461 protein-coding genes, 7 tRNA genes, 5 other RNA genes, 18 pseudogenes and 1 other annotated feature (2 of these 492 only partly in view) are annotated in these 446671 nt (G+C 57.8%); of the genes and pseudogenes, 299 read left to right on the forward strand and 192 right to left on the reverse strand.

The window, feature by feature from the left end:
- The 3 genes in view from livM to KB892_RS08685 are tightly spaced (each overlapping or abutting the next) and all read left to right on the forward strand, a layout consistent with a single transcriptional unit that may run on beyond the window.
- Positions 1-456: the 3' end of a high-affinity branched-chain amino acid ABC transporter permease LivM gene (gene livM / locus KB892_RS08675; RefSeq protein ID WP_004148804.1), read on the forward strand. It extends 831 nt beyond the left edge of the window; only the last 456 of its 1287 coding nucleotides appear in the window; its start codon lies off the left edge, out of view; its stop codon occupies positions 454-456.
- Positions 453-1328: an ABC transporter ATP-binding protein gene (locus tag KB892_RS08680; protein WP_004148803.1), complete on the forward strand. Its 876-nt coding sequence runs from the start codon at positions 453-455 to the stop codon at positions 1326-1328. Before livM ends, KB892_RS08680 begins: the two co-directional genes overlap by 4 nt.
- On the forward strand, positions 1325-2044 hold the full coding sequence (locus tag KB892_RS08685) for an ABC transporter ATP-binding protein (RefSeq protein WP_004175491.1): 720 nt from the start codon (positions 1325-1327) through the stop codon (positions 2042-2044). The genes KB892_RS08680 and KB892_RS08685 overlap by 4 nt, the downstream gene beginning before the upstream one ends.
- Before the next feature lie 5 nt (positions 2045-2049).
- Here the strand turns inward: KB892_RS08685 and KB892_RS08690 are convergent, their stop codons facing one another.
- Positions 2050-2943 (reverse strand): LysR substrate-binding domain-containing protein, encoded by an 894-nt coding sequence (locus KB892_RS08690; RefSeq protein ID WP_072353982.1) that lies wholly within the window; start codon positions 2941-2943, stop codon positions 2050-2052.
- Positions 2944-3226: 283 nt separating this feature from the next.
- Here KB892_RS08690 and pckA point away from each other — a divergent pair, with 283 nt between their 5' ends.
- A complete protein-coding gene (pckA, locus tag KB892_RS08695; RefSeq protein ID WP_004148802.1) occupies positions 3227-4870 on the forward strand; it encodes a phosphoenolpyruvate carboxykinase (ATP) in 1644 nt (547 codons plus the stop codon).
- A gap of 49 nt (positions 4871-4919) precedes the next feature.
- Here pckA and KB892_RS08700 read toward each other — a convergent pair whose 3' ends face one another.
- The gene (locus KB892_RS08700) at positions 4920-5396 is read right to left on the reverse strand and encodes a GNAT family N-acetyltransferase (RefSeq protein ID WP_004189338.1); all 477 of its coding nucleotides are present in this window, start codon (positions 5394-5396) and stop codon (positions 4920-4922) included.
- Between the two features lie 98 nt (positions 5397-5494).
- Between KB892_RS08700 and KB892_RS08705 the strand changes: the two genes are divergently transcribed.
- From KB892_RS08705 to KB892_RS08715, 3 genes are all read left to right on the forward strand, one after another.
- Entirely contained in the window at positions 5495-6421 is a 927-nt protein-coding gene (locus KB892_RS08705; RefSeq protein WP_004189341.1) for a LysR family transcriptional regulator, read from the forward strand.
- A 303-nt stretch (positions 6422-6724) separates the two neighbouring features.
- On the forward strand, positions 6725-8020 hold the full coding sequence (locus KB892_RS08710) for an MFS transporter (protein WP_004175494.1): 1296 nt from the start codon (positions 6725-6727) through the stop codon (positions 8018-8020).
- 11 nt (positions 8021-8031) lie between these two features.
- Positions 8032-8841 (forward strand): substrate-binding domain-containing protein, encoded by an 810-nt coding sequence (locus KB892_RS08715; RefSeq protein ID WP_004899032.1) that lies wholly within the window; start codon positions 8032-8034, stop codon positions 8839-8841.
- On the opposite strand, the pseudogene KB892_RS08720 reads toward KB892_RS08715, so the two are convergent.
- From KB892_RS08720 to KB892_RS08800, 17 genes and pseudogenes are all read right to left on the reverse strand, one after another.
- Positions 8816-9052, reverse strand: a pseudogene (locus KB892_RS08720) (LysR substrate-binding domain-containing protein); the annotation flags it as partial. The gene KB892_RS08715 and the pseudogene KB892_RS08720 sit on opposite strands and share 26 nt — an antisense overlap.
- A 29-nt stretch (positions 9053-9081) precedes the next feature.
- Complete coding sequence (locus KB892_RS08725; RefSeq protein WP_135712846.1) at positions 9082-10344, reverse strand: tyrosine-type recombinase/integrase; 1263 nt, start codon at positions 10342-10344, stop codon at positions 9082-9084.
- Between the two features lie 47 nt (positions 10345-10391).
- Positions 10392-10634, reverse strand: a complete 243-nt coding sequence (gene xisR, locus KB892_RS08730) for an excisionase family protein (RefSeq protein WP_019725112.1) — start codon at positions 10632-10634, stop codon at positions 10392-10394.
- A 158-nt stretch (positions 10635-10792) separates the two neighbouring features.
- Positions 10793-11008 (reverse strand): TraR/DksA family transcriptional regulator, encoded by a 216-nt coding sequence (locus tag KB892_RS08735; RefSeq protein WP_094819111.1) that lies wholly within the window; start codon positions 11006-11008, stop codon positions 10793-10795.
- A 1-nt stretch (position 11009) separates the two neighbouring features.
- Positions 11010-11228 carry a hypothetical protein gene (locus KB892_RS08740; protein WP_004151314.1) on the reverse strand — a complete coding sequence of 73 codons (219 nt, stop codon included), beginning with the start codon at positions 11226-11228 and terminating at the stop codon, positions 11010-11012.
- The gene (locus KB892_RS08745) at positions 11225-11995 is read right to left on the reverse strand and encodes a dcm methylase (protein ID WP_094819110.1); all 771 of its coding nucleotides are present in this window, start codon (positions 11993-11995) and stop codon (positions 11225-11227) included. Before KB892_RS08745 ends, KB892_RS08740 begins: the two co-directional genes overlap by 4 nt.
- On the reverse strand, positions 11992-12519 hold the full coding sequence (locus KB892_RS08750; protein WP_094819109.1) for a phage N-6-adenine-methyltransferase: 528 nt from the start codon (positions 12517-12519) through the stop codon (positions 11992-11994). Before KB892_RS08750 ends, KB892_RS08745 begins: the two co-directional genes overlap by 4 nt.
- A complete protein-coding gene (locus tag KB892_RS08755) occupies positions 12516-12821 on the reverse strand; it encodes a helix-turn-helix domain-containing protein (protein WP_024622733.1) in 306 nt (101 codons plus the stop codon). The genes KB892_RS08750 and KB892_RS08755 overlap by 4 nt, the downstream gene beginning before the upstream one ends.
- Complete coding sequence (locus tag KB892_RS08760) at positions 12818-13108, reverse strand: hypothetical protein (protein ID WP_064179354.1); 291 nt, start codon at positions 13106-13108, stop codon at positions 12818-12820. Before KB892_RS08760 ends, KB892_RS08755 begins: the two co-directional genes overlap by 4 nt.
- Positions 13092-13745 (reverse strand): ERF family protein, encoded by a 654-nt coding sequence (locus KB892_RS08765; protein ID WP_094819108.1) that lies wholly within the window; start codon positions 13743-13745, stop codon positions 13092-13094. Before KB892_RS08765 ends, KB892_RS08760 begins: the two co-directional genes overlap by 17 nt.
- Positions 13742-13900 (reverse strand): hypothetical protein, encoded by a 159-nt coding sequence (locus tag KB892_RS08770; protein WP_158225006.1) that lies wholly within the window; start codon positions 13898-13900, stop codon positions 13742-13744. Before KB892_RS08770 ends, KB892_RS08765 begins: the two co-directional genes overlap by 4 nt.
- The gene (locus KB892_RS08775) at positions 13897-14067 is read right to left on the reverse strand and encodes a hypothetical protein (protein WP_012542637.1); all 171 of its coding nucleotides are present in this window, start codon (positions 14065-14067) and stop codon (positions 13897-13899) included. Before KB892_RS08775 ends, KB892_RS08770 begins: the two co-directional genes overlap by 4 nt.
- 34 nt (positions 14068-14101) lie before the next feature.
- Positions 14102-15073, reverse strand: coding sequence for a hypothetical protein (locus tag KB892_RS08780; protein ID WP_094819107.1), 972 nt, complete (start codon positions 15071-15073; stop codon positions 14102-14104).
- 79 nt (positions 15074-15152) lie between these two features.
- Positions 15153-15359, reverse strand: coding sequence for a phage encoded cell division inhibitor protein (locus KB892_RS08785; RefSeq protein WP_008807814.1), 207 nt, complete (start codon positions 15357-15359; stop codon positions 15153-15155).
- Positions 15352-15477 (reverse strand): hypothetical protein, encoded by a 126-nt coding sequence (locus KB892_RS08790; protein WP_009652632.1) that lies wholly within the window; start codon positions 15475-15477, stop codon positions 15352-15354. Before KB892_RS08790 ends, KB892_RS08785 begins: the two co-directional genes overlap by 8 nt.
- Before the next feature lie 344 nt (positions 15478-15821).
- Positions 15822-16256 carry a hypothetical protein gene (locus KB892_RS08795; RefSeq protein WP_129111273.1) on the reverse strand — a complete coding sequence of 145 codons (435 nt, stop codon included), beginning with the start codon at positions 16254-16256 and terminating at the stop codon, positions 15822-15824.
- 19 nt (positions 16257-16275) lie between these two features.
- The gene (locus tag KB892_RS08800) at positions 16276-16971 is read right to left on the reverse strand and encodes an XRE family transcriptional regulator (RefSeq protein WP_029363661.1); all 696 of its coding nucleotides are present in this window, start codon (positions 16969-16971) and stop codon (positions 16276-16278) included.
- A 102-nt stretch (positions 16972-17073) separates the two neighbouring features.
- Here KB892_RS08800 and KB892_RS08805 point away from each other — a divergent pair, with 102 nt between their 5' ends.
- The 45 genes and pseudogenes from KB892_RS08805 to KB892_RS09025 all read left to right on the forward strand — a co-directional run bounded on the left by KB892_RS08805 (position 17074) and on the right by KB892_RS09025 (position 43100).
- Positions 17074-17295, forward strand: a complete 222-nt coding sequence (locus KB892_RS08805) for a helix-turn-helix domain-containing protein (RefSeq protein ID WP_040182097.1) — start codon at positions 17074-17076, stop codon at positions 17293-17295.
- A gap of 39 nt (positions 17296-17334) precedes the next feature.
- Positions 17335-17620 (forward strand): annotated as a pseudogene (locus KB892_RS08810) (CII family transcriptional regulator).
- A gap of 34 nt (positions 17621-17654) precedes the next feature.
- Positions 17655-18509, forward strand: coding sequence for a replication protein (locus KB892_RS08815; protein WP_101307363.1), 855 nt, complete (start codon positions 17655-17657; stop codon positions 18507-18509).
- Positions 18510-18511: 2 nt separating this feature from the next.
- On the forward strand, positions 18512-19363 hold the full coding sequence (locus KB892_RS08820; protein ID WP_224948381.1) for an ATP-binding protein: 852 nt from the start codon (positions 18512-18514) through the stop codon (positions 19361-19363).
- Positions 19360-19653: a protein ren gene (locus KB892_RS08825; RefSeq protein ID WP_004151295.1), complete on the forward strand. Its 294-nt coding sequence runs from the start codon at positions 19360-19362 to the stop codon at positions 19651-19653. Before KB892_RS08820 ends, KB892_RS08825 begins: the two co-directional genes overlap by 4 nt.
- Positions 19650-20156: a hypothetical protein gene (locus KB892_RS08830; protein ID WP_004151294.1), complete on the forward strand. Its 507-nt coding sequence runs from the start codon at positions 19650-19652 to the stop codon at positions 20154-20156. Before KB892_RS08825 ends, KB892_RS08830 begins: the two co-directional genes overlap by 4 nt.
- Positions 20157-20269: 113 nt before the next feature.
- A complete protein-coding gene (locus tag KB892_RS08835; RefSeq protein WP_014342897.1) occupies positions 20270-20401 on the forward strand; it encodes a hypothetical protein in 132 nt (43 codons plus the stop codon).
- Positions 20394-20825, forward strand: coding sequence for a hypothetical protein (locus tag KB892_RS08840; protein ID WP_176445014.1), 432 nt, complete (start codon positions 20394-20396; stop codon positions 20823-20825). Before KB892_RS08835 ends, KB892_RS08840 begins: the two co-directional genes overlap by 8 nt.
- Complete coding sequence (locus tag KB892_RS08845; RefSeq protein ID WP_023283338.1) at positions 20825-21037, forward strand: hypothetical protein; 213 nt, start codon at positions 20825-20827, stop codon at positions 21035-21037. Before KB892_RS08840 ends, KB892_RS08845 begins: the two co-directional genes overlap by 1 nt.
- A 260-nt stretch (positions 21038-21297) precedes the next feature.
- On the forward strand, positions 21298-22113 hold the full coding sequence (locus KB892_RS08855) for a dATP/dGTP pyrophosphohydrolase domain-containing protein (protein WP_370881529.1): 816 nt from the start codon (positions 21298-21300) through the stop codon (positions 22111-22113).
- Entirely contained in the window at positions 22113-22361 is a 249-nt protein-coding gene (locus tag KB892_RS31500) for a DUF7301 family protein (protein ID WP_004151290.1), read from the forward strand. Before KB892_RS08855 ends, KB892_RS31500 begins: the two co-directional genes overlap by 1 nt.
- A 252-nt stretch (positions 22362-22613) precedes the next feature.
- A complete protein-coding gene (locus tag KB892_RS08860) occupies positions 22614-23069 on the forward strand; it encodes a YbcN family protein (protein WP_004151288.1) in 456 nt (151 codons plus the stop codon).
- Positions 23069-23239 (forward strand): NinE family protein, encoded by a 171-nt coding sequence (locus KB892_RS08865; RefSeq protein WP_004884194.1) that lies wholly within the window; start codon positions 23069-23071, stop codon positions 23237-23239. Before KB892_RS08860 ends, KB892_RS08865 begins: the two co-directional genes overlap by 1 nt.
- Positions 23232-23522 (forward strand): DUF1364 domain-containing protein, encoded by a 291-nt coding sequence (locus KB892_RS08870; RefSeq protein ID WP_004141687.1) that lies wholly within the window; start codon positions 23232-23234, stop codon positions 23520-23522. Before KB892_RS08865 ends, KB892_RS08870 begins: the two co-directional genes overlap by 8 nt.
- The gene (rusA, locus tag KB892_RS08875) at positions 23519-23881 is read left to right on the forward strand and encodes a crossover junction endodeoxyribonuclease RusA (RefSeq protein ID WP_094819156.1); all 363 of its coding nucleotides are present in this window, start codon (positions 23519-23521) and stop codon (positions 23879-23881) included. Before KB892_RS08870 ends, rusA begins: the two co-directional genes overlap by 4 nt.
- Complete coding sequence (locus KB892_RS08880; RefSeq protein WP_094819155.1) at positions 23878-24018, forward strand: YlcG family protein; 141 nt, start codon at positions 23878-23880, stop codon at positions 24016-24018. Before rusA ends, KB892_RS08880 begins: the two co-directional genes overlap by 4 nt.
- Complete coding sequence (locus tag KB892_RS08885) at positions 24015-24824, forward strand: antitermination protein Q (protein WP_094819154.1); 810 nt, start codon at positions 24015-24017, stop codon at positions 24822-24824. Before KB892_RS08880 ends, KB892_RS08885 begins: the two co-directional genes overlap by 4 nt.
- A 155-nt stretch (positions 24825-24979) precedes the next feature.
- A tRNA-Asn gene (locus KB892_RS08890) sits at positions 24980-25054 on the forward strand.
- Positions 25055-25059: 5 nt separating this feature from the next.
- Positions 25060-25136, forward strand: a tRNA-Arg gene (locus KB892_RS08895).
- Between the two features lie 286 nt (positions 25137-25422).
- Positions 25423-25743, forward strand: a complete 321-nt coding sequence (locus KB892_RS08900) for a hypothetical protein (RefSeq protein ID WP_048964767.1) — start codon at positions 25423-25425, stop codon at positions 25741-25743.
- Entirely contained in the window at positions 25727-26251 is a 525-nt protein-coding gene (locus KB892_RS08905; RefSeq protein ID WP_163622904.1) for a lysozyme, read from the forward strand. The genes KB892_RS08900 and KB892_RS08905 overlap by 17 nt, the downstream gene beginning before the upstream one ends.
- A complete protein-coding gene (locus tag KB892_RS08910; protein ID WP_163622905.1) occupies positions 26248-26637 on the forward strand; it encodes a DUF2570 domain-containing protein in 390 nt (129 codons plus the stop codon). The genes KB892_RS08905 and KB892_RS08910 overlap by 4 nt, the downstream gene beginning before the upstream one ends.
- Positions 26522-26779 (forward strand): Rz1-like lysis system protein LysC, encoded by a 258-nt coding sequence (locus KB892_RS08915; protein WP_202070616.1) that lies wholly within the window; start codon positions 26522-26524, stop codon positions 26777-26779. Before KB892_RS08910 ends, KB892_RS08915 begins: the two co-directional genes overlap by 116 nt.
- Positions 26780-26917: 138 nt before the next feature.
- Positions 26918-27346: a hypothetical protein gene (locus KB892_RS08920; RefSeq protein ID WP_046659660.1), complete on the forward strand. Its 429-nt coding sequence runs from the start codon at positions 26918-26920 to the stop codon at positions 27344-27346.
- Between the two features lie 346 nt (positions 27347-27692).
- A complete protein-coding gene (locus KB892_RS08925) occupies positions 27693-28181 on the forward strand; it encodes a hypothetical protein (protein WP_004218030.1) in 489 nt (162 codons plus the stop codon).
- Positions 28132-29532 carry a PBSX family phage terminase large subunit gene (locus KB892_RS08930; RefSeq protein ID WP_163622906.1) on the forward strand — a complete coding sequence of 467 codons (1401 nt, stop codon included), beginning with the start codon at positions 28132-28134 and terminating at the stop codon, positions 29530-29532. Before KB892_RS08925 ends, KB892_RS08930 begins: the two co-directional genes overlap by 50 nt.
- A 237-nt stretch (positions 29533-29769) precedes the next feature.
- Positions 29770-31221, forward strand: a complete 1452-nt coding sequence (locus KB892_RS08935; RefSeq protein ID WP_163622907.1) for a DUF1073 domain-containing protein — start codon at positions 29770-29772, stop codon at positions 31219-31221.
- Positions 31222-31276: 55 nt separating this feature from the next.
- Entirely contained in the window at positions 31277-31825 is a 549-nt protein-coding gene (locus tag KB892_RS08940) for a phage head morphogenesis protein (protein ID WP_071570780.1), read from the forward strand.
- A 51-nt stretch (positions 31826-31876) separates the two neighbouring features.
- A complete protein-coding gene (locus tag KB892_RS08945; RefSeq protein ID WP_163622908.1) occupies positions 31877-33079 on the forward strand; it encodes a DUF2213 domain-containing protein in 1203 nt (400 codons plus the stop codon).
- A 3-nt stretch (positions 33080-33082) separates the two neighbouring features.
- Entirely contained in the window at positions 33083-33577 is a 495-nt protein-coding gene (locus KB892_RS08950) for a structural cement protein Gp24 (protein WP_000528476.1), read from the forward strand.
- Between the two features lie 11 nt (positions 33578-33588).
- Positions 33589-34530 (forward strand): DUF2184 domain-containing protein, encoded by a 942-nt coding sequence (locus KB892_RS08955; RefSeq protein ID WP_163622909.1) that lies wholly within the window; start codon positions 33589-33591, stop codon positions 34528-34530.
- A 39-nt stretch (positions 34531-34569) separates the two neighbouring features.
- The gene (locus tag KB892_RS08960; RefSeq protein ID WP_163622910.1) at positions 34570-34851 is read left to right on the forward strand and encodes an STY1053 family phage-associated protein; all 282 of its coding nucleotides are present in this window, start codon (positions 34570-34572) and stop codon (positions 34849-34851) included.
- Positions 34820-35239 carry a DUF4054 domain-containing protein gene (locus KB892_RS08965; protein WP_163622911.1) on the forward strand — a complete coding sequence of 140 codons (420 nt, stop codon included), beginning with the start codon at positions 34820-34822 and terminating at the stop codon, positions 35237-35239. The genes KB892_RS08960 and KB892_RS08965 overlap by 32 nt, the downstream gene beginning before the upstream one ends.
- Positions 35236-35742 carry a hypothetical protein gene (locus KB892_RS08970; RefSeq protein WP_080895756.1) on the forward strand — a complete coding sequence of 169 codons (507 nt, stop codon included), beginning with the start codon at positions 35236-35238 and terminating at the stop codon, positions 35740-35742. Before KB892_RS08965 ends, KB892_RS08970 begins: the two co-directional genes overlap by 4 nt.
- Positions 35742-36146 (forward strand): head-tail adaptor, encoded by a 405-nt coding sequence (locus KB892_RS08975; RefSeq protein WP_163622912.1) that lies wholly within the window; start codon positions 35742-35744, stop codon positions 36144-36146. Before KB892_RS08970 ends, KB892_RS08975 begins: the two co-directional genes overlap by 1 nt.
- Positions 36139-36690 carry a phage neck terminator protein gene (locus KB892_RS08980; protein WP_163622913.1) on the forward strand — a complete coding sequence of 184 codons (552 nt, stop codon included), beginning with the start codon at positions 36139-36141 and terminating at the stop codon, positions 36688-36690. The genes KB892_RS08975 and KB892_RS08980 overlap by 8 nt, the downstream gene beginning before the upstream one ends.
- Position 36691: 1 nt before the next feature.
- Complete coding sequence (locus KB892_RS08985; protein ID WP_029498708.1) at positions 36692-37843, forward strand: DUF3383 family protein; 1152 nt, start codon at positions 36692-36694, stop codon at positions 37841-37843.
- A gap of 10 nt (positions 37844-37853) precedes the next feature.
- Positions 37854-38294 (forward strand): DUF3277 family protein, encoded by a 441-nt coding sequence (locus KB892_RS08990; RefSeq protein WP_029498705.1) that lies wholly within the window; start codon positions 37854-37856, stop codon positions 38292-38294.
- A 3-nt stretch (positions 38295-38297) separates the two neighbouring features.
- The gene (locus KB892_RS08995) at positions 38298-38717 is read left to right on the forward strand and encodes a phage tail assembly chaperone (RefSeq protein ID WP_029498703.1); all 420 of its coding nucleotides are present in this window, start codon (positions 38298-38300) and stop codon (positions 38715-38717) included.
- A gap of 41 nt (positions 38718-38758) precedes the next feature.
- Positions 38759-38911, forward strand: a complete 153-nt coding sequence (locus KB892_RS09000) for a DUF6889 family protein (RefSeq protein WP_016244729.1) — start codon at positions 38759-38761, stop codon at positions 38909-38911.
- Entirely contained in the window at positions 38901-40823 is a 1923-nt protein-coding gene (locus KB892_RS09005; protein ID WP_163622914.1) for a hypothetical protein, read from the forward strand. The genes KB892_RS09000 and KB892_RS09005 overlap by 11 nt, the downstream gene beginning before the upstream one ends.
- The gene (locus KB892_RS09010; protein WP_038435203.1) at positions 40823-41398 is read left to right on the forward strand and encodes a phage baseplate protein; all 576 of its coding nucleotides are present in this window, start codon (positions 40823-40825) and stop codon (positions 41396-41398) included. Before KB892_RS09005 ends, KB892_RS09010 begins: the two co-directional genes overlap by 1 nt.
- Positions 41399-41701 (forward strand): phage baseplate plug family protein, encoded by a 303-nt coding sequence (locus KB892_RS09015; RefSeq protein ID WP_021312699.1) that lies wholly within the window; start codon positions 41399-41401, stop codon positions 41699-41701.
- Between the two features lie 2 nt (positions 41702-41703).
- A complete protein-coding gene (locus tag KB892_RS09020; RefSeq protein ID WP_163622915.1) occupies positions 41704-42771 on the forward strand; it encodes a hypothetical protein in 1068 nt (355 codons plus the stop codon).
- Positions 42768-43100, forward strand: coding sequence for a hypothetical protein (locus KB892_RS09025; protein ID WP_000734772.1), 333 nt, complete (start codon positions 42768-42770; stop codon positions 43098-43100). The genes KB892_RS09020 and KB892_RS09025 overlap by 4 nt, the downstream gene beginning before the upstream one ends.
- 30 nt (positions 43101-43130) lie before the next feature.
- Here KB892_RS09025 and KB892_RS09030 read toward each other — a convergent pair whose 3' ends face one another.
- Positions 43131-43448, reverse strand: a complete 318-nt coding sequence (locus KB892_RS09030; RefSeq protein ID WP_000506882.1) for a DUF4236 domain-containing protein — start codon at positions 43446-43448, stop codon at positions 43131-43133.
- Positions 43449-43535: 87 nt separating this feature from the next.
- Here KB892_RS09030 and KB892_RS09035 point away from each other — a divergent pair, with 87 nt between their 5' ends.
- From KB892_RS09035 to KB892_RS09075, 9 genes are all read left to right on the forward strand, one after another.
- On the forward strand, positions 43536-44189 hold the full coding sequence (locus KB892_RS09035) for a Gp138 family membrane-puncturing spike protein (protein WP_029498693.1): 654 nt from the start codon (positions 43536-43538) through the stop codon (positions 44187-44189).
- 1 nt (position 44190) lies between these two features.
- Positions 44191-44544 (forward strand): thioredoxin domain-containing protein, encoded by a 354-nt coding sequence (locus tag KB892_RS09040; RefSeq protein ID WP_029498691.1) that lies wholly within the window; start codon positions 44191-44193, stop codon positions 44542-44544.
- Complete coding sequence (locus tag KB892_RS09045; protein WP_062920893.1) at positions 44544-45743, forward strand: baseplate J/gp47 family protein; 1200 nt, start codon at positions 44544-44546, stop codon at positions 45741-45743. Before KB892_RS09040 ends, KB892_RS09045 begins: the two co-directional genes overlap by 1 nt.
- Positions 45740-46513 (forward strand): baseplate wedge 1 family protein, encoded by a 774-nt coding sequence (locus tag KB892_RS09050; protein ID WP_071570708.1) that lies wholly within the window; start codon positions 45740-45742, stop codon positions 46511-46513. Before KB892_RS09045 ends, KB892_RS09050 begins: the two co-directional genes overlap by 4 nt.
- Positions 46513-47298: a tail fiber protein gene (locus KB892_RS09055; protein WP_163622916.1), complete on the forward strand. Its 786-nt coding sequence runs from the start codon at positions 46513-46515 to the stop codon at positions 47296-47298. The genes KB892_RS09050 and KB892_RS09055 overlap by 1 nt, the downstream gene beginning before the upstream one ends.
- Positions 47298-47876, forward strand: coding sequence for a tail fiber assembly protein (locus KB892_RS09060; protein WP_163622917.1), 579 nt, complete (start codon positions 47298-47300; stop codon positions 47874-47876). The genes KB892_RS09055 and KB892_RS09060 overlap by 1 nt, the downstream gene beginning before the upstream one ends.
- 23 nt (positions 47877-47899) lie before the next feature.
- Positions 47900-50401 (forward strand): hypothetical protein, encoded by a 2502-nt coding sequence (locus KB892_RS09065; protein WP_194201653.1) that lies wholly within the window; start codon positions 47900-47902, stop codon positions 50399-50401.
- 12 nt (positions 50402-50413) lie between these two features.
- Positions 50414-50617, forward strand: a complete 204-nt coding sequence (locus KB892_RS09070) for a hypothetical protein (protein WP_163622918.1) — start codon at positions 50414-50416, stop codon at positions 50615-50617.
- A gap of 70 nt (positions 50618-50687) precedes the next feature.
- Positions 50688-50948 carry a hypothetical protein gene (locus KB892_RS09075; RefSeq protein ID WP_100097451.1) on the forward strand — a complete coding sequence of 87 codons (261 nt, stop codon included), beginning with the start codon at positions 50688-50690 and terminating at the stop codon, positions 50946-50948.
- A gap of 172 nt (positions 50949-51120) precedes the next feature.
- Here the strand turns inward: KB892_RS09075 and KB892_RS09080 are convergent.
- Positions 51121-51813, reverse strand: a pseudogene (locus tag KB892_RS09080) (LysR family transcriptional regulator); the annotation flags it as partial.
- Positions 51814-51922: 109 nt separating this feature from the next.
- A complete protein-coding gene (locus KB892_RS09085) occupies positions 51923-52405 on the reverse strand; it encodes a cold-shock protein (RefSeq protein WP_002910657.1) in 483 nt (160 codons plus the stop codon).
- 55 nt (positions 52406-52460) lie between these two features.
- Here KB892_RS09085 and KB892_RS09090 point away from each other — a divergent pair.
- From KB892_RS09090 to KB892_RS09210, 25 genes and pseudogenes are all read left to right on the forward strand, one after another.
- Positions 52461-53158 (forward strand): IS1 family transposase gene (locus KB892_RS09090; RefSeq protein ID WP_223174630.1). Its coding sequence is split into 2 segments (ribosomal slippage): positions 52461-52710 and positions 52710-53158, totalling 699 coding nucleotides; the frame shifts between segments, so codons are not numbered across the junction.
- Positions 53159-53175: 17 nt separating this feature from the next.
- A pseudogene (locus KB892_RS09095) lies at positions 53176-54141 on the forward strand (S-type pyocin domain-containing protein); the annotation flags it as partial.
- Positions 54142-54651, forward strand: coding sequence for a DUF6392 family protein (locus KB892_RS09100; protein ID WP_002910593.1), 510 nt, complete (start codon positions 54142-54144; stop codon positions 54649-54651).
- Positions 54648-55154, forward strand: a complete 507-nt coding sequence (locus KB892_RS09105) for a DUF6392 family protein (protein ID WP_002910591.1) — start codon at positions 54648-54650, stop codon at positions 55152-55154. Before KB892_RS09100 ends, KB892_RS09105 begins: the two co-directional genes overlap by 4 nt.
- Positions 55155-55248: 94 nt before the next feature.
- Positions 55249-55401 carry a DUF6392 family protein gene (locus KB892_RS09110; protein ID WP_002910589.1) on the forward strand — a complete coding sequence of 51 codons (153 nt, stop codon included), beginning with the start codon at positions 55249-55251 and terminating at the stop codon, positions 55399-55401.
- Positions 55391-55900, forward strand: a complete 510-nt coding sequence (locus KB892_RS09115) for a DUF6392 family protein (protein WP_002910586.1) — start codon at positions 55391-55393, stop codon at positions 55898-55900. Before KB892_RS09110 ends, KB892_RS09115 begins: the two co-directional genes overlap by 11 nt.
- A gap of 120 nt (positions 55901-56020) precedes the next feature.
- Positions 56021-56170, forward strand: a pseudogene (locus tag KB892_RS09120) (type VI secretion system tip protein VgrG); the annotation flags it as partial.
- 23 nt (positions 56171-56193) lie between these two features.
- On the forward strand, positions 56194-57549 hold the full coding sequence (locus KB892_RS09125; protein ID WP_004175505.1) for an S-type pyocin domain-containing protein: 1356 nt from the start codon (positions 56194-56196) through the stop codon (positions 57547-57549).
- Complete coding sequence (locus tag KB892_RS09130; protein ID WP_021464429.1) at positions 57550-57732, forward strand: DUF6392 family protein; 183 nt, start codon at positions 57550-57552, stop codon at positions 57730-57732.
- A gap of 89 nt (positions 57733-57821) precedes the next feature.
- Entirely contained in the window at positions 57822-58802 is a 981-nt protein-coding gene (locus KB892_RS09135; protein WP_073547080.1) for an IS5-like element ISKpn26 family transposase, read from the forward strand.
- 123 nt (positions 58803-58925) lie between these two features.
- A complete protein-coding gene (locus tag KB892_RS09140; protein WP_206659712.1) occupies positions 58926-59258 on the forward strand; it encodes a DUF6392 family protein in 333 nt (110 codons plus the stop codon).
- A pseudogene (locus KB892_RS31085) lies at positions 59255-59720 on the forward strand (DUF6392 family protein). The gene KB892_RS09140 and the pseudogene KB892_RS31085 overlap by 4 nt, the downstream one beginning before the upstream one ends.
- A complete protein-coding gene (locus KB892_RS09150) occupies positions 59717-60226 on the forward strand; it encodes a DUF6392 family protein (RefSeq protein ID WP_062955038.1) in 510 nt (169 codons plus the stop codon). The pseudogene KB892_RS31085 and the gene KB892_RS09150 overlap by 4 nt, the downstream one beginning before the upstream one ends.
- Positions 60223-60731, forward strand: a pseudogene (locus KB892_RS09155) (DUF6392 family protein). The gene KB892_RS09150 and the pseudogene KB892_RS09155 overlap by 4 nt, the downstream one beginning before the upstream one ends.
- Entirely contained in the window at positions 60728-61237 is a 510-nt protein-coding gene (locus KB892_RS09160; protein ID WP_062955036.1) for a DUF6392 family protein, read from the forward strand. Before KB892_RS09155 ends, KB892_RS09160 begins: the two are co-directional and overlap by 4 nt.
- A gap of 242 nt (positions 61238-61479) precedes the next feature.
- Complete coding sequence (locus KB892_RS09165; protein WP_002910497.1) at positions 61480-61746, forward strand: PAAR domain-containing protein; 267 nt, start codon at positions 61480-61482, stop codon at positions 61744-61746.
- Positions 61747-61749: 3 nt separating this feature from the next.
- A complete protein-coding gene (locus KB892_RS09170; RefSeq protein ID WP_004198077.1) occupies positions 61750-62907 on the forward strand; it encodes a hypothetical protein in 1158 nt (385 codons plus the stop codon).
- Positions 62891-66303 (forward strand): annotated as a pseudogene (locus KB892_RS09175) (ImcF-related family protein). Before KB892_RS09170 ends, KB892_RS09175 begins: the two are co-directional and overlap by 17 nt.
- 133 nt (positions 66304-66436) lie before the next feature.
- Complete coding sequence (tssF, locus tag KB892_RS09180) at positions 66437-68200, forward strand: type VI secretion system baseplate subunit TssF (RefSeq protein ID WP_004200296.1); 1764 nt, start codon at positions 66437-66439, stop codon at positions 68198-68200.
- A gap of 29 nt (positions 68201-68229) precedes the next feature.
- Complete coding sequence (gene tssG, locus KB892_RS09185; protein ID WP_004200295.1) at positions 68230-69246, forward strand: type VI secretion system baseplate subunit TssG; 1017 nt, start codon at positions 68230-68232, stop codon at positions 69244-69246.
- Positions 69227-69763 (forward strand): type VI secretion system lipoprotein TssJ, encoded by a 537-nt coding sequence (gene tssJ, locus KB892_RS09190; protein ID WP_004175532.1) that lies wholly within the window; start codon positions 69227-69229, stop codon positions 69761-69763. Before tssG ends, tssJ begins: the two co-directional genes overlap by 20 nt.
- A gap of 2 nt (positions 69764-69765) precedes the next feature.
- Positions 69766-70209: a type VI secretion system baseplate subunit TssE gene (tssE, locus tag KB892_RS09195; RefSeq protein ID WP_004175538.1), complete on the forward strand. Its 444-nt coding sequence runs from the start codon at positions 69766-69768 to the stop codon at positions 70207-70209.
- 19 nt (positions 70210-70228) lie between these two features.
- Positions 70229-71644, forward strand: coding sequence for a VasL domain-containing protein (locus KB892_RS09200; RefSeq protein ID WP_004200294.1), 1416 nt, complete (start codon positions 70229-70231; stop codon positions 71642-71644).
- A 131-nt stretch (positions 71645-71775) separates the two neighbouring features.
- The gene (locus KB892_RS09205) at positions 71776-72690 is read left to right on the forward strand and encodes a sugar ABC transporter substrate-binding protein (protein ID WP_002910453.1); all 915 of its coding nucleotides are present in this window, start codon (positions 71776-71778) and stop codon (positions 72688-72690) included.
- A gap of 83 nt (positions 72691-72773) precedes the next feature.
- Positions 72774-73103, forward strand: a complete 330-nt coding sequence (locus KB892_RS09210; protein ID WP_004200293.1) for a DUF1869 domain-containing protein — start codon at positions 72774-72776, stop codon at positions 73101-73103.
- An 80-nt stretch (positions 73104-73183) separates the two neighbouring features.
- Here KB892_RS09210 and ychF read toward each other — a convergent pair whose 3' ends face one another.
- Both ychF and pth read right to left on the reverse strand, forming a co-directional pair.
- The gene (gene ychF, locus KB892_RS09215; RefSeq protein ID WP_004148779.1) at positions 73184-74275 is read right to left on the reverse strand and encodes a redox-regulated ATPase YchF; all 1092 of its coding nucleotides are present in this window, start codon (positions 74273-74275) and stop codon (positions 73184-73186) included.
- A gap of 117 nt (positions 74276-74392) precedes the next feature.
- Entirely contained in the window at positions 74393-74977 is a 585-nt protein-coding gene (gene pth, locus KB892_RS09220; protein WP_004175544.1) for an aminoacyl-tRNA hydrolase, read from the reverse strand.
- 272 nt (positions 74978-75249) lie between these two features.
- On the opposite strand from pth, the gene ychH reads away from it, so the two are divergent.
- Positions 75250-75525, forward strand: coding sequence for a stress-induced protein YchH (gene ychH, locus KB892_RS09225; protein WP_002910437.1), 276 nt, complete (start codon positions 75250-75252; stop codon positions 75523-75525).
- Positions 75526-75746: 221 nt separating this feature from the next.
- Positions 75747-76793: a MerR family transcriptional regulator gene (locus tag KB892_RS09230; protein WP_004175547.1), complete on the forward strand. Its 1047-nt coding sequence runs from the start codon at positions 75747-75749 to the stop codon at positions 76791-76793.
- Here KB892_RS09230 and dauA read toward each other — a convergent pair whose 3' ends face one another.
- The 4 genes from dauA to lolB all read right to left on the reverse strand — a co-directional run bounded on the left by dauA (position 76794) and on the right by lolB (position 81188).
- A complete protein-coding gene (gene dauA, locus KB892_RS09235) occupies positions 76794-78473 on the reverse strand; it encodes a C4-dicarboxylic acid transporter DauA (protein ID WP_004200291.1) in 1680 nt (559 codons plus the stop codon).
- Between the two features lie 124 nt (positions 78474-78597).
- Complete coding sequence (prs, locus tag KB892_RS09240) at positions 78598-79545, reverse strand: ribose-phosphate diphosphokinase (RefSeq protein WP_002910407.1); 948 nt, start codon at positions 79543-79545, stop codon at positions 78598-78600.
- A gap of 183 nt (positions 79546-79728) precedes the next feature.
- Positions 79729-80577: a 4-(cytidine 5'-diphospho)-2-C-methyl-D-erythritol kinase gene (ispE, locus tag KB892_RS09245; protein ID WP_004898981.1), complete on the reverse strand. Its 849-nt coding sequence runs from the start codon at positions 80575-80577 to the stop codon at positions 79729-79731.
- Positions 80577-81188, reverse strand: a complete 612-nt coding sequence (lolB, locus tag KB892_RS09250) for a lipoprotein insertase outer membrane protein LolB (protein ID WP_002910405.1) — start codon at positions 81186-81188, stop codon at positions 80577-80579. Before lolB ends, ispE begins: the two co-directional genes overlap by 1 nt.
- A 270-nt stretch (positions 81189-81458) precedes the next feature.
- On the opposite strand from lolB, the gene hemA reads away from it, so the two are divergent.
- From hemA to kdsA, 6 genes are read left to right on the forward strand one after another with little or no spacing between them, the layout of a single operon-like run.
- On the forward strand, positions 81459-82715 hold the full coding sequence (gene hemA, locus KB892_RS09255) for a glutamyl-tRNA reductase (protein WP_002910404.1): 1257 nt from the start codon (positions 81459-81461) through the stop codon (positions 82713-82715).
- A gap of 42 nt (positions 82716-82757) precedes the next feature.
- Positions 82758-83840 carry a peptide chain release factor 1 gene (gene prfA, locus KB892_RS09260; protein ID WP_002910403.1) on the forward strand — a complete coding sequence of 361 codons (1083 nt, stop codon included), beginning with the start codon at positions 82758-82760 and terminating at the stop codon, positions 83838-83840.
- Positions 83840-84688, forward strand: a complete 849-nt coding sequence (prmC, locus tag KB892_RS09265; RefSeq protein WP_004180387.1) for a peptide chain release factor N(5)-glutamine methyltransferase — start codon at positions 83840-83842, stop codon at positions 84686-84688. Before prfA ends, prmC begins: the two co-directional genes overlap by 1 nt.
- A complete protein-coding gene (gene sirB2 / locus KB892_RS09270; RefSeq protein ID WP_004145428.1) occupies positions 84688-85080 on the forward strand; it encodes an invasion regulator SirB2 in 393 nt (130 codons plus the stop codon). The genes prmC and sirB2 overlap by 1 nt, the downstream gene beginning before the upstream one ends.
- 3 nt (positions 85081-85083) lie before the next feature.
- Positions 85084-85896, forward strand: coding sequence for an invasion regulator SirB1 (sirB1, locus tag KB892_RS09275; protein ID WP_002910395.1), 813 nt, complete (start codon positions 85084-85086; stop codon positions 85894-85896).
- Positions 85897-85935: 39 nt separating this feature from the next.
- Positions 85936-86790, forward strand: coding sequence for a 3-deoxy-8-phosphooctulonate synthase (gene kdsA / locus KB892_RS09280; protein ID WP_002910393.1), 855 nt, complete (start codon positions 85936-85938; stop codon positions 86788-86790).
- Between the two features lie 86 nt (positions 86791-86876).
- Here kdsA and chaA read toward each other — a convergent pair whose 3' ends face one another.
- The gene (chaA, locus tag KB892_RS09285) at positions 86877-87977 is read right to left on the reverse strand and encodes a sodium-potassium/proton antiporter ChaA (RefSeq protein WP_002910392.1); all 1101 of its coding nucleotides are present in this window, start codon (positions 87975-87977) and stop codon (positions 86877-86879) included.
- A 263-nt stretch (positions 87978-88240) separates the two neighbouring features.
- On the opposite strand from chaA, the gene chaB reads away from it, so the two are divergent.
- Both chaB and KB892_RS09295 read left to right on the forward strand, forming a co-directional pair.
- On the forward strand, positions 88241-88471 hold the full coding sequence (gene chaB, locus KB892_RS09290) for a putative cation transport regulator ChaB (protein ID WP_002910389.1): 231 nt from the start codon (positions 88241-88243) through the stop codon (positions 88469-88471).
- A 136-nt stretch (positions 88472-88607) separates the two neighbouring features.
- A complete protein-coding gene (locus KB892_RS09295; protein ID WP_004152258.1) occupies positions 88608-89288 on the forward strand; it encodes a gamma-glutamylcyclotransferase in 681 nt (226 codons plus the stop codon).
- Positions 89289-89505: 217 nt separating this feature from the next.
- Here KB892_RS09295 and KB892_RS09300 read toward each other — a convergent pair whose 3' ends face one another.
- Both KB892_RS09300 and KB892_RS09305 read right to left on the reverse strand, forming a co-directional pair.
- On the reverse strand, positions 89506-89748 hold the full coding sequence (locus KB892_RS09300; protein WP_002910387.1) for a DUF1883 domain-containing protein: 243 nt from the start codon (positions 89746-89748) through the stop codon (positions 89506-89508).
- 237 nt (positions 89749-89985) lie between these two features.
- A complete protein-coding gene (locus KB892_RS09305) occupies positions 89986-90339 on the reverse strand; it encodes a DsrE/DsrF/TusD sulfur relay family protein (protein ID WP_002910380.1) in 354 nt (117 codons plus the stop codon).
- Between the two features lie 67 nt (positions 90340-90406).
- Between KB892_RS09305 and nasR the strand changes: the two genes are divergently transcribed.
- The 7 genes from nasR to KB892_RS09340 all read left to right on the forward strand — a co-directional run bounded on the left by nasR (position 90407) and on the right by KB892_RS09340 (position 102984).
- Positions 90407-91588 carry a nitrate regulatory protein NasR gene (gene nasR, locus KB892_RS09310; protein WP_004200290.1) on the forward strand — a complete coding sequence of 394 codons (1182 nt, stop codon included), beginning with the start codon at positions 90407-90409 and terminating at the stop codon, positions 91586-91588.
- 243 nt (positions 91589-91831) lie between these two features.
- Positions 91832-93088: a CmpA/NrtA family ABC transporter substrate-binding protein gene (locus KB892_RS09315; RefSeq protein ID WP_004175561.1), complete on the forward strand. Its 1257-nt coding sequence runs from the start codon at positions 91832-91834 to the stop codon at positions 93086-93088.
- Between the two features lies 1 nt (position 93089).
- A complete protein-coding gene (gene ntrB / locus KB892_RS09320) occupies positions 93090-93974 on the forward strand; it encodes a nitrate ABC transporter permease (RefSeq protein WP_004152255.1) in 885 nt (294 codons plus the stop codon).
- A 9-nt stretch (positions 93975-93983) separates the two neighbouring features.
- Entirely contained in the window at positions 93984-94772 is a 789-nt protein-coding gene (locus KB892_RS09325) for an ABC transporter ATP-binding protein (RefSeq protein ID WP_004200289.1), read from the forward strand.
- Between the two features lie 10 nt (positions 94773-94782).
- Complete coding sequence (nirB, locus tag KB892_RS09330; RefSeq protein WP_004200287.1) at positions 94783-98850, forward strand: nitrite reductase large subunit NirB; 4068 nt, start codon at positions 94783-94785, stop codon at positions 98848-98850.
- Positions 98850-101450 (forward strand): nitrate reductase, encoded by a 2601-nt coding sequence (locus KB892_RS09335; RefSeq protein ID WP_004200281.1) that lies wholly within the window; start codon positions 98850-98852, stop codon positions 101448-101450. The genes nirB and KB892_RS09335 overlap by 1 nt, the downstream gene beginning before the upstream one ends.
- Positions 101451-101601: 151 nt before the next feature.
- Entirely contained in the window at positions 101602-102984 is a 1383-nt protein-coding gene (locus KB892_RS09340) for a YchO/YchP family invasin (protein ID WP_002910201.1), read from the forward strand.
- On the opposite strand, the gene narL is transcribed toward KB892_RS09340, so the two are convergent.
- A complete protein-coding gene (narL, locus tag KB892_RS09345) occupies positions 102981-103631 on the reverse strand; it encodes a two-component system response regulator NarL (RefSeq protein ID WP_002910198.1) in 651 nt (216 codons plus the stop codon). The genes KB892_RS09340 and narL overlap by 4 nt on opposite strands.
- Positions 103632-103641: 10 nt before the next feature.
- Positions 103642-105420 (reverse strand): nitrate/nitrite two-component system sensor histidine kinase NarX, encoded by a 1779-nt coding sequence (gene narX / locus KB892_RS09350; protein ID WP_004200278.1) that lies wholly within the window; start codon positions 105418-105420, stop codon positions 103642-103644.
- A gap of 311 nt (positions 105421-105731) precedes the next feature.
- Between narX and KB892_RS09355 the strand changes: the two genes are divergently transcribed.
- The 6 genes from KB892_RS09355 (at position 105732) to narI (ending at position 114185) form a co-directional block, all read left to right on the forward strand.
- A complete protein-coding gene (locus tag KB892_RS09355; RefSeq protein ID WP_004175568.1) occupies positions 105732-107120 on the forward strand; it encodes a NarK family nitrate/nitrite MFS transporter in 1389 nt (462 codons plus the stop codon).
- A gap of 125 nt (positions 107121-107245) precedes the next feature.
- On the forward strand, positions 107246-107359 hold the full coding sequence (locus tag KB892_RS09360; RefSeq protein ID WP_004218943.1) for a hypothetical protein: 114 nt from the start codon (positions 107246-107248) through the stop codon (positions 107357-107359).
- A gap of 166 nt (positions 107360-107525) precedes the next feature.
- Entirely contained in the window at positions 107526-111269 is a 3744-nt protein-coding gene (locus KB892_RS09365) for a nitrate reductase subunit alpha (RefSeq protein WP_004180382.1), read from the forward strand.
- A complete protein-coding gene (narH, locus tag KB892_RS09370) occupies positions 111266-112801 on the forward strand; it encodes a nitrate reductase subunit beta (RefSeq protein WP_002910193.1) in 1536 nt (511 codons plus the stop codon). The genes KB892_RS09365 and narH overlap by 4 nt, the downstream gene beginning before the upstream one ends.
- Entirely contained in the window at positions 112798-113508 is a 711-nt protein-coding gene (gene narJ / locus KB892_RS09375) for a nitrate reductase molybdenum cofactor assembly chaperone (protein WP_002910191.1), read from the forward strand. Before narH ends, narJ begins: the two co-directional genes overlap by 4 nt.
- Positions 113508-114185, forward strand: a complete 678-nt coding sequence (gene narI, locus KB892_RS09380; RefSeq protein WP_002910189.1) for a respiratory nitrate reductase subunit gamma — start codon at positions 113508-113510, stop codon at positions 114183-114185. Before narJ ends, narI begins: the two co-directional genes overlap by 1 nt.
- On the opposite strand, the gene KB892_RS09385 is transcribed toward narI, so the two are convergent.
- Positions 114182-115078 (reverse strand): DMT family transporter, encoded by an 897-nt coding sequence (locus tag KB892_RS09385; protein ID WP_004180381.1) that lies wholly within the window; start codon positions 115076-115078, stop codon positions 114182-114184. The genes narI and KB892_RS09385 overlap by 4 nt on opposite strands.
- A gap of 107 nt (positions 115079-115185) precedes the next feature.
- Here KB892_RS09385 and KB892_RS09390 point away from each other — a divergent pair, with 107 nt between their 5' ends.
- Complete coding sequence (locus tag KB892_RS09390) at positions 115186-115629, forward strand: Lrp/AsnC family transcriptional regulator (protein ID WP_004152249.1); 444 nt, start codon at positions 115186-115188, stop codon at positions 115627-115629.
- 114 nt (positions 115630-115743) lie between these two features.
- Here the strand turns inward: KB892_RS09390 and KB892_RS09395 are convergent.
- The 8 genes from KB892_RS09395 to KB892_RS09430 all read right to left on the reverse strand — a co-directional run bounded on the left by KB892_RS09395 (position 115744) and on the right by KB892_RS09430 (position 118158).
- A non-coding RNA gene (locus KB892_RS09395) (RtT sRNA) lies at positions 115744-115874 on the reverse strand.
- Positions 115875-115917: 43 nt separating this feature from the next.
- Positions 115918-116049: non-coding RNA, RtT sRNA (locus tag KB892_RS09400), on the reverse strand.
- Positions 116050-116093: 44 nt separating this feature from the next.
- A non-coding RNA gene (locus tag KB892_RS09405) (RtT sRNA) lies at positions 116094-116226 on the reverse strand.
- Positions 116227-116270: 44 nt separating this feature from the next.
- Positions 116271-116355 (reverse strand) — tRNA-Tyr (locus KB892_RS09410).
- A gap of 39 nt (positions 116356-116394) precedes the next feature.
- Positions 116395-116527: non-coding RNA, RtT sRNA (locus KB892_RS09415), on the reverse strand.
- Between the two features lie 43 nt (positions 116528-116570).
- Positions 116571-116655: transfer RNA gene (locus tag KB892_RS09420), tRNA-Tyr, on the reverse strand.
- A 159-nt stretch (positions 116656-116814) separates the two neighbouring features.
- A complete protein-coding gene (gene purU, locus KB892_RS09425; RefSeq protein ID WP_004151854.1) occupies positions 116815-117657 on the reverse strand; it encodes a formyltetrahydrofolate deformylase in 843 nt (280 codons plus the stop codon).
- A gap of 42 nt (positions 117658-117699) precedes the next feature.
- Positions 117700-118158 (reverse strand): YchJ family protein, encoded by a 459-nt coding sequence (locus KB892_RS09430; protein WP_002910109.1) that lies wholly within the window; start codon positions 118156-118158, stop codon positions 117700-117702.
- Between the two features lie 112 nt (positions 118159-118270).
- Between KB892_RS09430 and rssA the strand changes: the two genes are divergently transcribed.
- The 3 genes from rssA (at position 118271) to galU (ending at position 121376) form a co-directional block, all read left to right on the forward strand.
- On the forward strand, positions 118271-119173 hold the full coding sequence (gene rssA, locus KB892_RS09435) for a patatin-like phospholipase RssA (RefSeq protein ID WP_002910108.1): 903 nt from the start codon (positions 118271-118273) through the stop codon (positions 119171-119173).
- A gap of 89 nt (positions 119174-119262) precedes the next feature.
- Positions 119263-120276: a two-component system response regulator RssB gene (gene rssB / locus KB892_RS09440; RefSeq protein ID WP_004175574.1), complete on the forward strand. Its 1014-nt coding sequence runs from the start codon at positions 119263-119265 to the stop codon at positions 120274-120276.
- A gap of 197 nt (positions 120277-120473) precedes the next feature.
- Positions 120474-121376, forward strand: a complete 903-nt coding sequence (gene galU, locus KB892_RS09445; protein ID WP_002910105.1) for a UTP--glucose-1-phosphate uridylyltransferase GalU — start codon at positions 120474-120476, stop codon at positions 121374-121376.
- 121 nt (positions 121377-121497) lie between these two features.
- Here the strand turns inward: galU and hns are convergent, their stop codons facing one another.
- Positions 121498-121905: a histone-like nucleoid-structuring protein H-NS gene (hns, locus tag KB892_RS09450; protein ID WP_002910103.1), complete on the reverse strand. Its 408-nt coding sequence runs from the start codon at positions 121903-121905 to the stop codon at positions 121498-121500.
- 422 nt (positions 121906-122327) lie between these two features.
- Positions 122328-122459 (reverse strand): hypothetical protein, encoded by a 132-nt coding sequence (locus tag KB892_RS09455; protein ID WP_004145401.1) that lies wholly within the window; start codon positions 122457-122459, stop codon positions 122328-122330.
- 7 nt (positions 122460-122466) lie between these two features.
- Between KB892_RS09455 and tdk the strand changes: the two genes are divergently transcribed.
- A complete protein-coding gene (tdk, locus tag KB892_RS09460; protein ID WP_002910100.1) occupies positions 122467-123084 on the forward strand; it encodes a thymidine kinase in 618 nt (205 codons plus the stop codon).
- A 147-nt stretch (positions 123085-123231) separates the two neighbouring features.
- Here the strand turns inward: tdk and adhE are convergent, their stop codons facing one another.
- Complete coding sequence (gene adhE, locus KB892_RS09465; protein WP_002910097.1) at positions 123232-125907, reverse strand: bifunctional acetaldehyde-CoA/alcohol dehydrogenase; 2676 nt, start codon at positions 125905-125907, stop codon at positions 123232-123234.
- 77 nt (positions 125908-125984) lie between these two features.
- On the opposite strand from adhE, the gene KB892_RS09470 reads away from it, so the two are divergent.
- The 8 genes from KB892_RS09470 to KB892_RS09505 all read left to right on the forward strand — a co-directional run bounded on the left by KB892_RS09470 (position 125985) and on the right by KB892_RS09505 (position 134241).
- Positions 125985-126200, forward strand: coding sequence for a hypothetical protein (locus tag KB892_RS09470; protein WP_004145398.1), 216 nt, complete (start codon positions 125985-125987; stop codon positions 126198-126200).
- A 183-nt stretch (positions 126201-126383) separates the two neighbouring features.
- Complete coding sequence (locus KB892_RS09475) at positions 126384-127031, forward strand: YchE family NAAT transporter (protein WP_002910095.1); 648 nt, start codon at positions 126384-126386, stop codon at positions 127029-127031.
- Positions 127032-127768: 737 nt separating this feature from the next.
- Positions 127769-129403 (forward strand): oligopeptide ABC transporter substrate-binding protein OppA, encoded by a 1635-nt coding sequence (gene oppA / locus KB892_RS09480; protein ID WP_004148754.1) that lies wholly within the window; start codon positions 127769-127771, stop codon positions 129401-129403.
- 85 nt (positions 129404-129488) lie between these two features.
- Positions 129489-130409 (forward strand): oligopeptide ABC transporter permease OppB, encoded by a 921-nt coding sequence (gene oppB / locus KB892_RS09485; protein ID WP_002910089.1) that lies wholly within the window; start codon positions 129489-129491, stop codon positions 130407-130409.
- A gap of 14 nt (positions 130410-130423) precedes the next feature.
- Positions 130424-131332 carry an oligopeptide ABC transporter permease OppC gene (oppC, locus tag KB892_RS09490; RefSeq protein ID WP_004145396.1) on the forward strand — a complete coding sequence of 303 codons (909 nt, stop codon included), beginning with the start codon at positions 130424-130426 and terminating at the stop codon, positions 131330-131332.
- Positions 131333-131343: 11 nt separating this feature from the next.
- A complete protein-coding gene (locus KB892_RS09495; RefSeq protein WP_004200274.1) occupies positions 131344-132357 on the forward strand; it encodes an ABC transporter ATP-binding protein in 1014 nt (337 codons plus the stop codon).
- Positions 132354-133358 carry a murein tripeptide/oligopeptide ABC transporter ATP-binding protein OppF gene (oppF, locus tag KB892_RS09500; protein ID WP_002910083.1) on the forward strand — a complete coding sequence of 335 codons (1005 nt, stop codon included), beginning with the start codon at positions 132354-132356 and terminating at the stop codon, positions 133356-133358. Before KB892_RS09495 ends, oppF begins: the two co-directional genes overlap by 4 nt.
- Before the next feature lie 55 nt (positions 133359-133413).
- Positions 133414-134241: an ion transporter gene (locus KB892_RS09505; RefSeq protein ID WP_002910080.1), complete on the forward strand. Its 828-nt coding sequence runs from the start codon at positions 133414-133416 to the stop codon at positions 134239-134241.
- Positions 134242-134304: 63 nt separating this feature from the next.
- On the opposite strand, the gene KB892_RS09510 is transcribed toward KB892_RS09505, so the two are convergent.
- Positions 134305-134634, reverse strand: a complete 330-nt coding sequence (locus KB892_RS09510; protein WP_002910079.1) for an HI1450 family dsDNA-mimic protein — start codon at positions 134632-134634, stop codon at positions 134305-134307.
- Between the two features lie 34 nt (positions 134635-134668).
- Positions 134669-136129: a cardiolipin synthase gene (cls, locus tag KB892_RS09515; protein ID WP_002910077.1), complete on the reverse strand. Its 1461-nt coding sequence runs from the start codon at positions 136127-136129 to the stop codon at positions 134669-134671.
- Positions 136130-136272: 143 nt separating this feature from the next.
- Here cls and KB892_RS09520 point away from each other — a divergent pair, with 143 nt between their 5' ends.
- Positions 136273-136446, forward strand: a complete 174-nt coding sequence (locus tag KB892_RS09520) for a YciY family protein (RefSeq protein ID WP_004194006.1) — start codon at positions 136273-136275, stop codon at positions 136444-136446.
- Positions 136447-136949: 503 nt separating this feature from the next.
- Here the strand turns inward: KB892_RS09520 and KB892_RS09525 are convergent.
- From KB892_RS09525 to KB892_RS09535, 3 genes are all read right to left on the reverse strand, one after another.
- Entirely contained in the window at positions 136950-137597 is a 648-nt protein-coding gene (locus tag KB892_RS09525) for a YceI family protein (protein ID WP_004148751.1), read from the reverse strand.
- A 428-nt stretch (positions 137598-138025) separates the two neighbouring features.
- The gene (locus tag KB892_RS09530; RefSeq protein WP_014343182.1) at positions 138026-138166 is read right to left on the reverse strand and encodes a hypothetical protein; all 141 of its coding nucleotides are present in this window, start codon (positions 138164-138166) and stop codon (positions 138026-138028) included.
- A gap of 112 nt (positions 138167-138278) precedes the next feature.
- Positions 138279-138575 carry a YciI family protein gene (locus tag KB892_RS09535; protein ID WP_002910042.1) on the reverse strand — a complete coding sequence of 99 codons (297 nt, stop codon included), beginning with the start codon at positions 138573-138575 and terminating at the stop codon, positions 138279-138281.
- A 210-nt stretch (positions 138576-138785) separates the two neighbouring features.
- On the opposite strand from KB892_RS09535, the gene tonB reads away from it, so the two are divergent.
- Positions 138786-139532, forward strand: coding sequence for a TonB system transport protein TonB (gene tonB / locus KB892_RS09540; protein WP_004200270.1), 747 nt, complete (start codon positions 138786-138788; stop codon positions 139530-139532).
- 43 nt (positions 139533-139575) lie between these two features.
- On the opposite strand, the gene KB892_RS09545 is transcribed toward tonB, so the two are convergent.
- From KB892_RS09545 to pfkB, 3 genes are all read right to left on the reverse strand, one after another.
- Positions 139576-140448 (reverse strand): fructosamine kinase family protein, encoded by an 873-nt coding sequence (locus tag KB892_RS09545; protein ID WP_062955035.1) that lies wholly within the window; start codon positions 140446-140448, stop codon positions 139576-139578.
- Between the two features lie 105 nt (positions 140449-140553).
- On the reverse strand, positions 140554-140838 hold the full coding sequence (gene ghoS, locus KB892_RS09550) for a type V toxin-antitoxin system endoribonuclease antitoxin GhoS (protein WP_004200268.1): 285 nt from the start codon (positions 140836-140838) through the stop codon (positions 140554-140556).
- A 94-nt stretch (positions 140839-140932) separates the two neighbouring features.
- Positions 140933-141865 carry a 6-phosphofructokinase II gene (gene pfkB, locus KB892_RS09555; protein WP_004145382.1) on the reverse strand — a complete coding sequence of 311 codons (933 nt, stop codon included), beginning with the start codon at positions 141863-141865 and terminating at the stop codon, positions 140933-140935.
- 356 nt (positions 141866-142221) lie between these two features.
- On the opposite strand from pfkB, the gene KB892_RS09560 reads away from it, so the two are divergent.
- The 10 genes from KB892_RS09560 (at position 142222) to ihfA (ending at position 151085) form a co-directional block, all read left to right on the forward strand.
- The gene (locus KB892_RS09560) at positions 142222-142980 is read left to right on the forward strand and encodes a DUF481 domain-containing protein (RefSeq protein WP_002910030.1); all 759 of its coding nucleotides are present in this window, start codon (positions 142222-142224) and stop codon (positions 142978-142980) included.
- A 271-nt stretch (positions 142981-143251) separates the two neighbouring features.
- A complete protein-coding gene (locus KB892_RS09565) occupies positions 143252-143485 on the forward strand; it encodes a YdgH/BhsA/McbA family protein (protein ID WP_002910028.1) in 234 nt (77 codons plus the stop codon).
- A gap of 431 nt (positions 143486-143916) precedes the next feature.
- Entirely contained in the window at positions 143917-145845 is a 1929-nt protein-coding gene (gene thrS / locus KB892_RS09570) for a threonine--tRNA ligase (protein ID WP_002910026.1), read from the forward strand.
- A 3-nt stretch (positions 145846-145848) separates the two neighbouring features.
- On the forward strand, positions 145849-146391 hold the full coding sequence (infC, locus tag KB892_RS09575) for a translation initiation factor IF-3 (RefSeq protein ID WP_004189469.1): 543 nt from the start codon (positions 145849-145851) through the stop codon (positions 146389-146391).
- Positions 146392-146483: 92 nt separating this feature from the next.
- Entirely contained in the window at positions 146484-146681 is a 198-nt protein-coding gene (gene rpmI, locus KB892_RS09580) for a 50S ribosomal protein L35 (protein ID WP_001124225.1), read from the forward strand.
- Between the two features lie 50 nt (positions 146682-146731).
- Positions 146732-147088, forward strand: coding sequence for a 50S ribosomal protein L20 (rplT, locus tag KB892_RS09585; RefSeq protein ID WP_000124850.1), 357 nt, complete (start codon positions 146732-146734; stop codon positions 147086-147088).
- A gap of 118 nt (positions 147089-147206) precedes the next feature.
- Positions 147207-147331: a sequence feature (Phe leader region), on the forward strand.
- Positions 147212-147256, forward strand: coding sequence for a pheST operon leader peptide PheM (pheM, locus tag KB892_RS09590; protein WP_001386830.1), 45 nt, complete (start codon positions 147212-147214; stop codon positions 147254-147256). Its footprint overlaps the feature before it by 45 nt.
- Positions 147332-147394: 63 nt before the next feature.
- On the forward strand, positions 147395-148378 hold the full coding sequence (gene pheS, locus KB892_RS09595; protein WP_002909105.1) for a phenylalanine--tRNA ligase subunit alpha: 984 nt from the start codon (positions 147395-147397) through the stop codon (positions 148376-148378).
- A 15-nt stretch (positions 148379-148393) separates the two neighbouring features.
- Positions 148394-150781 (forward strand): phenylalanine--tRNA ligase subunit beta, encoded by a 2388-nt coding sequence (gene pheT, locus KB892_RS09600; protein ID WP_002909101.1) that lies wholly within the window; start codon positions 148394-148396, stop codon positions 150779-150781.
- Between the two features lie 4 nt (positions 150782-150785).
- On the forward strand, positions 150786-151085 hold the full coding sequence (gene ihfA, locus KB892_RS09605; RefSeq protein ID WP_002909098.1) for an integration host factor subunit alpha: 300 nt from the start codon (positions 150786-150788) through the stop codon (positions 151083-151085).
- 52 nt (positions 151086-151137) lie between these two features.
- Here ihfA and KB892_RS09610 read toward each other — a convergent pair whose 3' ends face one another.
- Genes KB892_RS09610 through KB892_RS09620 form a run of 3 tightly spaced genes read right to left on the reverse strand, consistent with a single transcriptional unit; the run spans position 151138 to position 153705 of the window.
- Positions 151138-151491, reverse strand: coding sequence for a RidA family protein (locus tag KB892_RS09610; RefSeq protein WP_002909094.1), 354 nt, complete (start codon positions 151489-151491; stop codon positions 151138-151140).
- Positions 151488-152741, reverse strand: a complete 1254-nt coding sequence (locus KB892_RS09615; protein WP_004200267.1) for a D-amino acid dehydrogenase — start codon at positions 152739-152741, stop codon at positions 151488-151490. The genes KB892_RS09610 and KB892_RS09615 overlap by 4 nt, the downstream gene beginning before the upstream one ends.
- Positions 152742-152790: 49 nt before the next feature.
- A complete protein-coding gene (locus KB892_RS09620) occupies positions 152791-153705 on the reverse strand; it encodes an HTH-type transcriptional regulator AdmX (protein WP_004200266.1) in 915 nt (304 codons plus the stop codon).
- Between the two features lie 280 nt (positions 153706-153985).
- Between KB892_RS09620 and KB892_RS09625 the strand changes: the two genes are divergently transcribed.
- Together KB892_RS09625 and btuC are read left to right on the forward strand one after the other, a co-directional pair.
- Positions 153986-155419 (forward strand): gluconate:proton symporter, encoded by a 1434-nt coding sequence (locus tag KB892_RS09625; RefSeq protein WP_004184568.1) that lies wholly within the window; start codon positions 153986-153988, stop codon positions 155417-155419.
- 123 nt (positions 155420-155542) lie between these two features.
- Positions 155543-156529 (forward strand): vitamin B12 ABC transporter permease BtuC, encoded by a 987-nt coding sequence (btuC, locus tag KB892_RS09630; RefSeq protein ID WP_004200265.1) that lies wholly within the window; start codon positions 155543-155545, stop codon positions 156527-156529.
- 36 nt (positions 156530-156565) lie between these two features.
- Here btuC and KB892_RS09635 read toward each other — a convergent pair whose 3' ends face one another.
- A complete protein-coding gene (locus tag KB892_RS09635) occupies positions 156566-157366 on the reverse strand; it encodes a MetQ/NlpA family ABC transporter substrate-binding protein (RefSeq protein WP_002909085.1) in 801 nt (266 codons plus the stop codon).
- 236 nt (positions 157367-157602) lie between these two features.
- Between KB892_RS09635 and KB892_RS09640 the strand changes: the two genes are divergently transcribed.
- From KB892_RS09640 to selO, 4 genes are all read left to right on the forward strand, one after another.
- Positions 157603-158154 carry a glutathione peroxidase gene (locus KB892_RS09640; protein WP_004180371.1) on the forward strand — a complete coding sequence of 184 codons (552 nt, stop codon included), beginning with the start codon at positions 157603-157605 and terminating at the stop codon, positions 158152-158154.
- Entirely contained in the window at positions 158154-158903 is a 750-nt protein-coding gene (gene btuD / locus KB892_RS09645; RefSeq protein WP_004200263.1) for a vitamin B12 ABC transporter ATP-binding protein BtuD, read from the forward strand. Before KB892_RS09640 ends, btuD begins: the two co-directional genes overlap by 1 nt.
- A gap of 79 nt (positions 158904-158982) precedes the next feature.
- Positions 158983-159447 carry an NlpC/P60 family protein gene (locus KB892_RS09650; RefSeq protein ID WP_087758108.1) on the forward strand — a complete coding sequence of 155 codons (465 nt, stop codon included), beginning with the start codon at positions 158983-158985 and terminating at the stop codon, positions 159445-159447.
- 113 nt (positions 159448-159560) lie between these two features.
- On the forward strand, positions 159561-161003 hold the full coding sequence (gene selO / locus KB892_RS09655; protein ID WP_004184566.1) for a protein adenylyltransferase SelO: 1443 nt from the start codon (positions 159561-159563) through the stop codon (positions 161001-161003).
- Positions 161004-161032: 29 nt separating this feature from the next.
- On the opposite strand, the gene hemP is transcribed toward selO, so the two are convergent.
- From hemP to KB892_RS09675, 4 genes are all read right to left on the reverse strand, one after another.
- Complete coding sequence (gene hemP, locus KB892_RS09660; protein WP_014343179.1) at positions 161033-161212, reverse strand: hemin uptake protein HemP; 180 nt, start codon at positions 161210-161212, stop codon at positions 161033-161035.
- A 155-nt stretch (positions 161213-161367) separates the two neighbouring features.
- The gene (gene aroH / locus KB892_RS09665) at positions 161368-162414 is read right to left on the reverse strand and encodes a 3-deoxy-7-phosphoheptulonate synthase AroH (protein ID WP_002909064.1); all 1047 of its coding nucleotides are present in this window, start codon (positions 162412-162414) and stop codon (positions 161368-161370) included.
- A 154-nt stretch (positions 162415-162568) separates the two neighbouring features.
- Positions 162569-163402, reverse strand: coding sequence for a posphoenolpyruvate synthetase regulatory kinase/phosphorylase PpsR (locus tag KB892_RS09670; RefSeq protein ID WP_002909061.1), 834 nt, complete (start codon positions 163400-163402; stop codon positions 162569-162571).
- A gap of 144 nt (positions 163403-163546) precedes the next feature.
- Positions 163547-163666: a hypothetical protein gene (locus KB892_RS09675; protein ID WP_002909058.1), complete on the reverse strand. Its 120-nt coding sequence runs from the start codon at positions 163664-163666 to the stop codon at positions 163547-163549.
- Between the two features lie 75 nt (positions 163667-163741).
- Here KB892_RS09675 and ppsA point away from each other — a divergent pair, with 75 nt between their 5' ends.
- Entirely contained in the window at positions 163742-166120 is a 2379-nt protein-coding gene (ppsA, locus tag KB892_RS09680; RefSeq protein ID WP_002909055.1) for a phosphoenolpyruvate synthase, read from the forward strand.
- 86 nt (positions 166121-166206) lie between these two features.
- On the opposite strand, the gene rprA is transcribed toward ppsA, so the two are convergent.
- Together rprA and ydiK are read right to left on the reverse strand one after the other, a co-directional pair.
- Positions 166207-166314: antisense sRNA RprA (gene rprA / locus KB892_RS09685), an RNA gene on the reverse strand.
- 188 nt (positions 166315-166502) lie between these two features.
- Complete coding sequence (ydiK, locus tag KB892_RS09690; protein WP_004148729.1) at positions 166503-167615, reverse strand: AI-2E family transporter YdiK; 1113 nt, start codon at positions 167613-167615, stop codon at positions 166503-166505.
- Between the two features lie 218 nt (positions 167616-167833).
- On the opposite strand from ydiK, the gene KB892_RS09695 reads away from it, so the two are divergent.
- The 3 genes from KB892_RS09695 to KB892_RS09705 all read left to right on the forward strand — a co-directional run bounded on the left by KB892_RS09695 (position 167834) and on the right by KB892_RS09705 (position 171750).
- The gene (locus KB892_RS09695; RefSeq protein ID WP_004200261.1) at positions 167834-170890 is read left to right on the forward strand and encodes a D-2-hydroxyglutarate dehydrogenase YdiJ; all 3057 of its coding nucleotides are present in this window, start codon (positions 167834-167836) and stop codon (positions 170888-170890) included.
- The gene (gene menI / locus KB892_RS09700; RefSeq protein WP_002909015.1) at positions 170887-171297 is read left to right on the forward strand and encodes a 1,4-dihydroxy-2-naphthoyl-CoA hydrolase; all 411 of its coding nucleotides are present in this window, start codon (positions 170887-170889) and stop codon (positions 171295-171297) included. Before KB892_RS09695 ends, menI begins: the two co-directional genes overlap by 4 nt.
- Before the next feature lie 204 nt (positions 171298-171501).
- Positions 171502-171750, forward strand: a complete 249-nt coding sequence (locus KB892_RS09705) for a GlsB/YeaQ/YmgE family stress response membrane protein (protein WP_002909014.1) — start codon at positions 171502-171504, stop codon at positions 171748-171750.
- Positions 171751-171847: 97 nt separating this feature from the next.
- Here KB892_RS09705 and KB892_RS09710 read toward each other — a convergent pair whose 3' ends face one another.
- The gene (locus KB892_RS09710; protein ID WP_004184563.1) at positions 171848-172168 is read right to left on the reverse strand and encodes a hypothetical protein; all 321 of its coding nucleotides are present in this window, start codon (positions 172166-172168) and stop codon (positions 171848-171850) included.
- Positions 172169-172737: 569 nt separating this feature from the next.
- Here KB892_RS09710 and KB892_RS09715 point away from each other — a divergent pair.
- Entirely contained in the window at positions 172738-173718 is a 981-nt protein-coding gene (locus KB892_RS09715) for a DUF1852 domain-containing protein (protein ID WP_002909008.1), read from the forward strand.
- Positions 173719-173741: 23 nt separating this feature from the next.
- Positions 173742-174773 (forward strand): methionine synthase, encoded by a 1032-nt coding sequence (locus KB892_RS09720; protein ID WP_002909005.1) that lies wholly within the window; start codon positions 173742-173744, stop codon positions 174771-174773.
- Between the two features lie 82 nt (positions 174774-174855).
- Here the strand turns inward: KB892_RS09720 and KB892_RS09725 are convergent, their stop codons facing one another.
- From KB892_RS09725 to KB892_RS09745, 5 genes are all read right to left on the reverse strand, one after another.
- Positions 174856-176043: an MFS transporter EitD gene (locus KB892_RS09725; RefSeq protein ID WP_176450195.1), complete on the reverse strand. Its 1188-nt coding sequence runs from the start codon at positions 176041-176043 to the stop codon at positions 174856-174858.
- Positions 176044-176099: 56 nt separating this feature from the next.
- On the reverse strand, positions 176100-176861 hold the full coding sequence (locus KB892_RS09730; RefSeq protein WP_004200259.1) for a siderophore ABC transporter ATP-binding protein EitC: 762 nt from the start codon (positions 176859-176861) through the stop codon (positions 176100-176102).
- Positions 176861-177898 (reverse strand): FecCD family ABC transporter permease, encoded by a 1038-nt coding sequence (locus tag KB892_RS09735; protein ID WP_001545318.1) that lies wholly within the window; start codon positions 177896-177898, stop codon positions 176861-176863. Before KB892_RS09735 ends, KB892_RS09730 begins: the two co-directional genes overlap by 1 nt.
- Positions 177898-178896 carry a siderophore ABC transporter substrate-binding protein EitA gene (locus KB892_RS09740; protein WP_004200258.1) on the reverse strand — a complete coding sequence of 333 codons (999 nt, stop codon included), beginning with the start codon at positions 178894-178896 and terminating at the stop codon, positions 177898-177900. The genes KB892_RS09735 and KB892_RS09740 overlap by 1 nt, the downstream gene beginning before the upstream one ends.
- Before the next feature lie 158 nt (positions 178897-179054).
- Positions 179055-179966: a LysR family transcriptional regulator gene (locus KB892_RS09745; protein WP_004200256.1), complete on the reverse strand. Its 912-nt coding sequence runs from the start codon at positions 179964-179966 to the stop codon at positions 179055-179057.
- A gap of 96 nt (positions 179967-180062) precedes the next feature.
- Here KB892_RS09745 and KB892_RS09750 point away from each other — a divergent pair, with 96 nt between their 5' ends.
- The 4 genes from KB892_RS09750 (at position 180063) to KB892_RS09765 (ending at position 186041) form a co-directional block, all read left to right on the forward strand.
- The gene (locus KB892_RS09750) at positions 180063-181058 is read left to right on the forward strand and encodes an NAD-dependent epimerase/dehydratase family protein (RefSeq protein ID WP_004200255.1); all 996 of its coding nucleotides are present in this window, start codon (positions 180063-180065) and stop codon (positions 181056-181058) included.
- Positions 181059-181231: 173 nt separating this feature from the next.
- Positions 181232-181768, forward strand: a complete 537-nt coding sequence (locus tag KB892_RS09755) for a TetR/AcrR family transcriptional regulator (RefSeq protein WP_004180363.1) — start codon at positions 181232-181234, stop codon at positions 181766-181768.
- A gap of 74 nt (positions 181769-181842) precedes the next feature.
- Entirely contained in the window at positions 181843-182952 is a 1110-nt protein-coding gene (locus tag KB892_RS09760; RefSeq protein ID WP_004200254.1) for an efflux RND transporter periplasmic adaptor subunit, read from the forward strand.
- Positions 182949-186041, forward strand: a complete 3093-nt coding sequence (locus KB892_RS09765) for an efflux RND transporter permease subunit (RefSeq protein WP_004200253.1) — start codon at positions 182949-182951, stop codon at positions 186039-186041. The genes KB892_RS09760 and KB892_RS09765 overlap by 4 nt, the downstream gene beginning before the upstream one ends.
- Before the next feature lie 55 nt (positions 186042-186096).
- Here the strand turns inward: KB892_RS09765 and lldD are convergent, their stop codons facing one another.
- The 4 genes from lldD to KB892_RS09785 form a co-directional block, all read right to left on the reverse strand.
- Positions 186097-187281: an FMN-dependent L-lactate dehydrogenase LldD gene (lldD, locus tag KB892_RS09770; protein WP_062955034.1), complete on the reverse strand. Its 1185-nt coding sequence runs from the start codon at positions 187279-187281 to the stop codon at positions 186097-186099.
- A 254-nt stretch (positions 187282-187535) separates the two neighbouring features.
- On the reverse strand, positions 187536-188168 hold the full coding sequence (locus KB892_RS09775; RefSeq protein WP_002908882.1) for a TetR/AcrR family transcriptional regulator: 633 nt from the start codon (positions 188166-188168) through the stop codon (positions 187536-187538).
- Positions 188165-188560, reverse strand: coding sequence for a DoxX family protein (locus KB892_RS09780; protein WP_004225470.1), 396 nt, complete (start codon positions 188558-188560; stop codon positions 188165-188167). Before KB892_RS09780 ends, KB892_RS09775 begins: the two co-directional genes overlap by 4 nt.
- A gap of 100 nt (positions 188561-188660) precedes the next feature.
- The gene (locus tag KB892_RS09785) at positions 188661-188798 is read right to left on the reverse strand and encodes a hypothetical protein (protein ID WP_014343173.1); all 138 of its coding nucleotides are present in this window, start codon (positions 188796-188798) and stop codon (positions 188661-188663) included.
- Here KB892_RS09785 and KB892_RS09790 point away from each other — a divergent pair.
- The 8 genes from KB892_RS09790 to ldtE all read left to right on the forward strand — a co-directional run bounded on the left by KB892_RS09790 (position 188797) and on the right by ldtE (position 196087).
- Positions 188797-188994 carry a hypothetical protein gene (locus KB892_RS09790; RefSeq protein WP_002908880.1) on the forward strand — a complete coding sequence of 66 codons (198 nt, stop codon included), beginning with the start codon at positions 188797-188799 and terminating at the stop codon, positions 188992-188994. The two genes, KB892_RS09785 and KB892_RS09790, sit on opposite strands and share 2 nt — an antisense overlap.
- 482 nt (positions 188995-189476) lie before the next feature.
- The gene (gene sufA, locus KB892_RS09795; RefSeq protein ID WP_004143232.1) at positions 189477-189854 is read left to right on the forward strand and encodes a Fe-S cluster assembly scaffold SufA; all 378 of its coding nucleotides are present in this window, start codon (positions 189477-189479) and stop codon (positions 189852-189854) included.
- Positions 189855-189856: 2 nt separating this feature from the next.
- Entirely contained in the window at positions 189857-191344 is a 1488-nt protein-coding gene (sufB, locus tag KB892_RS09800) for a Fe-S cluster assembly protein SufB (RefSeq protein WP_002908877.1), read from the forward strand.
- Positions 191345-191360: 16 nt separating this feature from the next.
- On the forward strand, positions 191361-192107 hold the full coding sequence (gene sufC / locus KB892_RS09805; protein ID WP_002908876.1) for a Fe-S cluster assembly ATPase SufC: 747 nt from the start codon (positions 191361-191363) through the stop codon (positions 192105-192107).
- Positions 192082-193356: a Fe-S cluster assembly protein SufD gene (gene sufD, locus KB892_RS09810; protein WP_002908869.1), complete on the forward strand. Its 1275-nt coding sequence runs from the start codon at positions 192082-192084 to the stop codon at positions 193354-193356. Before sufC ends, sufD begins: the two co-directional genes overlap by 26 nt.
- Positions 193353-194573, forward strand: a complete 1221-nt coding sequence (sufS, locus tag KB892_RS09815; RefSeq protein ID WP_062955033.1) for a cysteine desulfurase SufS — start codon at positions 193353-193355, stop codon at positions 194571-194573. Before sufD ends, sufS begins: the two co-directional genes overlap by 4 nt.
- A gap of 11 nt (positions 194574-194584) precedes the next feature.
- Complete coding sequence (sufE, locus tag KB892_RS09820) at positions 194585-195001, forward strand: cysteine desulfuration protein SufE (protein WP_002908865.1); 417 nt, start codon at positions 194585-194587, stop codon at positions 194999-195001.
- A 99-nt stretch (positions 195002-195100) separates the two neighbouring features.
- Positions 195101-196087, forward strand: a complete 987-nt coding sequence (gene ldtE / locus KB892_RS09825; RefSeq protein ID WP_004200249.1) for a L,D-transpeptidase LdtE — start codon at positions 195101-195103, stop codon at positions 196085-196087.
- Between the two features lie 61 nt (positions 196088-196148).
- Here the strand turns inward: ldtE and KB892_RS09830 are convergent, their stop codons facing one another.
- Together KB892_RS09830 and pykF are read right to left on the reverse strand one after the other, a co-directional pair.
- Entirely contained in the window at positions 196149-196385 is a 237-nt protein-coding gene (locus KB892_RS09830; RefSeq protein ID WP_002908860.1) for a major outer membrane lipoprotein, read from the reverse strand.
- Between the two features lie 312 nt (positions 196386-196697).
- Positions 196698-198110, reverse strand: a complete 1413-nt coding sequence (gene pykF / locus KB892_RS09835) for a pyruvate kinase PykF (protein ID WP_002908859.1) — start codon at positions 198108-198110, stop codon at positions 196698-196700.
- 137 nt (positions 198111-198247) lie between these two features.
- Here pykF and KB892_RS09840 point away from each other — a divergent pair, with 137 nt between their 5' ends.
- The 3 genes from KB892_RS09840 to fumD all read left to right on the forward strand — a co-directional run bounded on the left by KB892_RS09840 (position 198248) and on the right by fumD (position 198828).
- Positions 198248-198379 carry a hypothetical protein gene (locus KB892_RS09840; protein ID WP_062955032.1) on the forward strand — a complete coding sequence of 44 codons (132 nt, stop codon included), beginning with the start codon at positions 198248-198250 and terminating at the stop codon, positions 198377-198379.
- A gap of 88 nt (positions 198380-198467) precedes the next feature.
- Entirely contained in the window at positions 198468-198626 is a 159-nt protein-coding gene (locus tag KB892_RS09845) for a hypothetical protein (protein WP_014343172.1), read from the forward strand.
- The gene (fumD, locus tag KB892_RS09850) at positions 198616-198828 is read left to right on the forward strand and encodes a fumarate hydratase FumD (protein WP_004180357.1); all 213 of its coding nucleotides are present in this window, start codon (positions 198616-198618) and stop codon (positions 198826-198828) included. Before KB892_RS09845 ends, fumD begins: the two co-directional genes overlap by 11 nt.
- Positions 198829-198845: 17 nt before the next feature.
- Here fumD and KB892_RS09855 read toward each other — a convergent pair whose 3' ends face one another.
- A complete protein-coding gene (locus KB892_RS09855; protein WP_002908844.1) occupies positions 198846-199484 on the reverse strand; it encodes a TetR/AcrR family transcriptional regulator in 639 nt (212 codons plus the stop codon).
- 126 nt (positions 199485-199610) lie between these two features.
- Between KB892_RS09855 and KB892_RS09860 the strand changes: the two genes are divergently transcribed.
- From KB892_RS09860 to KB892_RS09875, 4 genes are all read left to right on the forward strand, one after another.
- Entirely contained in the window at positions 199611-201464 is a 1854-nt protein-coding gene (locus tag KB892_RS09860) for a bifunctional sugar phosphate isomerase/epimerase/4-hydroxyphenylpyruvate dioxygenase family protein (protein ID WP_004200247.1), read from the forward strand.
- A gap of 71 nt (positions 201465-201535) precedes the next feature.
- Positions 201536-202858, forward strand: a complete 1323-nt coding sequence (locus KB892_RS09865; protein ID WP_004148701.1) for an MFS transporter — start codon at positions 201536-201538, stop codon at positions 202856-202858.
- Between the two features lie 15 nt (positions 202859-202873).
- Positions 202874-203710: a shikimate dehydrogenase family protein gene (locus tag KB892_RS09870; RefSeq protein WP_004200245.1), complete on the forward strand. Its 837-nt coding sequence runs from the start codon at positions 202874-202876 to the stop codon at positions 203708-203710.
- Between the two features lie 56 nt (positions 203711-203766).
- Positions 203767-204510 carry a substrate-binding domain-containing protein gene (locus KB892_RS09875; RefSeq protein WP_004200243.1) on the forward strand — a complete coding sequence of 248 codons (744 nt, stop codon included), beginning with the start codon at positions 203767-203769 and terminating at the stop codon, positions 204508-204510.
- On the opposite strand, the gene KB892_RS09880 is transcribed toward KB892_RS09875, so the two are convergent.
- From KB892_RS09880 to KB892_RS09895, 4 genes are all read right to left on the reverse strand, one after another.
- Positions 204494-205243: an ABC transporter ATP-binding protein gene (locus KB892_RS09880; protein WP_004200241.1), complete on the reverse strand. Its 750-nt coding sequence runs from the start codon at positions 205241-205243 to the stop codon at positions 204494-204496. The genes KB892_RS09875 and KB892_RS09880 overlap by 17 nt on opposite strands.
- Entirely contained in the window at positions 205240-206247 is a 1008-nt protein-coding gene (locus KB892_RS09885; protein ID WP_004200240.1) for a FecCD family ABC transporter permease, read from the reverse strand. The genes KB892_RS09880 and KB892_RS09885 overlap by 4 nt, the downstream gene beginning before the upstream one ends.
- Positions 206237-207295, reverse strand: a complete 1059-nt coding sequence (locus KB892_RS09890) for an ABC transporter substrate-binding protein (protein ID WP_004200239.1) — start codon at positions 207293-207295, stop codon at positions 206237-206239. Before KB892_RS09890 ends, KB892_RS09885 begins: the two co-directional genes overlap by 11 nt.
- Positions 207296-207386: 91 nt before the next feature.
- Positions 207387-208199, reverse strand: coding sequence for a DNA-binding transcriptional regulator (locus tag KB892_RS09895; RefSeq protein WP_004200238.1), 813 nt, complete (start codon positions 208197-208199; stop codon positions 207387-207389).
- Positions 208200-208376: 177 nt separating this feature from the next.
- Here KB892_RS09895 and KB892_RS09900 point away from each other — a divergent pair, with 177 nt between their 5' ends.
- The 8 genes from KB892_RS09900 to KB892_RS09935 all read left to right on the forward strand — a co-directional run bounded on the left by KB892_RS09900 (position 208377) and on the right by KB892_RS09935 (position 216744).
- Complete coding sequence (locus KB892_RS09900; protein ID WP_004200236.1) at positions 208377-210041, forward strand: bifunctional 3-(3-hydroxy-phenyl)propionate/3-hydroxycinnamic acid hydroxylase; 1665 nt, start codon at positions 208377-208379, stop codon at positions 210039-210041.
- A 1-nt stretch (position 210042) separates the two neighbouring features.
- Positions 210043-210987: a 2,3-dihydroxyphenylpropionate/2,3-dihydroxicinnamic acid 1,2-dioxygenase gene (gene mhpB, locus KB892_RS09905; RefSeq protein WP_004200235.1), complete on the forward strand. Its 945-nt coding sequence runs from the start codon at positions 210043-210045 to the stop codon at positions 210985-210987.
- Between the two features lie 17 nt (positions 210988-211004).
- Complete coding sequence (gene mhpC / locus KB892_RS09910; protein ID WP_004151837.1) at positions 211005-211871, forward strand: 2-hydroxy-6-oxonona-2,4-dienedioate hydrolase; 867 nt, start codon at positions 211005-211007, stop codon at positions 211869-211871.
- A 10-nt stretch (positions 211872-211881) separates the two neighbouring features.
- Positions 211882-212688, forward strand: coding sequence for a 2-keto-4-pentenoate hydratase (mhpD, locus tag KB892_RS09915; RefSeq protein ID WP_002908598.1), 807 nt, complete (start codon positions 211882-211884; stop codon positions 212686-212688).
- A complete protein-coding gene (gene mhpF, locus KB892_RS09920; protein WP_004200234.1) occupies positions 212681-213631 on the forward strand; it encodes an acetaldehyde dehydrogenase in 951 nt (316 codons plus the stop codon). Before mhpD ends, mhpF begins: the two co-directional genes overlap by 8 nt.
- On the forward strand, positions 213628-214644 hold the full coding sequence (gene mhpE / locus KB892_RS09925; protein WP_004200233.1) for a 4-hydroxy-2-oxovalerate aldolase: 1017 nt from the start codon (positions 213628-213630) through the stop codon (positions 214642-214644). The genes mhpF and mhpE overlap by 4 nt, the downstream gene beginning before the upstream one ends.
- A gap of 75 nt (positions 214645-214719) precedes the next feature.
- On the forward strand, positions 214720-215916 hold the full coding sequence (mhpT, locus tag KB892_RS09930; RefSeq protein ID WP_004200231.1) for a 3-(3-hydroxy-phenyl)propionate transporter MhpT: 1197 nt from the start codon (positions 214720-214722) through the stop codon (positions 215914-215916).
- 102 nt (positions 215917-216018) lie between these two features.
- Positions 216019-216744, forward strand: a complete 726-nt coding sequence (locus KB892_RS09935) for a purine nucleoside phosphorylase YfiH/LACC1 family protein (protein ID WP_004200229.1) — start codon at positions 216019-216021, stop codon at positions 216742-216744.
- A gap of 12 nt (positions 216745-216756) precedes the next feature.
- Here KB892_RS09935 and KB892_RS09940 read toward each other — a convergent pair whose 3' ends face one another.
- The gene (locus KB892_RS09940) at positions 216757-218337 is read right to left on the reverse strand and encodes a rhodanese homology domain-containing protein (RefSeq protein WP_004200227.1); all 1581 of its coding nucleotides are present in this window, start codon (positions 218335-218337) and stop codon (positions 216757-216759) included.
- A 5-nt stretch (positions 218338-218342) separates the two neighbouring features.
- The gene (locus tag KB892_RS09945) at positions 218343-218945 is read right to left on the reverse strand and encodes a cysteine dioxygenase family protein (protein ID WP_004200226.1); all 603 of its coding nucleotides are present in this window, start codon (positions 218943-218945) and stop codon (positions 218343-218345) included.
- 106 nt (positions 218946-219051) lie between these two features.
- Here KB892_RS09945 and KB892_RS09950 point away from each other — a divergent pair, with 106 nt between their 5' ends.
- The 7 genes and pseudogenes from KB892_RS09950 (at position 219052) to KB892_RS09980 (ending at position 226068) form a co-directional block, all read left to right on the forward strand.
- Positions 219052-219945: a LysR family transcriptional regulator gene (locus tag KB892_RS09950; RefSeq protein WP_004200224.1), complete on the forward strand. Its 894-nt coding sequence runs from the start codon at positions 219052-219054 to the stop codon at positions 219943-219945.
- Between the two features lie 144 nt (positions 219946-220089).
- Positions 220090-221185, forward strand: a pseudogene (locus tag KB892_RS09955) (LLM class flavin-dependent oxidoreductase).
- Positions 221172-222323, forward strand: coding sequence for an acyl-CoA dehydrogenase family protein (locus KB892_RS09960; RefSeq protein WP_004200220.1), 1152 nt, complete (start codon positions 221172-221174; stop codon positions 222321-222323). The pseudogene KB892_RS09955 and the gene KB892_RS09960 overlap by 14 nt, the downstream one beginning before the upstream one ends.
- Positions 222324-222328: 5 nt before the next feature.
- Positions 222329-223291, forward strand: a complete 963-nt coding sequence (locus KB892_RS09965; protein ID WP_004180329.1) for an ABC transporter substrate-binding protein — start codon at positions 222329-222331, stop codon at positions 223289-223291.
- The gene (locus tag KB892_RS09970; protein WP_004189530.1) at positions 223288-224325 is read left to right on the forward strand and encodes an ABC transporter substrate-binding protein; all 1038 of its coding nucleotides are present in this window, start codon (positions 223288-223290) and stop codon (positions 224323-224325) included. Before KB892_RS09965 ends, KB892_RS09970 begins: the two co-directional genes overlap by 4 nt.
- Entirely contained in the window at positions 224306-225301 is a 996-nt protein-coding gene (locus KB892_RS09975; RefSeq protein WP_004148681.1) for an ABC transporter permease, read from the forward strand. Before KB892_RS09970 ends, KB892_RS09975 begins: the two co-directional genes overlap by 20 nt.
- Complete coding sequence (locus KB892_RS09980) at positions 225295-226068, forward strand: ABC transporter ATP-binding protein (RefSeq protein WP_002908439.1); 774 nt, start codon at positions 225295-225297, stop codon at positions 226066-226068. Before KB892_RS09975 ends, KB892_RS09980 begins: the two co-directional genes overlap by 7 nt.
- A 227-nt stretch (positions 226069-226295) precedes the next feature.
- Here the strand turns inward: KB892_RS09980 and KB892_RS09985 are convergent, their stop codons facing one another.
- A complete protein-coding gene (locus tag KB892_RS09985) occupies positions 226296-228368 on the reverse strand; it encodes a TonB-dependent siderophore receptor (RefSeq protein WP_004200219.1) in 2073 nt (690 codons plus the stop codon).
- Positions 228369-228873: 505 nt separating this feature from the next.
- On the opposite strand from KB892_RS09985, the gene KB892_RS09990 reads away from it, so the two are divergent.
- The 9 genes and pseudogenes from KB892_RS09990 (at position 228874) to KB892_RS10030 (ending at position 236915) form a co-directional block, all read left to right on the forward strand.
- Positions 228874-229695 carry an ABC transporter ATP-binding protein gene (locus tag KB892_RS09990; RefSeq protein WP_004200218.1) on the forward strand — a complete coding sequence of 274 codons (822 nt, stop codon included), beginning with the start codon at positions 228874-228876 and terminating at the stop codon, positions 229693-229695.
- Positions 229692-230717: a FecCD family ABC transporter permease gene (locus KB892_RS09995; RefSeq protein WP_004200217.1), complete on the forward strand. Its 1026-nt coding sequence runs from the start codon at positions 229692-229694 to the stop codon at positions 230715-230717. Before KB892_RS09990 ends, KB892_RS09995 begins: the two co-directional genes overlap by 4 nt.
- Entirely contained in the window at positions 230714-231766 is a 1053-nt protein-coding gene (locus KB892_RS10000; RefSeq protein ID WP_004200213.1) for a FecCD family ABC transporter permease, read from the forward strand. The genes KB892_RS09995 and KB892_RS10000 overlap by 4 nt, the downstream gene beginning before the upstream one ends.
- Positions 231756-232733, forward strand: coding sequence for an ABC transporter substrate-binding protein (locus KB892_RS10005; protein ID WP_020956716.1), 978 nt, complete (start codon positions 231756-231758; stop codon positions 232731-232733). The genes KB892_RS10000 and KB892_RS10005 overlap by 11 nt, the downstream gene beginning before the upstream one ends.
- A pseudogene (locus tag KB892_RS10010) lies at positions 232699-233632 on the forward strand (MurR/RpiR family transcriptional regulator). The gene KB892_RS10005 and the pseudogene KB892_RS10010 overlap by 35 nt, the downstream one beginning before the upstream one ends.
- 92 nt (positions 233633-233724) lie before the next feature.
- Positions 233725-234492: a basic amino acid ABC transporter substrate-binding protein gene (locus KB892_RS10015; protein WP_002908376.1), complete on the forward strand. Its 768-nt coding sequence runs from the start codon at positions 233725-233727 to the stop codon at positions 234490-234492.
- 63 nt (positions 234493-234555) lie between these two features.
- Positions 234556-235320 carry an amino acid ABC transporter permease gene (locus KB892_RS10020; RefSeq protein WP_004151161.1) on the forward strand — a complete coding sequence of 255 codons (765 nt, stop codon included), beginning with the start codon at positions 234556-234558 and terminating at the stop codon, positions 235318-235320.
- Positions 235307-236029 (forward strand): amino acid ABC transporter ATP-binding protein, encoded by a 723-nt coding sequence (locus KB892_RS10025; protein ID WP_004189541.1) that lies wholly within the window; start codon positions 235307-235309, stop codon positions 236027-236029. The genes KB892_RS10020 and KB892_RS10025 overlap by 14 nt, the downstream gene beginning before the upstream one ends.
- Before the next feature lie 298 nt (positions 236030-236327).
- Complete coding sequence (locus KB892_RS10030) at positions 236328-236915, forward strand: DUF1062 domain-containing protein (protein WP_020956717.1); 588 nt, start codon at positions 236328-236330, stop codon at positions 236913-236915.
- Positions 236916-237043: 128 nt separating this feature from the next.
- On the opposite strand, the gene KB892_RS10035 is transcribed toward KB892_RS10030, so the two are convergent.
- The 4 genes from KB892_RS10035 to KB892_RS10050 form a co-directional block, all read right to left on the reverse strand.
- Positions 237044-237436: a VOC family protein gene (locus KB892_RS10035; protein WP_004200207.1), complete on the reverse strand. Its 393-nt coding sequence runs from the start codon at positions 237434-237436 to the stop codon at positions 237044-237046.
- 36 nt (positions 237437-237472) lie between these two features.
- Positions 237473-238705 (reverse strand): multidrug efflux MFS transporter MdtM, encoded by a 1233-nt coding sequence (locus KB892_RS10040; RefSeq protein ID WP_004200205.1) that lies wholly within the window; start codon positions 238703-238705, stop codon positions 237473-237475.
- Positions 238706-239270: 565 nt separating this feature from the next.
- A complete protein-coding gene (locus KB892_RS10045; RefSeq protein WP_004200203.1) occupies positions 239271-239705 on the reverse strand; it encodes a VOC family protein in 435 nt (144 codons plus the stop codon).
- 115 nt (positions 239706-239820) lie between these two features.
- On the reverse strand, positions 239821-241020 hold the full coding sequence (locus KB892_RS10050) for an MFS transporter (RefSeq protein ID WP_004148650.1): 1200 nt from the start codon (positions 241018-241020) through the stop codon (positions 239821-239823).
- 295 nt (positions 241021-241315) lie between these two features.
- On the opposite strand from KB892_RS10050, the gene KB892_RS10055 reads away from it, so the two are divergent.
- A complete protein-coding gene (locus KB892_RS10055) occupies positions 241316-242473 on the forward strand; it encodes a M20 aminoacylase family protein (RefSeq protein WP_004200202.1) in 1158 nt (385 codons plus the stop codon).
- Between the two features lie 42 nt (positions 242474-242515).
- Here the strand turns inward: KB892_RS10055 and fdhF are convergent, their stop codons facing one another.
- Both fdhF and KB892_RS10070 read right to left on the reverse strand, forming a co-directional pair.
- Positions 242516-244666: a formate dehydrogenase subunit alpha gene (gene fdhF, locus KB892_RS10065; protein ID WP_004180308.1), complete on the reverse strand. Its 2151-nt coding sequence runs from the start codon at positions 244664-244666 to the stop codon at positions 242516-242518.
- Between the two features lie 247 nt (positions 244667-244913).
- Positions 244914-245993 (reverse strand): malate/lactate/ureidoglycolate dehydrogenase, encoded by a 1080-nt coding sequence (locus KB892_RS10070; protein WP_004148647.1) that lies wholly within the window; start codon positions 245991-245993, stop codon positions 244914-244916.
- A gap of 302 nt (positions 245994-246295) precedes the next feature.
- Between KB892_RS10070 and KB892_RS10075 the strand changes: the two genes are divergently transcribed.
- From KB892_RS10075 to KB892_RS10085, 3 genes are all read left to right on the forward strand, one after another.
- Complete coding sequence (locus tag KB892_RS10075) at positions 246296-247384, forward strand: ABC transporter substrate-binding protein (RefSeq protein ID WP_002908297.1); 1089 nt, start codon at positions 246296-246298, stop codon at positions 247382-247384.
- Between the two features lie 74 nt (positions 247385-247458).
- Positions 247459-249228 carry an ABC transporter permease gene (locus KB892_RS10080; RefSeq protein ID WP_002908294.1) on the forward strand — a complete coding sequence of 590 codons (1770 nt, stop codon included), beginning with the start codon at positions 247459-247461 and terminating at the stop codon, positions 249226-249228.
- Positions 249221-250291: an ABC transporter ATP-binding protein gene (locus KB892_RS10085; protein WP_004200198.1), complete on the forward strand. Its 1071-nt coding sequence runs from the start codon at positions 249221-249223 to the stop codon at positions 250289-250291. The genes KB892_RS10080 and KB892_RS10085 overlap by 8 nt, the downstream gene beginning before the upstream one ends.
- 7 nt (positions 250292-250298) lie before the next feature.
- Here KB892_RS10085 and KB892_RS10090 read toward each other — a convergent pair whose 3' ends face one another.
- Positions 250299-250670: a VOC family protein gene (locus KB892_RS10090; protein ID WP_002908289.1), complete on the reverse strand. Its 372-nt coding sequence runs from the start codon at positions 250668-250670 to the stop codon at positions 250299-250301.
- 501 nt (positions 250671-251171) lie between these two features.
- On the opposite strand from KB892_RS10090, the gene KB892_RS10095 reads away from it, so the two are divergent.
- The 17 genes from KB892_RS10095 to KB892_RS10175 all read left to right on the forward strand — a co-directional run bounded on the left by KB892_RS10095 (position 251172) and on the right by KB892_RS10175 (position 267507).
- Positions 251172-251927 carry a gluconate 2-dehydrogenase subunit 3 family protein gene (locus KB892_RS10095; RefSeq protein ID WP_004175724.1) on the forward strand — a complete coding sequence of 252 codons (756 nt, stop codon included), beginning with the start codon at positions 251172-251174 and terminating at the stop codon, positions 251925-251927.
- Between the two features lie 2 nt (positions 251928-251929).
- Positions 251930-253714 carry a GMC family oxidoreductase gene (locus tag KB892_RS10100; RefSeq protein ID WP_002908285.1) on the forward strand — a complete coding sequence of 595 codons (1785 nt, stop codon included), beginning with the start codon at positions 251930-251932 and terminating at the stop codon, positions 253712-253714.
- A 10-nt stretch (positions 253715-253724) separates the two neighbouring features.
- A complete protein-coding gene (locus KB892_RS10105; protein WP_004217197.1) occupies positions 253725-255065 on the forward strand; it encodes a c-type cytochrome in 1341 nt (446 codons plus the stop codon).
- An 83-nt stretch (positions 255066-255148) separates the two neighbouring features.
- Positions 255149-255772, forward strand: coding sequence for a cytochrome c biogenesis heme-transporting ATPase CcmA (gene ccmA, locus KB892_RS10110; RefSeq protein ID WP_004200196.1), 624 nt, complete (start codon positions 255149-255151; stop codon positions 255770-255772).
- Positions 255769-256428 carry a heme exporter protein CcmB gene (gene ccmB, locus KB892_RS10115; RefSeq protein WP_004200195.1) on the forward strand — a complete coding sequence of 220 codons (660 nt, stop codon included), beginning with the start codon at positions 255769-255771 and terminating at the stop codon, positions 256426-256428. The genes ccmA and ccmB overlap by 4 nt, the downstream gene beginning before the upstream one ends.
- A gap of 49 nt (positions 256429-256477) precedes the next feature.
- Positions 256478-257215, forward strand: a complete 738-nt coding sequence (locus KB892_RS10120; protein WP_004200192.1) for a heme ABC transporter permease — start codon at positions 256478-256480, stop codon at positions 257213-257215.
- Entirely contained in the window at positions 257212-257442 is a 231-nt protein-coding gene (gene ccmD / locus KB892_RS10125) for a heme exporter protein CcmD (protein WP_002908220.1), read from the forward strand. Before KB892_RS10120 ends, ccmD begins: the two co-directional genes overlap by 4 nt.
- A complete protein-coding gene (gene ccmE, locus KB892_RS10130) occupies positions 257426-257884 on the forward strand; it encodes a cytochrome c maturation protein CcmE (RefSeq protein WP_004200190.1) in 459 nt (152 codons plus the stop codon). The genes ccmD and ccmE overlap by 17 nt, the downstream gene beginning before the upstream one ends.
- A complete protein-coding gene (locus tag KB892_RS10135) occupies positions 257881-259833 on the forward strand; it encodes a heme lyase CcmF/NrfE family subunit (protein WP_004200188.1) in 1953 nt (650 codons plus the stop codon). Before ccmE ends, KB892_RS10135 begins: the two co-directional genes overlap by 4 nt.
- Complete coding sequence (locus KB892_RS10140) at positions 259830-260384, forward strand: DsbE family thiol:disulfide interchange protein (protein WP_002908216.1); 555 nt, start codon at positions 259830-259832, stop codon at positions 260382-260384. Before KB892_RS10135 ends, KB892_RS10140 begins: the two co-directional genes overlap by 4 nt.
- 11 nt (positions 260385-260395) lie before the next feature.
- The gene (locus KB892_RS10145) at positions 260396-260842 is read left to right on the forward strand and encodes a cytochrome c-type biogenesis protein (protein ID WP_004200187.1); all 447 of its coding nucleotides are present in this window, start codon (positions 260396-260398) and stop codon (positions 260840-260842) included.
- On the forward strand, positions 260839-261681 hold the full coding sequence (gene ccmI / locus KB892_RS10150; RefSeq protein WP_004200186.1) for a c-type cytochrome biogenesis protein CcmI: 843 nt from the start codon (positions 260839-260841) through the stop codon (positions 261679-261681). The genes KB892_RS10145 and ccmI overlap by 4 nt, the downstream gene beginning before the upstream one ends.
- Positions 261682-262764: 1083 nt before the next feature.
- Complete coding sequence (locus tag KB892_RS10155) at positions 262765-263241, forward strand: GNAT family N-acetyltransferase (protein ID WP_004189563.1); 477 nt, start codon at positions 262765-262767, stop codon at positions 263239-263241.
- 344 nt (positions 263242-263585) lie between these two features.
- Positions 263586-263975: a hypothetical protein gene (locus KB892_RS10160; protein WP_004200184.1), complete on the forward strand. Its 390-nt coding sequence runs from the start codon at positions 263586-263588 to the stop codon at positions 263973-263975.
- A gap of 781 nt (positions 263976-264756) precedes the next feature.
- Positions 264757-265119, forward strand: a complete 363-nt coding sequence (locus KB892_RS10165; protein ID WP_004200182.1) for a TonB family protein — start codon at positions 264757-264759, stop codon at positions 265117-265119.
- A 178-nt stretch (positions 265120-265297) separates the two neighbouring features.
- Entirely contained in the window at positions 265298-266335 is a 1038-nt protein-coding gene (locus tag KB892_RS10170) for a S66 family peptidase (RefSeq protein ID WP_004200181.1), read from the forward strand.
- A 236-nt stretch (positions 266336-266571) separates the two neighbouring features.
- A complete protein-coding gene (locus KB892_RS10175; RefSeq protein ID WP_004200180.1) occupies positions 266572-267507 on the forward strand; it encodes an ATP-grasp fold amidoligase family protein in 936 nt (311 codons plus the stop codon).
- On the opposite strand, the pseudogene ccrB reads toward KB892_RS10175, so the two are convergent.
- Positions 267504-267821 (reverse strand): annotated as a pseudogene (gene ccrB, locus KB892_RS10180) (HAMP domain-containing histidine kinase CrrB); the annotation flags it as partial. The gene KB892_RS10175 and the pseudogene ccrB overlap by 4 nt on opposite strands.
- Between ccrB and KB892_RS10185 the strand changes: the two are divergent.
- Positions 267789-268139, forward strand: coding sequence for a colistin resistant protein CrrC (locus tag KB892_RS10185; RefSeq protein ID WP_062955029.1), 351 nt, complete (start codon positions 267789-267791; stop codon positions 268137-268139). The pseudogene ccrB and the gene KB892_RS10185 overlap by 33 nt on opposite strands.
- Positions 268140-268430: 291 nt before the next feature.
- On the opposite strand, the gene KB892_RS10190 is transcribed toward KB892_RS10185, so the two are convergent.
- Positions 268431-269411 (reverse strand): IS5-like element ISKpn26 family transposase, encoded by a 981-nt coding sequence (locus KB892_RS10190; RefSeq protein ID WP_000019473.1) that lies wholly within the window; start codon positions 269409-269411, stop codon positions 268431-268433.
- Positions 269412-269466: 55 nt separating this feature from the next.
- Between KB892_RS10190 and KB892_RS10195 the strand changes: the two are divergent.
- The 3 genes and pseudogenes from KB892_RS10195 to KB892_RS10205 form a co-directional block, all read left to right on the forward strand.
- Positions 269467-269865: pseudogene (locus KB892_RS10195) on the forward strand (ABC transporter six-transmembrane domain-containing protein); the annotation flags it as partial.
- Between the two features lie 37 nt (positions 269866-269902).
- Positions 269903-273019: a multidrug efflux RND transporter permease subunit KexD gene (gene kexD / locus KB892_RS10200; RefSeq protein WP_004200176.1), complete on the forward strand. Its 3117-nt coding sequence runs from the start codon at positions 269903-269905 to the stop codon at positions 273017-273019.
- Between the two features lie 75 nt (positions 273020-273094).
- The gene (locus KB892_RS10205; RefSeq protein WP_004189572.1) at positions 273095-273631 is read left to right on the forward strand and encodes a GNAT family N-acetyltransferase; all 537 of its coding nucleotides are present in this window, start codon (positions 273095-273097) and stop codon (positions 273629-273631) included.
- A 128-nt stretch (positions 273632-273759) separates the two neighbouring features.
- Here KB892_RS10205 and KB892_RS10210 read toward each other — a convergent pair whose 3' ends face one another.
- From KB892_RS10210 to budA, 4 genes are all read right to left on the reverse strand, one after another.
- Complete coding sequence (locus tag KB892_RS10210) at positions 273760-274401, reverse strand: hypothetical protein (RefSeq protein WP_004200175.1); 642 nt, start codon at positions 274399-274401, stop codon at positions 273760-273762.
- A 393-nt stretch (positions 274402-274794) separates the two neighbouring features.
- Positions 274795-275565, reverse strand: coding sequence for a (S)-acetoin forming diacetyl reductase (locus KB892_RS10215; RefSeq protein ID WP_004151179.1), 771 nt, complete (start codon positions 275563-275565; stop codon positions 274795-274797).
- Positions 275566-275588: 23 nt separating this feature from the next.
- Positions 275589-277268: an acetolactate synthase AlsS gene (gene alsS / locus KB892_RS10220; protein WP_004200174.1), complete on the reverse strand. Its 1680-nt coding sequence runs from the start codon at positions 277266-277268 to the stop codon at positions 275589-275591.
- 9 nt (positions 277269-277277) lie between these two features.
- Positions 277278-278057 carry an acetolactate decarboxylase gene (gene budA, locus KB892_RS10225; RefSeq protein ID WP_004200173.1) on the reverse strand — a complete coding sequence of 260 codons (780 nt, stop codon included), beginning with the start codon at positions 278055-278057 and terminating at the stop codon, positions 277278-277280.
- Positions 278058-278163: 106 nt separating this feature from the next.
- Between budA and KB892_RS10230 the strand changes: the two genes are divergently transcribed.
- On the forward strand, positions 278164-279036 hold the full coding sequence (locus tag KB892_RS10230; RefSeq protein WP_004145376.1) for a LysR family transcriptional regulator: 873 nt from the start codon (positions 278164-278166) through the stop codon (positions 279034-279036).
- 19 nt (positions 279037-279055) lie between these two features.
- Here KB892_RS10230 and KB892_RS10235 read toward each other — a convergent pair whose 3' ends face one another.
- The 6 genes and pseudogenes from KB892_RS10235 to KB892_RS10260 form a co-directional block, all read right to left on the reverse strand.
- Positions 279056-279826, reverse strand: a complete 771-nt coding sequence (locus KB892_RS10235) for a 3-hydroxybutyrate dehydrogenase (RefSeq protein WP_002908202.1) — start codon at positions 279824-279826, stop codon at positions 279056-279058.
- A gap of 23 nt (positions 279827-279849) precedes the next feature.
- Positions 279850-281244, reverse strand: coding sequence for a GntP family permease (locus KB892_RS10240; protein ID WP_014343147.1), 1395 nt, complete (start codon positions 281242-281244; stop codon positions 279850-279852).
- Positions 281245-281288: 44 nt separating this feature from the next.
- Complete coding sequence (locus KB892_RS10245; protein ID WP_004180252.1) at positions 281289-282212, reverse strand: 3-hydroxyacyl-CoA dehydrogenase family protein; 924 nt, start codon at positions 282210-282212, stop codon at positions 281289-281291.
- An 11-nt stretch (positions 282213-282223) separates the two neighbouring features.
- Positions 282224-283405 (reverse strand): annotated as a pseudogene (locus KB892_RS10250) (acetyl-CoA C-acetyltransferase).
- A gap of 9 nt (positions 283406-283414) precedes the next feature.
- On the reverse strand, positions 283415-284071 hold the full coding sequence (locus tag KB892_RS10255; protein WP_002908192.1) for a CoA transferase subunit B: 657 nt from the start codon (positions 284069-284071) through the stop codon (positions 283415-283417).
- Position 284072: 1 nt separating this feature from the next.
- Positions 284073-284780 (reverse strand): CoA transferase subunit A, encoded by a 708-nt coding sequence (locus tag KB892_RS10260; protein WP_004175762.1) that lies wholly within the window; start codon positions 284778-284780, stop codon positions 284073-284075.
- 140 nt (positions 284781-284920) lie between these two features.
- Here KB892_RS10260 and KB892_RS10265 point away from each other — a divergent pair, with 140 nt between their 5' ends.
- On the forward strand, positions 284921-285811 hold the full coding sequence (locus KB892_RS10265; protein WP_004189584.1) for a LysR family transcriptional regulator: 891 nt from the start codon (positions 284921-284923) through the stop codon (positions 285809-285811).
- A gap of 44 nt (positions 285812-285855) precedes the next feature.
- Here KB892_RS10265 and KB892_RS10270 read toward each other — a convergent pair whose 3' ends face one another.
- Entirely contained in the window at positions 285856-285996 is a 141-nt protein-coding gene (locus KB892_RS10270) for a hypothetical protein (RefSeq protein WP_002908189.1), read from the reverse strand.
- A 289-nt stretch (positions 285997-286285) separates the two neighbouring features.
- Between KB892_RS10270 and KB892_RS10275 the strand changes: the two genes are divergently transcribed.
- Complete coding sequence (locus KB892_RS10275; protein WP_004200167.1) at positions 286286-287194, forward strand: DUF535 family protein; 909 nt, start codon at positions 286286-286288, stop codon at positions 287192-287194.
- A 165-nt stretch (positions 287195-287359) separates the two neighbouring features.
- On the opposite strand, the gene KB892_RS10280 is transcribed toward KB892_RS10275, so the two are convergent.
- On the reverse strand, positions 287360-287638 hold the full coding sequence (locus tag KB892_RS10280) for a hypothetical protein (RefSeq protein ID WP_025987676.1): 279 nt from the start codon (positions 287636-287638) through the stop codon (positions 287360-287362).
- Here KB892_RS10280 and KB892_RS10285 point away from each other — a divergent pair.
- Positions 287544-288031 (forward strand): annotated as a pseudogene (locus KB892_RS10285) (chromate transporter); the annotation flags it as partial. The gene KB892_RS10280 and the pseudogene KB892_RS10285 sit on opposite strands and share 95 nt — an antisense overlap.
- Before the next feature lie 54 nt (positions 288032-288085).
- On the opposite strand, the gene KB892_RS10290 reads toward KB892_RS10285, so the two are convergent.
- The 8 genes from KB892_RS10290 to KB892_RS10325 are packed head-to-tail and all read right to left on the reverse strand — an operon-like array spanning position 288086 to position 295771.
- Positions 288086-289507 (reverse strand): FAD-binding oxidoreductase, encoded by a 1422-nt coding sequence (locus KB892_RS10290; protein WP_014343145.1) that lies wholly within the window; start codon positions 289505-289507, stop codon positions 288086-288088.
- A 26-nt stretch (positions 289508-289533) separates the two neighbouring features.
- Complete coding sequence (locus KB892_RS10295) at positions 289534-290349, reverse strand: ABC transporter permease (RefSeq protein WP_002908134.1); 816 nt, start codon at positions 290347-290349, stop codon at positions 289534-289536.
- A 1-nt stretch (position 290350) separates the two neighbouring features.
- Entirely contained in the window at positions 290351-291181 is an 831-nt protein-coding gene (locus tag KB892_RS10300) for an ABC transporter ATP-binding protein (RefSeq protein ID WP_004180245.1), read from the reverse strand.
- Complete coding sequence (locus KB892_RS10305) at positions 291178-292161, reverse strand: ABC transporter substrate-binding protein (RefSeq protein WP_004200161.1); 984 nt, start codon at positions 292159-292161, stop codon at positions 291178-291180. Before KB892_RS10305 ends, KB892_RS10300 begins: the two co-directional genes overlap by 4 nt.
- Complete coding sequence (locus KB892_RS10310; RefSeq protein WP_004151186.1) at positions 292161-293042, reverse strand: creatininase family protein; 882 nt, start codon at positions 293040-293042, stop codon at positions 292161-292163. The genes KB892_RS10305 and KB892_RS10310 overlap by 1 nt, the downstream gene beginning before the upstream one ends.
- Positions 293039-293518, reverse strand: coding sequence for a RidA family protein (locus KB892_RS10315; RefSeq protein WP_002908128.1), 480 nt, complete (start codon positions 293516-293518; stop codon positions 293039-293041). Before KB892_RS10315 ends, KB892_RS10310 begins: the two co-directional genes overlap by 4 nt.
- A complete protein-coding gene (locus KB892_RS10320) occupies positions 293508-294791 on the reverse strand; it encodes an amidohydrolase family protein (protein ID WP_004200159.1) in 1284 nt (427 codons plus the stop codon). The genes KB892_RS10315 and KB892_RS10320 overlap by 11 nt, the downstream gene beginning before the upstream one ends.
- Positions 294792-294802: 11 nt before the next feature.
- The gene (locus tag KB892_RS10325) at positions 294803-295771 is read right to left on the reverse strand and encodes a PDR/VanB family oxidoreductase (protein ID WP_014343144.1); all 969 of its coding nucleotides are present in this window, start codon (positions 295769-295771) and stop codon (positions 294803-294805) included.
- Positions 295772-295978: 207 nt separating this feature from the next.
- On the opposite strand from KB892_RS10325, the gene KB892_RS10330 reads away from it, so the two are divergent.
- The 5 genes and pseudogenes from KB892_RS10330 to KB892_RS10350 all read left to right on the forward strand — a co-directional run bounded on the left by KB892_RS10330 (position 295979) and on the right by KB892_RS10350 (position 302478).
- Positions 295979-296878: a LysR family transcriptional regulator gene (locus KB892_RS10330; RefSeq protein WP_002908057.1), complete on the forward strand. Its 900-nt coding sequence runs from the start codon at positions 295979-295981 to the stop codon at positions 296876-296878.
- 294 nt (positions 296879-297172) lie between these two features.
- Complete coding sequence (locus KB892_RS10335; protein ID WP_004175804.1) at positions 297173-298162, forward strand: ABC transporter substrate-binding protein; 990 nt, start codon at positions 297173-297175, stop codon at positions 298160-298162.
- Between the two features lie 11 nt (positions 298163-298173).
- Positions 298174-299591: pseudogene (locus KB892_RS10340) on the forward strand (amidohydrolase family protein).
- A 20-nt stretch (positions 299592-299611) separates the two neighbouring features.
- On the forward strand, positions 299612-300601 hold the full coding sequence (locus KB892_RS10345; protein ID WP_004200157.1) for an isopenicillin N synthase family dioxygenase: 990 nt from the start codon (positions 299612-299614) through the stop codon (positions 300599-300601).
- Positions 300602-301107: 506 nt separating this feature from the next.
- Positions 301108-302478, forward strand: a complete 1371-nt coding sequence (locus KB892_RS10350) for an IS1182-like element ISCfr1 family transposase (RefSeq protein WP_000971921.1) — start codon at positions 301108-301110, stop codon at positions 302476-302478.
- 176 nt (positions 302479-302654) lie between these two features.
- On the opposite strand, the gene KB892_RS10355 is transcribed toward KB892_RS10350, so the two are convergent.
- Entirely contained in the window at positions 302655-303083 is a 429-nt protein-coding gene (locus tag KB892_RS10355) for a GFA family protein (RefSeq protein WP_001554382.1), read from the reverse strand.
- A 288-nt stretch (positions 303084-303371) separates the two neighbouring features.
- Here KB892_RS10355 and KB892_RS10360 point away from each other — a divergent pair, with 288 nt between their 5' ends.
- Together KB892_RS10360 and KB892_RS10365 are read left to right on the forward strand one after the other, a co-directional pair.
- Positions 303372-304262 carry a LysR family transcriptional regulator gene (locus KB892_RS10360; protein ID WP_004189627.1) on the forward strand — a complete coding sequence of 297 codons (891 nt, stop codon included), beginning with the start codon at positions 303372-303374 and terminating at the stop codon, positions 304260-304262.
- 149 nt (positions 304263-304411) lie between these two features.
- Positions 304412-305404, forward strand: a complete 993-nt coding sequence (locus tag KB892_RS10365) for a zinc-dependent alcohol dehydrogenase family protein (protein WP_004189630.1) — start codon at positions 304412-304414, stop codon at positions 305402-305404.
- Positions 305405-305552: 148 nt separating this feature from the next.
- Here the strand turns inward: KB892_RS10365 and KB892_RS10370 are convergent, their stop codons facing one another.
- Positions 305553-306488 carry a LysR family transcriptional regulator gene (locus KB892_RS10370; RefSeq protein ID WP_004200156.1) on the reverse strand — a complete coding sequence of 312 codons (936 nt, stop codon included), beginning with the start codon at positions 306486-306488 and terminating at the stop codon, positions 305553-305555.
- A gap of 115 nt (positions 306489-306603) precedes the next feature.
- Here KB892_RS10370 and KB892_RS10375 point away from each other — a divergent pair, with 115 nt between their 5' ends.
- Both KB892_RS10375 and KB892_RS10380 read left to right on the forward strand, forming a co-directional pair.
- A complete protein-coding gene (locus KB892_RS10375) occupies positions 306604-308136 on the forward strand; it encodes an MFS transporter (RefSeq protein ID WP_004200155.1) in 1533 nt (510 codons plus the stop codon).
- 144 nt (positions 308137-308280) lie between these two features.
- Entirely contained in the window at positions 308281-308565 is a 285-nt protein-coding gene (locus KB892_RS10380; RefSeq protein WP_004180186.1) for a hypothetical protein, read from the forward strand.
- Positions 308566-308601: 36 nt separating this feature from the next.
- Here KB892_RS10380 and KB892_RS10385 read toward each other — a convergent pair whose 3' ends face one another.
- The 9 genes from KB892_RS10385 to KB892_RS10425 all read right to left on the reverse strand — a co-directional run bounded on the left by KB892_RS10385 (position 308602) and on the right by KB892_RS10425 (position 317143).
- Complete coding sequence (locus KB892_RS10385; protein WP_004184301.1) at positions 308602-309090, reverse strand: DinB family protein; 489 nt, start codon at positions 309088-309090, stop codon at positions 308602-308604.
- A gap of 117 nt (positions 309091-309207) precedes the next feature.
- The gene (locus KB892_RS10390) at positions 309208-309735 is read right to left on the reverse strand and encodes an anti-virulence regulator CigR family protein (protein WP_002907918.1); all 528 of its coding nucleotides are present in this window, start codon (positions 309733-309735) and stop codon (positions 309208-309210) included.
- Between the two features lie 366 nt (positions 309736-310101).
- Positions 310102-311073 (reverse strand): ABC transporter ATP-binding protein, encoded by a 972-nt coding sequence (locus KB892_RS10395; RefSeq protein ID WP_004200153.1) that lies wholly within the window; start codon positions 311071-311073, stop codon positions 310102-310104.
- A complete protein-coding gene (locus KB892_RS10400) occupies positions 311070-312050 on the reverse strand; it encodes an ABC transporter ATP-binding protein (protein WP_004200151.1) in 981 nt (326 codons plus the stop codon). The genes KB892_RS10395 and KB892_RS10400 overlap by 4 nt, the downstream gene beginning before the upstream one ends.
- The gene (gene opp4C / locus KB892_RS10405) at positions 312047-312997 is read right to left on the reverse strand and encodes an oligopeptide ABC transporter permease (RefSeq protein WP_004189669.1); all 951 of its coding nucleotides are present in this window, start codon (positions 312995-312997) and stop codon (positions 312047-312049) included. The genes KB892_RS10400 and opp4C overlap by 4 nt, the downstream gene beginning before the upstream one ends.
- Positions 312994-313953, reverse strand: a complete 960-nt coding sequence (locus tag KB892_RS10410; protein ID WP_004175825.1) for an ABC transporter permease — start codon at positions 313951-313953, stop codon at positions 312994-312996. Before KB892_RS10410 ends, opp4C begins: the two co-directional genes overlap by 4 nt.
- Positions 313954-313996: 43 nt before the next feature.
- Positions 313997-315700, reverse strand: coding sequence for an ABC transporter substrate-binding protein (locus tag KB892_RS10415; RefSeq protein WP_004200148.1), 1704 nt, complete (start codon positions 315698-315700; stop codon positions 313997-313999).
- 344 nt (positions 315701-316044) lie between these two features.
- The gene (locus tag KB892_RS10420) at positions 316045-316728 is read right to left on the reverse strand and encodes a CatA-like O-acetyltransferase, family 1 (protein WP_004175829.1); all 684 of its coding nucleotides are present in this window, start codon (positions 316726-316728) and stop codon (positions 316045-316047) included.
- Positions 316729-316759: 31 nt separating this feature from the next.
- Positions 316760-317143, reverse strand: coding sequence for a glyoxalase/bleomycin resistance/extradiol dioxygenase family protein (locus KB892_RS10425; RefSeq protein WP_004175834.1), 384 nt, complete (start codon positions 317141-317143; stop codon positions 316760-316762).
- Between the two features lie 91 nt (positions 317144-317234).
- Between KB892_RS10425 and KB892_RS10430 the strand changes: the two genes are divergently transcribed.
- A complete protein-coding gene (locus KB892_RS10430; RefSeq protein WP_002907813.1) occupies positions 317235-318005 on the forward strand; it encodes a DeoR/GlpR family DNA-binding transcription regulator in 771 nt (256 codons plus the stop codon).
- Positions 318006-318009: 4 nt separating this feature from the next.
- Here KB892_RS10430 and KB892_RS10435 read toward each other — a convergent pair whose 3' ends face one another.
- Complete coding sequence (locus KB892_RS10435; RefSeq protein WP_002907812.1) at positions 318010-318639, reverse strand: LysE family translocator; 630 nt, start codon at positions 318637-318639, stop codon at positions 318010-318012.
- Positions 318640-318888: 249 nt separating this feature from the next.
- On the opposite strand from KB892_RS10435, the gene KB892_RS10440 reads away from it, so the two are divergent.
- Positions 318889-319524 (forward strand): carbonic anhydrase, encoded by a 636-nt coding sequence (locus KB892_RS10440; protein WP_211778025.1) that lies wholly within the window; start codon positions 318889-318891, stop codon positions 319522-319524.
- A gap of 311 nt (positions 319525-319835) precedes the next feature.
- Here the strand turns inward: KB892_RS10440 and KB892_RS10445 are convergent, their stop codons facing one another.
- The 3 genes from KB892_RS10445 to KB892_RS10455 all read right to left on the reverse strand — a co-directional run bounded on the left by KB892_RS10445 (position 319836) and on the right by KB892_RS10455 (position 321326).
- Positions 319836-320045 (reverse strand): YdgH/BhsA/McbA-like domain containing protein, encoded by a 210-nt coding sequence (locus tag KB892_RS10445; protein WP_004200145.1) that lies wholly within the window; start codon positions 320043-320045, stop codon positions 319836-319838.
- An 84-nt stretch (positions 320046-320129) separates the two neighbouring features.
- On the reverse strand, positions 320130-320846 hold the full coding sequence (locus KB892_RS10450) for a hypothetical protein (RefSeq protein ID WP_004200143.1): 717 nt from the start codon (positions 320844-320846) through the stop codon (positions 320130-320132).
- 45 nt (positions 320847-320891) lie between these two features.
- Positions 320892-321326 carry a winged helix-turn-helix domain-containing protein gene (locus KB892_RS10455; protein ID WP_004143863.1) on the reverse strand — a complete coding sequence of 145 codons (435 nt, stop codon included), beginning with the start codon at positions 321324-321326 and terminating at the stop codon, positions 320892-320894.
- 400 nt (positions 321327-321726) lie between these two features.
- Between KB892_RS10455 and KB892_RS10460 the strand changes: the two genes are divergently transcribed.
- Complete coding sequence (locus KB892_RS10460) at positions 321727-321876, forward strand: hypothetical protein (protein WP_002907802.1); 150 nt, start codon at positions 321727-321729, stop codon at positions 321874-321876.
- 87 nt (positions 321877-321963) lie between these two features.
- Here KB892_RS10460 and KB892_RS10465 read toward each other — a convergent pair whose 3' ends face one another.
- On the reverse strand, positions 321964-322800 hold the full coding sequence (locus KB892_RS10465; protein WP_004180178.1) for an MBL fold metallo-hydrolase: 837 nt from the start codon (positions 322798-322800) through the stop codon (positions 321964-321966).
- 7 nt (positions 322801-322807) lie between these two features.
- Positions 322808-323323 carry a DUF4286 family protein gene (locus KB892_RS10470; RefSeq protein ID WP_004200142.1) on the reverse strand — a complete coding sequence of 172 codons (516 nt, stop codon included), beginning with the start codon at positions 323321-323323 and terminating at the stop codon, positions 322808-322810.
- Between the two features lie 156 nt (positions 323324-323479).
- Here KB892_RS10470 and KB892_RS10475 point away from each other — a divergent pair, with 156 nt between their 5' ends.
- From KB892_RS10475 to KB892_RS10485, 3 genes are all read left to right on the forward strand, one after another.
- Positions 323480-324364: a LysR substrate-binding domain-containing protein gene (locus KB892_RS10475; protein ID WP_004180176.1), complete on the forward strand. Its 885-nt coding sequence runs from the start codon at positions 323480-323482 to the stop codon at positions 324362-324364.
- A gap of 524 nt (positions 324365-324888) precedes the next feature.
- Positions 324889-325350, forward strand: coding sequence for a hypothetical protein (locus KB892_RS10480; protein ID WP_065928302.1), 462 nt, complete (start codon positions 324889-324891; stop codon positions 325348-325350).
- Positions 325347-325574, forward strand: coding sequence for a hypothetical protein (locus tag KB892_RS10485; protein ID WP_072769241.1), 228 nt, complete (start codon positions 325347-325349; stop codon positions 325572-325574). The genes KB892_RS10480 and KB892_RS10485 overlap by 4 nt, the downstream gene beginning before the upstream one ends.
- Before the next feature lie 186 nt (positions 325575-325760).
- On the opposite strand, the gene KB892_RS10490 is transcribed toward KB892_RS10485, so the two are convergent.
- The 3 genes from KB892_RS10490 to KB892_RS10500 all read right to left on the reverse strand — a co-directional run bounded on the left by KB892_RS10490 (position 325761) and on the right by KB892_RS10500 (position 325999).
- A tRNA-Val gene (locus KB892_RS10490) sits at positions 325761-325837 on the reverse strand.
- A gap of 4 nt (positions 325838-325841) precedes the next feature.
- Positions 325842-325918 (reverse strand) — tRNA-Val (locus KB892_RS10495).
- Between the two features lie 4 nt (positions 325919-325922).
- Positions 325923-325999, reverse strand: a tRNA-Val gene (locus KB892_RS10500).
- Positions 326000-326253: 254 nt separating this feature from the next.
- Here KB892_RS10500 and KB892_RS10505 point away from each other — a divergent pair.
- The gene (locus tag KB892_RS10505; RefSeq protein WP_004200138.1) at positions 326254-326832 is read left to right on the forward strand and encodes an LOG family protein; all 579 of its coding nucleotides are present in this window, start codon (positions 326254-326256) and stop codon (positions 326830-326832) included.
- Positions 326833-326971: 139 nt separating this feature from the next.
- Here the strand turns inward: KB892_RS10505 and asr are convergent, their stop codons facing one another.
- Both asr and mdtK read right to left on the reverse strand, forming a co-directional pair.
- Complete coding sequence (gene asr, locus KB892_RS10510) at positions 326972-327379, reverse strand: acid resistance repetitive basic protein Asr (protein ID WP_004200137.1); 408 nt, start codon at positions 327377-327379, stop codon at positions 326972-326974.
- A gap of 175 nt (positions 327380-327554) precedes the next feature.
- Entirely contained in the window at positions 327555-328928 is a 1374-nt protein-coding gene (gene mdtK / locus KB892_RS10515) for an MdtK family multidrug efflux MATE transporter (RefSeq protein ID WP_004200136.1), read from the reverse strand.
- Between the two features lie 229 nt (positions 328929-329157).
- Here mdtK and KB892_RS10520 point away from each other — a divergent pair, with 229 nt between their 5' ends.
- Positions 329158-329793, forward strand: coding sequence for a riboflavin synthase (locus tag KB892_RS10520; protein ID WP_004200129.1), 636 nt, complete (start codon positions 329158-329160; stop codon positions 329791-329793).
- A 36-nt stretch (positions 329794-329829) separates the two neighbouring features.
- Here the strand turns inward: KB892_RS10520 and cfa are convergent, their stop codons facing one another.
- Positions 329830-330978, reverse strand: coding sequence for a cyclopropane fatty acyl phospholipid synthase (gene cfa, locus KB892_RS10525; RefSeq protein ID WP_002907788.1), 1149 nt, complete (start codon positions 330976-330978; stop codon positions 329830-329832).
- A 292-nt stretch (positions 330979-331270) separates the two neighbouring features.
- A complete protein-coding gene (gene punC, locus KB892_RS10530; RefSeq protein WP_002907785.1) occupies positions 331271-332452 on the reverse strand; it encodes a purine nucleoside transporter PunC in 1182 nt (393 codons plus the stop codon).
- A gap of 112 nt (positions 332453-332564) precedes the next feature.
- Between punC and punR the strand changes: the two genes are divergently transcribed.
- A complete protein-coding gene (gene punR / locus KB892_RS10535) occupies positions 332565-333569 on the forward strand; it encodes a DNA-binding transcriptional activator PunR (RefSeq protein WP_002907780.1) in 1005 nt (334 codons plus the stop codon).
- Here the strand turns inward: punR and purR are convergent.
- Complete coding sequence (purR, locus tag KB892_RS10540) at positions 333496-334521, reverse strand: HTH-type transcriptional repressor PurR (protein ID WP_002907778.1); 1026 nt, start codon at positions 334519-334521, stop codon at positions 333496-333498. The genes punR and purR overlap by 74 nt on opposite strands.
- A 292-nt stretch (positions 334522-334813) precedes the next feature.
- On the opposite strand from purR, the gene KB892_RS10545 reads away from it, so the two are divergent.
- Together KB892_RS10545 and KB892_RS10550 are read left to right on the forward strand one after the other, a co-directional pair.
- Entirely contained in the window at positions 334814-334906 is a 93-nt protein-coding gene (locus KB892_RS10545; protein ID WP_002907776.1) for a cytochrome bd-I oxidase subunit CydH, read from the forward strand.
- Between the two features lie 167 nt (positions 334907-335073).
- Complete coding sequence (locus KB892_RS10550) at positions 335074-336240, forward strand: MFS transporter (protein ID WP_002907773.1); 1167 nt, start codon at positions 335074-335076, stop codon at positions 336238-336240.
- A gap of 61 nt (positions 336241-336301) precedes the next feature.
- Here the strand turns inward: KB892_RS10550 and sodB are convergent, their stop codons facing one another.
- Positions 336302-336883, reverse strand: coding sequence for a superoxide dismutase [Fe] (gene sodB / locus KB892_RS10555; RefSeq protein ID WP_002907771.1), 582 nt, complete (start codon positions 336881-336883; stop codon positions 336302-336304).
- A gap of 469 nt (positions 336884-337352) precedes the next feature.
- On the opposite strand from sodB, the gene KB892_RS10560 reads away from it, so the two are divergent.
- On the forward strand, positions 337353-337838 hold the full coding sequence (locus KB892_RS10560; protein ID WP_004200127.1) for a helix-turn-helix domain-containing protein: 486 nt from the start codon (positions 337353-337355) through the stop codon (positions 337836-337838).
- Here KB892_RS10560 and KB892_RS10565 read toward each other — a convergent pair.
- Positions 337793-338665: a C40 family peptidase gene (locus tag KB892_RS10565; RefSeq protein ID WP_004151204.1), complete on the reverse strand. Its 873-nt coding sequence runs from the start codon at positions 338663-338665 to the stop codon at positions 337793-337795. The two genes, KB892_RS10560 and KB892_RS10565, sit on opposite strands and share 46 nt — an antisense overlap.
- Before the next feature lie 340 nt (positions 338666-339005).
- Here KB892_RS10565 and KB892_RS10570 point away from each other — a divergent pair, with 340 nt between their 5' ends.
- Positions 339006-339353 (forward strand): Grx4 family monothiol glutaredoxin, encoded by a 348-nt coding sequence (locus tag KB892_RS10570; protein ID WP_002907768.1) that lies wholly within the window; start codon positions 339006-339008, stop codon positions 339351-339353.
- 47 nt (positions 339354-339400) lie between these two features.
- On the opposite strand, the gene rnt is transcribed toward KB892_RS10570, so the two are convergent.
- From rnt to KB892_RS10590, 4 genes are all read right to left on the reverse strand, one after another.
- On the reverse strand, positions 339401-340048 hold the full coding sequence (gene rnt, locus KB892_RS10575; RefSeq protein WP_002907766.1) for a ribonuclease T: 648 nt from the start codon (positions 340046-340048) through the stop codon (positions 339401-339403).
- Between the two features lie 137 nt (positions 340049-340185).
- Positions 340186-340593, reverse strand: coding sequence for a lactoylglutathione lyase (gene gloA, locus KB892_RS10580; RefSeq protein ID WP_002907764.1), 408 nt, complete (start codon positions 340591-340593; stop codon positions 340186-340188).
- A gap of 78 nt (positions 340594-340671) precedes the next feature.
- Positions 340672-341769, reverse strand: a complete 1098-nt coding sequence (locus tag KB892_RS10585; protein WP_002907763.1) for an alkene reductase — start codon at positions 341767-341769, stop codon at positions 340672-340674.
- A gap of 53 nt (positions 341770-341822) precedes the next feature.
- On the reverse strand, positions 341823-342422 hold the full coding sequence (locus tag KB892_RS10590) for a TetR/AcrR family transcriptional regulator (RefSeq protein ID WP_004175857.1): 600 nt from the start codon (positions 342420-342422) through the stop codon (positions 341823-341825).
- A 139-nt stretch (positions 342423-342561) separates the two neighbouring features.
- On the opposite strand from KB892_RS10590, the gene KB892_RS10595 reads away from it, so the two are divergent.
- The 3 genes from KB892_RS10595 to sodC all read left to right on the forward strand — a co-directional run bounded on the left by KB892_RS10595 (position 342562) and on the right by sodC (position 344340).
- Positions 342562-342804 carry a DUF1289 domain-containing protein gene (locus KB892_RS10595; protein WP_004189722.1) on the forward strand — a complete coding sequence of 81 codons (243 nt, stop codon included), beginning with the start codon at positions 342562-342564 and terminating at the stop codon, positions 342802-342804.
- A gap of 48 nt (positions 342805-342852) precedes the next feature.
- Positions 342853-343749 (forward strand): aldo/keto reductase, encoded by an 897-nt coding sequence (locus KB892_RS10600; protein WP_004200125.1) that lies wholly within the window; start codon positions 342853-342855, stop codon positions 343747-343749.
- 69 nt (positions 343750-343818) lie between these two features.
- On the forward strand, positions 343819-344340 hold the full coding sequence (gene sodC / locus KB892_RS10605; protein WP_004184268.1) for a superoxide dismutase [Cu-Zn] SodC: 522 nt from the start codon (positions 343819-343821) through the stop codon (positions 344338-344340).
- On the opposite strand, the gene KB892_RS10610 is transcribed toward sodC, so the two are convergent.
- From KB892_RS10610 to KB892_RS10620, 3 genes are read right to left on the reverse strand one after another with little or no spacing between them, the layout of a single operon-like run.
- Positions 344333-346357: an FUSC family protein gene (locus KB892_RS10610; RefSeq protein WP_062954952.1), complete on the reverse strand. Its 2025-nt coding sequence runs from the start codon at positions 346355-346357 to the stop codon at positions 344333-344335. The genes sodC and KB892_RS10610 overlap by 8 nt on opposite strands.
- Positions 346357-347253, reverse strand: coding sequence for an efflux RND transporter periplasmic adaptor subunit (locus KB892_RS10615; RefSeq protein WP_004143835.1), 897 nt, complete (start codon positions 347251-347253; stop codon positions 346357-346359). Before KB892_RS10615 ends, KB892_RS10610 begins: the two co-directional genes overlap by 1 nt.
- Before the next feature lie 10 nt (positions 347254-347263).
- Entirely contained in the window at positions 347264-347500 is a 237-nt protein-coding gene (locus KB892_RS10620; RefSeq protein ID WP_004143834.1) for a DUF1656 domain-containing protein, read from the reverse strand.
- Positions 347501-347672: 172 nt separating this feature from the next.
- On the opposite strand from KB892_RS10620, the gene slyA reads away from it, so the two are divergent.
- On the forward strand, positions 347673-348113 hold the full coding sequence (slyA, locus tag KB892_RS10625; protein ID WP_004143833.1) for a transcriptional regulator SlyA: 441 nt from the start codon (positions 347673-347675) through the stop codon (positions 348111-348113).
- A 33-nt stretch (positions 348114-348146) separates the two neighbouring features.
- On the opposite strand, the gene KB892_RS10630 is transcribed toward slyA, so the two are convergent.
- Positions 348147-349508, reverse strand: a complete 1362-nt coding sequence (locus KB892_RS10630) for a sensor domain-containing diguanylate cyclase (protein WP_004200121.1) — start codon at positions 349506-349508, stop codon at positions 348147-348149.
- Positions 349509-349730: 222 nt separating this feature from the next.
- Positions 349731-350198 carry an outer membrane lipoprotein SlyB gene (gene slyB / locus KB892_RS10635; protein ID WP_002907749.1) on the reverse strand — a complete coding sequence of 156 codons (468 nt, stop codon included), beginning with the start codon at positions 350196-350198 and terminating at the stop codon, positions 349731-349733.
- A 267-nt stretch (positions 350199-350465) separates the two neighbouring features.
- On the opposite strand from slyB, the gene anmK reads away from it, so the two are divergent.
- The 5 genes from anmK to pdxY all read left to right on the forward strand — a co-directional run bounded on the left by anmK (position 350466) and on the right by pdxY (position 355041).
- Positions 350466-351590: an anhydro-N-acetylmuramic acid kinase gene (anmK, locus tag KB892_RS10640; RefSeq protein ID WP_004143831.1), complete on the forward strand. Its 1125-nt coding sequence runs from the start codon at positions 350466-350468 to the stop codon at positions 351588-351590.
- Between the two features lie 92 nt (positions 351591-351682).
- Positions 351683-352006 carry a C-type lysozyme inhibitor gene (mliC, locus tag KB892_RS10645; RefSeq protein ID WP_002907744.1) on the forward strand — a complete coding sequence of 108 codons (324 nt, stop codon included), beginning with the start codon at positions 351683-351685 and terminating at the stop codon, positions 352004-352006.
- A gap of 57 nt (positions 352007-352063) precedes the next feature.
- Positions 352064-352720, forward strand: coding sequence for a pyridoxamine 5'-phosphate oxidase (pdxH, locus tag KB892_RS10650; RefSeq protein ID WP_002907742.1), 657 nt, complete (start codon positions 352064-352066; stop codon positions 352718-352720).
- Between the two features lie 124 nt (positions 352721-352844).
- Positions 352845-354119: a tyrosine--tRNA ligase gene (gene tyrS / locus KB892_RS10655; protein ID WP_002907740.1), complete on the forward strand. Its 1275-nt coding sequence runs from the start codon at positions 352845-352847 to the stop codon at positions 354117-354119.
- Between the two features lie 61 nt (positions 354120-354180).
- On the forward strand, positions 354181-355041 hold the full coding sequence (pdxY, locus tag KB892_RS10660) for a pyridoxal kinase PdxY (RefSeq protein ID WP_002907739.1): 861 nt from the start codon (positions 354181-354183) through the stop codon (positions 355039-355041).
- A 42-nt stretch (positions 355042-355083) separates the two neighbouring features.
- Here pdxY and gstA read toward each other — a convergent pair whose 3' ends face one another.
- The 13 genes from gstA to blr all read right to left on the reverse strand — a co-directional run bounded on the left by gstA (position 355084) and on the right by blr (position 366998).
- Positions 355084-355689 carry a glutathione transferase GstA gene (gene gstA / locus KB892_RS10665; protein WP_004200118.1) on the reverse strand — a complete coding sequence of 202 codons (606 nt, stop codon included), beginning with the start codon at positions 355687-355689 and terminating at the stop codon, positions 355084-355086.
- Between the two features lie 110 nt (positions 355690-355799).
- Positions 355800-357305 (reverse strand): dipeptide/tripeptide permease DtpA, encoded by a 1506-nt coding sequence (dtpA, locus tag KB892_RS10670; protein ID WP_004151206.1) that lies wholly within the window; start codon positions 357303-357305, stop codon positions 355800-355802.
- 607 nt (positions 357306-357912) lie between these two features.
- A complete protein-coding gene (gene nth / locus KB892_RS10675) occupies positions 357913-358548 on the reverse strand; it encodes an endonuclease III (RefSeq protein WP_002907734.1) in 636 nt (211 codons plus the stop codon).
- 1 nt (position 358549) lies between these two features.
- Entirely contained in the window at positions 358550-359248 is a 699-nt protein-coding gene (locus KB892_RS10680; protein ID WP_004200116.1) for an electron transport complex subunit E, read from the reverse strand.
- A 2-nt stretch (positions 359249-359250) separates the two neighbouring features.
- Complete coding sequence (rsxG, locus tag KB892_RS10685; RefSeq protein WP_002907731.1) at positions 359251-359871, reverse strand: electron transport complex subunit RsxG; 621 nt, start codon at positions 359869-359871, stop codon at positions 359251-359253.
- Positions 359872-359881: 10 nt separating this feature from the next.
- Entirely contained in the window at positions 359882-360934 is a 1053-nt protein-coding gene (gene rsxD / locus KB892_RS10690; RefSeq protein ID WP_002907730.1) for an electron transport complex subunit RsxD, read from the reverse strand.
- Positions 360935-363196: an electron transport complex subunit RsxC gene (gene rsxC, locus KB892_RS10695; RefSeq protein WP_004200114.1), complete on the reverse strand. Its 2262-nt coding sequence runs from the start codon at positions 363194-363196 to the stop codon at positions 360935-360937.
- Positions 363189-363767, reverse strand: coding sequence for an electron transport complex subunit RsxB (gene rsxB / locus KB892_RS10700; protein WP_004143816.1), 579 nt, complete (start codon positions 363765-363767; stop codon positions 363189-363191). The genes rsxC and rsxB overlap by 8 nt, the downstream gene beginning before the upstream one ends.
- Positions 363767-364348 carry an electron transport complex subunit RsxA gene (gene rsxA / locus KB892_RS10705; RefSeq protein WP_002907658.1) on the reverse strand — a complete coding sequence of 194 codons (582 nt, stop codon included), beginning with the start codon at positions 364346-364348 and terminating at the stop codon, positions 363767-363769. The genes rsxB and rsxA overlap by 1 nt, the downstream gene beginning before the upstream one ends.
- Positions 364349-364426: 78 nt before the next feature.
- On the reverse strand, positions 364427-364867 hold the full coding sequence (locus KB892_RS10710) for a DUF2569 domain-containing protein (RefSeq protein WP_002907654.1): 441 nt from the start codon (positions 364865-364867) through the stop codon (positions 364427-364429).
- A 75-nt stretch (positions 364868-364942) separates the two neighbouring features.
- A complete protein-coding gene (gene ydgT, locus KB892_RS10715) occupies positions 364943-365158 on the reverse strand; it encodes a transcription modulator YdgT (protein ID WP_002907652.1) in 216 nt (71 codons plus the stop codon).
- 216 nt (positions 365159-365374) lie between these two features.
- Entirely contained in the window at positions 365375-366745 is a 1371-nt protein-coding gene (locus KB892_RS10720; protein WP_004180160.1) for a GH1 family beta-glucosidase, read from the reverse strand.
- A 115-nt stretch (positions 366746-366860) separates the two neighbouring features.
- On the reverse strand, positions 366861-366998 hold the full coding sequence (gene blr / locus KB892_RS10725) for a division septum protein Blr (RefSeq protein WP_004898594.1): 138 nt from the start codon (positions 366996-366998) through the stop codon (positions 366861-366863).
- Positions 366999-367188: 190 nt separating this feature from the next.
- On the opposite strand from blr, the gene KB892_RS10730 reads away from it, so the two are divergent.
- Entirely contained in the window at positions 367189-368229 is a 1041-nt protein-coding gene (locus KB892_RS10730; RefSeq protein WP_004200112.1) for an oxidoreductase, read from the forward strand.
- Between the two features lie 35 nt (positions 368230-368264).
- On the opposite strand, the gene add is transcribed toward KB892_RS10730, so the two are convergent.
- Positions 368265-369266 carry an adenosine deaminase gene (gene add, locus KB892_RS10735; RefSeq protein WP_004151209.1) on the reverse strand — a complete coding sequence of 334 codons (1002 nt, stop codon included), beginning with the start codon at positions 369264-369266 and terminating at the stop codon, positions 368265-368267.
- A 157-nt stretch (positions 369267-369423) separates the two neighbouring features.
- On the reverse strand, positions 369424-370578 hold the full coding sequence (locus KB892_RS10740) for an MFS transporter (RefSeq protein ID WP_014343130.1): 1155 nt from the start codon (positions 370576-370578) through the stop codon (positions 369424-369426).
- Positions 370579-370852: 274 nt separating this feature from the next.
- On the opposite strand from KB892_RS10740, the gene KB892_RS10745 reads away from it, so the two are divergent.
- Positions 370853-371236, forward strand: a complete 384-nt coding sequence (locus KB892_RS10745; protein ID WP_004143807.1) for a winged helix-turn-helix transcriptional regulator — start codon at positions 370853-370855, stop codon at positions 371234-371236.
- Between the two features lie 243 nt (positions 371237-371479).
- Positions 371480-371665, forward strand: a complete 186-nt coding sequence (locus tag KB892_RS10750) for a hypothetical protein (protein WP_002907644.1) — start codon at positions 371480-371482, stop codon at positions 371663-371665.
- A 9-nt stretch (positions 371666-371674) separates the two neighbouring features.
- Here KB892_RS10750 and KB892_RS10755 read toward each other — a convergent pair whose 3' ends face one another.
- The gene (locus tag KB892_RS10755) at positions 371675-372037 is read right to left on the reverse strand and encodes a hypothetical protein (RefSeq protein ID WP_004200109.1); all 363 of its coding nucleotides are present in this window, start codon (positions 372035-372037) and stop codon (positions 371675-371677) included.
- A 259-nt stretch (positions 372038-372296) separates the two neighbouring features.
- Here KB892_RS10755 and cybB point away from each other — a divergent pair, with 259 nt between their 5' ends.
- The 3 genes from cybB (at position 372297) to KB892_RS10770 (ending at position 374348) form a co-directional block, all read left to right on the forward strand.
- On the forward strand, positions 372297-372824 hold the full coding sequence (gene cybB / locus KB892_RS10760; protein WP_002907640.1) for a cytochrome b561: 528 nt from the start codon (positions 372297-372299) through the stop codon (positions 372822-372824).
- A 105-nt stretch (positions 372825-372929) separates the two neighbouring features.
- Positions 372930-373205 carry a metal/formaldehyde-sensitive transcriptional repressor gene (locus KB892_RS10765; protein ID WP_002907563.1) on the forward strand — a complete coding sequence of 92 codons (276 nt, stop codon included), beginning with the start codon at positions 372930-372932 and terminating at the stop codon, positions 373203-373205.
- Between the two features lie 24 nt (positions 373206-373229).
- Positions 373230-374348, forward strand: a complete 1119-nt coding sequence (locus KB892_RS10770) for an S-(hydroxymethyl)glutathione dehydrogenase/class III alcohol dehydrogenase (protein WP_004189749.1) — start codon at positions 373230-373232, stop codon at positions 374346-374348.
- Between the two features lie 69 nt (positions 374349-374417).
- On the opposite strand, the gene KB892_RS10775 is transcribed toward KB892_RS10770, so the two are convergent.
- From KB892_RS10775 to pcaH, 4 genes are all read right to left on the reverse strand, one after another.
- The gene (locus KB892_RS10775) at positions 374418-376790 is read right to left on the reverse strand and encodes a membrane-bound PQQ-dependent dehydrogenase, glucose/quinate/shikimate family (RefSeq protein ID WP_004200108.1); all 2373 of its coding nucleotides are present in this window, start codon (positions 376788-376790) and stop codon (positions 374418-374420) included.
- A 300-nt stretch (positions 376791-377090) separates the two neighbouring features.
- Positions 377091-378014 carry a LysR substrate-binding domain-containing protein gene (locus KB892_RS10780; protein ID WP_004143800.1) on the reverse strand — a complete coding sequence of 308 codons (924 nt, stop codon included), beginning with the start codon at positions 378012-378014 and terminating at the stop codon, positions 377091-377093.
- A 177-nt stretch (positions 378015-378191) separates the two neighbouring features.
- Complete coding sequence (gene pcaG / locus KB892_RS10785) at positions 378192-378812, reverse strand: protocatechuate 3,4-dioxygenase subunit alpha (protein WP_004200107.1); 621 nt, start codon at positions 378810-378812, stop codon at positions 378192-378194.
- Entirely contained in the window at positions 378809-379549 is a 741-nt protein-coding gene (pcaH, locus tag KB892_RS10790) for a protocatechuate 3,4-dioxygenase subunit beta (protein ID WP_002907552.1), read from the reverse strand. The genes pcaG and pcaH overlap by 4 nt, the downstream gene beginning before the upstream one ends.
- 239 nt (positions 379550-379788) lie before the next feature.
- On the opposite strand from pcaH, the gene KB892_RS10795 reads away from it, so the two are divergent.
- Both KB892_RS10795 and KB892_RS10800 read left to right on the forward strand, forming a co-directional pair.
- The gene (locus KB892_RS10795) at positions 379789-381132 is read left to right on the forward strand and encodes a 2-oxoadipate dioxygenase/decarboxylase HglS (protein ID WP_004200106.1); all 1344 of its coding nucleotides are present in this window, start codon (positions 379789-379791) and stop codon (positions 381130-381132) included.
- A 41-nt stretch (positions 381133-381173) separates the two neighbouring features.
- Positions 381174-382679: a carboxylesterase/lipase family protein gene (locus KB892_RS10800; RefSeq protein WP_004200105.1), complete on the forward strand. Its 1506-nt coding sequence runs from the start codon at positions 381174-381176 to the stop codon at positions 382677-382679.
- 46 nt (positions 382680-382725) lie between these two features.
- Here KB892_RS10800 and KB892_RS10805 read toward each other — a convergent pair whose 3' ends face one another.
- On the reverse strand, positions 382726-383814 hold the full coding sequence (locus KB892_RS10805; protein ID WP_004200104.1) for an NAD(P)-dependent alcohol dehydrogenase: 1089 nt from the start codon (positions 383812-383814) through the stop codon (positions 382726-382728).
- Between the two features lie 437 nt (positions 383815-384251).
- On the opposite strand from KB892_RS10805, the gene KB892_RS10810 reads away from it, so the two are divergent.
- Positions 384252-385907, forward strand: a complete 1656-nt coding sequence (locus KB892_RS10810) for a glucan biosynthesis protein D (protein ID WP_002907489.1) — start codon at positions 384252-384254, stop codon at positions 385905-385907.
- Between the two features lie 53 nt (positions 385908-385960).
- On the forward strand, positions 385961-386539 hold the full coding sequence (gene rimL / locus KB892_RS10815) for a 50S ribosomal protein L7/L12-serine acetyltransferase (protein ID WP_004200103.1): 579 nt from the start codon (positions 385961-385963) through the stop codon (positions 386537-386539).
- Here the strand turns inward: rimL and ydcK are convergent.
- A complete protein-coding gene (gene ydcK, locus KB892_RS10820) occupies positions 386525-387505 on the reverse strand; it encodes a YdcK family protein (protein WP_004200102.1) in 981 nt (326 codons plus the stop codon). The genes rimL and ydcK overlap by 15 nt on opposite strands.
- A gap of 111 nt (positions 387506-387616) precedes the next feature.
- Between ydcK and tehA the strand changes: the two genes are divergently transcribed.
- The 3 genes from tehA to KB892_RS10835 all read left to right on the forward strand — a co-directional run bounded on the left by tehA (position 387617) and on the right by KB892_RS10835 (position 390144).
- Entirely contained in the window at positions 387617-388621 is a 1005-nt protein-coding gene (gene tehA / locus KB892_RS10825) for a dicarboxylate transporter/tellurite-resistance protein TehA (RefSeq protein WP_002907483.1), read from the forward strand.
- On the forward strand, positions 388618-389214 hold the full coding sequence (tehB, locus tag KB892_RS10830; protein WP_002907481.1) for a tellurite resistance methyltransferase TehB: 597 nt from the start codon (positions 388618-388620) through the stop codon (positions 389212-389214). The genes tehA and tehB overlap by 4 nt, the downstream gene beginning before the upstream one ends.
- A 261-nt stretch (positions 389215-389475) precedes the next feature.
- On the forward strand, positions 389476-390144 hold the full coding sequence (locus KB892_RS10835) for a DUF3313 domain-containing protein (RefSeq protein ID WP_004184252.1): 669 nt from the start codon (positions 389476-389478) through the stop codon (positions 390142-390144).
- A 46-nt stretch (positions 390145-390190) separates the two neighbouring features.
- Here the strand turns inward: KB892_RS10835 and KB892_RS10840 are convergent, their stop codons facing one another.
- Positions 390191-391087 carry a DMT family transporter gene (locus KB892_RS10840; protein ID WP_004200101.1) on the reverse strand — a complete coding sequence of 299 codons (897 nt, stop codon included), beginning with the start codon at positions 391085-391087 and terminating at the stop codon, positions 390191-390193.
- 180 nt (positions 391088-391267) lie between these two features.
- Between KB892_RS10840 and KB892_RS10845 the strand changes: the two genes are divergently transcribed.
- Positions 391268-392137: an AraC family transcriptional regulator gene (locus KB892_RS10845; protein ID WP_004151213.1), complete on the forward strand. Its 870-nt coding sequence runs from the start codon at positions 391268-391270 to the stop codon at positions 392135-392137.
- Here the strand turns inward: KB892_RS10845 and KB892_RS10850 are convergent.
- Positions 392114-393280, reverse strand: coding sequence for a benzoate/H(+) symporter BenE family transporter (locus tag KB892_RS10850; protein WP_004200100.1), 1167 nt, complete (start codon positions 393278-393280; stop codon positions 392114-392116). The genes KB892_RS10845 and KB892_RS10850 overlap by 24 nt on opposite strands.
- Before the next feature lie 185 nt (positions 393281-393465).
- Between KB892_RS10850 and KB892_RS10855 the strand changes: the two genes are divergently transcribed.
- Entirely contained in the window at positions 393466-394035 is a 570-nt protein-coding gene (locus tag KB892_RS10855) for a helix-turn-helix domain-containing protein (RefSeq protein WP_002907473.1), read from the forward strand.
- A gap of 10 nt (positions 394036-394045) precedes the next feature.
- On the opposite strand, the gene KB892_RS10860 is transcribed toward KB892_RS10855, so the two are convergent.
- Positions 394046-394213, reverse strand: coding sequence for a hypothetical protein (locus KB892_RS10860; protein ID WP_014343127.1), 168 nt, complete (start codon positions 394211-394213; stop codon positions 394046-394048).
- Positions 394214-394246: 33 nt separating this feature from the next.
- On the opposite strand from KB892_RS10860, the gene KB892_RS10865 reads away from it, so the two are divergent.
- Positions 394247-396208, forward strand: coding sequence for a peptidase U32 family protein (locus KB892_RS10865; protein ID WP_002907469.1), 1962 nt, complete (start codon positions 394247-394249; stop codon positions 396206-396208).
- Between the two features lie 12 nt (positions 396209-396220).
- On the opposite strand, the gene KB892_RS10870 is transcribed toward KB892_RS10865, so the two are convergent.
- The 5 genes from KB892_RS10870 to KB892_RS10890 all read right to left on the reverse strand — a co-directional run bounded on the left by KB892_RS10870 (position 396221) and on the right by KB892_RS10890 (position 399551).
- Positions 396221-396451: a DUF2554 family protein gene (locus KB892_RS10870; protein ID WP_004143781.1), complete on the reverse strand. Its 231-nt coding sequence runs from the start codon at positions 396449-396451 to the stop codon at positions 396221-396223.
- Between the two features lie 148 nt (positions 396452-396599).
- Entirely contained in the window at positions 396600-396923 is a 324-nt protein-coding gene (locus tag KB892_RS10875; RefSeq protein ID WP_004200096.1) for a hypothetical protein, read from the reverse strand.
- 95 nt (positions 396924-397018) lie between these two features.
- Complete coding sequence (locus KB892_RS10880) at positions 397019-397144, reverse strand: DUF2474 domain-containing protein (RefSeq protein WP_004180143.1); 126 nt, start codon at positions 397142-397144, stop codon at positions 397019-397021.
- The gene (cydB, locus tag KB892_RS10885; RefSeq protein WP_002907458.1) at positions 397144-398154 is read right to left on the reverse strand and encodes a cytochrome d ubiquinol oxidase subunit II; all 1011 of its coding nucleotides are present in this window, start codon (positions 398152-398154) and stop codon (positions 397144-397146) included. The genes KB892_RS10880 and cydB overlap by 1 nt, the downstream gene beginning before the upstream one ends.
- On the reverse strand, positions 398154-399551 hold the full coding sequence (locus KB892_RS10890; protein WP_004151214.1) for a cytochrome ubiquinol oxidase subunit I: 1398 nt from the start codon (positions 399549-399551) through the stop codon (positions 398154-398156). Before KB892_RS10890 ends, cydB begins: the two co-directional genes overlap by 1 nt.
- Before the next feature lie 686 nt (positions 399552-400237).
- On the opposite strand from KB892_RS10890, the gene KB892_RS10895 reads away from it, so the two are divergent.
- From KB892_RS10895 to patD, 6 genes are all read left to right on the forward strand, one after another.
- Entirely contained in the window at positions 400238-401650 is a 1413-nt protein-coding gene (locus KB892_RS10895) for an aminotransferase-like domain-containing protein (RefSeq protein WP_004180141.1), read from the forward strand.
- 304 nt (positions 401651-401954) lie between these two features.
- Positions 401955-403100 (forward strand): putative ABC transporter substrate-binding protein YdcS, encoded by a 1146-nt coding sequence (gene ydcS / locus KB892_RS10900; RefSeq protein WP_002907384.1) that lies wholly within the window; start codon positions 401955-401957, stop codon positions 403098-403100.
- Positions 403101-403116: 16 nt separating this feature from the next.
- On the forward strand, positions 403117-404130 hold the full coding sequence (locus tag KB892_RS10905) for an ABC transporter ATP-binding protein (protein ID WP_004200094.1): 1014 nt from the start codon (positions 403117-403119) through the stop codon (positions 404128-404130).
- Position 404131: 1 nt separating this feature from the next.
- Positions 404132-405061: an ABC transporter permease gene (locus KB892_RS10910; protein WP_004189770.1), complete on the forward strand. Its 930-nt coding sequence runs from the start codon at positions 404132-404134 to the stop codon at positions 405059-405061.
- Positions 405051-405857 (forward strand): ABC transporter permease, encoded by an 807-nt coding sequence (locus KB892_RS10915; protein WP_004143773.1) that lies wholly within the window; start codon positions 405051-405053, stop codon positions 405855-405857. Before KB892_RS10910 ends, KB892_RS10915 begins: the two co-directional genes overlap by 11 nt.
- 22 nt (positions 405858-405879) lie before the next feature.
- Positions 405880-407307, forward strand: a complete 1428-nt coding sequence (patD, locus tag KB892_RS10920; protein WP_004200092.1) for an aminobutyraldehyde dehydrogenase — start codon at positions 405880-405882, stop codon at positions 407305-407307.
- A 340-nt stretch (positions 407308-407647) separates the two neighbouring features.
- On the opposite strand, the gene KB892_RS10925 is transcribed toward patD, so the two are convergent.
- Positions 407648-407770 carry a small membrane protein gene (locus tag KB892_RS10925; RefSeq protein ID WP_004175940.1) on the reverse strand — a complete coding sequence of 41 codons (123 nt, stop codon included), beginning with the start codon at positions 407768-407770 and terminating at the stop codon, positions 407648-407650.
- A gap of 148 nt (positions 407771-407918) precedes the next feature.
- Here KB892_RS10925 and KB892_RS10930 point away from each other — a divergent pair, with 148 nt between their 5' ends.
- Together KB892_RS10930 and KB892_RS10935 are read left to right on the forward strand one after the other, a co-directional pair.
- The gene (locus KB892_RS10930; RefSeq protein ID WP_004189776.1) at positions 407919-408116 is read left to right on the forward strand and encodes a hypothetical protein; all 198 of its coding nucleotides are present in this window, start codon (positions 407919-407921) and stop codon (positions 408114-408116) included.
- A gap of 137 nt (positions 408117-408253) precedes the next feature.
- Entirely contained in the window at positions 408254-408505 is a 252-nt protein-coding gene (locus KB892_RS10935) for a hypothetical protein (RefSeq protein WP_002906893.1), read from the forward strand.
- Between the two features lie 51 nt (positions 408506-408556).
- Here KB892_RS10935 and yncL read toward each other — a convergent pair whose 3' ends face one another.
- Positions 408557-408649, reverse strand: coding sequence for a stress response membrane protein YncL (yncL, locus tag KB892_RS10940; protein ID WP_002906891.1), 93 nt, complete (start codon positions 408647-408649; stop codon positions 408557-408559).
- Between the two features lie 194 nt (positions 408650-408843).
- Between yncL and KB892_RS10945 the strand changes: the two genes are divergently transcribed.
- Together KB892_RS10945 and KB892_RS10950 are read left to right on the forward strand one after the other, a co-directional pair.
- Complete coding sequence (locus KB892_RS10945; RefSeq protein WP_002906888.1) at positions 408844-409017, forward strand: GhoT/OrtT family toxin; 174 nt, start codon at positions 408844-408846, stop codon at positions 409015-409017.
- A gap of 88 nt (positions 409018-409105) precedes the next feature.
- Positions 409106-409855, forward strand: coding sequence for an alpha/beta fold hydrolase (locus KB892_RS10950; RefSeq protein ID WP_004200090.1), 750 nt, complete (start codon positions 409106-409108; stop codon positions 409853-409855).
- 13 nt (positions 409856-409868) lie between these two features.
- Here the strand turns inward: KB892_RS10950 and KB892_RS10955 are convergent, their stop codons facing one another.
- On the reverse strand, positions 409869-411302 hold the full coding sequence (locus KB892_RS10955) for an aldehyde dehydrogenase (RefSeq protein WP_004200088.1): 1434 nt from the start codon (positions 411300-411302) through the stop codon (positions 409869-409871).
- Positions 411303-411571: 269 nt separating this feature from the next.
- Here KB892_RS10955 and KB892_RS10960 point away from each other — a divergent pair, with 269 nt between their 5' ends.
- Both KB892_RS10960 and KB892_RS10965 read left to right on the forward strand, forming a co-directional pair.
- Positions 411572-413170: an ABC transporter substrate-binding protein gene (locus KB892_RS10960; protein WP_002906804.1), complete on the forward strand. Its 1599-nt coding sequence runs from the start codon at positions 411572-411574 to the stop codon at positions 413168-413170.
- Between the two features lie 16 nt (positions 413171-413186).
- Positions 413187-413420 carry a YdcY family protein gene (locus KB892_RS10965; protein WP_004180136.1) on the forward strand — a complete coding sequence of 78 codons (234 nt, stop codon included), beginning with the start codon at positions 413187-413189 and terminating at the stop codon, positions 413418-413420.
- 8 nt (positions 413421-413428) lie between these two features.
- Here KB892_RS10965 and KB892_RS10970 read toward each other — a convergent pair whose 3' ends face one another.
- Together KB892_RS10970 and KB892_RS10975 are read right to left on the reverse strand one after the other, a co-directional pair.
- Positions 413429-413878 carry a DMT family transporter gene (locus tag KB892_RS10970; RefSeq protein WP_004180135.1) on the reverse strand — a complete coding sequence of 150 codons (450 nt, stop codon included), beginning with the start codon at positions 413876-413878 and terminating at the stop codon, positions 413429-413431.
- Positions 413875-414393, reverse strand: coding sequence for a GNAT family N-acetyltransferase (locus KB892_RS10975; protein ID WP_002906796.1), 519 nt, complete (start codon positions 414391-414393; stop codon positions 413875-413877). Before KB892_RS10975 ends, KB892_RS10970 begins: the two co-directional genes overlap by 4 nt.
- Positions 414394-414553: 160 nt before the next feature.
- On the opposite strand from KB892_RS10975, the gene KB892_RS10980 reads away from it, so the two are divergent.
- Positions 414554-415135, forward strand: a complete 582-nt coding sequence (locus KB892_RS10980; RefSeq protein WP_002906794.1) for a helix-turn-helix domain-containing protein — start codon at positions 414554-414556, stop codon at positions 415133-415135.
- 65 nt (positions 415136-415200) lie between these two features.
- Positions 415201-416238: an NADP-dependent oxidoreductase gene (locus KB892_RS10985; RefSeq protein ID WP_002906792.1), complete on the forward strand. Its 1038-nt coding sequence runs from the start codon at positions 415201-415203 to the stop codon at positions 416236-416238.
- 62 nt (positions 416239-416300) lie between these two features.
- On the opposite strand, the gene rihA is transcribed toward KB892_RS10985, so the two are convergent.
- On the reverse strand, positions 416301-417236 hold the full coding sequence (gene rihA, locus KB892_RS10990) for a pyrimidine-specific ribonucleoside hydrolase RihA (protein ID WP_002906791.1): 936 nt from the start codon (positions 417234-417236) through the stop codon (positions 416301-416303).
- Here rihA and KB892_RS10995 point away from each other — a divergent pair.
- Positions 417198-417428 carry a hypothetical protein gene (locus KB892_RS10995; protein WP_014343121.1) on the forward strand — a complete coding sequence of 77 codons (231 nt, stop codon included), beginning with the start codon at positions 417198-417200 and terminating at the stop codon, positions 417426-417428. The genes rihA and KB892_RS10995 overlap by 39 nt on opposite strands.
- A gap of 89 nt (positions 417429-417517) precedes the next feature.
- Positions 417518-417817, forward strand: a complete 300-nt coding sequence (locus tag KB892_RS11000) for a DUF406 domain-containing protein (RefSeq protein ID WP_002906788.1) — start codon at positions 417518-417520, stop codon at positions 417815-417817.
- Between the two features lie 97 nt (positions 417818-417914).
- Here the strand turns inward: KB892_RS11000 and KB892_RS11005 are convergent, their stop codons facing one another.
- On the reverse strand, positions 417915-419621 hold the full coding sequence (locus KB892_RS11005) for an amidohydrolase (protein ID WP_014343120.1): 1707 nt from the start codon (positions 419619-419621) through the stop codon (positions 417915-417917).
- A gap of 197 nt (positions 419622-419818) precedes the next feature.
- Positions 419819-421924, reverse strand: coding sequence for a TonB-dependent receptor PqqU (gene pqqU / locus KB892_RS11010; RefSeq protein WP_004200083.1), 2106 nt, complete (start codon positions 421922-421924; stop codon positions 419819-419821).
- A 258-nt stretch (positions 421925-422182) separates the two neighbouring features.
- On the opposite strand from pqqU, the gene KB892_RS11015 reads away from it, so the two are divergent.
- A complete protein-coding gene (locus tag KB892_RS11015) occupies positions 422183-423244 on the forward strand; it encodes a 7-bladed beta-propeller protein YncE (protein ID WP_002906780.1) in 1062 nt (353 codons plus the stop codon).
- A 168-nt stretch (positions 423245-423412) separates the two neighbouring features.
- Complete coding sequence (locus tag KB892_RS11020) at positions 423413-423634, forward strand: YgdI/YgdR family lipoprotein (RefSeq protein WP_004200082.1); 222 nt, start codon at positions 423413-423415, stop codon at positions 423632-423634.
- 50 nt (positions 423635-423684) lie between these two features.
- Here the strand turns inward: KB892_RS11020 and ansP are convergent, their stop codons facing one another.
- Both ansP and KB892_RS11030 read right to left on the reverse strand, forming a co-directional pair.
- Positions 423685-425139: an L-asparagine permease gene (ansP, locus tag KB892_RS11025; RefSeq protein ID WP_002906778.1), complete on the reverse strand. Its 1455-nt coding sequence runs from the start codon at positions 425137-425139 to the stop codon at positions 423685-423687.
- Positions 425140-425328: 189 nt separating this feature from the next.
- Positions 425329-426216 (reverse strand): annotated as a pseudogene (locus tag KB892_RS11030) (LysR family transcriptional regulator).
- A gap of 273 nt (positions 426217-426489) precedes the next feature.
- On the opposite strand from KB892_RS11030, the gene KB892_RS11035 reads away from it, so the two are divergent.
- From KB892_RS11035 to nadS, 11 genes and pseudogenes are all read left to right on the forward strand, one after another.
- Positions 426490-427041, forward strand: a complete 552-nt coding sequence (locus tag KB892_RS11035) for a P-loop NTPase family protein (RefSeq protein ID WP_004200078.1) — start codon at positions 426490-426492, stop codon at positions 427039-427041.
- 91 nt (positions 427042-427132) lie between these two features.
- A complete protein-coding gene (locus tag KB892_RS11040; RefSeq protein WP_004151219.1) occupies positions 427133-428140 on the forward strand; it encodes an MsnO8 family LLM class oxidoreductase in 1008 nt (335 codons plus the stop codon).
- Positions 428130-429251 (forward strand): M20 peptidase aminoacylase family protein, encoded by a 1122-nt coding sequence (locus KB892_RS11045; RefSeq protein ID WP_004200077.1) that lies wholly within the window; start codon positions 428130-428132, stop codon positions 429249-429251. Before KB892_RS11040 ends, KB892_RS11045 begins: the two co-directional genes overlap by 11 nt.
- Positions 429252-429275: 24 nt before the next feature.
- A pseudogene (locus KB892_RS31095) lies at positions 429276-431539 on the forward strand (NtaA/DmoA family FMN-dependent monooxygenase).
- Between the two features lie 11 nt (positions 431540-431550).
- Positions 431551-432060, forward strand: a complete 510-nt coding sequence (locus KB892_RS11060; protein WP_002906702.1) for a GNAT family N-acetyltransferase — start codon at positions 431551-431553, stop codon at positions 432058-432060.
- A 9-nt stretch (positions 432061-432069) separates the two neighbouring features.
- A complete protein-coding gene (locus KB892_RS11065; RefSeq protein WP_004189808.1) occupies positions 432070-432996 on the forward strand; it encodes an amino acid ABC transporter permease in 927 nt (308 codons plus the stop codon).
- Positions 432980-433759, forward strand: coding sequence for an amino acid ABC transporter ATP-binding protein (locus KB892_RS11070; RefSeq protein ID WP_004200076.1), 780 nt, complete (start codon positions 432980-432982; stop codon positions 433757-433759). Before KB892_RS11065 ends, KB892_RS11070 begins: the two co-directional genes overlap by 17 nt.
- Before the next feature lie 38 nt (positions 433760-433797).
- Positions 433798-434649: a transporter substrate-binding domain-containing protein gene (locus KB892_RS11075; RefSeq protein WP_014343117.1), complete on the forward strand. Its 852-nt coding sequence runs from the start codon at positions 433798-433800 to the stop codon at positions 434647-434649.
- 77 nt (positions 434650-434726) lie between these two features.
- Positions 434727-435344: a glutathione S-transferase family protein gene (locus KB892_RS11080; RefSeq protein ID WP_004175955.1), complete on the forward strand. Its 618-nt coding sequence runs from the start codon at positions 434727-434729 to the stop codon at positions 435342-435344.
- A 70-nt stretch (positions 435345-435414) separates the two neighbouring features.
- Positions 435415-435642, forward strand: a complete 228-nt coding sequence (pptA, locus tag KB892_RS11085) for a tautomerase PptA (RefSeq protein ID WP_002906690.1) — start codon at positions 435415-435417, stop codon at positions 435640-435642.
- Between the two features lie 179 nt (positions 435643-435821).
- A complete protein-coding gene (gene nadS, locus KB892_RS11090; RefSeq protein WP_004148529.1) occupies positions 435822-436118 on the forward strand; it encodes a NadS family protein in 297 nt (98 codons plus the stop codon).
- Positions 436119-436684: 566 nt separating this feature from the next.
- Here nadS and KB892_RS11095 read toward each other — a convergent pair.
- The 3 genes and pseudogenes from KB892_RS11095 to KB892_RS11105 all read right to left on the reverse strand — a co-directional run bounded on the left by KB892_RS11095 (position 436685) and on the right by KB892_RS11105 (position 441319).
- A complete protein-coding gene (locus KB892_RS11095) occupies positions 436685-438301 on the reverse strand; it encodes a carbohydrate porin (protein WP_004151221.1) in 1617 nt (538 codons plus the stop codon).
- A gap of 43 nt (positions 438302-438344) precedes the next feature.
- Positions 438345-439727, reverse strand: a pseudogene (locus KB892_RS11100) (MFS transporter).
- A gap of 23 nt (positions 439728-439750) precedes the next feature.
- The gene (locus KB892_RS11105; protein ID WP_062954953.1) at positions 439751-441319 is read right to left on the reverse strand and encodes an alpha-L-rhamnosidase-related protein; all 1569 of its coding nucleotides are present in this window, start codon (positions 441317-441319) and stop codon (positions 439751-439753) included.
- A gap of 204 nt (positions 441320-441523) precedes the next feature.
- Between KB892_RS11105 and KB892_RS11110 the strand changes: the two genes are divergently transcribed.
- Positions 441524-442348, forward strand: coding sequence for a helix-turn-helix domain-containing protein (locus KB892_RS11110; RefSeq protein ID WP_004200067.1), 825 nt, complete (start codon positions 441524-441526; stop codon positions 442346-442348).
- 54 nt (positions 442349-442402) lie between these two features.
- On the opposite strand, the gene KB892_RS11115 is transcribed toward KB892_RS11110, so the two are convergent.
- Positions 442403-442984, reverse strand: a complete 582-nt coding sequence (locus KB892_RS11115) for a flavin reductase family protein (protein WP_004151228.1) — start codon at positions 442982-442984, stop codon at positions 442403-442405.
- Positions 442985-443195: 211 nt separating this feature from the next.
- Here KB892_RS11115 and KB892_RS11120 point away from each other — a divergent pair, with 211 nt between their 5' ends.
- From KB892_RS11120 to nhoA, 4 genes are all read left to right on the forward strand, one after another.
- Complete coding sequence (locus tag KB892_RS11120; RefSeq protein ID WP_014343115.1) at positions 443196-443900, forward strand: ABC transporter ATP-binding protein; 705 nt, start codon at positions 443196-443198, stop codon at positions 443898-443900.
- A complete protein-coding gene (locus tag KB892_RS11125; protein ID WP_002906621.1) occupies positions 443897-444865 on the forward strand; it encodes an ABC transporter substrate-binding protein in 969 nt (322 codons plus the stop codon). Before KB892_RS11120 ends, KB892_RS11125 begins: the two co-directional genes overlap by 4 nt.
- 57 nt (positions 444866-444922) lie before the next feature.
- On the forward strand, positions 444923-446578 hold the full coding sequence (locus KB892_RS11130; protein ID WP_004200065.1) for an ABC transporter permease: 1656 nt from the start codon (positions 444923-444925) through the stop codon (positions 446576-446578).
- 76 nt (positions 446579-446654) lie between these two features.
- Positions 446655-446671, forward strand: partial view of an N-hydroxyarylamine O-acetyltransferase gene (gene nhoA / locus KB892_RS11135; protein ID WP_002906551.1) — the start only. Its footprint extends 829 nt past the window's final position; only the first 17 of its 846 coding nucleotides appear in the window; it begins with the start codon at positions 446655-446657; its stop codon lies beyond the right edge, outside the window.

A 446671-nucleotide genomic window follows, 5' to 3' on the forward strand; every position in this document is an offset into this window, starting at 1 on the left:
GTGGTGATGCTGGTGCTGCTGGTGAAGCATCGCCTGACGCGGATGCCCATCGGCCGCGCCTGGGAGGCGCTGCGAGAGGATGAGATCGCCTGTCGGGCGATGGGGCTCAATCACGTGCTGGTGAAGCTCTCGGCGTTTATGCTCGGCGCGTCGACGGCCGGGATCGCCGGGGTGTTCTTCGCCAGCTATCAGGGGTTTGTTAACCCGACGTCGTTCACCTTTTTTGAGTCGGCGCTGATCCTGGCGATTGTGGTGCTCGGGGGAATGGGCTCCACCCTGGGAGTGGTACTGGCGGCGTTTGTTCTGACGGTCACCCCGGAACTGCTGCGCGGTTTTGACGAATATCGGGTGCTGCTGTTCGGCGTGCTGATGGTGATGATGATGATCTGGCGGCCGCGCGGCCTGGTGCGCACCAGCCGCAGCGGGGTTGCGTTGCGAAAAGGAGTCGCGCCATGACCGACAGCATCTTACGCGTTGAGCATCTGATGATGCATTTCGGCGGCATCAAAGCGCTGAATGATGTCAATCTGGAGGTGGAGCGGGGGTCGATCACCGCCCTGATCGGCCCCAACGGCGCGGGCAAGACCACGGTGTTTAACTGCCTGACCGGTTTTTATCGGGCGACGGGGGGCAGTATCGTGCTGCGGGCGCGGGAAAAGGTCACCGATGTTATTCAGGTGCTGGGGCAGAAGCTTCACCCGGACGATTTTCTCCACCCGGCGCAGCTGGGGAGGCGGATCTATTACAAGATGTTCGGTGGCACCCATCTGGTGAACCGCGCTGGCCTGGCGCGCACCTTCCAGAATATACGTTTATTCCGCGAGATGTCGGTGATCGAGAACCTGCTGGTGGCCCAGCATACCCAGGTCAACCGCCATCTGCTGGCCGGGATCCTCAATACCCGTGGGTATCGGCAGGCGGAGAGTCAGGCGCTGGATCGCGCTTTTTACTGGCTGGAGGTGGTGGAGATGGTGGACTGCGCCAACCGTCTGGCGGGGACCCTCTCCTACGGACAGCAGCGGCGGCTGGAGATCGCCCGCGCCATGTGCACCCGTCCGGAGATGATCTGTCTGGACGAGCCGGCCGCCGGCCTCAACCCGGTGGAAACCCAGGCGCTGAGCCGGATTATTCGCTTTCTGCGCCAGCAGCACGGCATTACGGTGCTACTGATCGAGCATGATATGGGGATGGTGATGGAGATTTCGGATCATATCATCGTCCTCGATCACGGGGACGTCATCGCCCGCGGCGCGCCGCAGGCGATCCAGGCCAACGCCAGTGTGATTGCCGCCTATCTTGGCGCTGAGGAAGAGGAGACGCGCCGATGAGCCAGCCTTTGCTTGCCTTTAATGAGGTGGATGTCTTCTACGGGCCGATCCAGGCCCTGAAGCAGGTCTCCCTCACCGTCAACGAGGGGGAGACGGTGGCGCTGATCGGCGCCAACGGCGCCGGTAAATCAACGCTGCTGATGTCGGTCTTCGGCCAGCCGCGCATTGCCGGCGGGGAGATTTTCTATCGCGGGGAGGCGATCAGCCGGAAGTCGACCCACTTTATCGCCAGCAACGGCATCGCCCAGGCCCCGGAAGGGCGGCGCATCTTTCCCGATATGACCGTCGAGGAAAATCTGCTAATGGGGACCATTGCCATTGGCAACCGCTATCAGGCCGAGGACAAGGCGCGAATGTACCAGCTGTTCCCCCGGCTGGAAGAGCGGCGGGGACAGCGGGCGATGACCCTCTCCGGCGGCGAGCAGCAGATGCTGGCCATCGCCCGGGCGCTGATGAGCCGACCGCGCCTGCTGCTGCTGGATGAGCCGAGCCTGGGGCTGGCGCCGCTGGTGGTGAAGCAGATTTTTCAGATCCTGCGCGAGCTGACGGCTCAGGGGATGACGCTGTTTCTGGTGGAGCAGAATGCCCGCCATGCCCTCAACCTGTCGGACCGCGCCTACGTGATGGTGAACGGCCAGATCCGCCTGAGCGGTAGCGGCCAGACGCTGCTCAACGACCCGGAGGTGCGTAAGGCATATCTGGGGATCAGCGGCTGAGGGGGTTATTCCCGCGGTTCGTTACGGGTTTTAATGTGCTGCCAGAAACGTTCGGCGGCCTGGTTAAGCCGCGAGCCGGAGCGGTAGAGCCAGGCGCCGATCGGCAGCGACAGGCTCTCATCGAGGATCGTCAGCCGGCCTTCGTCCAGCTCGCGCTGAATAGAGTATTGCGGCAGCCAGCCCACGCCGTCGCCATTGAGGATCATGCGCTTGAGCAGCTCGCTCATGGAAGAAACAAAGGTGAGAGAGAAGGTGATCTCCGGCGTGCGGTCGATCACCTGGTTCACCTGGCGCCCCATATAGCTGTCGTTGGCGTATTTCATCAGCGGCAGCACGCCGCGATGTAAATGAAACAGCGGGCGGCCATGTTCGTCGCAGGGGGAGACCAGGTGCAGGTAAGAATCAAAAATTTTATGATTAATAAACGGATAGTTCATTAATTCTTCATTATAGAAGGAGAGGATAAAATCGCTTTTTCCCTCTTTCAGGTTAAATACGGCGTCGTTGACGTTAATCGATTCAACATGAAAAGTCTTATTTTTACGGTCGGTGTAACCGGCGATGATCTCCGGCAGTAATAACACCGACAGCGAAGGGGCGGCGTCGATTCTTATTTTCTGGGTAGTGTTATTTAAGCCTTTAATACGGCTGATCTGAAAATCCATGTCATCGAGCATATTTCGCGCATAGCCGACAAAAATTTTCCCGCGGTTGGTCAGCTGCAGAGGGTTGGCGCTACTATCGAAGATGCTGAATCCGAGGGAAGCCTCCAGCGACTGGATGCGTCGACTGAACGAAGACTGAGAGATGTTGCGGGCTTTGGCCGCCAGGGTAAAGCTGCGCGACTCCTCAAGGGCAATCACATCATACAGCCATTTTACTTCCAGATTTGCCAACACCGATCCAGTCCTCAAAAACGCAATAAAGGCTATGCAATTTTAGCATAGCGCATAGAAACTATGCAATTAACATAATTATCGACAGGTGTTAACATTTTTTGGAAAGTTGAGATTTATGAATGCATATCGGCGACCCTACATGAGCACGATATGAAATCGCGACTCACGGTTATTTATTGCTTTATTTCATTGTCCAGGACTTATCTTATTAAATAGCCGGCGACGATGACGAAAGCAATGAATAACCCAGGCCTCTTACCTTAAATAGTTTGTCAGGAGTTCCATGTCACAACAAATTGAATCAGTAAAAATGGCTCTGCAGGAGCTGGGGATTAATGCAAGCGGCGAATTCTTTTACAACCCTGATTACGATTTGCTTATTGCACATGAAACCTCTCCTGAGCTGACCGGCGCGGCCCGCGGCGTGATGACCGACTCTGGCGCTGTGGCTGTTGATACCGGGATCTTCACCGGCCGTTCGCCGCGCGATAAATACATCGTCCGCGACGAACAGACTCGCGACACCGTCTGGTGGGCAGACTCCGGCCTCGGCCGTAATGACAATAAGCCGTTATCGCCAGACGTGTGGCGCAGCCTGAAAAGCCTGGTCGCGGGCCAGCTGAGCGGCAAAAAACTGTACGTCATCGACGCCTGGTGCGGCGCCAGCCCGGACACCCGTCTTGGCGTACGCTTCGTCACCGAGGTGGCGTGGCAGGCCCACTTTGTCAAAAACATGTTTATCGTGCCAAGCGCCGACGAGCTGGCCAGCTTTACGCCAGACTTCGTGGTGCTCAACGGCGCGGGCTGCACCAATGCCAACTGGCAGGCGCAGGGGATGAACTCCGAGAACTTTGTCGCCTTTAATCTCAGCGAGCGTATTCAGCTCATCGGCGGTACCTGGTACGGCGGCGAAATGAAGAAAGGGCTGTTCTCGGTCATGAACTACCTGCTGCCGCAGAAAGGCATCGCGTCGATGCACTGCTCGGCCAACCGTGGCGAAGCAGGGGACGTGGCGCTGTTCTTCGGCCTCTCCGGGACCGGGAAAACCACCCTGTCGACCGATCCGCATCGTCAGCTGATTGGCGATGACGAGCACGGTTGGGACGATGACGGCGTGTTTAACTTCGAAGGCGGCTGCTACGCTAAGACCATCAATCTCGATCCGCAGGCGGAGCCGGAGATTTATGGCGCCATCCGCCGCAATGCGCTGCTGGAAAACGTGGTGGTGCGCGCTGACGGCAGCGTGGATTATGCCGACGGCAGCAAAACCGAAAACACCCGCGTCTCCTATCCGCTGTCGCATATCGACAATATCGTCAAGCCGGTGTCCCGCGCGGGCCATCCGTCGAAGGTGATTTTCCTTGCCGCCGATGCGTTTGGCGTTCTGCCGCCGGTCTCCCGTCTGACCACCGAGCAGATGCAGTACCATTTCCTGTCGGGTTTCACCTCGAAGCTGGCGGGCACCGAGCGCGGCATTACCCAGCCGACGCCGACCTTCTCCGCCTGCTATGGCGCGGCGTTCCTGCTGCTTCACCCGACCCAGTACGCCAGCGTCCTGGCGGCGAAGATGGCGGAATCCGGTGCCGAAGCCTGGCTGGTCAACACCGGCTGGAACGGCGAGGGCAAACGCCTGTCGCTGCGCGATACCCGCAGCATCATTAGCGCGATCCTCAACGGCACTACCGGCCCGCTGCGCGAGGAGACCATCCCGGTGTTCGGTCTTGCGATCCCGCAGAGCATTCCAGGGGTAGACAGCGCGGTGCTGGATCCGCGTAATGGCTGGAGTTCAGCGGATAAATGGCAGGAGAAGGCCGAGAGCCTGGCTCAGCTGTTTATGGATAACTTCAAGCAGTACAGCGATACCGAAGCGGGCGCGCGTCTGGCGCTGGCCGGTCCGCAGTTGCAGAAGAGCGCGGTCGAAGCCTGATCCGCGGCCAGCAGGTCGACGCCTGGCGCCGACCTGCTGGCGAGCCGCTTTACTCCGCAAAGGCCCGCAGCGCATCGCCAGTGAGGCGATAACGCACCCACTCATCCTGCGGCTGCGCGCCAATGCTCAGATAGAAATCAATCGCCGGCTGGTTCCAGTCGAGCACGCTCCACTCCAGACGCCCGCACTGACGTTGTACAGCATATTGCGCGATGGTTTTCAGCAGCGCTTTTCCGGCGCCGATCCCGCGATAGTCGGGGGTGACGTACAGATCCTCCATATAGATACCATTGCGTCCAAGCCAGGTGGAGTAGCTGGTGAAGAACACCGCGTAGCCCACCGCTTTGCCCGCCACCTCGCAGATCAGCGCTTCGGTTTTGCTGCCGCTGGCAAACAGCGTCTCTCTGATCTCCTCTGGCGTCGTCACTACCTCTTGGGGGGCTTTCTCGTAGACCGCGAGTTCATAAATCATGTCGTAGATAGCGGTGGCGTCGTCCGGGGTGGCCTGGCGGATTGTGATGCTCATGGGTTGTCCTGTATCCATAGTCAAAAGAGAGCAAAATTGCTGACCCTGAGGATAAGCGGTATTGTGAAAAGAATTAAGTGCAATGAAATCAGCAAACGATGAATATTATGCATCCTGTCCTGCGCCGGATTGACCTCAACCTGTTGCCGGTCTTTGACGCGGTCTATCGCTCCCGCTCGGTACGCCTGGCGGCGGAAGAGCTGGCGATGAGCACCTCGGCGCTGAGCCATGCGCTTTCCCGGCTGCGCAGCGCCCTCAACGATCCGCTGTTCTACCGCGAAGGCCACCGGATGTGCCCCAGCGTCTATGCCAGCCAGCTGGCGCCCTCTATCGCTTCGGCGCTGAAGTTTCTCAACCAGGAGCTGACGCCGCCGGCGGCGTTTGTGCCGGCCGCCAGCACCGACTGCATGCAGATTGCGATCACCGATTTCACCGCGTTCTGCGTCTTTCCGACGCTGATGCATCACCTGCAGCGTGAGGCGCCCGGGCTGCGGTTTGAGCTCCGTTATCTGCCCCACAGCCCGGCGCTGACCGAGCTGCTGGCGGGCGAGGTCGACCTGGCCCTCGGGTTCAATACCCCTGACGAGCCAGCCCATCCCGATCTTGAGGAGATTAACTGGCTGCGGGACGAATATGTGGTCATCAGCCAGGCCAACCGGACGGCGCTGACCCTGGACGCCTACCTTGCGGCCCGTCATCTGGTGGTGACCCCGTGGAATGAGCGGCAGGGGGTGCTGGACTGTGAGCTGGAGCGACAGGGCTATTCGCGGCAGGTGGCGATGAAAACCCCCTCGATGCTGAGCGCGCCCTTTATTATTGAGCAGAGCGACCTGTTGATGGCGCTGCCCCGGCGGGCGGCGGAGACGATGGCCCGCGCCGCCCGGCTGACCATTTTCCCGCTGCCGTTTCCGGTTCCGCCGTTTGACGTCAAGATTTACGCCCACCAACGCAGCGGGAAACGCGAGGCTACCCGCTGGCTTATCTCCCTGTTGCAGACGCTGGTGGCGGGGTCCACCGCTTCCTGACGCGCTTTCCAGCCGGCAGGGTATTTCGTTACCCCAGGCCAGGTTTTATGCCTTCAACCCACGGCGACATATCCTGGCCCCGGTCACAAAACGGAAAACTGACTTTTTCGCCGTCACCCGCGGCGTGGTTAGGACGGCGTGTGTTAAATGATTGTATGTAAAAGTAATGTTAATTAGTTAAATGTTATTCATGCGTAAAATGCATTAGTGGATGCGTTTATTACGCTTATTTCGTTCCCGGTTCTGTTTCAGTCTTCAGCGACAGGCGCGCGACAACGCGTGGATAACAAACTGGAGACCTGCATGCATTCAACAACCTCACAGATGAGTACCCGTGACCGGATCGGCGCCATTCTGCGCGTCACGTCCGGTAACTTTCTCGAACAGTTCGACTTTTTCCTGTTCGGGTTTTATGCCACCTACATCGCCCATACCTTTTTTCCGGCGAGCAGTGAATTCGCCTCGCTGATGATGACCTTCGCAGTCTTTGGCGCCGGCTTTTTGATGCGCCCCATCGGCGCTATCGTACTTGGCGCCTATATCGACAAGGTGGGGCGGCGCAAGGGGCTGATCGTCACCCTGTCGATCATGGCCACCGGCACTTTCCTGATCGTGCTGATCCCCTCTTATCAGACCATTGGCCTGTGGGCGCCGCTGCTGGTGCTGATCGGCCGTCTGCTGCAGGGCTTTTCCGCCGGCGCCGAGCTGGGCGGGGTGTCGGTCTATCTGGCCGAGATCGCCACCCCGGGCCGCAAAGGCTTTTACACCAGCTGGCAGTCGGGCAGTCAGCAGGTTGCCATCATGGTGGCAGCCGCGATGGGCTTTGCCCTCAACGCGGTACTGGAGCCGAGCGCTATCAGCGACTGGGGCTGGCGTATTCCGTTCCTTTTCGGCTGCCTGATTGTTCCGTTCATTTTTATCCTGCGCCGTAAGCTGGAGGAGACCCAGGAGTTTACTGCCCGCCGCCATCATCTGGCGATGCGCCAGGTATTCGCCACCCTGCTGGCGAACTGGCAGGTGGTTATCGCCGGGATGATGATGGTGGCGATGACCACCACCGCGTTCTACCTGATCACCGTCTATGCCCCGACCTTTGGTAAAAAGGTGCTGATGCTCAGCGCCTCTGACAGCCTGCTGGTCACGCTGCTGGTGGCGATTTCCAACTTCTTCTGGCTGCCGGTGGGCGGGGCGCTGTCCGACCGCTTTGGCCGCCGGTCGGTGCTGATCGCCATGACCCTGCTGGCGCTGGCTACCGCCTGGCCTGCGCTGACCATGCTGGCGAACGCCCCGAGCTTTTTGATGATGCTGAGCGTGCTGCTGTGGCTGTCGTTTATCTACGGCATGTACAACGGGGCGATGATCCCGGCGCTGACCGAAATTATGCCCGCCGAAGTGCGCGTGGCAGGTTTCTCGCTGGCCTACAGCCTGGCGACCGCGGTGTTTGGCGGCTTCACGCCGGTGATTTCCACGGCGCTGATTGAGTATACCGGTGATAAAGCGTCTCCCGGCTACTGGATGAGCTTTGCCGCCATCTGCGGCCTGCTGGCCACTTGCTACCTCTATCGCCGTAGCGCCGTTGCGCTGCAGACGGCACGTTAATCAGGGAGAAGATGATGCGTAAAACGACAGGAACCCTGCTAGCCACGCTGCTGCTGGCCGCCACCGGCGGCAGCGCGCTGTCCGCTGAGGTCACCGTGATGATCTCCGGCGGCTTCAAAGCGGCGCTGGAAAAGCTGGCCCCGGCGTGGGAAAAACAAACCGGCAACCACCTCGTGGTGATCCCTGGCCCGTCGATGGGAAAAACGCCGCAGGCGATCCCTAACCGTCTGGCGCGCGGCGAACACGCGGACGTGGTGATCATGGTCGGGGACGCGCTGACCAGCCTCGAGAAAGCGGGCCGTACGCAACCGGATTCGCGCCGGGAGCTGGCCGACTCGCCGATCGGCGTGGTGGTGAAGGCGGGGGCGCCGCTGCCGGCTATCCACAGCGCAGACCAGCTGCGGGCGACGCTGCTGGCGGCGCCATCGGTCGCGTACTCCGACAGCGCCAGCGGACGCTATGTCAGCTCGACGCTGTTCCACACCCTGGGCATTGATGACGCGATGCAGAGTAAAGCGCAGATGGTGGAGCGCATTCCGGTGGCCTCGGAAGTGGCCAAGGGACGGTATGCGATCGGTTTTCAGCAGGTGAGCGAACTGCTGCCGGTGCCCGGCGTAACCTTCGTCGGCGAACTGCCGGATAACCTGCAGTACATCACCCGCTTTGCCGGGGCGGTGACCATCAGCGCCGACCACCCGCAGGAAGGCAAGGCGCTGCTGACGTATCTGGCGTCACCGGCGGCGCAGGAGACCATCCACGCCACCGGTATGCGAAGCGTAGCCGCCGCCGCGCCGGTCAGCCAGAAGGATACTGTTCAATAATCAGCTTCTCCAGCTCTGCCGCCACGTAGGACTGAATACGGCCGCTGAGGCGGATCAGGCCTACCGTACGCGTGACCACCGGGTCGGTGAGCGGCACAGCGCGGAGAACGGAATGCTCCCCGGCGGGCATCGACATCGCGGGCACGGCGGCAATGCCGATGCCCGCTTCCACCATCCCCAGCATCGTGGTGATATGACGAGAGTCATTAATTACCTTGTTGATATATAAGCTTATTGTTCTCAAATAACTATGCATTGGGGCATGGATGGGGCAAAGTCCGATAATTTCTGGTTCAACATAGCAATCTGATCGCTGTTACTGTCGGCCATCCAGGCGCCGTAGACATTGAAAACCATTTGGGCGCTTGTGTGCCCCATCTGGCTCGCAATGAAGCTGGGGTTGGCCCCGGCTGACAGTGACCAGCAGGCATAAGTGTGTCTGGACTGATATGCTTTGCGATGCCTTAAACCAGCTCGTTTCAGCGCCGCCTCCCATGAGTCACCAATTGAATCAACCTTGTAATGATAACCAACGTTACTGCTTTTTCTGACCAGCTGAGGATTGAACACAAATGTACAGTCATGAATAGCCGTTCGGCCATACTCCCGTAGTTGTACCTCAATCTGATACTGCTTTCCCAGTCTGGTCATTTCCGCCTGGTTCCTCAAAGCGTCAATGGCTGGTTTGATCAGATGCACGACCCTGTCGGTGCCGGCTTCGGTTTTTGGTGGAGTGAAATCACCGAGTTTCGTATAATTTCGGCGTATGGTCATCGTTCCAGCTTTCAGATCTATGTCTTCCCATGCAAGGGAGACCAACTCACCGTGGCGTAATCCTGTGTAAACCGCAACGGACCACAGGTTTTTCGTTTGCTGATGCGGGCAGGCATCTATGAAACGAATAAATTCGTCACGAGTGAGTGGATCAGGTTCTATCCTGGCCCTTTTAAGCGGCCTGATTCCGTTAAATGGGTTTTCCCGGATATAACCATTATCAGCGGCAAACTGAAACATGCCCGCCATGGTGGTCATGTAATAGTTTGCTGTCGCCACGCTCAAACCGTTCTTCACCGATCCCGCCGACAACATATCTTTCCTGACATACAACAGATCTTCCCTGTTCACGGATGAAGCAAGCTTGTTTCCACCAATCCTCAGCAGCATATTCCTTACAACCGATTCATACCGGTTTATGGCATTAGCGCAGATCTCCATCCGTTTCAGCTCCAGCCATTTTTCAGACAGAAATTTCACGGTGATATCTTTCTTGCAGATGCCGAAAGTTTTCAGGTTTGGCGAATTGGGGAATTGCGCCGCATAGTCAAAGGTCCCCATGCGGATAGCGAAACAAACTGACGTTCGCAGTTCCCCGGCCACCTTCCTGTTTTTAGCGGTGTCAGGGACGCCGAGATTTTCCCTGACACGCTTACCTTTAAAAATGAACCATATGCGGAGTGATTTTCCGTGGTTCTCAACGCCCGTTGGGTATGATTCTTTACTCATTGTTCCCTCCCGACGTCCAGGAGCAGTGAAAGATTACCTGTTTCATGCTAATCGATCACTACCCCTGGCTGTTTCATGGCATAAATCCAGGCATCTACCGCTTTTCTGTTGTACATAAATTCGCAATGGGGCTTTGGATCCCCGTCAGAAGAAATATGCTTGTACTCTCGCCCCAGCAGCCAGGATAATTTACGAGCACGCGTAATGGTGCCGCGCTTCAAGCCTGTAACCGCCATCAACAGGTCTTCTGAAACCCAATCATTTGTCTCTACCTGGATTATTGTCTGCATGCATCACCTCTGCTGCACTCTTTACTGATATAGAATTCCCAGCTGCTGGCGACGGCGTTCATAACCTTAATTGCCATTTCAGCCGTTTCCCTGCTGTCGTAACACTGGAAATACATCTCCTGACCAGTACGTTTAAGCTTCATCATTACCCACATACATCACCTCAGGTGCTTACCACGTTCTTCAAACTCTTCTTGGCAATCAGCACAGCGCTGGCATCCCGCCACCAGTTCCCGGCGCCGATCCGCTATCTCTTCCCCGCAGTCGCGGCAGTGAGTAGCTGAAACTGCGTTATGGTTGATGCGCATGTTCTGGATGGTCATTTCCAGCCGGCGCTCTGCCAGCTCGTTGGCCTGATCGATGATTTCTGGCATGTCAGCGCTCCTTTATATATCCGTTCAAAATACCTATCTCCACATAGAGATGGCTTGGCGTTAACCCAAGCTGCTTTATCAGCGGCATGCATCCGTTGAGGATCGGTCGTGATATCTCGTCGCAACTTAAAGCGGGAGATGACCGCCGTTGTGCCTTAACCTCATCGTTGGCCCTGCGTGCGATGCTTCTGAGCGCATTTTTCTTTTCTTCTGGCGTCATGCTTCCTCCCGTTTCTTATTGAGGTGGGGTGCATTCGAAAGGAAAACGGCCTTTGCAAATCCCAGGGGAGTAGCACTGCGAATGTTGGCACGCTCGTCGCTGGGCGGACATTCGTGAATTCGGTTGTCCGGATACCAGTCAGTCACCAATCCGGCAAAGGACGTTCCGGATATGGCCTCGATCGCCTTTTTCTTCGGCACCATGCGGCCGCAGGCCAGCTTTACGGCGTCGATAGCCGCTTCAACCATCGGGTGCATATTCTCTGCCGGCGCCTTGAAGCCGTTACCCGTCCAGAGGCATGTCTGCTTCGTGTAGTTGTCATCTGCGCACAGCCCAGTGAACTGGTACGGATGGAACGTGTAATCGGCCGAGCCGAAGATACTACTGAACACGCTCACCGGGTTTTCGAATGCCCACGGGCAGCCGGCCGCCAAGCCAACCATCCGGCATTGCTCAGCGACCAGCGCGGCCTTTCCTTGGAAATGCGGGTCTTTGGCGCGCTTGGACTCGAACCAGCGGGACCCGGAAACAGCCACGTCCGTGCATGGTGGGAAGCCGATGACGATGACGACGTTCTCAGAGCGGATGATCTGAGATAGCCGCGGCATCGCCTCAAGGATGGTTGCTGATATGCGCTCAACAGGACCGTCGATCGAAGTTTCATGGTGTTGCGGGTCCACCAGGACGGCGCGATAACCTGCATCGACCCATGGCTCAGCCATGACGCCAGTGATATCGCACAGACAGATAATGGTTCCTCTGCTCATGCTGCCTCCAGATTCCCGATCCGCTTTAACTCAGCCAGCGATACGGTCGTGATGATGTGTCGCGGGGTGATGTACGGGCGCCAGATAAACAGGAGCGAGCCTTTGGGGTTGCTCTGACGCTTTCCTGTAACAGATGCCGGAACAAACTGAACACGGCCGCCGGTTATCAGCCTGAGTTCATCAGCTGATTGCATGGCTGAAATAAACCAGCCAGTAGAGATGTCAGCTGGTAGCAACATCACTACGACCTGAGACTGCGCCCGGGATTGTTCAGCAGCTTTTTCCACCCACGGCCAAATATCGGAATAGGGCGGGTTACACCATATCGCCCCGTATGACGTCCATTCGCTGTTCAGCGAGTCATCCAGCTCAGTGAGATAGTGAGCGCATAGCGCGTTACTCTCAGAGGCTGCAGCATCCAGCCAGAAGCCAAACTCGCGGTCGAGCGCGTTGAAAATTTCAATCGGCGTTTGCCAGTAGTCACGTTCATTTTTTGGAGTTTTCGATCCGCCGTAATCAGTCATTGCGCACCTCTTTTCGTGCCTGCCTTTCTCATGCGGCTTAAAGTCCTGGATACCGATGCAACGCTGCGGCCCATCTTCATGGCGATGCTTTTATGCGACTCGCCTGCAGCGCGCATTTCAGCGACGATCTGCTTCTCTTCTGGCTTCCATGGCTTGTAGACAAACGCTGTGCTGATGGAATAGCTCTGTGCCAGACGGTAAAAGTTCGCCTGGCTAATCCCCAGCGCATCCGCTGCGCGACAGGCAGGCATGGTTCCGGCGACGGCGCGGAATTGCTCTGGTGTGATACTCTGCTTATTCATTGGGCCTCCCGTGGTAACCGGTAAATTTCTCCGCCAAGCGTCCCGTTTCCCCAGCGCTCGACGGCCAGGAATGGCTTAACCATTTCCAGTTCAGGCGCCGAGATGAACACTTCTTTCATCTCAAGTGCTGGCGCCCACCCGGCGTAATAAGGTTCATGAACATTCAGGGTTATCCCTGCGTTGTGCCCAAGGGCGCCCGCTGCGGTCTGCCAGCGATGAAATACCGTAATGTTGTTCCGCGCGTCCTTGCGCAGGATGGACAGGATTGACTCAGCTGTGACTTTCATGGCTGCCACCACTTGCGGCTTGTTTCAGTTCTCTCAGGCGGATGCCGGTAACGTCCCTGCACTTCGTCTGATGCTCAGGGAAGCCATGAAGGCTGTTCCATGCTTTTCCGTAGTTATCCTGGAGGGCCTTCGGATCGTTCTCTGAGCCTGCGTAAGCAGTGAAATCAGCGAGAATCTGATCTGCGTCTGCTGACCTTACCTGGTGAGCCTCATAGTCAGGGTCCACAGTCGTCTCTTCTGTAGGGATGCAGAACGCCTGAAAAGCTGCATATTTGTACGCAATCGACATGGCTTTGTTCGTTGCTTTATCGCCGCTGTCCATCGCCTCGCCGTAGGTGACGACGGTATGAGTGCTGCCGTCCTCCGTGCTGACAAAATCGAACTCAGCCCGGACGGTTACATAAAACAACGCGCCACCATTTTTGCTGGTTCGTTCACAGCATGACCGCTCAGTACACCGCGGGAGGATCAGTAACTTGTGCTTCACCAGAGCAGGGGCCAGAGCGTTGTAAACGTCATCGATCCCACGGAATGCGTAGTTGACCTGGCTGCCCTGTTTTCTGGCCTTGCTGATGCCTTTCTCTGCCAGCTCTCCGGCCACAGCGCTGATAGCGGCGTATACTTTTTTATCCGTCATTGAAAATTCCCCGCGAATTCATCCCAGCTGATCACCGGATTCTGCCGTTCAGCAGAAAGGTTTACTGGTTCGTCATGGTCGAAATCACGTTCGCCGATCGCATCGCTCATCAGCTGAATGAATTCGTCGTCATTCCATTTTTCCGCCGCGCTCATGCTGCTTTCTCCCGATGTGTAATGACGTAGCCATGCTCCGCCAGACATTCGATCACCACATCCCAATCCAGCTGCATGAGGACTTCACGACTGTTAACCGTCCCCGAAAGCACCACGTCTTCCAGTTCGACGGTTAACGTGTTATGCGGGCCTACAGATGTGCGCATGTCTGTGCATTCACATTTGATGTTCATAAGCACCTCAGTAACTGATACCGGTATGGGGAATGCGGCCGTCTTTAACCGCGGTGAGCACCTCGATAGCCTGATCCCGGGTAAGGCTGGTATTGGCCATCAGGGCCTTAACAACCTCGACACCTACGGCCTTGCGGTGCTTAACGTCGGCTTCGCGGCGCGCCTGCTCATCGGCTTTACGTTTCTCCTCAGCCAGGCGGGCATGTTCGCGTTGCTCTGCCTCGCGGCGGATGCGATCGGCTTCTTCCTGTGCTTTGCGGCGCTCTGCTTCAACAGCGGCCTGCTTTTCACGCTCCGCACGCTCAGCTGCTTCTCTCTGCTCACGTTCGGCTCGCTCTTTGGCCAAAATCGCTTCGCGCTCTCTGGCGGCTGCGGCGTCAATTTCACGCTGCGCCTGTTCTGCCGCTTCACGCTTCGCTTTCTCTTCTGCCAGGCGCTTAATCTCTTCTTCGCGGGCAATGCGCTGGCGTTCGGCTTCTGCTTTCTTCTCAGCCTGCTCACGGTCGAAAGCGTCATTCATCAGCAGAGCCATTTCGTGGTCAGACTCAATCCGAGCAGCCAGCTGCCGATCGAACTCTTCATTCATGGCCAGTGCTTCGGCATGCAGTGCGTTCATGGCTTCTTCGGCCTTAATGCGCTCCTGCTCGGCTTCCCATTCGGTCAACGGCTTACGTGTCGCATCGCGCAGCTCGTCACATGCGTCAACGAACCGCTTAATTTCCGCCTCAGCAGGGCGCACAGCCTCTTTAAGGCGCTTCAGGTACTCGCGCCCCGGCTTTTCGATTGCCGTCTTGCTGCGTGATACCTGCGCCGCGAGAGAAGCGACACGATCACGACCTTTCTTGGTGGTCAGGTCCGGAACCTCGTTCACGGCCTGGCGAATCTGCTCCAGGTAAGCGTCAAGACCGCCAGCCCGGTACAGGGTCGGCGCCTGTTCTGGTTTTATTTCGATGACGGTTAAATCCATTATTTCGCTCATGGTTTCCCCTGAAATTTGGTTGTGAAACGCCCGGCACCGTAATGGCTGCCTGATAGCTCAGTTAAATTCTTCGTTTCGATTACCGGCTGAGGCCTTGTCCCAACCCGTTCAGATAAACTTCAACCAGCAAGTCGGTTGTGTAAGTCCGCTCAATCCCGCGATGCAGGTAGAGGCGGCCGCGTTTATTTGCTGATGCTGTCCAGGTGCTTTCCCGATGCTTAACCAGCATTCCTGGGAGAACGGCGCCGCGGTTAACGGTCTGTGTCCCGTAATGATGACTAACCATTGAACACCCCCGTAACATGCAGAATTTTGATAATCAACGCTGTCCAGATAACGCCGCAGATCAGCAGGCAGTAAATCAGTGAACGAATGCCTTGTTTGCTCATTTTCCACCCCAGCACGGATAGCTAACTGCGAGAACAGCAACCAAAAACGGAACGACCTTTAACCAAAAATTACGCCATGCAGGCTTGTCTTCTTCGCGGATCATCTCTTCACCTTTGCCTTATCGCGGCTAACGGGACGTTTTGACTTCACCCCGGCGTTGCCGGTGTTGTTTGGATGAATTGAATATACAAAATACAATCAATCTTGTAAACACATAAAATTGTATTTTGTTGTATTTAACAATCAAGCGGTTGTTTTTGTTGTTTTTATATTTGTTTTTTTGGCGTACTTCAGGAAGGAATGTTGTGTTACAGGCGAAAAAAAAGCCCGGCATCGGGCTTTGCAGTAGTGATAGTGGTTATTTTTGCAGGGATTTTATTGCGGAAGGAGTAAGCATAGAAGGGGGAAGGCTGCGAAGGTTATAAATGTAAGTCATATAGCACCCGCAATCCCTTGGAAGCGGTATGTCATTAAGAAATCCATCAACCCCGGGCTTTATCAATTTTTTCTTTATCGCCCATGATCCCTTAATTGTATAGATCCTCCCCTCTCGTTCTGCATGCTCTTTGCAGCCCCTTGATTTCCATACAGCCGCAAGGGCATTGTTATCAACTGCATAACTGTGATCAGCCGCATTAAGTAGCGTTTTCGCATTTTTAACCGAAGAGTCTATGCTAACTGGTTGATACTGTTTTAAATTCTTTTTTGTGGACTGTTTTTTATGCCAAATAAAAACGAACAGGCAACACGTAACTGCTAAGAATGCCCCAAGCAAAAAAGAGAAAAAACTCATGATTACAATACCTTAAAGGTTAAAGTAAAACTGAATACCAGAAAACCCTTCCTATGATTTCAACATCCTGCTCCATTGCCTCTTCGTCCTCTCGGTTGAAGCTGCGTATCACAAGAATTCCACCTGGCTTACGGTATAACTGCTTTATCCGCTTTAGCTTTTCATCTCCGGCACCTGGTTGCGCGATAGCATATAGTTTTCCATCAATGATCCGTTTGTTATTGGTGTCTACTGCAACCGTTGTTCCATCTGGAATAACAGGCTCCATACTGTCTCCAGTGGCTGGGAAGCAGATAACTCCTGAACCATCGCTGTTAGCGCCAACTCTTCGTAAAGTTGCTTTGGAGAACCTCAACTTAAAGCCATTGTGATCATCGCTTTGAATGCGGCCATCCCCACAGGCAAATTCGATATCTTTCAAAAAAGGCACTTCTACTTCGCCCTCACTTAGTGGGGTATTTTTGTCCCATGAATCGACTTGGGACCATTCTTTTTCGGGAGGAATTTCACTGGTCATTTCATGCTCACCAGTTAAGAGCCAGCTAACTGAGCACTTTAAAGCTGCTGCCAGCTCCGGCAAGTATCTTGGGCGCTTAGTCCTTCCGTCTTCGAGTTGCTGTATGGCCTGCTGAGAGGTTTTAGCTAGTGAAGCCAGCTCCGCTTGCGTCAATGATAGCTCCGCACGCCTAAGTTTTACTCTGTCCGCAATATTCATATCCACCTCATAAACCGATCCCTCATGCTTACAAGAAACAAGGTATTTGACAAACAAGTTTGTTTGACAATAAAATACAAATAACCTTGTAAAGGAGGCATCATGGAAACTCTTTCTGACCGCGTTAAAAAACGCCGCAGTGAACTTAATTTGACCCAGGCCGGTCTTGCTGAGCTTTCTGGAACCAAACAGCAGACTATTCAGCAAGTTGAATCCGGATTAACAAAACGCCCACGCAAGCTCATTGAGCTGGCGACTGCCCTTCAGTGCGAGCCACGCTGGCTTCTTTTTGGAGAGCAAGGGAATAAAACCAATGCCGCCTAACCGGCGGCCTTTCAATCAACACCAGAGGAAGTATCACAAATGGAGAACGCAATTAAACGCAATAAGGACAACGCACGTCGCATCGAAACATGGCTGCTGAATCGCATCTCTCTCATGGGAGGGAAAAAAGTGGCCATGGCTGTAGGCGTCAATGAGTCGCAGGTTACGCGCTGGAAATCATCATGGGTGCCGAAAATGGCGATGTTACTGGCCGTTCTTGAGTGGGGGCGTTGTCGATGATGACATGGCCCGTCTGGCAAAGGAGGTGGCGAGTATTCTCAGAAAAGAGATGGCCCCAAAGTGCTCGAAACACTTTGAGGCCTGATGCGAATTAACTGGATCAATTCACAGGAGTAATTATGGCAAATACTGCCGAAGTAATCAATTTCCCTGTGCCTGTCGTGGCACTACAGGAGCTGCGCGTGGCAGATCTCGACGATGGGTTTACGCGCATCGCCAATGAGCTCCTTGAAGCTGTCATGCATGCGGGTCTGTCGCAGCATCAGCTTTTGGTGTTCATGGCTGTCATGCGCAAAACATACGGCTTCAACAAGAAGGCTGACTGGGTTAGTAACGAGCAGCTCTCGGAGCTGACCGGTATTCTCCCGCATAAGTGCTCAGCTGCAAAAAGCATCCTGGTTAAGCGGGGGATATTAACTCAAACCGGTCGTGTTATCGGGATTAATAAAACGGTCAGCGAATGGTCATCTTTACCCGTAAAAGGTACAGAAAAGAAACCTTACCTGAAAAAGGTAACATTACCCGAATCAGGTAAGAAAAGTTTACCCGAATCAGGTAACGCCTATTACCCGAATCAGGTAAACACAAAAGACAAACATACAAAAGACAATAAAGACAATATTAATAACCCCCCTAAATCCCCCCGGGCGGTTTCGTTCGATGCGTCAGCTATTCAGTTGCCTGACTGGCTTTCTGCAGAAATCTGGTCGTCATGGGTGGCATATCGTCGCGACCTGAAAAAGCCGATCAAGTCTCAGCAGACGGTCACCCAGGCTATCAACCTGCTGGACCGCTGCAGACTGAACGGTTACGCGCCCGAAGAAATTATCAACCGCAGCATCGCCAATGGCTGGCAAGGCCTGTTTGAGCCAAATGGTGCCAAGCCTCAACCAACTCAACAGGTGCGAGTTGCCGAAAATTTCGCAGGGAAGGACTACGGGCAGACTGAAATCCCATCATGGGCGAGGGACTGATCATGGAACTGGAAGAAAAAATCACTGCCATTGAGCGGATGCTTGATCAGCTGAGTAAACCACCGGAAGACATACCGAATTGCGAAGTGGTTATCGAGCGCGTCTGTTGCGAAAAGCATGGCGAGTATGAGCAGCGAAAGCGGATCCTGACCAGCAGCATCATCAATCTGCCATCACCGCCGACACGCTGCCCTGGCTGCCTGGAAGACGAACTGAATTTTCTGAGGGATGAAAAGGTTCGCTGGGATAAGCGAGTTCGCCAGCAAACTGCAGAAAGGCTGCTTCGCCAGCTGGACATACCAGAGCGATTCTCCACGTGCACTCTGGACAGCTACAAGCCTGTTGGGAAGGATTCTGAGCGAGCATTACGGGTCTGCCAGGCCTACGCATCGAAATGGACTGATCGCCTCCAGCAGGGCGGTGGGTTGGTTATGTGTGGCAAGCCTGGTACCGGTAAAAACCACCTTGCGCTGGCCATTGCCCGCCATGTGATTGAGAACCACCAAAGCTCAGTCATTTTCACGACGGCGCTCAAGATTGCCCGGGAGTTTAAATCGACCTGGTCAAAAACAGCCACGCGCACTGAGGATGAGGTGATCCGCTACTTCACGAAGCCAGACCTTCTCATTGTCGATGAGGTTGGTGTGCAGTTTGGCAGCGAAGCCGAGAAGATGATCATGTTTGAAATCATCAACACCCGCTACGAGCGCCTGAAGCCGACGATCCTGATCAGCAACCTGCCGAAGGATGAGCTGACGCAGTTTATCGGCGAGCGCGTCATCGACCGCATGAACGACGGCGGAGGCTGCACGATTTCGTTTACCTGGGACAGCTATCGGGAGAACCGGTCATGACAGGAAAAGACGCAATTCTGAACTACCTGAAAACGCATAAAACCTGCAGTTCTCCAGATGTCGCCGCAGCGTCCGGAATGACGCATACCTGCATCAACCAGGCTGCAAATATCCTGGCAAAGCAGGGGGTGCTGGTAGCGGAAGCTCGCGTGTGGCGTACGGTTTACTACCGGTTGGCCACCGAAGAAGAGATTGCAGGCAGGAAGAGCACCAATCAGATTTTCAACGAGTGTCGGCAAAGCCCGGCGATGAAGCGGGTACTGGCTGTTTACGGGAGAACATCAGCATGACTATCACACTACAGGCAGTAAACAAGCTCATCGCCTCCATGGAGAGCGCAGGCGAGCTGTCGATCAGAGAGCAGAAGTTCCTGAAGCTGGCTAAAGAGTTTCGCATTTGCAGCGCTTCACTGGATGCCGCCATAAAAACCGGGAATATGCTGGCAGACCAAAATGCTCAACTGGCTGCGGAGAATGTGGCGCTGAAGGACATCAACGCATGGTGCAAAACGGATGCATTCAAAAACATGTACCGGGAGTTTAAAACAGCAGAGGCGCTTGGATGCTCTGATGCGGATTGCATGCATGATGCAATGCTTGTCGCAATTATGCATGCGCCTGCCACCCCCGCCACCGATCGCATCGTAGCCGGGATTAAGGCTGACGGGGTGGAGGAGTTTGCGGCAAAACTTCGAATTCCTGGTGATGACCAGTTTTTTGACGCTTTAGCAAAAGGGATTGCACTTGCTGCTGACGACTTCGCCAAGCAACTGCGCGAGGGGGCCGACAAATGAGCAGGAATGACTTCAGGCGACCGATAGCTGAGCACATCTCAAACATTCGCTCAGAGCTGGCAAAAATACCAGCAGAAAAGCGTCTTCACGTCATAGCTGAGGCGTTGTACGACATGAACCCGACAGGAGACGATGAGGTTCTTAGAGCTTCCTGTGGCTGCTATGAGTGGGATATCAGCATGGACTACCGCAGCGCCGACATCCGTTATGCAGATAAAAACAAACAGGAGGTGCAGCATGACTGATATCACCGAACTGGCGCAGAGAGAGAAATTCGAGGCTTGGTTTAAGTCGTCATTTCATCCCGACAAAACAGGTCCCTATATCAAAGACCAACTGTATTTCGCCTGGAAAGCGGCTGGCGCTGAGTTGGTACAGGCGCTGGAGAAGGCGCAGCAGGTAGACGAAGAGCTTTGCAGGCTCCTGCCTCCCGGCGTTGAGTACATGGACCCACCAGACGGCGGTGATGTTGAGCCGATCGAGCAAGTACGTCGAATGGTGGCTGATTTCCGCCAGCGCATCGCCGAGCTGGAGTCCCGCACCGTGAAGCTGCCGCATCGAAATCTGGGGCACCCTAAATTATTCCTTCTTTGCCCGTTCCCTTACTACGACGCAGAGGATATGGAGAAGGCTCTGGCCGACGCTGGCATCAAGGTGGAGGCTGAGTGATGGGAATAACTGAAGGATTCTGCGCGGACCTCTACTGCGACTGTGATGGTTGTCAGTCAGGGAAAATCTACCCGCAGGGGCAGGCTGATTTTATTGGCCGGAATATGACAGACATTTCACAGCAGGCGCGCAAAGCCGGCTGGCGCATCAGCAAAGACCGCCAGCGCTGCTATGCGCCAGGCCACAAAATTTCACGGGGAGCCAACCAATGACCAGCAAATTAACCAGAGAGCGCCTGCAGGAAATCGCTGAAGATGGATTCCTGAAGCATGGCGAAAGCAAAGAGTTGGCCCGCATTGCGCTGGCCGCAATGGACAGCGAGTCAGGGTGTTTGCCTCTCGACTACCTGCAGGGACAAAAAGACGGCCTGGAATGGGCAGCCCAACTGGCAGAAGCCAATCACCCTGAGACCGGAGACTGGCTGTACGATGACCCTATCGAACTGGCAAAAGCTATTCGCAAAGGTCCAGATATGCCGCCAGCGCAGCCAGCGCCGGTAGTAGAGCGTGAGCCCATCGCGTGGCTCAATGACGCATATTTAGCTCGCGGCGTCGTTGACGGTGAGGCTGGTAGCGAAGATGCAGGCCCCGGATATATTCCAGTGTATCGCCACGCACAGCCAGCGCCTGACCGCGAGCAGATACGCAACGATCATGCCGAGTGGTCACAATCAACATTCGGTAATGTTGGCCCGATTGGTCCGCTGAAGCACCTCAGCAAAGAAGCACTGGAAGCCGCTGCCGAGCCTGGCGACCTGTCGGAGTGGGCTGATATGCAGTTTCTGCTGTGGGATGCGCAGCGTCGTGCAGGCATCACTGATGAGCAGATTACGCAGGCAATGATTGAAAAGCTGGCAGTCAATAAACAGCGTAAATGGCCGGAGCCGAAAGACGGAGAGCCGCGCCTGCACATCAAAGAGCAGCCAGCGCCGGTAGTGCTGGTAATTCCTGATGAGATGACATCAGGGCAGGCATATGAAATAGGATATTACTATGGAGACCCTGTAGACGTGTTTGCGCGTGGAGCTAACTGGATGCGTCAGCATATCATTGACTCCACATTAGCAGCCGCCCCGCAGTCTCCCGGCAGTGACCCTGCCACCGTACCGGGTAAATGGATTTCGGTAAGCGAGCGGATGCCGGAAAATGATGGGGCATATCTTTGCTGGGATAATCGTTACGTAACTACCTACGCATTCATATTTGGTGCTTGGCAGGCAAACCAATTCATTGCCAAGAATATAACCCACTGGATGCCGCTGCCGGCTGGGCCGCAGGAGGTGAGGTGATGCCGAGGGCTAGTACGGTAGGCGAAATCGTCAGGTCTGACATGGTGCAGTCTGGGGCGCTCAGAAAGCGATACTGGCAATCATCATCTCTTCCGTTTCGTGAAAAGCGTAAGCACAGGCCACAACCTTGCCATTTCAGAAGAGATAGGGTGCTTCAAAAAATCATGCGCAGGGAGATGGAAGCCATGGTTAATCGCCTTAGTAAAATCGATGCTTCAAAGATTCTTGAGGAAGTTGGCGATGCCTAAATCCCCCGCAGAACGCAAAGCCTCCAGTTGAAATCAAACCCCTCTCCTGAGGGGTTTTATCGTATATGCTCATTTTGCTTTTATCCCCGGGAAGGGCGATAATTACTTAGTCAGTCTGGACAACTGACAACTTTACCCCGGCGCCAAGTGGGGACACATGGCGCACAAAACCTTACAGCAATCCCTGTCACCGATGGCGAAAGCCTCCGGCGATTTTCTGCATTCAGCGTTTAGCCTCTGCGGAGGTGAAGCGTGAACATCCCTCAATGCGGCATCAAGCTGCACAACGGCAACTTCAGCGCTATAGGCAAGATTCTTCAGGAGCAGCTCTCTGACGGGAAATGTCTTCGCCTGCAGGTCAAAGAGTGGCGTGAAAAACGCAGCCTGAGCCAGAACGCACTCAGTCACATGTGGTACGCGGAAATCAGCGAATACCTGATTAACTCAGGACGTACCGACGCAACTCCCGAGTGGGTTAAGCGGAACCTAAAAAAGACCTATCTCGGCTGCGAAGAGGTGACATACACCGACTTCATCACCGGTGAGAAAACCACAACCTGGGAACCCCGGCATACCTCCGATCTTGATACCGGCGAAATGCACATCTTCCTGACCAAAGTAGAGGCCTGGTGCGCTCAGTTTGGTCTGGCTCTCACCATTCCACACGGTTGCGAATATCAGCAACTGCAGCAAAAGCAGGAGGCCTGATGAGCAGCCTTCTCGCCAAAGTAATGGAGCGCGGTATTTTCCGCGTGCCGGCGCGCCGCAAGCGCAAGGTCGAAGTTAAGCCTTCCGACATCCCCACCTTTCACTATACGGCTCACCTGGCAGATGTCCGCTGGCTGCGCCGCGCTGCCCGGAGGAAAAGCCATGGCTGATTTACGCAAAGCAGCTCGCGGTCGCGAATGTCAGGTTCGCATCCCGGGCGTCTGTAACGGCAACCCTGAAACCACGGTATTGGCCCATATCCGCATTGCTGGATTGTGCGGGACCGGGATTAAGCCGCCTGATCTGATCGCCGCTATCGCCTGTTCATCCTGTCACGATGAAATAGACCGTCGCACTCGCCTGGTAGATGCGGAGTATGCGAAAGAGTGCGCACTGGAGGGAATGGCCCGAACGCAGGTTATCTGGATGAAAGAGGGGTTGATAAAAGCATGAACCAATATCGCATTTCATTACCCTGGCCGCCAAGCAACAACCGCTACTACCGACACAATCGCGGGCGCACACACATCAGCGCGGAAGGGCAGGCATACCGTGACAGCGTCGCCAGAATCATCAAAGACTCGAGGCTTGATATCGGCCTGTCCACACCACTGAAAATCCGTATTGAGTGCCACATGCCGGATCGCCGGCGCCGTGACCTGGACAACCTGCAAAAGGCTGCATTCGATGCTCTGACGAAATCAGGTTTCTGGCTCGATGACCAGCAGGTTGATTATTACAGCGTGAAGAGAATGCCTGTAGTCAAAGGTGGGCGGCTTGAGCTAACCATTACCGAAATGGAGTCCGCATGAGCCGTGACGTTATCGAACGCATCCGCGACCGCTGGCAAAAGCTCCGCCTCCTGCGTAGCCGCGGCACCGTGCTGGTCGACTACAAAATATTACGCAATTTCGTCCGTATCTATCAGACCCTGGGAGAGACAGCATGAACCTCGAATCTATCGCCAAATATTTCGCGCCTAAATCACCAATGCTGAGCGACTCGCCACGGGCTACTGCATCTGATGGTCTAACCGGCACTGACATCATGGCCGCTCTTGGTCTGGTAAATGCCAAGTGCGGATTCGGCTTCGACCTCTATCTTGCAAAGATTGGGGTGAGCGCACCTGACCGAGCAATGGAGCTACTTTATGAATCAGCAGAGCGATTATCAATCCGCTTTAATATCGTTTCAGAACTCAGCCAGGACGTTCGCAAAAGAGTTCTCGAAGTTCTGTGTGCTTTTGCATACCAGGATTACACGCGAAGTGCTGCCAGCGTTAGAAAATGCACTTGCTGCGATGGGACTGGCTTCACAGAGGCCCAGGTATTCACCAATAAATGCTCATATCCGTGGGGCAAGCCACCTTTTTGGGCAAAGATGTCCCGAGCAGTTCGCCCAAGCCACTGGGAGAGCTGGAGCGAAGTGCGCGAAGTGGTCAAAGTTAAATGCTCAGCCTGTAACGGAAAGGGTGTTATCAGCAATTCGTGTCGCTGCAATGGGAAAGGAAAGGTACTGGATAAAGAGACCAGCGAGCGCCTTGGGCTACCGGTAATGAAGGTATGCGATCGCTGCAGCGGAAGAGGTTATGCGCGCATGAAATTTTCGACGGTGCTGGAAGGGGTAAGGGCCGTGGCTGACATTAAGAAAACGGTAGCATATGAGCAATTACAACCGTTCTTCGAGGAACTGGTGTCCGAGTGTCACAAACAGGAGTCCTACGCTGATGTCATTCTCTCTCGGGTGACGAAATAATGAATATTTTCTATGAAAATATAATTTTGTGGAAAATAGCTATTGCAATCTCCGGAAAAACTGGTTAGATTCATCCCTAACGCTGGGAATCCGTTCAGTCGTTCCGAAGCAAAAAATTCAAGCCCGAGGTTAACGCCTTGGGCTTTTTCATTTCAGGGTCAGAAGCACAGCGGTTGTGCGTTCGGCTGTTAACCGAATGGTCGAAGGTTCGAATCCTTCCTGTCCCGCCAAATTAGCGCCATTAGCTCAACCGGAGAGAGCAATAGCCTTCTAAGCTATCGGTTTCAGGTTCGAGTCCTGAATGGTGCGCCAGATAATGGCCTGACCTGATGACGGGCTCATAATCCAATCCATCGGGGCGTTGTTGCCGCAACGCAACAGGCCACCATATCCCTCTACCTTGGGACCATTACGGCTACCGCGCCGTCGCTTTTACCCTTGGTATTTCTTCCCGCCTTGAGCGGGTTTTTTTATTGAGCATGCCCAGACCCTCGGGAATCATCCCCGACGTGCTTTGTTGATAAATCAGCCCGCAGGGTCTGGGCCTCTTTTCCCCTTTACGCACAGCGCCATCCGTCATCAACGGAGGTCAGAGGCCATGAAAATGAACAACCAAAACGAGAATATCGTTACCCATTTCTTTGCGTGGCTGGCTGCCGTTGCCTCAATGCTGGGGATCACTACACAGGACATGGTTTATATCCTCTTTGGTTTTATTGGCGTGGTGATTTCTCTCGCATCGTTTGTGCTGGGGAGAATGGATGCACGGAAAGAGCGTAACGAAGACAGTAAGCGAACGCAGTTGCTGGCTGATTATCTCCATGGCGTGCAGCAGAAACCGGTTCGTGAACGCCCATCGTCTGCTGAAGTGATCACCGAATCAATGAACAGGATAAATAACGATGGCGCAACTGACTAAAAAAGCTGGTGCCACCGGCGCGGTTTGTTCTGTGGCAGCGATTATCGCAATAGTTCTGAATGCCGGTCACGTGCGTACCAACGAACGGGGGCTTGAGCTGATTGGTAATGCTGAAGGTTGTCGGCGTGATCCATATGTCTGTCCGGCAGCCGTGCTCACCGATGGCATCGGGAACACGCACGGAGTTAAGCCCGGTGTGCGCAAAACTGACAAGCAGATCGCCGCTGACTGGGAAAGAAACATCCTTGAGGCCGAGCGTTGCGTAAATACCTATGGCAATGGCCGACGGCTAAGCGACAACACATTTTCAGCGGTCACGTCGATCACCTTTAATGCAGGCTGCGCCAGTATGCAGAAATCGACATTGTTTTCGTTGCTGCTGAAAGGTCAGGTTACGCAGGCATGCAACCAGTTTCCTCGCTGGGTGTATGGTGGTGGGAAAGTTCTTCCCGGCCTTGTTACTCGTCGCGCCGCAGAGAAACAGCTCTGCCTGGACGGTGTGAAATGAGCCGGTTAACCGCCATTATAAGCGCCATTGTGATCTGCCTGATGGTTTGCCTTGGGTGGCTGGTAATGCATTACCACAACGCTGCTTCTGAGCAGAAAACCCGAGCCGATAATGCAGAGCAACAGGCAAACGCAGCCCAGACCATCACCTCCAACGTTCTGACCACCATGACCATCTTCAACACTATCGTCGAGGCCAATCAGCATGCAAAAGAGCAGATCGCACTGGACGCATCGGGAGCCTCGGCTGATATCCGGGTTGCTGTTGCGAATGATGATTGCACTAATCGCCCTGTGCCTGCTGGCGCAGTTAAGCGGCTGCAACAATACGCGAACGGTCTACGTCAAAGTGCCGGTGGTCCCGTTACCAGCCAGCCTGACGGCTGATACCCCGCAACCGGAAATCCCTGACAACCTGACGTGGGGCCAGAGCCTGGATTTAAACGTCAGCTTGCTATCAGCGCTGGGGCAGTGCAACCGGGATAAAGCGGATATCAGGCAGGCAGAGAAAAAACGAGCCTCGCAATAGCGGGGCTTTTTATTGCGCTTCGCATGCGCATTTCGAAGAGAGACTTTCAGTCGTGAGCCTGAGGAACGCCGTTAAAGGTGGCGACCTCTCTCGGGCGGCGTTCCTGTACGACAGGCTCACATCTAAAAGGAAAACAGCATGAAAAAGTTTTTAATCGACATGATTGATAAGGGCCTCTATTACGCGTTGCTTGCGGCGCTGGCTTTTGGGTCGGTCACAGGGCAAAGCAACGTCCTTAACGTGGCTGCTGCTGCGTTTTGGGTGGTGGTATTTCTTGGTGGGGTGGTTGGCATTATCACAATATTTCTCGCACATGGTGCAGAGCATATAACTGATGAGAAATCACGTCAGTCTGTGCTGGAGTCGTTGAGGAAGATTGTCCGGCGTAAGAACGTCATTGCTCGATGGTGGGGCTGGTTCTGCATGATGGCGACCATCGCTCTGCTTGCCTACGGCGGCTGGGTATTTACCGCAGTGTGTTATGCGCTTTCGTCCCTGTTTGTGCGGTTCTGCATTTCTCTGGCCAGAGACAAAGTAGAAAAACAGACGGTCGGCGTTTTAGCTTGATGGCATTACAGAGCCACTTCAAGAGGTGGCTCGATAATGTCAAGGCGAGGACAAAATTATGGCAAAACCGGACTGGGAGGCCATCGAATCGGCATACCGGGCCGGAGTCCTTAGTCTCCGTGATATAGGCGATAAATACGGCGTTACTGAAGGGGCTATCAGGAAGAGGGCTAAAAAGTTTGACTGGGTACGCAATAGCGGTACGCAGGTACGCAAAAATGGTACGCAAAGTGGTACGCAAAAGAGTAAGGCGCGTACCAGCGAAAAGCCTGCCAGCGCTGGCCGCACGCAAAAAAGTACGCAACCAAAAGCCGAGCCTCCACCAGATACGAAACCGATACGCGGGGTGCGTACCGATCCGCCGACCAACCCATTCCAACCCGGCAACCAGCAGGCGTTAAAGCATGGTGGTTACGCCCGGCGCCTTCTGCTCAAAGATGAGGTCATTGAAGACGCGAAAGCGTTGACACTCGAAGACGAATTATTTCGCCTTCGGGCTAACAACCTTGTCGCCGCAGAGAATATTGGCCGGTGGTTGACCAAGCTGGATGATGCTGAAGGGGACCAGGAAAGAAAGGTGTTGATGGAAAATATCAGCGCCGCCGAGAAGGCGATGATGCGCAATACCGTTCGTATTGAGTCCATCGTCGGCACGCTTGCGACGGTAGGCAAAATATTTGCTGATACAGACTATCGCAAGGCTGCTACTGATAAGGTGTCGCTGGAGGCCGATCGTCTTCGCCGTGATGCAGGTATTGATGATGGCAACGGAGAGCGTGACCTCAATGACTTCTACTCTGACATCCAAACCGACGCTGAATCCGGTCCTGCGTAGCTTCTGGACGACGCAGGCGCGTAACAAAGTGCTTTATGGTGGCCGGTCATCGTCAAAATCGTGGGATGCCGCTGGCATAGCCATATTTCTGTCGAATAAATACAGCCTGCGCTTTTGCTGTGCACGTCAGATCCAGAACAAAATTGAAGAGTCGGTGTATACCCTGCTCAAAATTCAGATTGACCGCTTTGGCCTGCGGCATCGTTTCCGCATTCTGAACAACAAAATCATTAACCGGGTGACCGGGTCTGAATTCGTCTTTTATGGGCTCTGGCGAAACATTGAAGAGATTAAGTCTCTGGAAGGTATCAGCGTTCTGTGGCTCGAAGAGGCCCACGCGCTGACGGAATACCAGTGGAAGATACTGGAGCCAACCATCCGTAAAGAGGGATCAGAGTGCTGGTTTATCTTTAACCCCGGGCTGGTGACTGATTTCGTGTGGCGTAACTTTGTGGTCGATCCGCCAGAAGATACGCTGATACGCAAAATCAACTACGATGAAAACCCCTTTTTGTCCGACACCATGCTGAAGGTTATCGAAGCCGCTAAACGCCGGGATCCGGATGGGTTTAAGCACGTCTACGAAGGCGTGCCAGAGTCGGATGATGATGCGGCCATTATCAAGCTGTCATGGATTGAGGCGGCCGTTGATGCCCACAAAGTCCTTAATTTCGAGCCGAGCGGGCGCAAGCGTATTGGCTTCGACGTTGCTGATAGCGGCGCCGATAAGTGCGCTAACGTCTATCGTCACGGCTCCGTCGTGTACTGGGCGGATGAGTGGAAGGCGAAAGAAGACGAATTGCTGAAGAGCTGCCAGCGTACGTATCAGGCGGCACTGGAGCGTGATGCTGGTATCGTCTACGACTCAATCGGCGTTGGGGCATCTGCTGGCGCGAAATTCTCAGAAATTAATGAGGATCGTAAGCGCGAAAACATGAATGCATCCCGCATCAATTATCAGCGATTCAATGCAGGCGCTGGTGTGAATGAGCCGGACTACGAATATATTGGCATCCCGAATAAGGATTTTTTCGCCAACCTCAAAGCGCAAACCTGGTGGCTGGTAGCGGATCGCTTCCGTAACACCTTCAACGCGGTAAAGAACGGCGAGCAGTACCCGGTAGATGAGCTTATTAGCATTGACTCATCCTGTCCGCTGCTGGAAAAGCTCAAGCTGGAACTTGCCACCCCGCACCGTGATTTTGACAAAAACGGTCGCGTGATGGTGGAAAGCAAGAAAGACCTCGCCAAGCGTGACGTACCATCGCCGAACGTGGCCGACGCGTTCATCATGGCGTTTGCTCCAACCGATACGGCAATGGATATCTGGGAAGCGCTGGGAAACAGCTAAATACCTGGAAATAACCGTTTCACGCAAAATTAACGCTATTCATTTTTCGACCCTGTTTATGCATGTTTTATTCACGCGCTTTTAGCCACTTAACCCTGATAAATAAGCCTTTGGCGGACATTTCATCATGGGAGGTATCCGGCTGGTGCGGGTAACAGTCATTATGTTAAATCGGGTCGTTTTTTAACAAATTATCCTATCCGCCACGAGTACCGAAAAAGCCGGAGAATAGTCACCATGGCGAAGAAAACAGGACGAGTCGCCACGGCGGATTCGTACGATAACTTTGTTGCCCGTGTCGGTATGCAGCAGCCTAACCAGCATGCCGCATCGACCTACAGGGCGAACTATACCAGCCGCAACCGCCTGCTCATTGAGTGGGCTTATCGTTCCTCCTGGATTATTGGCGCCGCAGTCGATTCGAAAGCGGACGATATGACCAAAAAGGGCGTGCGGATCACCAGTGAGATAGACCCGAAACGCCGTGGCATTCTGGAGTCGCGGTTCGATGAGCTTCAGCTTTGGGATTGCATCAACGAGACGCTGAAATGGTCCCGGCTGTATGGCGGGGCGGTAGCGCTGATTCTGATTGAAGGTCAGGCACCGCTGACGCCGCTGGTGCTGGATAAGGTTGGCAAGGGCAGCTTTAAAGGTCTGGCTGTACTTGACCGCTGGATGATTAACCCACAGCTCACCAGGCGCATTAAGGCGCTTGGCCCCAACCTCGGCAAGCCTGAATTCTATGACATCGTGACGACGGCGCAGGGGCTTCCTGCGTGGACCGTTCACCACAGCAGACTGATCCGCATGGATGGTGTGAAACTGCCCTACCAGCAGAAAATCACCGAAAACGAGTGGGGGATGTCCATTGTCGAGCGCATCTTCGATCGCCTGACTTCCTACGATAGCACCAGCGTCGGCGCCGCCCAGCTTGCCTACAAGGCGCATCTGCGAACGGCAAAGATTAAAAAGCTGCGTGAAATTATCGCCACCGGCGGTAAGGCGTTTGAAGCGCTTATCAAGAATATGGAAATGGTCCGCCAGTACCAGACGAACGAGGGTATGTCCCTGTTTGATTCGGAGGACGAATTTGAAACACATTCCTATTCTTTCGCGGGCCTGTCTGACCTGCTTAGCGAGTTTAAAGAGGATATTGCGGGTGCTGTTGGCATCCCTCTTGTCCGCTTGTTCCGTCAGTCACCGAAGGGTTTTTCAACCGGTGACGCTGACCTCGCGAACTACTACGACGACGTGGGAACGCTTCAGGAGCGAGATTTACGGCCTCACATCCGCCTGTTATTCGATGTACTGCATCGCTCAGAGTTTGGCGATCCGTTGCCGGAAGATTTCACCTTTGAGTTTAACCCCCTGTGGCAGATGAGCGACACCGATCGCTCCACGGTGGCGACCAACACGACTACCGCTCTGGCAACCGCGGTGCGTGATTTGGGAATGTCCCCGGCTGCTGCGCTGACCGATTTGCGCGAGCTGTCTGACGTTACCGGCATCGGTGCTTCAATTAGCGATGAGGATATCCAGAATGCGGCGAAACAGTGGCAGGAGACTGAATCTGAAACCAGCCCTCCGCCGCCGATCAGAGGTCCAGTATCAGAAAAGCCTACTGGCGATAGTCGACCAGATAAATCAAATCGTCACGGGTTCCTACGATGGTTCACAGGCAAGCGCTGAGAGCATTGCTAAATCGCTTGTTGACTACTCCGGGGTGATCGACGACTGGGCCGAAATGGTCGGTCGAAAGATGTTTGCCCAGGTGGAGCGTGAAGAGTGGAATCAGTGGCGCTCTGTTTCGGAAGAAATATCTGCTGGTCTGCGTGACGTGATTGGTAACACTCCTGTCGGCATGGTCGCACAAGACATCGTTTACCGACAGATTCGCTACATGAAGTCTCTGCCATTAGAGGCGGCAGGACGAGTCAGGGAAATTCAGGAGCGTGCAATACAAGCTGTCATCCATGGTGAGCGTCCAGATCAGCTTTACGAGATGATCATGCAGTCCGGCGACGTGGCGGCCAGCAGGGCGCGGATGATAGCCCGCACTGAGATAGGCCGCGCCACTACCGCATTAACTCAGGCTCGGGCACTGTCCGTTGGTTCTGAGGGGTACTGGTGGCGCATCAAGGGGGCTGGTACCAGGACATCGCACCGAGGAATGAAAGATAAATTTGTGCGCTGGGATAACCCGCCAACGCTTGACGGCATGACCGGACACGCCGGATGCCTGCCGAACTGCGATTGCTGGCCAGAAGTGCAGATCCCCGAACCAAAAAAATAACAGGCCGCCAATGAGCGTCCTTTTCAATGCCCGCAATTCAGCAGGTAACCCATGAAATATTTCTTTAAAACCCGCCTGGGTAATACCCGCTTTCAACTTGCTGATGGGTCAGTCCTGTTTAAGGACGTCCCGATCGCAAGGACTGGTGAGCAGGTATATGGCGCTGAGGAGCTGCCTGACCTGCAGCCTGATAGCCACGGACTCATAACCGTACAGCGCACGCCTGAAGAAGTTTTCAGCGAGCGCACTATCGCATCGTTTGAGGGTATGGCCGTCACGATAGGCCACCCCAAAGACTTCAGCGGAAACATCATCTTCGTCACGCCAGAAAACTGGCGGCAACTCTCTAACGGGCACATCCAGAACGTTCGCCGAGGCGCGGGTGATAAATCAGACCTGCTGCTGGCGGACGTCATTGCCAAAACGCCTGAGGCCATTCAGGCAGTGGAGAACGGCGACGAAGAGGTGAGTTGCGGTTATGACGCTGACTACCGACAAATCTCGCCGGGCATCGCAGAGCAGTACGCGATAACCGGTAATCATCTGGCCTTTGTCCCTAACGGGCGGGCTGGTTCACGTTGTGCATTGGGAGACGCTATGCCGAGCACTACTAAAAACTGGTTTACCCGGCTGTTGAAGGCCCGTAAAACCAACGATGCCGCCGAAATGGCGAATCTTATCGACAACCCGCCTGATGATGTCACGGGCGATAACGATGTATCGACCTCTATGACACCCGGCGGAGTGATCATTAACCTTGCGCCGCAAAATCCACTTCCCGGCCCGGCATTGCCTGGTACCGGCGATGCCGAGGAAGAAATTCCTGCATGGGGTAAGGCGCTGATTGAGGCGGTTGCCAAACTCACGCCTGCGGCAGCTTCTCCTGGTACCGGCGATGCCGAGGACGAAGAGGAGAAAAAGGAAGAAGAGGGTAAGGTTACCGGCGACGCCGCTTACCGTGCCGATCTGATTCAGCCAGGCATCCAGTTGCCAGAGAAGGCGAAGCCGACAGCATTCAAGCGTCAGGTGCTCGCCTCTGCAGATCAATCTCTGGTGCGCTCTATTGTCGGTGATGCCGATATCAGCAAGCTGAAAAAAGCCACGGTAGATATGGCTTTCACGGCTGTTTCTGAGCTGGCGAAAAACCGCAATACCAAAACCGTCGACAGCCTGCAAACGCAGACTGCCACCACTGTTAAAACCATTGCCGGTATGAATCAGGCCGCGCAGGAATTCTGGTCTAAACGAGGCTAACCAATGGGTAATACATTTCTTTACCGGATGCCAGCGGGCATCGCCGGGGCAATTTCTCGTCCGCAGGATCTGACGGTTGAACCTCAACTGCTGGACTCCTCCAACCTTTTCCCCGCTTACGGCCTTGGCGGCAAGATTTCCTCCGGGAAATTTGTGCCAATCGCTGCGAGCGATACAGCGTCGGTGCTGGTGGGCATTTACGTTCGTCCGTATCCGACCGCCAGCCAGCCGGATAAAGTCCAGCAGGTAGGCAGCGGTAAAAACTTCACCGGCGATTGCCTGGTACGTGGTTACGTCACGGTAAACATCGGCGCGGATGCATCCAGCGTTGCGCTGCATGGCCCGGTCTACATGCGAGTGGCCACACCATCCGCCTCAAGCCCTCTCGGCGCGTTCCTTGCCGCCGCTGATGGCTCGAATACCGTCCAGATCACTAACGCTTACTTCAATGGCCCTGGCGACACCAGCGGCAACATTGAGCTGGCCTTCAATATTTAAGGAAATCGCAAATGCCAATGACATTTGACCAGGCGACAGTCGACGGCACTGGTGCCTTTCTTGTCCATGAGCTGGAGCGTCTCGATCAGACACTGAATCTGCCGCTGGTGAATTACACCTGGTCGCGCGATATCCAGTTGCGTGAAGACGTGTCTATTGCTGACGAGATCAGCTCGTTCACTAACACCACCTTTGCCGCTGCCGGTACACCGAATGCCAACGGTAAAAACTGGCTGAGCAAAGCCGCTACTGCGATGGCTGGACTTAACGTCGACATCGCAAAAACTGGCTTCCCGCTTACTCTGTGGGGTATGGAGCTTGGCTGGACTGTTCCAGAACTGCAGGCAGCTGCGCAAGTTGGTCGCCCGATCGACACGCAGAAGTACGACGGTATGCAGCTGAAGTGGAACATGGACACGGACGAGCAGGTTTATATCGGCGATTCCGGTCTGAACGTTAAAGGCCTGATGAACCTGACGCAGGTAACGCCGACCAACGCAGCGAAGACCTGGGCGACCTCCACCGCTGACGAAATCCGGGCGAGCATTAATGCCGGGCTGAGTGCAGCGTGGGCCAACTCGGCTTACTCCATGGTGCCGACGGACCTGCTGATCCCGCCGGAGCAGTTCTCTCTGCTGGCAAGCACCATCGTATCCAGCGCTGGTAACCAGTCACTGCTGACCTATCTGGAAACCAACACCATCGCATACCACCAGAACGGGCGCCCTCTGAACATCCGTCCGGTGAAATGGGCGAAAGGTCGCGGCGTGTCGAACTCTGATCGCATGGTTTTCTACACCAACGACAAGAAATACGTTCGATTCCCGATGGTTCCGCTGATGAGCGTGCCGATCCAGTATCGCGGCCTGTATCAGCTCGTAACCTATTACGGCAAGCTGGGTGCATTAGAGCCGGTTTATCCGGAAACTTTGGCCTACGTCGACGGTATCTAACCTGCGGCGGCCCGGAAGGGCCGCTCCTGAGGACTTGCAATGAAAAAGATTTACGTACTCTCCCCGTTTAACTTCTACGACGGCAAAGAGCAAAAGCATTTCCCGGTTGGCTTCCACGACGTTGATGAAACGGTTGCTAATCACTGGTTCGTAAAAGCGCACTGCTCACCGGATGGCGAAGCGCCAGCGGTCGCAGAAGACCCGCGCATTGCTGAGCTGGAAGCAAAAATCGCCGAGAAAGACGCGCGTATTGCTGAACTCGAAGCGCAATTGCCGGAGACTACCGATAATGGCAAGAAATCAAAGTCTGCCGACGCCTGAGCAGTTCAGGGCAACCTTCCCGCAGTTCGCTGACGAAACAAAGTACCCCACGCCAATGATCCAGGTTCGACTGAATCTTGCTGATGCCCTGCTGAGTGAGTCGCGCTTTGGTGTGGATATCTTTCCCTACATCGTCGGGCTGTATGTTGCGCACTACATGTACCTTTACGCCGCCGATATGCGTGGTATGGCTGTGGGTACTGCTGGTGGTGTAAATAGCGGAATACAGACCGCGAAATCAGTGGATAAGGTTTCAGCCAGTTACGACGCAAGCGCAACTCTGGACCCTAATGCCGGTTTCTGGAACAACTCCCGTTACGGATCGGAGTTCTGGGAATACCTGATGATGTTTGGTGCCGGAGCGGTTCAACTGGGGACGCCGGAATGAAAAGCGGGCTCACAATTCGGGAAGACAATTACAACGTCGTTCTGGATGCGCTGAAGCAACTGTCAGGCACTGATGTGCTGGTTGGTATCCCGGCAGGCCCTCCGCGCGATGATGCGCCGCTGAGCAACGCTGAGCTGGGGTATCTCCAGTCCACCGGGGCAACCGTAGAGATAGACGGGGAGACCGTTACTCTGCCTCCAAGGCCATTTCTGGACATGGGTATTGAGGATTCGCGGGATAAAACGACCGAGCGTTTAAAGCTGGCCGCTCAGTCTGCGCTTGAGGGTAAGGCAGATGTGGCGTCGATGCATCTTGAGGCCGCAGGCCAGATTGCGCGTGATGCCTCTAAGGCTGTCATTGAGGCAGGCGATCGGCTGACCCCACTATCTGAAAAGACCATCAAGAAGCGCAGAGAAATGAAACCGCCTATCCCTGGCGACAAGCCGTTGCGTGCCCGCGGATTCCTTTTCAGAGCGATTCAGTATGTCGTGAGGAAAAAATAATGCCGCTACTCGATGTGACAGAGGTCCTGTTAGACCCGGATTTTGTCGATCTAACACTGGTATGTCACCGACAGGTGCAGACGGTGGACGAAGATAATTTTCCAACCAATACCTCGCAGGCTATTCCGTTCTCTGGTGTCGTAACCGTCGATCGCTCGCTTGAGGCTAAGCGAATGGCCGCCGGGCAAAATATCAATGGCGCCATCCTCATCGTTACCCAGTTCAGGCTAACGCAGGGGATGCCTGCCAGTGACTCAACGCCAGAACTCGACGCTGATATCGTTTTATACAGCGGCAGACGGTACCGCGTGACCTTTGTCGATCCGTACACCCGATACGGTGCCGGGTTCGTGCAGGCACATTGCGAGCTGCTGGAGTTTAACGGAGGGATTCCCGTTGAGTAACGACAGCACAGAGCCTGGGTATCTAACCCCCGCCGGGGATGCTCCTGATTACGATAAGGAGCTGGAAAAGCAACTGAGTCGCTGGGTAAGAGGCGTGACGGGGATTGCGGTTAACCTGGTATTGCCAAGGTTTACTGATCCCCAGTCAAAAATACCGCCGAACGGTGAGACGTGGTGCGGGTTTAACTTTTCCACGCTCTCACGACCCGGTACACCTGCAAATGTCCAGGTAAGCGAAGAGCAAAGCGAGCAATGGTCATGGGAGAGCATCCAGGTGCTTTTCTGTTTCTATGGCCCCGGCGGTTCCGGGATGGCCACGCGGTTTCGCGACGGAATGTTTGTAGATCAAAACGCAGATACGTTGCGACGAATCTCTGGTTTGTCGCTGGTGAGCGCTGATGATATACGAAACCTCCCCGAATTGATCAACAACCAGTGGGTGCGCCGGTATGACCTTGCCGTGACCCTTTCCCGCAAAAACACCCGTACCTACAACGTTAAATCTGTCGTTGACCCTAACGTCACGATAGTTACCGGAGACTAACATGGAAAAAGGGCTTCCCCTTAACCGTATCGCTAACGTGACGGTGACGCTTTCTGCTCGGGCCGCGCAGGGGCGCAATTTTGGCTCAATGCTCATCCTGGGCGACTCAACTGTTATTCCGATTTCTGAGCGGCTGCGCCTTTACTCCAGCGCTGATGATATCGGCGATGACTTTGGTGTAGACAGCCAGGAGTATGCAGCGGCTGTTATCTGGTTCTCACAGCAACCGCAGCCGACTCTGGTGTATGTCGGTCGCTGGGCAAAAACGCTGGCCACTGGCGAAACAGGCAGCGCAGAAAGCCTCCTGCAGGCGGTTAACGCTTTGCTGGACTGGAATTCATGGTATGGCCTTCATCTTGCCGTGCCGGTAGCTGATTATCCTTCCGACACCGACATTATCAGTGTGGCGGCGGCTATCGAAGCCGCGAGTGTATCCCGCATCTTTGGCGTTACCTCGGCTGATTCAACGATTCTTGACGCGGCTACCACGACGGATCTGGCTTCCAAGCTGAAAGCAGCGAAATACAGCCGTACCTTTATCCAGTATTCGACCAGCAGTCGCTATGCTGCGCTGTCCTCGTTTGCGCGTGCGTTCACTGTTGACTTCACCGGAAGCAACACGACGATCACCCTCAAGTTTAAACAGCTGCCGGGCATTACCTACGAAACCCTGGGTACCTCGCAGGCTAACAACCTGGAGGCGAAGAACTGCAACGTTTACGTGTACTACGAAAACGATACAGCGATTCTTGAGCAAGGCGTTATGGCAAACGGCGATTTCTTCGACGAGCGCCATGGCCTCGACTGGTTGCAGAACGCCGTACAGACGGCTGACTACAACACGCTCTATACGAGCACAACCAAAATCCCCCAGACCGACGCCGGTACCACAACCCGTATCGCCAACATTGAGCTGGTGCTCGATAAGGCTGTGCAAAACGGTCTCTTTGCGCCGGGCAAATGGACTGGTGGCCCGATTGGACAGCTCAATACCGGTGACATGCTGACGAAGGGCTATTACACCTGGGCAGAAAACGTTGATGACCAGCTTCAGGTCGATCGCGAAGCGCGTAAAGGTGTGCCAATTCAGGTTGCCGGGAAACTGGCCGGAGCCGTTCATTACGGCACCGTCGCAATCACGGTCGTGCGCTAAGGAGCCATAGATGTCTACGTATTCGTTTCTTGATGTTTCGGCCTCTCTCGCAGGGCCTACCGGGTTAGTTGAGCTTGGCTACGGCTCAGCGAACGCCGAAGAGGGCATTACTGTCACAATGACAGAGGCCAAAAACACCATGACCATTGGCGCCGATGGCGAGGTGATGCACAGCCTGCACGCCGGAAAGAGCGGCACTATCACGGTAACGTTGCTGAAAACCTCCCCGGTAAACAAAAAACTCTCGCTGATGTACAACGCACAGAGCCTGTCATCGGCGACGTGGGGCAATAACGTCATTGTCATTCGCAACAAAGTATCAGGTGATATCACCACCGCGCGTAGCTGCGCATTCCAGAAGCAGCCGGATCACGCTAACGCCAAGGTTGGCAATACGGTGTCGTGGGTATTTGACGCCGGTAAGATTGACCAACTGCTGGGGGAGTTTTAATCGATGGAATTTGAAATTAAGGGCGTTAACTACCGCACAGCGAAACTCGACGTTTTCCAGCAGCTGAAGGTCAGTCGTAAGCTTCTGCCCGTGCTGGCTGGTCTGGTCAGTGAATTCTCTACGCTGAAAGCGCAGGCCGCTGCGGGTAACTCTGGTGCAGTGCTGGAAAGCGTGCTGCCGAAAATTGCCGATACGCTGGCCGCGCTGCCGGACGAGGACGTTAACGCGGTGATTCATCCGTGTCTGAGCGTCGTTTCCCGCCAGCACGAAAAGGGCTGGGCGAAAGTCTTCGATCAGGGCGTACTGATGTTCGACGATATCGACCTGTTCACGATGCTGCAGCTGGTGGCGCGGGTGGTCGCCGACAGCCTGGGAAATTTTTTGAAAGAACTCCCCGGCAGCGGGACGCCTACCCAGCCATAGGTCCTGTCCTGGAATCCATGCCAGAAGGCGAGGATTTCCTGATGCGCCCGGTGGATGCCGGGCTTATCCCCTACACCGCCCTGAAAGATGGATCAGTAGACCTGGCTGATATTGCCCGTATGAATGACTGGCTGGACCTGAAAGCCGATAACGAAAACCGTATAGCGAAATGGAGAGAGGCTAATGAACGCTGAAACGCTCAAGGACTTTCTGATCTCGCTTGGGTTCAAAGTTGATGAGGCTGGCGCCAGAAAATTCGATGCCGTCGTTGCCGGGACAACGCTTAAAGCGATTGAGCTGGGCGTCAAAGTTGAGGCAGCGGCGCTTTCCGTCGTTGCATTCACCGCGAAAATTGCCAGCGGTCTCGACGACCTGTACTGGGCCTCTCAGCGCACAGGCGCGACGGTGGAGGGCATTAAGCAGATTGGGTATGCGGTTAGTCAGGTTGGCGGCAGTGTCGACGGGGCCCGCGGCTCTCTCGAAAATCTTGCCAGGTTCATGCGTAACAATCCCGGCGCTGAGGGTTTCCTGAACCGGCTGGGGGTTCAAACGCGTGATGCCAGCGGCAACATGCGGGATATGGCGACGATCTTTACCGGCGTCGGCCAGCGTCTTAGCAGCATGCCGTATTACCGCGCGAACCAGTACGCTCAGATGCTGGGTCTGGATGAAAACACCCTGATGGCAATGCGTCGCGGTATCGGCGAGTACATGGGCCAGTACAACGCCATGAAAAAGGCCATCGGGTTTAACCCGGATCAGGCAGCAGCTGCATCCAACCGGTTTATGACTTCGCTCCGCTCTCTCAGTGAAGCGGCCAGCATGGCGCGCGACAAAATCGGCTCTAATCTGGCAGATGGTCTGGCTGGCTCTCTCGACAGGCTGCGTCGCCAGATACTGGAAAACTTCCCGAAAATTGAAGGCGCAATAACCGGCACCGTGAAAGGAATTCTCTGGGCTGGCGAGATGGTAGGCAGGGTAATTTACCGCCTTATCCAGTTGGGTCAGAGTATCAGCGACTGGTGGGACTCTCTTGATAAGCAGTCGCAGCAGCTGATCGAACTAATTGGAGCGCTAACCGCTGCATGGTGGATGCTCAACCGCGCTATGCTCGCGTCTCCGATTACGTGGGTGCTCGGTCTGGCGGCAGCTATAGCTTTACTCTGGGAGGATTACAAAACCTTCAGAGAAGGTGGTAAAAGCCTTATCGATTGGGAGAAATGGAAGCCTGAAGTAGACGCAGCAGTGAAGATGGTCGGCGACCTGAAACAGACTGTCCTCGACCTCGGGAAAGCGCTGGCAAAGCTGCTCAATATCGACCCTAAATCCTGGTCTTTGAAATGGGATTTCAGCAATTTCATTACCCAGATGGGTGAGTTTAGCAAGATGCTGAGTATGATCGGCGACCTGCTTAACGCTATCAAGGACGGTCGCTGGTCGGATGCTGCCAGTATTGGTAAAGCGCTACTCAAACAGGGAAGCGATCAGCCTGACGCTCTGCCTGGAGTAACCAGTAGTGCCGTCAACGCTCGGGGCAAGGTTCTTGGCTTCTGGGAAGAGATTAAAACCCGCTTCAGTGATGGCGGCTGGTATGAGCATAACCAGAAAACTCTTGCCGATCGGAACAATAATCCGGGGAATATTCGACCTGTAGGCGGCGGAGGTTTCCGTAATTTTGGATCTGCGCTCGAAGGCTGGGAGGCCATGAAAAACCAGCTCATGCGGTACTTCACAGGGAAAACGACCGGGCGCCGCCTGCAGACTATCATGGATATCGTCAGCACCTGGGCGCCTGCGGCCGATAACAACGATCCTGCCAAATATGCCCGTGACGTTGCTGGCTGGATGGGTGTATCGCCGACGGCAGCATTAAACCTGTCCGACCCCAATACGATGGCTATGCTCATGCAGTCTATGGCCCGCAAAGAGGGGTATTCGAACTGGAATAGCCCGCTTGCCCATCAGGCTGCTGGAGCGCAGGTGAATCAGCAAAACACCTACAACATCTATGGCGGTAATGCGCAGGAAATTGGACAGGAAGTCAGTCGCCGCCAGCTTGATGCTAATGCCAGAGTGCTGAGAAATAACCAAACTGGAGCAGGATGATGGATATTCTTTCTACTCTCTTTCAGCAGCAGAGCAGGCGGATCGGGCTGATAGTCCCCAGTGTTGTTATTTCAGAAAAGCACGATGACTCTCTTGAAATAACCGAGCATCCCGTAGAGGTTGGCGCAGCAATTTCCGACCATGCATTTCGACGTCCTTCGGAAGTGGTAATGCAGGTCGGTTTTGCTGGCGGCGGTTCCTTACTTGACTTCGTAGATACATCTTCTCTTGGGCTAAGCGTTGGTATTGGCCCGAAGGAAACTTATCAGGAACTGTTAAATCTGCAGAGCAGCAGGGTGCCTTTAGATGTGGTGACCGGTAAGCGGATTTACACCAATATGCTGATCCGTGCGCTTGAGGTCACTACCGACAGGACGTCGGAAAATATTCTCTCTGCCGTGCTGACGCTCCGGGAAGTGATTATCACAAGCACAACCACCACGCAGGTGGCTCCAAAGTCCAATATGAAGTTAGGGGCGAGCACCTCAGCCGTGCAAAACTCCGGGGTGAAAACGCCAGTGCAAAAAAATGAATCAATATTGAGCCGGTTAAGTGGCTTTGTAGCGGGAGGGTAAATGACGATCAGCGAAATCCCTCTTTCCCCGGAAAACCAGCGATTCTCCATATCTGTGGCAGGTCAAAGTCTGCAAATGGCTGTGACCTGGCGTGCTGCTTTCTGGTGTCTGGATATTATGGATAGCAGCGGTGCGGACCTGATAAAGGGGATCCCGCTTATCACCGGCGCCGACCTACTGGCGCAGTATCGCTATCTCGGGCTTGGCTTTTCGCTTTATGTTGGCTGCGACAACCAGTCCAGCGAAAATCCCACTGAGGCCGATCTGGGGATTTATAGCCATCTTTATGCGGTAACGGAGTAAAAATGTCTCAGAACTGGATGCGGCACTTCGAATTGCAGTTAGTCGATTCGAAGGGTAACGCCACTGATTTTGGTAGCTTCAAGGTCACTTTTACTATCGACTGGTTTAACCTCAGCAGCGAAACGCGAGTAGGTACTTTCAAAATCTATAACCTTTCAGCTGATACCGTAAACCGGATCGTCGGAGAGGAATTCTCCCGGATTAGGGTTATCGCTGGTTACGATGGTATTGCAGCTGATGTTTCCGCCAGCCAGGTAGGCGTCGCCAGGACAGTAAACCCCGATGAAGTCGGGCAGATGGACGGTCGAAATTATGGGCTGATTTTCGACGGGGAAATCCGGTACACCATCACAGGGAAAGATAACCCCGTTGATAGCTTTGTCCTCATTCAGGCGGCTGATTCTGACCGGGCATTCGCTACCTCGATCACTGCCCAGACGCTGGCGGCTGGCTATACGGTCTCTGATGTCAATGCAGTGCTTATGAAGGACTTCAACGCTAACGGGGCCACGGAAGGAAATACCCCTGCCATGCCTGCAACGGTGTTTCCTCGCGGCAGGGTGCTTTTTGGTATGACCCGGCATCTGATGGATAACGTCGCCGAGCAATGCAAGGCTGACTGGATGTTTGTCGACGGCAAGCGGGAAATGGTGGCGAAAAATGAGGTTGTTCACGAAGCCATTAAGCTGAACAGCGCCACCGGCCTTGTGGGTATGCCTCAGCAGACCATTGGTAGCGGCGTTAACGTCCGTTGCCTGATTAACCCTAACATCCGCGTTAATGGCCTGATCGAGCTGAATCAGGCTTCTGTGTTCCGTACCGCACTGGGGAATAGCGATATCGCCATGACGCAGGGGCGTATCACTGACCAGAACAACAACGGAAACATCACCATTGAAGGCACGACTGCGCAGCCTGCCAGTATTGCGACTGACGGCGTTTATATTGTCCGTGGCATTATGTACACTGGCGACACAAGGGGCCAGGCGTGGTACATGGATATGATGTGTGAAGCGCGTGGCGCGATGGATCTAAAAACTCAATCAGCACTGGAGAGAGGCGCTGGGTGAAAAAATTATTGATATTGATCGCTTTATTTTCTGCACCGGCACTTTCTGCCATCCAATGTGGCGGTTACAAGCTAACTATTAACGATTCTGAGGGTCTGGTAAGAATCAATGGAGAATTGGTTACCAGTCAAAAGGTTAAATATCTCGGAAAGAAAGGTGACGAATCAAATGCCAAATGGGATATGGGTATAATGCCTTCCCGTGATGGAAATAATTACGGATTTCAATTCATCAAGCGGGATGGCAAATCTTGGCTCAATGTTCAACTGCTACAGAACAGTATGGATGCGCCTAAATTGATTGGTTCATATCCATGCAAAACAGTATAAAAAAGCCCTGAGTTAATCAGGGCTAAAATCTCACTGCTTAAATATTTGCGATAGAACTATGGCGGCAATGATGAAAACTGCAAGCCTCCACCAATGGATCCCTTCCCTTTGAGCCGTTGGTTCCTGTTCTGAAAATTCCTCTTCCGATGTAGCTTTTCCAGATTTTTTCCCTGGGCCAACGGTGTATGACAAACCGGATCCCGGAATTCCAACGGTGGTTTTTATTCCTCTTCCACTTATGTTGGTAGTGGCGCCTTTTGGGCCAATCGACGTACTAACGCCACTCTTGCTGATATTGATTGCTAGGCCTGGAGCTATGCGTATCCGCTTCCTAAATCTGAAGCCCATAGGTATCTCCTGTAGTCAAAAATACTAAGTAATTAAATTTTTATTCTACCCATCACTAAGTGAGGGTAATCATTATCTGGAGAAAACATGGGCGTATCAAGCCAAACCCGTAGTGGGGCGCTGGCGGAGGTTCTGGCGTCTGAGCGAAAGACGCTTAGCGAGCAAATGCGCGTAGCACTGCCGGGGATCATCCAGTCATTCGACCCAGAATCTTTGACGGCTGTTGTTCAGCCAGCGATCCGCTACATCGAGCGCGACAACGACGGCAACAAAAGCACGAAGGATTATCCGCTGCTGGTGGATGTTCCAGTTGTATTCCCTCGCGGCGGAGGCTGCACGCTGACTTTTCCTGTTAAGGCTGGTGATGAATGCCTTGTTATCTTTGCAGACCGCTGTATTGATTTCTGGTGGCAAAGCGGAGGTATTCAGGAGCCAGTAGACGAGCGCATGCATGATTTATCCGATGCCTTCTGCATTGTTGGTCCGCAGTCGCAGGCGAAGAAAATCGGCGGCATCAGCACCAGCGCAGTAGAGCTGCGCAGTGATGACGGGGAAACAAAGTTGAGTCTTAATCCTGCAAGCGGAGCTATCAACGGCACGGCGCCGGGAGGTTTTAACCTGAACGGGCTTAAAATTCTTTCGGACGGCCGCCTGCAGCTGGTGGATGGCTCAATCGTTGATAAGCATACGCATGGTGGCGTTGAGCCTGGTGGCAGCAGTACAGCACCACTCGGAGGATGATATGCGATACCGTCGAGAAGATGACGATGGGGATTACACCTTCGGTCAGGGCGATGATACCTGGCTGGTTAACTCCCCCGAGGCTGTCGCGCAGGCCATTAAAACTCGCTTCCTGCTTTGGTACGGTCAGTGGTTTCTGGACACCACAGAAGGTACGCCATGGATTCAGTCCGTTCTGGGTAAGCAAAAGCCTGACACCTACAACCTGGCTATCCGCCGGCGCATTCTGGAAACGCAGGGTGTCAGCTCTATTACCGAATTTAACACCGAAGTTGACGGCCGCACGCGCCGTGTAACGTTCACAGCAACGGTAGAAACCATCTACGGGACAACCACAGTAACCTCGGAGGCGTAATGTCTTTGGACCTCGATACACTCGGCTTATCGGCAACGGTAACCGCTGAGGGGATAAGTGCGCCCGACTATCAGACCGTTCTGGACACCATCACCGGCTATTTTCAGCAGATTTATGGCAGTGATGCTTATCTGGAGCCAGACAGCAAAGACGGCCAGCTGGTGGCGCTGGTGGCACTGGCTATCCATGATGCCAATAACACCGCCATTTCGGTTTACCGGTCATTCTCGCCGGCGACGGCTCTGGGTGACGCACTGACGAGCAACGTCAAAATTAACGGCATTACCCGACGCGCAGCGACGAACTCAACTGTCGATCTGCTGCTGACCGGTACGGTCGGTACAACCATCACTAACGGCTCGGTACGGGACACGAATGGCGTGGTCTGGAATCTGCCTGCAACGGTGGTCATTGGCTCCGACGGGACAGTGGTAGCTACGGCCACCTGTGCAAACTCGGGAGCGGTCGCCGCGGTAGCGGGGTCGGTAAACGGCATCAACACACCTACGCGCGGATGGGCTTCGGTAACTAACCCGCTGGCGGCCACTGTAGGCGTTGCGGCGGAAACAGATGCAGAACTACGCGTAAGGCAGTCGCAAAGCGTCGCGCTGGCGTCTCTCACGCCATTTGATGCGGTAGATGGTGCGATTGCCAACGTTGAAGGCGTGACCCGTCACAAACTGTTTGAGAATGATACCGAGACAACGGACGCTAACGGGTTACCAGAGCATTCTATCTCTGCTGTCGTTGAGGGTGGGGATGCAACAGAAATTGCCAATACCATCCGAAGCGTGAAGGGGCAGGGAGTTTCCACCTACGGCACGACTGCCGTGGTAGTCACAGATAAGTATGGAAACCCTTATACCATTCGCTTCTCTCGCCCAGTAGATGTTCCGGTATACGTGTCAATTACCCTGAAGGCGTTAACTGGCTACACCTCCGACATTGGCGATGAAATGAAAGCCGCTGTGGCTTCGTACATTAACTCTCTCGCCATTGGTGATGGTGTGCTGCTGAGCAGGGTTTATTCCCCGGCGAATCTCGGCGTAGTAAGCGGTGGGAATGCGCGATATTACGACATTATGGAGCTGTTAATAGGCCGGTCGGCTGAGTCCGTCGCAGCAGCTAATGTCACAGTCGTATATGACGAGGCTGTTTCATGTAGCGTGGAAAATATAGAGATAACGGTGACAGCATGAGCAAATACACCGAACTTATTTCCAACTACCATGCAGGAAAACCAAAATTTTTAAAACATGTTGACCTGTCGACAAGGCCGCTAATTGATGTGTCTGGTTCAGTGTCCGGTCTTATCTCTGCGTTCGACATAGATACTGGCGTAGGGGCACAACTTGATATTCTTGGTAAATGGATTGGAGTAGCCCGGACTGTTGCCGCGCCGATATCTGGTGTTTTCCTTGAATGGGACAAAGAACGAGTGGGCTGGGACCAGGGGATCTGGCTTGGTCCGTACCAGTCTTCTGACGCAATAACATACCTGAGTGATGACGTGTACCGGGTCGTGTTAAAGGCCAGGGTGGGTATTAATAACTGGAATGGTCAGAACGGAACGCTGCCAGACATTCTGGAAACAGCGCTCGCTGGTACTGGGATTAAAATGATCATCCTCGATAATCAGGATATGACGATCTCAGTGCTCATCGTCATTGATTCTGAATATTTAATGTCTGTAACAGACCGGTTGATATTTGATTCAGGTATGAATCGTGGTCCCTTTATTTCTCTTCCTGATGATTACACACCATCGCGATATGACATTAACCCAATAGATAAACTTCCCGCTGAGTTTGTTTTTGTGGTTCGTGCTGGCCTCCTTACGGTAAAAGCGGCCGGAGTAAGAGTTAGAGAAACGGTTACGCCCTCTAATGGATATAAATTCTTTGGTTTTGATGTCGAAAACGACTATATCGCTGGATTTGAGTCCGGTGCATGGGGAGAAAATTTCTGATGCCAGTTAACAACTTTAAACCATTTGCCATTGCATCTGGCTCAAATGTGACATCACAGACGGAATGGGAAGGTTTGATCGCCCTTTCTACAGGATTTACTGCAGGGCTGGCCAGGTCCGCCCAGATTAATAAAGCGCTGCGGCAGGGGACCGTTATGGCGAGCGTCTTAGCTCAGTTCATGGCTGAGACAACCGGAGAGGATGTGCTTGATGATGGTGACACAGCAAAGCTTGTATCCCTGATTACCATGTCAGTTAATTCTGTTGCGCGGAGTGCGCTTCCAGTTGGAACCCCCATCCCTTGGCCCTCAGATAGTCTACCCGCAGAGGGAAACTTCGCATTTATGCAGGGGCAAACATTTAGTCAGACGGCATATCCGTTACTGGCTGCTGCGTACCCGTCAGGTGTAATTCCAGACATGCGTAACTGGACCATTAAAGGGAAACCAGCTACCGGGCGTGCGGTGCTATCACAGGAGCAAGATGGTGTTAAATCCCACTCGCACACAGCATCTGCCTCATCAACAGATCTTGGAACTAAAGTCACGAGTAGTAACGGTGACCACTCCCACACGTGGGGATCTGCTATGCAGAAACAGGGGGGAAGTGATCAGGAGGTTGGCAATAATAGTGGGAATAATTTTGGTGTGACATCTACTGCAGGCGCACATACACACTCTGTAGTAATTGGGGCCCACTCACATACCATCACGGTCGGTGCTACTGGTAATGCAGAAAACACCGTTAAAAACATCGCATTCAACTACATCGTGAGGCTCGCATAATGACTTTTGAAATGTCTGATAAAACTCAGGTTGTAACCGTTTATCATATCAGTGACGACACGGGGGAGTTGGCGGGCTTTGAAGAGTTGTCAATCCCGCCTCACACTGGATTGCCAGCCTGCTGCACCCAAATAACACCGCCAGAAATAGGGCCCGGAGAAGCAGCGGTTTTCAATATAGCTGCTGGGCTGTGGTCTCTTATTGAGGACCATCGCGGAAAAACCGTATACAGCACAATATCTGGAGAATCTATTGAGATTTCAGCACTCGGAGAACTGCCAGAAGGGGTAACGACGAAGGCGCCAGCGGACAAATATCAAAAATGGGATGGCGATAACTGGGTTGACGATACAGAAGCTAAACACCTGGCTGAAGTGAGAAATGCTACTGAGCTATTGACCGAATTGATGCGCGAAGCAAACGCAAAAATAGCTCCTCTAAACGACGCTATAGAGCTTGGTATCCAGACTGAAGAAGAATTTACGAAACTGGCTGAGTGGAAAAAATACCGCGTTGCATTGAACCGCATTGATACATCTACGGCACCCGATATCGTTTGGCCTGAAATTCCTGCCTGATCCGCTTCTGAGGTAACACCACTATGCCATTTTATTTAACGCGGGATCCGGTTCCGTCGGCAGACATGCGTAACGTTTTTGATAACGCTCAGAATCTGGACCTTGCACTCAATGATTTAACTTCATCCTTATGGACTGATAGGCTCGGTCGTAGCCGTATGTCATGGTTCGGACTGGAGTCTGCATTTTCGGTAAAACTGAGTGACTTTGAATCCCGATTTACCAGCCAGATAGTCGAGCAGGAAGCCACTTTTGATGCTTCTCAAGCGGATAAAGAAAACCGGTTTCAACACTTTCTCGTGTCTTCTGGGTATGTATTTCTTGGGGATTACGAAAATGGCCCATTCCAGTTCAGTGCCCGTAACCAGTACATCCGCTATAACAACCAGTATTACCGCCTGAATGCTGCTACTAACGTCGGCTTTACGACCACCGGAACCGATGCAACCAGCTTTGCGAACGACGTTACTCACTTCGTTCTGATGGATGGTGACACGCTTCGCCAAAACCTGGGTTCAAGCGATGGACTGAAATGGATCGGAAAGTGCAAAGACCTCAGCACACTGCGCACGATTGAGCCAACGATTTCAGGGCAAAGTATTATTCTGGAGCGTGCTGTTGTCGGCGGGCCATTATTAAACGTAATTCTGACAAACAATCCGGCCGCATCAGATGCTGTCGACGATGGTTATAGTCGTTTCGTTACCGCTGGCGGTGCGGTATGGGATGCGGATATTTCTTTCGGGCATAACGTGTTTCTGGCGGGGTATTCTGACGAGCTAAATAACCTCGCCGACTGCCTGAATATGATAATTCAGGACAAGGTAAATAAAGTTATTTCCCGTGGCTACGTTGCAGGCGGTGTGGATTCTGAGATAAGAATTCCCCCAAACCCCAACGCTGAAGGCGTGACGAATTTTTACATGAATAAAAAATCCGTCAAAATCCCGTCGTTTTTGAGGGTTCATTCCGCGCCGGCGGCAATTTATGATTACAGCGACTTCACCACGGGTGTCGGCATTATTGGCAGTAATGAGTTTGAAGGCCTCACCAATGACATGATGTACCGGAATAACGGTGGTGGATGGGGAGCCGGAGCCGGTGCCTCTAACAGCCATAATTCGGGCGGATTTATTGGGAATGGCTGTTTAATAAAAGGCCCGAACACAACCTCAAACCCCAACGCGACCACCTATCCGGGCGTGCGCTGGGGTAATGTCACGTACCCCGGCGGCGACCAGGCCCATTTCAGGGATACCACCTTCTCTGATGCGCGCGTATCCGGCTGGGGTTCAGGGTTCCGCCCTGGCTCCGTTAATACCTATCTAATGGATGTGGTTGCCTGCCATTTTACAAATAACACCTACGGCATTGATACCTATACAGCATGGAGCGGTAGCACTCCGCAATGGGCTAACAGTGGCGAGAAAATGTCATTCCGCGGGTGCCTGATAGGTAACAACCGAAGCCATGCTGTTTATCTGGATAATCGCGGAGATTTCTTCTACTTCGATATGTGTAGCATTGACTACAACGGCGGGGATGTATTCCATTGCAGCCCGACCAACCTCGGGGAAGTGAATTACATTAACGGCCACATCGAGGGTAACAGCGGATTAATCCTTAACTGTCCGACGCGAACAACGAATGACGGGGAAAATAACGTCAAAATTCGCGGGGCGAAAATCTACCCAAATAAATCCACCAACGATAAATATGGTGGCGTCAGGGATATTGTGTTCGGGACAACCATCAGGACGATTCTGGAGCTGGACAGCTGCAATATCTTCTGCCGCGCACCGTATGTTAACGGCGCATACCCGACCTGGAAAAGTTACAACCCAGCCAACCTGGCACGTATCATCATTAAATATCCAGGCAGCGGCCAGACGTACCGCTTCCTGCCGTCCTATGACGGGGCATACGGTTATCGAATCAATGACAAGCTGCTGTTTTCCGGCACTGAAAATGAGAACGTCCCCACATCAAGAACGGGGGATTTCTGGTGCATAAAATCAGGCGGCGCATCATGTGTGTACGGCGGCGCTGGTGACGCAGACAGTGACGGGGTCATCCCAATTAAAATCACGCTGAACTCTCCGACCGATACGGTGCAGTTGCTGTTCAGCCGACAAATAACACCGGAGCGGGGAACGCAGCATATTCATGGTTTTTGCTCGATAAAAGCGGCGGCGTTTGCCGGGGCACTGAACGTATCGGCTATCGCCAGAACCATTGCCAGCGTCACCAGAACGGTAACTGCAGCACCTGGACCTGTAACGGAAACGGAGAATCTGTACGGGGTAAACCAGAGTATTTCTCAGGACATTCTGACTTCGCTGGCAAACCCCACAATTTCCATCACCAAAGATGACTACATGGGGACCAGGCCGCTGGCAGTCCAGCTAATCGGCGGGAATTATTCGTATCTCGGTTTCCTGTTCACCGGCGGCGTCGGCACTTTCTACGTCAAATTGCCGGTGTGGGCAAACCTCGATTTGCACCCGACTATCGGTTACCAGTAAGGAAAACCTCATATGACCGTGTATTACATCAGCAAAGAGGAGGACGGCGTTTACGCCGTCTCCACAACCGATATCAGCAGCATCATTTCTGGAGACTGGCCTGACGCTGAGTATTTTGAATACGCGATGGCAGCACTGGTTTCTTATCTGTCGTCTCAGCCAGAAGGTGAAGGTTATGTTCTGGTTGATAGAACAAAATCAGCGCCAGAAAATTAATGTAGCCAGGCGCCCGTCAGTAATGACGGCGTCTATTACGCAGGTTATTTATGTCTACATGGGTTATTGAATGGAATGGCTGGAAATTTGGTTCGGTTCTGGCCGTTTTTGCATGGGGAATAGTATTCCGTATGATTTTTGTAGAAAGCGACTGGATTGCTATGCTTGTCTCTGCATTTCTTCTGGGGTTCACTTTGCGCAGGGAGTAAGTCGGCCATTCATCACCGAAGATGGCGAAGCAATCGAGGGCGAAGCCCTGGACGATGTTACTGTCATCGGGGTCGTGACGTTTACTATCTGCGATGTGCGCCAGGACAATGCGGTTGTTTAGTTTCAGTAATTTGGTGGAAGATTTCGCGTGGCAGGCGTTTTGGGGCATGGGTGGGGCATATGAAATCAGTGAATTTCGCCAAATATTGCAAACAACGCATGTTGGATGCTATCTCCAGCCATTGAAAATGGCGCTCCTGGACGATATTTGTCGATTTTTAAATTTCCAGCGTCACCGTGGTGACGTGGCGGGTTTCGCAGATGCTTGGCCGCGCCGGCGTCAGATGCGCCAGCTCCCGGTCAAGCAGCGTCCGGTTGCCGGAGACCCGATCCAGGCCAATATAATCCTGTTCAAAATACGCCTGCCAGCTTAGGTGCGTCTTGCGCGCCAGCGGATGATCGTGCCGACAGGCGGCCACATAGCGGTCGTCGGCAAGAGGGGTGAATTCGATACTGGCTGGCAGGTTTTTGGCAAAGCAGAGGCCAAAGTCAGCCTGTCCGCTGCTGACCGCCTCGATCACATTCCCGACGCTGCTGTCAATCAACCGGATGCGCACCTGGGGATAACGCGCCTGAAAGCTGCGGATGATTTCCGGCATAAAGTAGTAGGCGGCGGAAGGCACTGTCGCCACCGTCACCAGCCCGGTGCGCGCCTTGCTGACCTGGCTGATATCCGCCAGCACCGTCTCGACATGGGCCAGCAGTTGCTCCGAACGTTCGGCAAAATTTTGCCCATACAGCGTGAGGGTCACCCGCCGGGTGGTGCGATCGAACAGCCGGTTGCCCAGCGCCGTCTCCAGCTTTTCGATGCGTCGGCTAAGGGCCGACTGCGACAGGCAGATGGATTCGGCCGCCAGCCGAAAACTGCCATATTCCATCAGGGCCCGAAAGGCGTAGAGATCGTTGAAGTCAAAATTTACGGGCATGGCGGCATCCTTATCGGCTCTCTGGCGCCATCGCCCCGTCCGGCGAGGGGCGATGGCGGGTAGCATATCGGGCAGGACTTCGGGCGCGCGGGAAACCGCGCGCCAGGGCTTACACCTTAAGCAGTTTTACCGTGGCATCGATATCGATTTCGTCTTCCGAAAAGATCAGGGTTGTCCCCTGAAAGGTGGTGATCGCCAGCTTTTTCACCGAGCGCATCTCTCCCGGCTGCACCGTGGCTTTTGGCCGGATGCTGTTCATCAGCAGCCCGACCGACAGCACGGCGTTTTCTTTATCGACGCGGGTCTCGACCGGCTCTTCTTCCCGGTACACCACATAGGATTTGATGGAGGTCAGCTTCAACCGCTCGCCGGCAATATAGATATATTTGCTTTCCGGAATGACCTTCACCGCGTAGGCCGACAGCCCTTTATTGTTGGTGGTAGGTTCGAAAGTCACCGCCGCGTCTTTCTTGATAAGATCAGGATTGGCGACCTTAATCACGTGAAAATAACGATTTTCGCCGTTTTCATCTTTGATAAATCCAAAACCTTTATCTTTAAACCACGTTGTGATTGTTCCGTTCATCGCCATGGTGATGCTACCAACTTGCTGATTTAGTGTATAATGGTGTTTTTGAGGTGCTCCCGTGGCTTCAGTCTCCGTCTGCTGTCCCTCCTGTTCCGCTACTGAAGGCGTGATGCGTAATGGCAAAAGTACTGCCGGGCATCAACGTTATCTCTGCTCTCACTGCCGTAAAACATGGCAGCTCACCTTCACTTATGCCGCTTCTCAGCCCGGTACACACCAGAAAATCATTGATATGGCTATGAACGGCGTCGGTTGCCGTGCCACCGCACGACTAATGGGCGTGGGCCTCAACACCATTTTGCGCCATTTAAAAAACTCAGGCCGCAGTCAGTAACCTCCCGGATACAGCCGGGCAGTGATGTCATTGTCTGTGCGGAGATGGACGAGCAATGGGGCTACGTCGGTGCAAAATCACGTCAGCGCTGGCTGTTTTACGCGTATGACAGGATACGCAGGGCGGTGGTAGCCCACGTTTTCGGTGAACGCACTATGGCCACACTGGAGCGTCTTCTGAGCCTGCTGTCAGTTTTTGACGTGGTGGTATGGATGACGGACGGCTGGCCGATGTATGAGTCACGTCTGAAGGGAAAACTGCACGTCATCAGTAAGCGTTACACGCAGCGAATTGAGCGACACAACCTGAATCTGAGACAGCATCTGGCAAGGCTGGGCAGGAAGTCCCTGTCGTTCTCAAAATCGGTGGAGCTGCATGACAAAGTCATCGGGCACTATCTGAACATAAAACACTATCAGTAAATTGGAGTCATTACCCGGTCATTCAGGGGGATTATGTCCCGGAATATGAACTCCGGGAAATAGCCCGACAAAATGGCACAGTGCGCACGAGGGTGCGCTTTCGTATTGAAGAAGATCCTGAGTCAGGGGAACTGGTTTCCCGCAGCTATGAGGTGGGGGAAAAAAGCGGGCTGGATCGGGTCCGGGTGCGGTTTGCAAAACAGCTGGATAAAGAGACATGGGGCTTTGAAGATCCTTCAATTAAAGGAACATTTGTCTGGTCCCGGTCTGCCGGGCAGGGAAAATTTGAGTGGGGAGCCAGCCAGACGACTGTCCATGACGGGAGCGCTGGCGGCTCTACCACACCGCCTACACCCATTCCGGAACCGCGGAGCGTCTGGGGATTGCCTAACCCGGCCCCGGAATCGTTACCGCCCGTACCGGGAACGCCGATCCCGGAGGAACAGGGACCAAATATTGAAACATTGCCCATCGAAGACCGGGATTTCAATGACTTTATTATTGTTGACCCGATGGGGGGTGTCCCGGCAATCTATGTTTATTTTCAGAAAGCTTCAGTTAGAGATTTAGAGGTTGACTATTACGGAAATTTTGAAGGTCGTTCAAGGCAGGGCCTATATGAAGTGGATCATATTCCTTCAAAGGAAGCTGTTAGGATATATTTGAAAGGGACATATCCAAACCTGAAAGATGACATTATAGAACAAATGACTGACAGAGTGGCTGCTGTCGCTATACCGATAGAAGTACACCGGCAATGTAGTGAAACCTATGGTGGGAAAAACAATAGTAAATTTAGAACACAAGACGGAGGATTAGTCACTCAAAAAGTTCTAGATGCCAGTAATTTAGAAGCTGCAGTTGATGCTAACTGGGATGTCAATGCTGAGTGCCTTAGGAATGAATATGGTGTAAGTGATGAAAAAATTGAAGAGATCAGGGCCAAACTACATGAGTTAAACCGGAAAGCGGGGTTATATTAAATGAGCTTGAATGTTGAGAAGTTGATAAAGAACCTTGGGAAATCGTATCTGGATATTTATGAGCAAGGATTGATCCCCTACAAAACAAAACCAAGTGGTACGGTTAGTGATGACATTTATAGATTAGATATGAAACGAGAGGGGGTATTTTTATCATTTTTTAATAATCAAGATAAAAATCTTAAGGAGGTGACCTTAAGGTTAGAGGATGAGAATAAAACTGACTGGTTATTTCCTAACTTGCTGCCATTTGGTCTTGAACCAGTAATGACACAGCGATGGGTACGAGACCGATTTGGTCATCCGATTACTTACGTTGATGCCTGCGTGATTATGACTATTTATGTCGGGGTGGAGGAAACATATATTTTACCGACTCCGAATCAAAATATTGCAGCGGCATTTTCTTACAATAAAGATTTTTTTGTTAACAGGATCACATTTATTCCGGTTGAACAGGCGAAAGAAATCCAGTCTGCACTTGAGAAAAAACGACTTGGTGGCAAATGATCATTGACGTCGAAAAACTGGTAAAACAACTGGGTAAGCCTTATCATGAAATTTACAGTCACGGGTTGATTCCTTATAAAACAAAGCCTTACGGTCCTATTGATGAAGATGAAGCTGAATTAGATATGAAACGAGAAGGAATTCTTTTGGTTTTCACCAATAATTCCGAGAAAAATCTTACTGAAATTACATTAAGGTTAGAAGATAAAGGCAAAACAGACTGGGTATTCCCCAATCCGATGCCATTTGGTATGGAACCGGTGATGACCCAATTGTGGGTTAGAGAGCGCTTTGGGTTGCCCATGATTTATGCTGATGCGGAAATCATCATGACTATTTATATGGGGGTGAAAGAGGTCTATGCTCTACCTACTCCTCATCAATATATCGCTGCCGCATTTACCTATAACAAAGATTTATTTGCAGAAACCGTGACTTTTTACCCACTGGAACGGGCCAAAGAGATTCAGGCCGTACTGGAGAAAAAACGATTAGAGAGTTAATGAATCCTTAATGGTCCGGTCATGACTGGACCATTTTCTTGCTCCATGAAGATAGTATTTAGCCGGATGTCGGGACGTGTGGTGTATTTATCAAATGAGTATTGATGTCGAACAGCTTATTAAGAAAATTAGTCGACCTTATCAGGAAATAGTTGAGCAAGAATTGATTCCCTATAAGAATAAACTGCATGGCCCGGTTGATGAAAATGAAGCCTATCTGGATATGTTGGTGGCAAATGAATATTGATGTCGAAACACTCGTGAAACAATTGGGTAAAGATCATCAGGAAATTTATGATAGTGGACTAATTAAATATAAGACAAAACCAACTGCCACAGCGGGCTATGATACAGCTACATTAGACATGAAACGAGAAGGATTGTTTTTCTCTTTCGAGAATGATAAAAATAAAACCTTCAAAGAAATTACATTAACATTAGAAGATGATGACATAACAGACTGGGTCTTTCCGAATTCAATGCCTTTTAATCTTGAACCGGTAATGACTCAAAACTGGATGCGTGAGCGTTTTGGGTTCCCAATGATTTATGGCGAGCCTAAAACTATGGGGAGTTACAGTCGTGGTATCAGTGAAGTATACCCACTGTTACCACCTAATCAGAATATTGCTGTTTTATTTGTTTATGACGCCGACCTTTTTGTTGTTAGTGTGACTTTTTATTCTATGGCGCATGCAGAAGCAATTCAGGCTGCGTCAGAGCGAAATAGATTAATGAATAAATAAGCGTTAATGTTTTACTGCTTGTAAATGATGATTTTTTACAGAGCTAATTCATATTCCCTGATCTCTGTACTGTTCCCGCAATGTTGACCACATTCTTAAGAAGAGCTGCTCCCCTAATGTGATCATAAGACCGATGAAATTGTTCTTTTTGCCCGTTACCGCATCACCACTGAAAAAGGCCCGGTATTCGAAGGCCGGGCAGATGCTGAGGGGAAAACGGCCAGCGTTTATACCGCATTGCCTGAGTCAATAAAAATAGAGCTACTGTGAGCCATGGACAGGAGAAAGCCGGGATGACACAAATACTGGGACCCGGAGAGGGAAAAACATCATCAGCCGCAAAAGAGCCGGTTGTTGAACGTAAACCCGCACAGGTATTTTTTGAATCGATGGCGCTGGCCGCCTCAATGAGTGGTTATTATGCAGGGCCAACAGCCACAACGCTGGGAAATTCGCTTTCATTGGGGGCGGGGACTGCGGCAGGTGTCGGAGAAGGCGTCGCGGGCGCACGGGTGCTGGCTGCGCCTAATCCCCTCACCGTTGCTCTGCTGGCTATCTTCTATTCTCCGTCACTGAATGAAGGTGAGACGGAAACGCTACAAAATATACGTGGCGACCAGCTCTATCAGAATCTGATCCATGGCCAGATGATGGTGGGCGCTTTTACCCGTGTAAATTCAACGGTCATTGAGGGGGATTATGTCCCGGAATATGAACTCCGGGAAATAGCCCGACAAAACGGCACAGTGCGCACGAGGGTACGCTTTCGTATTGAAGAAGATCCTGAGTCAGGGGAACTGGTTTCCCGCAGCTATGAGGTGGGGGAAAAAAGCGGGTTGGATCGGGTCCGGGTGCGGTTTGCAAAACAGCTGGATAAAGAGACATGGGGTTTTGAAGATCCTTCAATTAAAGGCACATTTGTCTGGTCCCGGTCTGCCGGGCAGGGAAAATTTGAGTGGGGTTCCAGCCAGACGACTGTTCATGACGGGAGCGCTGGCGGCTCTACCACACCGCCTACACCCATTCCGGAACCGCGGAGCATCTGGGGGTTGCCTAACCCGGCCCCGGAATCGTTACCGCCCGTACCGGGAACGCCGATCCCGGAGGAACAGGAACCAAATATTGAAACATTGCCCATCGAAGACCGGGATTTCGATGACTTTATTATTGTTGACCCGATGGGGGTTGTCCCGGCAATCTATGTGTATTTTAAGAAAGCCCCTGTGGAAGAGTATGAGGTTGACTATTATGAAAATTTTGAAGGCCGTTCAAGGCAGGGAAAATATCAAGTCGATCATATTCCATCTAGAGATGCGGTTCGTGTATATTTAGAGGATTTATATCCTGATGAGGGAAGTAAATATATAGATAAGATGGTTGATAAGGTTGCTTCAGTTGCTATTCCAATAGCTGTTCATCAAAAATGTAGTGAAACCTATGGCGGGCGTAATAATCGTAAGGTAGAGACAGAAAGCGGCGAGATGATAACTAAAAAAGAGCTAGATGCTCGTGACTTAGAAGCTGCCGTCAATGCCAACTGGGATGCGAATGCTGAATGCCTTAAGAATGAATATGGTATGAGTAACGAGAAAATCGAAGAGATCAGAGCAAAACTACATAAGTTAAACCGAAATGTGGGGTTATATTAAATGAATGTTAATGTCGAAACACTGATAAAGCAATTAGGAAAGCCATACCAAGAAATTTACAATAAAGGTTTGATTAATTATAAAACAAAACCTTATGGCTCGGTTAGTGATAATACTGCCAGGCTGGATATGAAGCATGAGGGTATATATTTAGCATTTGTTAATGATCTTGAAAAAAAATGAAAGAAGTAACATTAACGTTAGGGAAGGTGCGAACAAGTTCCTGATATGAGATCATCATATTCATCCGGAGCGCATCCCAGAGGGACATCATGAGCCATCAACTCACCTTCGCCGATAGTGAATTCAGCACTAAGCGCCGTCAGACCCGAAAAGAGATTTTCCTCTCCCGCATGGAGCAGATTCTGCCATGGCAGAATATGACCGCTGTCATCGAGCCGTTTTATCCCAAGGCGGGCAATGGCCGACGGCCCTATCCGCTGGAGACCATGCTGCGTATTCACTGCATGCAGCATTGGTACAACATGAGCGACGGTGCCATGGAAGATGCCCTGTACGAAATCGCCTCCATGCGCCTGTTTGCCCGATTATCCCTGGATAGCGCCCTGCCGGATCGCACCACCATCATGAATTTCCGCCACCTGCTCGAGCAGCATCAACTGGCCCGTCAATTGTTCAAGACCATCAATCGCTGGCTGGCCGAAGCAGGCGTCATGATGACCCAAGGCACTTTGGTGGATGCCACCATCATTGAGGCACCCAGCTCTACCAAGAACAATGAGCAGCAACGCGATCCGGAGATGCATCAGACCAAGAAAGGCAATCAGTGGCACTTTGGCATGAAGGCCCACATTGGTGTCGATGCCAAGAGTGGCCTGACCCACAGCCTGGTCACCACCGCGGCCAACGAGCATGACCTCAATCAGCTGGGTAATCTGCTTCATGGAGAGGAGCAATTTGTCTCAGCCGATGCCGGCTACCAAGGAGCGCCACAGCGCGAGGAGCTGGCCGAGGTGGATGTGGACTGGCTGATCGCCGAGCGTCCCGGCAGGGTAAAAACCTTGAAGCAGCATCCGCGCAAGAACAAAACGGCCATCAACATCGAATACATGAAAGCCAGCATCCGTGCCAGGGTGGAGCACCCGTTTCGCATCATCAAGCGGCAGTTCGGCTTCGTGAAAGCCAGATACAAGGGGCTGCTGAAAAACGATAACCAACTGGCGATGTTATTCACCCTGGCCAACCTGTTTCGGGTGGACCAAATGATACGTCAGTGGGAGAGATCTCAGTAAAAACCGGAAATAACGCCAGAAATGGTGGAAAAAATAGCCTAAATAGGCTGATTCGATGTGTTTGCGGGAAAAAAATCGGCCCAGATCCGCGAAATTTTAATCAGCGAGTCAGCTTGGGAAGAAATGACCTGCTTATTCGCACCTTCCTTAGAGGATGAAAGCAAGAGTGACTGGTTGTTTCCTAATCCGATGCCTTTTGGTCTGGAGCCTGTGATGACGCAGCCGTGGGTACGGGCGCGTTTTGGGTTGCCGATGATTTATGTTGATGCGAAAGTGGTTATGACGCTCTATAGAGGAGTAAAGGAGTTTTATCCGCTATTAGCTCCTGATCAAAATATAGTTGCGTCATTTAGCTATAATAAAGATTTTTTTGTTGAAAGTGTGACTTTTTATCCGCTGGAGCGAGCCAAAGAAATTCAGGTTGCGCTGGAGAAAAAGCGACTTGGTCGCAAATGAATATTGACGTCGAAAAACTGGTAAAACAATTGGGTAAGTCCTATCAGGAGATTCTTGAGAAAGGGTTGATTCCTTATAAAACAAAACCTTATGGCCCTATTGATGAAGATGAAGCTGAATTTGATATGAAACGAGAAGGAATTCTTTTGGTTTTCACCAATAATTTCGAGAAAAATCTTACTGAAATTACATTAAGGTTAGAAAATAAAGGCAAAACAGATTGGGTATTCCCCAATCCGATGCCATTTGGTATGGAACCGGTGATGACCCAATTGTGGGTTAGAGAGCGCTTTGGGTTGCCCATGATTTATGCTGTATGCTCTACCAGCTCCTCATCAATATATCGCTGCCGTATTTATCTATAACAAAGGTTTATTTGTAGAAACCGTGACTTTTTACCCACTGGAAAAAGCCAAAACAATCCAGACAGCAGTGGAGAAAAAACGGCTTGGTGGCAAATGAATATTGATGTCGAAAAACTGGTAAAACAATTAGGTAAGCTCTATCAGGATATTCTTAAAAACGGCTTGATTCCTTACAAAACTGAACCCTACGGTGCAGTCGATGATGATGAATCTATATTAAATATGAAACGTGAAGGGATGTTTTTGGTCTTTACGAATGATCCTGATAAAAAATTTAAAGAAATATCTTTAAAGTTAGAAGATGAAGGAAAAACTGATTGGTTGTTTCCTAACCCGATGCCATTTGGTCTGGAGCCGGTGATGACCCTGCAGTGGGTGCGTGCACGCTTCGGGCTGCCGATGATTTATGTTGATGCGAAAGTGGTTATGACTCTCTATAGAGGAGTAAAGGAGTTTTATCCGCTATTAGCTCCTGATCAAAATATAGTTGCGTCGTTTAGCTATAACAAAGATTTCTTTGTAGAAAGTGTGACTTTTTATCCGCTGGAACGAGCAAAGGAGATTCAGGTTGCGCTGGAGAAAAAACGACTTGGTGGCAAATGATCATTGACGTCGAAAAACTGGTAAAACAATTGGGTAAGCCTTATCATGAAATTTACAGTCACGGGTTGATTCCTTATAAAACAAAACCTTATGGTGCCATTGATGATGATACAGCCAGATTGAATATTAAACGAGAGGGGATATATTTAGCGTTTATTAATAATTCGGAAAAAAACTTAAAGAAGTGACATTAACACTCGAAGATGAAGGTAAAACTGACTGGGTATTCCCCAATTCGATGCCATTTAGTATGGAACCGGTGATGACCCAATTGTGGGTTAGAGAGCGCTTCGGGTTGCCCATGATTTATGCTGATGCGGAAATAATCATGACTATTTATATAGGGGTAAAAGAGGTCTATGCTCTGCCTGCCCCTCATCAATATATCGCTGCCGTATTTACCTATAACAAAGATTTATTTGTAGAAACCGTGACTTTTTACCCACTAGAACGGGCCAAAGAGATTCAGGCAGTACTGGAGAAAAAACAACTTGGTGGCAAATGATTATTGACGTCGAAAAACTGGTAAAACAACTGGGGAATCCCTATCATGAAATTTACAGTCACGGGTTGATTCCTTATAAAACAAAACCAGTTGGACCAGTGGATGTTGATACAGCATCACTGTATATGAAGCGTGAAGAGCTATATTTATCTTTTGAGAATGATAAAGATAAAGTTTTTAACGAAATTACGCTGACTCTTGAAGATGATGAGAAGATGGATTGGGTCTTCCCTAATGCAATGCCTTTTGGTCTTGAACTTGTAATGACACAGAAATGGGTGTGCGAACGCTTTGGGCTCCCAATGATTTATGGTGAGCCTAAAACGATGGGGAGCTATAGTCGTGGTATTAGTGAGGTATACCCACTGTTGCCACCTAATCAAAATATAGCTGTTTTATTCGTTTATAATTCTGATCTTTTTGTTGTTAGTGTAACTTTCTATTCTATAGAACATGCAAAAGAAATTCAGGCGGCTCTCGGGAAAATACGGTTGTCTGGAAATTGACGTTCGAAGTGAAAAATCCTTAATGTGGGGAATATCACCTCAGGGAAGAGGTATACATTCAGTAAAGAGAGGCGTACAGATATGCCGGATCTTACTTTGTGTCTGTCACTCTTTCTTTGATGGGAGTGACAGGTTTCCGTTTATTATTGAATGTCATTGCCGCCATTCCCCTTGTTAAAATAGATGCGATAGAGTATGCGAATAAATAATTACTGCATCGCTGATATATAAAAGGAAATTCAATGTCCAAAGGTTTTGTATTACTCGGCGATAAAACCACGCACGGCGGTGCTGTTATTTCCGCATCTTCCACCATGATTGTAAATGGAAAGCCCGTAGCGCTGGTGGGGGATAAGGTCAGCTGCCCGATTCCGGGACATGGCACTAATGCCATTATTGAGGGATCGCCGGAATGGTCTTCCGATGGTAAAGCCATCGTGGTCGATGGCTGCAAATGTCAGTGCGGTTGCCAGGTGATTTCCGGCGCGCCGGAATGCGCGATAGGATAAAAAATGGGCTGGGTACGAACAAAAGCATTGACCATGGAGCAGCCATCGGCTCCTTCACTGACCCGATGGCTGTTTGCCGGTGTACTGATGGCGATTATCGGTGTCCTGCTCTTTATCCTCCATGCTTCCGGCACCGTAAAAATTCTCTCAGTGATAAATATCTGGTGGGTATCCCTGATGCCTGCAGGATGCTGGTTGCTGATTTTTTGTCTGCGTTGCTACCTGTGGGACAGGGATCTGAAAGCGCATCAGTTCTTGCTGAAAGAGGCGGAATACGGACAGCAGAGGTGGGAAGACTGGGCCGGGCGCTGGCTGGCCGTTCTGGGCAGTGCAGTGCTGTTGCCGGATCATATTTCTGCGGCGCATTGGGGGAGTGAGCGGCCTCAGCAATACGGACTTACCCGCAGGATTAATTACCTTCCGGTAGAAGAGCCCGTGCAGTTGAGTGCGATGCATGCGCTGCTGACCAGTATAGAAGAGCGCGTGCAGTGCCTGCCGGAAGAGCTACCGCTGTATGTCACCCTGATCACGGATAATCCCTCGCCTGAGCTGACCAGCAGTTTCAGTAATCTCTGGAAAGAACACATTCCTGGCCGTGCCGTGCCTGATGATATTACCGTTACCGGCTCATTCTCACTGTCGGAAGTGGAGGAGCGCCTGAAGCAGCCTGTACTGACGGTCAATTTACTCCTGGTCATCCAGCTCAACGGTGGTACAGCATACTCCGACGGGCTGGCCGTGCTGCTGCTGACCAGCGATGATGTGGCGCAAAAATACCATCTGCCGCACTCATCACGGCTGTTACGTCCTATGCCCTTAGATATGACGAACTTTGAAGACGATATCACCCTGTTTCTGGAAACCCAGACTGTCGCCTGCCATACGCCCTCCGTTATCGGGGACGCAAAAAAATGGACGGAAAGAAGCGCCGCGCTTATCACGCAGGGCGGCAAAATGCATACCCCATGGAAAGCTGAAGATATCGCGCTGCTGGAAAAATGGTGCGGTATTCCGGGACCCGCAGCGCCCTGGCTCCTGACCGCGCTGGCAGCCGATCTGGTCAGCCTCCGTAAACAGCCCCTGCTGGCGTTATTTTCCAGCGAACAGGAACATTTTATCAGTACCATCACCCCAGGGAGTGAAGATGAATATACCGGGTAATGGCCTGGGCCGGTTTGGCCTGGCCGGGCTTACGTTGGCCGGGATGGCTGCAATATGGTGGGGGATCACCCGCTATGGCGGCATGCTGAATATCAATACGCGGGGCGAGCAGGTACTGGCGTTTGTCCTGGTCTGTCTGGCGTTGGTATTTGTTTTTTACCTTCCTGCAATGTCCCGCCGTGTGAAGGAGAGTTTATATCGCCGGCAGTCGCAGCAGGACAGCGTCTTACCCGGCGAAGAAGGGCGCGTGGCGCTGACACCTCCCCATCATATTACGGTGGGGGAAATTCGCCAGACTCTACGCTATCAGTATGGACGCGCCTGGTCCCGCAAAGTCCGTATTCTGCTGATAATTGGCTCAGTCAGAGACGTAGAACAACTGACCCCAAAGCTCACGCAGGAACTCTGGCAGGAAGATCAGGGTACATTATTGCTGTGGGGTGGAGACCCTGGGGCAGCGGTAGATAACGCCTGGTTCACAGCGCTGCGTAAACTGCGTTATCGCCCGGCTGATGGTATGGTGTGGGTAACATCGGGCTTTGACGGCGTTTTGACAACGATGAACAGAACGAAGCCCAGGCTCACGCCAGATGAAATGGACAGTGTGTCTCACTCTCTAAAGCTACGCTACGAAGCTCTTGGCTGGAAACTACCCCTATACGTCTGGTCGCTGTATGAGGGGGGCAACGAAAAAAATGGACGTATCACTCAGCCTGTAGGCTGCCTGTTACCTGCAGGTTGTACGCCGCAAATAGTTGCCGAACAGTTCACTGCCCTGGCGTCGTTACTGATAGAGCAGGGCATCCAGCAGATATGCGGGCAACCACAGCACAATTTTTTACTCGCGCTGGCCGATCAGTTGACCCGTAAACCGGAAACGGTGACGGAGCCGTTATCGGTATTGCTTAATCCTTACCGCCCGCAGCCGCTGGCCGGGGTGGTATTTAGTGAGGCGTCAGTAGAGGCTGGTCGCAGTGTCCGTCATCACTGGGGACGGGATAACCGCTGGGAAACGATACCAGACTCAGTGCTGTGGTTGCCAGCCGGTCTACGTCCGCGCAAACAGGGAGTCAACTGGATGCGTGGGATGAGCGTGGCCGCCGCCGCCCTGATGTTACTCTGGGCCGCCTCAATGACAGTCTCTTTTATCGCCAACCGCCACCTGGTGGCGATCGCACAGCAGCAGGTGCAGCAGGCCTCGGCGGGAAAACAGCCGCTGGCCGTACGCCTGCATGCGCTCTCCGCGTTACAGAAAACGCTTTCTCAACTGGAATACCGCTCGCAGCACGGAGCGCCGTGGTACCTCCGCGCTGGCCTCAGTCAGAACGATGACCTGCTGGCGGCGCTGTTCCCGCGCTACGGGGAGATGGCGCAACCGCTGCTGCGCGATGCGGCGGCGCATCATCTGGAAGAGCAGCTCACCGCCTTCGTGCAGCTGCCGCCGGACAGCCCACTGCGTGAGAAGATGACGAAGACCGCTTACGGACAACTGAAACAATATCTGATGTTGACCCGCCCGGAAAAAATGGACGCCGCGTGGTTCGCCACTACGCTAATGCAGGACTGGCCGCAGCGCTCAGGCATCGCCGACGCCGTCTGGCAGGGCAGCGGCCCTTCGCTGCTGGCATTTTATGCCGCCAGCCTGGCATCGCATCCGCAGTGGCGTCTGCCTGTCGATGACGGTCTGGTCAGCCAGGTGCGCACACGGTTAATTCGCCAATTGGGCCAGCGCAACAGTGAGTCCACGCTTTACCAGAAGATGCTCGCGCAGGTGGCGAATCAGTATGCCGATATGCGCCTGGCGGATATGACTGCCGACACCGATGCTTCGCGTCTGTTCAGCACTGATGAGGTGGTGCCGGGAATGTTTACCCGTCAGGCCTGGGAACAGGCCGTGCAGCCGGCCATTGAGAAAGTGGTCGCGGAACGCCGCGATGAAATGGACTGGGTGCTGAGCGATACGAAGCAGACTGCCGCGCAGTCGACGTCGCCGGAAGCTCTGCGAGCCAGGCTGGCGGAGCGTTATTTCGCTGATTTCAGCGGCGCCTGGCTGGATTTCCTCAACAGTCTGCGCTGGCAGCGCGCGGCGACCCTCTCCGATGCTATCGACCAGCTGACCCTGATGGCCGATGTGCGCCAGTCGCCGCTGGTGGCGCTGATGAACACCCTGAGCGTGCAGGGGCGAACCGGCCAGACCGGGGAAGCCATCGCCGATTCGCTGGTCAAATCGGCCAGGCAGCTGTTCAACCGTGACAACCCACCCGCCATCGATCAGCAGTCCGGCTCGCGCGGTCCTCTGGATGCCACCTTCGGGCCCGTACTGGCGCTGCTGGACAATCGCGACGGCGGGACACCCACCAGCCGTCTTAGCCTGCAGACCTTCCTGACCCGCGTCACCCAGGTGCGTCTGCGCCTGCAGCAGGTCACCAACGCCACCGATCCGCAGGCGATGACCCGGTTGCTTGCGCAGACGGTATTCCAGGGCAAGGCCGTGGATTTAACCGAAACGCGCGACTACGGCAGCCTGGTGGCGGCGGGGCTGGGCCAGGAGTGGAGTGGATTTGGGCAAACGCTGTTTGTTCGCCCGATGGAACAGGCCTGGCAGCAGGTGCTGACCCCGGCGGCGGAAAGTCTCAACGCCCAGTGGCGCAGCGCGGTGGTGGAGGACTGGAATAGCGCTTTTGGCGGTCGCTACCCCTTTAAAAATACCAGCAGTGAAGTCTCTCTGCCGCTGCTGGCAAAATACCTCGACAGCGAGACCGGGCGCATCGCCCGCTTTCTGCAGACCCGGCTGAACGGCGTGCTGCATAAAGAGGGGAGCCGCTGGATGGCGGACAGTATCAATGCTCAGGGGCTGACGTTTAACCCGGCCTTTCTGCAGGCGATGAATACCCTGAGCCATCTCTCCGACGTCGCGTTCGCCAACGGCGAAGCGGGATTGCATTTTGCGCTACGTCCCGGCACCGCGGACGGCGTGATGCAGACGGAGCTGGTCATCGACAATCAGAAACTTGTCTATATGAACCAGATGCCGGTCTGGCGGCGGTTCAGCTGGCCCGCTGACACCGAAGCGCCGGGCGCCAGTCTGAGCTGGATCAGTACCCGGGCGGGCACCCGCCAGTATGGCGATTTCCCGGGCGCCTGGGGGTGGATCCGTCTGCTGGATAAGGCGGTGGTCAGCGCTTATCCCGGAACGAGCAGCAGCTGGAGCCTGAGCTGGAAAGCGCCGGATGGTCTGTTTCTGAACTACACGCTGCGTACCGAGGCGGGGGAAGGACCGCTGGCGCTGCTGGCGCTGCGAAACTTTACGCTACCGGAGACGATATTCAGCGTGCGCGCGTCTGCTGAACGTGTTCCGCTGACCGACGATATACACCCGGCGAAGAGGGATACTGAACCTTCTCCCTCACTGATTGGCGTTGACCTGCAACGCCAGGCCTCCTTCGCTCATGGCCGCCCGACGGCCAACTAATCTGACCGCGCAGCCATGCTGCGTGTCTCCCTGTAGACGAATAAGGGAATATTCATAATGGACGATTTAACCCTGCGATATTTTGATGCTGAAATGCGCTACCTGCGCGAGGCGGCAAAAGCGTTCGCGCAGGCTCACCCCGATCGGGCGGCGATGCTGGATCTCGATAAAGCCGGTACGCCGGACCCTTACGTTGAGCGCCTGTTTGAAGGCTTTGCCTTTTCCGTAGGTCGCTTGCGCGAAAAAATTGATGATGATCTGCCGGAGCTGACCGAGGGGCTGGTCAGCATGCTGTGGCCGCACTATTTGCGCACTATTCCATCGCTATCGATCGTGGCGCTGACCCCAACGCTGCCGGCGATGAAGATGGCGGAAACGGTGCCCGCCGGGTTTGAGATTAGCTCCCGCCCACTGGGGCCGAAAAATACCGTGTGCCGGTACCGAACCACCCGCGATCTGACGCTTAACCCGCTGGCGATAGAGGAGGCGGTGATGACGGCGGAGCCGGACGGACGTTCGGCCCTGCGACTACGACTCGCCTGTAGCGAGCTGGCTGACTGGTCGCAGACCGATCTCCGCCGCCTGGCGCTGTACCTGGGGGAAGACGCTGTTACCGGCAGCGCCCTCCATCTGTGGCTGACCCGACGCCAGGCCGCGCTGTACCTGCGTCTGCCGGGTCAGACAGAGCGGGTAAGCCTCGACGGCTATTTTTCCCCGGGGGGATTCAGCGAGGAGGATTGTTTATGGCCGAAGGGGGAGAGCGCTTTCAGCGGCTATCAGCTGCTGCTCGAGTATTTCACCTTTCGCGAAAAATTTATGTTCGTGCAGCTAAATGGCCTGGAAAACATCACCCTGCCGGCGGGGATATCGCATTTCACGCTTGAGGTGGTGTTCAGCGAGGTCTGGCAAAGTGATTTACCCGTCAGCGCAAGCAGCCTGCGCCTGCACTGTGTGCCGGTGATTAACCTGTTTACCCTTGAGGCCGATCCGTTGACCATCAGCGGGCTGGAGAGCGAATATCTCCTGCGTCCGAAGCGCCTGCAGGACGGGCATACCGAAATCTATTCTGTTGACAGCGTGACCGGCTCCGGGCGCACCGGGGAGGCACGCTATGTGCCTTTCACCCGCTTTCGTCACCAGGGGGGAATGATGCGTCGCCATGCGCCGGAGCGCTACTACCACACCCGCGTAAAACGGGGCGTAACCGGCATGCACGATACCTGGCTTATCCTCGGCGGACAGCAATGGGAGGCTGACCGGGAGCTGGCGCGGGAAACGGTCTCCTTGCGCATCACCGGCACTAACGGCCAGCTGCCGCGCCGGGCGCTACAGAGCACGCTGCTGGATCGCTGTGAGTCGATATCAGCCACGCCGCTTACCGTCCGCAATCTCTGTAAGCCCACGCTGCCGGCCTATCCCCCGGCGGAAGACCGCTACCACTGGCGGGTCATGAGCCATCTGGGCACCCGTTTTCTCAACATGATGAGCAGCGCCGAGGTGCTGCGCGGCACGCTGTCGCTCTACAACTGGCGGGAGGATGAGCTCAATAATCGCCGTCTGGACGCCATTCTGGCGGTCAGCCATCACCGAATTCAGCGTTTCGAGCAGGGTTTCCTGCTGCGCGGGCTGGATATTGAAGTGACGCTCGACGGTAGCGGATTTACCGGTGCGGGCGATGTCCACCTGTTTGGCGACATGCTCAACCGCTTTTTCGCACTGTATGCCGATATGAATCAGTTCAACCAGCTGACGCTCATTGTTCAACCTGATGGGAAATGTATCCGGTGGAAAGAGAATCACAGTCTGCGCCTGCCCGGCTGATGGCGCAGCTCCGGCCTCAGTTGCCGTACATGAATTTTTACCGCTTCTGCCAGTTGCTGGAGAAGAACCATCCGAAGGCGCCGATCATCGGCAGCGGCTGGCTAGTAGGTGATGAACCCATACGCTTTCGCCCGCATCCGGGGATGGGCTTTCCGGCTGGCGAAATCCGTGGAATGGACGATCCTGAACCGCCCCGTCCGCCGGCGGTTCGCGTGACTTTTATGGGACTCTACGGCGTGGAATCCCCGCTGCCGACCCACTATAGCGATGACATTGCGCAACGGCGGGAAGGCGTCGAGGCCACCGAGGATTTCCTCGATATCTTTAACCATCGGCTGATCGCCCAGTATTACCGTATCTGGCGCAAATATTCCTACCCGGCAACCTTTCGGGCGGGCGGCACGGACAACATCTCGCAGTATCTGCTGGGCCTGGCGGGGCTGGGCATACCGGGATGTGCCGCCGTTGCCGCAGCGCCGCTGTCGCGATTTCTGGCGCTGCTGCCGGTGATGATGCTGCCGGGGAGATCCGGGGAAGGCATGGAGGCGCTGGTGGCGCTCCTGGCCCCGGGGACCCGGGCGACGGTGCACCACCACGATCCCTGCCGGATCCCCTTGTCGCAGCCGTTAACGATGAGCGTCCGTCAGCCGGTTAGCCTGCAACATAGGCCAGTGATGGGAACCCACGCCACGGATGTGAACGGTCAGGTATTGCTGCAGCTGGCCACGGAAAAGCCTGATGAGGTTCGCGGCTGGCTGCCCGGCGGCGAACTGTTCAGCGACCTGATGGCGCTTCTGCACGTCTGGCTCGGATCTCATCTTGACGTGCGGCTGCAGCTTTGCGTCGCCCGCCATTTACTGCCGGATGCGCAACTTTGCTGCCAGCAGGAGCATGCCGTCCAGCTCGGCCGTACCGCTGTGCTGCGTCCGCTGGATGCGCAGAAACAGGCTGACGACAGAGTCACGATTTATCTGGGGCGCTATCAGCGCGTCCGGGAAAATATCCACCGCAGGGAGAGCGATGAAGATGGCGATTACCGCAGTTAAACCCTCCGCCAGGTTGCTGGCATTCCTCATGGTTACCGTCTTAACCGGCTGCGGACTGACGCAGACCGTGAAAGACGGCGCCGTTTCCGTGACCCAGTCCATTTTTTACCCCCAGGTGAAAACCCTGCATCTGGATCTTCGCGCCCGGGAAGGCGTGAATAACAACGCCAAAGGCGCCTCCCTGGCGACGGTGGTGCGTATTTATCAGCTGAAGGACCGGCAAGCGTTCGACAATACTGACTACCCGTCGCTGTTTGCCGGCGATGGCCAGGCGCTGCAGGCGGACCGGGTGGCGGAAAAAGATGTTCGCCTGCGTCCGGGCGAATCGGTGACCGTCGATATGCCCATGGAAACCAGCGCGCAGTTTGTGGCGGTGGCGGCCATGTTTATCGATCCAGACCTGACGCAAAACAGCTGGCGGCTGGTACTCACCCGGGACGAACTTGATCCGGCGAGGCCGCGCATTATCGAAGCCAGCCAAAATCAACTGACGCTGCACCCGTTTAAGGAGAAGTGAAAATGCCTCGTCCCTCCCTGTATGACATCCTGTACGGCAATTTCGCCGGCGGGCTTGACCTGAATACTGTCAGCGAAACGGATCAGGTCATCCTGTCGGTGCTCGATAACATGCAGCGCATCCTCAACTGTCGGGCCGGAACGCTGGCGCATCTGCCGGACTACGGCCTGCCGGATATGACCGCTGTCCTCCAGGGGATGCCAGCGTCGGCGCATCAGCTGATGAGCACATTGTCGGCGGTGTTGTTGAAATACGAACCGCGCCTGCAGCGGATCGCGGTGGTGATGCTCGATCAGCATGCGCCCGGCGAACTGCGCTATGCCATTGATGCGGAGCTGAAGGATATTGGCCTGGTGCGTTACGGCACGGAGTTTATGCCCGAGGGCAGGGTGTTGATCCGCCACCTCAAACGCCAGCAGTACCTTGACGCCCGCTCCGCCCTCTAATCTCTCGCTGAAAGACATCATGATGACAACACACCACGACCGTCACTATAAAGCCGGTGGCGACCCGCGCACGCTGGCTGATTTTATGGCCCTGCGTGCGGAAATGAACAAGCTCAGCCACCCGGCGCGGCCGGATATTAACTGGCCGTATGCCGAGCAGCTTGCCCGCGGGCTGTTGGAGCATCACGGCGCGGACCTGCAGACTGTCGCCTGGTATACCCTGGCCCGCGCCCGGCTGGGCGGGGTGGCAGGGATCAATGAGGGGCTGACGCTGATGGAGTCGCTGCTGGTTCGTCAGGGGAAAAACCTGTGGCCACAGGCGCTCCCGGCCCGGACAGAGATCTTCCGCACCCTGAGCAAGCGGCTGCGGCAGGTGATCCGTACCCTGAATCTTACCCCAGAGGATGTTGAGTCGCTTGAGCAGGCTGAACGTTCGCTGCAAAGCTTCGACGCAGTGCTCCAGCGCCTTGAGATCGCCCCTGAAAACCAGCTGAGCGACCTGCGGGCGCTACTGCACAGCACGGCAACTCGCTTCGAGAGCCTCGACCCTGCGCCAGCGCTTCCCACCGCGCCGCCGGTGGCGGTGTCTGACGCGGAACTTCCCGGCACTCTGGTCAGCGAAGAGGATGCGGCGAAGGTTGAGCCAGTGCCAGACCTAAAACGTAGACCAAAAGCTGAGCCGCTGGCGCCGCCTTCACCTGCAAAGCGGCCCGCGCCGGTGGCGGCGTCTACTCCGGCAGCCGCGCCGCGCTGGAAGCCGTTTATCGCCGGGATGGTTACCATGCTGGCGGTAACGGGTATCGCCGTCGGCGGATGGCTGGCGCTGCGTCAGTCCGACTTGCCGCCCATTTCGGTCACCCAAAATGCCGGACCGATACCGGGCCTGCCGGCGACAACGCCCCCGGGGCCGGTTGATCTGCCACAGACGCAGCGCCAGCTTGGCGAGCTTGCCCGCCTGGCGCCGGACTGGGCGGTCAGTTACGGCGACCAGCTGGTCCACCAGGCCCTGATCCGCTGGCCGGATCAGGCGCAACCGCTGGCGCAGCAGTGGCGGCAGCAGCTGAGTGCTGGCGCATTGCCCGCGGAAAACCTTACCGGCTGGTCGGAGGGCATGCAGCAACTGCAGCGGCTCGCCGACCAGCTCAATGCCCTCGACGAGCAGAAGGGGAAGTACCTGACGGTGAGCGAACTGAAAACCGCAGTATTTGCCATCACGCAGTCGTTTAACCGCGCTGTTCCGCTGGAGGAGCAGCTGCGCCAGCTGGCCGCGCTTCCCGTTGATCAACCCTGGCCAGCCGCGCGGGGAAGCCTCGCGGAGCTGCATCTGCAACAGCTGATAGTGGAGTATGCCCTGCTGAAGCGAAAACAGCCGGCGTCGCCGACCGCTGCGCTCCCCGCAACCGGTGAGCCCTCGGTGAGTGAGGCGGTGAAATAAAGTGTGCGCATGGCAACATTTTCTTTACATCAATATTGCAAGAACCGAACGCCCTTCGTAGTCTGAAAATGATTTAAATATACCGTTTGTAGTTGTATTGAAAATTTTATTTCGATCTCTGAGGGCATACTATGAAGCACTGTAAAATCATCCTGTTAGTAGGCCTTCTGGCCAGTTCCGCTTCGGCATTAGCAGAGAAGATCGGCGTCTCAATGGCCTACTTCGATCAAAACTTTCTCACTATTATCCGCCAGTCCATTGAGAAAGAAGCTCAAGCCCGCCACGTCGACGTACAGTTTGAAGACGCCCGCGGCGACACCGGACGCCAGGCCGATCAGGTGCAGAGCTTCATTGCCTCCGGCGTGGACGCGATCATCGTCGACCCGGTGGACTCCGCCAGCACCCCGCAGCTGACGAAGATGGCGCAGCAGGCCAAAATGCCGCTGGTGTATGTGAACCGGACGCCGGGGGATAAAACGTTACCGCCCGGCGTGGTGTTTGTCGGTTCGGACGAGCGGGAGTCTGGCACATTGCAGATGGAGGCGCTGGCGAAGCTGGCGAACTACAAAGGCAACGTCGCCATCATGATCGGCAATCTCACCGACGCCGGCGCGCTGCAGCGCACCAAAGATGTGGAGCAGGTGGTGGCCAAGTATCCGGCAATGAAAGTGGTGCAGAAACAGCCGGCCAACTATTCCCGTAGCGAGGGCATGGATCTGATGCAGAACTGGACGGGCAACGGAGAAGCGATTGATATTGTGGCGGCGAACAACGATGAGATGGCGATTGGCGCGGCGATGGCGCTGGAGAAAAGCCAGAAGAAGCTGCTGATCGGCGGGATCGACGCCACCCCGGACGGGCTGAAAGCCCTGGCCAGCGATAAGATTCAGGTGACGGTTTTCCAGGACGCCGTCGGTCAGGGCAAAACGGCCTTAGCGGTAGCGCTGAAGCTGATTAAAGGAGAAAAGGTCGAGTCTCATGTCTGGATCCCGTTTGAGTTAGTGACCAAAGAAAACATGCAGACCTATGTGGAAAAGAGTCATTAACGGCAAGGCGCAGGTGCGCGAACCTGGCTGATAAAACCGGGCTGATAATGTGACGCCCGGGCAACTAAATCGGAGGAAAAGGCATGGCAACGGCAAGAAGCGGCTATACGCTGCAGATGATAAAGGCAGGGCAGCAGGGACATGTTGAAATGAGGTGGGGGCATCTCGCAGACGTTGATACGCGCGCGGCGGCGGCGGCTATCATGCAGCATATCGGGCGTTCTTCGTCCTCGCGGGGCCAGCAGGAGATCAGCCTGTCGCTGACCAATGCCGCCAGCGGCATCTCGGTGGAGCTTCATCACCCGGCCTCTGTGGAAAGCACCACCCCGGCTTTTATTGAGGCTGAGTTAAAGAAAATTGTGCAGATCGTTGATGGCTACGAGGCGGCAGAAGATACCCATATTGTGGAGTAGCGTGTCGTCCGGGTAAAAAAATCCACGCCGCTGCGTGGATTTTTTTTGCGCGGTGGCGGCGAAAACGCCAGCCAGCGGGATTAGACGTTGAACAGGAAGTTCATCACATCGCCATCTTTCACGATGTAGTCTTTACCTTCAGCACGCATTTTACCGGCTTCTTTTGCACCCTGTTCGCCTTTGTAGGTAATAAAGTCTTCATAGGCGATGGTCTGCGCGCGGATAAAACCTTTTTCGAAGTCGGTGTGGATCTTACCGGCTGCCTGCGGCGCGGTTGCCCCGACCGGGATGGTCCATGCGCGAACTTCCTTCACGCCCGCGGTGAAGTAGGTCTGCAGGTTTAGCAGAGCGTAACCGGCGCGGATCACGCGGTTCAGGCCCGGCTCTTCGAGGCCCAGCTCAGCCATGAACTCGTCACGCTCTTCATCGTCCAGCTCGGCGATGTCCGCTTCAACGGCGGCGCACACCGGCACCACCACAGACCCTTCCTGCTCGGCGATGGCGCGAACCTGATCGAGGTACGGGTTGTTCTCGAAACCGTCTTCATTGACGTTCGCGATGTACATGGTCGGCTTCAGGGTCAGGAAGCTCAGATAGCGGATGGCCTCTTTCTCTTCTTTGGTCAGATCCAGCGCGCGCAGCATACCGGCGTTTTCCAGCTGCGGCAGGCATTTTTCCAGCGCGGCCAGCTCAACCTTCGCGTCTTTATCGCCGCCTTTGGCTTTTTTGGAGACGCGGTGAATCGCGCGTTCGCAGGTATCAAGGTCAGACAGCGCCAGTTCGGTGTTGATAACGTCGATATCTTCCGCCGGGTTCACTTTCCCCGCGACGTGAATAATATTATCGTTTTCAAAACAGCGAACCACATGGCCGATGGCTTCGGTTTCACGGATGTTGGTCAGAAACTGGTTGCCAAGACCTTCACCTTTGGACGCGCCTTTCACCAGGCCCGCGATATCCACGAACTCCATGGTGGTCGGCAGGATGCGCTGCGGTTTGACGATTTCAGCCAGCTTGTCCAGACGCGGATCGGGCATCGGTACGACACCGGTGTTCGGCTCAATGGTACAGAAGGGGAAGTTGGCCGCTTCAATACCCGCTTTGGTGAGCGCATTGAACAGGGTGGATTTGCCGACGTTGGGCAAACCGACGATACCGCATTTGAATCCCATGATTTAAATCACCTTAATCTTTGGATAATCAATCTGTTACAAGGAACAGATTGCAGAAAATTGAATAGCTTTGCCTATTATACACGGTGCGCGGCAAAAATGCCGCACGACAACGGCTTATTGCGCCTTAAAGGCGTGCAAACGGTTGGTCGCTTTGGTCAGCCCGTCCTTTAACCAGATTTCGGTACAGCGCGCCGCTTCGTCGACAGCGTCATTGATCAGTTTCTGCTCGCTGGCCGGTGGTTTGCCAAGCACAAAGCCGACAACCTTGTTTTTGTCGCCCGGATGGCCGATTCCGACGCGTAAACGGTGAAAGTTCGGGTTATTGCCGAGCTTACTGATGATATCCTTCAGGCCATTGTGGCCGCCATGGCCACCGCCAAGCTTAAATTTCGCCACGCCCGGCGGTAAATCCAGCTCGTCATGGGCGACCAGAATTTCATCAGGGTTGATGCGATAAAAGGTCGCCATCGCGGCCACGGCTTTACCGCTGAGGTTCATAAAGGTAGTGGGGACCAGCAGGCGGACGTCCTCGCCCGCCAGGTTGATGCGCGAGGTGTAGCCGAAGAATTTGCTCTCTTCGCGCAGCGGCGCACGATGGCGATCCGCCAGTAAATCCACATACCAGGCGCCAGCGTTGTGCCGGGTAGCGGCATATTCCGCACCGGGGTTGGCCAGGCCGACAATCAGTTTAATGGTCACGTTTTCTATCCTGCATGGGGCATTCTCTGCCGCGTAGTGTACTGTCTGCGGGCGCGCTTGACAAAATTCTGGCTATTAGACAATACCCGCATTGATGATTTACTCACTAAATCATTAGAATTTGATATGGTTCATAGACTTATTTGTAAATTTTTGTCTATTCGCTGTTCACTAATGTGATCGTGGACGCACTCCGCAGAAGAGACCTTGTCTATACTACACCTATAAGATTTGGGGACATTCCCTGGCAACCCAAAGTCCGGAGGTGACACATGAAACGCAAAAACGCTTCGTTACTCGGTAACGTACTCATGGGGTTAGGGTTGGTGGTGATGGTTGTGGGGGTAGGTTACTCCATTCTGAACCAGCTTCCGCAGCTTAACCTGCCACAATTCTTTGCGCATGGCGCAATCCTAAGCATCTTCGTTGGCGCAGTGCTCTGGCTGGCCGGTGCCCGTATTGGCGGCCACGAGCAGGTCAGCGACCGCTACTGGTGGGTGCGCCACTACGATAAACGCTGCCGTCGTAACCAGCATCGTCACAGCTAACCGTAGCATGATTTCCCGCATCGGCCGCTGAAGGCCGATGCGCTTTTCTGTGTCTCACTTTATCTCTTCCTCTTTTTCCCGCCATATTACGCCCCCATTCCGTCCTGGCCTTCGTGCTGCTATGGTTGCCAGCAAAAATGAATAGCAAGCGCGGTTTTTGCTTGACCCTGACGTTACGTCAGGCTGCAGAGTAGCGGACCTGGCCACAGAGAGGAGCAGTCATGTTAATTCAGGTGGGAGAGCTGGCGAAGCGTGCCGGACTGACGGTACGTACGCTGCATCATTATGAACAGACGGGGCTGTTAACGCCTTCGGCCAGAAGCGAGGCGGGCTATCGGCTCTATAACCTGTCCGCGGTTCAGCGCCTGCATATGATAAAGGCGCTGGCGCAGGCCGGGCTAACGCTCGCCACAATCAAGGACTATCTCGATCGGCAAACGCTGTCGCTGCCCGAGCTGCTGACGCAGCAGATAGATATGCTCAACGCCCAGCTACGCGATGTTGGCAGGCTGCGCGACCGACTATTGGTGCTGCGCGAGGCGCTGGCGAGCGGCAATGAACCCGATCTGGAGTCCTGGCTACAGACGCTGGAGTTAATGAAAATGTACGATCGTTGGTTTAGTCAACAGGAGTTAGCCGCGCTGCCGTTTGCGGCACAGGATGAACAGCGGGCGCAGGCGTGGCGCGAGCTAACGGAGGAGGTGCAGACGCTGATGGCGAGCGGCTGCCCGACGGACAGTCCGCAGGCGATGCGTCTGGCGACGCGCTGGATGGAGCGCCTGGAGCAGGATACGGCCGGGCGTCCGGAGTTTCTGACCCGCCTGAACGAGATGCATGCCGCCGAGCCGCAGATGGTTGAACAGACCGGCGTCACGCCGGCAATCATCGCCTATATCACCGAGGCCTTTGCCGAAAGCAAACTGGCCATCTGGGCGCGGTACCTTGACGAAGAAGAGATGGCGTTCACCCGCCAGCACTATTTTGACCGGCTACAGGAGTGGCCTGCGCTGGTGGCGAAGCTGCATCAGGCGTGCCGGGAGGGCGTAGCGCCGGACTCGGCGTCGGGTCAGGCGCTGGCCCGGGCGTGGCTTGAACTGTTTCAGTCCTACGCCGGTACCCGGCCGCAGACGTTGCAGAAGTTTCGTCGGGCAATGGAGCAGGAGCCGCATTTGATGAAGGGCACCTGGATGACGCCGGCGGTGCTGAGCTGGCTGCAGCAGGCGACCGGATCCTTGATGCGGCAGGCGCAGGGACCTGCCGCCGGGTGATCACAGGTCAGCCAGCGCGGCCTGACGATCGGGGTAGAAGCTCAGGCGTCCGGGCAGCGGCTTGACGCCGGCGCGCGCTAGCGTGCGTAGCGGCTGAAACTCGAGGTTAGATACGCGCAATTCACAGCCTTCCGGCAGCTTGTTCACAAAGCGCTGGAAGGCATCCAGGCCACCGGCGTCGAGAACCGGCACCGCGTCCCATTTCAGCACCACGATGCGCTTGCCGGCGATCCGGGTCTCCAGATCGTTGAACAAGCCTTCGGCGGCGGCAAAGAACAGCGGCCCAATTACCCGCAGCACCAGCACATCGTCTGGCACCTCGACGTTGACCGGCGCCAGATGAGTCATGCGTGCGATACGGCGCATAAACAACAGCGAAGCCAGCACGATCCCGACGCTGATAGCGATCACCATGTCAAACAGCACCGTTAGCGACATGCACATCAGCATCACCACGATGTCGTCCTTCGGCGCGTGGCGCAGCAGATTGATGACTTTATGCGCCTCGCTCATATTCCATGCCACCATCAGCAGCAGGGCGGCCATCGCCGACAGCGGCAGCCAGGAGAGCAGTGGGGCGAGGATCAGCAGCGCCAGGATCACCAGCAGGGCGTGGATCACGGCGGCAACCGGCGATGTGGCGCCGGCGCGGACGTTCGCCGCCGAGCGGGCAATCGCCGCGGTGGCAGTGATCCCGCCGAAGAACGGCGCGACAATGTTGCCCAGCCCCTGGCCAATCAGCTCGCTATTGGCTTTGTGCTTGGTGCCGGTCATGCCATCAAGCACCACCGCGCACAGCAGAGATTCAATGGCGCCGAGCATCGCCATTGAGAAGGCGGCAGGCAGCAGAGCCTGCAGCGAGGCCCAGCTCAGGGTAAAGTTTGAGCCCGGCATATCCCAGGGCAATACCAGCTGCGGCAGCAGCTGCGGAATGCCATTGCCCTGAGTGCCGTCCGCCAGCTGATAATGGAACTGCGAGCCGATCGTCGCGACATCGCCGCCGAGCAAGTTGACCACCAGCATGACCGCGCAGCCGCCCAGCAGCGCCGGGAGGTGGCCCGGCAGGCGGATACCCAGCCGCGGCCAGAGGATCAGAATGCCAAGAGTAACGACGCCGATGGCGGCATCGCCAACGTTAATGGTCGGTAGGGCCATCGCCAGCGCCGCCACTTTCTGCAGATAATGCTCCGGCACATGGGGCATCTGCAGGCCGAGGAAATCTTTAATCTGCATGGTGCCGATGGTGATACCGATCCCCGAGGTGAAGCCGAGGGTGACTGACAGCGGGATGTATTCGATCAGGCGGCCAAAGCGCGCCAGGCCGAAGAGGATTAAAAAGATCCCCGACATCAGGGTTGCCACCAGCAGTCCCGCCAGACCAAACTGCTGGGAAACCGGATAGAGGATCACCACAAAGGCGGCGGTCGGACCGGAAACGCTAAAGCGTGACCCGCCGGTCAAGGCGATCACAATCCCTGCCACCGCTGAGGTATAGAGGCCGTACTGCGGCGGCACGCCGCTGCCAATCGCCAGCGCCATCGCCAGCGGAATCGCAATGATCCCGACGGTGATCCCGGCGATCAGGTCACGCGTGAAGCGGGCGGTGGTGTACTTTTCTTTCCAACAAGCGTCGATGAGGGCGCGGAAAGGCATCACATGTGAGGAAAATAATCTGTTCACAATAATGTTTCATCCATGAGCGCATCATCTGTCAACTAAATGGCAGGTGAAGGAGGCATTGATCATACAAATAAGGTGCGGAGACAAAAAAACCCGCCGCAGCGGGTTTTTGTGCTGGGCTCGATTAATGTTCGAACATAGCAGAGATAGATTCTTCATTGCTGATACGGCGAATAGCTTCAGCCAGCATACCGGAGAGCGTCAGAGTACGCACTTTATCCAGCGCTTTAATTTCTGGTGCCAGCGGAATGGTATCGCAGACGACAAATTCATCAATGACAGAGTTCTTGATGTTCTGGATAGCGTTGCCGGAGAAGATTGGGTGCGTCGCGTAAGCGAATACGCGTTTCGCGCCACGCTCTTTCAGCGCTTCTGCCGCTTTACACAGGGTGCCGCCGGTGTCGATCATATCGTCGACCATCACGCAGTCACGACCGGCAACGTCGCCGATGATGTGCATCACCTGGGAGACGTTGGCGCGCGGACGGCGCTTGTCGATGATAGCCATATCGGTATCATTCAGCAGTTTAGCGATAGCGCGGGCACGCACGACGCCGCCGATGTCCGGAGAAACCACAATCGGGTTGTCCAGGTTCAGCTGCAGCATATCTTCCAGCAGGATTGGGCTGCCGAACACGTTATCGACTGGCACATCGAAGAAGCCCTGGATCTGTTCTGCGTGCAGGTCAACGGTCAGCACGCGGTCAACGCCGACGCTGGACAGAAAATCCGCCACCACTTTCGCGGTGATTGGCACACGAGCAGAACGAACACGACGGTCCTGACGAGCATAACCGAAGTAAGGGATAACGGCGGTGATACGACCTGCCGAAGCACGACGCAGAGCATCAACCATAACAACCAGTTCCATCAGGTTGTCATTGGTGGGAGCACAAGTGGACTGGATGATGAAAATATCACCACCGCGTACGTTTTCATTGATTTGTACGCTGACTTCGCCGTCGCTAAAACGACCTACAGCGGCGTCGCCAAGAGAAGTGTACAGGCGGTTGGCAATACGTTGTGCTAGTTCCGGGGTGGCGTTACCAGCAAAAAGCTTCATATCAGGCACGAGAAGAACCTCAGGCATGCGTCCAGTGGTGGATGAATGGGCCAATAATGTGCGGGATGGCGCCATTCGATCCAGTCGGTGTATTTAAAGAGCACGATGCAACGTCTGGAACAGGGTGACGTTGTCACCGTAACTCAATTTCCCCGGCTGACTCATTATCAATGTGCCATCACGGCGCAGGATTCAGAGCAGGGCCTGCTTGAGCGGCGAAAGGTTAACTCCGCGCGCCACAAAGCCATTTAGCCATGCCGGGGCAGTGTCCAGCACCTGACGGGCAGCGGATTCGGTGTTAAATTCAGCAAACACACAGGCCCCTGTGCCGGTCAGGCGTGACGGCGCATATTCTAACAGCCAGGAAAGCGCGGCATCAACCTCGCGAAAACGTTTTCTTGCGATAAGCTCGCAATCGTTGCTGAATTCACAATTTAATAACGTATTAATTGACCGGCGCGGGGTATTTCGTGGTAGCTCCGGATCGCGAAAAATGATCGGCGTCGGAATACTGACCCCCGGGTGGGCCACCAGGTACCATTTTTCCTCGGGTTCTACCGGCGTCAGTATTTCACCCACCCCCTCGGCGAAGGCGGCATGGCCGCGCACGAAAACCGGCACATCGGCCCCCAGCTGAAGGCCAAGAGTCGCCAGCTCATCTTCCGAGAGACCGCAGCCCCACAGATGGTTGAGCGCCACCAGCACGGTGGCGGCATTGGAGGAGCCACCGCCCAGGCCGCCGCCCATCGGCAGGCGCTTATCGATACTGATATCGGCGCCGCTGCCCGCCGGCAGGCGATCGCTTTCGCTGGCGGCATGCATCAGCAGACGCGCGGCGCGAACGATCAGATTCTCCTCGTCGGGCACGCCGGCCACCGGCGTCAGCAGGCGCAGTTGGCCGTCAGTACGCGGTTCGATGGTCAACGTATCGCCGTAATCGAGAAACTGAAACAGCGTTTGCAGGGTATGGTAACCATCGGCCCGCTGGCCGGTGATATATAAAAACAGATTCAGTTTTGCAGGAGAGGGCCAGCGGGTCATCATTTCACGATCCAGTTATCCATCTTCAGCTTGATGCGCTGAGCGCCATTGTTCAGCTCGACATTGGACGGTAGGGCTGGCTGGGTATCGCTGGTGTAGCCGCCGTAGGTCACGTGCCAGGTTTTGCCGTTTTGCGTATAGTTCAGTTCACGCAGACGGTACCGATCGTCCAGCGAATAGTCGGTGGCGTCGCCCGGCAGGCCGATAATCCACTGGCGCAGGCTGTTCAACGGGATCGGCATCCCGGTCAGACGGCCAATCATCTCTTCGGCATCAGTGGCGGTATAGGTCTGGCCTTTGTTATCGATCAGCTGCACGCTGCCCGGCTGCGCGGTCAGCGACAGCTCGGTGCTGCCCAGCGGGTTGGTCAGCAGCAGGCGATAGCGGTCCTGGCCGGTTTGCTGCCAGAAGAAGCGGGCATAGACTTTTTGCTCATCGGAAAGATAGGCAAACGCCCCGCGGGTCTGGAACTGATTGAGGCTGCGGACAGCCTGCTGGTGCTGACGCCACTGCGGCGAATCCGGGCTTTTGCCAGGCCCTTGCGGCGTATGAAGAGAACAGGCGGTGAGGACGAGGCTGGCCAGCGGCAGCAGGCGGAACAGTCGATTCATAATGATGACAAATCCTTGATGTCTACAGGGAAAAACGGCGACAGGGAACAGCGGGCCGATTTGTGTAGCAGGTTACATTTATAACCCTTAATGCTAGCGTCGCCGGGCGATAGCGTCTACGTTCAAGTTGTCTGAAATCAAAAAATTAACCTTAATGGCGGTCTTGCTTTAACTATTACTCCAAAAGGGGAGCCTCTCTTTTATTGATTACGCGCATCCTGTATGATGCACTCAGACTAACCTTAGCAACGCTGGTACTACTCCCTCACAATGACCCTTTTAGCTCTTGGCATCAATCACAAAACAGCTCCGGTCGCCCTGCGAGAACGCGTCACGTTTTCGCCGGAAACGCTCGATAAGGCGCTGGAGAGCTTGCTGGCTCAGCCGATGGTGCAGGGTGGGGTGGTGCTGTCGACCTGCAACCGCACGGAACTCTATCTCAGCGTCGAAGAGCAGGATAACCTGCAGGAAGCGCTGATCCGCTGGCTGTGCAACTACCACGGCCTCAACGAAGAAGACCTGCGAAAAAGCCTTTACTGGCACCAGGATAATGACGCCGTCAGCCATCTGATGCGCGTCGCCAGCGGCCTCGATTCGCTGGTGCTGGGCGAGCCGCAGATCCTCGGCCAGGTGAAAAAAGCCTTCGCCGACTCCAGCCGCGGCCATCTTAACGTCAGCGAGCTGGAGCGGATGTTCCAGAAATCCTTTTCAGTGGCTAAGCGCGTGCGTACCGAAACCGATATCGGCGCCAGCGCGGTCTCTGTGGCTTTCGCCGCCTGTACCCTGGCGCGGCAAATCTTTGAATCGCTCTCCAGCGTCACCGTGTTACTGGTCGGCGCCGGGGAAACCATTGAGCTGGTAGCGCGCCATCTTCGCGAACATCACGTGCGCAAAATGGTGATCGCCAACCGCACCCGTGAACGCGCCCAGGCGCTGGCGGAGGAAGTGGGCGCCGAGGTGATAGCCCTCAGCGATATCGACGAACGGCTGAAAGAGGCCGACATCATTATCAGCTCCACCGCCAGCCCGCTGCCGATCATCGGCAAAGGCATGGTGGAGCGTGCGCTTAAGGCGCGGCGTAACCAGCCGATGCTGCTGGTGGATATCGCCGTCCCGCGCGACGTTGAACCAGAGGTCGGCAAACTGGCTAACGCCTACCTCTACAGCGTCGACGATTTGCAAAACATTATTCAGCATAACCTGGCGCAGCGTAAGGCTGCCGCGGTGCAGGCGGAATCGATCGTCGAGCAGGAAACCAGCGAATTTATGGCCTGGCTGCGCGCGCAGAGCGCCAGCGAGACCATTCGCGAATACCGTTCTCAGTCTGAGCAGGTCCGTGAGGAGCTGACGGCGAAAGCGCTGGCCGCGCTGGAGCAGGGCGGTGATGCCCAGGAAATTATGCAGGATCTGGCGCGCAAGCTCACTAACCGCCTGATCCACGCGCCAACCAAATCTCTTCAGCAGGCCGCCCGTGACGGGGACGACGAACGTCTGCATATTCTGCGCAACAGCCTCGGGCTGGAATAGCGCACCTTTCTCTTATTTTCAGGACAGGGTGAATTCACGCCTATGAAGTCTTCTATTGTTGCCAAACTGGAAGCGTTGTACGAGCGCCATGAAGAAGTGCAGGCGCTGCTCGGCGATGCCGCGACGATTGCCGATCAGGATAAATTCCGCGCGCTGTCGCGGGAGTATGCTCAACTGAGCGATGTGGCGCGCTGCTATACCGACTGGCGTCAGGTGCAGGAGGATATTGAAACCGCGCAGATGATGCTCGACGATCCGGAAATGCGCGAAATGGCGCAGGAAGAGCTGCGTGACGCCAAAGAAAAAGGCGACCAGCTGGAGCAACAGCTGCAGGTTCTCCTCCTGCCGAAAGATCCTGATGACGAGCGTAACGCCTTCGTGGAAGTGCGCGCCGGGACCGGCGGCGACGAAGCAGCGCTGTTTGCCGGCGATCTGTTCCGCATGTACACCCGTTACGCAGAATCGCGCCGCTGGCAGGTAGAGATCCTCAGCGCCAACGAAGGTGAGCACGGCGGCTTTAAAGAGGTGATCGCCAAGATCAGCGGCGACGGCGTTTACGGTCGGCTGAAATTTGAATCCGGCGGCCATCGCGTGCAGCGTGTGCCGGCCACCGAATCGCAGGGGCGGATCCACACCTCCGCCTGTACGGTGGCGGTGATGCCGGAGCTGCCGGAAGCCGAAATGCCGGACATTAACCCGGCGGATCTGCGCATCGATACCTTCCGTTCCTCCGGGGCAGGCGGTCAGCACGTTAACACCACCGACTCGGCTATCCGCATTACCCACCTGCCCACCGGCATCGTGGTGGAGTGCCAGGACGAGCGTTCTCAGCATAAAAACAAAGCCAAGGCGCTGTCGGTGCTGGGCGCGCGCATCCGCGCCGCCGAAGTGGCCAAACGTCAGCAGGCGGAAGCCTCCACGCGCCGCAACCTGCTGGGCAGCGGCGACCGCAGCGACCGCAATCGCACCTATAACTTCCCGCAGGGCCGCGTGACCGACCACCGCATCAACCTGACGCTCTACCGTCTGGATGAGGCGATGGAGGGCAAACTCGACATGCTGATTGAGCCGATTGTCCAGGAACATCAGGCCGATCAGCTGGCGGCGCTGTCCGAGCAGGAATGATGACCTTTCAGGCCTGGCTGCAGCAGGCGATCGCCCGCCTGGCGGAGAGCGACAGCCCGAGACGCGACGCCGAGATCTTGCTGGGACACGTTACCGGCCGGGCGCGAACCTGGATTTTGGCCTTCGGTGAAACGACGCTCTCTGCTGACGAGGCGGCGAGGCTGGAGGCGCTCCTGGTGCGACGCCAGCGCGGGGAACCTATTGCTCATCTGGTCGGGCAGCGCGAGTTTTGGTCGCTGCCGCTGTTCGTCTCCCCGGCGACGCTGATCCCCCGCCCGGATACCGAATGTCTGGTAGAGCAGGCGCTGGCGCGTCTGCCAACCGCGCCGTGCCGTATTCTCGACCTCGGCACCGGGACCGGCGCCATTGCCCTGGCGCTGGCCAGCGAACGTCCGGACTGTGAGGTCACCGCGGTGGACGTGATGCCGGACGCCGTGGCGCTGGCGTTGCGCAATGCCGAACATCTGGGCATCGCTAACGTGACGATAAGTCAAAGCGACTGGTTTAGCGCGCTGGCCGGGCAGCGCTTCGCCACGATCGTCAGCAATCCCCCCTATATCGACGCCGCCGACCCGCATCTCGCCGAAGGCGATGTGCGCTTTGAGCCGTTGACGGCGCTGGTCGCAGGCGACCAGGGGCTGGCCGATCTGGCGCATATCATCCGCGAGGGACGGCAGTATCTGCAGCCCGGCGGTTGGATGCTGCTGGAGCATGGCTGGACTCAGGGCGAGGCGGTTCGCGCGCTGTTCCGCGAAGCGGGCTATCTGGACGTCGCGACCTGTCGCGACTATGGCGACAATGAGCGTCTGACCCTCGGACGTTTACCCGACATGGAGAATGTTGGCTGATGAACTTATTCACGGCTGTCCTCTACCTGCACATTGCCACAGTGGCGGTGTCGGTAGGATTGTTCGTTTTACGTTACTGGTGGATGTATCACCAGAGCCCGCTGCTGAACCAGCGGTGGGTGCGAATTGCGCCGCACTGCAGCGATACGCTGCTGTTTCTCAGCGGCGCAGGGTTAATGGCGATAACGCACTACCTGCCGTTCACAGAAGACGGCGCATGGCTGACTGAAAAGCTGTTTGGCGTTATCATTTACATCGCATTAGGTTTTATCGCGTTGGGCCGTCGTCGTCCGCGCAGCCAGCAGAGCCGCTTTATCGCGTTCCTGCTGGCGCTGGTGGTGTTGTTTATCATCATTCAACTCGCCATCACAAGAATACCGATACTGGGGTAGGTCATGGGGTCATTAGCGGATTTCGAATTTAACAAAGCGCCATTGTGTGATGGCATGGTCCTCATTTCTGAACAGGTCCGCGACGATTTTCCGTCGCGTTTTGTCGAGGAAGAGCTGCAGCGATTGCTGCGCCTCGCGCAGGAGGAGATTGCGCCGTCGTGGGACCAGGAGCGCCAGATAGAACGATTGCTGGAGCTGTTTTATGACGAGTGGGGCTTTGGCGCCTCGCAGGGCGTGTATCGTCTTTCCGACGCGCTATGGCTGGATAAAGTGCTGGTTAACCGCCAGGGGAGCGCGGTGTCGTTAGGCGCGATCCTGCTGTGGATCGCCCAGCGCCTGGCGCTGCCGGTGGTGCCGGTGATCTTCCCGACCCAGATGCTGCTGCGTGCGGACCCGGAAACCAGCGAAGAGATGTGGCTGATTAATCCGTTTAACGGCGAGACCCTCGACGAGCATACCCTGGAGGTATGGCTGAAGGGCAACATCGGGCCGGTGGCGGAACTGTTTAATGAAGATCTCGACGAAGCGGATAACGCCGAGGTGATCCGCAAGCTGCTGGACACCCTGAAGTCGGCGCTGATGGAAGAGCGGCAGATGGAGCTGGCCCTGCGCGCCAGCGAAGCGCTGCTGCAGTTTAATCCGGAAGATCCGTATGAGATCCGCGACCGCGGGCTGATATACGCCCAGCTGGACTGCGATCACGTGGCGCTGTTGGATCTGAGCTATTTCGTTGAGCAGTGCCCGGAGGATCCGATCAGCGAGATGATCCGCGCGCAGATCAACACGATTTCGCATAAACAAATTACATTGCATTAGTCTGGAACCATTCCGGTTACACCCTGATAAGGCGAACTTATGAAACAAAAAGTGGTTAGCATTGGTGATATCAACGTAGCGAACGACCTGCCGTTCGTGCTGTTCGGCGGGATGAACGTGCTGGAGTCGCGCGACCTGGCGATGCGTATCTGCGAACATTATGTCACCGTTACGCAGAAGCTTGGTATTCCCTACGTATTCAAAGCCTCCTTTGATAAAGCCAACCGTTCCTCCATCCACTCCTATCGTGGGCCGGGTCTGGAAGAAGGGATGAAGATTTTCCAGGAGCTGAAGCAGACCTTTGGCGTGAAAATCATCACCGACGTTCATGAAGCCAGCCAGGCGCAGCCGGTAGCTGACGTGGTGGACGTGATCCAGCTTCCGGCTTTCCTCGCGCGCCAGACTGACCTGGTGGAAGCGATGGCGAAGACCGGGGCGGTGATCAACGTCAAGAAGCCGCAGTTCGTCAGCCCGGGTCAGATGGGCAACATCGTCGATAAGTTTATCGAAGGGGGTAACGACAAAGTAATCCTCTGCGACCGCGGCGCGAACTTCGGTTACGACAACCTGGTCGTGGATATGCTTGGCTTCGGCGTGATGAAGAAAGCCTCCAACAACTCGCCGGTCATTTTCGACGTCACCCACGCGCTGCAGTGCCGCGACCCGTTTGGCGCAGCCTCCGGCGGTCGTCGTGCGCAGGTGAGCGAGCTGGCCCGCGCCGGTATGGCGGTAGGTATCGCCGGTCTGTTTATTGAAGCGCATCCGGATCCGGACCACGCGAAATGCGACGGCCCGTCCGCGCTGCCGCTGGATAAACTGGAGCCGTTCCTCAAACAGATGAAAGCGATTGACGATCTGGTGAAAAGCTTCGACGAGCTGGATACCAGCAAGTAAGCCTGACTGCATCAGTAAAAAAGCCTGCCGGCGTCAAAACCGGCAGGCTTTTTTTCGCCCGGACTCCGCCGGGTGGGAAAACGGGGTCAGGCGAAAATGGTCATCAGATAGGCGGCGAACAGCGCCATGTGGGCCGCGCCGTTCAGCACATTGGTGCGTCCGGTGGAGAAGGAGATATGGCACAGCACCAGCGAGGCGACCATCACCACCATCTCCGGGGCGCCAAGGCCAAAGCGCAGCTCATTGCCGGTCAGGAAGGCGATGAGGGTGACCACCGGGACCGTCAGCGAGATGGTGGCCAGCACAGAGCCGAAAAACAGATTCATCGCCCGCTGTACCTGATTGTTGAGCACCGCTTTCAGGGCGCCAAGGCCTTCCGGCGACAGGATCAGCAGAGCCACCAGGAAGCCGGTAAAGGCCACCGGGGCATTCATGCTGGTCAACAGCGTTTCCAGCGGGTTAGCGTTCATTTTGGTAACCGCGATCACTGCCACCAGGTGCACCAGCAGCCAGGCGGTATGCCACCCGCTGCTGTGGGCGGACGGTTTACCGTGGTGCGGGTCGTCATCGTCGCTGTCGTCTTCATGCTCATAAACAAACAGGCTCTGATGGGTTTTGGTCTGAATAAGCAGGAAAACGCCGTACATGGCCGCCGAAATTACCGCCACCAGCAGCGATTGCCCGGTGCTGAAGTTCGCGCCCGGCAGCGCCATCGGAAAGACCAGCACGATAATCGCTAGCGGAAACAGGGCGATAAGATACTGCTTAATGCCGAACAGATTCATATATTGGGTGGCGAATTTACGCCCGCCCAGCAGCAGAGAGAAACCGACCAGACCGCCGGTGACGATCATAATAATGGAGTAGAGGGTATCCCGCATCAAGGTCGGCGCGGCGTCGCCGGTGGCCATTAAGGCAGAGATCAAACTGACCTCAAGGATAACCACCGACAGGCTTAAAATCAGGGAGCCATAGGGTTCGCCCAGGCGGTGGGCGAGGACGTCGGCGTGGCGGACCACGCTGAAGGCGCTGCTCAAAATGCCGACCAGCGCGAGGATATTGATCGCGATAACCACTGGCAGTGACTGGCTGCTGCCCCAGAAAAACAGCACCGCCAGCGCCAGCACCGGAAAGACGAGGGAAGACTCCTTATGGCGGGTTTTTACCGCCTCATGTGCATGGGTCATGAACCATCTCCATTTATGCAGGTGTTATAATTATAAAAACGTAGGGCGGTAAAGTAACAGATCTTGCTAAATTACCGCTGGTTTTTTACTTAAATTTACGGGTATCGATGGATATCTTGATTAGTTTATTATAATTTATGTTTACTTATATTTAGTTCTTATTATTCAAATAATTACTAAAATAATTTTTCTACTCATTTTGACCTTGATAGCCAGCCGAATGCGTACCAGGCTTAAACTTAATGCTCAAACAGGAGGTCAGTATGCCCTATCGCAGTAAACAAGAACTCCCCGACAGCGTTCAGCATGTACTGCCTGCCCATGCGCAGGAAATTTATAAAGAAGCGTTTAACAGCGCCTGGGATCAATATAAAGATAAAGACGAGCGGCGCGATGACGCCAGCCGCGAAGAGACGGCGCACAAAGTCGCCTGGGCGGCGGTGAAGAACAGCTATGAGAAAGGCGATGATGATAAGTGGCATAAGAAAAAATAATCGCTGACGCCGCTTTTTCGCTTGCCAGCGCCCCGCTGATTGCTTATTGAAAGATAAAGCTGGATAATATTTCAGCAATATTGACGGATGCATGAGACGAACGCCGGGAAGCGGGCAGTGGCGGAGGTAGTAAACAGTGTTAACTCGTGATTTCTTAATGAATGCGGATTGTAAGACAGCGTTTGGCGCTATTGAGGAATCGCTACTCTGGTCGGCAGAACAACGTGCAGCCTCGCTGGCGGCGACGCTGGCCTGCCGCCCGGATGATGGCTCAGTATGGATCTTTGGCTACGGTTCGCTTATCTGGAACCCGGCGCTCAATTATCGCGAGTCCTGCACCGGCACGCTGCCGGGCTGGCACCGCGCGTTTTGCCTGCGGTTGACCGCCGGGCGCGGTAGTGCCTGCCAGCCGGGACGCATGCTGGCTCTCAAAGAGGGCGGCCGAACCACCGGCGTCGCCTATCGTCTGCCTGACGACACGCTGGAGGAGGAGCTGACCCTGCTGTGGAAGCGGGAGATGATCACCGGCTGCTATCTGCCCACCTGGTGCAAGCTGGAGCTGGACGACGGACGGACGGTGAATGCCCTGGTGTTTATTATGGATCCGCGCCATCCACTGTTTGAACCGGATACCAGTGCCCAGGTTATCGCCCCGCTGATCGCCCGGGCCAGCGGGCCGCTCGGCACCAACGCCCAGTATCTGTTTTCGCTTGAGCAGGCGCTGCGCAAGCTGGGCATGCACGATGCCAGTCTCGATGACCTGGTGGCCAGCGTCCGCGCGCTGTTGGGCGAGAGTCCGACGCCGGGCCTGGCCTGAGCGCGCGCAAAAGAAAACGCCCGGCATGACTGGGCGTCCGATTGCTGACCAGTAAGGAAAAAGCGTGATTTTTCCTTACTGGTGGTTATCAGCCGAAAATCAATAAATTGATTTTCCTTGTTATTTTTCTGGTGCAATCTGCAAGTACAATGATTGCATGAGGTTTGTCATGAATCTCACGCCCGGCATGACCGGGCGTGTGTTCTGGCAGTGACGGTCAGGCCGGCACGTAGCTGATGGAGTGCTCCAGCGACTGGCTGTGACTGTCGATAAGCACGTTCCAGGTGCCGCTGTAGGGCACCGTCAGATACGCGCTGTCCCGATCCTGCACGCTCAGAATATCCGCATGACTGTCGCCCGGGACCTTCGCGCTCATCAGATGAATATGGCAGCGCTCTGAGCACCGCACCACCAGCGTGTCACCACCAAATAACGTCAAACTTGCTTTAACCATCGCCATTTTATACCCCGTTTCTGTCCCGCTACAGCATCCTGCCCACCCAGTCCTCGCGTGATATTGTTCACACTTTGCTCTGTGCATCACACCAAACGGCGCGGGTCGGGATGCTGATTTTGATCAAAAAAAGGGATAAAGATTAAACAAAAATGACGTTGTTCCTGAAAGCATTCAGCTAACGTTTTTTTTACCTCTGCAGGCGGCGAAACCTGATATTTCCTGCCGTTTGGCGCCCCAGATTCAGAAGGTCAGCACTTTATCTGCCGCCAGGGTCCACTGGGCCAGCTCAACGAGAGTGCCAACCTCCACGCCGTCAACCAGCGGCAGTGCGCTGACCCCGCGGCCGTCCGCGCAGGTTTTACACAGCTTCACGGGAACCTGCTGGGCGGTGAGGATCTCCAGCATCTGCTGCACATTATACCCTTCTGCCGGCTTCTGCCCCCGCAGCCCGGCGGTGACGGCGTCGGACATCAGAAACAGCTTGAGATCGAGGTCGGACTGCTGCTCGCGCAGGGCAATGGCCAGGCGCAGGCTGTTGAACAGGGATTCGCTGCCGTAGGCGGCGCCGTTGGCGATGATCACAATACGTTGCATACAAACTCCTTCTTAAAGGCACGGTTATTGCTTTAGGCAGTATAAAGCGTTAACCCGGAGGAGGGGTATGAATAATACGACTGGTCATGCGCACGATGCGACGGCCTGGCTGCAGCTGGCGCGTCGCCTGCAAAAACAACAGCTTCAGCAGCTTAGCCAACTGGGGGAACTGGCCAGCCAGCTCAGCGCGCTGGTGCATATGCTGCAGTGTGAGCGCGGGGCGTCGAATATCTATCTTTGCTCGGGCGGCTTGCTGTATACAGCGGAGTGTCGGGCGGGAGGGGCGCTGGTTGACGAGCGGCTAGCCCTGTTTTATGCCAGCCTCGAACGGGCGCGCGCGGTAGCCGGCAGCGCGCTGTGCTGGCGTATCGCCAGAGCGCTTGACGAGCTGGCGCAGCTCCCGGCACTACGCGCGCAGATCGGCCGCCGGCAAATTGCCGCTGAAGCCGCGACGGAGCAGTTCAGCCGCGTCATCCGCCATCTGCTGAACATCGCCCCGCAGCTCAATGACAGCATTGACGATCCGCCGGTGGCTGGTCGGATGGTCGCCCTGTACAGCTTTATGCAGGGAAAAGAGCTGGTGGGCCAGGAGCGCGCGCTGGGAGCATTGGGCTTTACCCGCGGCGAGTTCAGCGACAGCCTGCGCCAGCAGCTGGTGGACCGTATTGACGGTCAGCAGCCCTGCTTCGACAGCTTTCAGGCGCTGGGCAGCCCGGCGACCGTCCAGTTGTTCAGAACCCAGTGCCACGCCGGTCTGGATATTGAACAGCTGCGGCGGATCGCCTGTACCCGCCAGCCGGCTGCCGACGGCGGGGAAACGGCGCTGCGCTGGTTTGGTCTGCAAACCCAACGGCTTGAGCAACTGCGCGAAGTGGAAGAGCAACTGATCGACGATCTGCTGGATGCCACCGACGCGCTGTTAGCAGACGACGCGCCTGGCTGGCAGGCCGGAGAGGAAGACGATAGCGTGACGCCACGGCTCGATAAACAGCTACTGCCGCTGGTGCGCCAGCAGGCCTATGAGCTGCAGCAGCTCTCCAGCCAGCTGGCCTCGCTGAAAGACGCGCTCGAAGAGCGCAAGCTGATCGAAAAAGCGAAAAGTCTGCTGATGACGCACCAGGGAATGCAGGAGGAGCAGGCCTGGCAGACGCTGCGCAAGATGGCCATGGACAAAAATCAGCGCATGGTTGAGATAGCCCGCGCGCTGCTGATGGTGAAGGCGATTTGGCCGCTAACACCAAAGGAGTAGATGCACAATCGATGGGCATTCTTTGCCTGCCGGCGGTGCACTTTTAGGTGAAAAACCGGCCAGCGTTGGGAAAAAGCCCGCCAGCGCGCTATTGCCAAAGCTGGCATCCCGTTTGCATTACTTATTAAGTGAATAAAAGTCCGGGCAACGAACCAATGGCGGTTCGGGTGTCCGTGGATAAAGGCGTCCTGCAGTGCGTATGCACTGTCGGGCGCTTTTTTTTTTGCGCATGGTGGAGCGGATATGGGCGACAAATTTTCAATTTCCCGGCGGCGCTTGCTGCAGGCAGGGGCCGCGCTGGGCGGCGCGATGCTGCTGCCGGGCGTGATGCAGGCCGCCTGGGCCGGCGGCTCGGACAAACCGGAGCAAACCCGCGTGCGGGTCGGATTTATTCCGCTGACCGATTGCGCGCCGCTGGCCATCGCCGCGGCGAAGGGGTTTGACCAAAAATATGGCATCACCCTGGTGGCGAGTAAGGAAGCCAGCTGGGCGGCGGTGCGCGACAAGCTGGTGGCCGGCGAGCTGGACGCGGCGCATATTCTCTATGGCCTGCTGTACGGCCTCGAACTGGGGATCGCCAGCAAGCCGCAGGCGATGGCCAATCTGATGACCCTCAACCGCAATGGCCAGGCGATTACCCTCTCCAGCGAGCTGCAGGAGAAAGGGGTGACCGACCTCGGCGGGCTGAAGCGGCTGATCGACCGCAGCGCGCCGGGCAGTTACACCTTCGCCCATACCTTTCCTACCGGCACCCATGCCATGTGGCTTTACTACTGGCTGGCGAGCGCCGGCATCGATCCCTTCAACGATGTGCGCACCGTCGTGGTGCCGCCGCCGCAGATGGTGATGAACATGCGCATCGGCAATATGAGCGGCTTTTGTGTCGGCGAGCCGTGGAACGCCCGCGCTATTAACGACCGTATCGGCTTCACCGCGGCCACTTCCCAGGATATCTGGCCCGAGCATCCGGAAAAGGTGCTGGGCACCCGTCGCGACTGGGTGGAACGCAACCCGAACACCGCCCGCGCGCTGGTGGCGGCCCTGATGGAGGCGCAGCGCTGGATCGCCGCCTCGCCGGAGAACACCCGGGAGACGGCCCGCCTGCTCGCCAGACGCGGCTGGCTCAATACCAAGGAGCAATACCTCACCGGCCGGATGCTTGGAGAGTATGACAACGGCCTTGGCCGCCGCTGGCAGGATGCCCATCCGATGCGCTTCTGGGCCGGGGGCGAGGTGAGTTTCCCGTGGCTGTCGGACGGGATGTGGTTCCTCACCCAGTTCCGCCGCTGGGGGTTGCTGAAGCAGGCTCCGGATTACCTCGCGGTGGCGTCGCGCATTAACCGCATCGATGTCTGGCAGGCTGCCGCCCAGGCGGTAGGAGGGATCAGCGCGCCGGCAGCCAGGATGCGCAGCAGCACACTAATGGACGGGACGGTCTGGAACGGGTCCGACCCGGAAGGCTACGCCCGCCATTTCTCTATTCAACGTAAGGGGGCATGAGATGAAGCAGGCACAACGTAAGCAACCGGTCGTCAGCGTGGACAACGCACCTGGCGAAGTGATTATCCTGCCGCCGGTGCAGGTCCGGCGCACCACGCCGACCGTCACGCGCTGGCTGCGTGAGCTCACCCAGCGCCTGCTGCCCCCGCTGTTGGGGCTGGGAGTGCTGCTGCTGGCCTGGCAGCTGGCGGCGATGCATAGCAAAGGCTTTCCCACGCCGCTGAGCACGCTGGACTCGGCGCTGACCCTGTTTGCCGATCCGTTCTATCAGGACGGGCCCAATGACATGGGCATCGGCTGGAACGTGCTGGCCTCCCTGCAGCGCGTGGCGGTGGGCTTCGGCCTGGCGGCGCTGGCGGGCATTCCGCTGGGGTTTTTGATCGGCCGTTCGCTGTTCTTCGCCCGCATGTTTAATCCGCTGATTGCTCTGCTGCGCCCGGTCAGCCCGCTAGCCTGGCTGCCGATTGGCCTGCTGCTGTTCCAGAAGGCGGAGCCGGCTTCCAGCTGGACCATTTTTATCTGCTCCATCTGGCCGATGGTGATCAACACCGCGGAGGGTGTGCGGCGGATCCCGCAGGACTATCTCAACGTCGCCCGCGTCCTCCAGCTCTCGGAGTGGACGGTGATGCGCAAAATCCTCTTTCCGGCGGTGCTGCCGGCGGTGCTTACCGGCGTGCGCCTCTCCATCGGCATCGCCTGGCTGGTGATCGTGGCGGCGGAAATGCTTACCGGCGGGCTGGGGATCGGCTTCTGGATCTGGAACGAGTGGAACAACCTCAATGTGGAAAACATCATCATCGCCATCGTCATTATCGGCGTCGTCGGCCTGCTGCTGGAGCAGGGCCTGATGCTGCTCGCTCGCCGCTTTAGCTGGCAGGAAAAATAAGGAGCCAACATGAAACCATTAATTCAGGTGCAGGCCGTCAGCCAACGCTTCAACACCGCCAGCGGCGAGTTCCTGGCGCTGCAGAATGTCTCCTTCGATATCGTCGAAGGGGAGACCATTAGCCTTATCGGCCACTCGGGTTGCGGAAAATCGACCCTGCTGAACCTGATCGCCGGGATCACCACCCCTACCGAGGGCGGACTACTGTGTGATAACCGGGAAATCGCCGGTCCCGGGCCGGAGCGGGCGGTGGTTTTCCAGAACCACTCGCTGCTGCCGTGGCTGAGCTGTTTCGACAATGTGGCGCTGGCGGTGGATCAGGTGTTCCGTCGCACCATGAGCAAGAGTGAGCGCCGGGAGTGGATCGAACACAACCTGGCGCGCGTACAGATGGGTCATGCGCTGCACAAACGTCCCGGGGAGATCTCCGGCGGCATGAAGCAGCGGGTGGGTATCGCCCGGGCGCTGGCGATGAAGCCGAAAGTGCTGCTGCTTGATGAGCCCTTCGGCGCCCTGGACGCGCTGACCCGCGCCCACCTCCAGGACACGGTGATGCATATCCAGCAGGAGCTCAATACCACCATCGTCATGATCACCCACGACGTTGATGAAGCGGTGCTGCTCTCGGATCGGGTGCTGATGATGACCAACGGTCCGGCGGCGACGGTCGGCGAGATCCTCTCGGTCGATCTGCCGCGTCCGCGCCACCGCGTTCAGCTGGCGGACGACAGCCGGTATCACCATCTGCGCCAGCAGATCCTCCATTTCCTGTATGAAAAACAGCCGAAAGCGGCGTAAGGAGGCGGTCATGACGCGGCGACTGGTGGTGATCGGTAACGGCATGGCGGCCACCCGGCTGGTGCAGCGGCTGGTTGAGCGCGACCCCGCGCGGTTTGCCATTACCGTCGTCGGCGACGAGCCGCACCCGGCCTATAACCGCATTCAGCTCTCGCCGCTGCTGGCAGGTGAAAAAACGGCGGCGCAGATCCCGTTGCTGCCGGCGGAGTGGTACACCCGGCACGGGGTGTGCCTGCGGTCTGGCGAGGCGGTCGATGAAGTCGATATTCAGCAACGGCGGCTGCGCATCGCGGAAACCTGGCTGCCGTGGGATGAGCTGGTGTTCGCCACCGGTTCGCGGCCCTTTATCCCGCCGCTGCCGGGCATTGATCGTCCGCAGGTTATGCCCTTCCGCACCCTGGCGGACGTGGAACGTATTCTGGCGATACCCGGCCCGGCGGTGGTGATTGGCGGTGGGGTGCTGGGGGTGGAAGCGGCGGCGGCGCTGCGTCGTCACGGCGGAGAGGTCACTCTTCTGCATCGCGGCAGCGGATTAATGGCGCCGCTGACCGACGCTTTTGCCGCCGATGAGCTCAGGCAGCAGCTTGAAGCGCGCGGCATTCGCTGCGTGCTGGAGTGCAGCATCGCCGCCATCGACGCCGATGGCGTGCGGCTGGCGGACGGGCGCGTATTCCGCGCCGCCAGAGTGGTGCTGGCTACCGGCGTGCAGCCCGACAGCCGTCTGGCGGCGCAGTCCGGCGTGCTGTGCCAGCGGGGGATCGTGGTCGACCGTCAGATGGCCTCCTCGCTGCCGGGGATCAGCGCCATCGGCGAATGTTGCGAAATTGACGGCCAGACCTGGGGGCTGGTGGCTCCCTGCCTGCGTCAGGCCGAGGTGCTGGCGGATCGCCTGTGCGGCGCCCCCGGCGAGGGCTTTGTCTGGCAGGACGCCGGGACCCGCCTGAAGGTCACCGGCATTGAATTCTTTTGCGCTGGCGAGCAGCAGGCCGGCGAACAGGATGACATTTATACCAGCTGGGACCCCATCGACCGCCACTATCGCCGCCTGCTGCTGCGCGATGGCCGCCTGCGCGGCGTGCTGCTGATGGGCGACTGCACCGCCGCCGCCGCGCTCACCGCGCGCCTGGAAAGCGATGAGCCTGCCACCGTGGACTGGCTTTTTGACCCCTCTTCAACGCAGCCGCAGGCTGCAGGAATAATGACGATGACGAAACCTGTATTAGTGCTGGTGGGACATGGCATGGTCGGCCACCATTTTCTCGAGCAATGCGTGAGCCGCAATCTGCATCAGCAATATCGAATCGTGGTGTTTGGCGAAGAGCGTTATCCCGCCTACGACCGGGTACATCTCTCCGAGTATTTTGCCGGACGCAGCGCCGAGTCGCTGTCGCTGGCGGCCGGGGACTTCTTTATTGAACATGGTATTGAACTCCGCCTCGGCGAGGCGGTGGCGACCATCGACCGCGAAGCACGGCTGGTACGGGACGCCGAGGGGCATGAAATCCACTGGGATAAACTGGTGCTGGCGACCGGCTCGTATCCCTTTGTTCCGCCAATCCCCGGTAACGATCTCGCGGGGTGTTTTGTCTACCGCACTCTTGACGATCTCGACCGTATCGCCGCCCATGCCGCCGCGGCGAAGAGCGGGGTGGTTATCGGCGGCGGGCTGCTCGGGCTGGAGGCGGCCAACGCCCTGAAACAGCTGGGGCTGGAGACGCAGGTGGTGGAGTTTGCCCCGAACCTGATGGCCGTCCAGCTGGATAACGGCGGGGCGGCGATGCTCCGGGAGAAGATCGTCGCCCTCGGCGTGGGGGTGCATACCAGCAAAGCGACCACCGCCATCGTGCGCGAGGCCGACGGCCTGCGGCTGAACTTTGCCGACGGCGGCGCGTTGCGGACCGACATGGTGGTCTTCTCGGCGGGGATCCGCCCGCAGGACGCGCTGGCCCGCGGCTGCGCGCTGCAGGTGGGCGAACGCGGGGGAATTCACATCGACGGCCAGTGCCGCACCTCTGACCCGGACGTGCTGGCGATAGGCGAATGCGCCCTGTGGGACAATAAAATTTACGGTCTGGTGGCGCCGGGCTATCAGATGGCGCGCATCGCCGCGGCCACTCTCGCAGGAGAGGACGCCTGCTTTAGCGGCGCCGACATGAGCACCAAACTGAAGCTGCTGGGAGTCGACGTGGCCTCGTTTGGCGATGCGCAGGGGCGCACGCCGGGCTGTCAGAGCTATCAATGGACCGACGGTCCGCAGCAGATTTACAAAAAAATCGTCGTCAGTCAGGACGGCAAAGCCCTGCTTGGCGGCGTGCTGGTGGGGGATGCCAGCGACTATGCCACGCTGCTGCAGATGATGCTGAACGGCATGGCGCTGCCGCCGCGTCCGGAGAGTCTGATCCTGCCCGCGCTGGAGGGAGCCGCGCCGAAGGCGCTCGGCGTCGCGGCGCTGCCGGACAGCGCGCCGATCTGCTCCTGCCATAACGTCAGCAAAGGCGATATCTGCCAGGCGGTGAACAATGGGGCGAGGGATATGTCGGCGATAAAAAGCTGCACCAGAGCGGCTACCGGCTGCGGCGGCTGCAGCGCGCTGGTGAAACAGGTGATGGAGTATCAGCTGGCGGAGCAGGGCGTCGAAGTGAAAAAAGACGTCTGCGAACATTTCCCGTGGTCGCGCCAGGAGATCTACCACCTGGTGCGGGTTAACCATATCCATACCTTCGAGCAGTTGATTAGCCGCTACGGCCAGGGGCACGGCTGCGATGTCTGCAAACCGCTGGTGGCCTCGGTGCTGGCCTCCTGCTGGAACGAGTACCTGCTGAAGCCGGCGCACCTGCCGCTGCAGGATACCAACGACCGCTATTTCGCCAATATCCAGAAGGACGGGAGCTATTCGGTGGTGCCGCGGATGGCGGCAGGGGAAGTGACGCCGGACGGACTGATCGCCATCGGGCAGATCGCCAAACGTTACCAGCTCTACAGCAAAGTGACCGGCGGCCAGCGCATCGACCTGTTTGGCGCGCGGCTGGAACAGCTGCCGGCTATCTGGCGCGAGCTGGCCGACGCCGGGTTTGAAACCGGCCACGCCTACGGCAAGTCGCTGCGCACGGTGAAATCCTGCGTCGGCTCAACCTGGTGTCGCTACGGCGTGCAAGACTCCACCGGGCTCGCGGTACGGCTCGAGCATCGCTATAAAGGGCTACGCGCCCCGCACAAAATCAAGATGGCGGTCTCCGGATGCACCCGCGAATGCGCTGAAGCCCAGGGGAAAGATATCGGGGTGATTGCCACCGACAAAGGCTGGAATCTGTACGTCTGCGGCAACGGCGGGATGAAACCGCGTCACGCCGACCTGTTTGCCAGCGATCTCGACGAAGCGACGCTGATCCGCAGCATCGATCGTCTGCTGATGTTCTATATCCGTACCGCCGATCGCCTGCAGCGAACCAGCACCTGGATGGATAACCTGGAGGGCGGCGTCGCCTATCTGCGGCAGGTGGTGCTGGAAGATAGTCTTGGCATTGGCGAGGAGCTGGAGCAGGAGATGGCCCGGATCGTCGACAGCTACCAGTGCGAGTGGCAGACCACCCTCAACGATCCGCAGCGTCTGGCGCTGTTCCGCTCCTTCGTTAATAGCGACCAGCCCGACGAGGCTGTGCAGCGCCGCGATCTGCGCGGTCAGCCGCAGCCGCTGCTGACTGAGACGTTGCCCGAAGGCGAACTCCCATCCCGACCGTGGCAGGCGGTATGCGATCTTGACGCCATTCCGGCGCAGGCGGGGATCGGCGCCCGCTTAGGGGAGCGGCAGATTGCCCTGTTCCGCTTCGGCGAGCGGGTCTACGCCCTCGACAACCGCGAGCCGGGCAGCGCGGCCAACGTGCTGTCGCGTGGGCTGTTAGGGGACGTCGGCGGCGAGCCGGTGGTGATCTCCCCGCTGTACAAACAGCGGATACGCCTGCGCGACGGCTGGCCGTGCGACGGCGACGAACAGGCGGTACGCGCCTGGCCGGTGAAAGTAGAAAACGGCAAAGTGTGGGTGGGCAACCAGCAGCTGCTGGCCCGCGCGGAGGCCTCCTGATGAAGACCATCCGAACGACCTGCCCCTACTGCGGCGTAGGCTGCGGGGTGCTGGCGAGCGTGGACGACGCGGGGCAGGTGAGCGTGCGTGGCGACGATCAGCACCCGGCGAACCTCGGCCGTCTGTGCGTCAAAGGGGCCGCCTTAGGGGAGACCACGGGCCTGGCGGGGCGGCTGCTGACGCCGGAGGTCGACGGCCAGCAGGTAGCCTGGCCTCAGGCGCTGGCGGAAACCGCTGCGCGCCTGAGACAGATTATCGACCAGCACGGACCGCAAGCGGTGGCCTTTTACGCCTCCGGCCAGCTGTTAACCGAGGATTACTATGCCGCCAATAAGCTGATGAAAGGGTTTATCGGCGCGGCGAACATCGATACCAATTCACGGCTGTGCATGTCGTCAGCGGTCACTGGCTACAAGCGGGCCTTTGGCGCCGACGTGGTGCCCTGCAGCTACGATGATGTGGAAAACAGCGATCTGGTGGTGCTGGTCGGCTCGAACGCCGCCTGGGCGCATCCGGTGCTGTTCCAGCGGCTGGCGCAGGCGAAGCGGGATAATCCCCGATTGCGGATCGTGGCGATCGACCCCCGACGCACCGCTACCTGCGAGATCGCCGACCGCCATCTGGCGCTGGCCCCGGGAAGCGACGGCGGGTTGTTTGCGGGGCTGCTTAACGCCCTGGCTGAGGCAGGAGCCTGCGTCGATGGCTTTCGCGACGGCCCGCAGGCGCTGGCCGCCGCCCGCGGCTGGGACGTGGCGAGGGTGGCGGCCTTTTGCGGTCTGCCTGCCGATGAGGTGGCGGGATTCTATCGCGAGTTCATCGCCGCCCCGCGGGCGATCACCCTCTACACCATGGGAATCAATCAATCCGCCAGCGGCAGCGACAAATGTAACGCCATCATCAACGTCCATCTGGCCAGCGGGAAGTATGGCCGCCGCGGCTGCGGCCCCTTTTCGCTGACCGGTCAACCCAACGCCATGGGCGGCCGCGAAGTCGGCGGGCTGGCGACGATGCTGGCGGCGCACATGGATTTTGTGCCAGACGATCTGCAGCGGCTGGCCCGCTTCTGGGGGACGGAACGGCTGGCGCAGACCCCCGGGCTGACCGCCGTGGAGCTGTTTGCCGCCATTGGCCGCGGCGAGGTCAAAGCGGTCTGGATCATGGGTACCAACCCGGTGGTGTCGCTCCCTGACAGCCACGCGGTGAGCCAGGCGCTGGCCGCCTGTCCGCTGGTGATCGTCTCGGATGTCGCCGCCCAGACCGATACCGGACGTTTCGCCCACATCCGCTTTCCGGCGCTGGCCTGGGGCGAGAAGAATGGCACGGTCACCAACTCGGAGCGGCGGATATCCCGTCAGCGCAGCTTTCTGCCGCCGCCGGGGGAGGCGAAAGCGGACTGGTGGATCATCGCCAGAGTGGGCCAGGCGCTGGGGTATCGCGAGGCGTTTGCCTGGCAGCATCCGCATGACGTCTTCCGCGAGCATGCGGCGCTGTCCGGTTTCGAAAACGACGGCCAGCGGGCGTTTGATATCGGCGCGCTGGCGGATCTCAGCCGTGAGGCGTGGGACGCCATGCCGCCGGTGCGCTGGCCGGTCAGCCGCAGCGAGGTCGCCTGGGATATCACGCGCGGCTGGCATGGCGATGGCAGGCTGCGGATGGTGCCGGTGACGCCTCAACCGACCCGGGCGACAACCGATGCCTTTTATCCGCTGATCCTCAACAGCGGGCGGATCCGCGATCAGTGGCACACCATGACCCGTACCGGCGCAGTGCCGCGGCTGATGCAGCATATCGCGGAGCCAATGGTGGAGGTGGCGCCGCAGGATGCCGTTCGCTATCAGCTTCCCGCTGACGGGCTGGCGCGGATCTGGTCGCGGCATGGGGTGATGGTGGCGAAAGTGGCGATCAGCGAAGGGCAGCGCCCCGGCTCGCTGTTTGTTCCGATGCACTGGAACAACCAGTTTGCCCGTCAGGGGCGGGTGAATAACCTGCTGGCCGCCGTCACGGACCCGTATTCCGGCCAGCCGGAAAGTAAACAGGCGGCGGTGGCGATCGCCGCCTGGCAACCGGCCTGGCACAGCGAGCTTTTTTGCCGCGAACCGCTACCATTTCCTGCGGCCTGGCACTGGCGGCGGCGGGCGACGCCAGGCGTGCTGCACTACTCGCTGGCCGGGGAGGCATCTGCCCGACAGTGGCTCAGCGCGTGGTGCGCCCGGCGCGGCTGGCAGTTACAGGTGGCTGACGGCGGCGCGGTGTGGAACCTGCTGGCCTGGCATCAGGGAAGGCTGATGCTCGGCTGGTGGAGCGATGCGCGCGAGCCGGCGGTGGATTGCGCATGGATAAGCGCTGCCTTTGCCGCGCCGCCGTCCGATGCTGCCCAACGACATGCCTTGCTTAGCGGCCGACCGGGCGCCGCAGTCGCGCCGCGGGGGCGGATCGTCTGCAGCTGCTTTGGGGTGGGGGAATGGTCAATTAACGAGGCCATCGCCAGCGGCTGCGCCAGCGTCGGGGCGCTGGGTGGGAAGCTGAAATGCGGGACCAACTGCGGCTCTTGCGTGCCGGAGCTCAACGCGCTGCTGGCGGCGCAACGAACCCGGGCGTAACGGTGGCGCGCAGCGACGCCTCCGGTTGGGCGGCACCTTACCCAACCGGTTTCAGCTTATTCCTGGAATTGCCCACAGGGCTGCGGGAGCAGGGAAAAAACGATAAACTAACACTTCTATCCATTTTTGTGAGCTTGCGCAAACTCTGTTAATGCCTGTGTCGTTCCGTTTGTTGCCAACGTTGACCTTTCTCCTGCTGTTGCCGGGCGTTCCCGTCTGGGCGCTGACCGCCAGCGACACCACCCGCCCTGCGCAAGCGCAAGATCCGCTGCCCGATATGGGGATTGCTCCCCAGGTTGATGACGACGCCCGGCACTTTGCCGAAGTGGCGAAGAAGTTTGGCGAGGCCAGCATGAGCGACAATGGTCTGACGGCGGGTGAACAGGCGCAGCTGTTTGCCATCAGTAAAATCGGCAATGAAGTGAGTCATCAGCTGGAGAGTTGGCTCTCGCCGTGGGGCAACGCCAATGTCGACCTGCTGGTCGATAAAGAGGGGAAATTCACCGGCAGTAAAGGGAGCTGGTTCGTGCCGTTGCAGGATAACGACCGTTACCTGACCTGGAACCAGTACTCGGTGACCCGGCGCGAGCACGATCTGGTGGGCAACATCGGGCTTGGCCAGCGTTGGCGGGTCGGCGGTTGGCTGCTGGGCTATAACTCGTTTTACGATAAAGTGCTGAGCGAAAGCCTGGCGCGCGGCAGCGTTGGCGCCGAAGCGTGGGGAGAATATCTCCGCCTGTCGGCAAACTATTACCATCCGCTGGGCGACTGGCAGCTACGCGATAATCAGACTCAGGAGCAACGGATGGCCGCAGGGTATGACGTCACCGCCCAGGCGCGGCTGCCGTTCTACCAGCACATCAACACCAGCGTCAGCGTCGAACAATATTTCGGCGATAGCGTCGATCTGTTTCACTCCGGCACCGGCTACCATAATCCGGTGGCCGTCTCCGTTGGGCTCAATTACACCCCGGTCCCGCTGGTCACGGTGACCGCTAAGCATAAGCAGGGGGAAAATGGCGTCAGCCAGAACAATGTGGGCCTGAAGCTAAACTACCGCTTTGGCGTACCCCTTAAGCAGCAGCTTGCGGCAGACGAGGTGGCGATCAGCAACTCGCTGCGCGGGAGCCGCTTCGATAGTCCGGAGCGGGATAATCTGCCGGTGGTGGAGTATCGTCAGCGCAAAAATCTGACGGTCTATCTGGCCACGCCGCCCTGGGATCTGCAGTCCGGGGAGACGGTGCAGTTGAAGCTGCAGATCCATAGTCTGCATGGCATCAAGGCGCTGCACTGGCAGGGAGACACCCAGGCCCTCAGCCTGACGCCGCCGGTAGATGCCAGCAGCCCCGATGGCTGGAGCATCATTATGCCGGTGTGGAACAGTGAACCGGGCGCCGCGAACCGCTGGCGCCTGTCGGTGGTGGTGGAGGATAAACAGGGGCAGCGCGTCTCCTCCAATGAGATCGCCCTGGCGCTGACCGAGCCGCTGGTCAAGTTTACCACGCCAGGCGTCTCCTGGACGGACTCGCCTTAGAAGATTCGCTCCTGGTGGACCCACACCGCCGCTTCCACGCGGGATTTGAGCTTCATTTTCTTCAGCATGTGTTTTACGTGTACTTTGACGGTGCTTTCGGTGATATCCAGGCGACGGGCGATCATTTTGTTCGGCAGTCCCTGGGCTATCAGCTTGAGAATGTCGCGCTCGCGCGGGGTCAGCTGGCTGATGTCCCGATCGGAGGTGGCGCGGTTGGCGCGCAGGCTGGCGGCCAGCACCGGCGTTAACGCTTCGCTTAATACCATCTCTCCGGCGGCCGCCTGCTGCAGCGCTTTCAGCAGATCTTCCGGTTCCATGTCCTTCAGCAAATAGCCATCGGCGCCGCGCTTCAGGGCGGTGACAACGTCCTCTTCATGGTTGGAGACGCTGAAGACCACTACCCGGCCAGAAAGGGATTTCTCACGCAGCTTATCCAGCGTCTCCAGACCGTTCATGCCCGGCATATTAAGGTCCAGCAGGATCAGGTCAGGATCCAGCGACTCGGCCAGCTCAATACCTTGCGCGCCATTGCTGGCCTCGCCAATCACCTGGATGTCCGGCGCCATGCTGATCAACTGTTTCACGCCGGTGCGCAGCATCGGATGGTCGTCAATGAGAAGGATAGTTGCCCGTTCCTGTTGACTCATGAGGGTCTCCTTATTGGATGGAAAACGTTTTTTCCGGGATAAACGTGACGATCACTTCGGTTCCACCGGTTTCCCGGCGTCGTACCTGACAGTCACCGCGCAAGCTCTGGGCGCGATCCCGCATAATAATTAAACCGTAATGGTTACTCCGTTCGGCGTGGTCCGGTACGCCGCGGCCGTTATCCGCTACCACCAGACGAACCTGATTATCGCGTTGTGACACCGTCACGGTCACTTCGGTCGCGCTGGCATGCTTCAGAGCGTTGCTCAACGCTTCGCGAGCGATCTGCAGCAGGTGGATCGCCTGATGCGAGGGCACAAAGCGCGGCGGGAGCTGGTAATCAAGCTGCACCGTAAAGCCGAAGTGGGCGCTGTACTCCTGACAGCTGGACTCCAGCGCCGGGCGCAGCCCCGGCTCGGTCAACTGCAGGCGGAAGGTGGTTAACAGCTCCCGCAGCTGGGCCCACGAGGTATTCAGTTCGTTACGGATCTGCCCCAGCAGCTGGCGGCTTTCCGTCGGCAAGGCGTCGCCTTGCATCTGCAGACAGCTAACCTGCATCTTCATACAGGATAGCGACTGGGCGATGGAGTCGTGCAGCTCGCGGGCGATAGTGGCCCGTTCTTCCATGACGATCAGCTGCTGCTGCTTCTCCTGATGGCGGTCCAGCGCCAGGGTGCTGGTCAGCTGTTCCACCAGGGTATCCACCAGCTGCTGCTGATCGTGGCTGAGATGGCGGCCAACCGGCAGCGTCGCCAGCAGGATGCCGTACTGACTATGCGCATCTGACAGCCGCCACTTCAGCGTTGTTCCCCCATCCGGCAGCGGCGGCAGATTGCGTGGACAGAGGTAGCAGCCTTTATCATCACAGTCATCATCCGAGTGGCAGGTAAACTCCTGGTGATTATCTTCGTCTTCCAGGTCGTAAACCCGTACCTCGATATCGCGCAGCAGCGTCAGCCCCTGCAGGCCATTCAGTACCGGCGAAATACGTTCGCAGAGCGGGGCGCTGGAGTGCAGCCGGCGGTTGGCCTGCCATAAGAAAGCGAGGATCTCGTTCTTCTGCTCCAGTCCGGCAGTCTTCTCCTGCACCCGCCGCTCGAGCACGGCGTAGCTTTCCGCCAGCTCTTCCGACATGTTATTCAGCGCCATGCCCAGGGTCGCCATTTCGTTGCGGCCGCTGATGTGCGCCCGCTGGGTGAAATCACGCTGACTCACCGCGCGCGCCATGCTCAGCAGCTGTTTCCACGGCCGCAGCAGACGGGCGCGTAGCCAGATGATAGTGAAGATCAGCAGCAGCGCCATACCAATGGCGAGGATGCGATGGATCCAGACCACCCGTTCGATACGCTGCTCGGTGGTGTGGTCGAATGCGGTGACCAACTGGTCGATACGATCGACAAAGTCGGCGACATCCTGGGCCACTTCCGCCTGATTGACTGCGCGCTGCATGCCGGGGGCCAGCGCCAGCTGCCAGTACTGCTGCAGGGCTTTAAGCTGGATTTCCTGGCCGTCGCGGCGGGCGGAATTTTGCAGCTCCGGGCTGAAGACGGTGGCGGTCATGTCCGCCACCAGTTTTTGATCGTTTTCATTCAGCGGGATCGCCGCCAGCAGCCGGTAGCTTTGCATACGCAATGAACCGGCCTTGTTAATGGCGTGCGCGCTGCCCTGCACGCCGTTCACCAGGCGCGCGGAGATCGCCATGCCGGCGACGCCAATAATCGTGGCGAGCAGCACGATTAACGCCAGTTGATTGACCAGCGTCAGCGGGGTAAAAAGACGTTTTAACATGGAATGCGTGGCTCCTGACCGGTCATGTCTCCGGGAGTGGCGCTTATTCTCGACTATCCCCTGGAGTATACCCATACCCCCAAAGAGTTACTCCTTAATTGTCGGTGGTAGGCGATGTTAGGGGGGGGATTATACGCAACCCGGCAGCAGCGTGAAAAACCACACTTTTTTCCCCACCATTCTCTACTCACTTGGAGGCATGGTTTATTTTTGCACAAATTAGCTCGCGCTTTTCCTTTGATTTATATCAACTTACCGCCCCGGGTAACCCCTAAGGTAGCGGCAGGAAATATGAATAATCAGAGGTATCTATGAGTCAATCTTCCCTCCCGGAGAAGGCTAACCGCTCGGTCATAACCGACTGGCGGCCTGAAGATCCTGAATTCTGGCAACAGCGCGGCCATCGTGTGGCAAGCCGCAATTTATGGATCTCCGTTCCCTGTCTGTTACTGGCGTTCTGCGTTTGGATGTTGTTCAGCGCGGTTGCCGTTAACCTCAACAAAGTAGGCTTTCAGTTTACAACCGATCAGCTGTTTATGCTGACCGCGCTGCCGGCGCTGTCAGGCGCCTTATTACGCGTGCCTTACGCCTTTATGGTGCCGCTGTTCGGCGGCCGTCGCTGGACGGCGTTCAGCACCGGGATCATGATTGTGCCATGCGTCTGGCTGGGCTTCGCGGTCCAGGATACCTCTACGCCGTTTAGCATCTTCGTGATTATCTCTCTGCTGTGCGGCTTCGCCGGAGCCAACTTTGCCTCCAGTATGGCCAACATCAGCTTCTTCTTCCCGAAAGCGAAGCAGGGCGGGGCGCTCGGCGTTAACGGCGGACTTGGCAATATGGGCGTCAGCGTGATGCAGCTGGTCGCGCCGCTGGTGGTCTCGATCTCTATCTTTGCCGTTTTTGGCGGTAACGGTAGCGAGCAACCGGACGGCTCGATGCTGTATCTGGAAAACGCCGCGTGGATCTGGGTACCTTTCCTGATTATTTTCACTCTGGCGGCGTGGTTCTTTATGAACGACCTGTCGGCTTCGAAAGCGTCGCTGAGCGAGCAGTTGCCGGTACTTAAGCGCCTGCATCTGTGGATTATGGCGCTGCTCTATCTCGCGACCTTCGGCTCCTTTATCGGCTTTTCCGCCGGGTTCGCGATGCTGTCAAAAACTCAGTTCCCGGATGTGCAGATCCTGCATTACGCCTTCTTCGGCCCGTTCATTGGCGCGCTGGCGCGTTCGATGGGCGGGGCGATCTCCGACCGCCTCGGTGGGACCCGCGTAACGCTGGTCAACTTTGTGGTGATGGCTGTCTTCTGCGCGCTGCTGTTCCTGACCCTGCCGACCAACGGCCAGGGCGGTAACTTTATCGCCTTCTTCGCGGTGTTTATGGTGCTGTTCCTGACCGCCGGGCTGGGGAGCGCCTCCACCTTCCAGATGATCTCCGTGATCTTCCGTAAGCTGACTATGGACCGCGTGAAGGCCCAGGGCGGCAGCGAAGCGCAGGCGATGCGCGAGGCGGCGACCGATACCGCGGCGGCGCTGGGCTTTATCTCCGCCATTGGCGCTATCGGCGGCTTCTTTATTCCGAAAGCGTTCGGTATCTCGCTGGATCTGACCGGCTCGCCGGCCGGGGCGATGAAAGTGTTCCTCGTGTTCTATATTGCCTGCGTGGTGATCACCTGGGCGGTATACGGTCGTAAGCGTCAGTAATCGGCCGCGGTAACGTTGGCGTATAAAAAGGCGCGCTCCCCACGGAGGCGCCTTTTTTAACCGCTCAATTAGTTACAACATACTATGGGAGAATATTGTCCGCATCGACCGCTGAGCCAGAACAGGTGGGCTTGCCAGTGAAATGGCTCTACCCCTTAATACCTCCGTTGTTAACAAATCCCGGTGAGGCGCCGCTTTTTGAGGTGAAAACCATTAAAAAACAACAAGTTAAAAAATAACATCTTATACCACCTTGGTGGTAATCGAGGTTTTGCTGCGCAGTAACAAGACAGTTCGGATTGATCGCTATCAATTCTCGCCCTCTTTCATAGCGTTACCTTCGCTGCAAATCCAGCAATGTCGATTTATCAGAGAGCCGTCAGGCTCCATATCAGGAGAAACCCGATGAGTAAATTCCTGGACCGGTTTCGCTACTTCAAACAGAAGGGTGAAACCTTTGCCGATGGGCACGGCCAGCTTCTAAACACCAACCGGGACTGGGAGGATGGATACCGTCAACGTTGGCAGCATGACAAAATTGTGCGTTCCACTCACGGTGTCAACTGCACCGGCTCATGCAGCTGGAAGATTTATGTCAAAAACGGTCTGGTGACCTGGGAAACGCAGCAGACTGACTATCCGCGCACCCGCCCGGACCTGCCGAACCACGAACCACGCGGTTGCCCGCGCGGCGCCAGCTACTCCTGGTATCTGTACAGCGCTAACCGCCTGAAATACCCGCTGATGCGTAAACGCCTGATGAAGATGTGGCGGGAAGCGAAAGTTCAGCATAGCGATCCGGTTGAGGCATGGGCGTCGATTATCGAAGACGCCGACAAAGCTAAAAGCTTCAAACAGGCCCGCGGTCGCGGCGGTTTTGTACGTTCCTCCTGGCAGGAAGTGAATGAGCTGATTGCCGCCTCCAACGTCTATACCGTCAAAACCTACGGTCCGGACCGCGTGGCTGGCTTCTCGCCGATCCCGGCGATGTCGATGGTCTCCTACGCGTCCGGCGCCCGTTATCTGTCGCTGATCGGCGGCACCTGCCTGAGCTTCTACGACTGGTACTGCGACCTGCCGCCGGCTTCGCCGATGACCTGGGGCGAGCAGACCGATGTGCCGGAATCCGCCGACTGGTATAACTCCAGCTATATCATCGCCTGGGGCTCCAACGTGCCGCAGACCCGCACCCCGGATGCGCACTTCTTTACCGAAGTCCGCTATAAAGGGACCAAAACCGTAGCCATCACTCCGGACTACGCCGAAATCGCCAAACTCTGCGATCTGTGGCTGGCGCCGAAGCAGGGTACCGATGCCGCGATGGCGCTGGCGATGGGCCATGTGATGCTGCGTGAATTCCACCTCGATAAGCCGAGCCAGTATTTCACCGACTATGTGCGCCGCTATACCGACATGCCGATGCTGGTGATGCTCGAGGAGCGCGACGGTTATTATGCCGCCGGCCGTACGCTGCGCGCATCCGACCTCGTGGATTCCCTTGGTCAGGAGAATAATCCGGAATGGAAAACCGTCGCCTTTGACGAGAAGGGCGACATGACCGTACCGAACGGTTCCCTCGGATTCCGCTGGGGCGACAAAGGCAAATGGAACCTCGAACAGCGCGACGGTAAAACTGGCGAAGAGATTGAGCTACGTCTGAGCCTGCTGGGCAGCCATGATGAAGTGGCGAACGTCGGCTTCCCGTACTTCGGCGGCGAAGGGTCTGAGCACTTTAACAAAGTCGATCTGGAAAACATTCTGCTGCACAAACTGCCGGCCAAACGCCTGCAGCTGGCCGACGGCTCTACCGCCCTGGTCACCACCGTGTATGACCTGACCATGGCTAACTACGGCCTGGAGCGCGGTCTGAACGATGACAACTGCGCCGCCGGCTACGATGAAGTGAAAGCCTACACCCCGGCGTGGGCGGAGAAGATCACCGGCGTCTCCCGCGCGCATATCATCCGTACCGCCCGTGAATTTGCCGATAACGCCGATAAAACTCACGGTCGTTCGATGATTATCGTCGGGGCGGGCCTCAACCACTGGTTCCACCTCGACATGAACTACCGCGGCCTGATCAATATGCTGATCTTCTGCGGCTGCGTCGGTCAGAGCGGCGGCGGTTGGGCGCACTATGTGGGCCAGGAAAAACTGCGTCCGCAGACCGGCTGGCAGCCGCTGGCGTTCGCCCTTGACTGGCAGCGTCCGGCACGTCACATGAATAGTACCTCGTACTTCTATAACCACTCCAGCCAGTGGCGCTATGAAACGGTGACCGCGCAGGAACTGCTGTCGCCGATGGCGGATAAATCCCGTTACAGCGGCCACCTGATCGACTTTAACGTGCGCGCAGAGCGGATGGGCTGGCTGCCGTCGGCGCCGCAGCTTGGCGTCAACCCGCTGCGTATCGCTGACGAAGCGAAAAAAGCCGGCATGACCCCGGTGGATTACACCGTGAAGTCGCTGAAAGAGGGCTCGATTCGCTTTGCGGCCGAGCAGCCGGAAAATGGCAAAAACCACCCGCGTAACCTGTTTATCTGGCGTTCCAACCTGCTGGGCTCCTCCGGTAAAGGCCATGAATACATGCTCAAGTACCTGCTGGGTACCGAGAACGGCATTCAGGGCAAAGACCTGGGCAAGCAGGGCGGCGTGAAGCCGGAAGAAGTCGAATGGCGGGATAACGGCCTCGACGGCAAACTGGATCTGGTGGTGACCCTCGATTTCCGTCTGTCGAGCACCTGTCTCTACTCCGACATCGTGCTGCCGACCGCCACCTGGTACGAAAAAGACGACATGAATACCTCGGATATGCATCCGTTTATTCACCCGCTGTCGGCCGCCGTTGATCCAGCCTGGGAATCGAAGAGCGACTGGGAGATCTATAAAGGTATCGCGAAGAAATTCTCTGAAGTGTGCGTGGGCCACCTCGGTAAAGAAACCGACGTGGTGACCCTGCCGATCCAGCACGACTCCGCCGCGGAAATGGCGCAGCCGCTGGATGTCAAAGACTGGAAAAAAGGCGAATGCGATCTCATCCCCGGGAAAACCGCGCCGCATATTATTCCGGTTGAGCGTGATTACCCGGCGACCTACGAGCGTTTCACCTCGATCGGCCCGCTGCTGGAAACCATCGGCAACGGCGGGAAAGGCATCGCCTGGAACACCCAGAGCGAGATGGATCTGCTGCGTAAGCTCAACTACACCAAGGCGGAAGGCCCGGCGAAAGGCCAGCCGAAGCTGGAAACGGCCATCGACGCCGCGGAAATGATCCTCACCCTGGCCCCGGAAACCAACGGTCAGGTGGCGGTGAAAGCGTGGCAAGCGCTGAGCGAGATCACCGGTCGCGAGCATACGCATCTGGCGCTGAACAAAGAAGACGAGAAGATCCGCTTCCGCGATATTCAGGCGCAGCCGCGGAAGATTATCTCCAGCCCGACCTGGTCTGGCCTGGAAGATGAGCATGTCTCCTATAACGCCGGTTACACCAACGTTCACGAGCTGATCCCGTGGCGCACGCTGACCGGACGTCAGTCGCTGTATCAGGATCACCAGTGGATGCGCGACTTCGGCGAAAGCCTGCTGGTCTATCGGCCGCCGATCGACACCCGTTCGGTGAAAGCGGTGATGGGCGAGAAGTCCAACGGCAACCCGGAAAAGGCGCTGAACTTCCTGACCCCGCACCAGAAATGGGGTATCCACTCGACCTACAGCGATAACCTGCTGATGCTGACCCTGTCGCGCGGTGGGCCGATTGTCTGGATGAGCGAAGCGGATGCGAAAGATCTGGGTATCGAAGATAACGACTGGATCGAAGTGTTCAACGCCAACGGCGCCCTGACGGCGCGTGCGGTGGTGAGTCAGCGCGTTCCAGCCGGGATGACCATGATGTATCACGCGCAGGAACGTATCGTGAACCTGCCGGGCTCTGAAATCACCGGTCAGCGCGGGGGGATCCATAACTCCGTCACCCGTATTACGCCGAAACCGACCCACATGATCGGCGGCTACGGCCACCTGGCCTATGGCTTTAACTACTACGGCACCGTCGGCTCCAACCGCGATGAGTTTGTGGTGGTACGTAAGATGAAGAACATTAACTGGTTAGACGGCGAAGGCAACGACCAGGTACAGGAGAGCGTAAAATGAAAATTCGTTCACAAGTCGGCATGGTGCTGAATCTCGATAAGTGCATCGGCTGCCACACCTGCTCGGTGACCTGTAAAAACGTCTGGACCAGCCGGGAAGGGATGGAATACGCCTGGTTCAACAACGTGGAAAGTAAGCCGGGCGTCGGTTTCCCGAACGACTGGGAAAACCAGGAAAAATGGAAGGGCGGCTGGATCCGCAAAATCAACGGTAAACTGCAGCCGCGCATGGGCAATCGCGCGATGCTGTTGGGAAAAATCTTCGCCAACCCGCATCTGCCGGGCATCGATGATTACTACGAGCCGTTTGATTATGACTACCAGAATCTGCATAACGCGCCGGAGAGCAAACATCAGCCGATCGCCCGTCCGCGCTCGCTGATCACCGGTCAGCGGATGGACAAGATCACCAGCGGTCCGAACTGGGAAGAGATCCTCGGCGGCGAGTTTGAAAAACGCGCCAAAGATCAGAACTTCGACAACATGCAGAAGGCGATGTACGGCCAGTTCGAAAACACCTTCATGATGTATCTGCCGCGCCTGTGCGAGCACTGCCTGAACCCGGCCTGCGTCGCGACCTGCCCGAGCGGCGCCATCTATAAGCGTGAAGAAGACGGCATTGTACTGATCGACCAGGACAAGTGCCGCGGCTGGCGGATGTGTATCACCGGCTGTCCGTACAAGAAGATCTATTTCAACTGGAAGAGCGGGAAATCCGAGAAATGCATCTTCTGCTACCCGCGTATTGAATCCGGGATGCCGACGGTGTGCTCCGAAACCTGCGTGGGCCGTATCCGCTATCTCGGCGTCCTGCTATACGACGCGGACGCGATTGAAAACGCCGCCAGCACCGAGAACGAGAAAGATCTGTATCAGCGTCAGCTGGACGTGTTCCTCGATCCCAACGATCCGAAAGTGATCGAGCAGGCGCTGAAAGATGGCGTACCGCAGGGGGTCATTGAAGCTGCGCAGCAGTCGCCGGTTTACAAAATGGCGATGGACTGGAAGCTGGCCCTGCCGCTGCACCCGGAATATCGCACCTTGCCAATGGTCTGGTACGTGCCGCCGCTGTCGCCGATTCAGTCCGCCGCCGATGCGGGTGAACTGGGTAGCAACGGGATCCTGCCGGACGTGGAAAGCCTGCGTATTCCGGTGCAATATCTGGCGAACCTGCTGACCGCGGGCGATACCCAGCCGGTACTGCTGGCGCTGAAACGAATGCTGGCGATGCGCCACTATAAGCGTGCGGAAACCGTTGACGGCGTCGTCGATACCCGCGCGCTGGAAGAGGTGGGGCTGAGCGAAGCGCAGGCCCAGGAAATGTATCGCTATCTGGCGATCGCCAACTACGAAGATCGTTTCGTGGTGCCGAGCAGCCATCGTGAACAGGCGCGAGAAGCGTTTCCGGAGAAAAACGGCTGCGGCTTTAGCTTTGGCGATGGCTGCCACGGCTCTGACAGTCAGTTCAACCTGTTCAACAGCCGTCGCATCGACGCCATCGACGTGACCAGCAAAACGGAGCCGCACGCATGATTGAACTCGTGATTGTATCGCGTCTGCTCGAATATCCTGACGCTGCCTTATGGCAGCATCAGCAGGAGATGTTCGAGGCGCTCGCGTCATCAGAGAAACTCAGCAAAGAGGATGCCCACGCGCTGGGCGTTTTCCTGCGCGATTTAGTGGCTCAGGATCCGCTGGATGCCCAGGCGGCCTATAGCGAACTGTTTGACCGCGGCCGGGCCACCTCGCTGCTGCTGTTTGAACATGTCCACGGCGAATCCCGCGACCGCGGGCAGGCGATGGTCGACCTGATGGCGCAGTACGAGCGCCACGGTCTGCTGCTGGATAGCCATGAGCTGCCGGATCATCTGCCGCTATATCTGGAGTATCTGGCGCAGCTGCCGGAAGAGGAAGCGCTTGGCGGCCTGCGGGACGTCGCGCCGATCCTCGGTCTGCTCAGCGCGCGCCTGCAGCAGCGCGAAAGTCGCTATGCGGTGCTGTTCGAGCTATTGCTGAAGCTGGCCAATACGCAGGTCGACAGCCAGAAGGTGGCGGAGAAGATTGCCGACGAAGCGCGCGACGATACGCCGCAGGCGCTGGACGCCGTCTGGGAAGAAGAACAGGTCAAATTCTTTGCCGACCAGGGCTGCGGCGAGTCGGAAATTTCCGCTCACCAGCGTCGTTTTGCCGGAGCCGTGGCCCCGCAATATCTGAATATCTCTAACGGAGGACAGCAATAATGCACTTCCTGAATATGTTCTTCTTTGACATTTATCCGTACATTGCGGGTTCGGTGTTCCTGATTGGCAGCTGGTTGCGCTATGACTATGGCCAGTACACCTGGCGCGCCGCCTCCAGCCAGATGCTGGACCGTAAGGGGATGAACCTGGCGTCGAACCTGTTCCATATCGGCATCCTGGGTATTTTCGCCGGCCACTTCCTCGGCATGCTGACCCCGCACTGGATGTATGAGTCCTTCCTGCCGATCGACGTCAAGCAGAAGATGGCGATGATCGCCGGCGGCGCCTGCGGCGTGATGACCCTGGTGGGCGGGTTACTGCTGCTCAAGCGTCGTCTGCTGAGCCCGCGCGTTCGCGCCACCACCACCGGAGCGGATATTCTGATCCTCTCGTTGCTGATGGTGCAGTGTGCGCTCGGCCTGCTGACGATCCCGTTCTCCGCTCAGCATATGGACGGCAGTGAAATGATGAAACTGGTCGGCTGGGCGCAGTCGGTGGTGACGTTCCACGGCGGCGCGTCACAGCATCTGGATGGCGTGGCGTTTATTTTCCGCGTTCACCTGGTGCTGGGCATGACCCTGTTCCTGCTGTTCCCGTTCTCCCGTCTGGTTCATATCTGGAGCGCGCCGGTCGAATACCTGACGCGCAAATACCAGATTGTCCGCGCCCGTCGCTAACTGGCCCGCGACTGCTCACTGACCCCGCCGCGGCGGGGTTTTTTTTCGCCCCAGCCGAGATTATTCCCTGCGGCGGCAAACAGAATAAGCATCCCACCGAGCAATTGCACCGCGGATAACGCATGGTGGAAGACCAGATAGTCAACCACCATCGCCACCAGCGGATAAATAAAGGAGAGCGAACCGGTAACGGGCGTCGGCAGTTTCTGTATCGCGCTATATAAAAGCTGATACATGATCCCGGTATGGACGATGCCGAGGATCAGCAGATAGCGCCAGGGGAAGCTGGCCGTCAATTCTGGGGCATGCACCAGCGGCAGCAGCATCACGACGCCGACGAGAACCTGAATGAAGGCGATATGCTGCGCGGGGAGCGGATGCAGTTTGCGCGCGATGATGGCGGTCAGGGCATAGAAGAATGCCGCGCCCAGCGCCAGCAACACGCCGGTGGTAAGCCCCTCTTCGTGTGCAGGCGTCAGCTCGCTCGACAGCAGGATCACTACGCCGCCAAAGGCCAGCAGTAACCATCCCCATTTCACGGCGCTGACCCGTTCCCCCAGCACCATCCCCATCAGTACCAGCATAAACGGCTGGGTGTTATAGACCACGGTGGCCATACCGATTGAGATCCGCGAATAGGCGGCAAACAGCAGCAGCCAGTTGACGACCAGCGCCGCGCCGCCAATCACCGCCAGAGCGAGAGTGAAACGCGTTAGCCGGCTGAAGGGCTGGCGGCTTAACACGATAAACACCAGCAGGGTTAGCGCGCCAATCAGGCAGCGCCAGAACACCACATCAGTCACCGGCAAACCAGAGAGCAGCACGAACGCGCCGATCGAGCCGGAGATTATCATTGCCAGGCTCATCTGCCAGACGCCGCGGGTAAGTTGCATTTTTCACCTCCACCATTTTTTAGTTATTGTGCGAAAAACCCTGACAGGGTGATATGGCTGAATTAAGGTAGAAGGGGGAAAATGCCTTTTATAATTAGGTGAAATATATGAATGACGTACTTGATGAAATTGACCGGGCGATCCTCACCTGCCTGACTCAGGATGCCAGAGTTTCGCTCAAGGTCCTGAGCGCGCGGGTGGGGCTGACCTCGCCGAGCACCGCCGAGCGGGTGAAGCGCCTGGAGGAGCGGGGTGTCATTCAGGGCTATGGGGCGCGGGTAAATCTCGCCGCGCTGGGCTATAGCCTGCAGGCGCTGGTGCGGGTCCGTCCGCTGCCTGGGCTGCTGCAGAAGGTGGATAAATATATCCAGGCGATGCCGGAATGTATTGAAAGTGACAAGGTGACCGGGGAAGATTGTTTTGTGATGCGTCTCGTGGTGCGCGATATTGCCCAGCTGGATACCCTGCTGGACGGTCTGGCGGAGTATGCGCAGTGTAACACCTCGGTGGTGAAAAGCTCGCCGGTAAAAAGGCGGTTGCCACCGCTGTGAGTTTTTCCGGAGGCGGTGCTGCGCACCTGTCCGGGCTACCAGACGGCACCACTTGTAGCCTCGCTAAGCGAAGCGCGAGCGATGAGACAGCAGGACCGGTCGCTGAGAGTACAACAGTGGTGGGGGAAGGATTACTCGGCGCTAAAGCGCCTCGCCTTCGGGCCATTGCCAGCGGCAACGTTCTCTCGCTTCGCTCGAGTCGAACCTTAGTCGAAGCTTCTCATCCTTCCCCGTGGGGCAGAATATAGCGTATCGCAGGTGGAATAAGCTGGGCAATACATGAAGAGATGGTGGTGGGGGAAGGATTACTCGGCGCTAAAGCGCCTCGCCCTTCGGGCCGTTGCCTGCGGCAACGTTCTCTCGCTTCGCTCGAGTCGAACCTTAGTCGAAGCTTCTCATCCTTCCCCATGGGGCAGAATATAGAATATCGTAGAGTAATTGGATTGAGGTGTTTTTTAAGAAGATGGTGGTGGGGGAAGGATTACTCGGCGCTAAAGCGCCTCGCCCTTCGGGCCGTTGCCTGTGGCAACGTTCTCTCGCTGGCGCTCGAGTCGAACCTTAGTCGAAGCTTCTCATCCTTCCCCATGGGGCAGAATATAGAATATCGTAGAGTAATTGGATTGAGGTGTTTTTTAAGAAGATGGTGGTGGGGGAAGGATTCGAACCTTCGAAGTCGATGACGGCAGATTTACAGTCTGCTCCCTTTGGCCGCTCGGGAACCCCACCAGGGGTAAAATCACATTGTAGGCTATTCAGCAAAATGAATGGTGGTGGGGGAAGGATAACTCGTCGCTATCTCTCCTCGCCCTTCGGGCCGTTGCCTGTGGCAACGTTCTCTCGCTGGCGCTCGAGTCGAACCTTAGTCGAAGGTTCTTACCCTTCCCGCTAAGTGCAAACATCGTTTACGCTTGTCGGGGAAACCATATCACTGTAGTGAATAATGGTGGTGGGGGAAGGATTCGAACCTTCGAAGTCGATGACGGCAGATTTACAGTCTGCTCCCTTTGGCCGCTCGGGAACCCCACCACGGGGTAATGCTTGGTACTGGCCTGCTTCCTTCTCGGGAAGCGGGGCGCATCATACCAAATGATGCGCCCCTGTAAAGCATTCGTTTGACAAAAATAAACTGGTTGCCTGATTTTTACACGTAACGCCGTAAAGCTAACCAATTCATTTCTCAGTCGATTAAAGAATAATCGTCCGGTTACCGTAAACGAAGACGCGCTGCGCCAGTACCTGATACAGCGCCCGGCTCAAGACGTTTTTTTCAACATCGCGCCCAGCGCGCATCATATCTTCTGCGGTATAAGTATGATCGACGTGAATCACGTCCTGCATGATGATCGGGCCTTCATCCAGATTGTCATTCACGTAGTGGGCGGTAGCGCCAATGATTTTCACGCCGCGCTCATAGGCCTGATGATAGGGACGGGCGCCGATAAACGCCGGCAAAAACGAATGGTGGATATTGATGATTTTGTTCGGGAAGCGGGCGACAAACTCTGGCGTCAGGACGCGCATATACTTGGCCAGCACCACGTAATCCGGTTCGTGGGCGGCGATAGCATCGCCCATCCGCTGATCGTGTTCTTCGCGGCTCAGTCCTTCATGGCTGACCAGCTCAAACGGAATACCAAAGCGCTCCACCAACGAGCGCAGGGTGTCATGGTTGCCGATAACCGCGGCAATATCGACATCCAGCCCGCCGTAGTTGGCTTTCATCAGCAGATCGCCCAGACAGTGCGCCTCTTTCGTCACCAGAATCACCACCCGGCGACGGCCTGCCGGATTTAGTTCGCGGATGGAGCCTTCAGGCAGGGCGCTGTCGAGATCGGCCAGCAGAGTAGCGTCGTTAAAAATGCCTTCCAGTTCGGTGCGCATAAAGAAACGACCGGTACGGTGGTCAACAAACTCATTGTTCTGCACAATGTTGAGTTCATGCTTGTAGCAGATATTGGTGATACGCGCGATGAGGCCTTTCTGATCAGGGCAAATAGTGCGTAGTACTTTACGTTGTAATGAATGCATCGCGAGGAAAATCCTGTAATGTTTGCAAGCGCTGCGCCAGCGTTACTGGCCGCAGCATTTTTTAAATTTTTTACCTGAGCCGCAGGGGCAGGGGTCGTTACGGCCAATCAGCGGTCGTGTCCCGTCGATATAGTACCACTGTCCATTTTCTTTTAAGAATCTGGAACGTTCAATAATGGCGCCAGGGCGGTTATTGTCATTAAAGCGGGCGACAAAGCTGACAAAACCTTCATTTGGAGCTCGCCCCTCATCACTGGCGAACAGGGTTAAGCCCAGCCATTCGGTCTGGGAAAACCCTTTCTCCAGCTCGGCGCGAAATTGCTGCGCCTGACAGGACGGGTGCCAGGTTTTGATTAGATAGTCAGCGTCTTTCATGACGAACGCGCTATAACGGGAGCGCATAAGCTGTGACGGGCCCGGCGCAAGCTCAGCGCCGGACAGATATCGCTGGCAACATGAGCTATACTCCAGTGCGCTGCCACAGGGGCATAATTGCGACAAAACTGCCTCCATGGAAGAAAGAGTAACGGCGCTTCTACGCCAAAGGGCATTATGTTAACTGAGCCGTGACAATGTTGCCACGCTCAGAGTGGAAGGATAGTTATTAGTACTAATGAGAAAGCTTAAAATTGGTCTGGCGCTAGGTGCGGGAGCCGCTCGCGGATGGTCGCACATTGGCGTCATCAACGCCCTCCAGCGGGCCGGTATTGAGATTGATATCGTAGCCGGTTGTTCTATCGGTTCGCTGGTAGGGGCGGCGTATGCCTGTAACCGACTCCCGGCACTCGAATCATGGGTCTGCTCATTCAGCAACTGGGATGTCCTGAAGCTGATGGATCTCTCCTGGCGCCGGGGGGGACTGCTGCGGGGGGAAAAGGTATTCAATCATTACCGCCGCATTATGCCCGTCACCGAGATTGAACGCTGCGAGCGCCGGTTTGCTGCTGTTGCCACCAATTTAAGCACCGGTAGGGAGCTGTGGTTTACCGAAGGCGATCTACATTTAGCCATTCGCGCCTCCTGTAGTATGCCGGGGTTAATGTCGCCAGTAAGGCATAATGGTTACTGGCTGGTCGATGGCGCGGTGGTCAATCCGGTTCCTGTGTCGCTCACCCGGGCAATGGGAGCGGATATTGTGATTGCCGTCGACCTGCAACATGATGCCCATCTTATGCAGCAGGATTTGTTCTCCCTTGAAACGCCGCGGCAGGAAGCGGAAGAGAAGGAGGGGCCATGGCATACTCGTCTGCGCGCTCGCTTGACGCGAATGAGTTCCCGCCGTACGGCCGTGACGCCGACGGCGATGGAGATCATGACCACCTCTATCCAGGTACTGGAAAACCGTCTTAAACGCAATCGTATGGCGGGTGACCCGCCGGATATCCTGTTGCAGCCATACTGTCCGCAAGTTTCGACGCTTGATTTTCATCGCGCCGGAGAGGCGATTGCCGCGGGGCAACTGGCGGTAGAAAAGAAAATGGATGAATTATTACCCTTAGTGCGTACAGCCGTTTGACGTACGAGTTACTGACTTAAGCAAATTCTGACAGGCGATAGTGAGAATAGCGTGCCACTATTGAATTATCGTCAGCCAGGGGAGATATCATGACGCAGCCATTGGCGGGAAAACAGATTCTGATAGTTGAAGACGAACCCGTTTTCCGCTCACTCTTGCATGGATGGCTGACCTCGCTGGGAGCAACAACCTTCCAGGCGGAAGATGGCAAGGATGCCCTGCATAAAATGACGGAGGTGCATCCGGACCTGATGATTTGCGACATTTCTATGCCGAGAATGAACGGTCTGGAGCTGGTGGAAACGCTGCGTAACCGCGGCGAACAGTTACCGATCCTGATGATCTCCGCCACCGAAAACATGGCGGATATAGCTAAAGCGTTGCGACTTGGCGTCCAGGACGTGCTGTTAAAGCCAGTAAAAGATTTCGATCGCCTGCGCGAGACCGTTTACGCCTGTCTCTATCCCGCGATGTTCAGTTCGCGCGTGGAAGAGGAAGAGCGTTTATTTGAGGACTGGGATGCGCTGGTCAGTAATCCCATCGCCGCTTCAAGACTATTGCAGGAATTACAGCCGCCGGTGCAACAGGAAATGTCGCACTGCCGCGTTCATTATCGACAACTGGTGTCGGCAGACAAGCCCGGTCTGGTACTCGATATCGCGCCGCTTTCGGAAAATGATTTGGCTTTCTATTGTCTGGATGTCACACGCGCAGGCGATAATGGCGTGTTGGCAGCATTATTGCTGCGCGCGTTGTTTAATGGTCTGCTGCAGGAGCAACTGGCGCACCAGGGACAACGGCTACCAGAAATGGGAAGTTTGTTAAAACAGGTGAATCAACTGCTGCGTCAGGCAAATCTTCCGGGCCAGTTCCCTCTGTTAGTAGGGTATTACCACAGCGGGCTGAAAAATTTAATTCTGGTGTCAGCGGGACTTAATGGCACGCTGAATACAGGGGAGCATCAAATTCAGATTAGTAATGGCGTTCCTTTGGGGACGCTGGGTGATGCTTATCTTAACCAAATTAGCCAACGCTGCACCTCGTGGCAGTGCCAAATTTGGGGGGCTGGCGGTCGTTTACGCTTAATGTTGTCTGCGGAATGAGCAATTGCGTTTATATCTAAGCAGACGGGATTACCTGTTGCCCTTTAGCGGTGGTAACATCGAGCAGTTTTATGCGTAAAAGTCCTAATTCGAGGCTATCGGCAGCTTTTCAGACCAGTAAATACGCGGTTGACTGATATACTCGACACGTTATTTGTAACGAGAAGTTTAAAAAACAAACAGTCCAGGAGATTTCAATGGCTGCCCTTAATTCTAAAGTCAGAAAAGCGGTTATCCCGGTTGCGGGATTAGGCACCAGGATGCTGCCGGCCACCAAAGCGATTCCAAAAGAAATGCTGCCGCTGGTAGATAAGCCGTTAATTCAGTACGTTGTTAATGAATGTATCGCTGCAGGAATTACTGAAATTGTTCTGGTAACGCACTCGTCGAAAAACTCTATCGAAAACCATTTCGATACCAGTTTTGAGCTGGAAGCGATGCTGGAAAAACGTGTAAAACGCCAGCTGCTGGAAGAAGTGCAGTCTATTTGCCCGCCGCACGTGACTATTATGCAAGTTCGTCAGGGCCTGGCGAAAGGTCTGGGTCACGCGGTGCTGTGCGCCCATCCGGTAGTGGGAGATGAGCCGGTCGCGGTTATTCTGCCAGACGTTATTCTGGATGAATATGAATCCGATCTGAGCCGCGATAACCTCGCTGAGATGATCTCTCGCTTCGATGAGACTGGCGCCAGCCAGATTATGGTTGAACCTGTCGAAGACGTAACCGCTTATGGCGTGGTTGACTGCAAAGGCGAATCCCTGAAGCCGGGCGAAAGCGTACCGATGGTGGGCGTGGTTGAGAAGCCAAAAGCTGACGTTGCGCCGTCCAACCTGGCGGTGGTGGGGCGTTATGTCCTCAGCGCTGATATCTGGCCGCTGCTGGCGAAAACCCCTCCGGGCGCTGGTGATGAAATTCAGCTGACTGACGCCATTGATATGCTGATCGAGAAAGAAACGGTTGAAGCTTATCATATGAAAGGCAAGAGCCATGACTGCGGTAATAAGCTTGGCTACATGCAGGCGTTTGTCGAATATGGTATTCGTCACAAAACGCTGGGCGACGATTTTAAAGCCTGGCTGGAAACGGCGGTAGCGAAGTAATCCGCCGCGCGGTTGAAAGCACAAACCGGGAGCGCATCTGCGACTCCCGGTTTTTTTATATCGGCCCTGAGGGCAAAAAAAATCCCGCCGCAGCGGGATTTTTTATAGCGATCAACGGAGATTAGATCAGGAAATCGTCCAGTGATTTACCTTGCTCATCCATTGCTTTTTTGATCACAGCCGGGGTACGGCCCTGACCGGTCCAGGTTTTGGTTTCACCATTTTCGTCAACATAGCTATATTTAGCCGGACGTGCAGCACGCTTGGTTTTGGTACCGGCTTTAACGGCAGCCATGGTGCTCAGCAGTTCATTCGGATCAATACCGTCAGCAATCAGCATTTCACGGTATTGCTGCAGCTTACGCGTACGCTCTTCAATTTCTGCCGCGGCAGCGTTTTCTTCTTCACGGCGCTCGTTAACGACGACTTCTAATTTTTCCAGCATTTCTTCGAGCGTTTCCAGGGTGCATTCTCTTGCCTGCGCACGAAGAGTACGGATGTTGTTCAAAATTTTAAGTGCTTCGCTCATTGTAGTAATCTCAAACTTATATTGTGGGGTGGTTTGTTGAACTAATAATAGAGCGATAAAATGCGTTGTGCAATAGGGGGGAATGTAAGGAATTCAAAATTACTGGTTATTTGTCGCGAGAATTAATTAATTTAAGTTAAAATTCCCGTGCCGCTTCACATCTTTCATCGCTTATAGCGATGAGGCGAAGGCAAGCTAAAACATTGAGACGGTATGCTTTTTGAGAGGTTCAGTGAGAGAAATGATCCTTTACATGGGTAAATAACCCTCGTCAGTATTAGCGCATTTTTGGTTACAAGGCTTAATATAAAACAACCGGCAGCCCTGCTTATAGCCCTTGGGCAACCGGTCTATAAGCACGAAAAGACAATGGTTACCGCGCCAGTAGCGTAACGGGGCGTACAAATAGTGGCCCTGAAAATTCAATTCATCTTCTTAATCCTTTCGGTTTGCAGGCCCTTCAGCTTCGCGACAATACCCCTGCTGAAAGCGCGGCTGTGCGCATAAAATATGGTACAATCGTCGCCGCGATAAAACACTTTGATTGGGGTCACGCAGCCGATGGCACAACTTTATTTCTACTACTCTGCAATGAATGCAGGTAAGTCGACCGCTCTGTTGCAATCTTCGTACAATTACCAGGAGCGGGGGATGCGTACCGTCGTTTATACCGCTGAGATTGATGACCGCTTTGGCGCCGGAAAAGTCAGTTCGCGTATCGGGCTCTCCTCGCCGGCCCGATTGTATAATCCACAGACCTCGTTATTTGACGATATTGCGGCGGAGCACCAGCTAAAGCCGATTCACTGCGTGCTGGTGGATGAAAGCCAGTTTCTGACGCGTGAACAGGTTCATGAGCTGTCCGAAGTTGTCGATACGCTGGATATTCCGGTGCTTTGCTATGGGTTGCGGACGGACTTTCGCGGTGAGCTCTTTACCGGCAGCCAGTATTTACTGGCCTGGTCAGATAAGCTGGTTGAGCTGAAAACGATCTGCTTCTGCGGCCGCAAGGCCAGCATGGTATTGCGCCTCGATCAGGAGGGGCGTCCTTATAATGAGGGTGAGCAGGTCGTCATCGGCGGTAATGAGCGGTACGTATCGGTCTGCCGTAAGCATTATAAAGAGGCGCTGAGCGTCGGTTCGTTAACCAAGGTACAAAACCAGCACCGTCCCTGCTGATACGCTCAGAAGCTCGTACAGGCGCCTGTGGGCGCCTTTTTAATGTCTGCTATAGGTTGGCGGAGCTGGCGATAAAGAATGGCTGATAGCGGGGATAAAAAAAGCCCCGTCAGGTGACGGGGCTTGTCGCGATGCTATCGCTGTTGGTTAAGCGGATTTTTTCGCTTTTTTCTCAGCCTTTACCGGAGCAACTTCGGCTTTCGCACCGGCTTCGCCTTCGACGAATTCGCGGCCGTAGTAGGTATCCAGCAGGATCTGTTTCAGTTCGGAGATCAGCGGGTAGCGCGGGTTAGCGCCGGTGCACTGGTCATCGAATGCATCTTCAGACAGTTTATCAACGTGGGCCAGGAAGTCAGCTTCCTGAACGCCAGCTTCGCGGATAGATTTCGGAATACCCAGCTCAGCTTTAATGCTTTCCAGCCATGCCAGCAGTTTCTCGATTTTCGCTGCGGTGCGGTCGCCTGGTGCGGAGAGGCCCAGGTGATCGGCGATTTCAGCGTAACGACGACGAGCCTGCGGACGGTCGTACTGGCTGAACGCGGTCTGCTTGGTCGGGTTGTCATTCGCGTTATAGCGGATAACGTTGCAGATCAGCAGGGCGTTGGCCAGACCGTGCGGAATATGGAACTGGGAACCCAGTTTGTGCGCCATCGAGTGACACACGCCGAGGAAGGCGTTAGCGAACGCGATACCGGCGATAGTCGCGGCACTGTGTACGCGCTCACGGGCAACCGGGTTCTTGGAACCTTCGTGATAGGAAGCCGGCAGGTACTCTTTCAGCAGTTTCAGCGCCTGCAGCGCCTGGCCGTCAGAGAACTCAGAAGCCAGTACGGAAACGTAAGCTTCCAGGGCGTGAGTCACCGCATCCAGACCACCGAACGCACACAGCGATTTCGGCATATCCATCACCAGGTTGGCATCGACAATGGCCATATCCGGGGTCAGCGCGTAGTCTGCCAGCGGGTATTTCTGACCGGTCGCGTCATCGGTCACCACGGCGAACGGCGTCACTTCAGAACCGGTACCGGAAGTGGTAGTGATCGCCACCATCTTGGCTTTGACTCCCATTTTCGGGAACTTGTAGATACGTTTACGGATATCCATAAAGCGCAGCGCCAGTTCTTCGAAGTGGGTTTCCGGATGTTCGTACATGACCCACATGATTTTCGCCGCATCCATCGGGGAACCGCCGCCCAGGGCGATGATCACGTCTGGTTTAAAGGAGTTCGCCAGGTCGGCACCTTTACGTACGATGGTCAGCGTCGGGTCAGCTTCAACTTCGAAGAAGACTTCCGTCTCAACACCCGCAGCTTTCAGTACGGAAGTGATCTGATCGGCATAGCCGTTGTTGAACAGGAAGCGGTCAGTCACGATCAGCGCGCGTTTGTGACCATCGGTAATCACTTCATCCAGTGCGATTGGCAGGGAGCCACGACGGAAGTAGATAGATTTCGGAAGTTTGTGCCACAACATGTTTTCAGCTCGCTTAGCAACGGTTTTCTTGTTGATCAGGTGTTTCGGACCAACGTTTTCAGAGATGGAGTTACCACCCCAGGAACCACAACCCAGAGTCAGGGAAGGCGCGAGTTTGAAGTTGTACAGGTCACCGATACCACCCTGAGAAGCCGGGGTGTTGATCAGGATACGCGCGGTTTTCATCATTTGGCCGAAGTAAGCCACGCGAGCCGGCTGGTTGTCCTGGTCGGTGTACAGGCAAGAGGTGTGGCCGATACCGCCCATGGCGACCAGTTTTTCTGCTTTGGCTACCGCGTCTTCGAAATCTTTTGCACGGTACATAGCCAGCGTCGGAGACAGTTTTTCGTGAGCAAACGGCTCGCTCTCGTCAACGTTGGTCACTTCACCAATCAGAATTTTGGTGGTGGCCGGCACGGTGAAGCCTGCCAGTTCAGCGATTTTGGCCGCTGGCTGACCAACGATAGCCGCGTTCAGCGCGCCATTTTTCAGGATAATGTCCTGAACGGCTTTCAGCTCTTTACCCTGCAGCAGATAGCCGCCGTGGCTGGCGAAACGTTCGCGAACCGCGTCATAGACTGAATCAACCACCACAACGGACTGCTCAGAAGCACAGATCACGCCGTTATCGAAGGTTTTAGACATCAGTACGGACGCTACGGCACGTTTGATGTCGGCGGTTTCATCAATGACTACCGGGGTGTTACCGGCGCCGACGCCGATAGCAGGTTTACCGGAGCTGTATGCTGCTTTCACCATGCCTGGACCACCGGTCGCCAGGATCAGGTTGATGTCCGGGTGATGCATCAGCGCGTTAGACAGTTCTACAGACGGCTGATCGATCCAGCCAATCAGGTCCTTCGGCGCGCCGGCCGCGATGGCAGCCTGCAGCACGATATCAGCCGCTTTGTTGGTGGCTTCTTTTGCACGCGGGTGCGGAGAGAAAATGATGGCGTTACGCGTTTTCAGACTGATGAGCGATTTGAAAATGGCTGTTGAAGTCGGGTTAGTGGTCGGTACGATACCGCAGATGATGCCGATAGGCTCAGCAATAGTGATGGTGCCAAAGGTGTCGTCTTCTGACAGAACGCCACAGGTTTTTTCGTCTTTATAGGCGTTGTAAATGTATTCGGAAGCGAAGTGGTTTTTGATCACTTTGTCTTCAACGATACCCATGCCGGATTCGGCTACGGCCATTTTGGCGAGAGGGATTCGAGCATCTGCAGCGGCCAGAGCGGCGGCGCGGAAGATTTTGTCGACTTGTTCTTGAGTGAAACTGGCATATTCACGCTGGGCTTTCTTGACACGCTCAACAAGCGCGTTCAGTTCAGCGATATTAGTAACAGCCATAATGCTCTCCTGATAATGTTAAACTTTTTTAGTAAATCAGTCGCTCGATTCGACATTATAGACAGGCCGTTAACAGCTTGCATGTAAATGTTTATGTAGAAAAATCAGGGCGCTGTTTCACCGATTTACTAAAAAAGCTTTATCTCTTTCGCTTTCAGGTACTGCTGCCTTCCACTCTGTTGGTGTCATCAAGATTACTCACTTCTGAGTACAAATTACGTGATTTAGATCAAGTATTGTCGCTGCTGATACCTTTCAGCTGGCTGCTTTTTGACCGGTTCGATCAAGTGTGATGGGAGGGTTTTGAAATTAAAAAAACGATTAGCATTAAATATACAAATGGCTAACATTCGATACATATCACCGGGTTATGCATATTTATAATGAATATTGCAGGTAAAAAGCGTATGTTTCGCGCAGTTATTTTATGCTGTTAACAGTCAACCGCCAATTTTGATGATGCTGCGGAGCCCAATGTGACTCAATCACTGTTCGATTTTTCTGCATATTTCAAGTTTTTCATCGGCTTATTTGCCCTGGTTAACCCGGTTGGCATTATTCCGGTATTCATCAGTATGACCAGCTATCAGCCGGCTGCGGTGCGTAATAAGACCAACCTCACCGCCAACCTGTCGGTGGCGATCATCCTCCTGACGTCGCTGTTCCTCGGCGATGGCATTCTGCAGATTTTCGGTATCTCCATTGACTCCTTCCGTATCGCCGGCGGCATCCTGGTGGTGACCATCGCGATGTCGATGATCAGCGGTAAGCTCGGCGAAGATAAGCAGAACAAGCAGGAAAAGTCGGAGACGGCGGTCCGGGAGAGCATCGGCGTCGTTCCTCTCGCGCTACCATTAATGGCCGGGCCAGGGGCAATCAGTTCAACTATCGTCTGGGGGACCCGGTACCACTCCTGGGTGCATCTGGTCGGGTTCTCACTGGCGATAGCGGTATTTGCCCTCTGCTGCTGGGGGATTTTCCGTATGGCGCCGTGGCTGGTCCGTTTGCTGGGGCAGACGGGAATCAACGTCATCACCCGTATTATGGGCCTGTTGCTGATGGCCCTCGGCATTGAGTTTATTGTGACCGGGATTAAAGCGCTTTTCCCAGGGCTGCTGAGTTAGTTCGTCGCCAGCAGGCGGGGAGTCTCGCTTCACGCCTGCGCGATTATTAGCAAAACCTATTAGCCAGCGCGGAGCTGGCGGTAGGAATAATATTTTGCGATATCGCTATTAATTTCATGTTTTTCATTAAGATATGAAATATTTCTCTTAACATTCTCCTCACGCCTCCCCCTCCTGTGATGTTATTTTCTTCACATCATTCTCTGGTACTTGCTGTCGGATCATCGAAATGATATTAGTAATTTTAACAAGGCGGCAGATGAATGTGCTAAAAAGTAATCTATTGTTAAATTTTTGTACAAAAAACCATCTTGTGGTCGCTGCTCAGTATGCTGGCTGATGAAATTATCGTAATGCTCTGATAAATAATAATATTTTTACATCGACGTTTTATGGCAAACGCTTGTCACGCTGGCAAAACCGGCAATAAAAGAGAATTCGGTAACATATTTGCAAATTGCATTGGCGGAGGTGTTTACCTTTTGGTACTTTCCGCCGTTATCGTCTGCTGAATTATGTACGCAAATGAGCATTATTTTTAATTAACTCATTTCGCCAGAACGACCCTCCAGCGAGGGCAACGAATCGACGTTAAGACTGCCGTTCGAGCGGTCGTAATAAATAAGTCGGTGATAGCAATCTGCCAATCGCAAACTCCTGCGTTGGACAGAACCCGAAAACGGGAAAAACAGGCTGGTTAAAAAACCAGTAATTATAATGACTGGAGTTACAACACAATGACCATCATCACTAAAAAGCGTTTAATCGCCGCGGGAGTGCTATCCGCACTGATCGCCGGCAATATGGCAATGGCAGCGGATGTCCCGGCTGGTGTGCAGCTGGCAGAGAAGCAAACCCTGGTACGTAATAGCGGCGCCGAGCCGCAATCGCTGGACCCAAATAAAATCGAAGGGGTGCCAGAGGCCAATATTAGCCGCGACCTGTTCGAAGGTTTGCTGAATACTTCGCCGAAAGATGGCCACCCGATCCCTGGCGTGGCGGAGAGCTGGGATAATAAAGATTTTAAAGTCTGGACCTTCCATCTGCGTAAAGATGCAAAATGGTCTAACGGCGAGCCGGTTACCGCCCAGGACTTCGTATACAGCTGGCAGCGTCTGGTGGATCCGAAAACCGCGTCTCCTTATGCCAGCTATCCGCAATATGGTCATATCGTTAACGTCGACGAAATCATTGACGGCAAGAAAGCGCCGAGCGAGCTGGGCGTAAAAGCCATTGACGACCACACGCTGGAAGTCACCCTCAGCGAACCGGTACCCTATTTTTATAAACTGCTGGTTAACCCGGCGATGTCTCCCGTCTACAAACCGGCCATCGAAAAATTTGGCGAAAAGTGGACGCAGCCTGGCAATATCGTTACCAACGGCGCGTATACTCTGAAAGACTGGGTGGTCAACGAGCGGATCGTGATGGAGCGTAACCCGCACTATTGGGATAATGCTAAAACCGTCATTAACACCGTTACCTGGCTGCCGACCTCTTCCGAAGTGACCTATGTTAACCGCTACCGCAGCGGTGAACTGGACATGACTTATAACCAGCTGCCGATCGAACTCTTCCAGAAGCTGAAAAAAGAGATCCCCAACGAGCTGCACGTTGACCCCTATCTGTGTACCTATTATTACGAAATCAACAACCAGAAGGCCCCGTTCACCGACGTGCGCGTGCGTACCGCGCTGAAGCTGGGTCTGGATCGCGATATTATTGCTAATAAGGTGAAAGGACAGGGCGATCTGCCGGCCTACGGCTACACCCCACCGTATACCGATGGCGCGAAGCTGAGCGAGCCGGAATGGTTTACCTGGTCGCAGGAAAAACGCAACGAAGAAGCGAAGAAACTGCTGGCCGAAGCCGGCTATAGCGCCGATAAACCGTTGACCTTCAACCTGCTGTATAACACCTCTGATTTGCACAAGAAGCTGGCGATTGCCGCCGCCTCGCTGTGGCGTAAAAACCTGGGCATTGACGTGAAGCTGGTCAACCAGGAGTGGAAAACGTTCCTCGATACCCGTCATCAGGGCACCTATGACGTGGCGCGTGCGGGCTGGTGCGCCGACTATAACGAGCCAACCTCTTTCCTGAACACCATGCTCTCTGACAGTTCAATGAACACCGCGCACTATAAGAGCCCGGCGTTCGACAAGATTATGGCTGAATCCGTAAAAGCATCCGATGAAGCGCAGCGCACGGCGGCCTATGCGAAAGCAGAGCAGCAGCTGGACAAAGACAGCGCGATCGTACCGGTCTATTACTACGTTAACGCCCGCCTGGTGAAACCATGGGTCGGTGGCTATACCGGTAAAGACCCGATGGATAACGTCTATACCAAAGACCTCTACGTTATCAAACATTAATGGCAATACGTGGAGCGGGTCTCGGCTCGCTCCATCGTGTCTTATTTGAGAGCAGTGCAAAGGCACACGCCAGAAGGTACGGGCAATGTTAAAATTTATCTTACGTCGCTGTCTGGAAGCGATTCCGACGCTATTTATTCTTATCACCATCTCATTCTTCATGATGCGTCTGGCGCCGGGAAGTCCTTTTACCGGGGAACGCACGCTACCGCCGGAAGTCATGGCGAATATTGAAGCAAAATACCATTTAAACGACCCTATCATGACGCAGTACTTCAATTATCTGAAGCAGCTGGCGCATGGCGATTTTGGTCCCTCTTTTAAATACAAAGATTATTCCGTCAACGATCTGGTGGCCGCCAGCTTCCCGGTTTCAGCGAAACTGGGCTTCGCCGCCTTTTTACTGGCGGTGGTGATCGGCGTTGCCGCCGGGGTGATAGCCGCCCTGAAGCAAAATACCCGCTGGGACTACGCGGTGATGGGGGTAGCCATGACCGGCGTGGTTATTCCGAGCTTTGTGGTCGCGCCGCTGCTGGTGATGATCTTTGCCATTACCCTGCACTGGCTGCCGGGCGGCGGCTGGAACGGCGGGGCGCTGAAATTTATGATCCTGCCGATGGTGGCGCTTTCCCTGGCCTATATCGCCAGCATCGCGCGTATCACCCGCGGCTCAATGATTGAAGTGCTGCACTCTAACTTTATCCGCACCGCGCGGGCGAAGGGGCTGCCGATGCGTCGCATTATTCTGCGCCATGCGCTGAAGCCGGCGCTGCTGCCGGTGCTCTCCTATATGGGGCCAGCTTTCGTGGGCATTATCACCGGCTCAATGGTCATTGAAACCATTTACGGCCTGCCGGGGATCGGCCAGCTGTTCGTTAACGGGGCGCTTAACCGCGACTACTCGCTGGTGCTCAGCCTGACGATCCTCGTTGGCGCCCTGACTATCCTGTTCAACGCCATCGTTGACGTGCTGTACGCCGTTATCGATCCGAAGATTCGCTACTGAAGCCGGAGTTCGCCATGATGTTAAGTAAGAAAAATAGCGAGGCGCTGGAAAACTTCAGTGAGAAGCTGGAAGTGGAGGGGCGTAGCCTCTGGCAGGATGCGCGTCGTCGCTTTATGCATAACCGCGCCGCGGTGACCAGCCTGATTATGCTGGTGCTTATTGCGCTGTTCGTTACCTTCGCGCCGATGGTGTCGTCGTTCTCCTACTTCGATACCGACTGGGGCATGATGTCCAATGCTCCGGATATGGCCTCCGGCCACTACTTCGGAACCGACTCCTCCGGGCGCGATCTGCTGGTGCGCGTAGCGATCGGCGGGCGCATTTCGCTGATGGTCGGGGTGGCGGCGGCGCTGGTGGCGGTGATCCTCGGCACGCTGTACGGTTCGCTCTCCGGTTATCTCGGCGGCAAAGTGGATTCGGTGATGATGCGTCTGCTGGAGATCCTCAACTCCTTCCCGTTTATGTTCTTCGTCATCCTGCTGGTGACCTTTTTTGGTCAGAATATCCTGCTGATCTTTGTCGCCATCGGTATGGTGTCCTGGCTGGATATGGCGCGTATCGTGCGCGGGCAGACGCTGAGCCTGAAGCGCAAAGAGTTTATCGAAGCCGCGCAGGTCGGCGGGGTCTCGACGGCGAGCATCGTTCTGCGCCATATCGTCCCCAACGTGCTGGGGGTGGTGGTGGTGTATGCCTCGCTGCTGGTCCCCAGCATGATCCTCTTCGAATCCTTCCTCAGTTTCCTGGGACTGGGGACGCAGGAGCCGCTCAGCAGCTGGGGGGCATTGCTCAGCGATGGCGCCAACTCAATGGAAGTTTCGCCCTGGCTACTGTTGTTCCCGGCGGGTTTCCTGGTGGTGACCCTGTTCTGTTTCAACTTTATCGGCGATGGTCTGCGTGATGCCCTCGACCCGAAAGACCGCTAAGGAGCGCTGCCATGACCATGATTGAAACGGCAAAAGCGCCGCAAGCGCAGAGCCACAGCGGGCTACTGCTGGACGTGAAAGATCTTCGCGTCACCTTTAAAACGCCGGATGGCGACGTCACCGCCGTCAATGATCTGAACTTCACCCTGCAGGCGGGCGAGACGCTCGGCATTGTGGGCGAATCCGGCTCCGGTAAATCGCAAACCGCCTTCGCCCTGATGGGACTGCTGGCGGCCAACGGTCGCATCGGGGGTTCCGCCACCTTTAACGGTCGGCAAATCCTCAATTTGCCCGAGCGTGAGCTGAACAAACTGCGCGCTGAACAAATCTCAATGATTTTCCAGGATCCGATGACCTCTCTTAACCCCTATATGCGGGTGGGCGAGCAGTTAATGGAAGTCCTGATGCTGCATAAAGGGCTGAGTAAAGCCGAAGCGTTTGAAGAGTCGGTGAAGATGCTCGACGCGGTAAAAATGCCGGAAGCGCGTAAGCGCATGAAAATGTTCCCGCACGAGTTCTCCGGGGGCATGCGTCAGCGCGTGATGATTGCCATGGCGCTGCTGTGCCGGCCCCGGCTGCTGATTGCGGATGAACCGACCACTGCCCTGGACGTTACCGTGCAGGCGCAGATCATGACGCTGTTGAATGAGCTTAAACGCGAATTCAACACGGCCATTATCATGATCACCCACGACCTTGGGGTGGTGGCAGGTATCTGCGATAAAGTGCTGGTGATGTACGCCGGGCGCACCATGGAGTACGGTCAGGCGCGCGATGTCTTCTATCAACCGTCGCACCCATACTCTATTGGGCTGTTGAATGCGGTTCCACGTCTGGATGCGGAAGGCGATGCGTTGTTGACCATTCCCGGCAACCCACCGAACCTGCTGCGATTGCCGAAAGGCTGTCCATTCCAGCCGCGTTGCCCGCATGCCATGGAGCAGTGCAGCAGCGCGCCGCCGCTGGAATCGTTCGCGCCAGGCTGCCTGCGCGCCTGCTTTAAACCGGTGGGGGATCTGCTATGAACGCCGTAACTGAACAACGAAAAGTCCTGCTCGAAATTGCCGACCTGAAGGTGCACTTCGATATCAAAGATGGCAAGCAGTGGTTCTGGCAGCCGTCGAAAACGCTGAAAGCGGTGGATGGCGTGACGCTGCGCCTTTACGAGGGTGAAACCCTCGGTGTGGTAGGGGAGTCGGGCTGCGGCAAATCGACCTTCGCCCGCGCCATTATTGGTCTGGTGAAAGCGACCGATGGCAAAGTGGCCTGGCTGGGTAAAGATCTGCTGGGCATGAAGCAGGAAGAGTGGCGCGACGTGCGCAGCGATATCCAGATGATCTTCCAGGATCCGCTGGCCTCGCTGAACCCGCGCATGACCATCGGAGAAATTATCGCCGAACCGCTGCGTACCTATCATCCGAAGATGCCCCGTCAGGAAGTGCGCGATCGCGTCAAAGCGATGATGATGAAAGTTGGATTGCTGCCCAACCTGATCAACCGCTATCCGCACGAGTTCTCCGGCGGTCAGTGTCAGCGTATCGGCATCGCGCGGGCGCTGATCCTTGAGCCAAAGCTGATTATCTGCGATGAGCCGGTCTCCGCGCTTGACGTGTCGATTCAGGCGCAGGTCGTCAACCTGCTGCAGCAACTGCAGCGTGAGATGGGGCTATCGCTGATATTTATCGCTCACGATCTGGCGGTGGTTAAGCATATCTCCGATCGGGTTCTGGTAATGTATCTGGGCCATGCGGTGGAGCTGGGGACCTACGACGAGGTGTACCATAATCCGCTGCATCCCTATACCAAAGCGCTGATGTCGGCGGTGCCGATCCCCGATCCTGATCTCGAGAAAACGAAAACTATCCAACTGCTGGAAGGCGAATTACCCTCGCCGATTAATCCGCCCTCAGGCTGCGTATTCCGCACCCGCTGTCCGCTTGCCGGACCGGAGTGCGCCAAAACCCGCCCGGTGCTGGAAGGCAGTTTCCGCCATGCGGTTTCCTGCCTTAAGGTAGACCCGTTATAATCTCAGGGGCTGACGCAGGTCAGCCCTTTTTTTTTGCGAGGTTAACGAAGTGGGTATGCTTTCTGCCGCTCGTCTGCGGCTTTATCATTTACTTTTCGATCAGAACCGACGTTCCGGCCGCCGCTTTGAAGGGCTGTGCGGACTTTTCGCCCTGCTCAGCGTACTGGTGATATTTATCGAGTCGGGACTGGGCACGCAATATCACCTGACATTAGATGAATGGCATATTTTCGTCTGGCTGGAGCTGCTGGTGACCGCGGTCTTTACCCTGGAATACCTGCTGCGTATCGCTACCTGGCCCAATCCGCTCCACTATATTTTCAGCTTTTGGGGGCTGATTGACCTGGCGACGATTTTACCGCTGTATGTGATGTGGCTATGGCCGGAAATTAGCCTCAATTATGTATTCGCCTGGCGGGCAATGCGGGCGATCCGCGCGCTGCGTATTCTCAAACTACTGCGCTTTATGCCTTCGCTCAACGTGTTCTGGCGAGCGATTGTCAGCGCGCGCCATCAGCTGATCCTGTTTTATTCGTTTATCGCCATTGTGATGGTGATTTTCGGCTCGTTAATGTATCTGATTGAGGGGCCGGAATACGGCTTTACCACGCTTAACGCCTCGGTCTATTGGGCCATCGTGACCATCACCACCGTCGGCTACGGAGACATCACGCCGCACACGCCGTTGGGTCGCATCCTGGCCTCCATTCTTATCCTGATCGGCTACTCCATTATTGCCATACCGACCGGACTTATCACCACGCATATGACCAGCGCCCTGAATCGTCGACGACAGCAGCGCCTGTGTCCGCAGTGTCAGCAGGGCGACCATGACGATAACGCCCGTTTCTGCCATGCCTGCGGTCATGCCTTGCCGAAGTAAGCTGGCGACGTAAAAAAAGCCTGCCGGGAGAACCGCGGCAGGCTTTTTACTGGATGTTAAAGGTTATTCACGCCACAGAATATGGCACAGCTTATGATCTTTCTCGCGGCACAGCAGAACGCGGGCGAAGATATCATTGATTTCCCCGCCGTCGGTATCCGCCAGACCAATCACCACTTCGGCGAAGAAATCCGGGTTGAGATCGTAATCCACATGCTCTTCCCAGTCTGCCGAAGGGTCGAACAGTTCGGCGCCGCCGCGCTCCTCAAACTGCAGGTTAAACAGAATGATGTCCGCCGGGTCGAGATTGTCGGCCGCCAGTTCGAGGAAGATATCGTAAGCCTGCTCGAGCGTTTCGTCTTCGGTCAGGCGGTTGTTTAAATCCATATCCATGATTGCTACTCATTCGGTATCTGATGGGCACGTTTTACAGCAACGGGCTGAAGAAGTAAAACAGTCGCTCGGCGATCCGCTGCCACAGCGGACGTTTTAACCAGAGACGGGCATCCAGCAGGCGCGAGCGCGAGATATAATCATCCTGAACCGCCGCCAGATCGCTGCCGAAACCGGCGTCATCGATGACCAGGGTAATCTCGAAGTTGAGCCACAGGCTGCGCATATCCAGGTTGACGGTCCCCACGAGACTTAGCTCGCCATCGACCAGCACGCTCTTGGTATGCAACAGTCCGCCCTCAAACTGATAGATTTTGACCCCGGCCGCCAGCAGCTCGGTGAAGAAGGCCCGGCTGGCCCAGCCTACCAGCAGCGAATCGTTCTTGCGCGGTAAAATAATGCTCACGTCAACGCCGCGCTGGGCGGCGGTACAGATCGCATGCAGCAGGTCGTCGCTGGGTACGAAGTAGGGGGTGGTCATGATCAGATGCTCTTTCGCCGCATAGGCGGCGGTGAGGAGAGCCTGATGAATCAGATCTTCCGGAAAGCCCGGTCCGGAGGCGATCGTGTGAATAGTATGTCCGCTGGCCTCTTCGAACGGCATGATATTGACGTCCGGGGGCGGCGGCAGAATGCGCTTGCCGGTCTCTATTTCCCAGTCGCAGGAGTAGACGATGCCCATCGAGGTCGCCACCGGGCCTTCCATTCGCGCCATCAGATCAATCCACTGTCCGACTCCTGAGTCCTGTTTAAAGTAGCGCGGATCGACCATATTCATGCTGCCGGTGTAGGCGATATAGTTATCGATCATCACCATTTTACGATGCTGACGCAGGTCCATCCGGCGCAGGAATACGCGCATCAGGTTAACCTTAAGAGCTTCGACGACTTCAATACCGGCGTTACGCATCATCGCCGCCCATGGGCTGCGGAAAAAGGCCACGCTGCCCGCGGAGTCAAGCATTAGCCGACAGTGAACCCCGCGGCGAGCGGCGGCCATCAGCGATTCAGCGACGCTGTCGGCCATGCCGCCGGGCTGCCAGATATAAAAGACCATCTCTATGTTGTGACGGGCCAGCTGAATATCGCGGATCAGGGCCTGCATCACGTCGTCAGATTCCGTCAGCAGCTGTAGCTGGTTGCCTTTTACGCCGCCAATGCCCTGACGCCGTTCGCACAGCTTGAACAGGGATTCGGCCACCGGGCTGTTATCTTCCGCGAAGATATGTTTGCAGGCTTTGAGGTCGTTTAACCACTTGGCCGTCGAGGGCCACATCGCCCTGGCGCGCTCGGCCCGACGCTTGCCGAGATGCAGCTCGCCAAAGGAGAGATAGGCGATGATCCCCACCAGCGGCAGGATATAAATGATCAGCAACCATGCCATGGCGGACGGGACAGCGCGGCGTTTCATTAGAATTCGTAATGTTACACCGGCGATCAACAGCCAGTACCCCAGAATGACCAGCCAGTTCACCACCGTGTAAAAGGTTGTCATAGATGTAAAATCCTTTTGAATGACGATATGTGATGAGTTTACGCATCAGTATTTTTCTGGCAAATAAAAACGCAGCGAAAGCGGTAGTCAGTTGCTGGCAGAGGTTTATAATGGGGGCTGTTTTCACTCGTAGAGTCGTTGCAATGAAGCGTAGTAGAACGGAAGTAGGGCGCTGGCGCATGCTGAGACAGGTGAATCGCCGTAAAGCGCGCTGGCTGGAAGCCCAATCGCGCCGCAATATGCGGATCCTCGCTATCAGGAAGGGGCTGGTGAAACGGCAGCGTCATGCCCTGCTGTTTATCTTCCCTGACAGCTAAGCGAGCAGGCAAACGGCACCGTACGCGGTGCCGTTGTCGTTTTTCTCTCTGCGCTAAATTCCCGTTGCTCATCGCCATAGGGCAATGATGGTTTTTCATGCTGCGATGCGACGACAAAACAGAGCTCCCGCCTCAGTGAAAGAGAGATGCTACGCCTGGCTTGTAATGACGGACGACAAGATCCAGAGCCAAGTCGTTTGCGGCGCGACAGGAATTAACCGTCAGATAGCATTTATTGCCGCTCAGGGTTTATTGCCGCTCAGGAAGGGCATGGCGTTGTTAAATGCTTAATGATATGACCGGCCAGCTGCGGTAACCAGGCGGGAGCTGAGGGAATGAGAAAACAGACTCAGACAGGCAAGGGGGTTATTAAGCGGTCCAGCGCGTTGAAGCTAAATGAACCGACCGATCCTGACCATGAATAATCTGAGCCTGTTATATTATTCAGAGAGGCCATGCAATAAGCATCCTGAATAAAACGCAATCGTTGCGCCAGCTTTTACTTATTTTGCATAGGCTTCCGTGGATAACGTGATGGTGACGTTATCACTTACCGCCGGCACATATTTATCAAGCTTAAAGTCTGAACGTTTTATCACCCCGGTGGCATCAAATCCAATGGCCTCTTTTTTCACCATTGGGTGCATATCCTGCTTATTCAGGACGGCATGCAGGACCACCGGTTTGGTGATGCCTTTAATGGTCAAATTACCTTCCACATCATATTTATTGTCGCCTTTGCTTTCCACTTTGGTACTCTGGAAAGTGGCGTCGGGAAACGTTTTAACATCAAAATACTCTTTGCCTAAAAACTCATCCGTTAACGCCTTGACGTGAGCGTCAATGGTTTTCACTGGCAGCGTGACGTTCACCGAGGATTTCTCCGGATTCTCTTTATCAAAGGCCAGTTTCCCTGAAACATCAGAGATATAGGCGGTAGGGTTTGAGAAGCCGAAATGGTTCCAGGAGATCACAACCGAGGTATGCTGTGGATCAAGACTGTATTCCTTAGCCGCGGCTTGCGACACAGGAATATATAAGGCAAGTACAGAAAGCAATGCGGTTTTTTTCAGGGTATTCACACAATAATCCTCAAAATCGGCAGGTACATAAATGTTAGCCCAAAAAAATACAGGGCTTATTGAAAACATTTGTTATTCCCTTTCAAATTTTTTAATCAAGCAGTGATGCCCCTACTATCACTCTGCGTGAAGTTTACGCAACGAAATTAATAGGCTTTAAAAATGATGCTCAGCAACTTAACGCTGGCAGCGTAGTTAATATCCCTTTATGCCTGCCAGGTAAACCTTTGTCTACAGGGGGGTTATTTCCACGTGCTTTCAAGCGGCTACGGTCCTGAATATAGCAAGATGGGCTACGTTCGGTTCCGCGGCATCCGCAGTGGATGCCCAATAATATTTTTTTCGGGCTTTCATGTCTGTCGTTAAGCAACTATCTTTCAGTTATTTTTTTTCATTCTATTGCACTGTAGATTTATAGGGCTATATCAGGATGTGCTGACATTAAATGCAAGCGCTAAATAACAACGCGATCCTCCCTAACAGCCTTACACAAGGTATTAGTAATTCACTATCACGCGCGGCGTCGATGTTTTGTCAGCATTTTCCATTGCCGAAAAAAGCGAGGCGATGGTCGATGATGGGGTAGCAGGAGAAAGTGCGTGCTCATCTTCCAGGCTTCTCAGGCGGATAACAGTCAACGCTTTCGCGAGGTTAAAAAGGGCGACACTTCAATGTCGTGTACCAAAATGCGCCCTTCATTCTGATGACCTGGGTGTTTTTGTGGTTAGCCAGAAAAAGGAAAGGGTATTTTCAAAAAACCTTCTTATACGGCTTAACTGAGACCTGGCGGTAAACCCCGGCGGCGATATACGGATCGTCATTAGCCCAGGCCTGGGCCGCTTCCAGCGATTCAAACTCGGCAATCACCGTTGAGCCGCTGAATCCTGCTGCGCCCGGTTCGTTACTGTCAACGGCCGGCATTGGCCCGGCGGTAAGCAGTCGGCCTTCATCGTGTAAGAGTTGTAAACGCGCGAGATGCGCGGGGCGAACCGACAGCCGCTTTTCCAGAGAATCGGCGATATCTTCAGCGTAGATAACGTAAAGCACGGCAAAGCTCCTTATCAATAATCAGGCGAATTACGTTAAGTTAAACAGCGATGGACTGCAATGCAAAGATGCGCTCTGGAGTGGAAAGCACTGCCGACGCAGCTTTTTTCTGCAAATGGCGGCAAAAATTGACTCAGGTTAAGACGCCTTATTGAATATGATTGCTATTTGCATTTAAAATCGGAGCATCATTTTTCAACAGAAACGACTATGAGCGCAATGACCCTTGATTTACCTCGCCGCTTTCCGTGGCCAACGCTGCTGTCCGTGGCTATCCACGGTGCCGTTGTGGCGGGGCTGCTTTATACCTCGGTACATCAGGTTATTGAACAGCCTTCTCCGACGCAGCCGATAGAGATCACAATGGTGGCGCCGGCCGATCTTGAGCCGCCTCCGGCGGCGCAGCCTGTCGTGGAGCCCGTTGTTGAACCCGAACCTGAGCCGGAGCCAGAGGTAGCGCCTGAACCGCCGAAAGAGGCGCCGGTGGTGATCCATAAACCGGAACCTAAGCCGAAGCCCAAACCTAAACCCAAGCCTAAGCCGGAGAAAAAGGTTGAACAGCCGAAGCGGGAAGTGAAGCCGGCAGCAGAGCCGCGTCCGGCCTCGCCGTTTGAAAACAACAATACGGCGCCGGCGCGTACAGCGCCAAGTACCTCGACCGCAGCGGCTAAACCCACCGTTACTGCTCCGAGCGGCCCGCGGGCGATCAGCCGCGTTCAGCCGTCCTATCCGCCGCGCGCTCAGGCGCTGCGCATTGAAGGGACGGTACGGGTGAAGTTTGACGTTTCGCCTGATGGCCGCATTGATAATCTGCAGATCCTCTCTGCTCAGCCGGCGAATATGTTCGAACGCGAGGTGAAAAGCGCGATGCGCAGATGGCGTTATGAGCAGGGAAGACCGGGTACCGGCGTAACGATGACCATCAAATTCCGCCTGAACGGCGTCGAGATTAACTGATAAAACGCTGCGGCGGACCGGCAAGGTCCGCCGTGAAGCTTGTTTAACGCATTTTCTCCATCAATACATCATCCAGCGCCTGCTGGGCCGTTACCAGGTGCTGGCCGCCAAACAAAATCGCTCTGTTCAGCAGAGTATAAAGCTGATAAATCGGCTGACGATCGAGAAAACCCGACGGCAGAGGCGAAACGGACTGATAGCCGTCATAGATTTGCGGGGGCTGTTCCGGATGCATCGGCAGCATGGCTAAATCGCACTCGCGGTCGCCCCAGTAGCAGGCGGGATCGAATATATAGGGGCCATCCGGCCCTAAAGCGCAGTTGCCGGACCACAGATCCCCGTGCAACAGCAAAGGCTGCGGCTGATGGTTGGCCAGTCGCTGCTGTACCATATCGACTAAGGTATCGATATCGCCAAAGTGCAATCCCTTCTCCGCCGCGAGCTCCAGCTGCCAGCCGATACGCTGCTCGGCAAAAAAAACCGACCAGCGACGCTGCCAGGCGTTGGGCTGCGGCGTGGTGGAAAGATCGTTATCAAAATCCAGACCGAACTGCGGCTGATCGCTCCACTGATGGAGGTGGGCTAGCTGCTGGCCAAGCAGAAACGCATTGTGCGCATCCAGCGGACGGGGAGGGAGGTACTCCATGACCACGAAGCTATAGTCGCGATCGCTGCCGACGGCAAAGACCTGCGGTACGCGAACGGTTTTGCTTCGCGACAGCAGCTCCAGCTGATCGGACTCGGCGGTGAAGATAGGCAGAAGTTCCCGTTCGTCGCATTTCACGAAGTAATCTTTCCCGCCGAAGCGTAAATGCCAGGCGGAATGGATCTCTCCACCGGGCAGCTCGGTTTTCAGTTCGATTTCAGCGTCTTCGGTATGCCAATCGCGTAAAAGAGTACTGATTGCTTGCCACATGCTGTCTCTCCCCATGTTTTCCACCATATCATAAGGTTAGCGCATTACTACCGGGTAAACCTGGAACTGACGCACAACTGACGCTTTCCGTTGCGCTAAACGCACTTATTGAGCTTTTAACCACTCGGCGAATGTGGCCACAGCGATTTCCGCCGGGCGGCCAAGGGCCGCTTCCGCCAGGCCGGCGCTGAGGGCCTTAACTTCCTCGGCCGTCTGGCCGCTCAGCAGGCCGAAGGTGTTGGTACCCAGCTCATGGGGCGAGCCCTCTTCATCATTGAGCGTCAGTACAAACCCGGCACGGGTAAAATGGTTGCTGACCTCATTGATCTCCGTCAGCGCCTGTTCATGGAAGGTCACGCTGACGACCCAGGCGGTAATCTCATTACTCATCTCTACACCCCGTTGTTATGCATGGCCTTTCCAGCATAGACCATCCTGCTTATATTGTGATTCCCCTCCGCCGGCGCGGAGGGGGCAGGGAAGATCAACGCCCGCAGAGATAATCATAGATTTTTTGCGTATTGGCCCGCGAGCAGAGGCGGGTGCCCTGGTTGATGGTCGCGGCGCTACCGGCGGCGACGCCAAAGCGTACCATGTCTTCAAGGCTGGCGTTTTCCGCCAGACGCAAGGTCATGGCGCCCACCATGCTGTCGCCAGCGCCGACGGTGCTCTGGCTTTTCATCGGTGGCGGCACTACCTGAACGCTGCCGCTGGCGTCCACGCCTAATGCCCCCTGCGGACCCAGGGAGACCACCACCCGGCGCACTTTACCGGACTGGATCAACGACTGAGCGGCAAGGCGCACGTCATCGGGTTGGCTGAGATCGCGCTGCACGAGGGCGCTAAGCTCTTTCTGGTTCGGTTTCACCAGCTCAATATTGCCGACGTCCAGCGCGGCGGCCAGCGCATCGCCGGAACTGTCAATGATGCAGCGCAGTCCCTGCTGTTGCGCATTTTTCACCAGCTGCATCAGGTTATCGACGCTAATACCTGGCGGCAGGCTGCCGCTGACCACCAGCAGAGAGCCGGGTTCGATAGTCAGAACCTTCTCTTCCAGACGGCGGAATTCATCGTCCGTCAGTGCCGCGCCGGGCATAACGAAGCGATACTGTTCGCCGCTGGCGGCCACGTGGACGTGCAGGTTTTGCCGCGTCCAGTCGCGGGTTTCGACGGTCTCGACCGGCACCTGCTCATCGGCCAGCAGGGCGGCAAGATGCTCGCCGGTAGCGCCACCGACCGGGAAAATGGCGGTGGCTTTGCCGCCGAGAAAGGTCACGGCGCGGGCCACGTTGATCCCGCCGCCGCCAGGTTCAAATACCGGCGCGCTGCAGCGAAGTTTGCCTTCCGGGTAGATCTGTGGGGTTTGCGTGGCGCTATCCAGCGAGGGGGCCAGCGTGAGCGTGTAAATTTTGGTCATTCCTTCTCCTCCTTAATACGGCGACTGTCGTTAATTTAAGCATGGCACGATGACTCGGGGAGGGAAAGTCCAGTTCCTGACAGTTTTGCAAAGATGCCTCTATTTTCATTATGAAATAAAGATTGTTTCCGGAGCTGTCTTATTCAAAAAACGAAAGAGTAAGTGATTGCTATGTTATTCGTGCTTTTTTATAATTTGCTACCTTTCTTAGGACCTGCACTCCGCGATCCTCGCGAAAGTTTCCGGGACCCTCAGGTCTCTTTTATGTTGTACGGACGCTAAATTCAATGAGCCGGCGAGATTATGCCTGTTCATCATTTGTACTGTCCTAAAAAAATGTATTTTAGAGAGTTATAATGAAGCTTTTAAAGACAGTACCCGCAGCGGTTATGCTGGCGGGGGGGCTTTTTGCGTCTGTTGGCGCAATGGCCGATGATTCTGTATTTACCGTCATGGATGACCCTTCCGCTGCCAAAAAACCGTTCGAAGGGGTGGTTAACGCAGGCTACCTGGCGCAGTCCGGCAACACCAAGAGCTCTTCGATGACGGCGGATTCCACCCTGACCTGGTATGGTAATACCACCGCCTGGTCGCTGTGGGGCAACGCCAGCAACACGTCGTCCAATGATGAGCGATCCTCAGAAAAATATGCTGTCGGCGGACGTAGCCGCTACAACCTGACCGATATGAACTATGTCTTTGGTCAGGGTAGCTGGCTAACAGACCGCTACAACGGCTATCAACAGCGCGATGTTGTGACGGCGGGCTATGGTCGTCAGATCCTCAACGGGCCGGTGCACAGTCTGCGGTTTGAATTCGGTCCTGGCGTTCGCTATGACGAATATACCGACGGGGATACTGATACCCAGCCGCTGGGTTATGCTTCGGGTACATGGGCCTGGCAGATGACCGATAACGCCAAATTTTCGCAAGGGGTATCGGTGTTCGGCGCCGAGGACACCACGGTCAACTCAGAGAGCGCGTTAAACGTGGCGATTAACGCCCATTTCGCCCTGAAGGTCGCCTACAACGTGACCTGGAACTCTGAGCCGCCTGCGTCCGCGCCGGAGCATACCGATCGCCGGACCTCGCTCTCCCTCGGGTATAAGATGTAATATTTCAGGCCGGGTTTTCCCCGGCCTGTTCGTTTTGGTTTTAGCAATTAGTGATATTATTTTTTCTGGCCGTTCGTTTTACTTTTTGTAAAAAGGAAATAGCCCTCCATTTTTTCTCCATTATTCACGAGCGCCTGACAAATATTCATTCTATTTGACACAAATAGCTAAATATTCGACGGACAAATATGTGATCTGGATCTATACTAACAACCACTGACCGGAGGGCGACATAGCCCGGTCTGTTTTCCGTAATAAGAGAATTAACATCATGAAAAACAATCGTTATACCATCGCAGCCCTGGCGCTGTGCGTGCTTTCTTTTGGCGCATCAGCCGCCACGCCCGTTCCGCCATCGGGTCATCAGGATCATACCCAGGTAGGTATCGCCAAAGCCTCTGACGTTGAGGCTGGTTCGAATATTGCGCCCGGCGCCCCTACCACCGGAAAATCCATGAACGACGCCTTTAATGTGCATACGCTGGTGGCCGGCGAGTGGTCTTAATATTGCAGGCTATCGTTTCGCGAGCGGTCTAATAAGCCGGGTTAAGTGGTACCGGTTTAATGGCCCGCGGTATACATTCAGCAGGCAATATCTCCACGTCTCTTTTATCATGTCCGAATAATATCGTCCGGCGCCATTGGCCAATATTACCGCGCCACATCGCTTATATTCTGCTTTTTATCCGTGGCCCTCTTGTTTTCTCCGCATTCCGCCATCATTTATGCTGTTGCGGCTTTAATCACGTACCAATGATGTGTAAACTACTCCCCGGTGTTATCAGCAGGCGGCTGCAGGGGGGAGCGATCGTTCCGGTCGTGCTCCTATTTTCGCAGAGTGAAGCGGGAACTGCGCCTTAACCTGATGATAATTATGATTATATAGTTTTGTATGTGCTCTTTCGTGCGGGGCACCACTGCAAATAAGGACATAAAATGCCTGTAATTACGCTTCCTGATGGCAGCCAACGCCATTTTGACCACGCAGTTAGTCCGATGGATGTCGCGCTGGATATCGGTCCAGGCCTGGCGAAAGCCACCATTGCCGGGCGGGTAAATGGTGAACTGGTAGACGCCTGTGACCCGATCGAATCCGATTCCACTCTCTCTATCATCACCGCGAAAGATGAAGAAGGGCTGGAGATCATTCGTCACTCCTGCGCGCACCTGTTAGGCCATGCCATCAAACAGCTGTGGCCCAACACCAAAATGGCTATCGGTCCGGTTGTCGATAATGGTTTCTACTATGACGTAGACCTCGACCACACCCTGACCCAGGAAGATATCGACGCGCTCGAAAAACGTATGCATGAGCTCGCCGAGAAAAACTACGACGTTATCAAGAAGAAAGTGAGCTGGCATGAAGCGCGTGAAACCTTCGTGAAACGCGGCGAAAGCTATAAAGTTTCTATTCTTGATGAAAACATTGCCCATGATGACAAGCCTGGCCTGTATCATCATGAAGAATATATCGATATGTGCCGCGGTCCGCACGTACCGAACATGCGCTTCTGCCATCACTTTAAGCTGATGAAAACCGCCGGAGCCTACTGGCGCGGCGACAGCAACAATAAAATGTTGCAGCGTATCTACGGCACCGCGTGGGCAGATAAAAAAGCGCTGAATGCCTACCTGCAGCGTCTGGAAGAAGCCGCCAAGCGTGACCACCGTAAAATCGGTAAGCAGCTCGACCTGTATCACATGCAGGAAGAGGCGCCGGGGATGGTGTTCTGGCACAATGACGGCTGGACCATCTTCCGTGAACTGGAAACGTTTGTTCGTTCTAAACTGAAAGAGTACCAGTATCAGGAAGTAAAAGGTCCGTTCATGATGGACCGTGTGCTGTGGGAAAAAACCGGCCACTGGGACAACTACAAAGATGCGATGTTCACCACCTCTTCTGAGAACCGTGAATACTGTATCAAGCCGATGAACTGCCCGGGTCACGTGCAGATCTTCAACCAGGGGCTGAAATCCTACCGCGACCTGCCGCTGCGTATGGCGGAATTCGGTAGCTGCCACCGTAACGAACCGTCTGGCGCGCTGCATGGTCTGATGCGCGTGCGCGGCTTTACCCAGGATGATGCGCATATCTTCTGTACTGAAGATCAGGTTCGCGATGAAGTGAACGCCTGTATTCGTATGGTCTACGATATGTATAGCACCTTTGGCTTCGAGAAGATCGTCGTCAAACTGTCGACTCGCCCGGAAAAACGTATCGGTAGCGACGAGACCTGGGATCGCGCGGAAGCGGATCTGGCGGTGGCGCTGGAAGAAAATAACATCCCATTTGAATATCAACTGGGTGAAGGGGCGTTCTACGGCCCGAAAATTGAATTTACCCTGTATGACTGCCTCGATCGTGCATGGCAGTGCGGTACCGTACAGCTGGACTTCTCTCTGCCGCAGCGTTTAAGCGCCTCCTATGTGGGCGAAAACAACGAGCGTCAGGTGCCGGTCATGATTCACCGTGCGATTCTCGGTTCTCTGGAGCGCTTCATTGGCATCCTGACCGAAGAGTTCGCAGGCTTCTTCCCAACCTGGATTGCACCAGTGCAGGTAGTGGTCATGAATATTACCGATTCTCAGGCTGAATACGTTAACGAATTGACGCGTAAACTACAAAATGCGGGCATTCGTGTAAAAGCAGACTTGAGAAATGAGAAGATTGGCTTTAAAATCCGCGAGCACACTTTACGTCGTGTCCCGTATATGTTGGTCTGTGGCGACAAAGAAGTCGAAGCCGGCAAAGTGGCCGTGCGCACCCGTCGCGGGAAAGACCTCGGCAGCATGGACGTAAATGAAGTGATCGAGAAGCTGCAACAAGAGATTCGCAGCCGCAGTCTTCAACAACTGGAGGAATAAGGTATTAAAGGCGGAAAACGAGTTCAAACGGCACGTCCGAATCGTATTAATGGCGAGATTCGCGCCCAGGAAGTTCGCTTAACAGGTCTGGAAGGTGAGCAGCTGGGAATTGTGAGTCTGAGAGAAGCTATCGAAAAGGCTGAAGAGGCTGGAGTAGATTTAGTTGAAATCAGCCCTAACGCCGAGCCGCCAGTTTGTCGTATCATGGACTACGGCAAGTTCCTTTATGAAAAGAGTAAGTCTTCTAAGGAACAGAAGAAGAAGCAGAAAGTTATCCAGGTTAAGGAAATTAAATTCCGCCCTGGTACTGATGAAGGTGACTATCAGGTAAAACTCCGCAGCCTGATTCGCTTTCTCGAAGATGGCGATAAGGCCAAGATCACGCTGCGTTTCCGCGGTCGTGAGATGGCCCACCAGCAGATCGGTATGGAAGTGCTTAACCGCGTGAAAGACGATCTGGTTGAACTGGCAGTAGTCGAATCCTTCCCAACGAAGATCGAAGGCCGCCAGATGATCATGGTGCTCGCTCCTAAGAAGAAACAGTAAGGCCATCAAGAAACATTTCCGGTGGGCTTCGGCTCACTGGTTTTGTTCGCCTTTGTTTCGTTTATTAACAATGCGAAGTGGAAGTTATTAAAATGCCAAAAATTAAGACCGTACGCGGTGCTGCTAAGCGCTTCAAAAAAACCGGTAAAGGTGGTTTTAAGCACAAGCACGCTAACCTGCGTCACATTCTGACTAAAAAAGCTACCAAGCGTAAACGTCACCTGCGTCCGAAAGCCATGGTTTCCAAAGGCGATCTGGGCCTGGTTATCGCGTGCCTGCCGTACGCATAAGTCGTTAACGTTTAACTTTTTTAACTTAGAATAGATACAGGAGAGCACACATGGCTCGCGTAAAACGTGGTGTAATTGCACGTGCACGTCACAAGAAAATTTTGAAACAAGCTAAAGGCTACTACGGTGCGCGTTCTCGCGTATACCGCGTTGCCTTCCAGGCTGTTATCAAAGCTGGTCAGTACGCTTACCGTGACCGTCGTCAACGTAAACGTCAGTTCCGTCAACTGTGGATTGCACGTATCAACGCAGCAGCACGTCAGAACGGTATTTCTTACAGCAAATTCATCAATGGCCTGAAAAAAGCCTCTGTTGAAATCGACCGTAAGATCCTGGCTGACATCGCTGTATTCGACAAAGTAGCGTTCACCGCTCTGGTCGAAAAAGCGAAAGCAGCTCTGGCATAAGCCAGTTGAAAGAGGGAGCTTGTCTCCCTCTTTTCGTTTCAACACCATCAATACATTGACTTTTATCGGCGCAGGCTTTTCAATACAGCTCTGACGTTTCTTACCAGACAAGGTAATGCAAGCATGAATGCTGCTATTTTCCGCTTCTTTTTTTACTTCAGCACCTGAACTCAGGGGGCTTGCGCGTGAAAGAAGAAACGGAAAACAGCGCCAGAAAGCCTCCCCTGTGGAGGCTTTTTTCGTATATGGATTCGGAATATTAATTTCACTATAACCGGTGTCTGCACCGACATAATGAGGAAAACCATGTCACATCTCGCAGAGCTGGTTGCCAGTGCCAAGGCAGCCATTAACGAGGCATCAGATGTTGCTGCGCTGGACAACGTCCGCGTGGAATACCTGGGTAAAAAAGGGCATCTGACCCTGCAAATGACCACCCTGCGTGAGCTGCCGCCGGAAGAGCGTCCGGCAGCCGGTGCGGTCATCAACGAGGCGAAAGAGCAGGTGCAGCAGGCGCTGAACGCGCGTAAAGCTGAACTGGAAGGCGCAGCGCTGAATGCGCGTCTGGCCGCAGAGACCATTGACGTCTCGCTGCCGGGTCGCCGCATTGAAAACGGCGGCCTGCATCCGGTTACTCGCACCATCGACCGTATTGAAAGTTTCTTCGGTGAGCTCGGCTTTACCGTGGCGACGGGCCCGGAAATCGAAGACGATTACCACAACTTCGATGCGCTGAATATTCCGGGTCACCATCCGGCGCGCGCTGACCACGACACTTTCTGGTTCGATGCCACTCGCCTGCTGCGTACGCAGACCTCCGGCGTGCAGATCCGCACCATGGAAAACCAGCAGCCGCCTATCCGTATTATCGCGCCGGGCCGCGTCTATCGTAACGACTACGATCAGACCCACACCCCGATGTTCCATCAGATGGAAGGTCTGATCGTTGATAAAAATATCAGCTTCACCAACCTGAAAGGGACGCTGCACGACTTCCTGAACAACTTCTTTGAAGAAGATCTGCAGGTCCGCTTCCGTCCGTCCTACTTCCCGTTCACCGAACCGTCTGCGGAAGTTGACGTGATGGGTAAAAACGGCAAATGGCTGGAAGTGCTGGGCTGCGGGATGGTGCACCCGAACGTGCTGCGTAACGTGGGTATCGATCCGGAAGTCTACTCCGGCTTCGCCTTCGGCATGGGCATGGAGCGTCTGACCATGCTGCGCTATGGCGTCACCGATCTGCGCGCGTTCTTCGAAAACGATCTGCGTTTCCTCAAACAGTTTAAATAAGGGCAGGACAGAACAATGAAATTCAGTGAACTGTGGTTACGCGAATGGGTTAACCCGGCGATCGACAGCGAAGCGCTTTCCGATCAGATCACCATGGCGGGCCTCGAAGTAGATGGCGTTGAGCCGGTCGCCGGCAGCTTCAACGGCGTCGTTGTCGGTGAAGTGGTGGAGTGCGGTCAGCACCCGAACGCCGATAAACTGCGCGTCACCAAAGTCAACGTCGGCGGCGAACGCCTGCTGGACATCGTCTGCGGCGCGCCAAACTGCCGTCAGGGGCTAAAGGTCGCGGTAGCCACCATCGGCGCCGTGCTGCCGGGCGATTTCAAAATCAAGGCCGCGAAGCTGCGCGGCGAGCCGTCTGAGGGGATGCTGTGCTCCTTCTCCGAGCTGGGTATTTCCGACGACCATAGCGGTATCATCGAGCTGCCGGCAGATGCGCCCATCGGTACCGATATTCGCGAATATCTCAAGCTTGACGATAACACCATCGAAATCAGCGTCACGCCAAACCGCGCCGACTGCCTGGGCATCATTGGCGTGGCGCGCGATGTCGCTGTCCTGAACAAAGCGCCGCTGAACGCGCCGGAAATCACGCCGGTTGCCGCGACGATTGACGACGTGCTGCCGATTCAGGTTGACGCGCCGCAGGCTTGCCCGCGCTATCTGGGGCGCGTGGTGAAAGGTATCAACGTCAAAGCGCCGACGCCGCTGTGGATGAAAGAGAAGCTGCGCCGCTGCGGGATCCGCTCCATCGACGCGGTGGTTGACGTGACCAACTATGTGCTGCTTGAGCTGGGTCAGCCGATGCACGCCTTTGACCGCGACCGTATTGAAGGCGGGATCGTGGTGCGCATGGCGAAAGAAGGGGAAACCCTGGTCCTGCTCGATGGCTCTGAAGCAAAGCTCGACAGCGACACTCTGGTCATTGCAGACCATAACAAAGCGCTGGCGATGGGGGGGATCTTCGGCGGGGAACACTCCGGCGTTAACGACGAAACCCAGAACGTGCTGCTGGAATGCGCGTTCTTCAGCCCGCTGTCCATTACCGGCCGCGCGCGCCGTCATGGCCTGCACACCGATGCCTCTCACCGCTATGAGCGCGGCGTCGATCCGGCCCTGCAGTATAAAGCGCTGGAGCGTGCAACCCGTCTGCTGATCGACCTCTGCGGCGGTGAAGCCGGCCCGGTCATTGACGTTACCAGCAAAGAGAATCTACCAACACGCGCCACCATTACGCTGCGTCGCAGCAAGCTGGATCGCCTGATTGGCCACCATATCGCTGACGCGCAGGTCACCGACATTCTGCAGCGCCTCGGCTGCGAAGTGACGGTTGGCGAGGGCGAATGGCAGGCGGTTGCGCCGAGCTGGCGTTTCGACATGGAGATCGAAGAAGATCTGGTTGAAGAAGTGGCTCGCGTTTACGGCTACAACAACATTCCTGACGAGCCGGTGCAGGCGGGTCTGATCATGGGAACCCACCGCGAAGCGGACCTGTCGCTGAAGCGCGTGAAAACGCTGCTGAACGACAAAGGCTATCAGGAAGTGATCACCTACAGCTTCGTCGACCCGAAAGTCCAGCAGCTGATCCACGCCGGGGAAGAGGCGCTGATCCTGCCAAGCCCGATCTCCAGCGAAATGTCGGCGATGCGCCTGTCGCTGTGGACCGGCCTGCTGGGCACCGTGGTCTACAACCAGAACCGTCAGCAGAGCCGGGTGCGCATCTTTGAGAGCGGCCTGCGCTTTGTGCCGGACACCAATGCGCCGCTGGGCATTCGTCAGGATGTGATGCTGGCCGGGGCGATCTGCGGCAACCGCTACGAAGAGCACTGGACACTGGCGAAAGAGACGGTCGATTTCTATGATCTGAAAGGCGATCTGGAAGCCGTTCTGGATTTAACCGGAAAATTAGCGGATATCGAATTCCGTGCTGAAGCGACCACCGCGCTGCATCCGGGACAATCCGCAGCGATTTATCTTAAAGGTGAACGCATTGGTTTCATTGGGGTTGTTCATCCTGAGCTGGAACGTAAACTGGATCTGAACGGTCGCACTCTGGTGTTCGAACTGGAGTGGAACAAGCTCGCAGACCGCGTGGTGCCTCAGGCGCGCGATATTTCCCGCTTCCCGGCGAACCGTCGCGACATCGCGGTGCTGGTCGCGGAAAACGTGGCTGCCGCCGATGTTTTAGCCGAATGTAAGAAAGTTGGCGTAAATCAGGTAGTTGGCGTAAACTTATTTGACGTGTACCGTGGTAAGGGTGTGGCGGAAGGGTATAAGAGCCTTGCGATTAGCCTGATCCTGCAGGATACCAGCCGTACACTCGAAGAAGAGGAGATTGCCGCTACCGTTGCCAGATGTGTAGAGGCATTAAAAGAGCGATTCCAGGCATCATTGAGGGATTGAACCTATGGCGCTTACAAAAGCTGAAATGTCAGAATATCTGTTTGATAAGCTTGGGCTTAGCAAGCGGGATGCCAAAGAACTGGTCGAGTTGTTTTTCGAAGAGATCCGTCGTGCTCTGGAAAACGGAGAACAGGTCAAACTCTCCGGGTTCGGCAACTTCGATTTGCGGGATAAAAACCAACGCCCGGGACGTAACCCGAAGACGGGGGAGGATATTCCCATTACAGCCCGGCGCGTGGTGACCTTCAGACCCGGTCAGAAGCTGAAAAGCCGTGTCGAAAACGCGTCGCCGAAAGACAAATAATCTGAACTAATTAAAAAGGCCGCATTGCGGCCTTTTTCTTTTCTGTCAATCTTTACGCTTTGACGGCGGTGAGCATGATCTCCACCAGGATTTCTGGTCGCGCCATCTCCGCCTGCACGGCCGCTCGCGCCGGGCTATAGCCTTCCGGCATCCATTGCACCCACACCTCATTGAATGCGGCAAAGTCACGCTCGATATTTTTCAACCAGATCTGCGCGGAGAGAATGTGCTGCTTATCGCTCCCGGCCGCGGCCAGCAGCGCGTCGATCTTCTCCAGTACTTCACGGGTTTGTAAAACGATATCGTCTTCATTGCTTTTTGGCGTCTGCCCGGAGAGGAACAGCAGATCGCCATACGCAACGCTGGCGGCAAGACGAGGTTGTGGATTATTGCGAATAATTGTCATGCGGTTTGTTTCCATGTGAGACCTTCTAAAGAAATGTCTGGCATCTGATTGTCGATTAACGCGCCCAGCACCACCGCGCTGCCGGCGGCGAGAGTAAAGCCGAGGCTACCCTGGCCGAGGTTCATCCACAGGTTGGGGTATCCGGCGCGCCCCAGCATCGGCGGGCCAGCTGGCGTTGACGGGCGCATGCCGGTCCAGACTTCGGCCTCGTCCAGCCCCTCCAGTTCAGGAAAGCTGCGGGCGACGATGTTTTTCAGCGCCTGAATGCGGCTTTCGCGCAGTTCGTCGCCGTCGTAGCCGATGTCCACCATCGCCGCGATACGCAGCTGTTGGCCAAGGCGGGCATAAACGATTTTGTGCCCGTAGTCGGTGACGCTGATGTCAGGGGCAATACCTGCTTTTTCAGGATAGGGCAGGGTCAGGCTGTACCCCTTCAGGGCGCACAGCGGCACGCGAACCCCCAGATGCCCAAGCAGAGAACCACTGCCGTTACCGGCGGCGACGACATACTCATCGCCGGTGAGGGTCCCCTGACTGGTCTCCAGGCTGCTGATGCGTCCCCCGCGCTTATTGAGTCGCCGCACCTCACACTGGGTCAGCAGGCTAAAGTCGCTGCTGGCATTGAGCTTGTCGAGCAGGGCAAGGCAGAACTGATGACAATCTGCCGTTTCATCGCCTGGCGAATAGATTCCGCCCTGCAGAGAAGGACTAATATGTTTGAGCGCCGGCTCCAGCTGCAGGCAGGCTTCAGCATTCAGCGCCTGCTGATACTGAGGATCAATCCCTTTTGCTGCTTTATTAAAATCATATTCGCGACGATGGATAATTAATTTTCCGCTGCGCCGCCAGTGGAAATCGGCAAGATTATCCTCATCCCGCCACGCCTGCATGACCTGACGGCTGAGCAACGACAGGCGTAAAATATGGTCGCCATTCATTTTATTGGTCTGGTTATTACAGGCGCGCAGAAACTGCAGCAGCCAGCGCCACTGCTGGAGAGACATCCTGAGACGCATATTCAGCGGCGAATCGGCTTTGCCCATCCATTTCATTCCCTGCAGGGGAACGCCGCTGTCGGCAAGGGGGGCGACGTAGCGGTAACTTAATTGTCCGCCGTTGGCAAAACTGGTGGCGCTGCCCGGTTCGGCATTGCGCTCCAGTAATTGCACCTGATGGCCGCGCTTGATCAGTTCCCAGGCCGTGGCCAGACCGACCACGCCGCCGCCGATAATGACAATGCGTTTGTTCATAACCCGATATATCCACCGCTGATAAATTTATCGGGTTATGTCAAAGCATTTACCCCAGCGGCGCAATTGACTTTTTATGGTCAGGGTATAACCGCAGGTTAATCTCCTTGAGCTGCTGGCGCAGACGCTGGCAGAGAAAATCGACGAACTTTTGCGCCATCGGGCTCAGGGAAACGTCGGCCCGGCGTAACAGACAGAGGTTAATCGCCATCGGCGGCGTAATGGGATGGATCATCTCCGGGGCCAGGTTGTGCTGGGCGGAGAAGATATCAGTGATGCTGCAGCCCATGCCGCGCTTCACGAACTCGGTGGCCATATAGTAGGTCTGGACGTTTAGCCGGGTGGTGGAAAAGTCGCGACGGGTGGCGATGGCGGCAGAGAGCGAGTGCGGTCCCGGCGAGATCCAGCGCTGCTGGTCGATCTGATCGATCTCCACCGCCCCCTGACGATAATGACGGTCGATGTACACCAGCGGTACTTCGGCAATCAGGGTGGTCAGGATCTCTCCCTGCTGCACCGGCTGTAGCGTCAGCGCCAAATCTATCTCGCGCAAATCCAGTTTTTTGACCAGCGTCTCGGTGTGCTCGGTAGTGAGCGTCATCACCACGTTGCTGTTTTGCTGATAAAAGTCGGTCACCAGCTCCGGCACCAGGCTTAACCCCAGGCTTGGCAGACAGCCTAAAGTGATCTTGGCGCGCGGATCGCGAGCCAGGTTGTCGGCCAGCAGGCGCAGGTTGTCCAGGTCCTGATAAATGCTCTGCGCTTTTTCGAAAAGTGTGATCGCCTCGCTGGTCGGCAGCAGCTTGCCGCGCACCCGCTGAAACAGGGTAAAACCCAGCTTCATTTCGGCGCTTTTTAACGCTTTGCTGGCCGCGGGCTGGGAGATATTGAGCGCTTCCGCCGCCCGCGATAAAGAGCCGCAGGTCATGACGGCATAGAAGATTTCCAGATGACGCAGTTTCATGAACAGTTAACTCAGGGTTATAGCCTACCGATAAAAAGTCATTTTCTACTAACACTAAGTTAACATAGATTTAATCACCAATCAGCGCATTGGTTACATCTTGTGCTGTAGACCCCGCCCAATGGCGGCATATTACGCTCTCAGAATCGTTTCCTTTGTACCCAAACAAACCCTCAGGCCGCGGCCAATCAATAATGAAAAAGAGGGAGGATATTTTCTGAGCAGGCCCCCATACACCACCTGACCATCATGGTCGGATTGATTGGCATTAAGGAGTGTTATGAGTGACTCAACGCTCACAGGCAATGCGCCTGTCAGACAAAATATCACGCGGAAAAACGTTATTATTGGTCTGTTATTGCTGCTGTTCGTGTTGATCGCGCTGTGGTGCCACGGTCGACCAGGCAGCGAGCTTGGTCTGCTGGGATTTACGCCGCTGGTGGCGCTAGCGATATTATCGCTGATCGGCGTTGATATTGTGCTGGCGGTCATCTCCTCGATTATTATCGCCATGATAATGACCTCGACCGGCCTGCCGGAAATGGGCACGATGCTGGCGAAATCCACCGGGTCATTTATTGCCACCGTTGGGCTTATCATTATGCTCGGCGCCGGCGTGGGGGAAGTGGCCACCCGCACCGGCGCAGCGGTTGAGCTGGTAAAATTTGTCGTCCATCGCATCGGGTTGTCGAGTCAGACGCGGGTGAAATTCGGCATTGTGGCGTCATCGATTTTAATTTGCGGTTCGCTGGGCACTATGGCCGGTGGCAATGCCATTATCGTGGCAGTAATCATTCCGGTGGCGGCAGCGGTACGCTTGACGCCGCCAACGGTCGCCGCGCTGATGATGACCGCCGGTTCCGTTGGGCTGTTTACCGGGCCTTTCACCCCCAGTACCGTGACGATCCTCAGCCTCGGTGGGTTGAGCTATCCGGACTATCTGCTGTACGTTGGTCTGCCGATGAGCGCGGTCACGCTGCTGGCCGGCTGGGTAATGGCGGGACGGATCCAGAAGATGACCGAAGGCAAACTGCGCTATGACGTCGATCTCGCGGAAAAGCCGCAAGAGGATCTCAGCGCCGCGCAGCAGCGTCGGCGTAAATTAAGCGCGCTGGCCTTCGCGGCGACCATCATCGTGATGGCGATCGTTGGCGTGGTGATTAAAGCCGGCTTCAGCTTCGCGATAATCGTGATGCTGCTGGTGGCCCTGATGACCGGCCTGGTAGGCGGCCTGCGACCGACGCAGATCCTTCAGGCACTGTATCACGGCTGCGGCCGTCTGGTGTGGATGTTTATTCTCTACTGGCTGTACAACCCGATCCTTGAGCTGATGGATGGCCTGCACGCCTATCAGGGGCTGCTGGAGTATACCCAACCGCTGCTGGAGGGGATCTCCCCGGCCTGGCTGTGCTTTAGCATCTTCGCGTTCAATATTATCGGCCATGTGCCCGGTGCGGCGGTGGCCCAGATGACCTTTACTCATAAAATCTTTGGCCCGATGCTGATGGCCGCCGGCGTGCCGCCCCAGGGGACCACCGCCGTGCTGCTGGCCTCATCCCAGGTGGACTGGTTCGGGCCGTTTCCCTCATCAGATATGTTCGGCCAGATGGGGCTGGCGCAGTCTACTCATCTGAAATATATGCTCTATAACGGCTGGGCAATCGTGGTGGCGAACATCATTCTCTTTGCGCTGCTGTTTCAGATTCTGGTGTGACGAACGACCGCAGACGCGGAGGAGATTTTCCTTCGCGTCGACGAACGGGCGCGAGGTTTTCCTTTTCTCACCGCGACAGCCACCGTAAAATCAGCCTCTTGTTCCCCCTGCGTAATGGAATCTATGCTGACTCTCGCCCATCTTCAACAGCGCCGCAGCCGGCGTTGGCTCTTCGGATTAACGCTGTTGCTGCTGGTCACCCTGCTGATCAGCCTGTGCGCGGGGGAGCAATGGATCCCGCCCGGCGAGTGGCTCAGCGCCAAAGGTCAGCTGTTTATCTGGCAGATCCGCCTGCCGCGAACCCTGGCGGTGCTGCTGGTGGGGGCGGCGCTGGCGCTCTCCGGGGCGATTATGCAGGCGTTGTTTGAAAATCCTCTGGCGGAGCCGGGGCTGCTGGGGGTCTCCAACGGCGCGGGCGTCGGGCTGATTGCCGCCGTCCTGCTGGGCAAAGGAGTCTTGCCCGGCTGGGCGCTCGGCCTGTGTGCCATCTTTGGCGCGCTGCTGATCACTTTTATTCTGCTGCGTTTTGCCCGCCGCCATCTGTCTACCAGCCGTCTGCTGCTGGCGGGGGTGGCGCTGGGGATCATCTGCAGCGCCCTGATGACCTGGGCAGTCTACTTCTCCACCTCTTTTGACCTGCGTCAGCTAATGTACTGGATGATGGGCGGGTTTGGCGGCGTCGACTGGCAACAGCTGTGGCTGATGATAGCCCTCCTGCCGGTGCTCTGCTGGGCCTGTCTGCAGTCGCAACCCCTGAATTTACTGGCGCTGGGCGAAGTCTCCGCTCGTCAGCTTGGGCTGCCGCTGTGGCTGTGGCGCAAATTACTGGTGGTGGCGACCGGCTGGATGGTCGGCGTTAGCGTGGCGCTGGCGGGGGCGATTGGCTTTATCGGTCTGGTGATCCCGCATATTCTGCGGCTATGCGGCTTGAGCGATCACCGGGTGTTGCTCCCGGCCTGTATGCTGGCCGGGGCAAGCGCCTTGCTGGGGGCGGATATCATTGCCCGGCTGGCGCTTTCCGCCGCAGAGCTGCCGATTGGCGTGGTGACGGCGACCCTGGGCGCGCCGGTCTTTATCTGGTTGCTGCTGCGTTCGCGGGGGCGGGGATAGCGCGGCGCCGTCGGCAGGGACGGCGCCGGTTCAGGCTTACCAGCCTTTGATCGCGTCGCCTTTGTAGACTTCCTTCGCTTTTTCCGCGACTTCGCTGGTCTGGAAGGCGGCTTTTAATTCCTGAATTTTCTTGCTGTCCTTATTATCCTCGCGGGCGACTATCGCATTCACGTATGGGGAATCCGGCCCCTCCATAAACAGACCGTCGCGGGCGGCCGACAGGCCCGCCTGGGCGGAGAAGTTGGTGTTAATGATTGACAGGCTGACGTTCGGATCGTCAAGGGTACGGGTCAGCTGCGGGGTATCCACTTCAACAATTTTCAGCTGTTTCGGATTGTCGATGATATCCAGCGTGGTGGGTAAATAGCCGACGCCCGGTTTCAGCTTGAGTAACCCCTGCGCCTGAAGCAGCAGCAGGCTGCGGCCCAGGGTGGTGGTTTCATTAGAGATGGTCACCGTCGCCCCTTCGGGCAGTTCGCTGATATTTTTGATCCGGTGAGAATAGGCGGCGATAGGGAAGACAAAGGTTTTACCGACCACCGCAAATTTATAGCCGCGTTCTTTCGACTGCGCCTCAAGGTACGGCAGGGTCTGGAAGGCGTTGGCATCGACATCTTTGTTGTTCAGCGCTTCGTTGGGCAGCACATAATCATTGAAGGAGACCACTTCGACGTCGAGGTGGTATTTATCCTTCGCCACCTGCTCCACCACTTTCCAGATGGCTTCGTCCGGCCCGGTATTGATAGCGACTTTTACTTTATTATCTTCATCCGGGGAGCAGGCGCTCAGCAGGGCGACAGAGGTGGCGATTAACGCCAGGCTAAACAACTTCTTCATCACTAAAACTCTCTTAAATTAACAAGTAACGAAACCATATTACATTCATGGAACACTGTACACGGAAATGGTCGACGGCCCAATTGAGAGGATTTCATGTTGCCGGCGGCCAGCGAAGCGCTGTTACATCATGCGACAACTCGGGGGGAATGGCAGTAGAATGGCGGGCGCTGAATCCGCTACAGTAGAAAGGGATCACCTTCACCGGAAACCGGTTTATCCATTGAGGACAGGCTATGCAACATGACATTCTGAATACCGAAGTGACGACCATTGATGGCGAGAAAACCACCCTGGCATCCTTTGCCGGCAAGGTGCTGCTGATCGTCAATGTGGCCTCGAAATGCGGCCTGACGCCGCAGTATGAGCAACTCGAGGATCTGCAAAAGCAGTTTGCCGCCGAGGGCTTCAGCGTGCTGGGGTTCCCCTGCAACCAGTTCCTCGGCCAGGAGCCGGGCAGTGAAGAGGAGATTAAGACCTTCTGCAGCACCACCTACGGCGTCACCTTCCCGCTGTTTAGCAAAATTGACGTCAACGGTGAACATCGCGCGCCGCTCTATCAAAAACTGATTGCCGCCGCGCCGAAAGCGGTGGCCCCGGAAGGCAGCGGTTTTTATGAGCGGATGGCCAGCAAAGGCCGGGCGCCGCTGTATGTGGACGACATTCTGTGGAACTTCGAAAAATTCCTCATCGATCGCCAGGGCAACGTCATTCAGCGCTTCTCGCCGGATATGACGCCGGATGATCCGCAGCTGGTGGCGGCGATTAAAGGAGCGCTGGCGCAATAATGTCGTTTCTGATGCAGCTACAGGATGTAGAAGCGGCGGGGCGCCTGGCCCCGTTTTCTGCGGCCTTTCGCGCCGGGGAGATTGTCCATCTGGTGGGGCCGAACGGCGCAGGGAAGAGCACGCTGCTGACCCGCATGGCGGGGCTGTCCGACGGCCCCGGCACGGTTCATTTTAACGGCCGGCTGCTTGACGAGTGGCCGGCGAGGGAGCTGGCGCGCCGTCGCGGATATCTGTGTCAACACCAGACCCCGCCGTTCGCCATGCCGGTATGGCACTACCTGGCGCTGCATATGCAGCAGCAGGGTGATAGCGCCCGTCTGAGCGATATCGCGGCCAGGCTTGGTCTGGACAATAAGCTGGGCCGTCCGGTCAATCAGCTGTCGGGCGGCGAGTGGCAGCGCGTGCGGCTGGCGGCAGTGCTCCTGCAGATCGATCCCTTGAGTAATTCCGCGGGTCAGCTGCTGCTGCTGGATGAGCCGATGAACAGTCTGGATGTGGCCCAGCAGGCGGCGCTGGATCGGCTGTTACACGAGCTGAGCGCGGCGGGGATTGCGGTGGTGATGAGCAGCCACGATCTCAACCATACCCTGCGCCACGCCGGTCAGAGCTGGCTGCTCTGCCAGGGGGAAGCCATCGCCTGCGGGGAGACCGCCGAGGTGCTGAATGAGGAAAATTTAACCGCCGCCTATGCGATCCCGTTCCAGCGCGTTGAGGTGGCCGGTCATATTATGCTCATCGCGTCACAGTAGCACGCAGTTATCTTGTCACTATATTGATAAACAAGCTAAATTATTGCGATAGAGACTAGGGACAGAGGGATCATCTGAAATGCGCTTCTGGTTCATGTTGGCGGCGGCGTTAATTTTAGCCGGCTGCAGCAGCCATCGGGCACCGCCGCCGAATCCTCGGCTGGCAGACTCCATTACGGTGGTGGCGAATCTGAACGAGCAGCTGCGCAGCTGGCGCGGCGCGCCGTATCGCTACGGCGGCATGACGCCGCGCGGCGTTGACTGCTCCGGCTTCGTGGTGCGCACGTTTCGCGATAAATATGCCCTCCAGCTGCCGCGTGAAACCCGCGAGCAGGCGGAGATCGGCACCCGCATCGATAAGCGCGATCTGCTGCCCGGCGATCTGGTGTTCTTCAAAACCGGCTCAGGGGAGAGCGGTTTGCACGTTGGCATCTACGATACCGACAACCAGTTTATTCACGCCTCCACCAGCCAGGGCGTCACCCGTTCCTCGCTGGATAACGTCTACTGGAACAAAAAGTTCTGGCAGGCGCGGCGAATCTGACGTCATTCAGAAGCAAGAGGGAAGCGAACGCTTCCCTTTTTTATGCCGATAACCCTGCACTCCGCCCGTGTTAATCCGCTGTTCCAGGCACTACACTGGAGAGAGGAGGAACCATGACCCTTTCTTTTACCACCCACTGGCGGGATGAACTGCCGGACTTTTACACTTCCCTGTCACCAACGCCGTTGGATAACGCCCGACTCATCTGGCGCAACGCCCCGCTGGCGCAACAGCTGGGGGTGCCCGACGCCCTGTTTGCGCCTGAAAGCGGGGCCGGTGTCTGGGGCGGCGAAGCGCTGCTTCCGGGCATGTCGCCGCTGGCGCAGGTATACAGCGGCCATCAGTTTGGCGCCTGGGCCGGCCAGCTGGGCGACGGACGCGGGATCCTGCTCGGCGAGCAGCAGCTGGCGGATGGCCGCCGTTACGACTGGCATCTGAAAGGCGCCGGCCTGACTCCTTATTCGCGGATGGGGGACGGCCGCGCCGTGCTGCGCTCGACGATCCGGGAAAGTCTGGCGTCGGAGGCGATGCATGCTCTGGGGATCCCGACGACGCGCGCCCTGGCGATGGTGACCAGCGATACCCCGGTCTACCGCGAGCGCGTGGAGCCCGGCGCGATGCTGATGCGGGTGGCCGAGAGCCATGTCCGCTTCGGCCATTTCGAACATTTTTACTATCGCCGTGAGCCGCAGAAGGTCCAGCAACTGGCCGACTATGTTATTCGCCACCACTGGCCGCAGCTGCAGGATGAGGCGGATAAGTACCTGTTATGGTTCCGTGACATTGTCATGCGTACCGCGCAGACTATCGCCAGCTGGCAAACCGTGGGCTTTGCCCATGGGGTGATGAATACCGACAACATGTCGATTCTCGGTCTGACCATCGACTACGGCCCGTATGGCTTCCTTGACGATTTTCAACCGGACTTCATCTGCAACCACTCCGATTATCAGGGGCGCTACAGTTTTGAAAACCAGCCGGCGGTGGGGCTGTGGAATCTGCAGCGTCTCGCCCAATCGCTGTCGCCGTTTATCAGCGCTGAAGCGTTAAACGCGGCGCTGGATGAGTATCAGCACGCCTTGCTGACCGCTTATGGCCAGCGGATGCGCGATAAACTCGGCCTGTTCAGCCAGCAGAAAGGGGATAACGACCTGCTGGACGGGCTGTTTGCCCTGATGATCCGCGAGAAGAGCGACTATACCCGGACGTTCCGCCTGCTGAGCCACAGCGAACAGCTCAGCGCCGCTTCGCCGCTGCGCGATGAGTTTATCGACCGCGCGGCCTTTGACAGCTGGTTTGCCGGGTATCGTGCGCGGCTGCGTGATGAACAGGTGGACGACGCGCAGCGCCAGCAGAGGATGCAGGGCGTGAATCCGGCGCTGGTGTTACGTAACTGGCTGGCGCAGCGGGCGATCGAGCAGGCTGAGGCGGGCGATATGGGCGAGCTGGAGCGCTTGCATGCCGCGCTGGCAGACCCCTTTACCGATCGCGAGGACGACTACGTCCGCCGCCCGCCGGACTGGGGGAAACGTCTGGAAGTCAGCTGCTCGAGCTAACTTGCCTCGCCCCGCGTTCAGCGGGGCGCTTACTTGGTCAGAATTAACTTCCCGGCGTGGGTCTGGCGCAGCAGATAGCGCTGGCCGCCATGCTCAATCACTACTCGTCCTTCGCTGCCTAACAGAACCCGACTGCTGATCTCTCTGTCCGTCGCCACGGGATAAGGGGCATTGTCTTTTGGTTTTTCAGCTGTGGCAGTGTTATCCATACGCGTCATAGCTCTCAGAATAAAAATCAAGGCAACAATGATAATCATTATCAATAATGTTGTTTTTGACGGCAAGCGTTATTTATCGTGTTACCGGATTTGGTAGGGGAGTCAGCGAAGAGAATTGCCCGCCGCAGGCGCGGCGGGCGGAGCGGTTACAGGCGGGTGGCGGTGGCCGCAGCCAGCTCGCTCAATAATCTTTCGCTGTCTTCCCAGCTCAGGCAGGGGTCGGTGATCGACTGGCCCCAGGTCAACGGCTGGCCGGGGACCACTTTCTGAGTGCCTTCCTGCAGGAAGCTTTCGGCCATAATCCCGGCGATGGCGGTGGAGCCCGCGCGAATTTGCTGACAGATATCGGCGCACACCTCCAGCTGACGGCGGTGCTGCTTCTGGCAGTTGCCATGGCTGAAATCAACGACCAGCTGTTCCGGCAGATCGTATTCACGCAGCGCCTCGCCGGCGGCGGCGATATCCTCGGCGTGATAGTTTGGCCGTTTGCCGCCGCGCATAATAATATGCCCATACGGATTGCCGCTGGTCTGGTAAATCGTCATCTGACCCTGCTTGTCCGGAGAGAGGAACATATGGCTGGCGCGGGAGGCGCGGATGGCGTCCACCGCGATGCGCGTATTGCCGTCGGTGCCGTTTTTAAATCCAACCGGGCAGGAGAGCGCTGAGGCCATTTCACGGTGGATCTGGCTTTCTGTGGTGCGCGCCCCGATGGCTCCCCAGCTGATGAGATCGGCGATAAACTGACCGGTCACCATATCGAGAAACTCGGTGGCCGTCGGTACCCCCAGCTCATTAACCTGCAGCAGCAGGCGCCGCGCCAGCTCAATTCCGTGGTTGACCCGGTAGCTGCCGTTGAGGTCGGGATCGGAGATTAAGCCTTTCCAGCCCACCACGGTGCGCGGTTTTTCAAAATAGGTGCGCATCACGATCTCCAGCTGCGGCTGGTAGCGCTCGCGCATGCCCTGCAGGCGGCGGGCATACTCCAGCGCCGCGTCGGTGTCGTGAATGGAGCAGGGGCCGATAATCACCAGCAGTCGGCGGTCTTCGCCGTTGAGGATTTTTTCAATTCGGCGGCGGGAGGCCGAGACGTGGGCAGCCACGTCGGCCGTCACGGGATGGCGCTGGGCCAGCTCCGCGGGCGTTACCAGGCTCTCAATGCGCGCGGTACGCAATTCGTCTGTTTTATTCATTGGGGTCTCAAAAATCTGTTTCTTCCGCGGCGAAAATGCCGGGAAGTGATGCGCATCACGATAAACCAATCCCTGCTTATTGCAAGAGCAGGGCATGATCCTGTATAGGCCACGGGTGATAGCATAAACAAATTTTTAATAATGTACTAGTGTATTAGTACATTCTGCGATTCAGCCCCATGATGTCCATGATTTTTGTCGCTATTTCCTCAACGGAATAGTTGGTGCTGTTCAGGCAGGGGATTTTATTCTTGCGATACAGGGCCTCCACTTCGGTCACTTCCATCCGACACTGGCGCAGGGAGGCGTAGCGGCTGTTCTCCCGGCGCTCCTCGCGGATCGCCGCCAGACGCTCCGGATTGATGGTCAGGCCGAACATCTTATGCTGCAGGGGTTTCAGCGAGGCCGGCAGAACCAGATTGTCCATATCGTCGGCGATAAACGGATAGTTGGCGGCGCGAATACCGTACTGCATGGCGAGATACAGACTGGTGGGTGTTTTGCCGCAGCGCGAGACGCCGAGGAGGATCACCTGCGCCTGGTCAAGGTTGCGCAGCGAGATGCCATCGTCATGGGCAAGGGTATAATCGATAGCGGCGATACGCGCATCGTATTTAATCAGGTTGCCGGGGTTGAGGCCGTGGGTACGGTGGGCCACCGGCGTCGGGTCGAGGTTGAGCTCCTGCTGCAGCGGGGCCACCAGCGCCTGCACGATATCCTGACAAAAGCCTTCACTTTGCAGAATAATGTCGCGTATTTCCGGGATGACGATGGAGTAGAACACCAGCGGGCGAATACCCGTTTGCTGATAGATGGCGTCGATCTGCTCCTTTACCGCCCGCGCGCGGCTGATGTTTTCCACAAACGGCAGGGTTACGCTGCTGATGGCGACCGGGAATTGCGACATCACGGCATGCCCCAGCACCTCCGCCGTGATGGCGGTACCGTCAGAAATATAAAATACGTGGCGATCTACAGCACTTTCCATTTTGACCATCCGGTATAATGAGTTTAATTGCCTGAAAGCGGATATTAAATTTAAGCATATCCCTGTTTGATTTGTCTCTTGTTAAAATTGAAACGCTATTTTTGTTTTTTATGAAAAGGGTAGTTCATTTTCTTTTTGTCGCCGTTATTTCCAGCGTTTTTCATCAGAATTCCTAAAAATCATCAAGTTAGCAATATCGGGGGAACAGTCCGAAAAATGAAAAAATAATTTGCTTGAACGATTCACCGTTTTTTTCAGCTTCATAAATATGTCAGGATAATCCTGCAGTCGATCGTGAAATTTTTTTCACTGGTATTAAATCACAAAAGGATTGTCTCGATGTCCAACAATGGCTCGTCACCGCTGGTGCTTTGGTATAACCAACTCGGCATGAATGATGTAGACAGAGTTGGGGGCAAAAATGCCTCCCTTGGTGAAATGATTACGAATCTGTCCGGTATGGGTGTTTCCGTACCTAACGGGTTTGCCACCACCGCTGATGCTTTCAATCAGTTCCTGGACCAAAGCGGTGTTAACCAGCGCATCTATGCGCTGCTGGATGAAACCGACATTGACGACGTTTCCGCATTAGCGAAAGCGGGCGCGCAGATCCGACAGTGGATCATCGATACCCCCTTCCAGAGCGAACTGGAAAACGCGATTCGCGATGCTTATGACCTGCTGTCCGCCGATGACGCCGAGGCCTCATTCGCCGTGCGCTCTTCCGCCACCGCGGAAGATATGCCGGACGCCTCCTTCGCCGGACAGCAAGAGACATTCCTCAACGTGCAGGGCTTTGACGCCGTGCTCGTTGCCGTGAAGCACGTGTTTGCTTCGCTGTTTAACGATCGCGCAATCTCCTATCGCGTGCATCAGGGTTACGATCACCGCGGCGTGGCGCTCTCCGCCGGGGTGCAGAGGATGGTCCGCTCCGATCTGGCCTCCTCCGGCGTCATGTTCTCCATCGATACCGAATCCGGCTTTGACCAGGTGGTGTTTATCACCTCGGCGTGGGGTTTGGGCGAGATGGTGGTGCAGGGCGCGGTGAACCCGGACGAATTCTACGTCCACAAACCGACGCTGGCCGCTGGCCGTCCGGCGATCGTGCGCCGCACCATGGGGTCGAAAAAGATCCGTATGGTTTACGCGCCGACCCAGGAGCACGGTAAACAGGTGCGTATCGAAGATGTGCCGCAGGCGCAGCGCGATATTTTCTCGTTAAGCAACGAGGAGGTGCAGGAGCTGGCGAAGCAGGCGGTGCAGATCGAGAAGCACTACGGCCGTCCGATGGATATCGAGTGGGCGAAAGATGGCCACACTGGTAAGCTATTTATCGTCCAGGCGCGTCCTGAAACCGTGCGTTCCCGCGGCCAGGTGATGGAGCGTTATACCCTCCACGCTCAGGGGCAGATCATCGCCGAAGGGCGCGCCATCGGCCACCGCATTGGCGCCGGTCCGGTCAAGGTGATCCACGATATCAGCGAGATGAATCGCATTGAGCCAGGCGACGTACTGGTTACCGACATGACCGACCCGGACTGGGAACCGATCATGAAAAAAGCCTCGGCGATTGTCACCAACCGCGGCGGGCGTACCTGTCACGCGGCGATTATCGCCCGTGAGCTGGGGATCCCGGCGGTGGTCGGCTGCGGCGATGCTACCGATCGCATTCAGGAAAATCAGAATGTCACCGTCTCCTGCGCCGAAGGCGACACCGGCTATGTCTACGCCGAGCTGCTCGACTTCAGCGTCAAGAGCTCCAGCGTCGGCGACATGCCGGATCTGCCGCTGAAGGTGATGATGAACGTCGGCAACCCGGATCGCGCGTTCGACTTCGCCTGCCTGCCGAACGAAGGCGTCGGTCTGGCGCGGCTGGAATTTATCATCAACCGTATGATTGGCGTTCATCCGCGCGCGCTGCTGGAGTTTGACGACCAGGAGCCGGGCCTGCAGAACGAAATCCGCGAGCTGATGAAAGGCTACGATTCGCCGAGAGAGTTCTACGTTGGCCGCCTGACCGAAGGGATCGCCACCCTCGGCGCCGCTTTCTATCCGAAACGGGTGATCGTGCGTCTGTCGGACTTCAAATCGAACGAATACGCCAACCTGGTGGGCGGCGAGCGCTATGAGCCGGAAGAAGAGAACCCGATGCTCGGCTTCCGCGGCGCCGGACGCTACGTTTCCGAAAGCTTCCGCGACTGTTTCGCCCTTGAATGCGAAGCGATGAAGCGCGTGCGTAACGACATGGGACTGACCAACGTTGAAGTGATGGTCCCGTTCGTCCGTACCGTCGCCCAGGCGAAAGCGGTGGTCGAAGAGCTGGAGCGTCAGGGGCTGAAGCGCGGCGAGAACGGGCTGAAGATCATTATGATGTGCGAGATCCCGTCGAACGCCTTGCTGGCGGAGCAGTTCCTCGAGTACTTCGACGGCTTCTCCATCGGTTCGAACGACATGACCCAACTGGCGCTCGGTCTGGACCGCGATTCCGGTGTGGTTTCTGAGCTGTTTGATGAACGCAATGACGCGGTGAAAGCCCTGCTGTCGATGGCCATCCGCGCGGCGAAGAAACAGGGTAAATACGTCGGCATCTGCGGCCAGGGGCCGTCTGACCATGAGGATTTCGCCGCCTGGCTGATGGAAGAGGGGATTGATAGCTTGTCCCTGAACCCGGATACCGTGGTACAAACCTGGTTAGGTCTGGCGGAACTGAAAAAATAAGTTCGCCCTGACAGGACCGATCCCCGGCAGCGATGCCGGGGATTTTTTTTACCGGTGTCAGGCTATCTGGTGTCGTGATGCGCAGGGCAAAAAAAAGCCCATCGTGGGAGATGGGCAAAGACTACACACAGCAATTCGTTGTTTCACTCAGGGGATTTCCATGCTTATAAATCAAGGTGTTGATTTATAACCGTGAGCTAATAGTAGGCAGCGGGGCCTTTGCCGTCGATCAGATTCCTCTCAATAGTTAAATTGTTGTGAAGGACCGGGGGAGGAAAGCGAGGTGAAGGGCGCGCGGGGCCAGCGCATTGCCGGCGATCAATAAATTTTGCTTAACAATATGCGGGCAAAGAAACAGGCGGGTCTCCCCGCCTGCCAGGCATTACTTGCGACCGGCCTCCAGCTCACTGAGCTCTTCAAGGACGACGTCAGGGTCTTTCGGCGGCGGCGGCACCTCATGCACCCAGGCGTCATACAGTCGCCAGGAGACGGCGAGCAGCACCGGACCGATAAACAGGCCGATCATGCCGAAGGCGATCAGGCCGCCAATGACGCCGGTGAGGATAAGGATCATTGGCAGGTCGGCGCCCATGCGGATGAGCACCGGACGAATAACGTTGTCCATGGTGCCGACTACGCAGCTCCAGACCAGCAGCACGGTGCCCCAGGTGGTGTCCCCGCTCCAGTAAAGCCAGATAATCGACGGCACCAAAACCAGTAAAGGGCCGAGCTGAACCAGACAGGTAAAGATCATCACCACGGTCAGCAGAGCGGCGTAGGGCACGCCGGAGACGGCAAGGCCAATCCCGCCCAGTACCGCCTGAGTGAGGGCAGTGACCACCACGCCCAGCGCCACGGCGCGCACGGCCTGGCCGGCCAGCAGCACCGCGGCGTCGCCGCGTTTGGCCGCGAGGCGCGTGGCGAAGTAGCGGAAACCATAGGCCACCTGCTCGCCGCGCCAGTAGAGCAGCGCGCTGAACAGCAGCATCAAACCGCAGTAGACCAGCAGCTTGCCGATGTGCGCCGCCTGACCGACAAACCAGCTGGTGGTGGTGCCAATATAGGGACGAACCTTGGCCATAATCGCCGAGCCGCCCATATCCAGCAGACCGTGCCAGGCGGAGTACAGTTTATCGCCGACCAGCGGTACGCTGTTGAGCCAGGCGAAATCCGGCAGCGTCACATTTCCGCTGCTGATGAGTTTGATCAGCGGAACGCTGTTATCCACCAGGCTGTTGACCAGCAGAGCGATAGGAATAACGAATAGCAGAAACAGCAACAGGGTCATCGCCAGCACCGCCAGCAGTCGTTTGCCGAACAGCACACGCTGCAGACGCAGCAGCACCGGCCAGGTGGCGATCACCACCGTACCGGCCCAGGCGAAGGACAGAATAAACGGCTGCACAACCCACAGGCAGGATATGATAATCAGGGCCAGGAACAGCACCGACAGCAGTATTTGCGGAATGTCCCGAGGCTGATGGGGATTAATCATAGAGAAATTTTACCTTTCCAGTCGCGCCAAACAGCTGGCGCCGCGTAAATCCATATACTGATAATAATATCAATAATTTTGCCGGGCTGATTTTGCACAGAAAACACGTGGGCGCATATGAAAAAAATGTGATAAAAAGTTGAATGCGCTACGCAAACGTTTAGTTAGCACCAACACAATATTTTCAAACACAACATAGTCAGGCAGGGTCAAGCGTGATGATCCCACAAATTTCTCAGGCGCCAGGGGTAGTTCAACTGGTGCTGAATTTTTTGCAGGTACTGGAGCAACAGGGTTTTACCGGCGATACCGCCACCAGCTATGCCGACAGGCTAACGATGGCCACCGACAACAGCGTCTATCAGCTGCTGCCGGATGCGGTCATTTTTCCACGATCCACGGCGGACGTGGCGCTGCTGGCGCGCGTCGCCGCCGAACCGCGTTTTAAATCGCTGATTTTCACCCCGCGTGGCGGCGGCACCGGCACTAACGGCCAGGCGCTGAACGGCGGGATTATCGTTGATATGTCCCGCTATATGAATCGCATCATCGAGATTAACCCTGACGAGGGCTGGGTGCGCGTTGAAGCCGGGGTCATCAAAGATCAGCTGAACCAGTTTCTTAAACCCTATGGTTACTTTTTTGCGCCTGAGCTATCCACCAGCAACCGCGCCACGCTGGGGGGGATGATTAACACCGACGCGTCCGGCCAGGGATCGCTGGTGTACGGCAAAACGTCGGATCACGTGCTCGGCCTGCGGGCGGTGCTGATGGGCGGGGATATCCTCGATACCCAGGCGGTGCCGGTGGCGCTGGCGGAGACGCTGGGCAATACCCCCTCGACGGTTGGCCGGATCTACAACACGGTCTACCAGCGCTGCAAGGCGCAGCGTGACCTGATCATTGATAAGTTTCCCAAACTCAACCGCTTCCTCACCGGATACGATCTGCGTCACGTCTTTAACGATGAGATGAGCGAGTTCGATCTGACCCGTATTTTAACCGGTTCGGAAGGGACGCTGGCGTTTATTACCGAAGCGCGGCTGGATATCACCCGCCTGCCGAAGGTGCGCCGTCTGGTCAACGTCAAATATGACTCCTTCGACTCTGCGCTGCGCAATGCGCCCTTTATGGTCGAAGCGAAAGCCCTGTCGGTGGAGACCGTCGATTCTAAAGTTCTCAATCTGGCGCGCGAGGATATCGTCTGGCACTCGGTAAGCGAACTGATCACCGACGTACCGGATAAAGAGATGCTCGGGCTCAATATCGTCGAATTCGCCGGCGATGACGCGGCGCTGATTGACCAGCAGGTTACTACCCTGTGCCAGCGGCTGGACGAGCTGATGGCCGCCAGCGAGGCGGGCGTCATTGGCTGGCAGGTCTGTCACGATCTTGAAGGCGTGGAGCGCATCTATGCCATGCGCAAGAAGGCCGTCGGCCTGTTGGGCAATGCCAAAGGCGCCGCCAAGCCTATTCCTTTCGCCGAGGACACCTGCGTACCGCCCGAACATCTGGCGGATTACATCGTCGAGTTCCGCGCGCTGCTCGACAGCCACGGCCTGAGCTATGGCATGTTTGGCCACGTTGATGCCGGGGTGCTGCACGTGCGCCCGGCGCTGGACATGTGCGATCCGCAGCAGGAGGTGCTGATGAAGCAGATCTCCGACGATGTGGTGGCGCTGACGGCGAAGTATGGCGGCCTGCTGTGGGGCGAACATGGCAAAGGGTTCCGCGCGGAGTACAGCCCGGCCTTCTTTGGCGAGACGTTGTATGCCGAGCTGCGCAAGATCAAAGCGGTCTTCGATCCCGATAACCGCCTGAATCCGGGTAAAATCTGTCCTCCGGAAGGTATCGACGCGCCGATGATGAAAGTCGATGCGGCGAAGCGCGGCACCTGGGATCGGCAGATCCCCATCGCGGTGCGCAGCAGCTGGCGTGGGGCGATGGAGTGTAATGGCAACGGGCTGTGCTTCAACTTTGACGTCAAGAGCCCGATGTGTCCGTCGATGAAAGTCAGCAACCAGCGCATCCACTCGCCGAAAGGGCGGGCGACGCTGGTGCGGGAATGGCTGCGCCTGCTGGCCGACCGCGGCGTCGATCCCAACCAGCTGGAGAAGGCGCTGCCGGAGCAGGGCGTCAGCCTGCGCTCGCTGGTCGCGCGCACGCGCAACAGCTGGCATGCGCGCAAAGGCGAATATGACTTCTCGCATGAGGTCAAAGAGGCGATGTCCGGCTGTCTGGCCTGTAAAGCCTGTTCGACCCAGTGCCCGATCAAAATCGATGTTCCCGAGTTCCGCTCGCGCTTCCTGCAGCTGTACCACAGCCGCTATCTGCGGCCGGTGCGCGATCATCTGGTGGCCTCGGTCGAATCTTATGCGCCGCTGATGGCGCAGGCGCCGAAGACCTTTAACTTTTTTATTAACCAGCCTTGGCTGAAAAAGCTGTCGGAGAAGCATATCGGGATGGTCGATCTGCCGCTGCTCTCGGCGCCGTCGCTGAAGCAGCAGATGGCCGGCCACCGCTCCGCCAATATGACCCTTGAGCAGCTCGAAGCGCTGAGCGCCGAGCAGAAAGCGAAGATGGTGCTGGTGGTGCAGGATCCCTTCACCAGCTACTACGACGCCCAGGTGGTGGCCGACTTTATCCGTCTGGTCGAGGCCTTAGGCTATCAGCCGGTGCTCCTGCCGTTCTCGCCGAACGGCAAGGCGCAGCATATCAAAGGCTTCCTCACCCGCTTCGCGCGCACCGCGCAGAAGACGGCGGACTTCCTCAACCGCGTGGCGCAGCTGGGCATGCCGCTGGTGGGCGTCGATCCGGCGCTGGTGCTCTGCTACCGCGATGAGTACAAGCAGACGCTCGGCGACAAGCGCGGCGATTTCCAGGTGCTGTTAGTCCATGAGTGGTTGCCGAAGGCCCTAACCAGCGACGCCCGTCCCGATCTGGGCGGTGAGCCCTGGTACCTGTTCGGTCACTGTACCGAAGTGACCGCGCTACCGGCGGCGACAAAGCAGTGGGCAGATATTTTTGCCCACTTCGGCGCGAAGCTGGAAAACGTCAGCGTTGGGTGTTGCGGGATGGCTGGCACCTATGGTCATGAAGTGAAAAACCACGCCAACTCGTTGGCCATTTACGCGCTCTCCTGGCAGCAGGCGATGCAGCGGCTGCCGCGAAACCGCTGTCTGGTGACGGGCTACTCCTGCCGCAGTCAGGTGAAGCGTATTGAAGGCAGCGGCGTTCGCCACCCGCTGCAGGCGTTACTGGAGATAATCGGATGATTTGGAAACGTCAGGCCACGCTGGAGCAGCTCAACCGGCTCGGTGAGGGGAACATGGTAGGGCTGCTCGATATTCGCTTTGAGACCGTTACCGACGATACGCTGGAGGCCACTATGCCGGTCGATAGCCGCACACAGCAGCCGTTTGGCCTGCTGCACGGCGGAGCGTCGGTGGTGCTGGCGGAGACCCTGGGGTCGGTGGCAGGCTATCTGTGCAGCGAAGGCGAACAAAAGGTGGTGGGGCTGGAGGTTAACGCCAACCACATCCGTTCGGCGCGCGGGGGCCGGGTGCGCGGCGTCTGCAAAGCGCTGCACGTCGGGACGCGCCATCAGGTCTGGCAAATTGAAATCTTCGACGAACAGTCGCGGTTATGTTGTTCATCACGACTAACCACCGCGGTAATATAAGCCGCATGGCGGGAGGCGAATAGCCTCCCTTTTTTTAAGGTAATAAGCGAGAGCCGGCCTGCCAGAGCCAGAGAGGTTGTCACAAGATCAGCCGGGCGTCGGCAGGGAATTATCTAATATTTATATTATTACCGATCCACTCTCGTTATTTATGCTACTCTTTTCAATACTAAATGCTTAAAGGTAACAAGAGGACGGTTAACCATGGGTATTCTTTCCTGGATCATTTTTGGACTTATTGCCGGTATTTTAGCCAAGTGGATTATGCCGGGAAAAGATGGCGGCGGATTTATCGTGACCGTTATTTTGGGGATCATCGGCGCCGTGGTCGGCGGCTGGATCAGTACCCTGTTTGGTTTTGGCAAGGTCGATGGGTTTAATTTCGGCAGCTTCGTGGTAGCGGTTATCGGTGCGCTGGTGGTACTGTTTATCTACCGGAAAGTGCGTAGCTAATTTTCAGCTGCTCAGCTGTAAATAAGTACATAAAAGCTGCCGCGATATGCGGCAGCTTTTTTATTGCTGACAGATGACAGCGTAGATCTCCCCTGGGCTATTGTCTGTCGGTTCCCTCGCCAACCGGCACCACCTCAACGTGCACTTCGTAGTGTTTCGCCTGGCCGGCGGGGATCAGCGCGGTCAGTTTGTTAATGGTTTCCGCTGGCGTATCGGTTGCTACCGTGGCTGAAAACAGCACCGGTCTGTGCGGCGGAAGCTGCGGCGGGAACGGCGGCAGGGGGCCACGATCCCTCTCCATCGGCGGGCGGACTCCGTTATCGACGACAGGCGCCGGGACGTCGGTTTTATCAGCCGCAAAGGCGCTGGCGGCGGTAACGGTGGCGATAGCGAACAGGGCAAGCAGAGCTTTTTTCATCCGGGATTCCTCAATAAGCAAGTCCCAAAAGAGTAGAGGGTGCCGGCAGGCGGAACAATCCCAGGCGGCGCGAATCCTCTGAATCTTCTTTTTTCCTCGCGAATGTGGAGGTCAGATGAGAGCGAGTGTCATTGCGTTCGGGAGCCTCTTAATTCAGCAGTACGCTCATAATCAGCAGTACGGCCATGCACATCGACATAATACTGATATCAACAATCATTCTGTACGACAAAAGCTCCAGCTAAACGGGTACGGCGGGCAGGTAAAAGCCCATCTTATAGTGGTTAAAGAGTGTACCCTGCCTACATCCATTGAACAAACGTTTATTGACTAATATTGTCGGCCTGCGTCGGCCATCGGCCACCGCCTGGAGCAACATGAGGATGGCTCATGTTGCATTGAATTTAAGTCGCTTTCCCTCCAGCGCTGACTCTGGCAAAAATAGGTTCATTAACGAATCAACAACATTTACCGGTTGAAGCGCGCCCGGCCTGACTCCGCGTCGCCAGGCTGGTGGAGAGTATTCCGCCGGGTTCGCTTTATGCCCGCCATCAGGATGGACAATCGCCATGAATAATAAATTTACCTATACGATTAAGCGCACCCGGTTTGATGAAAACTATAACCCTGCGGAAAATACGCGTATTACCACCAACTTCGCTAATTTAGCCAGAGGGGTGAACCGTGAGGAAAATCTGCGCAATACGTTAATCATGATGAATAACCGTTTTAATAGCCTGGCCCACTGGGATAATCCCCATAACGATCGCTATGCGGTGGAACTGGATATTATTTCTGTCGAGATGAATATTGCTCAGGATAGCGCCAGCTTCCCGGTGATTGAGATCCTGCAAACGCATATTGTCGATAAAAAGAGCGGGGAGCGTCATGCCGGTATCGTCGGCAATAACTTCTCCTCCTATGTGCGGGATTACGATTTTAGCGTACTGCTTCTGGAACATAATAAGGACCAGAGTCGCTTCAGCGTACCGGAAAACTTTGGCGAGCTGCACGGCAATATCTTTAAGGATTTTGTGCAATCCAGCGCCTGGCGCGCCAACTTCAGCAAGGCGCCGGTGATTTGCCTGAGCGTCTCCAGTAAAGATGTTTACCATCGCACCGGTAACGAACATCCGGTCCTCGGCATTGAATATGCTCAGGAAGGCGTCTCGCTGACCGAGCGCTATTTCAGCAAAATGGGTCTGCAGGTACGCTATTTTATGCCAAAAAACAGCGTCGCGCCGTTGGCCTTTTATTTTACCGGCGATCTGCTCAGCGATTACACCAGCCTGGAACTGATCGCCACCATCAGCACGATGGAGACGTTTCAGAAAATATATCGCCCGGAGATCTACAATGCCAACTCCCCGGCGGGGCAATACTATCAGCCCAATCTCAGCCACCTGGATCATTCATTAACAAAAATCGTCTATGACCGGGAAGAGCGCAGCCTGTTGGCGATTGAGCAGGGGAAATTTACACAACAACATTTTATCAACCCGCACAAGACGTTGCTTGAGCAATGGTCTGCTAATTTCGCGCTTTGCTAAACCCATATAAAAGGCTAATGACTATGAAAACATGGCTTCCGACATCGACCGCCGGCAGTTTACCGAAACCTTCCTGGCTGGCGCAGCCAGAGACTCTGTGGTCGCCCTGGAAACTGTCCAGCGAAGAATTACTGGCCGGCAAGCGCGACGCCTTGCGGTTATCCCTCGACGACCAGCTGCGGGCCGGGATCGATATTGTCAGCGACGGCGAGCAAACGCGGCAGCACTTTGTCACCACCTTCATCGAGCACCTCAGCGGGGTGGATTTTGCCAAACGCGAGATCGTGAAAATTCGTAACCGCTATGAGGCCAGTGTTCCAACGGTGGTGGGCGCCGTGGAGCGCCAGAAACCGGTCTTCGTGGAGGACGCTCGCTATCTACGGCAGCTCACCAGTCAGCCGATCAAATGGGCGCTTCCGGGCCCGATGACCATGATCGACACGCTGTATGACAACCACTATAAAAGCCGGGAAAAGCTGGCCTGGGAATTTGCTAAAATCCTCAATCAGGAAGCGAAAGAGTTAGAGGCTGCGGGGGTTGATATTATTCAGTTCGATGAGCCGGCCTTTAACGTCTTCTTCGATGAGGTCAACGACTGGGGGATCGCCGCCTTAGAACGAGCCACCGAAGGGCTGAAGTGTGAGACAGCGGTGCATATCTGCTACGGCTATGGCATCAAGGCCAATACCGACTGGAAAAAGACGCTGGGCTCCGAGTGGCGACAGTATGAAGAGGCTTTCCCGCAACTGCAGAAATCGTCCCTTGATATTATCTCTCTCGAGTGCCACAACTCGCGCGTGCCGATGGATCTGCTGGAGTTGATCCGCGGTAAAAAGGTGATGGTCGGGGCGATCGATGTCGCCAGCCATGCTATCGAAACCCCGGAAGAGGTGGCTGGAACCCTGCGCAAGGCGCTGGCGTTCGTCGATGCCGACAAACTCTACCCGTCCACCAACTGCGGTATGGCGCCGCTGCCGCGCCATGTCGCGACCGGCAAACTGCACGCCCTGAGCGCCGGCGCCGAGATTATTCGTCGCGAGCTGGCGGCAAAGTAAGGCGGGGCGCGCCCGTTATCTTCCCCAGGCGGTGTACTTTATCGTCGGTTCACTTCCAGAGCGGGCTGTCGCCCGCTCTGCGTCATGTTGCCGCCAGCGGGCGACAGATTGCCCGCAGGGCGACGGCGCTGCACAGCGGAAACAGCGCCAGCAAAAGCCAGGGATAAACCGCCTGCGGCGACGGAATGAGCGCCAGGTCAAGCAAATGACCGAGCAGTAAATTCCCGGCTAACACCGCGCACCCTCCTGCGGTGGCGAGCGCTCCGTAGTGGGCGCCCAGCGTCGACTCCTCGGCGAACAGCGGGATCAGATCCTTGGCTGCGGGCACTAACAGCATCTGGCCGAGGGTGAGCAGCGTGACAAAACCAGCCGCCGGCATTAACCGCAGCCAACCTTCGGCGGGTGGGGCGGCGGCGAATAACGCCACGCTGGCAAAGGAAGCCGACAGCAGCAGAAAGCCCACCGGCAGGATGCGCACGGCGCCCATTCGCCGGGCGAAGCGGGCGAGAGGGAGCTGGAGGGTGATAATCAACAGCGAGGCCAGCATAAAGAGCGGCGCCAGATCCTGCTCGCGGCCGCCGGAACGTTGGATCTCCACCGGCAGGGCGAGGTACAGTTGGTTGTAGCTCAACAGCCATGAGCTGTAGGCGAGAATAAACGCGACAAAGCGCGGCTGGCGCAAAGGCGTCCACCATGGGACTCGTCTGCGCGTTGTTGTCGTGTGCCCGTCGGCGGGCAGACAGAAAAAGAGCACCGCCAGCGCCAGAAGAAATATTCCCGCGCCGGCGAGGGCGATATGCCGAAAGCCGATCCCGCTCAGCACGTCTCCGGCCACCGGGCCGATCACCGCTCCCAGTTCACCGCATACCGCAAACAGCGCAAACCACTCGGCGCGACTGCGTTTCCCGTTGGCCTGGCTGTGGGTACCGGCCCGCGCCAGCAGGGCCTCTATCGACGGGGAGAACAGGGCGCCGCCGACGCCGGTCAGGCAGGCGCCGAGGATAATGGGCCACAGCGACGCCCCGCACGCCAGCAGGAGAAAACCGGCGACGCGAACGACGCAGCCGGCGAGAATGATCGCCTTAGCGCCATAGCGGTCGGCCAGCGTCCCGCCGAGGATAAACATGCCCTGCTGAGAGAAGGTACGCAGCCCGAGGATCAGGCCGATAAGTCCGCCTGAGAGCAGCATGTCGTCGCGCAGGAAGAGGGCGAGGAAAGGAACGACCGCGTAAAAGCCAATATTAAAAACGAACTGGCTTCCCAGTAACACCGGAGGCCAGAGGGTTGCCGCAGGGCGCAGGGAGAAAAGAGGCATATCCGCCCAACCTAAATGATGAAATGAATGTGCTTTTTGCCGTGGTAAGGGGAGATCTCGATTTTGGTTTTCACCCGGAAAACGTCCCACAGCAGCGCTTCGGACAAAATCTCCTCCGGCGTCCCGCTGGCGAGGATCTGCCCCTGCTGCATCACGATCAGCGAATCGCAGAACATCGCGGCATGGTTAAGATCGTGAATGGCCACAATGCTGGTTACCGGCAGCTCGCTGATCAACTGCATTAACTGCATCTGATGGTGTATATCCAGATGGTTGGTCGGCTCATCCAGCAGGATTTCGCTCGGACTCTGCGCCAGCGCGCGGGCGATATGCACCCGCTGCCGCTCGCCGCCGGAGAGGCTTAACCATCCCTGTTCGCTTTTCTCCAGCATCGCTACCCGCTGCAGCGCGGCGGCAATCGCCTCGTCATCCTGAGCGCTCCAGTTTGAGAACGGAGAGTGGTGGGGAATGCGTCCCAGGCGCACGACGTCGCGCACCCGCATATTGGCCTCGGTCATGCCGTGTTGCTCGACGAAAGCCACGCGGCGGGCGAGCTGCTTTTTCGACATCCGGGCGATATCCTGGCCGTCGAGGGTGACGCGACCTGCATCCGGGCGGCGCAGTCCCGCCAGAACGCGCAGCAGCGAGGATTTGCCGCAGCCGTTGGGCCCCAGCAGTCCGACCGTTTCGCCTCGCGGCACCCGCAGCGAGACATTATTGACGATGACCTTTTTGCCTGCCTTCCAGGTGATATTTTCAGCGCAAATACTCATCACTTATTCCTTGAGCGGTAGATAATCACGGCAAAGAAAGGCACCCCAACCAGGGCGGTTACTACCCCAACGGGCAGACTTTGCGGGGCAATCAGCAGGCGCGACGCAATGTCCGCCAGTACCATCAATATCGCCCCTGCCAGCGCGCTGGCGATCAGCAACGTTCGGTGCAGCGGGCCAAAGAAGAAACGCATCACGTGGGGCACCACCAGGCCAACAAAGCCGATTGAGCCGGCCATGCTGACGATGGTGGCGGTGATCAGCGCCGCAGTGGTGAAGAGGATCAGGCGCACGCGCGGCACAGCAATCCCCAGCGAGGCGGCGGCATCGTCGCCGAAGGTGAACGCGTCCAGCGCCCGGGCATACCACAGGCAGACCGCCAGACCCGCGAGCACCACCACGATGACCAACTGGAATTCGGGCCAGCGAACGCCGCTGAAGCTGCCCAGCAGCCAGAACATCACATCGCGCGCCTGCTGCGCGCTGGCGGAGGTGCTGATGGTATAGGCCGTGATGGCGTTAAATAACTGCGAGGCGGCGACGCCCGCCAGAATGGTTCGCTCATTACCGCCGCGCGCACCGTTAGTCAGCAAGGCGACAAAGGCGAAGGCGGCGAAGGCCCCGGCAAAGGCCCCGGCCGAGAGGGAAATCGCACCGGCGCCAAGGCCCAGCACCACGATCGACACCGCGCCGGTGGAGGCCCCGGCGGAGACGCCGAGGACGTAGGGTTCGGCGAGGGCATTCTTCAGCAAGCTTTGCAGCACGACGCCGCAGATAGCGAGGCCGGCGCCGCAGCAGGCGGCGACCAGCGCGCGGCTGAGGCGGAAATCCCAGATTACGCTCTCATAGATACGGTTGAGCGGCTCAGCGGTTAAGCCGGTTCTGTTGCTGATAGCGTAAAAGACATTCTGCAGCGGGATGGCCAGCTCGCCGACGCTGACGCCCACCGCTATCACCAGCGCCAGCACGATCGCTGCCAGTACACACCAGCCGGTGAGCAGTATGCTGCGGCGCGTCTCAATCGCGGCGACGCTCATCAGTTCAGCCCCATTTTTCTCAGCTGCTCGCCCACCTGTTCCGCGCCGTAAAGCGTGCGAATGGTCGGATTCATCGCCTGACCGTCCATGACCACGATATGGCCTTTTTTCACCGCCTCCAGCTGGCTGACGGCGGGATCGCTTTTGAGGAATTTGATCTTCTCCTCGGCCTTATCCAGCGCCCAGCGGTTACGATCCAGGCTGGCGACCACGATCACATCCGGGTTGGCGGCAATAATGCTCTCCCAGCTCACCGTGGGCCACTCGGTCTCGGAGGTTATCGCATTATGACCGCCCAGCACGCTGGCGATAAAGCCGGAGGCGCTGTTTTTACCGCCGACATAGGCATCGGCCGAAGGCGAGGCGCTGGAGAACCAGAAGACGAAGGAGAGATCCTTTTTGCTTTTACCAAACTCCTGGCGCAGGTCGGCTTCACGTTTTTTGAAATCGGCAATTAGCGCCTGACCACGATCTTCGACGTTGAAAATGCGGGCGAAATCGCTAATCTCCTGATACAGCCAGGTCATATCCCACAGCTTTTGCCGGCTGCCGTACATATCGCCGGTGGCCTTTTTAGTGGCGCACATCCCCGGTGAAACGTAGCTGTTCACGCCGACGGTGGCGAGATCTTCACGCCTGGCGACTTTGCTTTCCGGCCCCAGCAGCAGCGGCAACTGGGCGGGAACGAAATCAGGATTTTGCGCCAGCACCGATTCCAGGCTCGGAATTTCCACCGTCAAGGTTTTAATCTTCGCGTTTTGCTCAGCCAGCTGCGGTAAAACGCTGGTCGGCCAGAAGGCGCTGGCGACCACCTGCTTTTGCAGCCCGAGCAGCAGCAGAATTTCGACCGTATTTTGCCCCAGCGCGACCACGCGCTCCGGCGGCCGGGTGAAGGTCTCCTGATAGCCGCAGTTTTCAATCGTCAGGGGGTAGGTTGTTGCCAGCGCGGAACTGACGGCGGTGAACATCAAGCCTAACGCGCAAAGGACCTTCTTCATTAAACGCTATCCTTGTAAACAGGCGAGTGGATGACCAGCAAATGGGAGTAATGCAAATGAAACTCATTATTGGGGCGGGGTTTTATACAATGCCATATTTACAGTGTCAATGAGTGACTATTTCCGCAGGCAATGAAATGCCCGCGCGATGGGGCGGGTCAGCTCGCCAGTGGGCCACGAATATACGCCTGCAACCCCTGGGCGAGAAAATCAAATACCCGCTTACAGGCAGGGCTGTGACGCAGATCCTCATGCATTACCAGCCAGGTATCAAGATACAGAGAAAAGTCGGCCGCCAGCACTCGCTGCAGGGGAATAATGCCATCCGCAAGGGGCACCTGGCAGATGCCGATCCCCGCTCCGGCGCGAATCAGGCTCAACTGGGCGAGGTCGCTATCGGTCCGCATCGCGAAGGCCTCACGCTGAAAACGAGGGTAAGCCTGCAGCGCCCGGCGAACAAGTGGGGTGGCGCTATCGAAACCAATCAGCGCGTGGCTGGCCAGATCGTCGAGGGTCGTGGGCAGGCCCTGGCGCGTCAGGTAGGCGGCGGTGGCATGTAACCCAAGCTCAATCCTGCCGAGACGGCGGGCGATAAGCTGCTCCTGCTGCGGGGCGACCATCCGCACCGCGATATCCGCCTCCCGGTGAAGCAGATCCTGAAATCGATTGGAGAGCATCAGTTCGATGACGATATTCGGGCACGCCTGCCTGAGCCGGGCAACCAGCGGCGGCAGCACCTCGGCGCCGACCACCTCGCTGGCGGCCACCCGCACCACGCCACGCAGATCGGCTCTGTCGCGACTAAAGTTGGCCGCCGTGCGTTCCAGCGCCCGGGCGGTGTTGTCCATCGCCTCGGCATGCACCCGCAGCGCCAGCGCCGCGTCGGTCGCCAGCAGGCCGGTTTGCGAGCGGGTAAATAAGGCCTGGCCGAGGGCGGTTTCCAGCCCGGCAATATGGCGCCCCGCCGTCGGCTGAGTGATGTTCAGGGTGCGCGATGCGCCCGATAAAGAGCCTTCCTGCAGGACGGCGAGAAAGGTTCGGTACCACTCCCAGGGAATAGAGGTATTCATACAAATATGTATAGCCGTTCGACGATGGTATGCAATTTCATTTGATATGAGCCGCAGGTAGGCTGTCAAGCATCCATTAGCGAACGGGGAAAGAGGATGAACAGCAGCGGCAAGGTACTTATTCTGGGAGCAAGCGGGGGCATCGGCGGGGAAGTGGCGCGCCGGCTGGTGGCAGACAACTGGCAGGTTCGGGCGCTGAAGCGCGGCGCCCAGATGCGTGATCCCGAAGATGGCATACAGTGGATAGCCGGCGACGCGCTGGATGGCGGCCAGGTCGCGGCGGCGGCTGCCGGTTGCGACGTCATCGTCCATGCGGTGAATCCGCCGGGCTACCGGCACTGGCGGCAACAGGTACTGCCTATGCTGCGCAACACCCTGCAGGCTGCCGAACGGCAGCGGGCGCTTGTAGTCCTGCCCGGCACGGTCTACAACTATGGACCGGATGCCTTTCCGCTGATTGCTGAAGAGGCCGCACAACAGCCGGTGACCCGCAAAGGCGCCATCCGGGTGGCGATGGAGCTGGCGCTGAAGGATTACGTGCAGCGCGGCGGCCGGGCGTTGATTGTTCGGGCGGGCGATTTTTTTGGCCCGCGCGCCGGAAATAACTGGTTTTCTCAGGGGCTGGTCAAGCCTGGTCAGCTTCCCCGCATCATTAGCTACCCGGGGGCGATCGGCGTGGGGCATCAGTGGGCCTGGCTGCCCGACGTGGCCGCCACCATCGCCGCGCTGCTCGCCCGCAGGCGCGAGCTTGAGCCGTTCGCCCGCTTTCATATGCAGGGCCACTGGGACCCGGACGGCAGCGAAATGAGTCAGGCGATCCAGCGGGTGGTCGCCCGCTATGGCGGCAGGGCGGTAGTGAAGTCCTTTCCCTGGTGGCTGGTGAAGATGGCGGCGCCCTTCAACGCCACCCTGCGCGAAATGGTCGAGATGCACTATCTCTGGCGTCTGCCGGTACGCCTGCGCAACGATAAACTGGTTGATTTTTTAGGCGCGGAACCGCATACCCCGCTCGACAGCGCGGTTTATCAGACGCTGCAAGGCCTGGGTTGTCTGCCCGCCGGCGCGATAAACCAAGAGGCGGGTGAGGCGTAACGCGGCAAGAGGATCACAGAGCGGGGCGTTATTGTGACCAAATCATAATAACGTCACTCGTTGTCAAACGATAGCGATCGCATTAAGCTAAACGGATGACGAAAAATACCCCCACCCCTGCAAGCCGTGGTCCCCATGACCACAGCGTTCGGGACCAGATTCTTGACGCGGCCATGGCGCACTTTAGTCGCTATGGCTATGAGAAAACGACGGTCACCGATCTCGCCAAAGCGATAGGCTTTTCCAAAGCCTATATCTATAAATTCTTTGACTCCAAGCAGGCGATTGGCGAGGCGATTTGCGCCAGCCGGCTGGAGAAGATCATGGTGGCCGTCAGCGAGGCCATCGCCGATGCGCCGTCCGCCAGCGAGAAACTGCGCCGCCTGTTCCGGGCGCTGACCGAGGCCGGCAGTGAACTGTTTTTCGAGGATCGCAAACTGTACGACATCGCCGCCGTCGCGGCGCGCGATAAATGGCCTTCAACGGAACAGTATGCCGGTCATCTGCAGCAGCTGATTGGTCAAATCCTTGTCGAAGGCCGCCAGGCGGGTGAGTTCGAGCGCAAAACCCCGCTGGATGAAGCGACCCTGGCGGTGTATATGGTGATGTGTCCTTTCATCAACCCGGTGCAGTTGCAATACAATCTCGACACCGCGCCCACCGCGGCGGTGCTGCTTGCCTCCCTGATCCTGAGAAGTCTCTCCCCCTGATTGGTGACTATTGACTTTATTGGTCACTGGTCTGAGAATGCGGTCACCATCCGGTCTTTTCATTAAGGTGACCCATGCTCAGGCTCAACGCCGTCCATCTTGCCGTCTGCCTCCTGCCGCTGGCCCTCGCGGGCTGCGGCGAACCTGCCGATCATGACGACCCCCGCATCCGGCCGCCGCTGGTCCGGGTGGCGACCGTCGAGCGCGCGGAGGCCGGCTCGCGGGCCTTTACCGGCGTGGTAGTGGCCCGAACCCAAAGCGACCTCGGCTTCAGGGTGGCGGGAAAAGTGCTTGAACGGCGGGTGGAAACCGGGCAGAGCGTCAAGCGCGGTCAGCTGCTGCTGCGCCTGGATCCGGCTGATCTAGCCTTGCAGGCGCAGTCCCAACAGCGGGCCGTAGATGCCGCGCGGGCGCGAGCCAAAAAGGCGGCCAACGATCTGGCCCGCTATCGCGGCCTGGTGGCGAGCGGCGCCATCTCGGCCGCGGAATTCGACCAGATTAACGCGGCAGCAGAGGCGGCGAGAGCCGACCTCAGCGCGGCCCAGGCGCAGGCCAATGTGGCGCAAAACGCCACCGGCTATGCCGGACTGCTGGCGGATGCTGACGGCGTGGTGGTGGAAACCCTCGCTGAGCCGGGGCAGGTGGTCAGCGCCGGGCAGGTGGTGATCCGCCTGGCGCGGGCGGGGCAGCGCGAAGCGCGGGTGCAACTGCCGGAGACGCTGCGCCCGGCGGTCGGCAGCGAGGCGCTGGCGACACGCTATGGCAGCGAATCTCAGCCGGTCACGGCGACCCTGCGCCTGCTTTCGGACGCGGCTGACGCCACCACCCGCACCTTTGAAGCGCGCTATGTACTGAACGGCGCGCTGGCGAATGCCCCGCTGGGGTCTACCGTGACCCTGCGCATCGGCAACGACCAGGCGCCAGGCCAGGTGCTGGCGGTGCCCCTGGCGTCGGTCTACGATCCGGGTAACGGCCCTGGCGTCTGGCGCATTGCCTCTCGTCCGGCCACCGTCTCCTGGCAACCGGTGACCGTGCTCGGCCTGGATGATGAAACCGCGCGGGTGACCGGCCCGCTGAAGCCCGGCGAGCCGATCGTCGCCCTGGGCGCCCATCTTCTGCACCAGGGCGAGGCGGTACGTCTGGCGGAACGACGCGAGCATAATGCCGCCGGGAGCCAGCCATGAGCGCCGGGCGTTTTAATCTCTCCGCGCTGGCCGTCCGCGAGCGGTCGGTGACCCTGTTTTTGATTATCCTTATCTCCGTCGCCGGGCTGGTGGCGTTCTTCGGACTCGGGCGAGCGGAAGATCCGCCCTTTACGGTCAAGCAAATGACGGTCATTACCGTCTGGCCCGGCGCCACCGCGCAGGAGATGCAGGATCAGGTCGCCGAGCCGCTGGAAAAACGGCTCCAGGAGCTAAAGTGGTACGATCGCACGGAGACCTATACCCGCCCTGGCATGGCGTTGATCACCCTGTCGCTGCAGGATCAGACCCCGCCTTCCGAGGTGCCGGAGCAGTTTTATCAGGCGCGCAAAAAGCTCGGCGACGAGGCGAAAAATCTGCCTGCCGGCGTCTCCGGCCCGATGATGAATGACGAATTCGCCGATGTCACCTTTGCCCTCTTTGCCCTGAAAGCACGGGGAGAACCGCCGCGGCAGCTGGTGCGTGACGCCGAAGCCCTGCGCCAGCAGCTGCTGCATGTTCCCGGGGTGAAAAAAGTGAATATCCTCGGCGAACAGGCGGAGCGCATTTATCTCTCGTTTTCTCATGACCGTCTCGCCACCCTGGGCCTTTCACCAGAGGCGATTTTTGCCGCGCTGAACAGCCAGAATGTGCTGACCGCCGCCGGGGCTATCGAGACGCGGGGCGGGCAGATCTTTATCCGCCTCGACGGGGCGTTCGACCGCCTGCAGCAGATCCGCGACACGCCGATTATTGCCGGGGGCAGAACGCTGAAACTGGCCGATGTCGCCACGGTTGAGCGGGGATATGAAGATCCCGCGACCTTCCTGATCCGCAATCAGGGCGAACCGGCGCTGCTGCTGGGCGTGGTGATGCGCGAGGGCTGGAATGGTCTGGCGCTGGGGAAAGCGCTGGACGCCGAAACGACCAGCATCAATCAGAGCCTGCCGCTCGGCATGTCGTTGACCAAGGTGACCGATCAGTCGGTGAATATCAGCGCCGCGGTCGATGAGTTCATGATCAAATTCTTTGTCGCCCTGCTGGTGGTGATGTCGGTGTGCTTTGTCAGCATGGGGTGGCGCGTGGGCGTGGTGGTCGCGGCGGCGGTGCCTTTAACCCTCGCCGTGGTGTTTGTGGTGATGGAGGCGACCGGCAAAAACTTCGACCGCATCACTCTCGGCTCGCTGATCCTCGCCCTGGGGCTGCTGGTGGATGATGCCATCATTGCCATCGAAATGATGGTGGTCAAAATGGAGGAGGGGTACGACCGCCTCAAAGCCTCGGCCTATGCCTGGAGCCATACCGCGGCGCCTATGCTGGCCGGTACCCTGGTGACGGCCGTGGGCTTTATGCCTAATGGATTTGCGCAGTCCACCGCCGGGGAGTACGCCAGCAATGTGTTCTGGATCGTCGGTATCGCGCTGATTGCCTCCTGGATTGTGGCGGTGATTTTTACCCCCTGGCTGGGGGTGCACCTGTTGCCGAACAGAAAGCCCGCGGCGGCCGGCCACGCCGCGCTGTATGACACCCCGCGCTATCAGCACTTCCGTCGGCTGCTGACCCGGGTTATTGCTCACAAATGGCGCGTGGCCGCCGGGGTGGTGGCGCTGTTTATCGTGGCGATCCTGGGCATGAGCGTGGTGAAAAAGCAGTTTTTCCCCACCTCCGATCGTCCGGAAGTGCTGGTTGAAGTGCAGCTGCCTTACGGGTCGTCGATTAGCCAGACCAGCGCCGCGGCGGCGAAAATTGAGCACTGGCTGCACCTGCAGCCGGAGGTGAAGATTGTCACCAGCTATATCGGCCAGGGCGCGCCGCGCTTTTACCTGGCGATGGCTCCGGAATTGCCCGATCCCTCCTTCGCCAAACTGATGGTGTTGACCGACGGGCAGGGTGCCCGCGAGGCGCTCAAGCGGCGGCTGCGGGAGGCGGTGGCCAATGGCCTGGCGCCGGAGGCGCGGGTGCGCGTCACTCAGCTGGTGTTTGGCCCTTATTCGCCTTATCCGGTCGCCTGGCGGGTGATGGGGCCCGATCCGCACGCTCTGCTCGACATCGCCGAGCGGGTTAAATCGGTGCTGCAGGCCAGTCCGCTGATGCGCACCGTCAATACCGACTGGGGTTCGCGGGTACCGGTGATGCATTTCAGCCTCAATCAGGACCGGCTGCAGGCGAGCGGACTCAGCTCCCAGTCCGTCGCCCAGCAGCTGCAGTTCCTGCTGTCAGGGATCCCGATCACCACCGTCCGGGAAGATATTCGCGCCGTGCAGGTGATCGGCCGCGCGGCGGGCGACATCCGTCTGGATCCGGCGAAAATCGCCGACTTCACCCTGGTGGGCAGCGGCGGGCAGCGGGTTCCCTTGTCACAGATTGGCGACGTGTCGATCAGGATGGAGGACCCGCTGCTTCGCCGTCGCGACCGCACGCCGACCATCACCGTCCGCGGAGATGTTGCGGAGAACCTGCAGCCGCCGGATGTCTCCACCGCGCTGATGAAGCCGCTGCAGCCCATTATCGACTCGCTGCCGCCTGGCTATCGCATCGAGACGGCGGGGTCGATTGAGGAATCCGGCAAGGCCACCCGGGCGATGGTGCCGTTATTTCCGATAATGATCGCCCTCACGCTGCTGATCATTATCCTGCAGGTGCGTTCGCTGTCGGCGATGGTCATGGTTTTCCTGACCGCGCCGCTGGGGCTGATTGGCGTGGTCCCGACGCTGCTGCTGTTCAATCAGCCGTTTGGCATCAATGCCCTGGTGGGCCTGATCGCCCTGTCGGGGATCCTGATGCGCAATACGCTGATCCTGATTGGCCAAATCCATCATAACCAACAGGCGGGGCTCGATCCGTTCCACGCGGTGGTGGAGGCGACGGTGCAGCGCGCCCGCCCGGTTCTGCTGACCGCGCTGGCGGCGATCCTGGCGTTCATTCCGCTCACTCATTCGGTCTTCTGGGGAACGCTCGCCTATACGCTGATTGGCGGGACGCTGGGGGGAACCATCATGACCCTTATCTTCCTGCCGGCCATGTACGCGATCTGGTTCCGCATCCGTCCGGAGAACACGGTACAACAGACAGAGTTGCACCTTCAGAGGTAATTCCACTTTGCCGGACCTGGGCGAGGCACATGGCCAGGCCAGGTCCCGGGCAGCGTCAGGCGGGTAAGGATACCGGCACCGCATGAGTGCGGTGTTGATCCTGTTCGAGGCGATCAAGGCAATCGAGGCTGATGGCCGATGGCGAGGTCGCGCCGGTGAGGGTCATGGTAACCTTCATATCCTCGGCAAATAAGCGCAGCAGATGCGCCACGCCCGCTTCGCCCGCCGCGGCCAGGGCATAAATATAGGCCCGACCGAGCAGCACGCCTTTCGCGCCGAGGGCCAGCAGACGTATAACGTCCACGCCGGAGCGCACCCCGGAATCGGCAAGCACTGTCAGATCGTCGCCGACCGCATCCACCACCCTGGGCAGCGCCCGGGCGGTGGGGATGGCGCCATCGAGCTGTCTGCCGCCATGATTCGACACCACAATACCAGCGGCGCCCAGCCGCACGGCATTGCGCGCATCGTCGGCATCGAGGATCCCTTTGATGATTAATTTTCCTTGCCAGCTGTCGCGGATCCACTCCAGATCGTGCCAGGCGATGGACGGGTCGAAGTTGTTGCTGATGAACCCCATATAGTCGTCCATGGTCATTTTGTGGCCGGTGTAGGCTTCGATATTACCAAACGACAGGGGTCTGCCCGCCAGCCCGACGTTCATCGCCCAGCGCGGATGGGTGCAAGCCTGGAGATATTGTCGCAGGGTGGCGTGCGGCCCGGACATCCCTGAGCGGTTATCGCGATACCGCGAGCCGGGGATTGGCATATCGACGGTAAATACCAGGGTTTTCATGCCAGCGGCCCAGGCGCGCTCCAGCGCGTTACGCATATAGCCGCGATCTTTGAGTACGTACAGCTGGGACCAGAGCGCGCCGCTGGCGTGGCTCGCCACCTCTTCAATCGAGCAGACCGACACGGTGGATAAGGTGTACGGGATCCCGGCGCGGGAGGCGGCGCGGGCCGCCTGGACTTCGCCGCGGCGGGCGTACATCCCGGTGGCGCCGACGGGCCCCAGCGCCACGGGCATCGCCCATGGGGCATCAAGGATCGTGGTCGCCAGCGTCGGTTCGCCGGCCCCGCACAGTACGCGCTGGCGAAGAGCTACCGAGGCAAGCTCGGCGGCGTTGGCGTTCATGGTGTTTTCCGCCACCGCGCCACCGTCAATATAATCGAAAAGGAAGCGGGGCAGACGACGACGAGCGGCTTCGCGATAATCGCTGGGGGCTGAAACAATCATTATTATGTCCTTATGTTTTTTAACCTTAGTGGATGTTCTGCAGGTAAAAAAACTATAGGCCTCTAAAAACCGGCGAGGAAATGAAATATTAGCATTCCCACTATTCCCTCATGGAATAATCTGCGTTGCACTCTGTGGTTGTTATTTTCTTTTAATGCTAACCGGTAAGGACATTATTTTTTGCGCCGGGCGCGGATTGGGCACAATAAATCAGCCTTGCGTCAGGCCACAGCACTGAAAAGGGGAAGGAGAGATCAGCCCGGCGCCAGGGAATACGCGCGCAGAAAGACGTCCAGGGCGCGCTCAACCCGCTGTTTGATTTCGTCGTCGGACAGCGGAGGTCTTGCGCCAAGTTTTATCGCCAGGCTGGTCATTCCCAGCCATAAACCGGCCAGTTCGTCGGCAGCCTCCTGCGGATCGCAGGCTCGTAAAGTACCGGCTTCGATCGCCTCGGCGATGATCGCTTCCAGCATCTGCTGCGCGCGCCCCGGCCCGGCGGCGTAAAAGCGGCCGGGGAGATCGGGGTGACGCACGGCAGCCGAGGCGATCAGTCGGTCCCAGCCGGTCAGTTCCCGCTGGTTGATAAAGCGGACAAAGCGATAACCAAACGCCGTCAGTACCTCGATCAGCGGCAGATGATGGCGCTGGGCGAAATCATGGTCGCTGATGGTGAGATCCGATTCCTGGCGTAAGACCGCCTCTATCAGATGTTCTTTATCGCTGAAATTGGCATACAGGGTGGCTTTCGCCACCCCGGCTACGCGGGCGATTTCGGCCGTTGTCACCTCCAGGCCCTGTTCCAGAAACAGCTTACGGGCGGCCTGAAGTATCGCCTGCGTTTTCAACGGATCTTTTGGCCGACCTTTCTGACGAGGGGTTTCGCTCATCGCCGATAGCCTGCAAACAGCGCGCTCATAATTAATCCTCCGACCACGGTAATGTGTTCAAGCGCAATATGGAATTCCCCAGTGCGCCGGGGTTCACTGAAGGCCCAGAAGGCGTGTCCCAGCGGAATAGTGAGTAATGTAAACACAATCAGCATCCCCGATCCAATCCAGCCGTAGCCGGCAGGATTAAAAACGATCAGCGCCGAACCCGCCAGCTGGCAAAAAATCGTGCCCGCCGCGAACAAGACCGGCCACGGCAGGCCGACGGTCACCATCTCCTGAACGATCTCCGCGAAATGAAAGACGCCGTAGATGCCTGCCATCCAGAAGAAGAAGGTCACCAGGACGCGAGAGAAACAAAGGGTGATGAAAAATAAGGTCGAATTAGGCATAAGATTTTACGCAATTGATAATTAACAGACCAATGAGTCTAAAAAATAATTTCAAGACTCACAAGTCTGTTAATTGTTCATTAGTGTTATGCCATTGCAATCAGCCGCTTAGTTTGTTTTTCTCCTGCCAGGTGCCCTGCCGCAGGCTTTGCGTCAGACGTAAAGAAGGTGAATTTGAAATTGAGCAGATGGTATCTTTTGCTAGCCTTTCTGAGGAGGACAGACGGAGCGACACCATGAAAGATAAAGATGAACAAACGGCATTGATTGGCATGGCCATCGGCGCGGCGGTCATTAGCTTAGTGGCTACACAAAAGCAGATTAATCAGGGGAGTATCGTGGATGAACTGGTGAGGCTGGGCAGACAGAAGGGGGACGGGGTAGAGGATGAGGTCTTTGTCCAGGCCGCCCGGCTGGTGAGTAAAGGCACCTAGCCAGCCGGTATCCCGCCTGGCAGCCCCGTGTGCCCGTTTTATTTTGGTTTTTATTCCCCGAATGCGGCCGGCGAGCGGCGCTTATTCCTTTCCTGAAGCGTTACCGGCGGGCGCTTTCACTACCCGCTTTTTTCTAGCGCATGGCCGGGGCCGCGCCCCGCGCTGGCATGGTCTTTCTGTTACGTTGTCACTTTATGCTCGCCTGCAAGCGATAACCAGCAAGGTGGTCTGCCGCTATTGCATAAATCGGTATTTTCGATACATCTTTGCCATTGCGTGCGGAGATAGAATGATTTCAAAATAACATATTATAAATCAATCCATTAAGTTCTATTTGCACACCCTGATAATCCCTGGGCGAGGGTCTATGCTTATAAAAAGCACTAAATGAGGCAATACCCCTGCTGCAGAAGGTTTGAAGTGATAATCATTATCACTAACATGGCGGTATGCCTTGATGGCGCCAACCTGGAGGTCTATCGATGGAAGTACAAGCAGGAACTTTTAATCCCGCCGATTTCAGCTGGCAGGGACTGACCATGACGCCGGCCGCTGCCGCGCATATCCGCGATCTGATGCGCAAGCAGCCGGATAAGAAAGGGCTGCGGCTGGGCATTAAAACCAGCGGCTGCGCCGGTTTTGGCTATGTGCTCGAAATGATTGCCGAGCCGGCGCCCGACGATCTGCTCTTTGAATCTGACGGGGCGAAGCTGTTTGCGCCGCTGCAGGCGATGCCGTTCATCGACGGCACCGAGCTGGATTATGTCCGGGAAGGTTTAAATGAAATCTTTAAATTTCATAACCCGAAAGCGCAGCATGAGTGCGGCTGCGGCGAAAGTTTTGGGGTGCAGGCGGAGTAACTATGTCGCGTAATACTGAAGCAACTGACGATGTCAAAACCTGGACCGGCGGCCCGCTCAACTACAAAGAGGGCTTTTTTACTCGCCTGCAAACCGATGAGCTGGCCAAAGGCATTAATGAAGAAGTCGTTCGGGCTATCTCGGCTCGCCGCAATGAGCCGCAGTGGATGTTGGAGTTTCGTCTGAATGCCTACCGGGCGTGGCTGGAAATGGAGGAGCCGCACTGGCTGAAAGCGCATTACGATAAGCTGAATTATCAGGATTACAGCTACTATTCCGCGCCCTCCTGCGGCAACTGCGATGAGACCTGCGCCTCCGAGCCTGGCGCGGTGCAGCAGACCGGGGCCAATACCTTTCTGACCAGCGAGGTGGAAGAAGCCTTTAACCAGCTGGGCGTGCCGGTACGCGAAGGGCGCGAGGTGGCGGTGGACGCGATATTTGACTCGGTGTCGGTGGCGACCACCTACCGAGAAAAGCTGGCCGAGCAGGGGATCATCTTCTGTTCTTTCGGCGAGGCGATCCACGATCATCCGGAACTGGTGAAAAAGTATCTGGGCACCGTAGTGCCGGGGAATGACAACTTCTTTGCCGCGCTGAACGCCGCGGTGGCTTCGGACGGCACCTTTATCTATGTGCCGAAGGGCGTCCGCTGCCCGATGGAGCTGTCGACCTATTTCCGCATCAACGCCGAAAAGACCGGGCAGTTTGAACGCACCATTCTGGTGGCTGATGAAGGCAGCTACGTCAGCTATATTGAAGGCTGCTCGGCGCCGGTGCGCGACAGCTATCAGCTGCATGCCGCGGTCGTTGAAGTCATCATCCATAAAGACGCGGAAGTGAAATACTCCACGGTGCAGAACTGGTTCCCCGGCGATAACAACACCGGCGGGATCCTCAACTTCGTCACCAAGCGCGCCCTGTGCGAAGGGGAGAACAGCAAAATGTCATGGACCCAGTCGGAAACCGGCTCGGCCATCACCTGGAAATACCCCAGCTGCATCCTGCGCGGCGATAACTCGATCGGCGAATTCTTTTCGGTGGCGCTGACCAGCGGCCATCAGCAGGCGGACACCGGCACCAAAATGATCCATATCGGCAAGAACACCCGCTCGACCATCATCTCGAAAGGGATCTCCGCCGGACACAGTCAGAACAGCTATCGCGGGCTGGTCAAAATCATGCCGACCGCCACCAACGCCCGCAACTATACCCAGTGCGATTCGATGCTGATCGGCCCGGACTGCGGGGCGCATACCTTCCCGTATGTTGAATGCCGCAACAACAGCGCCCAGCTGGAGCACGAGGCGACCACCTCGCGGATTGGCGAAGATCAATTGTTCTACTGCCTGCAGCGCGGGATCAGCGAAGACGATGCCATCTCGATGATCGTCAACGGTTTCTGTAAAGACGTCTTCTCCGAGCTGCCGCTGGAGTTCGCTGTAGAGGCGCAAAAATTGCTGGCCATTAGCCTTGAACATAGCGTCGGCTGATAATTAAGGAAAAAAGATGTTAAGTATTCAAGATTTACACGTCGCCGTCGAAGATAAAGCGATCCTGCGCGGGCTGAACCTTGAGGTGCGCCCGGGAGAGGTCCACGCCATTATGGGGCCGAACGGCTCAGGCAAAAGTACGCTTTCGGCCACCCTGGCCGGGCGTGAAGATTATGAGGTGACTGGCGGTCGCGTTGAATTTAAGGGCAAAAACCTGCTCGAACTCGCTGCGGAAGATCGCGCCGGGGAAGGTATCTTTATGGCCTTCCAGTATCCGGTAGAGATCCCCGGCGTCAGCAACCAGTTTTTCCTGCAGACTGCGCTGAATGCCGTGCGCAACTATCGTGGCCAGGAGGCGCTGGATCGTTTCGATTTCCAGGACTTAATGGAAGAAAAGATCAAGCTGCTGCAGATGCCGGAAGATCTCCTGACCCGCTCGGTGAACGTTGGCTTCTCCGGCGGTGAGAAAAAGCGCAACGATATTCTGCAAATGGCGGTGCTTGAGCCGGAGCTGTGCATTCTCGATGAATCGGATTCGGGGTTGGATATCGATGCCCTGAAAATCGTCTCCCAGGGAGTGAATGCCCTGCGCGACGGCAAACGCGCCTTTATCATTGTCACCCACTATCAGCGCATCCTTGACTATATCAAGCCGGACTATGTCCATGTGTTGTATCAGGGGCGGATTGTGAAGTCGGGCGATTTCTCTCTGGTCAAACAGCTGGAGGAGCAGGGCTATGGCTGGCTTACCGAACAGCAGTAACGCGCTGCAGCAGTGGCACCATCTGTTTGAAGCGCAGGGCGGCCCGCGTACCCCGGAGGCCAGTCAGCATCTGCAGCAGCTGCTGCGCCTTGGGCTGCCGACGCGCAAGCACGAGGACTGGAAATACACTCCGCTGGATGCCCTACTTAACGGTCGCTTTGTCGCCGATGAGGGGGCCTCTCTCAGTGCTGAACAGCGTGATGCGCTGGCGCTGCCGCTGGACGCCTGGCGGCTGGTGTTTATCGATGGCCGCTATCATCCTCAGCTGAGCGACGATCTTGCCGCCAGCGGCGTGGAGGTCAGTGTCGATAATCAGCGCCAGCATCTGCCGGATGCCCTGCAGCCGGAGGTGTTTCTCCATCTGACCGAAAGCCTGGCCCAGACGGTGACCCGCATTCGCGTGCCGCGCAACCGCCGCCTGGATAAACCGCTGCTGCTGATGCATATCACTAGTGGCCTGGCCGGCGATGCGCTGAATACCGCCCACTATCGCCATCACCTGGCGCTGGAGAGCGGGGCGGAGGCGACGATTGTCGAGCATTACCTGAGCCTCAATGAGCAGCCGCATTTCACCGGCGGGCGATTGACCATGACGGTGGCCGATAACGCGCACCTCCAGCATATCAAGCTGGCATTTGAGAATGCCCGCAGCTATCACTTCGCCCATAACGACCTGCTGCTGGGCCGCGACGCCTCGGCCTTCAGCAGCAGTTTCCTGCTTGGCGGCCAGGTGCTGCGTCACCAGACCAGCACCCGCCTGGGCGGCGAAAACAGCAACCTGCGCCTCAATTCGCTGGCGATGCCGGTGAAAAATGAGGTCTGCGATAGCCGCACCTGGCTCGACCATCAGGTCGGCTACTGCACCAGCCGCCAGCTGCACAAAACCATCGTCAGCGATAAGGGGCGGGCGGTGTTTAACGGGCTGATCAACGTCGCGCCGCTCGCGCTGAAAACCGACGGTCAGATGACCAACAATAATCTGCTGCTCGGGCGGCTGGCGGAGGTCGACACCAAACCGCAGCTGGAAATTTACGCCGATGACGTGAAATGCAGCCACGGGGCGACGGTGGGGCGCATTGACGAAGAGCAGCTGTTCTATCTGCGCTCGCGAGGTATCGAACAGCAGGCGGCGCAGCAGATGATCCTCTACGCCTTCGCCGCCGAGCTCACCGAGGCTATCCGCAGCGACGCGCTCAGAGAGCAGGTGCTGGCGCGTATTGGACAGCGTTTGCCGGGAGGCACTGTATGACATTTTCAGTAGAACAGGTTCGCGCCGATTTTCCGGTACTGAACCGGGAGGTCAACGGTCAGCCGCTGGTCTATCTCGACAGCGCCGCCAGCGCCCAGAAGCCGGAGGCAGTGATCGGCGCCGAAGCGGAATTCTATCGCCACGGCTACGCGGCGGTGCACCGCGGCATCCATACCCTCAGCGCGGAAGCCACCGCGCGGATGGAAGCCGTGCGTCAGCAGGTGGCCACCTTCCTTAACGCCGGGTCGGCGGAGGAAGTGGTGTTCGTCCGCGGCACCACCGAGGGTATCAACCTGGTGGCCAACAGCTGGGGAAACGCCAACGTCGGCGCCGGGGATAACATCATCATCAGCGAAATGGAGCACCACGCCAATATTGTGCCGTGGCAGATGCTGTGCGCCCGCGTCGGGGCTGAGCTGCGGGTGATCCCCCTGAACCCGGACGGTACGCTGCAACTGGATGTTGTCCCGGGACTGTTTGACCCGCGCACCCGCCTGCTGGCGATAACCGAGGTCTCCAACGTGCTGGGGACGGAAAACCCGCTGGCGGCGCTGATTGCTCTTGCGCATCAGCATGGCGCGAAAGTGCTGGTGGATGGCGCCCAGGCGGTGATGCACCACCCGGTGGACGTCCAGGCGCTGGGCTGCGATTTTTATGTTTTCTCCGCCCACAAGCTGTATGGGCCGACCGGGATCGGCGTGCTCTACGCCCGGTCCGAGCTGCTGCAGACGATGGCGCCTTGGGAAGGGGGCGGGTCGATGATCGCCACCGTCAGCCTGACGGAGGGCACCACCTGGAATCAGGCGCCGTGGCGCTTTGAGGCCGGCACGCCGAATACCGGGGGGATCATTGGCCTCGGCGCGGCGCTGACCTACGTCAGCCAGCTGGGACTGACGCAGATTGCCGAGTATGAGCAGACGCTGATGCGCTACGCGCTCGATGCCCTGCGCGCGGTACCGGATCTGATCCTTTACGGCCCGGCGCAGCGTAAAGGGGTAATTGCTTTCAACCTCGGTCAGCATCACGCCTATGACGTCGGCAGCTTCCTCGATAACTACGGGATCGCCGTGCGGACCGGACACCACTGCGCGATGCCGTTGATGGCCCGGTATCAGGTACCGGCTATGTGTCGGGCATCGCTGGCGATGTACAATACCACGGAAGAGGTGGACCGCCTGGTGGCCGGCCTCCAGCGGATCCGCAAACTGTTAGGGTAAAGGACGGGACAATGGCGGCACTACCGGACAAAGACAAACTGTTGCGTAACTTTAGCCGTTGCGCCAACTGGGAAGAGAAGTATCTCTATATCATCGAGCTTGGCCAGCGTCTGGCGCCGCTAAGCCCGGAAGAACATAGCGTGCAGAACATTATTCAGGGCTGTCAAAGCCAGGTCTGGATCGTGATGGACCAGGATCCCACAGGCGTGATCACCCTGCGCGGCGATAGCGATGCGGCGATCGTCAAGGGTCTGATAGCGGTGGTGTTTATCCTCTATGACCGGATGACCGCTCAGGACATCACCGAGTTCGACGTGCGTCCGTGGTTTGAAAAAATGGCGCTCACCCAGCATCTCACCCCCTCCCGCTCGCAAGGCCTCGAAGCCATGATCCGCGCGATACGCGCGAAAGCGGCAAATATTAGCTAGAATAAACAGGTCGATTTCATTCTGTTACGTCCGGCAGGGCGCTGACCCTGCCGCCGTTCAGTCTCCTGGCGTTTTATCAGCGAAAGAAGGAATCTCAGTATGAAACGCAAAACGATGATCACCTTAGCCCTTCTCAGCGCCCTTGGCGCCTCCTCGGCCGCCTGGGCCGTTGATTATCCGCTTCCTCCCGCCAACAGTCGGCTGATTGGTCAGAATCAGTACTGGACGGTCCAGGAGGGAGATCGCAACCTGCAGGCGATTGCGCGCCATTTCGATACCGCGGCGATGCTGATCCTCGAAGCCAACGATACGATTGCGCCGGTGCAGCCGAAGCCCGGCACTCAGGTCCTTATCCCTTCTCAGATGCTGCTGCCCGACGTGCCGAGGGAGGGCATTGTCGTCAACCTCGCCGAACTGCGGCTGTATTACTTCCCGCCGGGAGAGAATCAGGTGCAGGTCTATCCGCTGGGCATTGGCCAGTTAGGTCTGGAAACGCCGGAGATGACCACCCGCGTGGGGCAGAAGATCCCTAACCCTACCTGGACGCCTACCGCCGGCATCCGCGCGCGCTCGCTGGAGAAAGGGCTGACGCTGCCAGCGGTGGTCCCGGCCGGACCGAACAATCCCCTGGGCCGCTATGCGCTGCGTCTGGCCTACGGTAACGGTGAATATCTCATCCACGGAACTAACGCCCCAGACAGCGTTGGTCTGCGCGTCAGCTCGGGCTGTATGCGGATGAACGCTGATGACATCAAAGCGCTGTTCAGCCAGGTGAAAACCGGGACGCCGGTACGGATTATCAATCAGCCGGTGAAGTTTGCCGTCGAGCCGGATGGTAAACGCTATGTCGAAGTCCACAGGCCGCTTTCGCAGACCGAAGGGGAAAACACCCGGACCATCGCTTACACGCTGCCAGCGGCGTTTCACGCCTTCGCAGAGGATAAAGCAGTGGATGACCTGCAGTTGAAAAAAGCGATGTCGAGAAGGGCGGGGTATCCGGTGGTGGTGTCGGCGGGGGCAGGTAGCACGGCGACGTCGCTGTCGGCGCAGAATAGTTCGTCTGACAACGGTCTGCTTACCCAATAGCCCTCATGCTGAGGGCAAAAAAAATGGCGCACAGAGTGCGCCATTTTTATTACCAGAACTCTTACTTACGGTAAGAGTGAGCCTGGTTGTCCAGACGCTGGTTAGCGCGAGCTGCGTCGTCTTTAGCAGCCTGAACGTCGGAACGCATTGCGTTCACGTCGTTGCTCAGCTGGTCAACTTTAGCGTTCAGAGTCTGAACGTCAGAAGACAGCTGATCGATTTTAGCATTGCTGGAGCAACCAGCCAGCAGAGTAGAACCCAGGATTACCGCGCCCAGTACCAGTTTAGTACGATTCATTATTAATACCCTCTAGATTGAGTTAATCTCCATGTAGCGTTACAAGTATTACACAAAGTTTTTTGGGATGAGAATATTTTTTTTACCTGAACGCACTTATTTTTGATCGTTCGCTCAAAGAAGCATCGAATTGCTCAGAATCGCTGAAAAAGGCGAGTGAAAACAGCGCGCTTCCATCGGATTCATCTTAGATAATCCCTTATTAAATAGTAAATTCCGATTTGCATTTTTAATAGGAAGAGCTAATCAATGAATAAAAAAAAGCGCCCCGCGAGGCGCTTTATTAAAAAAAACCAATTAACCTGTAAATTATTACAGCACGTGTACGGAAGCGGTATTAGTCGTGCCGCTCGGCACTAATGCGCCGGAAACCATCACCACTACGTCGCCTTTACGCGCGAGGCCGCTCTTCAGCGCCAGGTCTTTGCCCAGATGATAGAAATCATCGGTAGAGGCAATCTCTTCCACCAGCTGCGGTACCACGCCTTTGCTCAGCACCAGCTGACGAGCGGTGGTTTCGTTGGTGGTCAGCGCCAGGATGGTGGCATCCGGGAAGTATTTGCGCACAGCGCGTGCGGATTTACCGCCCTGGGTGGCGACCACGATCAGCGGCGCTTCCAGTTTCTCAGCGGTTTCTACCGCGCCGCGGCACACCGCTTCGGTGATGCGCAGTTTACGGTTGTCGTTGTTGAAGTCCAGACGGCTGGTCATCACGCGGTCGGTACGTTCGCAAATGGTCGCCATGATGGTGACCGCTTCCAGCGGGTATTTACCTTTCGCGGATTCGCCGGACAGCATCACCGCATCGGTGCCGTCGAGGATGGCGTTAGCCACGTCGCCGGCTTCAGCGCGGGTCGGACGCGGATTCTTGATCATGGAGTCCAGCATCTGGGTGGCGGTGATAACCACTTTACGCGCGCGGATACATTTTTCGATGATCATTTTCTGGGCGAAGATAACTTCTTCAACCGGGATCTCCACGCCCATGTCGCCACGCGCAACCATGATGCCGTCAGACGCTTCGAGGATTTCGTCGAAGTTGTTCAGGCCTTCCTGGTTTTCGATTTTGGAGATGATCTGGATGTTTTCGCCGCCGTGGGCTTTCAGGTGCTCACGGATCTCGACGACGTCGGAACGTTTACGGATGAAGGAGGCCGCGACGAAGTCCACGCCCTGTTCGCAACCGAAGATCAGATCCTGTTTGTCTTTCTCAGCCAGCGCCGGCAGGGCGATGGAGACGCCCGGCAGGTTAACGCCTTTGTTCTCGCCGAGGTCGCCATTGTTCAGCACTTTACAGATAACTTTGTTGCCTTCGATAGCCGTGACTTCCATACCGATCAGGCCATCGTCCACCAGGACGGTGTTGCCGACGGCGAGGTCGGAGGTGAAGCCTTCATAGGTTACCGCAACGATTTCGTTGTTGCCGATGACGGATTTATCGGTAGTGAAGGTGAAGGTCTGGCCTGCTTTCAGGGAGACGTCGTTGCCGCCTTCCAGCTTGATGGTACGAATTTCCGGCCCTTTGGTGTCCAGCAGAATAGCGGCTTTCTTACCGGTTTTGCTCATCACATTGCGCAGGTTCTGGATGCGCTGACCGTGTTCCGCATAGTCACCGTGGGAGAAGTTCAGACGCATCACATTCATGCCGGCTTCCAACATTTTGGTCAGCATCTCTTCAGATTCGGTTTTCGGACCGATGGTGCAAACAATTTTGGTCTTTTTCATGACAGTTTTAGTCTTTAAGTTGTGAAGGATATGGAATTCTCGCTCCGCGGGCGCACTGCCGGGGAGCCAAACCTGTATTACGAAAGTTGCTAAGCCACGCCCTAAGGATAGGTGACAACCCTGAAGCGTGCAGAAGAATGTGTGCTGGCGGTTCAGCCCATGAAATGTGGCAAGGTGTTATGCGTTTTATCATGCAGTCCAATGCGCTGAAACCATTCAAGAAAGAATCGAAGCGCATTTTACGCTGCCGAAATCAAAAAGGAAAATAAAAACCTCGTTTCAAATTATGGACAAAACGCGTAACAAAACCGGCACGTTATGCAAAAATCTACGCAACACACTTTTTCGTCACCGGCTATGAAAAAGAGTAAAAGAAATGGATTATTTCGCCATCATGAGCCGGTAAAATGCGTCATTGAACCTTTAAAGTGGCGATGGTTTGCGTTGTGCGGGAAATCTATCAATAATGATTTGATTGATAATGATAAAATACGAGCCAAATTCTATGGGAAATAAAGCGAAAGACGACGACCTGTACCAGGAAATGTGCCGCGTGGTGGGTAAAGTCGTGCTGGAAATGCGTGACCTGGGTCAGGAGCCGAAACACATTGTCATTGCCGGTGTGCTGCGCACCTCGCTGGCGAACCGCAAAATCCAGCGTTCGCCGCTCACCGTGGAGGCTATGGAGAAAGTCATTCATGCGCTTTCCGGGCACTGATCCCTTACGCCGGCGGGTCAGGAAATCACGAAGCGGATCACCGCCCTGACGGCAATGTCACAATGGTGAGCCACCATCGCTTCATCGTCGATGGCGGGTAGCGGATCGTCAAGATACAGGCTGCTGAAGGTGTAGAAGTTCGACACCTGATAAAAGCTGAAGCTGCTGATTAACCGGTGGACATCGCGCGCGTCGAGCCCCGCCTGAAAGACGCCCTGCTGCTGGCCGCGCAGTAAAATGTCTTCCAGAATCGACAGGGCGGTACGATTCAGCGGCTTCAGTTCACCCGAGCTTTTTAACCACTTGCCGCGCTGCATATTCTCCATGCAAATGACGCGCATATAGTCCGCATGGGTGGCGTGATAGCGCACGCTCCAGCGCACCAGCCGCACCAGCGCCTCCACCGGCGGCACATTCTCCAGCCCCAGCTGCTGCTCGGTTTCGCGGATCCGCGCATACACATGCTGCAGCACCTCCTGATAGAGCTGTTCTTTGCTTTTGAAGTAGTAAACCACCATGCGTTTGGTGGTCTGCGCCTCGGTGGCGATCTGCTCCATGCGGGCGCCTGACAGCCCGTGTTCAGCAAAGACAGCGATAGCGGCGCTGAAGATCCGCGCCTTCAGGGATTGTGCTTCATCATGGGCAACGACGGTCATGGCAACTCCTTTTTCTTGGGTGACAAAAAATACACATAATGATCACAATTTAGCAACCTAGTATGGCGCAAATGAACCAAATGATACATATTCAAGGCTTACGTCAGCTGTTGACCCGAGGACCTTATGCTGCGCTCTATCGCCACCGTTTCGATTTCCGGCACCCTGCCTGAGAAGCTGCACGCTATTGCGGCGGCGGGGTATCAGGGGGTGGAAATTTTCGAGAACGATCTGCTCTATTATACGGGGACGCCGGCGGAAATCCGCCAGCTTGCCGCCGATTTAGGGTTAAAAATCACGCTTTTTCAACCCTTTCGCGATTTTGAAGGCGCCAGTCGGGCGCAGTTTGCGGCGAATATGGCCCGCGCTCGGCGCAAGTTTGCTCTGATGCGCGAGCTGGGCTGCGAGACGCTGCTGCTGTGCAGCAATGTGCAGCCGGACTGCTCGGCGGATAGCGAATTGCAGGTCGCGGACCTGCGGGCGCTGGCCACGCTGGCGGAAGAGGAGGGGATCGCTATCGGCTATGAGGCCCTGGCCTGGGGAACCCATGTGAACCGCTGGCAGCAGGCCTGGGAGCGGGTGCGGCGGGTGGACAGCCCGGCGTTGGGCCTGGTGCTCGACAGCTTCCATATTCTGGCCCGCGGCGACACGCTGGACGCGCTACCGTCGGTGCCGGTGGAGAAAATCACCTTTGTACAGCTCGCCGATGCGCCGTATATGAAAATGGATTTGCTGGAGTGGAGCCGCCACTTCCGCTGCTTTCCCGGACAGGGGGAGCTGCCGCTGGAGGCGTTTGCCGAGCAGATCACCCGCTGTGGCTACCGCGGCCCCTGGTCGCTGGAGATCTTCAATGACGGTTTTCGCGCCTCGCCGAACGGTGCGACGGCCAAAGATGGTTATCGTTCGCTGCTGTGGCTGGAGGAGCAAACCCGCCGTCGGCTCCCGACGTGCGATGCCTATCTGTTTTCACCGCCGCCGCTGCCGGTCTATCACGGGCTGGAGTTTATCGAGTTTGCCGCCAGCGCCGCCGAGGCGCAGCGCCTGGGGCAACATCTGCAGGCGCTGGGTTTTCAGCACGAGGGAAGCCACCGCTCCAGACAGGTGACGCTGTGGCGCAACGGCGGGGCGCGGATCGTCATCAACCATCAGCCGCACAGCTGGGCCGACCATTTTTATCAACGCCACGGGGTATCGCTCTGCGCGATGGCGCTGCGGGTCGAGCACAGCGCGTCGCTTGTCGCCCGCGCCCGCGCGCTGGGGTATGCCACCTGGCAGGGCGACGCCGGGCCGAACGAAACGCCGATCCCGGCGATCTGCGCCCCCGACGGCAGCCTTATCTATCTCATCGACGCCGGGGAGGCTATCTACGAGCGCGATTTTCATCTGCGTGATGGCGTGACGGTGCGCGAGGACTATCTCGGTATCGATCATCTGGCGCTGGGAATGGAGGCCGACAGCCGCGATAACTGGGTGATGTTCTTCCGTACGGTGTTTGGTTTTTCCCTTGAGCATGAGCAGACGCTGCCGGACCCGTATGGACTGGTGCGCAGCCTGGCGGTGCGCAGCCCGCAGGGCGATATCCGTCTGGCGCTGAATATTTCGCAGAGCCGGGCGACGCAGATCGCCCGCTCCGTTGCCTGCTACCAGGGGGCGGGGCTGCAGCATGCCGCCTTTGCCTGCCGCGATCTGCCGGCCGCCTGCGACCAGCTTGCCGAGGTTGCCCGCCATACGCTGCCGATCCCGGCCAATTATTATGACGATTTGCTGGCGCGCTTTGGCGGAGAGTTGGACGTCGGGCAGCTTCAGCGCCAGCAGCTCCTCTATGACCGCGATCCGCAGGGGGGAGATTTCCTGCATCTTTACACCCGGCCCTTTACCGCCGGCCGCTTTTTCTTTGAGTTAACCGAGCGCCGGGCTGGCTATGCGCTCTATGGCGCAGCGAATGCGGCCGTCCGTCTGGCGGCGATGCAGTATTGTTAGCCTGAATCAAATGGTTCATTATGCGTTAAACACAATAACAACACCCTCTGTACCCGAGACAGGAACCGACTATGAGCTCATATAGCCCTAACCCGACGGCTGCCGCCCAGCCAGCCGTTACCGTGCGCCGTTCCCGGCGGCGTATCGGCATTCTTGCGCTGTTGGCCATTGGCACCATGATCAACTATCTCGATCGCACCGTACTGGGGATCGCCGCCCCAAAGCTCACCGCTGAGCTGGGGATCGACCCGGCGATCATGGGAATCCTCTTCTCCGCCTTCGCCTGGACCTATGCTCTGGCGCAGATACCCGGCGGATTATTTCTCGACCGCTTTGGCAACAAAGTGACCTACTTTTTGTCACTGACCCTGTGGTCGCTGTTTACCCTGTTCCACGGCATGGCGGTGGGACTGAAGACGCTGCTGCTGTGCCGCTTCGGGCTCGGCATTAGCGAAGCGCCGTGCTTTCCGGTCAACAGCCGGGTGGTCAGCGCCTGGTTCCCACAGCAGGAGCGGGCGAAGGCCACGGCGGTGTACACCGTGGGGGAGTATCTCGGGCTGGCCTGCTTTGCGCCGCTGCTGTTCTGGATCATGGACGGTTTCGGCTGGCGGGTGCTGTTCGTCAGCGTTGGCGCCGTCGGCATTCTGTTTGCCCTGGTGTGGTGGCGCTGCTACCGCGAACCGCATGAAGATCCGCGCCTTAGCCAGCAGGAGCGCGAGCATATCGAAAACGGCGGCGGCCTCAGCGCCCCGACCGACCAGCAGGTGGCGTTCAGCTGGCCGCTGGTCCGCCAGCTGCTGAGCAAACGGCAGATCATCGGCGCCAGTATCGGCCAGTTTGCCGGCAATACCGTGCTGGTGTTCTTTCTCACCTGGTTCCCCACCTGGCTGGCCACCGAGCGGCATATGCCCTGGCTGAAGGTTGGCTTCTTCTCCATCCTGCCGTTTGTCGCCGCCGCCGGCGGGGTGATGTTTGGCGGCTGGCTCTCCGACAAGTTGCTGAAAGCTACCGGGTCAGCCAACCTCGGTCGTAAGCTGCCGATCGTTGCCGGCCTGCTGATGGCCAGCTGCATCATTACCGCCAACTGGCTGGAGAGCGACCTGGCGGTGATCCTGGTGATGTCGTTTGCCTTTTTTGGCCAGGGGATGGTGGGTCTCGGCTGGACGCTGATCTCCGATATCGCCCCGAAGGGGCTGGGCGGCCTGACCGGCGGCCTGTTTAACTTCTGCGCCAACCTCGCGGGGATCCTCACCCCGCTGGTGATCGGCTTTATCGTTGCCGGGTTCGGCAATTTCTTCTACGCCTTGATCTACATCGGCGGCGCCGCGCTGCTGGGCGTGGTGGCCTATCTGTTTATCCTCGGCGACGTCAAACGTATCGAGTTATCGCAGTAAGCAAAGGAGCAAGGCATGGTGATTAGTGGGAATACGCGGCTGATAGCGCACCTTGGCTATCCGACCGCCAGTTTTAAGGCGCCGATGATCTACAACCCGTGGTTCGTTGACCAGCAGGTGGACGTGAAGGTGGTGCCGATGGGGGTCAGGCCGGAGGACTACGCCGCGTTTATTCCGCCGCTGTTTACGATGACCAACATCATCGGCGCGCTGGTGACGATGCCGCATAAAATCGCCACCTGCGATCTGGTGCAGCGCCTGAGCCCGACGGCGGCCATCGCTGGCGCCTGCAATGCCATCCGCCGCGAGGCTGACGGTAGCCTGAGCGGAGACATGTTCGATGGCGAGGGATTTGTGCTGGGCCTGCGTCGTAAAGGGTTTAACCCGCAGGGGACGCGGGCGCTGGTGGTTGGCAGCGGCGGGGTGGGATCGGCTATCGCCGCCTCCCTCGCGGCGGCGGGGGTCAGCGCCCTGACCCTGTACGATACCCGGCCCGGGGTGGCGCACGCCCTCGCCGGGCGGCTGCATCAGCACTATCCGCAGCTCGATATCACCCTGATGCAGCCCGATCCTGCCGGACACGAGCTGGTGGTCAATGCCACCCCGCTGGGGATGAAGGCCAGCGATCCGCTGCCGCTGGACGTTGACCGTCTGGCGCCAGGCGCCTGGGTGGGGGAAGTCGTCATGACTCAGGAGTACACCCCGCTGCTGAGGGCCGCTCAGGCACGACAGTGCCACATCCAGCGCGGGACCGACATGCTGTTTGAAATGATCCCTGCCTATCTGCGCTTTTTTGACCTACCGGTAGCCACCCCCGAGCAGCTGCGGACCCTGGCAGAAATTCGCTACTGACGCGACGGCAAACCGGGTAATATAGCGCTATATTATCCGGTTTATAGCGATATCCTATGGCAAATACCACTCTCACGCTGCTGGCGGCGGGAAGCCTGAGAAGCGCCTTCCTGCCGCTGGTGGCGCACTTTCGGCAGCACACTGGCCTGGCGGTCGATGCGCAGTTTGGCCCTGCCGGCCTGCTGCGCGAGCGGATCGAAGCCGGGTCGCCGTGCGCGGTTTTTGCTTCCGCCAACGCGGCGCACCCGCAGGCGCTGCTGCAGGCGGGTCTGGCGCAGGAATGCCAGGGATTTGCCAGCAACCAGCTGATGCTGACCGCCCGGCGGTCGCCGGACAACGATGGCCTGGACTGGCTGGCGCTGCTCAGCACGCCCCGCCTGCGGTTGGCGACCTCCACGCCGGGCTGCGATCCGTCGGGAGATTATACCTGGCAGCTGTTCGCCCGAATTGAGGCACGCTATCCAGGGTTGGGCAACGCGATGGCCGGGCGGGCGCAGCAGCTGGTCGGCGGCAGAGACTCACTGAGCGTGCCGCCGGGAGAGATAGCCGGCGCGTGGCTTATTCGCCAGAATCTGGCGGATCTGTTTATCGGCTATGCGCACTATGGCCCCGCGCTGGCCACCTGCGACGATCTGCGTACCCTGACCATCCCGGCGCCGTGGAATATTCGCTGCGATTACCAGCTGGCGCGTCTCAGGGCCGATCCCGCCGCGCTGGCCCTGTATCGCTTTATCCTCGACGACGTTGGCCAGGGGTATCTCCGGCAGGCGGGTTTTATGCCGTTCAGCGACGCAGCGTAAACCCCGGCGCCAGCAGAGGGAACGCGGAGGCGGCATGGCGGATCAGGCGTACCGGCAGGCCGTACGCTTGCCGGAGATGCGTTTCGCTCAGCACGTCGGCGGTCTCGCCCGCCAGCCACCGGCCCTCCGGCAGCAGAAGCAGCGTATGGCTGGCCACCTGTAGGGCGTGGTTGGGATCATGGGTGGTGAACAGGACGGTGCGCGCCTGGCGGTGGGCGAGGTCGCCGATCAGCTGCAATACCACCTGCTGGTTACCGAGGTCCAGCGCCGAGCAGGGCTCATCCAGCAGGATATTCTGGCTGGCGCTGACCAGCGCGCGGGCAATCAACACCAGCTGCTGCTGGCCGCCGGAGAGGGCGCCGAAGTCATCTTCGGCCAGGGCGGCAATCCCCAGCTGCGCCAGCGCCTGCTCAACCCGCCGGGCATTCTCCTCGTCCGGCTGGGCAAAGAGATCCACGTGACGGGCCCGGCCCATCAGCACCACATCGCTCACGCGCCAGCGAAAAGCGGGACGAAACGACTGCGGAACCAGGGCCACGCCGCCCTCGCACTGCATCTCGCCGCCCAGCGGCGGCAGCACGCCGGTCAGGGTATCCAGCAGGGTACTTTTTCCCCGGCCATTGGCGCCCAGCACCGCCCAGATCTCACCGGGCCGGCAGGCCAGCGTGAGCGGGGCGAAGAGCGGCTGACGGTGGCCGTAGCGTAGCGCTTGCAGCGATAATGAGCTGTTCATCGGGTCGTACTCCGGCGTCGGGATTGCACCAGCAACACGGTAAACAGCGGCGCCCCGAGCAGGGCGGTGATGATCCCGATCGGGATCTCCGCCTGGGTCAGCGTACGCGCCAGATCGTCCACCACCAGCATCAGCGCGGCGCCGAGCCAGAAGGCGGTGGGCAGCAGGCGACGATGGTCAGCCCCTACCAGCAGACGGGCGAGGTGCGGGACCACCAGACCCATCCAGGCGATGCTGCCGCTGACCGCCACCTGGGCTGCCACCAGCACCGCGCAGCAAACCAGCACGCCGCGACGCAGCGCGGCCACCGGAATGCCAAGACTGCGGGCATCGCGTTCCTCCAGGGCCAGCAGGTTGATACGCCAGCGCAGCTTCCACAGCGCCCCGGCAGCCACCGCCAGGGGCAGGGACATAAGCAGTACCTTATGCCAGCTGGCGGTCGCGAAGCTGCCGAGCAGCCAGAAAACGATGTTCGGTAACGTCTCTTCGCTGTCGGCGAGGTACTGCATCAGGCTGACCAGCGCGGCGAAGAAGCCGCTGAGAATGATCCCGGACAGAATCAGCCCCAGCGTGCTGTCCCGCCCCTGCAGGGCGGCGAGGGCGTAAATCAGCCCCAGCGCGACGAGGCCGAAGAAAAAGGTCGAGGCCATCATCAGCAGACTGCCGACGCCCAACAGGATCGCCAGCGTGCCGCCAAAGGCGGAGCCGGCGGTCACCCCGATGATGTGCGGGTCCACCAGCGGGTTCTGGAACACGCCCTGCAAGGTGGCGCCGCACAGCCCCAGCGCGCCCCCGGCCAGCAGGGCCATCACCACGCGTGGCAGGCGAACCGACCAGACGATCTGCCCGATCACCCCTTCACCTGGCGGCAGATGGACCAGGGTGTGGCCAACGGCGCTCAGGCTTAACGGGTACTGGCCGAAACAGAGCGAGGCGACCGCGATCCCCAGCGTCGCCAGCGCCAGGCTTCCCTGCACCAGCCAGGGCTGAGAGTTAGCGGGCATCTGGCGTCCACGCCACGCGGTAAAAACGCTGATAATAATCCCTGGCTTTACTGTCCACATCGATGCTCTGGTAGCGCGCAGGATAGAGTTTTTTCGCCATCCACAGCTCACCCAGCGCCAGGGCCTCCGGCATCGGGTAACCCCAGGCTTTGGCATACTCCGGCATCAGCCACACGCGGTGATGTTTCACCGCATCGATCGTCTGCCACTGCGGGTCGTTCTCTATCTGTTTGACCACCTGCGGATAACGGTCCTGGACGAAGATCACCTGGGGGTTCCACTCCAGCACCTGCTCCAGCGACACCTGGCGGGCGCCTTTTACGCTGGCGGCCGCCACGTTCAGCGCCCCGGCGTGCGCCATCATCAGCCCGGTGTATTTGCCAGCGCCATAGGTATTCAGATCGGGGTTGGCCATGTACACCCGCACCCGCTGGTTCTGGGGAATATCGGCCACCGGCGCATTGGCTTGCTTGCGCGCCTCGAAGGTGTAGTGAATCAGCGCCTCGGCCTCGGGCTGGCGCTCGACCACCTCGCCGATAAGGCGGATCCCCTCCATCAGCCCGGCGTTATAGGCCTGCTCTTCGTCAGCCATGGTGGGGTTCATTTTATTTTTTTCCCCGGCGGCATCGTGGCGCAGCGAGATGGCCACCACCGGGATCCCGGCCTGTTGGATCTGCGCGATCATCGCCGGCGGCGCATAGTTGGCGACGAAAACCACCTGCGGACGCAGCGCCAGCAGGCTTTCAATATTGACCTGGGTGAGATCGCCCGGGGTCGCCAGTTGCCCGATCTCGGGCATAAAGCGGGCGAACTGCGGCCCGAGCTGTTTCTTCCAGCTGCTTAAGACGCCGACGATATCCTCGGCGGCATGCAGTTGTACCAGCAGGTTGAGCGTCTGATGCTGCAGAACCACAACGCGGGTGACGTGGTCGGGGAGGGTGACCTGGCGACCCAGCTGGTCGGTGACGGTGCGGTCGGCGAAGGTCTGGCCGGTGAACAGGCTGGCGCTGAGCAGCGTCAGGCCCAGCAGTAAGGGGTGTTTTGACATGGTGTGGCCCGAATGGCGTGAAAATTCGTTGTGTATTAAATTATATAACGAAGCCGGGCGCAATGGGCGATCGCATTTATCCTCATCGCGATCAGGGCATTTCGTACCACACTTCTTCCTCTTCCATGCGGGCTTCTATCTGCCTCGCCACCCTCTGCAGTGCAGGGAGATGCTTCTGCGCCGCCTGCTCAATGGTCATTGCGCTGGCGATATAGACCAGGTTCAGGCAGCCGATAACCCGCTGCTGACTGCAGACCGGCACGGCGATCGAGGCGATTTTCTCCTCCTGCCGCCAGCCGCGGAAGTTTTCGCCATAGCCGTTCTGGCGGGTGCGGGCGAGGATCGCCGCCAGCCGTTCCGGTTCGCGGGCCAACTGATACTCAGCTTCCGGACGGGCGGCCAGCATGCTGACGATGGCGTCGCGTTCCGCGTCGGGGGCAAAGGCCAGCCACGTCAGTCCGGAGGCGGTGAGCAGCAGCGGCAGCCGCCGTCCGACCATCGCGCGGTGAAACGACAGTCGGCTGAAGCGGTGGGTAGTCTCGCGCACCACCATGGCGTCGACGTCGAGGGTGGTGATGTCCGTTGGCCACTGCACCTCGCGCAGCAGCTCGCCGAGCAGCGGCGTGGCGAGGGCAGAAATCCAATGTTCGTCACGAAATCCATCGCTCAGTTGGCGGACGTTAATGGTCAACCGGAAGCTGTCATCGGAGCGGCTGCGGCGGACAAAACCCTCCTCCTGTAGCGTCTCCAGCAGCCGGCGCACGGTGGTGCGATGCAGGCCGCTAAACTCCGCCAGCAGGCCCGGCGTCGCGCCGCCGTCGAATTTATTTAACAATTTTAATAACAATAAACCCCGGCTTAATCCGCGCACCGTTTTGTACGCTGCGGACTCATCGTCACGCATAAATCCTCCATTAAAATGCTTTAAAAACAGTGCTGTGCACCTGGTGCACATTCGATGATGTTTTGATTGTAGCCGAAAACCCCCGCCCTATACTCAGCCCATTATAAAAATACGTTTACACATGATTAACAAATTGCCTGTCAGCCGGGCAGTTTCCGAGTCGTGAGGTCGCTGAGAATGACAACATCTACACCCGATATTCAACCCGCCGTGCAGCATACCGCTCAGGTCGCCATCGTTGGCGCCGGTCCGGTTGGTCTGATGATGGCCAACTACCTTGGCCAGATGGGCATCAGCGTGCTGGTGGTGGAAAAGCTCGCCACACTGATCGATTACCCGCGGGCCATCGGCATTGACGATGAATCCCTGCGGGCGATGCAGGCGGTGGGGCTGGTGAATGACGTGCTGCCGCATACCACGCCGTGGCACGCCATGCGTTTTCTCACCCCAAAAGGCCGCTGCTTTGCCGATATCCAGCCGATGACCGATGAGTTTGGCTGGTCGCGGCGCAACGCCTTCATTCAGCCGCAGGTCGATGCGGTGATGTATCACGGTCTGCAGCGTTTCCCGCAGGTCCGCTGCCTCTTCTCCCGCGAAGTGGAAGCCTTTAGCCAGACCGGTGACGGTGTCACGTTAAATCTTAAAGGACCGGACGGCGAGCGGGAGACGGTGCGCGCGGACTGGCTGGTGGCCTGCGACGGCGGCGCCAGCTTTATTCGCCGTACGCTGAACATCCCCTTCGAAGGTAAAACCGCGCCGAATCAGTGGATCGTCATCGATATCGCTAACGACCCGCTGGCCACCCCGCACGTTTACCTGTGCTGCGACCCGGTGCGACCCTACGTTTCCGCCGCGCTGCCCCACGGCGTGCGCCGCTTTGAATTTATGGTGATGCCCGGCGAAACCGAAGCTCAGCTCAGCGAACCGCACAATATGCGCCGCCTGCTGAGCAAAGTGCTGCCGGACCCGGATCGCGTCGAGCTGATCCGCCAGCGGGTCTATACGCATAACGCCCGCCTTGCCGAGCGCTTTCGCATCGACCGCGTGCTGCTGGCCGGCGATGCGGCACACATCATGCCGGTCTGGCAGGGCCAGGGGTACAACAGCGGCATGCGCGACGCCTTCAACCTGGCGTGGAAGCTGGCGCTGGTGGTCAACGGTAAAGCGGGAGAGGCGCTGCTCGACAGCTACCAGCAGGAGCGCCGCGACCACGCGAAAGCGATGATTGATCTGTCGGTCACCGCCGGCTACGTGCTGGCGCCGCCGAAGCGCTGGCAGGGGGCCGTGCGCGACGGTCTCTCCTGGCTGCTGAATTACCTGCCGCCGGTGAAGCGCTACTTCCTCGAGATGCGCTTTAAGCCGATGCCGCAGTACCGCGAGGGGGCGCTGCTGACCGACGGCGCCGGCAAGACCTCGCCGGTGGGCAAAATGTTTATTCAACCGCAGGTGACGCTGGAGAGCGGCGAGAGCGTGCTGCTCGACGACGTCATCGGCGCGAATTTCGCCATTATCGGCTGGGGCTGCAACCCGCAGTGGGGGCTCAACGCCGGGCAGATCGCCCGCTGGCGCGCGATTGGCGTGCGCTTTATCCAGGTGGTGCCGGAGGTGCAGATCCACCGCGAGCAGGATAACGCCCCCGGCACGCTGCGGGTGGGCGACAGGCAAAATCGCCTGAAGAGCTGGTTTGCTCAGCATAACACCGCCATCGCCGTGGTCAGACCGGACCGCTTTGTCGCCGCTCTCGCCATCCCGCAGACCCTCGGCGCGCAGCTGACCGCCCTGGCGGAAAAAATGACCCTCGCAATCGAGGAAACTGCCCACGCAGAAGAGAAGGTGGCCTGATATGCATGCCTATTTGCACTGTCTCTCCCACACTCCGCTGGTGGGATTCGTGGACCCGGAGCAGGCGGTCCTCGATGAAGTGAACGGGGTGATTGCCGACGCCCGGCGGCGGATCGCTGAATTCAATCCAGAGCTGGTGGTGCTCTTCGCCCCCGATCACTACAACGGTTTTTTCTATGACGTGATGCCGCCGTTCTGCCTCGGGGTCGGCGCCACCGCGATTGGCGACTTCGCCAGCGCCGCCGGCGACCTGCCGGTGCCGACCGAGCTGGCGGAAGCCTGCGCCCACGCCGTGATCAACAGCGGTATTGACCTGGCGGTGTCGTACAACATGCAGGTGGACCACGGCTTCGCCCAGCCGCTGGAGTTTCTGCTGGGTGGCCTGGACCGCGTACCGGTGCTGCCGGTGTTTATTAACGGCGTCGCCGCGCCGCTGCCGGGTTTTCAACGCACCCGGCTGCTGGGCGAGGCGATGGGCCGCTTTCTCAATACCCTCAATAAGCGGGTGCTGATCCTCGGCTCGGGCGGACTCTCGCACCAGCCGCCGGTGCCGGAGCTGGCGAAGGCCGACGCCCATCTGCGCGATCGCCTGCTCGGCGGCGGAAAGCAGCTGCCGCCGGACGAACGCGAACGGCGCCAGCAGCGGGTGATCAATGCCGCCCGACGGTTTACCGAAGACCCCCACTCGCTCCATCCCCTCAACCCGGTCTGGGACAACCGCTTTATGAGCCTGCTGGAGCAGGGGCGGCTGAGCGAACTGGACGCGATCGGCAATGACGAGCTGTCGGCGATGGCCGGGAAATCGACGCACGAAATTAAGACCTGGGTGGCCGCTTTTGCCGCGCTATCCGCTTTTGGCCGCTGGCGCAGTGAAGGCCGCTATTACCGGCCGATCCCCGAGTGGATCGCCGGATTCGGCTCGCTGAGCGCCACCACCGAGATTTGATTAACCGGGAGACTAACATGAGCTATCAACCGCAAACTGAAGCCGCCACCAGCCGATTCCTCAATGTCGACGAGGGGGGCCGCACGCTGCGCATCCATATCAATGACTGCGGCGACGGGAAAGAGACCGTGGTCATGCTGCACGGCTCCGGGCCGGGGGCCACCGGCTGGGCCAACTTCAGCCGCAATATTGACCCGCTGGTCGAGGCGGGCTATCGCGTGCTGCTCCTCGACTGTCCGGGGTGGGGCAAAAGCGATGCTATCGTCAACAGCGGCTCGCGTTCGGACCTCAACGCCCGCATTCTGAAAAGCGTGGTCGATCAGCTGGGGATCGATAAAGTCCATCTGCTGGGCAACTCGATGGGCGGCCATAGCGCGGTGGCCTTCACCCTGAGCTGGCCGGAGCGGGTGGCAAAGCTGGTGCTGATGGGCGGGGGGACCGGCGGCATGAGCCTGTTCACGCCAATGCCGACCGAGGGCATCAAGCTGCTGAACGCCCTGTACCGCGAGCCGACCATTGAAAACCTCAAAAAGATGATGAGCATCTTCGTCTTCGACACCCGCGACCTCACCGAGGCGCTGTTCGAGGCGCGTCTCAACAATATGCTGTCGCGCCGCGACCATCTGGACAACTTCGTCAAGAGCCTGGAAGCCAACCCGAAGCAGTTTCCTGACTTTGGCCCGCGGCTGGGCGAAATCAGCGCGCCAACTCTGATCGTCTGGGGACGCAATGACCGCTTCGTGCCGATGGACGCCGGGTTGCGCCTGCTCGCCGGGATCGCCGGTTCGGAACTGCATATTTACCGCGACTGCGGCCACTGGGCGCAGTGGGAACATGCCGACAGTTTTAATCAGCTGGTGCTCAATTTCCTCGCACGGGCTTAAGGAGTAAATGATGACTTTTTCTCTTGACGCGCTGGCCCGGCAGCTCCGCGACGCGGAACAGAGCGGCCAGGCGATCGCCCCGCTGCGCGATATTCTCGGCGTCGACAATGCCGACGCCGCCTATGCCATCCAGCGCCTGAACGTCCAGCACCATGTGGCCCATGGCCGGCGGGTGGTGGGCCGCAAGGTGGGCCTGACCCATCCCAAAGTGCAGCAGCAGCTGGGCGTCAATCAGCCGGACTTCGGCACCCTGTTTGCCGACATGTGCTACGGCGACAACGCCGAGGTGCCGTTTGGCCGCGTGCTGCAGCCCAAGGTGGAGGCCGAGATCGCCCTGGTGCTGAAGCAGGATCTGCCGCATGCCGATACCACTTTTGATGAACTGTATAACGCCATCGAATGGGTATTGCCGGCGCTGGAGGTGGTGGGCAGCCGCATTCGCGACTGGTCAATCGGCTTTGTCGACACCGTCGCCGATAACGCCTCCTGCGGCCTGTACGTCATTGGCGGCCCGGCGCAGCGTCCGGCGGGACTGGATCTGAAGCAGTGCGCCATGCACATGACCCGCAACCAGGAGCTGGTCTCCAGCGGCCGCGGCAGCGAGTGTCTGGGGCATCCGCTGAACGCCGCAGTCTGGCTGGCGCGCAAGCTGGCGAGTCTCGGCGAACCGCTGCGGGCGGGGGATATCGTGCTGACCGGGGCGTTAGGCCCGATGGTGACGATTAACGAGGGGGACAGCTTTGTCGCCCATATCGAAGGTATTGGCTCAGTCGCGGCACGCTTCGTTGCCGCCGGAGAAGGAGATCGTGATGCGTAAACGTAAAGTCGCCATTATCGGCTCCGGGAATATCGGCACCGATTTAATGATTAAAATCCTGCGCCACGGCCAGCATCTGGAGATGGCGGTGATGGTCGGCATCGACCCGCAGTCGGATGGCCTGGCCCGCGCCAGGCGCCTGGGCGTTGCGACCACTCACGAAGGGGTGGGCGGCCTGATGCAGATGGCGGAATTTGCCGACATCGATTTTGTTTTTGACGCCACCAGCGCCGGGGCGCACATCAAAAACGATGCCGCGCTGCGCGAAGCGAAGCCGGGGATCCGCGTTATCGACCTGACGCCGGCGGCGATTGGCCCATACTGCGTACCGGTGGTCAACCTCGCGGCCAATCTCCATCAGGGCAACGTCAATATGGTGACCTGCGGCGGGCAGGCGACCATCCCAATGGTCGCCGCGGTCTCGCGAGTGGCGAAGGTGCATTACGCGGAGATCGTGGCCTCGATCGCCAGCCAATCCGCCGGGCCGGGCACGCGGGCCAATATTGACGAATTTACCGAAACCACCTCGCAGGCGATTGAAAAAGTCGGCGGCGCGGGCAAGGGCAAAGCGATTATTGTACTGAACCCGGCGGAGCCGCCGCTGATGATGCGCGATACCGTCTACGTCCTGAGCGAGCTGGCGTCGCAGGAGGCGATTGCCGCCTCGATCGCCGAAATGGCGGCGGCAGTGCAGGCTTACGTCCCGGGCTACCGGCTGAAGCAGCAGGTGCAGTTTGAGGTTATCCCCGAGGACAGGCCGGTCAACCTGCCCGGCGTCGGCTGTTTTTCCGGCCTGAAAACCGCGGTTTACCTCGAAGTGGAAGGGGCGGCGCACTATCTGCCAGCGTACGCGGGCAACCTCGATATTATGACCTCGGCGGCGCTGGCGACGGCGGAGCAAATGGCCGGGGCAATGCACAGCGCGGCGGGAGCGACAGCATGAACGGTAAAAAACTTTATATCTCGGACGTGACGCTGCGCGATGGTATGCACGCCATTCGTCACCAGTATTCCCTGGCGCAGGTGCAGCAGATCGCCAGCGCGCTGGATAAGGCTGGGGTCGACTCCATCGAAGTGGCCCATGGCGATGGCCTGCAGGGATCCAGCTTCAACTATGGCTTTGGCGCCCACAGCGACATCGCCTGGATTGAAGCGACAGCGGATGTCGTGAGCCAGGCGAAAATCGCCACCTTGCTGCTGCCGGGCATCGGCACGCTGCACGATCTGAAAGCAGCCTATCAGGCCGGGGCGCGGGTGGTGCGGGTCGCCACCCACTGCAGCGAAGCGGACGTCGCCGCGCAGCATATTGCCTTTGCCCGCGAGCTGGGGATGGACACCGTCGGTTTTCTGATGATGAGCCATATGATCTCCCCGCAGGCGCTGGCGCAGCAGGCGCTGAAGATGGAATCTTATGGCGCGACCTGTATCTATGTGGTGGATTCCGGCGGGGCGATGAACATGAACGACATTCGCGACCGCTTCCGCGCCCTGAAGGCGGTGCTGAAGCCGGAGACCGCCACCGGGATGCATGCCCATCATAATCTGAGCCTCGGGGTGGCGAACTCGATCGTCGCGGTGGAAGAGGGGTGCGATCGCATTGACGCCAGCCTGGCCGGGATGGGGGCGGGGGCGGGCAATGCGCCGCTGGAGGTGTTTATTGCCGCCGCCGACAAGCTCGGCTGGCAGCATGGCACCGATCTCTACGCCCTGATGAACGCGGCCGATGAGCTGGTGCGGCCGCTGCAGGATCGCCCGGTGCGTGTCGACCGCGAAACGCTGGCGCTGGGCTACGCCGGAGTCTACTCCAGCTTCCTGCGCCACAGCGAAGCGGCGGCCAAGCGCTATGGCCTCAGCGCGGTGGATATTCTCGTCGAGCTGGGCAAGCGGCGGATGGTCGGCGGCCAGGAGGATATGATCGTCGACGTCGCGCTGGATCTGCTTAACCGCAATAAATAACTAAGAACGTGCGGCTGACAAAGCATCAGCCGCCAGTCACCTGCTCCGTTTGTTCGGCTATCGCCAAGGTACCCTATGACCAAGATAACGACTGCAAACCCCTCGCGCCTGGTGGTCACCATCGGGCTCTGTTTTATGGTGGCCCTGATGGAAGGGCTGGATCTGCAGGCGGCGGGGATCGCCGCCGTCGGCATGGCGCAGGCCTTTGCGCTGGATAAAATGCAGATGGGCTGGATCTTCAGCGCCGGGATCCTCGGCCTGCTGCCCGGCGCGCTGGTGGGCAGCATGCTGGCGGACCGCCACGGGCGTAAGCGCATTCTGTTGGGGTCGGTGCTGCTGTTTGGCCTGTTCTCGCTGGTCACCGCGCTGGCATGGAGCTTCCCGACGCTGCTGCTGGCGCGCCTGCTCACCGGCGTCGGGCTCGGGGCGGCATTGCCGAACCTGATTGCCTTAACCTCGGAAGCCGCTGGTTCACGCTTCCGCGGCCGGGCGGTAAGCCTGATGTACTGCGGCGTACCCATTGGCGCCGCGCTGGCGGCAGCGCTGGGCTTTTCCGGTCTCGCCGCGGCCTGGCAGACTATTTTCTGGATTGGCGGCGTGGTCCCGCTGCTGCTGATCCCGTTGCTGATGCGCTGGCTGCCGGAGTCGCAGGCGTTTCAGCGCGCGGAGGCCAGCGTGCCGCTGCGCACCCTGTTTGCCCCGGGCCAGGCCGCCGCTACGCTGCTGCTGTGGCTGGGTTATTTTTTCACCCTGCTGGTGGTCTATATGCTGATCAACTGGCTGCCGATGCTGCTGGTGGGCCAGGGATTCCGCGCCAGCCAGGCGGCGGGGGTGATGTTCTCTCTGCAGACCGGCGCCGCCTGCGGCACGCTGCTGCTGGGGGCGCTAATGGATAAGCTCACCCCGCTGCGGATGTCGCTCCTGATCTACAGCGGCATTCTGGCGTCGCTGCTGGCGCTGGGCAGCGCGTCGTCGCTGACTGGCATGCTGCTGGCGGGGTTTGTCGCCGGGCTGTTCGCCACCGGCGGACAAAGTGTGCTTTACGCTCTGGCGCCGCTTTTTTATCCCGCGGCCATCCGCGCCACCGGGGTGGGCACCGCCGTGGCGGTGGGGCGTCTTGGGGCGATGAGCGGCCCGCTGCTGGCCGGCAAGATGCTGGCCCTCGGCGCCGGCACCGTCGGGGTGATGGCGGCCTCGGCGCCGGGCATTGTGTTGGCCGGCGTGGCGGTGTTCTGGCTGATGCATCGCCAGCAGCGCGCGGCCATGGTCTGATATGCATCCGGCGGTCTGGTAAAAAAATGCCGGGCCGCCGCCTTGCCTGTCCGCGTCCCCTGGCCTAAGGTAAGACATCATTCCCTGACGCTTATCGTCCCTATGGCTTACACCTCCCGTTTGCTAAATGCGATCCCTGGCATCCCCCACGCTTTTCTCGATGTCCATGAAACCGCCGCCTTTCCCTATGCCGAGCTGGCTCCGGTGAAGCTGGTGCATGGTAATGAGGTTCATCATTATCAGCAGCCGCTGCCGACGCGCCCGCACGCCGATGCGGTGTTTACCGCGGTAGCCGGGCAAAAGGTGGGGGTGGTGACCGCCGACTGTCTGCCGCTGCTGATCGCCTCGCGCGACGGTCGCTACGTCTGCAGCGTGCATGCCGGCTGGCAGGGGCTGGTCAGCGGTATTGTCGACAACAGTCTGGCCTGTTTTCGCCAGCAGGGGGTGGCATTGGCCGATCTGGTCATCGCCGTGGGGCCGTATATTCACCCCTGCTGTTACGAAGTCTCCGCCGGATTCTATCAGCAACTGCTGGATCAGCCCGGCGGTGACCGGGTGGCCCGCCATCGACAGCGGCTGTTCCACTCCCGTTCGGGCCCGGTCAGCGATCCGCTCAAAGCCGCCGCGCGTGGCAGCGATAATCTGTGGTTTGATCTGCGCGCCTTTGCCGAAGCGATCTTCGCAGAGGCGGGGGTGGCGCCGGCGAGCGTTGAATGGCTGGGGAGTTGTACCTACTGCACCCCGCAGTCGCTGGGCTCCTACCGGCGCCGGACCCATTTTCCGGCGCCGAAGAGCTTTCAGTATTCGTGGATCATGCGCGAAGCCTGAGGCGGGCTCGCGCTAGAGCACCCGAAAACCGTGGGTGCCGTCGCGGGCCAGCTGATCCACGAGGCCATACTCCCACTCCAGATAGGCCTGCATGGCCTCGGCGGAATTATCGGTTCCTTCGTACGGACGACGATAGCGGTCACGGCGCTCGACGGCGAGGCCGCTGTCGCCATGCGCCAGCGGCAGACCGGCGGCGATCCACGCCAGCGTCCCGCCGGTAAGCAACTGCACCGGTTTACCGGTCAAGGCCGCCACCTCCGGCACCGCGTAGCGGGCCAGCAGACTGCTGCCGCAGGTCACCACGTAACGTTGGGCGGGAGGGATTGCTTCCAGGGCCTGGCGCAGCTGCGAGCGCGTTAGCCACCACGCGCCGGGGATATGGCGAGCGACAAAGTTGGCGCTGGTGGTAAAATCGAGCACCACCGTACCGGGTTCTTCCAGCTGTTGCGCCAGCTGCGTCGGGCTTATCTCCTCCGCCTGCGGGCCGGGCGGCACCTCGGCGGCAGGCACCCCGCGTTCGCTCAACTGGCTGGTCGACAGCGCGCTCAGCCGCGCCGTCTCCCAGCCCATCTGCGCCAGCCACGAGCCGGTTATCGCCGCCCGGATGCCATCGTCATCCAGCAGCACAATGCGCGCCCCTCGTACGCTGGCGAAGTGGTCGGTCTCCTGCACCAGCTGGCCGCCTGGCGCGCTCAGGCTGCCGGGATAGTGACCCGCCGCGTACTCTTCGGGGCTGCGGACATCAAACAGGAAGGTGGTGCGGTCGCTCTGCTGCTGCCAGCGTTGCAGCGTGGCCTCATCGATGACCGCCACCCCGGCCCGTTCGGCAAAATGCGCCACCTCAGCGGCCCGGGCGCCGGAGGCGCGGGCGGAGGGATCGTATTGCCGCTGTTGCTGGTGCGCCAGCGTCTGGCCGGCCAGCGTCCAGCCGATAGTGCCATTGCGCAGGGCATGGACCGGGTTTGGCACGCCGGCGTTGATCAGCGACTGGGTGCCAATGATGCTGCGGGTGCGTCCGGCGCAGTTGACGATAACCGGCGTCTGCGGGGAGGGCGTCAGGCTCTCTACCCGCAGGGCCAGCTCGCCGCCGGGCACGCTGATGCTGCCGGGGATGCTCATGGTCTGGTACTCATCGAAGCGCCGGGCGTCGACGATCACCACCTCCTGCCGGCTGTCGATGAGCGCCTGAACCTCCTGGGCGCTGAGCGACGGTGTGTGACGCACGCTTTCCACCAGCTCGCCAAAGGCTTTACTGGCGGAGTTGACGTCCTGAAACAGCTCGCCGCCGCTGCGGCGCCAGCCGGCGAGACCCTCGGCCAGCAGGGCCACATCCTGATAGCCCCAGGACCGCAGCCGTTCGACGGCGATCTCCGCCAGACCCTCGCCGTTGTCGTAGACGGTGAGCGGGGTGGTGAAGCGCGGTATCCGCCGGCGGACCTCGAGCTCCAGTTTGCTGAGCGGCAGATTGACGGCAAACAGCGGATGAGCGGTGGCGAAATCGGCCTCTTCACGGACGTCGATCAGCGCCAGTTCACGACGGTCGAGCAGCGCCTGGCGGATCCCGGCGGCCTGGCGATAAGCGTAGGTGGACATAGTGGTTATCCTTGATGTTCGCGGGAGGAATCCCAGATATTGGGTAAATGGCGGTTAGAGTAGCCGGAGATAAACGGTTTCTGCTGCCCTTCCGGGGTATACACGGCGCGCTTCACCGCGCCGATATTGCCGCCGTAGACATGAATGCTGATAGAGACGCGATCCGCCAGCGCATTGCTGACGCGATGAATATCGCCATCGTCAGCGGATACTTTCTCCACCTGGCCTGCTTCCAGAAGCGTGGCGGCGCCGCGCGCGCGCGGTATGCCATCGGCATCCAGCTGGTAGCGCTGGTTTTCCTCCGCGCCGCGCAGCATCCCAATGGCCCCCCACACCCGGTGGTCATGGATCGGCGTCGCTTGCCCCGGTCCCCAGACGAAGCTGACAATCGAGAAGCGCTCCCCGGAGTCGGCATGCAGCAGATACTGCTGGTAATGGTGCGGATGCGGCAGGGTGTACTCTTCCGGCAGCCAGTCGTCGTAACGCACCAGCGCCGCCAGCCGCTGCGCCACGGCGTCAAGCAGCGGGGCGGTCTGGTGGTGTTCGCGGTGCAGGCGGTCTACCTCATGAATGAAATGGCGTAATTTTTCCAGTCGTGGTGCAGTCATGTGCGGTTCCTGTCAGAGGGACTGGTCAAAACGCTAACAGAGGCGTTAATATTATTTAAATGCAATTTACGCATATATTAATATGCAAATTTCACATAAGGATCCTATGCGCATTGACGATATCGACGCTTTGCTGGCCACGGTGCAGTTTTCCTCCCTCAATCAGGCCGCGGAATATCTGGGGATCACCCAGTCGGCCATCACCCGGCGCCTGCAGCGTCTGGAACAGGAGCTGAACGTCACGCTGTTAGAGCGCCAGACCCGCCCGCTGACTCTGACCGCCGCCGGACACCGGGTGTACGAGCAGTGTCTGAGCATTAAGCGTGAGACGAAAAAACTCTACAGCCTGTTGGATCCGGAAGGCGAGCCGCGCGGCGCGCTGCGTCTCGGCGTGCCGCAGAGTCTCAGCGAGATTGCCCTGCCGGCGGCGCTGTCGGCGCTGAGCCAGCAGTTTCCCGGACTGTCGCCGCAGATCACCTGCGGCTGGAGCGGACAGCTGCAGCGCTGGCTGGAAAACGGCGAGCTGGACGGCATGCTGGCGATGGGGCCCGCCCAGCAAAGCTTCGCCGAGGGCTACAGCGGGCGCCTGCTGTGTCCCCTGGAGGTGGTGCCGATCGTCGGCCGGCGTTTGAATTTGCGCGCGTCATCCCTGCGGGAGTGCGCCGAACGGGGCTGGATCCTTAACCCCGACGGCTGTGGCCTGCGCGCCGGGCTCATTCGCGAGCTGCAGAGCCAGGGATTGCGGTTGACGCTCAACGTCGAGAGCGCGGGCGCGCAGCTGCAGATAGCGCTGGTGGCGCAGGGGCTGGGGCTGGGTCTGGTGCCGAGGGCGGCGCTGGCCAGCAGCCCGTGGCGGGACGAGGTCGCGGTCCTCAGCCTCAGCGATTTTCAGCCTGCGGTCTCACTGTGGCTGATCCACGCCCAGTATCTGGCGAACCTGCAGCCGCCGCTGACCTTTTTTGCCAGCAAAGTGATGCAGCAGCTGACCGTATCCGACTGAAAGCACTATGTATTTTTGTTTAATGCTAATTAAGCATATTAAGATATGATAAAAATGCATTTTGCTCATTAACACGCTCTGTATAGGGTTATGACCAGCGCCGCTGTCGCGGCCACTCCATTACCCTGACGCAAGGAGTTGTTCATGAGCATTCAGTTTCTCGGCATGATTGGCCACCGCCTCTCTTCCGAAACGATTGCCCCGGTGGGGCCGATCTTTGACCGCGACTATATCGTTCGCTTTGCGCAAACCCATGAAGCCGCCGGGTTTGATCGTCTGCTGGTCGGCCACTGGTCCGATCAACCCGACGGCTTTCTGGTGACGGCCCTGGCCGGACTGTCGACGCAGAAAATTCAGTACCTGCTGGCCCATCGTCCCGGTTTTGTTTCCCCAACCCTTGCCGCGCGCAAATTCGCTACCCTTGAGCACCTGCTGGAGGGCCGCTTGGCGGTGCATATCATCAGCGGCGGCAACGATGCCGAGCAGCGCCGGGATGGCGATTATCTCGACCACGACCAGCGCTACGCCCGCACCGACGCCTTCCTCGACATCGTGCGCCAGGTGTGGACCAGCGAGCAGCCGGTGGATATTCACAACGATTTCTATCAGGCCGAGCAGGCCTGGTCCGCCATTCGCCCGCTGCAAAAACCGCATCTTCCGATCTATTTTGGCGGCTCGTCGGAAGCGGCCATCGCCGTCGCCGGCAAACATGCCGACGTCTTCGCCCTGTGGGGCGAGTCGCTGGCGCAAACCGGCGAGACCATCCAGCGGGTGCGCGCCGAAGCGGCGAAACACCAGCGTGATATCGGCTTCAGCGTCTCGTTCCGGCCGATTATCGCCGACAGCGAAGCCGAAGCCTGGGAGAAAGCCGAGCATATCCTGCACGTCGCCACCGAGCAGGCGGCGCAGCGCGGGGGCGGTTTCAAAGCCAAACCGGAGAGCATCGGCGCCCAGCGGCTGCGGGCTACTGCGGCGCAGGGCAGAGTGGTGGACAAACGCCTGTGGACCGGCATCGCCCAGCTGGTGGGCGGCGGACATAACTCCACCGCGCTGGTGGGCACCCCGGAGCAGGTGGCGGATGCGCTGCTCGATTACTACGACCTCGGGGTGCGTAACTTCCTGATCCGCGGCTTCGATCCGCTGAACGACGCGGCCGACTATGGCCGGGCGCTGTTGCCGATCGCCCGGGAAAAAGCCGCCCGGCGTGCAGTGGCGGAGCGCGCATCGTGATCCATCCTGAGCGCGACGACTGGGCCCGGCAGCTGACGGCGCTTCGCCAGCAGATGGCGGAGCAGGCAGCCAGCCTTGACGCCAGCGGCGAGTTTCCCTGGCGTAATATCGACCATCTGCGTGCGGGGGGCTGGTTAAGTCTCGCCGTGCCGCCATCCTGCGGCGGCGCGGGCGCCAGTCTGGCCCAGCTGCAGCAGGTCATCGCCGCCATCGCCTGGGGAGAGCCGGCGACAGCGCTGATTGTCTGCATGCAGTATCTCCACCATTTGCGGCTGGCGGAAAACGACGCCTGGCACGCGCCGCTGCGCCAGCAGGTTTTTCACGATGCTGTCGAACACGGTGGCCTCATCAACAGCCTGCGCGTCGAGCCGGAGCTGGGCTCCCCGGCGCGGGGCGGCCTGCCGGACACCGTGGCGACCCGTCGCGCGGAGGGCTGGGACATCAGCGGCCATAAAATTTATACCACCGGCATTGAAGGACTGCGCTGGCTGGCAGTGTGGGCCAGAAGCGATGATAACCCGCCGCTGGTGGGTACCTGGCTGGTGCCTGGCGACAGCCCGGGTATCACGGTGGTGAAGAGCTGGGATCACGCCGGGATGCGGGCCACCGGCAGCCATGAAGTTATTTTTAACCACGTGCGGGTGGCGGCAGAGCACGCGGTGGATGTCTGGCCGACCGATACGCCATCCGCCGCCCAGGCCGAACCGTTTCGCCTGTTCGCCAACCGGCAGACGGCGCTGCTGGCGGCGATCTATGACAGCATTGCCCACGCCGCTCACGACTGGCTGGTGAAGTGGCTGGCGGGGCGGGTGCCCGCCGGTCTCGGCCATCCGCTCTCTCGTCTGCCACGGGTGCAGGAGAAAGTCGGGCAGATCGCCGGGCTGCTGCTGGTCAGCCGCAGCCTGCTGGAGCAGGCCGCCGCGCTGCGCTTTTCCGCCATCGAGGCCAATCTGGCGAAAGTCACCATCACCGACAACGCCATTCAGGCGGTGAATATCGCGCTCGAGCTGACCGGCAATCATGGTCTCAGCCGACAAAACCCGCTGGAACGCCACTACCGCAATGTGCTCTGCGGACGGGTACATACCCCACAGAGCGACAGCGCCTGGCTGGCAGCTGGCAACTTCGTCTTTCAATCACAAGGATAATCACGATGCGTCTATCATTTTCAGGCCGGTTGGCGGCCGCGCTGATGCTGCTGGCGCTGGGCGGCTACGCGACAGCGCAGGAGCGGCTTACCCTGCGTATCGCCGATCAAAAAGGCGGCATGCGTTCGCAGCTGGAGGCGGCCAACGCCCTGCAAAATCTCCCTTACGACATTAAGTGGGCCGAGTTCCCGGCCGCCGCGCCGCTGGCGGAAGCCCTCAACGCGGGCGCCGTGGACGCGGGGATCATCGGCGATGCGCCGTTGCTCTTCGCCCTGGCCAACGGTGCGCCGGTCAAAGCTATTGCCGTGGATAAAAGCAACCCGGCGGGGACCGCGGTGCTGGTATCCCCCGGCAGCACGTTAAAAAGCGGCGCTGATTTAAAAGGCAAACGCATCGCCACCGGTAAAGGGTCGATTGGTCATTTCGTGGCGCTGAAAGCGCTGGAGCAGGCGGGGATTTCACCGAAGGAGGTGCAGTGGGTGTTCCTCGGCCCGGTGGACGCCAAAGTGGCGTTGCTAAACGGTTCGGTGGACGCCTGGGCGACCTGGGAGCCCTACACCACCCAAATGGTGAAGACCAACGAGGGGCAGATCCTGGTGAGCGGCAAAGGGCTGCTGCCGGGGAATACCTTCCTCGCGGCAACGGATTCCGCGCTTAACGATCCGCATAAACGCGCCGCGCTGCAGGATTATCTCCAGCGCCTGGCCGGCGCCGAGCGCTGGGCCTACGCCAATCTCGACAGCTACGGCAAAACGTTGGGGGAGATCATCCGCTTCCCGGCGGAGATCGCCCGTGCGCAGTTTGCCAACCGCCAGTCGCAGTGGCAGCCGCTGGCCGAGGAAACGGTGGCCCAGCAGCAGGCAACGGCGGACTTTTATCTCGCCAACGGCCTGATCCGCACCCGGCTGGACGTGAAGCCGACCTTTGACCGCCGTTTTAGCGTGCCCGCCGCCGAGGTGACGCCATGACCAGAACCCCTTTTTCCCGCCGCCGTTTTTTACAGCTCAGCGGCGGCCTGGCGCTGGCCGGGGTCTCTCTGCCGCTGTGGGCTCATGATATGGCGGACATGGCCGGCGGCGATGCCCATCCGGCGCTGCGCCTGCCAGAGCCCTACAAGATCAAGCTGGCGATCAACAAAAGCGCGGTATGCCTCGCGCCGGTCGCCGTCGCCGAGCAGCAGAAGATATTCAGTAAATACAACCTCGACGTTGAGTTTGTTAACTTCGGCAGCTCCACCGATGTGCTGCTGGAGGCGATCGCCACCGGTAAGGCCGACGCCGGGGTGGGGATGGCGCTGCGCTGGCTGAAGGCGCTGGAGCAGGGCTTTGACGTCAAGCTCACCGCCGGGACCCACGGCGGCTGTCTGAACCTGCTGACGGCTAAAGACTCGCCGTTCGGCGGCCTCGAGAGCCTGAAGGGGCAAACCATCGGCGTCACCGACATGGCCGGACCGGATAAAAACTTCTTCGCCATTCTGCTTAAGCGCCACGGTATCGACCCGATCAGCGACGTGCAGTGGAAAGTCTACCCGGCGGATCTGCTCAGCGTGGCGCTGGACAAGCGCGAAATCGCCGCCATCAGCGGCAGCGAGCCGTTCAGCTATCGTCTGCTGGAGACCGGTAAGTATCAGCTGATCGCCAGCAATATGACCGGGGATTATGCCAACCTCAGCTGCTGCGTGCTGGGGGTGAGCGGGAGCCTGGCGCGGGACCATAAACCGGCCGCCGCGGCGCTCACCCAGGCGATCCTTGAGGCGCACAGCTATGCCGCTGCGCATCCGGAAAGCGTGGCGCAATCCTTCCTCGCCCATGCCCTGAATACCAGTGAAGCGGAGGTGAGCGGCATCCTCCACGGGCAGGGCCACGGCCATCACGCGGTGGGCGAAGCGTTCGTGAAAGAGCTGACGCAGTATGCGGTCGACCTGCAGCGGGTGCAGGTGATCAAGCCGGGTACCGATCCCCATCAGTTCGCGGAGAGTATCTATGCCAACGTATTCGCCTGAGCAGGCTCTGGCGCGCCCCACCGGCCGCGCGCCGCTGTGGGGAGAAGGGCTGCTGGCCGCCGCGCTGTGGCTGCTGGGCGGTCTGTTTACTCTTACCTGGCCCGACGCCGGGCGGCGCTGGCCGTTTAGCGAAGGCTGGGCGCTGGCGCAATTCACCCTCGGCGGCGGCTTGCTGCTGCTGGCGCTGAGCTATCGCTACTGGCGGGCGCGCGGCGCGCGTGTGCTGCATGCCGGCAAGTGGCTGGCGCTGCTGCCGGTGCTGTTTGCTGTCTGGGAAGGGCTGACCGCCAAAACTGCCGTGTTGCCGGTACCATTCTTCGCGCCGCCGCAGGCGCTGATCGAGGTGCTGCACGACGACTGGCCGCGCCTGCTCGACAGCCTGCTGCACTCCCTGGGGCTGCTGGGGCTCGGTGTGCTGCTGGGTACCAGCAGCGGGTTCATCACCGGTCTGGCCATCGGCTGGTCGCAACGGATTGGCTACTGGGTGCATCCGGTGTTACGTCTGCTGGGGCCGGTGCCGTCCACCGCGCTGCTGCCGCTGTGCCTGTTTATTTTTCCCTCGAGCTTCGGCGCCAGCGTGTTTTTGATCGCGCTGAGCACCTGGTTCCCGGTCACGGTGCTGACCTGGTCCGGAGTGATGGGCATTGATAAGGCGTGGTACGACGTGGCGCGGACCCTCGGCGCCAGCCAGCGTTTCCTGATCCTGCGGGTGGCGATCCCCGCCGCGTTGCCGAACGTCTTTGTCGGCCTGTTTATGGGGCTCGGCGCGTCGTTTTCGGTGCTGATTGTCGCCGAAATGGTCGGGGTGAAGTCGGGGATCGGCTTTTACCTCCAGTGGGCCCAGGGCTGGGCGGCCTATCCGAATATGTATGCCGCGCTGCTGGTGATGGCCTTGTTATGCTCCGGCCTGATAAGCGGATTATTTATGCTGCGTGACCGGCTGCTGAGCTGGCAGCGAGGAGGGATGCAATGGTAACCGAGACGATAGCGCGCGGCGCGGCGGTATCCATCAGCCATCTTCATCATGCGTTTACGCTTGGCAAACAGACGGTACCGGTGCTGGAGAATATTAGCCTGCAGCTGCGCCCGGGGGAAAGCGTGGCGCTGCTGGGCCCTTCCGGCTGCGGTAAATCAACCCTGCTGCGGCTGCTGGCGGGGCTGGAAGCGCCGCAGAGCGGACAGATGCAGATCGACGGCGCGGCGCTCGGCGCCCCGGGGCCGGAGCGAATTCTGGTGTTTCAGGATCCGACGCTCTATCCGTGGCTGACGGTGCGGCAGAACGTGCTGCTGGGCCCGCAGGCGCAGGGGAAAAAGGGGCTGGAGGCGAAGGCAGACGCGTTGATTGACCGCATCGGGCTGCAGGCCTTCAGCGAGGCGTGGCCGCGGCAGCTGTCCGGAGGGATGGCACAGCGTGCGGCGCTGGCGCGCGCCTTGTTGAACGAACCGCGTCTGCTGCTGCTCGACGAGCCGTTGGGCAAACTCGATTCGCTGACCCGCATCAGTATGCAGCGGGAGCTGATCGCCCTCTGGCAGCAGCAGGGGTATACCAGCCTGCTGGTGACCCACGATATCGAAGAGGCGCTGCTGCTGTGCGAGCGGGTGCTGGTGATGTCGCCGCGTCCAGGGCGGATTATCGCCGAGTTTGCGCTGCCGCTGGCTTTTCCCCGTCATCGCGATAACCCGCAGCTGCTGCAGCATCGTCAGGATATATTGCGCATCCTCGGCCAGGAGGCGGATTGGTAAGCTGAACGCATTCCCCGGTGGCGCTGCGACAAATGTCACGGAAACGTAGGCCGGCGCAAGCGCAGCGCCGCCCGGCAATGGGCATCCGGCGCCAGGCGCCTGTTTTTGCCCGGTGGCGGCTGCGCCTTACCGGGCCTACGAACTGCGACAAATGTCACGGAAACGTAGGCCGGCGCAAGCGCAGCGCCGCCCGGCAATGAATATCCGGCGCGACGCCATGGTCCGGCTTAAAAATCCATCTTCACCGTGAACTGCACTTCGCGCGGGTCGCCAATCTGGTTGCCGAGGTTATTGGTGCCGATCGAGGAAGTGTAATAGGTCTTATCAAACAGGTTCTTCACATTCACCTGCAGCGTCACCGGATACTGCAGCTTCATCTTATAGGCGGCAAACACATCCGCCACCGCATAGCCCTGCAGATAATAATCCGCGCCGTTGGTGCCGGAACGCTTGCTGACCGCATGGCCGCCGCCGCCGACGGTCAGGGTATTGCTGTTATAGACGTTATGAATGTCATAGGTCAGGAACAGCGAACCGGTATGTTTCGGTACGTTTGGCAGCGGTTTCCCGGCGTAATCCGGATCTTCCAGCACTTTGGCGTCGGTGTAGCCGTAGCTGGCGATCACGCTGAGGTTATCGGTGATGGACCCGGCCAGATCCACTTCCACGCCCTGGGAACGCACTTTGCCCGCCGTTTTGGCCACCGTCTCATCGCCAATGCTCTCGGTGTACAGCACGTTACGCTTGTGAATATCAAACAGCGCGATATTGGCGGTAATGCCGTTTAACAGGTCGAATTTGGCGCCCACTTCGTAAGAGGTGGACTCTTCCGGCGGCAGCTCGCCGATATAGCTGGCGATCGACGACTGCGGCATAAACGACTGGGCGACGTTGGCGAACAGGGAGACGTTCGGCGTGATCTTGTAGACCAGGCCGGCTTTCGGCGTCCATTTCTCATCGCGGCTGTCGGTATTGACATTAAACGGTCGGCCTTTACCGGCGTACTGGGTGTAGTACTGGTAGCGCACGCCGGCGACGGCGATCCAGTTGTCGGTCAGGTACAGCGCGTCCTGCACGTATGCGGCATAGCTCTCCTGCTGGATCCGCTGGTCGCTGTCGGAGGCGGAGACGGTATTACAGGTGTCGAGAGTGCCGTAGACCGGATGATAGATGTTAAAGCCTTTAACGTTCTTACAGCGCAGCATATCGGTGCGCAGCAGATCGTAATTCTCATAGGCGACGCCGGTCAGCAGCTCGTTATAAAAGCCGCCCACTACCACGTTGCCCTGCAGGTCGGCGCGGGTGGAGTGCATCTTCTGCGTTGAACCGTGGGTACCATCGACCCGGCGGGTGAGGTTGCCGGTCGCCGAATCATAGGCCATCACCCGCGCCTGGTTATCGTTGTAATGATCCTGGCTGTAGCTGTAGTCGAAGCGCGCGGTCCAGGCGTCGTTAAGGCGATACTCGGCGTTGAGCTGAGCGAGATCGGAATAGCCATCGGTAATATTAAACGCTTCATCGAAGCGGGTTTTGCGATCGACGTTAACCGCATGGCCGGTATTCAGATCGAAGATAGTTCCGCGATCAAAGGGGGCGCTGTAGTCGCGGTGCGAATAGGACGCGGTCACCGTTGCCCGCTCGCCAAACCAGGTCAGGGAAGGGGCGATAAAGCTGCTTTTGTTTTTACCGAAATTGCGCCAGTAATCCTCATTCTGATATTCGCCGATCAGTCGGTACGCCAGATTTGTGCCTTCGATGGGGCCGGTGATGTCGACGCTGCCGGTGCCGCCGCCAAAGCTGGTGGAGGTCCCGGAAACCGAACCGGAGAACTGCCGCTCCGGCCGTTTAGTGATGACGTTGATCAGCCCGCCGGGGTCGAGGATACCGTACAGCGTCGAGGCGGGCCCCTTCAGGACTTCCACCCGTTCGGTGGCGGCGTTAAAGCTGCGCGGCAGCACGGTGCGCAGGCCGTTGGTCATGATCGAGCCGTCGCGGTTGGCGCCGAAGCCGCGGCGGGTAAAGGCGTCCTGGGTACCGCCGAGGGTGTTGGTCTGCACCACGTTAGCGACGTTATACAGCGCCTCATCGAGTGAGGTGGCGTGCTGATCTTCGAGAACCCGATCGCTCACGGTATTGACCACCTGGGGAATATCCAGCAGCGGCATCGAGGTTAGCGTCGCGGTGGCGGAGCTGAGCGGCTGATAGCCGCTGGTGGCGCTTTGCTGCGCGCCGTCGGCCACTACGGTGATAGTCTCTTCCGCGTCGTTAGTACTTTTCGCCGCGCGATTGTCGGCGGCCATTAATCCCGGTGAGGCTAAAAAAAGAAGCGAAAAAAGCGCGCGCCCTGGCAACGTCCTGCAGGCGACATGGGGTTGAGTCATTATCTGTTTCTCGTGAACGAATCTGCCTTTGCGGTCAGATTAAGCCAATAAAATCATTGCCCTGAATAATAATAGCACTCTGTTTAGCGTCTGAATGCGCCTTCAGATGTGTAATTGAGAATCATTCAATCATGAAGGGATGTAGTAGTAAACGTTATGCAAGATAAAAATTCAGCGGCGAGGAACAGGACGTTTTAAACACCTCCAGTAGGGAATGTTCTGTAGTTATCTATCTGATATTATTTTATTTTAATTATATTGCGTTGGCACAGCCTCGCTGTAGTCAGCGTCCCCGTCTGAAGACGATGGCGAGTATTGACTACTACATTCATCCCCGTCATGATCAAAAGAGAATGAGATTTATTTTGATTTGACTGCAGAATGTCCAGCTATCGCCTGGAACGCTGCGGCGCAGGAGCGAGTTATGCCACAGCGGGTGAAACCTGCAGAGCAGGGGATCGTACTGGATGCCCTGTCGGCCGGCTACGGCCAGACCCTGATCGTTGACGATATCAACCTGACCATTCCCACCGGCAAAATGACGGTGCTGGCCGGGGCGAACGGATCCGGCAAATCCACGCTGCTCTCGACCATCGCCAGAATGCTGAAACCGCTCGGCGGCTGCGTGCGTCTGGACGGGAAAGCCATTCACCAGATGCCGACGAAGACCGTCTCGCGGCAGCTGGGCATCCTCCCGCAATCGCCGTTGACCCCGGAAGGATTGACCGTTTTCGAGCTGGTCTCGCGCGGGCGCTACCCGTGGCAGGGGCTGATGCGCCAGTGGTCCGAGGCCGATGAGCTGGCGGTAGAGGAGGCGCTGCGCTTAACCGGTACCGCCGAATTCGCCCATCTGCCGGTGGACAGCCTCTCCGGCGGCCAGCGTCAGCGCTGCTGGATCGCCATGGCGCTGGCCCAGCAAACGGCCACCATTCTGCTCGATGAGCCGACCACCTGGCTCGATCTGCGCTATCAGGTCGATATCCTTGAGCTGCTCCAGACCCTCACCCGCGAACATGGCCGCACGGTGGTGACAGTGCTCCATGACCTTAACTTTGCGGTGAACTACGCCGATCTGCTGGTATTCCTTAAACAGGGGCGCATCGCCGGCACGATTAGCGACAACGACGTCTGTAGCCCTGAGCTGATTAAACGCGTGTTTGACGTTGACGTGCAGATGTCGATTAACCCGCAAACCGGCAAACCGTTCTTTATGCCGTTTCGCGCCCGCCAGGCAGCGGCACAATGAGCGTGGCCATCCTGCTTTCCGCGCGGCGTCGCCCCCGCCCCCGGCTGGCGCTGCTTCTGCTAACGCTGCTGCTTATCGCCGCCTCGCTGGTGCATCTTGGCTTAGGCGCCCGCTGGATCGCCCCGCAGACGGTGCTGCAGGCGCTGCTGGAGTACGATCCGCGCAACTTTGAGCAGCGGATTATCATCGATCTGCGTCTGGTGCGGCTGGCGGCGGCGCTGCTGACCGGCGCGGCGCTCGGCGTCGCCGGGCTGCTGCTGCAGACGGTGATCCGTAACCCGCTTGGCGAGCCGCATATTCTCGGGCTTAATGCCGGCGCCTCGCTGGCGGTGGTGGCGACCTCGGCGCTGGGCCTGTCCTTCGGCGCTTTCCCCGCCGGGCGCCCGCTGACCGCCGCCTGCGGCGCGGGGCTGCTGTTCGGTGGCGTGATGGCGCTGGCCTCTGCCGGGCGCGGCGGGGCGACGCCGCTGCGCATCACGTTGTGCGGAGTGGCGCTGTCAGGGTTTGCGTCGGCGGTGACGGCGGCGATATTAATTCTCGATGAACAGACGCTGCTGGCGATGCGCACCTGGCTGGCCGGCGACCTGGCCGGACTGAACTGGAGCACGCTGCAGACGGCGCTGGTCCCGGCGCTGATCGGCCTTGGCGTCGCGCTGCTCATTGCCCCACGGCTTAATGTGCTGGCGCTGGGGGATAAGGTGGCGCTGGGCCTTGGCGTTAATCTCGTCCAGACGAGGCTGCTGGGCCTGCTGGCGATTGCGCTGCTGTGCGGCGCGGCGGTGGCGGTGGCCGGGCCGATCGGCTTCGTCGGGCTGGTGGTGCCGCACGTGGTGCGCCGTCTGGTGACGGAAGACATCCGCCTGGCGCTGCCCCTGGCTGCGCCGGTGGGAGCGCTGGCGCTGGTGCTGGCGGATATCGCCGCCCGGACGCTGGTCGCGCCGCAGGAGCTGGCGACCGGGGCGATGACCGCCCTGGTGGGTGCGCCGTTGTTTATCTTTATCGCCGCGAGGTTTTTTAAATGACGCGCGCCGTTCACCGGGCCGGTTTTCGGCCGCTGGCTTTCGCCTCCCGTCATCTGCTGCTGCGTCCTGCGGCGTTAAAAATTGCCGCCAGCATAGTGCTGACGCTGCTGGCGCTGGGGCTGTACAGCCTTAGCCGCGGCAGCTATCCGCTGCCCGCGTCGACGCTGGCGCGGGCCCTGCTGGCGCCGCAGGAGATGGGCGAGCAGCCGCGCTTTATTCTGTTTGATATCCGCCTGCCGCGGATCCTGATGGCGCTGCTGTGCGGGGCCATGCTGGGGCTGGCCGGCGCGGCGATGCAGAGCATCACCCGTAACGGGCTGGCCGACCCGGGGCTGATCGGCGTCAAAGAGGGGGCCAGCATCGTGGTCCTGGCGCTGGTGCTGTTTTTCCCGGCGGTAGGCCTGGTCTGGCGGCCGCTGGCGGGGATGGTCGGCGGCATAGCGGTGGCCCTGCTGGTCCTGACGCTGGCCCGCGACTGTTCGCGGCCGCGCTTTATTTTAATTGGCATCGGCGTCTCCTGGAGCCTGGCGGCCGCGGTCGGCATCTTTATGACCACCGCCGACGTACGCGACGTGCAGACGGCGATGATCTGGCTGGCGGGCAGCCTGCAGGCCGCCACCTGGCCGCTGCTGGCGGTGGCTTTTTGCTGGGCGCTGCCCGGGGCCATCATCCTGTTCTGTACCGCCCGGGCGGCGGACGTTGCGCTGCTGGGCGACCGGACCGCTGTCGGCCTCGGCGTACGTCTGCAGCAGCTGACGGTGCTGCGCTTTTTTGCGCCGGTGCTGCTGACCTCGGCCAGCGTCTCCTGCGTCGGCAGCCTTGGATTTGTGGGCCTGATGGCGCCGCATATGGCGCGTTTCGTGCTGCGCGGCGGCCAGGTATCGCTGCTGTGCGGCAGCGCGCTGATTGGCGCCTTGCTGGTGCTGGCGACCGATACCCTTGGCCGGCTGGCGTTTGCCCCGCTGCAGATCCCGGCGGGGATTGTCATTGCCCTGGTGGGCTGCCCGTTCTTCGTTGTCTTGCTCTGGCGTCGCCGTGATGCCCTTTAACCAGGAAGGTAGTATGCGTTGGTTCGTCTCATTGCTGCTGTTGCTGACGGGGGCCGTCAGCGCCGCCGCCCCACAAACTCAAACTTTCACCGATGATTTAGGCCGCACGGTCACCGTCCCGCTGCATCCGCAGCGTATCGTTTCGATGCACGATCTCGACATTACCATTCCGCTGATTGAGCTCGGGGCGCCGCCGATCGCCAGCCACGGCCGGACGCGCCCGGATGGTAGCCACTATCTGCGCGCCAGCGCCCAGCTCACCGGTGTCGATTTCGACAACAGCGATATCCGCTTTATTGGCACCGCCGATATCGATCTGGAAGCGGTAGCCGCAGCCAGGCCGGATCTGATCATCACTGAGCCCAGCCGCCACGTGTCAGTGGAGCAACTGGAGAAGATTGCCCCGACGGTGAGCATCGACCATCTGCAGGGCAGCGCCCCGGAGATTTACCGCAAGCTGGCGCAGCTGACCGGCACCCAGCCGCGGCTGGCGATCCTCGAGCGCCGCTATCAGGAGCAAATCAAGCAGCTGAAAGCGATGGTCAACCCACCGCAGTACAGCGTCTCAGTGATCCAGGCGAACAACGGCAAGGTCACGGTGCATCATTCGTATCATGCGCTGGGCCGGGTGCTGCGCGACGCCGGGTTCCGCTTTCCGCCGCTGATTGAGCGGATCCCCGATGGTCAGCGCATTGACGTCAGCGCGGAACAGCTGCCGGAGCTGGACGCTGATTTTGTCTTCGCCACCTGGCGGTCGGATACCGGCGGTAAGCCGCAGGATGAGCTGCAGGCGATGGAAGGCGTGATGCCCGGCTGGTGCGACTTTATGCGCGCCTGCCGCACCGGGCACTATATTTTACTGCCGCGGGAAGAGGTGATCTCCAACTCCTACGCCGCGCTGTCCCTGATGGTGGCCCAGGTGCAGTCGCATATTGCCGGCAGGCCGATCCCGGCGGAGGCCAAATGAAAAGCGCGGTAAAAAAAGAGAAGGGTAAAGTCGATCTGTTCGGCGAACGCTATCGCGCCCGGGCGCACCAGCTCTCCCCCCGGCTGCGGGCGGTGGTCAGCTATATCAACGACAACCGCGAGGTGGTGCTGGAGCATACGGCGATGGAGATCGCCACCGCGACCCAGACCTCCGACGCCACGGTGGTGCTTGCCATCCAGGCGCTGGGCTTCGCCGGGCTGCGCGAGCTTAAGCAGACCATGGAGCGCTGGTTCGGCACCTCGGTCACCTCGGCGGAAAAGATGCGCTCGACGGTTACCGCGCTCTCCAGCGACGTCAACTCCAGTATTGATTTTGTGCTTGAAGGCCATCAGCGGGTGTGCGAGGTCCTGTCGCGGGCCGACAACCGCGCGGCGGTGGCTCAGGCGGTGGCATTGCTCAGCGACGCGCGCCAGGTGGGGATCTTCGGTATCGGCGCCTCGGGGATCCTCGCCGAATACACCGCCCGGTTGTTCAGCCGTATTGGCCTGCCGGCGTACGTGATGAACCGCACGGGCTTTAGCCTTGCCGAACAGCTTATCGACCTGCAGCGCGGCGATGTGCTGATCATGATGGGGCAAAAATCCCCCCATCGCGAAGGGTTGACCACCCTGCGCGAGGCGAAGCGGCTGGGTATTCCGACCATCCTGCTGACCCAGGCGGTGGACTCGCGCTTCAGCCAGGAGGCGCAGGTGGTGATCGACGTCCCGCGCGGTGGGGACAGTAGCCGGATGCCGCTGCACGGTACGGTGCTGGTCTGTCTCGAGATGATTGTCCTGTCGGTGGCCTCTACCACGCCACAAAAAACGGTGAAATCCCTGAAACGAATCAACGATCTGCATCGGGCTATCGGTAAATCCGGCGGTAAACGGGGCCATTGAGAAGATAATTCACCAGCGGGAAGGTTTCCGGTTGCATATAAAAGTGAGTGTGTGTATTTTTATGCAAAATAAATGCATAAAAAGGAAATCTCATGGTCAAGAATTTGCTCAAAGCGTGTTGCATGATAGCCGCGCTGACGGCTGCCGGACAGGCGGCTGCGGAAACCTATACCGTCGGCTCCGGCGGCACCTACCGGCCGTTTGAATTTGAAAACAGCCAGAAACAGCTGGAAGGTTTCGACATCGACATCATCAAAGCCATCGCCAAAGCCGAAGGCTTTGACGTTAAGCTGGTCAATACCCCATGGGAAGGCATCTTCGCCACGCTGAACACCGGCGACCGCGACATCATCATCTCCGGGATCACCATCACCGATAAACGCAAACAGATGGTCGATTTCTCCGCGCCGTACTTCCCGGCCGAACAGTCTATCGTCGTCGCTCAGGACTCGCAGGTGGATTCACTGGCGGCCCTGAAAAACGAGAAGGTCGGGGTGGTGAACTCCAGCACCGGCGATATCGTGGTTTCTGAGGTGCTGGGTAAAAACAGCACCGCGATCAAGCGTTTCGACAATACCCCGCTGATGCTCCAGGAGCTGTTTGAGGACGGCGTCAGCGCCGCGGTTGGCGACGTCGGGGTGGTGAAGTACTACATCAAACAGCACCCGGAGAAGCAGTTCAAGCTGGTGCCGGATGCCAAATTTGAGCGTCAGTATTTCGGTATTGCGGTGGCGAAAGGCAACAGCGAACTGCTGGGCAAAATCAACGCCGGGCTGCAAAAGATCGTTGCTGACGGGACTTACGCCAAAATCTATAAAACCTGGTTCGACGACAACGTGCCGACGCTGCCAGCGCAATAATCCACCTTTTTCAGTGACCACGGCTATCGCCCAGGCGATAGCCGTATTTTTTAGGGAAGGACTATGACGGGATTCCGTTGGGAGATCATCGAGGAGTACGGCCCGCTGTTTGTGGACGGCGCCCTGATGACGATTAAATGTACCATTATCTGCGTGATCCTCGGGACGCTGTGGGGGTTAACTCTCGGTCTCGGGCGGATGGCGAAGGCCGAGCACGGGCCGTGGAAATATATTCTCCGCTACCTGGTGCAGTTTCCGGTGCGCTTTTACGTCAGCGCCTTCCGCGGCACGCCGCTGTTCGTGCAGATTATGGTGGTGCACTTTGCGCTGGTGCCGCTGTTTATCAACCCGCGCGACGGCCTGCTGGTGACCAGCGGCCTGATGAGCGCCGACTTTGCCCGCGAGCTGCGCGCCAGCTACGGGGCGTTCCTCTCCTGCATCGTGGCGATCACCCTTAACGCCGGGGCCTATGTGTCGGAGATTTTCCGCGCCGGCATCCAGTCGATCGACAAAGGGCAGATGGAGGCCTCCCGCGCGCTGGGCATGCCGTGGTGGAAAACCATGCGCAAGGTGATCCTGCCGCAGGCGTTTCGCCGTATTCTGCCGCCGCTGGGCAATAACGCCATCGCCATTGTCAAAGACTCGTCGCTGGCCTCGGCGATCGGCCTGGCCGATCTGGCCTATGCCGCGCGCACCGTCTCCGGCGCCTACGCCACCTACTGGGAACCCTACCTGACCATCTCTCTGGTCTACTGGGTGATCACCTTCCTGCTGGCGCAGCTGGTTAACCGTCTGGAAAAGAGGTTTGGCAAAAGTGATTCACATTAATAACTTACATAAGCGCTTCGGCGACAGCCACGTGCTGCGCGGCATCAGCTGCGATATTAAACCGCAGGAAGTGGTGTGCATCATCGGCCCATCCGGCTCGGGGAAAAGCACCTTCCTGCGCTGCATGAACGCCCTGGAGACGGTCAGCGAAGGCGAGGTGGTGGTTAACGGCTTTGCCGCCCACGACCGGACCACCGACCTCAACAAGATGCGCGAAAGCGTCGGCATGGTGTTCCAGCGCTTTAACCTGTTCCCGCACATGACGGTGCTGGAAAACCTGATCATGGCGCCGATGAATCTGCGCAATATGCCGCGCCAGCAGGCGGTCGACCTGGCGGAAGCCTTGCTGGCGAAGGTGGGCTTAAGCGATAAGCGCGACGCCTGGCCCTCGAGCCTGTCCGGCGGCCAGCAGCAGCGGGTAGCCATCGCCCGCGCACTGGCGATGAAGCCGTCGATAATGCTGTTCGATGAGCCCACTTCGGCGCTGGACCCGGAGCTGGTGGGCGACGTGCTGGAGGTGATGAAAAACCTCGCCAGCGAGGGGATGACCATGGTGATCGTGACCCACGAAATGGGCTTTGCCCGCGAAGTGGCCGACCGGGTGATCTTCATCGACCAGGGCGTGATTCAGGAAGAGGGCAAGCCGGGGCAGATCTTTAGCGCGCCGACCAACCCACGCACCGCCGCGTTCCTCAGCAAGGTGCTGTAAACCGGGCGGGCTGGCGCGATGCCAGCCCGCTGAGCATTCCGGGTGTATTGACGAAGCTTTTAATCATCCGCGCAAACATTGACAGGGCTCATATATCCCGCGATAACCCCTTTGTTAATCTCAGGGTGTCGATTAGGACTTCTCCAGGAAAATAACGTTGGAAATCTTTTTTTAACCCACTGAAAAATAGCGATTAACTATTTTTCATACGCCAAAAATCATGGTCCGTTAATGACGGACTCGGTTTCGTATGGGTTAAAAAAGGTACGTTATGACAGTTACATGGACGGTCACGCCCGTGGGGTATCAGCACATTGCCAAACGCTGCCCCGCCTGCAATGTAAAACGCGACTTTGCGCCTTCCGGCGCCATCCGGGTGAATTCGCAAAAGAAGCTGCTGGATATCTGGAGCATCTATAAATGCACGCACTGCGATTACACCTGGAATATCGCCCTGTTTTCCAGGCTGCACGTCAGCAAGATAAACCGCGAACTGCTTCAGCGCCTGCTGAAGAACGATGCAGCCATGGTTCACTATTATGCCGCTGACCTCGCGACGCTGAAGCGCAACCGCGCCGAGCCGTCGGGGCAACCTGATTTTCGTATTCACGAGCAATGGTCGGTTACGTTGATGGCATGTCAGCGGATAACGGTGCGCGTCAGAGTCAGTCAGCCATTTCGCATCAGCCTGCTATCAATACTGAAAAAACAGCTCAAGCTGAGTACGGCTGAAATCCGGTGGTTGGTCGCGACAGGGCATATCGAGGGTTTTCCACTAAAACAGCTCAAGACGAAAAAGCTGAAGGCGATGGAATATGATTTTCAGCTGGCGGCGGAAACGCTGTATGCGCGACGCCGGATTACGTTATCACTTTGCGGTAGATAACTTGCCGGGAAGATAAGCCGCAGCGCTTGAGCTGCTGGCTTTTTTATTCCTCGGTGAATAAGGACGGCGAAGTTGGCCGTCCTGACACCCTTTTCTCCGCCTGCAAAAGCCACCTCCGCTGCAGCCATTCAATCTGCAGACGCATAGTAAACAAACGCCAGCTTATTGCCGTCGGGATCGCGGACGTAGGCGCTGTGAAAACCGTCGCCATACTGCGGCCGGTGACCGGGAGCGCCTTCGTCACGTCCGCCGAGTTGCAGGGCGAGGGCATGCAGTTCCGCAATATGTGCGACGGAGCGGGCGTTAAGCGCCACCATCGTTCCATTACCCACCCCGGCAGGCTGCTGGTCAAAAGGAACGCCCACGCACAGCCCGCAGGTGTGATTGCCGTTGAAGGTGCCCCAGGACGCCCCCTGTTCGTTACGGCCGGCTTTGACGTGCCCCAGCAGCGCCATTAACGGGTCATAGAACTTGATGGCGCGTGGCAGATCGTTCGTTCCCAGCATAATGTATGAAAACATAGTGTTCTCCTGTTGCGGGCAAAAAGGCATAAACCTTCAGGCTGGCTGAAGGAGATGTTGTTGACGGAGTTTTAACAAGCGCGAGACCAGCATGATGACGACGATTCCCGCTATCAGCGCCAGGCAGTGAAAAGCAATTCTGCCGCCAGCCTGGAAGTAAACCCAGCGCGCTACTTCCACCGAGGCCGCCATAAAACTGAGCGCCACAATGTTGATGGTGGCTGAAACCGTCCCTTTCGGCAGGGAGTGGGAAAAAAGCGCAAAACGGAATAATACGGGGAACAACAGGCCTGTTCCGAGGGCATAGAGACTTGTTCCTGAAACGGACCACCACCAGGTATGGGGCCATGCAATATTTCCCGCCAGTAATACCAACAACCCGGTCAGCTGTATCGGGATAGTGCGCCAGATAAAGCGGGGAGAGGTCGGATCCTTGATAAAACGGGCCACGATGATGCTGGCAATAATAACGCCGCCAAAGACAGGCACCTGGGTCCAGGCATAGGCGCCGCGCGACATCCCGCCGTCATCGATCAGGATCACCGGAGAGAGTGCTACCCAGGTGATTATCGGCAGGTTACTGAATGACAACACCAGCGCGCCCGTGAGCACCACCGGCTGTTTAAAGGCGCGGACAAACTCGGAAAATACCTCTCCCGGACGAAACCCCCGGCCCTGAGAGGTGACCGTTTCTGGCATGTTAAAAATCAGTAACGCCCAGGCCAGCAAGCTCATGGCGCCGATGATCGCAAACAATAACTTCCAGTGCAGGAAATTCATCAGGCCAGCGCCCGCCAGGGGCCCGATTACCGGCGCCAGCAAAACGATGGATGTCAGCGCCGCCATAATGCGGATAGACTCTTTTTCATCAAAAGCCTCCTGGATGGAGACATAACCGACTGTCGAAATGAAGCAGATACTGGTTCCCTGGATAAAACGGGCGATAAGATATTGATCAATCGACGTGACAAAGATCATGCTGAAGCAGGCCAAAGCAAAGATGATGGCTCCGGTCAGTAGTACGGGGCGGCGACCAATGCGGTCGGAGAGCGGCCCCAGCAGCCACTGTAATGCCAGCCCCCCGGCTAAATAGAGGCTGACGGAGGCCGGGGCTAACGCAACATCAGCCTCAAATTCCCGGATGATGTGGATAATACCCGGCTGAATGAGATCGGTAGTCAGATAAGCAGAAAAATCATAGATAACCATCGCCAGCGGAAATAACAAGATTCTGCTAAAACGGATGTACGGTCCCAACGCTAATTTCATACGCGAAGACTCCCTGGTCGGTGACGGTTTCCCTGGTATCGGGGCCTGGTTGATGTGGATCCCTTGCGGCTGTCGTCACAGGCTGGCCGCGGAATGACAAACCGAAAGATAAAATTCGCCCGGCGACGGTCATTGGGTAAGGCAACGCAACGGCATGCAGAGGGAGTGATCGAGCATGGCAGAGGGATAACGCACCGGGTTAACTGGCTGGGGGTGACGTTTCTTATGCGAGGGAGGGGTCTCGCTGCCATCGCGTGGATGTGGAGCGTTTGTCCGCAGGGGACGAGAATGAATAAAGTCGCTTGCTCCTGAGGGGAAACATTCATACCGGGAAACCTTTGTCATCATCATGGGCAAAATAGGCGAACACTCGCCAGTGTCCGCATTCGATTTCAGCGCAGTGATAATCAGTCCGGCCAGTGATGGTCGGAAGTCTGATTATCAGATGATTAGGTTTTCCAGCATCGACGCCTCAGCTATGGGTATGAATTATTCATCAAGGAAATGATAACACCCACATTTATTATGGGAATTGCGCAGGTAAGAAAATGTGACTTTCGCCCGCTTACTGCGTGAAGCTGATCGCAACAGACCCGGCGCTGCGCTCAGCCTTGCCATGGTACACCGCCTCAATATTATTCCCCTGCGGATCCAGCACAAAAGCGGCATAGTAACCAGGATGATAGTGTCGTTCGCCAGGCGCGCCGTTATCACGTCCGCCATGGGTCAGCGCCGCATGATAAAAAGCGTCCACCCTGTCACGATCTCTGGCCTGGAATGCCAGGTGGTGGCGCCCAGTCAGTTTCCCGGCAGCCTCCGGGCTGTGGCGTGAGGCCACCACCAGTTCGTCGGCCAGCAAGTAGTCATTGGCGGTGGTGATAACCGGGATCTCCAGCGCCGACAGTACGGCGGTATAGAAGTCTTTGCTTGCCTCAAAGTCTTCGACAACCAGCAGAATATGATCGATCAATCTGCCACGATGTAAGGTATTACTTTCCATGGGATTTCCTCTCGGCTGGGGGCCGGCAATGGTTAACAGCAGTGAGCCAGCAAGAACAGGATACCCTCCGGTGAGGGCCATAAAAAAGGGCTGGCGCCAGGCCAGCCCGTAAGGACTACCGTGCGGACTCCGTCGCCTCGTCCATGTCATCTTCCTGCTCACTGGCAAGCAGGGTTTTCTCGTTTTTGCACAGACACTGAATCAACAGGAACAGCACGCCGCTGGCCACCAGGGTGACGATCAGGCCATCGTAACCAGTGATGCCGATCAGCATGCCGCTGACTACCGGCCCGGCAACGCTGCCGGCGGACCAGAAAAAGCCGAACAGGGCGTTAATCATAATCAGCTTCTGCCCATTGAAGGTTTTCCCCGCCCGCACCAGCGACAGGGTATAAAGCGCGCCCGCCGCGGCGCCCAGCAGCAGACAAATGGCCATCAGCTGAATGCGCGAACCGAGCATCAGCGGCAGGGCCAGCAGCGACAGGCTGAAAACCACCGCGCAGCTCAGATGCACGCGGCGAATCCCGACCCGGTCGGCCAGCCAGCCGAGCGGGGTCTGGAACATCGCATCTCCGGTCAGCACCACGGTGACCAGCAGCACCGCCAGCCCTTCATTCAGCCCTTTGTCCATGCCGTACAGCGGCAGCAGGGCGAGGATGCTGGCGTCAAAGAAGGCGAAGCAGAAGACCCCGGAGGCCAGTACCGGCAGAAAGGCGCCGAGGCTGCGCCAGCTGGCGCGCTCCCCGAGGCTTTCACGAGTGCCGGTGGGCAGATGGCGCAGCATCAGCAGGCAGACGGCGGTGACCGCGACAATCGCTATCAGCGCTGATGTCTGCCAGGCGGGGCCGACGGAGATCAGCAGCGGCCCGGCCAGCTGGCAGCCGGTAAAGGCCGAGGCGTAGAGACCGGTGAGGGTAGCGCGCTGGCTGCCCGCCGCGCCGCCGGTGATCCAGCTTTCGCCGAGTACGATAATGACCCCGGAGGCCAGGCCGGTCAGCAGGCGCGGCAGCAAAAGCAGCGTCATATCGGTAGTCATGCATGAGGCGATGGTCGCCAGCGCCAGCAGGATAAGACTGCCGCTCAGCAGCACGCCCATTTCAACGCGCCGGCACAGCGCAGGAGAGAGGAAAGAGGAGATCATCATGCCGGCGGGCGGCAGGGCGGCCAGCAGGCCGACGTACAGCGGCGCGATCTGCTGCTGCGCCAGCTCAAGACTGATTAACGGCACCGTATAGCCGGTGATAAATCCCACAAGCGACGCGGCCATGATCATCGCCAGCGTGGGGGCAAGACGATTCTGGTCTGGGTTAAACATTTTATTTCCGATGACGGAGAGGTCAGTAGTGGATCCTTCGGCAAATTGCCGTCCTGAGTTGCATAATAATTAATCGACTGGCCGTTGTCACCGTTGAAATCACTACCAAAAAAGGGCCGCAGGGCGGCAGGTGGGCTGTACGCCGCGCCGCCGCCGCATTTCGTGACGTTGTCAGCGTGGTAACGACAGGATATAACGGAGGGAGCGGCAGCGCCCCGACGCCGGTGAGCGACGGGGAAAAACGCGACGCATGACCGATTATTCAGCATTACGCTATGCAGGAAAGGAGTAATACATGGCCGTATCGCCGTCACTGATCGCCGAAGCCGTTGGCTGGCGACGTGAATTTCACGCCGCGCCTGAGCTCGGATATCAGGAGCAGGAGACCTCGCGCCGCGTTGCGGAGCTGCTGGCCTCGTTTGGGCTGCAGGTGCACCGAGGGCTGGCCGGCACCGGCGTCGTGGCGACGCTGGAGAACGGCCCCGGGCCGGTTATCGGCCTGCGCGCCGATATGGACGCCCTGCCGATCACCGAGCTGGGGAGCGTCAGCTACCGTTCACGCCGTCCCGGGGTGATGCACGCCTGCGGCCACGATGGCCATACCGCGATGCTGCTGGCGGCCGCCGCCCATCTGGCGCAGACCCGCCATTTCAGCGGCACCGTCCACTTTGTCTTTCAGCCGGCGGAAGAGAACCTCGGCGGCGCGCGCAAAATGGTGGAGGAGGGGTTGTTCGAGCGCTTCCCGATGGACGCCATCTACGCGCTGCATAACTGGCCGGGGATCCCTCTTGGCGAAGTGGCGCTCAGCGATGGCGCGATGATGGCCTCGCTGGACGCCTTCGAGATCACCCTGCGCGGAAAGAGCTGTCATGCGGCGATGCCGGAGAGCGGGGCCGATCCGATCGTCGCGGCGGCGCAGCTGATAATGGCGCTGCAGACCATTCCTTCCCGCCGCTTGTCGCCGCAGGATTCCGCGGTGGTCAGCATCACCCAGATAAACGGCGGCGAGGCGATCAACGTCCTACCGGACACCGTGGTGCTGCGCGGTACCTTCCGCTGTCTGAGCAATCGCGTTCGCGCCCGCGTGCGGGAGCTTATCGAAAGCTATGTGGCGACCCAGCCGCAGGTGTCCGATGTGCAGGGCGAGATTAGCTGGTTCCCGGGTTATCCGGTGACCAAAAACCATGCGCTGCAGGCGCAGCAGGTGCGCGAGGTGGCCGTCGCCACTCTCGGCGCGCAAGCGGTGCGCTGGAATCAGGCGCCGTCGATGGCCTCCGAAGATTTTGCCTGCATGCTGGAGGCCTGTCCGGGGGCCTATTTCTGGTTAGGCACCGACGGCGAAACCCCGTCGAAGCCGCTGCATAACGCCAGCTATGACTTTAACGATGCGCTGATCGGCCCCGGCGTCGCCATGTGGGTGGGGCTGGTGGAGAAACAGCTGCCGGCGGCGTAACCCACCGGCAGCGGCAGAGGGAGCGCGCTGCGCTCCCTGAGGTCAGACGTCGGCAGCGGCTTTCAGTCGCGCTTTCATGTCGCTGTAGGCCGTCCAGGCATAGCGCTCCGCCCATTGCTGGTCGGCAATCGCTTCCACTTTCACCGCACAGTATTTGGTTTCCGGCGTTTTGGAGATCGGATCGAGGTTATCCTGGGTCAGCTCATTGCAGGCGCCCACCCACCACTGATAGGTCATATAGACCGCCCCCGGATTGATGCGATCGCTGAGGTCGGCGCGGGAGATCACCTTCCCGCGCCGGGAGCTGACCCACACCAGCTGTTTGTCGGCGATCCCCAGTCGTTGCGCATCCGCGGGATTCATCTGCACCCGTCCCGGCTCGTCGGCCAGCGACTGCAGCGCGGCGCAGTTGCCGGTCATCGAGCGGCAGGAATAATGCCCGACTTCCCGCACGGTGCAGAGCACCAGCGGCCACTCGTCATCCGGGCGCTCCGCCGGCGCGCGCCAGGCGGTGGCGAACAGCTGCCCTTTACCCGAGGGGGTGTCGAAGCGGTTGTCTTTATACAGCCATGGCGTACCGGGATGATCGAGGGTCGGGCACGGCCACTGGACATGGCCCATATCGCCCATTTTCTCCCAGGTCACGCCGTAGAACAGCGGGCAGAGCTCGCGCATCTCGTCCCAGATTTGCTGGTTGTTCTCATAGTGCATCGGATAGCCCAATTCGCTGGCCAGCAGGCTAATGATCTCCCAGTCGCGCTTCACATTTCCCGCCGGAGGGATCGCCTGTTCAAACCGCTGGAACCCGCGGTCGGCGCAGGTGAAGACGCCGCCGTGCTCGCCCCAGGAGGTGGCCGGCAGCAGGACATCGGCCATTTCCGCTGTTTTGGTCATGAAGATGTCCTGCACGACCACGAAGTCCAGCGCCTCGATGCCTTTGCGCACCAGGCCGAGGTCGGCTTCGGTCTGCAGCGGATCTTCGCCCATGATATAATAGGCTTTGATCTCGCCGGTCAGCGCTTTATGCGGCACCTCGGTGATGCGGGTGCCGACCTGGTCGTCCATCAGCGCCGGGTCGATGCCCCAGGCGGCAGCGAATTTCGCCCGCACGGCGGGGTCGGTGACCTCCTGATAGCCGGGGAACAGGTTCGGCAGCACGCCCATATCGCAGGCGCCCTGTACGTTGTTTTGCCCGCGGACCGGCCCCACGCCGACGTTGGGTCGTCCCAGGTTGCCGGTGAGCAGCGCCAGGCTTGCCAGGCCGCGCACCACGTCCACCGCCTGGCCAAACTGGGTGACCCCCATGCCCCACATAATGGTGGCGGATGGGGCGGCGGCGAACATGCGCATCGCCTCCCGGATTTCCCGCGCGCTGACCCCGACAATCCCTTCCACCGCTTCCGGGGCGTAATCCTTCACCGCCTCGCGGTAAGCATCCAGCCCTTCGGTATAGCGTTCGACATAGGTTTTGTTGTACAGCTCCTCCTCCAGCAGCACATAGCCGAAGGCATTTACCAGCGCCATGTTGCTGCCGTTGTTGAGCTGCAGATGACGATCGGCAATGCGCGCGGTTTCAATGCGCCGCGGATCGCAGACGATGATTTTGGCGCCGTTGTCCCGGGCCTTGATTACCCGGCGGGCGACGATGGGATGGGAGTCGGCGCAGTTGTAGCCAAAGACCAGCAGGCACTTCGAGTTTTCGATGTCGCTAATCGAGTTGCTCATCGCCCCGTTGCCCAGCGCCTGCTGTAGCCCGGCGACGGAGGGGCCGTGGCAGACGCGGGCGCAGCAGTCGACGTTATTGGTGTTCAGCACCGCGCGGGCGAACTTTTGCATCACATAGTTGGTTTCGTTGCCGGTGCCGCGCGAGGAGCCGGTGGTCATGATGGCGCGCGGGCCATGCTTCTCTTTGATCTCCCTGAGCTTGCTGGCGGTATAGCGAATCGCCTCCTGCCAGCTGACCGGCGTGAAGGCGCCGCCTTTCTGGTAGCGGATCATCGGTTGTTTAAGACGGGGCGTCAGGAGCTGCGTATCGTTAAGAAAATCCCAGCCGTAGTAGCCTTTCAGGCACAGCTGGTTCTGGTTGGTGACGCCGTCGGCGGCCTCCGCGCGAATGATTTTATTGTTGTCGACAACCAGTTTAAGTTTGCAACCCGCCCCGCAGTAGGGGCACACGCTCGTGATTTTTTTCATCAGTAACAGACCTGTTAACAGTGAACTGAGGATCGCTGTCGCGCCGGGCCCGACGGGCAACGATCGCGGTATCGCCTGGTGGTGATGCAGACGCAGGCCTGTTGCGCTATGCAGGTCTTGTGCCAGAATTTAAACCCTTGATCTGTATTGAAAAATGAAAAGAGATTGATGACGGGAGCATGACCTCGTCACTAATGACGATGACGCAGAGCGCCGACGTCAGACGCTCTGCGGGAGTAAAACGCGGCTAGGCGAGAGGGCGGCAGCGGTCGAAGTGCGATTCGCTCAGGCCGACGTCGCGCGCGGCGGCGCAGATAGCCTGCCAGCTGCCGGCATCCAGCGGGATCCCCTGCGCCAGCCGCGCTTCGCGGTTGGCGGCCTCCCATTCGCCGGGCGCCAGCACCGGGGCATCGGCATCGTGCGGCGACTGCTTACACCATGCGATAAAGGCCTCCGTCTGTGCCTGGCTGTCCGGGGCATCGAACGCGTCCGGGCGCAGGATCACCGTAGTCATGCAGTTAAAGATGGCGTCGACGCTGGTCTGCAGGCTCTCCTGATGGGTGGTTTGCCCGCCGGAGAGCGCGCCGCCGAGCACTTCGCACAGCGTCGCCAGGGCATAGCCTTTGTGCTGGGCGAAGGTGAGCAGGGCGCCCAGCGGCGAGGTCTGCATCACCGCCGGGTCGGTAGTGGGTCGACCCTCGGCGTCAATCAGGCAGCCGGGGGCCACGGCTTCGCCTTTATGCCAGGCGACGCGGGTTTTACCAAAGGCGATGGCGCTGGTGGCGTAGTCCAGCAGCAGCGGCGGATGGCCCGCGCGGGGAAACACCACGCACAGCGGGTTGGTGCCGAAGCGGCTGTCCTTCCCGCGGAACGGGGCGACCATCGGGTCGCCGATGACGCTGACGAAGTGAATGGAGATCAGCCCGGCGGCGGCGCACTGTTCGGCCCAGTAGCCGATGCGACCGACGTGATGCGCATTGCGCAGGGCGATAGCCGCCATACCATGCTGCTTCGCCTTTTCAATGCCTAACTGCATCGCTTCGTGGGCGACCACCTGGCCGAAGCCGGCGTTGCCGTCGAGGGTGACCACGGCGCCGGCGTCTTTGGTCACCGTGGCGTGGCGGTTGAGCTGCAGAAAACCACCGGCGTGGGATTTGACGTAGCTGGGGATCATCCCGACGCCGTGGGAGTCATGCCCGGCAAGATTGGCGGCGATCAGATGGTCCGCGACGAGGGTGGCTTCCCCTGGGGTACTGCCGAGATGGGTAAACAGTGAGACGACAAACTGATGCAGATCCGTCGCCAGAAAGCGGTGTCCTGTAGGCACTGATTCTCTCCTGTAGTCTGTTGTTATTTTGTTATGTTTGCCGTTTTATGCTGCGCCGCCCGGCGCAGAAGGTCAAGGGCGGCGTCTCCCGGCGACATGCCGCTGCGCCAGCGCCTGCGCATACGACAGACGATAAAAAACCGGGCCGGGATCGCGTTTTAATTAACGCCATAAACACCACATTTTTAAATTCTGCCAGTGTCACAAAAGCCAGAAAAAAGCCATCCCCGTCGTTGCAAGGGGAGCTGATACCACTATATGTTAAATTTGTGTTTATTAATTGATGATTAAAGGTTGGTATCATGTATAAGAAAATAAGTGGTTTAGTGGTTTCACTGACGGCCGTTTTCGCCTGTGCCGCCTGGGCGGAGGTGCCTGCGGGCTATCCCGCGGATTATCAAAAAACGATTGATGCCGCCGTAAAAGAGGGCAAGGTGGTGATCTATTCCACGACCGATACCAAAGCGGCCGGGCCGTTAATTAAGGGATTTGAAGCGCAATACCCGGGCGTCAAAGTCGAATATAACGACATGAACAGTACTGAGCTGTATAACCGCTATATCAGCGAACAGGCCGCCGGGGGCGGCAGCGGGGATGTGGTGTGGAGCTCATCGATGGATACCGCGCTGAAATTAGCCACCGAATACGCCGAACAATATGCCTCGCCGGAGGTGAAGCAATTACCCGACTGGGCGGTCTGGCAGCAAAAAGCCTATGGCACTACCTATGAGCCGGTGGTGTTTATCTATAACAAACGGCTGATCCCGCAGAATGAGGTTCCGGATTCGCATACCGCGCTGGCAAAACTTATCGCCAGCCAGGCCGATAAATTTAAAGGCAAAGTCACCACCTACGATATCGAAAAATCGGGCCTCGGCTTTATGCTGGCGGTACAGGACAGCCAGGCCGACGCGAACTATTTTGCCGACCTGGCGAATATCGCCAAAGGCGGCCTGACGGTGCAGTCTTCCACCGGCACAATGATGGAGCGCGTCTCCTCCGGCGAAAACCTGATCGGCTATAACATTCTTGGCTCTTATGCCGAAGCGCGGGCGAAAAACGATCCCTCTTTAGGTATTGCCTATCCGAAAGATTACGTGCTGGTGCTCTCCCGCGTCTCGTTTATTAGCCAGGAGAGCGAACATCCCAATGCGGCAAAATTGTGGCTCGACTATGTCTTGTCGGAAAAAGGCCAGCAGATCCTCGCCAGCCAGGCGGATATTCCCTCAATTCGTCGCGATATTGCAGGTAAAAATGATATCGATGGTATGACCGCGCTGTTGGGCAAAGCGTTAAAACCGATCCCGGTCAACGAAACGCTGCTCGATTATTTACAGCCGCAAAAACGTCTGCAGTTTATTAAACAATGGCGCAGCGCCGCCGCGAAATAATCCTCCTTTGGGGCATCGCCGATGCCCCTTATTCACACCCGGCGGGTTTATTCACCTGACCGAAGGGATGAACCATGAACGTATTACGCAGAAAGTGGCAGGGGCTGCCGCGCGGCGTGGTGGTGTGCATCACGGCGCTGGTGATTTATGTCCCGCTGTTATTTATTGTGGTGCAGAGTTTTCTCTCGGCACCGTTCTTTTCCCGCTCCAAATCGTGGAGTCTGGAAGCCTTCGCCTTTATTTTTACCGACCCGGATTTTTATCTGGCATTAAGGTCAGGTTTTATTCTGGCCTTTGGCCTGGTGATTATCGCCATTCCGCTGGGCGGTATTTTGGCGTTTCTGATGGTGCGCACCGATTTACCCGGCCGGCGGATCATTGAGCCGCTGATCCTGGTGCCGATCTTCGTCTCGCCGATGGTGCTGGGCTTTGGCTACGTGGTGGCCGCCGGGCCGGTAGGCTTCTTTTCCCAGTGGGCGCAGCAGCTGATCGGCTTTGTGCCGTGGAATATCTACTCGATGTTCAGCATTGTGGTCATCGCCGGCTTAACTCACGTTCCGCATGCCTATCTCTATATCTCTTCGGCGCTGCGCAGCGTCGGCTCCGACGTGGAAGAGGCGGCGCGCACCGTCGGCGCCACGCCGCTGCAGGTGATGACCTCGGTGAGTCTGCCGATGGTGCGGCCATCCATTCTTTACGCCTGCGTGTTGCTCTTTTTCCTCGGTCTGGAAGTCTTCGGTCTGATGCTGGTGCTGGGCGACCCCGAGGGCAACATGGTGCTGGCGACCTATCTCTACAAGCTGACTAACAAGCTCGGCACCCCCTCCTACCATCTGATGGCGGCGGTGGCGGTGGTGCTGATCTGCATCACCATCCCGCTGGTGATGCTCCAGCGGCGGCTGATGCGCACCGCCAACCGCTTTGTCACCATGAAGGGCAAGGCGTCCCAGGCGCGGGCGCTGCCGCTGGGCAAATGGCGCTGGGTGGCCGGGGCGGTGGTGGTGGCCTGGCTGACGGTGACCATCGGCGTACCGCTGCTCGGCGTGGCGCTGCGCGCTTTTATCTCCAACTGGGGCGTCGGCGTGTCGCTGTGGGATGAGCTGTCGCTGGCGACGTTCCACAATATCTGGCAGCAGCCCAACCTGCTGCGGGCGATCGTCAACTCGATGGCTATCGGCATCATCGGCGGCGCGCTGGCGGTGATCTGCTATCTGTTTGTCGGCATCGCCATGCACCGCAAAGCGGACAACGTCACCCGCTTTCTCGACTACAGCGTGCTGGTCCCGCGCGCGGTACCGGGGCTGCTGGCCGGCCTGGCCTTCCTGTGGGTATTCCTGTTTGTACCGATGTGGCTCGATCAGTCGCTGAAGCACGGCTGGCTCTCGGCGCTGCCGGTGGCCGACTGGCTGCGGGAGCACCTTATCGTGCAGCTGCGCGCCCTGCGCAACACCATCTTCAGCGTCTGGCTGGCCTACACCGTGGTGTGGATGGCCTACGGCCTGCGGCTCATCTCCTCGACGCTGCTGCAGGTGGGCCCGGAGCTGGAGGAGGCGGCGCGTAGCACCGGCGCCTCGCGGGGGCAGATCACCCGCCACGTGACCGTTCCGCTGTCGCGCTATGGGCTGATTGGCTCCTGGCTGCTGATGTTCCTGATCTTTGAGCGCGAGTATTCCACCGGCGTCTATCTGCTGTCGCCGGGTACCGAAACCATCGGCTCGATGCTGGTGTCGCTGTGGGCGGCGGGGGCCATCGATATCGTCGCGGCGCTCTCCTTTATCAATATTCTGCTGGTGGTGATTGGCCTGGGTATCGCCCTGCGCTTTGGAGTGAAATTACATGATTGAGTTATCGGTAGAAAATCTGCATCTCACCTATGGCGATAACCCGGTGTTGAAGGGGGTGTCCATGACGCTCGGCCGGGGGGAGGTAGTATCGCTGCTGGGGCCTTCGGGAAGCGGCAAAACCACGCTGCTGCGGGCGGTGGCCGGGCTGGAAAAACCGACGAGCGGACGGATCGCCATCGGCAACCGCACGGTGTACGACGGCACGCCGCGCAGCGAGATCCCGGCCGAAGAGCGTAACCTGGGCCTGGTCTTTCAGTCCTATGCCCTGTGGCCGCACAAAACGGTGTTCGACAATGTGGCCTATCCGTTGAAGCTGCGTAAAGTCGCCGCCGGGGAGATAAAAGAGCGGGTGCAGCGTGTGCTGGATCAGCTGGGGCTGGGGCACCTTGGCAACCGCCATCCGCACCAGCTCTCCGGTGGCCAGCAGCAGCGGGTGGCCATCGGCCGGGCGCTGGTTTACAACCCGCCGGTGATCCTGCTGGATGAACCGCTCTCCAACCTTGACGCCAAGCTGCGCGAAGAGGCGCGGGTGTTTCTGCGCGAGCTGATCATTAAGCTGGGCCTGTCGGCGCTGATGGTCACCCACGATCAGAATGAAGCAATGGCCATCTCCGATCGTATTTTGCTGCTGAACAATGGCGTCATTGAGCAACAGGGGACCCCGCAGGAGATGTACGGCAGCCCGGCGACGCTGTTCGCCGCTGAGTTTATGGGCAGCAATAACCGCCTGCACGGCAAAGTGATGGCGCTGGAGAACGGCAGGGCGCGGATCGAAGGCGCCAGCTGGAGCCTGTGGGGGCGAGCGGGCGAGGGGGTTAGCGTTGGCGAGCCGGCGACGGCGGTGATCCGCGTCGAGCGCCTGCAACTTGACGGCGCCGCGCAGGATAATAGCCTCCAGCTACCGCTGCTGACCAGCATGTACCTCGGCGACCGTTGGGAGTACCTGTTCCGTACCGAAGGCGACGACTTTCCGCTGCGCGCCTACGGAACGGCGCTGCGCGATGCCGAACACTGCCATCTGACGCTCCCGGCGGAGGATGTGTGGATTTTTCCGCAGCGGTAGCCGCCCGTTACCCCGCCAGATGGCACACGGCTTCAATATTGTGTCCGTCTGGCGCAATCACAAACGCGGCGTAGTAACTGGCGTGGTAGTTTGGCCGTAGCCCCGGCGCGCCGTTGTCCTTTCCTCCGGCGGCCAGCGCCGCCTGCCAGAAGGCATCGACCTGCTCGCGGCTGTCGGCGCGAAAGGCAATGTGCAGCGGCGCCGGTTTTTCCGCACTTTGATAGAGGCATAGAGAAGCATCGCCGCTGCCGGCCAGCTCTGCGCCGTAGCTCGGTTCGCCTTCGCCGACCAGCGTTACGCCAAGCGGGGCCAGGGCCTGCAAAAAGAACGCTTTGCTGGCGGCATAGTCGCTAACGCCGAATTTCACATGATCGAACATATCTTCTCTTCTCCTGTGGATGGGATATCACCAGCTGAAGGCGCTAGCCGGACAATAGATACAAGATAGTTAACAACGGTTATTAACTTTTTTAACAGCTCAAAATGTTTAATTATTCCTAATACGAGTATTTACAGACGTTTAATCTGCCATGTACCATAAACAAAAAATAACATTTGTGATACAAGTCACTCTTTTTTGGCGCATGGGTAAGCTCAGCGCGGTGTGAATGCCGCTGGTTTACCGCCTCAAGGTTATGGCAGCACTCTTCTCACGATGACAGACCGGTGAATTTCTCTCCGATTTTCCGCGTTTCGTTGAGAATCGTCTACTATCCAAACGATAACCCTATAAATGATATCGCCTCTGGCGATGTTTTATCCGACTTGCCGGGCCGGGCCAGACGCTAAGCGGTTTAAAAGCGCAATGGTATCGGTTCCAGCACGACATTCACTGGTTTTGTCAGCGACAAAAACAGTAATTTTCAATGACAGGAATGTGATGATGTCGAGCGAGAAAACCAACAATTCCAGGCGTGATTTCCTGGTGAAATCGATGGCGCTGATCCCGACGGTGGTGATCGGCGGCGCGGGAGCAGGGGCTATTGGCGTGGCCACCAGCGCGACCGCGCAGGCGGCCCCCGCTTCAGAGCCAGCCTCCGGGAACACCGCGGCGGCCAGCGACTGGAAGCCGCAGTTCTTCAACGATCGTGAGTGGGCGTTTATCAACGCCGCCGTCGCTCGCTTAATCCCGGCGGATGAACTCGGTCCCGGTGCCAAAGAGGCCGGCGTCCCGGAGTTTATCGACCGCCAGCTCAATACCCCTTACGCCACCGGCTCCATCTGGTATATGCAGGGGCCCTTCAATCCCGACGTGCCGAAAGAGATGGGTTATCAGCTGCCGTTGGTGCCCAAACAGATCTATAACCTCGGGATCGCCGACGCCGAGGCGTGGTGTCAGGACAAATATCATAAAACCTTCGCTGAACTGAGCAGCGAGCAGCAGGACGAGGCGCTCGGCCTGTGGGAATCGGGTAAAGCCGAGTTCAAACAGCTGCCGGCCTCGCTGTTCTTCACCTATCTGCTGCAAAACACCCGCGAAGGGTTCTTCAGCGACCCGATCCATGGCGGCAATAAAGGCATGGTCGGCTGGACGCTGATTAATTTTCCCGGCGCGCGCGCCGACTTTATGGACTGGGTTGAACGGGGCGAACGCTACCCCTTCCCGCCGGTATCAATTAATGGGGAGAGGGCGTAATCATGGCCACCGTATTGAAAAAAACCGATGTCGCGATCGTCGGCTTCGGCTGGGTTGGGGCGATCATGGCCAAAGAGCTGACCGAAGCGGGCCTCAACGTCGTCGCGCTGGAGCGCGGCCCGATGCGCGACACCTGGCCGGACGGCGCCTATCCGCAGGTGATTGATGAGCTGACCTACAACATCCGCCGCAAGCTGTTCCAGGATCTATCGAAAAGCACCGTCACCATCCGGCATAACACCAGCCAACAGGCGGTGCCCTATCGCCAGCTGGCGGCCTTCCTGCCGGGTACCGGCGTGGGCGGCGCCGGGCTGCACTGGTCCGGCGTCCATTTCCGCGTCGATCCCATTGAGCTGCGGATGCGCAGCCACTATGAAGAACGCTACGGCAAAAACTTCATCCCCCAGGATATGATCATCCAGGATTTCGGCGTCACCTACGACGAGCTGGAACCGTTCTTCGATAAAGCGGAAAAAGTATTCGGTACCTCCGGGACCGCCTGGTCGATCAAAGGCAAGGTCGTCGGCAAAGGCCGCGGCGGCAACGCCTTCGCCCCGGACCGCTCGGACGACTTCCCGCTGCCGGCGCAGAAAAACACCTGGTCGGCGCAGCTGTTTGAAAAAGCGGCGCTGGAAGTGGGGTATCACCCCTATAACCTGCCGTCGGCCAACACCTCCGACTCCTATACCAACCCCTACGGCGCGCAGATGGGCCCGTGCAACTTCTGCGGTTTCTGCAGCGGCTACGCCTGCTACATGTACTCTAAAGCCTCGCCGAACGTGAACATTCTGCCGGCGCTGCGCCAGGAAAAACGCTTTGAGCTGCGGACCAACGCCAACGTGCTGAAGGTCAACCTGACCGACGACAAATCCCGCGCCACCGGCGTGACCTACGTCGACGGCCAGGGGCGCGAAATGGAACAGCCGGCGGACCTGGTGATTATCGGCGCCTTCCAGTTCCACAACGTGCACCTGATGCTGCTCTCCGGGATCGGCAAACCGTACAATCCGGAGACCGGCGAAGGGGTGGTGGGGCGTAACTTCGCCTACCAGAACATGACCACCATCAAGGCCATTTTCGACAAAGACACCTATACCAATCCGTTTATCGGCGCGGGCGGCAACGGCGTCGGCGTCGACGACTTCAACGCCGACAACTTCGACCACGGCGCGGCGGGCTTTGTCGGCGGTTCGCCGTTCTGGGTCAACCAGGCCGGGACCAAGCCCATCTCCGGTTTCCCGGTACCGCCGGGCACCCCGGCGTGGGGCAGCAAGTGGAAAGCGGCGGTGGCCGACACCTACACCCATCACCTGTCGATGGATGCCCACGGCGCGCACCAGTCCTATCGGCAGAACTACCTCGATCTTGATCCGAACTACAAAAACGTCTTCGGCCAGCCGCTGCTGCGCATGACCTTCGACTGGCAGGAAAACGACATCAAGATGGCGCAGTTTATGTTCGATAAGATGGCGCCGATCGCCAAAGCGATGAAGCCGAAATATATCCTCGGCAGCCCGAAAAACGCCAACAGCCACTTTGATACCACCACCTACCAGACCACCCATATGAACGGTGGGGCGGTGATGGGGGAAGATCCGAAAACCAGCGCCGTGAACCGTTATCTGCAAAGCTGGGACGTGCATAACGTCTTCGTCATCGGCGCCTCCGCGTTCCCGCAGGGGCTGGGCTACAACCCAACCGGCACGGTGGCCGCGCTGGCCTACTGGTCAGCGAAGGCGATCCGTGAGCAGTATCTGAAAAATCCGGGTCCCCTGGTGCAGGCATAAAGGAAGGCAGATGATGAAAATGCAATGGTTATCGGCCCTGGTGCTTGGGGCATTGAGCTGCGCGGCTTTTGCCGAAGAGGCGCCTGCGGACAGCAATCTGATTAAGCAGGGGGAGTATCTGGCGCGGGCGGGGGACTGTGTCGCCTGCCACACCAACGGCAAAGCGGGGAAACCTTTCGCCGGCGGTTTGCCGATGGAGACGCCGATCGGCACCATCTACTCCACCAATATCACGCCGGATAAAGAACACGGCATTGGCGGGTACACCTTCGAAGAGTTCGACGACGCGGTGCGCAAGGGCGTGCGGAAAGACGGTTCCACGCTCTATCCGGCGATGCCGTATCCCTCGTTCGCGCGGATCAGCGAAGCGGACATGCGCGCCATGTACGCCTACTTTATGCACGGCGTGGAGCCGGTGAATGTCGCCAACAAGGACACCGACATCCCATGGCCGCTGTCGATGCGCTGGCCGCTGGCGTTCTGGCGCGGCATCTTCGCCCCGACTCCGAGCGACTTTGTCGCCAACCCGCAGGTTGACCCGGTGCTGGAGCGCGGCCGCTATCTGGTGGAAGGCCTGGGCCACTGCGGCGCCTGTCATACCCCGCGTAGCCTGACGATGCAGGAAAAAGCGCTCAGCGAAAGCGAAGGCGATGATTACCTGGCGGGCAGCAATGCGCCGATTGACGGCTGGGTCGCCTCCAGCCTGCGCGGCGAAAACCGCGACGGTCTGGGGACCTGGAGCGAAGCCGAGCTGGCCGAGTTCCTCAAAACCGGACGCAACGATAAATCGGTGGTCTTCGGCGGCATGAGCGATGTGGTGGAGCATAGTCTGCAGTATCTCTCTGATGATGACATCACCGCCATCGCTCGCTACCTGAAGTCGCTCCCGCCGCGCGGCGGCAAACAGACCCCAGCCCCGGTGGAAGACAGCGTGGCGAAAGATCTGTGGAAGGGTAACGACAGCAAAACCGGCGCCGCGCTGTACGTCGATAACTGCGCCGCCTGCCACCGTACCGACGGCGCGGGCTATAAACGCGCCTTCCCGTCGCTGAAGGGCAACCCGGTGGTACAGACGGAAGATGCCACTTCGCTTATCCACATCGTTCTGACCGGGAGCACCACGCCGGCGGTGAAAGATGCGGTCTCCAACCTGACCATGCCGTCGTTCGGCTGGCGCCTGGACGACCAGCAGGTGGCCGATGTGGTCAATTTCATCCGCACCAGCTGGGGCAACAACGCGCCGGCGGTCAGCGCCAGCGATGTGGCGAAGGTGCGTAAGGAGACCGCGGCGCACGATGAGAAGGCGTTAGGCAACGCCGATATCTCGAAGCTGCCGGGGGCCGGACAGTAACCGTCAGGGTTGCGTCGCCCGCGCGGCGCAACCCATACTTAGCGACGACGTAAAATACTGTCTGAATCAAGGAGTTTGCCTTCATGCTGCATGCAGAGCGACTGACCTGCATCGTTGACGATCGACCGCTGTTTGCGGCGCTGACGCTGTCCCTCGCTGCCGGCGAGCTGCTGCAGGTCGCCGGTGATAACGGCGCGGGGAAAACCTCGCTGCTGCGGATCCTCTGCGGCCTGGCGCGCCCGGAAAGCGGGGTGGTGAGCTGGCAGGGCCTGCCGCTGGCGAAGGTCCGGGAGTCATTTCACCGTCAGCTGCTGTGGCTGGGCCATAAACCCGGCGTTAACGCGGCGCTGACCGCCGATGAAAACCTGCGTTTCTTCTTTCCGGCCAGCCGCCTTCAGCAGCGGGAAAGCGCCCTCGCCGCCGTCGGCCTGGCGGGCTATGAAGATCTCCCCTTGAGCCAGCTCTCCGCCGGGCAGCAGCGTCGGGTGGCGCTCACCCGCCTGTGGTTAACCGACGCGCCGCTGTGGATCCTCGATGAGCCGTTCACCGCCCTCGACGCCACGGCGATGGAAACCCTGACCCGTCGCCTGGAGCAGCACGCCCGGCAGGGGGGATGCGCCATCCTCACCACCCACCAGCCGCTGCGGCCGCTGGGCTGTCCGTTGCGCACCCTGCGCCTCGGCGGCGACGCTGGAGGCGGGCAATGATGTGTGCGCTGTTGGCCCGGGAACTGCGCCTGGCGTGGCGCAGCGGGGCGGAGATCCTCAATCCGCTCTGGTTCTTTCTGATCGTCATCACCCTGTTTCCGTTCGGCGTCGGCGCCGCGCCGCAGCTGCTGGCGCAGATTGCGCCGGGCGTGGTGTGGGTCGCCGCGCTGCTGGCGGCGCTGCTGGTGATGGATCGGTTGTTTCGCGACGACTGGCAGGACGGTTCCCTGGAGCAACTGATGCTCCTGCCGACGCCGCTGGTGGCGGTGGTGCTGGTGAAGGTGGTTGCCCACTGGATGATGAGCGGCCTGCCGCTGCTGATCGTCTCGCCGCTGGCGGCGCTGCTGCTGGGGATGAGTCTGCATGACGCCGGTGTGCTGGCGCTGACCTTGCTGCTCGGCACCCCGACGCTCAGTTTTCTCGGCGCGGTGGGGGTTGGCCTGACGGTCGGCCTGAAGCGCGGCGGCGTCCTGCTGAGCCTGCTGGTGCTGCCGCTGGCGGTGCCGCTGCTGATTTTCGCCACCGCGGCCTGCCAGGCGGCGGCCGCCGGGCTCCCGGTCAGCGGCTATCTGGCGATGCTGGCGGCGTTCTTAACCGCCAGCGCCACCCTGTGTCCGTTCGCCACCGCCGCTGCGCTGCGGCTGACCGTGCGATAACTCGCTGCGCCTGCGGGCGCGGCCATCATAACCGTGTGAGTAAGCGTCTATGTGGAAAGCGTTACATCAACTGGCGATCCCCGAGCGGCTGTACCGCCTGTGCGGATGCTGGATCCCCTGGCTGGCGGCGTTGAGCGCGCTGTTGCTGGTCATCGGCCTGGGGTGGGGCTTTGGCTTCGCCCCCGCGGACTATCAGCAGGGGGAAAGCTACCGGATCATGTACCTTCACGTCCCGGCGGCGACGTGGTCGATGGGGCTGTACCTGGCGATGGCCGTCGCGGCCTTCGTCGGGGTGGTCTGGCAGATCAAAATGGCCGATCTGGCGATCGCCGCCCTGGCGCCGGTGGGGGCGGTCTGCACCCTGGTGGCGCTGGTCAGCGGCGCGGCATGGGGCAAGCCGATGTGGGGGACCTGGTGGATCTGGGACGCCCGCCTGACCTCAGAGCTGGTGCTACTGTTTCTGTATGCCGGGGTCATCGCCCTGTGGCACGCCTTTGACGACCGGCGGCTGGCCGGGCGCGCGGCGGGGATCCTCGTGCTGGTCGGGGTGGTCAATCTGCCCATCATTCATTACTCGGTCTACTGGTGGAACACCCTGCACCAGGGCTCGACCAACCTGCAGCAAACCATCGACCCAAGCATGCGTCTGCCGCTGCGGATCTGCATCTTTGCCTTCCTCACGCTGTCGGTCACCCTGACCCTGATGCGCCTGCGTAACCTGATCCTGCAACTGGAGCGCCGTCGACCGTGGGTGGTGGCGCTGGTGAATAAAGGAGCCGCCCGATGAGCCCCGCCTTTTCGTCTTTCGCCGCCTTCCTGAATATGGGCGGCTATGCCGTGTACGTCTGGCTGGCGGTGGCCGTGGCCGTCGCCGCCTTTGGCCTGCTGACGGTGCATACCCTGTGGGCGCGGCGGGCGCTGTTCCATGAGGTGCGACGCCAGCAGGCGCGCGAGCGGCGGATCGCTGCCGCCCGCGAACATGACAAGGAGGCCGCGGATGCAAGCGCGTCGTAAAACCCGGCTATATATCGTGCTGGCGGTGCTCGCCGGCCTCGGGCTAACCGTCAGCCTGACGCTGTACGCCCTGAGTAGCAATATCGATCTGTTCTACACCCCGGGGGAAATTATCTACGGCAAAACGGAAACCCGGGCGCTGCCCCATACCGGGCAGCACCTGCGGGTGGGAGGCTACGTTCAGCCGGGCTCCCTGCAGCGCGACCCGCAAACCCTCGACGTGCGCTTTAAGCTGTATGACGCCCGCGGGGTGGTGGACGTCAGCTATAAGGGCATTTTGCCGGACCTGTTTCGTGAAGGGCAGGGCGTGGTGGCCCAGGGCGTACTGGACGGCGAGCGGCATATTACCGCCCAGCAGGTGCTGGCCAAACATGATGAAAATTACACGCCGCCGGAGGTGAAAAACGCCATGACGCCGGAGAAAACGGGGGCGCAGCCATGATGCCGGAACTGGGCAACTTTTTATTGTGTCTGGCGGCGGGGCTGGCGCTGCTCCTGAGCGTTTATCCCCTGTGGGGCGCGGCGCGGCAGGATCGGCGGCTGATGGCCCTGGCCCGGCCGCTGGCCTGTGGGCTATTCGCCTGTATCGGCGGCGCCTTCCTGCTGCTGGTGCACGCCTTTGTGGTCAATGACTTTACCGTCCGCTACGTGGCGGAAAACTCCAACAGCGCGCTGCCGGTGTGGTATCGGGTGGCGGCAACCTGGGGGGCGCACGAGGGCTCACTGCTGCTGTGGGTTCTGCTGCTCAGCGTCTGGACCTTTGCCGTCGCCATCTTCAGCCGCCGGATGCCGCTCGACGCCGTCGCCCGGGTGCTGGCGGTGATGGGGATGATCGCCTTTGGTTTCCTGCTGTTTATCCTCTTCACCTCCAATCCGTTCAGCCGCGGCCTGCCGCAGTACCCCATTGATGGTCGCGACCTCAATCCGCTACTGCAGGATATCGGCATGATTTTCCATCCGCCGATCCTCTATATGGGTTACGTCGGCTTCTCGGTGGCCTTTGCCTTCGCCATCGCCTCGCTGCTGGCGGGCCGGCTGGATACTGCCTGGGCGCGCTGGTCGCGTCCCTGGACCCAGGCGGCATGGATGTTCCTCACTCTCGGCATCGCGCTGGGCTCGGCGTGGGCATACTACGAACTGGGCTGGGGCGGCTGGTGGTTCTGGGACCCGGTGGAAAACGCCTCGTTTATGCCGTGGCTGGTGGGAACCGCGCTGCTGCACTCCCTGGCGGTGACCGAAAAGCGGGGCAGCTTCCGCGCCTGGACGGTGCTGCTGGCCATCGCCGCCTTCTCCCTGTGCCTGCTGGGCACCTTCCTGGTGCGCTCCGGGGTGCTGGTTTCGGTGCATGCCTTCGCCTCGGATCCGTCGCGCGGGCTGTTTATTCTGGTACTGCTGATTGTCGCCATCGGCGGATCGCTGCTGCTGTACGCCCTGAAGGGTGGCCGGGTGCGGGCGCGGGTGGAACATACGCTGTGGTCGCGCGAGTCGTTCCTGCTTGGCAACAATATCTTGCTGATGGCCGCGATGCTGGTGGTGCTCCTCGGAACGCTGCTGCCGCTGGTGCATAAAGAGCTGGGCCTCGGCAGCATCTCCATCGGCGAGCCGTTCTTCAATACCATGTTCACCGCCCTGATGGCGCCGTTTGCGCTGCTGCTGGGGCTGGGACCGCTGATCCGCTGGCGGCGCGATGACGTCGCCAGGCAGATTAAGCGCCTGATTATCGCTCTGCTGGTGACGTTGTCACTTTCTCTGGCGCTGCCGTGGCTGCTGCAGGACCGTATCACCGCCATGGCGGTCATAGGCCTGATGATGGCCCTGTGGGTGCTGATCTTCGCCCTGCTGGAGGTTCACGAACGGGCCACCCACCGCCACGGTTTCTGGCGCGGCCTGCGCGCCCTGACCCGCAGCCAGTGGGGGATGGTGCTCGGTCACGTCGGCGTGGCGGTGACCGTTATCGGCATCACTTTCAGCCAGAACTACAGCGTGGAGCGCGATGTACGGATGCGTCCCGGCGACAGCATCGATATCCACCGCTATCACTTTGTGTTTAACGGCGTGCGCAATATCGTCGGCCCCAACTGGACCGGCGGCGAAGGCATTATCGCCGTGACCCGCAACGGCCGCCCGGAAGCGACGCTGTATGCTGAGAAGCGCTTTTACACCGCCAGCCGGATGATGATGACCGAGGCGGCGATCAGCGGCGGGCTGACCCGCGATCTGTACGCCGCGCTGGGGGAAGAGCTGAGCGACGGCAGCTGGGCGGTGCGTCTGTACTATAAACCGTTCGTTCGCTGGATCTGGTACGGCGGGGTGCTGATGGCCCTCGGCGGTCTGTGCTGCATGCTCGACCCGCGCTACCGGATGCGTAAGAAGCTGCAGGAGGCCTCATGAACCGGAAGCTACTGTTTATCCCGCTGGTGCTGTTTCTGGCGCTGGCCGCCGCGCTGTTCTGGCAGCTGATGCGCAACGCCGATGGCGATGACCCGACGACCCTCGAGTCGGCGCTGATTGGCAAACCGCTGCCGGAATTTCGCCTTGAAGCGCTGAATACCCCCGGTCAGACGCTGGACCGACGGACGCTGATTGACGGCAAGCCGCTGCTGCTCAACGTCTGGGCCACCTGGTGTCCAACCTGTCGCGCCGAGCATCAGTTTCTCAACGGCCTGGCGCAGCAGGGCGTGCGGGTGGTGGGGATGAACTACAAAGACGATCGCCAGAAGGCGATGAGCTGGCTGCAGCGCCTGGGTAATCCCTACAGGCTGAGCCTCTACGACGGCAACGGCATGCTTGGTCTGGATCTCGGGGTCTATGGCGCGCCGGAGACGTTTCTCATCGACGGTCAGGGCATTATCCGCTGGCGGCACGCCGGCGACCTGAACGAACGGGTGTGGCGCGAGGAGCTCCAGCCGCTGTGGGATCAATACAACCGGAGGGCGGGTTGATGAGAGGGGTAATGGTCATCCTGCTGGCGCTGATGCTGACCGGCCAGGCGTGGGCCGCCATCGATACCTGGCAGTTTAAGGATGAGGCCCAGGAGCAGGCCTTCCGCGAGATCACCTCCCAACTACGCTGCCCTAAATGCCAGAACAACAGCATCGCCGACTCAAACGCGATGATTGCCGCTGATATGCGGCAGAAGGTGTACGAGCTGATGCAGCAGGGTAAAACGAAAGGGCAGATCGTTGACTATATGGTGGCCCGCTACGGTCATTTTGTCAGCTATGAGCCGCCGCTGACCGCGGGCACGGTGCTGCTGTGGCTGGGACCGGGGTTGTTCGTGCTGGCGGGCGCGGGAGTGATTATCGCCCGCGCCCGCCGTCGCGACATTCCTGACGCGGCACTCACCGCCGAAGAGCGCCAGCGGCTGGCGGCATTATTGCAAGAAGGAAAAGAACGATGAGCCTGTTGGTGGTTATCGTCGCGCTGCTGCTGGCTGGCGCGCTGGGGCTGCTGTACTTCCCGTGGTCGGGCAAAGGGGCGGTAGACCGCGATGCCCTCAACCGCGCCCTGTACCAGTCGCGCCTGCAGGAGCTGGCGCAGGAGCGCGGCGAGGACAACCCGGCGCTGGTCGTCGAGCTGCAGCGCACGCTGCTGACGGATATTCCGCCCCAGGCACAGTCTGGCGAACGGCCGCTACGCCGCTGGGCGCTGCTTCCGGGCGCGCTGCTGCTGGTGGTCCTGAGTCTGGGCCTGTATCTGAAAACCAGCGATATTGGTCAGGTGCTGCTCTGGCAGCAGGCTGAACGACATTTTCCTGCGCTGTTGCAGCAGGTTAAGGACCCGACGGCGGCGCCGCTGCGAATGGATGAGCTGGCGGAGCTGCGGCTTGGCCTGCGCAGCCACCTGCAGGATACTCCGAACGACCTCGCCGGCTGGCAGCTGCTTGGGCGGCTGGGCCTGTTGTTAAACGATGGCGAGACGGCGATCGGCGCCTTTGGCCGGGCGCATGCTCTGGCGGCGGACGACCCGGCAGCGGCTTTCGATTACGCCAGCGCGCTGGTGCGGGCGGGAGATAGCGGTCAGGTTCGGATGGGCGAGCTGCTGCTGCGTGACCTGCATCAGCGGCAGCCGAACAGCCTGCCGGTGCTGGAGATGCTGGCCCTGAGCGCGGTGCGCAATGAAGATTACCCCGAGGCCGTGGCGGCCCTGCAGGCGTTGCTGGCCCGGCTACCGGAAGGGGATGCGCGGCGCGAGGCGATCGTCCGCCAGCTGGCGCAGGCGCAGCAGCAGGCGCAGTAACTGCCCGGCGGCGCTGCGCTTGCGCGGGCCTACGAAGGGCGCGAATAGAGCGCCAAATCGCGGGTAGCCTTTGTAGGCCGGGTAAGCGAAGCGCCACCCGGCAACATGTTGGGCTCGGAGCCTGATTTCTTGCCGGAGACGGTTATCGGTTTTCCTGGTTCTCAGCCCGGGAAAGCGTTTCTCACGCGTGACTTCAGCGTACTCTGTGCTCCCGCTTCGTGGTGCTGCACCTGGTTCTCCGTGGCGCAGGGAGCGTCATGGAACGGCAACGACTGCCGTACGGTTCTCTCTCCCTCCGGAAGAAGGCCTGGGTGAGGGAAAGCACTGCCGGGAAGTCTTTTATGTTATCTGTGGCTTCAGCGTATTTTGCGCTCCCGGTTAATCTTCTGCGTTATGCCTGGCATGGCGCAGGGAGCGCACAGGGGGCGGCCAGTCGCCGCCGCCCCCTGTACCCCCGGGCTCCGGCCAGCAAAATCGCCGCTACGCGGTCCCTTCGACTTATCCCTGCAGGCTTCGGGTCGGGCCGAGGCAGCGTCCGTGCAAAACACGGCCCTCAGCCCGCATCCATGCGGGCTGCCCCGGCCTTCCGGGAACGTCTCAGCGATTTTGAGGCCGCAACACCGGCAGTTTCAGCAACAATGGTGAATAAATTAACGACAAGTCGCACGGACCGTAGGCCGGGTAAGTCGCAGCCGCCACCCGGCACAAAACCGGCTCCGCACCCGCTGCCCTTGCCCGGCGGCGCTACGCTTGCGCGGGCCTACGAAGGGCGCGAATTGAGCGCCAAATCACCGGGTCGGGTAAGGCGTAGCTGCCACCCGGCAAAAATACGGCACCAGAGCGTAGCCCGGATAAGGCGCCATACGCCGCCATCCGGGATTTTCTCTGCTGGCGCTGTCATGCCGCTGACGCGGCTTTCAGAAGCCTCTCGATGTTGTAAGTGTACGAATGCTATTCCAGAATTTCATGTCTGCTGTGTGCCAGGAGCGGACGTTGCCGCCTCACTCAAATTTGATGGGTATGCTTTAGAATTTTTATGGTAGATGTAAATGGTTCGCAGAATAAAACGTACAAGGAAAAGGTATGAAGATCAGACTTGCTGTGCCTGTGGAGGCAGAAGAATGCTGGAACATTCGAAATCAGGCTATACGTTACGGATGTAAGAGTAGTTATGATGATGCGGTTATTGCAGCCTGGACACCGGAAAAAATGCCTGAGAGCTACAGGAACGCCATTGTAGTGAATCCTTTTTTCGTTGTTGCTGCCCCTGATGGCAGACTGTTAGCTACAGGCTATCTTGATCTATCTACAGGAAGTATTGAGGCTGTATTTACGCTACCTCAATATACAGGTAAAGGTTTAGGTAGTCAGATTATTGAAGCCATCAAAAGTGAAGCTCGTGGACGTGGTTTTGAGCAATTGACTTTGTCCTCAACACCTAATGCCCAGACTTTTTATGAGAAACATGGTTTCAAACTTATGCAGGAAAGCATGTATCCCTCTGCCTTGGCGCAGGCTGAACTGCGCTGCATGGAAATGTCTATAAATCTCCTGGGATAGTGGTTCGCTGTCTAATCGCAATGATCAATATGCCCAGTTACCACTGCAGGTAGATCTTAAAAGCTTCAAAATTAACGTCCGCTCTTTGCACCGCCCGGACCTTGCTGAGCATGAATTTCTTCTGTCCTCAAGTGTGGAAGTGGCTAACAACATTCTGTATGAATCGCAATGTGGAGTGTGCCAAAGGAGCCAAGCTGGCAATCAGGCAGAGCATGGGATTACGCTAGGGACTAAGTTAATCAATCCTGCCATCGCAACACTAGATTAGCGTCAAGAAACGCTTTAGATTGCCGACATATACATTTAGCGTTATTCCTGAAAATAAACAAAATGGATTGAGCCGAATGAAAGAACTTTCACTTCTTGTTCCACTGGTGTTTACTGCGCCGGTACAGGCTTCTGAAGTCACGGTAGGTCAGATTTGCAAGGCGGCTTCTGCTGCGATGTTTGGCCGTGACCATAAGATCATGCAACTGGATAAAGTGGAATCAGGTATTGCCTACGTACATTATATCCGACAGAACGATGGCACCCGTTGGGCAATAAAGTGTAAACTTATAGGTGATCAGGTTATGTGGGCATCTGATAACCCTGACAGCACCGGTCGCTGGCGGGATGATCCTGCGGACAGTACAGTCAAATATTCTATTGATGGTAAAAAAATAATTATTACCGAGCTCTATACTGACGGTTCCAGTACCACGAACTCTTATCCCTTGATGCAGCTAAAATGACTTTGACCTGCTCTCCGTTGATTACGACACCTCAATGTTAGTAACGTAGTTGTGGGCGTGGCAAATTTCCGCTCCTCGCTCATGGCGGACCTTTGGCTCATCTGGTTTGTCCGCTCAATGCCAGGAGCAGGAAGAGCTGGCATCACTATGTAACACTCAACGCGGCGCGAGCCAGTCAGTCAGCTAGCGAGTTTTTGTAGGCCGGGTAAGGCGCAGCCGCCACCCGGCAAAAATACGCCACAAGAGCGGCACAACAGCGTAGCCGGGATAAGGCGTCACGCACAGCTATCCGGGATCCTCCCTGCTGGCGCTATGTTCAGCCGCTTCCGGGTTAAGTTCCCCGGTGTCGCAGAAATGACTGAAGAATCTCCCCCTTAGCATCAGCAGCAAGCTGCCGCTAAGCCCGCGGAGAACACCCTCTTAACGTCGCAACCGCGGTAGATCCCGAACACAGAAGTCAAAAAGGATTAGCTGAACGTCTTCAGCGCGGGACGCGAATAAATGCTAATCACTTGAGGGTGTTAGCTCGGTCATGTTCCCCGACGAACCGGATAGCGCTGCTGGCAGCTGGCAAAAGAATCGTTGATATACTCGCTCAGCTCCCACTAGTCCTGATAGCGAAACGACCCCGGGAATGGATGTGGTACGAAGCGCCTGGTAAGTAGGTCAAAGGGATTGCAGCTGAAGACGCGGTATTCACTGATCATTTCATCTGGCAGCCTGTCACTCGCACCGTTGGTAACGTGAAGATTCATGGTTAATTTTGGAATTCGGACGATTTATGCAAGCTATCAGACTATTCACCCTGATTCTGCCATTGTTCCTGGCACTCTGCGCCGGTATACCGGCCAGCGCCAGCACACCTTCAGGCAGCATTTCCTCTGCAAACACAGCAATTACCACTCATGATAATAACGGAAACCTCCTGCCGAATGCTCTGCGGATTCAGTATGATGTTGATTCAGATGGCAGAGTTCAGAATGTAAAGATACTGGAATCGACAACGACTCCGGAGTTTGAACATAAAATCATCGAGAAAATGATGAGTAAATGGCGCTTTGAAAAGGGGAAACCGGGAATAGCTAAAAGAGTAGTCGTCATGAGCCAACCCAAATCAACCGGCGGTCCCGCGAATAAGCAGTAAGCACTTTTGAGGATTAGTCGCCTGACGCATCATCTACGCCGGTAAAGTCCCTTGGGTGCCATGAGCAGACCTTTTAAAGGCTCATAGAAAAAACAAGCGGAGTGTTCGCCTGTTAATTTTACATCCTGGCTTTATTTATAGATTATGGAATTCTATATGTTCTGAAAAGGATCTATCCATGAGTGTCCTCTTTCCACCCAGGCTGGCTCCAGGAGATGTTATTGGTGTAACCGCTCCCTCTGCTGGCGTACCTGAACATCTGCATCCCAGACTGGAACTCGCCATAAAAAACCTAAAGAAAAGAGGTTACCAGGTCCGCGAAGGACGCTGCTTACGCTCGCAGCACAAAAATAAAAGCGCCACTAAATTTTCCCGCGTTGAAGAATTAATGTCTTATCTTACTGACCCAGATATAAAAGCTGTTATGCCACCTTGGGGCGGTGATCTGGCGATGGAATTGCTTGATTTGATTGATTTTGATCTGTTGTCCCGGTCTAAACCAAAATGGTTTGTGGGCTTTTCAGATCTGAGTACACTTCATTTCCCACTGACGACGATATCGGGCTGGGCTACTTTGCATGGGCCAAACCTCATGGATCTTGGCGCTCAAAAGTTAGATGCCACCACTCAGGCCGTATGGGAAATTCTGGAATCGAATCGGGGAACTGTAATCAAACAGTACTCTTCAACAGCATTTCAAGCGGATGAAAATCAATGGGGAACAGCGTCAGACGGAGGTTTCAATCTGACCCAAAAAACACAGTGGAAACGCCTTGATGGTGTTACATCTTCTCTGACATTTAGCGGGAAACTGATCGGCGGCTGCCTCGAAATAATATCCAGGTTAGCAGGTACACCATTCGGGAATGTGCCCTTGTTCAAGGCGAGCAATAGCCCTCAAGGAATAATCCTCTATTTTGAAAATGTGGAAATGGCTCCCTGTGAATTAACACGCGCATTATTTAGCTTACGATTACAGGGTTGGTTTGATAACTTAAATGGTGTTCTTATCGGCAGAAGTGCTGCACCCGACGTAAGCGACCCGACTAAACATAATTATCTGGATGCCCTTAAAGCCGCTTTTGAGAATATTGCCGTGCCCGTACTGTATGATGTTGATATTGGCCACATACCTCCTCAAATATCCCTGGTCAATGGAGCCGATGCGACGGTATTTTTCGCTGAAAATGGTAGCTGGGTAACTCAGCAGTTGTAGATAAGGCAGTATTAATCACAAAGGCGGGCCTTGCTGTTCTTTTGCACTAAAGATCCGCTCTTCGTTCAGAGCGGATCTTCAGTGCAGTTAACTTTTCCGATTCGTGCAAGGAGCGGACAATGGTCCGGATTAATTTCTGTTAATAAAGAAGCAAGTCGGTCCATATACTCTCCATAATTTGCAAAAAATAAATCAACAAACCTCTGTCAGAATTTCCTTTCTGAACCGGAGGTGTTATGAACAAAATAAACTATCAAATCAAATACATTGAATATTTGTTAAGAAAATGCAGAACAATTTTGACTAATGACATTTCATTTCATGCAGACAGGTTAAGAGAAATATCTGGCACATATCCGGATTTACTCAACCCTGTAACGCTTAATGAGAAAATTTGCCATCGCATTTTATTTATCCACAACCCATTTTATACATTGCTTGCTGATAAACTTCTGGTCAGGCAGTATGTTGAGAAACGGACTAATTTAATTAAGCTTATTCCTTTAGTAGGTGTTTATAATAGAGTTGATGATATTGATTTCGACAAACTTCCCTCAAAATTTGTTTTGAAATGCAATCATGATAGTGGTAGCGCGGTCATATGCACGGATAAAACGAATATTGATCCCGCTAAGGTTAAAAGCAAATTAAAACTATCTCTTAAAAAGAACATGTATTATACGACCCGAGAATGGCAGTATAAAAACATACCACCCGTGATCCTATGCGAAATGTATCTGGATCTATTTTCCAGTAAACACCAGAATATAACTCCGGAAATGATAAGAATACATTGCTTTCACGGTGTGGCATGTTTTATCGAGGCCGACTTTACTGACAGCGATGGAAACGAATTCATTAACGTTTATGACAGAGCGTGGAATTTACAACCCTTTCAGATGGAATACCCAAACACGCCATTGCCGGTTGATGAACCAGAATCATTTCATAAATCCGTTATTGCCGCCCAGGACTTAGCAAAAGAAATAGACTACTGCCGCGTCGATCTTATGCTAAAAGGAGATGATATCTATTTCAGCGAAATAACATTAAGTCCCAAAAGAGGCAAACTTAAAATCACCCCATCAATTTGGGACGCAAAACTCGGCAGTATGTGGGATCTGTCTCTTGCTAAAACAGGTTCGATCGAGCCTGTGTATTCATGCCCTTAAACAGGCCATGAGAGTTTGAAAAGTGAGCCATTTTCTGGTGTTAAACTATAGCTAACGTCTCCACCGTGGGCGCACATAATGGCTTTAACTACCGACAACCCTAAACCACAGCCCTCTGGATTAATATTTTTGGCGTATTCTCCTCGCTGAAAAGGCTGGAATAAGGACTTCTGGAGTTCTTCAGGAATTCCAGGTCCTTGGTCCTGAACGATAATAAAATTATCGTTTCCTGTAATACCATTCTTTATTAACAGCGTTTGTGATGTGGAGTATTTTAAGGCATTGTCAAAAAGAACGGTGAGGCACTGAATTATGGGTTGCTATCTACCTGGCTTTACCTTGTGCATTCAATTAATGAAAAAGTAGAATCAACATTACCCTCATCTTTACTGATTCGTGTTTTGATAATCATTACAGCATTATCATTTATTATTCAGAAAAAACCTGGAGTTTTTAAAAACTTCATTGCAATAACATTCGGTCTGGTTTTAGTGTTTATACACACCATCATTGTATTACATCTGCTTTTGAATACTTTTCCAGATATCTATGATTTTGTTTTTTATTATGAATTTTTTTTAATGGTTTTCTTTTGCGGACTACCTTTATGTTTATGTATAAGAATGGTTTGATATTATGCAATGTCAATATGATACATAACCTCAGGAGTGAGTACACATATCCTCCATAAAACATCCATTCACGATTGACATCATCACGTTACACTTAGCACATGGATTTATGACTGCTCTGTTCTGCTGTCTCGTTTCACTTAGGGAAGGTGCGAATAAGCAGGTCATTTCTTCCCAAGCTGACTCGCTGATTAAAATTTCGCGGATCTGGGCCGATTTTTTTCCCGCAAACACATCGAATCAGCCTATTTAGGCTATTTTTTCCACCATTTCTGGCGTTATTTCCGGTTTTTACTGAGATCTCTCCCACTGACGTATCATTTGGTCCACCCGAAACAGGTTGGCCAGGGTGAATAACATCGCCAGTTGGTTATCGTTTTTCAGCAGCCCTTTGTATCTGGCTTTCACGAAGCCGAACTGCCGCTTGATGATGCGAAACGGGTGCTCCACCCTGGCACGGATGCTGGCTTTCATGTATTCGATGTTGATGGCCGTTTTGTTCTTGCGCGGATGCTGCTTCAAGGTTTTTACCTTGCCGGGACGCTCGGCGATCAGCCAGTCCACATCCACCTCGGCCAGCTCCTCGCGCTGTGGCGCTCCTTGGTAGCCGGCATCGGCTGAGACAAATTGCTCCTCTCCATGAAGCAGATTACCCAGCTGATTGAGGTCATGCTCGTTGGCCGCGGTGGTGACTAGGCTGTGGGTCAGGCCACTCTTGGCATCGACACCAATGTGGGCCTTCATGCCAAAGTGCCACTGATTGCCTTTCTTGGTCTGATGCATCTCCGGATCGCGTTGCTGCTCTTTGTTCTTGGTAGAGCTGGGTGCCTCAATGATGGTGGCATCCACCAAAGTGCCTTGGGTCATCATGACGCCTGCTTCGGCCAGCCAGCGATTGATGGTCTTGAACAATTGACGGGCCAGTTGATGCTGCTCGAGCAGGTGGCGGAAATTCATGATGGTGGTGCGATCCGGCAGGGCGCTATCCAGGGATAATCGGGCAAACAGGCGCATGGAGGCGATTTCGTACAGGGCATCTTCCATGGCACCGTCGCTCAGGTTGTACCAATGCTGCATGCAGTGAATACGCAGCATGGTCTCCAGCGGATAGGGCCGTCGGCCATTGCCCGCCTTGGGATAAAACGGCTCGATGACTTCCACCATGTTTTGCCATGGCAGAATCTGCTCCATGCGGGAGAGGAAAATCTCTTTTCGGGTCTGACGGCGCTTAGTGCTGAATTCACTATCGGCGAAGGTGAGTTGATGGCTCATGATGTCCCTCTGGGATGCGCTCCGGATGAATATGATGATCTCATATCAGGAACTTGTTCGCACCTTCCCCAGCAAAAATGAGACATTCTACAGACGGCTGAATAATCGCCTTGAGAAAGAGGTCGATTATGTTAATAAGGCGTCTTTTGGTGCTCTTAAGCGACATTATGACACACTTGCTCGTCTGCGCGTGGTGTTATCCGACAGAGAGGCATGGGGATATTTATCAATAGGCCTTCTGGTTTCTGCTCTCTTTTCCATGACCATTATCAGGATGAGCATGGAATCCGGAATTAATGCCGGACATATTTATTCCGTCATGACCTATATGTGGATGTTTGCAACAAGCCTTGATGACGCACCACAACTTCTTGAGAAATTTTCCCAGCTCAGGGATATCGGTAAACGGGTTTCGACTGACGATGAGACCTCTTTATCAGGAAAACCATGCTGAACTTTTACCCTTTGTATGTTGACTGGAAGTACACCTGATGCCGCACTTTTTCATTGAGCGCCCCATCTTCGCATGGGTTATTGCCCTGTTTATTGTTCTGACGGGACTGTTGTCCATACCTCGTTTACCGGTTGCGCAATACCCTGAAGTTGCGCCACCCGGTATTATCATTTCAGTGAGTTACCCTGGAGCTAGCCCGGAAGTGATGAACACATCCGTCGTGTCTCTGATCGAGCGTGAAATTTCGAGTGTTGACAATTTACTCTATTTTGAATCTTCCAGTGACACGACAGGGATGGCGTCAATTACGGTAACTTTCAAACCCGGCACCGACATCAAACTCGCCCAGATGGATCTGCAAAACCAAATTAAAATTGTGGAATCTCGCCTGCCGCAGTCGGTAAGACAGAATGGGATAAATGTTGAGGCAGCTAATTCCGGTTTTTTAATGATGGTGGGGTTAAAATCGCCAAGCGGAGCCTATCAGGAAGCTGACTTAAGCGATTATTTTGCAAGGAATGTTACTGATGAACTCCGTCGCGTACCTGGTGTAGGTAAAGTCCAGCTTTTTGGCGGAGAAAAGGCACTCCGCATATGGCTGGACCCGATGAAATTACACAGCTATGGGCTCTCTGTTACGGATGTATTAAGCGCCATCAGTCAACAAAACGTGATTGTTTCACCGGGCAGAACCGGAGATGAACCCGCGACGAGCAGTCAAGAGGTGACCTATCCAATAACGGTAAAAGGGCAGCTCTCTTCGGTTGAAGAATTTCGCAATATCACGATTAAATCACAGGTCTCAGCCGCCCGGGTGACACTGGCAGACGTTGCCCGCGTGGAATCCGGGTTGCAAAGTTACGCATTTGGCATCCGTGAAAATGGCGTGCCTGCAACGGCTGCCGCCATTCAGTTGTCTCCTGGCGCAAATGCGATTAGTACTGCGTCGGGTATCCGCGCGCGGTTAACAGAACTGTCCGGTGTGCTTCCCGAGGGAATGACATTCACCGTGCCTTTCGATACGGCTCCATTTGTAAAGCTATCGATATTGAAGGTAGTTGAGACATTTGTTGAAGCCATGGTTCTGGTCTTTTTCGTGATGCTGCTTTTCCTTCACAAGATACGCTGTACGCTTATTCCTGCGATTGTGGCACCCGTGGCGCTGCTCGGCACATTTACCGTAATGCTATTAAGCGGTTATTCCATCAATATTTTAACCATGTTTGGAATGATACTGGCCATAGGGATTATTGTTGACGATGCTATTGTTGTGGTGGAGAACGTCGAACGACTGATGGAAGACAAAAAAATGTCTCCACAGGATGCAACGCGAGAAGCGATGCGTGAAATTACGCCGGCAATCATTGGTATTACGCTGGTGCTCACTGCGGTGTTTATACCAATGGCCTTTGCCAGCGGTTCTGTGGGTATTATTTATCGACAGTTCAGCATTTCGATGGCGATATCCATTTTACTGTCGGCATTCCTGGCGCTGACGTTAACGCCTGCGCTTTGTGCAACCCTGCTCAAACCACATGGTATTCATCAGGGTAAAAGCAGCGTATTTTCAGCGTGGTTTAACGCTCACTTTCATCGCCTGACTTCGTTTTACGCCACTGGTCTGGGATTTGTACTGAAGCGTACTGGCCGTATGATGATGATCTACGCTGCATTATGTTTGGCATTGTTTGCCGGGCTGTCCACCTTACCATCATCATTTTTACCCGATGAAGATCAGGGTTATTTTATGTCCTCAATCCAGCTTCCTTCTGATGCCACGATGCAGCGGACGCTTAAGGTCGTCGATACATTTGAAGAGGAGATCGCCCATCGGCAGGCGGTAGAAAGTAACATTATGATTCTGGGATTTGGTTTTTCAGGGTCAGGCCAAAATTCGGCCATGGCATTCACCACCCTCAAGGACTGGAGACAACGCAAAGGAACCACGGCACAGGAAGAAGCTGACCATATTCGGTCCCAAATGGCAAACGTGCCTGACGCCGTAACGATGAGTCTGCTGCCTCCGGCTATTTCTGATATGGGAACCTCATCCGGGTTCACTTATTATTTACAGGACAGAGGGGGGAAAGGCTATCAGGCACTCAAAAAGGCGGCCGATGAGCTTATTGTACAGGCAAATCATAATCCTCACCTTGCCGATGTCTATATTGATGGACTTGGTGAGGGAACAAGCCTTTCCCTGCATGTCGACAGGGAAAAAGCGGAAGCCATGGGGGTTTCGTTTGATGAAATAAATCAAACCATTTCCGTTGCAGCAGGTTCCAATTATGTTAATGACTATACCAATAATGGTCGGGTTCAGCAGGTTATCGTCCAGGCGGATGCGCCATACCGGATGCAGCCTGAACAACTTTTGGCTTTGTCTGTTAAAAACCGTCTGGGGCAGATGCTTCCGTTATCCACTTTTGTAACGCTTTCGTGGAATGTTGCACCGCAGCAACTGATACGCTATCAGGGATATCCTGCCATACGCATAACCGGCAGTGCCGCACAGGGAAAATCGTCAGGTACCGCAATGGCGGCAATGGACAATCTGGCTAAGCACTTACCACCGGGGTTCGCCGGGGAGTGGGCGGGAAGTTCGTTACAGGAAAAAGAGTCTGCATCACAGCTTCCGGGTCTTATTGTGCTCTCGGTACTGGTGGTATTCATGGTGCTGGCTGCTCTATACGAAAGCTGGTCAGTTCCCTTCGCGGTCATGCTCGTTGTTCCTCTGGGGCTGCTCGGCGCTGTGCTGGCCGTATCCGTTACGAATATGACGAATGACGTCTTTTTCAAAGTGGGTCTGATAACCCTGATTGGACTTTCCGCCAAAAATGCGATTCTGATTATCGAGTTCGCGAGACAATTGATGAAAGAAGGAAAGAGTCTTATTGACGCGACATTGACGGCTGCAAAGCTACGCTTACGGCCAATTCTGATGACTTCTCTGGCTTTCACATTAGGTGTTGTTCCGCTGATGCTTGCCAGTGGAGCCAGCGACAGCACGCAGCATGCGATTGGTACCGGTGTATTCGGCGGGATGATTAGCGGAACGCTACTGGCCATTTTTTTTGTTCCGGTATTTTTCGTGACGATCACACGATTTACAGGCATGCGAAAATACAGACTGGGGAATAGCCGGAACGGCTAATCTCTGCCCTGTGTTCCGGCCAGTTTAAAGCAGACTTCTTGCTGAACTGGCTGGCATTACATTATCAAGGACATTATGACCATCATTACCACTCAAAGATTAATCATTCGCCATTTTAAGGAAGAGGATGCGGCAGCTCTTTTCGATTACCTCTCTTCACCACGTACTCCTTGCTTTAAGGATGAAAAGTTACATTCACTCGCTGAGGCAGAGGTCGACGTGGCTAAACGAGCCTCTGACCCAACACAGTTTGCCGTTTGTCTAAAAGAAACCGATACGTTAATCGGACATCTTTTTGCGGACAATAGCAACGAACCAGACAACAATACCTGGTCAGTAGGCTGGCATTTTAATCAACGTTTTGAACATCAGGGATATGCAAGCGAGTCAGTTGCTGCACTGTTTGATTATTTATTTAAAGTAAAAGGCGCCAGACGTTTGTATGCCTGGGTGGAAGATTATAATTACTCCTCTCAAAAACTATGCGAGCGACTACTTATGCGACGTGAAGGATGTTTTAAAGAATTTGTCTCCTTTGAAAACGAGGAGGGTAAGGCAAGGTATGACGACACATACATCTATGCGTTACTGCATAAAGAATGGACGAAGTAGAGGACGAAGAAAAATGTCCGCTCCTCGCTCATGGCGGACCTTTGGCTCAGTTAACAGTTCGCGCCGTGCCAGAAGCGGATCTCGCTTACTGCCAGGTATCAGTATTTACGGGAAGCAGATCAGCCAGGCTAGGGATATCTATTATTGAGTATTGAACTGAAATCGTATGTCTTGGATTTAAAATCGTTTGCGGGTGGGATATAGGCATTGAGCTTTTTACTGATGCTTGATACTCTCAGAGCACAAGCAGCGACCCAACACCATACTATAAAAGCCACAATAACGACGTATAGAGATTTCAAAATCTCTATACCATCACTCTGTGAAGAACCTCTGTATATCTCAGCACCGATATATAATAGCAACGATATTAACACAAAAGGTATTATCCACTTATGGAATTTATGAGGGTATATATTCCCGTTAGTAATTGTGTACATGCCCTGATAACGCAAGACTGCCTTCAAGGACGGAATCAATGACTGTGCATAATCGGAACTCAAGCATATGATTTTATAAGATAAATGCCAATCTCTATGCAGTCCGAATGACTGTAGGCGGAACTGCTGTTCCGCCTTTGCTAACGGATCGGAGATGGGTACAGAAGAGGTTCTAAGCCATTCGACTGCTTTTATCTGCTCGGAGGATGAGCGTGAAAAAAAGTCTCTGCGATGAAACTGAATATACTTTTTTGTAATCGCTCCAATGATAGTAAGAATGACTGCGGAAACCACTTGGTTACTAAATAGGTCCTTTATTACCGATATCATAGCTTTTCTCCTGCTTATCTAATTTCTAAAAGAGATAATATTTTATTTTTTAAAAGCTAAAGAATTTGGTTCCTCAATTTTATAGCAACTACTGTTCCTTTCAAAAGATCTCAGTCTAAAGAATACTACTTTCTCCGGCAGCAACTCCATTACCTGTGGTTTAACACGTAGCATAAAGTCATCAATGGAGCTATCCCGTTCCCGAACTTCCGCTCCTCGCTCAAATCAGACCTTCATCCCAGTCAGATTGCCCACGTCGTGCCAGAAGCGCAAGTAGGAACGCCAGAAGCCCGCAAATATTGATGCTTCGTTTCCCCGGGATGCTTACACTTACAAACCAAAAAAAAGCCCCTGCGCGAAAGCAGGGGCAAGCCATGTCAGAGCTTTTTTTTATTAGTTAAACACCATCCCGCCGTCGATCAGCAATGACTGACCGGTCATATAATCAGAATCCGGGCTGGCAAGATAGGAGACGCAGGCGGCGACATCTTCCGGCTCGGACAGGCGGCCGAGGGTGATGCGTTTGGCGAACTCGGCGGTACCGTAGCCCAGCGGTTTACCGGCGGCTTCGGACACCTGGCGGTCAATTTCGGCCCACATCGGCGTTTTGACAATCCCCGGGCAGTAGCCGTTGACCGTGATGCCCAGCGGCGCGAGGTCGCGAGCGGCGGTCTGGGTTAAGCCGCGTACGGCGAATTTACTCGAGCTATATACCGCCAGCTCCGGGTTGCCGACGTGGCCGGCCTGGGAACAGGCGTTGATGATTTTCCCGCCGTGACCCTCTTTCTTAAAGGCCTCGACCGCCGCCTGGATGCCCCAGATCACCCCTTTGACGTTGATATTGTAGACTTTGTCGACAATCTCCGGGGTAATGGACTCGATCGGCGTGGACGGCGCCACGCCGGCGTTGTTGACGATGACGTCGAAGCCGCCCAGCGTTTTGCGCGCCTGTTCGACGGCGGCAAACACCTGATCGCGGTCGGAGACATCCACTTTCACCGCCATGGCGCGGCCGCCGGCCTGGTTGATTTCGGAGGCGACCGCTTTGGCGGTGGCGTCGTTATAATCGGCAATGGCCACGGCAAATCCATCCTTCACCAGACGAAGGGCGATAGCTTTACCAATCCCCTGGCCGGCGCCGGTAACAAGTGCGACTTTTTTCATTTTCCTTTCCTTATTGTGATGACTTACAGAATCTGACTCAGATGCAGCTGGCCCATCAGCAGCGGGTTATCGCGATAATCTACCGGGATGGCCACCACCGCCGGGCCGTCGACGTCCATCGCCGCGTGCAGGGTCGGCTCCAGCGCCTCGGCGCTTTCCACGGCAAACCCTTTCGCGCCGAAGGATTCGGCATAGGCTTTAAAATCCATCGGCCCGAACTCGACGCCGGACAGGCGCTGGTATTTTTTCTCTTCCTGAATGGCCACCATGTTGTAGCCGTTATCGACCCAGATCAGGTGCAGTACGTTGGCTTTCAGGCGGACGGCGGTCTCCAGCTCCATGCTCGACTGCAGGAAGCCGCCGTCGCCGGAGACGGAGACCACTTTGCGCTCAGGATTGACCAGCCAGGCGCCGATGGCCCAGGGCAGGGCGACGCCCATGGTCTGCTGGCCGTTGGAGATCATCACCTGGCGGGCGCGGAAGCTGTACAGGTAGCGGGCAATCCAGATATGGAAGCTGCCCATGTCCACGGTCAACGTGACGTCGCTGTTGACGATGTCCTGCATGGCGCGAACGATGCGCAGGGGATGCAGGGCAAACTGGTTGAGCTGCGCGCCGCGGCGGTCCAGCAGCTCGCGCTGGTGCTGGCGGTCGCGGAGGATCTCCGCCGCCTGCGGGGAGAGCACCAGCCGATGATCGATATTTTGCGCCAGCTTGTTGAGAGTGCCGGCGATATCGCCCACCAGCTCGACATCCGGGGTGTAGTTGCGCTCTTCATAGGCGGGCAGCACGTCGATGTGCACCAGCGTCGCGTTGCCGCTGTTCCACATCGCCGGTTCGTATTCCACCGGGCTGTAGCCGATGCAGATCACCAGGTCGGCGAGCTGCAGCAGACGGTCCCCGGCCTGGTTGTTAAACAGCCCAACCCGGCCGGCGAAGCGAGAGAAGTTATCCTGATTCACCGCTCCGGCGGCCTGATAGGTGCTGGTGACTGGAATATGGCTGGTCTCCAGCAAACGGCGCAGCGCCTTGCTGTTTTCCGGCTGGCTGGCCATCAGGCCGAGCAGGAAGATCGGGTTCTTCGCCTGGGCGATAAGCTTCGCCACCTGGTCGATGGCATCATCCGGCGCGGCGCCCATCTGCGGGGCCCCGCTGGCCGGCAGCACTTTGCCGCTGACCGGGCCATCGACCACATCCTGCGGCAGGCTAACGAACGCGCTGCCCGGCCGGCCCTGCTCGGCCGCGCGGAAGGCGTTGGAGACCACTTCCGCCAGCGCATCCGGCGCCGTCACCTCGACGGCGTATTTGGTTACCGGGCTGAACATCGCCACCGTATCCATACTCTGATGGACCTGTTTGGCTTTATCGGCGCGTTTTACCGCGCCGCCCAGGGCCACCACCGGGTCGCCTTCGCTGTTCGCGGTGGCCATGCCGGTGATCAGGTTAGAACAACCCGGACCGGAGGTGACCAGCGCCACGCCCGCTTTGCCGGTAATACGTCCGACGGCGGCGGCCATAAATGCGGCGTTGGCTTCGTGGCGTACCGGAATAATGCGAATGGAGGAATCCAGCAGTGAATCGAAGACCTTGTCGATTTTAGCGCCGGGGATGCCGAACACCTGGCGTACCCCCTGAGCTTCCAGCTGACTGACGACGAGATCGGCGCCGTGCGCCCACTGGCGTACCGGATACTGTTTGTCCATGTGACCCCCTTAACATTCTACGGAACGGATGGCGGCATCGAGATTATCGGGATGCAGATTAGCCTGCAGGAACGCGCTGTCGGCGGGCAGGTCGATCATCAGCTTGTGAATTTCGCCGAAGGTCAGCACCCCGTGGTCGAGCTGGTAATCCAGCAGGTGACCGCCGCCTTTGCGGTCATCGGTAATAAAATGCTCGTGATACCCGGCGACGTTGATCCCCTGCATATGCTGCGGGGTCCGGAAGCCGACCAGCACCCCTTCGCGCTGGTTAAAGCGGAACACCGGCTGATCGTCGAGGACGTCGGTCATCGCCCGGTACGGCGGTGTCTGGCGCGGCACGGTGCGGGTATGGGCATGGCGGAAATGGCCGTCGATGCGCAGGGCGCAGAACAGGTTGTCAGAGGGGATTTGCTGGTCGATCACCTCGTGCAGTTGCTGGCGGCTCACCGGATGGTCAAAGGTTTTCCGGTACTGCGGCTGGAACCAGGTCATCACCGCGAACGGCGTTTTCTGCTCCGGCTGGGCTTTGCGCGCGCTGCCGTCGGCGCGCAGCTGATAGACCTGACTGCTGAAGGCGATCAGCTCCCCGTCCAGCTCATTAAAGGTGCCGAGGCCGAAATCGCCGTGTTTCAGCAGGTCCGCGATGGTGGTGCTGCCTTCGTAAACCCCGCTCAGCAGGGCGCTCATGAGCGATGTCTGATAGAGCACGCTCTCGGGATGCTGCGCGGAAAACGCCCGCAGGGTTTCGCATAGACTCTCTTCGCAGGTGCATTCAGCAGAATGATTCATATACCACTTCCTCGTTCAACAAATATAAGAAAGGTTAAATAAATGTTGACCCGATTCAGCTCACAGTTCCAATATAGAAACCATGCTGGTTTGAGACGTTTTCGATATGGAACTTCGTTATCTTCGCTATTTTGTCGCCGTCGCCAGGACGCGGCACTTCACCCAGGCCGCCAAGGAGCTGGGTATTTCACAGCCTCCGTTAAGTCAGCAAATTCAGCGGCTTGAGCGCGAAGTGGGGACCCCGCTGTTCCGGCGTTTAACCCGCGGGGTGGAGCTGACGGAAGCGGGAGAGTCTTTCTATGAGGATGCCCGCCAGATCCTCGCCATGAGCGATGCGGCGCTGGAGAAGGCCAAGGGCATTGCGCGCGGGATGAACGGCAGCCTGTCGCTAGGCATTACCAGTTCTGATGCTTTCCATCCGCAAATCTTCACGCTGCTGCACCGTTTTCAGCTCGACCACCCCGGGGTGACCCTGCACCAGATGGAAGACAATATGGCCAATCTGATGACCGCCCTGAGCGAGGCCGAGCTGGATATCGCCTTCGTCCGCCTGCCGTGCGAGAGCAGTAAAGCCTTTAATCTGCGGATTATCGATGAGGAGCCGATGGTTATCGCGCTGCCGCGCGATAATCCGCTGGCGACGCAGCCGACCCTTGCCCTGGAGCAGCTGCGCGACGTGGCGCCGATCCTCTTCCCGCGGGAGGTGGCCCCCGGGCTGTATGAGCTGGTGTATAACAGTTGCCTGCGCGCCGGGATCGATATGGAGCGCGCCTGGCAGTCGTCGCAAATTTCATCGTCGCTGAGCATGGTCAATGCAGGCTTCGGCTTCGCGCTGGTTCCGCAGTCGATGACCTGCATCCAGCAGCCGAACGTCAGCTATCACCCGCTTAGCGGGGCGCCGCTGAAGACCGATATCGCCATCGCCTGGCGGCGCTTCGAGCGCTCGCGTACGGTGAAACGCTTTCTGGCGATGTTCTGATCTTTGCGGCGCCAGCGGCTTACTGCGCCACCCAGCCGCCATCCATGTTCCATGCGGCGCCGCGCACCTGGGCGGCGGCATCGCTGCACAGAAACAGCGCCATTTCGCCCAGCTGCTGCGGGGTGACAAACTCCCCGGAGGGCTGCTTTTCCGCCAGCAGTTGCGCGCTGGCCTGCTCCGGGTCGACCCCCTCGGCGATGCGCTTATCGATCTGCTGCTGCACCAGCGGGGTTAGCACCCAGCCCGGGCAGATGGCGTTGCAGGTGATGCCGCTGCGCGCGGTTTCCAGGGCCACGGTTTTGGTCAGCCCGACCACCGCGTGCTTGGCGGCGACGTAGGCCGATTTCTCTTTCGACGCCACCAGGCCATGCACTGAGGCAATGTTGATGATGCGCCCCCAGTTGCGCTGGCGCATACCCGGCAGCGCCAGGCGGGTGGTGTGGAAGACGCTGGAGAGATTGATGGCGAGAATATCGTTCCATTTGTCCACCGGGAACTGCTCCACCGGGGCCACGTGCTGGATGCCGGCGTTATTGATCACGATATCGACGCCGCCGAAGGTGCTTTCGGCATAGCGCATCATCGCTTCGATCTGCCCGACGTCGCGCAGGTCGGCGTCGTGATAGCCGGGGATCTTGCCCAGCGCGGCGACTTCGGCCCGGGCGTGGCTGCTGTCGCCGAAGCCATTGAGCACCAGCTGGGCGCCTGCCTGCGCCAGCACTTTGGCGATCCCTAAACCGATGCCGCTGGTGGAGCCGGTGACCAGCGCCGTTTTACCGTGTAAGTTCATTTTATTACTCCTTCAATCTGGTATCAGACAATGCCGGTCACATAGAACGTGGCAATGACAAACAGTACCGCGAGGCTTTTGATCACCGTGATGGCGAAAATGCCGCCGTAGGCCTGGCGATGGCTCAGGCCGGTGATCGCCAGCAGGGTGATCACCGCCCCGTTGTGCGGCAGGGTGTCCATGCCGCCGCTGGCCATGGCGGCGACACGGTGCAGTACCTCGAGCGGAATATTGGCGGCGTGGGCGGCGGCGACAAAGGTCTCGGACATCGCCGCCAGGGCGATGCTCATCCCCCCGGAGGCCGAGCCGGTGATCCCGGCCAGCACCGTGACGCAGATCGCCTCGTTTAACAGCGGATTGGGAATGGCCGCGAGGGCTTTTGACAGCACCAGGAAACCCGGCAGGGCGGCGATAACCGCGCCGAAGCCATACTCAGAGGCGGTGTTCATCGCCGCGAGAATAGCCCCGCCCACCGCCGTCCGGCTTCCCTCCGCCAGCCGGCCGCGGATATTGCGATAGCCGCAAACCAGCACCAGCACAATGCCGGAGAGCAGCGCCGCCTGCACCGCCCAGATGGCGGTGATTTTCCCCACTTCGGTGACGACAGGCTTCGCCAGGCCCGGCAGGGTGAGCTCATGGCTGGCGCCGTACCACTGCGGGATCCAGTGGGTGAACAGCAGATTCAGCACCCCCACCAGCAGCAGCGGGGCGATAGCGATTAACGGATGCGGCAGATCGATGTCATCCGGGGTCTCCGGCTCATTTTGCAGGTCGGTCCCATAGCCTTCGCCGCGGGCCTGCGCTTTGCGGCGCTGACGCTCCAGCCACAGCAAACCGAAGATGATAATGAACAGCGAGCCGATAAGCCCCAGCCAGGGGGCCGCCCAGGCGTTGGTGCCGAAGAAGCTGGTGGGAATAATATTCTGGATCTGCGGCGTGCCGGGCAGGGCGTCCATGGTAAACGAGAATGCCCCGAGGGCGACGGTGGCGGGGATCAGCCGTTTGGGGATCCCGCTCTGGCGAAATAGTTCGGCGGCGAAAGGGTAGACGGCAAAGGCCACCACAAACAGCGACACCCCGCCGTAGGTCAGCAGGGCGCACACCAGCACGATCACCGGGATCGCGTGGCGGCGCCCAAGGATGCGGATGGCGGCGGCGACAATCGAACGTGAGAATCCCGACAGCTCAATCAGCTTGCCGAATACCGCGCCCAGCAGAAACACCGGGAAATAGAGCTTCACAAAGCCGACCATTTTTTCCATAAACAGGCCGGTAAAGGCCGGGCCGACCGCGCCCGGGTCGGTGAGGAGCACCGCGCCGAGGGCGGCGATCGGCGCAAAGAGGATCACGCTGTATCCACGGTAGGCTGCCAGCATCAGTAACGCCAGCGCGGCCAGGGCTATTATCACACTCATCACGACGTCTCACTCTCATTGTTATTGTAGGGGTACAGAACGCGATACTAGGGTTTCAGGGCGAAGCGCAGCTGGTGTTCCCGGCGCGACTGGATGCGCTGGTGCCGGGCCTCGTCCCAGCGGTAAAAGCCTTGCCCGCTGCGGGCGCCGGTGTCGCCTCGCGCCACTTTCTCCGCCACCAGCGACATCATCTCCGTGCCGCTGGCCAGCTCCGGCAGCAGGTGCTGGCAGATATCCTGGACTGTCGCCAGGCCGGTCATGTCCGCAGCCTCCAGCGGGCCGACCATCGCATAGCGGCGGCCCAGCGAGGCGCGCATCACCTGGTCCACCACCTCCGGGGAAGCGATGCCGCTGTGGACGATATGCAGTGCTTCGCGCAGCAGGGCGAACTGCAGCCGGTTGCCGACAAAGCCCGGCGCGGCGCGGTTGAGCACCACCGCCTCCAGCGCGCAGGCGGCGCAAAAGCCGCTCACCTCGCGCGCCAGATGAGGCAGCGTGGCGCTCCCGGGCACCACTTCCACCAGCGGGATCAGGTGCGGCGGATGCCAGAAATGAGCGATCAGTAGCCGTTCCGGGAGGCGCATGCCCTGCGCCAGCTGATCCGGCGGCAGGCCGCTGGTGTTGCTGGCGATAATCGCCTCGTCGGCGATCAGCGTTTCCAGCTCGGCGTACAGGGCGTGCTTCAGCGCCAGCCGTTCGGGGATCGCTTCAATCAGCAGCGTGGCATCGGCCAGGGCATTCAGCGTCGGGGTGGGGGTCAGACGGGCCAGCACCGCGTCGCGGTCGGCGGGATCCTGTTGACCGCTGGCCTCCAGCTCGCACAGAATGGCGCTGGCCACTGCCGGAACCTCGGCGAGACGCTGCGGATCGGTGTCATACAGGCGGACGGCGTGACCGTGGCGGGCGAAATGGCAGGCGATACCGACGCCCATCAGTCCCGCGCCGAGTACCGCCAGGCGTGGTGTAAACATAGTGGCTCCTGTTAACGTTGTAGAGTCATGGCGATGCCCTGGCCGCCGCCGACGCACAGGGTTGCCAGCCCTTTGCTGGCGCCCCGGCGCTGCATCTCATGCACCAGGCTGACGAGGATCCGGCAGCCGGAGGCGCCGATGGGATGGCCCAGGGCGATGGCGCCGCCGTTGACGTTGACCTTCTCGCTGTCCCATTCAAGCAGCTGGCCGACGGCCAGCGCCTGGACGGCAAAAGCCTCGTTGGCTTCGATAAGGTCCACCTCGTCCAGCGTCCAGCCGGCGCGCTGCAGCGCCTGGCGGCAGGCGCTCACCGGGCCGATGCCCATCACCGACGGGTCGACCCCGGCGACCGCTGAGCTGACAATGCGCGCCAGCACCGGCAGCCCAAGCTCGCGCGCTTTATCGACGCGCATCAGCAGGACCGCCGCGGCGCCGTCGTTCAGCTACGAGGCATTCCCGGCGGTGACGCTGCCGTCAGCCGGGCGAAACGCCGGGCGCAGCTGGGCCAGCTGCTGCTCGCTGGTCTCCGGGCGCGGTTGCTCATCGTCAGTCACGAATCGCGGCGGCTTTTTGCCCTGCGGGACGCTGACCGGGACGATCTCCTCGCGAAAGCGCCCGGCGGCGATAGCAGCCGCCGCTTTGCGCTGGGAGCTGGCGGCGAAGGCGTCCTGGCGCTCGCGGCTGATGTCGAAGGCGTCGGCGAGGTTCTCGGCGGTAATGCCCATGTGGTAGTCGTTGAAGGCGTCCCACAGGCCGTCCTGGATCATGCTGTCCTGCAGGCTGGCGTGGCCGAAACGCAGGCCGTCGCGGGCGCCATGCATCAGATAGGGAGCATTGCTCATGCTCTCCTGGCCGCCGGCGATAACGATCCCGGCGTCGCCGCAGCGGATCGCCTGCACCGCCTGCTGAACCGCTTTCAGTCCGGAGCCGCACACCAGATTGACGGTGACCGCCGGAGTGTCGACCGGCAGGCCGGCCCGCAGCGCGGTCTGGCGCGCCGGATTCTGCCCGCAGCCGGCGGTAAGCACCTGGCCGAAAATTAGTTCGTCGACCGCTGCGGCAGGCAGCTGGCAGCGTTCAAGCAGGCCGCGCACCACCGCCGCGCCGAGGTCGACGGCGGAAAGAGGGGCGAAGGCGCCGCGAAAGCTGCCTACCGGGGTGCGTACTGCAGCAACAATGGCAATATCGGTCATGGTCTCTCCTTAACTGAAGCGCATTTCGCGCACGTCGTCGGCGACGATCAGCCGTCCCGCCGTTTTACGTATCACCTCGTCGGGGCTGACCCCCGGGGCCACTTCGCGCAGGACAAACGCGCCGTCGACAATCTCCAGCAGGGCCAGGTCGGTGAGTACCCGGCGAATACAGCCCACGCCGGTGAGCGGCAGGGTGCACTGCGGCAGCAGTTTGGATTCGCCGTTTTTTGAGGCGTGGGTCATCACCACGATGATGTTCTGCGCGCCGGCCACCAGGTCCATGGCGCCGCCCATCCCCTTGACCATTTTTCCAGGGATCATCCATGAGGCGATGTTGCCCGCGACGTCGACCTCAAAGGCGCCAAGAACGGTCAGGTCGACGTGGCCGCCGCGGATCATGGCGAACGACTGGGCGGAATCGAAGATCGCCGCCCCGGTTTGCGCGGTGACGGTTTGTTTACCGGCGTTAATCATGTCGGCGTCGATGGTTTCCTCATCGGGAAATTCGCCCATCCCCAGCAGGCCGTTCTCCGACTGGAGCATCACTTCAATGCCGGCGGGAATGTAGTTGGCCACCAGCGTCGGGATACCGATCCCGAGGTTGACGTAGTCGCCGTCGCGCAGCTCCTGGGCGACGCGCATCGCCATTTGTTCACGGGTCAGCATCTCAGTGCCCTCCGGCGCGCAGGGTGCGCTGTTCAATACGTTTTTCGAATTGCCCGACGATCAGCCGGTCGACATAGATCCCCGGAGTATGGATGGCGGAGGGGGGCAGTTCGCCCGGCGGCACAATCTCTTCCACCTCCACCACCGTAATGCGCCCGGCGGTGGCCATCAGCGGGTTGAAATTCTGCGCGGTGTGGCGATAGACCACGTTGCCGTACCAGTCGGCTTTCCAGCCTTTGACCAGCGCGAAATCGCCGCGGATCGCCTCTTCAAGGATGTAGTGTCGGCCGTCGAACTGGCGCACCTCTTTGCCTTCGGCGACCGGGGTGCCATACCCGGTGGCGGTGTAAAAGCCGGGGATGCCAGCGCCGCCGGCGCGGATTTTTTCCGCCAGCGTTCCCTGCGGGGTGAGTTCTACCGCCAGCTCGCCGCTGAGCACCAGCTGTTCAAACAGCGCGTTTTCCCCGACGTAAGAGGCCACCACCTTGCTGACCTGGCGCGACTCCAGCAGCATGCCGAGACCGAAACCGTCGACCCCGCAGTTGTTGGAGACCACCGTCAGCCCCTGCACCTGGCGACGCTGCACCTCGGCGATCAAGTTCTCGGGAATGCCGCACAGGCCGAAGCCGCCGGCGAGCAGCGTCATGCCGTCCGTTAACCCTTCCAGCGCCGCTTCGTAACTGGCGACGCGTTTATCCAGTCCTGCCATCTTGTCTCTCCTGCCTTGCGATAGCCTTATCATTGGCGCAGGCGACTGATTTGATAATTTTGAATTTGTGACTCACTCATTTGGAATTTTAATTAATTTCCTGTTAACTAATTTTTTTCAATTAGTTAACAGGATGAAAAATGAGAATGAGTGTCAAACAGTTACGCGCGTTTTTAGCGGTAGCTCACACTCTGAATTTCGCCCACGCCAGCGAAAGGCTGAATCTGTCGCAGCCAGCTCTCAGCCTGACCATCAAAGGGTTGGAGGAGGCGCTGGGCGGCGCGCTGCTGCAGCGCAGCACCCGCAAAGTGACCCTCACCCAGGAGGGGGAACTCTTTCTGCCGATGGCCCGTCAGCTGCTGGCCGACTGGGATAACGTCGAGGAGGCCATGCGTCAGAGCTTTACCCTGCAGCGGGGTAAAATTTCGGTCGCCGCGATGCCGTCGTTTGCCGCCAACGTTCTGCCGGAGGCGCTGAAAGCCTTCCGCGACCGCTATGCCGGGGTGAACGTTACGGTGCATGACGTGATTAATGAGCAGGTGATCGAGATGGTGCGCGAGGGGCGGGTGGAGATGGGCATCGCTTTCGAGCCATCGCCCAACCACAACCTGCTGTTTACCCCGCTGGCGGTGGACCGCTTCGTGGCGATCGTTCCCCAACAATCCCCGCTGGCGAAGAAAAAGCAGCTCACCTGGCAGGAGCTGTTGACCCTCGACTTTATTACCCTGCAGCGCCCCTCGGCGGTACGCCTGATGCTGGAGGAGGCGCTGGCGCGCAGCGGACGTCAGCTGGATGTGGCGCTGGAGAGTCATCAGCTGGTGACGGTGGGGAGGATGGTGGCCAGCGGCCTGGGGGGCAGCGCGGTGCCGGCGCTGTGTAAAACGCAGATGGCATCGTTGGGCGCCGTCTGCATCCCGCTCAGCGATCCGCCGATTGAGAAGTGCGTCGGCGCGATCCATGCCGGACATCTGCCGCTGTCGAAGGCGGCGCAGGCGCTGCTGGATACGCTGAAAGGGTTTTTACCCACCTGAGGTGTGGGCGTCAAAAAAAACCGGCCTGCTGGCCGGTTTGACAATCAGATTTTACAGGCGTCGCCGCAGTCGTCGTCGGCAACGATCGCCTGGGCTTTTTTGTCCGCTTCTTCCAGACGCTCCGCGTTGCGCTCTTCCGCTTCATCCAGGCCGCTGAAGACCAGGTTGTCGAGATCAATTTCCATAAGTTACCTATCGTTGCTGGTTTTGAATCAGGGTCAAGTATAGGGCATAACCGCCAGCGGTTGTAGCCGCGCTTCGCGCCGAAGGCACAGAGCGTTAAGTCGCTGAGCGGAGGGCGTTACCTACCATAATTCATCGTTGACAGAATAAGTTTAACGACAAATAACGTCGCCAGGATAATTTCCTGCCTAAATATTAAATGAAAGGACAACGAAGGAGTAATTAAGCGTTGACGAAACGCTTTTATGTTAATATGGCCGCGATTATGGATGAATCTATGGATCTTAATCAATGGAACATACTGTTGCAGGCGCCATCAAAGAATGGCGTAAACATAATAAAGTGATCGGTCAGGTCAAAATAAGCTATAAAAAAGTTTTACGAAAATGCAGAGAGCTCTCGCTCGCAGGAGGTAAATACAGAGAATATCAAGGACTTTGTGCGAAATATCAGTGCGCGCGGTTGACCGCGGTGACCAAAGGACTGGTGCCTTTTGAGGATAAACCGTTTAAAGCGTATCTCAATAAACGGCTGTCAAAACGACGCAAACTGGATATTGCCCATGGTTCACTGAATTTCATCGAGAAAACGTTTCACCCTGATGTGCTGCCGCAGCTCTACAATGTCGCGGATTTTGGCCGCGAGATGTTTTCTATTCCCTTGAAAAATGGCGATAAGCTTGACGTTAAGCTGCTGGCCTCGCCGTTTCAGGAGGAAGGGGAGCTGATGCTGCAGCTGTTTCTTGGCGACCGGCGCGTCTATAGCGTCTGTTTTTCCTGCACCGACGATGGCCGCGCTTATATCGGCGGCATCCAGGGCGGGAAAGATATCACCAATGACGAAGTGAAGGTGCTGACTAAAGAGCTGCATGGCGCGCGGCCGAAAAATATCATCATGAGCGTGCTGTATGGTTTGCTGCGATATTTCAACATCTCCACGGTCTACGCCATCGATTCTGATTATCACGTGAAAAGCGATCTGGTGAAAGCCAGTTATTCATCGCTGTGGCTGGAAATGGGCGGTGAGAAACAGGCTCGCGGCTGGTATAAACTGCCGGCGCAAGAGATCAAAAAGAGTATTGAAGAGGTGAAAAGTAAGCACCGGAGCCAGTTTATTAAGCGCGAAGGTCTTAAAGAGCTGATTCAGATTAATATGGCGAACGCCCTGCAGCAAATTACCTTGCCTGCGCGGGTGAATTAACGCCACTCACACGTCAGGCGGGCAGCAGGGGGCTGCTGCCCGCCTGACGATATCCTTTCTTCACTGGCGCGTTTCCAGCCAGATTTCATCCTATCCCAGGGCTTTTGTGGCCGGTCGAAAATGGCGAGGCCGCGCGTCCGGCAAGCAGTGCCAGGAATACATTCCTCAGGTTTCGGCATGGGTACCGGCTTTGACGATCTGTAGCGCGCTGGGGCTCGCCACGCTGCCGCTGGCGGTGACGAACCCCGGATGGACGGTCTCGCCGCTGGCGCTGTCCACCAATGCAATAGGCGACGCGCTATGCAGCACGTGCTGGTGGCCCCATTCCATCAGGGCGAACAGCACCAGCGCCGGGATACTGCTGTGGCTGGTGCCGATGGCCGCCCTGGCGCTAATGCTGGGCTGGGCGCATCCGCTGGCCCAGATGAGCGGGTTCTTTACCAAAGCCGCGCTGATGACTTTCGGCGGGGCGTATGCCGTCCTGCCTTACGTTTACCAGGGGGCGGTGACCCACTATGGCTGGCTGACCGCAGGGCAGATGATGGACGTCCTCGCCCTGGGGGAATCGACCCCCGGACCGTTGATCATGATGGTGACCTTTGTCGGGTTTGTCGGCGGTTACACCAAAGCGGTATTGGGCGTTGATGAAGTGCTGCTGGGGGGCATCGCGGCGGCGTGCCTGGTGACATGGTTTACCTTTTGCCCTCGTTTATCTTTATTCACGCCGGCGGGTCGTTTATTGAAACCACCCATAATAAAGTGGGATTTACCGCGCCGTTGGCCGCCGCCGCAGTAGGGCTTATCGTCCATATGGCGGGACTGTCCGGCGCAGGATGAGGTTGGGCGGCAACGGGCCAGCGACCCGTTAGCGCCCAACCGGACCGGGGACCATCAGGTCGTGGGGCTTTCGCGGGTGGCCCGCGTCAGCGGGTTGCTGTCGAGTTCCAGCTGGTCGCGCAGCGCCCAGCCGCGCAGCTTGCCGGGGTTAAGCAATCCCGCCGGGTCGAGAGACTGTTTCACTGCCACGACGTCGGGACGAATCACGCCCTGTTTGCCGTCCTCAACCTGCAGCACGTGGGGGTTGTTAATCTTGACGTCGTTGTCGCGAAATATCTGCATGATGGCGTTAAGACGTTCGGGCGTGGTATAGCGCACCAGCTGCAGACCGCTGGCGGTGAGATTGCCCTCGATATCGCGCAGGAATTCAATATGGGACATCACCTCCCCGGCGAAGTGCTGCTCCATCTGTAAAATTTGCTGCGGATAGCGCAGCGGATCAAACGCCGTCTGCAGATAGGTCAGCGTATTGTCCACCTTGAGCGCATGCAGGGTGGTGTGGTTCCAGCAGTATTCCATTAACGAGCCGTTGCGCGTCCGGGCCTCCTCGCTGAACTGCCGGATGGCGTTGCTCCCGCGATGGCGCGGTAACAGGCTGGCGCAGAGTCCTTCGCTCTCCTCGGCGATCAGGCTGATAACCGCATGCTGCCCGGTGCGGTAACGATCCTTGAGGTGGCTAAAATAGTCAGCGATCGGCGTGGCCAGCAGCGCCACCTGACGCTTCACCAGCCCCGGCGAGCGGACGCAGGCGTTGGCATAGTTCAGCGCATCGGCGAAATCGTCAAACACGTCCAGACGTTCAATCCACTGGTGCGCAGGCGCCAGCGCCAGCTCAACCTCCAGGATAATGCCGTTGGTGCCGTAGGCGTGATGCAGCAGCAGCGCTTCGGGAGCCGGGACGGTCAGCACGCGGGGGACCGGCTCGACGGTCATCACTTTGACGCTGAGCACATTGCCGGGCGCCGCCAGCGGCCCATAGTTGATGGAGCCGATACCGCCGAACCCGCCGCCGTAGAGACCGCCCAGGCTCGCCAGTCGATAGGTCGATGGCATACAGCGCAGCTCCCAGCCCGTCGGGCGGGCGGCGGTTTCGATGTCCGCCAGGCGAATGCCGGCCTGGGCCCTCACTGTGCCGTTGCCGAGGGCGACGATCTGGTTGAGCCCGGTCATATCCACCAGCAGCCCGCCTTCGAGGGGGACCAGCTGTCCGTAGTTGCCGGTGGCGCTGCCGCGCAGGGTCAGCGGCAGCTGGTGCTGCGCGCAGGCGCAGACCAGCTGGCGCAGCTCCTCTTCATCGCGCGGGCGAACCACCGCGTCCGCCTGTTTCCCCGCCAGTTGCTCGGTGAGTAGCGGACTGAACCAGTGAAAATCGCGGGAGAGCCGTTTGATCTTCGCCGGCTGTAAGGTCCACTCCAGCGCCGGGAGTGCCTGCTGGATCACCGCGATCGCGTGTTGACGCTGTTCATCAGTCATCATTCTTTTTCCTGTTCGTCAGCAGAACATTAATGAGATTGCACGGCTTCGCTTTCATGCCAGGCGCTAAGCGCCCGGCGCGAAACCCAGGACATCACGCCAAACAGCGCGATACCGGCGAGAGAGATCAGCAGCAGCGCGGCAAACATCAGCGGGATATCCAGCTGGTAGCCAGCCTGCAGGATCTGATAGGCCAGTCCGGTATTGGTCCCGCCGGTCCCGGCGACAAACTCCGCCACCACCGCGCCAATCAGCGACAGCCCACTGGAAATACGCAGCGCGCCGAAGAAATAGGGCAGCGCCGAGGGGATACGCAGCCGCACCAGCGTTTGCCAGCGGCTGGCGTGATTGAGGCGAAAATAGCTCAGCAGGCCGGGGGAGACGCTGCGCAGTCCCTGAGTGGTATTGGAGATGATGGGAAACACCGCCATCAGGGTGGCGCACACCACCAGCGAGAGCGTGGCATCCTTCACCCAGATGATGATCAGCGGGGCGATGGCGACGATCGGCGTCACCTGCAAAAACACGATGTAGGGAAACAGGGCGGTTTCCACAAAGCGGTTCTGCACCAGGATAAACGCCACCGCGGCGCCGATGACAATCGACAGCAGAAACGAGATCAGGGTGATCTTGAGGGTGAACAGCAGCGCCAGCAGCAGCGGCGTGAGATGCGTCCACAGGCTTTCCAGCATCACCAGCGGCGACGGCACCAGAAAGGCCGGGATACGGAAATAGCTCACCGCGCCCTGCCACAGGAGCACCATCGCCACCGCGACGAGGGTCGGATAGAGAATTTTGAGAAAACGCGGATGCTGGATCCACGGCGTTGCGGTTGTATTTTTCATATTATGACTCCATACCGGACTGGCTGGCCTGCAACAGACTGTCCTGCAGCTGACGGGCATACAGGGAAAAGGCCGGGCTGACGCGGAACGCCTCGCTGCGCGGGAACGGCTCGCGGATGGGGATATCTTCGACCACCCGTCCGGGACGGGCCGCCATCATGATCACCCGCTGGGAGAGAAACACCGCTTCGTGGATCGAGTGGGTGACGAACACTACCGTCAGGTTTTGCTCCTGCCAGAGACGCAGCAGGTCGCTGTCGAGTTTGTTACGCGTAATTTCATCCAGCGCGCCGAAGGGCTCATCCATCAGCAGCAGCTTTGGTCGGGTGACCAGGCCGCGGGCGATGGAGACGCGCATTTGCATGCCGCCGGAGAGTTCGCGCGGCAGGACGTCGGCGAACTTGCCGAGGCCCACCAGCTCAAGGACTTCACTCACCCGGGTATTTCCCTCCGCCCGCGGCACGCCGGCCAGATCCAGCGGCAGCCTGACGTTATTGCGCACGCTGCTCCACGGCATCAGGGTGGCTTCCTGGAAGACGAACGACAGCGGATGCTGGGCCTTTTCCCGACTGTCGCGCCGCCACAGCATCAGCTTGCCGTCGCTGGGCTCCACCAGGCCGGCGACCATCTTCAGCAGGGTGCTTTTACCGCAGCCGGACGGGCCGAGCAGGGTAATAAACTCCCCCTGATTGATGGTCAGGTTGACGGGCAGCAGCGCCCGGGTGCCGTTGCTGTAGATTTTCTCCGCCGACAGCACCTCGATGGCCGGGGTGGCAGCGGCGGGTATAAAGCGGGTATCGCTCATCACGGTCAGTTTCGGGGCGGTATTCATGGCATCACTCCGGCGTCTTTGACCATCTCCAGGGTGTAAGTCTGCTCAAACGGCACCTTGCTGGCGTCGATCAGTTTGTTTTTCACCAGCATGTCCCAGGTTTTCTTCAGCCGCGGCTCGGTGATGATGCCGATGCCGCCGGACTTAGCATCGCCGCCGGTCACCAGCTGGTACTGCTTCATCTGGGCAATGCCAAAGGCGATCTGCTCGGCGCCCATCTGCGGATTCGCTTTACCGATCAGGCTGTTGCCGGGGGCGGGATCCCGCAGGTAGCTTTTCCAGCCTTCCATGGAGGCTTTGACGAAGGCCGCCACCGCCGCCGGACGTTTGCGGATGGTGTCGGCCATACAGATAATCGAGTTGCCGTAGGGCGGGTAGCCCCAGTCGCTGAGCGGATAGACATAGAACGGCTGTCCGCCTTTGGCGACGGAAAACGGCTCCGAGGTCACGTAGCCCTGCTGCACCAGGTTTTTATCGGCGAGGAACGGCTGAACGTTAAAGGTATAGGGGCGCACTTTGCTGCCAGCCAGACCCAGCTCGCTTTTCGCCCACGGCCAGAAGGAGGTATAGGCCTCGGTGGCGAGCAGGAAGGTTTTGTCTTTAAGTTCCGCCGGGTTCTCCACTTTGTCATGGGTGATAAACACCGTCGGCGAGTGCTGGAACACGGTGGCGACGGTCACCGCGTGCACCCCGGCCTGCCAGGTCTCCAGCGCCTGGCCGTTGTCGCCAAGGGTGCAATCCGCCTGACCGGCCGCCATCAGCTGCATGACGTTGATCTGCGGGCCGCCCATTTTAATTTCGACATCGAGACCGGCGTGTTGATACAGCCCGGTGGCCTGGGCCTGGTAAAACCCGCCGTGCTCGGCCTGGGCATACCAGTTGGTGAGAAAGGTAAACTTCTCCGCCGCGAAGCAGGAGGCTGAGGTCGCGAGGGCGGCCACGGTCAGCAGGGTAAAAACGGGCGTCAATCTGGTATTCATCAGGGCTCCCTGGATTCAGCAGCGAAAGAAGGTGGTAGGGACTGCACAAAGCCGTGCCAGTGCTGTTTGCCCCAGGTCGGTTCGCGACGTTCGACCCAGGCCATGCGGTGGATCTCGATGATCGCCTGCGCCCAGCTGGCGGCGAGGGAGTCGAGAAGCCCTTCGCCTTGCTCCCGCGTCGCCGGGGTCGGGTCGCCAATCACCCCGCTGGGGCCAAAGTCATACGACGCCCACGCCGCCGCCGGACGGCCTTTCGACAGGGTTGGGCAGGGGAATTCCGGGGGGAAATTAGCGACGGCCCGTTCCATATGGACGCACTCCGGCGCCAGCGCCAGCATCAGCGCCGTTTCGCTATGCCCGGCGTGCATCGCCATCCGCTGTTCATGCGGGCTGAGAAACTGTTTTTCGCAGTTGGGCACGTTGAACACGTCGTGGGGGATGGCGATGAAATCCCCGTGGCGCAGGCGCATTTCCCGGCAGGCGATCTGCAGGATCTGCGGCTGGCCGCCGTGGCCGTTGATCATCAGCAGCTTGCGAAAACCGGCCCGATAGAGAGATTCGGCGATCTCCAGCAGGGTATGCAGCAGCGTATCGCCGCTAAGGGTCAGGGTGCCGGGAAAATGCAGATGCTCCTCGGACTTACCGTAGACGATTGGCGGAATGGCGTAGGCCGGGATCGTCGCCGGCAGCCTGGCGAGGGCATGGCCCGCCACGCCGGAAGATATCACGCTGTCCACCGAGCAGGGCAAATGCGGGCCGTGCTGTTCGATCGCCCCGGTGGGGAGGACGATAACCGTATTGCTTTTATCCGGCAGGGCGGCCACGTCCGTCCAGCTCAGAAAAGGAAGAAAGCGCGCGGCAGGAATGTAACCGTTAATCATCGCGGTGCCTCGGAGTTAAATGACGGGGGTAACCAGACGGTCGCTTCGACTTCAATCAGTACCGTGGCGTCGGGCAGCATTTCGCTGACCTGCACCACGGTGGAAACGGGCGGCTGGTCGGGGTAAAACAGCTTCCTGACCCGGCTGTAATAGGGAAAATGGTCAAGGTTGCGAAAGTACTGCACCAGTTTGATAACGTCGCTCATTTGCCCTCCCGCGGACGCCACGGTGCGGCGGATGCTCTCCAGGACGTACCAGCTCTGGGCGAGGATCGGGCCCTGTTTCGCATCGGTTGAAAATTCGCCGGTCGCCCCCAGCAGCTCCCGCACCGGCTCAGGCACATCCTGAAAGCCGTTGACGATGGTGCCGGTCAGGGGATTGACCGGAATAATGCCAGAGAGAAAGATAAAATCGCCGGCTCTGCGCCAGGCAGCATACCGCGCCAGCGGCGCCCCGGCGCCTGCTTCAAGACTCATGTGCCATCTCCTCCTGCCACACGCGTCGGTGGGTTAACCTGCCGTGGTTAACCACCAGACGGGCGGCGCTGTTTAAAGGCCAGGTAAAACGGTCGCTACCCGGGAAAATCACCACGCTGGCCGCCGCCCCGACGGCAAAGGGCGCCGCGTCTGCCGGCGAACCGGTTAGCGCCGCGCGATCGCAGATCAGCCGCGACTGCTGGTCGAACAGGTCGCTGAGCTGAGCGCCGAACAGACCGCAGGCCAGGGTGTCCAGCGGGTCGTAGCTCCCCGCCGGGCAGAAGGCATCCTGCACGTTGTCGCAGCCGAGCAGGGTGGCCACGCCGGCGGCCTGCGCCTCGTGCAGCAGAGTGATCCCCCGCTGGCGCGGCGTGCGGCCGAACGTCGCATCCTGCAGCAGCAGGTTGGTCATCGGCAGAGCGATAAGGGTGACGCCGTGCGCCGCCAGCTGGCGCAGGATCGGCGCCGCCTGTTCGTCGCTGCCGGCGGCCAGCGCGCAGCCGTGGCTGCAGCAGATATGTCCGGGAAAAGGGTGGCGGGAGAGATGATCCGCCAGCCAGGTCAGCCCCTGAGACACTTCGCTGAGCTCCTCATCGATATGCAAATCCAGATCCAGATCCCAGCGGGCTGCGCTGCACAGCAGATTTTCCATGGCGGCGGCGTCCCAGTTGGAGGAGTGGATGAAGCCGCCCAGCAGGCAGCGCTCTCCGCTGTTGGCGACCGTCCGGGCGATGGCCTCCGCTTGCGCCAGCTCGCGAAACAAGGGCAGCGGGATCAGCGCCACCCGCTCCAGGGTGATGCCGACGGTATCGAGGCGGGCGATCTCCTGCCAGGCGTCCGGCGCGTCGGCGGTAAACCAGTCGACATGGCTGCGCAAATGGGTCACGCCATTCGCTGCCGCCCGGGCCAGCGCGGCGGACGCCCGACGTTGAATATCCGCCCTGGTCCAGTGTCGGCGATCCTCGTGCATGGCGTGGATTGCCGCCAGCAGCCCGGCCTGCGCCGGACGGCAGCGTTCAATGGTGAATGTCTTGTCCAGATGGGCATGGGGTTCCACCAGGCCGGGGAGCGTCAGGGCTCCCGCCAGGTCCCACAGGCCGGGAGTCGGCTGGTCGGTTGGGGTCAATGCGGCGATCCGGCCGTCGCGAAAGGCCAGGTCCGCCAGCAGCGGTTCACCGTTGGCCTGCGTCGGCCAGCCGTCGGGCAGCACCCAGGCCGGGAGTCGGGCGCGGCTGATACCGGTGAGCGGCGCACAAGAGGAGGGGAGCGTCATCGTCAGTCTCCTCACAGATCCAAAACCAGACCCGGCGATTTCGCCCGCGAACAGCAGAGCGTGATCTGGTCGTTGCCGGCTTTCTCTTCCGCCGTCAGCACGCTGTCCCGGTGTTCGGGGATCCCGTCGAGGACCCCGGTAATACACGACCCGCACATTCCCTGTTCGCAGGAGAGCATTACCTCCACCCCGGCGTGCTGTAATACCTGAGCAATGGTTTGATCCGCGGCGACCTGCAGGCGCTGCCCGCTGGAGGCCAGCTCAATATAAAACGCATTTTTCGCTGCAGTATTATTTTCCGTCGCGGGAGTAAAACGCTCGAAAACGAATTGCGACGGCGACCAGCGATATTCCTCCATGACCGACTGCAGTCGCTGAATAAAACCCTCCGGGCCGCAGGCGACCACTGCGGTATCAGGATCGGGCGTGGTTAAGCAGGCGGGGATCCGCTGGCGAAACGACGCGCCTTCCTCGCTACAGTGGATCGCCACCGTGCCGCCCGCAGCCAGCTGGGTCAGGCGCGGGGAGAAGGCCGTCTGGCGCGCGCTGGCGACATAATAATGCAGCTCCAGCCCCCCCTTTCTGGCGGCAATCGCTTCGGCCATCGCCAGCAACGGCGTGATGCCGATACCGCCGGCAAACAGCAGGTAGCGCCCGGCCTCCGGCAGGGGAAAATGGTTGCGCGGAGGCGAAATGGCGAGCCGATCGCCGGCTTTGAGCTGCTGGTGCAAATAGCGTGAGCCGCCGGTGGAGGTGTCAGTCAGCCTGATGCAAACTTCATAGCCATTGCCGCGGTCAGGCATGCCGCACAGGGAATACTGCCGGGGGCCAATGCCGGGGATAATAATATCGATATGCGCCCCGGCAGAGTAGGTCGGTAATATTTCCCCGGCCGCCGCCTGCAATATTAATGATAGATTTCCCTCTCCGTTGGGGCGTATTTCCCCGACCGAGACCGAAATAAGATCGTGGCTGTGCATTACCGTTTACTCTCCCTCATTCCGCTGTCTGCAGGGCGGCCAGGGGCGGCGAAGAGATAACTCCCCTTCGCGGTGAACTGTCCGGCGTGCAAGAAAATGGGTGAAACGATCGTTTCTCCGCTATGAATGCTACGGTATTGTGATAAAACTGTTGCGTCCAGAGCTTTGATTCGCACAACCCGTTGCAAAAAAGAGAGCACCCAAACCATGTTTGCCTTCTCCCGATTTCTGCTCTATTTCACTGAAGTGGCCCGTCAGGGATCGTTTCGTAAAGCGTCAGAGGCGCTGCATGTGTCGGCGTCTTCCATCGATCGTCAGATTTTGCGCGTGGAACAGGAACTGGCGATGCCGCTCTTCGAGCGCCATCCCACCGGGCTGAGGCTGACCGCCGCCGGGGAGCTGCTCCTGCACGCGGCCAATAACTGGAAAAAGGACTTTACCCGGGTCTGCGAGCAGCTGGACGATCTGCGCGGGTTGCGGCGGGGGCATGTGCGCATCGCCACCATCGATGCCATTAACCGGCATTTCTTTTCGACGATGCTCAAAGAGGTGCATAAACATTATCCCAACATCTCTTTTACATTGACCACCATCAACAATATCCACATCCAGCAGGCGCTGATCTCCGGCGAGGCGGATTTCGGGATCATGCTCAATCCCCAGACCTCTCGTGAACTGCAGGTCCGGGCGTTTGCCGAGATGAATATGGGGATTGTGGTGCCCACCGGCCATCCGCTGGCCAGCCGCAGCGCGGTGCGCTTTAGTCAGTGCCTCGACTACCCCTTTATCCTGCCGTCCGCCCCATTGATGATCAGCGAGCCGGTGGAGGCGCTGGTGAACATCAGCGGCAACGAGGTAAAGGAGGTGGCGGTATCGAATAACATTCACATGATCCGCACCCTGATCAAAGAGCAGATGGGCATCGGCATCCTGTGCCGGCTGGATATTCTCGATGAGATTGAGTCCGGCCAGCTGGCGTTTGTGCCGCTAACCGATCCGCAGCTTAAGCCTTTCACCCTGGCGCTGTGCGTCTCGCCCGCCCGCCAGCTTTCCCTTGCCGCCTCGATGATGTTGAACCAGCTGGAGATGCTCTTCAGTCAGCTGTGAGCGACCAGGCAGGCACTAAAATCATTCATTAACGCACCATTATGGTGCGTTTTTGGTGTGCGTGAATCAAAGGTTGCATGCCCAAGGGCGGCGGCGCAGGCGATTTCTCGCGGCCGCTCGCAGGCGTTTAAATCTGGCATTGTTTTTGTATAGCTGAGTGTGAGTAGAAGCGGTCAGTACGGGTTATCCATACGGGACATTGCTCAGTCACCATGTCGCGGTTCAATGTTGACCGGGATGGGAGGCTGAGCCACATTCGCTCGCTCCCCCTCCCGGCGTAAAGAGGAGAGGGATATGAAAACAGGCGCACGCCTTCCCCGGGGCATACGCTGGCTGGGCCTGATGGCCCTCGGCGGTGTCTCGCTGGCCGTTCAGGCCGAGGAGAAAATCGTTCTGCTGACCTCCTGGTACGCCCAGGCGGAGCAGGGGGGTTATTATCAGGCTCAGGCCACCGGGCTGTACAAAAAATATGGTCTCGACGTCGAGATCCGCTCCGGTGGACCGCAGGTCAACGGCATGCAGTTGCTGTTGTCGAAGCGGGCCGATGTGATCATCGGTTACGACCTGCAGCTGCTGGAAGGCATTCAGCGCGGCTTCCAGGCAAAGGCCATTGCCGCGCCCTTTCAGTACGATCCCCAGGGGCTGCTGACCCATGCCGATGTCACCTCCCTGCAGGGGCTGAAAGACAAAACCCTGCTGGTCTCCAGCTCCGGTCAGGCGACGTGGTGGCCGTGGCTGAAGGCGCAATACCAGCTGAGCGACGCGCAGGTTCGCCCCTATACCTTCAATATTCAACCCTTTGTCGTCGATGACGCTGTCGCCCAGCAGGCCTATGTCAGCTCCGAGGTGTTCCAGGTGCAGAAGGCCGGGGTGAAGGCGAACTTCTTCCTCTTTTCCGAACACGGCTATCCCCCCTACGGCGGCATCCTTATCGCCCGCCCGGATACCATCGCCGAGCGTAAAGCGGCGATGGCGAAGTTCGTCCGCGCCTCAATGGAGGGCTGGGTGAGCTATCTCAAGGATCCGGCGCCGGGAAATGCGCTGATTAAGCAGGACAACCCGAAAATGACCGACGATCTGCTCGCCTGGGGCGTGACCCAGATCCGTGAGCATCACCTGATCGACGGCGGGGATGCCGCCAGCCAGGGCTGGGGGACGATGACCGACGCGCGCTGGCAGAAGACCCGCGACTTTATGGTCAGCGCCGGTCTGCTGGCGGCGGCCACCGACTGGAAACAGGCCTACACCACCGAATTTGTTCAGGCCATGCAGGTTAAACCCTGAGGAGCGACGCCATGTCATTAATGATTAAAAATGCCCATGCCATCCTCAGCGGTCTGCCCGGAGAGGCGGCGCGGCTGGCCGGGCCGGATATTCGCATCCGCGACGGCAAGATTGCCGCCATCGGCAGCCTGACGCCGCTGCCGGAAGAGCGACAGATCGATGCCCGCGACTGCGTGATCTATCCGGCATGGGTGAACACGCACCACCATCTTTTTCAGTCGCTGCTGAAGGGCGAGCCGCAGGGGCTGAACCAGAGCCTGACGGCCTGGCTGAGCGCTACGCCGTACCGCTTTCGCGCGGCTTTCGATGAACATACCTTTCGTCTGGCGGTGCGCATCGGCCTGGTGGAGCTTCTGCGCTCGAGCTGCGCCAGCGTGGCGGATCACAACTACCTGTACTGGCCGGATATGCCTTTCGATACCTCGGAGATTGTCTTCAGCGAAGGGGAAGCGCTGGGGATGCGCATCGTTCTGTGCCGGGGTGGGGCGACCCAGGGCCGGGCGGTGGAGCAGGATCTGCCGGTGGCGCTGCGTCCGGAAACCTTCGACGGCTATATGGCGGATATCGAACGGCTGGTCAGCCGCTATCACGACCCCCGGCCCGATTCTCTGCGCCGGGTGGTGATGGCGCCCACTACCGTCCTGCACTCCGCGCCGGGCGCCCAGCTGCGGGAGATGGCGAAGCTGGCCCGCCAGCTGGGGATCCGGTTGCACAGCCATTTATCGGAAACCGTCGATTATCTCGACGCCGCGCGGCAGAAATTCGCCATGACGCCGGTTCAATTCTGCGCGGAACACGACTGGCTGGGAAATGACGTGTGGTTTGCCCATCTGGTGAAGCTGCTGCCGGAGGAGATTGCCCTGCTGGGCCGCACCGGAACCGGCATCGCCCACTGCCCGCAAAGCAACGGCCGGCTGGGCAGCGGCATCGCCGATCTGCTGGCGCTGGAGCAGGCCGGGGTCCCGGTCTCGCTGGGGGTGGACGGCGCTGCCTCCAATGAAGCGGCGGATATGCAAAGCGAAGCCCATGCCGCATGGCTGCTACAGCGCGCGCGCAAGGGGATGCTGGCGCAGCCGCGCTACGCCGGGGGCGCCTTCGAGGGGGGGCCGATGCGGCCACGGTGGAGGATGTGGTGCGCTGGGGCAGCGCCGGCGGGGCGCAGATCCTCGGCTTAGCGCAGAGCGGCACCCTGCAGGTCGGGATGCAGGCGGACCTTGCCATTTACCGGCTGGACGATCCGCGCTACTTCGGCCTGCACGATATGGCCATTGGGCCGGTGGCCTGCGGTGGGCGCGCCGCGCTGAAGGCGCTACTGCTCAATGGCCGCCCCATCGTGGAAGACGACGCCATTCCCGGTCTCGACCTTGACGCGATGCGTCACGACGCGCTGGCGGCCGTCCGTACCCTCCAACAGCGCGCCGCTGTGTAACTGATAACAGGATAATGACGATGACCTCGACCACCCAGAATCAACGCTACGCCTTACAGGAACTGGAAAAAGAGGCGCTGATGGGCGCCCAGGGCGAAGAGACCTTCGCCCGCGAAGTGCGCTGTATCGACCTGTCGAACTTTGCCACAAGAAAAAATGACATTGCCGAACAACTGTGGGAGGCGGCGGTGGAGATTGGCTTCTTCCAGGTCAGCCATCACGGTATTCCGCTGGCGGATATCCGCCAGGCGTTCAGCATGACCGAGGCGTTTTTCGACCTGCCCGACGAGGTGAAGCGCCAGTATCCGCTGGCCGGCAACGCCGGCTGGGAGAGCAAAGCGCAGGTCCGGCCATCGACCCGCACGCCGGATCAAAAAGAGTCGTATCAGATCACCCGGCCGCTGATGGCCGGGCGCTGGCCCAGCGATCGGGAGTTTCCAGCATTCAAGCAGACGATGCTCGGGTTTGAATCGCAGTGCTGGCAGCTGGGGATGAAGATCCTCTCCTGCTTTGCTTTGAAGCTTGGTTTTCCGGAATCGTTTTTCACCACCGCGCACGATCCGCAGCGTGACACCTACCAGAGCACCTTGCGCATGCTGCATTACTATGCGACCGAGCAGTCGCAGCAGGGGATGTGGCGGGCCGGCGCGCACACCGATTTTGACTGTCTGACGCTGCTGTTCCAGCGCCCCGGCCAGGGCGGCCTGCAGGTTTGTCCCGGTAAAGACCGCGAAAGCCAGCAGTGGACCAGCATTGAGCCGCGGGAGGAGGTGATCACCTGCAATATCGGCGATATGCTGATGCGCTGGAGCGACGACCAGCTGCCGTCTAACTTCCACCGGGTGAGAAACCCGCTGCCCCATGAATATCAGGGGCCGCGCTACAGCCTGGCGTTTTTTTGCCAGGCCAATAAAGATGTCGAGATCCTCGGGCCGCAGAGGAAGTACCCGCCCATCAGCGCCGAGGATTATCTGCAGCAGCGGATCCAGGCCAATTTTGCCAAAGGGTAAGATGCTGCCTTGAGAGGTATACCTGCCGCCGGCTTTCGCTGGCCGGGCGGCAGGATATCCGGCGCTGAGCTTTTCAGCTACCGTGTTAAGTTCCCTGGTGTCGTTGAAATAACTGAAGAATATCCCCTAAGCGTCAGCAGCAAGCTACCTCGACTAAGGACCTCGAAATCACGCCCTTTATGTCGTAAACGCCGTAAAGCCAGCGCTCCGGGGTTAAAGGGATTACCTTAACTTTCTTGATTGCTGTTAGTGGGTTCAGGCTAACCAGGGCAGGGCGGAGGCAGAATTTATAGGCTGGTAACCGGCTACGCCGGGCTTTCGGCGCCATTTGACTCCACAGACACATGTAACCTTATCTGGCGCCTCCATGCCGCTGACGCGGCATTCAGAAGCTTTCCGATGCTGTAGGTTTTAACGTCTGCTTTGTGCCGATTCTGTTGAAAAAGTAGCGGCCTCCCCATGCCGTTGGCAAAATTGCTTTGTCAGCGAGCGTGGGGGCGAACAGCATGATGGGACAGTTACCGGGAGGACAGCAGCGCCTGTTCTACTCGTTCAATCTGGAAGATCACGTCCCGGCCCAACATCTCCTGCGCAGCATCGACCAGTGCTTGGATCTCAGTGATCTACGTGCCTACCTGGCAGATTTCTATAGCCCCATCGGGCGTCCCTCGATTGACCCGGAGTTGATGGTGCGCATGCTGGTCGTCGGCTACTGCTATGGCATTCGTTCCGAGCGGCGATTGTGCGAAGAGGTGCACCTGAACCTGGCCTATCGCTGGTTCTGCCGGTTGGGTCTGGAAGACGAAGTCCCCAATCACTCGACCTTCTCGAAGAATCGCCATGGGCGTTTTCGTGACAGCGATCTATTCCGCTGGTTATTCAATGAGGTGCTGCGGCGCTGCATGGCAGCCGGCCTAGTCAAGGGTGAAGGTTTCGCCGTCGACGCCAGCATCATTAAGGCGGATGCCAGCCGGCAACGTGGGGTGGCGGGAGATGAGGTCGATTGGAACGATCCAAAGCTCAGCAGCCGCGCAGTGCGCGAGTACCTCGAAGCCCTTGATGAAGAGGCGCTGGCTGAGGCTCTTCCCAAGAAAATTTCGCTCACTGATCCTCAGTCCCGTTGGACAGCAGCGCCAGGTGGCCCGGCCTTTTTTGCCTACTCCACGAATTACCTGATCGACACTGAGCACGGTGTGATCATGGACGTGGAAGCTACCCCGGCGCACCGTACCGCCGAAGTCGATTCGACTAGGACGATGGTCGAGCGTGTCGAGGCGCAGTTCGATCTCACACCGGAACGCCTTATCGGCGATACCGCTTATGGCACCGCCCCGATGCTGGCCTGGATGGTCGAAGAAAAGGACATCGAACCGCATGTGCCGGTGTGGGACAAGACCGAGCGCAAGGACGACAGCCTCTCCAGTAACGACTTTCACTGGAGTCAGGACGCCAATGAATATCGCTGCCCAGCCGGCAAACCGCTACGCAGTGAATGGCGCGCCTTCACCCAGCAAAGGTCGCGGGTAACTAAGGCCAAAACCGTCATTTACCGCTCCAGCCAAACCGACTGCGCCACCTGCCCGTTGAAAGCGAAATGCTGCCCCAACACGCCGAATCGGAAGATCGTCCGCAGCATCCATGAGGCTGCCCGCGACGTGGCTCGACGCATCGCCAAGACACCGGAGTACCTCGTCTCTCGCTGCGAACGAAAGAAGGTGGAGATGCTTTTCGCCCACCTCAAACGGATCATGAAACTCGACCGTTTACGACTGCGTGGCCTAACGGGTGCCACTGACGAATTCACCTTGGCTGCGATGGTGCAGAACCTGCGCCGCATGGCCAAGCTTTTGCCTCAAGGGCCACCGCTGACGGGATAGGTATGCCTGCTACGAGCAGAAACCCTCAAATTAACCCTTAAACCTGAGCAAGGACGCTCAGTGAAACGCCGGAAGGCAACTTGAAGTGGCTTGCAGCCACTTCGACAGCAGGCACACCTGATCGGCAGGCTGCCGCTAAAGCTACTTTTTCAACAGAATCTGCCAAATGCTGACGCTCAGGAATTGAGTTTCAGGTACTTTAAAAGCGAGGCTAGCGACTCGACAGGTCCAGCGTGACAACTAGGTGAGCGGGTTTCATCCCAGGGCATTGCATCATCAGTGCAGAAGTCTCCTGCACATTCCATTTCAAGACGTTCGTCAATTAAACCAACAGGAACCCAGACATAAGGTACGTCTCGCAGACTGTTAGGCACAGTTGAGCCACATACATTGCAAAAATCTGTACGGTACCCCGTTGGCTTAGACCATGAAGCAATGCAGTTTTCCCCTTTAATCCAGCGAAACTCACTGTCTTTGACTAGTGTGGCGAGATTGTAACCCACACCGCTCTGCTTTCTGCAAAGCGAGCAATGACAACGATAAAACACTGCTGGTTTATGAGTAAGTTCAAATTCAATTGTTCCACACAAACAAGATCCATTCATTTCAAAACCATTCCTGCAAGGTCTAAGAGATTTTATGAAACATTACCATCTTTTTTGTACTGAATAGGAGCGCTCTTTTTGGCAACTCAAAATCAGCTATCAGTCGGTCTGAATATCCGCTCTTCGCTCACAGCGGACTTTAAACTCACCCAGTACGCCCGCTTCGAGCCAGGAGCGCACATTTTGAAAGCCATCAAGTCCTTAGTTTGATGCCCATCGGAATTGTTTACTTTACAATACCAGCTACGAACAGCCTAACTAAAGCCAGGTGATCACGTGCATTCAAACATGATTGAATACCTTAATATTTTCGTACAGGTTGTTGAGCAGGGCAGCTTTACAAGGGCCGCTGACATTCTGCAGATTCATCGTCCCACCGTGAGCAAAGCGATACAGCAGATAGAGGACGACCTCGGCGTAAAACTCATCCATCGCACTACCCGTAAGTTGAGCGTTACGGCTGAAGGGGAGGCGTTTTATCATCGTGCCAGGCTTGTATTGTCTGAAGTTAATGACATGATGGCGAGCTTTTCACCTACCCTTCCACCTCGGGGGCGGCTCAGGATTGATGTCCCGCTGGCGCTGGCTCACGCCATACTGATCCCTAATCTCAAACATTTCCAGTCACTGTATCCTGACATTGATGTCATATTGGTTTCATCGGACAAAAAAACCGATCTCATTAGTGAAGGTGTGGACTGTCTTGTCCGCCTGGGTGAGCTTCAGGATTCGAGTTTTATTTCCAGACGTCTTGGTGACATCAGGATGGTCACCTGTGCAGCCCCGTCTTACTTGCAACAATATGGACGACCGGAAACACTTGCGGATCTGGATCAGCATCGGGCAATAAACTTTTTCAGCGACCACAGTCGTGATGTGATGGAATGGAAATTTACTAAGGACGGGAAGATTGTTTCGTTGCGTCCCGTAGGCAGCATGCTGGTTGATAATTCAGATATTCTGCTCTCCTGTGGACTGGCGGGCCTCGGCATAATCCAGGCCACCTTTAACGCCCTTGCTCCACATATTGCTTCCGGCGCTCTTGAAGAGATTCTGACGCAATACCCTTCTGTGTCTAAGCCTGTGTCGGTGCTGTATCCGGACAGGCACTACCTTTCGCCCAAAGTACGGGTCTTTATCGACTGGTTCAGTGAAGTTCTGACCATGCAGAACCGCTGAAACCAATGGATTGTTAACAGATAATTAATACTGAAGTTCCCTGTCAGCTATTTTTGGTACGTTTATAGCAGCGTAGATTGTCAGTAAATAAACCGGGCATGTCTTCAACAATATTCGAAAGATGTGCTGATAACTGACGAGAGCTGAATATGTCTAAAGTTGTTACCTTTAACCGCACCGGTGGTCCGGAAGTTTTGGAAATTGTCGATATGGAGGTGCCCGCACCAGCAGCGGGTGAAGTTCAGATTCGCGTGCAGGCTATCGGTCTTAATCGTGCAGAAATCATGTACCGCAACGGCCAATATGTTATTGAGCCGGAATTTCCGGCACGTCTTGGTTATGAAGCGGCTGGCGTTGTGCAGGCCGTAGGTGAGAATGTTGAGGCGTTTACCACTGGCGATCTGGTCAGCGTAATCCCTTCGTTTATGTTTAATGAATACGGCATGTACGGCGAACTGGTCAATGCACCTGTGCACGCTGTTGTGAAGCATCCTGAAAATCTTTCCTTTGAGGAAGCCGCTGCAAGTTGGATGATGTATGTCACTGCATATGGCGCGCTGGTTGAATATGGCAACCTTCAGGCTGGGCAGAATGTTGTGATCCGCGCAGCATCAAGCAGCGTAGGACTGGCTGCCATACAGATTGCTAACATGCTGGGTGCTAAACCCATTGCGCTTACCCGAACTGCCGAAAAAAGAGACATGCTTCTTAAAGCGGGTGCCGCCACTGTTATCGCTAGCGCTGAGCAGGATATGGTTGCGGAAATCAATCATGCGACAGATGGCATGGGCGCCCATATTGTTTTTGATCCTGTCGGTGGGCCGGACGTGGCAAAACTGACCCAGGTGATGGCACCGCAAGGGATGTTCTTCCAGTACGGCGCGCTAGACAGCCGCGACCTTCTTGTGCCTGTCTTTGATATTCTCGGTAAGCATCTCACGCTGCGTGGATATGAGCTGTTTGAAATTACGACGGACCCTGAAAAAATGGCACGCGCAAAATCCTTCGTCACCGAAGGGTTACGTTCCGGCAAACTGAAACCTGTCATTGATAAAACATTTCCGCTTGAGGATATTGCGGATGCACAGCGCTATATGGAAGCAAATGGACAGGTTGGCAAAGTCGTTGTAGTGGTTGAGTAAACCTCAAACCCACTAACCGTTCACCCAGATGAGCTGGTATGAAAGGTGAAGCGGAGGGCCATACGCTGCAGATCAGGATTCAGCGGTGCAGACTTTTCTGACCTAAAGGGAAGGGGGCGGCACACTCTGCTTCAGTGGGGGTAGCTAATCACCTCAAATTGTTAGATACAAGGGGTGGGGGTGCCGATGCGGGTGACAAGGGTATCTCTGCCGCAGCCATAAAATCGATAAAACAGCGTATTCGCGGTGACAGATAGCGGCTGGCGGGCCACAGGACCGAGAAATGCCCATCCTTGACGCAACAGCCGGGCAACACCTCCTGCAGTTGTCCCTCATCCATTGCCTCGCGCACGACAAAATCAGGCACATAAGCGATGCCCATCCCCGCCACGCTTAAGCGAATGGCGGCCTCAATGTTATTGACCGTCATCACGGCAGCGGCCCTGAAATCTCCCGTCAGTCGCATACCGCGCAGTTCCCAGGGCTGGATCAGCCCCGTCGCGGGGAAGCGGAAAAAAATGCACTTGTGTGCCGCCAATTCCGCTGGTGAGCCGGGAACGCCGTATTCCGCCAGATAGGTCGGACTGGCGCAGAGCACAAAACGAAAACCTCCCAGCTTTCTGGCGATCAAGCGGGAGTCCGCTAATTCACCGCTGCGGATAGCGACATCAACTCCCTCATCGATCAGATTGACCAGCCGGTCGCTAAAGTCGAGATCCAGTTCAACCTGCGGATAAAGACGGCTAAAGGCGGTGAGGGCGGGGAGCAACAGGCGGTAGCCAATGACGGGCAGTGAAATCCTCAGTTTGCCGGTGGGCTGTGAGAGACTGCTGGTCAGCTCTGACTCGGCCTCCTGGATCTGCTCCAGGATACTCTGACAGCGGGTCAGAAATGCGGCCCCCTCCGCCGTCAGGCTGACGTTTCTGGTGCTGCGGTTGAACAGCCGGACCCCCAGTTTATGCTCAAGCCGGGCGACATTCTTACCCACCGCCGAGGCAGATATGCCCAGCAGCCTGGCGGCCTGAACAAAGCTTAGCGTTTCGGCGGTGCGGACAAAGGACGTCAGCGAGGTGAGGCTGTCCATCGATTATAAACCTTATGTCTCTTAAGAAGATATTTTCAGTCTATTTATCGGCAAGAACATCCGCAATAGGATGGCGACAGTTTATTCTTTCTTGCCGACTGATGAGGGCCGCCCGATGTTACTCCCCGCCAGAACACCTTCCCGATACGCCAGCGCCCTGGCCGCGCTTTCTGTCTTTATGGCGGCCTTGCTGCTGCCGTTAAGTTTTACCGGCGGTGTCATGACCACCCCCGCGATACAGCAGTCGCTGGGCGGCTCTCCCGCTGCGCTGTCGTGGCTGACCAATGGCTTTATGCTGACTTTCGGCAGCTTTTTGCTGGCCGCAGGGGTGACGGCGGATGCCATCGACAGAAAACGTATTTTTATCGCCGGCGCCGCGCTGTTGTGCCTGAGCAGCCTGCTGTTTTGTCTGACGCACAATCTCTTCCTGTCAGGCGTGTTGAGGGCGCTGCAGGGCCTGGCCGCGGCGATGATTTTAGCCAGCGGCAGTGCGGCGCTGGCCCAGCTGTATGATGGCGCCCAGCGGACGCGGGCATTCAGCATCCTCGGCACGGTGTTCGGCATTGGCCTGGCGTTCGGTCCGCTGCTGATCGGCTTCATGATCGACGCGGTGGGCTGGCGCGGCGTATACGCCCTGTTTGCGCTGCTCTCGGCAGGGGTTCTGCTTATAGGCCTGGTATCTCTGCCTGCGACAGAAAAAAGCGAGCCGCGGACACCCGACAACCTGGGCTTAACCCTGTTTACGCTGGCCCTGATGCTGTTTACTGCATCGCTTATGGTCATTCCGGCCCGCGGTTTTTTATCCCTGACCACGCTGGCCTTGCTCATCGCGTCGGGGGGGCTGTTCGTGGCGTTTGTCGTACGCTGCCGGAGGGTGAACAACCCGGTGCTGGAACTCTCCCTGCTGCGTCATCCGCGTTTTGTCGGCGTACTGTTGTTGCCTGTCGCCACCTGCTGTTGCTACGTGGTCCTACTGATTATTGTTCCACTGCATTTTATGGGCGGAGAGGGGATGAGTGAGTCGCAGAGCGCACTGTATCTGATGGCGCTGACCACGCCGATGCTGGTTTTCCCATCCGTTGCGGCCCTGCTCACCCGCTGGTTTTCACCGGGGCAGGTGTCCACGGCGGGACTGATGATGGCCTCCGTCGGGTTGTTGTTGCTGGGCGATGCTTTTCACAGTAACCACCTCCCGCAACTGGTGCTGGCGCTGATCCTCTGTGGGGCGGGGGCGGCGCTTCCCTGGGGACTGATGGATGGCCTGGCGATATCCGCTGTGCCGGTCGCCAAAGCCGGTATGGCGGCAGGCCTGTTCAACACCGTACGCGTTGCCGGCGAGGGGATCGCCCTGGCGGTCGTCTCCGCGGTATTAACGGCAAGCAATACCCTGACCCTGCAGAGTCGCGTTCACGGGTATGCCCCCGAGGTGATTCACCGCGCCGCAGGCTGGCTGGGGGCCGGCAATATGCCGCAGGCGGCTGCGCTTTTGCCTGATTTTTCCCTCCGGGTGCTGCGCGAGAGCTATGACTCTGCTTATACGCTACTGTTTAGCGGGCTGGCGGTCGTCACCCTGCTGTGCGCCCTGATGATCTGGCTGACGCTATGCCGGAAGGGGGGCGCTATCCAAACCCGCGACAGTGGATCCTGAACCCCCTTGATAGCGCGGTGGCGTCACGCTTCCCGGTCTGCTCAGCGAACCGGAACTGTTATTGTTTCGCTGACGGAATTATGCTGATTAGGGCGGCCATATGCGCCGCTCCGGCAACGGAAACTGTGACTGACAGGCGGCGGTATGGCGAGTGATACGGACCGGATTTATATCGAGATTCTGGAAACGGTGCTGATGGCCACCCTGGATCCTGATTTGTGGAAATCGGCGCTGCAGAAACTGGCGTTTCTCACCGGCAGCGCCTTGATGGAGTTGTTTAACGTCAAGCCCGCCGAAAACGCAGTGGCGGAGCTGCTGGTGCGGGGTATGACGCCTTACATCTGGGCGTATCTATCGCCACGATCGGAACCCACCTTAGCGCCCTGTACCAGAAAACCCATACTCGACATCAGGCAGAGCTCCTGCTGATTCTCCGCGTAATCGACGGCGAATGGTTTCGCTCGGTCAGGAATGATGGTCGCGCAGGAAAACGGTCAGCACCTCTTTCGGCGGCACGCCGCCGCATTCGCCAATCATCCAGCCCACCGCGCCGCGGTGATAGGCGCCGTGAAAGAGCATGTGGTTCAGCATCTCCATCGCGGTCATATAGCCGTCGCCGCCGTCGACAAATTTGAAGGCGATACGTTCGTGGAAATCGGCGGGGGTCATGGCGCTGACGTACTGAATGTATTCGTCCGTACAGGCGGTCATGGCCGTTTCCAGCTCATCAACGGTTGGCGTCTCAGGGGTATTCAGCGCGGTGTAGCCGTGCGGCCTGCCGCGCAGGTTCGCCCGGAAAATCATATCAACGACATGGATATGGTTCATCAGCCTGATGGTCAGGTGACGCTTTTCGCCATGTACCGTTCCGTCAATCGCGCGGATCGCCTGTAAGGTGGCAAGGTCAATCCAGCGCTTGTATTTCAACAGCGTTACTACTGTGTCTTTGTCCATAGTCGGTCCCGGGTTGGTTGAATCGTTATCATACTGGTTATGCCGGTGAGCCGTCACTCACCGGCATCAGGCACAAAAAAGCCTCGCCGAGGCGAGGCTTTTCAATAAGCAGGTGATTTAGTCAAACACACCGTTAATCACGGCGGTGACGATCGCGGTGCTCAGGGCCACCAGCACCAGATCATCGCCGACCGCGCGCCATTCATAGCCCGGATAATAGGGCAGGTCGTTAATCATAGAAGCTGGCAGGGTCTTTTTGGCGATCCCCGGAGGGAGCGGTTTGCCGCGAGCGACATTTTTGGCGATACCCGGCGGCAGCGCCTGATAGCCGACCAGACCGTAGTTCACGGCAAGGGAGCGCGCCCGTGAGAAGCTAATATCGCTGTCGACGTGGTCGGGCTTGCCGTAGTTTTTCCGTTTGCCGTGATCTTCAGTGGACTGGCCTTTATTTTGCCCTTTATTGCCATGGTCGCCACTGTTACCGTTGTTACCATGATTGCCGCTATTGCCATGGTTACCACTGTTCCCGTGATTACCACCGCCGTTGCCATTGCCATTACCCGGGTTGGCATACGCTGGCGCGGCCATGACGGCAAGGGAAATAACCGCCGCCAGTGCTGTTTTGAGAGTGCGACGCTTAAGCATGATGTTGATACCTTAACAGGGAGTACACGCTTAAAAAAATAAGATAAAGCTATACCCCAGGCAATCTCATGTTGTCTTATTTTTTTGCCCTTATTTAATTAGCGGCGGGAAAAGGGTAGCGGGACGCGGACGAGCAATTCCATTGCTGCGTTTTGACAGACGGGCGACCGCGCCCCGCTAAATATCTTGCCGGGAGGATCGCTCCCGGGCGTGGAGAAAAAATGCCCGAAGCCATTGGGCAAAAGAGTACAAAGATGTTCCGCTTCATTTATCGCGCGTCTCACAAGACGGGGCGGATAGTAAATCCTGGCGCTGCCGCGCACAATCGGTCGGTTGTTTAGAAATAAATAACCCCATTGACCGCGCTCAGGATGCGACCCAATGACAGGCGACCCGATGGCCCGGGGCCACCTCGCGCAGCGCCGGAGGCTCTCTGCGGCAACGTTCGCTGGCCAGCGGGCAGCGGGATGAAAAGCGGCAGCCGGCGGGGGGATTGGCCGGATCCGGGATCTCGCCTTGCACCAGCGCCTGCGGTTCGCTGTGCGGGTCGAGGGTCGGCACCGCAGCCATCAGGGCGCGGGTATAGGGATGGAGGGGGCGGCTGAACAGCGCATCGCGGCTGGCGCTTTCCACCAGTTGCCCGAGATACATCACCGCCACATCGTCACATAAATGCTCCACCACCCCGAGGTCGTGGGAGATAAACAGAAACGTGACGCCGCGGTTGTCGCGCAGGTCGGAAAACAAATTGATGATCTGCGCCTGAATCGACACATCAAGGGCCGAGATGGGTTCATCGGCGACGATAAAATCCGGGTTGAGGATCAGCGCCCGGGCAATACCGATCCGCTGACGCTGGCCGCCGGAAAACTGATGCGGGAAGCGGGCATAGTGTTCCGGCGCCAGGCCGCAGATCTTCATCACGTCGATTACCCGGTCATATAGCTCATTGCGGGCGCACAGTTTGTGCTCCAGCATGGCTTCGCCAATCGCTTCGCCAATACGCAGCCGCGGGTTCAGCGAGCTATAGGGGTCCTGAAACACCAGCTGCATCCTGGGCCGGATAGCGCGCAGGGCAGGCGCGGTCAGGTCGGCCAGCTCCTGACCGTGAAATTTCACGCTGCCGGCGCTCTTCTCGTACAGGCCAAGCAGGGTCCGGCCGACGGTGGTTTTACCGCTGCCGGACTCGCCCACCAGGCCAAAAATGGTGCCCGGACGGATATTAAAGCTGACGCCGTCCACCGCGCGAAGCTCGCCGGTCTGCTGACCAAACAGGCCGTCGCGCAGCGGAAAATATTTTTTCAATCCATCCACTTCAATGACATAGCGTTCGCTCATGCTGTCACCTCCGCAAATTCGCTATAAAAGCAGGCAGCACGTTGGCGGTCGCCGAGCAGCGGCGGAATCGCCTCCCGGCAGCGCGCCGTCGCCCGCTCGCAGCGCCCGGCAAAGGCGCAGCCCGCCGGCAGGGCGGCCAGATCCGGCACCTGGCCGGGAATTGAGTACAGCCGCCGACGCCGCTCACCGGGCACCGGTCGGGAGGCGATCAGCCCCCGCGTGTAGGGATGCTGAGGATGCCGTAGCACTTCCGCGGTGGCGCCTTGTTCCACAATTCGTCCGGCATACATCACCACCACCTGCTCGGCCATCTGCGCGATCACCCCCAGGTCGTGGGTAATCAGCATCATCGCCATCTGGCTGGCCCGGGCCCGATCCCGCAGCAAGCGTAGGATCTGCGTCTGCACGGTCACGTCGAGAGCGGTGGTGGGTTCGTCGGCGATCAGCAGTTTGGGCCGACAGCTCAGCGCCATGGCGATCATCACCCGCTGCAGCATGCCGCCGGAAAGCTGGTGAGGATAGCGGGTCATCAGGCTGTCCCCGCGCGCCAGGCCGACCTCGCTTAACAGCTGGATGGCCTGATGCCAGGCGGCTTTCGGCGTGGCGCCGAGGTGGCGGATCGGCGGTTCGCATAGCTGCTCCCCGATGGTCAACACCGGGTTGAGGGCCGACATCGGTTCCTGAAAAATCATTGCCAGCTGGTGACCGCGCAGATCGGCCATCTGTCTGGCTTTCAGCCGCAGCAGATCGCGGTCCGCGAAGCGGATCTCGCCGCCGTCGATGCGCGCCGTCTGCGGCGGCAGGAGGCCCATCAGCGCCATGGCGGTGACGCTTTTGCCGCAGCCGGATTCACCCACCACGCCAACGGTTTGCCCGGCCTGAATGGTGAAAGAGACCTCCTGCACCGCGCGCACGCGAGAGCGTTCGCCGGCGAAAGAGACGGAAAGATGATCAAAGGAGACTAACGGCGTGGTCATTTCAGCCTCGGTTTCATATTGGGATCCATGGCATCGCGCAGGCCATCGCCCAGCACGTTGATGGCGATCACGGTGATAAAGATGGCGATGCCCGGCGGCATCCACAGCCAGGGGCGACGCTGGAAATCGATCAGACTGTTAGCGGCATCCATCATATTGCCCCACGACGGCGTCGGCGGCACCACGCCGAGGCCGAGATAGCTCAGCGCGGATTCACTGAGAATGGCGTTGGCGACGGCCATGGTCGCCATCACCACCAGAATCGGAATGGTATTCGGCAGCAGGTGGCCAAACAGCCGGCGACGCGCCGACAGTCCCAGCACCTGGGTGGCCAGCATAAAATCGCGTTCGCGCAGGGAGAGACATTGCCCGCGCACCAGCCGCGCCAGTCGGGGCCACTCCAGCAGGCTGAGCATCACCACCACCATATAAATGCGCGAGTCCGGCGAAAAATCGAGCTCAGAAAGCATCGCCCCGGCGACGATCAATAGCGGTAACCCGGGGATAGTCATCACCAGGTCGGCCACGCGCATGATCAGTTTGTCGGTTAACCCGCCGACGTAACCCGAGAGGGCGCCGAGCAGGTAGCCGAGGCACACCGACATCACCATGGTCAGCAGGCCGATAATCAGCGAGATGCGCCCGGCCAGCAGCAGGCGGGTGTAGACATCGCGACCGAGGAAATCGGTCCCCAGCCAGTGTTCCGCCCCGGGCGGCTGGTTGATGCTCAGGGCGTCGGTGGCATCATCACTCCACGGCGACCAGACGGGCCCCAGCACGCACCACACCGCCATCACCGCCAGCAGGATCAAGCAGAACATGGCCAGCCGGTTACGGCGCAGCTGTCGCCACCCCTGGCGCCAGGGAGAGGGGGTAATGTGCGCCAGCGCCGGGATAGCCGCCTGCCGCTGGCGGCGACGGGAAGCTAAGTAAGACAGGATCATCATGACCTCACCCGAATACGCGGATCGGCCCAGGCGTACAGCACGTCGGCGAGCAGATTCCCGACGATCGTCAGCACCGCCAGAAACAGGGTAAACCCCATCAGTACCGGATAGTCGCGGGCGGCCAGCGAGTCGATATGAATGTGGCCCGCCCCCGGCCAGTTGAATACCTTTTCGGTAATGATCGCCCCGGAGAATAGCCCCGGCAGCTCGAAGCCCAGCAGGGTGATAATCGGCAGCAGGGCGTTGCGCAGGGCATGTTTGAGGATCACCGTGCGCTCCTGCAACCCCTTGGCACGGGCGGTACGGATAAAATCCATTTTCACCACGTCGAGCATACTGGCGCGCACATAGCGCGTCAGGCTGCCCGCCTGCAGCATCACCAGCGCCAGCACCGGCAGCGCCAGATGGGCAGCCACCTGCAGCACATACTGCCAGCCGCTCTCGTCGCTGCCGGTATTGGTCATCCCGCCTACCGGCAGCCAGTGGAGATCGACGGCGAACCATTTAATCAGCAGCAGGCAGAGGAAAAAGGTGGGGAACGACATGGCGGCAAACACCGCGACGCTCACCAGATGATCAAACCAGGAGCCGGGTCGCAGGGCAGAAACCACGCCGACCGCCAGGCCGATGCCCCAGTAAAAGACCAGCGCGACGCTGGCCAGCAGAAAAGAGTTCCAGATGTACTGGTTGAGCAACTGGCTGACCGGGATCTGATACTGAAGCGAAAAGCCTAAATCACCGCGCAGCAACTGTCCCAGCCAGTGGAGGTAGCGGGTCAATAGCGGCTGGTCGAGGCCGTAGATCGCCTTTAGCTCCGCGGCGCGGGCAGCGGTCAGGGTGATATTGCCATCGATAAAGTCGCCGGGGGTTTTGGCAAACAGCAAAAAAATAATGAAGGAGGCCAGCAGCAGCATCGGCAGCGTTTGCAGCAGGCGCCTCAGGATGAAATTTCTCATGACGGTCTCACATCAGCCGCCGGTTAACCCGGCGGCCAGGGATTTATTTGACGATTTTTACATCCGGCAGGCTGCCGGTCAGGCCGTTGTAGATATCCGGCTTAAAGCCGCTGACGCGGGCGCTGCTGGCGGAAAGGATCTCGCGATAGCCGAGCAGGATCACCGGCGGATCGTCGGCCAGCACTTTATACAGCTGGTGGTAGATCGGCTTGCGCTGTTCGATGTCGAGCACCGCGTTGCCGGCGTTAATCAGCTTATCGACTTCCGCGTTATGGTAGCCGGACTCTTTAGCTTCGCTGCTGTAGAAATCCCATACCCCGTCGTGCGGGTCGTTGAGGGTGCTGGTGCTGAACGAGGCCAAATCGTAATTTCCGGCTTTGCGCTGCGCCATCAGGGCGTTGAAATCCACCACCTGCGGCTTCAGCAGCACGCCGATCTGCCGCCAGTTCTCCTTGGCGATGGGGATCAGCGCATCGTTGAGCACCTTCTTGCTCACCAGCAGGGTCAGCTCCAGGCGCTGGCCGTCTTTGGCGCGGATACCGTCGGCGCCTGGTTTCCAGCCGGCCTCATCCAGCAGCTTTTTGGCCTGGGCCGGATCGTAAGGGTAAGGGTTGACGCCTTCAGCGTTAAAGGCCCAGGAGATCGGCGCGATCGGTTCGATGGCGACTTTGCCGTATCCCTGATAGACCACGTCGATCAGCTTCTGCCTATCCAGGCCGTAAATCAGCGCCTGGCGCACCCGCTTATCCTGCAGCGCCGGGCGATGCACGTTGAATTCCACCTGGCTGTAGTCGCTGGAGCCGTAAAGATTAATATTGGCGAAGCCGAGCATCTTCAGTTGCTCAATATCGTCGGGGCGCGAGGTAAAGGCGTCGTAGTCGGTCTCCCCGGTCTGGAACAGCTGGAAGTTGGTGGACGGATTGGTCACGCGATAGATAAAGCGCGGCGTTGGCGGCGTCCCACGGTAAAAATGGCTATTGGCATGGAAGCGTATTTCCTGACCGGGAATATATTTGTCGTACACGTAAGGGCCGTTGCCCAGCGGCTTGCCGTGCAGTGAGCGTAGATAGTCGAGATTCCCCCGCTGATACCCTTTGCCGTACCAGGCTTTCGACAGTACAGGCCCGCCAATTTTGGCCAGCGTGGTGGCGCCTGGCTGCGTGGTGGTCACCTGCAGGGTGAGCGGGTCGATGACCTTCAGGCCGCTGACGCTGTCAGCCTTGCCGGCTTTGTAGTCCGCCCCGCCGGCGATATTGGCCAGGGTGATGTCGGTATCGCCATCATAGCTGGGGTCGAGCAGGACCGTCAGGGTAAAGGCGACATCTTCCGCCGTCAGCGGTGAGCCGTCGCTAAAGGTGAGGCCAGGGCGCAATTTGATGGTATAGACTTTGTTATCCGGGCTGACCGTCCAGCTCTCCGCCAGTCCCGGGACCAGCTTGCCCTGGCTGTCCCAGTCGATCAGGCGTGAAAAAATGACGTTAGTCACGTTCTCATCCCAGCCGTTGACGAAAAAGTAGGGGTTAAAGATCCCTTGCGGCTCTGAGATCCCGGCCACCACCGTGTCTGTGCGCAGTTTGGCGCTGGCCGGGATCTGGCTGGCGTCAGTGGCCGGGGTGATACCTTCTTTCAGGAGACCCTCAGCAAAGACAGCAGAAGAAAATGCTACCACGCCGCCGAGCAGGGCCACTTTTAGCGCCAGGGCGAAGCGGGTTTGTCTGGTTTTTAATCCTTGTTGTAATCTGGACAAAAGTGCTACCTCATCAAATGATTGCGTGGTTATTTACAATTCATGACGAAAGATAAGAGGCGCACTTCGCCCTGTCTAACACTGAAACGCTATGATTTATAACTAATTATCCTTAGCAAAGGATCGGCAATATAATCCCATTTTATGGCTATGAAGCAGTGGTTTCCGCTGTCTGATGATGGTTGGTCAGCATGCTGTCTGTGACCCAGCTTTTCAATCGCGAGGTTCTGAACAGGCGTCACACCTGCGCGGTATTCGCCGGCTGAAAGGGAACGATGATAGTGGCCCCGTACCGACCACCGTGTAGGGAGTAAGGCTCCCTGGCGGTCAGTTCCGGGCAGACGTTAACGCTCCTTCGCCGCTGGGGGAAGCAGGGAGGGTGCGGTTTCGGTTAGCGGCAACCAGAGCCGCTCGGGGTCATTAAATCCCTCTTCGACAAGGGCATAAAAGCGGCTGGCGTGGAGACCATCGACGAAGGCATGGTTAAACCGCCCGGCCACCGGGATAACGCCATTCTGCAATTTTCCCCAGGTGAGCGCGGGGACCGCCGCGCCGACGGCATATTCCGCATGGGTCATCGAGGTGAAGTGGAGCCATGGCAGACAGCTGGCGCAGATAAAATGCTCGCCATCGACGATGAGCGGCGCCGGGGATGTCTCTCTTGCCGCGACAATCTTCGGCGTGGCCGCGGCGCTGAAGGCGGTGAACTCGGGGGCATTGTCGCACCACACCTGACGGAATCCCTCTCCGACGGTCATCACCGGCGTCATTACTGCCAGACTGTCATATTCAATCACCTCATCGTTCCGCACTCGCTGGCGTAGCTGCGGTACCCCGTTGGCCGCGCGCAGCAGGGCATAGAGCGCGAGCTGAAAAAACGAGACCCGACGGTCCTTCGCACATTCGTACAGGCGCTGCGCCGCTATCGGCACGCAGAGATTAAAGCTGGGGTTGGCGAATTGGCGGTAAAAAGTGAAATGGTCCCGGCGGGGCCAGGATGCGGTGTCGATAATCCGGTAATGTGCCATGGATGCCTCCTGAATACTGGCGTTCTGCTGACTATGCGACGATTTCGATCAGGTTGCCATCGGGATCGGCGATCACCGCCTCATAATAGCCGTCGCCGGTGGTGCGCGGCGGCGAAATCAGTATTCCGGCGGCCCCGGCGCGTTGGGCGATGGCATCGACCTGTTCCGCCCCGCCCACCGAGAGGGCCAGATGCGCCCAGCCGGTATGGTTATTATCCGCGCTGGCCTGCTGCAGGCCAGGCTTGGTCATCAGCTCGATCACCACCTCGTCGTCGATAGTAACAAAATAGGAGGCAAAGCCGGGGTTGGTCTGGCTAAGGTATTTTTCATTGATGCTGGCGGCAAAGAAGTCCACCCAGAAGCGGGCCTGGACGTCGAGCTGTTGGGTCCACAGGGCGAAATGGGCAATTTTCATGGTAAACCTCCGGGCAGGAACGTTGACAACCAGAGCAGGGCAGACGATCATGCTTGCTACTGCTCGGTTTTGATCATTTAAGGATTGTGTTATGCTCGATTATGCTGCTTTCCCTCAACAGCGACAAGCGCTGATTTGCCAGATCCTGCAGGAAAACGGCAGAGTGGTGTGCGCGGAGCTGGCGGCGCGTCTTCAGGTGTCGGAGCATACCATCCGCCGCGATCTGCATGAGCTCAGCCGCGAGGGATTCTGTAAAAAGGTGTATGGCGGGGCGGTGCTGAGTCTGCCGGAAGCGGGGGATTACAGTGAGCGGAAAGATAAAAACCGCGCGATAAAGCTCAGGATCGCGCAACAGTGTGCCCGGCTGGTGAAGCCCGGCGGCACTATTTTCATTGATACCGGGACCACCAATCTGGCGATGGCCGAGGCGCTGCCCACCGAGCTGGCGCTGACGGTGGTAACGAACTCGCCGGAGATCGCCGCGGTACTGGTGAAAAAACCGCTGTATGACGTGGTGATCCTTGGCGGCCAGGTACAGCGAGCGAGCGGCGGTTGCGTCGGCGCCGCGGCGGTGGCTCAGGTGCAGGGCATGTTATTCGACCAGGGGTTTATCGGCGGCTGCGCGATGGCGCCAGAGTCGGGCCTGACCGGCTTTGACTATGCCGACTGCGAGTTCAAGAAAGCGGTCATTAAACAGTGCAGCGAGATTATTGTTGGTCTGACTTCGGATAAAATTCCGGCAGCAGCGCGGTTTGTGGTGGCCGCCAGCAGCGATATCGATGTGCTGGTGGTGGAAGAGAATATCAGTCGCGAATATCGCGTTGCCTTTCAGCAGCACGATATTCGCATCTATACCGTGTAACCCGCTAGCGGGTGAGGGAGGTGGCGATAAGCCGCAGGCCCAGCGCCCCCAGCACCGTCGCGGTGGCGATGTCGATCCGCCGCTTCAGCCGCAGGTAGACGCGCCGCGGGCGGTCGGCAGACAGCACCAGCGCCACCAGCGAATACCAGCTGACGTCGATCAGAAAGCTCATCAGCGGCACGATGTAATAGAAGGCGGTGGGGATCTGCGCCGGCAGCAGGGCGGTAAAAATTGAGGCGAACACCAGCGCCGTTTTGGGATTGCTGAGCTGAGTATACAGCCCGTCGCGGAAGGTCTTCAGCAAAGAGCGGTTGCCGGCCATCCCGCTGGCGGAAAAATCCATCGGCTGCGCCGACCCGCGAAAAATTTTATAGCCCAGCCACAGCAGATAGAGCCCGCCCGCCACCTTCAAACCAATAAACAGCTCCGGCACCGCGGTGAGCACCTTCTGCAGGCCCAGCATCGCCATAATGGAGAAAATGGCCGCACCGGCGCCGGTACCGAGGGCGGTAACCATACCGTGCAGACGCGAGCGAGCGACGGCATTGCGCGCGACAAAGATAAAGCTTGGGCCGGGACTGATCACGCCCATGATCAGCACCGCGGCAATGGCCATCAGGCTGGATAGGAACATAGCGACTCCTGTTATGTCCGCCGCAGGCAGGCGGTCGGTAACGTGTGGACGGTTGGAGCAGACAGAGTAGCAAACTGGTTCAGGAAAGCACGTCAAAAAGGTGTGTATTAGACGGGGAGAAGCAGGCGTTGGCGGCGCGCGTTTTCTGCGCAACTGTTTGAATAACGATTCCCATTCTTGTCATCGATGGTAAACTGAATAACTGTGATCTTTGTCATACCGTAATAACTACAGAGAAGAGACACTGCTATGCAACATATCATTGAGGGCTTCCTCAACTTCCAGAAAGAGATCTTCCCCCAGCGTAAAGAACTCTTCCGCAGCCTGGCCTCCAGCCAGAATCCCAAAGCGCTGTTCATCTCCTGTTCTGACAGCCGTCTGGTGCCGGAACTGGTTACCCAGCAGGAGCCGGGACAGCTCTTTGTCATTCGTAATGCCGGGAATATCGTGCCGTCTTTCGGGCCGGAGCCGGGCGGCGTTTCCGCGACTATCGAATATGCCGTGGTTGCGCTGGGCGTGACGGATATCGTGATCTGCGGCCATTCCAACTGCGGCGCGATGAAAGCGATCGCCACCTGTCAGTGCCTTGAGCCGATGCCGGCGGTGTCTCACTGGCTACGCTATGCCGATGCCGCGAAAGCGGTGGTGGAAAAGAAAACCTGGGCTAGCGAAACCGATAAGGTCAACGGCATGGTGCAGGAAAACGTTATCGCCCAACTGAATAACATCAAGACCCATCCTTCGGTGGCGGTTGGTCTGCGCGACCATACCCTGCGCCTGCATGGCTGGTTCTACAACATCGAAACCGGCGATATTCAGGCGCTGGATAAAAACACGAAATCCTTTGTTTCGCTGTCGGAAAATCCGGACGTCTTTTTCGAATAAAGTCTTTCCAGGGCACGGAGGCCCTGCAAACCCTCACCACGCCACGCAAATTTTGCCAAAATGGGCGCCGCTTTGCAGATAGCGGAAGGCCTCCGACTGATTCGCGGCGACAGACCACTCCGCTTTACGCCGACAAGCCGCAGATAATCCAGCCAATCGGGTATTTATTGCTATCAGGCTTTTTTTGTGCTGAGAGTCAGTATTGTCCGGGATCCGGCGAATGCCGCATGGACCTGCCGGGAAAGGTCAGGAAGGGGAAAAACTAAAGCGCCGTCCAGGCGGCGCTTTAGGAAACGTTTAGGGGCAAGGGTTTATTTGCTCAGTTCAGCCGTCATATGAACACGGTTGTTAAACTGGGCGCTGGTAATTTTATAGGATGCACCCTGTTCTGCGGCCTGGGCGGCAATTTTAGCTTCCGCGCGGTCCAGCGTGGAGGCAGTGGCGCTGACGCTCTGAGCAAAGCTGGCAGCAGAGAACAGAGACAGCGCAGCAACAGCAACGAAATTTTTGATGAATTTCATGGTCGTATTCCTTAATTTGGTGTCTGATAAAGGGCCTGTTGCCCTGATGTGATAAAGAATACGCTTGATTGCTGGAGCCTAAAATCAAAACAATTTGCGAAACTCTTTCAAATAATATGAATGATTTTCCGCCGGTCGCGAGGCTGCGCGCGGCGGCAGGGTTGCATTAGCCGCTGTGGTCAGGCATCGGAGGTCGGCAGACAGGCGACTAAAAGAGAGCCTGTCGGTCATGAAATGATGAAAATGGCTATGACTGACCAGGCGGAAATTCACTTTAATCCTTTCCAGGCCGTTATAGACCCGCTTGCGATTAATCCCCAGCGTAGCGGCCATTTGATGAACCGACTGACCCTTCATGGTGGCATCAATCATCCGCATCTCCAGGCGGTTGAGCGGGGCTCGTTGACGGAAAGAAACGCTCTGACGTTGGTGACGCGGCACGAGTGGCCAGCGGCGCTCGGCCAGGCAGCGCAGAAGGCGGTTCACTTCACGTACCGCTTCGCGCTGGCTGACCCACAGTAGGGTATCCGCGAAAAAGGGGCGTCCGCGCCTTACGTTGCCGGCTGACGTAAAGCCAATGACCAGGCCCTGAAAGTGCTGAGCGATTTCAGCGGCAGCCAGGTAATCATGATAGTTTTCCAGTGACAAAATAATCACATCCAGCCCGGACAGTTCTGGAAGATGGCTGAGGGGCAGGGAGTGAATAACCTTTAATTCGGGCACTGTTTTCTGAATATCCCGAAAACACTGGGCGATACCGATATTAAAATAAATATTATTGCTGTGAATTAAAATATTCAACGAATAAACCCTGTTGCTGGCGATGTAAACGGCGCGGGGAGGGGATTAGCTGCGTACCAGAAGCTTATTCATATCAGCAGGCGAAGTGTTTATATAATTCATCATCCCCGGCGGTTTGTATGAATAAATTTCGGCTACGTAAACGTTATTAATATAATACCCCGCGCACTTAACGCGGATGATTAACGCGCTCTCCACGCCAGCCTGGTGTAAGCGAGACTTTAAGCTCTGAATAACCTGCCATAGGCGCTGCGCGGAAGGGCGGAGATTATTTTTTTCCCAAACGTTAATCATTAACTCTTCATCGCTGACCAGACGTTCTCTGCCGTGCGCCAGCAGGTACTCCAGTAAACAGGCCATGGTGCTGCGTAGCTGGACTTGCGTCCGTGTCCCGCGCAGCGTGATAATTTCCCGATGATGCAGGCAGTAGAAAATATTATCCGCTAACTTATAGCCAAGTAGTTTATAGCCTTTAGTCATCCACAACTCCCTGACAAATCCTCTTCTTGCCGGTGCAGAGTACCTGCCCGCTGCTGACTGACCAAGTGAATTTTATCAGTTAGAATAATCAAAACAAATAACCACACATCCATACATAACTAGAATAAAAATCTGATAATATCGCTTGATTCTGTTGTATTATGCGGTATAGGAAAAGTCTTAATCAGGCGACTGGCGAAGGTAAGCGGTTGAAAATATAGGTGGCATCGAAAAATAAATGCACTTAAATTGATTTGGATCAATTTAAGCTATTTCAGAGGGCGATGACCATTTACATTCTAAAACAAAGATTGAAATAACTTCCGTTACGCGGTGATACGCTAATTCTGAACTTGTGGAACTACCCAGGGAATGGTTCATTTTTTTTAGGAGCGTTTTTATGGTCATTGCAACTCGTAAGCCTCTGTGCAACAAACGCTGGTCGGCCAGCCCGGCCTCCCAGGATCTTCAGTTGACTCAGCTACGTCACCCGTGGGTCGCCACCAAAGCTAGCTGCAAAAGTAAAAAAGGCTGGAAGAGCCGCGGTTAACGGCTCGTCCACTTTCCCGGACAAAACGCCCCGGTCGTGCTCATGCCGCGACCCGGGTTTTACTGGGGTCATTGTTCTGCTCAACGATCACACCGAGCGCAGACAATAGCCTGAGGCGGTGTTCTCCACTCTGGCGAATCCCGGCAGGCCAAGATGCATACCGGCAATCAACCACCGTTCGCTGGCGGCCTGGCGCAGCAGGATCTCCCTGGTACGCCGGGCCTGTTCAGGATCGACGTCGAAGGCGACCGAGGCTTCTGGCCGCGCAGACTGAATGGACGGGAAATGGACGATATCCCCCCAGATCAGCAGCGAGGTATCGCCCGCTTCGAGACGATACCCGGTATGCCCGGGCGTATGGCCGGGCAGAGGGCACGGGCGGATCCCGGCGATCACTTCCTCATCATCAACCCCGCTGATTTGCGCCGCGCAGTTCGCCAGTACACGGCGAACAAGCAGCACGTTGCGCCGGCCGCGATCGCTGGCGTTGTCGAACGTGGATGTTGCCAGCCAGTAAGCGCTTTCCCGCGTAGGCAGGAACACCGTGGCGTTGGGATACGCTGGCGTACCAGCGGCGGACAGCAGGCCGCCGATATGGTCCGGATGGGCGTGGGTGAGAAGGATGGCGTCGATCTCCTCAGGACCAACGCCGAGCCGCGCCAGATTGGCGATAAGTTCGCCGCCAACGCCATTGGCTCCGCCGGTGCCGGTATCCACCAGCACCGTATTCCCGCGACCGCGGATCAGATAGGCGCCAATCGCAATGGTCTCCGGCGAGGCTAATCCTGAATGCCGCTGCAGATGTTCCGCCTCCTCCCGTGAGATACCCGAGAGTAAGGACAGCGGCGCTGACATCAGACCATCACTCACGGCAGTCACCGTCAGGTCGCCAGCGGTCAACGTATAAAAGGGAGCAGGTGACATGGCGACCTCACGCGCGCTGCGCCGGGTTGCGTAACCGGGCGGTGATGGGCTGATAGATAAAGACGGCGGCAGTCGTGGCCAGGTGATGCAGGTTGTCTCGTGGGAGGATGGCGGCATACCGGGTTTGTTCGGTCGCCAGGCCGCCTGGCTGCAGGAGTATCGGCGCAGCGACGGGCAAGTCCTCCGCGGTATCGCCCAGCAGCAGCACTTCATCCGGGGCAACCTCCCGCAGCGTATTATTCGTTAGAAAGAGGTGGCGATGCCAGTCGGCGATCGCCGATTGCCAGCGGGCAAAATGGCCGCCGCCGTTGCGGCGGTAGGCGTCGCTGTCGATGACGGTAGCATCGTGGATATCGTGCAGCGCCAGGTAGCAGGGGCAGCCCTCGCTGAGAGCGCGGAAGCGCTGGGAGGCGTAGAAACCGGGCACAGAGACCAGCGCCGGTAGTTTTTCCTGATTGTAAAAGGTATTCCACGCCGCTTCGCTTTGGGGATCGGTGTAGGCGCATTCGACGACATAGAGCATAGTGACCTCGATGAACAGATGATGTGGCGCACAAGGCGCTTTAGTGAGTTTTCATCATCCTATCGGCTAAAAATGGCGCTGAAAAACGATGTTAATTCAAGGCGTAGTGATATTCTGTCACTGACTTTCGGTGAGCCTGCACAAGGAGCATTGGCTATGCGTCGTAAAATCCCCAGCAGCGCTGCGCTACTGGCTTTTGAGGCCGCGGCTCGTCACGGCAACTTTGCCCGCGCGGCGGCGGAGCTCGCGTTAACGGAAGGGGCCATCAGCCGGCAGATTGCCCGTCTGGAAGCGCTCCTCGACAGTAAACTCTTCGACAGGACGGGGAGCCGGGTGCGGCTCAATCCGGCAGGCGCCCGCTACGCTCGTCAGGTCCGCGAGATCCTCGCTCGTCTGGAACGGGACACCCATGACGTCAGCGGGATGCCCGTCGATGGCCGCAGCCTGGAGATCGCCGTGCTCCCCACCTTCGCCAGCCGCTGGTTAATTCCCCGGCTCGGGCGCTTTGCGGCGCAGCATCCGCATATCGTGGTCAATATCGCCGCCCGCAGCGATCCCTTCATTCTGCCGGGAAGCGGATTTGATGCTGCCATCCATTTTGAACACCCGGCGTGGACCGGAATGGAGGTGACGTTTTTATTTGCGGAGTATTTGCTGCCGGTCTGCCATGCTGCGCTGCTGACGGATGACGATCTTCCGGGGCTGCTTAACCGGCTAACGCGCATTCACCGGCGGCAAAACCCGGACGCCTGGCTGCACTATGCCCGTGAGTGCGGTCTGGCGCTGGATAACCCCGCCCAGGGGCCGCGCTACGATCTGCATGAGATGGCGATCGCCGCGGTACTAAGTCAGCAGGGAGTGGCCCTGGTGCCGAAGATGTATGTGGAAAGCGAGCTGCGCGCCGGAACGCTGGCCGCCCCGTGGCCGGGCTCCCCGACGCTGGCTAAGCGCTTCTGCTTGATCAAACCCGGCGGCGGGGAGGGGGAGCCAGCGCTGCAGATGTTTGAGCGCTGGCTGCAGACGGAGATTGCGGCAGGTTAAGTCAGAGCTGGCCGGGAGACATTTAGCGCCGCCCATGGTTTCCTCCCTGTTTTACCGCGCGCTCGCTTTTTTACGCCAGGGAATAGTTTTCAGTATGGAATATTGTTGTTGCGAAGCCACCGCTTCCGCCCAGCGTCCAGACGGCCTCCATCTCTCGTCTTACAAAATATTGTCAGTTTATTTGTTTTATTCTGCTTATCGTCTTTGTCAGTATTACGCAGTCACTCCCGAGCTGAACCGAGATTCCGCTGAATTCAAACTGAATATACTCCGGCAGTACGCGGATACGAACGGGATTTTCTTGTGCATGTATTGCTGAGCGACTGCTATTCCGGGCGTTAAATAGAAGATCACCGTACTGCCTTACCCAGTGCGCTTTGGGTTCCTGTAGGGAGACAGCGACGGGCGGTAGCGTTCGCGAAAGCAGGCGGGTGCGATAGCGTGGCCAGTGGGTGGGGTGGCGAAGGGTAACGAATGGAGGACGTAATGATGAATTTTAACGCCAGAAAAGATGGAGTGAAGCGATGAGGAACAGGCTGATAAACGATGCAACCAGTTTGGTAAAGCAACCGCCGGGGCAGTCACGCTACCGGATGGTTGTTCTCCGGAGGGCGCAATATCGACAGCCTGCTGAATCAGCAACTGTTAACCCATATGGCGGCAGGACAGAAGCCGCAGCACCTGACGCGGGGCGGGATGAGGAAGAGGGGAACGCCTCAAGAGGAGTGTCCGCTTTTTTTGCAGGAAGTCTTGCCGGATTATTATTATCCGTTGGAGCTGAAACATCCAGAGCAATATACACGTCCCGATATCTGAAGCGCAGAAATCCGGTACTGCATGATAAACTGCAAAATCTGGGAGATCTGGATCTTCTGTATTTTCTTGTTGAGGATATTGTAAAATCTTTCGAAACAGCGTGTATGGTCAGTGATAAGAATCCAGCAGAATTTAACAAAATATGTGAATATTTCTTTGGTGGACTATGAATATAAAACGAACATTACTCATCCTGCTTTCCCGTGTTATCAGAGGGGCTGGGATGGGATTAGGTGCTTCAGGTATCGCGCTGGCTGGCTGGTTCTTTTTTTTCTCAGTAAATGAATATAAATTTCTCTGGGGTTTACTTTCAGTTGTGGGATTCCTGGTGGGGTATCTGATATATCGATTTGCATATGCATATATTTATGATGAATGGAATTATTATCATTAAGAAATTAAACGGCGTGGTCTGTTGATCGATTTTTGATGCTCATTAAAAGGGTTGGCTTCCTTAGCACTCATGTGGACTAGTATGGACTATGCAAGGAAAACGCTTTGCCAATACACAACATTTTAAGTCAGCAATACCAACGGGGAGCAGGTGATAAAATTCAGGAATTACAGAAGGAAAAATGATTGGTGCGTCTGAATGGACTCGAACCATCGACCCCCACCATGTCAAGGTGGTGCTCTAACCAACTGAGCTACAGACGCATTATGGTGCGTTTAATTGGACTCGAACCAACGACCCCCACCATGTCAAGGTGGTGCTCTAACCAACTGAGCTATAAACGCATTATGGTGCGTTCGATTGGACTCGAACCAACGACCCCCACCATGTCAAGGTGGTGCTCTAACCAACTGAGCTACGAACGCAATGTTGTGGTGACAACGGGGACGCATATTAGCGGCAGGGAGGGGATGTGGCAAGAGGTAAACGTCACTTTTCTTGCACATTGCATGCGATTGCGGAACTTTTACTCATTCCGGATATATTTTACTGAACCACAAGGATATTTCTTCGCCAGCGAGCATCACGGCTCTTATTTTTCAGCCAGTCCAAACCTGCGCGGAAGGGTTGCCGATGTGTTAAATTATCGGCCACCAGAAGAGAAGGAGTCATAACGAAGATGAAATCGATTGGTATTTTTTGCGGTTCTTCAGCTGGCGAACATCCGCTGTACCTCGAAACCGCCCGTCTGGTTGGACGTACGCTGGCGCAGCAGGGGTTGGCGCTTGTCTATGGCGGCGGCAAAGTTGGTCTGATGGGGGCGGTCGCCGATGCGGCGCTGGAGGCCGGTGGCGTGGTGATCGGCGTGATGCCGCGCGGCCTGGTGGAGCGGGAAATTGCCCACCGCGGCTTGACGGAGCTGCATGTGGTCGAGGATATGCACGAGCGGAAAACCAAAATGGCGGCGCTGGCGGATGGCTTTATTGCCCTGCCGGGCGGGGCGGGGACGCTCGAGGAGATTTTCGAACAATGGACCTGGGCGCAGCTGGGGATCCATGAGAAACCGTGCGCGTTCCTGAATATTAAGGGTTATTACGATCCGCTTCAGGCGATGGTCGATAACATGGTACAGGAAGGGTTTATGCACCCGCGCTACGCGGAGATGCTGCCGTTCGCTACCTCGGCAGACGAGATTATCGCCGGTTTTCGCGACTATACGCCGCCGGCCCGTAAATGGGTTCAGCAGCCAGCTATTTAAACATCAAGCGCAGGGTAAACAGCGCGCAGACGATGAGCAGTAACAGCAGCAATTCGAAGCGATAGCGTTGCAGCATGATGTCCTCCTGAAAAAAACCGGCGCTGTTCAGCGCCGGTTTATCACCTTAACGCCCTGACCATTATGCCGCCGGTTTAACCGCCGGTTTAGCTGCGTGGTGTGCCGCTTTATGATGTTTCTTTGCAGCCTGCGCTTTCTGCGCGACTGCCGGTTTCGCAGCGGTTTTGTGGTGTTTCTTCGCCGCCTGCGCTTTCTGCGCTACTGCCGGTTTAGCAGCGGCTTTATGGTGTTTCTTCGCCGCCTGGGCTTTTTGCTCAGCAGCCGGTTTTGCAGCGGCTTTGTGGTGTTTCTTCGCCGCCTGCGCTTTCTGCTCGGCTGCCGGTTTCGCGGCCGCTTTGTGATGTTTCTTATGGTGAACGGTAGTATGGCTGGCTGCTGCACTCGGGGTGGTGCTTGCCGCATCGGCAGCGAAAGCAACTGATGACAGACCCATAGCAGCGGCAACGACCAGAGCTAATACTTTTTTCATTCTGAAATCCTCGACTTGGTTTCTTGAGTAACCCCACTGCGGGGCTGTTGGCAACACTATAAGCGCCTGCCGGGAGGCTATCAGTGAGTCTTTGGTGTCAGGGAGTAACGGAATGTACAACGCGCCGTTATAGCGAAGAACGAAAAAGCCCGCCGGAGCGGCGGGCTTAGACAAGTTAGCGCGCAGCGCGCTGTAAGATGATGCTGGAAGGCTGGCGCTGCAGAAAACGCATCCGCAGCATCATCATGATGGCGGCGGAGGTCAGACCGATGATAAATCCGCACCAGAAACCGGCAGGTCCCATGCGGGGCACAATCATATCGGTCAGCGCCAGCAGATAGCCGCTCGGCAAACCCAGCACCCAGTACGCGGTAAAGGTAATGAAAAAGATAGACCGCGTATCTTTATAGCCGCGCAGAATGCCGCTGCCGATCACCTGAATAGAGTCGGAGATCTGATAGATAGCCGCCAGCAGCATCAGGTGCGAGGCCAGCGTCACCACCTCGGGATTATCGTTATACAGCAGCGCAATCTGCTTACGCATCAGGACGGTAAAGATAGCGGTAAATACCGCCAGGCAGACCCCCACGCCCACGCCGGTGCGGGCCGAAACCTGGGCATCGATCGTTGAGCCCTGGCCAAGGCGGAAGCCGACGCGAATGGTGACCGCCGCCGCCAGCGACAGCGGCAGAACGAACATCAGCGAGCTGAAATTAAGCGCGATCTGATGACCAGCGACGTCAATGATCCCGAGCGGGGAGACCAGCAGCGCGACGACAGCAAACAGAGTGACTTCAAAGAACAGCGCCAGAGCAATGGGCAGCCCCAGCTGCACCAGCCGTAACAGGACGGCAAAATCAGGGCCGCTGAAGCGCTCGACGCAGCGGATATCGCGCATCGTACGCGCCCGGCGCACCCACCACAGCATGGTGGCGAACATCACCCAGTAAACGGAGGCCGTCGCCACACCGCAGCCGACGCCGCCCAGCTCGGGCATGCCGAAATGACCATAGATAAAAATATAGTTCACCGGAATGTTGACCAGTAATCCAATAAAGCCCATGACCATCCCGGGCTTGGTTTTTGCCAGCCCTTCACACTGGTTACGGGCGACCTGGAAGAACAGATAGCCCGGAGCGCCCCACAGCAGCGCGCGCAGGTAGCCAACCGCCTTCTCTGCCAACAGCGGATCGATGTTATGCATGGAGCTGATGATGTATCCGGCGTTCCACAGCACGACCATGATCAGCACCGAGACAAAGCCGGCCAGCCAGAAGCCCTGACGCACCTGCGGCGCGATACGCTCTCGCCGCCCGGATCCGTTAAGCTGCGCCACCACCGGGGTCAGCGCCAGCAGAAGGCCGTGGCCGAAGAGGATCGCCGGCAGCCAGATGGAGGTCCCGATGGCCACGGCGGCCATATCCGTGGCGCTGTAGCCACCCGCCATCACGGTATCGACAAAACCCATCGCCGTCTGCGCCACCTGCGCAAGGATGACGGGTATAGCCAGAGCTAATAACTGACGCGCTTCAACGAAATACTTCTGCACGTGAACACCTTCGAATTGTTGTTATTTTGAGACTAAAAAAGCCGCCGTAACTGGCAGCAAGGGGATAAAAATGAGGAATTTCCAGTCTATTGTAGCGAGGATTGGCTATTAAGCCAGTGAAAAAAGAGTCGAGGCACGAAGCGCGCTGGCAACCGCTTTGCCCTCCTGTTATTGTTCCCGATAGCGAAAGCGGTAATGATACCGTCATGATTTTCAACAGGAGCCAAACATGTTTACTGGTATTGTTCAGGGAACCGCGAAAGTGGTCTCCATTGATGATAAACCCAATTTTCGCACTCACGTGGTTGAGTTACCGGCACATATGCTGGAGGGGCTGGAAACCGGCGCCTCGGTAGCCAACAACGGCTGCTGCCTGACGGTGACCGAAATCAACGGCGCGCACATCAGCTTCGATCTGATGAAAGAGACGCTGCGGATTACCAATCTTGGCGATATTCAGGTCGGCGATGAAGTGAACGTCGAGCGAGCGGCGAAATTTAGTGATGAAATCGGCGGGCATTTAATGTCCGGCCACATTATGACCACCGCGGAAATCGTGAAGATTCTGACTTCCGAAAATAACCGTCAGATCTGGTTTAAAGTGCAGGATCCAACGCTGATGAAATACATCCTCTATAAAGGATTCATCGGTATTGACGGCATTAGTCTGACGGTGGGTGAGGTGACGGCGACCCGTTTCTGCGTACATCTTATTCCGGAGACGCTGCAGCGGACCACCCTGGGAGCGAAAAAACTGGGCTATCGCGTCAATATTGAGATTGATCCGCAGACCCAGGCGGTTGTCGATACGGTCGAACGCGTGCTGGCCGCGAAAGAGATGGCGGCTAAGGTCAATGAAGCCTGAAAAAAAATCCCCCGCCGATAAGCGGGGGAGTGTTATTTAACGGGCGACGCGCAGTCCATGTTCAATACCGCGCGAGAACACCACCTGCCAGAGCTGAATGTCGCGGGCGCGGAAGGCGCCGGCGCAGGCGTTCAGATAATAGGTAAACATGCGTTTGAAACGCTCAGAATAGTTATCGGCAATTTCCGGCCAGCTGGCGAGGAAACGCTCATACCAGGCCATCAGGGTCGTGTCATAATCGGCGCCGAAGTTGTGCCAGTCTTCCATCACAAAGTGCTTCTCGCTGGCTTCGGCAATGTGACGCACGGAAGGCAGGCAGCCGTTCGGGAAGATATATTTATCGATCCACGGGTCAACGTTATGGTCGGTGACCTTGGAACCAATGGTGTGCAGTAAAAAGCGGCCGTTGGGTTTCAAATTACGGTCGGCAACCTCAAAGTAGGTAGCGTAATTTTTCGGCCCCACGTGCTCAAACATGCCAACGGAGACGATGCGGTCAAAGCTGTCGTGCAGATCGCGATAATCCTGGAGACGAATCTCTACATCGAGATCGGCGCAGCGTGCCTGGGCCATTTTTTGTTGCTCGGCGGAGATGGTTACACCCACGACGCTGACCTGATAATTTCGCGCCATATATTCGGCGAGACCGCCCCATCCACAGCCAATATCCAGTACCCGCATGCCTGGCTCCAGCTCCAGTTTGCGGCAGATGAGATCCAGCTTAGCCTGCTGGGCGGCCTCGAGGCTCTGCGCCTCTTTCCAGTAACCGCAGGAATATTGCATATAGGGATCAAGCATCCGGCTGAAGAGATCGTTGCCGAGGTCGTAGTGCTCTTTACCGACAATCCAAGCACGTTTTTTACTTTGTAGATTAAACAGACGAGCGCCTGCGATGCGGAGTGTGTCTTTGAAATGGTGTGGGAGCTGCTTTTCCAACCCGGCGCGTAACACCTTGTGGAAGAATATATCCAGACGCTCGCATTCCCACCAGCCGTCCATATAGCTTTCGCCTAAACCCAGCGAACCTTCCTGCAAAACCCGTTTAAAAAAGAGAGGATTTTTAACCCGCAGGTCGGACGGCGCGGAGCCATTGATTTCAATTCCCGCACGGCCTAATAATTCAGCTGCAATCCGGTACCAGTCATCATTTGGTACACTTACTTCTTCTATACACGATGAACTCATAGCTTCTCCATCACGCCCAAGTGATCAGAACCTTAAAACAGCGTAGACGCTTTTTTGGCTTTGTGAGAAATCTCACGGATAATCCGTGAAGTCGCTATCCGACGTAAACAGAGGAAGGGAGATAACCCTTGCCGAAAGGCCTTCCATGGTGAAACGGAGGCATCCTGCATCCGTTAATCTGTAACTATTTTCTATTTATGTGAACCCGGATCCAGTATAGGACGCTAAGTACTGGCTTTCAATAAAAATTTCTTAGCATGCTAACGACTGGTCCGGGCCCTGGCGACGGGCATTACGCGTGGGAAGAATGGGGTGTCAGCTCCGGCGTCTGCTGCAGGCGATAGCCTATTCCGGCTAAGCCAATCGAAACCAGCATTACGCTGGTGGTGGTCAGCAGCGGCGTGGCGATCAGCGCGGATACCAGCAGACTGGTCAGGAAGCACAGGCCAAGCTGCAGGGTATTTTGCAGCGCCGCCGCGCGGCCGGTCGCCTGCGGAAAAGGCTTCAGCGCCTGAGCAACCACGATGGGGTAGATCCCGCCGTTGACCACCGCCATCATGCAGAACGGGATCATTAACGCCACCAGCGAGGCATGGGTTTGCAGGCCCACCAGCCAGGTGGCGGCTACGCTGACGGCAAAAATCACCAGCAGCCACGGCAGCATCTGTTGACCGGACCATTTCTGCAGCAGCGCGCGACAGCCATAGCCTCCCACCAGAAAGGCGATGGTCTGCGGAATATAGCTCAGGCCGATAGCGGTTGGGCCATAGCCCATTTCATGCAGGATAAAAGGTGAACCGGTAAGCCAGGCGAAGAAGCTGGCGGAACAGGCGGCGTAGATCAGGACGTTGCCGCTGTATTCCCGGGAGCGCAGCAGCGCGAGAAAGGTGATCTTTTGCTGCGTCACTACTACTGACTTCGCGGCTGCCTTCAGGCGCAGGGCAGGCAGCATCAGCAGCAGAGTGATGGCGAACAGGGTGGCGAAGATGGCTTGCCACTCGAAGTGCACCAGCAGCCAGCTGCCCAGCAGCGGGGCCAGCGCCGGCGACAGTCCTACCAGCGGCATAATGGTGGCGAAGATGCGGTTCGTGCGCTGGGCAGGATAGTAATCGGCGACCATCGCCTGCCAGGTAACGGCCGCGGCACAGACGCCAATCGCCTGCAGAAAGCGCAGCGCCAGCATCAGGGTGGCGTTGTGCACCCACAGCATCCCCAGACAGCCGGCCGCGAAAATCGCCAGGCCGCTCAGCAGCACCGGTTTACGTCCATAGCGGTCCGACAGCGGTCCCCAGAACAGCTGGCCCAGCGCGAAGCCGGCGAGGAACAGGCTCAGACTGGCGCTGATGGAGGCGGCGGAGGTGTTGAGATCCTGCTGCATGGCGGCAAACGCCGGCAGGTACATATCGGTGGCCAGAAAGCCCAGCACGCTCAGGCCGGCCAGCCAGACTAAAAATCCTTTCCCGGGTTGTGACATAACGTTCTCATAGTTGGTGTACAGGTACGATGCCGCAGAGTGTAGGGAGTGCATTGTGGCTTGTGAAACGCTAATATTTGTCACATGCATTCAAAAATTTTGCAGGCAGAAAATGTGGTCTGAATACTCTCTGGAAGTGGTTGATGCCGTCGCCCGTAACGGCAGCTTCAGCGCGGCCGCGCAGGAGCTTCACCGGGTGCCTTCCGCGGTCAGCTATACCGTGCGTCAGCTCGAAGAGTGGCTCGCCGTTCCCTTATTTGAGCGTCGCCATCGTGATGTGGAGTTGACCCCCGCCGGGGTCTGGTTTTTACAGGAAGGGCGCTCTGTTATCAAAAAAATGCAGATCACCCGCCAGCAGTGTCAGCAAATTGCGAACGGCTGGCGCGGACAGTTGTCGATCGCAGTGGATGATATTGTGAAACCGGCGCGGATGCGTCAGATGATCGTCGATTTCTATCGCCATTTTCCCGACGTCGAGCTGATCGTCTTTCAGGAAGTATTCAATGGGGTATGGGATGCGCTGGCCGACGGCCGCGTTGAGCTGGCGATTGGCGCAACGCGATCTATTCCGGTCGGCGGTCGCTATGCGTTCCGCGATATGGGGATGCTGAGCTGGGACTGCGTGGTGGCGAGCGATCATCCGCTGGCAAAGATGGAGGGACCCCTGAGCGACGACGTCCTGCGTAACTGGCCGTCGCTGGTGCGGGAGGATACCTCGCGCTCGTTGCCTAAACGGACAACATGGTTGCTGGATAACCAGAAGAGGGTAGTCGTCCCTGACTGGGAATCATCAGCAACCTGTTTGTCGGCAGGACTCTGCGTCGGCATGGTGCCGAGCCATTTCGCCCGTCCATGGATAGATCGCGGCGAGTGGACTGCGCTGGCGCTGGAAAATCCGTTCCCGGATGCCGCCTGCTGCCTGACGTGGCAGCAGAACGATGCCTCACCGGCGCTGAACTGGATGCTTGACTATCTGGGGGACAGCGACACGCTGAATCGGGAGTGGCTGCGGGCGCCGGAGAGATCCGCGCCCGCCAGATGCCTTAACGACGATAATCGACAAACGGGCCATCCGCTACCGAGCGGCGCTCAACCAGACGAGGGTGCACTTCGATAGACTGCGACTCTTCACGCTTGTTGACGATACGATCCAACAGCATGTTAAATGCGGCCTCGCCCAGGGAATCTTTCGGCTGATGAATGGTGGTTAACGCCGGGCTGAAATAGCGGGCGTTGCGCACATTATCATAACCGATCAGCGAAATGTCCTGCGGCACCCGCAGTCCCATTTCATCCGCCGCGCAGATAGCGCCCATCGCCATGATATCGCCGCCGCAGAAGACCGCCGTCGGGCGGTGCTGCTGGTTTAGGATCTGCTGCATTGCGCGGTAGCCGGACTCCGGCTCGAAGTCGCCCTGCACAATCCAGTTTTCCGGCACGCTGATATGCGCCTCTTTCATCGCCTGCATGAAGCCGGCAAGTCGCCCCGCGCCGGTGTTGCGCTCCAGCGGGCCCGGGATCACGCCGATTTCGCGATGGCCGCGTTCAATCAGGTAGCGTCCGGCGATATAGCCGCCCTGGAAGGCGTTATCGATCACCGCATCGGTGAAGTCGGCTTTCGCCTCGCCCCAGTCCATCACCACCATCGGGATATGGCGGTACTCTTCCAGCATGCTCAATACCGAATCCGGATACTCGGAACACATCACCAGCAGACCGTCTACGCGCTTTTGCGCCATCATCGACAGATAGGCGCGCTGTTTTTCCAGATCGTTCCACGCGTTACCGAGGATCAGAGTATAGCCCTTCTGGAAGCAGCTCTTTTCAACGGACTCAATAATTTCAGCGAAATAGGCGGCTTCGCTACTGGTCGCCAGCAGGCCAATCGATTTGGTGTGATTGACTTTCAGGCTGCGCGCCACGGCGCTCGGCGAGTAGTGCAGCTCTTTGATCGCCGCCCATACCGCATTACGCGTCTCTTCGGCAACGAAACGGGTTTTGTTAATTACATGTGACACAGTTGTAGTGGAAACGTTTGCGCGTTTCGCTACATCTTTAATAGTTGCCATTACATCTCACTCCATGCCTTGACCTGATCGCCTGATCATCGATACGTAAACGTTTGCCTACACACACCCTGAATACAATTTTCAACATTGCATCACGTCGGGAAAACGACACAGAACGACAGGAAGGGGTCAATGGCCGATACGCTTTTAAATTAGCGTGGGATTTTGTCCGATCTTGGGGCAAAGTGGAAGAGCAAAAATGTGCATCGCCCTAAATCCCGGAAGATTTTTGCGATTTTTTGTGCAAAAATGAGCAAGCTCACTTTTGGTGTGGGGATAACAAGAGGGAAAAATGATGGATACCAATTTAAAGTTTTCGCTGATCACCACGATTATTGCTCTCGGCGTGATTGTCGCTTTCAGCCTGACCGCCATACTGCACTAATGTTTCGCTGAGGGAGGAGCGCCGCTTCCTCCCCATATCCCGCTATTATTATCAATTCTGCAAAAATCTTTTGTCATTTCGTTCACTTTTGTTTTTTTGTGATTGATGTCATGCTTTTGACTTCTGATGTTACGCCGTCCTATCTGACGGTCTGATGGAGTCATTGAATGAAAATCAACTTTCCTTTACTTGCGCTGGCGATCGGCGCCTTTGGCATCGGTACCACCGAGTTCTCCCCGATGGGATTGCTGCCGGTGATTGCGAAAGGTGTGGACGTCTCGATACCGGTAGCGGGAATGCTGATCAGTGCGTATGCCATCGGCGTCATGGTCGGCGCACCGCTGATGACGCTGCTGTTGTCGCATCGCGCACGGCGCAATGCGCTGATTTTTCTGATGGGGATCTTCACCGTCGGCAACCTGTTGTCATCCATCGCGCCGGATTACACCACGCTGCTGCTGTCGCGGATTATTACCAGCCTCAACCACGGCGCTTTTTTCGGCCTGGGATCGGTGGTGGCGGCCAGCGTCGTGCCAAAGCATAAGCAGGCCAGCGCGGTAGCCACTATGTTTATGGGCCTGACCATCGCCAACATTGGCGGCGTGCCGGCGGCCACCTGGCTTGGCGAAACCATCGGTTGGCGGATGTCCTTCCTTGCTACTGCGGGATTAGGCCTGCTGGCGATGGTTAGCCTGTGGTTCTCCCTGCCGAAGGGCAGCGCGGGGGAACGTCCTGATGTCAAAAAAGAGCTTTCTGTCCTGCTGCGCCCGCAGGTGCTCTCCGCGTTGCTGACCACCGTGCTGGGCGCCGGGGCGATGTTTACGCTGTATACCTACATTTCGCCAGTGCTCAATACGCTGACCCACGCTTCATCGCTGTTTATAACCGCGATGCTGGTGCTGATTGGCGTCGGTTTTTCGCTAGGCAACTATCTGGGCGGCAAATTCGCTGACCGGTCGGTCTCCGGCACGCTGAAGGGCTTTCTGCTGCTGCTGATGGCGATCATGCTGGCGATCCCGCTGCTGGCGCAATCCCAGGCCGGGGCGGCCATCAGCATGATTGTCTGGGGCGCAGCAACCTTTGCGGTGGTTCCGCCGCTGCAGATGCGGGTTATGCGCGTAGCGCATGAGGCGCCGGGGCTCTCTTCTTCGGTGAATATCGGCGCGTTCAACCTCGGCAACGCGCTGGGCGCCGCCGCCGGTGGGGCGGTGATCTCTGGCGGACTGGGATATGCGTTTGTGCCGGTGATGGGCGCGATTATCGCTGGTCTGGCGCTGCTGCTGGTCTGGTTTAGCGGGCGAGCGCAGCCGGAAGAGGCTTTCGCCAGCCAGTAATCATCGGCTGGGCAAGGGCAAAAAAAACCGCAGCCGGGGAGACCCCGCTGCGGTTTGTCGTTTATGCCGCCAGGTTAGCCGCAACAAACTTCCAGTTAACCAGCGCCCAGAAGTGGTCCAGGTAGCTTGGACGGGCGTTGCGGTAGTCGATGTAGTAGGCATGTTCCCAAACGTCAACGGTCAGCAGCGGCTTCGCGTCGGTGGTCAGCGGGGTGCCGGCGTTGCTGGTGGAGACGATAGCCAGGCTGCCGTCGGCATTTTTGACCAGCCAGGTCCAGCCAGCGCCGAAGTTTTTCGCCGCGGCATCGGTAAATTTGGCTTTAAAATCCGCGAAGCTGCCGAAAGATTTGGCGATTGCGGCCGCCAGTTCGCCTTCCGGTTCGCCGCCGGCGTTAGGCGCCAGGCAGTTCCAGTAGAAGGTGTGATTCCAAACCTGCGCTGCGTTGTTGAATACGCCACCTTCAGACGTGCGGACGATCTCTTCGAGGGATTTGCCTTCGAACGCAGTGCCTTTGATCAGGTTGTTGAGGTTAGTGACATACGCCTGGTGGTGTTTACCGTAGTGATATTCCAGGGTTTCTGCGGAAATGTGCGGCGCCAGGGCGTCTTTTGCATATGGTAATGCAGGTAATTCAAACGACATTGCTACTCTCCTTATAACTTTTTGTTTTATCTCACATTGACAGGATGAGGTTTTCACCTGAATCGTGTTCTGACCGCCCGACGCTGTCGCGTCCCGGGCGTGTTATTGTATTGAGAATGTTAACATTTGCCGCAAGCAGTGAAAAGCCTTACAACGATAAAGGCTATTATCTCCGGTGCATGTGGTGAAGGCTTAACCGTTTTCTGCAGGAGTGGGCAATAAGCCGCCAAAATTGTTGCAACCCTGTATAAGGAGATGCCCTCTGCGGATTTGCGAACTCGCATGGCAATTAACTACTCTGCTTCGCCGCTGTCACGCAATGCGCTGAACAAAAAATAAAACTTTAATATCAAACGATTAATAAAAATATGCGCTCAGGCAATCGTCGCTATGCCAATAATTCATTGTCTATTTTTTAATTTGTATGACAAATATAGCCGCCAGCAGTAATTTCCCCAGGATGACGACGATGGCAAAAACAGATGAGGTGGTGAGCGCGAAAATGATCCCGGTGGTGCAGGGGATTGTTGACTGGATCGAAGCACATATTTTCGACACCCTGTCGGTGAGCGCGATTGCGAAAAAGTCCGGCTACTCACACTGGTACTTCCAGCGACAATTCGCCATGGTAACGGGCTGCACGCTGGCGAGCTACGTCAGCCGACGAAAGATGACGATTGCGACAATCTATTTAACGCAGACGCAGGCGTCGATACAGAGTATTTCTCAGTGCCTGGGATACGAGGGACAAGCCGCTTTCTGCCGGACCTTTCACCGTCACTTTGGCATGTCGCCGACCCGCTATCGTCGTGATACGCCGGGCAAAGAGAGCAATCTGCAATATCCCTTGCGGGTGGGGATGGAGATGGAGCAGGAGAGGCGGTCTGCCGCCGCAGCGGCAGACCGGGATCAGCGAATGGTTTTCGGCGTCATGACGCGACGAGCGCCGACATAATGGCGAACCCAGTAATCCTCGCTCAGGGAGGTGATTTGAATATCACGACCTGTGCGCGGCGACTGAATGAATTTTCCGTTGCCGACGTAGACGCCGACATGGTCGGCAGCGCCCCGTCCGCGGGTGCGGAAGAAGACTAAATCGCCGCTCTGCAGTTCATCACGATCCACCGGACGCGCATCGCGCAGGTGGTACATTTCGTTGGCCGTACGCGGGATGTGGATCTTGACCAGGTCCTTATAGGCGTAATAGACCAGCCCGCTGCAGTCAAACCCGGTGCGCGGCGAGGTGCCGCCCCAGCGATAGGGTTTACCCAACTGGCCCATCAGTTTATTCATCGCGGTACTTTGCGCTTTTTGCACCCGGACCTTGTGGGCGTCGGCGATCGTTAAATTCGCTTCGCTGGCCTCGGGCTTACAGCGTTTTTTATAGCCCTTGCGCACCACGCACTTGCTTTTGACGCTGTTTAGCGCCAGGGTCGGCTCGGCGCTGGCGGCGACCGTTTTCGCGCACTGCTTTTTATAACCTTTACGCAGCACGCATTTTTTCGTCGCGCCGGCGGCCTGACGATGAAGTGCGGTTTGGCTTGCTGCGGTAGTGCGGGTAGGGAGCCGGGTGCGCGAGGACTTTTTACTGGTGGTTTTAGCGGTGGTTTTAGTTTTTTGACTGGTTGCTTTTTTCTTGCGCTCTGAGCCACTTTTCGCGGGCAACGCTTTTGGCGAAGCGGAGGCGTGCGTATGCCCTGATGCCTGAGCCAGTGGCGTGAATGAGATAGACGTGAACAGTAATGCACAGAGCGATATCGCGATTTTGTTTAGCCGCGCCACTGAGCAATCCCCTGATTAATTACAGACATGTACAAATGCCTGACGATGAATGACAAACCGGAATGATTCTAAAGCATAAAAAGCCGGAAAGTTAATATTCTTTTGTATCAAAAATGTCGATTGGTTAACGATTGCAAGAAAACGCGTCAGACATTGACCGCCTCGCACAGAAAATGCGCAATGAGCGCCCGCCTGTGACCGCAAAATGATATTTTTAAGGCAACTTCGCGCAACAGAAGATAAAATATGAATAGTGAAAAAAATGTTATTATCCGTCCTGCCTACAGGACGCTACAATGACAAGTTACTGCCGTAGAAAGAAGTTTAAGGAAGCACGACAATGAGCTCGACTTTAGAAAAGATCCAACGCCAAATCGCTGAAAACCCGATCCTGTTGTACATGAAAGGGTCGCCGAAGCTGCCAAGCTGCGGTTTCTCTGCCCAGGCCGTTCAGGCGCTGTCCGCCTGTGGCGAACGTTTTGCTTACGTTGATATCCTGCAGAACCCGGATATCCGCGCCGAGCTGCCTAAATACGCCAACTGGCCGACTTTCCCGCAGCTGTGGGTAGACGGTGAACTGGTGGGCGGCTGCGATATCGTCATCGAAATGTACCAGCGCGGTGAACTGCAGCAGCTGATCAAAGAGACGGCGGCAAAGTACCATACCGACGAGCCAAAAGCGGAGTAATTCCCGCCATCAGTAAAAAAGCGACTTCCTGGAAGTCGCTTTTTTTATCACTCCGGGGTGGCCACTGGCAGCGGCCAGCCGCCCAGACGCTTCCAGCGGTTCACGATCTCGCAAAACAGCTGCGCCGTCTGCTCGGTATCATACAGGGCGGAGTGAGCCTGCGCGCCGTCGAACGGCATACCCGCGGCAATACAGGCTTTCGACAGCACCGTCTGGCCCAGCGCCAGCCCGCTTAGCGCGGCGGTGTCGAAGGTAACAAACGGATGGAAAGGGTTGCGTTTAAGTCCCGCGCGTTCGGCGGCGGTCATGGTGAAGCTGTGGTCAAAGGTGGCATTGTGCGCCACCATGATTGCCCGGCTGCAGTCGCTCTCTTTCATCCCTTTGCGCACCATTTTGAAGATGGCATGCAGGGCATCGTATTCGCTGACGGCCCCGCGCTGCGGGTCATGCGGGTTAATCCCGTTAAAAGCCAGCGCTTCGGGCTGCAGATTGGCGCCCTCGAAAGGTTCAACATGGAAATGCAGCGTTTCATCGGGCATCAGCCAGCCGTGCTCATCCATCTTCAACGTAATGGCGGCGATCTCCAGCAGGGCGTCGGTTTTGGCGTTAAATCCTGCGGTTTCAACATCGATCACCACCGGATAAAAACCGCGGAAACGGTCGCACAGACCATTCAGTTGAGCGTTCTCGGACATCAGATTCTCTTAGCTGGAAAAAAGTAGCGCGCATTATGGCAAATTTTGCCGCGGCTTGCAGCAGGCAGGGGTGAAAACAACGGGCGCCGTAGCGCCCGGGCGAGCCATGGCATTAAATATGCCAGCGTGGGGAAGCGTTAGTTGCCCAGACCTTTGCCGGCATCTTTCTCTTCAATGAGCTCGATTTTGTAACCGTCCGGATCTTCCACGAAGGCGATGACGGTGGTGCCGCCTTTTACCGGCCCGGCTTCACGGGTGACGTTGCCCCCGTTCTGACGGATCCGTTCGCAGGCTTCGGCGGCGTTATCGACGCTCAGCGCGATATGGCCGTAGGCGGTGCCCAGCTCATAGCTGTCCACGCCCCAGTTGTAGGTCAGTTCGATTACCGCGGTTTCGCTCTCTTCGCCGTAGCCGACAAAGGCGAGGGAGTACTTGTACTCCGGGTTTTCGCTGGTGCGCAGCAGCTTCATGCCCAACACGTTGGTATAGAAGTCGATAGAACGTTGCAGGTCGCCAACGCGCAGCATGGTGTGGAGTAAGCGCATAATGTCCCCTATGCAGTTTATTTGATAGATCAGAACGTTGAGTATAGCGGCGATACGTCGCCGCTATCAATGGAGGGATTACAGAGTCGGGTAATCGGTGTAGCCTTCCGCGCCGCCGCCGTAGAAGGATTCCGGGCGTTGCGGGTTAAGCGGCGCTTTTTTCTGCAGGCGAGCCACCAGATCCGGGTTGGCGATGTAATCGCGGCCAAAGGCCACGGCATCAATCAGCCCTTTATTGATAAGATCGTTGGCTTTTTCTACTGTGTAAGCGCCAGCGCCAATGATCACCCCCGGGAAGCGGTCGCGGACTTTCTGACGGAAAGCTTCACTGTAAGGTTTGCCGCCCGCCCAGTCCGGCTCGGACATGTGCAGATAGGCGATACCGCGTTTCGCCAGCTCGCTAATCAGATACAGCGCGTCTTCTTCTTCGTTCGGGCCATTATCCACATTCTGGAAGCTGCCAATCGGCGACACGCGGATGCCAATGCGCTCGGCGCTCCACTCTTGACTCACGGCGTCAACCACTTCCAGCACCAGACGGGCACGGTTCTCCACGCTGCCGCCGTACTGATCGGTACGCTGGTTCGCCGATGGCGAGAGGAACTGGTGCAGCAGATAGCCGTGGGCTGAGTGCAGCTCAACCAGATCGAAGCCGGCGTCACGGGCATTGCCGACCGCCTGACGGAAATCGTTGACGATCCCTGGGATCTCTGCGGTTTCCAGGGCGCGGGGCATTGAGGTGTCGACGCGAATGGCGTGGCCGTTTTCGTCACGCAGTGAGGTACGGGTGCCCGCGCTCAGCGCGGAAGGCGCTACCGGGGCGGCTCCGCCAGGCTGCAGGCTGCTATGGGAAATACGCCCGGTGTGCCACAGCTGGACGGCGATATGACCGTTTTCGGCATGAACGCCGGCGGTGATTTTCTGCCAGGCGGCAATCTGCTCCGGGCTGTGCAGCCCAGGCGCGCCGGCGTAGCCTTTGGCCTGCGCGGAGATCTGCGTCGCTTCGGTGATGATCAGCCCGGAACTGGCGCGCTGGCGGTAGTATTCGCCCATCAGCGGAGTAGGGATATCGCCCGGCTCAATGCTGCGCAGACGCGTCAACGGCGCCATAAATACGCGATTAGGGACGGTGACCGCACCGACTTTCAGTGGGCTGAATAATTTTGCTTCCGACATAGTGACTCCTGAGTAGACCGGTCGTCTAGTAACTGATGAAATAAAAACGCCTGTTATACCGCAGGCGCCGCAATAATCTGTTTGGCGTGGGCAAGGGCGCTTTCCAGCGGCGTTGCGCTACGCGTAATTTTGGCCTGCAGGTTGGCCCCGAGCCACAGGGAATACAGCACCTGCGACAGGGTCATGGCCTCGCCGTCAAATGCGAGACTGCCTTCCTGACGTCCTTTCTCCAGCGCGTCGCCCAGCAGGGCGATAATCTGGCTGGCTCCGCGATCCATGGCGGCGCGCATATCTTCCGACAGATCGCAAACCTCCGCGGATAGCTTGACAGTAAGACACCCGCTAATAATCCCCTGCTGGCAGAACTGATTCAGCGTGTGCTGATAGTAGGCCAGCAGGCGATCGCGATAGTTACCGTCGCCATGATCGAAGTGGTCCACCAGGCGCTGCAGATATCCGGTGTAGTGATGTTCAAGCAGCGCGACGCCGAAGGCTTCCTTAGAGCGAAAGTAGTGGTAGAAGGAGCCCTTGGGCACCTCCGCCGTCTTCAGAAGTTCGCTCAAGCCCATTCCGGTAAAACCGCGATGCATGCAAAGCTGCTCGCCGGTGGCCAGGATATGTTCTCGGGTATCGCAATCGCTGTGTCTGTTCATGCTGCACACTGTAGTAGACCGATTGGTCTAATGCAAGCGTCGGCGGAAAAATGTTAGCTGACGCAGCACGTAGTGAACAAAATTTGCGTCGGCGCGGGGAAACGTCTTCAATGAAAGGAGACGAGGGGACAGGAGGCGTGTGGTGGCAGAGCAGTTAGAATTTTTCCCGGTGCAGAGCCCGTGCCGGGGAATATGTCAGACCGATGAGCGCGGCTACTGTCGCGGCTGTTTCCGCAGCCGTGAGGAACGTTTTAACTGGCAAACGATGAGCGATGCGCAGAAACAGGAGGTTTTGCGTCTTTGCCGCCAACGGCTGCTTCGCAAAATACGCGCGAACAGGCCGGAGCCGGCGGAAGAACCGCAGCAACCCTCACTGTTTTAAGCCAAAAATTACGTATACTCAGAGCACTTTTTTATTGAGGAAGCGGTTATGGTTCAGCGTATTGCTATGGCTCCCCAGGGGCCGGAATTTTCACGTTTTGTGATGGGCTACTGGCGTCTGATGGACTGGAAAATGTCGCCTGGCGAGCTGGTCAGCTTTATTGAGCAGCATCTCGATTTAGGCGTAACCACCGTCGATCACGCCGATATCTATGGCGATTATCAGTGTGAGGCTGCCTTTGGCGAAGCGCTGAAGCGAGCGCCGCATCTGCGTAGCCGGATGGAAATCGTCAGCAAATGCGGTATCGCCACCCGGGCGCGCGCTGAGAACACCATTGGCCACTACATTACCGACCGCGATCACATCGTGCTCAGCGCCGAGCAATCGCTGCGTAATCTGGCGACGGACCATCTCGACTTGCTGCTGATCCACCGGCCGGACCCACTGATGGACGCCGACGAGGTAGCCGAAGCTTTTCTCGCGCTGCATCATAGCGGTAAAGTGCGCCATTTTGGCGTCTCGAACTTTACCCCCGCCCAGTTCACCTTGCTGCAGTCACGTCTGCCGTTTACCCTGGCCACCAACCAGGTCGAAATTTCACCGGTGCATCAGCCGCTGCTGCTCGACGGTACTCTCGATCAGCTGCAGCAACTGCGTATTCGTCCGATGGCGTGGTCTTGTCTTGGCGGTGGTCGCCTGTTTAACGAAGAGTGCTTCCAGGCGCTGCGCGATGAGCTGGCGCAGGTGGCGCACGAGCTTAACGCCGACAGCATCGAACAGGTAGTTTATGCCTGGGTGCTGCGTCTGCCGTCGCAGCCTCTGCCGATTATTGGCTCGGGCAAAATCGAGCGCGTGCGCTCGGCGATTGTGGCTGAAAAACTCAGCATGACCCGTCAGCAGTGGTTCCGCATCCGTAAAGCCGCGCTCGGGTACGACGTACCGTAACGGGCATTTCCCCTCCGGAAAGGCGTTCCTGGTTTACACTTAACAGGGAGACAGCCATCCGGAGGTGTTATGCAACGATGTATTCTCGCGATCTTATCCCTCGCATTTTGCGCTGGCGCACAGGCCGTTAGTGAAGATGTGCAACTTAATCTCGTGACCACCCAGGGCGTCGGTCAGACCATCGGCAGCGTCAAAATCACCGAAACCGACCGCGGACTCGAGTTCGCCCCCACTCTGCGGGCGCTACCGCCGGGTAAGCACGGGTTTCATATTCATGCCGAAGGCAGCTGCCAGCCGGCGATGAAAGAAGGTAAAGCCGTGGCCGCCGGGGCGGCGGGCGGACATTACGATCCGCAGCATACCGGCAAACACGAAGGGCCGTTGGGGGCCGGGCATCTTGGCGACCTGCCCCTGCTGGTGGTCAACGATGCGGGCGTAGCCGACCAGCCGATTATTGCTCCGCGCCTGAAAACGCTGGCGGAGGTGAAAGGGAAAGCGCTGATGGTCCACGTAGGCGGGGATAACATGGCCGACAGTCCGCAGCCGCTGGGCGGCGGCGGCGAACGGTTTGCCTGCGGGGTGATTAAGTAGTTCCTTCGCCAATTGTGCCGGCCACCGGGGCCTGTTCCAGCTGCGACAGGGCGCAGTACAGTCGCCAAATCGCGGCGGCCAGTTCCCGCGCCGCCGGCTGATGATGGTGGTTCAGGGCGTCGCAGATCCGCTGCAGCTCCTGCAGGGTGGAGGCCAGCGGGCGCTGCTGCACGCCGCGCTCGCTCATCACATCGCGTAACAGGTTGATGCACAGGTCGCGCACCTGGGCGAGAGGATCGGAGCGGGTTTCCCATTCGCGAAGCTGCCAGACGACGTGCGAGCAATTGAGCAGCACGACGCCCCAACGCAACAGCCAGCGGCGCGCCAGGGCATCCTTACTCTGGCTGAGCTGACTGACGTGGTGATAGACCAGCGATTCAAATTCATGCTCACTGTGCTGAGGATGACGGCTAAGCTGATCGACAAAGTGACGCCGTAACGCTCTGATATGGCGTCGCCCTTTGCGGGCGTCCGAGCCCGGACTCAGTACCGCAAAGGCCAGCCAGGCAAAGCCTACCCCGACAATCTTGCTCAAATTATCATTGAAAAAGGCCGCATAATCGTACACCGGCGGGTTGGTGACGGCGATAAACGAGCCCATAAAGACGATAAGCTGTCCCCACAGGCCGGCGTATTTGGGCCACTGCAGTTTGAGTAACTGCATGGTGGTCAGGAGCGGGAACAGGAACAGCAGAAACTGCCACAGGTCGGTTACCTGCACCATCAGGCCGAACTTCACCACGAAACTGAATAGCGACAGCAGGACCAGAGTCTGCATCAGCAATGTCAGCGAGCGAAACGGCGAGGCGGATACGGAGTAGAGCACGCAGCAGATGGAGGCCAGGGTCAGGGCCGCCGCACAGCTGGTCCACTGGGTACTGATCCCCCATGCGCCAATCGCCACCAGCGCGCAAAAGGTACGGACACCGTTGAGCAACGCCTCCGCCTGATCGGTATGGCGGGCTAACGGCGGGGCGGCGGGCACATTGAACTCGGCGATCGCCGAGGCATTTTCAACGCGGCGGATCCAGCGGCTGCTCTCCAGGTAAATGCGACAGAAATAGCGCAATCGCGCCCAGAAAGCGATGTGCCGGTAATCGGCATCCTGCCGCGGCGCCAGCGGCGCCAGGATCCGCGCAACGTGATAGCTGTCGGCATGAGGGGTGGCGAGCTCGGCGAGCAGCGACTCCAGTACCTGGCGAGTGTTCGCCGGCGCGTCAGGCCAGTTCAGCAGCATCCGTCGCAGACTGGAGATGACGCTGGTCATTCTGAGCTGCTGATGCAGGAGGTAGTTCAGCAGAGGATTCTGCCGACGGAAACGGTAGTGGCTCCAGAAGGCCTGGATACGCAGCAGGTTCATGGTCAGGATCTGGCCAATCACGCTCTCATGGGCGGTGCGAATGGCATCCGTCGTCTCCGGCACCCACAGCAGGCTGGCGTGCTCCAGCAGCCGGGCGTGCATGGTTTTCAGGGCCGTCAGCAGGTTGCTGCCGTCGGAGGTGCTTGGCAGGATCATCATCATTAGCCCGCCGCAGAAGATCCCGACGATGACTTCGCAGACGCGCGACTGGGCGATGACCCACAGCTCGTAGCTGTCGCTGATGTTAATCACCGGAAAGGCGATGATGGCGCAGGTATAGCCCGCCAGCTGAAAGGCGTAGGCGACGTTGTTGGTGAACAGGGCGCAGGCCCAGGTGCAGAGCGCCAGCCAGTCGGAGATACTGAACAGAAACAGCCAGGGATCGTTGAGTGTATGACCGGCAAGCAGCAGGGCGGCGCAGGCGCCGAGCAGGCTGCCTGCGATGCGGCCAAAACTTTTACTGATCACGCCGCCGACGGTGGGAAAGCTGACCACCGCCGCGGACGTCATCGCCCAGTAGGGCTCATCAAGATCCAGCGCATAGGCGATACTCAGCGCAAGACACATCGCGATGCCGTTGCGCAATGCGTACCGCCACTGCGGCCGGGTGGCTTTAACCCAGGGGAGTGCGCGCCACGACAGGGTCTGCAGGTTCATTACTGCCCGCCAATTGAGACAGTGCAGGTGGTACCGGAGACCAGGGTGACATCGGCCGGCAGCGTATCAAAGGCAATTCGCACCGGAACGCGTTGGGCGAGACGAACCCAGGGGATATTTGGTTTGATGTTGGCCACCAGCCCGGTTCCCTGTTCCACGCTCTGGTCGACAATCGCGCGGCCGATGCTGGCGACATGGCCCTTTAGCGTCTGCTGATTGCTATAGAGAATAATTTGTGCCGGATCGCCGATGCGAATGTGGCGCAGTTTGGTCTCTTCGAAGTAGCCCAGTACGTAAAACGAATGGCTGTCCACCAGGGCAAAGACCGGATGGCCGGTGGTAGCGTAATCACCGACGCGGGTGGAAAGGTTGGTCACCCAGCCATCCACCGGCGCTTTGACAACCGTCTGGCTGAGCTGCCACTGCGCATGTTTCAGCGCCGCTTCGGTTACGCCGACCCCCGCTCTGGCGGCAGCCAGGGTGGTGGTGGCGGTATTCAGGGCGGTATTGACGTTCTCAAGGTCTTCAGCCGAGATGGCATTTTGCGACAGGCTTCGGCGACGGCGAGCCTCGCTGGCGGCCTTGCTTTGCTCCGCCTGCGCTTTCGCCACCTCCGCCTGGGCTTTCGCCAGCTGCGCCTGGGCGTTCAGCACCGCGATGCGATAGGGGGTGTCGTCGATGGTAAACAATACTTCCCCGGCTTTGACCCGTTGGTTATCGGTTACGTTCAACTGCAGAATACTGCCGGAGACCTGAGGGGTGATCCCAACCTGCTCGGCGCGCACTTTGCCGTCGCGGGTCCAGGGTGACTGAGTGTAGAAATTCCATAACAACCATGCGGCAATCAGGGCGACGGCCGCGACCAGCAGCGTTGACAGATATTTTAATCTTTTCATAACAGGGAGATCACCAGGCAATGAGTAATACCAGGGCCAGACAGACCGAGAGCGCGAACAGGGAGAGATCCATTAGTAGCGGGTGCCAGATGTCGCCCGCATACATCCAGTCACGCAGCTGGCGATGTAAAAACAACCAGATAAAGAAACCCAACAAGACGGCTTTGAACAGCGGAGGGAAATAGACGGATGCGCCGAACACCAGGTCCTGCAGCGGCAATCCGGATGTGTTAAGACTCAGTTTCACAAGCAAAAATCCTTTGCCATTACAGGGGTAACCTCAGGACGTGCTACTCTTTAACAGTGTAAATCATTGTTTTGGTTTTTGTTGAATCAAGTAATTCATTTGTTTTGATAATTCAAATGCTGCACACTATTCTAAAATCAGTATAATAACTTAGCAAGCTAATTATAAGGAGATGAAATTGGAATCGCCACTTGGTTCTGATCTGGCACGTTTAGTTCGCGTTTGGCGCGCGCTAATCGACCATCGCCTGAAACCTCTGGAGTTAACGCAGACCCACTGGGTCACGCTGCATAACATCCACCAGCTGCCGCCTGAGCAGTCGCAGATCCAGCTGGCGAAAGCTATCGGTATTGAACAGCCGTCGCTGGTGCGCACGCTCGATCAGCTGGAGGAGAAAGGGCTCATTTCTCGCCAGACCTGCGCAAGCGATCGGCGGGCCAAACGCATCAAGCTGACGGAAAAAGCCGAACCGCTGATCAACGAGATGGAAGAGGTGATAGGTAAGACCCGTGATGAAATCCTCTCAGGGGTCTCGAAGCAGGAAGTGGAAACCTTGCTCCACTTAATCCGTAAACTTGAACAAAATATCCTCGATCTCCAGGCTAAAGATTAATTCTTTGCGGCCCGGGCTAATCCGGGCCTTTTTTCACCCTCCCTGCTGATGCCAGACGATCACCTGGTTACGTCCGTTATTCTTTGCTTCATACATGGCTTCGTCCGCGCGCTGAACGCACGCTTCCGCTGTCACGCTATTGTCGTAGGTGGTATACACCCCCATGCTGATGGTCATTCGCTCCGGTAAATGGCTCTCCCCGGCACTGACCGCCAGGCGGATACGCTCGGCGATCGCTTGCGCTTCTTTTTCACCGGTGTTGACCAGCAGCAGAGCAAATTCCTCACCGCCGATGCGTGCGGCGGCGTCATCTACCCGCGAATGGCTTTCCAGCACCGAGGCGGCGAACTGGATCACTTTGTCGCCCGCGACGTGGCCGTAGCTATCGTTGATGCGTTTGAAATGGTCGAGGTCGCTGATGAGCACCGACAGCGGATGCTGGGCATTCACCTTCGCCAGCTGTTGGTTAAGGGTGTCGTAGAAAAAGCTGCGGTTGTAGAGGCGGGTCAACGGGTCGCGGATCGAATTCTGATACGAATGGACATATTTGTGGTTAGACTCGCGATAGAGGATAAAGACGTCAACCAGTAGCACCAGAATCAGGAACAAGGTGCATAGCGTTTCGAAAAAACGCGCCTGGTACCAGGTCTGATCCAGCTCCCCTGCGGTGGAGAGCAGCTGGAAAAGCGTGAACAAATAAGCGCTGCAAAAAAAAGCGCCGCTGAACCAAAAAATATTACGCAGTTTACTCAAGCTAATTAATAAAATCAGCGTGATGAACCAAACTGCCATCAGCAGCCAGCCGATAATACTTTGCCACAACGGGGTAAAGGTATGGCTTAGATCGTCGATAAAATTGACGCTCAGCCACGGCGAATGGCTGGAGTATAGCCATGATAAAACAATAATGGTCAACGTAAAAAGAATACATGCTGTAAATGTAAGAACGTGTGCTTTCCACGAATGCATGATGCGCTGGCGAAAATAGTACAAAATAATAGATGACATGAATAACACAGCCATCATTATATTGCGGAAGAAATAATAGATAACGGCGTCATTTTGATTAACGACCGGGGCCGGATTGCAGGTAAGCCAGTCCGGATAGCTGCTGAGCGTGCCAAGCATCAGCAGCGCTGAGCAGGCAAACCCGAAAGAGACTGGAGTAAGGTAGAGACGCCGCTTGCTGCTCCAGTATTTCATGCCCATAAAACAGGCAATGGTAATATGAAAAACCATCAGGAAACTGGTCAGCAGCGGAAATAATATTGAGGAAGTACTACTGAAGCTGGTATGAAAAAACGCAGTCATCCCGGAAATGCCAACCCCGGCCAGTAAACAAATGCAAATATAAAGGATTAGACGTTTAACGATATGATGCACATGTTCGGGCATAGGCAATATTCCACATAAAAGGCAACGGCAGCGACGATGAGTCACCAGGGCTAATTTACGTTCTTGAGGGTAATAGGGGCGGGCAGTTAAGATATTGCGCAGGCGCAATGATTCATGGAATATTAAAATAAAGATGTCTGATGGTTACTACGAATTTATTACGGCGAAATAAACGTGGCTGAAAAATACGATGCGGCGCAACCGGCCGCATCGTAAGGGAAATTATCGCGGAGAGACGGTGACCTGGCTGCCGCTGCCGGCAATGGCCACGCGCTGACCAACGGAGAACGGAGTGCTGCCCTGTTTCTGCACTACCATAATGGTATTGCCATCGTCCTTACGGATTTCCAGTTCAACGCCCTGCGTTTTATTCATCGCGCCCTGAACGCCCTGACCGGCTACGCCGCCCGCGACCGCACCTGCCGCCGTAGCCAGAGAGCGTCCGGTACCGCCGCCGATGGTGTTTCCAAGGAACCCGCCCAGTACCGCACCGCCAATGGCCCCGATGGCATTGCTATCGTCGCCGCTCTGGATCTGTACGGCGCGCGTATGCACGATAGTACCGTAAGTCACGCTCTGCACCTGTTTGGCTTCAGATGCGGAATAAACGTCGCCGGACAGGCCGCTGCTGCTCACGCAGCCTGCGAGCGTAAAACCAATCATCGATACAGCCAAAACACGTAAAATCATTTATGAATCTCCTGTTCACCGAAGGTGTTCAATTGAACGTCCATACGGTTAATTATATGGCATTTAGTCGTCGGCGGGCATAGGTTCTCCCTGGACTATACAAAAAATAATAAACACTGGTGCTTCAACCTCAACTAAACGCCGGTTCTTTACGATGTTCTCTGATTTGTCGCTCTATTGTTAAAAAGTATTAGTACAACATAGCATTAACCGACACTTTATGATGGAGTGAAGGGCATACAAGGGTCATGGAATGAAGGAAAACGTATGAGATCGGGTCGCTTTATTGGCGTTATGTCTGGTACCAGCCTGGATGGTATCGATGTCGTTTTGGCCACCATTACTGAAAACATGGTGGCGCAGCAGGCTAGTCTCACCTGGCCCATTCCACACGCGATAAAAGAAGAGATTCTGGCGATTTGCCAGGGGCAGTCGCTGACCCTTTCGCAGCTAGGTCGTCTGGACACCCGTCTGGGACGGCTGTTTGCCGATGCCGTACTGGCGCTGATGCGCCAGGAAAGTCTCAAACCCACCGACGTCATCGCCATCGGCTGCCATGGACAGACCGTATGGCATGAACCGCAGGGAGAGGCTCCGCATACCCTGCAAATTGGTGATAACAACCAGATCGCCGCCCACACCGGGATAACCGTAGTGGGGGATTTTCGTCGCCGGGATATGGCGCTAGGCGGGCAGGGGGCGCCGCTGGTGCCGGCTTTTCATCATGCGCTGCTGGCCCACCCCGTCGAGCGACGTATGGTGCTCAATATCGGCGGGATCGCTAATGTGTCGCTGCTGGCGCCAGGTCAGCCGGTGCGCGGCTATGATACCGGGCCGGGAAATATGTTGCTGGACGCCTGGATCTGGCGCCAGAAGGGCAAACCGTACGACAAGGACGCCCAATGGGCTAGCGAAGGTAAAGTGCTGCTGCCGCTGCTGCAGGACATGCTGAGCGATCCGTGGTTTGCCTTGCCGGCGCCGAAAAGCACCGGTCGGGAATATTTCAATTACGGCTGGCTGGAGCAGCATATGGCCCGCTATCCGGGGCTACGCGGGGAGGATGTTCAGGCTACGCTTGCGGAATTGACCGCCGTCACCATCAGTGAGCAGGTATTGTTAAGCGGCGGCTGCGAGCGTTTGTTAGTGTGCGGCGGCGGCGCGCGTAACCCCTTGTTAATGGCGCGCCTGGCGGCGCTGCTGCCGGGAACCGAGGTCTCCACCACCGATGAGGCGGGGATCAGCGGCGATGATATGGAAGCGCTGGCCTTTGCCTGGCTGGCCTGGCGAACGCTGGCTGGTCTGCCGGGCAATCTGCCCTCCGTGACCGGCGCCAGCGAAGCCTCGGTGCTGGGCGCCATTTTTCCGGCTAACCCGCCGCAGAATCGGAGTTAACTGAAATCTTAAATACGACGCGACCGGTAAACTGGACAAGTTAAGCGGAGGGCGGAGTGCCCGCCGTGACCGGGAAAGTCGAAGGCAAACGAATGAAAAAAATTCTTATCGCAGTTGTACCTTTTATGCTGGCGGGCTGTAGCTACTACAACCAGTTTGTCGAGCGGATGCAGACGGACACGCTGGAGTATCAATGCGACCAGAAACCATTGACGGTCCATCGCAATAACGCACGCCAGCAGGTCAGTTTTATCTATGATAATCAGCAACTGAACCTGTCTGAGGGGCTGTCGGCTTCCGGGGCGCGCTACACCGACGGCGTCTATGTGTTCTGGTCAAAAGGCGATACCGCCACCGTCTATAAGCGCGACCGCATCGTCCTTGATAACTGTCAGCTGCAGACGGCCAAACGTTGAGATTTCTGTCCGGGGGGCGCACAATAACGCCACCTTATGACTACATCCTCAATGGCCATGTCTGATAACGACGAACTCCAGCAAATTGCGCATTTGCGCCGTGAATACACCCGTGGCGGTTTGCGTCGCCACGATCTTCCTGCTGAACCCCTGCCGCTGTTTGAACGCTGGCTGCGTCAGGCCTGCGATGCGAAACTTGCCGACCCGACGGCCATGGTGGTCGCCACCGTCGATGAGCGCGGCCAGCCCTACCAGCGCATTGTGCTGCTGAAGCACTACGACGAAAAAGGGTTGGTGTTTTATACCAACCTTGGCAGCCGTAAAGCGCATCAAATTGAAAACAACCCGCAGGTCAGCCTGCTTTTCCCGTGGCATATGCTGGAGCGCCAGGTGATGGTAATCGGCAAAGCGGAGCGTCTGTCGACGCTGGAAGTGGTCAAATATTTCCACAGCCGTCCGCGCGACAGCCAGATTGGCGCCTGGGTCTCGAAGCAGTCGAGCCGGATCTCAGCCCGCGGCATCCTCGAAAGCAAATTCCTCGAGCTGAAGCAGAAGTTCCAGCAGGGTGAAGTGCCGTTGCCGAGCTTCTGGGGCGGATTCCGCGTCAGCATTGAGCAGATGGAGTTCTGGCAGGGGGGAGAACACCGTCTGCACGATCGCTTTTTATACCAGCGCGATAGCGGCGCCTGGAAAATAGACCGTCTGGCGCCGTAAACGCCGAAATTAGTTATCGAAGCGCTGGCGCTGAAAGGGCCGGCGCTTTATTCTATGTACTTTTCGCATCTGGCGAAAAGTCGTGTACCGGCAGAGGTGCAGTCGTTTATACATGGAGAATTTGATGGCAAGCAGTAACTTGATTAAACAATTGCAAGAGCGGGGGCTGGTAGCCCAGGTGACGGACGAGGAAGCGTTAGCAGAGCGACTGGCGCAAGGCCCGATCGCGCTCTATTGCGGCTTCGATCCTACCGCTGACAGCTTGCATTTGGGGCATCTTGTTCCATTGTTATGCCTGAAACGCTTCCAGCAGGCAGGTCATAAACCTGTGGCGCTGGTGGGCGGCGCAACCGGTCTGATTGGCGACCCAAGCTTCAAAGCCGCTGAGCGTAAACTAAACACCGAGGATACCGTGCAGGAGTGGGTGGATAAAATCCGCAAACAGGTGGCTCCGTTCCTTGATTTTGACTGCGGCGACAACTCGGCGATCGCGGCGAATAACTATGACTGGTTTGGCAGCATGAACGTGCTGACCTTCCTGCGCGATATCGGTAAACACTTCTCTGTTAACCAGATGATCAACAAAGAAGCGGTGAAGCAGCGTCTGAATCGTGACGATCAGGGTATCTCCTTTACCGAGTTCTCTTACAATCTGCTGCAGGGTTACGACTTTGCCTGCCTGAACAAGCTGCACGGCGTGGCGCTGCAGATTGGCGGCTCTGACCAGTGGGGCAACATCACCTCCGGCATCGATCTGACCCGTCGTCTGCATCAGAACCAGGTGTTTGGCCTGACCGTACCGCTGATCACCAAAGCGGACGGCACCAAATTCGGTAAAACCGAAGGCGGCGCCGTGTGGCTGGATCCGAAGAAAACCAGTCCGTACAAATTTTACCAGTTCTGGATCAACACCGCGGATGCTGATGTCTATCGCTTCCTCAAATTCTTCACCTTTATGGACATTGCGGAGATCAATGCCCTGGAAGAAGAAGACAAAAACAGCGGTAAAGCGCCGCGCGCCCAGTACGTGCTGGCAGAGCAGGTGACGCGCCTTGTTCACGGCGAAGAAGGCCTGGAAGCGGCGAAGCGCATTACCGAAAGCCTGTTCAACGGTAACCTGAGCGACCTGAGCGAAGCAGACTTCGAACAGCTGGCCCAGGATGGCGTGCCGATGATCGAAATGGAAAAAGGCGCCGATCTGCTGCAGGCGCTGGTTGATTCCGAGCTGCAGCCGTCCCGCGGTCAGGCGCGTAAAACCGTTGCCTCTAACGCGGTGACCATCAACGGCGAAAAACAGGCCGACCCGGAATATGTATTCAGTGACAGCGATCGCCTGTTTGGCCGCTACACCTTGCTGCGTCGCGGTAAGAAAAATTACTGCCTGGTCTGCTGGAAATAAAAAAATACTGCCAGGGCGTGGGAAACCACGCCCTTTTTCTTTTTAGGGTTGTGGTAAGAAAATGAAGAACATCCTCGCCATTCAGTCTCACGTTGTGTTTGGCCATGCCGGCAACAGTGCCGCCGAATTTCCGATGCGCCGTCTGGGCGCCAATGTCTGGCCCCTGAATACCGTACAGTTCTCTAACCATACGCAGTACGGCAAATGGACCGGCTGCGTCATGCCGCCTTCGCATTTGACGGAGATTGTTCAGGGGATTGCCGACATCGACAAACTGCAGACCTGCGATGCGGTACTGAGCGGCTATCTTGGCTCCGCTGAGCAGGGAGAGCATATCCTCGGTATCGTGCGTCAGGTTAAGGCGGCCAATCCGGCGGCGAAATATTTTTGCGATCCGGTGATGGGTCACCCGGAGAAGGGCTGCATCGTCGCGCCGGGCGTGGCGGAGTTCCACGTGCGCTATGCGCTGCCGGCCAGCGATATTATTGCGCCGAATCTGGTTGAGCTGGAGATCCTGTGCGGTCATCCGGTCGCCAGCGTCAGCGAGGCAGTGGCCGCCGCGCGGGAGCTGATTGCCCAGGGGCCGGAAGTGGTATTAGTTAAGCATCTTGCCCGTGCGGGTCTGAGTATGGATCGTTTTGAGATGCTGCTGGTGACGGCCGAAGAAGCCTGGCATATTAGTCGGCCGCTGGTGGATTTCGGCCTGCGTCAGCCGGTAGGCGTCGGCGATGTGACCAGCGGTCTGCTGTTGGTTAAATTGCTGCAGGGGGCAAGTCTGCGCGATGCGCTGGAACACGTCACCGCCGCGGTGTACGAGATTATGCTCGCCACCAAAAATATGCAGGAATACGAACTGCAGGTAGTAGCGGCGCAGGATCGCATCGCCGTACCGGAGCACTGCTTCAGCGCCACCCGGCTGTAACTCCCAGGGCCTGCCCGACGGTCCGCCGGGCAGGTTCAGGCCTTATTTTAAGCCTTCAGCCGCCAGTGCGGCAGCCACCGCCGGACGCGCTGCCACCTGCGTCATCCAGCTGCCGATATGACCATAGGCAGCCATATCCAGTTTTATAGCATAGGCCCAGCGCAGCACCGTAAACAGATAACCATCGGCAATGGTGAAGCGATGGCCGGTCAGCCACTGTTTGTCTGCCAGCGCTGCATCAACGTATTGCAGCTTTTTCTCAAGCAGCCCCCGCGCGACAGGCTTATAGTCCTCCGGGGTATCCGGGCGGAACAGCGGGGTAAAGCTTTTATGCAGCTCGGTGGCCACATAGTTCAGCCATTCGAGAGTCTGATAGCGCGCAATCGAGCCCACCGGCGCCAGCAGATGACGATCCGGCACCTGGTCTGCGATGTACTGCATGATGGCTACGCCCTCAGTGAGCAGGATATCATCATCCAGCAGCAGCGCCGGCACCTGACCTTTCGGGTTGAACTGCAGATAGTCTTCCCCGTTTTCCAGCCGTTTTTGGGCCAGATCCACGCTCTGCAGGGTAAAATCCAGACCGCTTTCGCGCAGGGCAATATGCGAGGCAAGGGAACAGGCGCCGGGTTTGTAGAACAGTTTCATGCGTGACTCCTCGTGGCTGCAGTTTTCTGTATGTTAGTCCTGCCAGGGGTAAAAAAAAAGCCGCTAAACTAACGTTAGCGGCTTAAAAATAATTAGTTTTCCCTGCGGCGTCAGGCAGCCGCGGTTTCGCGTGCTTTAATGTCCGCGCTGTCGTCCTGAGTCATACGATTCAGTTTCGGCGCGGTCAGCAGCATCAGGGCGGCGATAACCGCGGTGACGATACCAATCTGCAGGAATACGTGACCGTACACTTCCAGCGACACCAGCGGATCGGTGACATTCTCCGGGACTGCCATCAGGTTAGCGATTTTCCCGGCGATGATCGCCGCGCCTGCCGTGGTGAGGAACCAGCTGCCCATAATGAAGCCCATCAGACGCTGAGGAACCAGCTGAGCGACCATCGCCAGGCCGAGGCCGGAAATCATCAGTTCACCGATAGACTGCAGCGCGTAGCTCAGAATCAGCCAGTTGACCGAGACGATACCGGCGTCGCTGGCGAACTTCGCCCCTAGAGGCAGGACGAGGAATGCGCCAGAGCACAGTACCATACCGATAGCAAATTTGTGCGGCATCGGCAGGCGGTCGCCCATCTTGTTGTAGATGGCGGCCAGAATCGGGCTACCAATCATGATCCAGAACGGGTTCAGCGCCTGATACTGTTCCGGTTCAAAGGCGAGACCGAGGATCGAGTGCTCCACGTTACGGATGGCGAAGAAGTTCAGCGAGGTCGGCATCTGGCTGTACAACACGAAGAAGACAATCGCTTCTACCATCAGCAGGAAAGCGACGATCATTTTACGACGCGGAGCGCCTTTCAGGCCTATGGTTTCTTTGGCGAAAATCACGACGATACCCAGTGCGACGACGCCCAGCACCATACGTGCGATACCCTGGTTGTGCAGCAGCCAGGTGGCGATAGCGACCAGCACCACCACGCCAGCGATGGTCGCCAGCAGTTTACCCATGTGTACCGGGGCAAAGTCCGGTTTAGAGCCGTACTGTTTAACCCATTTCTGACAGAAGGCGAAGTTAATAATGGTGATCACCATCCCCACCACGCTGAGGGCAAACGCTACGCTCCAGCCAAAACGTGCGGCCAGCCACGGGGTTGCCAGCATAGAGAAGAACGAACCGATGTTGATGGACATGTAGTACATGGTAAATGCACCGTCCAGACGTGGGTCGTTTTTGTCATAGCAGGTAGAAAGCAGGGAGGACGGGTTGGCTTTAAACAGGCCGTTACCGACGGCGATGGTCGCCATACCCATATAGACGATAGCGGCGTCATGACCGGACCAGGCCACCAGCGCATAGCCAATCGCCAGCACGATAGCGCCCAGCATGATGACACGCTTGGTACCCAGCACTTTATCACCCAGCCAGCCGCCAATGGCGACGAGGCCATAAACCAGCGCGCTAAAGGAGGAGAACAGAGTAATGGAATCCGCTTCCGACATACCCAGCTGTTTTACCAGGTAAACGGCCATGATCCCTTGCAGGCCGTAGTAACCAAAACGCTCCCACAACTCGATCGAGAAAATGAGATAGAACGCGCGTGGTTGTTTGAAAGCGTTCAGACTCACGCTTTCTGCTGGTTTATTGTTTGCAGTAGACACATATACCTCTTTTTTTACATCCCATATTTACTGGGGGGTGTTCGGGGCGCAATCTCGTTGGACCGCCGCCTTTATAGTTATTCTTGGAGGGAAAACGGCAAGTAATGTTCACTATCCTGGCGCATCAGGCAAGGCTTTTGTAATAATCTGTTACACATAATCAGGGTGGTATAATGCTCCGGACATATGAATGTTATACAGCGTTAAATTTTACCGTTTCGATATCGTTGGTATTTTTATCTTTTGGGTTCGCCGGTTTGCCGGGAAAAGGCGATATATTCTACTGATCTGGCGTAAGCATAGTGATATGGTCCATTATCTTAAAAAATCATGGGCCATTATCCTGACAATCTTTACTCATCCGTTGTATTGCCTGACATTTATTTCCATTCCAGTAACATTCAATCAACATAAAGTTGCGAGCATGATCTGGATCACAAATGCATAGAAATTTTGCGCTGATAAAAAATGAATGAACTAGTTGTTTGTTATATAACCGGATAATCATCCATAATCATGATGATTATGTGGTGTTAATGGCCGGTGAAATAGATGAATGCGGGCCATAACCCAGAGTTAAGCTATGACCGCAATAGAGACGAGACAGTCAGGCGTAGACTTTATCTTTGTATTCGCAAAGATCTTCAATCAGGCAGGAGCCGCAGCGCGGCTTGCGGGCAATACAGGTATAACGCCCATGCAGGATCAGCCAGTGATGACAGTCGACCTTAAACTCGGCGGGGACCACCTTCAGAAGCTTCTCTTCCACCTGCTCAACGTTCTTGCCCGGGGCGAATTGCGTCCGATTGCAGACGCGGAAGATGTGCGTGTCCACGGCGATGGTCGGCCAGCCAAAGGCGGTATTTAGTACCACGTTGGCGGTTTTACGGCCCACGCCGGGTAGCGCCTCCAGCGCTGCTCTGTCTTCCGGCACCTCACCATTGTGCTGCTCCAACAGGATGCGGCAGGTTTTGATGACGTTTTCCGCTTTGCTGTTAAACAGGCCGATAGTCTTGATATACGATTTCACCCCATCCACCCCCAAGGCCAGCATCGCTGCGGGCGTATTGGCCACCGGATAGAGTTTGGCTGTCGCTTTGTTGACGCTTACGTCGGTGGCCTGTGCAGAAAGCAGGACGGCAATCAGCAGCTCGAATGGCGAACTGAAATGCAGTTCGGTGGTGGGGTGGGGATCGTTTTCCCGCAGCCTGGTAAGGATCGCCAGGCGTTTGGCTTTGTTCATATTATGCTTTCCCTGTCACGTCGGACGGGGCGACAGAGACGGCCCGGGCCGCTTGCGCCTTCCGCTGTTTGCTACGTTCATCGATAAGGTATTTAATCGCCAGCATCATACCGAGGCCAATAAAGGCGCCTGGCGGCAGCATAGCCAGCAGGAAAGGGGGGTCGGTGTGGAAAACCTCGATGCGCAGAACCTTCGCCCAGCTGCCAAGCAGACTGTCGGCGCCGTCAAACAGGGTGCCGTTGCCAAGGATCTCGCGCAGGGAGCCCAGCACAAACATCGCGCAGGTAGCGCCCATGCCGATCGAGAAACCGTCCAGTGCCGACAGCGCTGGCCCTTTTTTGGCGGCAAAGGCTTCGGCGCGGCCGACCACGATGCAGTTGGTCACGATAAGCGGGATGAAAATCCCCAGCGACTGATAGAGGCCGAAGGCATAGGCGTTGATCAGCATCTGCACGACGCTCACCACCGAGGCGATAATCATTACGTAGATGGGGATCCGGATCTCCGCCGGCGTCCAGCGGCGCAGGCTGGAGATGGTCAGGTTGGTCAGGGTTAACACCAGGGTGGTGGCCAAACCCAGCCCGAGGGCGTTGGTGGCGGTCGAGGTGACCGCCAGCAGAGGACACATACCTAACAGCTGAACCAGGGCGGAGTTATTTTTCCACAGGCCCTGGACGATGACGTCTTTAACTTCGCTCATGGTTATTCTCCACAGGCGGTGAATTCAGGAAGTTGCGCAGGCAGCGTTTGTGCATATAAGCCTGCGCGCTTAACGGCATTGACCACCGCCCGGGGGGTGATGGTGGCGCCGGTGAACTGGTCAAAATCGCCGCCATCCTTTTTGACCGCCCAGTGGCTATCGCCCTGGCCGTGGATGACTTTCCCGGCAAAATGGGTAATCCAGTCCGACAGGCGAAGTTCGATTTTATCACCCAGGCCCGGCGTTTCATGATGCTCAGTTACGCGGGTGCCGAGGACCGTGCCGCTAAAATCGGCGGCAACCAGCAGCTGTATTGCTCCGGAGTAGCCGTCCGGCGCGGTGGCTTCCATCACCGCGCCGATCGGTCGATCGTTATTTTTGGCGATCCACACTTTATGCTGGCCTTTGCCCAGCGCCGGGGCGCTGACCAGATAGCAGCTCTTAAGCAGATCGTTATTATAGCGGTCGGCAGGTAAAACCTGGTCGAATAACGCCTTTTGCTGCAGGGCCGCCTGCTGGTCGATGGTGCTTTTGGTCAGCTCATTGATCGCCGCCGTCAGCCCGGTGGAACCGGCGGCAAACAGCGCCAGCGTGACGCCGTGTTTACGCATCGTTTTTAACATCATTGCTCTCTCAACGGTGGCCATATACGCGCGGGCGCGTGTAGTAATCGATCAGCGGCACGGTAATATTCGCCAGCAGAACGGCAAACGCCACGCCGTCCGGATAACCACCGAAGCTGCGGATGAGCCAGACCAGCAGGCCAGCGAGGGCGCCAAAGATCAGACGGCCGCGGTTGGTTGTTGAGGCCGTCACCGGATCGGTCAGGATAAAGAAGGCGCCAAGCATGGTCGCCCCGGAGAGCAAATGCATCTGCGGTGAGGCCAGGCTCTGCGGCGAAAAAATCCAGCCGAGGGTGGCGCACAGGCCGAGGCTAACAAGGAAGCTGACCGGGATATGCCAGCGGATCGCCTTCTGCCACAGCAGGAAAAGGCCGCCTGCCAGCCAGGCGATATTCACCCACTGCCAGCCCAGACCTGCCAGCACGCCGCCGTAGACCGGCAATTGGAGCACCTGCTGAACGCTATGTCCGGCATGCAGGGAGGTTTTAAAGGTATCCAGCGGGGTGGCCTGGCTGACGCCGTCGATACCCAGCCGCAGACTGGCCATGTCGCCTCCGGCGGCGGTATGACCGGTGAAGATCATCTGCAGCGCGTCGCTGAATGCCGGGATATGGGCGGCTATCTCATAGGAAGGCAGCCAGGAGGTCATCTGCACCGGGAACGAAATCAGCAGCACGACATAGCCGATCATTGCCGGGTTGAAGGGGTTATGGCCCAGGCCTCCGTACAACTGCTTGGCAATGACTACGGCAAAGGCAGTGCCGAGCACCACCATCCACCACGGGGCCAGTGGCGGAATACTCACCGCCAGCAGCAGGCCGGTGAGCAGGGCGGAATTATCTTTCAGCGTGGCAGCAACAGGCTGTTTACGCAGTTTGAGAATAGCGGCTTCGGTCGCCCAGGCCGTCAGGGCGGCGAGGACAATCTGCAGTACGGTGCCCCAGCCGAAAAACCAGGTCTGGACCACAATGCCAGGCACAGCGGCGAGCAGCACCAGCAGCATAATACGCGAGGTCTGCCGCTGGTTATGGGTATAGGGGGAGCTTGCGATTCTGAAAACCATTTATTCCTCGTTAACTGCCTGCTGTGTTGCTTTACGCGCCTGAACGCGGGCGATAGCCGCGGCGACGGCCGCTTTGCGCGGGTCGTCATTGGCTGCGGCTGACGCGAGATCCTGTTGTGTGGCCTGCTGTTCGGCTTTACGCGCTTTGGCGCGGGCGATAGCGGCTTCCACCGCCGCCTTGCGCGGGTCGACCGGTTTGACGGCCGGGGCGTCCACCGGCGCGGCCTGCTGTTCGGCTTTACGCGCTTTAGCGCGGGCGATAGCGGCTTCCACCGCCGCCTTGCGCGGGTCGACCGGTTCGGCGGCCGGGGCGTCCACCGGCGCGGCCTGCTGTTCGGCTTTACGCGCTTTGGCGCGGGCGATGGCGGCTTCCACCGCCGCCTTGCGCGGGTCGACCGGTTCGGCGGCCGGGGCGTCCACCGGCGCGGCCTGCTGTTCTGCTTTACGCGCTTTGGCGCGGGCGATAGCGGCTTCCACCGCCGCCTTGCGCGGGTCGACCGGTTCGGCGGCCGGGGCGTCCACCGGCTCGGCCTGCTGTTCGGCTTTACGCGCTTTGGCGCGGGCGATAGCGGCTTCCACCGCCGCCTTGCGTGGATCGACCGGTTCGGCGGCCGGGGCTACCATCGGCGCGGCCTGCTGCTGCGCTTTGCGCGCCCGGGCCTCAGCCTTACGCGCTTCGCGGGCGGCAATCGCCTCGCTGTTGTCAGGTTTGGCGCCGGCCTGGATCACGATCGGCTGCGCGGCATCGCGCTGTTTATCCCGTACCCGGGCCAGGGCGGCGCTAATCGCCTCCTGATCTTTGGCGGCAGGCTGAACGGCGGCTTTTTTATGCCGCTCGGCGCGCGCGGCTTTCTCACGCTCCAGGCGCGCCTGTCGGGCCTCGAATCGGGCTTTGGCTTCCGCAGCGCGCTGCTCTTCCTGACGAATCGCCGCGATCTCGGCCTTTTCCTGACGGAAGTACTGCACCAGCGGAATATTACTTGGACATACCCACGCGCAGGCGCCGCACTCGATGCAGTCCGCCAGATTATGGGCAGTGGCTTTATCGTGCTGCTGACCTTTGCTGAACCAGTACAGCTGCTGCGGCAGCAGATCGGCCGGGCAGGCGTCAGCGCAGGCGCTGCAGCGAATGCAGCCTTTCTCTTCCTGCGGTTCGCCCATCTCGCTGGCGGAAGGCGCCAGCAAACAGTTGGTTATCTTCACCACCGGGACGTCGAGCCACGGCAGGGTAAAGCCCATCAGCGGGCCGCCCATGATCACCATTGGCTCGGCGCTGGGGCAGAAGCCGGCATCGTTCAATAGATGGCGCACCGGCGTGCCAAGACGCGCCCAGACATTGCCCGGTCTGGTTACCGCTTCGCCGGTGAGGGTGACCACGCGCTCGGTTAACGGCTCACCGTCAACCACCGCGCGTTTCACCGCATAAGCCGTACCGACGTTCTGCATCAGCACGCCAATGTCCGATGAACGACCGCCGTGCGGTACCTGTTTGCCGGTAAGAATTTGGGTGAGCTGCTTGGCGCCACCGGAGGGATATTTGGTGGGGATCACGCGCAGCGAAATGCCATGGGCGTCGCAGAGCACCGCCCGCAGCATTGAGATGGCCTGCGGCTTATTGTCTTCAATGCCGATCAGCACTTCTTCAGGCTGCAGTATATGAGCGAGGATGCGGATACCCTCGACAATCTGCGCCGCGCAGTCCTGCATCAGGCGGTCATCCGCCGTGATATAGGGCTCGCACTCGGCGGCGTTAATGATCAGCGTTTTAATTTTATCTCCGCCACCGCGCAGTTTACTGCCGGTGGGGAATCCTGCGCCGCCGAGGCCAGCAACGCCAAACTGGTGGATACGCTCGATCAGCGCTTCACGCGTGCGGGTCTGATAGTCGCTCCAGCCATCGCGCTCGATCCAGCGGTCTTCGCCGTCGGCGTCAATGATCACGCTCATCTCCGCCAGCGCCGACGGGTGCGCGGTAGTGTGCGGAGCGATGGCGGCAATGGTGCCGGAGGTCGGGGCGTGAACGGGCAGCATTCTTCCCCAGCCGCGGGTCAGCGGCTGGCCGCGCAGCACCCGGTCGCCCACTTTAACGCACAGTTCGCCCTCGGCGCCAATGTGCTGCTTCAACGGGATAACAAAGCGCTGCGGCAGGGAAACCTGACGCAGCGGGGTGCCGTTAGACTGGGTTTTCATCTCAGGCGGGTGAATACCGCCGTTGAAATCCCAGACCTTGTCTTTTCGGAAAGCGGAAAATAGCTTAAACATGTTGTTCCACAGGAATATTTCGCACCGGGATCGTATGCAGATCCCATTTCCAGGTCTCCGGGGTGGTGGCCACCGGAACGAGTGAAATGCACTGGGTCGGGCAGGGGGCGACGCACAAATTGCAGCCGGTGCACAGGTCGCTCATCACGGTATGCATGGCGCGGGTCGCCCCAACGATGGCATCCACCGGACAGGCTTGGATACACTTGGTACAGCCAATGCAGTTCGGCTCGTCAATTACCGCGAGCATGCGGGCCGGCTCCGCTTCCTGTGCATCGCCGTCGACAGGCTGCGGGTCGACGTTCAGCAAGGCGGCGATTTTTAACATCACCGCTTCGCCACCCGGCGCGCAGCGGTTTATTTTCTCACCCTGTACGCCGACTGCTTCCGCATAGGGGCGACACCCAGGGTACCCGCACTGCCCACACTGGCTCTGCGGCAATAGCTCATCAATTTTTTCCACCACCGGGTCGTCCTGCACCGCGAAACGACGCGAGGCGTATCCCAGTATTAAGCCGAAAATCAGCCCTAACAGGCTGATGGCGATCACGGCTATCCAGACTGCGCTCATTACAACTTCACCAAACCACTAAAGCCCATGAAGGCCAGAGACATTAAACCGGCGGTAATCAGCGCGATGGCATTACCGCGAAACGGCGCGGGGACATCGGCCACCACCAGGCGTTCACGGATCGCCGCGAACAGCACCATTACCAGCGAGAAGCCGACGGCGGCGGCAAAGCCGTACAGCGCCGACTGCAGGAAATTGTGGCCCAGATTAATATTCAGCAGCGCTACCCCGAGTACGGCACAGTTGGTGGTGATCAGCGGTAGAAAGATCCCCAGCAGGCGATAGAGCGCCGGGCTGGTTTTACGCACCACCATCTCAGTAAACTGAACCACCACGGCGATAACCAGAATAAAGGCCAGGGTACGCAAATAAACCAAATTTAGCGGGATAAGGATCCAGGTATCAATCAGCCAGGCGCAAATAGAGGCCAGGGTCATCACGAAGGTGGTAGCGAGCCCCATCCCCATTGCGGTTTCCAGCTTTTTGGAAACCCCCATAAACGGGCACAGACCAAGAAACTTCACCAGAACGAAGTTATTGACCAGGACTGTACCAATAAAGAGCAGTAAATAATCAGCCATCATGCGACCTGAGACGAAAAAAAGCCGCTTATTATCGAATAAAACGATACCAGCGACAACAGGTTAAGTGTGGGGGTATTACGGATTAACAAAAGTCCGTTTTACCCGCTGCGAACGGCGAAAATAGGGCGCCAGCAGCGCAGCGGCCAGCAGCGGAAACAGCAGCTGACGCAGGGCAAGCACATCCGAGACCGGCGAGAAGGCAAAAGCCTTTATCGCCAGCAGCAGGGTGATGAGCAGCCAGATAATGTAGTGTTTCGGCACCACCGAGCGCCGCTTGAAAAAGGCGATAGTCAGCCAGAGCGTGTAATACCACATGGCGAGGGCAAACAGCAGCGAGGCGACCCACAGCGCCATATGGCCCGCGCTCATGGCGCGCAGTAGTGTATAGGTCTGCGGCGACATCAGCGCATTGGCAAAAAACAGCAGCGATAACGAGGCGCTCAGCAGCGCCACCAGCAACCAGGCCAGCGGAGCCAGCAGCCATCCGCCGATGCGCTCTGCAGATTGAGACGTCATGTTTCTCCCCTATTCAACGCCAGTGAATAAAATCAGGCCGGGAAGTATAAGCAACTGGCGTGAAGGATGACAGCCTTACTGCACGAATCGCCAAACGGATTTAGGAACCTGGCCCACATCGAACAATTTACCACCGGAGACCAGCTCTGCGCGACGATGATCGGCGGCGCGATACATATTCACGATCTCCTGGGTGTCAGTCAGGGAGTAGTTAAGGTGATCAAATAGTTTTTCAAGGCTTTCCAGCGAACTGATTTTGCGAAATTTTAATAAGTAGTCCAGCACGGTCATTTTCGTATCCATTTTATAATCGGAATTATTGCGTTGAATATTATCAGCATTCACTAAACCTACTCTCAACCAACGGCGCCTTCTGCTGGGGCCGCGTGGAATGAATCAGGTTATATAAACCCATGACAAGGGGCAAAGCCAGCCTTGAAGAGCAGGGAGAAGTTTAAGAATATTCTAAAATCAGACCGGGCGCCGAATGGCGCCCGCAAGAGAAGATTAACGCTGTTCGCCGTGACTGGCAATAACAGATTTGTACCAATAAAAACTCTTCTTTCGTTTCCGCGCCAGATTTTGCTGGTGATCGACATAGACAAAACCATATTGCTTTTGATAGCCGTTGAGCCAGCTCAGCAGATCGATAAATGACCAGGGGTAATAGCCGCGCACATCTGCCCCCAGCGCCAGCGCTTTTTCGAGGGCGCCAATATGGCTGCTGAGATAATCAATCCGCGGGTCGTCGACCACTTCCCCGTCAATAATCGGGTCCTTCGCGCCGAGGCCATTCTCGGTGATATATATCGGAATATCGCCATAGCGCGCCTTAATCATCATAATGCCGTCAGTTAGCCCCTGCGGCCAGATTTCCCAGCCCCATTCGGTATATGTACTCTGGGGATTACGCACGAAATAGAATAATCCCTCCACGCCAGGCTCACCGCCGGTAGCGATCTCAGGCGGCTGGGCAGATACCGTTTCCCGGCGATAGTAATTCAGACCGATAAAGTCGCAGCGGTTGTCACGGAGCAGCGCGTCGTCGCCTGGAGCAAAGCGAGGTACCCCCCACAGCGCCTGGGTCTGCGCCAGCAGGTCGGCAGGATAGGTGCCTTTCAGCACCGGATCGTACAGCCAGTGAGTATGGATGGCGTCAGCCAGTTCGGTGGCCTTAATGTCCGCCTCGCTGTCGGTGAGCGGGGTATGCGGTTGCAGTACGTTGACGAAGCCAATCTCGCCGGCCACAGCCATCTCGCGAAAGGCCTTCACCGCCAGCGCATGGGCGATAAATACGTGGTGGCAGGCCTGAATAGCACGCGCCGGATCGCGGACCGCCGGGGGATGGAGGCCGTTAATGTAGCCGTGCCCAATGAAGACAATGGTTTCGTTGAAGGTAGCCCACAGCTTCACCCGTGAACCAAAGCGCGCATAGCACAGGCGGGCGTACTCGGCGAAGGCCTCGGCGGTAGTGCGCGCTTCCCAGCCGCCCTCATCCTGCAGGGCCTGCGGCAGATCCCAGTGATAGAGGGTGATCATCGGCTCAATATTGTGCGCCAGCAGTTCGTCGATCAGATCGCTGTAAAACTGGACTCCCGCTTCATTCACCTTACCGCGCCCGGCGGGCAGCAGGCGGGGCCAGGAGATGGAGAATCGATAGCTTTGCAGGCCCATTTCGGCCATTAACGCCACGTCTTCGCGAAAACGGTGATAGTGGTCGACGGCAATATCGCCGGTGGTGCCTTCAAAGGTGGTACCCGGCAGATGAGAGTAGATATCCCAGATTGACGGTCCTTTACCGTCGGCGTCGTGTCCTCCCTCAACCTGATACGCTGCGGTAGCGGCACCCCATAAGAAATTGTGCGGAAAAGCGGCCATGAAAAAGCTCCCTGTCTGATGATAAAGGGAGTGTAATAAAAGCGCGAGCATACGTGCAACCGGTTTCTGAAACCGGTTGCACAGTTGCGAGGCGGGTCACTGTTTTAACGCGGAGCTACTTCGTGTGCACCACATCCGCTGGCGGTGGGGACTGATAGTTATCTATATGGTGTGCGATAACCAAAAGCAGTGCCGAAATACCAAAAACAACCCAGCCAATAAGTTCTACAATACGGGTAAAAACAGTTGTCATAACACTTCAATATCCTTTGAACACAGCGTGAAATGTTACTCGATGGTCAGCAGATCACAAGGGGTATCTGTCTGATTTCTCACACTTGCATGTAAGTCGCAAAGTAAGGAATGATAAGTTTTGCTCACGGTTTGTAAAATTATTCTCATTAACCTGGTGTTGATATCAGTTGCATAAGCGAGGCGGTAAGATGAGCGATGCGATCCGGGTGGGGCTGGTGGGGTTCGGTTACGCCAGCAAAACGTTTCATGCGCCGTTGATCGGCGGCACGCCGGGTATGGCGCTGAAGGCGGTCGCCAGCAGCGACGCCGATAAGGTCCATGCCGATTGGCCTGGCGTGAAGGTAATGAGTGCGCCGGGGGATCTGCTGGACGACCCGGATATCGATCTGGTGGTCATCGCCACCCCGAACGACACCCACTTTCCGCTGGCGAAAGCGGCGCTGGAGGCGGGAAAGCATGTTGTGGTGGATAAATCCTTTACCGTGACACTGTCACAAGCTCGCGAGCTGGAAAGCCTGGCGAAGCACTGCGGTCGGATACTTTCGGTGTTTCATAACCGGCGCTGGGACAGCGATTTCTTAACGGTCAGCGCGTTGATCAACGAAGGTCAGCTGGGGGAGGTGTGTTACTTCGAGTCGCATTTCGATCGCTTCCGACCACAGGTGCGCCAGCGCTGGCGTGAGCAGGCAGGTCCTGGCAGCGGCATATGGTATGACCTCGCGCCGCATCTGCTCGACCAGGTCGTGGTGCTGTTTGGCCTGCCGGTAAGCATCACGGTGGACCTCGCGCAGCTTCGGCCCGGCGCGCAATCCACCGACTATTTTCACGCCGTGCTGGCCTATCCGCAGCGGCGGGTAGTACTGCATGGTACGTTACTCGCCGCCGCGGAGAGCGCGCGCTTTATCGTCCACGGCTCGCGGGCCAGCTATATTAAGTACGGCCTTGACCCGCAGGAGGAGCGGCTAAAAAACGGTGAACGGCTGCCGCAGGAGGACTGGGGATATGATATGCGCGACGGTACCCTGACCCGTGCGGAAGGGGATGAACGTAGTCAGGAGAAATGGCTGACGCTACCGGGTAATTATCCCGCTTACTATGCCGCTATCCGCGACGCGCTTAACGGCGTAGGGGAAAACCCGGTCTCGGCCAGCGAGGCGATTCAGATAATGACCCTGATTGAGTTGGGTATCGAGTCGGCCAGACATCGCGCCACGCTCAGCCTGGTCTGAGGAGGAGCCCGGCAGCACGGCTGCCGGGCCGGTTATCAGCCTTTGGCAACCCGCTGAATGAGGGCGGCTTTTTCCTGTTCGCCGAGGAACGCCAGGGTCAGGCCGTTGATCTGCGCCTGACGGATCTGCTCCCGGCTCAGCCCTGCCGCCGGCGCCGCCACGGTATACTCGTGAATGATGTCCACACCCTGGACCGCCGGATCGTCAGTGTTGAGGCTCGCCAGCACGCCGTGCTCAAGGAACTGCTTCAGCGGATGCTGGGCCAGGGAGGCCACGGTGCTGGTTTGCACGTTCGAGGTCAGGCAGGATTCAATCCCGATGCGGTGCTCGGCCAGGTAGTCCATCAGGGCTGGATCCTCTACCGCTTTAACCCCATGGCCGATGCGCTCCGCGCCCAGCTCACGAATGGCCTGCCAGATACTTTCCGGGCCGGCCGCTTCGCCCGCGTGGACGGTGATATGCCACCCGGCGTCGCGGGCCTGGTTAAAATGGTTGCGGAACAGCGTACCCGGGAAGCCGAGCTCATCGCCGGCGAGGTCGAGGGCAGTGATGCCCTCGCGGTGGGCGAGCAGCGCCGCCAGCTCTTCCTGACAGGCGGCTTCGCCGAAGGTGCGGCTCAGAATACCGATCAGCCGGGCGTCGACCTGGAAATCGCGGCATCCCTCTTGAACCCCGGCAATTACCGCCTCTACCACGCCGTCGACCGGCAGCCGGTGGGTCATCGCCATATAGCGGGGAGAGAAGCGCAGCTCAACGTAGTGCAGGCCATTTCGCGCCGCGTCTTCGACGTTCTCATACGCCACGCGGCGACAGGCTTCCAGCGAGGCCAGGACCTTTACCCCCCAGTCGAGCTTGGCGAGGAAACTAACCAGATCGGGCTCAAGGCTGGTGACCTGGACGTGCGGACGCAGCGTGTCGAGGGTGGTTGCGGGAAGAGCGATATTAAATTCGCGGCCAAGATCGAGGATGGTTTGGGCCCGGATGTTACCGTCAAGATGACGATGAATGTCGGTTAATGGCAATGAGGAATCAATCATGGTCGCACTCTTTTTTTAGTTAAAGTGCACGTCATTATACAACATGAACATAACTGTTTAAAAGCATTGAAAAAATGTATGCGATACAAATAGCTGGCAGCAATCAGGTCAGCGTTACGGTCTTTTTGACGGGCCCCTTTAAAACGCAGAACGAATATCATGATTGACGCGATCCTGACCAGATCAGAAATGCACACGCGCTGACCGCGGCGCCCGCAAGGCAGACCGCCTGCCATCCCCAGTGGGAATAAAGCTGTGTGGCAACGATAGCCCCTGCCGCGCTGCCCAGCGAATAAAAACACATGTAAGCCCCAACCAGGCGGCTTGCCGCTGCAGGCCTGGCGGCAATGATCAGGCTCTGGCTGGAGACATGAACGGCCTGTACCGCAAAGTCCAGCGCAATGACGCCAGCTATCAGCCAAAGCAGAGAGGTTTCGGCATAGCCGATAGGAAGCCATGAGATGGTCAGCAGCGCCAGCGCCAGGCCGGTAGTGCGCTGAGCCCATCCCTGGTCAGCCCACTTGCCCGCTCTGGCGGCGGCCAGCATGCCAGCGAAGCCGGCTAAGCCAAACATCCCCGTCTGGGTGTGCGAGAGGGAAAGGGCGGTGAGCGGCATGACCATGGTCGTCCATAGCATGCTGAAAGCGGCGAAGATAAATAGCGCCAGGATCCCGCGCTTTCTCAGTTGCGGCTCGGTGAGGTACAGCTGAAACACGGACTTCAATAAGGAAAGGTAAGTCGGCTTTTGCGGCTGCGGCTGCTGCGGGGGCGAAGGCATGATTTTCCAGACGATCCCGGCAATCATCAACATCAGACAGGCAGCCGTGAGATACACGGCTCGCCAGCCGGCGATATCGGCTATCGCGCCTGAGATAAACCGAGATAACAGGATGCCTGAAACAATGCCGCTGGTCAGGGTACCCACCGCCTGGCCTCGTTTCTGCGGCGTCGCCAGTATTGCCACCCAGGCCACCAGCACCTGCACCACAACGGCCATCAGGCCGACGATCAGCATGGCGCCAAGCAGAGTTACTATATTGGGGGATAACCCTGCCGCGACTAACGCCGCTACTGAAAGCAACAGTTGACTCATCACCACGTATTTACGGTTCAACCAGTCCCCGAGCGGAACCAGGAACAGCAGGCCAATGGCATAGCCCGCCTGCGTAGCGGTGATGACGCTGCCAATCATGCCTGGCGACACCTTCAGGCTGACCGCCATCGAGTCGAGTAAAGGCTGTGCTGAATAAACATTGGCTACTGCCAGCGCGCAGGTTAGTGAAAACAACGCCGTTATCCCTGTGGTCAGCATCGTGTCAGGGACTGACGCAGTTTGGATCCTTTGGCCGGTACATCTACTTGCCTTACATTTCATAAGAGACCCTCTGTCTGGTTGCTTTTTAAAACTAGTGTACCTATAGAATTAGCCTTGCTGGTTTTTTTTTGCAACTGGTAAAGGTGAGGATTAAGCTAGATCAGTAGATAAATTGATAAGGAGCGCGCAGATGGCAAAGCAGGAATCACTTAGAACCAGTGAATGTCCGGTGGCGAGAACGTTGGAATCAATTGGTGAACGCTGGTGCCTGATGATTATCCGCGAAGCATTTGACGATGTGCGGAGATTCAGCGAGTTTCAAAAAAATTTGGGGCTGGCCAAAAATATCCTTGCCTCGCGGCTGAAGCATCTGGTTGATATCGGTATTTTCGAGATTTTACCGGCATCGGATGGCAGCGCATACAAGGAATATGTCCTGACTGAAAAGGGGCGCTCCGTGTTTCCCATTGTTGTGGCGCTGCGGCAATGGGGAGAGCGTTATATGTTTGAGCAAGGGGAAACCTATTCGGTCCTGCTGGATAACGCGCACGGCCAGCCCCTTCAGTATCTGGATGTGCGTTCCGCTCAGGGGGATAAACTGCAACCAGGCGACTGTCATCGCCGGCGCATTGTGTCCGATACCCGCGCCGAATAATGGCGTGAAGAATTTGCAGGATACCAGCGAGAATACGAGCGTACCGCTAAAGGGTCATGGAACAATCCTGACGTGTTTTTTTGCGAACTGCTTCTGATGCCAAAGCTCCGGACGCGTGAAAGTGACCCACCGCCAACCGCAGGAGGCGGTGCATAACCATTTACAATTATATTTTATTTGAATGTATTCATGTTACATATTAAATTCTGCTTACTTTATCGACGATGAGGCAAGGATGCGGATGTGGAGAGCGTAATCCATAACAATATTGAGGGTTTTCTGCTGTTGTTATTAAGCATGTGGCCGATTCTGCTGGTGGTATTCATTGGCGTCGCAATTTCATTCTATACCATGCTGTTACGCAAGACGGCGCTGGCCTGCCTGCTTTTCGCCCTCGCCATCGGCGCCGCAGGCTGGAGTCTCGCTTAGCCGCTGGCCTCAGGGTTTATCCAGCAGGCTCATACTGGAGGCGGCGGCGCCATCATTCAGATTGGCGGGCGAATGCCAGTCGCGACCCGCCAGCGCACTGTCGCTCTGTCCGCTGCCGACGCCTTGCTGCGTCGACAGCGATGAACCTTCCAGTGCTTCATCCGCCCCTGACCGATCGGGCAGGGAACTGGTATAGCCGCCATTATTCGAGTACGTATCCATGCCGTTGACTTCGTTAGGCACCGTGTCGGTAGTCGTACCGTCATCGTTAATGCAAAAAGAGCCGCCAATGCCGTTTGGCTGACAGTCTGCAGCAAAAGCCGGACTGGCCAGCGCGGTCAGTAGCAATAACGGTAAGCCGATTTCCTTCATTCTTATCTCCCAGGGCCGTGTGGTCTGCCAGACATTCTGTACTATAGCGGCGGCAGTAGCGCGGTAAGTAACAAAACTGTGTAATTTTGTAATGACCGGTGGACGGTTTGTCGTTCGGCCAGGAAAGAGCGTGCGTTAAGCGTGGCATAGCGGCTCGGCAGAAAGCGGTAATCAATTGTTAATTCTACGTAAAGGTTAATGAAAATTTAAGGGAACGCCGCTATGTTGGCAGCATCATACTTTCCATAAAGGATATGCCATGCGCGATAAATATTCCGGCCTGCAGATTGGGATTCACTGGCTGGTTTTTTTGCTGGTAGTAGTAGCCTATGCGGCGATGGAGCTGCGCGGGTTTTTTCCCCGCAGTGAACGGCCATTGATTAATATGGTGCATGTTTCCTGCGGGATCACCATTTTCGTGCTGATGGTGGCGCGTCTGCTGGTGCGGCTGAAATCGCCGGCGCCGCCGATCGTACCGAAACCATCGCCGATGATGACCGGTTTCGCCCATCTTGGTCACCTGGCGATCTATTTGCTGTTCATTGCCTTGCCGTTGATCGGCATGGTGATGATGTACTGGCGCGGTAACCCCTGGTATGCCTTTGGTCTGACCATGCCGTATGCCCCGCAGAGCGATTTTGAGCGGGTGGATACCCTGAAGGCGATCCATGAATGGTTGGCCAATGCCGGGTACTTTGTGATTGGCCTGCATGCTCTCGCCGCGCTGCTCCATCATTACTGGTGGAAGGATAATACTCTGCTGCGAATGATGCCTCGTAAGCGCTAAATCATCCTCTTTCACTTCCTGACCCCGTCCCGCGACGGGGTTTTTTTTTGCCTTCACCGTTAATAGAATATAGTATACCCCCCTATATGATACGGAGGCGTAATCGTGCCACATTCACCTGAAGATAAAAAACGGGCGCTCAGCCGCGTAAGACGCATCCGCGGCCAGGTCGAAGCCCTTGAGCGCGCGCTGGAGTCCGGCGAGCCCTGTATGACTATTCTGCAGCAGATCGCCTCGATTCGCGGGGCGGCGAACGGCCTGATGGGCGAAATGGTGGAGATCCACCTGCAGGACGAGCTGGTCAGCGGCGACACCACCCCTGAGCAGCGGGCCGCGAGAATGGCAGAGGTCGGTCATCTGCTACGATCCTATTTAAAATAACATCACGACGAGGAAGAGACAGTTATGAAATCACGCGCAGCAGTGGCCTTCGGCCCCGGTCAGCCGTTAAAAATCGTTGAGATTGACGTCGCGCCGCCGAAAAAAGGCGAAGTTCTGGTGAAAATCACCCACACCGGGGTGTGTCATACCGATGCCTTCACCCTCTCCGGTGACGATCCGGAAGGTGTCTTCCCGGCGGTGCTGGGCCATGAGGGCGGCGGGATTGTCGTGGAAGTAGGCGAGGGCGTCACCAGCCTTAAGCCGGGCGATCACGTCATTCCGCTGTATACCGCCGAATGTGGCGAGTGCAAATTCTGTAAGTCGGGTAAAACCAACCTCTGTCAGGCGGTGCGTGCCACCCAGGGTAAAGGACTGATGCCGGACGGCACCACTCGTTTCTCGTACAATGGCGAACCGATCTATCACTATATGGGCACCAGCACCTTCAGCGAATATACGGTTTGCGCCGAGATTTCGCTGGCGAAAGTCAATCCGCAGGCGCCTTTGGATAAAGTGTGCCTGCTGGGCTGCGGCGTAACCACCGGTATCGGCGCGGTGCATAACACGGCGAAGGTCAAGGCCGGGGATACCGTCGCGGTCTTTGGTCTGGGCGGCATTGGTCTGGCGGTGATCCAGGGCGCGGTGCAGGCGCAGGCCGGGCGCATTCTGGCGGTTGATACCAACCCGGATAAGTTCACTCTCGCTAAAGAGATGGGCGCGACCGATTTTATCAATCCGAACGACTACGATAAGCCGATTCAGGATGTGATCGTTGAGTTGACCGACGGCGGGGTGGATTTCAGCTTCGAGTGCATCGGCAATGTAAATGTGATGCGCGCGGCGCTGGAGTGCTGCCATAAAGGCTGGGGTGAGAGCGTGATCATCGGTGTAGCCGGCGCCGGGCAGGAGATCAAGACCCGTCCGTTCCAGCTGGTGACCGGCCGCGTGTGGCGCGGTTCCGCCTTCGGCGGCGTAAAAGGGCGCAGTCAGCTGCCGGGCATGGTGGAAGACGCCATGGCGGGTAAAATTCGCCTCGATCCGTTTATTACCCATCGCCTGCCGCTGGAGCAGATTAACGAGGCCTTTGATCTGATGCATGAAGGTAAATCGATTCGCACCGTGATCCACTTTGGCGACCAGTAATCCCCGACGCTGAAGGCGAATCGTCACCCATAAAAAAAGGGCCCGGATGGGCCCTTTTGTTTATGTCGATCAGTGATGGTCTGGGAGCGCGTAGGCGATGATGTAATCGCCGCGATCCGGTGACTGACGGGCGCCGCCGGCATTGATAATGATGTACTGCTTACCGGTTTTCGGTGAGACGTAGGTCATCGGGCCGGACTGGCTGCCGACCGGCAGACGCGATTTCCAGATCTCTTTGCCGTTGGCGGTATCAAAGGCGCGCAGGTAGAAATCCTGGGTGCCGGCGAAGAACAGCAGTCCGGACTGCGTTGCCAGCGATGCGCCAAGGGGCGGCATGCCGATTGGAATTGGCATGTGCATACGGATCCCCAGCGGCCCGGTGTCTTCTACGGTGCCAACCGGCACCTGCCACACCAGTTTCCCGGTTTTCAGATCCACCGCGGACATGGTGCCGAACGGCGGCTTCTGGCACGGAATGCCCAGCGGCGACAGGAAACGTTCGCGCATCGCGCCAAACGGCGTGCCTTCCATCGGCACGATGCCCATCTCGATCCCGCTGGCGTCTTTCGCCACCTTCGCGCGCGGCACCATATAGTTGGCCAGGCCCAGACGCATATCGTTGACAAACATCAGGCTGTTGTTTGGATCCAGCGAAACACTGCCCCAGTTCATGCCGCCGAGCGAGCCCGGGAACTGCAGGGAACGGTCTTCACCTGGCGGGGTAAAGACGCCCTGATGGCGCATCTCTTTGAACTGAATACGGCACAGCAGCAGGTCGAACGGTGTCGCTCCCCACATATCGGACTCGGTCAACGTCTGGTTGCCGATCATCGGCATCCCTACCGAGTAAGGTTGCGTCGGCGAGTAGCGTTCACCTTTGACGTTGCCCGCCGGCACCGGACGCTCTTCCACTTTGGCCACCGGCTCGCCGGTCTCGCGGTTGAGCATAAAGATCATGCCCTGCTTGCTGGTCTGCACCAGCACCGGGGTGGTGCCGCCCTTGCCGTCAGGCAGATCGTACAGCAGCGGCTGAGACGGCAGGTCAAAGTCCCACAGATCGTGGTGTGTGGTCTGGAAGTGCCAGCGCACCTGGCCGGTGGTGGCATCCACGGCCACGATAGAGGAGCTGTATTTATCGTCCAGCGCGGTACGTTCGCCGCCAAAGAAATCTGGCGTGGCGTTGCCGGTGGGCAGATAGATCAGATTCAGCTTCGCGTCGTAGGACATCGCCGACCAGACGTTTGGCGTACCGCGCGTGTAGGTCTGGCCTTCCGGCGGAACACCGGTCAGCGCTGGATTGCCCGGATCCCACGCCCATGCCAGTTTGCCGGTGTGGACATCAAACGCGCGGACCACGCCCGGTGGTTCGCCAGTGGAGTAGTTATCCGCGACGCGGCCGCCCACCACCACCACATTGCCCGCCACCAGCGGGGTGGAGGTCTGCTGATAGTAACCCGCTTTCACTTCACCCATGCCGACGCTGAGGTCGACAATACCGCGATCGCCGAAGCTTTCGCACAGTTTGCCGGTATCGGCATCAATGGCGATCAGGCGGGCGTCGATGGTCGGCAGGAACAGACGACGGGAACAGGCGGCCGGCTGCGTGCCTGCCGCTGGCGCGGTTTGCGCCTGGCTATCTTCATAATAGCCTAAGCCCCGGCAGCGCTGCCAGTTGGGTGAAGAGGATTTGGAGTCATAGCGCCATTTCTCTTTTCCGCTGTCCACATCCAGCGCCAGCACTTTACTGTAAGGGGTACAGACATAGAGAGTATCGCCAATCTGCAGCGGGGTGTTCTGATCTTCTGCGCCCGAGCCGTTGCTCTGTGGGATATCGCCAGTATGCGCTACCCAGGCAACCTGCAGCTGGTTGACGTTTTGTTTGTTGATTTGGTCGAGGGCGGCGAAACGGTCGCCGTGGGTGGTGTTACCCCAGTGCGCCCAGTTTTTCTGCTGTTCGCCTGGCGCGACGGGCTTGACTGGTACCGCTTCAGTCGCGCTGACCAGCGGTGCGGATTTGAACATCCAGCCAAAGCTCACCGCCAGCGCCACGGCGAGAACGGCGGCGACGCCATAGGCCGGGCCTTTTTTCGCCGGTGGGCTGGCGAGGAAAGGCCAGACCAGGGCGGCCAGGAAGGCCAGTACGCCGAGCGCAAACAGGCGCGAGAAGAGCGGCCAGTAGTTCCAGCCAGCGTCACTAATCGCCCAGATCACCGAGGCGATAAACGCCACGGCGTATAACAGAATACCGCCGCGGCGGTTGCGGAAAATCAACACCGCCGCGATGACCATGACCACGCCCATCAGCGCGAAGTACAGTGTACCGCCGACGAGGGCCAGTTTTGCCCCAAGAATACCCACAGCCAGACCGATGATGAGCATCAGTCCGGCGAGAAGCCACTGCAGGATCCGGGGGAATCCGCGCGGCGCGTTGCCAGTTGCCATGTAATCTCCTTAACCACACCAGCCACCTCACTGTGAACCAAATGAAACATGTTGCTTTTGAATCATTTTTGAATGAAGTGGTTTTAACCTTCATAAAACTGTATTTGTTGCTTGATTAGATTTCGAGTGAACCATTTGGTGAAATCGAGACATGATAGATCTGTTAAAGAAGTTTGCGCAAATGTTAATAAATAATTTCGCACTAAATGATTATTTTGCCGAATATGTCTAACGTCATGGGGAGCGGCGTCGGCGCGTTTGCAGGTTCCCCGGCCGCTGCGGGCCGGGGAGAAAGGGGGGTCAGGCAGGCATGGACTTACGGATAGCGCTGAGCAGCGTCTGCGTACCCGGGGTCAGTGTCGCATCGACGCGGGTTAAAATGCCGATGGGCTCTCCGGCGCCCTGGGTGGCGATCGGCAGGGCGGTTAGCACGCCACGGCGAAGATCGTCTTTTACCGCCCCGGAAGGGACAAACCAGACATAGTCAAAATCCACCGTCAGCTGGCGCGACAGGGAGGCGGAGAGGGTCTCGATGCAGCCGGCGGGCATCTTACAGCCCTGGCTCTGGAGCAGCGCTTCGGCGTTTTGCCGCGGCACGGTGCCTTTAGGTGAGACCACCACCGGCCACTCCATCACCCGACTAAGGGTCACCGTCTCCTGAAGCAGGGGATGTCCCGGGCGAACCACCAGCTTCAGGGATTCAAGGAACAACAGTTCGTAATGCAGCCCGCTCATCAGCTCCGGGTCGGACATACGTCCAATGCCGATGTCGATCTCCCCGGATTTTAAGCCGGCGAGCAGCATGGTGTTGTTCATAGTGGCGACCTGCAGCGTGATATCTTTTTGCTGCTTGTGAAACTGGCCGATCACCGTCGGCAGGATCCCCAGCGCGGCGGTGGGCAGCGCGCCGATGCGCACGATGTCGTTATTCAGGCCCTCTTTGCGGTTCAGCGCCTGGCCGGCCGAATTAAGGGCGTCAAGCACCTTAACGGCATGCGTCAGAAACTGTTCGCCGACCAGGGTTAGCTGCGCCCCAAGACGACCCCGCTCGAACAGCCGGGTACCGGTCAGCTGTTCTAGCTCGTTAAGCGTTTTCGAGAGTGCTGGCTGGCTCAGATTTAATGTTTCAGCCGCGCGCCCCAGCGTTCCCTGTTGAGCGACGGCCACGAAGGTGTGTAGATGGCGCAAGCGAATGCGCTGACTGAAGAGACCATTTTTTTCCATAGTAAGATGATGTTAAAAACACAGCGGTGAAAGAGACAAGCGGACTTGTTTAAATTTGATAACCAGATAGCAAAATATTATTAACATTTGAGTTGGTTACATGACAAGATCTTTCCCTGTGGTTGAAAACGCCTTCGCCCCGCAGAAACGGGGCGAAGGTGGTGGTCACCGCGACGGCTAAATATCGAAAAAGACGGTTTCGTTCTCGCCCTGCAGATGAATGTCAAAACGATAGACCACTTCCGTACCGCGAACCTCGCGCTCGGCGATTAAGGTTTTGCGTCTCACCTCCCACTCGATGAGATTCAGCACCGGGTCGCTGGCGTTGGCCTCGTGTTCATCGGCAAAGTACATCCGCGTATTCAGGCCAATATTGATCCCCCGCGCCACCACCCACAGGTTGACGTGCGGCGCCATCAGCCGGCCATCGCGACCGACCACCGGGCCCGGCTTGATGGTTTCAAAGCGCCAAATGCCGGAGGTGAAATCAGAGCAGGTACGCCCCCAGCCGCGGAAGGCCGGGTCGACGGCTTTATGCTGTTGACGATCGTCAGGATGGTTATAGCGACCCGCGGCGTTGGCCTGCCAGATCTCCAGCAGCACATCGCGGACCGGCGTCCCGGAGCCGTCGATGACCCGGCCTTCAATGGTGATGCGCTCCCCGGCGGTATCGGCGGTAGTGAGGACCGGGCCAAAATTTTTCTCAAAAATATGAAAGCCTGCGGCGTCCGGCGCCAGGCCGATATGAACATAGGGTCCCGCCGTCTGCGAGGCGGTTTCAGGCAGATACTCTTTCATCGGGCGGCCCCCTGAGTGCGATTTTCAAACAGCGTGGCGCGGTGGCCGCGCAGAACAAGGTCGAAGCGGTAGGCCAGACAATCCAGCGGTACGGCGGCGTGCATGTCCAGCTCGGCGATCAGCGTGCGCACGGCGTCGTCATTATTAATAGTCCTGACGATCGGGCACTGCTTAATCAGCGGGTCGCCTTCAAAATACATCTGGGTGATCAGGCGCTGGGCCCAGGCGTCGCCTGAGAGAGAAAAATGGATATGCGCCGGACGCCAGTCGCTGGCCTGGTTGCGCCAGGGGTAGGGGCCAGGTTTGATGGTGCGAAAACAGTAATAGCCGTTTTCATCGGTAAGCACCCGGCCGCAGCCGCCAAAGTTCGGGTCAATCGGCGCCAGATACTGATCTTTTTTATGCCGGTAGCGACCGCCAGCATTGGCTTGCCAGACTTCCACCAGCGTATTTTTCATCGGTCGGCCGAATCCATCGCGCACGTAACCGTGGACGATGATCCGCTCGCCGATCGGCAGGCCTTCTTTGGCATAGTTCAGGATTAGGTCATTATCCAGAGGGCCGAGGTCGTCGCGGCTAAATACCGGGCCGGTGATCTCTGACAGCGAGTTCTGCAGAGAGATGAGGGCGTTTTTTGGCGAGCGCAGGACGCTGGTTTTATAGCCCGGCGCGTAAGCGGGCGGGTGGCTACTGTAATCGCGATGGACAACCTCACGTGGGGACCATTTGTCGTTCATAGGGTACTCCGTGTAGACGGTAGAGGGGCATATTGTTGTAATGTCGCCAGAAGCAGTGTGTGTAAATGTATTGTTAATTTAAAGTGAAATTACAGGGTGTTTTTCATAACTATGGGTTATGTTTTGCGCAATGACCTGGACCGGCGGCAGGTTATCGCCATCACAGTTTGTAAATTCTTCCCCCCGCGGCGAGGCAGCTTTCCTACACTCCAGGAAGTATTCACTGGAGGTAACACATCATGGCGAACACCATCACGGCTGATGAGATTCGGGAGCACTTTTCGCAGGCCATGTCGGCCATGTACCAGCAGGAAGTTCCGCAGTACGGAACGCTGCTGGAGCTGGTGGCTGACGTCAACCTGGCGGTACTGGAAAATTATCCGCAGCTGCATGAACAGCTCGCTAACGCTGACGAGCTGGCGCGCTTAAACGTGGAGCGCCACGGCGCGATTCGCGTGGGCACAGCGGAAGAACTGGCGACGCTCCGTCGCATGTTTGCCATCATGGGGATGTATCCCGTTAGCTATTACGATCTCTCGCAGGCCGGCGTGCCGGTCCACTCCACGGCGTTTCGTCCCATCGACGATGCCGCGCTGGCGCGCAATCCATTTCGGATTTTCACCTCGCTGCTGCGCCTGGAGCTGATTGAAAATCGCGCCCTGCGCGAGCGGGCCGAGGCGATCCTCGCGCGGCGCAAAATCTTCACCCCCCGCTGCCTGGCGCTGATTGCGCAGTATGAAGCAGAGGGCGAATTCACCTCTGCCGACGCGCGCGAGTTTGTCCAGGAGGCGCTGGAGACGTTCCGCTGGCACCGGCAAGCCACCGTCGATGAGGAGACTTACCATGCTCTGCATCGCGAGCACCGCCTGATTGCCGATGTGGTCTGTTTCCCGGGGTGTCATATCAACCATCTCACGCCGCGGACGCTGGATATTGACCGCGTCCAGTCCCTGATGCCGGAGTGCGGTATTGAACCCAAAGCGTTGATTGAAGGGCCACCGCGCCGGGAGGTCCCGATCCTCCTGCGGCAGACCAGCTTTAAGGCGCTTGAGGAGCCGGTGATGTTCGCCGGAGAACACCGAGGCACCCATAGCGCCCGCTTTGGCGAAATTGAGCAGCGGGGCGTGGCGCTGACGCCGAAAGGGCGCGCGCTGTACGATCGGCTGCTGCAGGCGGCAGGAACCGGGAAAGACAATCTCAGCCACCAGCAGCATCTACAGGAGGTGTTTAGCGAATTTCCCGACAGCGAATTTCTGCTCCGTCAGCAGGGGCTGGCCTGGTTTCGCTACCGCCTGACGCCCACGGGTGAGGCACATCGCCAGGCGTTTCGCCCGGGCGACGATCCGCAGCCGCTGATTGAGCGCGGGTGGGTGGTCGCCCAGCCGATTATTTATGAAGATTTTTTACCGGTCAGCGCGGCGGGCATTTTTCAGTCCAATCTGGGCAACGAAACCCAGGCGCGCAGCCACGGGAACGCCAGTCGCGAGGCGTTTGAGGCAGCTCTGGGCTGCCCGGTGCAGGATGAGTTTGAACTATACCGACAGGCGGAGGAGCGCAGCAAACGACGTTGCGGTCTGCTGTAAAATCAGTACCCTGCTGGCATCAGCCTTACAGGGAGCAGGTTATGCAACATCCGTCGAAACCGTTGGCGAAAACCCGTCAGGGAACGCTGGCCGGGAGCGCAGAACAGGGGATTCATATCTGGCGCGGCATTCCGTACGCCGCGCCGCCCGTGGGCCCGCTGCGCTGGCGCGCGCCGCAGCCAGCCGCCCGCTGGCAGGGGGTACGTCCAGCCGAGACCTTTTCCGCCGCCAGCTGGCAGGACATTGACTACTGCCGCGAGCTCGGCGGCGGCGATCCTGGCGCCTTCAGCGAAGACTGCTTATATCTCAACGTCTGGGCCCCGGCCAGCGCAGCGCAGCCGCTGCCGGTGATGGTCTGGCTGCACGGCGGCGGGTTTACCATCGGCGCCGGCAGCCTGCCGCCTTACGATGGCAAAGCGCTTGCCAGCCGCGACGTGGTGGTGGTGACAGTTAACTACCGGCTGGGCCATCTCGGCTTTTTCTCCCATCCGGCGCTGGAAGAAGAGGCGGGCGAACGTCTCTATAATTTCGCGTTGCTCGATCAGATTGCCGCTCTGCAGTGGGTTCAGGAGAATATCCACGCCTTCGGCGGGGATGCCGCCAACGTCACGCTGTTTGGCGAATCCGCCGGGGCGCGCAGCGTGCTGTCGCTAATGGCCTCCCCGAAAGCGAAAGGGCTGTTTCATAAAGCGATTATTCAGAGCGGGTATACGCTACCCGATCTGCCGCGGGAAAAAGCGCTGGAAAAAGGGCGCCTGCTGGCGGAACACTTCGCCTTACCGCAAGCCAGCGCTGAGGAATTGCGGGCGATCCCCGCGGAGGCCTTCTGGTCGCTCACCGCGCCGCTGAATACCGGGCCAGCGCCTATTGCCGGAGACGCGGTGCTGCCGCAGCCGATGCTGGAGACCTTCTTTGCCGGCCGCCAGCATCCGATACCGGTGATGATCGGCTCCAATAGCGATGAAGCCAGCGTGATGGCCGTGTTCGGCGTCGATATTGCCGGGCAGATCCAGAAGCTGCGCCGAGAGCGCCGTCTGGGGCTGGGGCTGATCAAACTCCTCTATCCCGGCGTGAAGGGCGATGAAGCGCTGGGGCGGGAAGTATGCCGCGACATGGCCTTCACCACCCTTGGTTATGTAGTGATGCAGGCGCAACAGCGCGTGGGTCAGCCGTGCTGGCGCTACTGGTTTGATTATGTCGCGGAAGCGGAGCATGACGCCTACCCGCATGGGGCCTGGCATGGCAACGAGGTGCCCTACGTGTTTGATAACCTGCGGTTGACCGACCCGGTGCGGCAGTACGCCAGCGAAGCGGATCTGGCCTTCGCCGCTCAGGTCGCTGACTACTGGGCGCAGTTTGCCCGCCTCGCCAGCGGCGAGCAGACGCTTTCCGGCGCAGTGCGCTGGCCGGCGTGCCTGCGCGGGCGGGATCGCCTGTTGCGCATTGGCTTGCATAAGCGCGCCGGGTTTAAAGTGGAGAACCGCTTTATGCGCGCCAGACTGGCGCTGTTTCGCCGGGTGATGAAGCATCACGTGACGCTGGAATAAATCCCATAATGCGCAACTGTCGCCACCGACCGGTGGCGACGTTATCTCACATGACCACCACCGGCTTGATCACCTTGCCGGACGCCGAATCGGCGAAGGCCTGGTTGATATCGGCCAACGGATAGCGGGCGATAAGCTTATCGATAGGGAATTTTCCCTGTTTATAGAGTTGCACCAACCGCGGAATAAACAGCGCCGGCACGGCGTCGCCTTCAATCACCCCGACCAGCGATTTTCCCTCCGCCATCAGGTCGTTCTGCACGTTAAGGGTGATATCTCCGGTAAAGCCCACAATCGCCACCGTTCCCAGCGGTTTCACCGCGTGTACGGCCTGCAGAACGATAGCGGAGACGCCGGTCGTTTCCACCGCGTAGTGGGCGCCTTTACCGGTGATTTGTTTAATCACGGCGACGGCATCCTGTTCCTTGCCGTTGATCTGATGGGTGGCGCCCAGTTCGCCCGCCAGGGCGAGGCGGCTGGCATGGATATCCACCGCGATAATCTGTGAACAGCCGGTTAATTTCGCTGCCATGATGGCGCTGAGCCCCACCGCGCCGCAGCCAAACACCACCAGCGATTCGCCGACCACCGGTTTCAGGCGGTTGAGCACCGTCCCGCTACCGGTCTGGATACCGCAGCCCAGCGGGCCGAGCAGGGTGAGATCAACCTCCGGGTCGACCACGACCGCGTTGCTGGCGCGGGTGACCACATACTGGCTGAAAGACGACTGGCCAAAGAACAGGGACAGATCCTGGTCTCCCAGCCGGTAGGGGGTGGTGCCATCCCCGCGTCGGCCGCCAAAATTAAGCGTATTAAAATCTTCGCAAGCCGAAGGGTGGTTGCTTAAACAATTTTCGCAGTCGTGGCAGGCGGCGTAGCTGAGCACCACGTGGTCTCCTACCCTGATGCCGCTAACCGCCTCGCCGACGCTGGCAACGATCCCGGCGCCTTCATGGCCGAGGATCGCCGGCATAGGCACAACCCCGGGGTTGTCGCGCATCACGGCGTCGGTATGGCAGACGCCGGTGGCGACAATTTTCACTAATATCTCGTCCTTCCCCGGCGGGGCGACCTCGACGTCTTTGATGACAAAAGGCTGCTGGTAGCCCAGCGTGACGGCTGCTTTCACTTGCATGGCATGACTCCTGAATGAATTCCCTGGAGAGCGTGGCGGGACAGCCCGAACGGCTCTCCCCTGTTGGCCGCTAACGTGAAGAAAGATAGCGGTTATCGGGGAAAAGTTAGCACCAGGCGCGATGGAAATTTGCGCGAATCGTGCCTAAAAAACGCGCGCGGCGAGGAGCGATACATGGGGTGAATATTCAGCACTGGAGAATAGATTTCCCTTGAATAGTCAGGGGTAAAAAGCGGCAGGCAGCGTGTATGCCCTGGCTACACGTCAGAGGAAATGAAAAAAACAGGCTGTTCCTCTGGACAGGGCTTTTTTACCTTTTTTCTGCTGGCAACAATTGGATTATTAATCGTTTTTGTCTAGAGTGGGCGGAAATTATCACGCAGCGTGATGACGCGTTGCGAATCAATTCACCCGTGCAGAAGGACGCTTTCTCAGGCATGAACCGCAGACGTTTTCTTAAATCTTCCATGGCTGTTGCCGCCGTATGCGGAACGTCAGGAGTCGCTTCCTTATTCAGTCAGGCCGCTTTTGCCGAAGACGCGGGCATTGCCGACGGGCAAACGCGTCGTTTTGATTATGCTGTTCTGCAGGCGATGGCTCACGATCTGGCGCGCCAGCCGTGGGGCGGCGCCCCGCGCGATCTGCCGCCGACGCTCGCCAATCTCACCCCGCAGGCCTATAACAGCATCCAGTACGATGCCAACCACTCGCTGTGGAACAATATTGAAGAGCGTAAGCTGGACATCCAGTTTTTCCACGTCGGGATGGGGTTCCGTCGCCGCGTGCGGATGTTCTCTTTAGACGCCAGCACCCAGCAGGCGCGCGAGATCCACTTCCGTCCGGAGCTGTTTAAGTACAATGACGCCGGTGTGGATACCCGTCAGCTGGAAGGACAGTCTGACCTCGGCTTCGCCGGGTTCCGGGTGTTTAAAGCGCCGGAGCTGGCGCGCCGCGATATCGTGGCGTTCCTCGGCGCCAGCTACTTCCGCGCGGTAGACAGCACCTATCAGTATGGCCTGTCGGCCCGCGGTCTGGCGGTGGATACCTTTACCGATACCCCGGAAGAGTTTCCCGACTTTACGTCGTTCTGGTTCGAAACGGTCAAAGGGGACGCCACGGTGTTTACCGTTTACGCGCTGCTGGACAGCCCGAGCATCACTGGCGCCTACAAGTTCACCATCCACTGCCAGGATACCCAGGTTATCATGGACGTGGAAAACCACCTGTACGCCCGCAAGGATATCAAACAGCTGGGTATCGCGCCGATGACCAGTATGTTCAGCTGCGGCAATAATGAGCGGCGGATGTGCGACACCATCCATCCGCAAATCCACGACTCCGATCGGCTGTCAATGTGGTTGGGCAACGGGGAATGGGTCTGCCGGCCGCTGAATAACCCGCAGAAGCTGCAGTTCAATGCCTTCCAGGACAAGAACCCGCGCGGCTTTGGTCTGTTGCAGCTGGACCGTGATTTCTCCCACTACCAGGATGTGATGGGCTGGTATAACAAGCGTCCCAGCCTGTGGGTTGAGCCGCGTAACCAGTGGGGCAAAGGGGCGGTCAGCCTGATGGAGATCCCAACTACCGGCGAAACGCTGGATAATATCGTCTGCTTCTGGCAGCCGGAAAAGGCGGTGAAGGCGGGCGACGAACTGGACTTCCGCTACCGTCTTTACTGGAGCGCGCAGCCGCCGGTGAGCACTCCGCTGGCGCGCGTTCTGGCCACCCGCACCGGGATGGGGGGCTTCCCCGAAGGATGGGCGCCGGGTGAACACTACCCGGATAAGTGGGCGCGTCGTTTTGCCATCGACTTTGTCGGCGGCGATTTGAAGGCGGCCGCGCCGCGCGGTATTGAACCGGTGATCACCCTCTCCAGCGGGGAAGCGAAGCAGATTGAGATCCTCTACGTCGAGCCGTTCGATGGCTACCGGATCCTTTTCGACTGGTATCCGACCACCGACTCAACCGACCCGGTGGAGATGCGTCTGTTCCTGCGCTGTCAGGGAGAAGCCATCAGCGAAACCTGGCTCTATCAGTATTTCCCGCCGGCAGCAGATAAACGAAACTACGTTGACGATCGGATCATGAAATAACCCTGAGTCACCCGACGCCCGCAGGCAGTCCCTGCGGGCCAGAAGAGAGCGCTATGACCGCAGATATCCTAGCAGTACCTGAGTCGATCCCGGTAACCGACGCGCTGACGCTAATCGCCATTGATGAGCGCTACGTTAGCGACCTGCACCAGCTGGTGGTCAAAAACCAGCGCTGGCTACAGCAGTCGCTCAGTTGGCCCGCCGAGGTGCGCAGCGAAGACGAGACCCGCCGCCATGTGCAGGGCAACGTGATGCTGCATCAGCGGGATTACGCCAAAATGTTTTTGCTGTTTCTCGATAAGCAGCTAGTCGGGGTCCTGTCGTTCAATCAGATCGAGCCGCAGAATAAAACGGCCTATATTGGCTACTGGATCGATGAAGAGCACCAGGGGCAAGGGCTGCTTTCCCGTTCATTACAGGCCTTTATCCGCCATTATGCCGCCAGCGGGCTGGTGCGCCGGTTTGTGATCAAATGCCGGGTGGCGAACACCCGCAGCAACCAGGTAGCGTTGCGCAACGGGTTTGTTCTGGAAGGCTGTCTCCGACAAGCCGAGTATCTGAACGGTAGCTATGACGATCAGAATATCTACGCCCGCATTATTGACCGCGATGAGGCATTAAAGCGCGCCTAACAGCGGCGTGCGGGTGATGTGCTGCTGGCCGTCAAGCGTTTTCGGGCCGCGCAGATGAATGGCCTCTCCCTCCTGTGCGGCAATCTGCACCTCGTCATTGATGGAGACCTGGTGCTCAACGATCACATCGCCGGTGATGACTGTCCGCCCCTGGATCAGCACATCGTCGTCGAGCAGAATCGGACCACCTCGCAGCTGCGCCTCGCCGCCGACCATCGCCCGATGCTTCAGCAGGCAGTTGCCTTCAATCACCGCATTCTCTGCCACCTGCGAACTGTAGCGCACGGTGGGAATGGCATCCTCTCCGCGACCGGCGATCAGACGCGCGTGCCCGTATACCCGGGCGTTATCGCATACCCAGACGTCGTTTTCTTCGTTCCCTTCAAGTCTTGCCTGGTCAAACACTTCCGCCCGATGTTCGACAAACGCATGCTCAACGAAGGCATCGCCGTAGATTTGCGCCTGGTGGAGAATGCGCGAGGCGCTGACGATGGCTCGCTGATAGATCTGCAGGACTTTGTCGCGATCGGCGGTTAACCCGCGCGCGGCAATCACCTGGCAGTGGGGGAGAAGACGCGCCTCGTCGGCAAGGCGACAATAACCGCGCACCTGGCTCTGCGTAACCGTGACGTTGTCACTGATCTGCGCGTGATGGCTGATCTGCGCGGCGTGAATGCAGGCCTGTCCGCCGATGGTGGCCTCATGGCTGACCACGCAGAACCCGGTTAAGCGGGCGTCGTCGCGGATGCGCGCCCCGGCGAAGACCACGCTGTTGACATCGTAGATCCAGCACTCCCCCTGCTGGCTGAGAGCGCATTCCTCATCCACCCAGCCGCCTTCGCTGCCCGCTTTAACGTCAGCGAAATCAATAAGCGCCACGATCTGGCGCAGGGTGACGCTTTGTTTGCCATGCTCTTCCTCATAACAATACTGCCGGGTCTGTTCGCTGAGACGGTATTTACGCATGGCCGATCCTTATTACTTATGGTTAACATAAACATAGCAAAGATCGCCATAGCGCGCGGGATAAGGTTCCTTTAGAATGCAACTTCAAATTAAATTGATATCATCAATAAAATGAATAAAACGCAAACGCCGCGGCAGGTGCTAAACCTGCCGGCGGGTTATTTTGGCATGGTGCTCGGCACCATCGGAATGGGCTTCGCCTGGCGTTACGCCAGCACCCTTTGGCCGGTCAGCCGCAGCATTGGTGATGGGCTGGTGACGCTGGCGATGGCGATGTGGGTCCTGCTCAGCATGGCGTTTATCAGCCGGGCGATCCGCTTTCCGGCGAGCGTGCTGCGGGAGATGCGTCATCCGGTGAGCAGCAGCTTCGTCAGCCTGTTTCCGGCCACCACGCTGTTGGTGGCGATTGGTTTGGCTCCCTGGTGCCGGCCGCTGGCGATCGGGCTGTTTGTGCCGGGCGTGGCGCTGCAGCTCGCCTATGCCGCCTGGCAAAGCGGTGGGCTATGGCGGGGGAACCATCCTCGCGAGGCCACCACGCCGGGGTTGTATCTGCCGACAGTAGCCAATAATTTTATCAGCGCGATGGCCTGCGGCGCGCTGGGATTTTCCGATGCCGGACTGGTGTTCCTCGGCGCCGGGGTCTTCTCCTGGCTGAGCCTCGAGCCGGCGATCCTCCAGCGTCTGCGCAGCGCAGGCGAGCTGCCGACGCCGCTGCGCACCTCGCTGGGGATCCAGCTGGCGCCTGCGCTGGTGGCCTGCAGCGCCTGGCTCAGCGTCAACGGCGGGGAGGCCGATACCTTCGCTAAGCTGCTGTTTGGTTACGGCCTGCTGCAGCTGCTGTTTATGCTCCGTCTGATGCCCTGGTATCTTCGTCAGCCGTTCAATGCTTCTTTCTGGAGCTTTTCGTTCGGCATTTCCGCGCTGGCCACCACCGGTCTGCATCTCGGCCAGGCCAGGGGAGACGGCTTTTTTCATCATCTGGCGATGCCGCTATTTATTTTTAGCAATCTGGTTGTCGGCCTGCTGCTGCTGCGTACAGCGTTGCTGTTGGTCAGCGGGAAACTGTTGCTCCAGGTCGACCGGGAAACACTCCTGAATAAGAAGGAAGGATCATGACAAAGCGTGACGCGGATTATTTTAGTCAAAAATACAGCCTGACCCGCACCCATTCCGAGGTGCTGCATGCCGCGACGATTGTGCCGCCGGGGCGGGCGCTGGATCTGGGCTGCGGCAACGGGCGTAACAGCCTTTATCTGGCGGCGAACGGCTTCGCGGTGACGGCGTGGGATAAAAATCCGATGAGCGTCAACAATCTGGAAAGTATTCGCGCCGCCGAGCGACTGGATAATCTGCAAACGGCGGTGAAAGACCTCAACAGCCTGAGCTTTGATGGCGAGTATGACCTGATCCTCTCCACCGTAGTGATGATGTTCCTCGAGCCTGACACCATCCCGGGCCTGATCGCCAATATGCAGCGCTGCACCGCCGCCGGCGGCTATAACCTGATTGTGGCGGCGATGGATACCGAAGACTATCCCTGCACCGTCGGCTTCCCGTTTGCCTTTAAACCTGATGAGCTTCGTGATTATTACCAGGGCTGGGAGCTGCTGAAATACAATGAGGACGTCGGCGAGCTGCATCGCACCGACGCCAACGGCAATCGCATCAAATTGCGCTTCGCCACCCTGTTGGCGCGCAAGCCTGCCTGATTCGCCGCGGCGTGGGAAGCTGAGCATGGCTCGCGCCGCATTCCCCGCCAGAGCCTGGGCAAGACAGAGACCCGTTGCGGCGAAAATGAGCCTGGAAAACCGCGCGATACCCCTTTTAAGTGATTATTTATTAACGTAATGTTCAGGCCATCAATATTTATAAATCTTCCTTGACGAAGCCCTTTTTTTGTCACAAAACTAGTGGGTCCTATTTGCTATAACGTCTGCCGAAAAAAAAACTGCATTTACAGGGATCTCTCTATGCGTACTCGCGTTTTACTGAAAGTCGCCGCTCTGGCGGGAATATTGGCGTTGACCGGCTGCGCGGCGAAAGTGGCGCAACCGGATCAGTATTCGGGCTTCTTAAAAGATTATTCCAGTTTGAAAGAAACGACCTCTGCCTCCGGCAAGCCGGAGCTGCGCTGGATCGATCCGAACTTCAATCCGGCCAACTATGACAATATCGTTTATCACCCGGTGACCTACTATCCGGTACCGAAGCCGACCACCCAGGTAGGGGAGAAGGCGCTGCAGGATATTCTTAACTACACCAACAAAGAGCTGAAACAGGCTATTTCCGAGCGTAAACCGCTGGCCACTACCGCCGGCAAGCGCAGCCTCATCTTCCGCGGGGCGATCACCGGGGTGGACTCCAGCAAAGAGGGGCTGCAGTTCTATGAAGTGATCCCGGTCGCTATGATTGTCGCCGGCACCCAGGCCGCCACCGGCCATCGTACCATGGACACCGATCTGTACTTTGAGGCGGAGGTCATTGACGCCAGCACCAATAAGCCGGTCATCAAGGTCGTACGTAAAGGGGAAGGCAAAACCCTGGCGAATGAGAATACACCGCTGACCGTCGATACCCTGAAGCAGGTTATCGATGATATGGCGGTCGACGCCGTTAAATTCGATCCCTCTCAGCGTTAATCGTGCCAGCGCCGTCTGACGACGGCGCTGTTTTTCTTCAGCCTCCTCAGGCCAGCCTTCGGCGCAGCAATAGCTGTTCCGGTTTGGCAAACATCACCATGTTACCCAGCAGGATCAGCGCCAGCCCGATCACGGCGTTGCTGTGCCAGACATACCCTTCATAGACGGTGGAAATGGATAAGGCGACCAGCGGAAACAGCAGCGTACTGTAGGCGGCTTTGCTGGCGCCGATGCGCCCCACGAGAGTGAAATAGGCGCCAAAGGCGATGACCGAGCCGAACAGCGCCAGGTAAAGCAGGGCGCCCAGATAGCTGACGGTCCATTCTGGCATAAAATTATCGCCGCGCAGCAGAGCGATCGCCCCCATCACCAGCGTGCCGTAGAGCATCGCCCAGCTGTTGGTGGTCAGCGTTTCCAGCCCGCGGCGCTGGTGGCGAATACTGAACATATTGCCGAGCGAAAAACCGTAGGTACCCAGGGCGCTCAGCCCGATCCCCCACAGCAGCGAGGCGTTCAGTCCGTTGGCCAGCAGGTCGTCCCAGAACAGGATGACGATACCGGCGAGACCCAGCGCGGCGGCGGCCCAGAAGCGGCCCGGCGGCTGCTGGCGGAAAAAGAGAAAGCTGTTGATGGCGTTAAACAGTACCGCCATCGAAAAGATCACCGATTCCAGACCGGTATTGATCCAGGCGGCGGCGGTATAAAAACACCAGAAATTAAAGCAGAAGACGCAGCAGCCCTGCAGCAGGCAGCAGAGATGATCTTTCGCGCCCAGCGGCCGCAGGCGTCGTGTGACGAGCAGAATCGCCAGCATCGTGACGCTGGCTACGGCGAAACGCCAGAAAATCGATACCGGCGCGGCCACCGGTCCCTGTTGTAAAAAAATCGCAATCCACGTTGTACCCCAGATCACGACAACGAGTGCATAGAGTAATGCGTTCACCCTGGTTCTCCTCTACCTGTTGATGGGAGGAGTATGCCGGCTGCCGCCTGCTGCGGCTTTCACCGGTTTGTTGTCGGCTTGCAAATTCTTGCGCTTATTTGCCCTCCGCTGGCGGTGAGGACTGGAAACCGCGCCGTAGTCTCCCTAGACTAGGGCTTTTACAGACAATGTGTGAAGACGATGGGTTACGGGACATTTGAAACATTACGGCGACAGAACGCGGTGCTGAAGGGAACCGTGGAGCTGAATTCCGGTATTCAACTGGCCGCCTGGTATAACAATTGCGATACCGTGACGGTGCGCAGCGACCATCATACTTTAAGTCTGTACGTCGCTGATGGCTACGAAAGCTATCAAAAGACGCCGCACGGCTGGAAAAATGGCGGCGGCCCGGATCGTTTTTGTCTGATGCCGAAAGGCGATGAAAGCGTATGGGATATCCGCGGCGATCTGTCGTTTGTGCATCTTTACTGTACCGATGCGCACCTGCGTCGCGTCGGCGAGGAGGTGTGGGACCGCAGCCCGGCGAACTTCACCCTGCAGGAAAAGACCTTCGCCAGCGATGATAAAATCACCGCAGTGTATCGTCAGTTTTTGCTGGCTAACGACTGGCGGCAGCCGGCGAACCAGCTGACCCTCAGCGCCGCCAGCAGCTTACTGCTTACCCATCTGATCCAGCACTATTCCACCGTGCAGTGGCGTTTGCCGACGGTCACCGGCGGGCTGGCGCCAGGCGTAAAGCGTCACGTACTGGCCTGGATCGATGCTCATCTCGATCAGCCCTTGACCCTGGCCGACCTGGCGCAGCAGGCGGGTCTGAGTGAGTTTCATTTTGCTCGTATGTTTCGTCAGTCGCTAAATATGGCTCCGCATCAGTACGTCATGCAGCAGCGAATGGCGAAGGCGCAAAACCTGATCTGCCATAGCGCGCTGCCGTTAACCGAGATAGCGCTGGCCTGTGGTTTTAGCTCCCCCAGCCATTTCAGCCATCGGGTCAAAGCCGCCACCGGCCTGACGCCCTCCCAGCTACGGGCGGCGCAGCGCGGATAGCACGCCGTAACTCACCCCGCCGAGCACCACGCCCCAGAAGGCTGAGCCAATTCCCGCCAGCGTCACCCCGCTGGCGGTGACCAGGAAGGTTAGCACTGCCGCATCGCGCTCACTGGCCTGATGCACTGCCTGAAACAGACTCCCGCCGATGGTGCCGAGCAGCGCCAGACCCGCCAGCATCTGGATCCACGCCGGCGGCAGGGCCGACATCAGGGCGGTGATTGACCCGCCGAACAGACCGGCCAGCAGATAAAAACCGCCCGCGGCTATGGCCGCCAGCCAGCGCTGGTTCGGATCCGGGTGCGCCTCCGGGCTCTGGCATATGGCGGCGGTGATCGCCGCGATGCAGATGGAATAAACCCCAAACGGCGCCAGCAGTAGTGCCAACCCCCCGCAAACGACGATCAGTGCGGAGACCGGTACGGTATAGCCTGATGCCTGCAGGGTGGCGAACCCTGGAGCGTTCTGCGAGGCCATGGTGACGAGGAAGAACGGCAGACCGACGCTGAGCAAAAGCGCCGGAGTAAACTGCGGGACGACCCATTCCGGCGTCACAAATGCCAGCGGCACGGCGGCGCTAGCCACATCCCCGGACGCCGCCGCAATCAGCGCTCCAATCACCAGCGCGGCCACCACGGCGAAGCGGGGCCACAGCGCTTTACACAGCAGCCAGGCGGCGAGCATCCCGCCGCACAGCGGCAGATGGTCCTGTAAGCCGGCGAAGGCCTGCAAACCAAACCGTAGCAGGATCCCAGCCAGCATCGCGGCGGCCAGCGAATGGGGAATGATCTTCATCAGCCGGGCAAACAGGCCGGTGGCGCCGCAGATAACGATCAGCGCGTTGGCGAAAATAAAGATCCCCACGGCCTCGGCGAGGGTCACCCCCTGCAGGCCGCTAACTAACAGCGCAGCGCCCGGCGTTGACCAGGCGGTGAGCACAGGAACTTTCCGCCAGGCGCTCAGCGCGAGAGTACTGATGCCCATGGCGAGGCCAAGAGCCGTCATCCAGCCGGCGATCTGCCCGGGGGTAGCGCCGGCCGCGGCGGCGGCCTGCCAGATGATGGCGGCGGAGCTGGCGTACCCCACCAACACGGCGACGAAGCCAGCGAACAGAGTGGGAAGCGGAAGACTAAACGAGCGCATCGATGATTCTCATGTGCGTTATAACATCCATTCACTGTATCATTGTGCGTTATAACGCACAAGCGGTGGTTCGCGCAGCTACCCTGGGAGAAAAACTCGCCGCCAGTGGCGTACGATGCCGTTAAACGTCCTGAAAAAATCAGACAAATGGCGGTATACTTTGCGCAGTAAAAACAGGAGGAAGGATGAATATTGCGCAACATCTGGCGGCAACGCTTAAAACCCTGCGCCAGCAGCGAGGCTGGAGCCTGTCGCGACTGGCGGAAGAGACCGGGGTGTCGAAAGCCATGCTCGGGCAGATTGAGCGGAATGAATCAAGTCCAACGGTGGCGACGCTGTGGAAGATTGCCACCGGGCTGAACGTACCGTTTTCGGCGTTCATCGTCCCGGACGCCAGCGCCGCGCCCTCCGCGTTTGATCCGCAGCAGCAGGCGATGGTGGTGACGCCAGTATTCCCGTGGGATCCCGAGCTGCGCTTTGACCATTTTTCGATAACCCTTGCCCCCGGCGCGCTGAGCGAATCAACGCCGCATGAGAAAGGGGTGATTGAGCATGTGGTAGTGATAAGTGGTACGCTGGATTTGTGCTTACAAGGGGAGTGGCACTCGCTGCAGGCGGGTGAGGGTAGGCGTTTCGCCGGCGACGCGACGCATGCGTATCGTAACCGCGGCGCCCAGGCGGCCCATTTCCATTCTCTTATCCATTATCCAAAAGAAAAAACCGCGAGCGAACCCGCGGCCAGACAAGATGACTGATGATAACCACTCACAACGTGACGAGGAAAATCCGGAATACGTGATGACAGTACTCTTCGCCGTGATTTGAGGGAAATATCTTTTCCGTCAATACTTTGTTGAAAAGTGAAAATTCGTCGTCGCGCGACGGCGGAAAAGGTTTTCGTCTGCGCCCGGTTCTGACTACAATAGCCGCCATTTCGACCCCCTTATACTGGATAACAACACGCGTATGCGCCTGCACAATCATCGTCTTGAACTTCTTAGTCCTGCCCGCGACGCCGGTATCGCTCGCGAAGCGATTCTTCACGGCGCCGATGCCGTTTACATCGGTGGACCTGGCTTTGGTGCCCGCCACAACGCCAGCAACAGTCTGAGCGATATCGCCGGGCTGGTGCCTTTCGCTCATCGCTTTGGCGCAAAGGTATTTGTGACGCTGAACACCATTCTGCATGACGATGAACTGGAGCCGGCGCAGCGGCTGATTACCGATCTCTACGACGCAGGCGTCGATGCGCTGATCGTCCAGGATATGGGGATCATGGAGCTGGATCTGCCGCCGATTGAGCTGCACGCCAGCACCCAGTGCGATATTCGCAGTGTGGAAAAAGCGAAGTTTCTCTCCGACGCCGGCTTCAGTCAGATCGTGCTGGCGCGCGAACTGAACCTCAGTCAAATCAAAGCCATTTACGACCACACTGACGCCACTATCGAATTCTTTATCCATGGCGCGCTGTGCGTGGCCTATTCCGGGCAGTGTTACATTTCGCACGCCCAGACCGGACGCAGCGCCAACCGCGGCGACTGCTCGCAGGCTTGCCGCTTGCCGTATACCCTGAAGGACGATCAGGGGCGGGTGGTGGCCTATGAGAAACATCTCCTGTCGATGAAGGATAACGATCAGACCGCCAACCTGGCGGCGCTGATCGACGCTGGCGTACGCTCCTTCAAAATTGAAGGCCGTTACAAAGACATGAGTTATGTGAAAAACATCACTGCGCACTACCGTCAAATGCTGGATGCCATTATCGAAGATCGCGGCGACCTGGCGCGCGCCTCGGCTGGACGCACCGAGCATTTCTTTATCCCGTCCACGGATAAAACCTTCCACCGCGGCAGCACTGACTACTTTGTTAATGCCCGCAAAGGCGATATCGGCGCCTTTGATTCGCCGAAATTTATCGGCCTGCCGGTGGGTGAAGTTCTGAAGGTAGGCAAAGACCATCTCGACGTTGAAGTCAGTGAACCGTTAACCAACGGCGATGGTCTCAACGTGATGATTAAGCGCGAAGTGGTGGGCTTCCGTGCTAATACCGTGGAAAAAACCGGCGAAAACCGTTATCGGGTATGGCCGAACGAGATGCCAGCGGATCTGCATAAAGTGCGCCCCCATCAGCCGCTCAACCGCAACCTCGATCATAACTGGCAACAGGCGCTGCTAAAGACCTCCAGCGAACGCCGCATCGCGGTAGATGTGACGTTGAGCGGCTGGCAGGAGCAGCTGGTTCTCACCATGACCTGTGAAGATGGCGTCAGCGTGACCCACACCCTTGACGGGGAGTTCGCCGAAGCTAACCAGGCGGAGAAAGCGCTGGCCAACCTGCGTGACGGTGTCACAAAACTGGGGCAAACCATCTACTATGCGCGCGAGGTGCAGGTTAATCTGCCGCCGCTGTTTGTGCCCAACAGCCTGCTCAACCAGCTGCGTCGGGAAACTGCGGAGATGCTGGATGAAGCGCGCCTCAACGCCTGGCAGCGCGGCACCCGCAAGCCGGTCTCCGTACCGCCGCCGGTCTACCCGGAGACCCATCTCTCCTTCCTCGCCAACGTCTATAACCACAAGGCGCGGGCGTTCTACCAGCGCTATGGCGTACAGCTGATCGACGCCGCCTATGAAGCGCACGAAGAGAAGGGCGATGTGCCGGTGATGATCACTAAGCATTGTTTGCGGTTCGCCTTCAACCTCTGCCCGAAGCAGGCGAAAGGCTCCATCAAGAGCTGGAAAGCCACGCCGATGCAGCTGATCCATGGCGATGAGGTCCTGACCCTGAAGTTTGACTGCCGTCCGTGCGAAATGCACGTGGTCGGCAAGATCAAAAACCATATCCTCAAAATGCCGCACCCGGGCAGCATTGTGGCCTCCGTCAGCCCGGACGATCTGATGAAGACGCTGCCGAAGCGCAAAGGGGCCTGATTCGAGTCGATGCTATTGGCAGGATGCCCGCGGTTTACGGTCGTCCTGCCAGCGGTGATGTTCGCGCAGGTCTGCGGCGGCCTCCTCGTGCTGGCTGCGAAGCTCATCGCTATCCGCTTCGTGCAGCAGCTGCTGTTCGAGACTTTGCACCGGAAAGTACTCGTGTCCCTGACGATGGGCCAACAGATGCCCGGAAAATAATGCGCACAGCAACAGCAGGGCGCTTATGCTTCTCTTTAACATACCTTTTCTCGACGGAACAATGGCGTGGACATACTATGTCAGGCGCAATGCAGGCTTTTTTTCGGGCATCTCAAAGAACGGCAAGAGTTTGTCAACGATGGCTGACGAAGGATGAAAAAAGGCCTGACGCGGAAGCCAGGCCAGAGTGTTACGCTTTCGGCGGCAGCGGTTTCCCGCTGTGCTCGCTCCCTTTTGGCGGCTGCTTGCCGTTGTGCTGCGGTTGTTTGCCATCGTGCTGCGGCTGCTTGCCATCGTGCTGCGGCTGCTTGCCATCATGCTGCGTCTGTTTGCCGTCTCGTTGTGGCTTTTTGCTGTTGTATTGCGCTTGCTTACCATCGTGTTGGCCGTTTTTCACCGGCGGTTTACCCTGATGCTGCGCGCCTTTTTCCGGCGGCGGCGGGTTGTCGGCAGCAAAAGCCCATGACGACATTCCCAGCGTCATTATGGCGGAGAGTAAAGCTAACTTCTTCATAGCAATATCCTTTCTTCAGATGTATCACCGTATTTCAGCAGGCAAAAGTGAAGATAAGATGGAGAAGTCCCTTTTCGGACTTCTCTGCATCCCACTCAGACTTTTAGCCCTGCGGCGGTCATCAGCAGGCGAAACAGCAGGCTTATGGCGGCCAGCGTCAGTACGCTGCCTCCCCAGAGCGCGATCAGCCACAGCAGACGTTTAGGCCAGGCAGTACGCATCAGTGATATCCCTCCCCAGGCTGAACTTTGCCGCGGAACACGTAATAGCTCCAGCAGGTGTAGCCAAGAATGACCGGAATAATCAGCAGGGCGCCCACCAGCATAAAGCCCTGGCTTTGCGGGGGAGCGGCAGCCTGCCACAGCGTGATGGCCGGCGGGATAATATGCGGCCAGATGCTGATCCCCAGTCCGCTGAAGCCGAGAAAGACCAGGCCCAGCGTCAGCGTGAAGGGCGAAACATGGCGGTCGCGCTGATGCAGCGTGCGCCACAGCCAGCCGCTAACGAGGATCACCAGCAGCGGTACCGGCAGCAGGAAATAGAGATTCGGCAGGCTGAACCAGCGGGCAGCAATCGCCGGGTGCGCCAGCGGAGTCCACAGGCTGATGACGGCAAACACCGCCAGCAGGGCACCCAGCAACTGCCGCGATGCGCTGCGCATTCTCTGCTGCAGCGCGCCTTCACTTTTCATCACCAGCCAGGTGGCGCCGAGCAGCGCATAGGCCACGCACAGTCCGAGTCCGCAGAACAGGCTGAACGGGGTCAGCCAGTCAAACATGCCGCCACTGAAGGCGCGACCGCTGACGGTGAAACCGTTGATCACCGACCCGACCACCACGCCCTGGCTGAAAGTTGCCAGCAGGGAGCCGCCAAAAAAGGCGCGATCCCAGAATGGCCGGTGCGACGGCGTAGCCTGGAAGCGAAACTCAAAGGCGACGCCGCGAAAAATCAGGCCGATCAGCATCAGGGTCAGGGGGATCGACAGGGCGTCGATGATCACCGCGTAGGCGAGGGGAAAGGCGCCAAACAGGCCGGCGCCGCCGAGCACCAGCCAGGTTTCATTGCCATCCCATACCGGCGCGACGCTGTTGACCATTACGTCGCGATCCCCGCCGCCCCGCACCGTGCTAAACAGCAGGCCGATGCCCAGATCAAAGCCATCCATGACGATGTACATCAGCGTGGCAAAGACGATAATCACGAACCAGATCACCGATAACTCGATACCCATTAGCGGGACTCCTTCTGCAGATAACCTTCAGTGGCGGCGGACAGCGGGCGGGCTGGCGTACCGGTTGTCGCCGGGAGCATCTCCTGCGGCCCCTTGCGGATCAGGCGCAGCATATAGCTGTAGCCGACGCCGAAGACGGCGCTGTACACTACGATAAAGGTCAATAAACTGACCGACATATGCAGATCGCCATGAGCGGAAACGGCATCGGCGGTGCGCTGAACGCCATACACCACCCAGGGTTGGCGGCCCACCTCGGTGGTCACCCAGCCGGCGAGAATAGCGATCAGGCCGGATGGCCCCATCCACAGGGCAAAACGCAGAAACGGCCGCGAGTGGTATAGCCGGTCGCCGCGACGCAGCCACAGGGCCAGCACGCCCAGCAGCAGCATCAACATGCCTAGCCCGGCCATCAGGCGAAATGACCAGAACACCACAGTAGAATTCGGGCGCTCCTCAGGAGCGAACTCTTTCAACGCCGGCACCTGTTTATCAAGACTGTGGGTGAGGATCAGACTGCCCAGGGCCGGGATCTCAAGCCCGTAGCGGGTGCGCTCCTGGTCCATATCGGGCCAGCCAAACAGCAGCAACGGCGTTGGCTCACCCGGTGGATTTTCCCAGTGCCCCTCAATGGCGGCGATTTTCGCCGGCTGGTGCTTCAGGGTATTCAGGCCATGCATATCGCCGATCAGCGCCTGGACGGGGGCGACCAGCAGCGTCATCCATAGCGCCATCGAGAACATCTTACGGATCGCCGGCGACTGATTGCCGCGCAGCAGATGCCAGGCCGCCGAGGCGCCGACAAACAGCGCGCTACTGAGAAACGCCGCTACTGTCATATGCAATAATCGGTAGGGGAACGACGGATTAAAGATCACCGCCAGCCAGTCGACGGGCACGACCTGGCCATCAACGATCTCAAACCCCTGCGGGGTCTGCATCCAGCTGTTAGAGGCGAGGATCCAGAAGGTGGAGATGATAGTACCCAGCGCCACCATGCAGGTGGCGAAAAAGTGCAGCCCCGGCCCCACGCGGTTCCAGCCGAAAAGCATCACCCCGAGGAAGCCCGCTTCCAGAAAAAATGCCGTCAGGACTTCATAGGTCAGCAGAGGGCCGGTTATGCTGCCTGCAAACTGTGAGAAACCGCTCCAGTTGGTGCCGAACTGGTAGGCCATCACCAGCCCGGAAACGACCCCCATACCGAAGTTGACGGCGAAAATCTTCGACCAGAAATGGTACAGCGAGCGCCAGACGGGATTTTTTGTTTTTAGCCATAAGCCTTCGAGCACCGCCAGATAGCTGGCCAGCCCAATAGTAATGGCGGGGAAGATAATATGAAATGAGACCGTAAAAGCGAATTGAACTCGCGCCAGATGGAATGCATCAAGACCGAACATGCAGGACTCCACAACAAAATTGATTCAGCGCAATTTTAGGTGGGGTGACGACTGAGGGGCAGAGGCAGTCACGCCATTTTTTATCATAACAGTTGGCCGCTGTTATGATTTTTCAGCTGTTGCCAGGGCGAGAAAATATCCTTGCGCAACCTTGATTAATCCCTGCGGAAGGTGATTAGGCGCTATTCCGCTGTCTGTCATATTATTGCTAACGGCTGGCTACGCGGCCCTGCCGCCGGTATGGCGTAGTCACCTGGTCGGCATAATATATCCTTACCACCCGCCGTAGCTCATATTTTGGCTTACGAAATCCGCCACGGATTTTTACTCTGATTTATTATCACTCATTAGTATGAGAATAAGTAAAAACGCTGAGCCGGTTAATCGTAAATTAAATAATAATAAATTGTCGGCTCCGCGGCTAATTTGTACTGTATGAGCTCGGGAATAAATAAAAGGGAATGCCAATGTCTGAAAAAGGATTACAGAGTCTGTGCATTACGCTTGGCGTAATGATTATCTTCTGGTTTGTTTTAATCTCGCTATTCTGGGTGGTGATATTTTAAACCCATCCCGTGCTATCACGGCGACGCGGCCGCCGCTGCAGATATAACAGTTACAGGAAACTATGATTTTTTTATAACTGATATATGATAATGGGACGTTATCGTACGGGGACGGCCGCAATGAAAAAGTATCAACAGTTGGCGCAGCAACTGACCGAGCAGATCGCCCTTGGCGTCTGGTTGCCTGGCGATCGGCTGCCGTCGCTGCGCGAGCAGGTGATCAGCAGCGGCATGAGCTTTATGACCGTCAGCCATGCCTATCAGCTGCTGGAAAGCCAGGGGCGCATCGTCGCCCGTCCGCAGTCGGGTTATTATGTTGCCCCCCAGCCGGTGAAGCTCCGCCAGCCGGCGCCGCCTGCCCAGGTCACTCGCGATGAAGCCGTCGATATCAATACCTATATCTTTGAGGTGCTCCAGGCCAGCCGCCAGGCGTCGATGCTGCCCTTTGCCTCGGCCTTTCCGGACCCGCGTCTCTTCCCGCTGCAGCAGCTCAACCGCTCGCTGGCGCAGGTGAGTAAAACCGCCACCGCCATGAGCGTCATTGAGAATCTGCCGCCGGGCAATGCAGAACTTCGGCATGCCATTGCCCGTCGCTATGCCCTGCAGGGGATGAACGTCTCGCCGGACGAGATCGTCATCACCGCCGGGGCGCTGGAGGCGCTTAACCTCAGCCTGCAGGCGGTGACCGAGCCGGGAGACTGGGTGGTGGTGGAAAACCCCTGCTTCTACGGCGCCCTGCAGGCGCTGGAGAGGCTGCGTTTGAAAGCATTGTCGGTGGCCACTGACGTCAGGGAAGGCATTGATCTGACGGCGCTGGAGGCGGCCCTGCAAAACTATCCGGTGAAGGCCTGCTGGCTGATGACCAACGGCCAGAATCCGCTCGGCTTCACCCTCAGCGCTGAAAAAAAAGCGGCGCTGGTGGCGCTGCTGGCGCGCTATAACGTGATGTTGATCGAAGATGATGTCTACAGCGAGCTCTATTTTGGCCGCGAAAAGCCGTTACCGGCGAAGTTCTGGGATCGCCAGGAGATGACGCTGCACTGCAGCTCGTTCTCAAAATGTCTGGTACCCGGCTTTCGTATCGGCTGGGTGGCGGCCGGCAAACAGGCGCGGCGGATCCAGCAGCTTCAGCTGATGAGTACGCTTTCCACCAGTTCGCCGATGCAGTTAGCCCTGGTGGATTACCTGTCCACCAAGCGCTATGACGCCCACCTGCGCCGTCTACGTCGTCAGCTGGCGGAGCGTAAACAGCAGGCCTGGCAGGCGCTGCTGCGCCATCTGCCGCCGGAGGTCATCGTCCACCACAGCGACAGCGGCTACTTTCTGTGGATCGAACTACCGGAAGGGGCCGACGCTAGCGCACTTAGCGCCCGGGCGCTGGCGTCGCACATCAGTATTGCCCCAGGGAAAATGTTCTCCACCTCCGACAGCTGGACCTCGTTTTTCCGTTTTAATACCGCCTGGGGCTGGGGGGAACGCGAAGAGCAGGGGGTGAAGCGCCTGGGGGAACTTATTCGCGAACAGCTTGCCTGACCCTGTCGTTTATTTTTCTCATGATAAACATTCTGCGAAAATAAGCGAAAGAGGATTTTTATCGAGGCCGGTCATTATTTTACCGGCGCTCACCATAGGAAATATGCATACCCCTCCTCATTCCCTAACTCGTTGTCTATAATCCATAAAGTCCTGCTTGTGTTGGCGATTTTTACGTAATGCGTCCCGGGTCACAACCTGAATAAATTCCCCTGGGGGCGTTAATCCGCTGACTACCCTTATTTCAGGAGATATTTTTACGGCACGGCTGCCGCTAATTCCTTTGTGACAGGAGTAACACCTGATGAGCAAAAAAATTGCCCGTTGCAGCCTTTATGTGCTGGGTATGGCTTGTTTGACCGTTCAGGCGGCAGAGCCGCTCACCTCGCTGGATAAACCGGAAGGGCGGCTCGATATTATTGCCTGGCCGGGATATATCGAACGCGGTCAGACCGACAAACAGTACGACTGGGTGAGTCAGTTCGAAAAGGACACCGGTTGCCAGGTTAATGTCAAAACCGCTGCCACCTCTGACGAGATGGTCAGTCTGATGGCCAAAGGCGGTTACGATCTGGTCACCGCCTCGGGTGATGCTTCGCTGCGCCTGATCATGGGCAAACGCGTGCAGCCGATCAACACGGCGCTGATTGCCGGCTGGGGCTCCCTTGATCCGCGTATTGCGAAGGGGGCGTGGTTTAACGTCGGCGGTAAAGTCTATGGCACGCCGTATCAGTGGGGGCCGAACCTGCTGATGTACAACACCCGCGTATTCCCGACGCCGCCGGACAGCTGGCGCGTGGTGTTCGTCAAGCAGGATCTACCGGATGGTAAAACCAACCAGGGGCGGGTGCAGGCCTATGATGGCCCGATCTATATCGCCGACGCCGCGCTGTTTGTCAAAGCCACCCAGCCGCAGCTGGGGATCGAAGACCCCTATCAACTGACCGAAACCCAGTACAACGCGGTGCTGAAAGTCCTGCGCGACCAGCAACCGCTGATCCATCGCTACTGGCATGACGCCACCGTACAGATGAACGACTTCAAAAACGAAGGGGTAGCCGCCTCCAGTTCGTGGCCCTATCAAGCCAACGGCCTGAAGGCGGAAGGCCAGCCGGTCGCCACCGTGTTCCCGAAGGAGGGGGTAACCGGCTGGGCGGATACCACCATGCTGCACAGCGAGGCGAAGCACCCGGTCTGCGCCTATAAATGGATGAACTGGTCGCTCACGCCGAAGGTGCAGGGCGATGTGGCGGCCTGGTTCGGTTCGCTGCCGGTGGTGCCTGAGGGCTGTAAAGCCAGCGCGCTGCTCGGTGATAAAGGCTGTGAGACCAACGGCTATGAGCAGTTTAACCGCATTCACTTCTGGAAAACGCCGGTTGCGGAAGGCGGGAAATACGTGCCCTATAGCCGCTGGACTCAGGACTATATTGCGATAATGGGCGGCCGCTAAGGATCGGAGGCAAACAATGACGTACGCGGTCGAGTTCCAGAATGTATCGCGCCTGTATGGCGATGTGCGGGCGGTGGATGGGGTTAGCATTGGCATACGCGATGGAGAATTTTTCTCGATGCTGGGTCCGTCCGGCTCGGGTAAAACCACCTGCCTGCGGCTGATTGCCGGTTTTGAGCAGCTCTCCGGCGGAACCATCCATATCTTTGGTCAGCCGGCCAGCGAACTGCCGCCCTGGCAGCGGGATGTGAATACCGTGTTCCAGGACTACGCGCTATTTCCCCACATGTCGATCCTTGACAACGTCGCTTACGGCCTGATGGTCAAAGGCATGGCGAAGAAAGCGCGCCATGCCCGCGCCCAGGAGGCGCTGGAGAAGGTGGCCCTTGGCTTTGCTCATCATCGCAAGCCCTCCCAGCTCTCCGGCGGCCAGCGGCAGCGGGTCGCGATTGCCCGGGCGCTGGTGAACCAGCCGCGGGTGCTGCTGCTCGATGAGCCGCTGGGCGCCCTGGATTTGAAACTACGCGAGCAGATGCAGGTGGAGCTGAAAAAGCTGCAGCAGTCGCTGGGGATCACCTTCATCTTCGTGACCCACGACCAGAGCGAAGCGCTGTCGATGTCGGATCGCGTGGCGGTGTTTAACAACGGGCGCATTGAGCAGGTGGATGCCCCGCAGGATCTCTATCTGCACCCCAGGACCGCATTTGTGGCCGGTTTTGTCGGCACCGCCAACGTTTTTGCAGCCGAGGAGGCCCGACGATTGTGCGGGATGGCGGGCAGCTGGTCGCTGCGTCCGGAGCATGTTCGCCTGCAGGGCGGCGGCGAGGTGCAGGTGCAGGGTGTGGTGCAGGCGGTGCAGTATCAGGGGGCGGCGACGCGGATCGAGCTCCGCCTCGCGGATGGCGACAAACTGCTGGTCAGCCAGGCCAACATCGATGGCGCGGCGGCGGCCAGCGTTCCGCGAACCGGGCAAATAGTACAGGCGTCATGGTCGCGCTCGGCGATGACCCCGCTGGAAAGCGGAGGCTGAGATGACCATGGCAATAATTCCTGCGCAGACCGGGCGCATATCGGGGATCTTCTGGCGCCGACCGGCGCTGGGCCTGTTTTTACTGCTGCTCGGGCCGCTGATGTGGTTTGGCATCGTCTATCTGGGATCGCTGCTGACCCTGCTGTGGCAGAGCATTTATACCTTTGACGACTTCACCATGTCGGTGACCAGCGACTTCACGCTGGCTAACCTGCGGGCGCTGTTCAACCCTGCCAACTACGACATTATTGTGCGGACCCTGGTGATGGCGCTGTGCGTCACGCTGGCCAGCGCGCTGCTGGCGCTGCCGATGGCCTGGTATATGGCGCGCTACACCAGCGGCAAAATGAAGGCCTTCTTTTATATCGCGGTCATGCTACCAATGTGGGCCAGCTATATCGTCAAAGCCTATGCGTGGGTGCTGCTGCTGGCGAAAGATGGCGTGGCGCAGTGGTTCCTCGGTCATCTTGGACTGGAGGGGGCGCTGAACGCGCTGTTGAGCGTCCCGGCGGTCGGCGGCAATACCTTGTCCACCTCCGGCCTTGGACGCTTTCTGGTGTTCGTCTACATCTGGCTGCCGTTTATGATCCTGCCGGTGCAGGCGGCGCTGGAGCGTATTCCGGGATCGTTGCTACAGGCCTCGGCCGATCTCGGCGCGGCCCCGCGGCAGACCTTTCGCTACGTGGTGCTGCCGCTGGCCATTCCCGGCATCGCCGCTGGGTCGATCTTCACCTTTTCGCTGACGCTAGGCGACTTTATCGTGCCGCAGCTGGTGGGCCCGCCGGGATACTTTATCGGCAATATGGTTTACTCGCAGCAGGGGGCGATCGGCAATATGCCGATGGCGGCGGCGTTTACCCTGGTGCCTATCGTCTTGATTGCCCTCTATCTGGCGTTCGTGAAACGTCTGGGAGCCTTCGATGCACTCTGAACGCGCGCCCTGGTATCTGCGACTGGCGACCTGGGGCGGGGTGATATTCCTCCACTTTCCGCTGCTGATTATCGCCATCTATGCTTTTAATACGGAAGATGCAGCCTTTAGCTTTCCGCCGCAGGGGCTGACGCTGCGCTGGTTCAGCGAGGCGGCCGGGCGCAGCGACATTCTGCAGGCAGTGACACTGTCACTTAAGATCGCTGCCCTGTCGACCGCCATTGCCTTAGTGCTTGGCACGCTGGCTGCAGGAGCCCTGTGGCGCAGCGCCTTTTTTGGCAAAAATGCGGTGTCGCTACTGCTGCTGCTGCCTATCGCCCTGCCGGGGATCATTACCGGCCTGGCGCTCCTGACGGCGTTCAAAGCGGTCGGCCTTGAGCCTGGCCTGCTGACGATCGTGGTGGGGCACGCGACCTTCTGCGTGGTGGTGGTGTTTAACAACGTCATCGCCCGCTTCCGCCGGACTTCGTGGAGTATGGTGGAAGCCTCGATGGATTTAGGCGCTACCGGTTGGCAGACCTTTCGTTACGTAGTGCTGCCCAATCTGGGGTCGGCGCTGCTGGCGGGGGGAATGCTGGCATTCGCTCTGTCGTTTGATGAAATTATCGTTACCACTTTTACTGCGGGGCATGAACGCACCTTGCCGCTGTGGTTGCTGAATCAGCTGGGGCGGCCGCGAGATGTGCCCGTCACCAACGTTGTCGCGCTGTTGGTGATGCTGGTAACGACGATACCAATCTTAGGGGCCTGGTGGCTCACCCGCGACGGCGATAACGACGCCGGAAACGGGAAATAAAACCATGAAACAGGATAATGCTATGCAACACAACCTATTGATAAACGGTAAGTTAGTGGCAGGTGAAGGCGAGAAGGTTCCGGTATATAACCCTGCAACCGGCGAAGTGATCCTGGAGATTGCCGAAGCGACAGCGGCCCAGGTCGATGCCGCCGTTGAGGCGGCGGACCGGGCATTCGATGCCTGGAGTCAGACGACGCCGAAGACGCGTGCGGAATGTCTCCTGAAGCTGGCGGACGCCATCTCGGCGCAGGCTGAAACCCTGGCGCAGCTGGAGTCGCTGAACTGCGGCAAGCCGCTGCACTGCGTGATTAATGATGAAATGCCGGCCATCGTCGACGTCTTCCGCTTCTTCGCCGGCGCCGCTCGCTGCCTGCCGGGGATGGCGGCCGGAGAGTATCTCGAAGGGCATACCTCAATGATCCGCCGCGATCCGGTGGGCGTGGTGGCCTCCATCGCGCCGTGGAACTATCCGCTGATGATGGCGGCCTGGAAGCTGGCCCCGGCGCTGGCGGCGGGCAACTGCGTAGTGATAAAACCCTCGGAGATCACCCCGCTGACGGCGCTGAAGCTGGCGGAGCTGGCAAAAGATATCTTCCCGGAGGGGGTTATCAACGTGCTGTTTGGCCGCGGTAAAACGGTGGGCGACCCCTTGACCGCCCACGTTAAAGTGCGAATGGTCTCCCTGACCGGATCGATTGCCACCGGAGCCCATATCATTGGCCATACCGCCTCGTCGATTAAACGCACCCACATGGAGCTGGGCGGTAAGGCGCCAGTGATCGTTTTTGACGATGCGGACATCGATGCGGTGGTGGATGGGGTGCGGACCTTCGGTTTTTACAACGCCGGCCAGGACTGCACGGCCGCCTGCCGGATCTACGCCCAGCAGGGTATCTATGACCAGCTGGTGGAGAAACTTGGGGCGGCGGTGGCCAGCCTGAAAATGGGGGCGCCGGAGGACGCTGCCACCGAACTGGGTCCGCTGAGCTCGCTGGCCCATCTTGAGCGCGTTAGCGCGGCGGTGGAAGCCGCAAGGGCGCTGCCGCAAATTAAAGTGGTCACCGGCGGCAGTCGGGCTGACGGCGCGGGCTATTACTTCCAGCCGACGCTGCTCGCCGGCGCCCGGCAGGAAGACGCTATTGTCCAGCGCGAAGTGTTTGGTCCGGTAGTCAGCGTGACGCCTTTCAGCGATGAAGCGCAGGCCCTGAGCTGGGCGAATGACTCTCAGTATGGTCTGGCCTCCTCGGTATGGACGAAAGATGTCGGTCGCGCCCATCGTCTTAGCGCCAGGCTGCAGTACGGCTGCACCTGGGTCAATACCCACTTTATGCTGGTCAGCGAAATGCCGCACGGTGGCCAGAAGCTGTCAGGCTACGGCAAGGACATGTCGATATATGGCCTTGAGGATTATACCGTGGTCCGCCATGTGATGGTTAAGCATAGCTAAATGATTGACCATTTAGCGCCAGGCGACTATTGCGCGATGGGTGTGTTAGGCCGCTAATAGTCACAATGGCAAAAATTGTCAAAACTCAACCCAGGGGATATGAGATTATTCTGATGCCCCTTCAAGAGCTAAGCCATCATGAGTGCCGGAGATAAGCGCCGGATGGGGTCCGCCAGTCACCCTGGGCGCACAGCGCCCGGCGGGTGGGGCGGCAACATCGCGGTTCGCGACCGAATTGCGGCCCCTGTCTGTCGGCAGGGGCTTTTTTGTGCTCGCAGAAGAGCGAAGAGATGAGCCGGCCAGTCGCGCCGGGATAACGAGAATACCGCTTTAACTACTTTCAGCGCTTAGTTTTTTTGCTGGGCAGGCTGGCGCTGCGCCGGTCACGAATGTAGGAAATAAGATTATACACCGCCGCGACCAGCAGGATTAGCGCGATGACCAGCGTGATGATTCCGGACATATCCACCTCGAAATTCACAGCGCGAACTGCGCTAAAGCATTACCAATGGTTATGAATGTAAGTATTATCTGACGCGAAGGCAAATGATATTTGTTGTCATTTAGCGCTATTTCTGACTCTTATCCGTGATGACGGAGATGAAGAGGTTATGTTACAACGGCTTGCCATCGCCATTTATCTTCTTACGATGACGGCCCGCGCGATATATTGCGCCTGTGGCGAAGGCGGCGATCCTTTTCCCCTTGCCGACGGCGAAATATTTTCCTTATTAGCGAAATTAACTCCCCTGAACAGAAAGTATTTCACGGCTAGAGATAAGCTTTTAATATTTACGGTTATCGCATGATATTTGTTCTGAATATTTTATAGCCCTGAGGCAGAGGCAAATACCGGATGCCGCCCGGTAGCGCGCCCCGGGTTTGACTTTCCGCCGCCGCTCATGCGATCATTTAGGGCATATTAGGTTTTGACGTTGATGTCGCTGTGAAAATTTTTGCTTTTATTCTGCTGGCTATCGGCGCTGTGGCGCTGAGCTATGGTAATGCCCCGGCGAAACGAATCCAAAGCTGTGAGAAGATGGGCGTAGGGCAGGCCGTCTGCGCCGCCGCCGAATGGGATAGTGAAAAAGTCAATGTACTGCCGCGCTATAACCCCAGTCTTAATAAGGTAATAGCTGCCGCGCAGTTAGCCCCCGCCGCCCGACAGCAAGATAACAACTCTGTTGTTCGCGCGTAAAAAAGCAGCCTCCAGGGCTGCTTTTTTAGGTTTCGTTGCTGAATTAAATGATTAAAACCAGCCAAATCTTACGGACAGCAGGCTGATAAGCGCGAACGCGGCGCAGACATTAATCATAACGACGGTTTTACTGGAGACATCCATAGCGCCACCCTAATGAGTAAGTCCTAAAGGTATAGTACGGCGCCAGCGGTTGCGCTATCAGATTAAGACGAATCAGGCTTTATTCTGAATATTCAGCCCGTTTCTGATTTTGTTATACAGGTATCTCTGAATCACGACGTCATGGCAGATAATCATCCCACCATGGAACGCCCTCAGGGAAGGAAAAAGTAAGAATGACGTTATATCAAAAAATGTTGGTGTTTTACGCCATTATGGGCGTGATATGCGCCGTGATTAGCTGGTTTTTAACCAAAGAGAGCCGGATGATCCGCCTGCTGGCGGCCCTGCTGATCGGCGCCACCTGGCCGTTCAGCTTCCCGATGGCGCTGCTCGTCTCGCTGTTTTAACCCTCAGGCGCTAGACGGCAGAAAAGGGTAGCACAAAGGGTGAGGTTACTGTATAAAAAACCAGTAACCTTATCATGGAGGCATACAGGTGAACGGTTTTTATTCGTCCGTCGCTGGCGCCACGCTGCGCTGGCACGATTTCCCGGGAGATGGCCTTCCGGTGGTGTTTATCCACGGCCTTGGCTGCGCGTCATCCTACGATTATCCCCGCATTGCCAGCGATCCCGCGCTCCGAGAACGGCGCAAAATACTCATCGATCTGCCGGGCTTCGGCTATAGCGATAAACCGCGCGTGTTTAGTTACAACATACATGAGCAGGCTTTAGTTTTGGAGCAGTTCCTCAGCCACCTGCGCCTGCAGCGCTTCGCGCTGTTCGGGCATAGCATGGGAGGGAGCATCGCCATCGAAGCGGCGGGGCTACTGGGCGAGCGGGTGACCACGCTGCTGGTCTCGGAACCCAATCTGTTCGCCGGCGGCGGCGAGTACAGCAGGCGCATTGCGGCTCAGTCAGAGTCAGCCTTTGTCGCTGACGGCTATGCCAGGCTGCTGGCGGAGGAGCGCTCGCCGTGGGCGGGTTGTTTACAAAACAGCGCCCCCTGGGCCGTCTGGCGGGCCGCCAGCAGCCTGATACGCGGCAGCGACACGCCCTGGTTTACCCAGCTATGCCAGCTGCGCTGCCAGAAAATGCTGATCGTCGGAGAGCGGTCGCTCCCTTACGCGGATAGCGACCTCGTTCAGGCACAAGGGATCCCGGTCGGCATCGTGCCCCATGCCGGACACTCGATGGCGTGGGAAAACCCGCAGGGGCTGGCGCAGCTTATCGCCAGCCATAGTTAAGAGGCGCTGGGCCTCAGAAGGGAAGCTCGCGGGGTTGGGTCTGGATCGTTATCCAGCGCAGCTCGGTGAATTCCGCGATCCCGGCCCGCCCGCCAAAGCGGCCATAGCCGGAGGCTTTGCAGCCGCCAAACGGCATTTGCGCCTCATCATGCACCGTTGGGCCATTGATATGGCAAATCCCGGTATGCAGACGTTGCGCTACGTTCCACGCTCTGGCGCTGTCGCGGCTGTAGACCGCAGCGGAAAGACCGTACTCACTGTCGTTGGCCACCGCCAGCGCCTCCTCTTCGCTATGAACGCGAATAATCGCTTTCACCGGACCGAAGGACTCTTCACGCCACAGCCGCATCTCGCGGGTCACGCCGTCCAGCAGGGTCGGGCTCATATGGGTATCGTTGGCTTTACCACCGGTCAGCAGGCGAGCGCCTTTCGCTAACGCATCGTCAATGAGCGCGTTGCAGCGGGCGATGGTGTTCATATCGACAACCGGGCCAGTGAGGGCGGCAGGCAGGGCGGCGGCGCGCCTGGCCAGCAGCGGGATAAACGCCTCCGCTACGGCATTGTCGACAATAATGCGCTCGGTGGACATGCAGATCTGCCCGGCGTTGGCGAAGGCGCCAAAAACAGCGCCCGCTGCCGCTTGCTCAATATCAGCATCGTCCAGCACCAGCAGGGGCGCTTTTCCACCGAGCTCGAGCACCGCTGGTTTCAGATACTGTCCGCAGGTGCGGGCGATAATGCGCCCCACCGGTGTGGAGCCGGTAAAGTTAACGCGCCGCACCGCCGGGTGGGCGATCAGCGATTCCACCAGCGCCGGCGCATCTTCAGGCGCACAGGTAAGATAGTTCACCACGCCCGGCGGGAAGCCCGCCGCGTCAAGGGCGTCGATAATCAGTCCCTGAGTGGCGGGGGAAAGTTCGGCGCCCTTAAGGATCACCGTGTTGCCACAGGCCAGCGGCGTCGCCAGGGCCCGGGTGGCCAGAATCAGCGGCGCGTTCCACGGCGCCATGCCCAGCACCACTCCCGCCCCCTGGCGGACGCCCATCGCCAGGTTACCCGGCACGTTGGACGGAATTATTTGCCCTTCAATCTGGGTGGTCAGCGCCGCCGCTTCACGCAGAATATCTGCCGCCAGATGAACGTTAAATCCGGCCCAGTGCGCGGTCGCGCCGGTCTCCGCCGCCATGGCGGCGATAAATTTCGCCTCCCGCAACAGCATCTGTTCCGCCGCCTCGAGCAGTAAGCGACGTCGTTCCGCCGGCGCAGTATCGCGCCACAGCGGAAAGGCGCAGGCCGCGGCTTCGACGCAGCGTTTGCCGTCGGCGAGGCTGGCGGCAGCGGCCACCGAGGCTGCCTCATCGTGGGCCGGGTGGCGTCGGGTAAAGGTGCGGCGGCCTTCGGCATCGTGCCACTGGCCGTTAATGTACAGATTGCAGGTGATTGTCATGGTGGAAACCTCTTGTTCTGCGGTTCCCCCAGTGTACCGGGCGGCACTGACGGGAAGCGTGAGCCGGGCGGTTATCGCACATTTTTTTGCAGGAATTTTGTGTGGCTCACAACATCCCGAAGCCCTCTGGCGTAAAAAACAGCGCAACGTCGATTAAACCAGCAAATTCCACGCGTTTTGCATAAGGTGATAGCCATTGATTATTTGCCGCCGTCAGGCGGCTGTGCTGTTATTACCGTTCTTATAATCAATAATCAGGACTTATAACCATGTCTACAGGGAAAACCACGCTGGCGCTGCTGCTGAGCGCACTGCTGCCGGCCGGCGCCGCCTGGGCCGCAGGCAATGACACTCTGGTCTACTGCTCAGAAGCCTCTCCGGAGTCCTTCAATCCGCAGATCGCCAGCTCCGGTCCGTCGTTCGTCGCCAGCTCGCAGGTACTGTATAACCGTCTGGTGAGCTTTGACCCGGTGAAAAATACGCCGATCCCGTCGCTGGCCACCGAGTGGCACGTCTCTGAGGATGGCAAAACCTGGACCTTTACTCTGCGTCAGGGGGTGAAGTTCAACAGCAACAAATTCTTCAAACCGACCCGCGATTTTAACGCCGACGACGTCCTGTTCTCCGTGCTGCGCCAGATGGATCCTCAGCATCCTTATCATAAGGTGTCGCAGGGGAACTATGAATACTTCCACGACGTGGGCCTCGATAAGCTGATTAAATCGGTGAAAAAGGTGGATGATTACCATGTGCAGTTCGAGCTCAACGAGCCGAACGCGGCGTTTCTTGCCGACTGGGGCATGGACTTCGCCTCTATTCTGTCGGCAGAGTATGGTGAGGCGATGCTGAAGAAAGGAACGCCGGAAAACGTTGATAACTGGCCTGTCGGTACCGGGCCGTATGCGCTGCAGCAGTATAAAGTGGATTCGCAAATCCGCTATATTGCCAATCCCCACTACTGGGAAGGCGAGGTACCGACCAAGCACTTAATCTTCTCCATTACGCCGAACGTCGAGACTCGTCTGGCGAAACTGCAGACCAACGAGTGCCAGATTATTCCCGCGCCGTCGCCGGTACAGTTCCCGGTGATTAAGGGCAATAAAGATCTGGCGCTGCATGCGGTTGAGGCGCTGAACGTCGGCTATCTGGCGTTTAACACCGAGAAAAAACCGTTTGATAATGTGCTGGTGCGCCAGGCGTTAAACTACGCTACCGACAAGCAGGCGATCGTCAAGGCGGTATTCCTCGATTCCGGCAGCGTGGCGAAATCACCGATCCCGTCGACGATGCTCGGGTATAAGAAAGATCTCCCGGACTACGATTACGATCCGCAGAAAGCCAAAGCGCTGCTCAAGCAGGCGGGTCTGGAGCAAGGCGCGGAAGTGACCCTGTGGTCAATGCCGGTCCAGCGCCCCTACAACCCAAACTCAAAACGCATTGCCGAAATGATCCAAAACGACTGGGCGAAAGTGGGGGTGAAAGCCAAAATTGTCAGCTATGAATGGGGCGAATACCTTGCCGGTATGCGTAAAGGGGAGCACGACAGCGCCCTGTATGGCTGGATGTCGGACAACGGCGATCCGGACAACTTTGCTGGCACATTGCTCAGCTGTGATAATATCCAGACCGGCTCCAACGCCGCCCGCTGGTGTGATAAATCCTATGACGCGCTGGTAAAGAAAGCGCTGTTGGTGAGCGATCCGCAGGCGCGGGCCAAACTCTACGAACAGGCGCAGGAGATTTTTTATCAGCAGGCGCCATGGATCACCCTGGCGACCGGGAAAACCTTCTATGCGACGCGCAGCAACGTCAGCGGCTACACCGTCAGCATGATGGGGAGCGATTTTTCCAAAGCGAAGCTGAATTAAGCGAAAGGAGAACAGGATGGCACATCTGGATGAGGTTATCGTCAAAGTCGATGACGCCCTGGCCGAGGGCGTTATCGCGCATATGAATGAGCTGCTAATCGCCCTGAGTGATGATGCGCAACTCAGTCGTGAGGAACGCTATATCCAACAGCAGCGTCTGCGCACCGCCATCGCCCATCATGGGCGACAGCATCAGGAAGAGCAGGATGCGCGCCGCGAGCAGTTGACCAAAGGGGGCGCGATCCTCTGAAGATGCGCTCAGAACTGGCGTCTGGCCACCAGCCAGGCGCCCACCACCAGCATCACCGCCCCGCATAACGGTCCGATCAGCGCCCGCACCGGCACGCCGTGGGCGCGAACTAAATCCATGATCAACCCGCCCACCAGCTGGCTGGCCACCAGTACCGCAATGGTCGTCGCCGCGCCAACGTTTTGATAACCGCTGATGCTGGCGAAGACGAAAAAGGACCCCAGCAGGCCGGGGATCAGCGTCCACCACTTCACGCTCAGGGCCAGCTCCTGAAAGCCGGCGACGCCCTGGCGCAGCAGTAACATCGTCACGAAGATAACGATCCCGACCAGCGAATTGAGCAGCATAGCGATAAGGATCGTCGACGCCGACTGGGTGATGCGCACCATCAGAGTGTTCTGCACCACCAGGCCAACGCCGGCGGCGATCAGGCAGGCGAGAGTGAGCGACGCGTTCATGCTTTGCCGTCCGGGTCCTGACGCGCATCCAGCTGCAGCTGCATAAAGGTCAGATCCAGCCAGCGGCCAAATTTGGTGCCCACCTGCGGCATCTGCCCGGTGGTGATAAAGCCCAGCGTTTCATGCAGATGCAGCGAAGCGTGATTCTGCGACTCGATGCCGGCGACCATCACATGTTTATTCAGCCGTCGCGCTTCGGCGATCAAGGCGACCAGCAGCTTGCGGCCCAGCCCTTTCCCCTGATGTTCGGGATGAACGTACACCGAATGCTCCACGGTATGGCGAAAGCCGTCAAACGCCCGCCAGTCGCCAAACGAGGAATAACCGGTAATGACGCCGTCTTCCTCGCTCACCAGTACCGGAAATCCAGCCAGCTGGCGGGCTTCAAACCAGGCGATGCGGTTGTCGGTATCCACAGTTTTATCATTCCAGATGGCGGCGGTATGGACGACGGCATGGTTATAGATCTCGGCGATCGCCGCGCAGTCGTCTTTAATGGCAGGGCGAATGGACATAGCAAACCTCAATTTTTCGTACACTATAGTAGTACAATATTATTACAATAATGAACGCCACGCTGTCATCCGTTTTCAGCATAATTTTAACGGCTAACCCGGGAATAACACGTCGGTGGATGGTTGTGTAATGGGGGGGCGCACACTATAGTGTTACGTTATGAATACTATAGAAGACAACCTCAATCAGCGCATCAGCGCGCGCATCCGCATCGAGCGCGAGTCCCGCGGCTGGTCGCTGAACGACCTCGCCGAACGGGCCGGCGCCTCGCGGGCGATGATCCATAAAATCGAGCGTGGCGAAAGCAGCCCGACCGCCTCGATGCTGGGCCGCCTTTCCGGCGCCTTCGGCATCAGTATGTCGACCCTGATCGCCCGCGCGGAAATGCAGGAGGGCAAGCTGCTGCGCTTTGCCAGCCAGCCGGTATGGCGCGACCCGCAAAGCCACTATCTCCGCCGCCACGTTTCGCCGCGCAGCGATTTGCCGATCGATCTGGTGCAGATTGAGCTGCCGCCCGGTAGCGATGTGCCGATGCCCGCCGCGTCCTATGCGCTTGCCCGCCAGCTAATCTGGCTGCAACAGGGCGAGCTGGTGTTTGTCGAAGGCAATACCCGCCATGAGATGCAGGCGGGGGATTGTCTGGAGCTTGGCCCGCCCAACGATTGTCGCTTTATTAATGAATCCGCAGAGACCTGCGTCTATCTGGTGGTTCGCCTTAATCAATCGCCATCCGGCTCTTAATGTTAAAGCATAATACGCATAAAGCAGCTAGCCTCAGTACAGTCTGCTCACAAGAGGAGTTTGCTATGACAGATCAACCGCAACGCCATCGCCGCTGGGTGCTGGCTTCCCGTCCCCATGGTGAACCGACGGCAGAGAATTTCCGCCTGGAAGAGAGCGAAGTGCCGACGCCAGGCCCGGGTCAAGTGCTGCTGCGTACCGTTTATTTATCGCTCGACCCGTATATGCGCGGGCGCATGAGCGACGCGCCGTCCTATTCGCCGCCGGTGGCCATTGGCGCGGTGATGGTGGGAGGGACCGTGAGTCGCGTGGTCAGCTCAAATCATGCCGATTATCAACCCGGCGACTGGGTGCTGGGCTACAGCGGCTGGCAGGATTATGAACTCTCCGACGGCAGCGGACTGGTGAAGCTGGGTGACAATCCGCAACACCCGTCCTGGTCGCTGGGAGTTCTGGGGATGCCCGGCTTCACCGCCTACATGGGTTTGCTGGACATCGGCCAGCCAAAGGCGGGCGAAACGCTGGTGGTCGCCGCGGCGACCGGGCCGGTTGGCGCCACGGTTGGACAGATCGGCAAAATTAAGGGCTGCCGCACCGTCGGCATCGCTGGCGGCGCGGAAAAATGCCGCTATGCGGTTGAGACGTTAGGCTTTGATCTCTGCCTTGACCATCGTGCGGATGATTTTGCCGAACAGCTGGCCCAGGCCTGCCCGCAGGGTATTGACGTTTATTATGAAAACGTCGGCGGCAAGGTTTTTGACGCGGTGCTGCCGCTGTTGAATACCGCAGCGCGGGTACCCGTCTGCGGGCTGGTGAGCGGCTATAACGCCACCGGGCTGCCGGACGGGCCAGATCGTCTGCCGCTGCTGATGGCGACCATCCTCAAAAAGCGCATCCGGATGCAGGGCTTTATTATCGGCCAGGATTACGGGCATCGGATCGCCGAATTCCAGCAGCAGATGGGGCGCTGGGTGCAGGAGGGGAAAATTAAATATCGCGAACAGCTGATCGACGGTCTGGACCAGGCGCCGCAGGCGCTGATCGGCCTGTTAAAAGGTGAGAACTTCGGTAAGGTAGTGATCCGCGTCGCGGCGGACGACTAGCCTGGCGGGCTTCGACTTAACAGGCCCCTTTCCCGCCAGGGAAAAGGGGCCTGGCATAGAGGTCAGGCGTAGAAGGCTAACCGCTGGGCGAGCAGATCGACAAAGGCTTCGCGGTCCACATCCAGCATCAGGGTGGTATTGGGCCGATTGCCGGTCAGATGGTAGTAATCGACCACCGTCATCCCCTGGGTATATTTGCCTTCCGTTTCTACGCCAACCCAGCGTTCGATCGTGGTAAAGATCTCCGGCTTGAGGAGCCAGGCGATGGTGCAGGGATCGTGCAGCGGCGCGCCGTCGAAGCCCCACTTTTCATCTTTGTGGTAGGCCATAAAGAAGTCGAGCAGCTCGGCGACGATGGTCGACACCGGGTTGCCAATCTGGCGGAATCGCTCGATATCGGCGGGAAGGATTTGCGCCTTATGGGTGACGTCAAGGCCCGCCATCACCACCGGGATCCCCGACTGAAAGACCATTTCCGCGGCCTGCGGATCAACGTAAATATTAAACTCCGCCGCCGGCTGCCAGTTGCCCAGCCCCATGGCGCCCCCCATGATCACGATGCGGGCGATCTTCGCGTGCAGCTCCGGATGGCTGGCGAGCAGCAACGCCACGTTAGTCTGCGGCCCGGTGGCCACCAGGGTCACCGGCTCCTGGCTTTCCCGCAGCACGCTGGCCATCAGCTCGACGGCGGTGCAGTTCTGCGGCGCAAAGGCCGGCTCAGGCAGGCTCGGGCCATCCAGTCCGCTCTCGCCGTGCACGTTATCGGCGATGATCAGATCGCGCATCAACGGCTTCCACGCGCCGCCGGCAACCGGAATGTCCGGCCGGTTCAGCAGCGTCAGCATACGCAGCACGTTGCGCAGGGTCTTCTCCGGGGTCTGGTTGCCTGCGGAAGCGGTGACGGCTTTCACCTCCAGCTCCGGCGAGGCGAGGGCGAGGACCAGGGCGATCGCGTCATCATGTCCCGGATCGCAATCAATCATAATCGGCAGTGCCATAGCAGCTCCTTGTTGGCGATGTTCTGTGACCAGACTAACGCTGCGAGTCGAGGCAGACGAGATGGTATGCAGAATAGTGTGATGGAGACCACGATTGCTGCGAGGGCAACGCGTATCGTTACGCGACCGTCCGTAAACATGATGCCTCGTTTTGCGGTGGCGCAAGATGGCGCCCGGCGCGGCGCGATATAATAGAAAAATTGCTAATCCTTACGGATATTAATGGTTTGCTTTTCGGCGGGCGGGTTCTTATCCTTAAGAAAACTCAAGAGGTTATTACGATGAAAGATGTAGTAGATAAATGCAGCACCAAAGGCTGCGCCATTGATGTCGGGACGATCATTGATAACGAGGACTGCGTCTACCGGGCCGAGAAGGTGTTCCCAAGCCGCGAAGAAGCGGAATCCACCGTAGCCGCCGTGCGCGAACGTGCTGCCGCCGCAGCGCCGGCCAGTGAACCGCCGCAGGTCGATTACACCATCGTCGCCGCTGGCGACGCGGTGAAACTCGACCTCTCCATCGCCTTCTCCTGCCAGGCAGAAAAGATCATTTTCGAGTTATCCCTGCGAAATCTGCTTTAATTCGCTCCTGTAGCGGAAGCGCGATGCTCTGGCGGGCAGACGCCTTCCGCTGATGCAGCACGCTGCCCGCCCGGCGACCTGAGCCGGGTGAGCGCGGTTAGTCTTGAAAGACGACGTTTCCGCCAACCATGGTCATCACCACGCGGCTGGCGCCAATCTCCTCATGGGCTACGGCGAAGATATCGCGGTCCAGCACCTGAAAATCAGCGACTTTGCCGACCTCTATCGATCCGCGTACCGCTTCTTTCCCTTCCTGATAGGCCGCATTGATGGTGTACATCCGCACGCCGTCCGCCACGCTAATTGCCAGTTCCGGGCGAATAACGTTGCCGCTGGAAGATGATTTGCGGGTGACCGCTGCCTGAACCATTTTGCGCCAGTTCACCAGCGCCATAATGCCATCTGACCCGCCGGCGATGATGACCCCAAGGTCGATGATATCCCGTAGCCCTTTGCAGATTTCCCCCTTGATGCCACAGTAGCGGGCGCGCTGTTCATAGTCATATGCCGGGCCGCCGAGTGAAGGTTGTTCGGAAAGCAGAATGCCGTATTTTGCCGCCATCACGAAATCTTGCCGATCGCCCATTGAGCCGTGCAGCACATAATGCCGTCGGCTCTCCCCCGGATAGCGCTGAATCGCCTGCACGAAGCTGTTAATCGTGACTTTTACCGCCTTATCGCCGACCGCATGGACTGCCACCTGAAAACCGCGCTGGTGAGCCAGCAGAATCATCTGCTGTAGCGCCTCAACTTGTGCTTCCTCGGTCGCCTCGGGGCCACCAAACACCGAGCGTCCGCGATATCCCGGCCGGTCGGCGTAATCCTGATTCATCCACGCTGTGTGCGATGTGGGAACGCCATCGCAGAACAGTTTTATGGTCCGACAGTCCAGCCAGTCCCGGTCGGTGAACTGGGAGAAATCAAAGCTATCCAGATCGCGCTTCAGGGTGGCGCAGGACTGAACGCCCCGCTCGGCGGAGTAAAAGGCGATGGATACCCGGGCGGTGAGTTTTCCTTCATCCTGCAGTTCACGGTAGGCGGCGATGGCGCGATCCCCCGCAGCGCCCACCTCGCGCGTGTTTTCCCCCGGACCCATGGCGCCTTCCGTGTAGCTGGCATACCCTTCGCTGTTCATCAGGCGCTGGGCTGCCAGAAGGTTCTCTTTGAGGGCCGCTACGGTCAGACGGGGCATCGTGCCGGATGCGAGATGCAGGGCGGGCAGGTCGATGAAATTGCCGTCCAGTTCGCCACTGGCCGTTCGCCCCAGATGTCCGCCGAGGGGATCAGGGGGGCTGGCGTCAAGACCGGAGAGGGCCAGCGCCCGGCTGTTGACGATGCAGGAGTGACCGTCCCACAGGGCGAGCAGGGTGGGATGATCGGCCGTGACGTCGTCAATATCCCAGCGCGTCAGAGAGCGCTGCTCGGCCGCGCACTCCTTGATTGCGTTTGGATCCAGACCGCAGACACGAATCCATGCCCCGGCGGGAGTGCGGGCTGCCTGGTCGCGCAGTCTTTCCCGCAGTACTGCCAGGGAACGCACGTCCTGGCAGTTCAGGCAATGCCAGCTGTCAGCGAGCCAGCCGATATGGATATGTGAGTCATGCGCGGCGGGTAAAATGAGTTTGCCGCCAAGGTCAATGACCTGCGTCTGGGGACCAATATGCTGCTGAATCTCCTGGTCTTCACCAACGTTAATAATCCATCCCTGCTTCACGGCGATGGCGCGCTTAAAACTAAAATGTGCGTCCACCGTGGCGACCTTGCCGTTAATCAATACGCAGTCCGCATAAACGACATTATCCATTTATCCCTCCCTGGCTGATAAAAGTGCCGATCAATATAAATAGTAACCATGGTGATTATGTGGTTACTATATGACTACGAAGGGGGTGGAGTGTCAAGCGCGGTTGGTTGGCGGGTGTCCGCCTGGCGGTGGAATAGACGGTAAGGAAAAGCGCTTCGCCCGCCGATCGCGAGAGGCATCGGCGGGGAAGGGGCGTGTTATTCGAAGCGCCAGGCGAGGTTCAGGCCGATGCCGTAGTTACGTCCCGGGGCAGGCTCGTAGTAACGTCCGTTAGACTCGTTAACGATGACAGACCCGACGTACTCCCGGTCGAACAGGTTGTCGATGCGACCGAACAGATCCATATCCATCCTGCCGTAGCTCCATTTATAGCCGGTCGTCAGGCCAACCACCGTCCAGGAGGGCGCTTTGGCGGTGTTTTCGTCATTGGCCATGATATCGCTCATATAGCGAATATCGCTCCCGGCGTACCAACCTTGCTCCGGCTGATAGCCAAAGGAGGCGTAGCCCATATTGCGCGCGATCCCCGGAATGCGATTGCCATTGCAGCTGGCGTCGTCGCAGACGTTAGTGCGATAGGTCGCGTCCAGCCAGGTCCAGGCCGCCTTCAGACGCCAGCTCTCGCCAAACTGCTGATCCAGCCCCAGCTCCATCCCCTGACGGCGGGTCTTGCCGGCGTTTTTATAACTGGTGCGCCCGCCGCTGCTGCTGTCGACCACAATCTCATTATCGGTATTGGTCTGGAACAGGGCGGCGGTGAACAGCCCATTGCCGATCCGCGTCTTGCTGCCGATCTCCACCGTGTCGTTGGTGGAGGGTTTCAGGCCGAAGTTGAGGCCGCTCTGGTTATCGGAGCGGTAGGAGAGTTCGTTAATGGTTGGCGTCTCGAAGCCGCGGCCGGCGGAAAGATAGACGTTCCACGCGTCGGTCAGGGCATATTTCAGCGAGCCCGCGGGCAGCCATTTGTGATAGCTGGCATCACCGCTGTCATCGCCATTGCCTGGGGTGATGTAGTAGTCGTTCGAGTCGAACCATACCGAGCTGTAGCGAACCCCGGCATCGAGCGAGAGTTTGTCAGTGAGCTGCCACTGGGTCTGCAGGTAGGGGTCGACGTTCCACATCAGGTTGCGTTCGTTACGGCGCAGCGCGCCCTGTTCGCCATACTGCGGCGCGCCGTTGACCATCACAAAGTTTTCATACCCTTTGCGCCGCTCGCTCATGTTCTCGTAGTCGAGACCGGCGGTGAGCGTGACGGGCACCAGCAGCTCTCCGCGATGGGTCAGCCGGGTATCGATCCCCTGGTAGTGACGGGTAAGGTCGATCACCCCGCCGGCATGGCTCGGCTTCAGCTGCGGCGCGCGGGGGATCGACTGGAACTGCGTGGTTTCACGTTCTCCAGCGTACATCATAACGCTGAGATCGTCCTGGGCACTGAGCTGGCGCTCATAGCGCAGGCCGGCCTGGGTCTGTCGGGTATTCTTGCGGGTATTATACTGGTCGCCGCGCGGCGACTGGCGCGGGTTATCGCGCCATTCATCGGCGGTCAGGCCACCGGCGTCATTGGCTTTGATATCCACGCTATTCAGCAGCAGAGTCAGCTTACTGACGTCGTTGATGCGCACCCCCAGCCGGGCGTTCGCCAGATTTTTGCGCGCGCCGCTGTGATCGCGATAGCCATGGGTGGTGAAGCGATTGGTTGAGACCGTGTAATCCACATCGCCTGCGTGGCTGCCGTCGCCAACGGCGCCAGTGGCTTTCATCCCGTAGTGCCAGGTGCCGAAGCTGCCATAGTAGCTGCTGGCTTCCACGGTGGGCGGCTGGGTGCCGGTCTGGCTGGTGACGTTGATCACCCCGCCGGACGAGTTACCGTACAGGGCAGAGAAGGGGCCGCGCAGCACCTCAATGGTGTCAACGCTGCCGATATCAATATTTGAGGTCTGCCCCTGGCCGTCGGGCATGGTGGCCGGAATGCCATCCACATAGATGCGCAGTCCGCGCACGCCATAGGTTGAGCGCGAGCCAAAGCCGCGAATCGACAGCTGCAGATCCTGGGCATAGTTTTGCCGGTTCTGCACCTGCAGGCCCGGCACGGCGCCCAGCGATTCAGAGAGATTGACGCGCGGCGCGGCCTGGCGCATCTCATCCCCATTCACCACGCTGACGGCGGCGGGGGTATCCAGTTCAGAAACCATGGTTGGCGCGGCGGTCACCACCATGGTTTGTTCATCTGCGGCCTGGGCTGCCGCAATGAGCGGCAAGAGCAGGGCCGGGAGGGCGGCGTGACGCACGGACAGGATTTTCATCGATAATACTCAAAGACGAACCAAATGGAACATATGTATATATGTTACCTCGTTTGTAAAATATTTGAAAATTATTAACTGCTACTGGTTAACGGATAGTGCTCGCCAGGCATGAATTTACCGCACAACAACAATTAGCGCTCCACTTTGAGATAAATAATGATTACTATTCGCATTCAAAAATAAGGGTAAAGCCAGGACTTTACCGCCGGAAGCGATGTCGGGTCAGCACATACTGGTTTATCAAAGGGAGTCGTCATGTCATTACGTCATTTTGCCGCGCCGCGTCTGCGCCATTCACTGCTCGTCACTTCTCTGCTGCTGGCAGGCAGCTTTAGCGCCCACGCCGCGGAAGAGATGCTGCGCAAGGCCGTCGGAAAAGGGGCCTACGAAATGGCCTACAGCCAGCAGGAGAATGCGCTGTGGGTCGCCACATCACAGAGTCGTTCGCTGGACAAAGGCGGGGTGGTTTACCGTCTTGACCCCACCACCCTCGACGTGACGCAGATTATTCACAACGATCTGAAGCCGTTCGGCGCCACTATCAACCATGCCACCGGCACGCTGTGGTTTGGCAATACCGTCGACAGCACTGTCACCGCTATTGACGCCAAAACCGGCGCCGTGAAGGGGCGCCTCGTGCTGGACGAGCGTCAGCGCAGCGAAACCGTGCGCCCGCTGCAGCCGCGCGAGCTGGCGGTCAATGAGCAGACCAACACGGTCTACATTACCGGTCTGGGCAAAGAGAGCGTGATTTGGGTGGTAGATGGCGCGACCCTGAAGCTGAAAACGACCATTACCGGCACCGGGGCAATGGCGACGGGTCTGGCGATCGATCCGCAAGCTAAGCGTCTGTATACTACCAACGCCGACGGCGAACTGCTGACCATCGACAGCGAGAGCAACACGATTGCGTCGCGCAAAAAATTGCAGGATGACGGCAAAGCGCATTTCTATCTTAACCTGAGTCTCGATACCGCCGGCCATCGTGCCTTTATTACCGACAGCAAGCAGCCGGAAGTGCTGGTGGTCGATACCCGCGACGGCAAGGTGCTGGAGAAAATCGCCGCGCCGGAGTCGCTGGCGGTGCTGTTTAACCCGGCGCGCAACGAAGCCTATGTGACGCATCGTAAGGCCGGGGAAGTCAGCGTTATCGACGGCAAGAGCTACAAGGTGGTGAAGACCTTTAAAACGCCGACTCACCCCAACAGTCTGGCGCTCTCCGAGGACGGAAAAACGCTGTACGTTAGCGTGAAACAGGCTTCCAGCCGTGAGAAAGAAGCCACCGCGCCGGACGATGTGATCCGTATCGCCCTGTAAGACCTCAGCGCGACGAAACCGGAAAACGGTGGTCGCGCTCCGCAAGCCGCCGGGCCAGGCCCGGCGACTCACCCTCTGTTACAAACGCCTATTGGCCTGACAAACCAGATGGTTATACACTTAACCCTTTCCCGCCACGTGCGGGCAGTGGTAATCAGTGGAGATAAAATGAAAAAGCCATTCATGGTGATTTGCGCCGGCGCGATGCTGGCGCTGCTGGCAGGTTGTTCGTCAAACTACGTTATGACCACGAAGAGCGGTCAAACTATCGTTACCCACGGCAAGCCGCAGCTGGATAAAGAAACGGGGATGACCAGCTATATCGATGAGTCAGGTAATAAGCGGGAAATTAACAGCAGCGATGTGTCGCAGCTGGCTGAAGATAATTAAGTTCTGACCTCCCGGTTTGCCCGCGATGGACAAACCGGGAGTCCTGCCAGTTACTTCCTCAGCGTCGGCGCCGTGCTGTGAATCTCATGCACGCGTTTACGCACACCAAACCAGCCAGCCACCAGCAATACCGCCAGCAGCGGAATTGATCCTATGGTGTAGGTACCGTTCGGATAATCGAAGGCCATCAGCACCAGCACGCTGAACAGGAACAGCAGCGTCAGCCAGGAGGTGAACGGCGCCCCCGGCATTCTGAAGCTGACCTTTGCCGCTTTCCCTTCCTTGATCGCTTTGCGCAGACGCATCTGACACACCACGATAAAGCCCCAGGAGGCAATGATCCCCAGCGAGGCGACGTTGAGTACGATCTCAAATACCTGAGATGGCACCAGATAGTTGAGGAAAACCCCGACTACATATACCCCCAGCGTCGCCAGGATCCCGGCGTAAGGGACGTGGTGACGGCTCATCTTCGACATAAACTTCGGCGCGGAGCCTCCCATCGACATCGAGCGCAGAATACGCCCGGTACTGTAGAGACCCGAGTTAAGGCTGGAGAGGGCCGCGGTTAACACCACGATGTTCATCACGCTGCCGATATATGGCACGCCCAGCTTTGAGAAGAAGGTAACGAACGGGCTCTGTCCGGCCTGGTAGGCGTTCCACGGCAGAAGCAGCACCAGCAACACCACCGAACCGACATAGAACAGACCGATACGCCAGATCACGCTGTTGATGGCCTTCGGCACCATTGTCTCCGGATCCTTACACTCTCCGGCCGCGGTCCCCACCAGCTCGATGGAGGCGAAGGCGAAGACCACCCCCTGCACCAGCACCAGCGCCGGCAGGAGGCCGTGCGGGAAGAAGCCGCCGTTATCGGTGATCAGATGGAAGCCGGTGGCATTGCCGTCCAGCGGCTTACCGGAGCCGAGGAAAATGGTGCCGACCACGAGAAAGGCGACGATCGCCAGCACCTTAACCAGCGCGAACCAGAACTCCATTTCGGCGAACCACTTCACGCCGATCATATTCATGGTGCCGACGATAGCCAGCGCGCCGAGGGCGAAGACCCACTGCGGCACATCGCCAAACGCGCCCCAGTAGTGCATATACAGCGCCACGGCGGTGATATCGACAATCCCGGTCATCGCCCAGTTAACGAAGTACATCCAGCCGGCCACGTAAGCGGCTTTTTCACCGAGGAACTCCCTTGCATAAGAGACGAAGCTGCCGCTCGAGGGGCGGTGGAGGACCAGTTCGCCGAGGGCGCGAAGAATAAAGAAGGAGAAGATGCCGCAGACCAGATAGACCAGGGCGAGCGCTGGCCCTGCCATTTGTAAACGTGCCCCGGCACCGAGGAACAAACCGGTACCGATGGCGCCGCCGATGGCGATCATCTGTACCTGACGGTTGCCCATCGCTTTGTGATAACCCGCTTCATGTGAGTTAAGCCAGTGGCGTTTTGCAGCATGATGCTCCGCTGCATTTTCGTGTTTCGTATTCATTGATGTATCAGTTTCCTGTCAATGCCCATGTTTGCAGCCGGAATGGAGGACGGCTGGCACATTATGCTGGCTTTCTCATCATTCTGACGTAGGAGATAAGCTCAGACATGGCGCTGAATCCTACACGTAACCTAATAGTTACGCACCTAAAACATTTACCGAGAGCATTTGACAGATTTATCAATGAGATCAGCGTCGCAGAGTTTCCAGTAACAGCGTGAAAGCGCTGGTATGCTGGCGCCGGCTGGGGTAATAGAGATGGTAGCCGGGGAAGGCGGGGGTCCACTCCGCCAGCACCCGCACCAGCCGGCCGCTGGCTAAGGCCTCCGCCACGCAGTCATCCGGAACGTAGGCCAGCCCAAGGCCCGCCTCCGCCGCGTCGATGCGCTGCGGCAGGCTGTTGAGGATCAGCTGTCCCTCCACCCGCACCTGAATCTCCCGGTCATCGCGGGCAAATTCCCAGGCGTAAAGTCCCCCTCGTGTCGGCAGGCGCAGATTGATGCAGCGATGTTGGGCAAGATCCTAGGGCGTTTGCGGCGTACCGGCCCGCTGCAGATAGGCCGGCGAACCCACCACCGCCATCCGCATATCCGGGGCGATGCGCACGGCAATCATGTCTTTTGCCACCTGTTCGCCGAGACGCACCCCGGCGTCGAAGCGGTCACCCACGATATCCGTGAGCCCATTATCAACAGTGATTTCGATGTTAATATCAGGATATTGCAGCATAAATGGCTTTAGCGCCGGCCAGAGTACCGCGCTGGCGGCATGCTCTCCGGCGGTAATGCGCAGGTTGCCCGCCGGGCGTTCTCGGGTGTCTCGCAATGCAGCCAGGGCCTGCTCGATCTCTTCCAGATGCGGACCGAGGCGCTGAATCAGTCGCTCGCCCGCTTCGGTCGGCACCACGCTGCGGGTGGTGCGGGTCAACAGCCGGACATCGAGCCGCGTTTCGAGATGGCGCATGGCATGGCTGAGCGCCGACTGCGACACGCCAAGCTGGGCCGCCGCGCGGGTAAAGCTGCGTTCACGCGCCACCACCATAAAGGAGAGCAGATCGTTTACGTTCTCTTTTAGCATAATCTTTCCGGATTGATGAATACTGCTCACAGGTACGCAGAGTGTATGCCCGGCCTGAGGATTGTGCCAGCCTGATGGCCGGACGCAGTGGAGCAGAATGGTTATGGCGGATGATTTATTCCTCTGTGCAGGGCAGGTATTGTAATAGGCCCAAAAAACGCCAGCGCCAGGTGAACCGACATTCGCTGGCGCGGCATGACCGGGGGGACGGCAGCCCGAAAGATGATCCAAGAGTATCGCCAGGCAGAGTCTGGTAACCGGGGAGAAACAGAGATGAATATCAACGTGGTCGGCACCAGCGGCTCAGGCAAATCCACTTTGGCCCGGCGCCTGGCGCACAGGCTGGAATTACCCTGGATCGAGCTCGATCGCTTGTACTGGCGGCCGAACTGGCAGGGCGCGCCGGATGAGGCATTTTTCGCCGCCATTGCCGCCGCGACGGCCACGCCGGGCTGGGTGCTGGATGGCAATTACAATCGCAGCCGCAGCGTTAAATGGCGTGCGGTGGATTTGGTGATCTGGGTAGATTATGGTTTCTGGCGCACGCTGCGCCAGGCGGTATGGCGGGCGGCGAGCCGGGCGTGGCGACATCAGGAGCTGTGGCCGGGCACGGGCAACTGCGAGAGCTTTCGCCGTTCGTTCTGCAGCCGGGAGTCCATCATCCTCTGGACGCTGAAAACCTGGCGGCAGCATCGCCGACGCTATCTGGCCGTTATGCAGGATCCGCAATATCGTCATATTCGCTTCGTCCGGGTGCGCAATCCGCGGCAGGCCGAGGCGCTGCTCCGCGAGCTGGAAGCGCAGCGTTCAGCCGGGCATATCTAATTTTCAGCAGTACACATGTGAATTAATTGTTTCTCAATAGTTAGCAAAGATTTTAATAATGCAGGCACGTACTTTCATATGAGCCTGCGAAATGTCTTATCGAATCAGTATTCTGGATAAAAGTCCGCTTGCCGCCGGGGAAACCGCCGCGCAGGCGCTGGCGCGTACATTAACGCTGGCGCAACACGCCGAAGCCTGGGGCTACCACCGCTTCTGGGTCGCCGAACACCACAATACCGATCAGCTGGCGAGCCCCTCGCCGGAGCTGGTTATCGCCTGGCTGCTGGGCCACACCCGGCGGATCCGTCTTGGGTCCGGCGGCGTCATGCTCCAGCACTATAGCCCCTATAAGGTCGCGGAAAACTTTAACCTGCTGGCCGCCCTCGCGCCGGGCCGCATCGATCTCGGGGTCGGCAAGGCGCCTGGCGGCCTGCCGCTCTCCACCCGCGCCCTGCAGCAGGGCCTGCATCAAGAGGAGAAAGGGACCTTTGCCGATCAGCTGGCGCAGCTGGATAACTGGCTGTCGCTGACTGAGCCCGGGGGAGAGGAGAGCCTACGCGCCACGCCGATCCCGCCGCGCCGGGCAGATGGTTTTCTGCTCGGCGCCAGCCTGGAGAGTGCTGAACTGGCCGCCCGCCTTGACTGGAACTTTGTCTTTGCCGCCCATCTCAATGGCGACAGCGCGCTGCGCCGTGCCGTGTTCAACCGCTGGCGCGAGCTCAGCCCACGTGAGGCGATGGTCGCCGTCCAGGTGGTGGTTGCTGACGATCCGGCCACCGCCGCCGCGCTGGCGCAGCAGGTCGAGGTGTGGGGCGTCGAGCTGGAGAACGGCCAGCGGGTGACCGTCGGCAGTGAGGCGCAGGCCGTCGCTTTTGCCCGCCAGGCCGGCAGCCGACCGACGCGCATTGCCCGCCGTGAATCTTCGCTGATCTCCGGTACTCCCGAACAGGTTAAAGCCCGGCTTGACGCGCTGCAGGCGGAAGAACAGTTGGATGAACTCATCATTGATACCCCCATTAGCGACGGGCCAGCGCGCCTGCACTCCCTGCGCCTGCTGGCGCAGGCTCACTACGGCAAGGAGGTGCTGAATGTCCTTTGAACAACAACTGATTAGCTGGCGGCGCGAGCTGCACCAGAACCCGGAGCTCTCCCTGCAGGAGGTGGCCACCACCGCGCGGATCCGCGACTGGCTGCAGAGCGGCGGGCTGACCCTGCTGCCCTACGATCTGAAAACCGGGCTGGTCGCCGAAGTCGGCAGCGGCGACAAGGTGATTGCCCTGCGGGCGGACATCGACGCGTTGCCCATCGAGGAGGCGACCGGTCTGCCTTACCGCTCGCAGAATCAAGGGGTAATGCATGCCTGCGGCCACGATATTCACACCAGCGTGATGCTGGGGGCGGCGCTGCTGCTGAAGGAGCGGGAAGCGGAACTCCCGGGGCGGGTGCGGATCCTGTTTCAGCCGGCAGAGGAAAATTTTGGCGGGGCGAAAACCCTGATCCGCGCCGGGGCGCTGGAGGAGGTGTCGGCGATCTTTGGTATGCACAATGAGCCCGGCCTGCCGGTGGGCGAATTTGCCACCCGCGGCGGCGCGTTCTACGCCAACGTCGATCGCTTCGTCTTCAAAGTGACCGGGAAGGGGGCGCATGCCGCCCGCCCACATGAAGGAAAGGATGCGATCCTGCTGGCCAGCCAGCTGGTGACGGTGCTGCAGAGCGTGGCCAGCCGGGAAGTGAACACCCTCGACTCGGTGGTGCTCAGCGTGACGCGGATCCAGGGAGGCAATACCTGGAACGTGCTGCCGGAGAGCGTCGAGCTGGAGGGGACGCTGCGCACCCACAGCAGTGAAGTGCAGCAGCGGGTCAAGGCCCGGGTCAGCGAGATTGCCGCCGGTTTCGCCAGCGCCTTTGGCGCGCAGATTGACGTCTTCTGGTACGCCGGCCCGACGGCGCTGGTCAACGACGCCCGCTGGGCCGACTTCGCCAGCGAGGTGGCAGCCCGGGCCGGGTACCGCACCCACCATGCCGATCTGCATCTCGGCGGCGAAGATTTTGCGGTCTATCTTCAGCATATTCCCGGGGCGTTCGTCAGCATCGGCAGCGCCAGCGAATATGGTTTGCACCATCCGGCATTTAATCCGGATGAACGGCTGATTGCGCCCGCGGCGCACTATTTCGCCCGTCTCGCGGAAGAAGCGTTACAACACATTTAACGAATGACAGGGGAAGGGGTAGCTATGTCTGAAAATCGACAATTGCGTCTGGGAACCATATTGCATGGCGCATCGGGAAATATGTCCGCCTGGCGTCATCCGGCGGCCCAGGCGGACGCCAGTATTAATTTTGATTTCGTCACCCAGACGGCGCTAAAAGCAGAAGCGGGGAAGCTGGATTTTATTTTTGTCGCCGACGGTTTATATATTAACGAAAAATCGATTCCCCATTTTTTAAATCGCTTCGAACCCTTAACGGTACTTTCCGCGCTGGCCGCGATCACCCGGCGACTGGGGCTGGTGGGGACCTTATCGACTTCGTACAGCGAGCCGTTTACTACCGCCCGCCAGTTCGCCAGCCTTGACCATTTAAGCCAGGGACGGGCGGGGTGGAACGTGGTCACTTCCCCGCTGGAAGGGTCGGCGAAAAACTTCTCCCGGGCCCAACATCCGGATCATGCGCTGCGCTATCGCATTGCCGATGAATATCTGCAGGTGGTGAAAGGCTTATGGGATTCATGGGAAGAAGACGCCTTTGTGCGCAATAAGGAGACTGGCCAGTTCTTTGATAAAAATAAACTGCATACGCTCGACCACCACGGCGATTTCTTTAAAGTTGCCGGGCCGCTGAATATTGCCCGCACGCCGCAGGGCCGACCGATTATTTTCCAGGCCGGCGCGTCGGATGACGGCAAAAAATTAGCCGCGCGCCACGCCGATGCCATTTTTACTCATCAGGACTCGCTGGCCGAGGCGCAGGCATTTTATCGGGATGTCAAAAGCCAACTCGCCGCATATCAGCGCAGTCCGGACCAACTGCATATTTTCCAGGGCGTCAGCGTCATCGTCGGGGATGACGCCGAGGACGCGGAGCGGCAGTACCAGACCACCGCGGCGTTGGTCTCCATCGAAGATGCGCTGAATTATCTCGGGCGCTATTTCGAACACCATGACTTTTCGCAGTACCCGCTTGATGAACCGTTCCCGGATATTGGCGACCTCGGACAAAACAGCTTCCGCAGTACCACCGACGAGATTAAACGTCACGCCCGCGAGCGGGGCTTAACCCTGCGCCAGGTGGCTCTGGAGGCAGCCAGCCCGCGTCCGCGCTTTACCGGCACCGCCAGCGATGTCGCTGATGGCCTGCAACTGTGGTTCGAGCAGCACGCGGCGGACGGCTTCATTATTCAGGGCGGCACGCCGGAAACCTTCCCGCGCTTTGTGGATGAGGTGGTTCCGCTGTTACAGGCGCGCGGACTGTTCCGTCGCGACTATCCGGGCACCACCCTGCGGGAAAGTCTGGGTCTGGCGCTACCCGCTAATCAATTCCAAAAATAATAAAAGAGAATCACGCTATGCAGAAAACAACACTCTTGCTGGCCGTCGCGTTGGCATTTAGCGCCTCATCGTGGGGTCAGGACGTCAAGATCAATGGCACCGGAGTGAGCCTGGAGGCCAACAAAACGCCGATTCACACAGCGAAAAATCCGCAGGCCATTGCCCTGTTGCCGCAAGATCTGCATCTGGCGGTGCCGGGGAAATTCACCGTCGCGGTGGCGGCCCTGAACTCTCCGCCGCTGACGGTCTTTGCCGATGACAACAAAACCCTGCTCGGCAGCGAGGCGGATATCGCTCGGCTGGTGGCGGAGAGCCTCGGGCTGGAAGTAAACGTGGTTCCCACTTCATGGGAAGACTGGCCGCTGGGGGTCACCTCCGGCAAATATGATGCCGCGATCAGCAATATTACCGTCACCAAAGAGCGGAAAGAGAAGTTCGATTTCGCCACCTACCGCAAAGACTCGCTGGGCTTCTACGTCAAAAGCACCAGCCCGCTGAGCAAGATTGACAAAGCGGAAGATATCGCCGGGCTAAAGATTATTGTCGGCTCCGGCACCAACCAGGAGGCGATCCTGCTGGCGTGGAACGCGGAGAACGTCAAGAAGGGGCTGAAGCCGTTTATCCCGGTCTACACCAAGGATGATGCCGCCCAGACGCTGGCCCTGCAGACCGGACGAGCCGACGCCTTCTTCGGCCCCAACGTGATTGGCGCGTGGAAGGCGGCGCTGACCGGCAAAACCAAACTGGTGGGCAGCGTCGATGGCGGCTGGCCAAAAGCGGCGCACATCGCGGTAACGCTGAAAAAAGACAGCGGGCTGGTGAATGCCGTCCAGGCGGCGCTGAACGGGGCTATCGCCAGCGGGGACTACGCCAAAGTGCTTAACCGCTGGGGCGAAGGGGTGGAAAGCATTCCGCAATCGGAAATCAATCCGCCCGGACTGGGCGACTGACAGGAGGCGCGATGAGCGAAGCATTCCGCGATATTTCTCCGGAGGCTCCGGAGCTGCAGCCGATTATTAGCGGGCTGTTTGCCGAATATGCCGCCCGCTACGGCGACTATTTTTCCCGCGATGCGGAAGTGGAGTTAAGTGAGTGGTATGTGCCGCCGCAGGGGCTGTTTATTGTCCTTGAGCGTGAGGGCGAAATTATCGCCACCGGCGCGTATAAGCCGAAGGATCGCCACACCGCGGAGATCAAGCGTATCTGGACGCACCGCCGTCTGCGCCAGCAGGGGCTGGCGGCGAAGGTGGTCCAGGAGCTGGAACGACGGGCGGTGCTGGCCGGGTACAGCCATATCTACCTGACCACCGGTTTCCGTCAGCCGGAGGCGGTAAAGCTCTATCTCAGCCAGGGGTATGAGGCGCAGTTTGATCTCACGCGAGACCCGGAAGAGTACAGTCAGCCGCCGTACGATGGCCGGCTGCGGTTCACTAAAGCGCTGGCGGTGAGCGCCTACAGCCACAGCGCCTGAGGAGGCATTATGCATTCATCTGAAACGATCAAAGTGGTGCCGGCGCGCTATCCGCTGCGGGTGGTCGGGGCTCTGGTCGCCCTGCTGGTGCTGGCGGTGGTGATCCAGTCGGTGGCCTTTAACCCGCGCTGGGAGTGGGGCGTCTTCGCCCGCTGGTTCTTCGACCCGGTGATCCTCGAGGGGCTGGGGCAAACCCTGCTCCTGACCCTGCTCGGCACGGTGCTAAGCGTGATCTTCGGCGGCCTGCTGGCGCTGGCCCGTTTGTCCTCATCGTGGCTGCTCAGCAGTCTCGCCTGGGGCTATATCTGGCTGTTTCGCTCGCTGCCGCTGATTGTGGTGCTGATCATTCTCTATAACTTTTCCTATCTCTACGACACCCTGTCGCTGGGGATCCCGTTTACCGGCGTCACCTGGGCCAGCTATCAGACCATTAACGTGCTGGGGCAATTCTCCACGGCGGTGGTGGGCCTGACCCTGGTGCAGAGCGCCTATACCGCGGAGATTATTCGCGGCGGCTTTCTTGGCGTCGACCACGGGCAGTATGAAGCCGCCGCCGCGCTGGGGCTACCCGCCTGGCGGCGCACGCTGCGCATTATTCTGCCGCAGGCGCTGCGCACCATCCTGCCATCCGGCTTCAACGAGATCATCAGTCTGGCCAAGGGAACGGCGATGGTGTACGTCCTGGCGATGCCGGAGTTGTTCTACACCATCCAGATGATCTACAACCGTACCCAGGAGGTGATCCCGCTGTTGATGGTCGGCGCCGCCTGGTATCTGGCGATCACCAGCGTCCTCTCCGCCATTCAGTATCTGGTGGAACGGGGCCTGGCGCGCAGCGAGCGCCGCTCGGCGGTAAACAGCGCCCGCAGCAGCCGTCTGAATCAACCCGCACGTCAACCACAGCCGCAGGAGGCCGTTCATGCCCAGCTCTCATAATGGCCATATCTCTATGACCGGGGTCAGCAAATACTATGGCCGCCACAAGGCGCTGGACGATGTGTCGCTGGAGATCCCCCCGGGCACGGTGACGGTGATCCTCGGCCCTTCCGGCTCGGGCAAGTCCACGCTGCTGCGCACCATAAATCACCTCGAACGGGTCGATGAGGGATTTATTCAGATTGACGGCGACTATATCGGCTATCGCCGCAAAGGCGACAAGCTGTATGAGATGAAAGAGAAGGAGATCCTCCGCCAGCGGATCAACGTCGGCTACGTGTTCCAGAACTTTAATCTGTTTCCGCACCTGACGGTGCTGGAGAACCTGATAGAGGCGCCGATCGCCCACCAGCAGGTCACGCGCAAAGAGGCCATTGCCCGCGCCTATGAGCTACTGGACGTCGTCGGACTGCGCAATAAAGCCGACGCCTGGTCGCGGCATCTCTCCGGCGGCCAGCAGCAGCGTATCGCCATTGCACGGGCGCTGGCGCTGAACCCGCGGGTGATCCTGTTTGATGAGCCCACTTCGGCGCTGGATCCGGAGCTGGTGGGCGAGGTACTGGATGTCATCAAGAAGCTGGCGCGATCGGGCACCACCCTGGTGGTGGTCACCCATGAGATTGGCTTTGCCCGCGAGGTGGCCGACCAGGTGGTGTTTATGGTCGACGGCAGGATCGTCGAGCAGGGCAGCAGCGACGAGGTGCTCAACCATCCGCAGCATCCGCGTACCCGGCAGTTTTTATCCAGGGTGCTGCCGTCATGAACAGAGCGCTAATGACCCTTGTTCTCAGCGCTTTTGCCATGAGCGCTTACGCGGCGCTGGATCTGCGCGCCAATGAGCAGCCATTGCCGGTCACCCGCGACCCGCAGGCGATAGCGAAAATTCCGCCGGGCTATCGCTTCGTCGAGCCGGGGACGCTAACGGTGGCGATCTCGGCGCTCAATTCGCCGCCGCTGGCCCTGCTGGCCAGCGACAACCGCACGCGGATCGGTAGCGACCCGGATATAGCCCGCCTGCTGGCCGGAAGCCTTGGCCTGAAGCTCAGGCTGGTGCCCACCGCGTGGGAGGACTGGCCGCTGGGCATCGCCTCCGGCCGCTACGATGTGGCGCTGATCAATATCGCGGTGACCGAGAAGCGCAAAGAGAAGTTCGATTTTGCGACTTACCGGGTGGACTCCCTGGCCTTCTCGGTGAAATCCACCAGCGATATCGCCGCGGTAAACGGACCCGCCGATCTCGCGGGGCGCAAAGTGATCGTCGGGTCCGGCACCAATCAGGAGCGGATCCTGCTGGGCTGGAACGAGGACAACCGCGCCGCCGGACGGCCGCAGGCCCAGCCGGTCTACCTGACCGATGATGCCTCCGGCAACCTCTATATCCAGTCCGGGCGGGCGGATATCTTTTTCGGCCCGCAGTCGGTGGCAGCCTATAAAGCGGCGCTTAACGGCCAGACCCGGGTGGTGGGCCTGGGGCCGAAAAAAGCGTGGGTGGCGACAACCACCAAAAAAGGCAACGGTCTGGTCTATGCCCTGCAGGCGGCTCTCGACGGGGCGATTGCCCGCGGTGAATATCAGCAGGTGCTGGCGCGTTGGGGGGAGCAGGGCGAAGCGGTGGCGCAGTCGGTGGTCAACCCGCCGGGGATAACCTACTAACCCCCAGTGGCATGGTGTGCCGGGTGGGTGAGCGGCAAATTTCTGCCTACACTTAGGCTTTACCCTGGAGGCAGACCATGATAACCGTTTATGGCGTGCCGGGATGGGGCTCGACGATTAGCGAGCTGATGCTCTCCCTGGCCGATATTCCCTACGAGGTGGTTGACGTGGAGGGCTTTGACCAGCCCGGTCCGGCGCGCGAGCGTCTGCGACAGATTAATCCGCTGTGCCAGGTGCCCACCCTGAGGCTGGCCGACGGGAGCATCATGACCGAAACCGCCGCCATCGCGCTGATGATCCTCGACCAGCGTCCCGATCTGGCCCCCGCGCCGGGGACGCCACAGCGTCCGCAGTTTCAGCGCCTGCTGGTCTGGCTGGTGGCCAATGTCTATCCTACCTTTACCTATGCCGATTACCCGGAACGCTGGGCGCCCGCCGCCGCGGAGCAGCTGGTGGAGAATTGTCGCCAGTACCGGAAAAATCTCTATCTCTGGTTCGAACAGCAGCTGGCCGCCGGGCCGTGGGCGCTGGGCGCGTCGGTAACGTTGCTGGATTGCTATATCGCGGCGATGTACCGCTGGGGACCCCGCCAGGCGTGGTTTGACGACCACGCGCCAAAATTCGCCGCCATCGCCCGGGCGGTCTGTCAGCGACCGGAGCTGGCCGCGGCGCTACGCCGTAACAAGCTGATTTAACGCACGCGATGCCAACCAGAACGGCCATTCTGTGGTAGCGTTATGGCTCTGATCACAAGGAGTCTTTGCTATGCCGCATGTTGATATTAAATGTTTTCCCCGTGAACTGACTGATGAACAAAAAACCGCGCTGGCCGCCGACATCACTGAGGTGCTGATCCGCCATCTGAACAGCAAAGAGAGCGCCGTCAGCGTCGCACTCACTCAGGTTGAGCCGGACGCGTGGCAGGCCGTGTGGGACAGTGAGATCGCCCCGCAGATGGCGCAGTTGATTAAGAAGCCGGGTTATAGCATGTAACCCGACACCCGGAGGCGATGCTGCGCATTTGTCCGGGCTACGCGCTCTCAGCGGTCTGCAGTTCCGTAGCCCGGGCAAGGCGCTTTGCGCCGCCCCCGGGGAGGGGCTTCTCCGGCGACGCACTGAGAGAAACAGCATGTTCATCTATCCTAAGCGCCAGAGAGCCAACCGAGGTGGGTATGAAAGACGAATTGTTTGCCGATCTGCTGGCGAGTGCAGAAGAAATGGTCAGGATCGAGAAAGGTGAACAAATGCCGATGGAGCAGCACGTTCATACCTTCAGCGAAATTGACGTGAAAGCGATACGTGAAGCCACAGGTTTAAAACAGCAGGACTTTGCAGCGGCCGTTGGCGTTAGCTACGAGTTGGTTAAAAGCTGGGAAACGAAACGACGTCACCCAACCGGTGCAGCCAGAAAACTGCTTTTATTGCTTCAGGGTAATCCATTGATTATCAACTTGTTGAAGGTTGTTTGAAAGGTTATTCTTCGCAAGGAAAATGGCAGAGTTTGCCCTCTTTCGTAACCGGGGCCTTTAAAAAGGAGTGCATTACGTATGGAAACCAGCGATTCTATTTTGTAAGAAATCAAGAAATACAGCGCTCATATTGATAGGTTTAGAGCGCGAGCAAACACTCATGGTATCTGGTTGTTTATTGCTACCCTTGGATGCTGGGGGGTAACTGAGCCCAGTATTCGGATATTAGCATTCGTTATGCTTTTCTTTATTTTTTTTGTTTCTTCTACACGGTAGCTTTCCAGGTGAAAAGCGAACGTTTAAAAAGATTCACGATGATATAAAAAATAAAATAGTTGATAATTTAACACCAGAACAACAGCAAGAAAGGTTTCACGATCTTCTCATCGTTGAGAAAAAACGAAAGTCACTTGTTGGAATTATAAAAACAACCTTTATCTTTTTAGCCTGTTATGGTTTTTATTTTATGAGTTTATATTACTTCATACAGCACTGGCATAGTGACAAAGTAACAGCGTGTATTTAAATCAACCCGTCCTGGCATTTGAGCCGGACGGGCCGTTTGATTAAAACCAAATCTCCGTCTGCACGCCGAAGTTCCATGTCCCACCGGCGGTAAAGCCTTTGCTGCCGAAATCGTCATTTATCGCGTAGCGATCCAGCGCTTTATCCCAGTTCATCCAGGTGGCAAAGAAGCGGATTTCCGGCCGCGCCTTGATATCCAGCACATCGCCCACTTTAAAGGTGGGGGCGAAGGTCAGCTTGTAGAAATCACCGCGCACCGCCTGATACTGATAAACGTTGTCATTATAGCGATAGCTGCGCCCGTTCGGATTGAGATCCATATACTGCCACGAGGCCTCATACAGCAGGGCGAAGTGAGCGGAGATCCCCTGTGATACCCGCAGGTTAAACGTCGCCCAGTCGTAGCGGTCGCCGTCGCGATAGCGGTCTTCGCTATGCTGGGCTATCACCGACGGCGCCAGCTGCCAGTTTTTCCCCAACGGCAGGATGCCATACGACGCAAAGCGCAGGGAGGCCGCGTTCTCGGTCAGATCGCCATCGCTCCCCGGCTGACGCGCTTCGGCGCCCAGCCCGACGCCGTATTGCAGGGCGCTTTCAGACACCCCCGGCGCCAGGCCGTAGAACTGCTGTTTGTCGTGCAGGGCCAGCATCGCGTAGTAGCCGTTTTTGGCGGTGTTATCGCTGCGCAGGGCATAGCTCCCGGTGGTCGAGGTATTATCTTTCAGGTCATCGTTGCCCTGGGCGGTCATCACCGTGGTCATCAGTTGCCAGTTGCCGTAAAAATGGTTGGCGGTGAACAGCAGATTCTGGATGTCATTATCCGCGTAATTATCGCTGCCAAGGTCGCCGAAGTTACGCGCATACACCGAATAGTCGCCGCGCAGGCCGCTTCCCCAGTCAACATCATTGATCCCGCCGCCGGTACCGCCGAGGAACATGATGTCGCTATCGGTAAAGTGGATATCGAAGTTATCCCGATCGAAGCGCTTGCCGGCCCAAATTGAGGCGCGTTTTAACGGACCGGTGAATTCGGCAAAGTTACCCATCTCGACGTACAGCTGACGAATGTTCAGATGGTGGCTGTCGTTATCCTGAACCCACGGATCCGGGTTGGTGGCCCCGTCGGCGAGCATGGTCTTGAAGCGCGCCCATGAGCCATCGTTGAAGGTGAGCTTTTTGCCGAAGCTCAGCTCAGCGTAATTATCTTTTTCGTTACCGAGACGACCGACATGGGCATCGCCGTTGAGCGAACTGGCCGGGGAGACGCCTGGCCCGCCGCGGGCGCCTTTGCCATGGCTGTTGACTAACATCCCGGAACGGGCGTAGGCGTTAAAGGTAAACCCATCGTCCGGGGCGCGCTTCGCCAGCTGCTCGCTCAGTTGCTGATTAGTGGCCTGCTGTTTTTGTTCGCGAGCCGTGGTCTGCTGGCTGAGCGCCTGCACCTGCTGCTCCGCCGCCGCGGCGCGCTGCTCGGCGGCGGCAGTTTGCTGTTCTGCCCGCTGCGCGCGGCGGCTGGCCTCGCTGGCCTGCTGTTCAGCGAGATTGAGGCGCGCTTCCAGCTGCGCCAGCCGTTGCTCCACGCTCAAGCCGGCGGCGCTGACGCTGATGAGCGGAAAAAGGGCGCAGCAAACCGCTGCGCTAATCACAGAGATACGCATAAAAATCCTTAATTTATCCAGAGGTTAAATCAGCGGGGGCGCCTTACATGGCGGGGGATTCTCCGGCGGTCGGGGCCGGGGCTGGCGAGGCGCCGCGTCCGGCATCAAGGTCGGCACGAATCTGCTCATACTGATCGTCGAGGCGGTAGAAGCGGCCCATCCACAGCATCGAGGCGAGGATCAATAGCGCCGGAATGTATAGATAGCAGGCCTTGATGGCCAACAGGGCGCTGTCGCTCTGCGTGTGGTTGGCGATATAGCCGCTGGAGGAGAGCAGCACGCCGGTGATAGCCCCGGCACCAGCCATCGCCACCTTGCCGAGAAAACCGTTTATCGAGGTCAGGATCCCTGCGGTATTAATCCCGGTTTTCCACACGCCGTAATCCACCGGGTCGGCCTGCATCGAGAAATAGATAGCCGTGCGTTGGCCGGCGCCGAGGGAGAGGATCACGGCCCCGACGATCAGTCCCAGAACGTGGGCGCCAGACACCATCATAATCCCCATCCCGAGCAGATTGACCGCGCTGGCCACCAGATAGACATGACGTTTTTTCATGCGTCGGGCCAGCAGCGGGACGGTGAGGGTGCCGAGCAGGGGAACGAAGGTGGAGATCCCGGCGATAACCGCCGTCAGCTCGGTATTCCCGACGTAATAATGGAAGAAGTACACCAGGGCTCCGGTCTGAAAGAAAAAGGCACCCCACATCAGAAAGATATTGCTGGCGAAGACCCACCACGGACGATTGGCGCGCAGACTAATCCAGGCGCGTTTCAGGGTCATGCGCTCCCCGGTAAGGGTGATCTTTTCTTCGACGTTGCGAAAGCTCACCAGCAGGAAAAAGGCCGCCAGTACGCCAAAAATCACCGCGGTATAGAGGAATCCCTGCTGCTGGTTGCCTTTGCCTAGCATGCCGACCAGCGGCAGCGTAGCCACGGCGACGATGGTGGCGCCAAGGGAGCCCAGCAAAATGCGCACCGCCGACAGCGTGGTGCGTTCTGCGGAATCACTGGTTAAAAACGGCAGCATGGCGCAGAACGGAATATTCACCAGGGTGTAGAGGAACGACAGACACAGATAGGTGACAAAGGCGTACAGCAGTTTGCCGGTGGTGCCGAAATCCGGCACATAAAAGGCCAGAATACACAGCAGGCCAAAAGGCAGGGCGCCGATCAGCAGCCAGGGGCGGCAGCGCCCCCAGCGGGTGGTGGTATTGTCGATCACCAGCCCCATCAGCACGTCGGCCACGCCGTCTACCAGCCGGGTGACCAGGAACATCAGGCCGACATAATAGGCCGGGAGACCCATGACGTCGGTGTAAAAGAACATCAGCTACAGAGAGATCATCTGCCACACAAGGTTGCAGGAGAGATCGGCAATGCCATAGCCAAGGCGCTGCCGCCACAGGGTAAACGTTGTTTCTGCCATAAATCACTCGCTTATCGTTGTTGTTAAAGTCCGTACTGGCGAATAAACCAGACCGGGGTACAGCTCCACGCATGGCAGTAACTGTTGATAAGCTTACTGCCATACGGGGAAAAGTCAGGATGTTGGGGGTCGAAAATTTCCCAGAAGGTGTCGGCGCCGTAGGCGACCATCGCCCCCCAGTAGGCTTTGATCTCCGTCACCGCCTCCTCGCGCAGGCCGGACTGTAGCAGGGCAACAATGTGATGATGACGCAGGTACGGGGTGTTCATGGCAATGGCGGGCGGCTGCTGCTGCAGGCGGCGCATCAGCGCCTGACGCTGCCCGGCGGTGCCAACTTCCGCCAGCACCAGCCAGATCTGCGACGCCCATGAGACCTGACGCACGGCGCCGCTGATAAACACCTGCCGATCGTTGTCCCACAGGTGGTGGAGGGCGGCCTCCTTCAGCTGCCAGAGCGTGGCAGTGTAGTCGGGTACCCGCTGCGGTTCAAAACGCTGCGCCAGCCAGAGGGCTCGCTGCAGACAGTAGATGAGCACCCCCTGCGCCGACGCCTGTTTATTCAGCTCCGCCTGCCAGTCGATAAAGACCCACCAGTCATCGCTGTCGCGCACCAGCCCCTGAGAATCGCAGCGGGTCAGCGCCAGCTCGATTTGCCGCCGCGCCGTGGGCCACAGCTCACCGACGGTTTCCGTGTCGCCGGTGCTTTGCAGGTAGTTATAAAGCACGTCGACAAAAAACAATGAGTAATCAAACAGAAAGGTGTCATCGGCGCGTACCTCTGGCTGAACAAAGACATTGGCGGAAACCATGCCATCTTCCCGGGTATGGCCGGCAAAGAGATACAGGCAGCGGCGGACCAGATCGTGGTGGCCGAAGGTCACGTCATTCACCTGCGCCTGCAGGCGCAGGTCGCCCAGCCACAGCCGACGGTCGCGTTTCGGCCCATCTTCAAACACCTCCTGCATGCAGTTTTTCAGGGTACGAACGGCAACGTCATCAATGGCTTTCAACTGCAGATCGGCGATGACCGCCGGGTGCGGGCTGCCGGCAGAGGTGACGGTTTCCAGAGCGATCTCATCGAACTGCAGACGAAACTTGCGCGACAGCGCTTTGACCTCCACCTTCAGGTAGCGCAGGCAATAGCGACGTGGCAGAGCGACCCGGGCGGGCAGGACGTCAAGCCACAGATCCTGCTGCTGCAACCAGCTGCTGCTCAGCCATCCCTGGTATTCGCTGAACGGCTCACAGACTTCGCTCAGCGTCTCGCCGAAGGAGAAGTGCAGATGGGCCGGGGCATCGGGCGGGCTGCCGACGCTGCGGCAGCTGAACTGCAGGTAGCCAACAAAATGGCTGCCAAAATCAATAATGATGCTGTCGCCGACGTTGAGCGGTTGCTGATAAAACTGCTCCGGCGTGCAGACGGTATTCCCCCGCCAGCCGTTCAGCGCTCCTGGTTCAGCGACGGCCTCGACGATGGCCTGCGGCGTCTGGCGCAGGCGTTGCAGCGCGGGCGTCAGGTCGGCCGCACGCTGTAAAAAGCGCGGGTGACGGATCATCGCCACGCTGGAATTGTATTGAATTGCTTGTGACATACTGCGTCCTCTCCGTTAGGTTAGGCGCAGCATAGGCCGTCGTCCGGCGCGGCTACCACTCTGGCAATGCCAAACCGTCAGTGAAAATGGCAGGAATAATGAGGTGGGGGCGCTGGCGATCACAAATCCGCACATCGGGCGCGTGCCGAGGGCCGGAATAGATTATCGTGCTCCTGCGCCATAGGTTGTTCAGGATTTGCTGTAATGATGACACTGACCGTTGAGTATTATTTCACCCATTCCCAGGATAAGCTCGGCATGTACGCCAGTGACCCGGAGGATAATAGCCAGGAGCACGGCCATGAATTTGCCGAACTGGTGATCGTCGAGGAGGGGCATGGGTTACACGTTATTAATGGTCGCCCGCTGTATATCCAACAGGGAGACGTATTTTACGTCCAGCCTGGCGATGTGCATTATTATGATGAGCTGGGGACGCTGAAGCTGATTAATGTCTTAATTAATCCGGCGGTGGCCTTTGGCTATTTACAGCAGATGGAGGGATTGCTGCAGCAATTATCCGCGCAGCGCGCCGCCTGCTATGGCTGGCTAGCGCCGGAGACTCGCAGCTATTGCCGGGAACTGGTGGAAAAGATATTTTCCCCGGCGCTGAGGGCGGCGGATAATACCCCGCTACGGGAGTCTCTCTTTTTCCAGCTGGTGACCACCATTCTCACAGCCGAGTCGGAAGCCGAATATAGCAGCACTCGCTATAAACTGCATAAATTACTCACCTGGCTTCAGGAGCACTGTTTCGAAGAACATAACTGGCAGCAGCTGGCGGAGCAATTTCATCTCACCACCCGCACCGCGTTTCGCCATATTAAAGAGGCCACCGGATTAACCCCGGATAATTATCTGAAACGTCTGCGGCTGGTCTCCGCGCGGGTCAAATTACGCGAAACGGAGATGACCATTACCGAAGTGGCTTATCTGTGCGGCTTCGCCAACAGCAACCACTTTACCACCCTGTATAAAAAAGTGTTTGGCCTGACCCCCAGCGCCGATCGCCGCCGCCCACCGGGTTAAAAGGGGGCCGCAGGCCGGGCAGGGGAAAAACCGGCCGCCCGCGGCAAGTCACTCTTATTCGTCGAGGGAGTTTGCCCGTACATGACGGCCGCTGGCGACAAAATTGCCGGTGCCAAGATGATGCAGGGTATTGAGCTTATCGTCGTCGAATTGCCAGCGTCCGGTGACGAACGCGCGCTCATCGGCGGCGGCAGAGACCACCTCTCCGAACAGGGTGTCGTACTGGGTCTGGGCCGCCGTCGCCGGCAGCAACCGGCACTCCATCCATGCCAGACATTTCTCCTCGATCAGCGGCAGCCCCAGCTCCGGACCGGTTACTACCGGGATCCCCCAGGCATTGAATTTGTCCTCATCGCGGCCGCTGACGCTGCCGACGGCGTAGGTCCAGCTGGCGGCTGCGACGCCGGGAACCACAATGCCGAAGGTGCCATTGCGCTCGATGATCTCCCGCGTCCAGGTGCTTTTATCCACCACGATAGCCACCCGCGGCGGGGCGAATTCCACCGGCATTGACCAGGCGGCGGCCATTACGTTGCGCCGGTCGGACGGGGCATCGTAGCTGGTGATCAAAATGGTTGGGCCGTGGTTGAGCAGGCGGCTGGCGTACTGCAGTTCAACGTGGCGAAAGCGGCTCATAGGCGTTCCTTGAATAATGGGTCGGTTGGCAGGTAACACGTTAAGCCGCAATGAAAATGTAATCAATACGTCATCTCGTCTGACTATAGTCGCCAGCACTAAGTCCCAAAGAGGATCACAATATGTTGGCTCCCCTGATGCTATCCCAGGTGAGCGTGCCCCGTCGGATGTCGACCGCCGGGCTGGTCTCGCTGTCCCGAAAGGGAGGGCGATGATGCGCACGCTGACCCCTATCACCCTGCAGGAGGTCTCTTTCGCCTTCGCAGAGCCCCCCATTCTTGACCGCTTCACGTTGCATATCGAACCCGGCCGCATCGTGGCGCTACTGGGCCCTTCCGGCTGCGGCAAAAGCACGCTGCTGCGTCTGCTGGCCGGGCTGAGCGTGCCGGCCAGCGGCGAAATCCGCTTTGGCGACAGGCTGGTCGCCCGCGCAGGATGGGGATTGCCCCCGGAGCAGCGCGATATCGGCATGGTTTTTCAGGATTATGCCCTCTGGCCGCATATGAGCGTGGCGCAGAACGTCGCCTTTCCGCTGCGCATGCGCGGCGTCTCCCGCAGCGAACGCGAGCGCCGGGTCAGCGAGGCGCTGGCGCGGGTAGGCCTCAATGGCTTTGCCGAACGTAAGCCTTCAGGCCTCTCCGGCGGTCAGCAGCAACGGGTGGCGCTGGCGCGGGCGATCGTCGCCGCGCCGCGGGTGCTGCTGTTTGATGAACCGCTCTCCAACCTGGACAGCGAACTGCGCGAATCGCTGTGTGGCGAAATGAGCCGCCTGCTGCGACAGCTCGGCATCACCGCCCTGTATGTCACCCATGACCGACGTGAAGCCGAGCTGTTAGCCGACCAGATTGTCTATTTATCCGCGGGCCGCGTGGCCGCTGTCCGCGCCGTTACGCCAACCTCAGGGGAAGTTGCATGAACACCGTTATGACCGTTAAGAAAGGAGTGGTACTCGCGATGGCTCTCTCCGCCATGATGCTCTCCAGCGCCCATGCGCTGACCGTTTACACCGCCGGACCCGGCTCGCTGGCGAAAAGCCTGGCCAGCGGTTTTGAACAACAGACCGGGGTGAAGGTGACCGTTTTTCAGGCCACCACCGGCAAAGTGATGGCCCGACTGGAGGCCGAGCAGGCCAACCCGCAGGCGGATGTGCTGATCTCCGCCTCGTGGGATACCGCCGAAGATCTCCACCAGCGGGGCTGGTTGTTGCCTTTTGCGAGCGCCAACGCCGACCAGGTACCGGCGAACCTGAAATCGGCGGACTATATCGCCCAGGGCGTCTCCGCCCTGGGTATTGTCTGGAACAGTAAAAGCGGCACCCCGGAACCGAAAGAGTGGCGGGATCTCACCCAGCCGGCGTTTAAAGACAAGGTGACAACCCCCGACCCGGCGCTCTCCGGCGCGTCGCTGGATTTGCTGATCGGGCTGCAAAACAGCATGGGCGACCAGGCCTGGCAACTGTTTGACGATCTGAAAAAGAACGGCATGGTAGTCAGCGGACCCAACGCCCAGGCGGTGACGCCGGTGATGCAGGGGGCGAAAGCGGCGGTGTTTGGCGCGGTGGATTATGTCTCCTACGGCAACATTCAGCAGGGCGAGTCGCTGAAGGTGATCTTCCCGGCCAGCGGAACAGTGATTGCCCCGCGCCCGATGATGATCCTCAAAACCAGCCAGCATCCCGGCGATGCCAAAGCCTTTATCGATTACGTGCTGTCGCCGGAAGGTCAGGCGAAGGTCGCCGACGCCTGGCTGATGCCCGCCCGCCGCGACGTGGCGGCTAAACGTCCGCTACTGGACGCGCTGAAGGTGCTACCCACCACCAGCGAGGGCAGCAGCGAGCGGGGCGCCGTGCTCGCCCGCTTCAGTCAGCTGTACGCGCAGTAATTGATCCCGTTTCTCCGGCGCTGGCCGCCGGAGGACCCTCAGCTTCAGGAACCGGTTGTGAAACAAACATTCCTTTCCGGCGCGACCCTTGCCGCCCTGGTGATGCTGGTCGCGTTACCGTTAGTGTTTATTGTGCTGCAGGCGATTTTTCCCCATTTTAGCGCCGGTTCGCTCGGGGACGCCTTTGGCGGCATCCCGGCGCTGCTGGCCGATCCTCAGCTGCCGGCGATGCTCGGCGGTACGCTATGGATCGCCGCCGGCGTGGCGCTGGTCAGCGTAATGATTGGCCTGCCGCTCGGCATCCTGCGCGGTATGTTTTCGCTGCCGCTGCCCCGGCTGTGGGATCTCCTGTTTTTGATCCCCTTTCTTACGCCGCCCTATATCTCGGCGCTCTCCTGGATGCTGGCCCTGCAAAGCCAGGGCTATCTGCAGCAGCTGACCGGCTGGCAGCTGAACGATCTGCTGTTCAGCCGCAGCGGGATCGTGCTGGTGATGACCTTTAACATATTTCCGGTGGTCTACTTTGCCGTCTCCCGCAGCCTGCTGGCGAGCGGGACCCGGCTGGCGGTGGTCGCCCGCGTCCATGGCGCCAGCGCCTGGCGCGCCTTCTGGCACGTGACGCTACCGATGCTCTCCCCGGCGCTGGCGGCGGGCACGCTGCTGGCGTTTACCCTCGCTATCGAGGAGTTTGGCGTACCGGCGGCGCTGGGCAGCCGGGCGGGAGTGGTGATGCTGACGGTCGGTATTGAGAAAAAGCTGGCCGACTGGCCGGTGGATCTCCCTGGCGCCGCGCTATTGTCGCTGCTGCTGATGGCGGTGGCGTTATTCGCCTGGTGGCTGCAAAGGCGGCTGGTGGGGGAGAAAGAGGTCACCAGCGTCACCGGTAAGCCGGGGGAGAACCACGGGGCATCGCTGGGCTGGATGATGCTGCCCGCCGTGCTGGCGATGGCGGCCGTCGGCGGCCTGGCGGTCGGCGTCCCCGCCGTCTCGATGATGCTCACCAGCGTGATGGGCACGCTCTCCGGTGGCGTGAGTGTTGAGAATGTCACGCTGCGTCATTTCGCGGCGCTGTTTGACCAGCAGGGAGATGCCCTGTCGGCCCTCGGCACCAGCCTGTCGCTGGCCCTGGGTTCGGCGCTAATCGTCGGCGCGCTGGGCCTGCTGGCCGCCTGGCTGGTGATGGTGCAGAAGATTAAAGGGCGCGGGATGGTGGACGCGCTGTCGCTGATGCCGGCGGCGCTGCCGGGCGTGGTGGTGGGGGTCGGTTTGATCCTGCTGTGGAATCAGCCCTTCTGGCCGCGCTCGCCCTATAACACGCTGTGGATGCTGCTGCTCTCCTATTGCTGCCTGCTGTTGCCCTGGCCGGTGCGCTATGTCGGCAGCGCGCTGCGCCAGCTGGGCCCGAACCTTGAGCCCGCCGCCAGGGTGCACGGGGCGTCGCCACTGCAGGCGCTGCGGTTGATTGTCCTGCCGCTGGTCTTTCCGGCGCTGCTGGCGGCGATGCTGATGGTGTTCGCGGTGGCCTCCCGGGAGCTGGTGACCTCGCTGCTGCTCTCTCCGGCCGGTACGCAAACCGTGGCGGTGTTTATCTGGCGCCAGTTCGAACAGGGTTCCGTCGGTCAGGGCATGGCGATGGCCAGCCTGACGTTGTTGACCGGTCTGGTCCTGATGCTGACGGCGCTGGCGCTGATGCAGCGCCGCACGCGCGGTTAACGCTAAGCGCACAAAAAAGACGGTCGGCGCGGAAAAATAGGCTATAAATGTCGGACACCTACAGCTGGAGGCCCTGATGAGTCCCTTTTTACG

Origin of the sequence: Klebsiella sp. P1927, from assembly GCF_018204675.1 — a bacterium.
Classification (GTDB): domain Bacteria; phylum Pseudomonadota; class Gammaproteobacteria; order Enterobacterales; family Enterobacteriaceae; genus Klebsiella; species Klebsiella pneumoniae.

Excerpts from the sequence above, each read along its gene's own strand:
- KB892_RS09085 (WP_002910657.1), bottom strand. The coding sequence starts at position 52,405 with ATGGCGATGAACGGAACAATCACAACGTGGTTTAAAGATAAAGGTTTT.
- KB892_RS10100 (WP_002908285.1), top strand. The coding sequence starts at position 251,930 with ATGGCCACCGTATTGAAAAAAACCGATGTCGCGATCGTCGGCTTCGGC.
- KB892_RS09640 (WP_004180371.1), top strand. The coding sequence starts at position 157,603 with ATGCAACATGACATTCTGAATACCGAAGTGACGACCATTGATGGCGAG.
- KB892_RS09015 (WP_021312699.1), top strand. The coding sequence starts at position 41,399 with ATGACGATCAGCGAAATCCCTCTTTCCCCGGAAAACCAGCGATTCTCC.
- KB892_RS08835 (WP_014342897.1), top strand. The coding sequence starts at position 20,270 with ATGAACCCGACAGGAGACGATGAGGTTCTTAGAGCTTCCTGTGGCTGC.
- KB892_RS09520 (WP_004194006.1), top strand. The coding sequence starts at position 136,273 with ATGAAGCGTAGTAGAACGGAAGTAGGGCGCTGGCGCATGCTGAGACAG.
- KB892_RS10325 (WP_014343144.1), bottom strand. The coding sequence starts at position 295,771 with ATGCACAGCCACGATCTTATTTCGGTCTCGGTCGGGGAAATACGCCCC.
- KB892_RS11020 (WP_004200082.1), top strand. The coding sequence starts at position 423,413 with ATGAAAAAGCCATTCATGGTGATTTGCGCCGGCGCGATGCTGGCGCTG.
- KB892_RS09060 (WP_163622917.1), top strand. The coding sequence starts at position 47,298 with ATGACTTTTGAAATGTCTGATAAAACTCAGGTTGTAACCGTTTATCAT.
- ghoS (WP_004200268.1), bottom strand. The coding sequence starts at position 140,838 with ATGAGTAATGAGATTACCGCCTGGGTCGTCAGCGTGACCTTCCATGAA.
- KB892_RS08845 (WP_023283338.1), top strand. The coding sequence starts at position 20,825 with ATGGGAATAACTGAAGGATTCTGCGCGGACCTCTACTGCGACTGTGAT.
- KB892_RS10875 (WP_004200096.1), bottom strand. The coding sequence starts at position 396,923 with ATGAAGAAGTTAGCTTTACTCTCCGCCATAATGACGCTGGGAATGTCG.
- KB892_RS10420 (WP_004175829.1), bottom strand. The coding sequence starts at position 316,728 with ATGGCACATTACCGGATTATCGACACCGCATCCTGGCCCCGCCGGGAC.
- KB892_RS08750 (WP_094819109.1), bottom strand. The coding sequence starts at position 12,519 with ATGACTGATTACGGCGGATCGAAAACTCCAAAAAATGAACGTGACTAC.
- KB892_RS09355 (WP_004175568.1), top strand. The coding sequence starts at position 105,732 with ATGAGTCAATCTTCCCTCCCGGAGAAGGCTAACCGCTCGGTCATAACC.
- KB892_RS10995 (WP_014343121.1), top strand. The coding sequence starts at position 417,198 with ATGTCCCGGATCGCAATCAATCATAATCGGCAGTGCCATAGCAGCTCC.
- KB892_RS09885 (WP_004200240.1), bottom strand. The coding sequence starts at position 206,247 with ATGCCCGCTAACTCTCAGCCCTGGCTGGTGCAGGGAAGCCTGGCGCTG.
- KB892_RS08715 (WP_004899032.1), top strand. The coding sequence starts at position 8,032 with ATGATGCGTAAAACGACAGGAACCCTGCTAGCCACGCTGCTGCTGGCC.
- KB892_RS10045 (WP_004200203.1), bottom strand. The coding sequence starts at position 239,705 with ATGGAAAGTAATACCTTACATCGTGGCAGATTGATCGATCATATTCTG.
- ccmD (WP_002908220.1), top strand. The coding sequence starts at position 257,212 with ATGAGCCCCGCCTTTTCGTCTTTCGCCGCCTTCCTGAATATGGGCGGC.
- KB892_RS09625 (WP_004184568.1), top strand. The coding sequence starts at position 153,986 with ATGAGTGACTCAACGCTCACAGGCAATGCGCCTGTCAGACAAAATATC.
- KB892_RS09035 (WP_029498693.1), top strand. The coding sequence starts at position 43,536 with ATGGGCGTATCAAGCCAAACCCGTAGTGGGGCGCTGGCGGAGGTTCTG.
- KB892_RS11110 (WP_004200067.1), top strand. The coding sequence starts at position 441,524 with ATGATGACACTGACCGTTGAGTATTATTTCACCCATTCCCAGGATAAG.
- KB892_RS10975 (WP_002906796.1), bottom strand. The coding sequence starts at position 414,393 with ATGTCCATTCGCCCTGCCATTAAAGACGACTGCGCGGCGATCGCCGAG.
- thrS (WP_002910026.1), top strand. The coding sequence starts at position 143,917 with ATGCCTGTAATTACGCTTCCTGATGGCAGCCAACGCCATTTTGACCAC.
- KB892_RS08905 (WP_163622904.1), top strand. The coding sequence starts at position 25,727 with ATGGCGCAACTGACTAAAAAAGCTGGTGCCACCGGCGCGGTTTGTTCT.
- KB892_RS10305 (WP_004200161.1), bottom strand. The coding sequence starts at position 292,161 with ATGAATACCAGATTGACGCCCGTTTTTACCCTGCTGACCGTGGCCGCC.
- KB892_RS09720 (WP_002909005.1), top strand. The coding sequence starts at position 173,742 with ATGAAAACATGGCTTCCGACATCGACCGCCGGCAGTTTACCGAAACCT.
- KB892_RS08940 (WP_071570780.1), top strand. The coding sequence starts at position 31,277 with ATGGTCGGTCGAAAGATGTTTGCCCAGGTGGAGCGTGAAGAGTGGAAT.
- sodB (WP_002907771.1), bottom strand. The coding sequence starts at position 336,883 with ATGTCGTTTGAATTACCTGCATTACCATATGCAAAAGACGCCCTGGCG.
- KB892_RS08900 (WP_048964767.1), top strand. The coding sequence starts at position 25,423 with ATGAAAATGAACAACCAAAACGAGAATATCGTTACCCATTTCTTTGCG.
- KB892_RS09565 (WP_002910028.1), top strand. The coding sequence starts at position 143,252 with ATGAAAAACAATCGTTATACCATCGCAGCCCTGGCGCTGTGCGTGCTT.
- KB892_RS09995 (WP_004200217.1), top strand. The coding sequence starts at position 229,692 with ATGAGCGTGGCCATCCTGCTTTCCGCGCGGCGTCGCCCCCGCCCCCGG.
- KB892_RS10310 (WP_004151186.1), bottom strand. The coding sequence starts at position 293,042 with ATGATTAACGGTTACATTCCTGCCGCGCGCTTTCTTCCTTTTCTGAGC.
- gstA (WP_004200118.1), bottom strand. The coding sequence starts at position 355,689 with ATGAAACTGTTCTACAAACCCGGCGCCTGTTCCCTTGCCTCGCATATT.
- KB892_RS09000 (WP_016244729.1), top strand. The coding sequence starts at position 38,759 with ATGCGCCCGGTGGATGCCGGGCTTATCCCCTACACCGCCCTGAAAGAT.
- KB892_RS09615 (WP_004200267.1), bottom strand. The coding sequence starts at position 152,741 with ATGAACAAACGCATTGTCATTATCGGCGGCGGCGTGGTCGGTCTGGCC.
- KB892_RS10390 (WP_002907918.1), bottom strand. The coding sequence starts at position 309,735 with ATGCTTAAGCGTCGCACTCTCAAAACAGCACTGGCGGCGGTTATTTCC.
- KB892_RS08930 (WP_163622906.1), top strand. The coding sequence starts at position 28,132 with ATGACTTCTACTCTGACATCCAAACCGACGCTGAATCCGGTCCTGCGT.
- KB892_RS08705 (WP_004189341.1), top strand. The coding sequence starts at position 5,495 with ATGAATATTATGCATCCTGTCCTGCGCCGGATTGACCTCAACCTGTTG.
- KB892_RS10335 (WP_004175804.1), top strand. The coding sequence starts at position 297,173 with ATGAAAACAGGCGCACGCCTTCCCCGGGGCATACGCTGGCTGGGCCTG.
- KB892_RS10345 (WP_004200157.1), top strand. The coding sequence starts at position 299,612 with ATGACCTCGACCACCCAGAATCAACGCTACGCCTTACAGGAACTGGAA.
- KB892_RS10805 (WP_004200104.1), bottom strand. The coding sequence starts at position 383,814 with ATGCAAGTGAAAGCAGCCGTCACGCTGGGCTACCAGCAGCCTTTTGTC.
- KB892_RS10370 (WP_004200156.1), bottom strand. The coding sequence starts at position 306,488 with ATGGACAGCCTCACCTCGCTGACGTCCTTTGTCCGCACCGCCGAAACG.
- KB892_RS09340 (WP_002910201.1), top strand. The coding sequence starts at position 101,602 with ATGCCTGTGTCGTTCCGTTTGTTGCCAACGTTGACCTTTCTCCTGCTG.
- KB892_RS09620 (WP_004200266.1), bottom strand. The coding sequence starts at position 153,705 with ATGAAACTGCGTCATCTGGAAATCTTCTATGCCGTCATGACCTGCGGC.
- tehB (WP_002907481.1), top strand. The coding sequence starts at position 388,618 with ATGACAAAGCGTGACGCGGATTATTTTAGTCAAAAATACAGCCTGACC.
- tssE (WP_004175538.1), top strand. The coding sequence starts at position 69,766 with ATGCCTCGTCCCTCCCTGTATGACATCCTGTACGGCAATTTCGCCGGC.
- KB892_RS10465 (WP_004180178.1), bottom strand. The coding sequence starts at position 322,800 with ATGTCACCTGCTCCCTTTTATACGTTGACCGCTGGCGACCTGACGGTG.
- nasR (WP_004200290.1), top strand. The coding sequence starts at position 90,407 with ATGAATAATACGACTGGTCATGCGCACGATGCGACGGCCTGGCTGCAG.
- KB892_RS08760 (WP_064179354.1), bottom strand. The coding sequence starts at position 13,108 with ATGAAAGTCACAGCTGAGTCAATCCTGTCCATCCTGCGCAAGGACGCG.
- KB892_RS08945 (WP_163622908.1), top strand. The coding sequence starts at position 31,877 with ATGAAATATTTCTTTAAAACCCGCCTGGGTAATACCCGCTTTCAACTT.
- KB892_RS08965 (WP_163622911.1), top strand. The coding sequence starts at position 34,820 with ATGGCAAGAAATCAAAGTCTGCCGACGCCTGAGCAGTTCAGGGCAACC.
- KB892_RS09790 (WP_002908880.1), top strand. The coding sequence starts at position 188,797 with ATGAAAGATAAAGATGAACAAACGGCATTGATTGGCATGGCCATCGGC.
- KB892_RS11070 (WP_004200076.1), top strand. The coding sequence starts at position 432,980 with ATGCCCAGCTCTCATAATGGCCATATCTCTATGACCGGGGTCAGCAAA.
- ldtE (WP_004200249.1), top strand. The coding sequence starts at position 195,101 with ATGAAACGCAAAACGATGATCACCTTAGCCCTTCTCAGCGCCCTTGGC.
- lldD (WP_062955034.1), bottom strand. The coding sequence starts at position 187,281 with ATGATTGTTTCAGCCCCCAGCGATTATCGCGAAGCCGCTCGTCGTCGT.
- KB892_RS10425 (WP_004175834.1), bottom strand. The coding sequence starts at position 317,143 with ATGAAAATTGCCCATTTCGCCCTGTGGACCCAACAGCTCGACGTCCAG.
- KB892_RS08975 (WP_163622912.1), top strand. The coding sequence starts at position 35,742 with ATGCCGCTACTCGATGTGACAGAGGTCCTGTTAGACCCGGATTTTGTC.
- purR (WP_002907778.1), bottom strand. The coding sequence starts at position 334,521 with ATGGCAACTATTAAAGATGTAGCGAAACGCGCAAACGTTTCCACTACA.
- KB892_RS10315 (WP_002908128.1), bottom strand. The coding sequence starts at position 293,518 with ATGAGTCTTGAAGCAGGCGCCGGGGCGCCGCTGGCGCGGTATGCTGCC.
- KB892_RS10260 (WP_004175762.1), bottom strand. The coding sequence starts at position 284,780 with ATGGCAGGACTGGATAAACGCGTCGCCAGTTACGAAGCGGCGCTGGAA.
- KB892_RS09785 (WP_014343173.1), bottom strand. The coding sequence starts at position 188,798 with ATGGTGTCGCTCCGTCTGTCCTCCTCAGAAAGGCTAGCAAAAGATACC.
- KB892_RS10145 (WP_004200187.1), top strand. The coding sequence starts at position 260,396 with ATGGTCATCCTGCTGGCGCTGATGCTGACCGGCCAGGCGTGGGCCGCC.
- KB892_RS09715 (WP_002909008.1), top strand. The coding sequence starts at position 172,738 with ATGAATAATAAATTTACCTATACGATTAAGCGCACCCGGTTTGATGAA.
- KB892_RS10105 (WP_004217197.1), top strand. The coding sequence starts at position 253,725 with ATGATGAAAATGCAATGGTTATCGGCCCTGGTGCTTGGGGCATTGAGC.
- hns (WP_002910103.1), bottom strand. The coding sequence starts at position 121,905 with ATGAGCGAAGCACTTAAAATTTTGAACAACATCCGTACTCTTCGTGCG.
- budA (WP_004200173.1), bottom strand. The coding sequence starts at position 278,057 with ATGAATCATTCTGCTGAATGCACCTGCGAAGAGAGTCTATGCGAAACC.
- KB892_RS11095 (WP_004151221.1), bottom strand. The coding sequence starts at position 438,301 with ATGCGTATCTCTGTGATTAGCGCAGCGGTTTGCTGCGCCCTTTTTCCG.
- KB892_RS10485 (WP_072769241.1), top strand. The coding sequence starts at position 325,347 with ATGAATATAAAACGAACATTACTCATCCTGCTTTCCCGTGTTATCAGA.
- cybB (WP_002907640.1), top strand. The coding sequence starts at position 372,297 with ATGCGCGATAAATATTCCGGCCTGCAGATTGGGATTCACTGGCTGGTT.
- kexD (WP_004200176.1), top strand. The coding sequence starts at position 269,903 with ATGCCGCACTTTTTCATTGAGCGCCCCATCTTCGCATGGGTTATTGCC.
- KB892_RS09635 (WP_002909085.1), bottom strand. The coding sequence starts at position 157,366 with ATGAAGAAGTTGTTTAGCCTGGCGTTAATCGCCACCTCTGTCGCCCTG.
- KB892_RS09880 (WP_004200241.1), bottom strand. The coding sequence starts at position 205,243 with ATGAACAGCTCATTATCGCTGCAAGCGCTACGCTACGGCCACCGTCAG.
- KB892_RS10945 (WP_002906888.1), top strand. The coding sequence starts at position 408,844 with ATGACGTTATATCAAAAAATGTTGGTGTTTTACGCCATTATGGGCGTG.
- KB892_RS08985 (WP_029498708.1), top strand. The coding sequence starts at position 36,692 with ATGGAAAAAGGGCTTCCCCTTAACCGTATCGCTAACGTGACGGTGACG.
- KB892_RS10585 (WP_002907763.1), bottom strand. The coding sequence starts at position 341,769 with ATGTCGGAAGCAAAATTATTCAGCCCACTGAAAGTCGGTGCGGTCACC.
- rsxB (WP_004143816.1), bottom strand. The coding sequence starts at position 363,767 with ATGAGCGCAGTCTGGATAGCCGTGATCGCCATCAGCCTGTTAGGGCTG.
- KB892_RS09745 (WP_004200256.1), bottom strand. The coding sequence starts at position 179,966 with ATGAATACCTCTATTCCCTGGGAGTGGTACCGAACCTTTCTCGCCGTC.
- btuD (WP_004200263.1), top strand. The coding sequence starts at position 158,154 with ATGTCGTTTCTGATGCAGCTACAGGATGTAGAAGCGGCGGGGCGCCTG.
- KB892_RS08710 (WP_004175494.1), top strand. The coding sequence starts at position 6,725 with ATGCATTCAACAACCTCACAGATGAGTACCCGTGACCGGATCGGCGCC.
- ccmE (WP_004200190.1), top strand. The coding sequence starts at position 257,426 with ATGCAAGCGCGTCGTAAAACCCGGCTATATATCGTGCTGGCGGTGCTC.
- KB892_RS08880 (WP_094819155.1), top strand. The coding sequence starts at position 23,878 with ATGAGCCGTGACGTTATCGAACGCATCCGCGACCGCTGGCAAAAGCTC.
- pcaG (WP_004200107.1), bottom strand. The coding sequence starts at position 378,812 with ATGAAAGAGTATCTGCCTGAAACCGCCTCGCAGACGGCGGGACCCTAT.
- add (WP_004151209.1), bottom strand. The coding sequence starts at position 369,266 with ATGATTGATTCCTCATTGCCATTAACCGACATTCATCGTCATCTTGAC.
- KB892_RS10965 (WP_004180136.1), top strand. The coding sequence starts at position 413,187 with ATGGCACATCTGGATGAGGTTATCGTCAAAGTCGATGACGCCCTGGCC.
- KB892_RS09020 (WP_163622915.1), top strand. The coding sequence starts at position 41,704 with ATGTCTCAGAACTGGATGCGGCACTTCGAATTGCAGTTAGTCGATTCG.
- KB892_RS10080 (WP_002908294.1), top strand. The coding sequence starts at position 247,459 with ATGAACGTATTACGCAGAAAGTGGCAGGGGCTGCCGCGCGGCGTGGTG.
- chaB (WP_002910389.1), top strand. The coding sequence starts at position 88,241 with ATGCCCTATCGCAGTAAACAAGAACTCCCCGACAGCGTTCAGCATGTA.
- KB892_RS09675 (WP_002909058.1), bottom strand. The coding sequence starts at position 163,666 with ATGAAGCTGAAAAAAACGGTGAATCGTTCAAGCAAATTATTTTTTCAT.
- KB892_RS08755 (WP_024622733.1), bottom strand. The coding sequence starts at position 12,821 with ATGAATAAGCAGAGTATCACACCAGAGCAATTCCGCGCCGTCGCCGGA.
- KB892_RS09965 (WP_004180329.1), top strand. The coding sequence starts at position 222,329 with ATGCGTCTATCATTTTCAGGCCGGTTGGCGGCCGCGCTGATGCTGCTG.
- ydcK (WP_004200102.1), bottom strand. The coding sequence starts at position 387,505 with ATGCGTAAATACCGTCTCAGCGAACAGACCCGGCAGTATTGTTATGAG.
- KB892_RS10570 (WP_002907768.1), top strand. The coding sequence starts at position 339,006 with ATGAGCTCGACTTTAGAAAAGATCCAACGCCAAATCGCTGAAAACCCG.
- ychF (WP_004148779.1), bottom strand. The coding sequence starts at position 74,275 with ATGGGATTCAAATGCGGTATCGTCGGTTTGCCCAACGTCGGCAAATCC.
- KB892_RS10560 (WP_004200127.1), top strand. The coding sequence starts at position 337,353 with ATGGCAAAAACAGATGAGGTGGTGAGCGCGAAAATGATCCCGGTGGTG.
- ydcS (WP_002907384.1), top strand. The coding sequence starts at position 401,955 with ATGAGCAAAAAAATTGCCCGTTGCAGCCTTTATGTGCTGGGTATGGCT.
- KB892_RS10190 (WP_000019473.1), bottom strand. The coding sequence starts at position 269,411 with ATGAGCCATCAACTCACCTTCGCCGATAGTGAATTCAGCACTAAGCGC.
- KB892_RS08915 (WP_202070616.1), top strand. The coding sequence starts at position 26,522 with ATGATGATTGCACTAATCGCCCTGTGCCTGCTGGCGCAGTTAAGCGGC.
- alsS (WP_004200174.1), bottom strand. The coding sequence starts at position 277,268 with ATGGACAAACAGTATCCGGTACGCCAGTGGGCGCACGGCGCCGATCTC.
- KB892_RS10295 (WP_002908134.1), bottom strand. The coding sequence starts at position 290,349 with ATGAAAAATACAACCGCAACGCCGTGGATCCAGCATCCGCGTTTTCTC.
- KB892_RS10055 (WP_004200202.1), top strand. The coding sequence starts at position 241,316 with ATGGCCGTATCGCCGTCACTGATCGCCGAAGCCGTTGGCTGGCGACGT.
- mhpD (WP_002908598.1), top strand. The coding sequence starts at position 211,882 with ATGACTTTTTCTCTTGACGCGCTGGCCCGGCAGCTCCGCGACGCGGAA.
- rssA (WP_002910108.1), top strand. The coding sequence starts at position 118,271 with ATGAGAAAGCTTAAAATTGGTCTGGCGCTAGGTGCGGGAGCCGCTCGC.
- KB892_RS08805 (WP_040182097.1), top strand. The coding sequence starts at position 17,074 with ATGGAAACTCTTTCTGACCGCGTTAAAAAACGCCGCAGTGAACTTAAT.
- KB892_RS08910 (WP_163622905.1), top strand. The coding sequence starts at position 26,248 with ATGAGCCGGTTAACCGCCATTATAAGCGCCATTGTGATCTGCCTGATG.
- prmC (WP_004180387.1), top strand. The coding sequence starts at position 83,840 with ATGACCTTTCAGGCCTGGCTGCAGCAGGCGATCGCCCGCCTGGCGGAG.
- KB892_RS10255 (WP_002908192.1), bottom strand. The coding sequence starts at position 284,071 with ATGCTGACCCGTGAACAAATGGCGATGCGCGTCGCCCAGGAGCTGCGC.
- KB892_RS09945 (WP_004200226.1), bottom strand. The coding sequence starts at position 218,945 with ATGACTGCACCACGACTGGAAAAATTACGCCATTTCATTCATGAGGTA.
- mhpT (WP_004200231.1), top strand. The coding sequence starts at position 214,720 with ATGACCAAGATAACGACTGCAAACCCCTCGCGCCTGGTGGTCACCATC.
- KB892_RS10135 (WP_004200188.1), top strand. The coding sequence starts at position 257,881 with ATGATGCCGGAACTGGGCAACTTTTTATTGTGTCTGGCGGCGGGGCTG.
- KB892_RS09710 (WP_004184563.1), bottom strand. The coding sequence starts at position 172,168 with ATGAAAAAAGCTCTGCTTGCCCTGTTCGCTATCGCCACCGTTACCGCC.
- mliC (WP_002907744.1), top strand. The coding sequence starts at position 351,683 with ATGAAAAAAATTCTTATCGCAGTTGTACCTTTTATGCTGGCGGGCTGT.
- ppsA (WP_002909055.1), top strand. The coding sequence starts at position 163,742 with ATGTCCAACAATGGCTCGTCACCGCTGGTGCTTTGGTATAACCAACTC.
- oppB (WP_002910089.1), top strand. The coding sequence starts at position 129,489 with ATGTTAAAATTTATCTTACGTCGCTGTCTGGAAGCGATTCCGACGCTA.
- KB892_RS10395 (WP_004200153.1), bottom strand. The coding sequence starts at position 311,073 with ATGAGCGAACGCTATGTCATTGAAGTGGATGGATTGAAAAAATATTTT.
- KB892_RS10910 (WP_004189770.1), top strand. The coding sequence starts at position 404,132 with ATGACCATGGCAATAATTCCTGCGCAGACCGGGCGCATATCGGGGATC.
- cfa (WP_002907788.1), bottom strand. The coding sequence starts at position 330,978 with ATGAGTTCATCGTGTATAGAAGAAGTAAGTGTACCAAATGATGACTGG.
- asr (WP_004200137.1), bottom strand. The coding sequence starts at position 327,379 with ATGAAAAAAGTATTAGCTCTGGTCGTTGCCGCTGCTATGGGTCTGTCA.
- KB892_RS10930 (WP_004189776.1), top strand. The coding sequence starts at position 407,919 with ATGTTACAACGGCTTGCCATCGCCATTTATCTTCTTACGATGACGGCC.
- KB892_RS10780 (WP_004143800.1), bottom strand. The coding sequence starts at position 378,014 with ATGGAAAAAAATGGTCTCTTCAGTCAGCGCATTCGCTTGCGCCATCTA.
- KB892_RS09755 (WP_004180363.1), top strand. The coding sequence starts at position 181,232 with ATGGCGCACTTTAGTCGCTATGGCTATGAGAAAACGACGGTCACCGAT.
- KB892_RS09560 (WP_002910030.1), top strand. The coding sequence starts at position 142,222 with ATGAAGCTTTTAAAGACAGTACCCGCAGCGGTTATGCTGGCGGGGGGG.
- oppA (WP_004148754.1), top strand. The coding sequence starts at position 127,769 with ATGACCATCATCACTAAAAAGCGTTTAATCGCCGCGGGAGTGCTATCC.
- KB892_RS10770 (WP_004189749.1), top strand. The coding sequence starts at position 373,230 with ATGAAATCACGCGCAGCAGTGGCCTTCGGCCCCGGTCAGCCGTTAAAA.
- rsxD (WP_002907730.1), bottom strand. The coding sequence starts at position 360,934 with ATGGTTTTCAGAATCGCAAGCTCCCCCTATACCCATAACCAGCGGCAG.
- KB892_RS09760 (WP_004200254.1), top strand. The coding sequence starts at position 181,843 with ATGCTCAGGCTCAACGCCGTCCATCTTGCCGTCTGCCTCCTGCCGCTG.
- rssB (WP_004175574.1), top strand. The coding sequence starts at position 119,263 with ATGACGCAGCCATTGGCGGGAAAACAGATTCTGATAGTTGAAGACGAA.
- KB892_RS10205 (WP_004189572.1), top strand. The coding sequence starts at position 273,095 with ATGACCATCATTACCACTCAAAGATTAATCATTCGCCATTTTAAGGAA.
- rusA (WP_094819156.1), top strand. The coding sequence starts at position 23,519 with ATGAACCAATATCGCATTTCATTACCCTGGCCGCCAAGCAACAACCGC.
- KB892_RS10985 (WP_002906792.1), top strand. The coding sequence starts at position 415,201 with ATGACAGATCAACCGCAACGCCATCGCCGCTGGGTGCTGGCTTCCCGT.
- KB892_RS08800 (WP_029363661.1), bottom strand. The coding sequence starts at position 16,971 with ATGAATATTGCGGACAGAGTAAAACTTAGGCGTGCGGAGCTATCATTG.
- blr (WP_004898594.1), bottom strand. The coding sequence starts at position 366,998 with ATGACAACTGTTTTTACCCGTATTGTAGAACTTATTGGCTGGGTTGTT.
- KB892_RS10435 (WP_002907812.1), bottom strand. The coding sequence starts at position 318,639 with ATGTTCCTATCCAGCCTGATGGCCATTGCCGCGGTGCTGATCATGGGC.
- KB892_RS09940 (WP_004200227.1), bottom strand. The coding sequence starts at position 218,337 with ATGTCCACCTACGCTTATCGCCAGGCCGCCGGGATCCGCCAGGCGCTG.
- pheT (WP_002909101.1), top strand. The coding sequence starts at position 148,394 with ATGAAATTCAGTGAACTGTGGTTACGCGAATGGGTTAACCCGGCGATC.
- KB892_RS10440 (WP_211778025.1), top strand. The coding sequence starts at position 318,889 with ATGCAACATATCATTGAGGGCTTCCTCAACTTCCAGAAAGAGATCTTC.
- KB892_RS10320 (WP_004200159.1), bottom strand. The coding sequence starts at position 294,791 with ATGACGCTCCCCTCCTCTTGTGCGCCGCTCACCGGTATCAGCCGCGCC.
- KB892_RS10740 (WP_014343130.1), bottom strand. The coding sequence starts at position 370,578 with ATGCTGACCACAGGGATAACGGCGTTGTTTTCACTAACCTGCGCGCTG.
- prfA (WP_002910403.1), top strand. The coding sequence starts at position 82,758 with ATGAAGTCTTCTATTGTTGCCAAACTGGAAGCGTTGTACGAGCGCCAT.
- pykF (WP_002908859.1), bottom strand. The coding sequence starts at position 198,110 with ATGAAAAAGACCAAAATTGTTTGCACCATCGGTCCGAAAACCGAATCT.
- KB892_RS10385 (WP_004184301.1), bottom strand. The coding sequence starts at position 309,090 with ATGGACAAAGACACAGTAGTAACGCTGTTGAAATACAAGCGCTGGATT.
- KB892_RS09130 (WP_021464429.1), top strand. The coding sequence starts at position 57,550 with ATGAATGTTAATGTCGAAACACTGATAAAGCAATTAGGAAAGCCATAC.
- oppF (WP_002910083.1), top strand. The coding sequence starts at position 132,354 with ATGAACGCCGTAACTGAACAACGAAAAGTCCTGCTCGAAATTGCCGAC.
- KB892_RS09135 (WP_073547080.1), top strand. The coding sequence starts at position 57,822 with ATGAGCCATCAACTCACCTTCGCCGATAGTGAATTCAGCACTAAGCGC.
- KB892_RS11115 (WP_004151228.1), bottom strand. The coding sequence starts at position 442,984 with ATGAGCCGCTTTCGCCACGTTGAACTGCAGTACGCCAGCCGCCTGCTC.
- KB892_RS10455 (WP_004143863.1), bottom strand. The coding sequence starts at position 321,326 with ATGACTAAAGGCTATAAACTACTTGGCTATAAGTTAGCGGATAATATT.
- selO (WP_004184566.1), top strand. The coding sequence starts at position 159,561 with ATGACCCTTTCTTTTACCACCCACTGGCGGGATGAACTGCCGGACTTT.
- KB892_RS08700 (WP_004189338.1), bottom strand. The coding sequence starts at position 5,396 with ATGAGCATCACAATCCGCCAGGCCACCCCGGACGACGCCACCGCTATC.
- chaA (WP_002910392.1), bottom strand. The coding sequence starts at position 87,977 with ATGACCCATGCACATGAGGCGGTAAAAACCCGCCATAAGGAGTCTTCC.
- KB892_RS09200 (WP_004200294.1), top strand. The coding sequence starts at position 70,229 with ATGATGACAACACACCACGACCGTCACTATAAAGCCGGTGGCGACCCG.
- yncL (WP_002906891.1), bottom strand. The coding sequence starts at position 408,649 with ATGGATGTCTCCAGTAAAACCGTCGTTATGATTAATGTCTGCGCCGCG.
- KB892_RS10230 (WP_004145376.1), top strand. The coding sequence starts at position 278,164 with ATGGAACTTCGTTATCTTCGCTATTTTGTCGCCGTCGCCAGGACGCGG.
- KB892_RS10845 (WP_004151213.1), top strand. The coding sequence starts at position 391,268 with ATGGGTTACGGGACATTTGAAACATTACGGCGACAGAACGCGGTGCTG.
- KB892_RS10870 (WP_004143781.1), bottom strand. The coding sequence starts at position 396,451 with ATGTTAAAGAGAAGCATAAGCGCCCTGCTGTTGCTGTGCGCATTATTT.
- KB892_RS10330 (WP_002908057.1), top strand. The coding sequence starts at position 295,979 with ATGTTTGCCTTCTCCCGATTTCTGCTCTATTTCACTGAAGTGGCCCGT.
- KB892_RS10755 (WP_004200109.1), bottom strand. The coding sequence starts at position 372,037 with ATGAAGGAAATCGGCTTACCGTTATTGCTACTGACCGCGCTGGCCAGT.
- KB892_RS09895 (WP_004200238.1), bottom strand. The coding sequence starts at position 208,199 with ATGCGTGACGATGAGTCCGCAGCGTACAAAACGGTGCGCGGATTAAGC.
- punC (WP_002907785.1), bottom strand. The coding sequence starts at position 332,452 with ATGTCACAACCCGGGAAAGGATTTTTAGTCTGGCTGGCCGGCCTGAGC.
- KB892_RS10460 (WP_002907802.1), top strand. The coding sequence starts at position 321,727 with ATGGTCATTGCAACTCGTAAGCCTCTGTGCAACAAACGCTGGTCGGCC.
- KB892_RS09545 (WP_062955035.1), bottom strand. The coding sequence starts at position 140,448 with ATGTGGCAAGCAATCAGTACTCTTTTACGCGATTGGCATACCGAAGAC.
- KB892_RS10235 (WP_002908202.1), bottom strand. The coding sequence starts at position 279,826 with ATGAACTTACACGGTAAAACGGCGCTGGTCACCGGCTCCACCAGCGGC.
- pqqU (WP_004200083.1), bottom strand. The coding sequence starts at position 421,924 with ATGAAAATCCTGTCCGTGCGTCACGCCGCCCTCCCGGCCCTGCTCTTG.
- narI (WP_002910189.1), top strand. The coding sequence starts at position 113,508 with ATGCACTTCCTGAATATGTTCTTCTTTGACATTTATCCGTACATTGCG.
- oppC (WP_004145396.1), top strand. The coding sequence starts at position 130,424 with ATGATGTTAAGTAAGAAAAATAGCGAGGCGCTGGAAAACTTCAGTGAG.
- galU (WP_002910105.1), top strand. The coding sequence starts at position 120,474 with ATGGCTGCCCTTAATTCTAAAGTCAGAAAAGCGGTTATCCCGGTTGCG.
- sufE (WP_002908865.1), top strand. The coding sequence starts at position 194,585 with ATGGCGGCACTACCGGACAAAGACAAACTGTTGCGTAACTTTAGCCGT.
- kdsA (WP_002910393.1), top strand. The coding sequence starts at position 85,936 with ATGAAACAAAAAGTGGTTAGCATTGGTGATATCAACGTAGCGAACGAC.
- KB892_RS09780 (WP_004225470.1), bottom strand. The coding sequence starts at position 188,560 with ATGCCTAATTCGACCTTATTTTTCATCACCCTTTGTTTCTCTCGCGTC.
- KB892_RS10630 (WP_004200121.1), bottom strand. The coding sequence starts at position 349,508 with ATGCCCGAACATGTGCATCATATCGTTAAACGTCTAATCCTTTATATT.
- ychH (WP_002910437.1), top strand. The coding sequence starts at position 75,250 with ATGAAACGCAAAAACGCTTCGTTACTCGGTAACGTACTCATGGGGTTA.
- KB892_RS09950 (WP_004200224.1), top strand. The coding sequence starts at position 219,052 with ATGCGCATTGACGATATCGACGCTTTGCTGGCCACGGTGCAGTTTTCC.
- pdxH (WP_002907742.1), top strand. The coding sequence starts at position 352,064 with ATGTCTGATAACGACGAACTCCAGCAAATTGCGCATTTGCGCCGTGAA.
- KB892_RS09990 (WP_004200218.1), top strand. The coding sequence starts at position 228,874 with ATGCCACAGCGGGTGAAACCTGCAGAGCAGGGGATCGTACTGGATGCC.
- KB892_RS10915 (WP_004143773.1), top strand. The coding sequence starts at position 405,051 with ATGCACTCTGAACGCGCGCCCTGGTATCTGCGACTGGCGACCTGGGGC.
- KB892_RS08955 (WP_163622909.1), top strand. The coding sequence starts at position 33,589 with ATGCCAATGACATTTGACCAGGCGACAGTCGACGGCACTGGTGCCTTT.
- KB892_RS10120 (WP_004200192.1), top strand. The coding sequence starts at position 256,478 with ATGTGGAAAGCGTTACATCAACTGGCGATCCCCGAGCGGCTGTACCGC.
- KB892_RS10360 (WP_004189627.1), top strand. The coding sequence starts at position 303,372 with ATGATTGAATACCTTAATATTTTCGTACAGGTTGTTGAGCAGGGCAGC.
- KB892_RS10970 (WP_004180135.1), bottom strand. The coding sequence starts at position 413,878 with ATGAACGCGTCGCTCACTCTCGCCTGCCTGATCGCCGCCGGCGTTGGC.
- hemP (WP_014343179.1), bottom strand. The coding sequence starts at position 161,212 with ATGGATAACACTGCCACAGCTGAAAAACCAAAAGACAATGCCCCTTAT.
- KB892_RS08990 (WP_029498705.1), top strand. The coding sequence starts at position 37,854 with ATGTCTACGTATTCGTTTCTTGATGTTTCGGCCTCTCTCGCAGGGCCT.
- slyA (WP_004143833.1), top strand. The coding sequence starts at position 347,673 with ATGAAATTGGAATCGCCACTTGGTTCTGATCTGGCACGTTTAGTTCGC.
- narH (WP_002910193.1), top strand. The coding sequence starts at position 111,266 with ATGAAAATTCGTTCACAAGTCGGCATGGTGCTGAATCTCGATAAGTGC.
- KB892_RS09100 (WP_002910593.1), top strand. The coding sequence starts at position 54,142 with ATGAGCTTGAATGTTGAGAAGTTGATAAAGAACCTTGGGAAATCGTAT.
- KB892_RS09125 (WP_004175505.1), top strand. The coding sequence starts at position 56,194 with ATGACACAAATACTGGGACCCGGAGAGGGAAAAACATCATCAGCCGCA.
- KB892_RS10375 (WP_004200155.1), top strand. The coding sequence starts at position 306,604 with ATGTTACTCCCCGCCAGAACACCTTCCCGATACGCCAGCGCCCTGGCC.
- rpmI (WP_001124225.1), top strand. The coding sequence starts at position 146,484 with ATGCCAAAAATTAAGACCGTACGCGGTGCTGCTAAGCGCTTCAAAAAA.
- KB892_RS08680 (WP_004148803.1), top strand. The coding sequence starts at position 453 with ATGACCGACAGCATCTTACGCGTTGAGCATCTGATGATGCATTTCGGC.
- KB892_RS09650 (WP_087758108.1), top strand. The coding sequence starts at position 158,983 with ATGCGCTTCTGGTTCATGTTGGCGGCGGCGTTAATTTTAGCCGGCTGC.
- KB892_RS10775 (WP_004200108.1), bottom strand. The coding sequence starts at position 376,790 with ATGGCAACTGGCAACGCGCCGCGCGGATTCCCCCGGATCCTGCAGTGG.
- KB892_RS10505 (WP_004200138.1), top strand. The coding sequence starts at position 326,254 with ATGAAATCGATTGGTATTTTTTGCGGTTCTTCAGCTGGCGAACATCCG.
- lolB (WP_002910405.1), bottom strand. The coding sequence starts at position 81,188 with ATGAATCGACTGTTCCGCCTGCTGCCGCTGGCCAGCCTCGTCCTCACC.
- KB892_RS09055 (WP_163622916.1), top strand. The coding sequence starts at position 46,513 with ATGCCAGTTAACAACTTTAAACCATTTGCCATTGCATCTGGCTCAAAT.
- KB892_RS10955 (WP_004200088.1), bottom strand. The coding sequence starts at position 411,302 with ATGACAATCACCTGCAATCTGTACATTAACGGCCAGTGGCACGATGCC.
- ntrB (WP_004152255.1), top strand. The coding sequence starts at position 93,090 with ATGAAGCAGGCACAACGTAAGCAACCGGTCGTCAGCGTGGACAACGCA.
- KB892_RS08995 (WP_029498703.1), top strand. The coding sequence starts at position 38,298 with ATGGAATTTGAAATTAAGGGCGTTAACTACCGCACAGCGAAACTCGAC.
- KB892_RS09385 (WP_004180381.1), bottom strand. The coding sequence starts at position 115,078 with ATGCAACTTACCCGCGGCGTCTGGCAGATGAGCCTGGCAATGATAATC.
- KB892_RS09890 (WP_004200239.1), bottom strand. The coding sequence starts at position 207,295 with ATGTCAAAACACCCCTTACTGCTGGGCCTGACGCTGCTCAGCGCCAGC.
- KB892_RS10005 (WP_020956716.1), top strand. The coding sequence starts at position 231,756 with ATGCCCTTTAACCAGGAAGGTAGTATGCGTTGGTTCGTCTCATTGCTG.
- patD (WP_004200092.1), top strand. The coding sequence starts at position 405,880 with ATGCAACACAACCTATTGATAAACGGTAAGTTAGTGGCAGGTGAAGGC.
- KB892_RS10545 (WP_002907776.1), top strand. The coding sequence starts at position 334,814 with ATGATGGATACCAATTTAAAGTTTTCGCTGATCACCACGATTATTGCT.
- KB892_RS08740 (WP_004151314.1), bottom strand. The coding sequence starts at position 11,228 with ATGACGCCAGAAGAAAAGAAAAATGCGCTCAGAAGCATCGCACGCAGG.
- ccmB (WP_004200195.1), top strand. The coding sequence starts at position 255,769 with ATGATGTGTGCGCTGTTGGCCCGGGAACTGCGCCTGGCGTGGCGCAGC.
- KB892_RS09065 (WP_194201653.1), top strand. The coding sequence starts at position 47,900 with ATGCCATTTTATTTAACGCGGGATCCGGTTCCGTCGGCAGACATGCGT.
- KB892_RS08935 (WP_163622907.1), top strand. The coding sequence starts at position 29,770 with ATGGCGAAGAAAACAGGACGAGTCGCCACGGCGGATTCGTACGATAAC.
- KB892_RS09730 (WP_004200259.1), bottom strand. The coding sequence starts at position 176,861 with ATGAGTATTTGCGCTGAAAATATCACCTGGAAGGCAGGCAAAAAGGTC.
- KB892_RS10300 (WP_004180245.1), bottom strand. The coding sequence starts at position 291,181 with ATGAATACCGCCCCGAAACTGACCGTGATGAGCGATACCCGCTTTATA.
- aroH (WP_002909064.1), bottom strand. The coding sequence starts at position 162,414 with ATGAATAAAACAGACGAATTGCGTACCGCGCGCATTGAGAGCCTGGTA.
- purU (WP_004151854.1), bottom strand. The coding sequence starts at position 117,657 with ATGCATTCATTACAACGTAAAGTACTACGCACTATTTGCCCTGATCAG.
- KB892_RS10365 (WP_004189630.1), top strand. The coding sequence starts at position 304,412 with ATGTCTAAAGTTGTTACCTTTAACCGCACCGGTGGTCCGGAAGTTTTG.
- KB892_RS09855 (WP_002908844.1), bottom strand. The coding sequence starts at position 199,484 with ATGACCGTCGTTGCCCATGATGAAGCACAATCCCTGAAGGCGCGGATC.
- KB892_RS08865 (WP_004884194.1), top strand. The coding sequence starts at position 23,069 with ATGAGCAGCCTTCTCGCCAAAGTAATGGAGCGCGGTATTTTCCGCGTG.
- ccmA (WP_004200196.1), top strand. The coding sequence starts at position 255,149 with ATGCTGCATGCAGAGCGACTGACCTGCATCGTTGACGATCGACCGCTG.
- sodC (WP_004184268.1), top strand. The coding sequence starts at position 343,819 with ATGCAACGATGTATTCTCGCGATCTTATCCCTCGCATTTTGCGCTGGC.
- KB892_RS10075 (WP_002908297.1), top strand. The coding sequence starts at position 246,296 with ATGTATAAGAAAATAAGTGGTTTAGTGGTTTCACTGACGGCCGTTTTC.
- fumD (WP_004180357.1), top strand. The coding sequence starts at position 198,616 with ATGGGAAATAAAGCGAAAGACGACGACCTGTACCAGGAAATGTGCCGC.
- ansP (WP_002906778.1), bottom strand. The coding sequence starts at position 425,139 with ATGAATACGAAACACGAAAATGCAGCGGAGCATCATGCTGCAAAACGC.
- KB892_RS10050 (WP_004148650.1), bottom strand. The coding sequence starts at position 241,020 with ATGTTTAACCCAGACCAGAATCGTCTTGCCCCCACGCTGGCGATGATC.
- tssG (WP_004200295.1), top strand. The coding sequence starts at position 68,230 with ATGAATTTTTACCGCTTCTGCCAGTTGCTGGAGAAGAACCATCCGAAG.
- KB892_RS09985 (WP_004200219.1), bottom strand. The coding sequence starts at position 228,368 with ATGGCCGCCGACAATCGCGCGGCGAAAAGTACTAACGACGCGGAAGAG.
- KB892_RS10850 (WP_004200100.1), bottom strand. The coding sequence starts at position 393,280 with ATGCGCTCGTTTAGTCTTCCGCTTCCCACTCTGTTCGCTGGCTTCGTC.
- KB892_RS09230 (WP_004175547.1), top strand. The coding sequence starts at position 75,747 with ATGTTAATTCAGGTGGGAGAGCTGGCGAAGCGTGCCGGACTGACGGTA.
- KB892_RS10085 (WP_004200198.1), top strand. The coding sequence starts at position 249,221 with ATGATTGAGTTATCGGTAGAAAATCTGCATCTCACCTATGGCGATAAC.
- KB892_RS10155 (WP_004189563.1), top strand. The coding sequence starts at position 262,765 with ATGAAGATCAGACTTGCTGTGCCTGTGGAGGCAGAAGAATGCTGGAAC.
- sufS (WP_062955033.1), top strand. The coding sequence starts at position 193,353 with ATGACATTTTCAGTAGAACAGGTTCGCGCCGATTTTCCGGTACTGAAC.
- gloA (WP_002907764.1), bottom strand. The coding sequence starts at position 340,593 with ATGCGCTTACTCCACACCATGCTGCGCGTTGGCGACCTGCAACGTTCT.
- KB892_RS09110 (WP_002910589.1), top strand. The coding sequence starts at position 55,249 with ATGAGTATTGATGTCGAACAGCTTATTAAGAAAATTAGTCGACCTTAT.
- ydiK (WP_004148729.1), bottom strand. The coding sequence starts at position 167,615 with ATGATTAATCCCCATCAGCCTCGGGACATTCCGCAAATACTGCTGTCG.
- KB892_RS08785 (WP_008807814.1), bottom strand. The coding sequence starts at position 15,359 with ATGGTTAGTCATCATTACGGGACACAGACCGTTAACCGCGGCGCCGTT.
- sufA (WP_004143232.1), top strand. The coding sequence starts at position 189,477 with ATGGAAGTACAAGCAGGAACTTTTAATCCCGCCGATTTCAGCTGGCAG.
- KB892_RS09005 (WP_163622914.1), top strand. The coding sequence starts at position 38,901 with ATGAACGCTGAAACGCTCAAGGACTTTCTGATCTCGCTTGGGTTCAAA.
- hemA (WP_002910404.1), top strand. The coding sequence starts at position 81,459 with ATGACCCTTTTAGCTCTTGGCATCAATCACAAAACAGCTCCGGTCGCC.
- KB892_RS10040 (WP_004200205.1), bottom strand. The coding sequence starts at position 238,705 with ATGAAATTAGCGTTGGGACCGTACATCCGTTTTAGCAGAATCTTGTTA.
- KB892_RS08830 (WP_004151294.1), top strand. The coding sequence starts at position 19,650 with ATGACTATCACACTACAGGCAGTAAACAAGCTCATCGCCTCCATGGAG.
- KB892_RS09670 (WP_002909061.1), bottom strand. The coding sequence starts at position 163,402 with ATGGAAAGTGCTGTAGATCGCCACGTATTTTATATTTCTGACGGTACC.
- cls (WP_002910077.1), bottom strand. The coding sequence starts at position 136,129 with ATGACAACCTTTTACACGGTGGTGAACTGGCTGGTCATTCTGGGGTAC.
- ihfA (WP_002909098.1), top strand. The coding sequence starts at position 150,786 with ATGGCGCTTACAAAAGCTGAAATGTCAGAATATCTGTTTGATAAGCTT.
- pckA (WP_004148802.1), top strand. The coding sequence starts at position 3,227 with ATGTCACAACAAATTGAATCAGTAAAAATGGCTCTGCAGGAGCTGGGG.
- KB892_RS09980 (WP_002908439.1), top strand. The coding sequence starts at position 225,295 with ATGGTAACCGAGACGATAGCGCGCGGCGCGGCGGTATCCATCAGCCAT.
- KB892_RS09750 (WP_004200255.1), top strand. The coding sequence starts at position 180,063 with ATGAACAGCAGCGGCAAGGTACTTATTCTGGGAGCAAGCGGGGGCATC.
- KB892_RS10600 (WP_004200125.1), top strand. The coding sequence starts at position 342,853 with ATGGTTCAGCGTATTGCTATGGCTCCCCAGGGGCCGGAATTTTCACGT.
- KB892_RS10210 (WP_004200175.1), bottom strand. The coding sequence starts at position 274,401 with ATGATATCGGTAATAAAGGACCTATTTAGTAACCAAGTGGTTTCCGCA.
- KB892_RS10290 (WP_014343145.1), bottom strand. The coding sequence starts at position 289,507 with ATGATGACTGATGAACAGCGTCAACACGCGATCGCGGTGATCCAGCAG.
- fdhF (WP_004180308.1), bottom strand. The coding sequence starts at position 244,666 with ATGAAAAAAATCACGAGCGTGTGCCCCTACTGCGGGGCGGGTTGCAAA.
- KB892_RS09315 (WP_004175561.1), top strand. The coding sequence starts at position 91,832 with ATGGGCGACAAATTTTCAATTTCCCGGCGGCGCTTGCTGCAGGCAGGG.
- KB892_RS09170 (WP_004198077.1), top strand. The coding sequence starts at position 61,750 with ATGGGCTGGGTACGAACAAAAGCATTGACCATGGAGCAGCCATCGGCT.
- KB892_RS09165 (WP_002910497.1), top strand. The coding sequence starts at position 61,480 with ATGTCCAAAGGTTTTGTATTACTCGGCGATAAAACCACGCACGGCGGT.
- KB892_RS09050 (WP_071570708.1), top strand. The coding sequence starts at position 45,740 with ATGAGCAAATACACCGAACTTATTTCCAACTACCATGCAGGAAAACCA.
- rihA (WP_002906791.1), bottom strand. The coding sequence starts at position 417,236 with ATGGCACTGCCGATTATGATTGATTGCGATCCGGGACATGATGACGCG.
- KB892_RS10355 (WP_001554382.1), bottom strand. The coding sequence starts at position 303,083 with ATGAATGGATCTTGTTTGTGTGGAACAATTGAATTTGAACTTACTCAT.
- KB892_RS10470 (WP_004200142.1), bottom strand. The coding sequence starts at position 323,323 with ATGCTCTATGTCGTCGAATGCGCCTACACCGATCCCCAAAGCGAAGCG.
- KB892_RS10160 (WP_004200184.1), top strand. The coding sequence starts at position 263,586 with ATGAAAGAACTTTCACTTCTTGTTCCACTGGTGTTTACTGCGCCGGTA.
- KB892_RS11005 (WP_014343120.1), bottom strand. The coding sequence starts at position 419,621 with ATGGATAATGTCGTTTATGCGGACTGCGTATTGATTAACGGCAAGGTC.
- KB892_RS10020 (WP_004151161.1), top strand. The coding sequence starts at position 234,556 with ATGACGGGATTCCGTTGGGAGATCATCGAGGAGTACGGCCCGCTGTTT.
- KB892_RS08815 (WP_101307363.1), top strand. The coding sequence starts at position 17,655 with ATGGCAAATACTGCCGAAGTAATCAATTTCCCTGTGCCTGTCGTGGCA.
- KB892_RS09045 (WP_062920893.1), top strand. The coding sequence starts at position 44,544 with ATGTCTTTGGACCTCGATACACTCGGCTTATCGGCAACGGTAACCGCT.
- sufB (WP_002908877.1), top strand. The coding sequence starts at position 189,857 with ATGTCGCGTAATACTGAAGCAACTGACGATGTCAAAACCTGGACCGGC.
- KB892_RS09740 (WP_004200258.1), bottom strand. The coding sequence starts at position 178,896 with ATGAAGAAGGTCCTTTGCGCGTTAGGCTTGATGTTCACCGCCGTCAGT.
- KB892_RS09860 (WP_004200247.1), top strand. The coding sequence starts at position 199,611 with ATGCTGCGCTCTATCGCCACCGTTTCGATTTCCGGCACCCTGCCTGAG.
- KB892_RS10380 (WP_004180186.1), top strand. The coding sequence starts at position 308,281 with ATGGCGAGTGATACGGACCGGATTTATATCGAGATTCTGGAAACGGTG.
- KB892_RS09695 (WP_004200261.1), top strand. The coding sequence starts at position 167,834 with ATGATCCCACAAATTTCTCAGGCGCCAGGGGTAGTTCAACTGGTGCTG.
- KB892_RS09935 (WP_004200229.1), top strand. The coding sequence starts at position 216,019 with ATGGCTTACACCTCCCGTTTGCTAAATGCGATCCCTGGCATCCCCCAC.
- menI (WP_002909015.1), top strand. The coding sequence starts at position 170,887 with ATGATTTGGAAACGTCAGGCCACGCTGGAGCAGCTCAACCGGCTCGGT.
- KB892_RS10905 (WP_004200094.1), top strand. The coding sequence starts at position 403,117 with ATGACGTACGCGGTCGAGTTCCAGAATGTATCGCGCCTGTATGGCGAT.
- KB892_RS08960 (WP_163622910.1), top strand. The coding sequence starts at position 34,570 with ATGAAAAAGATTTACGTACTCTCCCCGTTTAACTTCTACGACGGCAAA.
- KB892_RS08780 (WP_094819107.1), bottom strand. The coding sequence starts at position 15,073 with ATGAGCGAAATAATGGATTTAACCGTCATCGAAATAAAACCAGAACAG.
- pcaH (WP_002907552.1), bottom strand. The coding sequence starts at position 379,549 with ATGAACGACAAATGGTCCCCACGTGAGGTTGTCCATCGCGATTACAGT.
- KB892_RS10860 (WP_014343127.1), bottom strand. The coding sequence starts at position 394,213 with ATGGCGGCTATTGTAGTCAGAACCGGGCGCAGACGAAAACCTTTTCCG.
- KB892_RS10475 (WP_004180176.1), top strand. The coding sequence starts at position 323,480 with ATGCGTCGTAAAATCCCCAGCAGCGCTGCGCTACTGGCTTTTGAGGCC.
- KB892_RS09030 (WP_000506882.1), bottom strand. The coding sequence starts at position 43,448 with ATGGGCTTCAGATTTAGGAAGCGGATACGCATAGCTCCAGGCCTAGCA.
- KB892_RS10400 (WP_004200151.1), bottom strand. The coding sequence starts at position 312,050 with ATGACCACGCCGTTAGTCTCCTTTGATCATCTTTCCGTCTCTTTCGCC.
- rplT (WP_000124850.1), top strand. The coding sequence starts at position 146,732 with ATGGCTCGCGTAAAACGTGGTGTAATTGCACGTGCACGTCACAAGAAA.
- KB892_RS09115 (WP_002910586.1), top strand. The coding sequence starts at position 55,391 with ATGAATATTGATGTCGAAACACTCGTGAAACAATTGGGTAAAGATCAT.
- KB892_RS11065 (WP_004189808.1), top strand. The coding sequence starts at position 432,070 with ATGCATTCATCTGAAACGATCAAAGTGGTGCCGGCGCGCTATCCGCTG.
- KB892_RS09205 (WP_002910453.1), top strand. The coding sequence starts at position 71,776 with ATGAAGCACTGTAAAATCATCCTGTTAGTAGGCCTTCTGGCCAGTTCC.
- KB892_RS08765 (WP_094819108.1), bottom strand. The coding sequence starts at position 13,745 with ATGACGGATAAAAAAGTATACGCCGCTATCAGCGCTGTGGCCGGAGAG.
- mhpF (WP_004200234.1), top strand. The coding sequence starts at position 212,681 with ATGCGTAAACGTAAAGTCGCCATTATCGGCTCCGGGAATATCGGCACC.
- sufC (WP_002908876.1), top strand. The coding sequence starts at position 191,361 with ATGTTAAGTATTCAAGATTTACACGTCGCCGTCGAAGATAAAGCGATC.
- KB892_RS08950 (WP_000528476.1), top strand. The coding sequence starts at position 33,083 with ATGGGTAATACATTTCTTTACCGGATGCCAGCGGGCATCGCCGGGGCA.
- KB892_RS09075 (WP_100097451.1), top strand. The coding sequence starts at position 50,688 with ATGGAATGGCTGGAAATTTGGTTCGGTTCTGGCCGTTTTTGCATGGGG.
- nirB (WP_004200287.1), top strand. The coding sequence starts at position 94,783 with ATGACGCGGCGACTGGTGGTGATCGGTAACGGCATGGCGGCCACCCGG.
- ispE (WP_004898981.1), bottom strand. The coding sequence starts at position 80,577 with ATGACCCGCTGGCCCTCTCCTGCAAAACTGAATCTGTTTTTATATATC.
- KB892_RS10175 (WP_004200180.1), top strand. The coding sequence starts at position 266,572 with ATGAACAAAATAAACTATCAAATCAAATACATTGAATATTTGTTAAGA.
- sufD (WP_002908869.1), top strand. The coding sequence starts at position 192,082 with ATGGCTGGCTTACCGAACAGCAGTAACGCGCTGCAGCAGTGGCACCAT.
- KB892_RS11040 (WP_004151219.1), top strand. The coding sequence starts at position 427,133 with ATGTCTTATCGAATCAGTATTCTGGATAAAAGTCCGCTTGCCGCCGGG.
- KB892_RS10430 (WP_002907813.1), top strand. The coding sequence starts at position 317,235 with ATGCTCGATTATGCTGCTTTCCCTCAACAGCGACAAGCGCTGATTTGC.
- KB892_RS10680 (WP_004200116.1), bottom strand. The coding sequence starts at position 359,248 with ATGAGCGAAGTTAAAGACGTCATCGTCCAGGGCCTGTGGAAAAATAAC.
- KB892_RS10270 (WP_002908189.1), bottom strand. The coding sequence starts at position 285,996 with ATGGAAATTGATCTCGACAACCTGGTCTTCAGCGGCCTGGATGAAGCG.
- KB892_RS11075 (WP_014343117.1), top strand. The coding sequence starts at position 433,798 with ATGAGCGCTTACGCGGCGCTGGATCTGCGCGCCAATGAGCAGCCATTG.
- KB892_RS09775 (WP_002908882.1), bottom strand. The coding sequence starts at position 188,168 with ATGAGCGAAACCCCTCGTCAGAAAGGTCGGCCAAAAGATCCGTTGAAA.
- KB892_RS09040 (WP_029498691.1), top strand. The coding sequence starts at position 44,191 with ATGCGATACCGTCGAGAAGATGACGATGGGGATTACACCTTCGGTCAG.
- KB892_RS10550 (WP_002907773.1), top strand. The coding sequence starts at position 335,074 with ATGAAAATCAACTTTCCTTTACTTGCGCTGGCGATCGGCGCCTTTGGC.
- rnt (WP_002907766.1), bottom strand. The coding sequence starts at position 340,048 with ATGTCCGAGAACGCTCAACTGAATGGTCTGTGCGACCGTTTCCGCGGT.
- KB892_RS10035 (WP_004200207.1), bottom strand. The coding sequence starts at position 237,436 with ATGTTTTCATACATTATGCTGGGAACGAACGATCTGCCACGCGCCATC.
- slyB (WP_002907749.1), bottom strand. The coding sequence starts at position 350,198 with ATGATTTTACGTGTTTTGGCTGTATCGATGATTGGTTTTACGCTCGCA.
- KB892_RS08770 (WP_158225006.1), bottom strand. The coding sequence starts at position 13,900 with ATGAGCGCGGCGGAAAAATGGAATGACGACGAATTCATTCAGCTGATG.
- KB892_RS11105 (WP_062954953.1), bottom strand. The coding sequence starts at position 441,319 with ATGTCACAAGCAATTCAATACAATTCCAGCGTGGCGATGATCCGTCAC.
- KB892_RS10590 (WP_004175857.1), bottom strand. The coding sequence starts at position 342,422 with ATGAACAGACACAGCGATTGCGATACCCGAGAACATATCCTGGCCACC.
- KB892_RS09765 (WP_004200253.1), top strand. The coding sequence starts at position 182,949 with ATGAGCGCCGGGCGTTTTAATCTCTCCGCGCTGGCCGTCCGCGAGCGG.
- KB892_RS09105 (WP_002910591.1), top strand. The coding sequence starts at position 54,648 with ATGATCATTGACGTCGAAAAACTGGTAAAACAACTGGGTAAGCCTTAT.
- KB892_RS09335 (WP_004200281.1), top strand. The coding sequence starts at position 98,850 with ATGAAGACCATCCGAACGACCTGCCCCTACTGCGGCGTAGGCTGCGGG.
- KB892_RS09510 (WP_002910079.1), bottom strand. The coding sequence starts at position 134,634 with ATGGATATGGATTTAAACAACCGCCTGACCGAAGACGAAACGCTCGAG.
- KB892_RS31500 (WP_004151290.1), top strand. The coding sequence starts at position 22,113 with ATGCCGAGGGCTAGTACGGTAGGCGAAATCGTCAGGTCTGACATGGTG.
- pfkB (WP_004145382.1), bottom strand. The coding sequence starts at position 141,865 with ATGACCAAAATTTACACGCTCACGCTGGCCCCCTCGCTGGATAGCGCC.
- cydB (WP_002907458.1), bottom strand. The coding sequence starts at position 398,154 with ATGGGTATCGAGTTATCGGTGATCTGGTTCGTGATTATCGTCTTTGCC.
- sirB2 (WP_004145428.1), top strand. The coding sequence starts at position 84,688 with ATGAACTTATTCACGGCTGTCCTCTACCTGCACATTGCCACAGTGGCG.
- tssF (WP_004200296.1), top strand. The coding sequence starts at position 66,437 with ATGGACGATTTAACCCTGCGATATTTTGATGCTGAAATGCGCTACCTG.
- KB892_RS10610 (WP_062954952.1), bottom strand. The coding sequence starts at position 346,357 with ATGAACCTGCAGACCCTGTCGTGGCGCGCACTCCCCTGGGTTAAAGCC.
- rsxC (WP_004200114.1), bottom strand. The coding sequence starts at position 363,196 with ATGTTTAAGCTATTTTCCGCTTTCCGAAAAGACAAGGTCTGGGATTTC.
- KB892_RS09300 (WP_002910387.1), bottom strand. The coding sequence starts at position 89,748 with ATGGCGATGGTTAAAGCAAGTTTGACGTTATTTGGTGGTGACACGCTG.
- KB892_RS10865 (WP_002907469.1), top strand. The coding sequence starts at position 394,247 with ATGCGCCTGCACAATCATCGTCTTGAACTTCTTAGTCCTGCCCGCGAC.
- KB892_RS09865 (WP_004148701.1), top strand. The coding sequence starts at position 201,536 with ATGAGCTCATATAGCCCTAACCCGACGGCTGCCGCCCAGCCAGCCGTT.
- KB892_RS09705 (WP_002909014.1), top strand. The coding sequence starts at position 171,502 with ATGGGTATTCTTTCCTGGATCATTTTTGGACTTATTGCCGGTATTTTA.
- KB892_RS10835 (WP_004184252.1), top strand. The coding sequence starts at position 389,476 with ATGCGTACTCGCGTTTTACTGAAAGTCGCCGCTCTGGCGGGAATATTG.
- KB892_RS08885 (WP_094819154.1), top strand. The coding sequence starts at position 24,015 with ATGAACCTCGAATCTATCGCCAAATATTTCGCGCCTAAATCACCAATG.
- anmK (WP_004143831.1), top strand. The coding sequence starts at position 350,466 with ATGAGATCGGGTCGCTTTATTGGCGTTATGTCTGGTACCAGCCTGGAT.
- mhpB (WP_004200235.1), top strand. The coding sequence starts at position 210,043 with ATGCATGCCTATTTGCACTGTCTCTCCCACACTCCGCTGGTGGGATTC.
- KB892_RS10000 (WP_004200213.1), top strand. The coding sequence starts at position 230,714 with ATGACGCGCGCCGTTCACCGGGCCGGTTTTCGGCCGCTGGCTTTCGCC.
- KB892_RS09830 (WP_002908860.1), bottom strand. The coding sequence starts at position 196,385 with ATGAATCGTACTAAACTGGTACTGGGCGCGGTAATCCTGGGTTCTACT.
- KB892_RS08820 (WP_224948381.1), top strand. The coding sequence starts at position 18,512 with ATGGAACTGGAAGAAAAAATCACTGCCATTGAGCGGATGCTTGATCAG.
- punR (WP_002907780.1), top strand. The coding sequence starts at position 332,565 with ATGTGGTCTGAATACTCTCTGGAAGTGGTTGATGCCGTCGCCCGTAAC.
- KB892_RS10140 (WP_002908216.1), top strand. The coding sequence starts at position 259,830 with ATGAACCGGAAGCTACTGTTTATCCCGCTGGTGCTGTTTCTGGCGCTG.
- KB892_RS10720 (WP_004180160.1), bottom strand. The coding sequence starts at position 366,745 with ATGGCCGCTTTTCCGCACAATTTCTTATGGGGTGCCGCTACCGCAGCG.
- pptA (WP_002906690.1), top strand. The coding sequence starts at position 435,415 with ATGCCGCATGTTGATATTAAATGTTTTCCCCGTGAACTGACTGATGAA.
- nth (WP_002907734.1), bottom strand. The coding sequence starts at position 358,548 with ATGAACAAAGCCAAACGCCTGGCGATCCTTACCAGGCTGCGGGAAAAC.
- ccmI (WP_004200186.1), top strand. The coding sequence starts at position 260,839 with ATGAGCCTGTTGGTGGTTATCGTCGCGCTGCTGCTGGCTGGCGCGCTG.
- KB892_RS08920 (WP_046659660.1), top strand. The coding sequence starts at position 26,918 with ATGAAAAAGTTTTTAATCGACATGATTGATAAGGGCCTCTATTACGCG.
- KB892_RS09390 (WP_004152249.1), top strand. The coding sequence starts at position 115,186 with ATGAATGACGTACTTGATGAAATTGACCGGGCGATCCTCACCTGCCTG.
- KB892_RS11080 (WP_004175955.1), top strand. The coding sequence starts at position 434,727 with ATGATAACCGTTTATGGCGTGCCGGGATGGGGCTCGACGATTAGCGAG.
- KB892_RS10480 (WP_065928302.1), top strand. The coding sequence starts at position 324,889 with ATGAGGAACAGGCTGATAAACGATGCAACCAGTTTGGTAAAGCAACCG.
- KB892_RS10275 (WP_004200167.1), top strand. The coding sequence starts at position 286,286 with ATGGAACATACTGTTGCAGGCGCCATCAAAGAATGGCGTAAACATAAT.
- sirB1 (WP_002910395.1), top strand. The coding sequence starts at position 85,084 with ATGGGGTCATTAGCGGATTTCGAATTTAACAAAGCGCCATTGTGTGAT.
- KB892_RS10710 (WP_002907654.1), bottom strand. The coding sequence starts at position 364,867 with ATGACGTCTCAATCTGCAGAGCGCATCGGCGGATGGCTGCTGGCTCCG.
- btuC (WP_004200265.1), top strand. The coding sequence starts at position 155,543 with ATGCTGACTCTCGCCCATCTTCAACAGCGCCGCAGCCGGCGTTGGCTC.
- KB892_RS10890 (WP_004151214.1), bottom strand. The coding sequence starts at position 399,551 with ATGTTCGGTCTTGATGCATTCCATCTGGCGCGAGTTCAATTCGCTTTT.
- KB892_RS10880 (WP_004180143.1), bottom strand. The coding sequence starts at position 397,144 with ATGCGTACTGCCTGGCCTAAACGTCTGCTGTGGCTGATCGCGCTCTGG.
- KB892_RS10745 (WP_004143807.1), top strand. The coding sequence starts at position 370,853 with ATGATTATCCGCGAAGCATTTGACGATGTGCGGAGATTCAGCGAGTTT.
- KB892_RS10265 (WP_004189584.1), top strand. The coding sequence starts at position 284,921 with ATGAGAATGAGTGTCAAACAGTTACGCGCGTTTTTAGCGGTAGCTCAC.
- KB892_RS10215 (WP_004151179.1), bottom strand. The coding sequence starts at position 275,565 with ATGAAAAAAGTCGCACTTGTTACCGGCGCCGGCCAGGGGATTGGTAAA.
- KB892_RS11035 (WP_004200078.1), top strand. The coding sequence starts at position 426,490 with ATGAATATCAACGTGGTCGGCACCAGCGGCTCAGGCAAATCCACTTTG.
- KB892_RS10925 (WP_004175940.1), bottom strand. The coding sequence starts at position 407,770 with ATGTCCGGAATCATCACGCTGGTCATCGCGCTAATCCTGCTGGTCGCG.
- adhE (WP_002910097.1), bottom strand. The coding sequence starts at position 125,907 with ATGGCTGTTACTAATATCGCTGAACTGAACGCGCTTGTTGAGCGTGTC.
- KB892_RS10170 (WP_004200181.1), top strand. The coding sequence starts at position 265,298 with ATGAGTGTCCTCTTTCCACCCAGGCTGGCTCCAGGAGATGTTATTGGT.
- KB892_RS08775 (WP_012542637.1), bottom strand. The coding sequence starts at position 14,067 with ATGCGCACATCTGTAGGCCCGCATAACACGTTAACCGTCGAACTGGAA.
- KB892_RS09150 (WP_062955038.1), top strand. The coding sequence starts at position 59,717 with ATGAATATTGATGTCGAAAAACTGGTAAAACAATTAGGTAAGCTCTAT.
- mhpE (WP_004200233.1), top strand. The coding sequence starts at position 213,628 with ATGAACGGTAAAAAACTTTATATCTCGGACGTGACGCTGCGCGATGGT.
- KB892_RS08685 (WP_004175491.1), top strand. The coding sequence starts at position 1,325 with ATGAGCCAGCCTTTGCTTGCCTTTAATGAGGTGGATGTCTTCTACGGG.
- KB892_RS10445 (WP_004200145.1), bottom strand. The coding sequence starts at position 320,045 with ATGAAATTCATCAAAAATTTCGTTGCTGTTGCTGCGCTGTCTCTGTTC.
- KB892_RS10015 (WP_002908376.1), top strand. The coding sequence starts at position 233,725 with ATGGTCAAGAATTTGCTCAAAGCGTGTTGCATGATAGCCGCGCTGACG.
- narX (WP_004200278.1), bottom strand. The coding sequence starts at position 105,420 with ATGTTAAAACGTCTTTTTACCCCGCTGACGCTGGTCAATCAACTGGCG.
- mhpC (WP_004151837.1), top strand. The coding sequence starts at position 211,005 with ATGAGCTATCAACCGCAAACTGAAGCCGCCACCAGCCGATTCCTCAAT.
- KB892_RS08855 (WP_370881529.1), top strand. The coding sequence starts at position 21,298 with ATGCCGCCAGCGCAGCCAGCGCCGGTAGTAGAGCGTGAGCCCATCGCG.
- KB892_RS08735 (WP_094819111.1), bottom strand. The coding sequence starts at position 11,008 with ATGCCAGAAATCATCGATCAGGCCAACGAGCTGGCAGAGCGCCGGCTG.
- pheS (WP_002909105.1), top strand. The coding sequence starts at position 147,395 with ATGTCACATCTCGCAGAGCTGGTTGCCAGTGCCAAGGCAGCCATTAAC.
- KB892_RS10615 (WP_004143835.1), bottom strand. The coding sequence starts at position 347,253 with ATGAAAAGATTAAAATATCTGTCAACGCTGCTGGTCGCGGCCGTCGCC.
- narJ (WP_002910191.1), top strand. The coding sequence starts at position 112,798 with ATGATTGAACTCGTGATTGTATCGCGTCTGCTCGAATATCCTGACGCT.
- KB892_RS09735 (WP_001545318.1), bottom strand. The coding sequence starts at position 177,898 with ATGAGCGTCGCCGCGATTGAGACGCGCCGCAGCATACTGCTCACCGGC.
- KB892_RS09900 (WP_004200236.1), top strand. The coding sequence starts at position 208,377 with ATGACAACATCTACACCCGATATTCAACCCGCCGTGCAGCATACCGCT.
- KB892_RS08825 (WP_004151295.1), top strand. The coding sequence starts at position 19,360 with ATGACAGGAAAAGACGCAATTCTGAACTACCTGAAAACGCATAAAACC.
- KB892_RS10980 (WP_002906794.1), top strand. The coding sequence starts at position 414,554 with ATGAATACTATAGAAGACAACCTCAATCAGCGCATCAGCGCGCGCATC.
- KB892_RS09840 (WP_062955032.1), top strand. The coding sequence starts at position 198,248 with ATGTGTGCTGGCGGTTCAGCCCATGAAATGTGGCAAGGTGTTATGCGT.
- KB892_RS10855 (WP_002907473.1), top strand. The coding sequence starts at position 393,466 with ATGAATATTGCGCAACATCTGGCGGCAACGCTTAAAACCCTGCGCCAG.
- tssJ (WP_004175532.1), top strand. The coding sequence starts at position 69,227 with ATGGCGATTACCGCAGTTAAACCCTCCGCCAGGTTGCTGGCATTCCTC.
- KB892_RS09505 (WP_002910080.1), top strand. The coding sequence starts at position 133,414 with ATGCTTTCTGCCGCTCGTCTGCGGCTTTATCATTTACTTTTCGATCAG.
- KB892_RS08870 (WP_004141687.1), top strand. The coding sequence starts at position 23,232 with ATGGCTGATTTACGCAAAGCAGCTCGCGGTCGCGAATGTCAGGTTCGC.
- KB892_RS10800 (WP_004200105.1), top strand. The coding sequence starts at position 381,174 with ATGCAACATCCGTCGAAACCGTTGGCGAAAACCCGTCAGGGAACGCTG.
- KB892_RS09870 (WP_004200245.1), top strand. The coding sequence starts at position 202,874 with ATGGTGATTAGTGGGAATACGCGGCTGATAGCGCACCTTGGCTATCCG.
- KB892_RS08725 (WP_135712846.1), bottom strand. The coding sequence starts at position 10,344 with ATGAGTAAAGAATCATACCCAACGGGCGTTGAGAACCACGGAAAATCA.
- rsxA (WP_002907658.1), bottom strand. The coding sequence starts at position 364,348 with ATGGCTGATTATTTACTGCTCTTTATTGGTACAGTCCTGGTCAATAAC.
- KB892_RS09975 (WP_004148681.1), top strand. The coding sequence starts at position 224,306 with ATGCCAACGTATTCGCCTGAGCAGGCTCTGGCGCGCCCCACCGGCCGC.
- KB892_RS10165 (WP_004200182.1), top strand. The coding sequence starts at position 264,757 with ATGCAAGCTATCAGACTATTCACCCTGATTCTGCCATTGTTCCTGGCA.
- nadS (WP_004148529.1), top strand. The coding sequence starts at position 435,822 with ATGAAAGACGAATTGTTTGCCGATCTGCTGGCGAGTGCAGAAGAAATG.
- KB892_RS10095 (WP_004175724.1), top strand. The coding sequence starts at position 251,172 with ATGATGTCGAGCGAGAAAACCAACAATTCCAGGCGTGATTTCCTGGTG.
- tdk (WP_002910100.1), top strand. The coding sequence starts at position 122,467 with ATGGCACAACTTTATTTCTACTACTCTGCAATGAATGCAGGTAAGTCG.
- KB892_RS09010 (WP_038435203.1), top strand. The coding sequence starts at position 40,823 with ATGGATATTCTTTCTACTCTCTTTCAGCAGCAGAGCAGGCGGATCGGG.
- opp4C (WP_004189669.1), bottom strand. The coding sequence starts at position 312,997 with ATGATGATCCTGTCTTACTTAGCTTCCCGTCGCCGCCAGCGGCAGGCG.
- KB892_RS10960 (WP_002906804.1), top strand. The coding sequence starts at position 411,572 with ATGTCTACAGGGAAAACCACGCTGGCGCTGCTGCTGAGCGCACTGCTG.
- rsxG (WP_002907731.1), bottom strand. The coding sequence starts at position 359,871 with ATGTTAAAAACGATGCGTAAACACGGCGTCACGCTGGCGCTGTTTGCC.
- KB892_RS09875 (WP_004200243.1), top strand. The coding sequence starts at position 203,767 with ATGGCAAATACCACTCTCACGCTGCTGGCGGCGGGAAGCCTGAGAAGC.
- KB892_RS09495 (WP_004200274.1), top strand. The coding sequence starts at position 131,344 with ATGACCATGATTGAAACGGCAAAAGCGCCGCAAGCGCAGAGCCACAGC.
- KB892_RS11120 (WP_014343115.1), top strand. The coding sequence starts at position 443,196 with ATGATGCGCACGCTGACCCCTATCACCCTGCAGGAGGTCTCTTTCGCC.
- KB892_RS09845 (WP_014343172.1), top strand. The coding sequence starts at position 198,468 with ATGAAAAAGAGTAAAAGAAATGGATTATTTCGCCATCATGAGCCGGTA.
- KB892_RS09525 (WP_004148751.1), bottom strand. The coding sequence starts at position 137,597 with ATGTTTTCAATAAGCCCTGTATTTTTTTGGGCTAACATTTATGTACCT.
- KB892_RS10810 (WP_002907489.1), top strand. The coding sequence starts at position 384,252 with ATGAACCGCAGACGTTTTCTTAAATCTTCCATGGCTGTTGCCGCCGTA.
- tonB (WP_004200270.1), top strand. The coding sequence starts at position 138,786 with ATGAGCGCAATGACCCTTGATTTACCTCGCCGCTTTCCGTGGCCAACG.
- KB892_RS10795 (WP_004200106.1), top strand. The coding sequence starts at position 379,789 with ATGGCGAACACCATCACGGCTGATGAGATTCGGGAGCACTTTTCGCAG.
- KB892_RS11015 (WP_002906780.1), top strand. The coding sequence starts at position 422,183 with ATGTCATTACGTCATTTTGCCGCGCCGCGTCTGCGCCATTCACTGCTC.
- KB892_RS09305 (WP_002910380.1), bottom strand. The coding sequence starts at position 90,339 with ATGCAACGTATTGTGATCATCGCCAACGGCGCCGCCTACGGCAGCGAA.
- KB892_RS09140 (WP_206659712.1), top strand. The coding sequence starts at position 58,926 with ATGACCTGCTTATTCGCACCTTCCTTAGAGGATGAAAGCAAGAGTGAC.
- KB892_RS08840 (WP_176445014.1), top strand. The coding sequence starts at position 20,394 with ATGACTGATATCACCGAACTGGCGCAGAGAGAGAAATTCGAGGCTTGG.
- KB892_RS10090 (WP_002908289.1), bottom strand. The coding sequence starts at position 250,670 with ATGTTCGATCATGTGAAATTCGGCGTTAGCGACTATGCCGCCAGCAAA.
- KB892_RS08745 (WP_094819110.1), bottom strand. The coding sequence starts at position 11,995 with ATGAGCAGAGGAACCATTATCTGTCTGTGCGATATCACTGGCGTCATG.
- KB892_RS09970 (WP_004189530.1), top strand. The coding sequence starts at position 223,288 with ATGACCAGAACCCCTTTTTCCCGCCGCCGTTTTTTACAGCTCAGCGGC.
- KB892_RS11125 (WP_002906621.1), top strand. The coding sequence starts at position 443,897 with ATGAACACCGTTATGACCGTTAAGAAAGGAGTGGTACTCGCGATGGCT.
- KB892_RS09365 (WP_004180382.1), top strand. The coding sequence starts at position 107,526 with ATGAGTAAATTCCTGGACCGGTTTCGCTACTTCAAACAGAAGGGTGAA.
- KB892_RS10520 (WP_004200129.1), top strand. The coding sequence starts at position 329,158 with ATGTTTACTGGTATTGTTCAGGGAACCGCGAAAGTGGTCTCCATTGAT.
- KB892_RS11060 (WP_002906702.1), top strand. The coding sequence starts at position 431,551 with ATGAGCGAAGCATTCCGCGATATTTCTCCGGAGGCTCCGGAGCTGCAG.
- KB892_RS09210 (WP_004200293.1), top strand. The coding sequence starts at position 72,774 with ATGGCAACGGCAAGAAGCGGCTATACGCTGCAGATGATAAAGGCAGGG.
- KB892_RS10245 (WP_004180252.1), bottom strand. The coding sequence starts at position 282,212 with ATGTTTACACCACGCCTGGCGGTACTCGGCGCGGGACTGATGGGCGTC.
- tyrS (WP_002907740.1), top strand. The coding sequence starts at position 352,845 with ATGGCAAGCAGTAACTTGATTAAACAATTGCAAGAGCGGGGGCTGGTA.
- xisR (WP_019725112.1), bottom strand. The coding sequence starts at position 10,634 with ATGCAGACAATAATCCAGGTAGAGACAAATGATTGGGTTTCAGAAGAC.
- KB892_RS10350 (WP_000971921.1), top strand. The coding sequence starts at position 301,108 with ATGATGGGACAGTTACCGGGAGGACAGCAGCGCCTGTTCTACTCGTTC.
- KB892_RS09160 (WP_062955036.1), top strand. The coding sequence starts at position 60,728 with ATGATTATTGACGTCGAAAAACTGGTAAAACAACTGGGGAATCCCTAT.
- KB892_RS11000 (WP_002906788.1), top strand. The coding sequence starts at position 417,518 with ATGAAAGATGTAGTAGATAAATGCAGCACCAAAGGCTGCGCCATTGAT.
- KB892_RS08795 (WP_129111273.1), bottom strand. The coding sequence starts at position 16,256 with ATGAGTTTTTTCTCTTTTTTGCTTGGGGCATTCTTAGCAGTTACGTGT.
- tehA (WP_002907483.1), top strand. The coding sequence starts at position 387,617 with ATGAATAAAACGCAAACGCCGCGGCAGGTGCTAAACCTGCCGGCGGGT.
- KB892_RS11045 (WP_004200077.1), top strand. The coding sequence starts at position 428,130 with ATGTCCTTTGAACAACAACTGATTAGCTGGCGGCGCGAGCTGCACCAG.
- KB892_RS09325 (WP_004200289.1), top strand. The coding sequence starts at position 93,984 with ATGAAACCATTAATTCAGGTGCAGGCCGTCAGCCAACGCTTCAACACC.
- KB892_RS10895 (WP_004180141.1), top strand. The coding sequence starts at position 400,238 with ATGAAAAAGTATCAACAGTTGGCGCAGCAACTGACCGAGCAGATCGCC.
- narL (WP_002910198.1), bottom strand. The coding sequence starts at position 103,631 with ATGAGTCAACAGGAACGGGCAACTATCCTTCTCATTGACGACCATCCG.
- KB892_RS08970 (WP_080895756.1), top strand. The coding sequence starts at position 35,236 with ATGAAAAGCGGGCTCACAATTCGGGAAGACAATTACAACGTCGTTCTG.
- KB892_RS10410 (WP_004175825.1), bottom strand. The coding sequence starts at position 313,953 with ATGAGAAATTTCATCCTGAGGCGCCTGCTGCAAACGCTGCCGATGCTG.
- KB892_RS10730 (WP_004200112.1), top strand. The coding sequence starts at position 367,189 with ATGAGCGATGCGATCCGGGTGGGGCTGGTGGGGTTCGGTTACGCCAGC.
- KB892_RS09070 (WP_163622918.1), top strand. The coding sequence starts at position 50,414 with ATGACCGTGTATTACATCAGCAAAGAGGAGGACGGCGTTTACGCCGTC.
- rimL (WP_004200103.1), top strand. The coding sequence starts at position 385,961 with ATGACCGCAGATATCCTAGCAGTACCTGAGTCGATCCCGGTAACCGAC.
- KB892_RS09610 (WP_002909094.1), bottom strand. The coding sequence starts at position 151,491 with ATGACAATTATTCGCAATAATCCACAACCTCGTCTTGCCGCCAGCGTT.
- pdxY (WP_002907739.1), top strand. The coding sequence starts at position 354,181 with ATGAAGAACATCCTCGCCATTCAGTCTCACGTTGTGTTTGGCCATGCC.
- ydgT (WP_002907652.1), bottom strand. The coding sequence starts at position 365,158 with ATGACCGTGCTGGACTACTTATTAAAATTTCGCAAAATCAGTTCGCTG.